Here is a 385,967-nt window from a genome sequence, read left to right as displayed (position 1 = left end):
TGAAACGGCTGGAATACCGCGGCTATGACTCGGCCGGCGTCGCCACCGTCGAGAAAGGCGCGCTCGGCCGCCGCCGCGCCGAAGGCAAGCTGATCAACCTCGAACGCCGGCTGAAAGACGAGCCGCTCGATGGCACGATCGGCATCGGCCACACGCGCTGGGCGACGCATGGCGTGCCCAACGAGACAAACGCGCATCCGCATTTTTCCGACGGCGTCGCCATCGTCCACAACGGCATCATCGAGAATTTCGCCGAACTGCGCGACGAGCTGATCCGCGACGGCTATTCGTTTTCCTCGCAGACCGACACCGAGGTGGTGGCGCATCTGGTGGCGCGGGAACTGACCAAAGGGCTGAAGCCGGTCGAGGCCGCGCATCAGGCGCTGAAGCGGCTGGAAGGCGCCTTTGCGCTGGCCATCATGTTCACGGGCGACGAGGACCTGATCGTCGGCGCCCGCAATGGCCCGCCACTGGCCGTCGGCCATGGCGACGGCGAGATGTTTTTGGGCTCCGACGCCATTGCGCTCGCGCCCTTCACCAATTCCATCACCTATCTCGAAGACGGCGACTGGGCGGTGGTGCGCCGCAACGGCGTCAGCATCTTCGACATCGATGGCAAAAAAGTCGACCGCAAGCGCCAGCAGTCGCTGTCGACCAGCTTCATGGTCGACAAGGGCAACCGCCGCCATTTCATGGAAAAGGAAATCCATGAACAGCCGGAAGTGATCTCGCACACGCTGGCGCATTATGTCGATTTCGTCTCCGGCGTGTCGAAGCCGCTCGACCTGCCGTTCGACTTCGCCAAGATTGGCCGGTTGGCGATCTCGGCCTGCGGCACCGCCTATCTCGCCGGCCTGATCTCAAAATACTGGTTCGAGCGCTATGCGCGGCTGCCGGTCGACATCGATGTCGCCTCGGAATTCCGCTACCGCGAAATGCCGCTGTCGGCGGATGACGCCGCCTTCTTCATCTCGCAATCGGGCGAGACCGCCGACACGCTTGCCTCGCTGCGCTATTGCCGCAAGGCCGGTATGAAGATCGGCGCCGTCGTCAATGTGCGCGAATCGACCATGGCGCGCGAATCCGATGTCGTGCTGCCGACGCTGGCCGGGCCGGAGATCGGCGTCGCCTCGACCAAGGCTTTCACCTGCCAGCTGTCGGTGCTGGCGTCGCTGGCGGTGCGCGCCGGCGTGGCCCGCGGCACGATCTCCAAGGACGAGGAAAGGACGCTGGTGCGCGCGCTTTCGGAAGCGCCGCGCTACGCCAACCAGGTGCTGAAGCTCGAAGAGCAGATCGAGCGCATCGCGCGCGAAATCTCGCGCTACAAGGACGTGCTCTATCTCGGCCGCGACACCAACTTCCCGCTGGCCATGGAAGGCGCGCTGAAGCTCAAGGAAATCTCCTACATCCACGCCGAGGGTTACGCCGCCGGCGAGCTGACGATCATCCTGCCCGACGTGCCGGAAATCATCTCGCCGATCATCTACGCGCTGCCGATCCAGATGCTGGCCTATTACGCCGCCGTCTTCATGGGCACCGACGTCGACCAGCCGCGCAATCTGGCGAAATCGGTGACGGTGGAGTAGTACGCATGGCTAATCGTCTCCGCCCAGAAGAGGTGGCCAATGAGTCGGCAATTGGGACGAGGCCCTCGCGATCGAAGCTGCATTTTTCGTCGATCACAGGTAAATGGGTCAGTTGCGCTCTTGAGGTTTTCATCGTCGCGATGATCAGCCTTTTGCTGGCCAGCGCCATCGGCCTGATGGTCCCCATTTTGTTCATAGGTCGAGCCTAGCGAGCACGAGGAATGTCCTTCGTCCGTTCGAACGAAGACAAGTAAGGAGATAGGGATAAAATTCGTCTCACGCGGCATTTAGCGCCGTGGCCCGCAGTAAGTGGAAAATACAATGGCGGTGAGGGCCGTGGTTGATGAGTTTCAGCGATGGTCTATGCGCAGAATACCAAATCGATGCGTCTCCGCTATGACTTCACTTTCATTAATCGACGCCTATTGATTTTATCCCGAGGGAGACGCAGGGCATCGCGCGACGCTATGTCTCTTTTCGTCCCGCTAACCCTCATTCTGCTGGTTGCATCTCCAGCGTACAGTCAGTTGGCCCCGGAAGCGTCAACAGTCGGCACAGCTAACGACAACTCGTCGATCGTGGTTTTGGACCACACCGATTTCGAGAAAGAACCGGGCAGCACGCAAACGGGCGCGTCGGGATCCCCTGCATCCAGTGCGGTCCTCGGTGAAGCGCAGGCATCCAAGGATGCACACACCTCGCTCGACGAGAATGTGGAAGGGTTGCGCCGCGAGTTGGCCACAGCACGAGCGGAGCTCGCCAAGCAAGCTCAGGCCTTAAAAGCACAGCAGCAAACAGACGAAGCGCTCTCGCACAGTTTGGAGACGGCGCAACGTGTTATCGAGAATCTCCGGGCGGCAGCCACTCTCTCTGAAAGCGCGGACAACAGCGTGCCAGGAGCCAACCCCTCCATGGAAGCCTCCGAGGCTCCTGCAAAGCAAGCGCTTGAGGACGAGCGCCAGAAGGTTGCGCTCTTGAAGCAACAACTTTCCACGGCTTATCAAACGATCGATGCTCTCAAGACAGGTGCAAATCTGGCCGCAGTCGAGCAGGCCAGCGTCGCAAAGGGCCGCCAAGTGGCCGAAGCCGCTTCCAAGCAGGCTGGGGAAGCACTCAAACTGGAACGCGAACGAGCAGATTCAGCCACAGGTGAGCTCGACTCTGTTCGGAAGGAACGCGATGCGTTGAGGCAGCAATCGACTGTGTTGAGTGCGGCGCTGGACCAGGAGCGTGAAAGGTCTAACGGTTTGGCCCGCAGCCTCAGTGCCGCGCGTGAGACAATTGACATCTTCAAGGATAAGCGTCGCATTACAGCATTGCAGCGCGCGCCGAAAGTACGCGCCCCAGCGGGTGAGCTTGCAGCTAAATTACCGCGCTCAGGGGCAACCCGTAAACCGCGCTCACAGGAGAAACAGAAGGAAAAGGGCCAGGATCCATCGCAATCGGAGGTGCTGGCTACCATCGATCTTCCCGAGGCGTTGCTCCCAACGCGCCCCCCGAAAAAGCGCGGCCTGGGCCAGTGAGGACTAGGGAGCGAAATGTATGCCGCACGGGAGCATGACAATGAAAAATTGCGTCGTGGCCGCATTGATGACCGGAATGGCGGTCGGGCCTGCCTCGGCTTTTGACACCGGTGTCGGCGGCATCGGACTCAGCGCAGGGGTGAGCGGCGGTAGGCAAGGCACATCAGTGGGGGTGGGCGCGAACGTCGGCGGTCTCGGGATCGGTGCTGGAGTGAGCGCTGGTGCGCAAGGCACGTCTGTGGGGGTAAGCACGAGCGTCGACGGTGCGGGCGGAGCAAACGTTGGAGCTTCGGTTGGCGCAGGTGTCGGCGTCGGCGATGACGTGTCCGCCGAAAACCAATCGGCTACCACTGCCGGTAGTCCGGCCGCAGTCTCGGCAGCGACTGCCAAGACCACCAGAAAGTCGATGGTTCTGCCGCCTGTCCTAAGGCCTTCCAAATCAGGGCGGGGCTTCACCAAGGGGTATCCCTTTGGATTTCTGGGACCACTGGAAGCGATTCCCGGGACGCCAGTTGCGGTCGTGCAAGCCTGCCGCTCGGCGGTCATGTCGGCTGCCAAGCCGCTTGGGGCCATCCGTGTCCGCGCGGCAAGCGCGGGTGCCCTGCGTCAACGCCGCGGTGCAATCTCGGCGCCGATCAACGTGCGAGTGGACTACGCAAGGCAAGGTGGCATCGAAGTCCGGCAGGCAAAGGTCAATTGCAGGCTCGACAGAGCAGGCAGGGTCACCGGAATAAAATAGACCCATGGCCTGTAAGGGCCACCACACAACGTTTTGCGGGTCGTTCGGCAGGGCGCGCGGCGCCACGCTTGGCGATGACCATGCCCCAAGTCCGATTTTTGGGAACCCGCCGCTTGATTAGACCTGGTGAACCTGAAGCCGCTTCTATCACTGATCATCCAATTCGTTGAAACCGCATGCTTTGCAGCGGTACGCATGGTTCGGCTCCTCTTCGCGACGGAGCATCCTGACTGTGCCGCGTTCCACCCAACAGATTGGGCACGAGAAATTGCCTCCGTAGCGCGGCCGGTACACTCTCAGGCGCCCGTCCGCGAGATCCGCGGCCTTCAGTCGTTCGGACATCTCGGCCAGGTTTTTGTAGGCTTCGGCGATTTGGGTTCGCAGGGATTCTCGGTCGTTCGCTTGGGCGAGCGCTTGTTCCTTCGCGCGAAGAGTGAGTTTTTTGGCAAACCGCTCCATCATTCGCTGCCTGATCTACCTTGTCCCGGATTGGAGATAGGGGTTGCTCGAAACAGGACGATAGGCCGTAAGGACTAGTTGACCCAATGTGAGCTTCAGCTAATTTTATCTACGACGAGAATTCAAACCCCTCGTCAGCCTTTGATGAAATTCTCGCCCGCGGGCTCAAGCCGGCGGGCTTTTTTCATGTCTGTATGTCCTTGCTGACCTCATCGAGCATCTTCAGCGCAGCACTTTTTTCTGCAGGCAGCACCAGCAAAGCGCGTTTATGAAAAGCCGAACCTGGACAAGAAGGGCAGGCTGACAGCTGTCACGGCTTCACCGCAGGCTTCTCCGGCAGTGCCGGCACAGCCGACGCCAACCTAAGGTATTGTTGAGTAACGCAAAGTCTGCTGTCGATTGCCCTTCCTCGCGCACTGGCGGATTGGACTATGATAGGCGCATGCTCTGCATCTTTTGTTCGAAAAGCGCGAGCTTGGTCAAATAACCGATCCTAATCTTCGCGTCGCATCGGTCGCAGTTGAAGGTAGATATCACCTTCACCCAAGAGCCCTTCTTCACCATTACATGGGAGCAGTTGGGGCATCGAAATTCGAGGTACTCGTCCATCATTTCTTCGGAAATAGGCATGTGCCACTCCCCTCAGCGATTTACTGAAACTAAGCGGTGGCGGCCTTCCAGCCGAGCCACGAATGCGCGGCTCGAACCTTAACCTTGGGCAAAGGTTCCATCGCCCAGCTTCGGTCCTAAGGTGCAATAGACCAAAGTCCCAATATGCTTGTCGGAAGTCATTTAAGAGGCGGCCCTCGGTCGCCGTGACCTCCGAGCAGGAAGGCAGGTTATCACTCTCCCCACTGCGTGGGAACATTCCGTAAAAGACGTACAATCTAGATCTCGTTGACCTTTTTGAAATACGGCGCGCTCCGTTACCGGGAACGATTTCATGACGACTTTCCGATGCCGTGATAATCTAAAACGGTCGTCCGGCGGCCGTTTCGAGATCGAATCCTTCGGTTTGGCTCTTGCAGAGGGCCAGCGAAGACGGCCCGGCATTGCCGGGTTCGGTTATAGCACGCTCGATCGACGATTAACGTCCCTTCATCGCCGGTCTTTGTCCCGCCGCCCTTCTTTTGTCGAAAGGCGACAGGACACTTTGGGACCTAGCTTGGCGGGTTCTCACGTGCCGGCGCCAGCCCTGCCAGAGGAATTACGGTTGGCGATTCCCAATCCGCAGAGGCGTGCGGGATTTGATCGAAACCACAACTGTGTTCCAAGACCCGTCGAGGATCGGCGGATTCGAAGTCGAGATCACGGGGCGTCTAACGGCACTGCTCGGTGAGAATGCCTTTCCCAACGGCGTCAAAGGAGTGTGGGGAATGGTGGTAGCGGGAGAGGGACTTGAACCCCCGACCCCAGGATTATGATTCCCGTGCTCTAACCAACTGAGCTACCCCGCCAGGGCGGCGAAAGGCCCGAAATCCACCTTAAATCGCAAGGCAGTTCGAGGCGTTCGCCAAGGTCGCGCGGATATAAGGTTGGGATGGCGAGCCTGTCAAGCATCGATGCGTCAGGCGCGCCGGCATATTGTCGCCCGAGAAAAGCTTTGCCGGGCAGACATCTGAGGCCAGAGCCTGTTCCATCCCGATGCAGTCGGGATGGGGCTCTAGTCTTTTGTTTGAGCATGGTCTCTGGACAAAACAGGTTCCCCGTTTGTCCGTGAAAACCGGTTCCCACTTTTCGGGACCATGCTCTTGTCGCCGGGGTTGAGTTCGGCGGGGCACGTCGCTATGTCTCGGCCAAGAAATCTAGAGTTTGAAGCTGATGAAGCCGCGCATTGCAGTCCTCGGTTGCGGATACTGGGGCAGCAACCACATCCGCACCCTCAAGGCGCTTGGCGCGCTGCATGCGGTTTCCGATGCCAATCGGGCGCGGGCCGAAGGTTTTGCCAGCGAGCAGGACTGCCTGGCGATCGAGCCGGATCAGCTGTTCGTGCGCGACGATATCGACGCCATCGTCATGGCGCTGCCGCCGCAATTCCATGCCGATCTCGCCGTACGCGCCGCTGAAGCCGGCAAGGATGTGCTGGTGGAAAAGCCGATTGCGCTGACGGTGCCTGATGCCGAACGCGCGGTGCAGGCGGCTAAGGATAATGGCCGCGTGTTCATGGTCGGTCATGTCTTGCGCTTCCATCCCGCCTTCGAGACGCTGAAGGCGCTGATCGACAATGGCGAGCTCGGTGAAGTCCGCTACATCCATTCGCACCGGCTCGGCCTCGGCAAATTCCACACTGAGAACGACGCGCTGTGGGATCTGGCGCCGCACGATCTGTCGATGATCCTGGCCATCACCGGGACCGAGCCGATCGAGGTGCGAGGCGAGGGGGCGGCACTGCTCGACAACCTCAGCGACTTCGCGCATCTGCATATGCGCTTCCCCAATGGATTGCGCAGCCATCTCTTCGCCTCGCGGCTCAACCCTTACCGCGAGCGGCGGCTGACCGTTGTCGGCACCAAGGCGATGGCGGTGTTCGACGATGTCGAGCCGTGGGAGCGCAAGCTTGCCGTCTACCGCCACGCAGTGTGGCAGGACAGCGGCCAGTGGGCCTTCACCACCAACGAACCATCCTATGTCGCGGTCGGCCAGGGCATGCCGCTGACGCGCGAACTAGAGCATTTCATCCAGTGCATCGAGACGCGCGCCGAGCCGCGCACCAGCGGCGAGGAAGCCATCAGGGTGCTGCGCATCCTGACGGCAGGCACGGTCACACACACCAAATCCTGAGACCGTTTGGAAATTCTACTCCGGCGGCCAACGGTCTCCGAGAAAAGTAGTGTTTACTCGGCGGGAACCTGCGCCGGCCGGGCGGCAAGCCGCGTCAGCATGGCTTCGGCCTCGGCGCCGCGCTCCGAACGCTCGATGAAGCCGCCACCGAAGACGCGGGCCTCGTTGCCGTCATCGGAATAGAGCACGCAGGCCTGTCCGGGCGCGATGCCGGACTCGCCGTCGACCAGTTCCACAAAGGTGCTGCCGGCGCGGTGATGCAGTACGGCCGGGCGCGGCGGCCGCGTCGAGCGGACCTTGGCGAACAGCTCCATGCCGGCGGCCGGGATGTCTGACAGCGCGCCATCGCCCAGCCAGTTCATGTTGCGCAGGTAGATCTTGTGCGTCTCCAGCGCCTCGCGCGGGCCGACAATGACGCGGGCCCGGTCGGCGTCGAGATGGACGACGTAGAGCGGCTCGCCCGACGCAATGCCGATGCCGCGGCGCTGGCCGATCGTGTAGCGCAATATGCCGTCATGGCGGCCAAGCACGCGGCCGTCGATATGAACGATATCGCCCGGGTTGGCGGCAGCCGGCTTCAGCTTGGCGATGATATCGGAATACTTGCCCTGCGGCACGAAGCAGATGTCCTGGCTGTCCTGCTTGGCGGCGACGGTCAGCCCCATCTCTTCGGCAATGGCGCGCACCGCGGGCTTCGACAGGCCGCCGAGCGGAAAGCGCAGATAGTCGATCTGCGCCTGCGTGGTGGCAAACAGGAAATAGCTCTGGTCGCGGTCTGCATCAACCGGCCGGAACAGCGCGCGGTGGGCGCCATTGGCGCCGGAGCGGATATAGTGGCCGGTGGCGAGCGCGTCGGCGCCAAGGTCCTTGGCGGTCGCCAGCAGATCCGCGAACTTCACCGTCTGATTGCAGGACACGCAGGGGATCGGCGTTTCGCCGGCGACATAGCTCTCGGCGAACGGATCGATCACCGCCTTGCGGAAGCGCTCTTCATAGTCGAGCACGTAATGCGGGATGCCCAATGTCTCGGAAACGCGGCGGGCGTCGTCAATATCCTGGCCGGCGCAGCACGAGCCGGCCCGATGCGTTGCCGCGCCATGGTCGTAGAGCTGCAGCGTGACGCCGACGACATCATAGCCTTCGCGCTTCAAAAGGCCTGCGACGACGGACGAATCGACACCGCCCGACATGGCGACGACGACGCGGGTGTTTTGCGGGCTGGCGGGAAGATCGAGGCTGTTCATGGTTCTTTCGTTCTGCGCGGCGCTTCAATGGCGCGAATATAGGTCAACCACATCAGCGGCGCCAGCTTTGCGGGGGCGCCGATTTCACGGGAAAATTGCGTGTCTCCCGGCCGTTCACTCAAATGCCGACGAAAAGACTAACGCGGCGTTCATGATCCTTACCTAGTCATTAGGGTTCGCTTAGGCAATTTTTAAAGCTGTGGCGGTAATGTGGTGGGGATTGGGTCTTTGAGTTTTTTGTAGAGAGTACGATGACCGATCTTGTTAGACCGCGAGTCAAATATGTTATCGGGCCTGACGGCAGCCCTCTTACGATTGCCGATCTGCCGCCGACGAATACACGTCGCTGGGTTATCCGGCGTAAGGCGGAAGTGGTTGCTGCGGTTCGCGGCGGGCTTTTGAGCCTCGACGAGGCATGCCAGCGCTACAAGCTGACCACCGAGGAATTCCTGTCCTGGCAAGCGTCGATCGACGAATACGGCCTTGCCGGACTGCGCACGACGCGCATTCAGCAATACCGGCACTAGAGCCAGGATCTCAACAGAAAAGGGCGCGGTAACCGCGCCCTTTTGCCTGTCGTAAGGCCTGCTTCAGACCGTCAGCACCACCTTGCCGATCGGCCTGGTGGCGAGAAAGGCGTGCGCCGCACCCGCCTGTTCGAGCGGAAAGCTCTTTGCCACATGGACGGCGAGATTTCCCGCGTCGACCAGTTTGCCAAGCTCAACGAGGCCTTCCCGATCAGGCACCACAGACATGCGCTCGACGCGGATGTTTCGCGCCGCAGCCTTGGCCCGGGTGGTGTCGTGGACGTTGAGCAGCGACACCAGGACGCCGCCGTCCTTCAGGACCGTCAGCGATTGGTCGGCATGGTCGCCGCCCATTGGGTCCAGAATCACATCGAGGTCGCGGACCTCAGCGGTGAAATCGCCCTTGGTGTAGTCGATGACCTCATCGGCGCCGAGCGAGCGGACGAAATCAAGTTTTCCCGGGCTGGCGGTGGCGATGACATAGGCGCCGCGCGCCTTGGCGATCTGCACCGCCAGATGCCCGACGCCTCCGGCCGCGGCATGGATGAGCACGCGCTGGCCGGGCTTCAGGCCACCATGGCGGACAAGGCCTTGCCAGGCGGTCAGGCCGGCCAGCGGCAGCGCGCCGGCGTGATCGTGATCGAGGATTCGCGGCTTTGGCGCGATTTCATCGGCCGGGGTGACAGCGAGTTCCGCATAGGCCGCGGCCTGCTTGGGGAAATGCGGCATGCCGAACACGGCGTCACCGACCTTGAGGCCACCGTTGACGCCAGGGCCTAGCGCCTCGACGGTGCCTGAAATATCCCAGCCGAGGGTGAAGGGCGGTTCGCCCAGCAATGGATAATTGCCGGCGCGTACCGAGCCATCGACCGGATTGATGCCGGCTGCGTGCACGCGGACCAACACTTCGCCCGATTTGGGCGAGGGGGCGGGACGATCGGTGATGACGAGGACGTCGGGTCCGCCGACGGAATTCTGGATAACGGCACGCATGGCAAGCTCCTGCTTGGGTTCATATGCCACTATCATTTGGATAGTAATATTCTCTTGTCTAGTATGTACCTTTTCTATATATAGGTACCTCATGGATAGTGATAATGATTGCGGCGGCTATGATGCCTTCCAGCGGACGTGCCCTTCGCACGCCGTGCTCGAAATGCTGGCCAGCAAATGGGTCTATCTGGTGGTTTGCGCATTGCGCCGCGGCCGGATGCGCAATGGCGAACTGGCGCGCAGGCTGGAAGGCATCACGCCCAAAATGCTGACGCAGACGCTGCGCATTCTCGAGCGGGACGGGTTGGTGCGGCGCGAAATCTTTCCGGTGATCCCGCCGCGGGTCGAATATGAATTGACGGAACTTGGCCAGAACCTGGCGGGGCTGCTCACCCAGATACGGTCCTGGTCGGAAGAGCATGTGCCCGACATCAAGGAAGCGCGGGCAAGGGCAGCGGCGAACCAGGAAGCGGAGTTACCGGCACAGGCGTGAGGCTGCGGCCGCCTTGCGGCCAGATCAGCAGCGCCAGAGCCCTTTGGCGCGGCTACACTCAAGGCGCGGCGTCAGTTGCTGCCGGCTGGATCAGATACAGTCTTCAGCCGATCATGGCGCTGCGGCCGCCGAGTTCCGCATCGCGGATCTTGGTGTCGCGCGATTCCAGCATCTCGGCCTTGGAAAGCTCCGCTTCAGCTTCGCCGAGTAATGATTCGGCAGCGCTTCGCTGCTGGGCGAGGTCGCTTTGCGAGTTTCTGAGGTTGTCGCGGCGCAGACGCGCCGCTTTGGCGAAAGTTGGATAGGCAAAATGACTGATGTCGGTGATGCCCGCCTTCTTTTCTTCGGCGGTGATCTGAAGCTCCAGTTCAACAGCCATGCGCTCGAACTCGGCGATCATCGTGTCGAGCTGCAGCAGCTGCCGCCGCTTCTCATTCACCTGAAACTGCTTCAGCCGAACGAGGTTTTCACGTGACTTCATGATTCGGTACTCCCGCAAACGCACACCTGCACATATCGTCCAATCCGCTCGCCAGGGCCTGGCGACACCCGTATCCACCGGCATTCCCCGAACTATGGGAAACAAATTCCTAAAGTTTTTTGCCGGCGGTAACCATTCGTTTACGGGCATTGTTAATCATAAGGGCGAGGACTTAAGGCCGGGTAAAAATTCCGGCTCCCGATACGGAAGCCGGCCAGCGAGTCCCTTGAGTCACTTAGTCCAACTTATTAATGTGTTGCATTAGCGATTTGGTTCTGTGATTCATCATTAGATTCAAGAGGGTGTAGAAAGCGGTTAAAAAATCTGGTACCGTTCTGGGTGCGGAATTAGGTTTTGTTAACCATTCGATGGCAGCCTTCTGTTCAGGCAATCACTGCTCCGGTCCCGGATGGGTCGTGACTTGGTCCGGCGGCAGAAAAGGGGAATGAAATGCGCGTTCTGCTGATAGAAGACGACAGTGCAACCGCTCAGAGCATCGAGCTGATGCTCAAATCCGAAAGTTTTAATGTTTATACGACCGACCTCGGCGAAGAAGGCGTCGATCTCGGGAAACTTTATGATTACGATATCATTCTTCTCGATCTCAACCTTCCCGACATGTCAGGCTACGAAGTCTTGCGGACACTTCGCCTCTCCAAGGTGAAGACGCCAATCCTGATCCTGTCCGGCATGGCCGGCATCGAGGACAAGGTGCGCGGCCTCGGCTTCGGCGCCGACGACTATATGACCAAGCCGTTCCACAAGGACGAGCTGGTCGCCCGCATTCACGCCATCGTGCGCCGCTCCAAGGGCCATGCCCAGTCGGTCATCACCACCGGCGACCTGGTGGTCAATCTCGATGCCAAGACCGTCGAAGTTGGTGGCCAGCGCGTGCATCTGACCGGCAAGGAATACCAGATGCTGGAGCTGCTCTCGCTGCGCAAGGGCACCACGCTGACCAAGGAAATGTTCCTCAACCACCTCTATGGCGGTATGGACGAACCGGAATTGAAGATCATCGACGTCTTCATCTGCAAGCTGCGCAAGAAGCTCGACGCTGCGTCCGGTGGCCAGAACTACATCGAAACGGTCTGGGGCCGTGGCTATGTGCTGCGCGAGCCGGAAGACATCCGCGTCAGCGCCTGACCGAATCATCTGATTGAGTTCAATGCAAAAAAACCCGGCTCAGGCCGGGTTTTTTTGCTGTCCTTCCGTTCGACCACGAGCCGAATCAGGCGGCGACCTTCAGGGTACGAAAGCGTTCGAGCAGTTGCGGCCGGTTGAACGGCTTCAAGAGATAGCCCTGGGCGCCGGCGCGCTTTGCCTTCATGATCGAGGCGACATCGACTTCAACCAACGAAATCAGGATCTGCGGCTTGATCGCGCTTTCCATGGCGCGGACCTGGCGGATGAGATCGACCGCCTGCATGTCCGGCAGGGCGCCGTCTACGACAATCACATCGGGCATCTCGGCAGCGCACATCTCGACCGCGTCAAGGCCGGTGGCCGCTTCGATCACCACCATGTCGGAGCCGCCAAGAATCCGTTTTGCGACCTTCCTGATCACACTCGAATCGTCAACAAACATGCAGCGCTTCATTTCCGGGTCCTCTTTGCCTTGGGGCGAACCGGCGGCATCCGGGGTATCAGGATGCACCTTAGGCCGATCTGGTAAAGAAGCCGAAAAGCCGTTAGGTAAAGTTTTTGCAAAAATGTCGTTTGCGCGCCGTGCCAGTCGACGCGTCGCCGACGAAGAAACTTGGCTGTTCTGAATTTCGGCCAAGTCCGCAAATATCAGCAGGAAAAGATACTTGACTTGTTCTTGGCTGTCGGCCGAGCCGGTAACGACTTCGGCTCGTCAGACCGCGGACAGCACGATCTCGTCGGCGGTCGCGTGGATCGAGATTGTCATGTTGGCCTCACGCGCAAGAAGCAGCGTGTAATAAGGCTGGACCGAATGGGCGTCGATCGGCTCCTCGGGCTTGTTGCCGGAATGGAGTTCGAGGAATTTTGGCGGCACACGCAGCATCGGGCCGCTTGCCGCAAGCGCAAAGCGCGGCTCGGTGTCGAGGTTTTCCAGTGTAACCACCAGCTTGCCGCCGCGCGGGATGGCGGCGTTGGCGACGAGCAGTAAATTGAGCAGCAGCTTGACCTTGTTCTTGGGCAGCAGGGCGCGAACGCCGTTCCAGACCAGTTCCGGCTTCTCGTTCTTCAGGAACGCGATGGCGACGGCCTCGGCATCGCCGGTGTCGATCATCATGCCGGCCGAACCTGCGGCGCCGAAGGCGATGCGGGCGAACTGCAGGCGGGCCGAAGCGTTTTTGGCGCTTTGGCGAATCAGTTTCATGGCGTCTTCGTCGGCGCCGCCCTCGTCGAGGAGTTCAAGGCCGTTGTTGATGGCCCCAACCGGCGAAATGATGTCGTGGCAGACGCGGCTGCACAACAAGGCTGCGAGATCGGGTGCGGAGAGAGAGAAAAGCTCGGCCATCGGCAAAAATCCCTGCAAAAAATTCACATGCTGGTGGCCACGCGAGCGACCGCCGCGCCTCACCCACCCGAATCACGCTCTTTCCCCAGCGCTTCTGAATACACAGCGCCCGAGCGTGCAGCAACAAATCCACAATTCTCGTCAGCAAAAATGGCGTGTTTGCACAGGATGGGAGCCCGCACAGACGGTCAGACAGCCTTCGAACCGCCATGTTCATGTGGAAGGTTAATGGTTGAAAAAGGATTACGGCATAGTTTGCCCGTAACAGCCATCCTTAACGGCCGCCTAAAGAGCCGGACGGGGTGCGAGGTGTCGGCGAAAGTGCTCCCTGACGGAGATTGGAAGCATGGTTTCCCGATTCTACGACCGGACCTTTGTCCGTGTCTTCTTCATGGCGATTGCCCTCATGGGCGCTCTCGCCTTCTCAACCTCTGCGTCGCGGGCGCAGGAATACACCGCTCAGGAGATCGTCGATTCCGGCCACAAGTTCTTCGGCGCGACGTCGGGCGGTCTCGCCACCGTCGTCGAGAAGATTTTTGCCTCCTACGGCCTGCCCAATGGCTATCTGCTCGGCGAAGAGGGTTCTGGCGCGGTGATCGGCGGCTTGACCTATGGCGAAGGCACGCTCTACACCAAGAATGCCGGCGATCATAAGGTGTTCTGGCAAGGTCCGTCGCTCGGCTGGGATTTCGGCGGCGAGGGATCGCGGGTGATGATGCTCGTCTACAATCTCGACGACGTCAGCAATCTCTACAATCGGTTCGGCGGCGTCGCCGGTTCCGCCTATGTCGTGGCCGGCGTCGGCTTCAACGTGTTGCAGAACAACAGGGTGCTGCTGGTGCCGATCCGCACCGGCGTCGGCGCGCGGCTTGGCGTCAATCTCGGCTATCTGAAGCTGACGCAGAGGCCGACCTGGAATCCCTTCTGAGCGATTCCGACCACAGGTCGACCCGATCAACAGGTTCCGACCCGATCAAGCTGCGGCATACTCTTGCCGCAGCGCTGGATTTGCGTCATGCGAACATGGCAAAGTCCAGACTTGGCGGTTGTCGGCTAGCGGCCCGCCTGTAACGGGTAGTCACCTTGGTTCAATCGATCCTGTTCTTCGCTCTCGGCTTTCTGTGCGCCGGCTTTCTGGCGCTGCTGGTTGCGCCGGCCATCTGGCGGCGGGCGGTCGCGCTGACGCGCAGGCGTGTCGAGGCGTCGGTGCCGCGAACGCTGGCCGAGATCCAGGCCGACAAGGACAGCTTGCGGGCCGAGTTCGCCATGACGACGCGCCGGCTCGAAATCAGCGTCAAGACGCTGCGTGAGCAGGCCAATGAGCAACTCGTCGAAATCAGTCGCGGGCGCGAGGCACTGAAAGGCCTGGCGGTCGAGCGCAAGGACAAGAAGCAGGCGCTTTCCGAGCTCGGAGAAAAAAACGAATTGCTCCTGCATCGCGAGCAGCAGATACAGCAGCTGACGGACAAGCTGGTGCAGGCCGAGCGCATGATGGAAAAGCGCGCGCTTGAGCTCGAAAAGCTCGAGCACATGTACGACGACGCCTCCTTCTCCTCCAGCAATCGTCAGATCGAACTGGTGGCGCGCGAATCGGAGCTGGAAAAGCTCGCCAACGACATTTCGGTGCTGCGCGGCCAGCGTAAGGAAGCCGAGAAGCGCCATCAGGAAGTCGTCGCCGAGAGCAAGGCCACGCGCGATTCTCTGAAAGCCGAGAAGAAGAGAACCGCCGATCTCGAAAAGAAGCTCGAGCGCCTGCTCGCCACGCTTGCCGATCGCGAGGACAAGCTCGATCGCCGCGAAAAGGAACTGGTTCGGCTTCGCGAACGGTTGAAGGGCGAGGCTGTGGGAGGCGCCGTGGCTGCTGGCCTTGTTGGCGCGCAGGACAATGCCCCCGCTGGTAACGAGGACGTCGACAAGGTGCTAGCCAAGCTCGAAGGCGATCGCGAGCGGCTGGAAGCCAGGCTGACGACGCTGGCCCGTGAGAACAAGCGGCTGAAGACGGAGCTTGGTGGTTCCGAGACCGCGAGAAATGGCGATGACGGGCGCAGCGTCGGTGATGCGTTGCGCGAACAGATGAACACGCTCGCGGCAGAGGTCGTCAGCCTGACGGCCAAGCTTGAAGGACCCGATTCGCCGATCACCAAGGCGTTGGCTGCGCCGCAGGAAGCGCGATCGGGAACCATCAGCCTCGCCGATCGCGTGCGGGCGCTGCAAAAGGCAGATTCGGCGGGCTGAGCTTCAGGCCGCTGGCTTTCAAAAATCCTGGGCGGCTACCGACTTGCCAGTCGAAAAATGATGCAACGCGATGGCTGAGGCTGCGGCGACATTCAGGCTGTCGAACCCTTCAGACATCGCAATCCTCACCGTCCGCAGCCGGTCAAGCAGCCTCTCGGGCAGGCCTTCGCCTTCGGTGCCGAGATAGAGCGCCAGTCGTTTCGGTCTCGCGGCATTGCGAATGTCAGCCTCACCGCGCGGCGATAGAGCGACCTGGCCGAAGCCCAACTCGTCGAGCTTCGCGATGAAAGCTTCAGTGTGGCTGAAGGAGGCGAAGGGAACTTTCAGCGCTGCGCCGACGGAGACGCGGATCGCTTTGCGATACAGCGGATCGCAACAGGTGGCGTCGATAAACACGGCATCGGCCCCGAAGGCGGCAGCGTTGCGGAAGATCGATCCCATATTGTCATGGTTGGCGATGCCGATGAGCACGACGATCAGCGCGTCGGCTGGCAAGGTGTCGAGCAAGGCCTCTGCGGCCTGCGGCGCGCCCTTGCTGCCGATCGCCAATATGCCGCGATGCATGTGGAAGCCGGCGATCCTGTCCATGACGTCGCTTTTCGCAACGTAAACCGGCAGGTCGGCAGGGGCCTTGCGCAGGATGTCGTCGAGCCCGGCCAGCCGGTTCTCCAGAACCAGGACCGACTCGGCGGCGAAGCGTCCGGCTGACAGCAGGACGTCCAGCACCACCTTGCCTTCGGCGACGAACCGGCCATGGCGGCCGGTGAGATCGCGTTCGCGGATGTCGAGATAGGCGGCGACCCGCGGATCGCGCGCGTCGTCGATCTGGATCGGATCCATCAATACCTCGGCCGGCGAAAAATCGTCAGCCAGGTAAGGAGCGATCGGAGCCGCAGGTCAAGTCCCGGCGCGGCGCAGACGCGTTGCCATCTGGGACAAGTCGCCGATCCCGAAAATGCCGTCCAGCATGCGCAACAGCTCGCGCACGGCGTCCGACTTGCAGGAATAGTAGATCATCTGCCGGTCGCGGCGGGTCTCGACAAGATCGAGCGCCCTGAGCTTGGCCAGATGCTGCGACAAAGCGGACTGACTGAGCACCACCTTTTCGGCGATGGCACCAACCGACATCTCACCGTCGGCCAGATAGCTCATGATCAAAAGCCGCTTTTCGTTGCCCATAAGGGTCAGAAATGCCGCCGCCGATTCGGCATTGGCGATTAGTTTGGTCGAGACCATGCCCCATGTTTCCCTGCTCATCCGAACGCTATGGGGGCAAATAGCGTTGGGTGCTATAATTCAGCTGTGGATCGCGCTGCTGATTCAGCGCCGTATGAATCGTAGATCATTTCGCCCAAATCTCAAGACATGCTTTTGATTCATGACGATTATCCTTGCGTAGCCGGCATACGTCCGGTCTTGGCCATGTCGACAAGAACTGGCCGCAGGTCGCGCGCGGTCTTCAATGGTTGCGGAAAATAGACCCTGCAAACGGCGTCGCCCGATGCCAGGTCCATGCCCTCGGCATCGAAGCCGGTCATGGTCCAGCCATCACCTTCGGCCTTGGCAAAATGATGCGCATAGACAGCGATTGCGTCGAGATGGTCGGCATTCATGTGGTCGAGGGCGGACTGTTCGCTGGCGGCCAGTTCCTCGACGATCGGCCCATCGGTGATGATATCGGCACGGTCGAGCAGATAGGCCTTGCCGAAACCGCCATTCAGGCTGGCGCGCTCCGGCTCGAGGCGGAAGATCGAGAAATCGCCGAGCCCGGCATAGAGTTTTGCCTTGGGGTTGCGGTTGAGATAGCGCCGCTCGGCGCGGGCATGCGCGCTCGAGCCGCGCTCAAGCGGCTGGGCCCGGCAAACCAGTGTTATCCTGGGGTGCGCCAGCGGATCGCCCTTGCCGGGTTCACCGACAAGCAGCGAGCAACGCGGCTCGGCAAGCATCGCCCCGGTGTGAGCGGAGAGCGCCGAGACAAGGATCAGCGGCGCGCCATCGGTGTCGGTGGCGACACCGACCCTGGAGGCCAGCGGTGAACCGGTCGAGGGCTCGATGACCGCCAGGGCGCCGAAGCGGGCGCTGCGGATCAAGGTTGTTGCCAGCCTGACCGCCTCGGCGTCCGTCGCGCGAATGACGTCCTTCTTCGGCTCGTTCAAAATGCTCACCGGGTTAAGTTGATTTTCTTCATCCAGTTATTGGCCAATCAGACCGGATTTGACAAGCGTTGTGATCTCATCTGCCGAAAAGCCGAAGCGCGCCAGCACGTTTTGCGGCCGCTGGTCGTCATCATCCGGCATGGCGGCAAGCGCCGGCTGCGAGGCGGAAAAGCGCGGCGCAGGTGCCGGGCGTTCGAACGTGCCCGTCTTCACAAATGCGTGACGAGCACGATTGTGCGGATGGTTCCTGGCCTCCGCAAGCGACAAAACCGGCGCGACGCAAGCGTCGGTGCCCTCAAACAGACCGGCCCAGTCGTCGCGCGTCTTCAGCCGGAACCGGTCGGCGATGGTGGCGCGCATGTCCGGCCACAACGCCTTGTCGTACTGGCCGCGGACAAAATGCTCGCCCAGCGGCAGCAGCCTGGCGAATTCGGCGAAGAAGCGCGGCTCAAGGCAGCCGACCGCGACGTGGCGTGCGTCCGCCGTCTCATAGGTGTCGTAGAAGGGGGCGCCGGAATCGAGCAGGTTGGCGCCGCGCCTGTCGCTCCACAGGCCGGCCGCCATGAAGGCGTGTATGGGCGCCGCCAGCATCGAAGCGCCCTCGACCATTGCCGCGTCGACCACCTGGCCCTTGCCGGAGCGCGAACGCTCAAACAGCGCTGCGAGCACGCCGGCGATCAGCATCATGGCGCCGCCGCCATTGTCGGCGATCAGATTCAGCGGCGGCACCGGCCGGCTTTCCTCCCGGCCGATGGCATGCAGCACACCGGAATAGGCGAGGTAGGTGATATCGTGGCCGGCGCGGCCGGCCAGCGGCCCGTCCTGGCCGAAGCCGGTCAGGCGGCCGTAGATCAGCGCCGGGTTGCGCGCCAATGCAGCATCCGGGCCGAGACCGAATCGCTCCATGACACCGGGACGAAAGCCCTCGATCAGCAGATCGGCTTTCTTAACGAGACCCAGCACCAGCTTGATGCCTTTCTCTTGCTTAAGGTCGAGGGGCAGGATGGAGCGGCCGTAACGGTCGAGATTGTGCGCATCGGAGAGCGGCAGCAAAGGCTGGTCCGATCCGGCGCGCTCGATGCGCAGCACCTCGGCGCCCATTTCCGACAGCATCAGCCCGGCCAGCGGCACCGGGCCGAGCCCGGCCATCTCGATGACTTTCAGGCCGGCCAGCGGGCCGGTCTTCACTGCGGCTGCGCCGGCCGTCATGGCCAGCTATTTCGGCGCCATGCGGATCGCCCCGTCGAGACGGATGGTTTCGCCATTTAGCATCTGGTTCTCGACGATATGCAGGGCGAGCGCCGCATATTCGGACGGTTCGCCGAGGCGGGATGGGAAGGGCACGGCCGCACCAAGCGAATCCTGCACCTCCTGCGGCATGCCGGCCATCATCGGCGTCTTGAAGATGCCGGGCGCGATGGTGCAGACGCGAATGCCGGAGCGCGCGAGATCGCGGGCGACCGGCAGCGTCATGCCGACGACGCCGCCCTTGGAGGCGGCGTAGGCGGCCTGGCCGATCTGGCCGTCATAGGCGGCGACCGACGCCGTGTTGACGATGACGCCGCGCTCGCCGCCCTGCAACGGCTCGAGCTTGGCGGCGCGATCCGCGACGAGGCGGATCATGTTGAAGGTGCCGATCAAGTTGATCTCAATCACCTTGCGGTACTGGTCGAGCGGATGCGGACCGTCCTTGCCGATGGTCTTCACGCCGATGGCAATGCCGGCGCAGTTCACCAGGATGCGCGCCGGCCCAAGCCTTTTTTCCACTTCGGCGACCGCGGCCGTACCGCTGTCGGCGCTGCTGACGTCACACTGGATGGCGGTGCCGCCAATGTCGCCCGCCACTTTCGCCGCCCGGTCGAGGCCGATATCGAAAATCGCGACGCGGGCGCCCTTATCGGCCAGCGCGCGGGCGGTTGCCTCGCCTAGTCCGGAGCCGCCGCCGGTTACGATCGCAATCTGGCCGTTCGGGTTCATGCCGCGTCCTCCCTGCTTTTGCGGATCATGCTACGGAGGTCGCTGGCATGGTGCAACCTGACCGGTCCATCGAGACGTCTCGATCGGCCGGGCAATCAGGCCATCGCCGGAACGTTCTCGGCAATCCTGGCAAGGCTGGCATGGCAGACCTCACCGGAAAGACGCGCCACGGCGCCAGGCAGGATCTCGTGCGACAGCAGCCGGTCGAGGTCGACCGGGCGTGGCATGGAGATCTGGCCGCGTGGGATCTTCCTGAAGCCGAGCGGGCCGTAATAGGGCTCGTCGCCGACAAGGATCACCGCCGGCGCGCCAGCCTTGGCCGCCGCTTCCAGCGCGATCGCCACCAGCCGGCGGCCGATGCCGAGATTCTTGAACGCAGGGCGCACGGCAAGCGGCCCGAGCATCAGCGCGCGGCCGGCGCCGGCGGCGATGCGGGTCATGCGCACCGAAGCAACGACGATGTCACCATCGACGGCAACAAAGGACAGCGAGCGCTCGTGGCCGCCGGCCTCGCGGATCTTGTAGGCGGCCAGCACGAAGCGACCGGGGCCGAAGGCTTCGTCGTTGATGGCTTCGATTTCGGGGTCATGTGCCGGTGTTTCCGGCAGGTATTTCACGTCGGCAAGGCTCATGGTCTTTGCGGTCCGATATACGAGGAAGGTTGCTGCAAGCGGCAGCGTTCGCCAGTCAGCGCTTTCTAAGCGCGGGCGCCCTTTCGTCGTCGGTCAAACCGTATCGAGGCAAAGTCGAACATGCGGAGTGTCCGCTAGCATCATTTTTCGGCCGCTGCAATCGGTCGCTTTTATCAGGCATTTCGGACGAGTGACGCTCTGTTCAGCAGATGACGACTTCGACATTGCCGCTTTGCGCCTACATTGGCCAAGACAGGCAAGGAGATTTCGCATGGGTTTGTTGGTCGAAGGCAAATGGCAGGACCGCCCGGCCAAGGTCGATAGCGGCGGCAGGTTCGTCCGCGCCGAGACGCAGTGGCGTGACTGGATCACGCGTGATGGCGCGCCGGCTAAAGGCTGTACGCGCGGCTTCAAGGCCGAACCGGGCCGTTACCATCTTTATGTCTCGCTCGCCTGTCCGTGGGCGCACCGCACGCTGATTTTTCGCGCGCTGAAGAAGCTCGAAGGCATCATCTCGGTTTCGGTCGTGCATCATTTCCTCGGCGCCGACGGCTGGACTTTTCTGGCCGAGGACGGGGCCACCGGCGACACGGTTTACGGCCTCGATTTCCTGCATCAGATCTATACCAAAGCCGATCCCGCCTATTCGGGCCGGGTGTCGGTGCCGGTGCTGTGGGACAAAAGGGAACAGACCATCGTCTCCAACGAATCCGCCGAGATCATCCGCATGCTCAATTCCGCCTTCGACGAATGGGGCGATGCCGGCGTCGATTTCTATCCGCCGACGCTGCGCGGCGAGATCGACAAGGTCAATGCGCTGGTCTATCCGGCCATCAACAATGGTGTCTACCGCGCCGGCTTTGCCACCACGCAAGCAGCCTATGAAGAAGCCTTTGCAGAGCTGTTCTCGGCACTCGATACGCTGGAGGAGAGGCTGTCAAAACAGCGCTACCTCACCGGCGAGCGCATCACCGAGGCGGATTGGCGGCTGTTCACAACGCTGGTGCGTTTCGACCCGGTCTATGTCGGCCATTTCAAATGCAATCTGCGCCGCATCGCCGACTATCCGAACCTGTCGAACTATCTGCGCGATCTCTACCAGGTGCCCGGCGTCGCCGGCACGGTGAACCTGCACCACATCAAGACGCATTATTACGGCAGCCACGCGGGCATCAACCCGACGCGCATCGTGCCTGTCGGCCCGGAGCTTGACTACGCCGCGCCGCATGACCGGGCGCGGTTCAGGAAGGCGGCGTGACGCCAAATCCAATCGAGCGCATGGCGCACTATTTTGCGATTTCAGCAGCGAGAGTTAGCGCAGCAGCTAATGCTGTCGGAGAACTCTGGCCTACCAGTGCGGCGATGCCGGGTCCCCACCAAAAACCTCAGCGATCCGCCGCAACGTCGCCGGCGTCGTGCCTTCGGGCAGACGATCAAGCGGGAAAAAGCCGGCTTCGGCGATCTCGTGGTCCGGCAGTTTCGGCGCCGTCTGGCTGAAGCTCTCGATCAGGTAGAGGGCGACATGGTCGCGGCGGCTGGAGCGGCGGTTGAAATGCATCGATTTCAGCACCGGCGGGGCGGTGAGCGCGATGTTGCCTTCCTCGGCCAATTCCCGCGTCAGCGCTTCGCCAAGCGTTTCGCCCAGCTCGACGCCACCGCCCGGCAATTGCCAGCCGGGAACGTAAGTGTGGCGGATGAGGAAGACGGAGTTCGACGCGCGATCGTGGATCAGGCCGCGCACACCAAGCGTCATTGGCCGCCGCAGCAGGAAATAGAGATGGAACAACCTTGCCCTGAGGCCGGCCCAACTGGTCTGGCGAAACGCCTGTTCCGGATCCGATATCGCCATCGCTAGCGAAACCGTAAGCAGACAGGAAACAGTGAGTGGAAAGCGGTGGGCGCGTCGCCTATGAAGGAAGGATGTTCAGGCTCGCGCATATTTCCGATGTCCATCTGGGGCCGCTTCCCGGTGTAACCTATCGCGAACTCGCGTCCAAGCGCGTGGTCGGCTATGTCAACTGGCAGCGCAACCGCCGCCGCCATATGCACGATGCCGTCATAGACACCATCGTCGCCGACATGAAGGCGAGCGGTCCCGACCATCTCGCCATCACCGGCGATCTGGTCAATCTGGCGCTGGATGGCGAGATCGAGATGGCAAAGCACTGGCTGGAGACGCTGGGCTCGCCGGAGGATGTCTCGGTGGTGCCGGGCAATCACGACGCCTATGTGCCGGGCGCCTTCGACAAGGTCTGCCGCTCCTGGGCGGCGTGGATGAGCGGCGACGGCGTCACCACACCAATCGATCGCAACACCTTTCCCTATCTGCGCGTGCGCGGCAACGTCGCGCTGATCGGCGTCTCGACGGCACGCGCCACGGCACCTTTCATGGCCAACGGCTTCTTCCTCGAAGGCCAAGCGCAAAGGCTGGCTGAAGTGCTCGACGCCAGCGCCAAACGCGGCCTGTTGCGGGTGATCATGATCCATCATCCGCCGGTGCGCGGCGCCGTTACCCAGCAAAAGCGCCTGTTTGGCATCTCCCGTTTCCACAAGACCGTTCACCGGCATGGCGCCGAGCTTGTGCTGCACGGCCATTCGCACCTGCCGTCGCTGTTCTTCATCGGCGGACGCGGCACCAGGATTCCGGTTGTCGGCGTCGCCGCTGCCGGGCAGTCACCGGGCGGCAAGAACCCGGCGGCACAGTACAATCTGCTCGACATCGACGGCGAAAAAGGCAGCTGGCGGATCCGGCTGACGCGTCGCGGCCTGACCGGACCGGCCATACCGCCATCCGACCTCCAGGTGGTGGAACTCGGCGTGGATGCCGAGGCATCTAAACCACTGGTCAGAAGCTGATCTTCATCGCCATGATGCGATCCCAAAACAGCACCGCCGACACAGCAAGGCCGACCACCGCGCCGGCGGCGATCAGGCCGAGGCCGGACAGGAAGGTCGACCAGCGCCTGCCGGGCGCGATTGCGTGCAAAGGTGGTTCGGCTTCCCGCACGGTGGCGCGGTTCAGGCCGGCGACGGCGGACTCGACGCCACCCTCCATCATGCGCTGGCGCTCGACGATGCGCTCCGCCACATAGCGCGTGACCTGATCGGCAACCGGTTTCATATCGGTCGATTCGGCCAACACCACGCGGCCGATGCGGGTATCCCTGAGGAAACGGTAGGTGCGGCGGTCGCGTCCCATGGCGACATGGCTGACGGCGTCGATCCACAGCCGCGGCTGCAGGCCCGATGAGACGACGAAGTCGAAATTGTCCATGTCGGCGGGCACGTCGGCAAAGACCGGGGCGAGTTCGGCGGCAAGCAACTCAAGTCGCATCCGGTGCGCCTCGCGCATGTCGACCACGACGTCGTCGCGATCGGCGAAGGCATTCTTCACGTCGCGAACGGCATCGGACAGTTTGCGCGACGGGGTTAAAGAGGTGAATTGCTCGTCTGAGTCCTTCATCATCCCTCGCTAATATATGGTTAATAGCGAGTTAGCACAGCCATTTGCAAAATGCACTGGCGAGATGCCGGAAGCCAGCGAGGTTCAGCTCGCTGCGGCGTCGAGTGTCGGACGCGCACGCCTGCCGCGCCGGTCTATGTTCCGGCGCACGGCCTGGGCGATCACATCAGGCACTTCTTCAACCAGCATATGGCCGGCATCGAGGACGTGATGGATGTGAAAATGCGCAGGCAGGCCATCAGCCTGGGTATAGGGCAGGACCGGATCGTCCGTTCCCCAAACCACCATCACCGGCATGTTGAGCGTGTCCAGCTGTTCGCGGGGGATGACGCCCTGCCGCTCATCCCTGGTCATGACGGCTGATATTTCGACCAGCTTGCGCAACTGGCCGGGGCGACAGCGTACTTCCGCCAGCACGCCAACGATGCGTTCGGGCGGCGGGCTTTGCGGTCCGGACATGGCGGCAAGGCAGGTGCGGATTTCCCGTCTGTCGGCCGCCGCGGCGTAGCGACGCAACAGCGGCCCATTGATCTCCGGGCCAAAACCGCCCGGCGCCAGAAGCGTCAGCGAGGCTATTGTTTCGGGTTCGGCCAATGCCATCAGGGTGGCTACCGCACCGCCCATCGAATGACCGGCGACATGCACCCTTGCTATGCCGCGTGCGGCGAGATCCGCGAGAACTGCTCGCGCCGCTGTCTTGGCCGGACCGCTACCAGGGAAATCGAGCGACAGTCCGTGTCCCGGAAGATCGTAGGCCAGTGTTCTGATCCCGGGCGCCAGCGTCGCGGTCACCTCGCGCCAGATGTCATGGCAACCGCCGAAGCCATGCAACAGGACGACCGTCTTCGGCCCGGCGCCCCGCTCGGCAACATAGAGGGATGAGACCATGAAAAATGTATGATTATTGCAAGACAGGAAATTTCGAATGGGGCTGGATTGCTCCCAGTCCAGACCGATGGCCAGTAAAATTTCCGCGATCCGGAAAGATACTAGCTGGCGTTACCGAGGCCCGCGGCGCGCAACGCCTCGACCAGCCGCTCGGTCAGATCGGCGGGATATTTCCGCTCGGCGAAGGCCGCACGCGGGTCAGCGGCGAATTTAGGGAATTTGGTGGTCAGCTCATCCAGAAGCTTGGCCGCCAGCTGCTCGCGGCCGGCAGCCTTGGCGCCGATCAGCCGCGCCGCCAGATAATGCGATTTCATCGCCGTCGTGCGCAGCGACTCGCTCGCGATCGCGGCCTTGTTCATATCGCCCAGCATGAACTGCCCGGCGAAGAGCCCGTAATCCCACCAAGTCGGGTGGCCGCTGAACGTCTCGACGGCACGGGTCAGGATCGGTGTTCCCTCGGCATACTTGCCGGCGAAGATCAGGCCATAGCCGTAGGCGGCAGCCATGCTGAGGTCGTAGGGGTTGAGCTGATAAGCCTTGCGCATCCAGCGGATCGCCTCCTCGGGGTTGCCGAGGCGCGAGTAAAGGTAACCGTATGCGCGATGCGCATAGGGGCTGGTCGGCCCCATCTGGATGGCGCGATGGGCAAAAGACATCGCTTGTTCGACCGTCGCGTCAGGCGGATAGGCGTAGTGATCGGTCGCGGCCTCGAGATGGAGCGATGCCAGTTCCGAATAGACGAGCGACGATTTCGCGCCTTGGCTGGCAAGGTTTTCCAGACAGCGATAGGCCGCCTCGTGAGTCTTGGTGCTCTGGTCGAGATAATATCTGTCGTTGAGGATCAGGCACCTCGTCAGCCCTGTCTGAATGCCGTTCTGTTCGATGTAGCTGTAGAGCGGGCCGGCGGCGGGAATGGTCGAGCTGAGGATGGCGGCGATACGATCCTCGACGGTACCAGGCGCACTGTCGGCGACCGTCAGATTGCGGGACAAAAGCACGCGGCCGGTCGCCACACTCTGCAGCTCAAGCGTCACGTCACCTGCCATTGGTCCCGGCAGGACATCGAAAACGAAGCTGGTCGGGTCGGTGCTCGGGTCGCGCTTGCTGTCGGCGTCACGGCCGATGAAGTCGATTGTGTCGAAACCGGCAAGACCGGCGCGCAGCGAGGCGGCGACGCGGCCTGCCTCAGGGCCGGTGGCCCTCACGGCGATGTAGACGAGGGGCAGGGCCTCTACCGTCGGCGATGCGATGCTGCTCGTTGCGCCCGCTGTCTCGACCACCGCCGCCGGATCGCTGCTGGCAAGCAGTGCGCCGCTGCCCTGGCGCAGGATGAGCACGCCCAGCATAAGGATGACCAGCGCCATCGCGCCCCAAAAGAAGTGCAGATGGCGCGCCAGGGAAGGTCCAGGTTCCGCAACCGCCGACGCCATCGAGGCAACGGGGGGCGCGGCAAGAGCGGGGTCCTCGGGCGATCCGGGCAAGGCGGCTACCGCCTGCGCCAGCGCCACCGGCTCCTGCGGCAGGCGGATGGCGTTGAGTTCATAGGACGGTACATAGCCGCCGCGCGGAATGGCGATGCGGACAGGTTCGGCTACGCCCTCATTGGCGAAATAATGCTGGAGAAGTTCGCGCAGCCTGCCTGCCTGCACCCGGACCACCGCATCGGTCGACGAATCGAAATCGCCGTCCTTGCCGAAGACGTCCATGGCGATGGAGAAACCCTTGAGCCTGTCGGCTTCGCCGGCTTGCTCGCGCTCCACGAGGTAGCGCAGCAACTTGCGTGCGCGCTCGGAACGTCCGAACGTTTCGCTGGCGAGTAGTCGCTCCAGTGTCTCGCGCACTGCGGGGGCGGCAGGCGTGGCATGCTGCAAGTGTCGATCCTCTCGAAGTCGGCACAGGTTGAGGCGCAATCATATCGCGCCTGCACGTCCATACAAGCTTGCTTATGTTATGCGATCGCGTACCGCACCATATAATTGCCGATGGTTAACACGAAAAAATCGGGATTTTCCCCGGCAAATGGGGGATTTCCGGGCGCCGCGGAGATACGGCGCCCGGCGAGAAATCAGCCGGCCTTGCGCCCGATGATACGGTTGGCAGCCGAAACAACGGCTTCCAGGGAGGCCGCGACGATGTTGGTGTTGATGCCAGCGCCGAACAGCTTGCCGCCGGGATATTCCATCTCGACATAGGAGATCGCCGAGGCGTTCGAGCCGCGCTGGAGCGAATGCTCGGAGTAGTCGAGGACCGACATGTCGACGCCGACATGGCGCGACAGCGCATCGACGAAGCCATCGATCGGGCCGGTGCCGGATCCGGTAATGGTCGTCTCCTTGCCGTTATCGAGGATCACCGCCTCGACCACGCGCCGGCCTTTTTTCTCGGTATCAGGGTAGGTGTGATGGTCGAGGAATTTGAGCCGACCGCCAGGCTGGTCGACATAGGTCTCGAGGAAGCGGTCGTGGATGCGCTTGGCCGGCACTTCCTTGCCTTCCGCGTCGGTGATCGCCTGGATCTCCTGGCTGAACTCGATCTGCAGATTGCGCGGCAGGTTGAGACCGTAATCGGCCTGCAGCACATAGGCGATGCCGCCTTTGCCGGACTGCGAGTTGATGCGGATAATAGCCTCGTAGCTGCGCCCGACATCGGCCGGATCGATCGGCAGGTAGGGCACTTCCCAGACCGGCGTATTGGCTTTCTTCAGCGCCTTCATACCCTTGTTGATGGCGTCCTGGTGTGAGCCGGAAAAGGCGGTGTAGACGAGTTCGCCGACGTAAGGATGGCGCTCGGGGATCTTCAGCTGGTTGGAATATTCGTAGACATCCTTCATCCGGTTGATGTCGGAGCAATCCAGATGGGGATCGACGCCTTGCGTGTACATGTTGAGCGCCAGGGTGACGATGTCGACATTGCCGGTGCGTTCGCCATTGCCGAACAGCGTGCCTTCGACGCGGTCCGCACCCGCCATCAGGCCGAGCTCGGTGGTTGCGATGCCGGTGCCGCGATCATTGTGCGGGTGCAGAGAAATCAACAGGTTTTCGCGGTTGTCGAGGTTGCGGCACATCCATTCGATGCGATCGGCATAGATGTTGGGCGTCGACATTTCGACCGTCGACGGAAGGTTGATGATTAGCTTGTTGTCGGGCGTCGGCCTCACGATCTCGGTGACGGCGTTGCAGATCTCCAGCGCGACTTCGAGTTCGGTGCCGGTAAAGCTCTCCGGCGAATATTCGAAGCGATAGCCGCCACCGGCCTTCGCCGCCATGTCGGTGATCATCTTGGCCGCATCGGTGGCGATGCGCTTGATGCCGCCGACATCCTTCTCGAAGACGACGCGGCGCTGCAACTCGCTGGTCGAATTGTAGAAATGCACGATCGGGTTGGTGGCGCCCTTGAGCGCCTCGAAGGTGCGGGTGATGAGTTCGGGCCGGCACTGCACCAGCACCTGCAGCGAGACATCGGCCGGCACATTGCCTTGCTCGATGCACCAGCGGGCGAAATCGAAGTCGGTCTGCGAGGCTGAGGGGAAACCGATCTCGATCTCCTTGAAGCCCATGTCGAGCAGCAGCGCGAACATGCGCGCCTTGCGCTCATGGCCCATCGGGTCGATCAGCGCCTGGTTGCCGTCGCGCAAATCAACCGAGCACCAGACCGGCGCCTTGTCGATGACCTTGTTGGGCCAGGTGCGGTCGGTGAGGCCGACTGTCGGATAGGGCTGGTATTTGCGGGCGGCGCCCGGCATGTGGCCAGCCGCGCGTTTTACGCTTTCGGCTTCGCCGGATCGGATCTCTTCTCGTGCGTTCATCGTCTTGTTCTCCCGGCGGCTCACGGATCGGTCTTCGGACGGATTGAGAGCGAGCTGCGCCTTACCAGATTTTCGTTCGCTTGATGTGAAGTGCCAATTTTGAACTGGCCAAGGAGCGTGCGCGTAAGCGGCGGTTCGACCGCCGGGCGCTCCTTCAGCGAACCCGGCGATCGCCGATAAGGCCGAGAAGAAGCAAGGTCGATGCCAGCGCGCGAACGGTCTCGCCGGCAAAGCCGGTCGGACGGGAAGCGACGGAGGTGGCGCGCGTGTTCATGGCGGTTTTCATACAGGAGCGGCTATGGAGAGGCAAGTAGGCGCATTTGCGCCCATTCCAGGCCTCTTCCCCGCGCGCGGCAAATACGCCAGACTTGGTGTTGTTTCTGTGCGTGTCGTCGTTGCTTCGCAGTCCGGGCGACATGCATGGACGAGGTCGCGATGCCGGGGGAGGTCGCCCATGAATTTTGTTTTCTTCTCGCCGCATTTTCCCACCAACGGCGCCGATTTCTGCGACCGGCTGAAGAAGGCCGGCGCCACGGTGCTCGGCATTGGCGATGCGCCCTATGAGGCGCTGGACGGCAAGCTGAAGGCGGCACTGTCGGAATATTACCGCGTCGCCGACATGGAGGATTACGATCCGGTGTTCCGGGCTATGGGTCATTTCATCCACAAATGGGGCCGCATCGACCGTTTCGAATCGCTCAACGAGCACTGGCTGGAGCTGGAAGCCAACATCCGCACCGACTTCAACATTTACGGCACCAAGCTCGATTTCGTGAAGAATTTGAAGCGCAAGAGCCGCATGCGCGCCTTCTTCCGCAAGAGCGGCGTCGACACCATCGCGCAGCGCAAATGCTCCGACCGGGCAGGCGCCATGACCTTCATCCGCCGCGTCGGCTATCCCGTGGTGGTGAAGCCCGATTCCGGTTCCGGCGCCTCGAACACCTTCAAGATTTCCAACGCGAAAGAGCTTGACCAGTTCTTCCGGGACAAGCCCGAAGACGTGACCTTCGTCATGGAGCAGTTCATCGAAGGATTGGTGGTGACCTATGACGGGCTGGTCAACCGTGACGGCGAGGTGGTGCTTGCGGCCAGCCACCGCTACGACCAGAGCGTCATGGAGGTGGTCAACAAGGACCGCCACATGAGCTACACCTGCTTTCCCAGGATCAGTCCTGCGGTGGAGGAGGCGGGCAGGAAAATCCTGAAGGCGTTCGACGTGCGCGAGCGTTTCTTCCACATCGAGCTGTTCGAGACCAAGGACCGTGTCATCGCACTCGAGGTCAACATGCGGCCGCCCGGCGCGTGGATGACCGATGCGATCAACTACACGTTCGACATCGACGTCTATGCGGCGTGGGCCGACATGGTGGTCAAGGATGCCGCGGGCGGACCCTATGAGGGCAAGTATTTCACCGCCTATGCCAGCCGCAAGCAGCACCTCCACTATTTGCACAGCCATGAGGACGTGCTAGCCGCGCATCGCGACAAGATCGTCCACCATCAGCCGATAGAAAAGGTTTTCAGCCGCGCCATGGGAAATTACGCCTACCAGATGCGCTCGAAGGACGAAGCAGCGCTGCGCGAGGCCGTCGCCTATATTCACGCGGAAAAGGCTTAAACGCGATGGACATTTCCTATCACAAGAGCTTTGCCCGCAATCTCGGCCGCGACATGGAATACAAGCGCTACGGCCATGCGGGCCGGCCGGTGGTCGTGTTCCCGACCTCACAAGGGCGGTTCTATCAGTTCGAGGATTCCGGCGGGGTGGGGGCGCTGGCCGAATTCATCGACACCGGCCGCATCCAGCTGTTTGCGGTCGACGGCATCGATTCGGAATCTTTCTTCAACAAGCATGCCGACGCCGCCCACCGCATCGGCCGCCACGAGGCCTATTTCCGCTATGTCCGTGAGGAGGCGTTGCCGGAGTTTCTGGCGACCGCCGAGCAAGCCAATGGCGGACGCAAGCTGAAGCCGCTGTTCACCGGCTGCTCGATGGGCGGCTACCACTCCTCGAATTTCGTCTTCCGCTTTCCAGAACTCGCCAGCGGCGTCATCGCGCTGTCGGGCGTCTATTCGGCGCACGACTTCTTCGGCAAGGCGCTGGAAGGCGACATTTTCTACAACTCGCCGCTCGACTATCTGCCTGGCATTGTCGACCCCAAGCTCTTGGCGCGGCTGAAGGCGCTGCGGATGATCTTCTGCTGTGGGCAGGGCGCCTGGGAAGAGCGCATGCTGGTCGAGACGCGCAAGCTGGAACAGATCCTGCGCGACAAATCCATTCCCGCCTGGGTCGACTATTGGGGCGGCGACGTCAGCCATGACTGGCCGTGGTGGCACAAGCAGCTGGTCTATTTCTTCGGCCGCTGGCTGGATGACGATCTGATGCATAGATTGGACTGATGGCCACACCCGATCCCATCCGCCGCTTTGTCGAAGCCACCAATGAAGGTGACACCGAAGCGTTTCTCGACACGTTCGTGTCGGATGCATCCTTGACCGACTGGGGACGATCCTTCCACGGCCGCGAGCAGATTGCGCGCTGGAACCAGTCGGACAATATCGGCGTGAAGTCCAATCTGCGCATTGTCCGCATCGCCGAGGCCGATGGCAGCTACCACGTCCGCATCGCCGTCACAGGCGAAGGCTTCAACGGCGAAGGGGACATGGTCTTCACGCTGGACGGCGACCGCATAGCGAGCCTCGTCATCAGCTGAGATCGCCTATCCTTCCTGGCATATCGGCAGAGGAACGGTTTCGTCCTCCACGGTCGATCCGCGGCGCAGGCCGAGGAAGACAACAAGCGCGGTGACGATGGTGATTGCCGCCAGCACGATCAGCAGCCTGTCGAACGCCGTCTCGTAGGCCTGGACCAAGACCGTGGCTCCGGCTGCCGGCAAGCGGGCTGCCGCTTCGCCGACATTGCCGGTCACCAGCCGCTGGGCGGCGGCGGTTGCGCTCGGGGAAGACGCTATTCCATGATCCGCCAGTTGTGCAGCCGTGAAACCCGACAGGACAGCCATGACGATCGCCAGAGCCACGCCCTCGCAGGCGACGCGGGTGGTGTTGAAGATGCCGACCGCCATGCCGGCGCGCTCCTTCGGCACGACGCTGACGGCAAGTCCGTCCATCAGCCCCCAGGGCAAAGCGATGCCGATGCCGATCAATATCAGCGGCGCCACGAGGGCGAGGGCGACCGGCGGGGTTAGGCTCAGCCAGACAAGGCCGGCGGCGGCGATCAGCAGGCCGACGCCGCAGATCGTCGCCGGAGCGATCCAGCGCGCCACCTGGCCGGCAAGCAGGGGCAGGATCAACAGCGGTCCCGACAGGCAGATCATCAATTGCCCGGCCTCGATCTCGCTCATCCCCTCAATGCCGATGAAGCGGATCGGCAACAGCACGAGCAGGACGACGAAGCCATAGGCGGGGGCAGCCGCCAGAAACTGGACGCCGACGAAGCGGGGAAAGCGGAACAGCGAAAGATCGAGCATCGGCCGGCCCGCGCGCCGCTCGACGATGACGAAGGCGGCAAAGAAGAGCGCAGCGATGGCAAGCAGCCCGATCACGAGCGGATCGGTCCAGCCACTCTGCGGCGCCTGAAGCACGCCGTAGGTCAGCGCGGCCAGTGCAATCGTGAAAGTGCCGGCCCCCGCCCAGTCGAGGCCAGTCGCATCGGGGTCGCGCGATTCCTTGATTGTGCCCAGACCCAGTAGCGCGGCGGCAATCGCAAGCACTGCCACCAGAACGAAGATCGACCGCCAGCCGAATGCTTCGATGATGAGGCCGGAGGCGACCGGACCGAAGGCGAGGCCAATGCCGAAACTGGTGCCGAGGAAGGAAAAGGCGCGCAACCGCAATTGCCCCTCGAATTCCTGGGCAAGCGCGGAGGCGCCGCCCGCGAAGGCGGCGGCACTGCCGAGCCCTTGCGCAGCCCGAAGTGTGTCGAACCAGACGATGTCAGGGGCCAGCATCGCGCCCAGCGTGGCCAGGACATAGAGGCCGAGGCCAACAATGAACATCCGCTTGCGGCCATGATTGTCGGCGAGCGCGCCCAGCGCCATCAGGGTGGCGCCAAAGGTCAGCATGAAAGCGTTCGTCACCCAGTTGAGCGCGATCGGGCTGCCGCCGAGATCGGCTGCAATGCGCGAGAGTGCGACGGCCGGTCCGGTGAAGGTCAAGGGCATGGTCATGGCGGCAAGGCATACCGAAAGCAGAACGAGCCATGGCGCGGCGGCGCCGTTTGTGGTCTTCGAAGTCATGGGTTTTCCTATCTGAAGCAGGATCCGCCGGTGTGCCGTTGGGAGCGCAGCACCGGTCGCAACGGCAAGATAGGCCCGCGACATTACGAGAAAAATAGTATTAAATCTCCAGATATACCGGACTGAAACGCTCGAATGGAGAGATATGATGGAACGCCTCAACGGCCTTCTGGCCTTTGCCCGCACCGCCGAGTTCGGCAGTTTCATCGCCGCCGGCCGAACGCTTGGCATCTCGGCGTCGGCCGTCGGCAAGAGCGTCGCCAGGCTCGAGCAGGATCTCGGCGTGCGGCTGCTGCAGCGCAGCACGCGCCGTGTCGGACTGACCGAAGAGGGCAAGCTGTTCAACGAGCGGGTGCGTCGCATCCTCGACGACATCGACGATGCCGAGGCGATGCTGTCGCGGACGCGGGAAACGCCGCATGGGCGGTTGCGCGTTTCGACGCCGATCGTGACCTATCACCTGCTGTTGCCGGTGCTGTCGGAGTTCATGGCGTGCTATCCCGAAATCGAACTCGACATCGATTTCAACGATCGCATCGTCGACCTCATCGACGAAGGCGTCGACATCGCAATCCGCAGCGGCGAGCTGCCGGATTCGCGCCTGGTGGCACGGCCGCTTGCGCCCTTCCGGCTGCTGTTGTGTGCAGCACCTTCCTACCTCGAGCAGCACGGCAACCCGAGCGGACCGGACGATCTCGTGAACCATTACGGCATACGCTTCCGGTTTCCAAACAGCGGAAAGCTGCAGGGTTGGCCGTTCATCGGCGGCAGTGTCGAGCCGCAGGTCCGCTCGATGCTGACCTGCAACAACACCGAGGCGCTGAAGGGCGCCACGATGGCCGGGCTCGGCATCAGCTCCATGCCCGATTTCCTGGTCCGCGAGGCGCTGCGCGATGGGCAATTGCGCACTGTGCTGGACGACCATGTCGACGGCCGCGGCCAGTTCCGGATGCTGTGGCCGTCAAATCGCCATTTGTCGCCGAAGGTTCGCGCGTTCGTCGATTTCCTCCCCGACCGGCTTGCCGCGACGCTGAGCGGCTCGTAGTCCTTCGCGGCGCCGATGGCGATGACGAAGACGGCGAGGGACCAGCGCTACTTCTCAGTAGGTGGCCCGTCCGCCCGACAGGTCGAACGTTGCGCCAGTGGTGAAGGAATTTTCGTCCGAGAGCATGAAGGCGATCATCGCGGCCGCCTCTTCGACTTCGACAAACCGCCCGCGTGGCACCTTGCCCAGCATGTAGGCCACCTGGGCCTCGGTGAGCTGTTCGAGGATGCGGGTGCGGGCGGGCGACGGCGTCAGCGCGTTGACCGCGATGTCGTGGCCGGCAAGCTCCTTGCCGAGCGATTTGGTCAGCGCGAGCACACCCGCCTTGGCGGCCGAATAGGCGGCGGCGTTCGGATTGCCTTCCTTGCCGGCGACAGAGGCAATGTTGACGATGCGGCCGTAGCTGCGCGCGATCATACCGGGCACCAGGCGCTTGCAGCAGTAGAAGACACCGTTGAGGTCGATGTCGATGATCTGGCGCCACGCGGCAGGATCATAGTCCACCACGGTAGCCGCCGGTCCGGCAATGCCGGCATTGTTGACGAGCAGATCGACCGGGCCGAGCGAGCGCTCGGTTTGCGTCGCGGCGCTGTCCACGGCCTCGATCAGCGATTGATCGCACAGCAAAGCCTCGATCCGACCGAGCGGGGCGAGTTCGGCGACGGCGTTCTTCATCGCAGCCTGGTCGACATCCCAGATGGCAACGCTGGCGCCCGACGACAGCAGGCGCCGGGCAACAGCAAGGCCGATGCCTTGCGCGCCGCCCGTCACCACGGCGACACGGCCTGAGAGATCGACGGCATTCACGCGACGGTTCATGGGCAGTTTCCTCTTCCCGGATACTTGAATTCGTAACTCAGTCCCTGACGGCTCTCGCCACCAGCCGCGCGATGCTTGGGCCGGCGATGAGCACGACCAGGAAGCGGGCCGATTGCAGCGCCATGACGAAGGAGATGTCGACGTTCTGCGCGGCGGCGGCGATGATGGCGACGCTGTCCATGCCGCCGGGGCTGGTGGCGAGATAGGCGGTCAGCGGATCGATGCCGAGGACATGGCTGATCAGCCAGGCGAGACCGCCGCAAAAGGCGATCAGCACGACGATCGAACCGACGATCTGCGGCAGTGCCCGCGTCGCATGGCGCAGGATTGCCCGGGTGAAGTTCAGACCGATCGACCAGCCGACCATCGCATAGGAGAGTGCCAGCAGCCATGGCGGCAATTGCATCGCCACGCCAAAGCCGAGATGGATGATGGTACCGAAGATGAAGGTGCCGAGGAAGAAGGGCGAGGGCAATCGGCACAAGCGGCCGAGCAGGCCGCCGACCAGCGCCACGCCGAGCGTGGCGGCAAAGGCCATTGTGTCGATCGGCGGGAACCAGACAATGGCTGGGATTTCAACGCCGGAGGTGTCGACCCACATCTTGGCCACGAGTGCCGCCGTCATCGAGACGAAGATCACGCGCAGATACTGCATGAAGGCAACGAGGCGCTGGTCGGCGCCAAAGGCGCCCGCCATCAGAACCATGGCGGTGGCCGCACCCGGCGAAGAGCCCCAGACCGCAGTGGTGCCGGGCAGAATCCGCCAGCGGCTGATCAGCCAGCCGAGCAGGCTGGACGCCGCAAGGGTCGCCAGCACCACGACGAGGAACAGAGGCCATTCCTTGTAGAAGACCGAAAAGATGTCGGCGGAGATCGACGCCGCTACAAGGCAGCCGACGACGGCCTGGGCGGCGCCGAACAGCGGGCGCGGCACGCGCACCGTAGCGCCGTTGGTGCCGGCAAGGATGGCCGCCAGCATCGGCCCGATCAGCAACGCCGCAGGCAGTGCGGCATATTCCAGCGCGCTGGCAAACAGCAGCGAGAAAATCAGCAGCACCAGCCACTGCCGGACAGGGCGCATGCGCGCCATGCGTTCGACGGCCGGCTGGTCTGGCGAGGAGTCCATATCTGGGTCTTAGACCTGGAGAAGAGAAATGCGAACCCCGCCCGCGAACAGAATTCAGGGTCTGCGTTGCTTTCGGATGTCAGCCGGTTTTGGTCTGGGGCAAACCGAAACCGCCGGCGGGATGGGTCTCGACCTGGAATTCGAAGCCGGCGATGATCGGCCGTGCCTTGGCGATCGCGGCCTGGACTTCGGGCAGTTGCAGCGACGCCTTGTGGCTCGCGGCGTCGGTCCACACTTCGGTTACCCAGATGGCGTCGGCATCCGCCGGATCGCGGGCGATGACATAACTCAGGCAGCCGGGCATGGCGCCGGTCGAGGCGAGCAGGACGTCCATGATCGCGTCGCGCTGGCCGCGCGCCGCCCGCATCTTGCCGATCAGTCCGTACATTGCCTTACGTCTCCCCTTCAAACCTCAGCAACGCTCGCACGACATGCATCGTTGCGAGACGCAGTATGCAATTGACCGCTCAAGGCATCAACTGGCCACCGTTCACCTCGATCACCTGGCCGGTGATGTAGCCGCTCAGGAGATCGGACGAGAGGAACAGATAGGCGCCGACGCAGTCTTCGGCCGTGCCGGCGCGCCCCTGAGGAATGGTGGCGACCATGCCCTTGATCTGTTCGTGGGTGGAATAGCGCTCATGGAATGGCGTCAGGATCGTACCCGGCGCCACGGCGTTGACGCGGATGCCGAAGCCGATCAGCTCCTTGGCCATGCCGCGGGTGACGTTGGAGACGAAGGCCTTGGCCGAGCCGTAGAGCCCGGCGCCGCCACCGGCGCCATTGCGCGCGGCGATCGACGAGGTGTTGACGATGAAGCCGCCCTGCTTCTTCAGCCATGGCATCGCCTTGCGTGACGCCGTCAGCACCGAGCGGGCGTTGAGGTCCATCACCGCGTCGTAATGCGCCTCGGTCTGCTCGGCATAAGGCACGCGGCCAAGCATGCCGCCGGCATTGTTGACCAACCCGTCGAGCCGGCCGAAATGCTCAGCACTTTCCTCGACGACGCGCTCGACATCGGCGGCCGCTGAGAAATCGCCCTGTGTCAGGAACACCTCGCCGCCGCCATCGCGAATGGTCTTGGCAAGCTTCTCGGCCGCGTCGCGGCTCGAATTGTAGTGCAGAGCGACCCGGCTTTTCTGCTCGGCATAGGCCAGTGCGAGGGCTGCACCAATGCCGGTCGAGGCGCCGGTGACCAGCACCGCCTTGCCGGCAAGATCTGGGATGACAAGAGCGGTCGCGGTCATGGGCGTTTTTCCTCCGGAATGTCTGCTCTCCCTTCGCAGGCTCTCGTTGCCGTCACGTTCAAGTCCATGGCGGCTTATGGCCTGAGATAGGCGTAACCCTGGCGCTGCAGTTCGGCGAGCTTGACGACGCCGCCCTTGTCGGCGGCGTGGAAGCCCTCGAGCAGGTCGGCAAGCGTGATCTCCATGCCTTTCATGGTGTTGCCGCACGCCTGCGGTTCAAGACCTTGCTGCACCAGACTGGCGAAGCGTCCCGAGATCGCCGCCGATATGCCTTTCGATTTGAAGGCGGCAAGGGCTGGACCATGCACGACCAGCACGATGTCGACATTGCCGCCGGTGCCTTCATAGTGGTTCTTGATGTTGCCGAGCACGAAATTGACCTTGTCGACATCGCTGAGGTGATAGGCAACCTTCGGCTTGTCTTCGGCAGCGGCCGCCCGGCTCAACCCGAACAGGCCGGCGGCGCCGGCAAGGCTGGCCCGGAACATGTCGCGTCGGCGCATAGCATCCTCCTCGTCCTGGCGCCCACCGCAAATTGCGTGGCTGCGGCCATCATCCTAGCATAAACTGACGTTACGTCCTGTCGATGCGAGGGAGGGGTCCAATGGCATTCAGGAAGTGGAAGACGATTGCCGGAGCGGGATTTGGCGCGGTGTTGTTCAGTGCGCTTGCCGGAACCGCACATGCCGACGAGAGGCCAGGGCTCACCGAACTCAGCCCGAATGGCGCCGATGCCTGTTTCGGCCGGGTCTATGACGCAGCCCACCTCAAGGCGCATCCCAAGCAGAAGGTGGCACGGATCTTCTTCCTCTATGGTCATGATCCGGTGAGCCATCCGAACGAGGAGCCGATGGCTAACGCCGATACCTCCTACAATGGTTTTCTCACCACCACCGTGCGCGGCGCCAAGACGCCGCAATGGGCCGGCGGCTGGTGCAATCACGAATCCGAGGACGGCAAATCGGGCCCGATCCGCTGCGGCATGGACTGCGACCGCACCATGGCTTCCCTGAAGCTCGACGACAAAGGCCGCCTGATCATTACCGATGTCTCGTCCGATCTCTATCTCGACGCCGGATCGGAAGACGAACTCGGCGAAGCGGAGTATGACCGGCAGGCGCTGGGCTCAGAGGACGACAATTTCCGCCTCGACCCGATGCCGGCGGCGACCTGCAAGGCCGAATTCGCCAAGATCGATCCGATCGATCCGGCGCTTGGCGCGCCTTTGCGCGAACGGCTGAAGCCGGACCAGCCCTTCTGCTTCGGCCGCGACTACGATGCCGCGCATCTGAGCTCTCATCCCGACCAGGTGACGCAGTCGATCCGCGTCTTTCGCGGGCCGGTCGAACTGGCGTCCTTCGCCTCAGGCGGCGATGTCGCCAACTGGCCCGACGGCGCCGACATCGCCGTCTCGGTGACCACCAGGAAGAACGGAACCAAGGTCACGCAGACCTATTCGTGTCAGGGCGAAGCCGACCAATGGCGCTGCGCTGCCAGTCCGAAGATGAGCAATTTTTCCTGCGACATCAGCCAAAAGGAAATCTACCTCAAGCGCGGCGCCAACGGCACCATGATGCTGGCCAACCCCAACAGCAGCCTGGCGATCGTCGACCTGTGCTCGAAGGCAGCGGACGGCAAGACCGCGTCCGATGACAAGGTTTATCGGCTGGAGTCGATGCCGCAATCGGCCTGCGCCCCGTAAGGCCTATCGACATTCAGGTGAGGCCGGCCTGCGAACGGCGGCTTCCTGCGCTTCCGGTGCCCACGTACTTCAAGTACGCTCCGCTCCGGTTCTCGAAAGCCACCATTCTCGACTCGGCCTGACCTGAATCTCGACAGACCTTCGCACCTAGCGCTGGGCTACGCGAACGGCACCGCCGTTGTGCCTTTCGGCAGCTTCGCTTCATCATCCGGTTCGACATGGATGGTGACGCGCACCGAGGGGATTTCGGCTTTCAGCGCATCCTCGATGCGGTCGCAGATAACGTGGCTGGCGCCGACGGTCATGTCGGCGTCGACGACCAGGTGGAACTCGATGAAGGTGGCGCGGCCGGCTATGCGGGTCTTGAGGTCATGAACCTCCAGCGCGCCCTTGCAATTGGCCGAGATAGTGTCGCGGATATGCATGTGTTCCTGCGTGTCGACGGCGCGGTCCATCAGCCCGTTCATCGACGAGCCGATGACATGCCAGCCCTGCCACAGGATGTTGAGCGCCACGATGACGGCAAGCGCCGGATCGAGGATTTGCCAGCCGGTCAGGATTGCGCCGACGAGACCGCCGAAGACGCCGACGGAAGTCACCACATCGGTCATGATGTGGCGGCCGTCGGCAACCAGCGCCGGTGATTTTGCGCTGCGGCCGGCGCGGATCAGCGTCCAGGCCCAGAAAGCGTTGATGACGGTGGCGACGCCGTTAATCCCCAAGCCTTCCCAAGGCTGTTCAAGCGGCGTCGGCGCCTGCCAGGAGCGCCAGACCTCGCTGAGGATCAAAAGTGCTGCCAGCACAATCAGCACGCCTTCCAGCACGGCCGAGAAATACTCGGCCTTGTGGTGGCCGAATGGATGGTCCTGGTCGGCCGGCTTGTAGCTGACCTGGATCGCCCAATAAGCGGCGGCCGAGGCGATGACGTTGACGATCGATTCCAACGCGTCCGAATAGAGCGCGACGGAGCCCGTGATGTACCAGGCGGCAAGCTTCAGCGCGAGCACGACGCAGGCGACGACGATCGACCAGAAGGCGAGGGCGGCGACCCTTTGCTTGGCCGCCTCCTTTGCCGCGATCGCCGTCACGCTGTCCGCTGCGGCCATACCGGTCAGGCCGCCTTTTCCTTGGCCTTGCGCGGCAGATGCGCAACGATGTTCTCGATGATGCGCATGCCGGCATTGTGGCCGAGCGTCATGATCGATTCCGGATGGAACTGCACGGCGGCGATGGGCTCCTTGCGATGCTCGAAGGCCATGATGACACCGTCCTCTGTCTCGGCGGTGACAACGAAGCCGTCGGGCAGCCGTACCGGATCGGCAAAGATCGAGTGGTAGCGGCCGACGGTGACTTCCTTGGGCAGGCCGGAGAAGATGATGCCGGGCTTGGAGACACGGATGCGCGACGGCTTGCCGTGCATCGGCACATGCAACTGCCTGAGCTCGCCGCCATAAGCCTCGGCCAGCGCCTGCAGGCCAAGGCAGACGCCGAAGATCGGCAGGTCGCGGGCCCTGGCCTTCTTGATGGTCGCGGCGCAGTCGAAATCCTTCGGCGTGCCGGGTCCCGGCGACAGCACGACGAGGTCGGGCTTCAGCCGCTCGAAGACCTCCTCCGGCACTGGCGTGCGCACGGTCGAGACATTGGCGCCGGTTTGGCGGAAATAGTTGGCCAGCGTGTGGACGAAGGAGTCCTCGTGGTCGACGAGCAGGATGTTGACGCCGTCGCCGACGCGCGCGGTGGTGCGTTCGGCGCCGGCGGCGTTGCCTAATTTGGCGTCGCGGATGGCGGAGAGCATGGCGGATGCCTTCAGTTCGGTTTCGGCTTCTTCTTCCTCGGGGATGCTGTCGAAGAGCAGCGTGGCGCCGGCGCGCACCTCGGCAATGCCATCCTTGATGCGGATGGTGCGCAGCGTGAGGCCGGTGTTCATGTCGCCGTTGAAATTGACCATGCCGACGGCACCGCCATACCAGGCGCGCGGGCTCTTCTCATTCTGCTCGATGAAGCGCATGGCCCAGAGTTTCGGCGCGCCGGTGACGGTGACCGCCCAGGCATGCGAAAGGAAGGCGTCGAAAGCGTCCATGCCTTCGCGCAGCCGCCCTTCGATGTGATCCACCGTGTGGATCAGGCGTGAATACATCTCGATCTGGCGGCGGCCGATGACGCGGACCGAACCCGGATCGCAGACCCTTGACTTGTCGTTGCGGTCGACGTCCGAGCACATGGTCAGCTCGGATTCATCCTTCTTGGAGTTCAGCAGCTTCAGGATCTGCTCAGAGTCGGAAATGGCGTCGTCGCCGCGCTTGATCGTGCCGGAGATCGGGCAGGTCTCGACCCGGCGCCCATTGACGCGCACGAACATTTCCGGCGAAGCGCCGATCAGATACTCGTTTTCGCCGAGATTGATGAAGAAGGAATAGGGCGAGGGGTTGATCGACTTCAGCTTGCGCGAAATTTCGGAAGGCTGCGTCTCGCAACGCTCGTAGAACATTTGCCCGGGCACGACCTCGAACAAATCGCCGCGCTTGAAGCTATCCATCGCCTTGCGCACCAGATTGGCATATTCGCCGGGTTCATGGTCGCCGCGCGGCGGAATTCGGTCGGCGGTCTTGAACGGCTCGGCGATTTCGTCACGCGGCAGTCCCTCGGTCGAAAAACCTTCGCCGGAATAGTCGTAGCGGTCGGTCCAGGCCTTGGTCGAGTAATGGTCGACGACCAGGATTTCGTCGGGCAGGAACAGCACGAGGTCGCGCTGGCTCTGCTTGCGCTCGAGCTTGTAGTCGACCGGATCGAACTGGAAGGCGAGGTCGTAGCCGAAGGCGCCGTAGAGGCCGAGATTGGCGTCTTCGTCGGTCTTGAACAGAGCGGTGATGGCGCGCAACACGGTGAAGACCGAGGGAACGCGGCTGCGCTCTTCCTCAGTGAAGACCCGGCCTGGTTTGGCGACATCGAGGCGGATCAGCTTTTTCGAGGTTTCAGTGACTGTGACTTCGCTCAAGCTGGCGAGCGCCTTGCCGATTACAGGCAACAGCACCTCGCCACGGCCGTTCAGCGCCTCGATGCGCATGGCGCGGCCGCGCGCGGAAATCACCAGCGGCGGATCGATGATGGCCGTATCCCAGCGCGTGTAGCGGCCGGGATATTCGTAGTTTGAGGAAAACACGGCCCCGCGGCGCGAATTCAGCCCGTCGACATAGGCGTCGATCGCGCCGGCATAGGGCTTGTCGTGGCGCTCGCGGGTAATGGTGACGCCGCCCGCGGTCACGAAGCGTTCCGCGCCGTTTTCCAGAACCTTCATTGTCGTCATTGCCGTCTCCATCTGGCTTGTTGGGCAACGGACCCGGGACTGGCTTTGAAAAAACAAATGGCCGCCCGGACATTCCGTTGCGGCCACCTTCTATTTTCACGCGCACGCGTTCGAACAGGCCGCTGTCAGCGAGCCCACCACCAAACGGTCTTGATCGAACGCATGTTCATGGGCGAAATCCATAGCGGCGAAAAGCCGGATGCGCAACAGGTTTGAAAGGCCAGCTTGTGGCCGCCGCTTCCGGGGCTCATGGCACATCGTCAGGGCCGGCGTTCCTGCCTAGACTAACCACCCAACATCGAGAAGACGGGAAGACACCGATGACCGACCAGATCGAGCGCGCACGCACGTTCCATTCCCTCCACGTCAAGGGAAACCCGATCGTTCTCTACAATGCCTGGGATCCGGGCTCGGCAAAGATCGTCGAGAAAGCCGGAGCCAAGGCGATCGCCACCGGAAGCTGGCCGGTGGCGGCCGCCTTCGGCTATGCCGATGGCGAGAAAATCCCTAGGGAATTGGCGCTGGACAACATCAAGCGCATCGTGGCGGCGGTCGACCTGCCGGTGACCATGGATCTCGAGGGCGGTTACGGCGTCGAGCCGGAAGCCGTTGCCCGCACCGTGACGCTTGCGCTGCAGGCCGGCGCCATCGGCTTCAATTTCGAGGACCAGATCGTCGGCGGCACTGGCCTGCACGACATCGCCGTGCAGGTGAAGCGGATCGAGGCGGCGGCGGCAGCGGTGAAGGCTTCGGGCATTCCCGCCTACATCAACGCCCGCACCGACATCTTCCTCAAGGCGAAGCCGGATGCGCATGACAAGGGCCTGCTCGACCAGGCGATCGAGCGGGCAATGGCCTATGAAAGGGCCGGCGCGAGCGGTTTCTTTGCGCCGGGTCTTGGCGATGAGGGGCTGATCGAGGCGCTCTGCAAGGCCACAGCGTTGCCGGTCAACATCATCGCGCTGGCGCATGTGCCGCCACGCCAGCGGCTGGCCGAGCTCGGCGTCTCCCGCATCAGCCACGGGCCTGTGCCCTACCGGCAGATGGCCGAATGGCTGGAGGCGAAAGCGCGGCTGGCGATCTCGGGCTAGGTCAGTCCTCCAGCGTCCCCGACCGCGCATCAGCGCTCTTCTTGTCGCCGACGAGTTTCAGCAGATCCTCGCCGGCGCGGATGATGCGGCGCGCGCGGCGGGTCAGAATGATGCCGTCCTGCGGGGCAAATACTTCCGTGCGGCCGCCCGTCTCGCCTGGTGTGTGGACGATGGTGGCGAGGCGTGCGCCCTTGGCGACGCGGTCGCCGGGCTTCACGTCGTAGAGCACGGCACCCGCCCGGGGTGCCGGCATCATGTCGATGTTTTCCAACGGTGCAACGAAACCAGTGAAAGGACCTGGTGCGGGTAGGGCCGGGTCGGCGATCACGCCGCGCGCCACCAGCAGCCGGTAGAGACCTTCGGCATCGGATGCGGCCAGCCCGCCGTCGACATCGAGCATCCCGCGATATTCGACCGTGGTGGCGACGCGCCGCTCGAACTTCGCCACGCTGGCGGGGACGTTCTGGTAGGGCATGATCGTGGCGCCCTCGAAGGTCCCGTCGTTGTCTTCGCTCCACAGCACCACCGCATCGATGCCCATGGCGGCGGCGCAATCGGCCATTGCCGGCCACAGGCTGGTGTGGACGTAGAGATAGGCCAGCCCTTCATCGTCACAATGCAGATCAAGCACGATGTCGTGGCCGATGGAAAGTTGCAGCAGCCGCGTCTTCAACTGCTGGTCGGCCGTTCCGAACCTGGTGTCCGGCAACAGTGCGGTGTCAGGCGCGGCAAGCAGCGGAAAGGCACGGTTGAAGTTGGTGCGGGTGCCGAGATGAAAGCGGCCCTGATGTTCGCCGAAATGATATTGAGCGCGGCCGATCGGGTTGGCCCAGGGCACGACCGTGATGTTGCCCTTGATGCGCCCCTCGGCTTCGGCCTTGTTCAACGCCGGCATCAAGGCGTCGATGGCGACGACGCCCGGCAATTCGCCGGCATGGAGTGCCGACTGCAGATAGGCAGAGGGCGCTGACTTGTCGGCGCCGGTGAAGCGGAATGCCGGGAATTCGTAGAAAACGCCTTCGCTGTCGCCGGAAATGCGTTCGATCGATTTCTGCATGGGATGCCTCCAAGAAAGAGGCAGAACACATGCACCTTTGCCGGAGGGCTGTCGATTGGTCCAGTTCGCGGCGCTATGGGCGCAATATCATTCCGCGGCAGCCGGAACGGCCACAGGAGCTGAGCGTTCAAGCGCCTGCGAGACAACGGCCACGGTGACGGCCAGCAGCGCCAGAACCGCGCCGACCAGCGGCAGGTGAGCGTAGGAGACTCCCGCCGAAAGGGCCAATCCGCCGATCCAGGCGCCACCGGCATTGCCGACATTGAAGGCGCCCTGGTTGAGCGTGGCGGCGAGGTTCGGCCCTTCCGAAGCCGCCTCGACGACGCGGATCTGCAGCGGCGGCACGACGACGAAGATGAGCAGGCCCCACAGGAAGACGACGCCGATGGCGACGCTGGCGATGGCGCCGAACTGCATGAAGCCGACAAACAGCAGGGCCATCAGCAGCAGCGTGCCGATCACCGTCGGCATCAACTTCCAGTCGGCCAGCCGGCCGCCAATGACATTGCCGATGGTCATGCCGGCGCCGAACAGCAAGAGCACCCAGGTGACGGCCGAGGTGGACAGGCCGGAGACGTCGGTGAGGTAGGGCTTGATGTAGGTGAAGACGGCAAACAGGCTGGCCGAGGACAGCGACGCGATCAGCATGGCGAGCCAGACCTGCAATTTGCCCAGCACGCGCAACTCGCCGCGCAAGCCGCCACCGCTCGGTTGGGCGACGTCGGACGGCACCAGCCAGGCGATGGCCGCAACGGAGAGCAAGCCGATGCCGACGACGGCGAGGAAGGTTGAGCGCCAGCCGAAGGCTTCGCCGAGCGCAGTGCCGGCAGGGACGCCCAGAATGTTGGAGAGCGTCAGGCCGGCGAACATCAATGCAATGGCGCTGGCGCGCTTGTTGCGCGGCACCAAGCTGGCGGCAACGACCGAGCCGATGCCGAAGAAGGCGCCATGGCCGAAGGCGGTGAAGACGCGCGCAGCCATCAACAGCCAGTAGTTGGGCGCGATGGCGCAAAACAGATTGCCGACGACGAACATCGCCGTCAGCGCGACCAGAACCGGCTTGCGCGGCAAATGCGCGGTGGCCATGGCGACGATCGGCGCGCCGAAGACGACGCCGAGCGCATAGCCGGTGACCAGCAGTCCGGCCGAGGGGATCGACACGCCGAGATCGGCGGCGACCTCCGGCAGCAGGCCCATGATGACGAATTCGGTGGTGCCGATACAGAAGGATGCAATGGCAAGCGCAAGGATCGGCAAAGGCATGGAACGTCCAGACTGAATCGGTTCAATTTCAGACTGAACGAGAAGCCATGCGGGGCGCAATGCACATTGCTGCAATGCACCGATGCAGAAAGCGCTGAGCTTGAAGCAGAGTTACGTCACACCAGCGGCTTCAGTTCCTGGGCGATGGTTGGCAACAGCTCCGAGACGTTGGGATGGATGTGCACAGCACGGGCCAGCGTATCGACCGGCGCCTTGGCATACATCAGGTCGAGCACGCAGTGCACCGCCTCGTCGCCGCCGGGGCCAAGCACGGAGCAGCCGAGGATCTCCCTGGTGTCGGCATCGACCAGGATCTTCATGAAACCTTGCGTCTGTCCCTTTTCGACGGCGCGGCCGACGCGGGTCATCGGCCGCTGGCCGACCAGCGCCTTGCGGCCGGATTTTTTCACCGCGGCCTCAGTCATGCCGCAGCGGCCGAGCGGCGGATCGATGTAGAGCGCATAGGCCTCGATGCGGTCGCTGACCTTGCGCGGATCGTTATCGAGCAGATTGGCGGCGACGATCTCATAGTCGTTGTAGGAGGTGTGGGTGAAGGCGCCCTTGCCGTTGCAATCGCCCATCGCCCAGATGCCGGGCACGCTGGTGCGCAGCTGGTCGTCGACGGTGATGTAACCGCGCAGATCGACCGCGACGCCGGCCTTGTCGAGGCCGAGGTCGTCGGTGTTGGGAGCGCGGCCGAGCGCCAGAAGCACGTGCGAGCCGACTGCCGGCGGTTTGCCGGATGAGAACGTCACGGCGATGTCGTTGCCCTGTTTGGCGAAGCCGATGTCGTCGGCGCCGACATGGACTTCTATGCCTTCGTTTTCGAGGATCGACAGGATCGCCGCCGATACGTCCTCGTCCTCGCGGCCGGTCAGGCGTGGGCTCTTCTCGATGACGGTGACTTCGCTACCGAAGCGGCGAAACATCTGTGCGAATTCGAGCGAAATGTAGCTGCCGCCGACGACGACGAGGTGGCGCGGCAAAATTTCGAGATCCATCATCGAGGAATTGGTGAGGTAGTCGATGTCGTGGATGCCGGGCAGGTCCGGCACCGAGGCGCGACCGCCGGTGTTGAGGAAGATCTTTTCGGCGGTCAAAAGGTCGTCGCCGACGCGCACGGTGTTGGCAGATTCGAAGCGCGCATGGCCACGATAGAGCGTGCATTTGTCCATGCCGGCGATCCAGGTTTCCAGCCCGGTGCGGGAGGCGCCCGAAACCTTGTCCTTGCGCGCCTTGATCGCCTTATAGTCGACGCCGACAGGCCCACTGAGCGTCACGCCATAATCGGCGGCGCGTCGGGCGAGATGCGCGGCATAGGCGCTCGCCACCATCGTCTTGGTCGGGATGCAACCGGTGTTGACGCAGGTGCCGCCGACCAGCTTGCGCTCGATCAGCGCTACGCTCATGCCGGCTGCGTTCAGCCTGCCGGCGAGCGGTGTGCCGGCCTGGCCGGCGCCAATGATGATGGCGTCGAAGGTTTTCGCCGTCATGCCACCGCCGCTACGATCAGCAGGCCGCCGATGATGGCCACCGCGTCCTCGATGAGAGCGGCGGGCCGATCCTGGCCGAAGGCGGCTGCCAGCCGGCCGCGCGCCTCGGCGCCGCCATAGGTGCCGATGACGGAGCCGATGGCGCCGGCGATCAGACCGCCAATGGTGGAACCGGCGGTGGCGCCGACCACAGCACCTGCAAAGGCGCCAAGCAGGATGCGGGCGCCGAATTGCTGCGGGACCTTGCGGCTCGGTGTCGACGGCAACTGGTCAGTGACCAGTTCGACGATGGCAAGGATGGTGAAGATGCCGACGGCGGCCCAATGGCCCATGAAGCTTGCCCAGGTGCCGGTAAGCGGCAGCCAGCCGAGATAAGCGCCCCAGGCGACGGCGGCCGGTGCTGTCATGGCGCGAAGACCGGCGATGATGCCGATCAGAAGTGCAAGCAGATAGAGCATGGTTGATCCCCTCAACGCAGAACCTCGGACGGTCCACGCGGCAAGCTAGCATAGGCCGGGCATTTGGACAGTGGGGTTTTCCCAGGCGGAGGATTGTGCTTTGGCAGGAGATCAGATTGGAGGCGTGGCCATGTCCGCAAGCGAGCGCACGAAGATGATTGCAGGCGAGTGGTACACCTGCATCGACGACGAGTTGGAAGCGCTGCGGGTGATCGCGCGCGATGCGGTGTTCGAGCACAATTCGCTGCCGCCCCGGCAGCGCGGCAACATCGGTCCGGCGCTATCGGCGCTGCTCGGCATCGCGGGCGAGGGCGCCCGCATCGAGGCGCCGTTCCATTGCGCCTACGGTTTCAATATCCATCTCGGCGCAGGCGCGTTTCTCAATGCCGGCTGCACCATCCTCGATAACGCGCCGGTGCGTATCGGCAACCGGACGCTGCTTGGCCCCAATGTGCAGATCTACTGCGCCGAGCACCACAAGGAGGCAGCAGGCCGTCAGGCGGGGCTGGAGATCGCCAGGCCGGTCACCATCGGCGACAGTGCCTGGATCGGTGGCAGCGCCATCATCCTCGGCGGCATCAGCATCGGCGATGGCGCCATTGTCGGCGCGGGTGCTGTGGTGACGCGCGACGTGCCTGACAACACCACTGTGGTCGGCAACCCGGCGCGGGCGGTCAAACGCGGCTGAATACGCGTCCGCCGATGATCAATGAGACAGCGCGGACATCGCCTGCTCGCCGGTCCGCCTGGAGAATTCGCGCCGGTACTGCGCCGGCGAGGTCCGCAGTCGTGCGGCAAAATGCTGGCGCAGCGAGGTGGCGCTGCCGAAGCCGGCTTCGAAAGCCACCATGTCCATCGATTTCTCGGTCGCTTCCAGCAGCCGTTGCGCCAGTTCGATGCGCTGGCCGGCCAGCCACTCGCCAAAGCTGGTGCCGATCGATTTCTGGAAACGGCGGGTGAAGGTGCGCCGGGTCAGGCCGGCGGCCTCGGCGACGCGGTCGAGGCTGTGCGTTTGCCCCAGCGTTGCCCGCACCGTGTCGAGCGCCTGGGTGAAGCGGTCAGTTGCCGGGGTTTTCGCCAGCGGGCGCTCGATGAATTGCGCCTGCCCGCCCTGTCGTTGCGGCGACAGCACGATGTGCCTGGCCAGCCGCAGCGCTACCTCGGCGCCATAGCGGGCGCGCACTATGTGCAGGCAGCAGTCGAGGCCGGCGGCGACGCCGGCCGAGGTGACGATGTCGCCATCGTCGACATAGAGCACGTCGGCGTCGACTTCGATTTCGGGATGCAGCGCCTGCAACCGGTCGGTGGAAGACCAGTGCGTCGCCGCCCGCCGGCCGGCAAGCAGCCCGGCGGCGGCGATGGCGAAAGTGCCGAGACAGAGGCCAACGATCAGCGCGCCGCGCCGGTTTGCGCGCGTAAGCGCTTCGAGGAGCGGGGTGGGAAGCGGGGCGTCGAGATCCTTCCAGCTGGGAATGATGACGATGTCGGCATCGTCGAACGCGGAAAGCCTATGCGGCACCGCGATCGTCAACCCGGCATCGGTGTGGATGGGCCCATCGTCGAGCGCGCAGACGCGAAAGTCGAAACGCGGCAGGCCGAGCTTGGTGCGGTCGGTGCCGAACACCACGCACGGCACGGAGAGGTGGAACGGGCTGATGCCGTCAAAGGCGAGGACGGCAATGATCGGATCAGTCACGGGCGTCTCCAGCAAATGAGATTGGATTGTCCCAATTCTTTCGAATGATGTCAATCGGGCCACTTTTGGCGGCCGGGCGATCCGCCTATTTTCCGCCCGTCCCATTCAAGCCCGAAAGGAAAACACCATGTCTGCCAACACCACGCCGCGCCGCGCACTGATCGTCATCGATGTTCAGAATGATTATGATGGCGGCAACCTCGCCATCCAGCATCCGCCGTTCCGCGACAGCGTCGTCAATGTGGCGCGCGCCATGGATGCCGCCGCTGCGGCCGGCGTGAAGGTGGTGGTCATCAAGCAGATGGCGCCCGAGACATCGCCGGTCTTCGCCAAGGGCAGCCATGGCGGCGAACTGCATCCCGAAATCGCCAGGCGCAAGCGCGACCACTATGTCGAAAAGAACTTGCCGAGCGCCTTCACCGGCACCGATCTCGAGGCGTGGCTGCGCGCCAATGCCATCGATACGATCACGGTCATTGGCTACATGACGCATAATTGCGACCTGTCGACCATCATCCACGCCGTCCATATGGGCTTTACGGTCGAGTTCCTCTCCGACGCAACCGGCTCGCTGCCCTATGCCAACAGCGCCGGCTATGCCTCGGCCGAGGAGATCCACCGTGTGGTGAGCATCATCCTGCAGTCGCGCTTCGCGGCCGTACTCAAGACCGCCGAATGGATCGACTGCCTGAAGACCGGTGCACTGCCCGAACGCGACACGCCCTATGCGTCCAACCAGCGGGCGCTGGCGCGCAACGCCGCATAGGCAAATCCGTCCCCGGAAAGCAAAAAAGGGCGGCCATTGGCCGCCCTTCTTGAATCTCGCAACGATCTCGAAATTTTTAGAACAGGCCTTCGATCTGGCCGATCTCGTTGAGGAAGATCTTTTCCGAGGACGGCACCTTGGGTAGGCCGGGCATGGTCATGACCTCGCCGCAGATGACAACGATGAAGCCGGCACCCGCCGACAGCCTGACCTCGCGCACCGGCACGGTGTGGCCGGTCGGTGCGCCGCGCAGGTTCGGGTCGGTCGAAAAGGAATACTGCGTCTTGGCCATGCACACCGGCAGATTGCCGTAGCCGGCCTGCTCCCAGGCGTGCAGTTGATCGCGTACCGACTTGTCGGCGATCGCTTCGGAGCCGCGATAGATGCGCTGGACGATGGTATTGATCTTCTCGAACAGCGGCATGGCATCGGGATAGAGCGGCGCGAACTGCGAGGCGCCGGATTCGGCGAGCTGCACCACCTTGTTGGCGAGGTCCTCGATGCCGGCCGAGCCCTTGGCCCAGTGCTTGCACAGGATCGCCTCTTCGCCCATCGAGGCGACGTAGTCCTTCATCGCCTGGATTTCGGCGTCGGTGTCGGAATAGAAGTGGTTGATGGCGACCACCGCCGGTACGCCAAACTGGCGGATGTTCTCGATGTGGCGGCCGAGATTGGCGCAGCCCTTCTTCACCGCTTCGATGTTTTCCTTGCCGAGGTCTTCCTTCTTGACGCCGCCATTCATCTTCATGGCACGCACGGTGGCGACGATGACCGCCGCCGCCGGCTTCAGGCCTGCCTTGCGGCACTTGATGTCGAAGAATTTTTCCGCACCAAGGTCAGCGCCAAAACCGGCTTCGGTGACGACATAGTCGGCAAGCTTCAGCGCGGTCGTGGTGGCGACCACCGAGTTACAGCCATGCGCGATGTTGGCGAACGGACCGCCATGGACGAAGGCCGGGTTGTTTTCCAGCGTCTGCACCAGGTTGGGCTGCATGGCGTCCTTCAAGAGCACCGCCATGGCGCCGTCGGCCTTGAGGTCGCGGGCATAGACCGGCGTCTTGTCGCGGCGGTAGGCGACGATGATGTCGCCGAGACGCTTTTCCAGGTCCTTGAGGTCGGTGGACAGGCACAGGATGGCCATCACTTCCGAGGCCACCGTGATGTCGAACCCGCCTTCGCGTGGAAAGCCGTTGGCGACGCCGCCGAGCGAACAGATCATCTCGCGCAGCGCGCGGTCGTTCATGTCCATGACGCGGCGCCAGACGACGCGGCGGGTGTCAATGCCGAGCTCGTTGCCCCAGTAGATGTGGTTGTCGATCAGAGCCGAAAGCAGATTATGCGCGGTGGTGATGGCGTGGAAATCGCCGGTGAAGTGGAGATTCATGTCCTCCATCGGCACGACCTGCGCATAGCCGCCGCCGGCCGCACCGCCCTTGACGCCAAAATTCGGGCCGAGCGACGCCTCGCGGATACAGACGATCGCCTTCTTGCCGATGCGGTTCAAGCCATCGCCGAGGCCGACGGTGGTCGTCGTCTTGCCTTCGCCGGCCGGCGTCGGGTTGATGGCGGTGACCAGGATCAGCCTGCCGTCCTTGTTGCCTTTAACCGACTTGATGAATTCTGCCGAGATTTTCGCCTTGTCGTGGCCGTAAGGCAGCAGATGCTCGGTCGGAATGCCGATCTTCTTGCCGATCTCCTGGATCTGCTTTTTCTTGGCGCCGCGCGCGATCTCGATGTCGGACTTCACTTCGGCCATGACGGCTTTCCTTCGGATTGGACGGTGGAGGGGACGGGTTTGATCTCACTCGCAGGCATGTTGGACCCGGGCGCGGGCATGTTCTAACCCTGTCGCAGCCACGGCGTCAACTTGCATGCAACTATGTTTCCTATGAAGAAAGTGTCTCCGCGGCCGGGCCGACCTGTCGCCGGTTCTTCCTGGCTCCGTTGCCGCGCCGTATAGAAGCCAGAGGACGCGTCGTTCCGCCGTCTCAAAACAGCCGCTCAATGCACGGAATGCGACAGAGGCGACGGCGCAAATTCGCCATCGCTGCTTGCGTTGCGATAAGGGCTACTGGGTCAGCACGTTGCTGATCTCGACCATGTTGGAGCGCACCCGCAGCACGTAGAAACCCATCGTCGTCAGGTGCGTCGGCATGATCCAGCCATCCTCGCGGCCATTGGCGATGATGAAGGGCTGTATGCGCAGCGCCGAGACGAATTGCGAATCCATTGTGTCCCACAGATTGCCGAGATGCTTTTCCTTGATCACGTCCTCGAAGTCGGCCTGGGCGCCCTTCATTAGGCCGTAATAGGCATAGAGCTGGCCATAGGCGAACCAGAAGCGGTCGTCGGCGCGGAAGTCGAACCAGCCATTGTTGTGGTTTTCGGCACGCTCCTTGAGGATCGCCGAGGTCGAACCGATGTCGGAGGAGATGCGGTCTATATACTGCTTCAGATTGTCGGCACGGGCGTCGAACGTCGCCTGGCAGGTGGCCAGGCGGGCGTTGAAGGAGCGCAGCTTGTTGACGGCATCGCGATAATAGCTCGGCGTCGGCGTCTTCGGTCCGAACGGGTTCAGGCCGAAATACCAGGTTTCCTCGTCGAACTGCAGATTGCCGCGAGCATCCTGCAGATCGGCGTCGATCTGCGATGTCGTACGCACGCGGCCGAGATTGTCGGCAAGCTCGGTGGCGGTGCGCCGCACCGCCTGGTTGATGCCGCGCTGGAACGAGGCCTTGTTGTCCATAAACGGCGTGTGATCCCAGTCGACGCCGAACAGCCCGAGCTTGTAGAGGATCATCGACGAGACCCAGGCATTCTGGTTGACGTTGAAATCGGTGAGGTCGGCCGCGACTTGGGCGATGCCCGAATTGCCACAGGTCTTGGCGGTCTCGGTGCCGGCACCGGCCGCGACCTGTTCGCCGGCGGAAATGTTGCGGTTCTCGAAGGTGTATTTGTCCACGTAGTTGGGGTCGAACTTGTTCCACCACTGGGTAGCGTAGAAGAAGTTGGCGTAGAGGCCGATCAGTACCAGCAAAGCCAGGCCAACCACCGCCTTCAGGATCCAGCCGCGCTGCGTGTACCAGCGCCCGGCCCATAGGAAAGGCCACAGGATCGCGCCGATGACAAGGCCGATACCGCGGCCGATCCACTGGAAGATGCGGGTGAAGAAATTCACGATCGGATCAAGCATGGCTCTCGTTCACCCCCTCAGCATGATGCCAAAAAGTTGCAGGCTTTTTGGATAACATCATGCGCCAAAACAATAAATTAGAACGAAATGACGGCTCATTTCGTTCTAGTCAGTCAAGCCGTAAAGGCGCGTGCGCAACGCCACCTTGTCTTTCAAATATGTGGTTTTCAGAACGTCCACAACATGCGATCGCCAGGCGTCGCTGTAGCCGTCATAGTCCTTGTAGAAGCCGGGCTTGTTGAAGACATAGCGCGAGACGAAGTCCTGCGGCACGAAATCCGAGATCAGCTGGTTGGTCAGCCAGGCGTCGGGATGGTCGGGCTTGCCGCGCACGACCAGGAAGCGCTGGCGCGGCGCGACATCCTCGATCTTGAGATGGCCGAGCTGGGCGATTTCGCGCTTGGCGGCATTGAGGAAGGGAAAATTGCCGTCGCTGGTGATGAGATCGGCATGGCCGTGGATCCAGGTCTGCAGCCAGACCTTGTCGACATCGGTCAAATTGCGGTTCGGTTCGGTGTCACGGATCAGCGAGCGCACAACCATCTCGGCGCGATGCTCGAGATAGCCCGAGCTTTCGACCCATGACGCCCGCGGCAGTTCGATGCGGCCGGTGCTGGCCAGGAATTTGAACACCTTGTCGGCATCGTTGATCGAGAGATAGCTCACCTGCCAGGGCCGCGAACGGCGAAAGCCAGGGGCGGCCGGGTCGCCGATGACCGTCGTCATGTCAGGATCGACAAACACGTAGAGCCCGCCAAAATGGCTGGTCCAATAGGCGTTGTGTCGGAAGATCACCTGGTCGGGCACCAGTGCATTCTCGCGGATGTCGCCGCACACCTTCGCCAGCTCCACCATGCGGGTCAGCATGGCGTTGTCGCGCCAGGCGTCCGGCTCCTGCTTCAACCGGTCGACAAGCTTGCCGAGCTCGGCGGCCTTGCCCAGGACGTCCTCGGCCGACAGCACCTTGAACTCGACCTGGCTGATTGACAGCAGATCCTCGATGTCGTTGACCACGGGGACGGAATCTTCGATCTCGCCGTAGATGACGTCCTTGATGGTCAGCGCGTCGATGGCGCGCTGGTTCGTGGACATGAATTCGAACATCAGTTGCGAGGTGTTGGAGAAGGCGGTGTGCACCACTGGCAGGTCGATCTGCGACGGCGTCAGGATTATGAACCGGCGGTTGACCTCATTGGGATCGAGATAATCGTAGTCGTCGCATTCCTCGGCCACCTCGGGCGAGAAACCGGTGCGGTCGATCTGGAAACTCTTTAGTTTGGTCGGCTTCAACCCGAAGGCAACAAGCGCCTTGTTGTAGCGCTGGATGAGGTGCGACTCGTCGACGGCGAGCAGGCGGCCGTAGATCAGCTCGTTGTCGCGCAGCAGGTCGGGTTTTTTGCTCACTTTGCCTTCTCCCCGTTCACGGGGAGAAGGTGCCCGAAGGGCGGATGAGGGGCGGCGCAAACGCTCGTCATCTTTCCGACGTCGTGGCGGGCAAAAACTTCACGTCGGCAGCAATCATTTTCTGGCTCAGCCGACCATCCAGGGCAGCAACAATCGTATCCAGCACGCTCTTGTGCCCCGTCAGGACATCAGCGTGCCAAACCCTCAAAACCGACCAGCCGTTCCTGTTCATAGTCTCATCCCTGAATCGATCGTGGGATCGATTTGCATGCTGGCTTCCATCGACTTCCACAACCACAGGCGAAGTCGGCGAAATATGGACCGATCGGCAGCTGGCGAACAAACTTGTAGCCGTTCAATCGTCGCCCGCGCAGTTCGTGCCATAGTTTCTCTTCAGCTTCATTTTCAACTTGCCTAGGTTGCCGGGCTCTCGCCGCTTTTGGCTCGTTTCTTCCACGCATAGCGCTGCCCCTCATCCGCCCTTCGGGCACCTTCTCCCCGTGAACGGGGAGAAGGAAGGAAGCTCACGCATTCCACAGCCCCTTCTTCTTCATCTCCTCCATCTCGCGTGCCGCGCGTTCGCGCAGCCTTGCGTCGCGCAGCAGCTTCTCCACCGCGGCGTCGTCGGATTTGTCGGAATAGCGGAACTCGGAGTCGGCGTAGCGGTTGATCTCCTGCATGACCATGTCCATCGAGAACGGCCCGCGCAGTTCCTCGATCATGGCTTTCTTCTCGTCATAGCCCTTGTGCATGAAGGCTTCCGGCTTCTCGAACCAGTCATCGGGCAGTTCGATATCCATGGCGCGCATCTTGATGGCGTCGGTGACGTTCTTGATGGCGCGGCCGGTGAAGCGCGGTTCGGCATCCTTGATCAGGTGCAGATAGGTGCCGATGTCGGCCATCGATTTCGGCGCGCCATTCTCTTTCATGTAGCGCTCATAGACCTTCATCAGCCCGTCTTCCTGCGGCTTTTCATGCTCCTCATAGGCTTCGGTCACGGCGCGCTGGATTTCCTGCGCGGCGTAGAGCTTGTGGTCGCCGAGCGGGATCTTGTGGTTCTTGCCGGCAAGCAGCACGAAGATGTCGATGTAGTCGTCACGGCTCTGCGGGCCGTCGACCAGCCAGCGGGCGCCGGCGCGCTGGCGCAGCGCGTCGTCGACATTTTCGGGATAGTTGGAAAACATGCCGAACGAGCAGTTGCCGCGCACCACCGTGCCGGCACCGGCAAAGGCATCCATCAAGACGCCGGTGATTTCCTGCTGGCCTGCCGAGGCGCGGTCGTCGGAGCGGCGCGCTGCCACCTGGTCGATGTCGTCGATGGTGCCGAAACCGATGACGCGCGGGTTCAAGACATTGTTGATGAACTGGCGGCAGTTCTGGCCGGATTTGCCCTGGTAGGACGAGATCTGGTCGACGCCGAAATTCTCGTAGGCGAAGGGATAGCCGGCGACCTGGCAGTAGCCGTTGACCAGGCCGGCGATCATCTGGATCAGCGTTGTCTTGCCGGTGCCTGGCGCACCGTCGCCGATGAAGGTGAAGAGGAAACCGCCGAGCTCGACGAACGGGTTCAGCTCGCGCTCGAAATCATAGGCCATCAGCATCTTGGCGAGCTTGGCCGACTGGTATTTGGCGATGTGGTTGCCGACGACCTCTTCCGGCGTCTTGAAGGTCATCACCAGCGGCTTGGAGCGCTTGCCCGGCGCGACGTCGAAGCCGTCCAGGGTGAAATCGTCAGTGTCGATGCGGATATGAGCGTTCTCGAACGGGCCGAAACCATCGAAGCGGCCTTTGCGGGCCAAGAGCCCGTCAATGGCGACGCGCGCGAAAGCGCGTGCCCGCGTCGTCAGATCGCCATCATCCTTGGAGCCCGCAATCGCTTTGTCGAGACCGGCAACGATCGACTTCACCGCATCCTGCGGCGTGTCGAACAGGAAGTCGGGCTCGGGGATATCGTTGGGCGCCTCGCCGTCGCTGTCGATCAGCTGGAACAGATAGGAGGCAAGACTGAAGGCTGAAACGTAAGCCGAAGCTGACAGAAGCTTCTTGAAGGTGGCGGCTTCGTCACCTTCGAGCGGTGCGCGGGTGTTCTTGGCCTGCAGGCTTTCAAGGTCTGAGCCCTCAGCAAAAACGTCGGAGATGGCGAGCGCAATCGCCAGGCCACGCCGAGCGCGGAACAGCAGCGTGTGCTGTGGGATGCTCATCAGCTGGTCGTCGGGATGGATGGCGGCGACAGTCTTGGTCAGCTCGACCTCGCGGGTGCGGCGCACCGAGCCGACAGAGACAGTCGAGACGAAGCGGCGATTGGTGCCCGCAAGCGCGGTGCCGGATTCGCGCGAAGGGTCTTCCAGCACGACGACGCGGGTGATGAAGCTCTGCGCCGTGGCGCGGTGCTTTTCGATCGCGGCTTCCGGGATGGTGGTCAGGCCGGTGTCCATGAAGGATGCTCCGTGGTGTGACGGTCAGACGTCTGAGATGACCTGCCCGTTGGACAGGATGTGGACCTTGTAGCCGGAAAAGATCTTTTGCGCCTCGCCGGCGGCGTAGAGTGCCTGATAGGCTTCGTGCGGGATCAGCGCGTGGTTCTCGTAGCTCGACACACCCTGGCGCGCGGCTTCGAGATCGTCGGTGTTGATAAAGAATTCCTGCGTCGTCTTCTCGCTTGAGAACAGGCCCTTGCGGCCGGGCCTCTCGCCCTTGGAGTAGACCTCCTGGATGGTCCAGGTGAGCAGCCAGGCATTTTCGGGCTTGCGCACCTTGGCCAGCACCTCGGTCACCGTCGAATTGTTGTCGGTAATCCCTGCGGAATAGAAGGGGCCAAGCACGACGCGGCGCAATTGCTTGGGGTGCAGCGGCTCGAAATCCTTGTCGAGATTGACCGCAATCGTTGCCGGTGACAGCGTGTAGGCGGAATTCTTTTCGGTGAAATCGTCGAAACGGTGGGCGAGCTCGGGGTTGAGCAGGCCGTCGACGGGCAGCGGTATGTCGACCTGTTCGTTGAGCTTGCCGTTGCTGTCGACAAGCTGGCGGATCATGGCTTCGGAGGAATCCTCCACCGTCACCATGTAGACTAGCGGCAGGTTGGCGCTGCCGTCGAATGTCGCCCAGTGGACGAGGTAATAGGGCCGGAAGGTTTTTGGATTGACCGAGACCTTGGCCGTCTGCGCCAGCGAGAACGGGCCGAAGGTCTGCTCGCTCTTGACGTCTTCGAGATAGAGCCGCTCGGCCATCGACTTCTGCAGCGCCTCGGGGAATTCCTTGTGGCGCAGGATGAAGTCGGCCATTTCCTCGCGCAATTCGCCGGCCAGCGGGATGTTGGCCAGCCGCGCATCGGCCTGGCGGCGGTCATTTTCCAGTTCGAGCAGGTTCTGGAAGACGGGATAGCCGCTGTCGGCGCGCGAAATCCGGAACGTGTCCATAAAGCCGAGGCGGTTGCGCCAGCAAGAGAACGACTTGTCCAGCCGGGCAATATATTCGGCGACGATCTTGGCGACGATGCCGTGCCGGTAGAGCGGCGAGCGGTCGTCGCGCATGAACACTTCAAGGCCGCTGAGTGCGGCCGTGATGGCGGAAAAATAGCGCGCCGCCGCTTCGTTTTCGGGAGTCATGCCGGGTGTGCTCGCGTGCAGCCGCTCCTTACGACTGCACGTAGTTGGCCGAATTGTGCTTCTTCATCACGTCGTCGAAACGGCGGGCGAAGGCATCGTCGGCAAGCTTCTTGCGGCGCTGGATGTCGGCGCTGGCGACCATGTTCTTCTCGTGCATTTCGAGGAGATCGCCAATGTGCTTTTGCGAGGCGGCGCCAATGCCGGCCATGGTCTCTTCGGCGGTGTTGTCGACCTGGCTGCCCAGCGTGTTGATCTTGTGGGCGACGTCCTGCTGGGCGGCGGTCTTCAAAGAATCTTCCAGCGCCTTGTAAAGCACGATGCGCTGCTCGGTATCGATGGTCAGCTTGTTGATCAGCGTCGACTGCGCCGCAATCTGGTTGTTGAGCGAATCGACGAAGGTCTGGAACATCGAGGTGTAGCGCTCCAGGGTCTGGCTCTCGGCCAGCAATTCCTGCTCCTTGGCCTGTTTTTCATTGTACTCGGTGGCCAGTTTCGAGCGCTCGCCCTCAAGCTGCGTGCGCTCCTTCTGGCTGGTCGAGGCCGCGATCTTGTTCTCGATGTCGAGCAGCAAGGGGTTGACCTCCTCGATGCGTTTTTGCACCGCTTCGAGGTTGGCCATGGTGGCCTTGCGGCGCTCGATCACCTGCGACAAGCTGGCTTCGGAGGTCTTGTAGCGCTGGTCGAGGACCTCTTTCTGCGCCTTCAGGATGCCGACGATGGTGTCGGATTTGACCAGAAGCTCCTGCAGATTGCCGGCCAGCGACATGTTGCGGACGCGGTCGGTGCGCATGCGCTGCTTGCGTTGCGCGGAGAAGACGCCGACGAAGCTTTCCCAGCCGGTATAGTTCTTCATGCTTTCGAATTCGGTGCCGAAGACGTTGGTGGCGTCCTCGAGGCCGATGATCAGGTCGGCGATGTTGCCTTCCATCACCTTCTGCTGCTTCAGCACATCCTCGATGCGGGCATTCTCGATGTCGAAATTGGCGTCGCCGATCTTCTTGTCGGCGGTGGCCAAAGTATCAAGCACGGTGCCGGACTGCTCGATCTTGGAGCGCATGTCCTGCACAACCTGCCTGGTCTTGGCAATTTCGGCATCGAAATTCTGCAATGTCGCCATAGGGGCCTCCCGCTTCGGCTTCCGGTCGCTGGCTGCGAACAGCGGCGAATATATGTGGGGCATCCGGGGATTGAAAGACGCAAGACAAGACCCGCCCCGAAAACAAAAAAATCCGTCATCGTCTTGAAAGTCAATGAAGGCGGGGTCATGGCGTGAATAGCCTGCCAGCAAGGCATGGTTCAACTGTCATTGAACTTTGACGCCGGCAAAGCAGTCGATCCCCGCCGGCATGGACGTGCTGGAATTCGACTGAGAACTCAATCGGTTGCAGGTGCGAGACGGCTGGCTCCATCAAACACCGCACCGCGCCGTCAAGGCTTCGGATCGGCCTTCAGATAGGCTATGACGTTGGCAATGTCCTCGTCGCTGGTCAAGCCGGAGAAGGCCATCTTGTTGCCGGGTACTTTCAGCTTGGGGGCGCTGAGATAGGCCTTGAGGTTGGCTTCGTCCCAGACGAGGCCGGCGGCGCCGGCATCCTTCATGGCTTGCGAATAGTTGAAATTTTTGGCTGTGCCGGCTGTACGGCCGACGATACCAAGGAGATGCGGGCCGATCTTGTCGCGGTCGGTTGCCGCCTCGTGACAAGCCATGCATCTGAAGAAAACCTTCTTGCCCAGCGCAGCATCGCCGCCGGCTTGCGCGGCCGCGATACCGGCTAAGTAAATGACAAGTGCTGACGAAATGGCTCTAAGCATGGCGGTCCCCGGCTGGCTCTGGCTGCGGGCAAAATAGGCAGCAGGGCCTTAACAAACGCCGCATGGTGGCTGGATTGCAAGACGGGTCTTATCCCGTTCGGTGGAGCGGCATTTCCGCGATTGCCTGCCGGATCGCTTTTTCGATTGCTGCCGATGAGTGGTTGTCACGCACGAAGGTGCGGCCGCTCTCCGCCATCTCGGCCGCCGCTTGCGGGCGTTTCGCGAGATCGACGATTTTCGAAGCCAGTTCGCCGGCATCGTTGCTCGACAAGAAATGCCTGCCCGCTTGCAGACCGAGCCCTTCGACGGCCTTCTCGGTGGCGCAGACGACCAGGCCCGCCGCCATCGCCTCAAGCACCTTGATGCGGGTTCCGCCGCCGAAGCGCAGCGGGATCGGCGCATAGCCGACACGGCCAAGCAGGTCCGGCAGATGCGGTGGGTTCTCGATCAACTGCAGACCATGCTTGGTGCATAAACCACGCACGACGTCGCGCGGGTTCCTGCCGGCGACGGTGATCGACCATGGCCGGCCGGAGGCGGTGAGGCGCGGCACCATCCCGCGGCCGATCTGCTTGACGGCGTCGATGTTGGGGAAATAGCCGAGATGGCCGATGAAGCACAGGCTGAGTTCACGGTACCGCTCGGCACCAATCGGCAGCGAAAGCACACTCTCGTCCGGAATGGGGTTGGCGATGAACCTGACGTCGCCGACGGGGCCGAGAGCGGACAGCAGCGCGCCGTCGGTCGGCGAGCAGACCCAGACCTGATCGGCCATGGCGGCCGCACGCCTGTCGGCATCGCGCGCCTGCGCCCTCTTGCGCCTGTTTTGGCGCCAGCCTCGAATTTGCTGCCACAGCGTCAGGCCGGCGATCCGGTCGGCCACTGTTTGGGAATCTATGTTGTGCAGGTCAAGGACGGTGCGCGCGCGCTGCTTCGGCGCCAGCGTCAGCAGCTGCGACAGTGAGATCTCCTCGATCACCACGAGATCGGGCGAGAATTCTCTCCAGATTGCGTCGGCTTCAGCCAGTTCGTCGTCCGGCATCATATGCACGGTCGGGTGGGGGCTGCGCCTGCTCCAGAGACCTCTGCCGCGCGCCGCCTCGATGATCTGGTGACGGATGTTCGGCGGTGTGGAGGGCGCCGGGGCGCCGGCCAGGCTTACCGTCAGGACCTCGCCCATCGTTGCCAGGGCGCGCGCATTGGTGGCGTTCCTGATCTCCGCGCCTGACACAGGCGGAAACGGGCAATCGACTGTGAACTGGAGAATTTTCATGTTGCCCCGGCCGTTCAGCCTCTGGTGAAGCCGATGAAGTCGTCGGGCGCGGCGCGGCCCATTTCCTCTTCCCAGTGGCGGCGGCAGAGCGAGACATAGACGTCCTTGCCGATCGCCACCTGTTCGCCTTGCCGCGCCACCTTGCCGTCAGGGCCGAGACGCACGACCATCGTCGCCTTGCGGCCGCAGCGACAGATGGTGCGCACTTCGCGCAGGTCGTCGGCGATCGCCAGAAGCGCGCGCGAACCCGAAAACAGATTTCCCTGGAAATCCGTGCGCAGGCCGTAGCACATGACCGGGATGTTCAGCCGGTCAGCGATACGGGCAAGCTGCCAGACCTGCTCTTCCTCGAGGAACTGCGCCTCGTCGACGAAGATGCAATGCACGGTCGTGTGTTCATGATGCTCGGCGACGCGGGCGTAGAGATCGTCGCCGTCGCGGAACATCTCGGCCTCGGTCTCCAGGCCGATGCGCGACGAGATCAGCCCGGTGTCGTCCTTTCTGTAATGACCGGCGACGAACAGCATCGTAGTCATGCCGCGTTCGCGATAATTGTAGGACGCCTGCAGCAGCATCGTCGTCTTGCCGGCATTCATCGTCGCATAGTGGAAGTAAAGCTTGGCCATGCCGCCCTTTTAAGCCGAGTTGGCGCCGCGCGGGGAGGGGGCACTGCTGCATTTCACTGGAAAAGCCGTCTGCCATCGAAAAAGCGGCAGGCGTGTCGCTGTTTGGCCAGCCCGCGCCGTTGATCGTGATTGCCTTAGCGCTTGAAACCACACCAGAATGGTGTTTGGCTGACGAAACAAGGCGGGCAAAGAAACCGTAACTACGCTTCGCCAAAGAATCACAATGGGAGACTATCAATGTCGCGTATGAACACCTTCGTCGCCGGCCTCGGTCTGGCGACTTTCCTGTCCACGAGCGCAGCCCTTGCCGGCGATCCGGAGAGCTGCAAGACGGTGCGCCTTTCCGATGTCGGCTGGACCGACATCCAGGCGACGACCGGCGTCGCTTCGGTGCTGCTCACCGCGCTCGGCTATGAGCCGCAGACGATCCAGCTTTCGGTGCCGGTGACCATGGCGTCGCTGAAGAACAAGGATCTCGACGTCTTCCTCGGCAACTGGATGCCGTCGATGACCAACGACATCAAGGACTATACCGCCGACGGTTCGGTCGAGACGATCAGCACCAACCTGACCGGCGCCGGCTACGGCATCGTCGTGCCGACCTATGTCGCCGATGCCGGCGTCAAGTCGCTGACCGACATCGGCAAGTTCAAGGACAAGTTCAACGGCAAGATCTATGGCATCGAGGCCGGCAATGACGGCAACCGCATCATCCTCGACATGATCAAGAACCCGAAGGACAATCTCGAAGGCTTCGAACTGGTCGAATCCTCGGAAGCCGGCATGCTGACGCAGGCCGAACAGTCGATGAAGAACAATGAGTGGATCGCCTTCCTCGGCTGGACGCCGCATCCGGTGATGGGCGCCATGAAGATCACCTATCTCGATGGCATGGGCGACAGCGGCTTCGGCGCCGCCACCGTCTACACCAATGTGCGCAAGGGCTACACCACCGAATGCCCGAATGCCGGCAAGTTCATCGCCAACCTGAAGTTCAATCTCGACATGGAAGGCGAGATGATGGACGCGATCCTGAAAGGCGGCGACGCCAACACGGTCGCAGCCGACTGGCTGAAGAAGCACCCTGACGCGGTTGCGCCGTGGATTGCCGGCGTCACCACCTTCGATGGCGGCGATGCGGCCGCAGCGGTCAAGACCGCGCTCGGAAGCTGAGCCGACTGAATTCGGCAAAGCCGAACCAGGAAGGGCAGCCATTTTAGAAAAGGCTGCCCTTTTTCATATCCTGTGAGAAGATGACGTAACGACAGCAGAGGCCGGCGGCGGGCGGTCTCGCGCATGAGAGGGGCGATATGGATCCGATTTCGAAATTCATGGTCGATCACAAGATACCGATCGGCGCCTGGGGAAAGGCCTTCTTCGGGTTCCTCACCGACAATTTCGACACTGTGTTCAGGGCTTTTTCGAACGGCCTCAATTTTCTGCTCGACGGACTGGTCGGCATCCTTTTGATGGTGCCGCCGGTGCTGCTGGCGCTGGTCATTGCCATCATTGCCTGGCTGCTGCAGCGCTCACGGCCGCTGGCCATCGGCGTCTTTCTCGGCCTGATCTTCATCATCAACCAGAACCTCTGGAAGCAGACGGTGCAGACGCTGGTGCTGGTCGTGGCCGCCGCCGCCATGGCGATGGCCATCGGCGTGCCGCTCGGCATCTGGGCCGCGCACAAGCCGAAGGTCTACCGCGTCATGCTGCCGGTGCTCGACCTGATGCAAACGCTGCCGACCTTCGTTTACCTGATCCCGGTCTTGACCCTGTTCGGCCTTGGCAATGCGCCTGGCCTCATCGTCACCATCATCTTCGTCATCCCGACCGCGGTGCGGCTCACCCATCTCGGCGTCGTCTCGGTGCCGAAGTCGATCATCGAGGCGGGTGAGGCGTTTGGCGCCACCAAGCAGCAGCTGCTGTGGAAGGTCGAACTGCCGTCGGCGCTGCCGACCATCATGGCCGGCCTGACGCAGTCGATCATGCTGTCGCTGTCGATGGTGGTGTTCGCAGCGCTGATCGGCGCTGGCGGCCTCGGTACTGAAATAAACCGCGCGCTCGGCTCGCGCCGCATCGACCTCGGCCTTGAAGCCGGCCTGGCGATCGTCGTGCTCGCCATCGTGCTCGACCGGATGACGCGTATCGGCGTTGGAGGCAAGAAATGACCGTCGCAGTCGATTTCAAGAACGTCGATATCGTCTTCGGCGCCGATCAGGCCGGTTCGCTGGCACTGATCGACGGCGGCGCCACGCGCGCCGAAATCCTCGAAAAAACCGGCAATGTGCTGGGTTGCGCCGGCGCCAGCCTGACCGTGCACGAGGGCGAGATCTCGGTGCTGATGGGCCTGTCCGGCTCAGGCAAGTCGACGCTGCTCCGGGCCGTCAACCGGCTCAACGTGGTGTCGCGCGGCCAGGTGCTGGTCAAGGACGGCGACAACATCGTCGATGTCGTGACCTGCGATCAGGCGACGTTGCGGCGGCTGCGCCAGAAACAAGTGGCTATGGTGTTCCAGCAGTTCGGCCTGCTGCCATGGCGCACGGTCGAGGAAAACGTCGGCCTAGGCCTCGAACTCGCGGGCGTGCCGGACGCAGAACGCAAGGAGCGCGTGCACAAGCAGCTCAAGCTGGTCAATCTCGACCAGTGGTCGAAAAAATACGCGCATGAACTGTCCGGCGGCATGCAGCAGCGCGTCGGCCTGGCACGCGCCTTTGCCACCGAGGCGCCGATCCTGCTGATGGACGAGCCGTTCTCGGCGCTCGATCCGCTGATCCGCACCAAGCTGCAGGACGAATTGCTGCAGCTGCAGGCGGAGCTGAAGAAGACCATCATTTTCGTCAGCCACGATCTCGAAGAGGCGCTGAAGATCGGCAGCCACATCACCATCATGGAAGGCGGCCGCATCGTGCAGACCGGCGCGCCGGAAGACATCGTGCTGCGGCCTGCCAACGACTATGTCCGCGACTTCATCGCCAACGTGAACCCACTCTCGGTGCTGACCGCCTGGAACGTCATGCGCGACCGGCGCGATCTCGAAGAGGGCAAGGACGGCTGGGTGTGGCTCGACCGGCGCAAGACGACGCGCTTCAAGATCGACGATCACGGGCTGGTGACGGCGGCTGAACGCGACGGCAAGCCGGCAGTGTGGGTATCGTGCGTCGATGTCGAGGCTCAGCCGGAGGAGACGGCGCAGGTATTCTGGGCCACTCCGGGCACCTCGCTGAAGACGGTGATGCTGGCCATGCACCGCTCGCAGACAGCGCCCGTGGCGCTGTTCGACGACCAGTCGCGCTTTGTCGGCGCGATCGGCATACGTGACGTGCTGAGCGCGGTGCTGCGCAGATAGGGAGACGCAGTCCTTCGGGACCATCGAGGACAAGGCGCTTTTGCAGCGGATCTGGAATTGGTCGTCTAAACCGCGGGCGGCGCAAGCAGCGCTCGGGCTGATGCTCGTGATTGCGGCGCGGGCGATCGTGGAGTTCTTCAGGATCGGCGGGGCCGCCGGCACACCGCTGAGCGCGGAGCAGGTCTTCTACATAAAAGGCGGGCTTGCGGCGATTGTTGCCGCATTGGCGGTTCTTGTCTTGCACGCATTGGGACGGCACGGCTGGGCGACGCTGTTGTGCGCTGCGGCAATCGTCGCCATGCTGGCATGGAAGATCGCCGTCATTTCCTGAGCAGGCTACCAGGAGGACCCGCGCCTGCTTCAGTTCAGCCCGATGTGTTTGGCGCCGAGCCTGAACAGGGCCGTTGCATTCGGGTCGAAGCGGAAAGTGTCGATGAAGTCGTCGGCGCGGTAGCCTGGAAGCGTCTTGCGGATGGCGGCGGCGAAGGTTTTGGCCTCGTCCAGCCGTCCGGCCAGCGCCAGGCAGTGGGCGGCGATCGACAGGATGATAATGTGGGCGTTGGGGCGTGCGGCCGCCTTCAGCGCCCATTCGGCTGCCTCGTCGAACTGGCCAAGGCGGACATGGGCCATGGCGCGTGCCCCCATCATGCCGAACAGCATCGGGTCGAACGGCGACAGATGGCGCGAATGATCCGACGACCCGATGGCCGCTTGCGGGTCGCCCGACTGCGACTGGACGAAGGAAAGCGCATAGTGGCCAAGCGCGAAATTGGGACTGAGGTCGACGGCTCTTTCCAGTTCAAGCAGGGATTGGTCGCCTTCGCCGCGCAGCCATAGCGCCCGGCCCATCGCCCAATGCGCGGCCGGATTGTGATCGTCGATCAACAGGCTTTGGCCGGCCGCCTCAAAGGCGAGCGCGCTGTCCCGGTCGCGGTCGCCCCAGCGCTGGAAAGCACTTTGCCAATGGGTGAAGGACAGGCCGGCATAGGCGCGGGTGAAGGTGGGGTCCTGGCGCAGGGCGATGTCGAAAAAATGCCTGGCCTGATCGTTTTCGCTGCGGGTGAAGCGATACATGTGCCAGAGACCGCGATGGTAGGCCTCCCAGGCATTGAGCGAATTGGGCGCTTTCAGCATGGCGCGGTTGCGCTCGACCGTCTCGATCTCGGATGAGATCGACGCCACGATGCTGTTGCCGATATCGTCGAGCACGGAGAAGATGTCATCGGGCTTGCGCTCGAACGTCTCGGCCCAGACGATCCTGGCGGTGCGTACCTCGACCAGTTCGACGGTGACGATGACGCGGCCTGCCAGGCTGCGCACGGTGCCGGTGGCGACGTAGTCGACATTCAGCCTGCGGCCGGCATCTTCCGGAGCGATGTTTTTCTCGGCCAGCGCAAAGACCGAGCCACGGGCAATGACGAAGAAATCTCTGAGCTTGGCCAGGCGGGTGATGATGTCGTGGGTGAAGCCATCGGCCAGCCCGCCACGAATGCCACTGCCGGCGTCTTCGGCGAACGGCATCACGGCAAGCGAAGCCTTGTGCGGTGTCGCGGCTTCGGAACCGCCAAGCACGATCGGGCTCTGGTTGGCCGCGGGCCGAGCGGCCGGTTGTGCCGGCAAAATCGCGCAGGGCCGTTCCGCGCGAATGGCCAGCCACGCCTGGCGCACGGGAGCGAAATCCAGTTCTTCCGATTGGAAGAGCGCTGCTGCGGCGGCAAGATGGTCCTCGCAGGCTCCGAACTGGCCGCGCCGCGCCAGCCTCGTCAGAAGCGCGATGTGGGCGCAGCTGTCGAACGGGGTCAGTTCCAGCCATTTTTCAAGATGGCCGGAGACGTCCTCGGAATCGGCCGGCAGCGTCTTGACCAGATGTTCCAGGATGGCCGCGTGGCAGGAGCCGAATCGGCGACGCTGCGCGGTCAACCAATTGTTGAAGAGTGGGTTGCGGTCGATCTCCAGCCCCTCAAGGAAATCGCCGACGAAGAGCTTCGACAGGGCCTGCAGACGCTCGGTACCAAGCTTTTCGATTTCCGCAGCAGCCGCTGACGCGACATCCAACGCGTCGACGCAAATGCCATCGAGATCAAGCGCGATCGTATCATCAGCGGTTTCGATCCTGCGGCGGTTCGGTTCGTCGAGAGCGGCCCGCAATTTGCTCAGACACCAGCGAAGCTCGCCCCTCGGGTCATTTGGAACATCCCACAGCAATTCGCAGAGCTTGCCACGTCCGACCGGATGGGGCGCCAGCGCGAGATAGGCGAGCAGCGCGCGCAGTTTGCGCGATGCCGGCAAAGCCACCGGGATGCCGTCGCGCACAATCGTCAGTGGCCCGAAAAGCCGCACGAAAAGCCTTTTGTGGCTGCTCTCCAGGCTCGATTCCACGTCCGTTTCCACGCCTGCTCCCACGCTGGCACGCCGACCCTTGCTTTATCACCGACCCCGACAAAGTGCACCGGCTCGCAAAATTTGCACGCCGAATGTGGTGTTTACCACATTTCCGCACGTCAAGGACCTGTAGTGCGGCAAGGTGTCGAAATCTCGTCGCCCAAACTGCCGGTTTGTAACCGGCCCGTGAGCAAAACCAGGAGTTATCCATGTTGCATCGGCAGAAAATCAGAACCACGGCCGGCCGCGGCCGCCTGTTCGACAGCATTCTCGACACGGTCGGCGACACGCCGGTCATCCGTGTCAACAACCTCGGCCCTGCGCACGCCACCATCTACGTCAAGGCCGAGTTCTTCAATCCGGCTGCGTCGGTCAAGGACCGGCTGGCGCTCAACATCATCGAGGAAGGCGAGCGCACCGGCGCGCTCAAGCCGGGGCAGACCGTCATCGAGGCGACCAGCGGCAACACTGGCATCGGCCTTGCCATGGTCTGTGCGCAGAAGGGCTATCCGCTGGTGGTGACGATGGCCGACAGTTTTTCCGTCGAGCGCCGCAAGCTGATGCGCATGCTGGGCGCCAAGGTGGTGCTGACGCCACGCGCCGAAAAAGGCTTCGGCATGTACAAGAAGGCGGTCGAACTGGCCGAAGCCAATGGCTGGTTCCTGGCCCGCCAGTTCGAAACCAGGGCCAACGCTGACATTCACGAAGCAACGACGGGGCGCGAGATCGTCAACGATTTCACCGGCTCGCGGCTCGACTATTTCGTCACCGGCTATGGCACCGGCGGAACTGTTGGCGGCGTGGCGCGTGTGCTGCGCCGCGAGCGGCCCGAGACCAGGATCGTGCTCACCGAACCCGCCAACGCGCAGCTTGTCGGCAGCGGCAAGCCGCAGGTGCGCGGCGCAGGCGGCGCGCCGGCCGCCAGTCATCCGGCCTTCGAGCCGCACCCGATCCAGGGCTGGACGCCGGACTTCATCCCGAACGTCCTGCAGGAAGCGATCGATGGCAACTTCTATGACGAGGTGATGCCGATCGCCGGGCCGGAGGGCATGAAATGGGCCAAGGCGCTGGCGCAGCAGGAGGGCATCTTCACTGGCATTTCCGGCGGCTCGGCTTTCGCCGTGGCGCGCCAGATCGCCGGTACGGCGCCTGCCGGTTCTGTGATCCTGTGCATGCTTCCCGATACCGGCGAACGCTATATGTCGACGCCGCTGTTCGATGGCATCGAGGCCGAGATGAATGCGGAAGAGCTTGCTCTCTCGCGCTCGACGCCTGGTTGCCAGTTCCCGGCATGATGGCGCGGGAGCAATCTGCATGGACGCGATGTCTGGACACTCGGCTACCAGCACCGAGGAAACGCTTGACCCCTCGGGCTGGGCCGATGTGCAGGTCCTGTCGCATCGGATCGTTGATGATGCCGTCGCCTATTTGCGCGATGTCAGGCAACGGCCGGTGTGGCAGGAGATGCCTGGAGATGTGAGGGACTTCTTCACTGCGTCCCTGCCGCAATCGCCAACACCGCTTGCCGACATCTACGGCGATGTCGTGGACAAGGTGATGCCCTATCCGATGGGCAACATCCATCCGCGCTTCTGGTCCTGGTATATGGGGTCGAGCAACTTTACGGGCGCGCTCGGCGAATTCCTCGCGGCCATCCAGGGTTCCAATCTCGGCGGCGGCAATCATGCCGCCGCCCTGATGGACGGCCAGGTCGTCGACTGGTGCAAGCAGATGATGGGCATGCCGGCTTCGGCCAGCGGCACGCTGGTCAGCGGCGGCTCGATGGCCAACATCATCGGGCTCACCGTGGCGCGCAACACCAAGGCCGACATCGACGTGCGCGAGCACGGCGTTGCTGCAATCGAGAAGCCGTTGCGCTTCTATGGTTCGGACCAGATCCACTCCTGCCACCGCAAAGGCATGGAGGCGCTCGGCCTCGGCAACAGGGCGCTGCGCCGGATCGCCAGCGACGCCAGCCTGCGCATCGACATCCAGGCTTTGCGGGCGGCGATTGCCGACGATCGCGCGGCCGGGTTCAAGCCGGCCTGCATCATCGGCAATGCCGGCACGGTGAACACCGGCGCCATCGACGATCTGCAGGCGCTGGCCAAGCTGGCGCACGAGGAAGACATGTGGTTCCACGTCGACGGCTGCATCGGCGCGCTGATTGCGATTGCGCCTGAGAATGCGCACCGCGTCGCCGGCATCGAATGGGCCGATTCCATCGCGCTTGATCCGCACAAATGGCTGCATGCACCGTTCGAGGCGGGCTGCGCGCTGGTCAGGGATGCCTCGGCGCATCGCAAGACCTTCGCGGTAACGCCGGAATATCTGGAATCGACACCGCGCGGCCTCGCTTCCGGGCAATGGCTGCACGATTACGGACTGCAGACGTCACGCGGCTTCAAGGCGCTCAAAGTGTGGATGGCGCTGCGGGAACATGGCGTCGAGAAGTTCGGCCGTCTGATCGACCAGAATATTGCGCAAGGGCATTATCTCGCGAACCTGATCGAGGCCGAACCGGCGCTCGAACTGACAGCGCCGACCAGCATCAACATCGTCTGCTTCCGCTATCGCGCGGAAGGGCTCGATGGCGAACGCTCGAAGGCGCTCAACACCGAGATCATGCTGAGGTTGCAGGAAGAAGGCATCGCCGCCATTTCCGATACGACGGTGCAGGGCCGGCATTGCCTCAGGGCGGCAATCAACAACCACCGGACCCGGCGCGAGGACCTCGACCTTCTGGTTGCCGAAACGGTCCGCATTGGAAAGACATCGATGCTGCTGCAGCACCGGATTGAAGAGAGCGCGGCCAAGACCTGTCATTCGGGCAGGCCGGCCAGCCGCAGCGCTTCAACATATCTGGCGAAATAGTCCGGCCTGATTTGCCCCACGCGGTGCTTGAGGTTGGAAAGCGTCAGTTCGGGGTCGAGCCGCAGCGAGCGCGCGATATGCTTGCTCGCGGCATCCAACCTGCCGGCCATGGCATTGCTGGCGGCCGCGACGCGTAGTCCGGTGAGATAATATGGCTGCGCGCGGGAAGCAGCCTCGGCGAGCGGCCAGGCGGCATCGTAGCGGCCGGCCGCGAAATGGGCGAAGGCGGTGAAGCACTGCATGAAGAAAGTCAGCGGATCGAGCGGGCTCAGTCTCCTTGCCCGCGACAGGTGCTCGATGGCAATGTCCGGATCGTCGTGGCAGGCCTTGAGGCAGCCACTGGCGCTCCAGGCGGCCGCGCAGTTAGGGTTCAGCACGAGCGCGCGGTCGACCAGTGCCGAGCCGGCCTCGTAGTCGCCGATGACATAGCCCAGCGCGAGGCCGCTGAAGGCCAGCGCCACCGCGTCGTCTTGGTCGGCAATGGCGACGTTGCCAGCCAGTCGGGAGACCTCGGCCCTCTCCTTCTGCGGGTCAGTCATCCAGCCATTCGCCATTCGCCAGAAATAGCACCAGGCCGCAGCGCCCTTCGCGGCGGCAAAATCGGGATCGAGCTCGATGGCCTTGTAGAACTGCGGGAGCGCGACCTCCTGCCCCTCCCTCGTCCAGCAGTAAAGGCTCGCCATGCCGCGCAAATAGTGATCATAGGCGTCGAGACTTTCGGTGGGTTTGCGCTTGGCGCGCGCCATCTCTGCCTGTTCGAGCTTGGGCGAAATCGCGCCGATGACGCTGGAAGCCACGAGGTCTTGCAGTTCGAACACCTCCGAGACGCCGCCTTCGAAGCGGTCGGCCCAGAGACTCACACCCGCCGCCGCCTCGATGAGTTGGCCCGCCACGCGCAGCCGGCTGCCGGCCTTGCGGACGCTGCCCTCCAGCACGTAACGCACACCGAGTTCCCTCGCCACGCGCGTGACGTCGACCGCCTGGCCCTTGTAGGCGAAGGCGGAGTTCCGCGCGATCACGAACAGCCAGCTCACATGCGATAGCGCCGTCGTGATCTCCTCGACCACGCCGTCGGTGAAATAGTCTTGCTCGGCGTCGCCGCTCATGTTCTGGAATGGCAGCACCGCGATCGACGGCTTTTCCGGCACCGAAACGGTAGGGCGCAGCGGCTCCACCTTCGCCTCCAGGCGGGAAAGTCCGATCTCAGGCGGGCCGCCATCGGCCATGGGTTCCTTCAAACGCTCCATGTTGGGCGCTTCGATGCGTTCGACCAGCGCCCGCGTCGCCTCTTCCGGCTCGACTCCGAGCTCACGCTTCAGTGCTTCCTTGCAGGCCAGAAACTGGCGGAAGGCATCGTTGGTCTTGCCGTGGCGGTGGAAGATGCGGATCAGGGCGCGGTGGGCCTGCTCGGCGCATGGGTCGAGAGTCACCAGCCGTTCGGCCAGTCTTTCGCAGGCCTGTTCCTCGCGCGCACCGAGTTCCGGCAAAAGGCTTAGCCGTTCGACCAGGTCCAGCGCCTTGCGGGTGTAGTTCGCCCGAAGCGGCGCAAGCCACTCGTCGATCTCACGTGAGAATGACAGCCCGTCGAGCAGGTCGCCCCGGTAGAAGTCGGCCGCTGCGGCGAGGCTCGCACCGTCATCGGCCTCAATCTTCCGGTCGAAAATCCAGATGTCAGCTTCATCGGCGTTCGCCGCCAGCCAGATGGTGTCGGCATTGCCTTCGATGCGAATGGTCTCGTCGCCGGCGGACGGAAACAGCCGCCTGATGTCGACCAAGGCCTGGCGCAGGCTATTTCGCGCCTGCTGCTCGCCGCTGCCGGCCCACAGCATCGCAGCCACCCTCTCACGGCGAAGGCCCTTGGGCCCAGCCAAAACGAGCGCAGCAAAGAGCAGCGACGTCTTGCGCGTCGCGAAATGCAGAGGTTCCCCGCCTCCAGAGACAACCTCGATGTCCCCAAGCAATCGGATATGCACCCCGACCCCCGTGAAGCAGCCCCCGACAGAATATCACGTCCCGCCGTCGACTTAACGACGATTTAGCGCTTCCATCCGCAGTTTTTTCTGCCGTTTCACGCCTGGATGAACATTGGCAAAGCGAGCCGATGGGACATTGCCCTCGTGAGTTCGAAACAGGGAGAATGACAATGACCTACATCGGCCTCAGGGCCTTCCACCCGACTTCACGTTTTGCCGACTCGCTCGCCGCCCACGTCGCGACCGTCATCGCCGGGCTTCGGCGCCGGTATCAGGACGCCATGCAACGCAGGGCTTTGGCCGGCCTGTCGATATCGGAACTGAAGGACTTCGGCTATCCAGCCGATGAAGCTCCCGCCGATGTCGCGGCTCGCGGCCGCATCGCCAGGCGCAGTTCGCTCCAATGACCCCTCCCGTGCGTACTTTCTGGAATTGCCTTGCAGGCTCTTCTCATCCCGCGCCGGCGGCAAGCGGGGCGCCAGGCAGATAGAGCAGGATCGGGCGGATTTCGTAGACTGCCGAAGGGTTCACGCGCCTCAGGTCACGCGCCGCCGCGATGGCTTCATCCTGGGTGGCGCAGTCGAGCACATACAGACCCAGCAGTTGCTCCTTGGTCTCGGCAAACGGGCCGTCGATGACGATGCCGTCTCCGGGACCGCGCAGCGTGACGGCGTCGGCGGTCGCGCCCAGCCTTGCCGCCGGCCCAAGCTTGCCCTCACGGGTCAGCCTGGCATTGACCTCGAGCAGGTCGTGCATCAGCGCCGCATCCTGCTGCGGCGTCAGGGACTGGATGGTCTGTTCGACGTGATAGGCCAGGATGGCGTAAAACATGCGGCGATCTCCTCCTGTTCGAGCGGCCGCACTATTGCAAGGTTGGGTTGGCCGATCCAGCCCCGGTGCCCGTTGGGACGGTAGTCTGCTGCCTTATGCCGCCAGAGGCAGGCTGAGTTCCGTCAGCAGGCCGCCGCCGGGATGGTTGGAGAGGTGGACTTCGCCGCCGGCGGCACGCGCGATGTTGCGGGCAATGGTCAGGCCGAGGCCAAGGCCGCCTGTCTGGCGGTTGCGCGACTGTTCCAGCCGCACGAAGGAACCGAACACCTGGTCGAGCTGCGCCTGCGGGATGCCCGGTCCCTCGTCGCGGATGACCAGCGTGATCGTGCCGTCCGACTGGCGCAGGCTGAGATGCGCCTTCTTGCCGTAGGTCACGGCATTCTGGACCAGATTGTTGACGCAGCGCTTCAGCGCCACCGGCCGCGCCATGCAGATCATGCCGCGCGGCCTGGCGCCGTCATGGTCAAACGAGACGTCCTCGAAGCTGTCGGCGATCGATTCCACCAGCGACCAGAAATCGATCCGCTCGCTCCTCTCCTCGGTGACTTCGAACGTGGCAAAGTCGATGACGGAGCTGGCGATGCTCTCGATGTCGGCGAGGTCGTGGGCCAGCGCCTCGCGCGCCGTCGATTTGCGCAAGAGTTCAAGGCGCAGCCGCATGCGGGTCAGCGGCGTGCGCAGATCGTGTGCGAGCGCAGCGGCCAAATGTTCGCGGTCCTCGACATAGTCGCGCAGCCGGACCTGCATGGCGTTGACCGCCTTCGCCGCGGCGCGGATCTCGCGGCTGCCGGTCTCGGCGATCGGCGGGCTCTTCAGATCCGTGCCGATCCGGTTGACCGCCGTTTCCATCATCCGATAGGGCGCCGTCAGCCGACGCAGAGACCAGATCGACATGATCACCACCAGGGCCGCGATAAGCGAATAGAGCGGCAGGCTGTCGAAGCTCAATATCGGCCCGACCGGCGTGTTGGGCTCGGTGAAATTCAGCCATTGGCCGTCGGCGAAGCGGACCGATGCCGTCAGCTTGTCGCTCTGCGCGAAGCTCGCCGCCAATCCCAGAAGGTCACGCTCCACCGCGCCGACATCCTTGGTGAGCACAACGCCGCCAGGTGTATTGGCTGCCTGCGATGCCGGATCGCGCCGGACGCGTGCGTCGGTGATGCCGAATTTCGACAGCCGCCCGACCAGTATGTCCTCGAGCTCGGCCAGTTCGTCATCGCCGGCGATCGACGAGGTGACCGCGGGCGTGTCCGAAACGGTGAGCGCGTAGGTGGCATTGAACAAGCCGGACGCCGTCAGCTTGCGCTGCTCGGGTGTGTCGTCATGCATCAACTGCACCAGCGAATAGGCGCGGTCGTTGAGCCGATAGAGATCGACCTCGTCATTGGCGACGGCACGGTCGCGCGAGACGATGTAGAGCGTCGCGACCTGGCTGATCAGCAGGCCGGCAATGACGATGAGCAAAACCCAGACCGGCAGGGTTTGCGGCAACAGGCGTCTCATTCGGAGGTGGTCTCGGGCAGGAACTGGTAGCCGCCGCTGCGCACCGTCAGGATCAGTTTCGGCGTCTTGGGATCGTCTTCCATCTTGCGCCGGAGACGGCTGACCAGAATGTCGATGCTGCGGTCGAAGGAATAGTCGCTGTCGCCGCCGGAAAGCTCGATGAGCTGGTCTCGAGTGAGCACGCGCTGCGCGCTCTTGACGAAGGTCTGCAGCAGGTTGAACTCCGCCATGGTCAGCTCGACCCTGACGTCGCCCGGCGCCATCAGCCGGCGGCGCGAACAGTCCATCGTCCAGCCGGCGAAATGGTAGATCTGCTTGGTGCTGGCGCGCTTCGGCTCGGCAGCACCGTTGCGCCTCAGCACGGCGCGAATGCGGGCCAGAAGCTCGCGCGGATCGAAAGGTTTGGGCACATAGTCGTCGGCGCCCATTTCGAGGCCGACCACGCGGTCCGTGGTCTCGGTGACCGCAGTCAGCATGATGATCGGCGTGGAGTAGCTGGCACGCAGGTCGCGGCAGAGCTCCAGCCCGCTTTTTCCGGGCAGCATCACATCGAGAACGATCAGGTCGACCTGGGTGCGGCGCAGTATGTCTTCCATCTCGATGCCGTCGGCGGCAACCGTGGTGCGCAGGCCTCGCTTCTGGAAGAATTCCTGAAGCAGGTCGCGAATGCCCTTGTCGTCGTCGACGATCAGTATGTGCGCATCGGATTTCACGGTGATCCTGTCATTGTTGGCGGGCCAGTCTGTGGCCGCCGCTTGAGTCTGGCTTGGCGACGTCACCCACACGATAGAATTCTGGCCACATGTTGGCCAGCGGCGATGATCGCCCGGCAGCGGCTGTTGCCAGAAACAATCCAGAAACAAAATTCTATAGTTCGGAAAAACTCACGAAAAAAATCAAAGGCATAAAGGGTGCCGTGGCGGTCAGGACATCGGCTGCGACGCTAGTCTCCGGAGTAACGGACATTACCAATGCACAGGTTCACGATCAGCTTGATGGGTGCGCTGCTCAGCATTTCGCTCGTCACGGCCGCGGTCGCAGCCTCCAGCGCAAAGGTGACGCCGATCACAAGGAGCGAGCGCTGCATCGATCTCAATCGCCAGGTAGACGAAGCCCTCGAAACCCATGCCGCGGCAACGCAGGTCACCGCGGCGAAAGCACTGCAAAGAAAGGGAAACCGGTTCTGCGCCAACAAGAAACAGGCACAGGGTATCCGGATGCTCGCGAACGCTTTGAAGCTGCTTGGAGTGACACCGATCGACCCGGTTCAGTGACACTCAAACCGACCCGCACAAAAAAGGAAATGAAGCCATGAAAAAGTCCATCCTCTCCGCCACCGGTCTCGCCGTCGCTCTCGCTTTCGCGATGCCGGCTCTCGGCAATGCCGCTGCCACCACGACCGCTGCTCCGGCTGCTTCGACGACCGCTCCGGCGACCACGACCGCCAAGCCCCCGGTGAAGAAGGTCGTCGCCAAGAAGCCCGTCAAGAAGCACAAGAAGGCCAAGAAGGTCGTCAAGAAGGACGCTCCGAAGGCCTGATCCAGACCAACCCTGTAGGGTTGTCTGTAACAAGGCCGCTCCAGCACCCCCCGGCTGGAGCGGCCTTGTCGCATGAGCTGATATGATTACCCATTGATGGGTGCCGGCCACCCAGGACTTTAACCCGTTTGCAATGCCGGTCCGGTAGGACAGCCAGCATGAAGAAGCGGCTTTCATACATTCTGCGCTCGATGGCCATTGGCGGCCTTGTGGCCTCGGCTGTGGTCAGGGTACTGATCCAGTTTACCGCGAGCCCGGTGCCCGATCCGGTGAGCGGGCGCACCGAGCCGTCGCTGTTCGCGCCGGCGATCTCCAGCAACTGGCAATACATAACGCCATGGCAGAGCCTGCTGCTTGCCGTGCTCACCGGCGGCGCGCTGGCCTGCTTTGTCGGCTGGCTTGCTGTTGCCTGGATGGAGCGCAAGGCAGATGCGGCCAGGTCCGCCTCAGCAGGGCAATTCCACGCTCGTCGCATCATCGACCGCCAGGGCCGTTGAACCGCGGCAGACAGTTCCTAAATTTGTGAACGGCAGCACTCCCGGAAAGCCGGTTTCGCGCGCCGATCAAAATGGACGACCGCTTTCCCCCATGACAAAGTGAGAGCGACCCTCGCGCAATGCCGGTTTCCCATGCCTGAGATTGTCTCCAAACCCCGCACCAAGACCAAGCCGCAGACCGAGCGGCCGAAACTCTACAAGGTCATCCTCGTCAATGACGATTTCACGCCGCGCGAATTCGTGGTGACGGTGTTGAAGGGCGAGTTCAAGCTCAGCGAAGACCAGGCGCGCCGGGTGATGATCACCGCCCACCAGCGCGGCGTCTGCGTCGTCGCCGTGTTCACCAGGGATGTCGCCGAGACCAAGGCGACACGAGCCACCGATGCCGGCAAGGCCAAGGGCTATCCGCTGCTGTTTACGACAGAGCCGGAGGAGTGAGCGACCGGTTCGCCGCAGGCGAATTCATCGTGCCAATGGCACGATGAAAGGCCGCGAACGCTGGGGAGTTGCCGAAGGCAACGAGGCCCCGGCAGGCACCGTTTGCCGTGGAGCGCCGACAGCCATGGCGCGACGGCTGGTTTTATGTTTAAGCATTTGAAGCGGAGGGCAGAACATCGGTTCGTGGCGGTGTGGGCGGCGGCCCTTCGCAGGCTCAGGGCGTTCGAACCTCGAAAAGCCAAGCAGTTGGCTTTTCGTCCGCTGCGCGGACCGCTTCTCACCCCCTCATCCGCCCTCCGGGCACCTTCTCCCCGTGAACGGGGGAGAAGGAATGGAGCGCCGCTACCGTCCCTCTCTATACCACATCGCGCCCATGGCCAGCAGCAGCAGGCCGAGGCCGAGGAAGCCGCCGAACAGGGGCACGCGCGACACGGCTTTCAGCACGCTGTCATCTGTGGTGCGCAGGCCGATCCAGTCGGCACCCGAGGCCGCGCCCGAGGCGCGGACCGGGACGATGGAGGGCAGGGCGACACTACCGGTGAGCTGGCCAAGGGCCGACGACGCCGCCAGCCGGCGAACGCTGCCGCCGGTGGCTTCGGCCGGCGCCTTCAGCCGGTCTTCGGTGGAGATGACGTCGGAGAATTCCGGCGCGTTGACCGGGCCGACATGGGCAAGTGCGGTCAGGTCGCCATTGCCGATCTGGTAGAGGCCGATCTCCTTGGTCTCGATGCTGCCGAGGAACACGCCGGGCTCGGATTTTTCCAGCTTGACGATCAGCGCCTTGCCCGAGGGGGTGATCACCTGGGCCGGGCCGGGGTCGTCGCTCATCGTCTGGCGGCGGATTTCCAGCACCATGCCGCGGCCGTCGGCGGTCAGGCGCTCTTCCTCGAGCTCAGGCTCCTTCATCAGCCAGTGTGCGATGCGGCGGTAGAGCTGGACATGCGGGCCGCCGCCCTCGAAGCCGCGCGCCCATAGCCAGCCCTGATCAGACAGGAGCATGCCGACGCGACCTTCGCCCTTGTGGTCGAGCAAAAGCAGGGGACGGTTGTCGGCGCCTTTCATCACCACTTCGCCTTCGGGATTCTGCACGCCGATGGTGCGGAACCAGCGGCTCCAGTGCGGCGGCTCTGAGGCCGAACCGTCGAGGCCGCGCGTCACCGGATGGCGCTGGCCGAGATCGGTGAGGCGCGGATAGAACGCCTTGTCGATGACTTCGCCTGTCGGCATCGCCGGCAGCGAAGACATCAGCGGCGTGCGGGCGATCGAGGCGTCGCCGGCATATTCCGGCCCGGCGGCGATCAACAGCGCGCCGCCCTTTTCGACATATTCGGAGATGTAGTCGTAATAGAGGATCGGCAGCACGTCGCGGTGCTGGTAGCGGTCGAAGATGATCAGGTCGAAATCCTTGATCTTCTCGACGAACAATTCGCGCGTCGGGAAGGCGATCAGCGACAATTCGTTGATCGGCGTGCCGTCCTGCTTTTCCGGCGGCCGTAAAATGGTGAAGTGAACGAGATCGACCGAAGCGTCGGATTTCAACAGGTTGCGCCAGGTGCGCTCGCCGGCATGCGGCTCGCCGGAGACCAGCAGCACGCGCAGGTTTTCGCGGATGCCGTCGATCAGCGCGATGGCGCGGTTGTTGGCGTCGGTCAGTTCGCCCGGCTCGCGGTCGATGGAGAGTTCGACAATGTTGCGGCCGGCGCCCGGAATGGTCACCTGCAGCGGCATGGGCTGGCCAATGGTGGCTTCTTCGACCGCGACCTGCTCGCCATTGACCGAGACGCGGACATCGACCGGGCCGGTTTCGCCATCGGTGGCGATGACGCGGTAGGTCATGTCGAGCGGCTTGCCGACGAGGCCGAAGCGCGGCGCGTTCTCGAAGCGGATGCGGCGGTCCTTCTCGTGCTCGTTGCCGGTGATCAGCGCGTGCAGCGGGGCGTTGAAGTCGGGGGCGGCGGGCGGCGCGTCATGCACCTCGCCATCGGTGATCATGATGGCGCCGCCGATGCGCGATGGCGGCACGTCGCGAAAGGCGCCTTCGAGGGCTGCAAAAAGCTTGGTCTCGGTGCGCTCTTCGGCGGCTTCGGACTTGCCGGCCTCGACGACGCGCACGTCGAACTGCTTGAAGCGGGCAAGGCGCTGCTGCAACCCTGCCAGCGCTTCGTCTGTCTGTTTGGTCCGGTCGCCTATGTCCTGGCTTTGGCTGCGGTCGACGATGACGGCAACGACGCTTTTCAACGCCTCGCGCTCCTCGTCGAGGAAGACCGGGTTGAGCAAGGCGGCGCCGAGCGCAATCAGCGCTGCGAAACGGAAGATCGCGCCGCGCTGGCGAAACCACAGGCCGACTGCCGCCAGCAACAGCAACGGCACCAGCACCAAAGCCAGCAAGGGCCAGGACAGCAGCGGTTCGAAGGAGATCGACCAGTTCATCTCACTGCCCCAGCCGTTCGAGCAGGATGGGCACGTGCACCTGGTCGGATTTGTAGTTGCCGGTCAGCATGTACATCATGATGTTGACGCCGGCGCGCAGCGCATAGATGCGCTGCATCGGATCAGACGGCACGGTCGGCAAAAGCGGGTCGCCATTCTCGTCGACGGCCCAGGCGCCGGCAAAATCATTGGCGGTGATCAGGATCGGCGAGACGCCGTCGCCGACGCGCACCGGCCGGTTCTCGGCATTGCTGGCATCGAGCGAGGCTTCGACCCAGAGCGGGCTGCCGGCGAAGCGGCCGGGAAATTCGGGCAGGATGAAGAAGGATTTGGTCAGCACATGGTCGGCAGGCACCGGCTCCAGCGGCGGCACGTTGAGATTGCCGAGGATGTCGCGCAGCCGCTCCGTCGCCGGGCTCGCCGAATCGGCACCGATGCCGTTGGCAAACTGGTCGCGGGTGTCGAACAGCACCGTGCCACCCTGCTGCATATAGGCGTCGATGCGGGCAATCGCGGCTTCGCTCGGCATCGGGGCGGACGGGTCGATCGGCCAATAGATCAGCGGATAGAAGGACAGCTCGTCTTTCGAAATGTCGACGCCCGCCGGCGCGCCTGGCTCAAGCGCGGTCTTCTCGATCAGGAAACGGGTCAGGCCCTCAAGGCCGGCGCGGCTGATCGAATCGTCTGCGGGCACGCCGGTCAGCACATAGGCGATGCGGGTCTTGGCAATGTCCTCGATGGCCGCTGCATCGCCGGGTTTGGCATCGTCGGCGCGGGCGAGGTCGGCATGGCCAAACAACATGCCGAGGCCGAGCAGCAGCGCAGCCGTCGTCGCCGCAGCCGTGCGGGCGCGGCGCGGCCGGCGTGACAACAGCCCGCCCATCCAGAACACCGCCAGCGTGTCGAGCAGCATCAGCACAAGTGCTGCGGTCACCAGCGGACCCTTGAGGTCGCGCGATTCATCGAAAGCATACTGGATATTGGTCACCGGTACCGTGAATTGCGGACGGACCAGCGGCGCGAAGACGGTGGCCGGATCGAGCAGATTGTGGGCGAAGACGCCGGTTTCGGAGCCGTAGAGGCCGGGCGGGTTTTCGAACGTCACAGGCAGCGGGCCGGCGACGGGCACCAGCGGCCGCGCGTCCGGCGTCGGCGGCACCAGCGTGCCGTCGGCCGCGATCATGCGATAAGGAGCCAGCGATGTGGCGGCGGCTTCGGCGTTGGCGACCGCGGCACCCTGGTTGCGCGACAGCTGCACGATACGCCGCAGCATTTCGACGAAGCTGCCGGAGATCGGCAGCGTCGACCATGTCGCCTCCGGGGTGACATGGAACAGGACGAGCGTGCCCTTGCCCTTTTTCAGCCCGGTCACCAGCGGCGTGCCGTCGGCCAGCGTTGCCCAGGTGCGCTCGACGATATCGGGCGTCGGCTCGGCCAGGACCTGCCGGCTCACCGTGACTTCGGCCGGCGGCGCGAGGTCGGCAAAGGGGCCGTTCTTCGGGAATTCGGTGACCGGCTGCGGCGTCGTCCATGACAGGGAGCCACCGAGCGAACGCTCGCCGGTGCGCAGCCTGACCGGCAGAAGATCGTCGTCATTACCTGCGGCGGCCAGCCGCGACCCGGCGAAGCGCACCAACGTGCCGCCATTGTCGACCCAGTCGACCAGCCGCTGATGGACCTGTGGCGGAATGGTGCCGATATCGGCCATGACGATCATCGCCGGCTTCTGGTCGAGGAGCTGCGGGATGGCATCGGCAAGGTCGGCGCTCGACGGTTCGACCAGATCGGCGAAGGGCTGCAGCGCGCGCCTGATGTAGTAGAGCGGCGACAGGAGCGGCTGCGCCTGGTCGGCCTCGGCCTGCGACAACAATCCGACGCGGCGGCGCTTCGAACTTTCATCGAGCACGCGCACCGCACCTGCCTGGCGCTCGCCATCAAGGGCGATCGAGGCGAAGTCGTTGCGCAACTCGAACGGCACCGCCATCGTGCCGGTGGCGGCGGTCTCGCCGGGTGCGAAAGTCAGCGTCGCATCGGCGATGCGCCGGCCCTTGTCATCAAAGGCGCCGGCGGTGACCTGCGCCGGCGCTGGATCGCCGGGCGCGCGAATGGCGGTCAGTGCGAAGCCGTCGACCTGGTTCTCGGCGCCGGTGAGGCCGGTCAGCGCCAGCCGGTCGGAACTGGCCCAGACAACACGGGCGGCATTTTTCGACAGCAGCGTGTTGAAGGCGGCCTCGTCGCCTTTTGCGGCAAGGCCGTCGGCCAGAACGGCAACGCTGGCGCCGGGCAAGGTCTCCAGCACGCCGGCAACACGGGCATAGACGGCAGGACGGTCGGTCGGGATCGGCCGCGGTTTTGCCGCGCGCAGCCGGTCGAGAGCGGTTGCGGCGTCGAAGGGGCCGATCTCGGCATTCGGCTTTTCCGCTGTGAAGGCGATGACGACGGGCACGCCGTTCGAGCCGGCGTCGGCGATCAGCCGCTGCGCGGTGGCGACGCGCTTGCCCCAGTCGGCGGCACTTGCCCAGTCATTGTCGATGACCAGTGCCAGGGCAGCGCCCTCGGCCGGCAGTTTTTCGCGCGGGTTGAAGACGGGTTCGGCCAAGGCGGCGACGACGAGGGCTGCCATCAGCAGCCGCAGCAGCGTCAGCCACCACGGGCTCTGCTGCGGCGTCTCCTCGCGCTTCAGCACGCGTGCCAGGATCTTCAGCGGCGGGAACACCTCGGTCTGCGGCTTGGGCGGCGTCAGCCTGAGCAGCCACCAGATCACCGGCAGCGCCAGCAAGCCCCACAACACCATGGGAGCGCCAAAGGAGAGTGGCAGCCAGCTCATGCGCTGGCCCTTCCCGTGAACGCGCCATCGGCAGTCATCGCCATGTGGATGCGCACCAGCGCCTCGGAAGCGAGGCGGTCGGTGTGGTTGACGGTGTAACTCCAGCCGAGCCGCTTGCACCAGCCGGCCAGCTCCTGGCGGCGGGCGGTGTAGAGCAGGCGGTATTCGTCGCCGAGCATTTCGGCGCGGCCGGCGGTCAGCTTGTCGCCGGTCTCGGGATCGGTGAATTCGGTGCGGCCGGCATAGGGAAAGGTCTCCTCGGCCGGATCGGCGACCTCGATCAGATGCGCACGCACGCCATGGCGCGCCAGCACGTCGAGCCAGGCCATGGTCTCCTCGACCGGATCGAGGAAATCGCTGACGATGACGATGTCGCAGAAGCGGCGGATGCCGGACAGGTCAGGCTTTGCCGGCGGATCGGCGGCGTGCATCAACTGCGCTGCGATGCGCTCGGCGCCGTTGCGGGCGGTGAACGGATCGGTCAGGCCCGGCCAGGCGATGCGTTCGCCGCTGCGCGACAACAATTCGGCCATGGCCAGCGCCAGCACCAGCGCGCGCGATTCCTTGGACACGCTGGCGCCGGTCGATTTGTAGAGCATCGAAGGCGAGGGGTCGGCCCACAGCCATACTGTATGCGCGGCCTCCCATTCGCGGTCGCGCACATAGGTATGATCGTCGCGGGCCGAACGGCGCCAGTCGATGCGCGAGGAATCGCCTTCGACATAGGGGCGGAACTGCCAGAAATTCTCGCCGATTCCGCGCTTGCGGCGGCCATGCCAGCCGGCGATCACCGTGTTGACGATGCGGCGCGCCTCGACCAGCAGGTCGGGAACCAGCGAAGCCCGCAACCGGCCCCTGGCGAGCGCGTCGCGCGTCGCTGCCGGTGTCTGGACTTCGCCGATACGCGCCATCAGATGCCTTTGGACAGTTTCGCCACCACGTCACGCACGGTCGTGCCCTCGGCGCGGGCGGCAAAGGTCAGCGCCATGCGATGCTGCAGGACAGGCTCGGCCAGCGCGCGGATGTCGTCGACCGACGGCGCCAACCGTCCGTCATAAAGCGCGCGGGCGCGGGCGCAGAGCGTCAGCGCCTGGCTGGCGCGCGGGCCAGGACCCCAGGCGACGTGCTTGTCGGTCTCGGCATTGCCCTGGCCGGGGCGCGCCGAACGCACCAGCTTGAGGATGGCGTCGACGACGCTTTCCGGCACCGGCATACGGCGGATCAGCGTCTGGATTTCCTTCAACCGCACAGGCTGCAGGACGTTCTGCGCCTTTGCATCCTCGATGCCGGTGGTTTCCAAGAGGATGCGGCGCTCGGCCTCGATTTCGGGGTAGAGGATGTCGACCTGCATCAGGAAGCGGTCGAGCTGCGCCTCGGGCAGCGGATAGGTGCCTTCCTGCTCCAGCGGGTTCTGCGTCGCCAGCACATGGAAGGGCGCCGGCAGGTCGTGTCGGACGCCGGCGATGGTGACGTGGTATTCCTGCATCGCCTGCAGCAGTGCCGACTGGGTGCGCGGCGAGGCGCGGTTGATTTCGTCGGCCATCAGCAATTGCGCGAAGATCGGGCCGGAGATGAAGCGGAAGGAGCGCTTGCCGGCCTCGTCCTGCTCCATCACTTCGGAGCCGAGAATGTCCGACGGCATCAGGTCGGGGGTGAACTGGATGCGGCGCGAATCGAGGCCGAGCACGACGCCGAGCGTTTCGACCAGCTTGGTCTTGGCAAGGCCTGGAACGCCGACCAGCAGCGCATGGCCGCCGGCAAGCAGCGCCACCAGTGTGCGTTCGACCACCGCTTCCTGGCCGAAGATGACGCGGCCGACGCCGTCGCGGACCCTCGAAATATCGGCCAGCGCCGCCTCGGCCTGGGCGATCATGTCCTTTTCACTGATCGGGCTTTCCTTGACCATAACGCTCATGCCGCATCGATCCTTGTGCTGGAAGTACCGGCTTGCACTGTAGCAGTGCCGCAGAATGCCGCGATTCGGCCTCGCCTGGCGCCTGCATTTCAACTTAAATCACAGACTTAGGCTGACAAGCGGAACAACAGTGACTATTTCGTGACCATGGCGGAACGCTCCGAACATCGCGAACAAAGCCTTACCGGTGCCACAGAGGCGCGCGGCCTCGAGGCGCTGATCTCGCGCGCCACCCGCGCCGGCAAGGGCGCAGCACCGGTAGAGCGCTGGAATCCGGACTTTTGTGGCGATCTCGACATGGAGATCAAACAGGACGGCACCTGGTTTTATCTGGGCACGCCGATCGGCCGCATGCCGCTGGTGCAGCTGTTTTCCACCGTGCTGCGCAAGGACGAGGATGGCAGGACATATCTGGTGACGCCGGTGGAACGGGTCGGCATCCGCGTCGTAGACGCGCCGTTCATTGCCGTCGAAATGAACGTTTCCGGCGCCGGCGCCGAGCAGACCATCACCTTCCGCACCAACGTCGGCGATGTCGTCGAAGCCGGGCCCGGCCATCCGCTGCGCTTCGTCGACGAGGACGAGACCGGCGGGCTAAAACCCTATGTGCTGGTGCGCGGGCGGCTGGAAGCACTGGTGGCGCGGCCGGTGATGTACGAACTGGTCGAGCATGGCGAGGAAATCGACATCGGCGGCAGGATAATGTTTGCCGTGCGCTCGAAGGGTGAGGTCTATCCGATCATGCCAGCGGAAAAACTGAAGCGGCTGAGCGCATGATGGACCAGGTGACGCCGCCGCCGTTTTCCACAGCGGATTTTCGGGCGCGGGTCGCGGCGCAAGCTGAAGCCCATGCCGGTGACGATTATGGCGACCATCGCTTCAACCCCGGTCATCCCCGGTTGAAGCAGCTGAAGGCGCTGCGCGATGCCGCTGTGCTGATCCCGGTCATCGACCACGGACGCGATGCGACCGTGCTCTTGACCAAGCGTGCGGAAAAGCTGCGCAGCCATTCCGGGCAAGTGGCTTTCCCCGGCGGCACGATCGATCCGACCGATCCGACCCCGGAAGCAGCGGCCTTGCGCGAAACCTTCGAGGAGATCGGGCTTGGCCAGGACCGCATCGAGATCATCGGCCGCATGCCCGACTATGTCGCCGGCAGCGGCTATCGCATTGCCCCGGTGCTGGCGATCGTGGAGCCTGGTTTTACTCTGTCGCTCAATGCCGACGAGGTCGACGCCGCCTTCGAAGTACCCCTGTCGTTCCTGATGGATCCGGCCAATCACACCCGGGACAGCCGCCTGTGGAACGAGCTCGAATGGTTCTTCTACGAGATGCCCTATGGCGGCCAGCGCATCTGGGGCGTCACCGCCGGCATCATCCGCACGCTCTATGAAAGGCTCTATGCTTGAGTGATCCGATATCGCTGGCGGGCAAGGCTGACTGGCTCGGTGAAAAACATCTGCAGCGGCTGCTTGCCGTGCTGGCGCAAGGCGGTGAAGAAGCCCGTATCGCCGGCGGCGCGGTGCGTAATGCGCTGATCGGTCAGCTGGTGGCAGACATCGATATCGCTACGACCTGCCTGCCTGAGGAAACCATCCGCCGCGCCGAAGCGGCGGGCTTCAAGGCGGTGCCGACCGGCATCGAACACGGCACGATCACGGTGATCGCCGGTGGCACGCCCTATGAAATCACCACGCTGCGCGCAGACATCGAGACCGACGGCCGCCGCGCCAAAGTGACGTTCGGCCGCGACTGGAAGGCCGACGCCGAACGGCGCGATTTCACCATTAACGCACTGTATGCCGAGGCCGACGGCACGGTAATCGACCTGGTCGGCGGTGTCGGCGATATCGAGGCGCGCAGGCTGCGCTTCATCGGCGATGCCGAGCAGCGCATCCGCGAAGATTATCTTCGCATCCTGCGCTTCTTCCGCTTTTTCGCCTGGTATGGCGACGGCCGGCCCGATGCCGAGGGGTTGAAGGCCTGCGCCCGGCTGAAGGACGGGCTCGAAAAACTCTCGGCGGAGCGCATCTGGTCCGAGCTGAAGAAGCTTCTGTCGGCCCCGGATCCGTCGCGCGCGCTGTTATGGATGCGCCAGGCCGGCGTGCTGGCCGGCGCCCTGCCGGAGAGTGAGAAATGGGGCATCGATGCCATTCACGGGCTGACAAAGACCGAGAAAGATCTGGGCTGGGCGCCGGATCCGCTGCTCAGGCTGGAGGCCATTGTGCCGCCCGATACGGCGCGGATGACGGTATTGGCCGAGCGGCTGAAACTGTCCACCAATGAGGCGGAGCGCCTGCGACACTGGGCGCTGACGGGTGCCATCGAACCGAAGACGAGTGAAGCGGAGCTGGCAAAGCTGCTTTATGCAGGCCATCGCCAGGGCTTTGTCGATCGCTTTCGGCTGTCGCTCGCCTCGGCGCGGGCGCGCGCCGTCGAGGACAATGACGCGCTTGTCCAGGCTGGCGGTTTTTCGCGCCTGCTGGCCTTTGCGCTGAAATGGGAAAAGCCGGTATTTCCGGTCAAGGGTGCCGATCTAACCGCACTTGGCGCGTCGCCGGGCCCGAAACTCGGCGCAACCCTGAAAAACCTCGAAAAGGAATGGATCGGCTCCGGCTTTACGCTCGATCGCGACGCGCTGCTGGAGCGCGCCGCGGAGGCGTTAAGGGCCAGTTGAACCTCAGGCCGCGTCGCGAACCTTCTCGATGCGCGAACGGATCGCTTCGATCATCGTCTCGCGGATGATCGTTTCGCCATGCGTCTCGCGCATGTGGTCGACGGCACGGCGCATCACCTCGGCTTCCTCGTCGGCACGGGTGTGCCACTCACAGCCGGGAACCAGCGAGCCGCAATGGAATTCCTTCATGGGGTTTTCTCCTTTCCTCCTGGGAGCCTGCGCCTCTCATGGGCACGAAGCTCCGCCACCTTTGTTCCGCGCCCTGTCACAGCAGTTGGTTTTGGGCGCGCGCACGGGGGAACAAGCATAACACGGTTCGGCGGTTTTGGTTGCCGCTAAAGCGCGTCGCGTCGAAGCGGATTCACGCGACGCGCTTTCGGCCTTTGATTTTATGCATGTGATTTTCCCAGAACCGAGGTCACTTTTGGGTGACATGCATAGGCGAAAAAGGCGGAGCAGCGCTGCTCCGCCTCTCTACGCTATCCCAGAGCAAGACCAATTCGGTCTTGTCCCGACAGGGCCGTCACTTCACGATCTTGACGGACTCGGCAACTTTGTTCTTGCCGCTCATGTCCCAGGAAACGCGGACCTTTTCGCCGGCCTTCAGGCCAGGATCCTTGAAGGTCTTGGGCAGCGTAAAGGTCGATCCATCGTCCAGAACAAGGCTCATGGCCGTTCCATCATAGGTTTTGACCGTGCCCGTGGTGTGCTTGACCGCGGCAAAGGCGACCGAACCGGAAGCGAGAAGGGCAGCGGCGGCTGCCGTTACAATGAGCTTTCGCATGGTAAGTACTCCTGGAAAATGCGGACATCCGTTTCTTGAGAATGCTCCGCCTTGTTCAGGGCCGTCCGGTAGCGTCGTGTCGCGGTTCGGGACTGAACCGCCGGCGCTTCCCGGCCCGGAAACGACAAATAGTCGTTTTGTTTCAATTGCCTATTAGACGAAAAAGATAATCCGAGCGCCACATTGAATGCCAAAATTCGGCGAATGGGACGCTTTTGCGGCTCACGCTTCGCTCACCGATTTGTTACGGCCACCTGACCTCCGGCGGCAGGCTGGACAGGATAGAGGCGACATTGCCGCCGGTCTTCAGGCCGAAGATGGTGCCGCGATCGTGAAGAAGGTTGAATTCGACGTAGCGGCCGCGGCGGATGAGCTGTTCGTCGCGGTCGTCGTCGGTCCAGTTTTCGTTGAAATGGGCTCGAACCAGGTGGCCGTAGACGACAAGAAAAGAACGTCCGACATCCTGGACGAAGTTCAAATCGGCATTCCAGCCGCCTTTGTCCTCGCCTGAATGCAGCCAGTCGAAAAAGATGCCGCCGACGCCGCGCGGCTCGTTGCGGTGCGGCAGATAGAAATACTCGTCGCACCAGGCCTTGAATTTGGGGTGGTCGGCGACGGCGGCGTTCTTCTCGCAGGCAAACTGCATGGCGCGGTGGAAGGCGACCGTGTCGGGATGATCCTCGGTGCGGTTGCGGTCGAGCACCGGGGTCAGGTCGGCGCCGCCACCGAACCAGTGGCGCGAGGTCACGACCATGCGGGTGTTCATGTGCACGGCCGGCACGTTGGGGCTCCAGGGATGTGCGATCAGCGAAATGCCTGAGGCCCAGAAGCTTGGGTCTTCCTCGGCGCCGGGCATCTGCTTGCGGAATTCGGGCGAGAATTCGCCATAGACGGTGGAGGTATGGACGCCGACCTTCTCAAAGACGCGGCCATGCATCATCGACATGGTGCCGCCGCCGCCCTTGCCCTGGTCGCGCTCCCACGGCGTCTTCTCGAAGCGACCGGGCGACCAGGCGGCCAGCGGCCCCTGCAACTCCTGCTCGATCTGCTCGAAAGTGGTGCAGATGCGCTCGCGCAGCGTCTCGAACCAGAGCCTGGCCTTCATCTTCTTCTGTTCGATGTCGGCCGGCAGGCCTGCCGGTATTTCTGGTCGTTCCAAAATCAGGTCTCCGGTCGCAGCCGACAAATGACTCGTCTTTTTAGGGCGCGATCCCTAATCTCTTAAGGGCAAGGGTCAAGTGTCATCTGGTCAAGGCCCAGGAGTTCTTTCATGCGCACCCCGGCAAGACCGCCGCTGGATGGCTTGAAGAAGCGGCTCGACCGTTCGCGCGCCGAGCGCGAGCGCATGCCGCGCGACGGTTTTCTGCGCGAGACCTTCGTCCTGCCGCGTTCGGATGCGCGGCTCAAAGCCAAGGAATGGTTCGAACGCTTTCCCAAGCAGGCCTACTGGACCGAGATCGAAAGCTGGTTCGAGCGGCCGGGAGATCTGATCGAATTTACGATCCGGCGGCTGCCGGCGGCGGACTAGGATTCCTCGCCCCGTTTACGGGGAGAGGATGCCGGCAGGCAGGTGAGGGGCGGCGCAAACCTTCAAATGCTAGCGCCGCCCCTCATCCGCCCTTTCGGGCACCTTCTCCCCGTAAACGGGGTGAAGGAAGAACCAGCCTTCTCGCTCCCGTCCCCTCCTTCGCCAGCCGGTCTTCCCTGTTCCTTAGCGGGCATTTGTCGATCGACATGCAGCCGCAGCCGATGCAGTCGGTCAGGCCGTCGCGCAGCTTCTTCAACTGGCTGATCTTGCGGTCGAGGTCGTCGCGCCAGCCGGTTGACAACAGGTTCCAGTCCTCGCGCGTCGGCGTGCGGCCTTCTGGGAGTGATTCAAGTGCGGCGCCGATCTCGGCCAGCGAGATGCCGACTTCCTGCGCCACCTTGATGATCGCCACCCGCCGCAGCACGTCGCGGCCATAGCGCCGCTGGTTGCCCGATGTTCGGTGGCTGCGGATCAGCCCGCGCGCCTCGTAGAAATGCAGCGCCGACACCGCCACGCCGCTGCGCATGGCCACCTGGCCAACCGTCAATTCCTTTACCGAAGTCATTTCGACTTTTCCGCTTGACCTCAACTTAAGTTGAGCTTGTAGCCAAGAAATGTCGATGGGGCAATTGAGGAGAAGGCAATGTGCGCCTGGGTGAGAATGACGCAAGAAATAAAGGCCGTTCGCGACGGCGATGAGGAATTAGCCGAGCTGCCGGATGGCTTCGCCGGCGACCATGGCGACGGACAGCGCGACGTTGATGCTGCGCGTGCCCGGCTGCATCGGGATCGTCAGCCGCGCATCCGCCGCCTGATGGACAGGATCTGGTACGCCGGCGGATTCGCGGCCGAACAGCGGGATGTCGCCGGCGGCAAAGGTGAAGCCCGTGTAGGCGATCGCGGCTTTGGTGGTGAGCAGCACCAGCCGGCGCTCGCTCGCTTGGCGCCAGTCCTCGAAGGCGTTCCAGTCGACATGCCGGGTCAGAGCGGCCATTTCGAGATAGTCCATGCCGGCTCGCTTGAGCGCTTTGTCGGAGAGCGGGAAGCCTGCCGGCTCGATAATGTCGACGCCAAGACCGAGGCAGGCGGCGAAGCGCAGGATTGTTCCGGTGTTGCCGGCAATGTCAGGCTGGTAGAGAGCGATGCGGAGACGGTGGTTCATTTCCGCGTCTTTCTAATAAGTGGCAGATCGGCCACAGCGGGCTCCTGGTTTTGGAAATTTCTGGACCTGCGGGTGGCCATTTTCTGCGAAGTCGATTATACCGCACGCATTGTCAACCCGAACCGATGGAGGGGTATTTCATGATGGCCATGCACATCCAGCGCCCCTCCCGTGGGCTTACCTGCCTGCCGGCGGTTTCGGTACGACGATTTACCTGACTTCTTAGATTTGATCGCACCGATTCCCGCCGAACCCAGTTTTCGGCTTTCGAAGGAATCCTGCGATGTTTTTCAACCTGTTGAAGGGGCCAAGCGCCCCAGTTGAGCGTGTCCCGACCGAGGTGTCCCCTCGTGTCCCGACCGATGCAATCCGTGCCTCCGGCCGAATGCCGGCGCACGACATTGCTTCGCCTTTTTATCTTTATTTGCACACGGAGGACGGACCGATGTTCGATCCCTACAGAATACCTGGTTCAAGAAGCCTGCACGAGCGCAAGACGGCGACCTGGGCGTTGCTGATCGGCGAGACCTACTCGTCGGCGGTTCACGCCGAGACGCGCCGGCGTCCGCATCGCGGCATGCTGCCGGATGTCGACTTCTCGCGTGCGGTTCCCGACCACAGCCGGCCGTCGCTGGTGCGCCGGATCATCCGGTTGATCCGGCCGGGCGCGAAAAACCGGGCTGGCGGCGGCATGCCGTCAGGTCAGTCGAACGCGCCTGTCGGCGAAAAGCCCGCAAGTCCCTATATTGCGCGAAGCAGGACCGATGGCCCGGGTGAGTCCGGGCCATCGGTCCTTGACGCCGTACGTTCCGGGGATTTTTCCCGCGCAGCGTGAGCGGACAACAGTTTTGTGAGCATCACTATGTTTAGCTGGTTTGAAAAAAGGCTCGATCCGTTCCCCGCAGCGGAACCGGTCGAGCCGCCGAAGACACTGGTTGCCTTCTGCGTGCATTATACGCGTGGCGCCTGGCCCTACATCATCGTCGATGCGGTTCTGGTGACGGCGATCGCGGTCGCCGAAGTGTGGATGTTCGGCTTCATGGGCCGCATCGTCGACTGGCTGTCCGGGCAGAATCGCGAAACCTTCCTGCAGACCGAGAGCTGGAAGCTCGCCGGCATGGCCTTTGTCGTGCTGTTCGCGCTGCCGGGCACGGTATGGCTGCATTCGCTGCTCAACCAGCAGACGCTGATGGGCAACTACCCCATGCGCATCCGCTGGCAGGTGCATCGCTATCTCTTGAAGCAGTCGATGAGCTTCTACCAGGACGAGTTCGCCGGCCGCATCGCCACCAAGCTGATGCAGACGGCGCTCGCCGTGCGCGAATGCGTCATCAAGGTGATCGACGTCCTCAACTACGTCATCGTCTATTTCCTCGGCATGCTCTTCATCGTCGGTTCGGCCGACTTGCGGTTGGCAGCACCGCTTGGCGTCTGGCTGCTCGGCTATATCGGGCTGTTGCGCTACTTCATCCCGAAGCTCGGCAAGGTCGGCGAGGCGCAGGCCAATGCGCGCTCGACCATGACCGGCCGCGTCGTCGACAGCTACACCAACATCCAGACGGTCAAGCTGTTTTCCCATGCGCGCCGCGAAGCAACGTTCGCCAAAGAGGGGATGGCTGGCTTCCTCGACACGGTCTACCGGTCGATGCGGCTGGTGACGGTGCTGTACGGGCTGCTCTACATCCTCAATGCACTGCTGTTGTTTTCTGTGACGGCGCTGGCGCTGTGGCTGTGGCTTGGCCAGGCGGTGACGATCGGCGCCGTTGCCGTTGTCATCGGCCTGGTGCTCAGGATGTGGGGCATGTCGCAGTGGATCATGTGGGAAATGTCCGGCCTGTTCGAGAACATCGGCACGGTGCAGGACGGCATCGCCTCGATCTCGCTGCCACGCCTGGTCGAGGACCGGCCGGGGGCGAAGGACATTGCCGTCACCAAGGGTGAGATTCAGTTCGACGATATCCGCTTCCACTACGGCAAGCAGAAGGGCGTCATCGAGAGCCTGTCGCTGACGGTGAAGCCCGGCGAGAAGGTCGGCATTGTCGGCCGCTCGGGTGCGGGCAAGTCGACGCTGGTCAATCTCCTGCTGCGCTTCTACGATTTGGAGAGCGGCCGGATCCTGATCGACGGCCAGGAGATCGCGTCGGTGACGCAGGATTCACTGCGCGCACAGATCGGCATGGTAACGCAGGACACTTCGCTGCTGCACCGTTCGGTGCGCGACAACATCCTCTACGGCCGGCCCGACGCCACGGAAGAGATGCTTGTCGAGGCAGCCGGGCGGGCCGAGGCGCTGGAGTTCATCGCCGGGCTTTCGGACCACACTGGACGCAAAGGGCTCGACGCTCATGTCGGCGACCGCGGCGTCAAATTGTCCGGCGGCCAGCGGCAACGCATCGCCATAGCTCGCGTTATGTTGAAGGACGCACCGATACTTATCCTTGACGAAGCGACCTCGGCGCTGGATTCCGAAGCCGAGGCCGCCATCCAGGAGAATCTCTACAAGCTCATGCAAGGCAAGACCGTCATCGCCATCGCGCACCGGCTGTCGACCATTGCGGCGATGGACAGGCTCGTCGTCCTCGACAAGGGCCGTGTCATCGAGGAGGGGTCGCACGAGGAACTCGTCGCCAGCGGCGGGCTCTACGCGCAGCTCTGGCAGCGTCAGTCGGGCGGGTTCCTGCTCGACGACGGCCCGGTCGGCGCCGCCAATGACGCTGTGGCCAAGGGAGAAGCCGCAGAGTGATGACGTCAGCATGATGACAGCCGTCTATCGCTGGTTCGAGAACTGGGTCTATCCGTTCAGGGAGCCAGCGAATCTTCGGCCACCATCAAGCGTCGGCGGCTTCCTCTGGTATTATGTCGGCCAGGCGAAGTTCGCCTTCTTCGCCATGCTGGTCATCGGCGGCATAGCGCCGCTGATCGAGGCCGGGCTGTTCTACTTCGTCGGGCGGCTGGTCGATATTCTCGACCAGCTTCCCGGTGAACGCAGCTGGCATGCGCTGTGGACCGCTGCCGGGCCCGAGCTTGTCTTCATGATCGCGGTGGTGCTGGTCATCCGCACCGTCGTCGTCGGGCTGTCGGCGCTGGTCAACGAACAGACGATCACGCCGGGTTTCTACAATCTGGTGCGCTGGCAGGCGCACCGGCACGTATCGCGCCAGTCCTACACCTTCTTCCAGAACGATTTCGCCGGCCGCATCGCGACGAAAGTCTGGCAGGCGGGGCAAGCGACCGGCGACCTGATGGAGAGCTTCATCGAGGTCATCTGGTTCATGCTCATCTATACGGTGACGACGCTGGCGCTGGTCGCTGGGCTGGATTTGCGCCTGGCCGTGCTGGTGGTGCTCTGGATCCTCGCTTTCGCCTGGCTGGCCAAGCTCTATCTGCCCTCGATCCGCAGGCATGCCGAGGCCACGGCTGAAGCTGGTTCGATGATCAATGGGCGCATCATCGATTCCTATTCCAACGTGCAGACGCTGAAGCTGTTCTCGGCCGATGGCGACGACCGCTACATCAAGAACGGCTTCGACATCTATCTCGACGCGCTACGGCCTTTCACCCGCCGGCTGACCGGCGTGCGCATGGCGCTGACGACGCTGTCGGGCATCATGATCACAGCGATTGGCTGCTTTGCCGTCTATCTCTGGGTCGAAGGGTCGATCACCGTCGGCGCCGTCGCTTTCACGCTGTCCCTGGTGCTGCGGCTCAACATGCTGCTCGGGCGGGTGATGATGCAGCTCAACGGCATTTTGCGAAACCTCGGCGTGCTGGAGAACTCCAAGGCGCTGATCTCGCAGCCTCTCGGCCTCATCGACGCGCCCGATGCGAAGGAGCTTGTCGTCGCCGGCGGCCGCATCGATGTGAAGAATGTCGAGTTCCACTATGGCAAGGGATTCGGCGTGCTGAACGGCATCAACCTTGTCGTCAAGCCGGGCGAAAAGGTTGGGCTGGTCGGACCGTCCGGTGCGGGCAAGACGACGCTTGCCAACCTCATCCTGCGCCTCTACGACCTTGAGAGCGGACAAATCACCATCGACGGGCAGGATGTGTCAGAGGTGACGCAGAATTCGCTGCGCGCCAATATCGGTGTCGTCAGCCAGGACACCGCGCTCTTCCATCGCTCGTTGCGCGACAACATCAAGCTCGGCATGCCGGATGCAACCGACGCCGAGGTGATCGCGGCGGCAAAGAAGGCCGAGGCGCACGAGTTCATATTGGGCTTGCGCGACAACCGGGATCGTGCCGGCTACGAGGCCTTTGTCGGTGAACGCGGCGTGAAACTGTCGGGTGGCCAGCGCCAGCGCGTGGCGATCGCCCGCGTCTTCCTCAAGGATGCGCCGATCCTGATCCTCGACGAGGCGACATCGGCGCTCGATTCCGACATCGAGGCGGCGATCCAGGAGAATCTGACGCGGCTGATGGAGAACAAGACGGTGATCGCCATCGCACATCGGCTGTCGACCATTGCCGCACTCGACCGGCTGGTGGTGCTGGACGGCGGCCGCATCGTCGAACAAGGCACGCATGATGAGCTTGTGGCGCAGGACGGGCTCTATGCGCGGCTGTGGAAACGGCAGTCCGGCGGCTTCCTCTATCACGAGGAAAGCGTGCTGGAAGAGACGCGGCCGGCGGAGTAGAACGCGATCATGTCGGTCAGAATGCCCTCGAATTTTGGACAAAGCAGCGCGCAGGAGAGCGCGCTGGACCTGCTCGGCCACGAGATCCTGGCCGAAAAAGCGGCCGCCCTCGGCCGCACTGGGCAACGTGTCGAGGAAACGCTGAAGAAGCTGCGCGAGAATCGTGAGCAAGACCAGCGCGCCCGGCTGCTGAAGGAGGCCGCCGCGGCGGTGCACGCCTATTTCATCCAGCGCGAACTTTGCGGCTTACGCCGGCATGAGTCGGTGATCCGCGAATACGACATCCCGAGGGCAGTGCTGGTCAGGCTCGGCGCCAGCTAAAGGCTGCCGACAACGTCATTCCAGCCATTCGGTGATGAATCTGCCGCTTTCGTGGATGTCGGTCGATTCAAGCGGGCCTGGGCCGAGATTGGTAAATTTGTGCGGTGTGTTCGGCGGCACGATGAGGATCTGGCCGGCTGTGGCCTCGATCTGCTGGTCGCCGATCGTGAACAGGCCGGTGCCCTGGCGGATGATGAAGATCTCGCAATACGGGTGGGTGTGCAGCCGCGGGCCGCCGCCGATCTCCGCCTGGTAATTGAAGATCAGGCAGGAGTTGGAGCCGTGGGCGCCCAATTGCAGTTCGCCCTGCCAAAGGCCGGGCGTCCTGGTCCAGGTCTCGCGGTCGATGATGTGTGCCATGCCAGCGAGACTAGATCACGGCAACCTGTCCTGTCGAGACAGGCGGGGAGCCTCGGATTTGCTGATATTTCCCTGTTGTTTAGCCGCCTTTGCCGGCCTTTGGACATCTGGCCGACTGACGCGCTCTTCTGTCCCCGCGACAATCTGCCCTTGTGGCCTCACCCCGCTGGACAAAAACGGGCTTCACGCATAAACCGAAATCCAAATGCCGGAGGAATTCGCTAGCTTGTTCGCCATGCGCTGTCGGGCCGGCGCGATGGAGCGGGGAACAAAGCTCGACCGCCGGCTCGGAAGAGGCGAAAGGATCAGGCACCCGTGAGCGCAACCGATACCCAGGATCCCAACCGTCGTGATTTTCTCTACGTCGCCACCGGCATGGCCGCAGTGGTCGGCGCAGGGGCCGTCGCCTGGCCGTTCATCGACCAGATGCGCCCCGATGCCTCGACGCTGGCGCTGGCCTCGGTCGAGGTCGATGTTTCCTCGCTGACCCCTGGCATGTCGCTGATCGTCAAATGGCGCGGTAAGCCGGTCGTGGTGCGCAACCGCACCGAGCAGGAGATGAAGGACGGCGAGGCCGTCAACCTTGCCGATCTCAAGGATCCGATTGCCCGCAACGCTAATCTGCCGGCCGATGCGCCGGCGACCGACGCCAACCGCACCACGCCCGGCAAGGAAGCCTGGATGGTGATGGTGCAGGTCTGCACGCATCTGGGCTGCATCCCGCTCGGTCAGGAAGGCGATTTCGGCGGCTGGTTCTGCCCGTGCCATGGCTCGGTGTACGATACCGCCGGCCGTATCCGCAAAGGCCCGGCGCCGGAAAACATGGCCGTGCCGGTATTCAAGTTCATTTCCGATACCAAAATCCTTATCGGTTGAGGCAGGGGATATTTCGATGAGCGAGGGACACTCGACCTATACGCCCAAGACCGGTATCGAACGCTGGTTCGACGCCCGCATGCCGCTGCCGCGCATGGTCTATGACAGCTTCATCGCCTATCCGGTGCCGCGCAACCTCAACTATGCCTGGACCTTCGGCGGCATCCTGGCGATCATGCTGGTGGCGCAGATCCTGACCGGCATCGTGCTGGCGATGCACTATACGGCCGACACCAATCTCGCCTTCAATTCGGTCGAGAAGATCATGCGCGACGTGAATTCGGGCTGGCTGTTGCGCTACATGCATTCCAACGGCGCCTCGTTCTTCTTCGTCGCCGTCTACATCCACATCTTCCGCGGGCTTTATTACGGCTCCTACAAGGCGCCGCGCGAGCTCCTATGGATCCTCGGCTGCATCATCTACCTCTTGATGATGGCGACCGGCTTCATGGGCTATGTGCTGCCCTGGGGGCAGATGAGCTTCTGGGGCGCCACCGTCATCACCGGCTTCTTCAGCGCCATTCCGCTGGTCGGCGACTGGATCCAGCAGCTGCTGCTTGGTGGTTTCGCCGTCGATAACCCGACGCTCAACCGCTTCTTTGCGTTGCACTATTTGCTGCCGTTCATGATTGCCGGCGTCGTCGTGCTGCACGTCTGGGCGCTGCATGTGGTCGGCCAGTCGAACCCGACCGGCATCGAGGTCAAGTCGAAGACCGACACCGTCGCCTTCACGCCCTATGCGACCATCAAGGACGCATTCGGCATGATCGTGTTCCTGTTCTTCTTCGCCTATTTCGTCTTCTACCTGCCGAACTTCCTCGGCCATCCGGACAATTACACGGTCGCCAACCCGCTGAAGACGCCGGCCCACATCGTGCCGGAGTGGTACTTCCTGCCGTTCTACGCGATCCTGCGCGCCATCACCTTCAACATCGGGCCGATCAACTCCAAGCTCGGCGGCGTGCTGTGCATGTTCGGCGCCATCGTCATGCTGTTTCTGGTGCCGTGGCTCGACACCTCCAAGGTGCGCTCGGCGGTCTACCGCCCTTGGTATAAGCTGTTCTTCTGGCTCTTCGCAGCCGACGCCGTCCTGCTCGGTTGGCTGGGCTCGCAGCCGGCTGAAGGCAGCTTCGTGTTCATGGCGCAGATGGCGACGCTGTTTTACTTTGCCTTCTTCCTCGTCATCCTGCCGGTGCTCGGCCTGATCGAGACGCCGCGCAGGCTGCCGAATTCGATCACCGAGGCGGTGCTGGAGAAGAACAAGGGTGCCGGTGGGGGACATCCGGCAGGTGCGAACGCCGCGCCGGAAACCAAGGGCTGAGCGAGAATCTAAGGGGATTTGGTATGAAAAAGATTCTCACCTCGCTTGCCCTGCTCGGCCTGTTGGCCGGCGGCATCGGAGCGGTCGGCAGCGTGGCGATGGCCGCTGAAGAGGCGCATAACGCGGCGGCACCGACGCATTTCCCGATCGACGAGCCGAAGGAAATGGACTGGAGTTTCGCCGGTCCGTTCGGCACCTACGACAAGGCGCAGTTGCAGCGCGGCCTGAAGGTCTACAAGGAAGTCTGCTCGGCCTGCCATTCGATGAACCTGGTGGCGTTCCGCACGCTGGAAGGCCTCGGCTATTCGGAAGCGCAGGTGAAATCCTTTGCCGCCGAATACACCATCCATGACGGTCCCAACGATGCCGGCGACATGTTCGACCGGCCGGGTAAGCCGTCGGACCATTTCCCGGCGCCGTTCGCCAATGAGGAGGCGGCTGCCGCCTCCAACGGTGGCGCAGCCCCGCCCGACATGTCGCTGCTGGCCAAGGCACGCGGTGTCGAGCGCGGCTTCCCGCGCTTCGTCTTCGACATCTTCACCCAGTATGCTCAGGGCGGCCCGGACTACATCCATTCGCTGCTGACCGGCTACGACGAGACGCCGCCGGCCGGCATGGTGATCCCCGAAGGTACCCACTACAATCCATACTTCATGTCCGGCGTGTCGCTGAAGATGCCGAAGCCGCTGTCCGACGGCCAGGTCACCTATGATGACGGTTCGCCGCAGACGGTCGACCAGTATTCGCGCGACGTCTCGGCCTTCCTGATGTGGGCTGCCGAGCCGCATCTGGAGGACCGCAAGAAGACCGGCTTCCGCGTGCTTGTGTTCCTGGCTCTGTTCGGCGCCCTGGTCTTTCTGACCAAGCGCAAGGTGTGGGAAGGCGTGGCGCATTAAGCGCTGCCAGCCACGTATTAAAAAAAGGGCGCCGAGAGGCGCCCTTTTGCTTTTCCGGAGGCGGCTTGTCACATAGCGGTCACCGCATCTGACGATCCTGTGCTGCCCTCATCAAAGGATCGCACCCATGAAAAGATACGCATCGCTCGCGGCAGGACTGCTGCTGCTCGTCGTCGGCTCGGCCGCCCAGGCCGAAGACGCAAAGCCCTTCATCACCAACAGGGATGTCGACCTGACGATGATCCTGCCGCCGCCGCCGGCCAACGACTCGGCTGAGACCAAGGCCGAGCTCGGCGCGGTGCTGACGCTGCAGGTGACACGCACGCCCGAAATGGAGGCCAGCGCCATTGCCGACGCCGAGGAAGACGTCTGGCGCTTCACCAATGTCATGGGGCCGAACTTCAACAAGGAAAAGCTGCCGAAATTCTCAGCCTTCTTCGATCGCGTCGTGGCCACCGAAGGCGCCGTCGTCGATCCGGCCAAAGATGTCTGGAAGCGGCCGCGTCCGCACCAACTCAGCGACCTCGTCAAGCCGGCGGTCAAGCTGTCGAGCTCCGGTTCCTGGCCTTCGGGTCATGCCACGGTCGGCACCATGATGGGCATCATCCTTGCCGACATGGTTCCGGAAAGGCGCGCAGAGATCATGGCGCGTGCGGCCGAATACGCCCACAACCGTGTGGTCGGCGGCATCCACTATCCGTCCGACGTCGAGATGGGCAAGATTTCCGGTAGCGTTATCGCCGCCGTCCTGCTCAACCGCGACGACTTCAAGGCCGAGTACGACGTGGCCAAGGCCGAGCTGCGTTCCGACCTCGGTATGTAAGCTATTCCCAACAGTCGGTTTTCGACAGCAAGGGGCGCCAGCGGCGTCCCTTTTTCGTTCATGGCTGTGGCCAAGCGGCAGTTTGGCAATTCACCCGTTGGCATGGCGGCATCGGATTGATATTCGACGCAGCGAGCTTCTTGCGCCATGGCATTTGGAAATCGATGATGCGGCTACGCGACTGTCACAACTTTTCCGATTTCCGGCGCATGGCGCAGCAGCGGCTGCCGGGGCCGATCTTCAACTACATTGACGGCGCGGCGGACGACGAGGTCACCTATCGCCGCAATACCGAGAGTTTCGAGCGCTGCGACCTCGTTCCCAATGTGTTGCGCGGTGTCAGCGAGATAGACATGTCGGTGACGGTGATGGGCCAGAAACTGGCCATGCCCGTCTATTGCTCGCCGACCGCCTTGCAGCGGCTGTTCCATCATCAGGGCGAGCGCGCGGTGGCCAAGGCTTCGGCCAAATTCGGCACCATGTTCGGCGTGTCCTCGCTTGGCACCGTCAGCCTCGAGGAAGCGCGCAAGATCAGCAGCAGTCCGCAGGTCTACCAGTTCTATTTCCACAGGGATCGCGGCCTCAACCGGGCGATGATGCAGCGGGCCAAGGCAGTCGGCGTCGAGGTGATGATGCTGACCGTCGACAGCATCACCGGCGGCAATCGCGAGCGCGACAAGCGCACCGGCTTTGCCATTCCCTTCAAGCTCAACCTTGCCGGCATGCTGCAGTTCGCACTCAAGCCGGGCTGGGCGATCAACTATTTCACTCATGAGGGGTTCAAGCTGCCGCAGCTCGACGAGCATGTCGACATGGGTGGCGGCACGATGTCGATCAGCCGCTACTTCACCGAGATGCTCGATCCGTCGATGACCTGGGACGATGTCGCCGAGATGGTCAGGCTGTGGGGTGGTCCGTTCTGCCTCAAGGGCGTCATGTCGGTGGAGGATGCCAAACGCGCCGTCGAGATCGGCTGCAGCGGCATTGTGCTGTCAAACCATGGCGGCCGGCAGCTGGATGGCTCGCGGGCGGCCTTCGACCAGCTGGCCGAGATCGTCGACGCCGTCGGCGACAGGATAGACGTCATCATGGATGGCGGCGTGCAGCGCGGCACGCATGTGCTGAAGGCGCTGTCGCTCGGCGCCAAGGCTGTCGGCGTTGGGCGCTACTATCTGTTCCCGCTGGCGGCGGCCGGACAGCCCGGCGTCGAACGGGCGCTCGAGCAGATGCGGGTCGAGATCGAGCGCGGCATGAAGCTGATGGGCTGCAGTTCGATCGAACAATTGTCGCGCACGAATCTCCGATTCAGGTAATCTCGGCTCATGAAATCCTCGCTCGAAGACACGCTGCTCGCCGCGATCCGCACCATTCCGGACTATCCCAAGCCCGGCATCCTGTTTCGCGACATCACCACGCTGCTCGGCAATGCGCGCGCCTTCCGCCGCGCCATCGACGAGCTGGTGCATCCCTATGCCGGCCAGAAGATCGACAAGATCGCCGGCATCGAGGCGCGCGGCTTCATTCTCGGCGGCGCCGTGGCGCACCAGCTTTCGGCCGGCTTCGTGCCGATCCGCAAGAAGGGCAAGCTGCCTTACGAGACGGTGCGCGTCGCCTACAGCCTGGAATACGGGCTGGACGAGATGGAGATGCACAAGGACGGTGTTGCGCCGGGCGAGAAGGTGATCCTGGTCGACGACCTGATTGCCACCGGCGGCACGGCGGAAGCAGCGATCAGGCTGCTCAGACAGATCGGCGCCGACATTCTTGCTGCATGCTTTGTCATCGACCTGCCGGACCTTGGCGGGCGGGCGAAGCTTGAGGCGCTGGGTGTGCCGGTGCGGACGCTGATCGGGTTTGAAGGACATTAGTGTTTTTCCCTTCTCCCCTTGTGGGAGAAGGTAAGAGGCGCGCTGCTACTCCACCTTCACCAGCACGGCGCTATCAAACTCGATCACCTTGTCGCCGGTCGAATCGAAACCTTCCGAGCGCAGCGCGAGCAGCCGCCAGCCGCGGCGGGTGGCGAGCGGGCGGTGGGACAGTGCGGTGCGCATGAAGGTGACGGTTTCTCCGGCATAGACCGGCTTTGGCCATTTCAGGTTCCTGAAGCCGGGCGAGGGGCCGAATTCGGGCACCGGGCCGGGACCGCTCCATCGCGTCGCGTCCAGCCTGCTTTCGAGATTGAGTTTCATCCAGGTGGCGGCGGTGTGCCAGCCTGAAGCGCAGAGGCCGCCGAAAACGCTTTTCTTTGCTGCCTCTTCGTCGACATGAAAGAGCTGTGGATCGTATTTGCGGGCGAATGCCTTGATCGCCTCGGCCTCGAATGTGTGCGAGCCGAGATCGATGGTCTCGCCGATGCGGAAGAACGCGTCGAGGCTCATGCGCCGGCCTCGCGGGTCAGGAACATGACGGTGTTTTCGAGTTCGAAGACGCTCTCGCCACGCTGGTTGACCATTTCGCTGCGAAAGGTGACCAGACCGAGTTGGGGTCGTGACTTCGAAAGGCGCCTGGCGACCACACCAGTCCTGCCCGAAAGCGTGTCGCCGGCCAGCACCGGCTTCTTCCATTTGACCTGGTCGATGCCCGGCGCACCTTGCGCGGTCGAGTCGAGCAGGAAGGCGTCGCACAGCATGCGCATGAAGATCGCACAGGTGTGCCAGCCGGAGGCGGCCAACCCGCCAAGGATGCTGGCCTTGCCGGCTGCCTCGTCGAGATGCATCGGCTGAGGGTCGAACTCGGTGGCGAATTCGACGATTTCAGCTGCACTCACCTGCTTGGCGCCGAGGTCGATCGAGGCGCCCTCGGTGAAATCCTCGTAGGCCCAGCTTTTTGCCGTCATGATCCTAATCCGGTTCAAGGTTGTACGATCACCGGGCATCCGGATGCCGTCCGGGCGGAGTTTGGTCAAGCAATTTTCACTGATCCAGGCCCGGTCAGAGCCAGCCGCGGCGGCGGAAGTACCAGAAGGGCAGGATCGCCGACAGGATCATCAGGCCGATGGCGAAGGGATAGCCGAGCTCCCATTTCAGTTCGGGGATGACGTCGAAATTCATGCCGTAGATCGAAGCCACCAGCGTCGGCGGCAGGAAGATGACGGCGGCGACCGAGAAGATCTTGATGATGGCATTCTGCTCGATCGAGATCATGCCCAGCGTGGCGTCGAGCAGAAACGAGATCTTCTGCGACAGGAAGGTGGCGTGGTCGGCGAGCGACAGCACGTCGCGCGATATGGTCTTGATGCGGGCGCGGATGTCCTTGCTCATCTTGGTCTGGGTCGCGACATGGGCGAGGAAGCCGGTGAGGCGCTGCAGCGAGATCAGGCTGTCGCGGATCGAGGAGGCGATGTCCTCCTTGCGGCCAATGGCCTTGAGCAGTTCCTGGAAATCGCGATTGCGCTTGTTCACCTTGGTCGACCGCGCTTCGAAGATGTCGCGCGAAATCGTCTCGATGTCGCGGCCGGCGCGTTCGAGAATATCGGCGAGTCGATCGACGATCGCCTCCAGCAGGCCGATCAGGATGGTGTTGCCGGTGGTGCAGCCGGTCGCCACTTTCTCGGCGCGCAGCGGAAAGGTCTTGAACGCCTTCGGCTCATGATAGCGGATGGTGACCAGTCTCGGTCCGGCAAGCACGAAAGTGACCGGTGACATCAGCGGATCATCGATCTCGGTCTGCGCCGGCAAAGTTGCGGTCATGAAATAGGCACCGTCTTCGATATAGAGGCGGCTGGAAATCTCGATCTCCTCCATCTCTTCGCGCGTCGGAATGGCAACGCCGAGCCAGGTCTCGATCGTCGTTTCTTCTTCCTTGGTCGGATTCAGAAGGTCTGCCCAGACGACTTGGGCGCCATCCGTCAGGAGATCGTCAGTGACGCGCAGGCGGTCATTGTCGACGACGAAGGCCTTGATCATCGCCGGTCTCCGTTGGTTGAACCCAAGAGGTTTCGTTCGATAGCGATGGGTCCTGCGCGCGCAGCCGTTTCCCACGGAGACGGGCAGGTCGCATGCAGACGGCCTTAGACCCGGGGCCAAGGGCAGTCAAGCGAAGCAGCATGCGGGCTCTTCCACTTGACGCAGCTGTGATCGGCCGCGGTTAGCGAGCCAGCCGCGATATGCCTCGGCGCCTCAAGTGTTGAACTTGAACAGCAGGACGTCGCCGTCCTGGACGACGTACTCCTTGCCTTCGTCGCGCGCCTTGCCGGCTTCCTTGGCAGCCACCTCGCCGCCCAGCGTGATGTAGTCGTTATAGGCGATGGTCTGGGCGCGGATGAAGCCGCGCTCGAAGTCGGTGTGGATGACGCCGGCGGCCTGCGGGGCCTTGTCGCCCTTGTGGATGGTCCAGGCGCGCGTCTCTTTCGGCCCGGCGGTGAAATAAGTGATCAGGTGCAACAGATCGTAGCCGGCGCGGATGACCTTGTTGAGGCCCGGTTCGTCGAGACCGAGCGAGGACAGGAACTCCATCTCTTCCTCGTCCGAGAGCTGGGCGACCTCGGCCTCGATCGCGGCCGAGATCACCACGGTGCCGGCGCCCTGCGCGGTCGCCATCTTTTCCACGGCTTTGGTGTGCTCGTTGCCGGTGGCGGCATCGGCCTCGGCGACGTTGCAGACATAGAGCACGGGGTGCGAGGTCAGAAGGTTCAGCCCCTGCAGGATGCGCAGATCCTCCGCTGAAATGCCCTTGAGCAGGATGCGGGTCGGCTTGCCGGCCTGCAGCAGCTCAAGTGCTGCCTCCATCATCGGCAGCACGGTGGTGGCTTCCTTGTCCTTGCTGCCGGCGCGCTTGCGGATTTGCACGATGCGGCGCTCGAGGCTGTCGAGGTCGGCAAGCATCAGTTCGGTCTCGACCGTCTCGGCGTCGGCGACGGGGTCGATGCGGCCCTCGACATGGGTGATGTCGTCATCCTCGAAGCAGCGTAGCACGTGCACGATGGCGTCGACCTCGCGGATGTTGGCGAGGAACTGGTTGCCAAGGCCTTCGCCCTTGGAGGCGCCGCGCACCAGGCCGGCAATGTCGACGAAGGAGATGCGGGTCGGGACGATCTCCTTCGACTTGGCGACTGCCGCGATCTTCTGCAAACGCGGATCGGGCACCGCGACCTCGCCGGTGTTCGGTTCGATGGTGCAGAACGGATAGTTAGCGGCCTGCGCCGCCGCCGTCCTGGTCAACGCGTTGAAAAGCGTCGACTTGCCGACGTTGGGCAAGCCAACGATGCCGCATTTGAAACCCATGTGTCCGGTCCTATCGGGAAAATAGAAATTTGATGAGGGCTATGGGCGATAGGGGTGAGGAACGTCAAGCCCTGCGGTCCCGATCCTATCGAGGCTCAGTCTTTCTTGCCGAACAGTTTCTTCAGCATGGCGGCCATCGGGCCGGATTCCGGCAGCTTGGCCGGCGCCTGCTGCGGCCGTGCCTGGCGGATGTGGCTCTGGGCTTTCGGGCCTTGCGCCTTCGGCGTCTTGGCCGGCGGGCGGTCGTCGTCGCCGGTCGGCGTTAGCTTGTCGCGCAGAGCCAGCGTGATGCGGTTCATGAACGAATTGTCGTCGCCGTTGGCCAGCAGCCCGGCATCATCGGCGATGGTATCGAGCAGCACGTTCAGCCATTCGCGGTCGGCCTTGGCAAAATCGCCGAGCACGTGGCCATGCACCATTTCCCTGACGCCGGGGTGGCCGACGCCGATGCGCACGCGGCGAAAATTCTTGCCGACATGCTGGTCGAGCGAGCGGATACCGTTGTGGCCGCCGGCGCCGCCGCCGACCTTGACCCGCAATTTGCCGGCCGGCAGGTCGATTTCGTCATAAAAGACAGTCAGCGCCTCGGGGCCGAGCTTGTAGAAGCGCAAGGCTTCGCCAACCGCCTGTCCCGACAGGTTCATGAAGGTCTGCGGCTTGATCAGCAGAATTTTTTCGCCGGCAATCGTGCCTTCGGCGATCAGGCCCTGGAACTTCTTCGACCAGGGCGAAAAGGAATGGCGGCGGGCGATAGCGTCCGCCGCCATGAAGCCGACATTGTGCCGGTTATCAGCGTATTTCGCGCCCGGATTGCCGAGGCCTGCAAAGACAAGCATCGTGCGCTCCGGGCCCGAAAATTACTTCTCTTCGGCAGCAGGAGCCGCCGCTTCGGGGGCTGCCGCTTCCGCCGTCTCTTCCGCCTCCGGCTTCATCGCCGAGGAACCGGCAATGGTCGCGATGGTGAAGTCGCGGTCGGAGATCACCGGCTTGACGCCGGCCGGCAGGGTCACCGCCGAGATGTGGATCGAATCGCCAATGTCGGCGCCGGTGAGATCGACGGTGATGAATTCCGGGATCGCATTGGCCGGGCAGTGGAACTCGACCTCGTGACGCACGATGTTGAGCACGCCGCCGCGCTTGATGCCGGGCGACTTGTCTTCATTGATGAAGTGGACAGGGACGTCGACATTGACCTCGGTGTCCTTGCCAATGCGTAGGAAGTCGACATGGACCGGGAAATCCTTGACCGGATCGAGCTGGAAATCCTTGGGCAGAACCTGGATTTTCTTGCCGTCGACATCGATCGTGGCGATCGTAGTCAAAAACCCGCCGCCATGGATTTTGTAGAAGACGTCCTTGTAGTTCAGCGCAATAGCCAGGGGAGGCTGCTTGTCGCCATAAATAACTGCAGGCACTTTACCGTTGCGGCGAACTGCACGGGCGGACCCCTTACCGACCTGTTCGCGCGCTTCGGCCTTGAGCTCGTAAGTATCGTGGCTCATGGCATTTCCTTTCGCGTGTTATGGAGCGTTTGCGGTGGGCAGTGCGCCTCGACCGTAAACGTCGAAAGCCGCCAGGCCTGGATGTCCCAGAGAACGCGGCCGCTTTGACACGGAGCTTTGTTCGGGATCACCAAGGGGAAGGCAGCCTTCCGCCGCGTTGCCTCCAAGGGTGTCTACGCGGGTGGCGGCTCTATAGCGGAAGGCGGGAAAGGGTGCAAGTCGGTGGCAATGGTCGGTATTGCACTTTGAATTTTGTGCTTTGCACCGCTATCGGACAATTCCAAGTCCAAAGCTGCTGTTAGCACCAGGTAGGCCATTCCAACGACGTTGCGAGTTCGCCGCAGATATCCACCGCCTACATGTTCTCTCGGGTGTAGATCTCGAAAGGCAGGATGGTGGTGACGTTGCCGCTTTCGTTCGGCGCCGAGACGGCGCGGACCATGCCGGCCAGTGCTTCCTGCGCGATGCGGGCGAGCGGGTGCGAGATGACGAAGGTCAGCGTGCCGTCGAGCAGCGCCGGGCGGGTCGAGTCCATCAGTTCGTAGCCTACGACGACGATACTGCCGGCGCGACCGGTGGAGCGGAGCGCAGCGATAGCCCCGGTGATGCCACCGCCGGCGACATAAAGGCCGGACAGATCCGGATTTTCGCTGAGCAGCTTTTCGGTCATCTCCTGCGCGATCGCGCTGGATTCGAAGGTCAGCAGCGGCTCCAGCAGCGTGAAATCAGGCGCGTGCTCGCGGAAATAGGAGCGGAAACCGCTTTCGTTCATCTCCTGGCAGCGATAGCGATGATTGCCGACGAGGATGCCGAGCTTGCCGGGCGCCTTGCAGACATGCTCGAACACCCAGGCGGCGGTGCGCCCGACCTTCCAGTTGTCGAGGCCGATATAGTTGGCATGGCCTGTCGCCGAGATCTGTGAGATCAGCGCGAAGACCGGCACCTTGCGGGCCTGCAACGCATCGACCGCCTGGGTGACGAGAGGATGCACCGCGGCGACAACGCCGACGGCGTCGCACTCGGCGCCGAGCGCCAGCAGGCGGGCGGCGACGTGCTGCGGTGACAGATCGTCGAGAAACTCGGTGCGCAGCTCTATTTCGCAGTCAGGCATGGTCGGCGCCACCGCGCGCAGCGCCTCGGCGACGTTGCGGTAGAAGGCGCGGCCGGGTTGGTGCAGCAGAAAGCCGAAGCGGTAGCGCGGTCGGGCGGCCGCAATGCGGCTGCGCAGCGCGCCCATGCCATAGAAGCCGATCTGCTCGGCCGCCAGCCTGACGCGCTCGCGCGTACCCTGGCGGACGGCGCCGGCGCCGCTCAGCACCCGATTGACGGTGGCCACCGAGACCTTGGCCTCGGCGGCAACATCCCTGATCGTCGGCCGCTTGTTCTGATCCATTTTGTCTCATCAGCCCGTAGTAATTGATACGAAGATATCATCTGCCGTGCACAATTGATATGAATGACACAATCAATTTGGAATAAACATTCTATTCTTGATTCATTTTGGATCAAGATGTTTATGTCAGCAAAAGCAAGCAAGGCGGACGCACCGCCGGCCCAGGGATAGCAGCAGCACAGCGCAGACGGGTTTTCGCCCACCGCCCCCGGCGGTGTCAGGCAGCGTGCGTGTGCGGCCATGTCAGGCGTTGCGGGTGCGGCATTGCGGGTGGAGGATTGGCATGGACGATCTCAAATACGGCGCGCGCGACAAGCGCGGCGACTGGAAGCCGAACGGGCGCATCGAGGGCGCGCCGTTGTGGAACTGGCCACCTAGGCTGCCGAAAATCCTGGCATGGCTGCCCGGCTATATCTGGCCGTGGAATGCGTTCCATATGGCCACGGCGCTGATCTACTGGTTCTATGTCGTTCCGGGCGTCGAGACGATGAAGACGATCAGTTGGGGCTGGGCCCTGTGGCTCTATGCCGTCAACGCCGTGGCGATCCTGATCTTCTACGGCATCTTCGAGTTGCGCTATTACATCAAGCGCGCCCAGGCGACGCGGTTCAAATACAACCACAAATTTCCAGGCGATGCGCCATCGGATGTGTTCTGGTTCCAGAGCCAGAACCTCGACAACTTCCTGCGCTCGTTCTTCATCACCATCCCGTTGTGGACCGTGGTCGAAGTCATTTTCCTGTGGTGCTTTGCCAATGGCTACGCACCGTGGGTCAGCTGGTCGGATCATCCAGTCTACCTCGCCGCACTGGCGCTGATTGCGCCGGCCATCCACGAGGTGCACTTCTTCTTCATCCACCGCCTGATCCACTGGGGACCGCTGTATCGGTGGATCCATTCGGTCCATCACAATTCGATCAACCCCTCGCCGTGGTCGTCGCTGTCCATGCATCCGGTGGAAGGCTTCCTCTATCACGCGGTCGCCTTCTGGCACCTCGTCATCCCATCCAATCCGATCGTCGCGCTGTTCCAGCTGCATGTTGCCGGCTTCGGCGCCGTCAACGGTCATCTCGGCTTCGACAAGCTGGAAGTGACCGAGGACACGGCCGTCGATAGCCATGCCTACGCGCACTACCTGCATCACAAATATTTCGAGGTGAACTACGGCGGCGACGGGCTGATCCCGCTCGATCGCTGGTTTGGCACCTGGCACGACGGCACCAGGGAGGGCGACGCCATGATGGACGCCCGCTTCCAGAAAAAGAAGGAACGCATGAACGCCAAGACCGCGGCGAACCATTGATCACGTGATGCCACGCGCAACGGGAGAGGGTGCGCGCCGGCAGACTAATTCACTGTTTTTCTAAACCCGTCGAACGACGGCAACTGGGAGGAGACGACATGAAGCGTACAATGAAACTCTTGACGGCGATGATGACGGCTGCCGTGCTGGCGACATCAGCCACAGCGGCGATGGCCGACGGGGCGAAGATCTTCGTCATCGGCGGCAAGGCGGACGACCCGTTCTGGTCGAAGGTCAAGAAGGGCGCCGACGACGCCGGCAAGGTTGCCGAACTGACCGGCGGCTCGGTCACCTGGCTCGGTCCGCAGAATTACGACAATCTCGGCCCGGACGCGGCCAAGCTTATCCGCACCGCGCTCAGCCAGAAGCCGAGTGCGATCGTCGGTCCCGACTGGGTGCCCGAGGCCATGGATGACGCCTTCAAGGAAGTCGTCGCCGCGGGCGTGCCGCTCATCATCTACAATTCCGGTGGCATGGATGCAGCCAAGCGGCTCGGCGCCATGAACTATGTCGGCAATGAAGAATACACGGCCGGTCTGGGCGGTGGCGCCTATTTCGGCAACCACGGCGCCAAGAACGTGCTGTGCGTCAACACCTTGCCGGGCTCCACCAACACCGAAGACCGCTGCAAGGGCATCGCCGACGCCATCGGCAAGAGCGGCGGCAAATCGAGCCAGCTGCCGCTGCCTTCATCCAGCTTCGGCAACCCGACCGCGGTCGCCGAAGCGATCAAGGCCGCCGTGTTGAAAGACAATACGCTCGACGGTGTCATCACCATCAGCGCCGGCGACGCCAACAGCGCGGCCAACGCCATCAGCCAGGCCAGTGTCGGCGACAAGGTCAAGCTTGCGTCGTTCGACATGGATGAAACCGGTCTGCAGCGCATCAAGGACGGCACACAATTGTTCGCTGTCGACCAGCAGCCCTATTTGCAAGGCTATCTCGCTGTGTCGCTGCTGAACGGCTTCGTCAATTATGGGCTGGACCTGCCGACGAAACCGGTGCTGACAGGGCCGGGGATCGTCGACGCAGCCAATGTCGCCGCGACGATGGGTGGCGCGGCGGCCGGCGCCCGGTAACGCTCCGCCTTGCCTTCTCCCCTTGTGGGAGAAGGTGGATCGGCGCGCAGCGCCGAGACGGTTGAGGGGTGCGTGACGGATCGCCGTCCTTGCCAAGCTGGAACACCCCTCATCCGTCGCCTGCGGCGACACCTTCTCCCACAAGGGGAGAAGGGGGAGCCATATTTCAAGCCACAACGCCAGGGACCGCGTCGATGACATCCCAAGCCCATCACCAACCCGCAATGGCAGCGACAGCGCCCCCGCACTCTTCGATGCCCTCGATCGGCAGCCTCGTGCGGCGCCCAGAGGTCGGCTCGCTGATCGGCATGATCGCCGTTCTGGTCTTCTTCTCCATCTTCGGCGGCGCCAATTTCCTGTCAGCCGGCGGCTCCGCCAGCTGGCTCAACGTCGCCTCGGAACTCGGCATCATCGCCCTCCCGGTGGGACTGCTGATGATTGCCGGACATCTCGATCTCTCCATCGGGTCGATGATCCCGGCGAGCTCGATGACCATTGCCATCCTATCGGGCCATTACGGGTTGCCTATCATCGTCGGCATCCTCGCAGCGCTCGCCCTCGGGCTGGCCGTCGGCTTCATCAACGGGGTCCTGGTGATCCGCACCAAGGTGCCGTCCTTCGTCGTCACGCTCGCAACGCTGTTCGCGCTGGCCGGCCTGACGCTCGGCCTCTCGGTCATCCTGTCCGGCAGCACGAGTGTGGCGCTGAAGAGCGGGCCGACCGCCAAGCTTTTGTTCGGCGACTATCTCGGCGGCAAGTTCCAGGTCACCTTGTTCTGGTGGATCGCCATCATCCTGATCGTCGGGTTCATCCTGAATTTCTCGCGCTTCGGCAACTGGATTCTGGCCATGGGCGGCGACGCTGTCAGCGCCCGCAATGCCGGCATCCCGACGGACCGGGTGACCATCGCGCTGTTCATGAGCAGCGGCCTGTGCGCAGCCTTCGTCGGCATGTCGCAGGCGATCCTCTACAACAGCGCCCAGGTGGCGGCGGGGCAGTCTTTCATCTTCAACTCGATCATCGCGGTGGTCATCGGCGGCGTGCTGCTGACCGGCGGCTACGGTTCGGTGGTCGGCATCGTGCTCGGCACGCTGACCTTCTCAATCGTCAACCAGGGCATTTTCTACACCGGTTTCGACGCCAACTGGGCAAGCCTGATCATCGGTGTCCTGCTGCTCGCCGCCGTGCTGATGAACAACACCTTCCGCACCATGGCGCTGACCTACGCGCCGCGCACCAGACAGAGGGTCCGCTGATGACAACGCCCTTGCTCAAGTTGACCGCAATCAACAAGTCGTTCGGTCCGATCGACGTCCTCCACGACATTTCGCTGGAGGTTAACGCAGGCGAGGTGCTGTGCCTGCTCGGCGACAATGGCGCCGGCAAATCCACGCTGATCAAGATCCTCTCCGGCGTCCACAAGCCGACATCGGGGACAATGGAAATGGACGGCAAGGCGGTCGAATTCGCCAGCCCGCGCGATGCCAGCGATCATGGCATCGCCACCGTCCACCAGTTTGGCGGGACGTTCGCGCTGATGAGCATCGGCCGCTCCTTCTTCGTCGGCGCCGAGCCGACACGGCGCTGGGGGCCGCTCACCATCTATGACCGCAAGCGGGCCAACGAGATCGCCGTCACCGAGATGCGGCAGCTTGGCATTACCCGCATCGACGACGGCGACCGCCTGGTCGGTGGGCTGTCCGGGGGTGAACGCCAGGCGCTGGCCATCGCGCGCGCCGTGCATTTCGGCGCCAGCGTGCTGATCCTCGACGAGCCGACCGCGGCCCTTGGCGTCAAGGAGGCGGCGCACGTGCTGCGCATCGTGCTGCAGGCACGCCGCAAGGGCATCGCGGTCATCTTCATCACCCACAATGTCGTCCATGCGTTGACTGTCGGCGACCACTTCGCCGTGCTGATCAGGGGCTCCAAGGCCGCCGATTTCCGCAAGGGCGAGAAAAGCCGCGAAGCGATCACCGATCTGATGGCCGGCGGCGAGCAGATGGCAGAGCTTGAAGCCGAGATCGAGAGCTTCAGCGCAACACAGTGAAGACGCCCATCTCCTCCTCCCGGGCATCTTCCTGTGCGGCCGGCGGAATTCCGCCGGCCGCCTTTTCAACCAACCAGAGACAAGCTTGCAGGAACCGGCAATGGCAAAGTGGATTGATGCGTGTGCGACGGACGATATCGAGGAAGAGGATGTCATCCGCTTCGATCACGAAGGCCGGACCTTCGCCATCTTCCGTAGTCAGGACGATGCATTCTTCTGCACCGACGGGCTGTGCACGCATGAGAAGGTGCATCTCTGCGACGGGCTGGTTATGGAATACAGGATCGAGTGCCCGAAGCACAACGGCGTGTTCGATTACCGGACCGGCGAAGCGGTGCGCGCGCCGGTCTGCGTGAACCTTAAAACCTACAACACGAAGGTCGAGGACGGCCGCGTGTATATCGAGGTCTGACATGTCCGACAGTTTTACGCTTGCGGCTTGCGCCGAAATGCTTTGGCGCGACCGGCCGATGGAATTCCGCGTCAAGCGCCTCACCGAAATGGGCTTCCAGATCGGCCTGTGGAACTGGCCTGAGCACGACCTCGCAATGCTGGAGAAATCCGGCGCCACCTTCTCGATCATGAACGGCTATCTGCGCGGCCGGCTGGCCGATGACGAGGGCGCCGCCGAACTGTTGAAGACGGCAAAGGAGACGGCGGCGGTCGGCAAGCGCCTCGGCGTCGCACGGCTCAATCTGCACGGCACGGGACTGGGCGAGGGCGGCCTGCCGGTCACACCTTGCGAGGCCGTCACCGGCGCGATGTGGCTCAAGGCGCGCGACACGCTGAACCGCGTTGCGGACCTCGCCGAGGCCGAGGGCGTGACCTTCACACTGGAGAATTTGAACCTTCCGGTCGACCATCCCGGCGTGCCGTTTGGGCGCGCGGAAGACACGCTGGCGCTGGTGTCGAGCGTGAACCGGCCGGGATTGCGCCTCAATCTCGACCTCTACCATGCGCAGATCGGCGAAGGGAATCTGATCGAGCTCTGCCGCGCCTGCCTGCCATGGATCGGCGAGGTCCAGGTCGCCGATGTCCCGGGACGCATGGAGCCCGGCACCGGCGAGATCAACTACCGCGGCATCGCCCGTGCGCTGAAGGACATGGGCTATCGCGGACCCGTGGGCATGGAGGCGTTTGCCTCCGGTGATCCCGAGGCAGCCCTGCAGGCCTTCCGCGAAGCTTTCACCATCTGAGGAACGAGAATGGTCACCAAGAGTAGTCGCCCCACCGTCGCCGACATCCGCGCCATGAAGAGCCGCGGACAAAAAATCACCATGCTTTACGTCACGACGCTCGAAGAGGCGGGGACAGCGGATGCGGCCGGCGTCGACATACTGTCGATCGAGGGCCGCTTCTTCTCACCAGCGATGCGCGAGGCGGCCGGCCGCTGTTTCGTGCAGGTCGGGCTGCCCTACGGCCCCGCCGGCGATCTGGTCACCGCAGAGGATTATCTCAAAACCGCCTACCACTTCATGCGCATCGGTGGCGACTGCTTCTACTGTGCCGCCTCGCTCGATATCCAGAAGGCGCTCTGCGACAACGCTGTACCGGTTGTCGCCCATGTCGGTCTGATCCCGTCGCAATGCACCTGGACTGGCGGCTTCAAGGCCGTCGGCAGGACCGCCGAGAGCGCGCGTGCGGTGTGGGATCATGTCAAGCGCCTGGAGGTCATTGGCTGCTTTGGCGCGGAGCTGGAGGTGGTGCCCGACCGGATTGGCGAGCTGATCACCAGGAATACGCCGATGATCATGCTTGGCATGGGCGCCGGGCCACATGCCGACGCGCAGTATCTTTTCAGCGAGGACGTGCTCGGCCACACCACCGGCCACAGACCGCGCCACGCCAAGACCTACCGCAACTTCGCCGCCGAGTATGAACGGCTGCAGCGCGAGCGTGTCGCCGCCTATCGCGAGTTCATCTCCGACGTGCAGACGGGCGCCTATCCCGAACAGCAGCACGTGGTCCCTATCACCGATACGGAGCTGTCCACTTTCAAGGCAGCTCTGGGGCTGTAGCGATTTTCAGGCCGGCCTAGCGGTCGCCGCTCAACGTGTCGCGCAGGGCCTGAATTTGCCGGTTCAGGGCATCCAGCTCTGCCAGCGTCATGCCCGAGCGCTCGATCAGGGTCTCGTTGAGGCAATTGCACTGGACGAGCAGGGTGCGGCCGGCTGGGGTCAGGTCGACCTGCACCTGGCGCTCATCGGTGTGGCTACGCTGGCGGGTGACGAGACCTGCCTGCTCCATGCGCTTGACCAGCGGCGTGATCGTGCTCGATTCCAGGGCAAGCCTGTGCGCAATCGAGCCGACCGACATGCCGTCGGCCTCGGCAAGCGCGTTGAGCACGAGGTATTGTGGATAGGTGATGCCCATCTCGTCCAGCATCGGCTTGTAGGTTCGGTTGATCGCCATGCTGGTGGCGTAGAGGGTAAAACAGATCTGGTTGTCCAACGGGAGAGGCACGACACATTCCTTTGCCGACTGAGCACTTCAGATATGTACCACGAAAAATGATATCGCGATACATATTTTCTGTAGACAAGGGTTTCAGTCTGCGATACTCATATCTTTATCGCGATATTGATTATCGCGAAACGTAATAAACGGAGATTGAGATGACCAAACCCGGCAGCAGCACGATCACCACGAAGGACGGTACCGAGATTTTCTACAAGGATTGGGGGAACGGCCAGCCCATCGTTTTCCATCACGGCTGGCCGCTGAGCAGCGACGACTGGGACGCCCAGATGCTGTTCTTCCTGTCGAAGGGTTACCGCGTCATTGCCCATGATCGGCGCGGCCATGGCCGCTCGACGCAGACCGATACGGGCAACGAGATGGACACTTATGCCGCCGATGTCGCCGAACTTGCGGCGCATCTCGACCTCAAGGGCGCCATCCATGTCGGCCATTCCACCGGTGGCGGCGAAGTGGCGCGCTATGTCGCGAAGTACGGCTCAGGCGGCCGTGTGGCCAAGGCTGTCCTGATTGGCGCTGTGCCGCCGATCATGCTGAAGACGCCGGCCAATCCCGGCGGCCTGCCGATCGAGGTCTTCGACGGTTTCCGCTCCGCACAGGCCGCCAACCGCGCCCAGTTCTTCCACGATGTTGCGGCCGGCCCGTTCTACGGCTTCAACCGTCCCGGCGCCCAAGTCTCGCAGGCTGTGGTCGAAAATTGGTGGCGCCAGGGCATGATGGGCGGCACCAAGGCGCATTATGATTGCATCAAGGCGTTCTCGGAAACCGACTTCACCGACGATCTGAAGGCCATCGACGTGCCGGTGCTGGTCATGCATGGCGACGACGACCAGATCGTTCCCATCGCCGACTCCGCGCTGCTGTCGGTCAAGCTGCTCAAGAAGGGCGAGCTCAAGGTCTACAAGGGCTTTCCGCATGGCATGGCGACGACCCATGCCGACGTCATCAACGCGGACCTCCTGGCCTTCATCAAGGCCTGATACTGTCGACTTGGAACAGGCAAGGCACCCGCCGTCAGGCGGGTGCCTTGTGCTTTCATCGAAATGTCCGCGTGGCCTATTTGGCAAGAAAACCCGTGATCAGCTTGACGGTGGCGTCGGGGTTTTCCTCCATGATCCAGTGACCGGAGTCCGGCACGATGCCGCCCGTGACATCGGTCGCAACCAGCCGCAGGATATCGGCCTGCGTGGTGCCGGCGGATTTTTCGCCGCCAACAGCCAGGACCGGCATGGTCAGTTTGCCGCCGGCTGCAAGCATCGCCTGGTTGTCGATCGCATCCTGGTCAAAGGCCTTGAACTGCTCGAAAGCGTCATGCATCGCATGCGGGCGGGCATAGAGTTTGGCGTAGTGCTTTCGCGTTGCCTCGTCGATCTTCTTCGGGTCGGCCGACAGCTCGTTGTAGAAGCGATCGAGATAGATGCGCTCGCGCCCCGCGACCAGCCGCTCCATATCCGGGCCGCGGAAGTTGAAGTGCCAAAGCAGCGGGCTTTGCTTGATTTTTTCCCAGTCGCCGATGCCGGGCAGCGGTGCATCGATGATGACCCATTTGGTGATGCGCTTGGGATATTGCGCAGCAAGCGCATAGCCGACCATGTTGCCGATGTCGTGGGTGACCAGATCTGCCTTGTCGATCTTAAGCGCGTCCATCACCCCGGCGATATCAACGGCCTGGTTCTTCTTGGTGTAGCCGGCTTCCGGGTGGGAAGACCGACCCATGCCGCGCAGGTCCGGCACGATGACGGTGTGGTCCTTCGCAAGCGCCGCCGCCGCCGCGCCCCACATGTCTCCGGTATCGGCGAAGCCGTGCAGCAGCACGACAGCGGGACCCTTTCCGCCGACGCGCACATGGAGTTTGGTGCCGTTGGTTTCGACGGACTGCGTCTTGAAACCTGGCGGAAAAGGAACGATGCGTGCCGTAGCCTGCACGGTAACAAGAAGCACGCCCAACACGGCCAACACGATCTTGCGCATATCATTCTCCAGAGACGTTGAGGATCTGTGGCAGCGTCGCCCCGCGCACACGTTTCGAACACTAACAGGCTTTTCACCTAGCGCATGGGAAAGAATCAATAAGGGCGTGGCAGCTGCCACGCCCTTATGTCGAGTCCTGGAGATCGGTGTCTTAGCTGGCTATCGCCTGCGCCTTCCTGGCTTCCTTCATGTTGGGCAGGAACACCGTCAGCAGGCCGAGCAGCGGCAGATACGAGCAGACCTGGAAGACGAAATCGATGCCCTTCATGTCGGCAACGACGCCGAGCACGGCGGCCGCGATGCCGCCCATACCGAAGGCGAAGCCGAAGAAGATGCCGGCGATCGTGCCGACACGCCCCGGCACCAGTTCCTGCGCGAAGACGACTATGTTGGAGAAGGCCGAGGACAGGATCAGGCCGATCAGCACCGTCAGCACCATCGTCCATTCGAAATTGGCGTAGGGCAGCGCCAGCGTGAAGGGCAGCACGCCGACGATCGAGAACCAGATCATCGCCTTCTGGCCATAACGATCGCCGAACGGACCGCCAAGCAGGATGCCCAGCGCCGAGGCGCCGAGGAACAGGAACAGCATGATCTGGCTCATCTGCACCGAAACACCGAACTTATGGATGGAATAGAAGGTGTAGTAGCTGGAGAGCGAGGCGATGTAGGCGTTCTTGGTCAGCACCAGCAGCGTCAGCACCGCCAGCGCTCCCATGACCTTTTTACGCGGGAAGGGCGAGACGAAGCTTGCCGCCTTGCGGCTGCCCTGCGCGGCGCGCATCCGGCTGTACCAGCCGCCGACACGCGACAGAACGATGATGCCGATCAGCGAACCGACGGCGAACCAGGAGATGCTGGTCTGGCCGAAGGGCACGACGATGAAGGCAGCGAGCAGCGGCCCCATCGACTGGCCGAAATTGCCGCCGACCTGGAACAGCGATTGCGCCAGGCCAAAGCGGCCGCCCGAGGCGAAACGGGCAATGCGCGAGGATTCCGGATGGAAGATCGCCGAGCCGATGCCGATCAGCGAGGCGCCGACCAGCAGCAGCGCGTAGTGGCCGGCATAGGCGAGCACGATCAGGCCGATCAACGAGGACGCCATGCCATAGGGCAGCGAATAGGGCATTGGCCGCTTGTCGGTGATCATGCCGATGACCGGCTGCAACAGCGACGCCGTGACCTGGAAGGTGAAGGTCAAAAGACCGATTTGCCAGAAATCGAGACCGTAATTCTCTTTCAGCAGCGGATAGATCGCCGGCAGCAACGACTGCATGATGTCGTTGATGCCGTGGCAAAAGCTCACCGCCAGGATGACGGTGAAGGCGGTTGCCTGGACTGAAGGGAGGCTGGCGCTCGGGGTTGGCGCAATGCTGGTGGCTGTCGTATCGGTCAAGGCAGGCTCCGAGGTCTTTTTGGCGGGTGTTTGCCCGCAGGCAGGCTTGGCGGCCGCTCCTGCGGACCGCCTTAGGACGCTCGTCTGAAGCGCCTTGGGGGACGGTTGCCTTATAAGCTGCTTGCGAGGCGACTTCTTTCGTGGTTTGGTCCAATAGTTTCGCAAGTGGGCCATAGCCAATGCCACATGGCAGGGACATCTTCCGCGCCGGCAATGCCGATCTCGGCCGATTGCACGAAAGCCGTTGGCAGTGGCTGGAGGAGGTTTCCGGGCCGGCGGTGGCTTTGCCGACCGAATATCCCGACGGTTATCATGTGCCGCAACACCGCCACAGCCGCAGCCAGTTGCTGCATGCGCTGGTCGGTGTCGTGCTGGTGACGACCCGGTACGGGCGCTGGATGGTGCCGCCCGATCACGCAATGTGGATACCGGCCGGCACCGAGCATTCCGTCGAAATGCTGGGCGATGTTTCGATGCGCTCGGTCTATGTCATGCCGGGCGCGATCCCCGGCCTACCGGAAGGTTTGCGCGTCGTCGGCGTCACCGAACTGATGCACAGCCTGATCGTCGAATCGGAAAAGCTGCCTCAAGGCGGCGAACTGGAAGGACGCGGCGGGCTGATCATGAACCTGCTGTTGCATGAAATCCCGATCTTGCCGGAACGGCCGCTCGGGCTGCCGTTCCCGTCCGATCCAAGGCTGGCGGCACTGTGCCGGCGCTTTGTTGCGGCACCGTCGCCCCATGCCACGATCGACGAGTGGGCCGATGCCGCCGGGATGAGCCGGCGCTCTTTCACGCGCGCCTTCCACCGCCAGACCGGCCTGTCACTGTCGACATGGCGCCAGCAGGCTTGCTTGTTTGCAGCACTGCCCAGGCTCGCTGACGGCGAGCCGATCACCAGGGTGGCGCTCGATCTCGGCTATGACAGCGTGCCGGCCTTCATCACCATGTTCAAGCGCATGCTCGGCGCCTCGCCGCGCGGCTATATGCGCGGCGCGCGCGACAATGGCGAAGCCATGCGGCGAGCCCCGCCTCGGCTTGAGGCTCCGGCACCCCTAAGGAGCACCGGAGCGGACGCCGCTAGTCCATCTGGACGCCGCTGGCCTTGACGATCGGCTCCCATTTGGCGAGCTCGGCTTTCACATGCGCGCCAAGCTCTTCCGGGGTGGAGGCCACGATCGAGGCGCTGAACTGGGCCATGCGGGCAACCACGTCCGGATCTTTCAGGGATTCAATTGCCGCTTTCTGAAGAACGGCGATCACTTCCGTTGGCGTGCCCGTAGGTGCGAACAGAGCGTTCCAGCTGTAGGTTTCATAGCCGGGGATGGTCTCGGCAATGGCCGGTATGTCAGGGAAGGAGGGGACGCGCTCCTTGGTGGTAACGCCGAGCGCTCTCAGTGTTCCGCTCTTGATATGCCCTGACGAGGACGGAAGGTTGTCGAACATCATCGGCACCTGATTGCCGATGACGTCGTTCAAGGCCGGTCCGGCGCCCTTGTAGGGAATGTGCTGCATGCTGACGCCGGCCATGGTCTTGAAAAGCTCGCCGGAGAGATGCAGCGGGGTGCCATTGCCCGAGGAGGCGTAGGCGTATTTGTCCGGATCCTTCTTCAGCATCTCGATCAGTTCCTTGACGTCCTTGGCGGGGAATGCAGGGTTCACGACCAGGACGTTCGGCACCAGGACAAGCAGCGATATCGGCGCAAAATCCTTCTCCGCATCGTAAGGCTTTGTCTTGAGAATCAAAGGGTTGAGCGCGTGTGTCGCAACCGTGCCCATGAGGATTGTGTAGCCGTCCGGTTCGGCCCGGGCGACCTGGGCAGCGCCAATGCTGCCGCCGGCGCCGCCGACATTCTCGACGACAATCTGCTGCCCCAGCTTCTCGGACATCTTGTTGGCGACGAGGCGGGCGACCAGATCCGTGGAGCCGCCGGCGGAAAAGGGGACAACCATTGTGATGGTCCGGTCCGGAAAATCGGCGGCCCAAGCCGCCGGCGCCGAAAAGGCGGCCGCGATGGAAACCGCAAGCCCGAGCAAAGTCCTACGCCGCATCTGCTACTCCTCCATTGTTTGGAGGGGCAGTATGCCATGCCAAGCGCGTCAGGAGAAACGTCCGGTGCCCGCAACCACGCAGATTACGGGCCGCTAATATGGGCGTCCGCTTAGTCGAACAGGCTCGACACCGACTCTTCGGTCGCCGTGCGCGAGATCGCCTCGCCCATCAGGTCGGCGATGGAGATGACGCGGATATTCGGGGCGTCGAGCACGCCCTGCGTCGGCTGGATGGAATCGGTGATAACCAGCTCCTGCAGCTTCGAACCGGCAATGCGGGCCACCGCGCCGCCCGACAGCACGCCATGGGTGATGTAGGCAGTGACGCTGGTGGCGCCGTTGGCAAGCAGCGCGTCGGCGGCGTTGCACAGCGTACCGCCGGAATCGACGATATCGTCGATCAACAGGCAATCCTTGCCGGCAACGGCGCCGATGATGTTCATGACTTCGGATTCACCGGGGCGTTCGCGGCGCTTGTCGACGATGGCCAGTTGGGCGTCGAAACGCTTGGCCAGCGCACGGGCGCGCACCACGCCACCGATGTCGGGCGAGACGACGACGACATTGGCAAGCTGCTTGTATTTCGCCTTCACGTCGCGGGCCATCACCGGCACCGAGAACAGGTTGTCGGTCGGAATGTCGAAAAAGCCCTGGATCTGGCCGGCATGGAGATCGAGCGTCAAAACGCGGTCGACACCGGCGCGGGTGATCATGTTGGCGACCAGCTTGGCCGAGATCGGGGTACGGCCCGACGCCCGGCGATCCTGCCTGGCGTAGCCGAAATAGGGGATGACCGCGGTGATGCGCTTGGCCGAGGAGCGCATGAAGGCGTCGATCATGATGAGCAGTTCCATCAGATGATCGTTGGTCGGGAATGAGGTCGACTGCAGGATGAAGACATCCTCGCCGCGCACGTTTTCCTGGATTTCGACGAAGATTTCCTGATCGGCGAAACGTCTGACGCTAGCTTTCCCCAGCGGGACGTTGAGATAGCGGGCGACCGCTTCGGCCAGCACCCGGTTGGAATTGCCCGCGAAAAGCTTCATGCACCGTTCCTGGCGAAGGATGGAGAGGCCCGACAGACTCTCGAAAGCCCCTTAACCGGGCTTTTAGCGAGCCGCGCCGGTATTGCAAGCCTCGTCAACCGGATTCCCGCCGGCTAATCTCAAAAACGTCAACGCATGACGAATACCGGTAACAGGCGGATCAGCCGGCGCTGCTGCCGAGCCAGGCCGCGAACTGGTCGATCGTCTGGTCGGCGATTGCCTGCATGGTGGCGGGGGCGACGGCGGGCCAGCCCTCGGCGCCACTGACTGAGGCCGCCTTCTGCTGGCCGTTGATGCGGTGCAGCCGGTTGCCGGCGGGGTCATAGACGTCCCAGACATAGATGACGGTGGTGTCCTTGCCTTCCGTCATGGTCGAGAAGTAGCCCTTCAGCACATGGGTGGCTGTCTGATCGGTGCTGCCGGCAAGGGTGATGCCGCGCTGCCTGGCGCGGGTCTGGAGTTCGGCTGTCAGCGGCGTTGCCGCTTCCACCGAGGCCCCGACGATCGGCGCGATCTGCAACCGCGTCTTCGACAGGGCGGCGGCGCTCTGTGCGGGATTGGCGGGTGTTGTGGCGCCGACGGCCGGCGGCGAGGGCGTGCCAACTGGCGCGGTGCCTGGGGTTGCCGACGGAGGCTGGGCCGGTTGGGCAGAGGCTGCCGGCGGCGTGATGGCGGACGGTTCGAGGACGTCCTTGGCGTTGGTGCAACCGGCCAGCACAAGCGCCGCGAGCAATGACACGGTCGTCACACGCGATCGTCTCATCTGCCCGAAACTCCTTAGCCGTGAACGCGCCCGCGTGGACCAGCCATTATGGATTCACTGTACGATCAAGTCGAGATCATGGCGTGAAAGCGGCTTCGGCTGGGATTCGGTGGTCAGGTAGGTGCGGCCAAGCGTCATTGCCGTCTCTGTTTCGGAGTCCATGATGATCATGTGCGCGAACAGCGTCATGTTGGGCGCGATCGGCTCGGGATTGCCCTGGTAGAACATCGGCATGTCCATCCAGGAGGGGGTGAAGCGGGCGCCGACCGAGTAGCCGCAGGCGTTGAGCCGGTGCTTGGTCAGATTGTGCGCTTCCAGCGTGCGGGCATGGGCGTCGAAGACGTCGCCGAAGGTGTTGCCCGGCGTCATCGCCTTCTCGACCGCCAGCAGGGCGGCGCGGGCGGCGTCGAACAGCTCCTGATGGCGCTTCGAGACCTTGCCGGTCAGCACCGTGCGCATCATCGGCGCGTGATAGTGGTGGAAGACACCGGCCCATTCGAGGGTCAACTGGTCGTTCTTGGTCAGCTTGCGGCGCCCCGCCTTGTAACGGCAGAGCAGTGCGTCGACGCCCGAGCCGATGATGAATTCATTGGCCGGATAGTCGCCGCCGCCGGCAAAGACCGCGCCCTGCATGGCGGCAAGGATCAGCGCCTCATCGCAGCCCTGCTTGATCAGCGGCAGGGCCGCGTCGAGCGCGTCGTCCGACAGGTTGGCGGCTTTTTCGGCCTTGGCGATTTCGGCCGGGCTCTTGAACAGGCGCAGCCGGCCGACAATGCCGGAGGCGTCGGCGATCTGGCCAAAGGTCTGCAACTGCTCGTCGACGCGGCGGCCATTGAAGGCGGTCAGGCCGTGGGTGTCGTATTCGACGCCGATGCGGGCGCCGAGCAGATTGAGGTCGTTGAGCAGGTTGCGCAGGTCGATCGCCGGGTTGGCGCCGTCGCGGTCGGTCCACAGGACGATCTTGTCGATGATCGAGGTGTGGCGCGCCTGGCGCAAATCGGCTGAGCGGGTGAGCAGCACCATCGAGCCATCGGCCTTCACCACCAGGCACTGGAAGAAGCAGAAGCCGAACGTGTCGTAGCCGGTCAGCCAGTACATGCTCTCCTGGGCGAAGAGCAGCACTGCGTCGAGCTTCTTCTCGGTCATCTCGATCATCAGCCGGTCACGCCGGGCGTCAAACTCCGAGCGTTCGAAATGCAGCGCCATTATTCATTCTCCAAAACAATTGCCGAAACCTGCCGACCGTAGTCCGGTTCCTTGCGATGCGTCGTGCGCCGGTAGGAATAGAAGAGATCCTCCTCGGCATAGGTACAGCGGCCAAGCCCCTCGGCGGTCACGCCGGCCTTCTTCAGCCGGTCGATCGTGTAGAGGTTGAGGTCGAACATCGCATGCCCCGGATTGGCCGAAGGGATGAAATAGCTGATGTTTTCGGCATCAGCTTCGACAAAACGGGCGACGAATTCCGGACCGACTTCGTAGTTTTCAGGGCCGATGGAAGGCCCGAGAACAGCAACGATGCGCTCTCGGCGGGCGCCGAGGCTTTCCATCGCCGCAATGGTGTTTTCAAGCACGCCCGTGAAAGCGCCCTTCCAGCCGGCATGCGCCGCACCGATGATGCGCGCTTCGGCGTCCGCGAATAGTACCGGGCCGCAATCGGCTGTCGAGGCACCGATGGCGATGCCCGGCCGGTCGGTGACGACGGCGTCGGCCTTGGGCCGTGGACCGGGGAAGGGTTCGTTCACGATGACGACGTCGGGCGAGTGAACCTGATGCGCAGTCAAGAGATGGCTGGCCGGCACGCCCATCCAGGCAGCGACGCGGCGGCGGTTCTCGGCGACCAGCGTCTGGTCGTCATCCGAGCCGGTGCCGATGTTGAGCCCCTGGTAGATGCCGCTGGAGACACCGCCGATACGGGTGAAGTAGCCATGGCGGATGCCTCGCGGCTTCGCCGCTTCCAGCAGCGGCGAGCGAACAGGATCCGGTTTGGTCTGATTCAGCATGGATGGGTTTGTTGTCCGCGCCAGCGCTTTCGTCAAGGCGAAGTTCGGCCAAGCCAATGCGGCAGCCATGCCGCATTGGCTCCGAGTTGGCGAAAAGCGGGCATTCGACTATAGGCAATGGCCAGACAATTTCCGGGGCGGGCGAAAGTGCATGGGCTGGAATCCAGTCAAAAGCCTGATCCGACAGATCCACCGAAATCGCCAGGTGCGCAAGGCGAAGGATTTTCGCAACGCGCTGGTGAAAGGCTATTTCCGCTCACGCAATGCAGCGTCGGGGGCGGAATTTGCCGAAGAGTTGCGGCGAACCGGCGCGCGGCATTTTTGCTTCTCCGTCGCCTACAATACGCCCTGGGTCATCGATGCGCTGACCAAGGCGTGGCTGACCTATTCGAGCGGGATGACGCTGGTGGTCATCGACAATTCGTCCAGGCCCGCGGCGCGGCAGGCGATCGAGGCCATCTGCCGGCAGCGCGGCATTGCCTATTTCGGCCTGCCGCGAAATCCGGAATGGAACCCGAACCGGTCGCATGGCATTTCGATGAACTGGGTCTTCCATAACATCGTGCGCCCGCTGCGGCCCGACCTGTTCGGCTTTCTCGACCATGACTGCTTTCCGGTGGTTGCCCTCGATATAGCCGCGCATATGGCGGGCAAGGACGCTTACGGCACCAAATATCCCGCCAAGCGAGGCCATCAGGGATGGTATTTCTGGGCGGGGCTTTGCTTCTTTCGCTTTTCGGTCGTCGAGGACCTTGAGCTCGATTTCACGCCGCGCTTCGACACCGGGCTCGATACTGGCGGCGGCAACTGGCCGATGCTGCGCGACAGGCTGGACGACAGCAATATCGTCAATGCTGGGAAGACCACGATCAGCCTGAAGCTCGGCGGCATCGAGGTCGACCATCGCATGCTGGACAACAGCTTCTTTCATGTCGGCGGCGCTTCGTATCGCGGCCTGATCAGCACGCGGCACTATCGCCGGCTGATGTGCGACCATGTCTGGGAGACCTATCTTGGCGGTGTGGCGGAGCGGCTTATAAACGACCTCTAGAGCGTTTCACCGCTTCACGGAAACGGCGAACCGCTCTATCTCTTTTTGTTGACGCAATTCCGGACGAAAAACCGCTCACACTTTTCCTGGAATTGCTCTTGTCAGCCTGGCTGATGCGGCAGGATTTTCAGGACCTTGAACAGCGTACCCATGGCGTCGGGGCCGGCCAGGCGCTCGACGGCGTCGGTAATGGTTTGTTTTGCCTCCTCGCTTGCCTGGCTACCCAGCAGGCCGGCCCGTTCGAGCAAGCCCATGGAGAGCAGGAAGTCGCCCTGCGTGGTCAATTCCACATCGAGGCCATGCGCGCGCACGACGGCGGCCAGCGCTGCGAAGTCGACATGGGCGGTGAGATCGGCTTCGCCGGGATTGGCCAGCACGTTTTCGGGAGCGTGCTTGCGCACGGCCTGCAATGTGTCGCCGAAACCGGGCTGGAGATGGCCGTAGTCAGGAAATAGCCCGGCGCCGCCGTGGCCGGCTATGCGTTCGGCAATGGCCGCCATCAGCGCCGCGCGGGCCGGTGCTACTTCGAAAATAGAGCCTTCCGGCGCCTCGGCGGCATTGTCCGGCAGCAGCGTCGCGTCGACCGAGCCGGCACCGGCGAAGAAGCTCAATTCATCTGACACATCGAGGCCGATCATCCGTTCGCGCCATCCGGCGCCGGCGCGAATGAATTGGCGGATCGGCACCGCGTCGAACAATTCGTTGCCGACGATCAGCAGCGGCGCCTGCGGCAGCGTGGCCATGGTTTCGTGCCAGCCGACCTCTGCTGAATCCCCGGCAAGCGTCTGCTTTTGGATTTCGGTCAGGCGCGGGCTGGTCTCGATCAGAGCGAACGATGCGCCCTTGGTGAGCGCCGGATCGAGCCGCGCCAGGGTACGCAGTATGTCCTTCATCAGCGTGCCGCGGCCGGGGCCGATTTCGGCGATAGTGACCGGCAGCGGCCGGCCGATCGTCGACCAGGCCTGATACAGCCAGACGGCGACGAGTTCGCCGAACATCTGGCTGATCTCCGGCGCGGTGACGAAGTCGCCCTCGGCGCCGAACGGCTCGCGCGTCGTGTAGTAGCCATCGCTGGGATCGAACAGGCAGAGCGCCATGTACTCGTTGACGGGAAGGGGGCCTAGCGCACCGATCAGGTCGACGACGCGGGTTTTCAGCCGTCTCATGCCGGCTGTGGCTGCGGCACCGGCCTGGCGGTGGCCATCGCCCAGATGCCGGCGAGCACCATCGGCAGAGACAGCACCATGCCCATGGTGAGCCAACCGCCGAAGAGATAGCCGAGTTGCTGGTCGGGCTCGCGGAAGAACTCGACGAAGATGCGCGACAGCCCGTAGCCGCAGATGAAGGCGCCGCCGACGAAGCGCGGTGTCTTCAGCTTCAGCCGCGAATGGGTGAGGAAGCGCAGGACCAGGAACAGCACCAGGCCCTCAAGCAAGGCCTCGTAGAGCTGGCTCGGATGGCGCGGTTCAAGGCCAGCGACGCAGCCCGCCACCGTCTGCTGGAGGCGCTCGTTGCAAAAGACGACGCCCCACGACACATCCGTCACGCGACCCCACAGTTCCGCATTGACGAAGTTGGCAATGCGGACGAGACCGAGACCGACCGGCACGCCGGCCGCGACGACATCGAACAGCGACCATGTGCGGATGCCGCGCTTGATGGAAAACAGCGTCATGGCGAGGATGACGCCGAGCAAACCGCCATGGAACGACATGCCGCCCTGCCAGATGGCGAAGATGTCGAGCGGATGGTCGATATAGCGCCTGAGATCGTAGAACAGCACGTAGCCGGTGCGCCCGCCAAGCACGACGCCGACGGCGGCCCAGACGATGAAATCATCGAGATCGATGGGTTTCATCGGCAAGACACCGTCCGGCCACAGCCTGGTGTCGGTGACCAGCCGCTTGGCGTACCACCAGGCGAAGAGGATGCCGACGATGTAGCCAATGCCGTACCAGTGCACCGCCAGCGGGCCGATCTGGACCAGGATCGGGTCAATGTTGGGGAAAGGCAGCGACGCCATCGGCAGCAGGACATAGTCGTTCAACAGGATCTCCCGGAAGGGCTCGCGTTCGGGCGCGGACCATGCGGCAGGGTTTTGGCAGGGTCAAGGCAAGGTGGTGGTTGCCTTGACGTCGCAGATGGAGAGCTCAACCCTGCGGCTTGCCGGCGACCAATTGCCTGAGCGCGTCGTTGATCCTGTCCTGCCAGCCGGGACCATCTTCCTGGAAATGATCCAGCACGGCGCGATCGATCCTGATCGAAACGAGCTCCCTGACGTTTGGTGCGGCCGAAGGTTCGCGAATTGGTGGCGCCGGTTTTTTGATTGGCTTGAAGGCAGCTTCAGCGGCTTCCATCGGATTTGTCGGTCGGCGCGGAGGCGTTGCCATGGGGTGACCCTGAGTGAGCGCGACCAGTGCTTGATGCAGGTCGCGAGGAAAAATCATGTTTAGGCGACCGGTCCGTGATGATCAGCCTCTGCCATTGCCTTGTATTTGGCTTCAAGCCTGTCCAGCACCTCGTCGCCGAGCTTAGCCCAGCCTGCATCGGCATCCGAAATGCCTTTGGCAAGGGCTGCATCAAGTGCTGCAAGGCGCTTCCCCAAGTCCACACTGACCATCCCGGCTATCGTCCTTCGAAGAGTTCACTTTGCGATAATAGCAATTTATCGGCCCGGACCGTAGGGCAAATCGAATCCGACATGAAGCCGCAGCCATCGCAACGTTCTTGCATTCCGCACACGGCGCCATTACCTCAATTCCACCAAGCGAGGATTTGCCATGTCGACCGGACCGAACCGCATTCTCGATGAATTCGCCAAGCTGATGACCGATGCCGCGGGTGCTGCGCAAGGCGTGCGCCGCGAGGTGGAGACTGCCTTCAAGGGGCAGGCCGAGCGCATCCTCAACTCCATGGACGTGGTGCAGCGCGAGGAGTTCGAGGCTGCCCGCGAGATGGCCGCAAAGGCGCGCGAAGAAAACACCAGGCTGGCCGCGCGCATCGATGCGCTCGAGGCCAGGCTTGCCGAATTGACCGGACAGACCGCACCAGCGGCGGCGGCAAAGCCCAAAGCAAAAAAATAATCTTTAAACTTTTCCACAAAGCGCAATCCGAAAAAGTGCTTTGCCGTGAATCGTTTACCGGCGATGCATGAATCTTTGTGACAGCGCCTTTCCACATGCGGATGACGCAGTGCGAAAAATTAGGCTGTTCACGCGACTCCCGATCAATAGACTGAATTTGTTGCATGATTCGGAGCAGGGTCATGCGGCCGGGCGGTGGGGTCCGGTCCGGGGTCTTTGTGTCGTGAAGTCCTGGCCGTCCGAGTTCTAGACAAGATTGTTCGTCGTGTGTGCCCCGCGGAGCGTGTGGCGCTCCCCTGAACACAGGAAGCATTCCATGGAACTTCTCGAACTCGAATTCTCCCGCGAAATCCACCCGGTGGATGTCATCGAGCAGGTGGCCCATAACAATGACTGGTCCTTTGAGCGGGCCGGCGATGACGAAATCTCGATCTCGGTCGCCGGCAGCTGGACCGACTATCACGTCTCTTTCTCGTGGATGGAGGATTTCGAGGCGCTGCATCTGGCCTGCGCGTTCGACATCAAGGTGCCGGAAGCCCGTGCGTTGGAAGTGATGCGGCTGTTGTCGCTGATCAACGAGCAGATGCTGTTTGGCCATTTCGACCTGTGGGAGCAGGAGGGCGCGATCATGTTTCGCCAGTCGCTGCTGCTCGCCGGCGGGGTCGAGCCGTCGAGCCAGCAGGTCGAGGTGCTTTTGTCGTCGGCGCTGGAAGCCTGCGAATGCTATTTTCAGGCCTTCCAGTTCGTCGTCTGGTCGGGAACCTCGGCCAAGGATGCGCTGGCCGGCGTCCTGTTCGAGACCTATGGCAACGCCTGATCGTCGCTAAGAAAAGAAGATGAGTTCGAGCAGCGCGCGCAAGCCCGAGATCAGCTTTGCCGATTTCGATCGTGTCGACATCCGTGCCGGCACCATTGTCGAGGCTGAGCCTTTCCCTGAAGCGCGCAAGCCCGCGTTCAAGCTGAAGATCGATTTCGGCCCCGATATCGGCGTGAAGAAATCCTCGGCGCAGATCACCAAATATTATGCGCCGGGAACGCTGATCGGCCGGCAGGTGTTTGCGGTGGTGAATTTCCCGCCGCGCCAGATCGGTCCGTTCATGTCCGAAGTGCTGACGCTCGGCTTTCCCGACGAAGAGGGCGCCGTGGTGCTGGGCGCAATCGAGCGCAAGGTGCCGGATGGCGGGCGCTTGTTCTGACTGCCCCTAGGCGGCAAGCTTGCGCGTAGTGCCAAGCGCCTCTTCGACCGTGTCCATGAACATTTCGGCGCAGGCTTTCCAGCTGTAACGCATGGCGCGTTCGCGCGCCTCGGCGCGGTCGACGTTTAGCGCGGCGAGCGCGGCCTCGCGCAGATCGGTCGACACCGCCCCGCCGATGCCGTCGCCGACAATGTCGATCGGCCCGGTGACCGGATAGGCGGCGACCGGCGTGCCGCTGGCCAGCGCCTCGATGATGACGTTGCCGAACGTGTCGGTGCGGCTGGGGAAGACGAAGACGTCGGCCGAGGCGTAGATTTCGGCCAGTTCATCGTTCGGACGGTGGCCGAGGAAATGCGCCTGCGGGTATTTTGCCTTGAGCCTGGCCAGCTCCGGTCCTTCGCCGACGATGACCTTGCTGCCGGGGAGATCGAGATCGAGGAAGGCGCTCAGGTTCTTTTCAATGGCGACACGGCCGACGCACAGGAACACCGGGCCGGGAAAGCCAAGGTCCTTTTTCTTGTCCGGGCGGAAATGGTCGGTGTCGACGCCGCGCGTCCACGGCCTGAGCTTGTTGAAGCCGCGCGCGGCGAGATCGTCGGCCAGCGACTGTGTGGCAACCAGCGTCCCTTGTCCGGAATTGTGGAAATCGCGCAGCCAGCGGTAGGCCCAGCTCTCCGGCACCGGCAGGCGGGCGCTGAGATATTCGGGAAAGCGGGTGTGATAGCTGGTGGTGAAGGGACGGCCGGCGTTGCGGCAATAGCGCCGCGCCATGATGCCGAGCGGTCCCTCGGTGACGATGTGGATGTGGTCGGCCTTGCGTGCCTCGATCAGCCGCGCGACATGGCCGGGCGTGGTCAGCGCCAGCCTGATGTCGGGGTAGGTCGGCAAGGGCAAGGTGCGAAAAATGTTCGGAGTCAGGAAGTCGACCGCAACGTCGAAGGATTTCAGCGTTTCGGTGAGCCGCTCCAGCGTGTGGACGACGCCGTTGACTTGTGGGCGCCACGCGTCGGTGACCATCAGGATGCGCATGGCGGTCCTTTGCTCGGATCGTCGGTTGCCTTGATGCGATGGCGGAACGGCATCCACGCGGCTGCCCTCGCTTCGCTCCAGCGTACCCGGGCAGGCACGAGGTCGAAGTGAGGCGGCTGAGCCGAATCAACTGAGGTCGCGCGCTTCATGCGCGCTCTTGACCATGATTTCATGACGGGCGGATGAAGGTGGCTTATGGCCGAGGCGCCTTCCGGGATCCTGCTCGGATCAGGCAGGCACCTTGATCACCGCCCGCAGGCCGCCAAGCGGGCTGTCGTCCAGCATGATGTCGCCGCCATGGCTGCGGGCAATGTCGCGGGCGATGGAAAGGCCAAGGCCGGTGCCGCTGGCGTCGAGGTTGCGCGCCTCGTCGAGCCGCACAAACGGTTTGAACACGTCCTCGCGCTTTTCCGGCGGAATGCCCGGACCGTCATCATCGATGGTGACGACCAGCGAGCCGCGGCCGTGATTGGCGCTGATCTCCACCGTCTTGGCATAGCGCAAGGCATTGCCGGCGACATTGGACAACAGCCGGGCAAAAGCGTGTGGGCGCACATGCACGTCCGGATCGCCGGCGAGCACGGTCGACAGCTTGCGCTTGTGCAGCGACGCCTCCTCGCCGAGCTTCTGGAAATAGGCATCGAGATCGAAATGGCCGGCATCTTCCGACGCTTCGCCGCGGGCAAAGGCGATATAGCCTTCCAGCATCGACTGCATGTCGTCGATGTCCTGGTTGAGCGCCGCCTTGGTTTCGGGCTTGCCGCCGGCCAGCGCCAGCTGCAGCTTGAAGCGGGTGAGGATGGTTCGGAGATCGTGGCTGACGCCGGTCAGCATGGCGGTGCGCTGTTCCAGCTGGCGTTCGATGCGCTCGCGCATCTGGATGAAGGCAAAGCCGGCGCGGCGAACCTCCTCGGCGCCGCGGGGGCGGAAGTCGCGCGGCATCGGCCGGCCCTTGCCGAAGCTTTCGGCGGCCTCGGCCAGCATCAGGATCGGCCGGATCTGGTTGCGCAGGAAGGGGATGGCGATCGTCAAAAGCACCAGCGAGGTGCCGACCATCCAGATCAGGAAGATGTGGGTGTTGGAGGCATAGGCCTGGCTGCGGCGTACGAAGACGCGCAGCACCTTGCCCTCAAGCTGGATGCGCACCTCGACGATGTTGGAATTGCCGACGGTGTCGATCCAGAACGGGCGGTTGATCTGGCGGGTGATCTCGGTCGAAAGGACATCGTCCAGGATCGAGAAGAAGGGCTTGGGTCCGGGCGCGGGCAGCGGGTCGGGCGGCAGGAGGTCGACTTTCAACTGCATGCGGTCCTGCGCGATGCGGATGATGTTGGCGTAGTCGCCGTCGTGCGGATAGGTCTCGATCATGTCGATGATGGCGGCGATGTCGCTCACGGTGGCCTGCGACAAGCGCCGCGTCACCGTTGCCCAGTGGCGTTCCATAAAGTCGAAGGCGACAACCGATTGCAGAAGGATCATCGGCGCGATGACGATGATCAGCGAGCGGGCATAAAGCCGCTTCGGCATATAGAGCGCGACCAGCCGCCAGAACCGGTTCCAGGCGCGCGGCATGGCTTTCAGCGCGCGTGCTATGCGCGCGCCAAAGCCGCCATGTTCGGGCCGTTCCAGTTGCGTGGTCGCCATGTATCCTTCCGCTGGTCGCTCGTCGATGGCACTCGTCTATGGCCAAACGGCGACCGTCGGCGGCATTCTATTCCACGCTGAGCCGTTCTGGAACAGCCGTGGCATGGCGGCCGACGACCAGCAGGCACGGAATCGCAAGTATCGTGATCAAGGGTTCACCGGTGCGTTGCGTTGGAACCACTTCGCGGATCGAGCGTTACGAGCGGATGATCAGACGATTTGCCTACGCCCTTATCTTCGTCCAGGTATCCATGGCGACTGCGCTGGCTACACAGGTATTCCTGTCGACCGCCGAGGAAGCCCGTAGCTCAGAACTCTCGCTGGCGCCGGCGCCAGGCGAAGAGGGATGCGCCAAGGCGATGTGGCCCAATATTCCGCAACGATGTCTGCAACGAGTCGAGCCGAAGGTGGTGACGCTCGTGCTCAGCCCAAACAACTGATGGCGAATGGCTCTTTCTGACATGCAGGCTGCCATCGCAACTGGCTGCGCTGCCGCAGGACCACCAACGCTCCGTTAAGCCTCGCTCAATCTATGCAATCTATCTTGAATGCCAGATTGTCGAGGGTGACATGAAGCGCAAGTCGGTAATGCTCTTTGCCTTCCCAGCTCTGATCCTGCTGATCCTGGCAGGGGAGCGCATGGCGGCCTTCTTGCTGGGGGCTTATCCGGCCAGTCCCACAATGTGGTGGATCTGGCTTGAACTAAGGCCGCTGTCGACGATGTTCTGGCAACAGATCGATCTCTATCTGGGAGCGTCGATGGTCGTTGATGCCTCCATCCTGGCCGCCGCGTCGATCGTTTGCTGGACGGCGTGCCGCACAAGAAGGTCGGCTGCCTTTTTCTTCCTTGCAAATCACGTCGCCCTGCTTTTCGCCGGGTTGATGATCGCCGCCACCAGCCATACAGAAACAGCGAGCACGATCGCCTCTTTCACGGTACCCGGGGGCCTTCCCTTCTCACTAATGGTCGATTTCACCTTGAAGAACAGCCTTGTGCTGGTTCTGGGTCTGACAGCATGCGCCTACTGTCATGTTGCCTTCCTCAGGGAAGCCCGACAACGGTCCGAAGCGCTGGCCGCGAGGCTCGTTGCTCTGCGGCGAGATCTCTAGGACAGCCCACGTTTTCCGTCGCTAGTTGATCTTTTTGTAGTAAACCTTGCCGTCGGCCTGTTCTATGCGCTGGTAGTTTGGGCTTGGGGCAGGCGCTGCAGCGACGATTCTCTTTTTCGGAGCACGCGGCGCATCGACGACGCTGGGCTCGGTCGCGTCTTCACCATCGACAGCGGCGGGTGCCTCCGCCACGGCGTTGGCCGCGACCATCGAAGGTTCCGCTGCGCTCGACATGACGTCGTCATGGGCAAGGGGCTGGTTTTGTTCCAGCCGGGCTATGCTCCTGTTGATCTCACCGAAGCTGCTCTGCAGTTGACTGTCCAGTTTTTCAAATCGGCTCTGAAAACCGTTGTTGACCGTGTCCAGCCGGCCCCCGATTCGTTGTTCGAACGTCCCGAGTTGTTCCAGGCGCCCTTCCAGAAAGCGCATATCGCTGATGCCGCGGTAGAGATAAACCGCGGCTATTATATTCACCAGGGTGATCAGGGACGTGCCGATGATGACCGCGCCGATAATGCTTTTGTCGCTCGGTTTCCCGACGGCAGCCTGCTCTCCAACCCGGGTTGCTGTCCCAATCTCGATTGCCGGCATGTCCGGTTCACTGATCATGGTCATTGAACCACCACCTTTGCGCCGATCGCGACGCGCTTGAAGAGATCGATCACATCGGTGTTGGTAAGGCGAAAACACCCCGATGTTCCGTCGAAGCCAACCCCTGACGGATCGTTGGTTCCGTGTATCCGATAGAGCGTGTCACGCCCGTCCCGAAGCAGATAGAGCGCCCTGGCGCCGAGTGGATTGTAGGGACCGGCAGGCACCATTTGCGGCAGCTCCGGCTGGCGGGCGCGCATTTCCCGGGGCGGGCGCCATTCCGGCCATTCGGTCTTGGCCCCCACCTTGACGACCCCGGTCCAGCCAAATCCGTCGCGGCCGACGCTGATCTGATAGCGAAGCGCCTGGCCTTGTCGGGTCACCAGATAAAGCGCTTTCTCGCCCTTGCGGATAACGATCGTTCCGGGTTGTTCCGTGGTCTCGAAGGCGACAGTCTTGCGCAGGCTAGGCCCCATTGCCGGCAGCGGCGGCCGATCCGCAAGCGCCGATCGCGCGCTGGCGAAATCCTGGACCGACATCGCCAGCGCCATGGCCACGACGCAGGCCAATCCCGGGCCAATCCGATTCCTACCTGGCCGATTCCTACCTGGCCGATACCTATTTGGCAGCGTCATCAAGCCGCTCTTTGAACATCCGCTTCAGGTCCTTGTTGAAGCGCGCACGCCCATCCACCTCGGCAGGCAGGATAGCACGGTTCAGCGCATCGGCCAGAAGCGCATTGTCAAGCGCGACCGATTTGATGTGCGGCGCCTTGAAGATCTTTTCGAGTTCGCTGCGCGAAAAGTGGTTCCCGAACCATTTGCGCTTGTGCTTGTTGGCGACCAGCGTGATGCTGACAGCATTGCCACGCAACTCGCGGATCTTCTTGTAAAGCCGCTTGCCCTGCCGCAGCGAGGCGACGTTGAGTTCGAAGATGATGAAGATCTCATCGCTCGTCGACAGCACGGAATTGTGCCAGGGCGTCTCGATGTTCGGCAGGTCGATGACGATGTCGTCGAACCGGTAGGCGACGAGGTCCAGTAGACGAAACACGAAATCGGCGCCCTGCGGCTCGAAAGGCAATTGCGGCCTCTCGAAGGAATAGAGCGTCAGCCCGGACGGACGCGAGAGCTTGATGACATCCATCAGCTCGACGTCGAGCCTCTCCGGTTGGCCGATGATGCCGCCGAGGTCGAACTGGTTGAACTGGTTGAGATAGGCGCCGCAATTGGCGCTCTGGAAATCGAGGTCGACCAGGCAGGTGGAAGCCCCGCGTTCTGTCGATTTCGATGCCAGGTATTCGGCCGCCGACAAAGCGAGCGTCGTGGCGCCGGCGCCGCCGCTGGCGCTGATGAAGGTGATGATACGGCTCTTGGTGCCCTGGTTGCCTGTGTCGTGGAAGGTCACCGCGTTCAGCAGTTCCTTGCCGTCGAGCGGCTTGTGCAGCCAGTCCGAAGCGTTCATGCGCACCAGCACTCGCGTCTGCTCCGACGACAGCTCGTCGGAGACCGCGATCAGCGGCACAGCCGCCCAAAGGGCGCGCACCTCGACGATGCCCGGCCTGCCGAGCAGCTCGCCATTGCCGAGGTCGAGGATGACGATGCCGGGGCGCGTGTCGGCGGGCGGACCCTTGAGAAAGTCGCCGGTATCGGAAACCCTGACGTCGTAGATCGCCAACGCATCGAGCCGTGTCGTCACTTCGCGCTTGAAATTCGCATCCGACGAAAACAGCGCAACCTGCTTTCGTTTTGTCGGAAGGACCCTTGTGTCGATGGCGTTCATGGGAAAGTACTCTTCAAGTCTTCGCCCGTGACCGTGCTTAGCATGGAGGGCATGGTTTTGTTAGCGTACCCGAGTAGTCCTTGCAGGAAGAAGAACTGGAAGGTTATGTTCTGGAGGTTGACGGTGATTGTCGGCACCGGCCCACCCAGCCGGGTCTGATATCCCAGACCGGTAGCGGCATAGGTGACGACAACATTGTCGCGTCGCAGGCCTGGAAAGAAGTGGCACATGCCGGCCCGCTGGTCTGCGGCAAGATCGGGACAGGCGTCGCTGTTGGTGTTTGCGGTGTCGCCGCGAAAGATGCGGCTGAAATTGGCGGCGCTGAAGCCGCCGCCGTTGCTGCAAGCGCCTGTGCCGGCGGTGTACGTGCAGACGAACGGCCCATAGACGCCGGCGACAACCGGAGCGCCCGGAGACGAAGTCGGCCCGGCAGTCGCGAGGCTGGTTGCAACGGGATCCGATATCGACGCCAAGCGGGCGCCGATCTGCACGGCCTTGGTCGCGGCATTCCATTGATAGAAGGCGTAGCCGAAGTCGACGAAACCCAGCGTCAGCGTAAACAGCAGGGTCGAGACAATGGCCATTTCCACCATCGTCGAGCCGTCTTCTGATTTTGTAAAGCGCTTGATCATGCTCAGAACCGGATCAACCGCTCTTCGTGAAAGCTATGCAGCGTCACAGAGTTGATGCCGACCAGCGACAGCATTCCGATGCCACTATAGGCCAACGTCCCAGCCGCCCTGACTATGCAGACTTGTGCAGTGGTAGTTCGATATTGGGTGACGCCGGATTCCACAGCGTCGTGACAGGAGCCGGAGGCTGCGATGGTGATCGTTACATCGGTTTTCTGCCAGCCATTGACGCGCGGAGTATCCGTTGATGGATTTGCTGCTACTTTGCCGAACACGGCGATGTTGCTTGCGATGTTGGCGCAATCGATCGCCGCCAGCCCCGCCTTGGTGTACAACTGACTGTTGCACCGCGCGGCAAAACGTGCCGCATCCGACAGGCCGGCTTCCATAAGAAGCTTCTTATGGATCAAATTGCCGAACTCGAACACGCCTCCCGACAATAGAAGCATGAGCGGTGCGATCAGCGCCATTTCGACGAGAGCCGTCCCCCGCTGCTCGCGTCGAAATCGGTGGAGATGTTGGAACAGCGCTTTTATCATTGGCGTCACCGGTAGAGTTGGGCTTCGTCGCGAAGGAAATTGTCAAGCGTACCCTGGCCGGCACCGCCGGTTACGTCGACAAGTTCGACCATCACCGACGCGTCGTCAGACGCCGAGGGAACAGGTTCCGTGAGGAAGAAACTGCCGAAGGCTTCGACAGGCAGATTGGTGCTATGGCCGGATAGATCGTTGCCCGCTGCTTCTAGCGCGTTGCAGTTCAGGATCGCTCCATAAATCAACCGACGATCAATTGTCGTGACAGGCGGCTGGCAAGCCGCCGACGGGGTTCCAATCTCTCCACCTGTTGACGCGCTGCTCACCAAACCTGCCGATATCTCGTAACGGTACACCTCATAGCGCGTTGGCTTTGTTGTGTCCCATGATGCAGGGTAAGCAGCGGAATGGAAGTTGGTGCTCCAGTAGCCGGAGAAATTCCAATTTCCATCGCCCATCCGGCCGCCCAGATACGGAGTGGTCGCGTCCCGCGGAAGGCCCATTGTTCCAGCTACGGTGAATGAAAGTTGGTTCATGGAAGGGCATTGGTTCGCGCTTCCTTGGGTTTTTATCGCCCCTTTGCGGACGTTCGCGGCTGGACCGTATACAGGAGTGTTGAAGGCGTTTCCGCTGGCGTTTATTCCGAACCGGACATTGAAGGCGTCCTGCACCGGGCCAGCATTCTGGCCGGTTTTGGTCGAAACGCTCGCGGAATTGTAGCATCCGATTGGGGTTGAAGTCGCGATCGTTTCAGCCAGCGCTTGGGCACCGTTTCCTATGCCTTGCGGGGGTTCAAGGAATCCGAAATTACCCGGACCAGCGGCAGCCCCGTTTCCGACCTTCCTCAGTTCTATCAGCCGGCGATGGACGGCCGGGTTGGAAACGGCCTGCTCAAGCGTGTAGCCGCCGGCATCGTTTGTTCCGTTCGCCATCTCATAGGGATTGCACATGAAAACCGGTGTAAAATCGCAGACGCCGGAGGTGAAACCCGCCACCGCGACTGCTCCGACATTGAAGCTGTCACTGGCGCCGGGCGTTACAAAAGAGGCTGGGAAGATTGCGGCAAACCCTTCGGGAACGACTGTCACCTGGATGAATCGCGTTTCCTTTTCTCCGACGGCAGGCGTACTGTCGGCCAGATAGTTGGCTTGGTTGGCTGTTGTGATCTTGGTGCCGTCAGAGGGGGGGATGGCCTTGAGGAAGCACCAAGAGATGCTTCCGGCACTGTTGCAGCGCTGTGTGCCTCCCGGTTGGCCAGCGGCCATTGGGACCCTGCCTGCGGACGAGAAATTGCTTTCGTTGTGCACAAGCGTCGCCATGGCGCGTTCGGCGCGCACCCAGGAGCCACTGCTCCCGTCCAACTCCGCTGCAGCCGCAAGCGCAAACGCGTCGGCGCCCTTCTGCAGATCATTGTGCAGGTTGTTGACCCTGCTCATGTCGATCGCCAACAAGGAAAAACCGATGATCGCCGGCAGCATAACGCTGACCAGGATCAGCGCTAGTCCTCTCTGGTCGCGCCAGAACGCGCGAACAATCCGCAGCATGGCCCTACCCCTTTTACTACCCCCGACGCCAGAACCCCTCGTTCGCCTGGCGCGTATAAAACCGCATCCTTCTGTTCAATTCGTGTTGCCGACGTTGACCGTGATGCTCGGCGCCGGTGGTGGCGCCGGTGGAATCTTGTACCTTTGGGCGACCCCGGCGGCGCGAGCACCGTCGTCCTCTATTTTGGTGTTCTTCGAGTTCGGATTGAACGGATCGACCGTCTGCAGCAGCGAATTGTATTTCTGCGTATCTCCGGCGGCCAAGGTCACCGTGTCATAGTTGTTCAGATAATCGGCGGCGCAGCCCGATAGTGCACCGGCGCACAGAATGACGATCAAGGCGCTATTTCTTGACATAGAGCATCTTGTCCTTCGATTTGAAGTCCAGCATGTGGCCATAGGGGCCAGTCACGCCGTCGCCCGTTTCGTATTTGCGGATCATATCCTTGTTCACCTCGAGCTGACCGAGGACGAAGAACTCCGGATCGTTGGCCGGCCGCGTCTTGTCGAACGGCGTCGCCAGTTGTTCGCCGGGCTTCACCGGCCGCACGACGTGCGGCGTGACGATGACGACCAGTTCGGTCTCTTCCTTCTGGTTGCTCGAATTCCGAAACAGAGTGCCGATGACCGGCACCTGGCCCAGCCAGGGCACCTGTTCCTGCAGCTTGGTTGTCTTGCTCGACAGAAGCCCTCCGACCGCGAAGCTCTGGCCATCGCGCAGTTCGACAACGGTATCCAGCTTGCGGTTGGTGAAGATCGGGTCGCCGGCGGTGGTGAAGCCGGTGAGGTCGCTGACCTCCGGCGCCAGCTTCATATGGATCTTGCCGTCGTCGAGTACGACCGGCGTGAACAGCAGATTGACGCCGAATTGCTTGTACGTGATGGTTACCTCGCCATCGGTGCCGATGACACGGATAGGCACTTCGCCGCCGGCGTTGAAGCTGGCGGGCTCGCCGGAAAGCGTTGTCAGGTTGGGATTTGCAAGCGTGCGCACGACCCCCTTGGCCTCAAGCGCTTCAATGATCAGGTCGACCTTGATGTTGCTGTCAATGACGCGGGTGATCAGAGCCGCGAAGGGATTGCTGGTCGACAGCAGGCCGGTGAGCAGATCGCCCGGGCCGAGCACTATATTGTCCTTGTCGACAGTGCCGATGCCGGTTGCGGCGCGTGTCGTGCCGCTGCCGTTCGTGCTCCTGATCGACACGCCGAGATCGCGGCCGGCATTGCGCTTGGCCTCCAGCACGCGGACCTCGAGATTGACCTGCTGGCTGTCATCGACAATGACGGAATTTATGATGGCGTCAGGCCCATATTGCTGCACCACCTCCATGATCGATGCCAGCGTCGCGCCATCCTTGACGTGACCGCCGAGCCTGACCTTGCCGTTGATCGAACCGATTTCGATGCGCGCCCTGGGCGCCACCTGGCGGATCGCCTGCGCCATATCGCTGACGTCGACGCCGACTTCGATCTGGATGACGCCCAGTGAGCGCTTTTCCGGGGAGAAGAGATTGACCGTGGTGGTGCCGGCGCTCTTGCCGATGACATAGAGCGTCCGGTCGGTCATCGGCTGGGCATCGGCGATCTTCTCGTCGCCGACAACGATATCGCCCAGATTGGCGCTCACCTGGAGGGTCACCGACTGCGACATCGGCAGGAAGATGCGATGGACGCTCGGGTTCGATACGTCGATGAAGCGGTCGGCTGCTTCAGCTACGGCAATCGACGTCAGCAGCGCAGCCAAACAGAACAGCGCGGCCGCCGCTACCCTCATCCAAAACCCCTGCATCCCCATCTCCCAAACTGCTGCCGCCGGCAGCCCCCGCTTCGCCGCGCGTCCTTTTATGGCTGTCGCGGCACGTCATAGGATTCGAGCTTCACGCCGCGAAACACGCCCACTGTAACATTCTTCGGCGGTGCCGGCTCCAAATACTTGATAACTTCCTTTACGACTTCGTTTGATGCGGGTGCCGTCACCACCGCCGGAGCCGGCTTCATTTTGCCCAACTCGTCGAGGCGGCTTCCCACTCTGTCCACCGCCTGGGTCAATCCGGCAATTTTGTCGTCGGCGCGCTTGCGCTCAGCCGCGGCCGCGGCGTCGGCCGCCGCCTGCTTATCCAGTTCGGCCTGCCTCTTCGCGACATCCGCCGGCGTCTCGCCGCTCAGGTCCGACAATGTCACGCGTTCGGTCGCCTCGCCCTTGCTGGCCGCGGCCTGGCGAAGCGCAAGCGACAATTGGCCTGCCCCGGCCGCTAATGTCAGTTTCTGCGCGTCCTTGGTGCTGGCCTCTAGCGTCACTGACTTCACCACCGTCGGGCTGTCCTTGCTTTCATCCGCCACCTGGTCGATGGCGAGCACCTTCATGCTCTGCAACAGCACGTCGACAAAACTCTGGTCCGCGCCGCCATCGCCGCGCACCGTGCGCGTCAGCAGCACATCGACCCGGTCTCCGGGGAAGACGAAACCGGCTACCCCGAGCACATCGTTGACCCTGATGGAAACGGCTTTCATGCCCTCACCAAGCACCGCCGAAAGCGTAGCACGCTGGCCTGGGCCGGTGACCTTGGAGGCAAGTACGGGTTCGTTGGCGCCGATCGCCTGCAAGGCCTGCTTCGAACCTTCGCCGCCCAAAATCTCTTTCGTTGTCCTGAAGGCGCCGACCGGAACTGCGCCCGCCGGCCACGCGATTTCGCGCAATTTGTCAGCCGACAGGGCATCGCCGAATTTCAAAGGCACTGCCGCTACCACCACAGTGTCGCGCTGCAAGCCGTTAGCCTCGGCCAGCGCGCTACGCTGACTGGCCAGCCAGAAGTTTGCGAGAACCACCGCCAAGACGCCGAACACGCCAGCGAGGACAATCATAATCAAAGTGTTGGCACGCATGAACCCCAAGCCCCAATTTGCCCGCCGCGATGAAACTCAGGCCCGGATCGATCGATCCGGGCCTGAGTACTATTACGTGATCAGGTGCCAACGCCGGTCGCGCCGTTGCAGGACCCGATTGGCGAGTTTTCCAGCGCGGTGCAAAGACCGGTGAAACGACCTGTAACCCAGCCGCCGATCGCGAGGATCGCGAGAATGGCTGCCGCGGCGATAATGCCGACCAGGATGGAATATTCGACCATAGCAGCGCCGTTGTCGTCGTCGCGGAACTGCCGGGTCATCGTCATGAGCTTCTTCATGTCCAATTTCTCCCTTTGGAGGTTTCAACCCGACGAGACAGAGCCAAGGATGAACCCCATACCCAAGCATCCCCCGTCATCTCGATCCTAGGTCGCGAGAAATTGCGGAGTCAAACGGGATTAAGAGTTCCTTAACCTTCCAATACCTGAACTTGGGAGCTCAAGGGCGATTCGAATTCTGACAAGAGCTTGATTCGGCTGAATTTTCAACCGTCCTTAACCATTCATTCACAATTTGGCCACAGCTAAGGCAAAAGGATAGTCGTATTAGCCAACCAGCATATTCCTTTATATCTAAGGGCTTACGGACATTTTTCACCCGAATTCCGTTTGTTGCGATATGAAAGGTCCCGTGAGGTGGGAAGTTGGGGAAAGGGCAAAGTGCGGCGTCGAAATAAAAACGATATTTTTCTGGCAGCACTCCTTAACTATGTTGAAAGTATTGGTCTCACGTGAGGCCCTCCGGCGCTTGTGCCTCGCTTGGTTAACGTTTAGTTTCCGCTAATAGGGGCTAACGGGGTATAAGGGATTATGCTGGGGCGGTTTATCAAGGGACCAAGCGAACTGCAGGCCGCGACAAGGGCCGAGCAGCCGTCTGTGCTGCCTGCCGCTCCGGCCCTTTCGCCGGTCGCTGATATTGAATCGCGCGGCGACGATTTCCTAACGCTCAAGGTCGAACTCCATCGCCACCTGATCGATCGTTTCAATCTGACGGCCCTTGAAAACGCGTCCAAGGATGAAATCCTGAACGAGATCCGGCCGATCGTGCGGGAGTTTGTTCGCGCTCGAAACGTGCCGCTGAACGCTCGTGAACTCGATCAATTGACCAGTGACACGGCTGACGAAATGCTCGGGCTCGGTCCGATCGAGCCGCTGCTCAAGGACGACTCCATTACCGATATCCTGATCAACACCCACAAGCGTGTCTTCATTGAACGGCGTGGCCTGGTTGAAGAGACGGCCATCCGGTTTCGTGACGAGGCGCACCTGCTGCGCATCATCAACAAGATCGTTGCGGCGATTGGCAGGCGCGTCGACGAATCGTCGCCGATGGTCGATGCGCGGCTGGAGGACGGCTCCCGCGTCAACATCGCGGTTCGGCCGATATCGGTGGACGGCCCTCTGGTCTCGATCCGCAAATTCTCGAAGAATCCCTATTCGCTCGAACGACTGATGGCGCTCAATTCAATCAAGCAGCCGATGATCGATCTGCTGCGGATTGCCGTTCAGGCGCGCAAGTCGATCCTGGTTTCGGGTGGCACCGGCAGCGGCAAGACGACCTTGCTCAATGCGCTATCGAGCTACATTCCATCCGCCGAGCGCCTGATCACCATCGAGGACGCGGCGGAACTGCAATTGCAGCAGCCGCATGTCGGCCGTCTGGAGACGCGCCCACCTAATGTCGAGGGCAAGGGCGAGGTTCGTCAGCGCGAATTGGTCAAGAACGCGCTGCGCATGCGACCGGACCGCATCATCGTCGGCGAGGTTCGCGGCGAGGAAGCCTTCGACATGCTGCAGGCCATGAACACCGGCCACGAGGGGTCGATGACCACGATCCACGCCAACACGCCGCGCGATGCCATCTCGCGTCTGGAGCAGATGGTCGGCATGGCCGGCATGCCGATGACCCATGAGTCCATAAGGGCGCAGATCGCTTCGGCCATCGACATCATCGTGCAGACGCAACGTCTCTCGGACGGCGGCAGAAGGGTTGTTTCCATATCGGAACTGACAGGCATGGAAGGCAATGTCGTTCAGCTTCAGGAGATCTATCATTTCGTCCGCCGCGACGTGACGCCGGAAGGCAAGATTGTTGGAGATTTTCGCGCCACAGGGGTTCGTCCGCGGTTCGCCCAGGAAGCGGCGACGCTTGGTCACCATTTCGCCAAGGATGCGTTCAATCCGCAGGTTCCGCTCTGATGCCGACAAGTCAGACCTTGCTCTACTTCATTTATGTGCTGGCAGCGGCATCGGTGATCCTTGCCGCCGAGTCCCTCTACTTGTCTTATGCTGGACGGCGAGTCAGAATCGGCACGATCAACCGACGACTCAAGCGCCTTGCAGAGGAGGCGCCGGCCGAGCAGACGCTCCAAGGCCTCTTGCGAGAACGTGGATTGACGGAATCGGGCGACTTTGTTTTTCGCGCGATCGGGCTGAACCGACTCTATACGCAATCAGGCATCACGGGCAATCCGCTGGCTTTCGCGGCAATGTTCCTCCTCGCCGGGCTGATGCTTGCGCTGGCTCTGAAGTTGCTTTTCGGCTTTTCCTCTCTTGCGGCGCTCATCGTTTTTCTGCTGGTGGGTTTTGCGCTGCCTCTTCTTGTCCTTCGGCGCGCCCGCAATAAACGAATCCAGAGGTTCGCCAAGCAACTTCCCGACGCACTGGACATGATCGTCCGTTCGCTGCGCGCCGGCCACCCAGCTTCCGTGGCGATCGGTCTCGTCGCCCGGGAAATGCCCGATCCGCTCGGCACGGAATTCGGCATCGTCGCCGACGAAATCGCCTTCGGATTGAGCATCGAACAAGCGGTTCGAAAGTTATCGCAACGAGTGGGTTTCGAAGGCCTTCACCTGCTTTCGGTGTCGCTCTCGATTCAGTCCAAGACCGGTGGCAATCTGACTGAGATCCTCGCCAATCTCTCATCGGTGTTGCGGGAGAGGCAAAAGCTCCGGCTGAAAATCAGGGCCCTTTCAGCCGAGGGTCGAATGTCAGCCTGGATCATCTCGCTTTTCCCGGTCGCCATGTTCTTTATCCTCCAGTTCGCTGCTCCTTCCTACTATGGGACCGTATGGAACAATCCGATCATCCTGCCTGTATTCATGATTTTCGGGGGATGGGCGCTTCTGGGCGATTTTATCATGTATCGCATGGTCAATTTCGATTTCTGAGGAGCGAAGCACGGCCGTGTTGTCCACCATTCAGGGTTTGAGCTTTCTGGTTTCGATTGCCGTTTTCATAGCGGCGGCGGCGCTCTTTCTGTTCTGCGCTCTGGTCTTTGTACCAGCGTTGCAGACGAGAAAATTGGTCGCACAAAGCCTTTTGGCAGAGGGCATTGTCGACCGTCGTTCGCTCGCCGGCCAAGAGCAACTCGCCAGGATATCGGCACAAAAGCCGATCGACGCTTATTTCCGCACAATTGAGAAGGAGCGGGGTGAGCCGAATGCGCTTGAGACGAAGCTTTTTCGCGCCGGGTTCCACCAGCCAAATGCGCCCCTTATTTATACCTTGTCGCGCATCGCTGCTGTAGCTATCGGCTTTTTTGCTGCCTACACGCTGCTGTCTCGGGTGTTGCCACCTCAAATGCCCGGCTTTATTACATTTGCCGGCGCCGGCTTGTTTGGGCTCGCCTGTCTGGTTGTCCCCAGTGTTGCGCTTGACCGCTTCGAGAAAGCTCAGATGCAAACTTACCGTCGCGGCTTTCCCGACTTCATGGATATGATGATCACGTGCGCGGACGCAGGTATGAGCCTGGAAGCTGCGGTGGAGCGTGTTAGTAACGAACTGGCGGGAACCCACAAATGGCTGGGTATCCAGCTTGCCATCATGACTCTGCAACTGCGAGCGGGTAAGCCGTTGCGCGAGGCATTGCGCGATCTGTCGGATCGTATTGGCCTTGACGAGGCGCGGGCGCTGGCCGTTCTGTTTCGGCAATCGGAAGAACTTGGCACCAGCCTCACGGATGCGCTACGCGTATATAGCGACGAGATGCGCAGCCAGAGAATTCTTCGCGCCGAGGAGCGCGCCAATGCTTTGCCGGTCAAGATGATGATCCCCTTGGGACTGTGCATCTTTCCGGTTGTCTTGATGGTCATCATGTTGCCGGTTATCATTCGGATGAGGGGCATTTTCTTCTAGTTGCATGTATGCTTTGGTCCTAATATGAGTCGGGGGCATCGAGGGGAACTGCATGAAAAGAGTTATCGCAGTCGCAGCCTGCCTGTTGACGGTAGTGCTTGTCGGCTGCCAGACAGACGCCCCGGACGGTATCGTTCGCACCAATGAGCCGTCGAAAGGCGATGTCACGTCCTTCGGTGATGCGTTCGACGGGCTGAAGACGGTCGGCGACGTCGAATATTATGCCTCGGATCAGGCCGTTGCCGAGGCCAAAAATCAGTTCCGTGCGGAAAATTACGGCAATGCCGGCGCCCTGTTCTTTAAGGCGACGCAACTGGCTCCCAATGACGGCGGCGCCTGGATGGGACTGGCCGCCTCCTGCGACCGGATCCATCGCTTCGACCTTGCCGACCGGGCCTATGGCCGTGCCTTAAAGCTGGTTGGCGCGACGCCCGAATATTACAACAATGTCGGCTATTCCTATCTGCTGCGCGGCAAGTTGCAGGACGCACGCGCGAATTTTCTCAAGGCCTATGAACTGGCGCCCAACGATCCGACCGTGGTCAACAATCTGAAGCTCCTGTCGTCAAGCGTGCAGAACGTAGAGCGGTAGGCTGCCTGCATGTTGCTAGTCGCATCGCTGCTGTTGAAGGCGTTGGCCATCCCTCTGCTTGCGAGGGTTGCCTGGGTGGACTTCACTACCCAGAAGATATCCAACGGCATCGTGCTGCTGCTGCTTGGCTTGGGCTTAGGCTCGCTGCTGTTGGGGGCTGTTCAGTCCAGATCCTGGTGGGACATGGGCCTGAGCGTGGCCGCCGGCCTCCTGCTGTTTGTCGTGTTCTTCCCCTTCTGGATCTTGCGCAAGGTCGGCGCCGGCGATGTCAAGCTAATGGCAGTGATGCCGCTACTGGTCGGCGGCACCGGCCTTGTTGTGTTTTCTCTGCTGCTGGCGGTGTTCGCCGTGGCCATGGCCGTGGTGGTGGTAAATCCGTTCCTGCTGCCGGCAGGCGCGTTTCGCGTCTATGTCCAGCATATGGACAGGAAGGGCGTCGTGCCGTTTGGCGTGCCGATTTCGGCAGCTGCGATTGGCGCTATCGCTTTCCAGATTTACGAGAACTGGGTGCTGGCGAGCAGCTCGGGAATCCTGGATCAGCTTCACTGAACCCAGCAATCCGCTCGGTCGTCGCGAAACCTAAAGTCAAAAGCGCAAACGCTAAGCAACTGAACCCGCTCGGCCGCGAGCCAGCTATTCCACGCTGAGCCGATAGCCAATGCCGCGCACTGTCTGCAGCCAGACCGGATTGGACGGATCGCGCTCGATCTTGCGGCGCAGCCGGTTGATCTGGACGTCGATGGTGCGCTCGCCGACTTCGGAATCGTCGCCGACCAGCTCGTGGCGCGGGATGGTTTCGCCGGCGCGTGCGGCGAAGATCGCCAGGATCTCCTGCTCGCGGTCGGTCAGCTTCAGCGCCTCGCCGCCACGCTTCAGTTCGCGCCTGGCGATCTGGAAGGTGTAGGGGCCGAAGACCAGCTGCTCGACCTTGGGCGTGGTCGCCGGGCCGCCGCGGCGCAGGATGTTGTTGATGCGCAGGATCAGCTCGCGCGGGTCGAAGGGCTTGGGCAGATAGTCGTCGGCGCCGGCTTCGAGACCGGTGATGCGGCTGTCGGTTTCCGACAGCGCGGTGAGCATCAGGATCGGTACGTTCTTCTCCTCCCGCAACGCCTTGGTGAGGTCGACGCCGGTTTCACCGGGCATCATGACGTCGAGGACAAGGAGGTCGAAGTCCAGCCCGGCGAGCTTGCGCCTGGCCTCGCCGGCATTGCCGGCGACGGTCACGCGAAAGCCGTTCTCGGTCAGATACTGCTTCAGCAAATTGCGGATGCGGGTGTCGTCGTCGACCACAAGCAGATGCGGCGCGTCATCGTCCGGCGCCGCCGGCTGGTCCACCCTCTCAATGGTCTCCATGGCTTTTCCCTGACATGTTTGCAGGCACAATGTCGATCTGCGCCCTTAGTTCCGGATTGACCATCGCTTCCAGGAATCTTTCGATCAAGGGGCGCTCGCTGGCTCCGGAATCTTCCAATGCAGCACGGATGCGGCGTGACTGTGGCCGCGCCAGGGCCAGCGCCAGGGCGCGGCCCTTGGCCGTCGGGTAGAGTTCACGCTGGCGGCGGTCGCGCGGGCCCTGCAACTGCACGATATGGTCGGTGTCGATCAGCTGCTTCAGCACCCGCGCCAGGCTCTGCTTGGTGATCTTGAGCACGTCGAGCAGTTCGGCGACCGTCAGCCCCGGCCGGCGGTTGACGAAATGCAGCACACGGTGATGGGCGCGGCCGAAGCCGTAATCGGCCAGGATCTGGTCGGGGTCGGAGGTGAAATCACGATAGGCAAAGAAGAACAGTTCGATGATGGCGAAGTCGATGCCGTCCTCGTCGGTGATCGCCGTCTTGATCGGTTTTCCGGCAGCTGGGCTTCGATCCGTCATCATTTCTCCGTCCATAGAGGGAAATTATGTCAGTACTATTGACGTAATTTCCCTGCAATGGTAATTTTTGACAAGCTTTTGGGCGGATTGCGAACGAAAAGGCAAGGGAGCGCGGTTTTTCCGGAACTTCCTGAGTTTGCCAGAGTTCGATTATCCGCTTACGCTTCAAGATATCCGGCCGCCCGATGCGGCTGTCGCGAAACAAACAACAACACCAATGATGTGCGGGCCGCCGCCCGCGGGAGGTTTCCATGGCATCCGTTCCCTTCGACCAGCTGGAAGGCTTCATCTGGATGAACGGCGAGTTCGTCAAATGGGCCGACGCCAAGATCCACGTGCTGACCCACGGCCTGCACTATGCCAGCGCCGTCTTCGAGGGCGAGCGCGCCTATGGCGGCGCAATTTTCAAGCTGAACGAGCATACCGAGCGCCTGCATGAATCGGCGCGCCTGCTCGGCTTCAAGATTCCCTATTCGGTGGCCGAGCTCAACGACGCCTCGACCACGCTTCTGAAGAAGCAGGGTTTCCAGGACGCCTATGTCAGGCCGATCGCCTGGCGCGGCAGTGAACAGATGGGCGTGTCGGCGCAGAACAGCCGCATCAACTGCGCCATCGCCATCTGGCAATGGCCGAGCTATTTCGACCCGGCGCAGAAGCTCAAGGGCATCCGTCTCGATGTGGCGGAATGGCGCCGGCCCGACCCGCGCACGGCGCCGTCGAAGTCGAAGGCCGCCGGCCTCTACATGATCTGCACCATGTCCAAGCATGCCGCCGAGGCCAAGGGCTATGCGGATGCCATGATGCTCGACTGGCGCGGCCAGGTCGCGGAAGCAACCGGCGCCAACATCTTCTTCGTCAAGGACGGCAAGATCCATACGCCCAAGCCGGATTGCTTCCTCGACGGCATCACCCGCCGCACCGTCATTGGCCTGGCCAAGGACCGCGGCCTTGAGGTCATCGAGCGCGCCATCATGCCTGAGGAACTCGAAGGTTTCGAACAGTGCTTCCTCACCGGAACGGCGGCGGAAGTGACGCCGGTTTCCGAGATCGGCCCCTACCGATTCGAGGTTGGCGAGATCGCCAAGACTTTGATGAACGACTATTCTGCCGCAGTGCAGCCTAAGCATGCGATAGCCGCAGAATAACGGAAATCACAGCTTTTTTCGCAAGCAGGGGCGGTTTTAAGGCCGCCCCTTTTATTTCAGCATTTACGCATTTGACTTTCGTCTAATTCGGCGTCTCATGATGGTGTCGGCCCGGGAGGCTGGCAGCTATGGAGGGACTAGGTACATGGATACGAACACGCTCATTGCGATCGTTGTGCAGGTAATAGCGGGTGTTGTCGGTGGTCAGGCAATCGGCGTTGCGCTGAAGAATGCGGCGATGGGCCAGTTGACCAAAATCCTGGGTGGCGCCATTGGCGGCGTCGGCGGCGCGGCGATCCTCGGCAGCCTGCTCGGCGGCGGCACGGTCGACCCGGCAGCGGCTGCAGCGGCAACCGGCGGGTTGGGCAGCGCGTTGAACATCGACAACCTCGTCGGCGGCGCCGGCGGCGGCGCGATCCTGACCGGCATCATCGGTGCGGTCATGGGCGCGATGAAGAAATAAGCCTCTGGATCATTCACCGTTTCACGGCGAATGATCCAACTTGTTGTTTTTACGCAATTCCGGACGGAAAACCGCTTACACTTTTCCTGGAATTGCTCGAAACTCAGGCTTCGTCATATGGGCGGCCGTTGGGCCGCCCATATCTGTTTTGGGGCCTATCAAGATTGTCGCGGAGCTGTGGACCTTGCCTGCCTGTGCCTCTACATCACGCGAGACACAGCGAAAGGATAATCATGGGTCAGCTCAATGCCGGCATCGTGCCGGTCACGCCCTTCCAGCAGAACTGCACCATCCTGTTCGACATGGATGACAAGCATGGCGTCGTCGTCGATCCGGGTGGCGACATCGACAAGGTGCTGGCGGTGCTGAAGGACAATGCGATCACCGCCGGTGCGATCTGGATCACCCATGGCCATATCGATCATGCCGGTGGCGCCATCGAATTGAAAGAGGCGCTCGGCATCGAGATCATCGGCCCGCACGAGGCCGACAAGCCGCTGCTCGACAATCTCGAGAAGCAGGGCCAGCTCTACGGCATTGCAGGGGTGCGCAACTGCGTTCCCGACCGGTTCCTCAGCGAAGGTGAAACCGTGTCGTTCGGTTCGCATGTGTTCGAGGTGCTGCATTGCCCCGGCCATGCACCCGGCCATGTCGTCTATTACAACCGCGCGGCCAAGTTCGCCCATGTTGGCGATGTGCTGTTTCGCGGCTCGGTGGGGCGCACCGACCTGCCGGGCGGCGACCATGCGACGCTGATCGCCTCGATCAAGAACAAGCTTCTGCCGCTCGGCGACGACATCGGCTTCATCTGCGGCCATGGCCCGGGCGGCCGCTTTGGCGAGGAGAGGCGGACCAATCTGTTCCTTATCTAGCGATGTCTTTCTGCCAACAAAAAAGCGCTGACCTTGCAGTCAGCGCTTTTGGTTTGGGGCAGGGAAGCTCTACGCGCTTCGCGCCCTAGAGTCTTTATCTTGTGCAGGTCGTTATCCCAAAACCGCTACGCACTTTTGGGCGACATGCACTAATTAGCGGTGCAGAAATGCTGCTCACCGTCATTGCCGGTGAACGTGCCGCTGCGGGCGTTGAAGGTCCTGTAGCGGTCCGAGCAGTATTCGTACCAGTCGCGGGTCCACGGCTCGGCATAGCGGTCGGCATAGACGACGCGCGGCTCGGCATAGTAGCGGCGAACCGGCCGCACTTCGCGATAGTCGTAGTCGTCGTCATAGCTGCTGTTGTAGCGCGGCTGCGGATTGCTCAGCGCTCCGGCGATCAGGGCGCCGGCCGCAAGGCCGACGACACCGGCGGCAATGGCGTCGCCATTGTGGTGACCATGATGGCGATGGCGCCATTCGTCGGCGTTGGCGGCGGGCAGAGTGGCGAGCGTGGTCGCGGCGAGTGCGGCGCCCAGGATAGCGGTTTTGAAAATGCGATTCATCTTGGTCTCCTTCGTGCCGGCCCGGATAGTTTTCGGGGATGCGGTCCGGCCTTGGGGACGATTAATAGGAGACCGTGGCTGAACGGGGGCTGAACGGAATTTGCTGATATGCTTCAGGTCATGCGGCAAAAACCACACGCTCGCGGAAGGCGCTCCGCCTCATCAATCTCCGTCCAGACTGTCTTGAGCCGGCTTAGCCGACCGACAGGTTGACGGCCTTCGGACCCTTGCCGCGCTTGTCCGGCTCGGTGTCGAATGTCACTTTCTGCCCATCCTCCAGACCGGGAAGACCCGACGCCTGCACGGCGGAAATGTGGACGAAGACATCCTTCTGGCCGTCGTCCGGCGTGATGAAGCCGAAGCCTTTGGCATGATTGAAGAATTTGACGGTGCCGGTCTGCGGCATGGGAAGCTCCCTTTGATCCCATAAAGTCAGTTTCGGGCCGGCAAATGCCCGAATGGAAATTTGTCCTTTATTTTAGCGCTATCGGCAAGAGAAAGTTTTGGCGAGGCCGGCAACGGTCAAGGAGGTCAAATAGATCGTTGCAGCCAAGGCAATTCGCGCCAGACGATCGCGCCGGCGATCAGCCATTCGATGAACGGGTCGAGCGTCCTTTGCCCAACACCGGCGGACATGAAAAAGGCGCGACGGGAAACGTCGCGCCTTCGAAAACTCTGGGTCGGCTGACAAAGCCGGTTCAAGCACGCTTCAAGTGCCTTTTCGCGCGCCCTGACGGGCGCGCGGGCACCGCCGGTTCAGGCCGCGCGGAGATTGACCGCCTTCGGGCCCTTGCCCATGCGGTCGGGTTCAACGTCGAAGGTGACCTTCTGGCCGTCGACGAGCGTACGCAGGCCCGAAGCCTCGATCGCGGAAATGTGGACGAACACATCCTTGGCGCCGCCGTCGGGCGTGATAAAGCCGAAGCCTTTGGTCGCGTTGAAGAATTTAACGGTGCCGGTCTGGGCCATTGGGGAAACTCCTTCACCCGTGTCAGTCTTGTGGTTTGCCCGCCGCCTGGCATCGTGGGCAAGTCCCGGTGGTTGCTTCGGCAGTCCTGCATTTGCGCATGGTAAAACCCCCCGCCGAAAACGGGGCCGTCAGAGATTCACAGTATCGGGGAAAGGTCGTCCAAAACGTTCCGCTCTCCGGGTCGCAAATGCCCGAACACAAAATTTATCGCACGGAAACGTGATAGTTGCAAGATAGCGCCGCGGGCCGCGACCATCGACGCATCCCAACGCAGGCGCTTCGATAAACCCGGCCCCGTTGGCGGTCATCAGCCAGAGCCCGGCCACGCATGGTCCAGCTGATATAGTCCAAGGTTAAAACAGTGCGGGGAGGGGTATCGCATGGCTCCGCCGCGCCGCAAACAGGGGTTGCATTTGGCAAGGGAATGGCGAGGATCGACAGGCGCGTTTTGCGCCGGGACGGGGGTTCTCGAGGGAGGCATATTCATGAGATTTCTTGCGACGATCTTCTCGCGCCAAGGTTTTACCATTCTCTTCCTGTCGGGTCTTCTTGCGGCCTGCACCGTGGTCGTCGACGACGGGCCGGGACCGCGTCCGCGGCCGCCACGGCCGGAACCGGAATTCTGCACCAGGGAATATGAGCCGGTCTGCGCGCGGCGCGGCGGTGACCGCCAGACCTTCGCCAATGCCTGCCTCGCAGAGCGCTCGGGCTACCGCATCGTGCGCGACGGCCCTTGCCGTGACGGCGGTGGTGGCGGCGGTGGCGGCAGCGAAGAGCCGACATTCTGCACGCGCGAATATGCGCCCGTCTGCGCCCGCCGTCATGGCGAACTGCGCACCTTCCCAAATGCCTGCGAGGCACGTGCCGCCGACTATCGCGTCGTCGACAACGGTCCGTGCTGAGAGGGCAAAGGATGGGGCGAGACCCATGACTCGCCCCGGGCGGTGGATCGCCGCGCCAGCGCCGAGGCCGGGAAGGGTGGCTGGACGGAATGAGACGAGCGCTTGGGGTTGGCGCGCGGATCAGATCGGAATGGTTGCCTACGCCGGATACGCCCCGTCGGCGGGGCCGGCGTAGAGCTCTGCGCCGTTCTCGTCGCAGATACGCAGACGGTCGGGGATCTGCGGCATGGCCAGCGTATGAAACAGCGCGGTGGCGCCCTGCAGGGCGGCGCGCAGGTTGGGCGCTTCCAGCGACACCTTGTCGAGCGTGGCTTCGTCGGCGTCGCGCGAACGGTAGAACTCGATGAAGAAGTTCAAGCAAGTCTCCGTGGCAGAGCGTTGCGCGAGCTTGTTGCCGTCACCTAAGGCGACGGAGGGGCGCACGAGGCGCCCCTGGCTGGTCAGTTCTTGGACTTCGGCTTCAGGCCGCTCTCGGCCTGCTTGACCGACGAGCCGAAGGGGGCGGCGGGCTTGGCCACGACCTTATCCTTCTTCGGTTTGCGCGTTTCGCGGTTGCTTCGCTGTTGACCCTTGGACATGGACTGCTCCTGGTGCGTGTTGGCTTGGCTTTGCCGGCGTTTCAGGCGGCCGGGTTGTTGGAAACAACCGGGTTGTTGGCAGCAACCAGATCGTCGGCCACTTCGAGATTGTCTTCCGTGGTGACCCGCTCATAGGTCTCCTGCTCGCTGCGGATGCGGTATTGCGGCGAGCCGTCCTTGACCGGCAACCTGCTCTTGATCTCGAACAGTTCCACGGGCTTCTGGAGCATCCCGATGCGGCTCTTCATGCGGACCGTCTGGCCGACGGCGAAGCGGTGCGAGGGCGTGTCGGTGCGCGGACGCGCATTCTGCTGGAAGCGGATCATGCTGCGTTCTCCTGGTCGCGCCTCAGCGCTGTTTCGAGTTCGAGGTAGTCGATGGCGACAAGCTGGCTGGTGGTCGGGTTCTTCACCGCCCTTGCCGGCAAATGGATGAAGGTGGCGACGCGACGCCAGGCAAGCCGCGACATGCCTTCGATCAGCTCCTCATCGTGATCGATGTCATAGTCGCCGGCCGGCAGTTGCCCTTCCAGTCCGCCGAGCACGAAGGGTGCCGCGAAATGGGCGATGGAATGGGTGGTGCGCTCCGACATTGACTTGGCTCTGGTTCCGCCTGGACGCGCTGCACGCCACTGTGCCGGCAATTCAGATATCGGCGATTGGAATGAGTTTGGCGGGTCGAGAACTTCTGACGCCGCGATATGCCAAGCTTGGCCCAAAAACGATCTTGCAACCCATAGCCCTAAACAGCGGCTTGTTCAAGATAATTTCCATCTCGATTCAGCCATCCTAAAAATTTAAGCCTGTAAATCTTGGATAAAACTGCTATGGTCTCATTATATCAACAAATCCCTTATCGATGGCGCGCCGGAATAATTGTCCTGTCGCCTGCTTTTATTTTTCCTAAAAAGGCGAAAACTATGAGAATCATGAAAACACCGGACGGCCCAGCCATAGCTGTCGCGCCAATCGTCGCATTCCCGAAAGCCCTCTCTGTGCGCCTGACGATAAGGAGTGACGAAGCGGCACGGCGCAAGGTCGCCGACACCGACGGGACGTTGCGGCGGGAGCGCCAGCTTGCCGAAAGCAACCGGCTGATTTGACCGGGCGAGCTTGGTCATGACCTGCAGCGCTGCGCGCTCGCCGGACACCCCCGCAGCACTTTGATTTACGCACGGTTGTTGCCCGGACCGAAGACCATACCCGGCTGCGATCTGCCCTTGAATCTGTCTCTTCCATGCCTTAGGTCCGGCAAGCGGACAAACACGGCAGGTTTCCCATCAACAGAGATCAGAGAAGAGCGGCGGGTGCTGGAGCTGGCGGACAGCCGCCGCTGGGCCTCGACCAATATGTGCAGCAGGCGCTGCAGCTGCATCAGGCCGGGCGCCGGCAGGAGGCCGAGACGCTCTACCGACAAGTGCTGGCGCGCAAGGCCAATCACGCGGCGGCGGCGCATTTCCTTGGCCTGCTGCTGCACCAGACCGGGCGCAGTGGCGAAGGGCTGGAGCTGATCGAGCAGTCGGTGCGTCTGCAGCCGAAGAATCCCGATTTCCTCAACAATCTCGGCACGGTGATGCGCGATCTCGGTCGCGTTGCAGCAGCGGCCGATTTCTTCCGTGGTGCGGTCGATCTCAAGCCCGACCAGCTCGCGGCACGCGATAATCTGGGGTCCGCGTTGAAACAGCTCGGCCAGTTCGAGGGTGCGGAGGACATTTATCGCGGCACGGTCGGGCGCAATCCCTTCCATGTCCGTGCCCGCATCGGGCTTGCCGAATCGCTGCAGGAGGCCGGGCGTCTGGACGAGGCGCTGGCGACCTTCCGCGAGGCGCTGACGATCCGGCCCAAGGATGCCGACCTGTTGCACGGGCTCGGCGTCGGGCTGATGGAAAAAGGCAAGCTCGATGAAGCGGCCGACCTGTTCCGGCAGGCGCTGGCGATCACGCCCGGCATGGCCAAAGCCTGGCTTATGCTGACGCAGGTCAAGCGCCAGAAGGAGCGCGACAGCGAACTCGCGGGGATGGAGGCACAGCATGCCAAGGCGCCGGCCGACAGCCTGGCGCGCATGCAGCTCTCCTTCGGCCTCGGCAAGGCCAATGACGATTTGAAGGATTACAGCAGGGCCTTCGACTATTTCGCCGAAGGCAATGCTATTCGTCGCAAGGGCATCGACTACGATCCCGTCAGGACACGCGACGAATTCGAGGCGATGAAGACGGTGTTCGACACCGGCTTTTTCGAAAAGCACAAGCCGAGCCCGATTTCCAATGACACGCCGATCTTCGTCGTCGGCATGCCGCGTTCGGGCACCACGCTGGTCGAGCAGATCATCGCCAGCCATCCTGAGGTCTACGGTGCGGGCGAGCTCAGCATTTTGAAGACCGCGGTCGGAAACCAATTCCCGACGACTATGCCCGGCGGCTTCCCCTGGGGGCTGGTTGATGTATCCGACACGGAGTTTGCCGAGGCGGGCCAAGCCTATCTCGACATGCTGCATGCCCGCTATCCCGACTTCAGGCATGTCACCGACAAGATGCCCGGCAACTTCCTGCTCATCGGCTTCATCCACATGATGCTGCCGAAGGCGAAAATCATCCATTGCGCGCGCGATGCGGCGGCGACGTGCCTTTCAATCTTCAAGGTGCACTTCCGCGGCGACAGTCACCGTTACGGCTATGATCTCGGCGAACTCGCCGACTTCCACAATCTCTACACCGACATCATGGCGCATTGGCGCAGCGTGCTGCCCGGCGTTGTCCATGACGTGCGTTACGAGGATTTCGTCGCCGACCAGGAGGGACAGACGCGGGCGCTGATCGCGCATCTCGGCCTGCCCTGGGACGACAAGGTGCTGTCGTTCCACGAGACCGATCGTCCGGTGCGCACGGCCTCGGCCGCGCAGGTGCGCCAGCCGATGTATCAGGGCTCGGTCGATCTGTGGAAGCGCTATGGAGACAGGCTGAAGCCTCTCCTCGACAAGCTGGCCTGATATTGAGGTGAGGCCGGCCTGCGAACGGCTGATACCTGCGCTTCCGGTGCTCACGTACGTTAAGTACGCTCCGCTCCGGTTCTCGGTATCAGCCATTCTCGGCTCGGCCTGACCTCAATCTCGACCTAGTTTGGAGCGATTGCGTCAAAGTTCCACGAACGGTTGGAAGCCGCCGTAGATCATGCGCTTCATATCGAAGGGCATAGGTCCCCAATCGGGTGTGAAACGCGGGTCGGCCATCACCTTGGGCATCACCGTGTCGCGGCTTTCCCTGGATTCATAAACCACCCAGGCGAAGACGACGATCTCATCGTCCTTGGCCTGAACGGCACGCGGAAACGAAGTGACCTCGCCATTGGGCACGTCGTCGCCGATACATTCGACATAGGCGAGCGCGCCGTGCTCCATCCATATCGGGCCCGCGAGGTTGGCCAGTCTCTTGTAGTCATCGAGATTTGCCTTGGGCACGGCGAGCACGAAACCATCGACGTAGGACATTGGGTTCTCCCTGGAGTGTCTCAAAAAGCTGCCTCACCGGCGCCAGCCGGTGAGGGACTTCGTCGTTGGCGATGGTCAGCCTTTCTTCGCCGGTGCGTTCATCGCCCACTCGACACCGAAGGGATCGCGCATATTGCCCCATCGGTCGCCCCAGAACATCAGCTGGAGTGGTACGGCGACTTCGCAGCCGGCATCGACGGCGCGCTTCCACCAGGCGTCGATGTCGTCGGCGCCGAGATGGAGCTGCATGGTGTAGCCCTGCGGCTTGACGGCGGGCATGCCGTTTTCGGGGTAGAAATCGGAGATCATCAGCGTCGAGCCGTTGATATGGAGATGGATGTGCATGGTGCGGCCCTGGTCGTCGGGCGGATAGAAGAACACCTGCTCGGCGCCGAAGGCCTTCTTGTAGAATTCGGCTGCCTTGAAGGCGCCGTCCAGTTGCAGATAGGGGGTCAATCCACCGAGAACTTTGGCGGCCGGCTGAACGGGGGTCTGGTCGGTCATATCTTGCTCCTCTTTGCGTTTGGTCTGGGCGCTTGATCTGGTCTTGCGAACCCTAGGACGAACGAGGCGGCGGCAATCCTACATGGCCCGATGGGATTTTTTTGGCGTGAAATGAACTTGCGTCGGCGGCGCCCAATCAGAGCGCAATCCTCGCAGCCCGCGGGCTAGAAAAGGGACCGCTTCTTCAACCCGTTGAGACGACGATGATCCTCTACTACCAGACCCATTCGCCCTTCGCGCGCAAGGCGCTCGTCTTCGCCCACGAGGTCGGCCTTGCCGATCGGCTCGAGGTCATTCATCACGAGACCAGCCCGACCTTGCGCAATGCGCGCGTCTATGCCGAAAACCCGCTCGGCAAGGTGCCGGTGCTGTTGCGGCCGGACGCGTCGCCGCTCTTCGATTCCGATGTCATCTGCGCCTATCTCGACACGCTGCATGACGGCCGCAAATTGCTGCCGCCAGATGGCGAGGCGCGTTGGCAGGCGTTGCGGCTGCAGGCGGTCGCCCAAGGCTTGGCTCAGACGGGCATAGCTTTGCGATGGGAGACGGAAAGAAGACCCGAACAATTGCGTTACGACGCCCTTGCCGAGGGCTACCGGGAAAAGCTCGAGGCGAGTTACGACTGGATCGACAGCATGCTGGATGATGAGGCGCCGCTCCATGTCGGCCACATAGCGCTCGCCACCACACTATCCTGGATGGCGTTCCGCCAGCTGCCGTCGTTTCGCGCCCGGGTGCGGCTGACGCGCTGGTTCGAGGCGTTCGAAAAGCGCGCATCGATGCAGGCGACGCCGCTTTCGGGCGATACGCATGACTGAGCAAAGGTTGCCCGGCGGCGGCCTGCATCGATACTTCCCGACGGCATGGTCAGGGCGCCCTGCAGATCCGCGGGCCGTTTTGCGCGTCGATGACGATTTCCGGCCAGCCGATATCCTTGCGCAGTTCGATCGGCAGGGCCAGCAACTCGCGCTCGCTGCGGTGGCGGGCGCGGTTCTGTGCGTAACGGGTGGCGACGCGGCCTATGGATGACAGAATGGACATGATGCTTTCTCCTCAGATGAAGCCGGCATCATCGTGTCGGCATCCCAAGGACGCGTCACACGGCGACAATCCGACAGAGCGCGGAGAAATTTATTGGCCGCAAGGCCGGATTCAATCGAAGACGGCTCAGATGACCGCTGCGGCCAGAGCGGTGTCGTAATACTCCACCATCCCGATAATCTTGCCGTCGCGCAGCGTCCAGAAATCGGCGGTGCGCATGACAAACTCCTCGCCGGTGGTTCGGCGCGTCATATGGATCTCGACCTGCGCCGCAACCTTGTCGCCCTCTTCGATGATCTCGACCGGGATGAAGCTCCGGTATTCGAAATCGTCGTCAAGCGCCAAAAGCCGAGCAAGAAACTCCTGCTTGCCCTTGGCCACTCCAGCGTAGCGCGACTGCGCCGGGTCGGCGATCCAGCGGAAGACGATATCATTGGCGCAGTCGACCAGCGCGCCCTCGATGTCACGTTTTGCATAGGCATCATACAGGTTCCTGACGACGTCCGCGCCACGCATGATCAGTTTCCTCCCTCGGTTTGCGAGACCTCAGAATGCGCCTTTTTCGACTTTTGCGAAAGCATGACGAGCAGTCCTGATGGAGGGCCGGCCTGTCGGCCAAACCTCAACCACCTGGTTCGGCCACCGAGCGGAAGAATTCCTCGGGGTCTTCGACTTCGGTCAGCTTCCGCTTGTCGATCAGCCAGAAGCGGTTGCCGATGGCGCGGATGAAGGAGCGGTCGTGCGAGGCGAGCACGCAGCTCGCCTGGTGCTTGAGCAGTTCCTCCTCCAGCGCTTCCTGGCCGTCGATATCGAGATGGTTGGTCGGCTCGTCCAGCAGGTAGAAATTGGGATTGGCGAGCCTGAGCGCCAGCATCATCAGCCGCGCCTTCTGGCCGCCCGACAGCACGCCGATCTTCTTCTCCTGCATCTCGATGACCACGCCGGCGCCGGCAAGCAGCGAGCGGGCGCGCTGCTCGCCGACATCGTAGCGGCGCGAGACCATGGCCAGCGGCGTGTCGTCGCCGCTGATGCCGGCCAGCGCCTGGTCGCTGTAGCCAAGTACGGTCGACGGCGTCACTTTCACACCGGGCGCCGAGTCCGGCTCGGCGATTGCGTTGCGGATCAGATTGACGAAACGCGACTTGCCGACGCCGTTGCGGCCGAGCAACACGATGCGGTCGCCCTGGCAGATGTGGCGCTTGCCCGTCCTGAACAGCAGCGTGCCGTCGGGCGTTTCCACGGCTGCGTCGTCAAGCGTGATCAGCACCTTGGCATGCGTGCCGCGGTTCGCCAGCCTGATCGCTCCGGCCGAGCGCTCGCGATGCGCCTGCACGGCCGCGTCTTCCAGCTTCTCCGCCCGTTCTCTCAACTGCTTGGTCTTCACCGTCAAAAGGTCACTGCCGGAATTGATGCCGATGTTGTTGAGCTTGGCCGCCTGTTTGCGCAGTTGCTGCGCCACCTTCATGTCGCGCTCGAATCTGCGGGCCATCGAGGCATCAAGTTCGTCCAGCGCCTGCCTTGCACGCGAATAGGGCAGCGCAAACACCGGCGATTCCTCCGGCCGCAGGAACAGCGTACGGTTGGTGGTGGCGTCGAGAAAGGCGCGGTCATGGCTGGCGATCACCACCGGCACCTCACGCGGCAGCGCGTTCAGCCAGGTCTCGAGCTGGCTGATCTTGGCGAGGTCGAGATGGTTGGTCGGCTCGTCGAGCAAAAGCACATCGGGATCGGTGACCCAGACGCGGGCGATCAGCGCCAGCCGCTGCCAGCCGCCGCTCAGCGCCTGCATGGGGCGCTCGCGCATCGGCTCGGGCACGTCGAGCGAATCCAGCACCACGTCGACCCGCCACATCTCGCTGTCGACCTGCTCTGGTGGCAAGGCATCGGCCACCACCTGATGGAAGGTGCGACCGAGAAGGGCAGGGGGAACCGACTGCTCCACATGGCCGACGCGCAGGCCGCGCGTGCGGCTGATATCGCCGGAACTCGGCTCCATCCCGCCGGTCAGGCATTTGAGCAAGGTCGACTTGCCACGGCCATTGGCGGCTACAATGCCGAGCCGGTCGCCGGTGCCGATGGTGAGATCGAGATTGGAAAACAACGGCGCACTCATGGTGACGCCGAGGGATTTGAGGCTGATCAGGGCCATTTGATTTCTCTGGTCTAGCCGGAGACAACTCCGGGTGCACTTTGACGGTGCGCGTGCCGGCCACCAGGCTCAGTGTTGCGCACCACGAAGGGCAGACCAAAAATCGAAGCGGGAAAAACCCGTGATGTCCCTGGTCAGCCCTGCAAGCAAGCTCGCAGGGCAGAAATCGGGCCACGCTGACGATGGTGATCGATAAACACGCAGCCCTCCTTTCAAAATAAGACGTTGAGTGTGGGGAGCGATTACACCAAAGGCCGGGGTGGAGGCAAGGGGCTGGGAAGTGCGGGGCGGCGAGACTGCTGATCTCCCCCCTTGTGGGGGAGATGCCCGGTTCACCCTCCGAAGCTGCAGCGCAGCGAAGGACGGGCAGGACAGAGGGGGGCGCTGTCCCGCGGGCGTTTTGAATGAATTACTTCCCCGGCCTGCCGGTCTTGCCCGGTCGGCGCTTTTCGCGACGGGCGTCGCCTGGTTCTTCGTAGGAACCAATACCGGCGCGCTGGCGAACGGTTGGCTTGGCGGAATCGCTGCGATCCTTCGCGCCCCCCTCTGTCCTGCCCGTCCTTCGCTGCGCTGCAGCTTCGGAGGGTGAACCGAGCATCTCCCCCACTCGGGGGGAGATTGGCTGGGGCTTGGCCGGCACTTTTCCTTCGACCGGTTTTTCCGTCCGGCGCACCGTCATCTCGTCGAGCGAATTCTTCTTGAACAGCGGTTTTGCGGGCTCGCCCGGAATGCCGAAATCGGAGCCGTGCGCCTCTTGCGCCGACTGTTTCTTGAACAGCGAGCGGGACACCGCGCCCGACGGCGTCGGCATGTCGGTACCAGGCCCCATATCGTCCAGCGACGGCTTGGCGAACAGCGGCTTCTTCACCGGCACGGTGCCGTCGGCGCCCATTTCGTCGAGCGCCGGCTTGCGGAACAGGTTGGACCGGGCAGCCCTGGCCGCCTCTTCGGCGACGCGTGCCGCGTCGAGCTTGCGGAAACGCTCCTGTTCCTCTGCCGTACGATGTTTGGCCACGCCCTTGTTGTGCTTGCCCTTCTCGCGGCCCGAGACCGGGCTTTCCATATCGGCATATTTCGCCAGCGGGTCTTCGGAGATCGACAATTCCATCTCGCGCAGCCGCTTGATCTCGTCGCGGATGCGGGCGGCCTTCTCGAAGTCGAGATTGGCGGCGGCGTCGCGCATCTGTTTTTCCATGGCGTCGAGATGGGCTTTCAGATTGTTGCCCATCATGGCGCCAGCGCTGTCGGTGAACTGCGAGATGTCGGCGCGGACGTGGTCCTTCTCGTAGACCGAATCCAAGATATCGGAGATGCGCGACTTCACCGATTCCGGGGTGATGCCGTTGGCAGCGTTCCACTCCATCTGCTTTTCGCGGCGGCGGTTGGTCTCGGCCATCGCCCGTTCCATCGAGCCGGTGATCTGGTCGGCATAGAGAATAACCTTGCCGTCGACGTTGCGGGCGGCGCGGCCGATGGTCTGGATCAGCGACGTTTCGGAGCGCAGGAAGCCCTCCTTGTCGGCATCGAGAATGGCGACGAAGCCGCATTCGGGAATGTCGAGACCTTCACGCAACAGGTTGATGCCGACCAGCACGTCGAAGGCGCCGAGGCGCAAATCCCTAAGGATCTCGATGCGCTCTAGCGTGTCGATGTCGGAGTGCATGTAGCGCACGCGGATGCCTTGCTCATGCAGATATTCGGTCAGATCCTCGGCCATGCGCTTGGTCAGGACAGTGACCAGCGTGCGGTAGCCGGCGGCGGTGGTGTCGCGGATCTCGCCGACGACATCGTCGACCTGGCTCTTGGCCGGACGCACCTCGACCGGCGGGTCGATCAGGCCCGTCGGGCGGATGACCTGCTCGGCAAAGACGCCGCCGGCCTGTTCCATCTCCCAACTGCCGGGCGTCGCCGAAACGGCGACCGAGAGCGGGCGCATGGCGTCCCATTCCTCGAAGCGCAACGGACGGTTGTCCATGCAGGAGGGCAGGCGGAAGCCGTATTCCGCCAGCGTCGCCTTGCGCCTGAAGTCGCCGCGGTACATTCCGCCGATCTGCGGCACGGTGACGTGGCTTTCGTCGACGAAAACCAGCGCGTTGTCGGGAATGTATTCGAACAAGGTCGGCGGCGGATCGCCCGGCTGGCGCCCGGTGAGATAGCGCGAATAGTTCTCGATGCCGGCGCAGGAGCCGGTCGCTTCCAGCATTTCGAGATCGAAGCGGGTGCGCTGCTCCAGCCGCTGCGCCTCCAGCAGGCGGCCAGCCTTTTCAAGCTCTTGCAGGCGCTGCTTGAGTTCTTCCTTGATCGACTTGATGGCTTGATTCAAGGTCGGGCGCGGCGTCACATAGTGCGAGTTGGCGTAGATCTTGACGCTTTTCAGCTCGCCGGTCTTCTGGCCGGTCAGCGGATCGAATTCGGTGATCGCCTCGATCTCGTCACCGAACATCGAGATGCGCCATGCACGGTCCTCAAGGTGGGCCGGGAAGATTTCGATCGTGTCGCCGCGGACGCGGAACGAGCCGCGGACGAAATTGATGTCCTGGCGCTTGTATTGCTGTGCGACGAGGTCGGCGAGCAAAGCGCGCTGGTCGAGCCGGTCGCCGATCTGCATCTGGAAGGTCATCGCCGTATAGGTCTCGACCGAGCCGATACCGTAGATGCAGGACACCGAGGCGACGATGATGACGTCGTCGCGCTCGAGCAGCGAGCGCGTCGCCGAATGGCGCATGCGGTCGATCTGCTCGTTGATCGAGGATTCCTTCTCGATGAAGGTGTCGGTGCGCGGGACGTAGGCTTCCGGCTGGTAGTAGTCGTAATAGGAGACGAAATACTCCACCGCGTTGTCGGGGAAGAATTTCTTGAACTCGGAATAGAGCTGCGCGGCCAGAGTCTTGTTGGGCGCCAGGATCAGAGCAGGGCGCTGCGTCTCCTCGATCACCTTGGCCATGGTGAAGGTTTTGCCGGAGCCGGTGACGCCGAGCAGCACCTGGGTGCGGTCATTGTTGTCGACGCCCTCGACGAGATCCTTGATGGCGGTCGGCTGGTCGCCGGCCGGCTCGAAATCCGACACCATCTTGATGGCGATGCCGCCTTCGGATTTTTCCGGGCGGGCAGGGCGGTGCGGTGTCCACAGCACGCCGTCCTTGTGCAGCGGATTGCCGGATTCGATCAACGCCGACAGCGCCGCGACCGTGGCGGTGACGCTGCCCGAGGCCATCGTCTCGGCATCTTCCAGCGAGATGTCCAGGCCGGCGACCGGGTTGAGGCCGGCTGCCGTGCGTTCCCGGGCCGTGGCCGCACCGCCCATTGAGGTGCCGCGCGAACTGCGGCCGGGCGCGGCGGAACGCTCCGGGATCTTTTTCGCCGCCTTTGGCGATTTGCCGCCGCCATCCTTGCCGGAGAGGCGGCCTTCCTTCTCGGCCTCCTGCTCGATCTGCTCAGCCCAGTCCGCAATCGAGCCGGTCAGCGGCGTGCCGGTGAAGTCGGCTTGCGGCGCCTCGGCGAAGCCGCCCTTGTGCAGAGGCTCCGAGGCATCGAGGAAATCGGTCAGCGGGCTGCGCCGCTTGGGCGAAGCGCTGTTGTCACCCGCCGTCGAGGGCGTCTTTTCATCAGGGAGTTTGGCCATGCCCCAAATATGGGCAGAGTCCGCCAAAATGGAAAGGGTGCAGTGGCGAGGGGCGTGGTGCCAACCGAAGCTGCTGACACAAGGGTGTCAGGAGCAGTGGCGCGAGTGCTTGGCGATTGTCCTCAGTTGAACCACAACGCAAAGGTCAAAAACCCGGCGCCGCCGAACTGGCGCTGGATCTGGTCGAATTCGTCGCTGGTCAGGATCTTGCCGCTCTCGAGATAGGGCGCGATCGCCGGGCCGGTGATCGACAGTACCAGGTCGAACGGTTTGGGTTCTTCGAAGAAGCGCTTCATGTTGATGCCCTTGTCGGCGATGCGGAAATGCGGCAGCAGCACGCGGCCTTCGAGCAGATCCTCGGCCATGGTCAAGGCGGCGAGCCAGGCCTGCACCTGCTCCTCGCCGACCTCGAGGCCGGTCAGCGGGTTGGCGCCCTTCTGCTGCGGGCCAGGCAGCCATTCGCGGTCATTGTCGGTCTCAGTGCGGATCGCCTTCCAGTCCTCGCGCGACAGCCGGATCATTTCCAGAAGGTGGCGGCGCGCCGCCTGCCGGCGTTCCGGCTCGACCACCGGCCAGTTGACGAGATGCACCAGCGAGATGAAGTCGGCAATGCGCCATTCGGAGGCCAGCATGCCGCCGCTGGTGCCGCCGTCCAGCGGCACGAGAATGTCCTGCAGTGGCAGTTTGGCGTGCGGGAACAGCATGTGGAACGAGCCGTCGAACATGTTCCTGAAATCATGCGCCAGCCAGAAATCGGCTTGAGCCATGAGGAATTCGGCATAGCCCTGCAGCCAGAAACCGTCGGCGCGATCGAAGCGGAAGGTGAGCGACGGTTTGGTATCGTCCGGGGCGATGCCGCCGCGCGCCAGCGACGCCATGATGGCGGCCATGCTTTCGTCGGGCGCGATGGCGCCGTCCTCGTTGAGGTCGATGCCGACATGGGTGAGGTCGATGACCATGCCGATATCGGCGTCCGCCGGCACCGAGCCCAGCGTGGCGGCGGACTTTTCCAGCCGGTCGCGGAAGGCGACCAGGATGGCGCGGAACTGCTCATAGCTCAGCGGTTCGGGATTGGGATTGTCGGGAACCGGCAGCCGCATCAGCGGCAGCATGAAGGATTGCGGGCTGTCGAAGCCGTGGCGGTGCAGGCCGCCGGCGAGGATTTCCAGCGCGGTGAAGAATTCGCCGGCGCCGGCGGCGTAGGCCGACGCCGGATCGCCTGGTGCCGCAGCCTCAAGCGTGGTCAGCGCGGTGTTGCGGTCGGCCACGGTCTTGGCTTCGAACAAGGCGGTTGCCGCTTCGGGCGCCGCGGCCGACGCCGAAGATAGTGGCAGTAGCAAAATCAGGGCGGATGCCAACAGGCTTGCTACGCGTGTCATCTCATTCCTCCACTATGCGACTGCGCGGACATTACACGCATTTGGCGCCATGTCTGCCGGCGGCAGTGTTTCAAGGACTGACGGTCGACACTTCCCGGGCAGACCGTCTACACAAGGCAAACGATTGGGCGTCGCGTGTCAAATTATCCGCTTTCCTACAAACTGTCATGGCTGCCGCGCTTCCTGAAGCCGTCGCTCGGCGGCGATGTCAGGGATTTTGCGCCGATCGCCGCGACAACCATCATCGATCCGCCGCCGGCGCAGAGAGTGCGGCTGGCTTTCGTCGGCGACATTTCGGCGGTGGCCAACCGCAGCGCGCCGGAGTGCGATCCGATGATCGCAAAGCTGCTGGGCTCGGCCGATCTGGTGATCGGCAATTGCGAAAGTCCGGTCGTTGAGCGGCCGAGCGTGGCACTCGGCACGCGGCTCGGCACGCACCATGCGATGAGCGAACGGTTTCTCGCCGACGCACTTACCGCCGTCGGTATCGCGCGCGAAAAACTGGTGCTGTCCCTGGCCAACAACCATGTGCTGGACCAGGGCGTCGCCGGTTTCGACGAGACCGTTGCAGCGCTGAAGCGGCTCGGCATCCGCACCATCGGCACCGCAAAAAAGGGACCGGTCGAGCAGGTCAAGGCCGGGCCACTGACGATCGGCTTTGCCGCCTTCACACTGTGGCGCAATGCCGACGCTGTGCCATTCACCGATCTTGTATCGATGCAGAGCGATCCGACGGCATGGCGCAGAGGCGCGGCCGACAAGAACATCGATCTGCGCTGCGCCATTCCGCATTGGGACTGGGAGTTCCGGCATTTTCCGCACCCGCAGACGCAGGCGCTGGCCAGGCAGCTTGCCTCGCACGGCGTCGGGCTGATTGCCGGGCATCATGCCCATGTCGTGCAGCCGGTGCAGTGGGTCGGCAAGACGCTTGTCGCCTATGGGCTCGGCGACTTCCTCGGTACCGCTTTGGCGCGCCAGCCATGGCCCGGCCGCATCGGCGGCATTTTCGTCGTCGATGTCAGCGCCGATCTCGGCAAGCGCGGCACCATCGCTGGTTACCGGATGTATCCCTTCATGCGATTGGGCGCCGGCGGGCATGAGCGGCTGGTTCCAGTCGAGGCGCTGGCGGGGCGGATGAAGGGCAAGGTCGAGGTGCGGCTGAAGGCTATCTTCGGCGATTGAGGACTTTCCCGCAAAAACGGCTATCATGGGCTAGTTCAGGCTTGCGAGCGGGCGATGGAAACGGCGGATTTCATGCCTGATGAAACGGTCATCGCCGGCATCAGGAAGAACATCGAAACCTATGAGGCCGGACGCGCCTCGGCCTATCGCCAGGTGCGCTGGCGGGTGCCGGTCTTTCTGGGGCTGCTGCTGGTCTTTGTTGCGCTGGTCGCCTGGCTGTTCAACAAGGTCGCCGACTTGAACGAGCAGTGGTTCTCGACGCCGCATGTGTTCCTTTATGTTGGCTGCTTCTTCGCAGCGTTGCTGCTCTATTTCCTGGCGATGAGGCCGGCGGCGCGGCTGCAGCAATCGTTCCGCGACACGCTGCTGCCGATCATCTTCGGCTTCATCAGGGATGTGCGCTATCAGCATAGCGTGACGCCGAATTCCTTCGACCGGCTGCCGCGCGCCGTGGTCGGCGCCTTCAACCGGCAAAGCTTCGACGACATCGTTTCAGGCCGCTACGAGGAGTTTCCGTTCGAGCTTTACGAGGCGGAGTTGCGCCAAGGCTCGGGCAAAGGCTCGTCGACGGTCTTCAAGGGCGTCATCGTCGCCTTCGAGACGATCGCGCCATTCCCTGGCATATTGGTGGCGACGCGGCGCAGCAATGCGGTCGTCGGTTTCTTCCGCGGCATCTTCGCCGGCAAGATGCAGGAGCTGTCGAGCGGTGATCCCCTGCTCGATGGCGACTATGAATTCCGCACCGACAATGTCGCCGCCGCCCAACCGCTGGTGGCTGGCCGGCTGGCAAAGGCGCTGAAATGGCTGCATGAGACGTGGCGCGATGATCCGGCGCGGGTCGCGCTCAACGGCAGCGACGGTTTCCTGCTTTTGCCGCAGCCGAAGAATTTTTTCGAATTGCCCGCTATTTCCGTGCCGCTCGACTACACCAGCCATATTGCGCCGATGATCGCCGATATGGGCGCGATCCTGGCGACGGCGGCGCTGGTGCGCAAGATCGGCGCGACGGATGGCGAGGTTCAGCCCAGCTGACGCGGATCAGCAGTCGAAGCCGTGAGATAGCCCGAACGGCGCGCCGCTCACAGCCCGCTCGGTACGAGCCCTGCCAGCCAGTTCGCTGACCGCTTGGCCATACCGACCGTTGCTGACGCGGCGCGACCGAGGTCGGTCTTGACCAACGCATAGCCGTTCCTGGTGCGGTAGAGCACGCCGGTTCCGCCATCGACCACTTGCTCGTAGGCGACGGGCCGGGCTGCTGCTGCTTCCATGGCCGTCGTCGGCGAGCCGACGGGAACGCTCGGCCGACGGCTCAGTTCCGGCGGCAATGGGCTTTCGGATTGAACACGCCGGCTGGCCGGCTTCAGTTCCGGGCGGGATGCGGTCGCCGCCAGTTGCGAAGAGGATGCCGACCCCTTGGTGCGGCAGATGCCGGAAACCAGCGGATAGTCGAAGTTCTTCTGGTGCAGCATCTGGCTTTTCATCGCCGCTTCGCAGTCAGCGATGGTCGCCCACTTTGCCGGCGTCTCGCCGATATATTCGCAAAGCTTGGCGTCGCAGTCGCAGCCGACGATGGTCATGGCGACAAGGGCGGTCTTGATCACGGTCTTGTCCTCGGATTGCCCCCCGGCAGCCATCCCTTCCATCGCGCGCGAACAAGGCGGGATTTTGGCCGCGCGCGCAATGAGCCCAGGCGATGCGTTTTCGGGAGCGGCTCACTATAGGTGGATTTCGAAACGCCCGGACGCAGATGGGGTTGCGGCCATGGCGCGTTTGCGGAAAGAAGCGCAAAATAAACATTGCCTTCTATCGCCACGACAACTGTTTCCTGGAGCGGTTTTCTATTACGATACTGACGGGGCGATACAACAAATATCGGAGGGGTTACCATGGGAAGAATTGTCCGGTCCGCGGTGGTGTCGAAAGGTAGACCGGGGCTTGAGGCCGTTGCAGGCGCTGAAGACGGCGAAGGCGGGCAGAACGGTCAGGGCGAAACGGACTCGAAAGGCGGCGACGGCTATCTCGACCGGGTGGCGAAATATGTGCCCGCCGAAGTCGTGGCGTTCTTCATCTTCGTCAATTCCATCCTCGACAACGCGGCCGAGGAGCCGGTGGCCAAGGCTTTGGCAACGGCGCTGGATGAGAAATCCACCGATGTTCCCGGCGCTGTGCGGGCCGCTATAGACACGGTCAAAATGGCCGGCTTCAGCATCTGGACCATTTCATGGATCGTGTTGATTATCGCGCTGGCAATGACGCCGATCTATCTTAAATCGGTGAGCGATGCCGCCGACAATGCGGAGGCTCCCGGCGCCAACATCGTCATGTCGATGCTCGCCTTCCCGTTCTGGGCTTACGCCGTCGATGCTCTCGCCTTCAGGCCATGGCATGACGGGGCGCTGGCCAGCATCATGCTGGCCACCTTCACGATCATCAGCGGCGCCATACGGCCGGAATATATAAACGCTGGTCTCAATTTGATCCCGGGCATCGGGCCAAAGAAGTAGGCCGGCGCGGGGGCCGGCCTCGTCGCAGGACGGTCGTCGCGGCTTCAGTAATCGTAGACATGTTCCAGCCTGGCGCCGGCGCTCAGCAGCGCCGGCAGCACAAGGTGCAGCTTGCGCACGGCGACGATCAGCCCGGTGCGACGGGTTGCCGGATCGACTGGGATCGGCTGGTTGAACAGCACGCGGACGCCTTCGGGCGGCGCAAGCTCGGCCGCCGACAGCATCGTGATCATGATTTGGTCATTGCCGCCGATCTCGACAAAGGACACGCCTTTATCGATCAGCCGGGGGATCATGTCGGTGAACGGCTGACCGCGCCTGGTGATGAAGATGGTGCCGTCGGCGGCGAAATCGCGTTCCAGCAAAGTGTCGGCTTCCTCGCGCGTCGCTTCGCCGACCGGACCCTTGGCCCAGACATGGATGTCGAGCGCAGTGGGGTCGGAGGGCACGCTGAGTGCGCTGACCAGCCAGGCGGAGCCCTGCTTGACCGTGTCGGCGAAGCCGAAGGCGAGCTTGCGCTCCCCGCTGCGCACCGCCCCGTCGCCGGGTGCGGGCTGCACGGCAAACAGTTCGGCACGCTTTTCGGCGTAAGGGAACTGGTACCATGATGACCGACCGAGAAAGCCGGCATAGTCGGCCGCCGCTTTGGCCTGGTAGATGTCGGTGGCGGTGCGCTTGCCGGCAGCGGCCTCGGTGACGCGGCCGACCGTGTTCTCATAGGCCCACTGCAGTACGTAGCCGAGCGTGTAGCCGGTGCCGATGACGACCGGCATCTGCTGGTCGTCATAGTTGAATTTCTCAATGGGGCTGGCGCGTAGGATCGCGGCGTAGTCCTGCCAGAAGCTGCCGATATAGGACCAGTATGGGAAGCCGCTCGGCTGGTCCTTTGCGACAAAGCCGGCATAGTCGCGCGCGGCATGGACGGTCGCCCATTCGGGATAGGCGAGAAAGGTTGATGCTTGCGGACGCTGGTAGCCCGCAATCTCGGCGCGGACCTTGTCGGCCAGCGCCTTGGGCGGAGCGCTGCCGGCCACACCGGTCAGCGGTTCCGGCGACGACCTGGTCAGGAAACCGTAGGCGAGGCCGGCGATCGGGACCAACACGACGATGGCGACCAGCCAGAGGAGGGTCTTGACGATGCGCTTCAGCCAGCGGAGCAGGATCATGGCCGGTCAGGCCGTGGCAGGACAGCAGCATCGATGCGGAATGCAGGTGGCGGCCGGCTTCCGGATCAGCGTCATGAAGTATCCCCTTCAAGCGACACTGGACGTTAGCCGATTTTACCGGAAGTTGCAGCCCCACCTGCAACCGGGTTGCAGCTCCAGCTAGAAAGGTATGTGGGAGGCCCGAAAGACAGTCGGCGCCGGGATTTCTCCCAGCGCCTCCCTGTCAGATCAGGACACGGTCGGGCAGCAACTTCCCTAGAGATGTCGCGCCATGCCGGCCTTGATTTTGACGGCCCTGCCAGTCACCACCCGAGGGTGATGCCCGTTCCAGGCCACGCCGTTCTCCACTCTTGCGAGCTTTGCTCAGCGTGCCATCGAAGGTTTTTGCCGTCCTTCATGGCAGCATCGGTCCGCCGTTGGCGTTCGCACGCTTTCCGCGGCCCCGTAGGTCTCGGCATCCGTCCCTCGAACAGGCAAGCCTGCTCTCGCTTCGGGCCGTACGGGCCTCAGGAAATCCGCCTTTTCGCTTTGCCTTTCGGCGTGGCGATCGGTAGCCGCCTGAGATGGGTTTAACGTACGCCGGGTAAGGGTTTTGGGGAATGGGCGCGACCCTGTGGATAACGGGATTATCGGGGATGGTTTGCCACGAACCTCGGAATTTTTGCGGCTGCTGCTTTAGACAGCCTTCCCGCTTTTTGGCACTCCAATCGGCAGCGCCCCTTGCTCCGGCGGTCGGCACGGGTTTCAATGCCGGCAAAGGACTCTGCGGCCTCCACGTCGGGCCGTCCTTTTGGGGAGGCGTCGTTGAAAGTCGGGGTGGTACTCAATCCGATTGCCGGTGGCGGCCGGCTGAAACGGCATTGGCCGGAGATCGCCGCTTCGCTGAACAAGCATTTCGGCGACTTCGAGTTGCGCGAGACGCAGGCTGAGGGCGACGCCGAAAGGCTGGCGCTCGACCTCGCGGCCAGCGGCTTCGACTTGGTGATCGCAGCCGGCGGCGACGGCACCGCCAGCGAGGTGGCGGACGGGTTGTTGCAGGCATTCGACGAGAGTGGCCGCACAACCGAGCTTGGCTTGCTGCCTTGCGGCACCGGGATCGACTTCGCCCGCGGGCTCGGCCTGCCGAAAGAGGTGGATGCCGTGCTGAAACGGATCGCCGAGGCCAAGGCGCGCAAGGTCGATGCCGGGCGCATCTGTTATATCGATGATCACGGCGCGCTGGCGAGCCGCCATTTCATCAACATCGCCAGCCTCGGCCTGTCGGGCGCCACTGACCGCGCGGTCAATGCCGACAAGCGCAAAGGCAAGATGTCGGCCAAGGCGCTGTTCCTGTGGCGCACTGTGGTTGAGTTCATCCGCTACCGTTTCCAGGACGTCCGGATCACCGTCGATGATGGCGCGCCGGTTGAGGCGCACATGGCGCTGGTGGCGGTGGCCAACGGGAGATTCTTCGGCGGCGGCATGATGATCGCACCGGATGCCGAGCTCGCCGACGGCCAGTTCGACATCGTCGTCCTGCGGGCGGCCGGCAAGCTGAAGCTGATCTGGGACATCCGGCTGCTCTATGGCGGACGGCACCGCAACCATCCGGCCATCACGATCCTGCGAGGCCGGAAAGTGGTGGTCGAACCGCTCGGCGATGTCGAGAAAAATGGCGCGCTTGTCGACATAGATGGCGAGTCGCCGGGGCGTATTCCCGCGACCTTCGAGATTTTGCCCGGAGCGCTGACGCTGAGATATTGAATCAAGTGCCTTAGGCGCTGATTCTGAAGGCCAGACTAAGCCACTGAAGACATTGGCTAAATACTTTGCCGGCTAGGTCTCAAGTTTGGCCGGGAAGCCGGGCGCGCGCAAGTCGGTATCGACGGCATCCTCGAGCAATTTGACGATTTGGGTCGACCAGGCGTTGCCCCCATATTCCTGTTTGCCCATCAGGAAAATCTCATTCACAAGCGGCGCCAGTTGGAGTGGCAGTCTGAATTCCCTGCCCATGGCGAGCGCAAAGCCGAGGTCCTTCAGCGCCAGGTCCATGGTGAAGCCGATGTCGTAGGAGCCGTTCAGGATCAGCTGGCTTTCGGTCTCATGAACGAAGCTGTTGCCCGAGGAGGCCACGATGGCGTGGTAGGATTGGGCGAGGTCGAGCCCACCCTGCTTGGCCAGCATCAGCGCCTCGCCGGCGGCGACGAGATGGATGAAGGCCAGCATATTGGTGATGACCTTGATCACCGCCGCCGAGCCAACCGGCCCCATCAGGAACGATTTCGCGCACATTGCTTCGATTGCTGGACGGTGCCGTTCATAGAGGGCAGCATCGCCGCCGACCAGCGCGGTGATCTTGCCGACCGCCGCGAGGTGCACGCCGCCGGTGACCGGGCATTCCAGCGTCTCGACGCCCTTGGCCGAGGCGAGGGCTGCCAGGCGCAGAATCTCATCGCGGCCATTGGTCGACATCTCGATCCAGGTGCCACCCTTGGGCAGGCCTTCGAGCAATCCGTCTGAACCTGCGAGCACCATCTCGCTGACCTTTGGCGAAGGCAGGCAAGTGATGGCGTTGCCGGCCTGCGCCGCCGCTTCGGCAGGGCTAGCTGCTGCTGTCGCGCCGAGCGCAACCAACCGCTCAACAGCCGTGGGGTCGCGGTCGAAGACGGTGACGGCAAAACCGTTGCGCAGCAGGCTGGCGGCAAGGTTGCCGCCGAGATGGCCAAGGCCGATGAAGGCGTAGCGTTCGCTCACGGCATCAGCGGCGTCTGCATCATCTGCAAATGCAAATCCTTGCCGGTGTAGGGATGCGCATCGCAGACGGCTTCGTTGAGTTCGACGCCGAGGCCGGGCTCGTTCGAGGGGATGACATTGCCGTCCTGCCACTCGATCTTCTTTTTCAACAGCGTGGCGTGGAACCCGTCCCACTGCTTCAGTGATTCCAGGATGAGGAAGTTGGGCAGCGTCACCGCCAGCTGGATGTTGGCGGCGCCGACGATTGGCCCGCAATAGCAGTGTGGCGCGACCTGGATGTGGTAGGCCTCGGCCATGGCGGCGATCTTCTTGGTTTCGAGAATGCCGCCGGAACGGCCGAGGTCCGGCTGCAGGATGGTCGCGGCGCGGTTCTCGATGACGCGGGCGAATTCGAATTTCGTCGTCAGCCTTTCGCCGGTGGCGATCGGGATCGACGTGCCGCGGGCAACCTGTGCCATCACTTCGGGCATATCGGGCGGAACCGGCTCCTCGAACCACAGCGGATCGTAAGGTTCGATGGCGCGCGCCATGCGCAGCGCGCCCGATGCAGTGAACTGACCGTGCGTGCCGAACAATATGTCGGCGCGGGTACCGACGGCTTCGCGGATTGCCTTGATCATGCGGGTGGAGACATCGATGTCGACGAGACGCGGCTGGTGGCCGTCAAAGGCGGTGTAGGGACCGGCCGGATCGAGCTTGACGGCAGTAAACCCCTGCTCGACATATTCGAGCGCGCAGGCTGCCGCCAATTCGGGATCGTTGTAGACATTCCTGCCGTCCGGCGCGTCCTCGGAATGGACACTGCCGGTGTGCGGATAGAGATAGGTGTAGGAGCGAAGCGTCTCGTGCACCTGGCCGCCGAGCAATTTGTAGACCGGCTTGTCGGCTTCCTTGCCGATAATGTCCCAGCAGGCCATTTCGAGTGCGGAAAAACAGCCCATGCCGGAAACATCCGGGCGCTGGGTGAAGCCGGAGGAATAGGCGCGGCGGAAGAAATTCTCGATGTCGTGCGGGTCGCGCCCGACGAGATAGCGCTCGGCCATGTCCTCGACCATTTTCGCGGTCGTGTGGGCCGAGAAGGTGGCGTTGTAGGCCTCGCCATAGCCGACGACACCGCCATCGGTGGTCAGCTTGACGAAGATGAAATACTTGCCGCCGATGCCTGGTGGCGGATTGCCGACAACCCAGGTCTTGACGTCGGTGATCTTCATTTTTGGTCCTCCAGAACCAGGTCGGCGCCCTTCCATCCGGTCATGATAGCGGCGGCGTTGGTGTTGCCGGTGATGTTGGCGGGAAAGATCGAGGCGTCGATGACGCGCAGGCCGTCGAGCCCATGCACTTTCAGGCGCGGATCGACGACCGCCTGCCCGGCATCGGGACCCATCCGGCAGGTCGAGACCGGGTGATAGACGGTGCCCGAGCGTTTCCTGAAATCCGTGATCAGGTCGGCGTCCGACTGGATCGACGGCCCGGGCAGGACTTCTTCGGCGATGATTTCGGCCATGGCCGGCATCGAGGCGATCTTGCGCACGAATTTAACCGCCGCCAGCATCTCGTCGACATCGGCATTGGCGGAATAGGCATTGGCGACGATCTTGGGGTAGTCGCGCGGATTGCTGGAGCGGATCATGATCTCGCCGCGGCTCGACGGGCGACAGTTGGACAGGCCGATGGAAAAGCCCGGCCATGGGTCCGGCGTCAGGATCGGCCGCTCGCCGCTCTTTGGAATAACGGTGGAGAAGGCCTGGAAATAAAGCTGCATGTTGGGGCGCGAGAGCGCCGGGTCGGTGCGGAAGAAGCCGCCGCCATGGTTCATCGACAGCGACAGCGGGCCGGAACGGGTGAGGATGTATTGCATGCCGACCAGCAGCTTGCCCCACCATGGACGCAGGATCTGGTTCAACGTCGGCACCTTGCCCTTGAAGGTGTAGTTGATGCCGACATGGTCCTGCAGATGCGCGCCGACATTGTCGTTGGCATGCACGACCCGAATGCCGAGGCCGCCGAGCAAAGCGGCGGGGCCGACGCCGGACAACTGCAGCAGCTGTGGCGAGTTGATCGAGCCGGCGGAGAGGATGACCTCGCGACCGGCGCGGGCGGTCTTGGTCTCGCCGTTCTGCTGGTACTCGATGCCGACGGCGCGCTTGCCTTCGAACAGAATTTTGCTCGCCAGCGCATGGGTTTCGACGCGCACATTCGCGCGCTTCATCGCCGGGCGCAGGAAGGCGCGCGCGGCTGACATGCGGCGGCCATTCTTGGTCGAGATCTGGTAGACGCCGACGCCTTCCTGGGCAGCGCCATTGAAGTCGGGGTTTAGCGGCAGGCCGGCCTGCTGGCCGGCAGCGAGGTAGCGTTTGGTCAGTGGATGGACGGCGTTCGTCGTGTCGGTGATGTGCAGCGGGCCGCCGGTGCCGCGCCATGCATCGGCGCCGGCCTCATTGTCCTCGAGCGCCTTGAAGCCCGGCAGCAGATCGTCATAGCCCCAGCCGGGATTGCCGGCATCGCGCCAGTCGTCAAAGTCCTCGCGCGCACCCCTGATCCAGACCATGGCGTTGATCGAACTGGATCCGCCGAGCAGCTTGCCGCGCGGCCAGTGGTCGACATTGCCGCCGAGACCGGGATCCGGCTCGGGCTTGTAGTTCCAGTTGACCGCCGGGTCGAAGAAGGTCTTGCCATAGCCGAGCGGCATCTGAACGTAAAAGCGGCGGTCAGTGCCGCCGGCCTCCAGCACCAGCACGGAGTAGCGACCGGAAGCCGACAGTTTATCGGCGAGAACCGAGCCGGCCGAGCCGGAGCCGACGATGATGAAGTCATAGGTCTGCATGTGAATATGGACGGCTCCGGAAAACTGGCCGCAGCCTAGACGCGGCAGGCTCGCCCCGTCGCCGCGCCTTCCGGCATGCGTTGTGAAAAATGCGACCGCGAGACGCCTGGTTCGGAAATGCCAACAGGGAAACGACATTGCGCCACCAGCCTCGCACATCGCGTTGACCTCCCGGCGCCGTGACGCTACGGGATCGAGGGCAATCTTTTCAGGGGATTTGGCGCATGGTGCATTACGCGGACGGACAGCCGATCGGCGATCTGACCTTGCGCACTTTGGCCATGCCGGCCGATGCCAATGCGGCCGGCGACATCTTTGGTGGCTGGGTGATGGCGCAGATGGACCTTGCCTGCGGCATCCGTGCCGCCGAGCGCGCCAAGGGCCGCGTGGTGACGGCGGCGGTCAAGGAGATGTCCTTCGCCAAGGCGATGAAGATCGGCGACACGCTGTGCATCTACACCCATGTCGAGCGTGTCGGCCGCACCTCGATGACGCTCAAGGTCGAGGCCTGGGCACAACGCTACCTCTCCGACCTGATGGAGAAGGTCACCCATGCCGATTTTGTCATGGTGGCGCTGGATAGCGACGGCAAGCCGAAGCCGATTCCAGCGGAAAGCTGACGCAGTCGATTCTTCCAAGCTCGCGCTTATGTAACATCCCCCACGAGGGCGATGCGCTGCGCGACATCCAATGGTTGCCTTCTCATCCGATTCTGCGGATGGCGGAGGGAAGACAATGCGTCAACACATGCTGAACGGCTGGCTCGTGGCGGCCCTTGTCGCGGTGATCTGTCTGCTTGGCACCACCGCCTATACCGAGATCAGGAAAGAACTTCCGAGCGTCGCCTGCAAGCACGACCGGACGGTCGACAACCAGCGAACTGCAAGGGCCGATACGTGCGGCACGATGTGTTGCAGCAACCCTGCGTCAAAGGCCTGAAGGCCTCTCAGCGAAGACGCTTATTCGCCTCAAAATGATGATGCGCCGGCGAACGAGATGCGGCAGCTGGATCGCGACGGCGTGGCCAAGGATGCCAGGCGGACCTGGCCAAATCTGAAATGCGTGTCTTCGAGGACGAAGTCCTTGTGATGCAAGGGTTTCAGGCGTGCGCGCTGTCGAATTTTTCGCGCGCTGCCTGGACGCGCACGGTGTTTTTGCGCGCCCATTCACCCAGCGCACCGACCGGGACCAGCAGCTCATGGCCTAGCTCGGTCAGCTCGTAATCGACGCGTGGCGGGATGGTCGGGAACACGCTTCGGGTGACGAAACCGTCGCGCTCGAGGCCACGCAAAGTGGTGGTCAGCATCTTCTGCGAAATGCCGCCGACGGCCGCGCGCAATTCATTGAAACGCAGCGGCCCGCCGCCGAGTTTGCCGACGACCAGCACTGTCCATTTGTCGCCGACGCGCTGCAGGATTTCCGAGACGGCGCGGCAGTCTTCGGTGTTGTGCGGGTGCCTCAGTAACAAAACGGTGCCTCCTTGCGCAGTGGTTTGACAGTATCTCATATAGCGCCGGTATCCAAACGATACCAGCTTTACATATATGGAGAGCCCCATGTCCAAGCCCAAAATCGCCATCGTCGTCGGTTCGACACGCGCCGCGCGTTTCGCCGATGTGCCCGCCCAGTGGATCGCCAAGATCGCCAAGTCGCATGCCGACATCGATGTCGAGATCGTCGACCTGCGCGACTGGCCGCTGCCCTTCTTCGATGAAGTTGCCTCGTCCGCCTGGGCTCCATCGCAGAACGAAGTGGCGCAGCGTTGGCAAAAGAAGGTCGCCGAGTTCGACGGCTTCATCTTCACCGCCGCCGAATACAATCACGGCCCGACCGCTGTGCTGAAGAACGCCATCGACTATGCCGCCAATGAATGGAACAAGAAGCCGGCCGGCTTCGTCGGCTATGGCAGCGTCGGCGGCTCGCGTGCTGTCGAGCACCTGCGCCTCGCCGCCGTTGAGCTGCAGATGGCGCCGGTCAAGTCCGCCGTCCACATCGCCTGGGGCGATTTCCTGGCGGTACGCCAGGGCGAAAAGAAGCTCGAGGAGATCGAGCATCTGAACCAGGCTGCTGCCGCGCTGGTCAACGATGTCGCCTGGTGGGCCCGGGTGCTCAAGGCAGCACGTCAGGCCGACGCGATTGCCGGCGAAGCCCAGGCGGCCTGAGCCTTATCCTCCCAAGGATCAAATCATCTTCCCAAGGGGCGGCGCTTGCGTCGCCCTTTTTCATTTCCGCGAATCCGTTGGTGCCTTGAGTATCTTGCTCGATTAATCGCGCCGGCCGCCCGTCATAGCCAACCGCCGGAAAAGCCTGCTCGGCGAAGTCCTGTGGCGACGGCCCGCACGCGGCGCATCAGCTGCCACAGGAAGTCCGACCGGTAATTCTCGATCATCAGGGCGATCGGCCCCTGATTGATGCCGACGTGGTCCGGCGATACCCAGCCGCATGCACGGCCGTCGGCGGCGGCGATCGTCGGATTGAAGCTTGCGGCGAAGCCGTAAGGATTGCCCACATGCAGGTCCATCTCGTGGAAATGGCGCAGCGCTGGCAGCACGATTTCCGGTGCAAAGGGCAGGGAGGTGATCGCCGCCCATGGCGACAGCGTGCCGTCATCGGGCCCGAAAGGTGCGCCGCGCGCGAGATAGCCGAAGAAGCGGCGACCATCGAGCCTCATTTCACGCTTTGTCGGGCCGGGGCCATCGCTGGCGGTGACGCCCCAGCAATTCTCGCCATAGCCCCTCAGTCCCTTCGGATTGCGGATGGCATAGTCGCGCTGCAGGTAGGTCGCCTGGCGGCTGTTTTGGAAATAGTCGCTGTCGCGGCTGCGCATGAAAGCATCGCGTATGTCGCGAAAATCGATCCAGATATGTGAGAACTGGTGGATGAAAAGCGGGCCGGCGTAAACCAGCTCGCGGCCATAGATGGTCTTCCACTTGTAGTTGGAAAGCCAGGCCGCGTAGCTCTCGGGCGGCAGCGAATGGGTTGGCGAACCGAGACCCAGAACGTAGAGGATCAGCGCCTCGTCAAATCCTTCCCAACGGTAGCGCAGAAAACCTTTTTCAGGCCGCCAGCCATGGGTGACGGTGGCGCCGCCATTTTGTGCCCAACGCCAGTCGGCGCGGCGGTAGAGCGAATCGGCCAGCTGGCGGATTTCCAGTTCGGCTTCATCTTCCTGGTCAAAATAGGCGCCGGCGGCCAGAACGCCGGCCAGCAGGAGCGCGGTATCGACGGTGGATAGCTCGCACTTCCAGACGCGGCGACCGGTCTGCATGTCGAGGAAATGATAGTAGAAACCCTTGTAGCCGGTGGCATCGGGCTCCGGCCCGTGCGGAGCGTTCCAGAAGAAACGGAGCGTGGCGAGCGTCCGCTCGATTGCGGCCGCGCGCGTCATGAAACCGCGCTCGACACCGACGGGATAGGACGACAGAGCGAGCCCGACGGCGGCTATGCTGGCGGGTGACGTTGGCGTGTTGCGGTCGGCGACCAGGCCGTTGGCAGGGTTGGCCTCGTTGAGAAAATACTCGAAGGACAGACGCTGGATATCTTGGAGAAGCTCGTCGTTGAGAGCGTGTTCGTTCGATGCATCCATGGCTATCGATATAGAGGCTTTGGCGGAATTTGCCATTCTTCCGGCGGATCAATCATAGGTGAGGAAGGCGAAGGCCTGCACCCAGGGAAGGCCGGCTCCGGACTACCATTTCACCTTGAAGCCCACCGAGCCGCCGACGGCGTAGCTGCCGCCGAAATCCTCCAGGCTCGAGCGCGCGAGCAACTCGCCATGGACGGCGTAGCGGTCATCGGCCCAGCTCAGCGAGCCGCCGAGCCCCAGCCCACCCCAAAGCGCCTGCGTCTCGCTGGTGAGCGTGGCGCCCGACACATCGACATCGGAGCCGTCGAGGGCATCGTAGTAAAGGTTGGCGATGCCATAGACATGCGAGCGGCTCGACTGGCCGGCTTTGTCCTTCCATTTGTTCTCATAGTCGGCGGACAGGCCGATGCGGCCGACAAGGCTGTCGCTGCTGCCATTGGAGACGACGGCGTCGTAGGGGTCGGTGAAAGTGTCGAAATCGACCGAGGAATAGCTGAGCTGCGCCTGCGGCGTCAGCGACCAGTTGCCCTGAAGTGCAATCTTCTGTCCGGCCTCGATGCCGAGACTATAGCCAAAGCCGTTATTGCCGTCGGCGAGCCTCCGGCTAAGCGTTTCGGAATCGAGATCGCTGTCGAACCAGGTCAGCTGCGCCTGCGTGTCGACGTAGAAACCGTTCTTGCCGTACCAGGTCAACGTGCCGCCGACGCCGTAGCCGGTCGTGTCGATCGAGCCGAGGCCGAACGCCGACGAGACGTCAGACTTCACCGTGCCGTAGTGAACGGTCACGCCGCCGATCACCACGCCGGCTGCCGTTTCGGAAAGCAGGACATCGAGACCGGCCTGCAGCTTCCAGAGGTCCGAATCATAGTCGGTTCCGGTCGTGCTCGTGCCGGGATCGAATTCACTGTGCGCCGCTTCGATGCGGCCCCAGATCGGGTTGCCGGTCTCGACGCCGCCGCCCGCACCGGATTGCGGTGCCCATGAGCGGTTGCCGATGCGCTGCTGCAGCGTGCCGAGCTGGTTGAAACTCTGCAGCACGCCGGCATAGGCCTCGTAGACCGGCACGCTGGGCGCATAGAGCGGTGCGGTCGGGATCAGTGCGGAGCGCAGATACCAGTCACCGTCGGCCGGCGTCGAGACGCCGTTCTGGAAGAGACGGTAGGCATAGGCGCCGGCGACCACGGCCTGGTCGCCCTCGAAGACATAGTCGCCCTGGAGGCTGAAGGTGCCGGCCGAGGTGCCGCCGACATCGACGATCTTGATGCCGTCGATCGTCTGAGCGCCACTGCCGCCGAGAGCGACCACCCTGACATTGGTTGTGCCTGATGTGTTGCCGGTAATGACGAGCTTGTCGGCGGGGGAGGCGTCGCCATCGAGCATGGCTTCGATCTCGAGTGTGCCGCCAGCGCCGACATAATTGCCATTGACCGTCAGCGTGCCGATCGAATTGCCCGGCGCGATCACGCCTCCGGCCATAAGCGTCGTGGTGCCCACCATGCCATTGCCGCCAAGCGCGCCGCCGTAGAGGACAGTTACTGTGGAGCTGGCCAGCGAGCCGTTCACCGAAAGCTTGCCGGCCTGGATCGTGGTCGCGCCGTTGAGGGTGCTGGTGCCGGTCAGGTTGAGATTGCCGAGGCCAGTCTTGATGAGCGAACCGCTGCCATTGATGGCGGCGGCAAAGGTAGCGTCGACCGGCTGGGCGAAGACGAGCACGGCATTGTCGAGGATGTCGCCGGTGCCGAAGCTCGCCGCCTGGCCGATCAGCCGGCCGGCGGCAACCGTTGTGCCGCCGCTGTAGGTATTCGTGCCGGTGAGCGTCGTGCTGCCCGCGCCCTGCTGCACCACCGTGCCGCTGCCGGAGATGGCGCCGGCAAAGGTCACATTGTTGGAGCGGTCGAAGGCGAGCGTGCCGTTGTTGATCACGTTGCCGACGATGCTGCCAGCAGTGCCGCCATTGCCGAGTTGCAGCGTGCCACTGGTGATGATGGTGCCGCCGGCGTAACTGTTGTCACCGGTCAGCACGGTGGTGCCGATGCCGATCTGGTTCACCTTGCCGCTGCCGGAAATGACGCCGGCAAAGATGGAGGTGTCAGAGCGGTTGAAGGCCAGCGTGGCGTTGTTGGTGACGTCACCGATGATGGAGCCGCTGGCGCCGCCATTGCCGAGCTGCAGGGTGCCAGCCGAGATGGTGGTGCCGCCGGTGTAGCTGTCGTCACCGGTCAGGATCAGCGTGCCCGCGCCAAGCTTGCTCAGTGGACCACCGCCCGCAAGCGTTTGGCTGACCGTGAAATTGTTGGCAGCATCGACGATGTCGAAGCCGCTGCCGGAAGGCCCCCAGGCAATAGTGCGGGACGTGCCGGTGAAGCTGGTACCGGTCACCTGCAATATGCCTCCATTGAACGTCAGGTCGCCCGCGGCATCGCCGAGATTGTTGTCTGCCGACACTGACAGGACCCCGGCGGAAATCGTTGTGCCGCCACTGTAGGTGTTGGCACCGGTAAGCACTGTCATCCCGATGCCGATCTGGTTCACCGCGCCGGTGCCGGAAATGATGCCGGCAAAGCTGTAGGTGTTGGAGCGGTCGAAGGCGAGCGTGCCGTTGTTCGCCACATCGCCGATGATTGAGCCACTGTTGCCGCCATTGCCGAGTTGCAGCGTGCCGCTGGTGATCGTCGTGCCGCCTGCGTAGTTATTGTCGGCGGTCAGGATCGTGGTGCCGGTGCCGATCTGGTTCACCGAGCCATTGCCTGAGATGGCGCCGGCGAAGGTGTAGATGTCGGAGCGGTTGAAGGCGAGCGCGCCATTGTTGGTGACGTCGCCGGTGATCGAACCGGCCGTGCCGCCATTGCCGAGCTGCAGCGTGCCACCGGAGATGGTCGTGCCGCCGGCGTAGCTGTTGTCGGCGGTCAGGATCAGCGTGCCCGCGCCAAGCTTGCTCAGCGGTCCGCCGCCTGTCAGCGTTTGGCTTACCGTGAAATCATTGGCGGCGTCGACGATGTCGAAGCCGCCTCCGGAAGGACCCCAGGTAATGGCGCGGGACGTGCCGGTGAAGCTGGTGCCGGTCACCTGCAATACGCCGCCGTTGAAGGTCAGGCCGCCCGCGACGTCGCCGAGATTATTGTCGGCGGATACCGACAGGACACCGCCCGACAATGTCCAGGGCGTGACGGCGGTCGTCGTCCCTGTCAGCGTCCAGGTGCTGTTTCCCGTCTTCTCGTAAAGCCCGAACCCGTCATATTTGGCGCCAGGGCCGATCTGGGAGACATCGAAACTGGCGGTGGTATCGCCACCAAGCTTGAAAGTATCGGCGGTGCTGAACGCAACCACATTGCCCGCGATGGTCGAAGTCGACCAGATTTCGAGCGAATTGACCCCGCCGGTGAATTGGATGGCTTTACCGGCTGTCGGCGTTCCGCCCCCTGCACCGACGGCACCGCCGCTGATCGTGCCCGCATTGACGACGGCGATGTTGGCGCCCTTGATCCCGGCACCGCCATCGCCGGCCGTCCCGGTCGCCCCGGCCTGACCGCCAATCCCGCCGACGATCGTCGCCCCCGTGCCGTTAATGACCGTTCCGCCCGAAAGCAGGAGAACACCGGCTCCGCCGTCGCCACCGCCCGCCGCGGCGAGGGTTCTTCCGCCTGTTCCCCCGAGCAGATTTCCGCTGTTCTGTACCGTTCCGCCGCCGGTCAGGACGATGGCGGCCGCGCCGCCGCCGCCCCCGGACTGAGTGCTGCCTCGGCCGCCAACACCGCCCGTGACGCTGCCGCCGGCATCTACGGTTACGTCGGCTGTCGAAAACACGCCGACGCCGCCACCGCCGCCACCACCATTGGAGTTGGAGCCTCCAATGCCGCCCGTGCCGCCTATGACCGATCCGCTGCCAGTAACGACAGTGTCGGCCGTGGCACTGACGCCGACGCCGCCACCACCGCCTCCGCCGCCCCTGACCACGCCACTGACGCCATTGGAGCCCGCACCGCCGGTCCCACCGCTGACGCCGGTGGAGATGGTCCCGCTTGTGGAAATGACCTGGCCCGTGGCACCGGTCGCACCTGGAGTGCCGTTTGGGGCGTTGAATGTCAGAGCTGTCCCTCCCGAACCGCCTGGCGCGCCATTGCCCGTCGTGAGGTCAACGCCGCCGCCGCCGCCACCGGCGGTCGCGCCATCGGCGGCATTCTGACCCGTGGCGCTTGCGAGCGCGCCATCCACGCCACCTTGTCCGGCACCTGCAGGGGCTCCATTGCCGCCATCAGCCCAAGCCGGCGCGGTGCTCAGCGCAAGGGCGACAGTAAGGACCGCAACGGCGGAAGGTCGCTCGCTCGCCAAAATCCGCCCCGCCATGCGCAACGCAACCGTGCCATTGCTCGATTTCATGGATCGCCCCCGCCTTTGGCCGCCAATACAATCTCGATGTTTGCAGCCTGGTCGGCGCGCGCCGACCGAAGCGCCCGCACGTTAACTTGGCACTTTTGTCTTGTCCTACGCTCGAACTATTAAAAATCGATTTTTTCTGACAGTTACTGCAAAGCAACACTATTTCCGTTATATTAGAAAGTATATATATACAATTTTACTTGAAGAACGCACGCTCGGCTCCGAAGGGCAGTGGGCGGGCAGGGGCCGGTGCGGTGCCGGCCCTTCAATCAAACCGCTGCCTTGGCCTTGCGCGGTTCGGCGAGCATGCCGAGGCCAAGGTTCTCGACCAGCCGGGCCCTGGATCGGCGCGGTCTGGGCGTTGATGTCGTCGGCGCCGAACGATTGGCCGACGACCACGCGCGCCGAGCGCGCGGTCTCGCCCCTTTCTTTCGGTGCCTATCCGCGATCACGCCTCAGTGACTTGCATAATGCAACTAACTTGGCTATTTGTAACTTTCATCATGAAAGAGACGGCTGTCATGGTTGCAAAGACAAGCTTCGAAAACCGCCCATGCCCCATCGCGCGCAGCCTAGACGCTGTCGGCGAGTGGTGGAGCATCCTGCTGCTCAGGGACGCATTTCAGGGCCTGACGCGCTTTGATCAGTTTCAGAAGAGCCTGGACATTGCGCCCAACATTCTGACGCGGCGGCTGAACAGCCTGGTCGAGCGCGGCCTGTTCGAAAAGCGCGTCTACTGCGAACGGCCGCTTCGCCATGAATATGTGCTGACCGCCAAGGCGCGCGATTTCCGCCCGGTGCTGCTTTCGCTGCTCGCCTGGGGCAACAAGCATTTGGCACCCGAAGGCCCGAGCCTGGTGGTGGCGGACAGGGCGGATGGACGCTGGGCCGAGCCGGTTCTGGTCGACCGCGAGACTGGCAGGGAACTCGACAGCGAGGGCTTCACCCTGGCGACGGGGCCGACCGCCACCGACCGTATGCGGCAGCGCTATCGCTTCAGCAGCGAAGGCTCAGGCCTTCCGCTGGTGGAGAACACAGTGATCGAGCATAGGTCGGATGAGGCGCGGGGCAAATGAACAAGGTTCTCTCCGCTGCCGAGTTGCAGCCGGTGCAGCCATCGGTCGTGCAAGTTCCCGCGCCTGCCAAGAAGCGTCGCAAGCCGTGGCTGACGCTGGCAGCCGTGATCGTCGTCGGTGCCGCCGGATGGTATGGCTTCGACTGGTGGCAGGCCGGCCGCTTCCTCGTCTCGACCGACGATGCCTATGTCGGCGGCAATGTCACGCCGCTGGCGCCACGCGTCGCCGGCCACATCGATCAGATCCTTGTCGAGGACAACCAGCACGTCGCCGCCGGACAGCTCATCATCCGCATCGACGACCGGCCGTTCAAGGCGGCGCTGGAGCATGCTCAGGCGTCCGTCCAGCAGCAGCAATCGGCCCTCGACAATCTGCGCGCCCAGATATCGCTGCAGAATTCGGTGATCGAGCAGGCCGAGGCCGACCTCGAAGCCAAGAGCGCCGCCGCGACTTTCACCGCCCAGGATGCCAAGCGCTATGAAGTGCTGGCCAGCACCCGGGCCGGAACGCAGCAGGATGCGCAGAGAAGCCTCGCCGCCGACGGTCAGGCCAAGGCTACCGTTGCCGCCTCGCGCGCCGGGCTCGCAGCCGCCAGGCAGCAGCTCGACGTGCTCAACACCCAGATTGCGGAAGCGACCGCTGCGGTGGCGGCCGCCAAGGCGGATGTCGATACGGCCGAGCTCGATCTCGGCTTCACTGAGATACGCTCACCCATCGACGGCGTCGTCGGCAATAGGCTGGCGCAAGTCGGCACCTATGTCTCGCCGGGCAGCTATCTGCTGACGATCGTTCCGGCATCGGGCCTGTGGGTCGACGCCAATTTCAAGGAAGACCAGCTGCGCAACATGACCGACGGGCAAGCGGCAACGGTCTATACCGACATTGCACCCGATGCGCCGCTGAAAGGCCACGTCACCAGCCTGGGGCCTGCGACGGGAGCGATCTTCAGCGTGATCCCGCCGCAGAATGCGACCGGCAATTTCACCAAGATCGTCCAGCGTGTCCCGGTCCGGATCACGATCGACCAAGACCAGGCGCAGAAGGTTGCGCTGCGGCCGGGCCTGTCGACAACGGTCACCGTCGATACCGCGTCACGCTGAGGGCATCATGTCCGAGCGCCCGCAGTCTTTCATCACCAGCATCCTGCCGTTCATGGTGATGTGCGTCGGGATGTTCATCGCGCTGCTCGACATCCAGATCGTGGCGTCCTCGCTGCAGGATATTGGCGGCGGCCTGTCGGCGGCGCAGGACCAGATCGGCTGGGTGCAGACCTCTTATCTCGTGGCGGAAATCATAGTCATCCCGCTGTCGGGCTGGCTCACCCGCGTGTTTTCGACACGCTGGCTGTTCACCTTCTCGGCAGCCGGCTTCACATTGGCCAGCATGCTGTGCGGCTTCGCCTGGAGCATCGAAAGCATGATCGTGTTCCGCGCACTGCAAGGGCTGCTCGGCGCGTCGATGATCCCGACGGTGTTCACCTCGTCGTTCCACTATTTCCAGGGGCCGAGGCGGGTCTATGCGGCGGCGGTGGTCGGCAGCATCGCGTCGATCGCGCCAACGCTCGGCCCCGTCATCGGCGGCTGGATCACCGACACGCTGAACTGGCATTGGCTGTTTTATGTCAACGTCATTCCCGGCACCATCATCACCATCCTCGTCGCGGCTCTGGTCAAGATCGACAAGGCCGATCCGTCGCTGCTGAAGGGCGCTGACTATATCGGCATGGTGCTGATGGCGGTCAGCCTCGGCACGGCCGAATATGTGCTGGAGGAGGGCACGCGCTGGAACTGGTTCGACGACGCAACGATCCGCAACGGCGCCATCATTGCCAGCGTTACCCTGGTTCTGTTCGTCATCCGCAGCCTGACTTATGCGCAGCCGGTGGTCGACTTTCGCGCCTTCGGCAACCGCAACTTTGCCATCGGCTGCTTCCTTTCCTTCGTCACCGGCATCGGCATCTTTGCCACGATCTATCTGACGCCGCTGTTCCTCGGCTATGTCCGCGGCTACGACGCCTTCCAGACCGGGGTGGCGGTGTTTTCCACCGGCGTCGCCTCGATGGTCGGCGTGCCCGTCTACATTTTCCTCGCCAAGCGCTTCGACACGCGCTGGCTGATGATGTTCGGGCTGGCATCTTTCGGCGCCTCGATGTGGAGCTTTAGCGCCATCACCAGCCAGTGGAGTGCGGCCGAGCTGCTTCTGCCGCAGATCTTTCGTGGTTTTCCGCAGGTCTTCGCCGTCGCGCCAAGCGTCAATCTCGGCCTCGGCAGCCTGCCGCCGGAGCGGCTGAAATATGCCAGCGGCCTGTTCAATACGATGCGCAATCTGGGCGGCGCCGTCGGCATTGCCATTTGTGGCGCGATCCTGAACGACCGCACCAACTTCCATTTTCTGACCATTGCCTCGCATCTGACGCCGCAAAACGAGGCGGCGATGCGGCTCCTCGACAATGTCGGGCAGCGCTATGGGCAGCTGCCGGGTGCTGTCGACGATGGTCATGCCGCGGCGCTGAAGCAGCTCTGGCAGTTGGCCTATCGCGAGGCCTCCACCATGGCCTATGCCGATGCGTTCCTGGTCATCATGGTCGCCTTCGTCATCGCCACCGCGCTGGTCCCGTTCCTGCGCAACGTCACACCGAAGGCGCCGCCGCCGGACGCGCACTGAGGCAAACTTGCCTTGGACCGGCATATGGACAGGGCTGCCATCTGGCCCTGCCGTTTTGCCCTGATATATCGGCCGCGATCCATCATATGAGCGGACCCGTGAAATCACCCAGCCTGACAGGCGTCGTTTCCCCCATGATCCCGGTGCTGGTCTGCGCGCTTGCGATCTTCCTTCTGTCGGCCATGGATGCGGCGATGAAGGTGCTGGTCATCGCCGTCGGCGTCTACAACACGGTGCTGTGGCGCAGCATGCTTGCGACCGTGGTCGCGGGCACGGCCTGGGCGGCGGGACCGCGCTCGCTTCCCACGCCCTCGGTGCTCAGACTGCACGCGCTACGCGCCATCGTCGTCGGTATCGTCCTGCTGTCGTTCTTCTGGGGCCTTGCCAGGCTGCCACTGGCGGATGGGATCGGGCTTAGTTTCGTCGCGCCGCTGTTTGCTCTTCTGCTGGCCGCGCTGCTCTTGGGTGAACGCATACAGCGCCAGGCGATCTGGGCGTCGCTGGCGGGCATCGCTGGTGTCGTCATCATCATGGCCGGACAGTTCGGACAAGGGAACTACACCGGGGATGCCCTGCTTGGTACGGTGGCTGTGCTCGCATCGACGGTGTTCTACGCCTACAATCTGATCCTCTCGCGGCGGCAGGCGCTGGTGGCCAAACCAGTCGAGATCATGCTGTTCCAGAACCTGTGCGTTGCCGCCGTCCTTCTTCCCGCCGCGCCTTGGCTCGCCGTCGCCCTGCCGGGCAATCTCTGGCTTTCCCTGGCCGGCGTGACGGCATTGTCGCTCTCCGGCCAATACCTGATGAGCTGGTCCTATGCGCGCGCCGAAGCGCAATATCTGATCCCGACCGAGTATTCGGCCTTCATCTGGGCGATCGTGTTCGGCTGGCTGTTCTTCGACGAGGCGGCGACCTGGACCACGCTGGCTGGCGCCGCCCTGATCGTTGCCAGTTGCCTGATCGCCTCGCGTTCCAATCCCAGACTTGCCGAACCGATCGAAGCTGCGGTCTGAAGCCGCGCTGTTGTCAGCGCACCACTTCGCGATGGCCGCTCGGCAGGCGGGTGGCGATCAGCTTGTCGATGCGGCGGCCGTCGAGGTCGACGACCTCGAACCGCCAGCCTTGCGCATCGACGCATTCGCCGGTCGCCGGCAGATGGTGCATGTGCGACAGCACATAGCCGGCGACGGTCTCGTAGTCGCGGTTCTCCGGCAGGTCGATGCCGAGAACTTCGGCCATCTCGTCGGCCTGCATATAGCCGGCGAGCAGCCATGAACCATCTTCGCGCTTGACGGCGTTTTCCTCCTCGCCGGCGTCGAGGTCGGCGCGGAAGACGCCGGTGATGGCTTCGAGAATGTCGGCGGGGGTGACGATGCCTTCGAAATGGCCGTATTCGTCATGCACCAGGGCCATCGGCACGTCGGAATCCTTCAGCTTCTGCAGCACGTCCAACGCGTCGGCCTGGTCATAGACGATGGGGGCGGCGCGCACGTGCTTGCGTGGGTCGAGCGGGCGGCCGGCAAGCATCGCCGCCAGCACGTCGCGGGTCTGGACGACGCCGACCATGACATCGACGCCGCCATCGCCGGCCGGCAGGCGCGAATGCTGGGTGTCCATCAAGAGCTTGCGGATGGCGCTCTCATCGGCCTGCAGATTGATCCAGTCGACCTCGGTGCGCGGCGTCATCACCGCGCGCACGGCGCGATCGCCGAGCCGCATGACGCCGGCAATCATGCGCCGCTCGTCGGATTCGATGGTGCCGTGATGCTCGGCCTCTGCGACCAGCATCTTGATCTCCTCGTCGGTGACCTTTTCCTCGCTCTCGCCGCGCTGGCCGAGCAGCCACAATATGGCGCGGCCGGAAATGTCGAGCAGGAAGACGAGCGGCGCCGAGACAGTGGCAAGGATGGTCATCGCCGGAGCGGCGCGGGCAGCAACGCGTTCCGGATCGCGCAGCGCAATCTGCTTGGGCACCAGTTCGCCGACGACCAGCGAGAAATAGGTGATGATGGCGACGACGATGCCGACGCCGAGCGGGTCGGCGACGCTCTCGCGGATGCCGGTCGAGGCCAGGAAGACGGACAGCCTGTCGCCCAGCGTGGCACCAGAGAAGGCGCCCGACAGCACGCCGACCAAGGTGATGCCGATCTGCACCGACGACAGGAATTTGCCGGGGTTGGAGCCGAGCGCCAGCGCCCGCCCGGCGCCATTGACGCCGCGGTCGATCATCGCCTTGAGCCGTGCCGGGCGCGACGAAACGATGGCAAGCTCGGACATCGATAGAAGGCCGTTCACGCAGATGAGGACGACCACGATAGCGATTTCGACGTATAGCATCAGGGGTCAATAGCATTGCCGCAGGCCGCTGGAAAATAGTCCGCGTTGATTTTTGAAAAATGACAGTGGTTCAGGGAAGTTGCCTGAGCACGCCGACGATGGCCTTGCCGTCGGTGAAATAGGGATCGCCGCCGCCATTGCGTCCGGCTTTGGTGGCGCCGATGCCGGGGATATCGCTCACCGAGATCACCATGCCGGCCGCAGTCAGGTCGTGGATCACGAGATCGCGCTCAGCGTCGATGTCGGGGCCGATATGGTGGGTAATGGCGCCGGTGTCGTGGCTCAGCCCAACGCCACGATCGAAGCTGGCCGAGCCCAGCCAGAGCGGGCGGCCATCGTCGCCGGTCGCATCGGTGCGCCAGAAGCGGACATGATGACGCCGGTCGGCGCTGTCGCCGACCGGCTTTTCAAAGGCGAGGTCCTGGGCGCGGCCTTCGAACAGCAACCGGCTGACCGGGGCGTCGGGATAGGGACGATCGAACAGCACGCTTTCCCCGATTTCGATCGCGGTCTTCAGCGTCACGCCGTCGGCCGTGTCCCAGCCGGCCACGGCGAAGGCATGCACAAGCTCCTTTTCGCTGCCGACAAGGCCGACATTGATCGGGTCGCCAGGAATGCCTTGCGGCGTGTGCGTCACCATCTCGAAGGTCTGTTTGCGAAAGCCGCGATCCCTGAATGTCCAGAATTCAGGTGCGGCGACATAGGCGAGCGCCAGCCAGGCGGCCACGAAAGCCGCAAGCCAGATCGTTGCGCGTCGTCTGAGGCTTTTCTGTCCCACCTGTCGCCGCCTGCTTGCGAGGCGTCACCTTATGCGGCGTAACCGGGCTTTGGCAAAGAGCCGGCTACCTGCAGGCGCGGTAACCGCTCTTGCGGTTCTTGATGTCGAAATGGAAATGGTTGCGGTGGTCGTAATTGTAGCCGGGGCCGAGCACGGTGGTGAAATATTGGCAGCCGTCGGCGCGCACATTGTTGAGGAAGCCACGGGTGCGGAAGGCGAACAGGCCGGGCTTGCGCACGTCGATGTCGTCGCCATTGTTAAGCTCGATGCTCATGACGTCGAGCGCGTTGCCCTTGCCGTGCTCGGACAAAACACCTTCGCCAGCGATGTTGCGGCAGGAATAGCTCGAGCCCTGGTGGATGGTCTTGACGCCGGAGAAATAGCGCCAGCGGGCGGAGGGAACCAGTTCGTTCTTCGTCCAGGCGGCGAAGCTGGCGGCCATGTCGCAGGTCAATGTCGCCGCTGGTTTCATCTGGATGCCGCCAATGGCCGAAACCTTGACCGGATAGTCGATGCCGCACTGTCCCTCATGGATTGGCTGGATGTCGGTGTAGACGACGCCGAGGCGCCGCAATTCTCCACGGCAGTCGGTTTCGCTGGCCGGCATCTGCTCGGGCTCCGACATCGGCTCGTCCATGCGCGGATAGGCGGCGGTCATGTAGGGATTGGACGGGACAAGCTTCTGCATGCCTTCATACTGCGGCACGGCAGAAGTCTGGGCGCCGACATCGACGGCCGGCTGCAGCGACAGCACGCTGCCGGTGTTGCAGGCAGAAACGGCGGCCAGCGCAAGGCCGGCGGTCACCATCGCTGCGCGTTTCGATTGGCGCGCGACCATCGCGGCGGCGCGAAATATTCCGGCCATGGGCGGAATCCCTGTCCCTAGATGTCCGGCATTTTAACGATCAAGGGTAAAGGAAAACTCAGCGGCCGCATTCACGCCTGCGGCTGAAATGCGGCAGGCGGACGATCACTGGCAGAAGGTGCCGCCGTGCCGGCGCGGTTCGAGATCGAGATGGAAATGTAGGGCGTGATCAGAGTCCGCGCCCGGTCCGAGCACAGTCTTGAACGGCCCGCAGGCAGCCTTGCGCACCGCGTTGAGGAATTTTCCGTCCTTTTCGGGCGGCGTTGGACCGATTTCGATCTTCCTGCCGTCCGACAAGGTGAAGCTGGCGATGTCGAGGGCGTTGCCGAAGGCGTGTTCCGACAGTTTGCGCGTGCCATTGCGCGGCCGGCAGACAAAGGCCGATGCCTGGTTGATCGATTTCAGGTCGGCGCCGAATTCAGCCTTTGCCGCCGGCTGGACGACATTGGCGGCAAAGCGGGCGGCGACCTCGGCCATAGGGCAGTTGAGCTCGGTCGTCGGCCCGATGGCGATGGATTTTCCGAGCGACTTCAACACGATAGGATAGGGGATCGAGCAGCCGATTTCGGGATTGCTTTCCGCCTTGTGCTCCTCGAACTCGACGCCAAGCGCCGTCAGCCGCTCGCGACAGGCAACTTCCTCCGCCGGCATTTTTGCATCCGGCAGATCGGCCGAGCGGGGGTCGGGGAGCATCTTCTTGTCTGCATCCGCGGGTTTTTCGGGCGGCTGCGGGGCGACGACGGGCGGCTCAACCTCCGGCTTTGCGACGTCGGGCCTTTGTGTCGGAACCGGCACCCCGGCAGGCGGCTCAGACTCGCTTTCCGTATTGGTTGACGGCTGGGTGGCCGGCGACTCCGGGGCTGACGGCCCGGGCCGAGCCTGCTTTTTCTGACGGGACTTTTCTTCATTGAACCGATCGTCATTGGACCGGTTGGGCGCAGCACTGGCCTTTTGGCCCTCGGTCCTCTGCTCTTCGGTCTTTGCGGCGTCGGTCTTCTGCGCCTCCGCGGGCCGAGCCTCGGGCACCGGAACATCGCCAGGCGAGGGTTGCGGACCCGGCGTTTTTGGCCCTGCCTGGTTCGGCGCGACAAGCCGCTTGCTACGTGATTTCAGGCGATGCTTGCTGCGCGGCTTCGACGGCTGGTCGCCCGTCAGCAGTTGCTCAACCCAAGAAGGCTTTTGAGACCGTCTATGCTTCGCATCGGCAGGCGCAACAAGCAATCCGGCCACCACCATGGCCAGCGCCAACCCGCACATTCTGGAAAAGACAAGCGCCGCCATCGGTCCTAAACGGCGTGGGCTAGCGGAGGTTGCCCAGAAAGCGCATGCGCCCGATCACGATCGGTTACCCCGGCGTTACGCGCCGATCGCCTCCAGCCCTTCTTCCAGCCAGTCGGCCAGAAGCGGCATGCCGAGCAGATATTTTGCTGTGCGCTTGTTGGCGCGCTCGCGCGCGGCGGCCACCGCATCGGACCACTCCGCTGCGTCATAGTCGCCGCGGCCGACCCAAGCCAGCGCGATCAATTCGGCCGCCTCGTCGACATTGAGGTCGTTGATCAGTTCGCGCAGCTCTTCCTCGGTGAGGTTTTCAGAGCTCTCCTCTGCAAGCCCGTCATGGTGGTGATTGTCGTGCGTGTCGCCGTCGAACTCGACCTCATGCTCGGCGCCGTCGGTATAGTCTTCGTTGACGGCAGCGCTCAGACCCTTTGCTTTAAGAATGAACAGGCGCACGGTGTCCGGGCCGATCGATAGCTCCCATTCCCGTTCACGGCGCTGTTGCACTCTCTCGCACTCCGCTGGTCATTTCCCGGATGATAGCGGATTTGCAGCGCGCGTCACGTCCGTTCGGCGCCTGCTCCGCTCACCGCCGGCGGGATTCCGACTCGCGCGCCTGTCTTTTGAAGCGGTTTTGGCAAATAGTTTTCGCGGCGCGGCTTTTCCGGGATGAAATGGCGTCCGCCTGGCGTTAGCATTTCATCATTATCCCTCAAGGAGGCTTCGATGCGCAGACGTTTGCTGATTCAAGTTCTAGCTGTTGTCGCTCTGCCGCTGTTTGCGGCGCCAGCATTTACCGCCGGCGAGGGCGGCGGAGGCGGCGACGGCGGGAGCACGAAATGCAAGAAGGGCGAGGTCTGGGACAAGAAGCTCAAGAAATGCGTCGCGCCGAAGTACGGCATGCTCGACGACGACAACATCTATGAGGCCGGCCACGATCTGGCGATGGCCGGGCGCTATGATGAGGCGATCGCCGTGCTCAGCCTGGCCGCCAACAAGCAGGATCCGCGCATCCTCAACTATCTCGGCTATTCGCACCGCCATTCCGGCCGCGTCACGGTCGGGCTGGGCTATTACGAGGAAGCGCTGCGCATCAATCCCGATTACACGCTGGTGCGCGAATATCTCGGCGAGGCGCATCTGCAGATCGGCGACCTGGTCGGCGCCCAGGAGCAGCTGGCCGAGATCGAGAAACGCACCGGCAAAGGCTCGCGCGAATACGGCATGCTGGCCGAACAGATTTACCATTTCATGAGAAGCTGACCCCACCCCAATGGCTTCTCAAGCCGGCTGCGAGCAATCGCAGCCGGCTTTTTGTTGTCTTGGCCGCAACACAACGCGCATTCCGCGACGGCAACTGCACAATCGGCTCATGATTTTTCAAAAGCCCGCTTTTTCAGCGTGAAAAGCGCGCGAAGATCGCTATATTAGGGGAAATTGCGGTGAAACGGTTCCGTTAGCCCGAGGCTGCCGGACCCGTTTTCTTTTTGTACCCATCGACAAGGCTTTCCCCGAAACGCGGGGGTGGCGGCAGGAAAGGTTAGGCATCATGAACAAGGTCCCGATGACAGGCGAGGGGTTCGCGTCATTGAAGGAAGAACTGCGTTGGCGCCAGCAGGAAGAGCGGCCGCGCATCATCGAGGCGATCTCCGAAGCGCGCTCGCATGGCGACCTGTCCGAAAATGCCGAATATCATGCCGCCAAGGAGTCGCAGAGCCTCAATGAGGGCCGCGTCAACGAGCTCGAAGATTATATCGCGCGGGCCGAAGTGATCGATGTCACCAAGCTCAGCGGTGACAAGGTCAAGTTCGGCGCCACGGTGGTGCTGGTCGACGAGGACACCGAGGAAAAGAAGACCTACCAGATCGTTGGCGACCAGGAAGCGGACGTGAAATCGGGCCGCATCTCGATCTCGTCGCCGATCGCACGCGCGCTCATCGGCAAGGAAGTGGGCGACGCCATCGAGGTCAATGCGCCCGGCGGCGCACGGGGCTACGAGATCGTCCAGGTGCAGTTTATTTAGCACCTCAGATAATTCCGAAAGGTTCTAAGCCGGCGCTCGTGATTTGAGCGCCAGTTGCTTTTCAGCTTCCGCCACAACCTCAGCCGGCGTTAAGCGCTCCCCTGATGCGGCCAGCAGCGTTGAGGCATATTGCCCGCGCGGGCCGGTTAACCCCGGCTCCGTCGCCAGGAATACCGCGACCGTCGGCAGGCCGAAGGCGCTGGCGAGGTGGGTCAGGCCGGTGTCGGCGCCGATGACCAGTGTCGAACGGCCGAGGATCGCGGCGATATCGGATAGAGGCGATTTCGGAACCACGATTGTTGCCGGCACCGCTTGCGCGATCGCCTCGGCCACGGCCTTCTCGCGCTCGTTCGACCAGGTGGTGACCAGCGTCATCCCCCGCCCAACCAGCAGGCGAGCGGCTCCGATCCAGTCTTCGGCCGGCCATTTCTTGTCCTCGCGGCTGGTGCCGTGCAGCAGGAAAGCTGTTTTGCCGTCGATGTCGGCCAGGCCGCGAGGCGGCGGTACAATCCCTGATTCCAGCGCCGATAAATCCGGCTCGTAGCCAAGCGCCAGCCCGAACAATCGCCGCGTGCGTTCTATGGCGTGCATATCACGCGGCACGGCGTATTTGCGCTTGTAAAACAACGTTGCCGAGGGCTCCCGCGCGCTGGCGCGGTCGAAACCGGCAACCGGCGCGCCGGCCTGGATGGCGACAAAGGCCGACTTCAACAACCCTTGCGCATCGATGACCAGATCGTACTGGCTCGCGTGCAGTTCCCGGCGCAGGCCGGCCATCTCGCGCCATGTACCGCTGTCGAAAAGCTGCTTGCGCCAGCGCCGGACCGCCACTTTGTGGATGGTTGCGATCGCAGGATGCAGGGCGACGATGCCGGCAAAGGCCTCTTCAACGCACCAGTCGAAGGAAATATCGGGGCGGTTGTGGCGCGCATCCTCGACGGCGGGGAAGGTGTGGATGACGTCGCCCATCGATGACGTCTTGACGATCAGCACCTTCATGCGGCGGCCGGGACTTCCAGCAACCGGTCGGCCGCGGCCGCTACCTTGGCGACATCGAGCGTCTTCAGGCAGTTGAGATGGCCGAGCGGGCAGACCTTCTGGTGGCAGGGCGAGCAGGATAGATGCAGCCAGATCAGTTCGCGCTGCTCGGCAAGCGGCGGCGTGTTTTCCGGCGAGGTCGAACCGTAGACGGCAACGACCGGCGTTCCGACGGCGGCCGCGACATGCATCAGCCCGCTGTCGTTCGACACGGCCAGCCTGGCCGCCGCGATCAGGTCGATGGCGTCTTCCAGCCGCGTTTTGCCGGCGAGATCGACGACGCCGGGCGCCAGTGCCGCAATCTCGGCGGTGACGTCGCGATCGTTCTTCGAGCCGAACAGCGCCACCTTGAACCCCTTGGCCATCATCTCCCGGGCAAGGCCGGCATAGCTTTCGCTCGGCCAGCGTTTGGCCGGACCGAATTCGGCGCCGGGCATCATGGCCACGAATTTTCCCGGCTGCAGATCGAAGCGGATAAGAAGCTCTTTCTGATTGCCGGCATCGACGGTGAGCCGCGGTGGCCGAAAATGGCCGCCTTGGGCAAGACCGAAATAGGCCTGCGCGGTTCGCCGCTTGACGCTGTCGGGCAGCGGAACGATGTCGGTCAGCAGGCCATAGCGCATTTCGCGCAAATTGCCGAAGCGACGTGGAATACGGGCAAAGAACGGGATCAGCGCCGATTTCCAGCTCCCCGGCAGGACATACGCCATGTCGTAGCGGCCGCGCAGCAGGCGGCCGAAGCGGCGGCGAATGGTGAATTCGAGTGCGCCGGGCTTCAGAGGAAAGTCGATCTGCTGGCGCAGTTCAGGCATGCGCTTGACCAAAGGGGCTGCCCAGGCCGGGGCCAGCACGTCGATGGCGGCGTTGGGATGGAGTTCCTTCAGCGCCGAAAACAGGCACTGCGCCATGACCATGTCGCCCACCCAGCGTGGGCCGATCACGAGGATCGTTGGGCTTTCAGCCATTCGACATAGTCTCTGACGCCGGTTTCCACGCTGCGGAATTGCCCGTTATAGCCGGCTGCGCGCAAGCGGGACATATCAGCCTGGGTAAAACTCTGGTAGCTGCCCTTGAGATGGACGGGGAATTCTATGAACTCGATCTCGCCCTTGCCAAGCGTGTCGATGACGGTTTCGGCAATGGCGCGGAAAGGCTGGGCGCGGCCGGTGCCGCAATTGAAGATGCCGCTTGAGCCCCGCTTCCAAAGCCACAGATTGACGTCGGCGACGTCGCCGACATGGATGAAATCGCGGCTTTGCTCGCCTGGCCCGAACCCGTCATAGGCGCCGAACAGTTTCGGGTTTTCACCACGCCCGACCTGATTGAACAGATGAAAGGCGACGGACGCCATGGCGCCCTTGTGCGCCTCGCGCGGCCCATAGACGTTGAAGTAGCGCAGGCCAGCCACCGGCGAATGATCGGTATCGAAGACGGTGCGCCTGACATAGTCGTCGAACAGTTTCTTCGAATAGGCATAGACGTTAAGCGGCCGCTCGAGCGCTGGATCCTCGCGAAACTCGGAGCCGCCGCCATAGACGGAGGCCGAGGAGGCGTAGAGGAAGGGGACCCGCAGCGCCAAGCAGGCATGCAGCAGCCGCTTCGAATAGGCGTAGTTCACCTCCATCATGTACTTGCCGTTCCACTCGGTGGTGGTCGAGCAGGCGCCCTGATGGAACACAGCCTCGATGCGGCCGAGGTCGCCGGCTTCCAGGCGCGGCAGGAATTCGTCCTTGTCGAGATAGTCGGCGATCTTGAGATCGGCCAGGTTGGCAATCTTGTGGCCGTCGGTGAGGTCGTCGACGACCAGGATGTCGTCATGGCCCTCGGCATTGAGTGCGGCGACGATGTTGGAGCCGATCATGCCGGCGCCGCCCGTGACGATGATCATGAAGGCCTCTGGTTGCTTGCGATTCCGGCCCTTATAAGGGAGCCCAGCCGGGCTGTCGATGAAGCAGGCGGCTGCGCCACTGGGGGCTGCAAGGCTCCCGCCTCAGTCGAAGCTCGCATAGTGAGGGACAAAAATGCCGTCGACCGAACTGCTCATTGCGTTTTTCGTCACCACGGCGATCTTCGCCTATATCCCGGGTCCAGCCATGCTTTACGCGGCCGCGCAGACCATGGCGCGCGGGCGCTGGTCAGGGCTGACGGCGGCGCTCGGCATCCATCTTGGCGGCTATTTCCATGTCTTTGCCGCGGCCGCCGGCCTGTCGGTGCTGTTCCACGCCGTGCCGCCGCTCTACATGGCGGTCAAGCTGATCGGCGCGCTCTACCTGATCTGGCTCGGTGTCTCGCTGTTTCGCAAGCGCGGGGAGGGCGATGCGAAATTGCCGGCGATCGAGCGGAAATCGGCGCGACGGGCCTTTTTCGAGAGCATCACCGTCGAGGTGCTCAATCCGAAGACGGCGATCTTCTTCATGGCGTTCCTGCCGCAGTTCATCGACGCTTCGGCGGCGCTTCCGGTCTGGCTGCAGTTCGTCGTTTTGGGCACCATCGTCAATCTGATGTTTTCTTCTGCCGATATCGTCTGCGTGTTTTTGGCCGGTGCGGTCATCGGCCGGCTGCGGCGTTCGAGCCGTGCGCAGCGGATGATGCAGCGGGCCGGCGGGGCGGTGCTGGTTGGACTGGGCGTCCACGTCGCCCTGCAGAAGACCTGACGGCTGCCCTGACGTTGCGCTGCGTGGATTTGCGGTATATCGGCTTCGCCATGAACGATCCGGCCCGTAAATTGACAATTTTCAGCGTGATTGAGATCGGCCTTTCCCTCGCATTGCCAGTGACATGATCAAGCACAATCCGCCTTCGCCCGAACCTTTGCACCGCGCTATTGCCCGCTTTGGCGACGTCGCCGTGCTGGTGGTCGGCGACTTCATCCTCGACCGTTTCGTCAATGGCGTCATCGAGCGGATATCGCCGGAAGCGCCGATTCCGGTGCTGCACGGGCGCGGCGAGACCTCAACGATGGGCGGTGCCGGCAATGTCGTCGCCAATATCGTTTCGCTGGGCGCCAGGGCTATCCCCGTGTCGGTGATCGGCACCGACGTGGCCGGTGACAATGTGGTGCGCATGCTTGGCGAGCTTGGAGCCGACACGGCTGGCCTGGCACAGGCGCGCGGCCGCATGACATCGTCGAAGAGCCGCTTCAGCGCGCTCAACCAGCAGGTGCTGCGCTTCGACGAGGAAGAGATCAAGCCGCTCGACGCAGATGAGCGGGCCGGCCTGATCCGGCATTTCCGGGAAGCGCTCTCTCGCGCCGACATCGTCATCCTGTCCGATTACGGCAAGGGCATCCTGCTCGACGGTGTGGCGGCCGAACTGATCGCCATCTGCCGCGACGCCGGAAAGCCGGTGCTGGTCGACCCCAAGGGGCGCGACTATGCGCGCTATGCCGGCGCGACCGCCATCACCCCTAACCGCAAGGAGCTTGGTGTAGCGGTCGGTCATCCGGTTTTCGCCGATGACGAGATTGTGGCTGCGGCTCGCGAATTGATTACGGCGCACGGCTTCGACTTTGTCGTCGCCACGCGCAGCGAAAAGGGCATGAGCGTCGTCGGCGCAGATGAGGCGCGCCACATCGCCACCCAGGCGCGCGAAGTGTTCGACGTTTCGGGCGCCGGCGACACGGTGATCGCCAGCTTCGCGCTGGCCCTGGCCGCGGGCGCCGATCGCGTCATGGCCGCCTCCATCGCCAATGCCGCCGGCGGCGTGGTGGTGGGCAAACGCGGCACCGCACGTCTTACTGTCGAGGAACTCACCGGCGCGCTGTTCCGCTCGCACGGCCCGACCGCCCACAAGGACGCCATCCTCGATGCCGCGTCGGCCGCGCGCATGGTCGCGACGTGGAAGGATGAGGGCCTCAGCGTCGGCTTCACCAATGGCTGCTTCGACATCCTCCATGCCGGCCATGTCAGCCTGCTGCATGCGGCGCGCAGCCAGTGCGACCGGCTGGTGCTCGGCCTCAACAGCGATGCCTCGGTGCGCAGGCTGAAAGGGCCGGGCCGTCCCGTCAACGACCAGCATGACCGCGCCTGCGTGCTCGCCGCCTTGGCTTCCGTCGACGCTGTCGTCGTGTTCGAAGAAGACACGCCGCTGGCGCTGATCGAGGCGCTGCTGCCCGACATTCTGGTCAAGGGTGCCGACTACACCGTCGAAACCGTTGTCGGCGCCGATGTGGTGCAGAAGGCCGGCGGTCGCGTCGTGCTGGTCGATCTCGTCGCCGGCAAGAGCACCACCGGCACGATCGGCAAATTGCGCGCCGGTGGCGCCACCAACTGAGGGATTTCATGTCCGGACTGAACGATTATCTTGTCCGCTCGGCGGCCGCGATCAACGCGATGGTCGAGCGCGACCTGACCGGCGAGATCGAGCGGGCGGCAGTGGCTATCGTCACCGCGCTTTCGTCCGGTAAGGCTTTGCTGATCGCTGGCAATGGCGGTTCGGCCAGCGACGCCATCCACATTGCCGGCGAATTGGTCGGCCGCTTCCTTAGGGAGCGCAAGGCCTACAATGTCATCGCGCTGCCGGCCAATGCCGCCGTGCTGACTGCCTGGGGCAACGACTACGGCTTCGACACGGTGTTTTCGCGCCAGGTCGAGGCGCATGGCGCCGCCGGCGGCGTGCTTTTGGCGATCTCGACCAGCGGCAATTCGCCGAGCATTCTTGCCGCTGCCGAACAGGCGCGGATGATGGACATGACGGTGATCAGCCTGACCGGCGACACCGGCGGCAAGCTGAAGCCGCTCACCGACATCCTGCTCAACGTGCCCTCGACCTCGACGCCAATCATCCAGCAGGGGCATCTCTGCCTCTATCACTATCTCTGCGAAGTGGTCGAAGCGCGTCTCAGCGATGGCTGACGGCAAGCCGCCGTATCCGCTGGCTGAGCCCGGCCTGTGGGTCGAGCGGGTCGGTTCTCGGCTGTTTCCAGCCAATGCGCCGACATTGTTCCTCGACCGCGATGGCACCATCACTGTCGATACGGGTTATCCCGATGATCCCGCCAAAATGGTGCTGCGCGATGGCATCGTGCCGATAATCGCGGCAGCCAACCGGGGCAACATTCCGGTGGTGGTCGTCACCAACCAGTCCGGCATTGCACGCGGCTATTTCGGCTGGAAGGAATTTGCCGCCGTCAACGGCCGGGTTCTCGACCTGCTTGCCGACGGCAATGCTTTCGTCGACATGGTCCTGGCCTGTGCCTATCACGAGGCGGGCAGCGGGCCGCTGGCGGTCGCCGACCACCCGATGCGCAAGCCCAATCCGGGCATGCTGTTCGAGGCGCAGAAGCGTCTTGGCGTCGATCTCAAACGCTCGCTGATCGTCGGCGACAAGCCGGCTGATATGGAAGCCGGGCAGCGCGCCGGCCTGCCACGCGGCTGGCTGGTGGATGGCGTGGGAAGCAAGCAACCGGGATTTGAGGTTCTGCCGCTGCGCAACTGCAATGATCGGGACGGACTGCTGGCGGCGATCGAAGCGCTCTCGGCTTGATCTGCCAAATCGATTCAGGTTTCGGCCTTATCCAGTTGTTTTATAACGATTTTAAGGAAGTTTTTTGGCCTAGGTCGAAAACGCCACCAGCCCCTCATCCTTGACGCGGCGGATGGTGAGCGCGGTGCGCACCGTGTCGACATTGGGCGCCGAGGCCAGCTGTTCGATGACGAAGGTCTGGAAGGTGCCGAGGTCGCTCGCCACGCAATGCAGCAAAAAGTCGGATTCGCCCGATACCATCCAGGCATCGCGCACGATCGGCCAGCCGCGGGTGCGCTCGGCGAAGGTTTTGAGCTCCGCATCGGCCTGGTGATGCAGGCCGATCAGGCAGAAGGCAACAACGTCCATGCCAAGTGCCGGCGCGTTGAGCAAGGCACGATAGCCCCTGATGATGCCGGTTTCCTCCAGCCGCCGGACACGGCGCAGGCAGGGCGGGGCGGAAATGCCGACGCGGCTCGACAGTTCGACATTGGTCATGCGTCCGTCGCCCTGAAGCTCGCGCAAAATCTTCCAGTCGATGGCGTCGAGGTCGGCTTTCAGGGGCATGGTCGTCTCGGCTTAAGCGCAAGAATCTTTCGCGATCTTGTCATTAAACGACTTTTGTGGCGATGCCAGCCCTTGGTCAGGCGATTTTAGGGCGGTAACGAAAGCGGCGATTGCGCGAATATGTCTGTGGGCCGAAGCTTTCCGGGGACGACGGCCCGTTCGTCTTGCTGGCGTGGTTGGCAACCCTTACATTACCAGCGACATTTCACGTCTTTTTCCAAGGCACACTCGATTGTCTGCCCCGCAGAGGCTCTAGATGACCACCAAACATGCGCCTGTCCTTATCATCGGTTCCGGCCCGGCCGGCTATACCGCCGCGGTCTATGCCGCGCGTGCCATGCTGAAGCCGATGCTCGTCGCCGGCCTGCAGCAGGGCGGCCAGCTGATGATCACCACCGATGTCGAAAACTATCCGGGCTTCGCCGATCCGATCCAGGGTCCGTGGCTGATGGAACAGATGCTGAAGCAGGCCGAGCATGTCGGCACCGACATCATCAACGACATCATCACCGAGGTCGATCTCAACGTGCGGCCGTTCCGCGCCAAGGGCGATTCCGGCACCACCTACACGGCGGACGCGCTGATCATTGCCACCGGCGCGCAGGCCAAATGGCTGGGCATTCCGACCGAGCAGACCTTCATGGGGTTCGGCGTGTCGGCCTGCGCCACCTGCGACGGCTTTTTCTACCGCGGCAAGGATGTCGCGGTGATCGGCGGCGGCAATTCGGCGGTGGAGGAGGCGCTCTACCTCTCCAATCTGGCGAAGAGCGTGACGGTCATTCACCGGCGCAATGATTTCCGCGCCGAGCGCATCCTGCGTGAGCGGCTGCTGAAAAAGGACAATGTCCGCGTCATCTGGGACACGATCGTCGACGAGATCACCGGCCGGCCCGGCAAGACGCCGCTGCCACCTTCGGTCGAAGGGCTGAAGCTTAGGAATGCGGTGACGGGCGAGATCAGCCATCTCAAGGTCGACGGTGTGTTCGTGGCGATCGGCCATGCGCCGGCGGTGGAGTTGTTTGTCGGCAAGCTGAAGCAGAAGCCGAACGGCTATCTGTGGACGGCGCCCAATTCGACCCGCACCGACGTGCCCGGCGTGTTTGCCGCCGGCGACGTGACCGACGACATCTACCGTCAGGCGGTGACCGCCGCCGGGCTCGGCTGCATGGCCGCGCTCGAGGCGGAGAAGTACCTGGCCGGCATCGAGGTGCTCCGCGAAGCGGCGGAATAAAATCTATCAAGACGGCAGAGCAAGCCGTTCAAAAGCCTGATTTTTCATTCAGACGCCAAAAACAGAACGAGGGGAACTCAATGGCGTTGGACTGGGACAAGCTTCGCGTGTTTCACGCTGCGGCGGAGGCTGGGTCGTTCACCCATGCCGCCGAGACATTGCATCTGTCGCAATCGGCGATTTCACGCCAGGTCAGCGCGCTCGAACATGATGTCGGGGTGCCGCTGTTCAACCGCCATGCGCGCGGCCTGGTGCTGACCGAGCAGGGCGAGATGCTGTTCCGCACGGCGCATGACGTGCTGATGAAGCTGGAGACCATCAAGTCGCGGCTGACCGAAGCCAAGGACCGGCCGTCCGGCGTGCTTCGGGTGACGACCACTGTCGGGCTTGGCGCCGGCTGGCTGACCGAGCGGGTGCAGGAATTCATCGAACTCTATCCCGAAATCAGCCTACAGCTGATCCTGGCCAATGAAGAGCTCGACCTCACCATGCGCCAGGCCGATTGCGCGATCCGGTTGCGCCAGCCGCAGCAGCCCGATCTGATCCAGCGCCGCCTGTTCACCGTGCATTTCCACCTCTATGCCTCGCCGGCCTATGTCGGCAAACACGGCAAGCCGACCTCGGTTGCGGATCTGAAGAACCATCGCATCGTCACCTTCGGCGTGCCGGTGCCGTCGCATCTGTCGGAACTGAACTGGCTGGAAACGATCGGCGATTTCGAAGGCGGGCAGAGGGTGCCGACGCTGCAGATCAACGACATCCTGTCGATCAAGCGCGCCGTGCAGGGCGGCGCGGGCATCGCCATGCTGCCCGACTATGTGATCTCCAAGGAGTCGGATCTGGTGCAGTTGCTGCCGGAGACCGAGGTGCCGTCCTTCGACACTTATTTCGCCTATCCCGACGCGATGAAGAACCAGGCCAAGCTGCACGTGTTCCGCGATTTCATCATCGCGAAAGCGCGTAGCTGGTCGTTTTGATCCTCACGATGCTCTGTAGCTATTTCCGCCACGGCGTCAGCCGCGGCAGCCAGCCGGGGACGTTGCGGCGGTAGGTCTCGTATTCGGCGCCATACCGGCGGGCCAGCGTCGGCTCTTCGTAGAGCTTCACGAAGGAGCCCATGACGATCGCGCCGATGACGGCATAGGCGATGACGGTCCAGCTTGAAAACAGCAGCGCCTGGCCGAGGATAATCGACAGCACCGCGACATACATCGGGTTGCGGACATGGCGGTAGACGCCGCCGATCACCAGCCTCTCGGTGGGCGCGACCGGCGCCGGTGTGCCGAGGCCTTCAAGCGCGAAGCGGGCAAAGGAATGAATGAGCAGGGCGATGGCCGCGACGATCAGAAGCCAGCCGAGCGGAACGAAACCGGGCACAGTCGATAGCGGCACATGGTAGTGATCCGTCAGCAGCCAGGGCACCACACCGGCGACGACGCAGGGCGCTGCGATGAAGAAGACCGCGCTGCCGGCGATCGCCTGAGGTGTCCGCATTTCAGGTCTCCCTTGCCGACGGCCTGATGTTCTGATTCCGACCGATGCCGAAAAAATAAACGCGCTCTGCCTGATTCCGTGTCATTTGGTCATTTTCGCGCTTTGGCGCAAAAATCGGTCCGGTTACGGTTCTGTGACAGCTATGGGCCGGTCGCGCAGGCCATTTGAAGTCTTTTCCTGGTCCTATCGTGCCCTAAAATGGGTTAGACCACAGCCTGCGCCTTTTTGCATGCGTGTGTTGCAAAATAGATGCTTGTTTCTTGGGCATGATGAGCACATATATAGATCATCTCCTGGGCGCGTTCTCCTCCCATTAGCGCCCTCGAGTGTTCCCCTCTGGAGGTTAGCCTTAACAGGCACTTCCAATCAAACTCAGCCGGATCTTCATTGATCCGGCTTTTTTGTTTTCAGGCCTGCCGCAACCGGTGAAAAACCGACCGGAATTGCCGCGTAACAGTGACATGTAACCTCAGGTAACATATCGCAGGCGCGATTCATCGTTTAAGCAGATCATAGGACGCGGTGTGGTTCGTCCGAGAGATGGGGGCATCACTCGGAAGATCCGGGCTCAGGCGGCTACCGCGTCCGAACCTATTCGTCTGCCAGTGCCGTCGGGCGCGGCGGATACATGCGGCGGACCTGCCGTTTTCCTTCCAAGAAGACGGTCCGCAATAAGAGCGGCGTCCGGATCATCCGGGCGCCGTTTTTTGTGCGAATCAGCCACCGCCTGTCAGGCAGCCTTGCCGTTGGCGTTCATCGCCTCGTCGGCCAACCGCCCGGTAAGCTCGGCCATATGGTCGAAGGCACAGCGATAGCTGGCGACGCCGGCGGTCGCCGAGCGCAGTTCGATGATCAGATCGCCGATCTCGGCCTGCGGCATGGTCGCCTCAACGACATCCCATCCCGGCCAGTCGGGCCGTGCGTCGTAGCCGAGGATCTGGCCGCGCCGCTGCGGGATCAGCGCGATGATCTTCGAGGTGGCTTCGGACGGCGTGACGATCTCGACCTTCATTAACGGCTCGAGCAGCACCGGCGAGCACGCCGCCATGCCTTCCTTCATCGCGAGTTTGGCTGCCATCTGGAAGGCCATGTCGGATGAATCGACGGCATGGTAGGAGCCGTCGGAGAGATTGACGGCAACATCGACCACGGGGAAGCCGAGCGGGCCGGATTTCAGATAATCGCGCACGCCGGTTTCGACCGACTGGATGTAGGTCTTGGGCACGACGCCGCCGGTGATGGTGTCCGAGAACTGGAAGCCGGAACCGCGCGGCAGCGGCTTGATCTCGATCACCACATCGCCGAACTGGCCATGGCCGCCGGACTGCTTCTTGTGGCGGCCGCGCTGCTGCACCGTCTTGCGGATCGTCTCGCGATAGGGGACCGCAGGCGCGTGGCCTTCGACCGGGATCTGGTTCTTGCCTTCCAGCCGCTCGCGCACGACCCGCAGATGCATCTCGCCATGGCCGGACAGCACGGTTTCGGCGGAGTCTTGGTTGTGGCGCAGGCTGAGCGAGGGATCTTCCTCGGCCAGGCGCTGGATGGCCGCCGACATCTTGACCTCGTCCTTGCGCTCCTTCGGCCGCAGGGCGAAGGCGAAGACCGGCTGTGGGGGCGCGAGCGTAATCAGCGGCTTGATGCCGCCCTTGGTGGAGCTCAACGTCTGGCCGGTCTTGACCTCGTCCAGCTTGCCCAGCGCCACCGTGTCGCCCGCCTTGGCGGCGGTGAGCTTGGACTGGTCCTTGCCGAGCATCTTGTAGATGCCGGAGACCTTCGCGGTCTCGCCGTTCGACAGGAAAAGCTCTGTGGCGTCGGCGAGTTGGCCCGACAGGATGCGTGACACAGACAGCTTGCCGCCATGCGCGGTGTGGATGGTCTTCATCACCTGGACCACCGTCTGATTGCCGTCCGGCACCCCGAGGCGCTTGCGGGTCGCCTCTACATCCGGCGCGTCATGGCGGATCGCCTTCAACAGACGCAGCACGCCATTGCCCCTTTCGGCGGTGCCGATCAGCACCGGCGTTATGGCGCCGGCCCGCAGGTCGGCGGCGAGGTCGTCGAAGACCGCGTCTTTCGGCGGCTCGATCTCCTCCAGCAACTGCTCCATCAGCTGGTCGTCGTGATCGGCAAGCGTCTCCAGCATGGAGAAGCGGGCCTCAAGCTCGCGCGCCTTGTCGTCAGTTGGTATTTCGGCAACCTGGCTTTCGGCATATTCGCGGTAGATGTAGGCGCGCTCCAGCGCCAGGTCGATCGAACCGATCACCACATTGTCCTTGCGCAGCGGAATCTGGCGCAGCAGCAGTGGCGCCGCGCTCGTCGGCTGCAGCATCTTCAGCGTGTCGCGCACGCCGGCAATTGCCTTGTCGACCTTGTTGAGGAACAGGATGCGCGGCACGCCGAGATCATCGAGCTTGCGCATGATCAGCTGCAAGGCAGGGATCTTCTTCTCGTCGGCCTCGGCGACAACCACGGCGAGGTCGCAGGCGGCCAGCACCGGCTCGGCCTCGAAGGAGAATTCGATCGATCCGGGACAGTCGACGAAGGTGAGCTGCTCGCCCATGAATTCGGTTGTGGCAAAGGTAGCCTCGACGCTCATGGCGTGCGCCCGCGCCTCGGGCGAATGATCGGAAACGGTGCTTCCCGATGAAACGGGATTTTGGCGGGGGATGGCGCCCGTACGGGCGAGGATGGCTTCGAGAAGTGTCGTCTTACCGCTTGCAAAGGGACCGACTATGGCAATGCATTTCGGTCCCGTGCGTCGTCCTCCGGCGCGAGTACCCATGGCTGACCTCCACTCAGGCGTTGCCCTTGGAGTGCGATCAGCAAAAGTGGAAACGGTTTTGCGCCGATCGCACCCTGTCGTGAGCGGCGGCCGGCCTGTTCGACCGTCGCGGGCGGGGTTGTTTTCATTTTGCCACCTGCCCAAACCCATCGTCCCACGGGTTAGGCGGCAGGGCAAGGAAAATAGAAATCGGCGTGCGCCGCCGTCAGGCGGAGAGGGCGAGAAGCGGGATTAGAAACATGTCGGGAAGTTTTCAGCGGCCCTGGCTTCGCCGCGCCGGCGTGGCTGCACTCTGCTTCACCACCGTTTCGGCGTAGCGCGACAACAGCGGGTTGAACAGGTTTGGGCGTTCCCAGAAAGGTGCATGGCCGGCGTCCGGGATGACATGGCACTGTTCCCATAGCGAGGCGTAGGCCACCGTCTCGAAGTAGCTCAGCCGCACCAGCGGATCATGCTCTCCATTGATCACCGCGACCGGGAACGGAGCGTGTTCCACCACCTGTTTCTGGTCGGCGCCCTTGCCGGCAAACATGCTGCGCGCCACGCCGGCGCGCAGCCTGCCGTCGGTGCGCCTTATGGCTTCACGGAATGACGGACTGGCGGTGTCGCCGAAGCAAAGCGCCTCAAAGCGCTCGATGTCGCGTTCGGAGTAGACCTTCTTGGAGGCGAGCAGCATGTCCCAATTGGCGTGAAAGCCGCGCAGCATGCCGAGCGGTCCTCTCGGCACCGGCGGTGCCCCGGTCAGAACCAGGCCGTTCACCGCATGGTGGAAGCTGGCAAGTTCGATCGCCACATGGCCGCCGAGCGACCAGCCGAAGATGATGGCGCGGTCGATGCCCAGGGCGTCGAGAAGGCGGGCGGTGGTCTGGGCCAGGCCGGTAATCGTGTAGGCGGTTGCCGGATCGCGGGCATCCGATGACTCGCCATGGCCGGGAAGGTCGAAGGCGATCAGCCGATGGGCATCGGCGAGCGGACTGTCGAACTGACGGGCAAACACGGCGCGCGAGGAACCTGAGCCATGGATCATGACGATGGGCATGCCGGATCCCGACGACTGGCTGAGGCGCAAATCGGCCTGCGGCGTGCGGATGGTTCGGTCAGTGATGCTCATGCTGGATTAGACCTTCAGATTGCCTGAAGGCCAACATCGCATCGCGGGCTCTATATGTTCTTTAAACATGTGGTTAAGAAAGGATTTCTAGAAATCGACCATCGGCGTGCCCACCGGCTCCATGGCAACCCCGCGGAATCCCGACAATGGAACCAGTTCTCGATCTTCTTGTCTCGATCTGCAGCATCGCGACGCTTGGCCAGTATGTCTGGTCGATGCGGGCGCATTTCCAACCGCAGGCCATGTCTCCAGGCGCCATGGCAATATCGGCGGCGGTCATCGCCACTGCGCTGTTCTTTCTCGCCATACTGTGGATCCAGTCGCAGCCGGTTTCGGCAAAGCTCACCGGACTTGCCGTCGAACTGGCGAGCTCTGCCCTGTTCTGGTGGGCGATTGCCACGTCGCGCAAGGCGCGGCTGCGCTTCGCCTTCGCGCCCGACGATCCGCACAGCCTGCTGACCGACGGCCCCTACGGCTATGTCCGCCACCCGTTCTATACGTCCTACATCATCTTCTGGATCGGATGGGGGATCGCGACGTGGTCGATCTGGGCGGTGGTGCCGGTCGCAGGGATCGCCATCCTTTACGTGTTTGCGGCGCTCGACGAAGAGAAGAAATTTTCGCGCACGCCGCTGGCTGGCGACTATCAGGCCTATCGAGGCCGAGCCGGCCTGTTCTGGCCGCGGCTGGGGTGGTAGGCAGGGGGGTAGGGTTTGCCGGATTGAGGATCGCCAGATGAAGATAATCTCCTGCGGCAGCGTGCCGACCATCATCGCGCCGGAGAAGTATTTCACCGGCCGCGTGTTGCAGACGCCGATCATCGAGAGGCAAGCGCCGGCGCGGCTGCGCGCCACGCTGGTCAGCTTCGAGCCCGGCGCGCGCACCCACTGGCACACGCATCCGCTCGGACAGACACTCTATGTCACCGCGGGCGCCGGCCTTGCGCAGACATGGGGCGGCCCGATCCAGGAGATCAGGGCCGGCGACGTCATCTCGTTCGAGCCCGGCGAAAAACACTGGCACGGAGCGGGTCCGAAAACGACGATGAGCCATGTCGCCATGCAGGAGGCGCTTGACGGCGTCCATGCCGATTGGATGGAAGCGGTAACCTCTGAACAATATGGCGGCTGAGCGCATGGCGAGCGAAATCGAATGCGCCAACGCTTCGCTACCGCCTATGCCGGAACTAGAGGCATGAGGCGCCAACAGAAAAACCCGGCGGTGACGCCGGGTTTTTCTGTTTCAGACTGGCCTGATCAGGTCAGCGATGCCGTAAAGCGCTGGATGCGTGTGCAGGCTTCCTCCAGCAGCGTCTCCGACGTGGCGTAGGAGATGCGGAAGTTGGGGCCGAGGCCGAAGGCCGAGCCGAACACCACCGCAACGCCCTCGGCTTCGAGCAGTTCGGAGCAGAAGGCCTCGTCGGTATCGATCACCTTGCCGGCCTTGGTCTTCTTGCCGATCAGCTGGGCGCAGGACGGATAGACGTAGAAGGCGCCTTCCGGCGACGGGCAGCTTATGCCGCGCGCCTGGTTGAGCATCGACACGACAAGATCGCGCCTCCCTTGAAAAATCGCCTTGTTCTTGGCGACGAAATCCTGCGGACCGTTGAGCGCCTCGACCGAGGCCCACTGCGCGATGGTACAGGCGCCGGAGGTCTGCTGGCCCTGGATCATGTCCATTGCCTTGATCAGCTGGACGGGACCCGCGGCATAGCCGATGCGCCAGCCGGTCATGGCATAGGCTTTCGAGACGCCGTTCATGGTCAGCGTGCGCTCATAGAGCTTCGGCTCGACCTCGGCGATCGTCTTGAAGACGAAATCGCCATAGGTCAGGTGCTCATACATGTCGTCGGTCAGCGTCCAGACATGCGGACGTTTCAAGAGCACGTCGGCCAGCGCGCGCAGCTCGGCCTCCGTATAGGCGGCGCCCGACGGGTTCGACGGCGAGTTCATCAGCAGCCATTTGGTCTTCGGCGTAATCGCCTTTTCCAGCACGGCTGGCGTCAGCTTGAAACCATTGTCGATCGAGGTGTCGGCAAACACCGAGGTGCCGCCGCAGATCGCCACCATTTCGGGGTAGCTGACCCAGTAGGGGCGGGGGATGATGACCTCGTCGCCCGGGTTCAGCGTCGCCATGAAAGCGTTGAACAGGATCTGCTTGCCGCCGGTGCCGACAATGGTCTGCTCGGGCTTGTAGTCAAGATTGTTCTCGCGCTTGAACTTTTTGGCGATCGCCTCGCGCAGCGGCACGATGCCCGAAACCGGCGGGTACTTGGTCTCGCCGCGGCGGATCGCCTCTATCGCCGCATTCTTGATGTTGTCGGGCGTATCGAAATCCGGTTCGCCGGCGCCGAGGCCGATAATGTCACGGCCGGCATTTTTCAGCTCGCGGGCTTTCTGCGTCACCGCGATGGTGGCGGAAGGCTTCACGCGGGAAAGGGCGTCGGCAAGAAAGGCCATGACCAGATATCTCCAGAGGGGTCGGCGCAGCGAGAACAGCTGCGGCGCTTCTCATGTCGCATCAACCCGCCAAGTGCAAGCATTGTCGGATGAGCCAGGGGTCAAGGAGGTGTGAAGATCGGCTTTGGGACGCCGCCTGCGCCAAGTTTACACCCGGTTGTGTGAAGCAATCCATGGAGCGCATCCCCGGCAAGAATAAATTCATCAACGGCCGCTAAAACCTTTGACGGCAGGATCGCCAGCCATTTCGCCTGTCTCGCGGAGCGAGGGACCCTTGTCACGCAGCATCGGGCTTGCCCACATCATCCGTAACGATGACGGCACCTCGTCAGGTGTCTGGGGTATCTATACGTTGCAAAGCGCCTTCCAGCCGATCTTCGCCTTCAAAGAGGGCAAATTGTCGGTGGCGGCGTTCGAGGGGCTGATCCGGCCGTTTCGCGACGGCGAGCCGCAATCGCCGATGAGTTTCTTCTCGACCTGTCCGGCCGGCGACCGCCTGCATATCGAGGCACTGACGCGAACGCTGCATTTGCTCAACGCCGGCGCCTGCCTGCCGCAAGAGGCCTCGATCTTCGTCAATTTCGACCCGTCGGTGTTCACCGAGCGCTCCATCGTCGACAACGCACTGCGCGACATGCGCCTGGTGCTGCACGAGGCGGGGATCGATCCGCGCCGCATCGTGTGCGAGGTGACCGAGCAGAGGTCGGCGTCGCAGGAAACGCTTTACAGCTTCGTCGAGGCGCTGCGGGCCAATGGCTTCCGCATCGCCGTTGACGACTATGGCGCCGATGAATCCGACATCAATCGCATCAAGGAACTCAAGCCGGACATCGTCAAATTCGATGCGCACTGGATTACGCAGCTGATGGAGTCAGGCGCCGGCTTCGCCCTGTTGACCACCATGGTGACGAACTTCGAACAGCAAGGCATCCGCACCGTGTTCGAGGGCATCGAGGAGGGCTGGCAACTTGAACTCGCCGAGAAATCGGGCGCCTCGATGGTGCAGGGTTTCGTGCTGGCGAAGCCGGAACTGGCGCCGACCAGTTTTCGCGTTTTCGGCAAGGATGCGCAGCCACCTGTCGCGGCGGTCGAGCCAGTCAAGGCGCCTGCCGGCCGAACCGCTTCAGCACGGCCGGGCCGGGTGTTCGGGCGCAGGACCGGGCCATGACCGGGCAGCGCGAGCGGCGGCGCGATGTCGGCGAAGCGATCTTCGCCGACGAGGTCGGCATCGAATACGGCCTCTATGGCGCGTTCCGGCTGAAGAGCGCCTACCAGCCGATCTTTGCGCCACGCGGCGGCGCTCTGGCGGCGGTCGCGGTCGAGGCCCTGGTCGAACCGCACCGAGCGGCCATGCCGGTTGCGCCGGCCGTGTTCTTCGACAGCATCGCGGCGGGCGACCGCCTGTTTGTCGAGACGATGTGCCGGATGCTGCATCTGAGAAACTTCCGCAACATCGGCGTCGATGGGCTCGACCTGTTCTTCAACTACAACCCGATGATCAACGATCATCTCGGGCGGGCGCTGGCCGAGATCCGGCTGATGACCCGGCATCTCGGCGATCTCGACCTGCATGCCGGCATGTTGGTCTGCGAAATCACCGAGCAGGCCGCCGACGATCATGTGCTGGCCCCGCTGGTGCGCGAGATACGGCGCCACGGCGTTCGCGTCGCCATCGATGATTTCGGCACCGGCCATTCGACCGCCGAGCGGATGAGCCTGCTTCAACCGGACATTGTGAAGATCGACGGCGGCTGGTTCGCCGAATTCTGCCGCCACGCTGCCGCCGAGCGCTTCTTCCGGCCGCTCGTCTCGTCGCTGCACGATCGCGGTGCCAAGGTGCTGGTCGAAGGCATCGAGCAGGCAACGCATCTTCGGGTCGCGCTGGATGGTGGTGTCGACCTGCTGCAGGGGTATCACCTTAGCCGCCCGGCGCTGGCCGGCACGATCTTCAACCAGCAGCCGCTGTCGATCGAGGCGCTGCTGCGTGCTGACAACAAGGTGGTGCCGTTGCATCTGCGGAGGTGATTTTGTCCTCACGCTTGCCGCCGCTTCGCGGCTCGCTCCGGACGGGGCGCGCCAACGGGCGCGACGCCCGGTCGGGCTTGCGGCCTTTGGCCGGTACTTAACCCCAGACAAACAAAAAGGCGGGATAAATCCCGCCTTCCCATTTTCGGTAGCCTGATCGGGAGCTTTAAGTCCGGGCTGGCAGCTATCTGCTGATCCAGATGGTCGGGTCTTTCCACTCCAGCGCGCTTCTCGCGCGACTGTCAGTACATCCGTGACTTGCCGCGCGCCCCGAACTCTCGTCCGGCGCGCGCTTTTCGCAAAATCAGGCTGCCTTGCTCAGAGAACCAGCGGACGACTTGCCAGTGCGGCGGTCCTGCTCGATCTCGAAGTTGATTTTCTGGCCTTCGACCAGGGTCGACAGTCCAGCGCGCTCGACAGCGGAGATGTGGACGAAAACGTCCGCGCCGCCCGAATCAGGCTGAATGAAGCCGAAGCCCTTGGTGGCGTTGAACCACTTGACCGTACCAGTTGCCATATAAATAGTCCTCGCATTTGCTTTGGTTTGACCGAACCGAGGTTCAGCCGGTGTGTATCGAGATTTTGGAGATAGACGTCAGCAAACGCGAAGATCGCGAGGCCCGGATCGATCGGCCGAAATATCAATGGACCTGATATAGGCGGGTTTTGCACCAAAAACAAGATGTCTCGAAAAATGGCGCCGCCCAACGGCCGCCCCAATCGCATGAAAGCGTTGAGCAATCGGGAAGATCGGGGCGCCTCACGGCGTTAGTCCGGTTTTGGGAGGCAACCATGAAAACCGTCGTGAAAACCATTCTGCTGGCTGTCTGCCTGACGCTGGCGGCCGCCGAAGCGCAGGCGATTTCGCGCTACGACCCCACTCGTATGAGCTGCGACAGGGTGCAGGGCACGATCGCCCGCCAGGGCGCGGTGATCCTGCGCTATCAGTCGACGCGGGTGCCGGGCCTGCCGCTCTTCGACCGCTATGTGCAGAGCCAGGCGTTCTGCAATTTCGGCGAGATCAGGAAGCGCGCCTATGTGCCGAGCGCCGATACGAAATCCTGCCCGGTCTATCTCTGCAAGCGGATCGAGACCGACCATTTTCATCGCCGCTTTCTGCGCCGTCATTAGGGCACGTCGATATTCAGGTGATGCCGGCCTGCAAATGGCTGATACCTGCGCTTCCGGTGCTCACGTACGAAAAGTACGCTCCGCTCCGGTTCTCGATATCAGCCATTTTCGACTCGGCCTGACCTGAATCTCAACGTACCCTTGGGGGGCATGCGATGATGGTTAGCGCCTTAGAACCCGAACGAGACCTGCGCCGGAGGCGGCGGGCCGACGCGCACACCTTCCATGGCCAGCATCCTTTCCTTGGTGGCGGAGCCGCCGGGCGCGGAGAAGCCGCCAATCTTGCCGCCCGCGGCCAGGATGCGGTGGCAGGGGATGACCAGCGGTACGGGATTGGCACCGAGCGCGGAGCCGGTTTCGCGCGGCAGGCCGGGCTGGCCGGCGCGCTTGGCCAGTTCGCCATAGGTGGTTGTTTCGCCATAACCAAGCTTTCGCGCCGCGTCGTAGATGGCGAGGCGGAAGTCGTCGACGCCGTCGAGATCGACCGGCACGCCGGAGAAATCGACATCCTCGCCTGAGGCATAGGCCTTGATCGAGGCGATCAATTCGACGACCCATTGCGGCTGCTCGGTATTGGCGGCAACACCGGCATGGCGCATCAGCCGGCGCTCCACCGCTTCGCGGCTCTTTTCCGGCAGGCAGAGCCGGATGAGGCCCTTTTCGCTCCAGGCGATGCCCATGAAGCCGATCACTGTTTCTAACACTGCGTGGCCGGCTGTGATCGAAGCTGTCGTTTCCATGATGCGCTCCTTTCCGCAAAGTGGCGAAAACCGGCATAACGACCGGTACATATGCAGAACAATATGGCATCTGGGCCTTGCTCTCGCCACCCGAAAACCACCGGATAGCCCCGATTGCTCACCAGGAATCGCTGGTGTAAGGACTTCTTAACAACCCGACAAACCGGACCCGCGCGGCTTGCCAGCAAAATTCAACCTTATTGCGATCTGTGTGATCGTCGGAGCCGCCGCACTCAGCGGCTGCCAGTCGACTTCGCAGGTGAAGGCTACGCCTGCGCTGACCGAAACGGCAACCGTCGCCGGCAGCGATGCCGGCTTCACCGTGCCGCTGCCCGACACGGTTTCAGTGCTGCCGCAATCCTCAGGGGTTACACCCGTCCAGGCGGCCGAAACGACGCCCGCCACGCCGGCACCCGATGCCGCCGCGCAACCGGCTGCCGCGACCGCGGCCTTCGCCGGCGCGACGCCGACGGTGGCAGCCATGCCCGCCGCAATGACCGCCAATGCCTGGCAGGCGCCGGCGCCTGCCAAAGCCGGGCAGCCAGTTGCCGCTGAGAGGTATACGACCGCCGGGCTTGTCATGCCGGCGACTGCCGCAGGTGGCCAGAAGACCTTGCCCGGCGTGCAGCAGGTCGCCTATGTCGGGCCGCAGAATCCGGCTGCCCTGGTGCAGTTCCCCGCCGCGCCGCTCAACCCCACGCCGGCAGAAGAGCATGCCACGGGCATGCGCGGCGACATCGACCAGTTGATCCAGAAATACGCCGCACTCTATGAGGTGCCGGTGGATCTGGTGCGCCATGTCGTCAACCGCGAAAGCACCTACAATCCCAAGGCCTACAATAACGGCCATTGGGGGCTGATGCAGATCAAGCACGCGACGGCGCGCGGCATGGGCTATGACGGGCCGGCCAAGGGCCTGTTCGACGCCGAGACCAATCTGAAATACGCGGTCAAATATCTGCGCGGCGCCTGGCTGTGTGCCGACGGCAACGCCAAGAAGGCCGACTGGCTCTACCAGACCGGCTATTATTTCGACGCCAAGCGCAAAGGCCTGCTCGAGGCCACCGGCCTCGGTGTCGACCGCAAGCGCCGCCGGCTGCAGCCCGACGCCTGAGCGCCATGCCTGAACCGCGGCCGCCGGCTCCAAACGACATCCGGCTGCGCAAGATCCTCGACGAGACACTCGTTGCACCGCACTGGCCGGACGGCTTTGCCATGCGCTGCTTCGAACATGGCGACGCGCAACCCCTGCATGCGCTGCTGAGCGAGGTGTTCGACGACGGCACCGACGGACCCTTCGACGAATGGTGGCCGCGTATCTCAGGCGATGCCGAATTCGACCCGGCGCTGTGTTTCCTGGTCATCGACGCCAAGGGACGGCTGGCGGCGGCAGCGCTGTGCTGGACGAGGGCCTTCGTCAAGGACCTCGCCGTTCACCCCGAAGCGCGCCGCAAAGGCATTGGCGAAGCGCTGATGTGGCAGGCTTTCAACGCCTTTCGCGATCGAGGCGCGCCCCATGTCGACCTCAAGACCAACACGGTCGAGAACGCCGCCGCCCTCAGGCTCTACGAGCGGCTGGGAATGATTCAAGTCCCTTGGGAAGGCTAAAGCGGCTGTTGAAATCCTTCGGATTGTGAACTGCTTCACATAGGCCGCTGCAACCGGATGCTACCTCACCATCCATGCCTTTCGTCCGATGGCGGATCGACGACTGGCAGATGTGGGGCGGCTGCACCGGCATGTGTTCAGCCACTCCTTGGCGGGTCCCAGGCGGGGGTTTGGGGCCCGCCAGTCGTCTGCAGCCAGCCTTCAAATATCAGGCGCATTGCCGATCTTCTTTTTGAGCTCGAGCGCCCAGGCGCGGCCCTCGTCGCCGCCCCACAGCAGCCAGGCGATAGTGCCGGCCGACGGATTGTCTTCATTGCCATAGTTCTTGCCGCGCTTGTCGACCTCGTGGCGGGCGAAGTAGCTGACCATGCGGCGGATGGTGGACGGCGCGAGTTTTTCGCGGTTCTTCAATTCGGTGGCACGGGCGACGCCGATCTCGGTGCCGCCGCGCCCGAACTGTTTTCGCAGCCTGAGGCCCTTGGCTGCGTTGTCGGCGACGATCTGCGGGCAACGCAGGTCGATCTCTTCGGTGGTCTGCTCGTGCATGTGTGCTCCCCTGATCCCTGGAGATCTAGCTGACGGGAAGAATACGGCAAGGCGGGCACGTTTCCCGGATCAAAAATGTCGGAACCGATCGCCGTGAAACGTCCTTGGGCCGTAAAGCAATCCGCGCCGGGACGCCGGCGCGACGGCCAAGGAGACGATCATGATCACCTTCCCCAACGAATCCGCCAGATATCGCACCGCGCGTGAAAAACTCCTGCAGAAAGAAATCGAGTTGCGCCGCGCCATGGAGGCTGTGGCCGTCGCCAGACGCGCTTTGCCGCCAGGCGGGCTGGTGCCGCAGGATTATGTCTTCGACGGGCTTGGCCCGGACGGCAAGCCGGCGCGGATAAAACTGTCGGAACTGTTTGCGCCGGGCAAGGATTCGCTGATCCTCTACAACATGATGTTCCCGCGCCATCCGCAGGAAACGCGCGATGTGGCGGCCAGCGGCGAGACGGCGAAGCTGGCGAGGCAGGACCAGCCATGCCCGTCCTGCACGGCGCTGCTCGACCAGTTCGACGGCGCCGTCGGGCATCTCGAAGCCGCCGGCTTCAATTTCGCTGTGGTGGCCAAGTCCCCGCTGGAAAACGTCGTGGCGCTCGGCCGCGACCGCGGCTGGGTGAACATGCGGCTCCTCTCCAGCGCCTCCAACAGCTTCAAGCGCGATTATTACGCCGAGGCCGAAGACGGCGCGCAACTGCCGGTGCTGTCGGTGTTCCACCGCGATGCCGACGGCATCAGGCATTTCTGGTCGTCGGAGCTCGGCTTCGCGCCGACGGATGCCGGCCAAGACCCGCGCGCCATCGGGACCTGCGAGATCCTGTGGAACCTGATGGATTTCACGCCGGAGGGCCGGCCGGATTGGAATGAGCAACTGCAGTATGGGTGTTGTCACTGAGGGTGGCGCAGGGCGCTCCTGCCCCGGCATCGTTTCAGTTCACCAGGCGCCGGCGCTGCCCCTCATCTGCCTGCCGGCATCTTCTCCCCGTATAGTGACGGGGAGAAGGGGCTGGCCGCAACGCCGGCACCCTTCCTGCAACGCTGGCAGTTGGCGAAACCTTGGGCGCAAGCCTTTTCTCCCCGTCACTATACGGGGAGAAATGCCCGGCAGGGCAATGAGGGGCAGCGCTGACATCTGTTGGCCCGCCCTGTGCGCGGGCGATTGTGACGTAGATTCGATGCGGAATCGAGGAGGAGTGAATGCCCAAGATCGACCTATCCACCGTGCCCGTCCGCAAAGGCTCCGGCTACCCCGCGCCCTTCGATGCCCCTTGCGCCGAGCGCACGCGGCGGCGGCTCGGCGATGCCGGCGGCCTGACCGATTTCGGCGTCAACCTGATGACCCTGCCGCCCGGCGGCTGGTCGAGCCAGCGGCATTGGCACAGCCATGAGGACGAGCTCGTCTATGTGCTGGAAGGCGAGCTGGTGCTGGTCGAGGATGGCGGCGAGACGCTGCTCAGGGCAGGCGACTGCGCGACCTTTGCGAAAAACAGCGGCAACGGCCATCACATGATCAACCGCTCGTCGACGACGGCGCGCTATCTCGAAGTCGGCTCGCGCTCTCTAGACGATGTCATAACCTGCTCCGACATCGACATGATGAGCCCGAGTTCGGATGGGCGGTTCCTGCACAAGGACGGCACGCCGTATCCGGGGCAGGGGTGAGTCAAGCTACCCCTTCTCCCCTTGTGGGAGAAGGTGTCGCCGCAGGCGACGGATGAGGGGTGTTCCAGCGGAGTGACACGCTTGTGTTCCCTGGAGCACCCCTCATCCGTCTCGGCGCTGCGCGCCGATCCACCTTCCCCCACAAGGGGGGAAGGGAAGAGCCGCTCTGGCGTTCCGCCGTTGTGGCGATAAGCTCGCTCCCAAACAAAGGGAAATCATCATGACCAAGGAAATCATCGAAGTGCCGGTGCTGTCGGCGGCGGTCCGGGCGCTGGGCGTGCCGCTGTCGCTGGTGACCAAGGGCGCAGGGCTGGTCTTCGTGTCCGGCATGCCGCCGCTCGATCTTTTGACCGGAAAGCTGGTCAAGGGCGACATCGAGGTGCAGACCGAGGCGTCGCTGAAGGCGTTGCGCCATTGCCTGGAAGCGGCGGGAAGCTCGCTCGACAATGTGCTGATGGTGCGCATCTACGCCGCCAATGCCGGCTTCTACAACGCCATCAACCGTGTCTATGCCAGGCATTTCCCCGAAAACTCGCCCTCGCGGACCTTCGTGCCGGTGGCATCATGGCCGATGGAGTTCGATATCGAGATCGAGTGTGTGGCGGTGGGGTGAGGGGAGGCCAAAACTATATGTTTAAATTGGACGCATATTGGAATCGGTATTCGGGCCGGTGCTGAGGTAAACGAAAGTCAATACGCATCGACAAAAACCTCATCATCATCGAAATCAATCTCGTCTATGTCGAATGACAAATCTAACTCGAAATCGTCGACAAGTTTAGTTTTTGCCAAGTTCTCCTTCTTCATCTTTTTCAAAAGAGGAGCTAACTTGTAGTAATCTAAATTTGATCGGTAAAATTCAATTTTTTTCTTGAATACATGACGAAAATATTCGTGATCAGTTACATGTTTTTGCTTTGCTGTCCCATTTATAGCTTTGAGAGTGGTCTCATACGCGTACAGCCACATGTGGCTGTTCAGGCCATCCACCGTTAGAAAGGTATTCCAGTGAGAAAAACTGAGATTTCCATCCACTAGGCCTTTAGATCGAGCGTCAGCTATAAGTACAGCGATCAGAGGGTCTTCCTCCGTCAGAAAGGGTTTCAGTACCTTCGCCTTCAAAGAGATTCCGAGAGAGATGGCCAAGTGCAGCAGCCAGATGGCTTCACCGGCTTTCTGCTGTTCACATAAAACCGGGAGGCTTGATTGTACCAAGTCTTTGATTAGATTGATGGTTACGTCGCCTTTTGTGAGATGTCGTATTATAAATATTTCAACTAGAATAGAAATAATCGTCGGGTTTTCCCGATATATGGAGATGAGATACATCTCCACCTGCTTCCAAGAATCGCATTCCAGAAACGCGCGGCGGGCGTTCTGGAGGGCAAATTTCGCGACGTTGCTCTCCCGATTTTCACCAGAAGTTCTGTTGAGGTTGTATAGAAATAAATCGATGGATTGAGCATCGTATGGTGGCTTTGGAATTATCGATCGTATGTAGCTTTTCCAGCCCCAAACGTAGTATGAGCTACTTGCCGAAATAAATGTCTTCTCGTTGTTAATATCCAATTCAAATGTGTTTGCCGCTCTGCGTATCGAGGCGATCACACTTTCGGCACGTTCCTTTGTGTGTGTTCCGACGCTAAAGTCGTCAACAAAGCGCATCGCTGAGTTCGGCGCAATTCCAAGACTGCTCTGAACTGGAAGGTCAATAGCCGAGCCGACCAACTCGGCAATCATTCGCGAGGTATCAGGGCCTACTGGTAGGCCTATGGTTTGGCCATCTTGAGAGTTTCGTGAAATTAAATCAATGAGGTTCCCAACATGCTTGTAGGATCTATTCTTCTTAGCAAAATTCTTCCCATGCACCGCCCAAGCGATCGCGTGAGTATATATTGAATGGTAGAATGAACTTAAGTCGCTATTTATTATATATGCAAACCTGGCATTTAGATTCGAAAGGAAATACTCTCTTGACTCAAATACTGGTCTTTTTAGAGCTCTGTCGCCACTCCAGTCAAATACCGATGGAGATACCGATATTTTTGACCTCTTTGAGATTTTCCTGAGCTCTATATATTTATCCGAAAGTATTTTTGAAAGGAAAAAATAAGAAACTGGATTTATAAACGAGTGACGTCTGTGGTGTTTCGTAAATCTTGGATAATTGAATGAAGTTCTATTCCCTTTGTAGTAATAATACGCTGGATCTTTTTGTTTCCCTATTTTTGGTATCTTTTCAAAATTCAATAATAGGTAATTTCTGTACTTTCCAAATTTTTCACTATAGAAACATCTTGGTAATTCCGGAGGAAAAAAGCCGGCAGTAAGAAATCTGCGATGGCGAGCTGGCGCATTCTTCGCACTCATTCTGTGCTCCGGGAAACTGCACGAGTCGGCAAGCCCTTCTCGAGCGTCCAGTCTAGGTTCGTGAATGACTACACGATATTCACAACTAAGAAAATGCTAATCCAAATGTCTCTGAAGAGACTGGCCGTCCACGGCCCTTTGTCACCGGCGAAATTGTGGCTTTCGCCGCAACTGAAACACCCTAGGGTGATAGGCTAAGCTAACTCCGTCTGGTACCCCGTTGATATGAATTTGCTCTGTTAGTGCCTTCCCGCGAGAGAATCCTTTAAGCAAAATACTCCTGCAGCGGCCGAACCTCCAGGCTCCCTGCCTTCAGCGCCGCAATCGCCTCGGCCACCGCGGCAGCACCCGACAGCGTCGTGTAATACGGCACCTTCTGCATCAGCGTGGCGCGACGCAGTGACTTGGAATCCGACACCGCCTTCTGGCCGTCCGTCGTGTTGAAGACGATCTGGACCTGGCGGTTGCGGATAGCGTCTTCGATGTGGGGGCGTCCCTCGAGCACCTTGTTGATCTTCTCGGCGACCACGCCGTTCTCGGCGAGGAACCGCTGGGTGCCCGAGGTGGCAAGAACCTTAAAACCCTGGCCGGCGAGGCGCTTGACCGCCGGCAATATGCCTTTCTTGTCCTCGTCGCGCACCGAGACGAACAGTGTGCCGGAGCGCGGCAGGTCGACGCCGGCGCCCAGCTGGCTCTTGGCGAAGGCGAGCGCGAAATCGCGGTCGAGGCCCATGACCTCGCCGGTTGAGCGCATTTCCGGGCCGAGCAATATGTCGACGCCGGGGAAGCGGGCGAAGGGGAAGACGGCTTCCTTGACCGCGATGTGGCCGGGGTTGCGTGGGTCTGGCATGGCGCCGTAATGGGCGAAGGCGTCTTCCAGCTTTTCGCCGGCCATGATACGGGCGGCGATCTTGGCGATGGGCCGGCCGATGGTCTTGGCGACGAAGGGCACGGTGCGCGACGCTCGCGGATTGACCTCCAGCACATAGACCGTGCCGTCCTTGATCGCATACTGCACGTTCATCAACCCGCCGACATTGAGCGCGCGGGCAAGCGCCGCCGTCTGGCGCTCCAGCTCGTCGACCAGTTCCGAAGGCAGCGAGTGAACGGGAAGCGAGCAGGCGCTATCGCCCGAATGGATGCCGGCCTCCTCGATGTGTTCCAGGATCCCGGACACAAAGGTTGACGTGCCATCGCAGAGGCAGTCGACATCGACCTCGATGGCGCCCGAGAGATAGGTGTCGAACAAAAGCGGGTTCTTGCCGAGCAGCGTGTTGATCTGGCCGGTCTTGTCGTTGGGGTATTTCTGCTTGATGTCCTCCGGCACAAGGCCGGGCACGGTGTCGAGCAGATAGGATTGCAGCATGCCCTCGTCATGGATGATCTGCATGGCGCGGCCGCCGAGCACGTAGGAGGGGCGCACCACCAGCGGGAAGCCAAGCTCGCCGGCGACGAGGCGGGCCTGCTCGACCGAATAGGCGATGCCGTTCTTCGGCTGGGTCAGGTTCAGCTTGTGCAACAGCTTCTGGAAACGGTCGCGGTCTTCGGCGAGATCGATCATGTCAGGCGACGTGCCGAGGATCGGGATGCCGGCCTTCTCCAGCGCGTCGGCCAGCTTCAGCGGCGTCTGGCCGCCGAACTGCACGATGACGCCGACCAGTTCGCCCGAGGCCTGTTCGGCGCGCAGGATCTCAAGCACGTCCTCGGCCGTCAGCGGCTCGAAATAGAGCCGGTCGGACGTATCGTAGTCGGTCGACACGGTCTCGGGGTTGCAGTTGATCATGATCGCTTCATAGCCGGCGTCGCGTAGCGCAAAGGCGGCATGGCAGCAGCAATAGTCGAACTCGATGCCCTGGCCGATTCGGTTCGGACCGCCGCCGAGGATGACGACCTTCTTGCGCGACGAGACCTGCGCCTCGTTGGCGAGTGCGCCGGCGAAAGGCACTTCGTAGGTGGAATACATGTAGGCGGTGGGTGAGGCGAACTCGGCGGCGCAGGTATCGATGCGCTTATAAACCGGATGAACGTCGAGCTTTTCGCGAGTCTTCGCAATCACTTCGGCGTCGGTCTTCGTCAGCGACGCGAGGCGGGCGTCTGAGAAACCCATCGCCTTCAGCATGCGCAGATTGACGGCGTCTTGCGGAATGCCGTGCTCGCGGATGCGGGCTTCCATGGCGAGAATGCCGGCGATCTGTTCGAGGAACCACGGGTCGATCTTGCACATGGCGTGCACGTCTTCCAACGAGGTGCCCATGCGGATCGCCTGCGCCACCATGCGCAGCCGGTCTGGGGTCGGGGTGCCCAAAGCGGCGCGGATGGCGTTGCGGTCGTCGACGTGGCTGGCGGGCGCAGTGCCATGACCAAGGCCGGGGATCTCGATCTCGTCGAGGCCGGTGAGGCCGGTCTCCAGTCCACGCAGCGCCTTTTGCAAGGACTCCTGAAACGTGCGGCCGATGGCCATGACTTCGCCGACCGATTTCATGGCGGTGGTCAGCACCGGTTCGGCGCCGGGGAATTTCTCGAAGGCAAAGCGCGGGATCTTGGTGACGACGTAGTCGATCGACGGCTCGAAGGACGCGGGGGTGGCGCCGCCGGTAATGTCGTTCTCCAGCTCGTCCAACGTGTAGCCGACGGCGAGCTTTGCCGCGATCTTGGCGATAGGGAAGCCGGTGGCTTTTGAGGCCAGGGCGGACGAGCGAGAGACGCGCGGGTTCATCTCGATGACGACGAGGCGGCCGTCGGCCGGGTTGACGGCGAACTGGACGTTGGAGCCGCCGGTCTCGACGCCGATCTCGCGCAGCACCGCGATCGAGGCGTTGCGCATCATCTGGTATTCTTTGTCGGTCAAGGTCAGCGCCGGGGCGACGGTGATGGAGTCACCGGTGTGCACGCCCATCGGGTCGATGTTCTCGATCGAGCAGACGATGATGCAATTGTCCGCTTTGTCGCGGACAACCTCCATCTCATACTCCTTCCAGCCGAGCACGCTTTCCTCGATCAGCACTTCGGTGGTCGGCGAGGCGTCGAGGCCGGACTGGACGATGTCGTAGAATTCGGCGCGGTTGTAGGCGATGCCGCCGCCGGTGCCGCCCATGGTGAAGGACGGGCGGATGATGGCGGGCAGGCCGACATGGTCGAGCGCCTGGGCGGCGATCGCCATGCCATGGCTGATGTAGCGCTGCTTGCGGTCGCCTTCGCCGAGATTCCAGCGTGTTTCCAGCGCGTCGAGCGCAGCATCGAGATCGGCAGGCGCCTCGGCCTTGAGTGCTGCGCGCTCGGCCTCATGCATCTTGCGGTCGGTGTTCTTGACGTCGGTGGCGTTGGCCAGCATCGACTTCGGCGTTTCCAGGCCAATCTTCTTCATCGCCTCGCGAAACAAAGCGCGGTCCTCGGCCTTGTCGATAGCCGTGGCGTCGGCGCCGATCATCTCGACATTGTAACGGTCGAGCACGCCCATGCGGCGCAGCGACAAAGCGGTGTTGAGCGCGGTCTGGCCGCCCATGGTCGGCAGCAGCGCGTCGGGGCGCTCCTTGGCGATGATCTTGGCCACCACCTCGGGCGTGATCGGCTCGATATAGGTGGCGTCGGCCAGTTCCGGGTCGGTCATGATGGTGGCCGGATTGGAATTGACCAGGATGACGCGGAAGCCTTCTTCCTTCAGCGCCTTGCAGGCCTGGGTGCCGGAATAGTCGAACTCGCAGGCCTGGCCGATGACGATGGGGCCGGCCCCGATGATCAGGATCGACTTGATGTCGGTGCGTCTTGGCATCGTTATGAGTTCCGTTCGGCGAGCGGCTTGCACGAAAAACCGGGACGGGAAGACCCGGCCGGTTGTGCTTGCGATTCTGGTATCAGGCTAGGAGGGCCTTATAGGGAAGAGTTTTGGCGGATGTAACCCCGAAAATGCGGGATTGCGCGCGGCTTCACAACCGGGGCAATCGCTTCAAGTTTGAAATCGCATCTTACCGGGCGCCGGCGTCGACAAATGGTCAGTCGTGGCAGAATCCATTTGCGACGGCGCCGAACCCTAATCCCCGGTCGCCACGGCGTCGGTGATCTCGAAGCGCTCGGAGGTGCCGATGCGGATCATGTTCAAGCTGCCTTCGCGGGTGAAGCGGAATTCGTCGGCAGAGTCGGAGCCGACTGGCAAGCCGCCATGGAAGCTGATGATGCGCGCGCCGCCGTCCGGCCAGGTCACGGTCACGGCGCTGTCGCCGCCGGTATGGGCGACGCTTATTTGGCACTGGGTCATCGGCTCGCCGACATGGCGCGCGCAGGGGATGCCGGGCGCGGGCGGAGCAGGGGAGGGCTCGATCGCCGCGAACGCCATGCCATAGGCATCGTCCATCGCGGTCCTGCCGATCGCGGCGATGGATTTCGGTGCGTCTTGGTCCGTGCCGCCGAGACGCTCGGTAAGGTCGGGCGGGACCGGCGGTGGCGACGTCGTGGCGTCCGGCGTCTGACCGGCATCGTTGGTCGTGGCGACAGTGGACGCATCCGCCGGCTGGTCGGATTCGGCTACGGTCGCCGGATTGACCGGAACGAGATAGCGCGCCGGCGCCCAGCCGGTGACTTTGGGATTGTCTGAAACAACCTTGCACCAGGGATGTCCGTCAATGTCGTTGCAGCCGAGGTTGCGCACGCTCGCGCCGGCAGCCACCCGCGCCTCGGTCTTGCCCATCGGCGATGGCTTGGCGCGGATGTTGAGCAGATCGTCGGGGGCAAGCCCGGTGACGATGGAGATGAAGGGCACCTCTTCGGCGTGGGCCGGGACAACAGCCGGCCAGGCCGCCGTCAGCAGCGGAGCGGCAATCAGCGCATGCAAACTTGTTCGGAGCGTAACGATGCGCCTCATCATTGGCCGTGCACTGATACTCTGTGCCTTTGCCGCGGCAGGTCCTGCCGCATGCCGAGGCGGTTTTATAAGGGACGATACGGCGCCATGTAAGTCCGAAAATGCGTCCGATGTTTGGTGCCGGGAGGGCGGCGCAGGGCACGGCTGTGCGTCAAACGGAGCCTTGCCCAGAGGATTTGGGCATGAAGCCGGTTCTGAGCGCATGCGCCCATTCCGGCCGCCCCGCCTGTTCAGCCTGAATGGCCGCCGCTTCGTGGTCGTAGTCGACGGCGATGGTCTCGAAACGGTCGGGTCCTTCACCATCCAAGGTGACGATGCCGTAGCGTGCATGCGGGCTGCCTTGCTCCGCAACATGCGCCGGCGGCGTGTCGTCGTCATAGGCAGGGGCGCCGACGCTGCCGGGGTTGAAGATCACCGGGCCGTCGGGGATGCGGATCAGCTCTGGGCGGTGGCTGTGTCCGCACAGCACGATGCGGCAGGTGGGGTCGAGCGGCTTCAGCCGCCGCTGAATAGTCGCAAGCGGTGCGCGCACCAGTTGGCCATCGACGATCGCGTCGAGCAGATATTTCTCATCATGGTCGGGCCTGGCATGGAAGGCGACCACGCCGGGAACGATCTCCAGCGTGAAGGGCAAGGCGAACAGGGCTTCGCGCTGCGCCTCCGTCAGCCGCTCCTGCGCGTAGCGGTCGGAAGCCCACATCGTCTCGTCGGCCGGATCGACGGCGACGCGGCGGTCGTGATTGCCGCGCACGGTCGGCAGGTCGAGCGCTTCGAGCCGCTCGAACGTCTCGCGCGGCCAGAGCGGGCCGGAGACGCAATCGCCGAGATTGATGGTGAGATCGGCGCCACCGCGCCGCTTGAGGTCGTCGAGCACGGCATCCAGCGCCAGGACGTTGCCGTGGATGTCGGCGAGAACGGCGATGCGCATGCGGCGGGCTCCCTGGTGCAGCCGCGTTGGAGGCTTTGCGGCCCGTCTTCGTTATCAAGCCCGTGCCTTCGGTATCAAGCCCTTGAGAGCGGTGGAGACAGCCGGGAGCCCACCCGTGGCTTTCGCGGAAGCACTCCATCTGCTACCTTTCCAAGCCGTTGGGAGGGACCAGGCGATGACCCGCGACCAGATGGTTGCCCACCTCCGCGCCGCCAATGACGTGGCGCGCGAGACTGCCGCGCACGGGCATCATCCTTTCGGCTGCGTGCTCGTCGGTCCCGACGATCGCATCCTGATGCAGCAAGGCAACATCAACACCGTCCGCCACGCCGAAACCGAACTCTCCCGGCGTGCGGCGGACGCCTATTCGCCGGAATTCCTGTGGTCCTGCACGCTGGTCACAACCGGCGAGCCCTGTGCGATGTGCACCGGAACGCTCTACTGGGCCAATATCGGCCGGCTGGTCTACGGCTACGAGGAGACCAAGCTTCTCGCGCTGACTGGCGACCACGCCGAGAATCCGACGATGAACCTCTCGTCGCGCACAGTCCTCGCCTCCGGGCAGAAGCCGGTCGAGGTTCACGGTCCCTTCCCCGAGATGGAAGAGGAGCTTCTCGCCCCGCATATCGGTTTTTGGCAGCGCTAGGAGCGGCAGAAACCTTACTTGCGAACCTGCAGCCTCAAGCCGGCAGTTCGATGTCGTGGCCTCCGACCGCCGGAAGGGCAGGGTCGTCGCCAGCCGCCGCAATGACGCTGTCGAGCAGGCCGGGGAAGCGGGCGTCGAGATCGGCGCGGCGCAGCGTGATCATGCGGTTGGTGCCGACCACCTCGGCGCGGGTGACGCCGGCCTCGCGCAGTTTGGCGAGGTGATAGCTGAGATTGGTCTTCGAGCCGAGGTCGAGGAACTGGCTGCAGTTCAGCGGCACGCCTTGCTTGCTGGCGAGATAGCGCACGATGGCGAGCCTGGTCGGGTCGCCAAGCACGCCGAGCACGATCGGCAGGCTGATCTGGTCTGTGTTGGGGTGCGGCAAGGTCATGGCCCGAAACTAAGCACAGTCGGTGGCGATTTCAACGCGTCCATCTTTCCTCGGGGCATGCACAGTGTTTCTCCGTTTCGCGATTGGCCCAATGGCTGTCCTGACACAGGGCTGTCAGCAGGCTTCAGTTATTTTCGCCTGGCTTCATTGACATCATGCCCTGCTATGTCCAATTGTTCAATAAGTTTTGAACTAAGGACACACGCAATGGACAAGCGCCTCTTCTGGCTTGCGCTCGGATCGTTCACGATCTCGACCGAAGGCTTTGTCATTTCCAGCCTGCTGCCCGATATCGCCGGCGATGCCGGCATCTCCATTCCGCTCGCCGGCACGCTGATCACCGCCTTCGCGCTCGCCTATGCCATCGGCACGCCGATCCTGGCGACGCTGACCGGCGAATGGGACCGGCGCCGCGTCATCCTGTGGACGCTGGTGTTCTTCGTCATCGGCAATCTGGTGGCAGCACTAAGCTCGTCCTTCGAACTGCTGCTCATTGCCCGCATCATCATGGCACTGTCGTCGGGCCTGTTTGCGGCAACCGCGCAAGGCACGGCGGTGGCGCTGGTCGATGACCATCACCGGGCGCGCGCCATTGCCGTCGTCGTCGGCGGCACCACGGTGGCGGTTGCGCTCGGCGCACCGCTCGGCGCGCTGGTGGCTACCATAGCCGGCTGGCGCGGCACCTTCTTTGCCATTGCCGGGCTCGGCGCGCTGGTCGGCGCCATCCTGTGGTACAGGCTGCCGCGCGGCATTGTCGGCACCAGGCTGCCGCTGCGCCGGCGGCTGGCCGCCGCACTGCGCCCCGGCGTCATGCCGATCCTTTTGACGACGGCTCTGGCCCTGATCGGCGCCTTCTCGGTCTTTTCCTATATCGCCCCGCTTGCCATCCAGAGCGGCGGCCTGAACCCGATTGCGCTGCCCGGCATGCTGCTCGCCTTCGGCGTCGGCGCCGTCATAGGCAACATTGCCGGCGGCCAGGCGGCCGACCGGTTCGGTGCGACGCGCACCGTCGGCTGGTCGCTGGCGCTCAGCGCGGCCATGCTGGTCATGCTTTCTGTCGTGCCGACCTTCCTGCCGCAGCATATCGCCGGGCCGGTGCTGATGGCCCTGATGGTGCCGTGGGGCATGGTCGGCTGGGCGTTCCCACCGGCGCAGGCCAGCCGCATCATCAAGCTGGCGCCCGACGCAGCCCCCATCGTGCTGTCGCTCAACGCCTCGGCGCTCTATCTCGGCGTGGCGCTGGGCGCGGTGGTCGGCGGTGCGGTGTTGCGCTACGGCGTGCCGGCCGATCTCGGCCTCGTCGCCGCAATCTTCCCGCTGATCGGGCTTGGTGTGGTGCTGGCCGGCCGCTGGGCGGCTCGACCGGTCGCCGTGCCGGCGGAGTAATGCCGTTTCCAGATATGATCGCCGGCCGCTTCTTCAGCTTGAAGGGGCGGCCGGCGGTACTTCGTAATCCAGCTCCGCGACTTCATCCAGCATGGCGCGCAGATCGGCCGCCCGTTGCCTGCCGACCATGTCCTCGAAGCGCTGCTGGGCAGTGCTCCACAGTTTCGTCGCCTCTTCGAGCTTGGCGAGGCCTTGGGTTGTCAGCCGCACCCGCTTGATGCGGCGATCGTCCTTGTCGGCGAAGGTCTCGATATAGCCGTCGCGGATCAGCGGCTTCAGCGTGTGGCCGAGCGCCGACAGATCCATGACCATCTCTTCGGCTATGGTGCCCATCGCCGGCTCGCTGCCGACATAGATCTGGTAGAGCAGGCCGTATTGCGTGCCCTTCAGGCCAGAAGGCGCGATCACATCGTCATAGAAGCGGCTGAGCTTGCGCGCGGCGCGCCGCAGCGTGGCATTGTTGCAAGGGCTGAATCCCGGCATCGCAGTCTTGGTCATCATGACTCCTTGGCCGGCAAAAGCGCCGCCGGCCTACCGCAGAAATAGTTTCTGTCGCCTCCGTTGACAAGATAGTGGCATATACCTATTTCCCTGATAGTGGTATATGCCACTAATTGGAAATCAGGCGGCGAGCGGGGGACATCCCATCTCGCCGGGCAGCTAAAAAGGAACACAACAATGAGTGGACAGGACAACAAGGGCACCGCAGTCATCACCGGCGCATCTGCGGGCATCGGAGCGGTCTATGCAGACCGGCTGGCAGGGCAGGGCTATGATCTGGTGCTGGTGGCGCGGCGCGCCGACCGGCTCGAGGAATTGGCTGAAAAGCTGCGTTATGCCTACAAGCGCAAGGTCAGCGTGATTGCCGCAGATCTCGCCGACGACAATGATGTGCGCCGCGTCGAGCAGGCGATCGCAGCCGACGACAGCGTGACGCTGCTGGTCAACAATGCCGGCATTGGCGGCCAGGCCGTGGTGGCAACCGCCGACGCCGACGAGGCCGAGCGCATGATCAAGGTCAACGTCATCGCCTTGACCCGCCTGACCCGCGCCGTGCTGCCGGGGCTTTTGGCGCGCAACCGGGGCGCCATCGTCAACATCGCCTCGGTGCTTGCCTATGAGACCTCGTTCGGCGGTATCTACAGCGGCACCAAGGCCTATGTCGTCAACTTCACCGAAGGGCTGCACCGCGAGGTCGCCGGCACCAATGTGAAGATACAGGCAGTGCTGCCGGGTGCGACCCGCACCGATTTCTGGGAGCTTGCCGGCAGCGATATCGACCAGCTGCCGAAGGAAATCATCATGAGCGCCGACGATATGGTCGATGCGGCCCTTGTGGGTCTCGCCAGGGGTGAAGCCGTCACCGTGCCGGCGCTTGCCGATGCGGCCAAGCTCGACACCTTCCTCGGCGCAAGGCAGGCTTTCTACGGCAGCCTGCACGCCGACAAGCCGGCGGCGCGCTACGCTGCTTGAGTAGGGCTGGTTCGCTTCGCGAACCCCCATCCGCTCACTTCGTTCGCGACCCTCCCCACAGGGGGAAGGGTGAGTGCGCTCCCTACCTCCCCCTTGTGGGGAGGTCGGACCGAGGGTCCGGGTGGGGGTACTGGCGCGACTTCTACGGCTAAGCCCCTCGCCACATCGGAATGATCGAGGCCGCCAGCACCAGCGCCAGCACGATGTTGAGCGCGCGCCATTGCCATTCGGTCTTGAGCAGCCGTGCCAGCACCATGCCGGCGACGCACCAGATGGACAACATCACAGCGGCCGCCAGGCCAAAGGTCGAGCCGAGCAGCAGTGCAAGTTGTCCCGGTCCGTCGGCAAGTGCTGCGAACGATGCCGCTGCGCCCAGACCCATCGCCCAGCCCTTTGGGTTCAACCATTGGATGCCGGCGCCGCTGAGGAAACTGGTGGGCTTGGCCATCGTGACATCGAGATTGGGCGGCCCGGCGCGGCCGATCTTGATCGCCAGCCAGACGAGATAGAGCGAGCCGACAAGTTTCATCGCCAGCTGTAATGATGGCACTGCGAGCAGCAGGCCGGCGAGCCCGGCGGCCGCGGCTCCCGTCACCGTGGCAAGACCGGTGGCGCTGCCCGTCATCAGCGGGACGGAACGGCGGAAGCCGAATTGTGCACCGGAGGCCGTCGACAGTGTGGTCGCAATGCCAGGCGTGCCGGTCGCGATGATCGCAAAAACGACAAGGGGAATGATGGGCTCGAGCATACGGGCTTCCTCGGTGAGGGCTCCATCGTAGCGGCGTGCCTACTTCAGTAAATGCAATGTTTGCGATGCCCGGCATTAGCAGATATAATGCAGGCCATGATCCGAAATCTCGACATGGCGCTAATCCGCACCTTCGTCACCGTCGCCGACAAGGCGAGCATGACGGCGGCGGCGAACGCGCTGCACCTGACGCAAGGCGCCGTCAGCCAGCAGGTTAAGCGGCTGGAGGAGGCGCTGGGCTGCAGCCTGTTCGAGCGCGACCGGCGCGGCTTGCGGCTGACACGGCCCGGCGAACGGTTGTTCGGCAAGGCAAAGCGGCTGCTTGGCCTCAATGACGAAATCTGGACCGAGATGGTGGGCACGGAAGTTGCCGGCAAGGTGCGGCTCGGCGTGCCCTATGACCTTGTCGGCACCTTGCTGGCGCCGGTGCTGAAGGTCTATGCCGAGGCCTATCCGCGGGTCGAGATATCGCTGCTCTGTGCTGCCTCGCCGGACCTTACTGCTGCCCTTGCGGCCGGCACCATCGATCTTGCCGTCATCGAGGAACGGGTCGGTTCGTCGGCCGGCGAATGTCTGGTCATCGACCGGCTGGTCTGGGTCGGGGCGAAGGGCGGCGTTGCCCGCGCCAAGCGACCGCTGCCGGTGTCGATCGTCGCCGACACCTGCGGCTTCCGCCCGGCGGTGCTGGCCGCGCTGAACGAGCACGGGCTGGAATGGCGCACCGTGTTCGAAAACGGTAACATCGACGCCACGACCGCGACGGTGCGCTCCGACCTCGCAGTCACCGCCTGGCTCGCCTCCACCGTGCCTGCCGACCTCGACATTCTGCCTTTCGATTCAGGGCTGCCGCCGCTGCCGAATTTCGCGATCAATTTGCACCTGCCCAAGTACGGCGCAGCGCCGGCCGCGCAGGAATTCGCGCGGTATATCAGGGATGGGCTGGTACGGCGGGCGGTGGCGGCTTAGGCGCCTGGTTTCCTCTCCCCCGTCGATCGGGGGACGGAGTGGGGGTCGATCTTTTATCGAGCAATGCTTCCGGCTGATTGCCGCTGGCCTGAGTCTTCTTGCCGCGCTTGGTTGTGCCTGTCTTGCGGTGACTGCACGATTGACGAGCGGCTTCCCCCACTCCGTCGCTGCTTCGCAGCGCCACCTCTCCCCCCTCCGGAGGGAGAGGAAAGGTGCCAAGCCCGTCCCGCTACTTCCAGTTCTTGCGCCGCTCCAATTCGGCGTCGGACGGTTCCTGCGTGGCAAACGACCCGACCTTGATCTCGCCTGATCGTTCGTAGGTTGCCATGATGACGCCGGTGGTCGTCGCTTGCGACTTGACCAGCTTGAAGGCGGCCGGCATCGCGCTACCGTCGAACAGCCGCTTGCCCTTGCCCAGCAATAACGGGAAGATCATCAGCCGGATTTCATCGATCAGCCCGTTGGCCAGCAAAGTCTGGATCAACTCGCCCGAACCCTGGATGAGCAGGTCAGGCCCATCCTCTTGGCTAAGGCGGCGCAACGCCGCGACGATGTCTTCCCCAAGCCATTGTGTGTTCTCCCAGGTCAGGCTGTCCGGTCGATGTGTCGCCACATATTTGGTCGCAGGGTTGAAGGCATCTCCGATCGGATCTTTCTGGTAAGGCCAGTACGCGGCGAAGATGTCGTAGGTTCTGCGGCCGAGCAGCAGCGCGAAGGGTTTGGAGAAGAGTTCTTCCATGGCCACGCCGGCCACCTCGTCAAAATAATGGAAGGTCCAGCCGCCGAACTTGAAGCCGCCAACCGGATCCTCTTCCGGACCGCCTGGCGCTTGCATGACGCCGTCTAGGCTGACGAAGGTGGCGGCGATGATCTTCCTCATTGGATTTTTCCTTCTCTTTGGTCCGCGCCGTCGGGCCGGACTTCGATCCAAGGACGGACGGGCAGGCGGCAGTCCGACAGGCCCGGGTAAAAATCGCTGCTCGCCGATGCAAAATACCTATTGCCGCTGTCGCCTGCCGCCAAGCGCCTGCGATGAAAACCAGACGTCGCCGATGACAGCGGTGGCGGTGCGGTCCGGCGCCCTGTCTGATGTCAGCCAGATGGAGCGGCTTCGCGCCGCTTGCTGGAGGTCGGGGATTTTCGCCGCCGAGTTGGCGACCGAGGCGCCGACGCAAGGGATGAACCATGAGCGCATGAACGGGTCGCAGGCAAAGCCCTTGTCGGTGCGGGTCACCGTCACGGCAAGGCCGACGCTCTGGGCCGGGCGCCAGGGAAAGATCATGCGGCCGCCGGGCTTTAGCGCTCGCAGCCAGGCAACCGGCGGGGCGATGACGCCAGCGTTGACATAGATGATGTCGGAAGGCGGCAGACTGCTCGTGACGGCATCACCGTGAATGACGCTGACATTGTCATAGGTTTCGAGGTTCTTTGTCGCTTTGGCGGCAAGGTCGGCCTCCAGTTCGAAGGCGGTGACCGCGCCAGGCGAAACCAGCCGTGCCAGCAAGGCGGTGTAGTAGCCGGTGCCGGCGCCGACATGGGTGACGGCCTCACCCGGTCTGGGGGCGATCCGGCCGATCCACATGGCGTGCAGGGAGGGCTCGCCATTGTTGATACCCTTTTCGGCATCGAGCGCCACCAGCACGTCCTGATAGATGTGAACGGGATCGGCGCTCGGCGTCATGATCTTGCCGTTGCCGGTGATCAGCGCCCTGCCGGCGACGACCGTCCACGGTCCGGGACCGAGAAAGGCCTCGCGCGGCACCGTAGCGAAAGCCTGTTCGAGACGCGGATCGGCCGAGCCGGCACTGGCTGCCATCAACTGCGCATAGAATTTCCTGGCGTCTTCGACACTTGTCATGGTGACAAACAAGATAGCGCAAGCCGCCAGTTTGTCGCGATCTAGAGCAATTCCAGGAAAAGTGTGAAGCGGTTTTCCCGGGAAAAGCGCGTAGCGCTTTCCCTTGGGAATTGCGTTAAAACAAAGAGATAGAGCAGGTCGCGATTTCCGCGAAACGGCGAACTACTCGAAACTCAGCCGACGCCGAAGACGGTGTCGTAGAGCAGCTTGAAGTTGAGCACCAGGATAATCGCCGCGACCACCCAGGCAAGCGCCGCCACGCCGCGCGGAATGGCAAGGTTGCCCATCTTCTTCTTGTCGGAGACGAACTGCACCAGAGGGATGACCGCGAAGGGAAGCTGCATCGACAGGATCACCTGGCTGAAGACCAGCAACTGGCCGGTACCCTTTTCGCCATAGAGGGCGGTGACCACCACCACCGGGACAATCGCGATGCCGCGCGTCAGCACCCGGCGAGCCCATTGCGGAATGCGCAGGCGCAGAAAACCTTCCATGACAATCTGGCCGGCCAGTGTGGCCGTCACCGTCGAGTTGAGGCCTGAAGCCAGCAGCGCCACCGCAAACAGGATCGAGGCGATGCCGAGGCCAAGCAGCGGCGACAGCAGTTCGAAGGCCTGTCCGATTTCGGCGACATCCTGGTGGCCGGTGCCGTGGAAGGCGACAGCCGAGACGATCAGGATCGAAGCGTTGACGAACAGCGCCAGGATCAGCGCGATGGTCGAGTCGGTCGTTGCCCATTTGATGGCGTCGCGCTTGCCCTTTTCGGTCCGCTCATAAGCGCGTGTCTGCACGATCGAGGAGTGCAAATAGAGATTGTGCGGCATCACCGTGGCACCGATGATGCCGATGGCGATGTAGAGCATGGCCGGGTTGGTGACGATCTCCGTCGACGGCACGAACATCGAATGCAGGATCGAGCCGACCGGCGGGGCGGCGGCAAAGATCTGGATGGCAAAGCAGCCGAAGATGATGATCAAAAGCGCGATGACGAAGGCTTCGAGATAGCGGAAACCCTTGTTCATCAACAACAGCACGATGAAGGCGTCGAGCGCCGTCAGCATGGCGCCGCCGATGAGCGGAATGCCGAACAGAAGCTGCAGCGCAATCGCCGTGCCGATGACTTCGGCGAGGTCGCAGGCGATGATGGCGAGTTCGCAGGCGATCCACAGCACGAAACTGACCGGCCGCGGGTAGTAGGCGCGGCAAGCCTGGGCGAGGTCGCGGCCGGTTGCGATGCCAAGCCGGGCGGCGAGCGCCTGCAGCAGGATCGCCATCAGGTTGGACAGCATGATGATAAATAAAAGCGTGTAGCCGAACTGGGCGCCGCCGGCGAGGTCGGTCGCCCAGTTGCCCGGGTCCATATAGCCGACCGAAACCATGTAGCCCGGCCCCATGAAGGCGAACAGACGGCGGAACCAGACGCCGGATTGCGGCACCGCGATCGTGGAATTGACCTCACGCAGGCTGGGCGGATTGTCCTCAGGCCTGTCAAATCGCCAGGCTGATCCCACGGTTGCGTCGGCTTCGGACATAGGGGGCTTTCCACTGGATGGATGGTTGATATCACCCTATCTATGCCAGGGCTCAACATTATGCAATATGCTATATTTCATTGTATGTGCTTCTTATGGGGCAACCGATGGACGTGCAGGGGGTGATCGCAAACGCCGGTTGCGCCTGCCATGGAATGCAAATAAACGGCTGGAACAGTTAAGCCTGTGCTATGAATGGCAAAGGCGGATTGATTTGTCGAAGCCAAGAGGAAACACGTATTGGCGCTGAAGCACAAACCGGTTCGACGCGAAGAGCCGCTTCCGGATGCCGATGTCCATTCCGCAGGCTTCCGGCAGACGCGCGAAGCGCGTCGCAGCGCGCTGGTCGAGGACTATGTCGAGCTGATCGCCGACCTGATCGAGGACGGCAACGAAGCGCGCCAGGTCGATATTGCCGCGCGCCTTGGCGTCGCCCAGCCGACGGTGGCCAAGATGCTGACCAGGCTGTGCGCCGACGGGCTCGTCTCCAGAAAACCGTATCGCGGCGTGTTCCTGACCGATGCTGGCCGCAAGGTGGCGGAGGAAAGCCGCATCCGTCACCAAACGGTGGAAGCTTTTTTGCGCTCGCTGGGCGTCAGCGCCGAGACGGCGCGCATCGATGCCGAGGGCATCGAGCATCATGTCAGCGCCGAGACGCTGGAAGCGTTTCGCAAGGCGATGATCGCGCTACGCTAAGGCTTGCGTGCCTCGGACCAAAGTCCACCGGAACCTCAGCATCCGACGCACGTTGCTCCTGACGTCGCGCGCGAATGGTGCGCGTCAAGGGAGGAAACCATGGGCGTTGAACAAGCACCGACCGCGAAGGGCAAGCAGGCTGCAAAGGGATTGAAACAGGCAGCCGCGAAAGACGAGCGCAAGACCGAGGCCGAAACCGGCCGGCCGCTGAAGAAGGGCGCAGCGCGTTTCGAGGAACGCTCCAAAAGTTCCGATGGCAAAAGTGCGGGCGCCAAGCAGAAGAGCTGAGATCGCAAGCGGCAACGCGCGGCCTATTCTTCGCTCACATCCTGTACCCAGCTGCGCGGATGGCCGTCGACGCGGAACTGGAAGATAAAATAGGGCGGAATGCAGGTGCCCTTGCCGGGCTTGGCCTCGGCCAGATCGTCATAGCCGGCGGTGCAGATATAGTCCTCGCGGCAGGGATGCGCCTTGTCGCAGGCGCGCAGGCCGGCGGTCTTGGTGAATTCCTTGGTACAGAATTTGTGGTCCTTGCCCGAGGCGATGCAGTCGTTGAAGCCGGTCTTGGCCAGCCGCCCGCAGCTTGCCTCGTCGGGCAGCTTTTCGCAGCTGGCCTTGCGCAGCATGCCGCCGGGAAAGCCGCCGGTCTTCTGCTCGGGATTGTCGTAGCGCTGGCGCGCCGCGCCATAGCCGGCGAGTTTTATCGGCGGTTTCTTATCGCGCGCCGGATCGATGGCGCAGGCCTTTGCGGTGGCGGGCGACAGGCGGCAATACTGGTCGCTGCCCCATTTTGACATCTTGATCTCACCGAACTCGACGGGATCGCCGACTTGCGTGCCCGCCTGGCTGACGCAGGTGCCGAAGCCAGGATGGATAGTGCTTTCATGCACGCCGGCGCAGCGCAGGCCTTCGCCGCAGCTCCAGTCCTTGAAGCTTGCATCCTCGCCGCTGTAGCAGATCGAGCCCCAGCCATTGTAGAGGTCGGTGCCTTTCAGCGCCTCCGCGAATTTCGCATCCGGACGAGCGGCGAAGCCGCGGGAGAAATCCGGATGGCCGCCGGCGGCGAAGTCCTCGACGATGGCGCGCCGGCGCGGCAGATCGGCGAAGAACACCGCCGAGCCCGGCACGAAGACAGCGTTGCGGCGCGGCTCGCTGGAAGGATCGGCGCCGGTATAGTGGAAGCCGGCAATGCCATGCGTCTGGTGGCAGCCGGTGCAGGTCATCTCATTGAGGCGAAGATTGAAGCCGGCCACCGATTTCACGCTGCGCAGTGCGTTGCCCCTGGCGACATAGTCCTGCAGCGCCTTGTCGATATCGGCATCGTCGAGCAGCCCATAGGCGATGTTGTTTTGTGATCGGCTCATGCCGCCGGGTGCGACCGAGACGGCGCTGGTCGCCAGGAATTTATCGTCGATCACCAGCCGGCCGCGATCGAGGTCGTAAATGTTGCGGTCGGTCAGCAGCCATTTGGCGAAGGCCGGCCGGTCGGCCAGCACGACCTTCCTGTCGATCTGGTTCTCCATCTTCGATTCCAGGAAGGTGGACGTCGCCGGGTTCCATTTGAAAATCTTGAGGAGATATTCGGCGTGGCCGCCGAAATCGCGCCGGCTCGAGGCCGACAGCCGGAGGACCTGCATGTTGAGTTCGAGCCGCATGATCTGCGATGAGTTCAGCATGGCGTTCGACAGCGGACCTTCATCGGAGCGCAGCCAGGCCGCCAGCTGATCGGGTGGAAGGTCTTTTTGCCCGGCGGCCAGCCAGCGCTTAGCGACATCGGCACACGACACGGCGGTGGCGCTTGGACGATCCCTTGAGGCACGCGTCCGCGCCTCGCCGGGCTTGGCGTTGAAGACCAGGCTCATAGTCAGCGGCAGGCGCGACGAAATGCGTTGTGCCGTCTTTCCCTTGGCCGCCTTCTCCGCCACCGAATAATGGAAACGGTAGATCAGCCTGATCTCGCCGCATTCGGTGTGGCCGAGATAGCCCCGGTCCATGCGGTTGACGACGCCGGTCAGGTCCAGCGTCGAACCGTCGTCGTCGATGTATTTCGGGTTGAATTTCTGGCTGGGGTCCTTCGACTTTGCCAGCGCGGCGACATAGGGGTCGGGACTGCCGGCGGGCTCGTCGGCGATCTCCTGCTTGACGGCGTTGCGCACCGGGGTCAGCGCGCGCACCGAAAACAGGCCGCGATTGTCGACCTCGCGGGTGAGACCCAGCGCCGGGCCGAGCAGGCGGCTGATGGAAAGACCACCACGCTCGAGCGCCTGCAATGTGTCGGGGTCGGTGACGGCGACGCTGGAATCGAGCGTCACGGCGCGCGCCGGCCACGGGCCGAGGCACAGCAGCGCCGCCAGCAACAGAAATCGGCCGATCGTCCGCAAGCCCCTGATACCCCCGTTCGAACCGGATGCTACAGCGCGCAAGCCGCCTCGACCAGAGCGCGAAGCCGCGATGCCGGCGGCGCGAAAAATACTGTGACTTGGTGCAACCATTGGGATATTCGTTTGTTGGGTCGGACCGGGCCATATCATCGGCCTGCCGGGAATTTTGCATCACGGGGAGTTGCCATGCTCTGGAAGGGCCGCCGTCAGAGTGACAATGTCGAGGACGAGCGCAGCGACAGCGGCGGCGGTGGTTTCGGCGGCGGCAGCCCTGGCCAGTTTCGCGTCCCGATCGGCGGCCGCACCGGTGGAGGCGGCAGCATCCTGCTCGTCATCCTCGTGGTGCTGGCCGGATGGTATTTCGGCTTCGATCCATCGCAGATCCTGGGTACAGGCGACAGCGGCGGTGTGTTGCCGGGTGGCGGCGGCCAGATCACCGACAACAGCGGCGGCCAGGACGAGGGTGCCGGCACGCCTGCTTCCGACGAGATGAAGCAGTTCGTGGCGACGGTGCTGGCCGAGACCGAAGAGACCTGGACCGGCATCTTCCAGTCGCAGGGACTGAAATACGAGGATCCGAAGCTGGTGCTGTTCAGCGGGCAGATCCGCTCGGCCTGCGGCTCCGCCTCGACGGCAGCCGGCCCGTTCTATTGTCCCGGCGACCACAAGGTCTATCTCGACACCACCTTCTTCCAGCAGCTCGACCAGCAGTTCGGCGCTTCGGGCGATTTCGCCCAAGCCTATGTGATCGCGCATGAGGTCGGTCACCATGTGCAGAACCTCACCGGCATCCTGCCCAAGTTCAACCAGATGCGTCAGTCCATGGGCGAGGCGGAAGCCAACCAGATGTCGGTGCGCATCGAGCTGCAGGCAGACTGCTTCGCCGGCGTTTGGGCGCACTTCACCGGGCAGAAGGGCATTCTGGAGCAGGGCGACATCGAAGAGGCGCTGAACGCCGCCAAGCAGATCGGCGACGACACGCTGCAGAAGAAGATGCAGGGCTATGTCGTTCCGGAAAGCTTCAACCACGGCACTTCGCAACAGCGGCAGACCTGGCTGGCGCGCGGTTACAAGAGCGGCAAGCTGTCGGATTGCAACACGCTGACGGGCCCAATCTGAGGCGCTCGCAAGTTTCAGCCGACAGCGGTTGAAAGCGTATCCGTTGTCGACTGGCCGATTTATCACCGGCAACAGATGTCAGCATGAGAACGCCTGAGGCGTTCTCCTATTGTTCCAGAGTGACGCCTCGCTTATAACGGGCGCCCGCCTTCGCCCCAAAGGCGGCCCAGGGAGCAGGCACCATCATGATCGACCCCAAAACCGCCAGGCGGGGCCTTGCGCTCGTCTTCACCACGCTGCTGCTCGATATTATCGGCTTCGGCATGATCATGCCGGTGTTGCCGGCTTTCCTAAGGGAGTTGAGCGGCGTTGGCATCAGCGAAGCGGCGATCGAGGGCGGCTGGCTGTTCTTCGTCTATGCGGCGATGCAGTTCTTCTTCGCGCCGATCATGGGCGGCTTGAGCGATCGCTTCGGACGGCGGCCGATCCTGCTTGCCTCCGTGCTTACCTTCTCCATCGACAATCTGATCTGCGCCATCGCCTGGTCCTATCCGATGCTGTTCATCGGCCGCGTGCTGGCCGGTATTTCGGGCGCCAGCTATTCCACGACATCGGCCTTCATTGCCGACATTTCGAACGACGAGAACCGGGCGAAGAATTTCGGCCTGCTCGGCATCGCCTTCGGCGTCGGCTTCGTCATCGGGCCGGTGCTGGGCGGGCTGCTCGGCACGTTCGGGCCGCGCGTGCCGTTCTATTTCGCCGCCGGGCTTGCCTCCGTGAATTTTTTGATCGCGCTGTTCTTCCTGCCGGAAACGCTGGAGCAAAAGCACCGCCGGCGCTTCGAGTGGAAACGCGCCAACCCGGTCGGCACGCTCATGCAGATGCGTCAATACCAGGGCATCGGCTGGATCGGGCTCGCCTTCTTCCTGATGACGCTCGGCCACATGATGTATCCGGCGGTGTGGTCGTTCGTCTCCAATTACCGCTATGGCTGGAGCGAGCAGCAGATCGGCTTCTCGCTCGGCGCCTTCGGTCTGTGCGGGGCCATCGTAATGGCGACGGTGCTGCCGCGCGTGATCCCAAAACTTGGCGAATGGAGGACGGCGGTCATTGGTCTCACATTCACGGCCGCCAGCGCCTTCGGCTACGCCTTCGCTTCGCAAGGCTGGATGATCTATGCGGTGATCGTTGTCGGCTGCCTCGAAGCGCTGGCCGATCCGCCGCTGAGGAGCCTCGCCGCCGCCAAGGTGCCACCTTCGGCGCAGGGCGAATTGCAGGGCGCGATGACCTCTATCTTCTCGATCACCTCGATCATCACGCCGCTGCTCTACACCGCGATCTTTTCCTGGTTCACGGGGCCGAATGCGCCCGTGACCTTCGGCGGCGCGCCCTATCTGCTCGGCGCATGCTTCCTCACGCTCGCAGTTATCGTCTTTGTGACGAAAGTGGCGCGGCCGACGACAGCGAGAAGCGCCGCTACCGGCGTCGCTGAGGATGGAGCGCAGGTATGAGGCATGACAGCCGCATAAAGCTGACCAAGGGCGGAGTGTCGCTGTCGCGGCTGCCGTCTCCCTTGGCCACCAACCAGATCGAAATGTCGGTGCTGAAAACCAATGCGCTGGCCGATGGCAGCCTCGATCATGCGCAGCGCCTCGGCTATGCGCCGATGATCTGGTCGCCGCTCGGCGGCGGCTCGCTGTTCACCGGCAAGGAAGGGCGCGAGGCGCGGGTCAGGGCAGCGCTTGCCAGCGTTGCGGCTGAAACCGGCGTGGGCGATCTCGCGGCAATGGCCATCGCCTGGCTGTTGCGCCACCCGGCCCGGCTGGTGCCGGTGCTGGGCACGATGAAGCCGGAGCGGCTGTCAGCCATTGTCAAGGGGCTGGAGATCAACCTCGACCGCCAGCAATGGTTCGCCATTCTGGAGGCAAGCGAAGGCCGGCCGGTGGCGTAGAGGCTCAGGCCCGCTCGGCCAGCAATTCCTCGCCACGCTTTTCGCGGATCAAATTGACGAAGCGGCGGAACAGGTAGTGTGAGTCCTGTGGGCCTGGCGAAGCCTCGGGATGATGCTGGACCGAGAACACCGGGCGTCCCGTCAACGTGATGCCGCAATTCGAGCCGTCGAACAGCGAGACATGGGTTTCCTCGACGCCCTCCGGCAGCGAGTCGGCATCGACGGCAAAGCCGTGGTTCATCGAGACGATCTCGACCTTGCCTGTCGTGTGATCCTTGACCGGGTGGTTGGCGCCGTGGTGGCCCTGGTGCATCTTGGCGGTCCTGCCGCCCAGCGCCAGCGCCAGCATCTGGTGGCCGAGGCAGATGCCGAACACCGGTATGTCAGTCTTGAGCAGGTCCTGGATGACCGGCACGGCGTAGTCGCCGGTGGCTTCCGGATCGCCGGGGCCGTTGGAGAGGAAGATGCCGTCCGGCTGCATGGCGAGGATCTCTTCCGAACCGGTGCTGGCAGGCACCACGGTGACCTTGGCGCCGAGGCCCGAAAGCAGGCGCAATATGTTGCGCTTGACGCCGTAGTCGATGGCGACGACGTGCATGGACGGTTCGGCCTGTTCGCCAAAGCCTTCGTTCCAGACCCAAGGCGTTTCGCGCCAGACCGAGGACTGGCCGGAGGTGACCTCCTTGGCGAGGTCGAGCCCGATCAGGCCCGACCAGGCGGCGGCGCGGCGCTTGAGGTCGTCGAGGTCGAAGACGCCGTCGGGCGCATGCGCGATGACGGCGTTGGGCATGCCCTTTTCACGGATCAGCGCGGTCAGCGCGCGGGTGTCGATGCCGGAGAGCGCGACGATGCCGCGCTTCTTCAGCCACTGGTCGAGCCCGGTGCCGGCGCGGTAGTTGGACGGGTTGGTGACGTCGGCCTTGAACACCGCGCCGACGGCGCCGGCGCGGGCGACCGGGTTCAAGTCCTCGATGTCCTCGTCATTGGTGCCGATATTGCCGATATGCGGGAAGGTGAAGGTGACGATCTGGCCGGCATAGGACGGGTCGGTGAGGATTTCCTGGTAGCCGGTCAGTGCGGTGTTGAAGCAGACTTCCGCAACGGCGGAACCGGTGGCGCCAAGACCGCGACCTTCGATGACGGTGCCGTCCGCCAGCACCAGCAGGGCGGTCGGATTTTCGGTTGCCCAAGCGGGGGTCAACGCGGGCGTCATCTCGGCCATGGCGGCGCTCCTGTCAGGTTGCGCGCTTCGATGGTTCTGCGCAGCAAACGGCGCGGCCGATCTCTCGAGCCTGCGCGCATCATTCTTTGCCTGTTCATGTCGTTGTCCCAAAACTGCTAGGCACTTTTGGGCGACATGAACTCATTGTCTTATGCAAGGCCGAGTACATAGGGGAAGGCGCCAGAGTGGTCAATGATGCCGGGCCAAATCGGCAGGCATTTGTTTCGTTGAACGATATCAGGGGCTTGGCGCGTTTGCTTTACGAGTTCGCCGCGGTTATTGTCCGCGCCGTTCGAAGGAGAAAGCATCATGCGCGCAAAAATCGCCGAATCCCTGAAGATCGCGATGAAGGCGCAGGACAAGCACCGGCTGCCGACATTGCGGCTGATCCAGGCCGCCATCCACGACCGTGACATTGCCAATCGCGGTTCGGGCAAGGAGCCGGCCAGCGACGAGGAGATCCTGCAGATACTGGCCAAGATGGTGAAGCAGCGCGAGGAGTCGGCCAAGGCGTTCGAAGACGGCAAGCGGCCGGAACTGGCGGCGCAGGAGCGCGGCGAGATGGAGATCATCCGCGGTTTCCTGCCGACGCAGCTGGACGATGCCGCGGTGAATGCGGCAGCGCGCGAGGCAATCACTGCCACCGGTGCGGCCAGCCAGAAGGACATGGGCAAGGTGATTGCCGCGCTGAAGCAGAAATATGCCGGCCAGATGGATTTCGGCAAGGCCAGCGGCATCGTCAAAGGCCTGCTGCAGTAGAGGTTCTCTGCTGCCACGCCGAGCTTGCGGGTTGGGCGCCAAGTGGTCTGTCGTCATGATCGAAATCGTCAAACCCGCGCTTGAACATCTGCCGTCCTACAAGGCCGCACTCGAGCGCGGCTGGTCGCCGGACAATGTCCGCCTGATGGAAGCGACGCGCGAGCAGCTCGCCGCCATCGAGGCGGATCCGGTGGCGTTCCTTGCCAGCCTCGACGATCCCGAGGCGAAAGGGCCGCCGATCGCCTTGCCCGATGGCACGACCGTGCCGCGGCTGCCCGGCTTCCGACGCTGGATCTGGGACGGCGAGGCCGCCGGCTCCATCGGCTTTCGCTGGCAGCCCGGTACGTCGGCGCTGCCGTCCCATGTGCTCGGCCATATCGGCTATGCCGTGGTGCCCTGGAAGCGCGGCCGCGGCTATGCCACCGAAGCGCTGCGGCTGATGCTCCCCGAGGCGAGGGCAGTCGGCTTGTCATATGTCGAGCTCACCACCGACCTCGACAATCCTGCCTCGCAGAAGGTGGTGCTGGCCAATGGCGGCCGGTTGGTTGGCCCGTTCATCAAGGACGCCGTATATGGCGGCGCCGAGAGCTTGTTGTTCCGGATCGATTTGTAGGGGCGCGGGTCAGACGTTATTCGCCGGGTCTGGCCAGCCTGCCCTCTTCCGCCTTGTGGTAAAACTGACTTGCCACGAGCCAGCCTTTGAGCGGCCTCAGGGGCGGGATGCATGTGGCAAAAACGATCGGCAACGAAACGAAGACATGGAACCACATGGACGGCTCAAAGGTCACTTGTGCCCAGACGGCGAAAAGCACAGAGGGGACGCAGGCAAAGCAGATCACGAAGAAGGCAGGGCCGTCGGCCGGATCTGCGAAAGAGTAGTCTAGCCCGCAAACCTCGCATTTTGGCGCGAGCGTCAGAAATCCGTTGAACAGCCGGCCTTCTCCGCACCGCGGGCAGCGGCCGCGAATTCCGACTTGCCATGGCACAAGCGGGGGATAGTGCGCGTGATCGTGCATGATGGTCACTCCAACCGACCTCATCAAAGGGCCCTCTCATCCGGCCTTGAGGTTCGCGATACATACTAGTATCCTAGTTGTATGCATACAATGCGACAAAATGTATGGATACGAGAATGAAGGCGGTAGCAGGATGATTGGCGACGGCGAGCTCGGATGGCTTTCCGTATTGGGAGAGGGGCCAGGGCCGATCTATCTCAGGATCGTCGACGCGCTTGCCGTCGCCCGCTCCAGCGGGCGCCTGCAGCCGGGCGACAGATTGCCGCCGCAGCGTGAATTGGCCCGGCTGCTGGGGGTCGATCTGACCACAGTCACCAGAGCGTTCACCGAGGCCCGCCGCCGCAATCTCATCGACGCCGCCGCGGGGCGGGGCACCTTCGTCACGCCGGGAGAGGCCGAGGAACCGATCCTGGATCTGAGCATGAACATCCCGCCGGCACCCGCAGGCCTCAGCCTGCCGGCGTTGATCCGCAGCGGCATAGACGGATTGCTGCGCCGTTCGAGCGCGGAGGCGCTTTTGTCCTACCATCCCGGGCCTGGCTCGCCCGCCGAGCGCGCCGCGGGTTCCGCGTGGCTCGCCGCAACGGCTGACAGGCTGCCGGTCGATCGTGTGGTCGTCGGTTCAGGCGCGCAGGCTTTGCTCGCAGCCGTTGTTCTGTCGCAAACCCGCGAGGGTGACACCATAGTCACCGATGCGCTGACCTACCCGGGCCTGAAAGCGCTTGCCAGGACAACGAAGCGTGAGCTGGCCGGTGTGGGATGTGACGATCAAGGAATGCGCCCGGACTATCTCGAGGAGGCGGTGCGCCGGCACGGCGCCCGAATCCTCTATCTCAATCCAACGATGCACAATCCGTCGGCGCTGATCATGCCGGAGGGTCGACGCCGCGATCTGGCGCGGGTGGCGGGGAGGCTGGGTCTGACCATCATCGAGGACGACCCGTACAGCCCGCTGGTTGCAGCACCTCCGCCTTCCTTTCTCAGCCTGGCGCCCGAGTGGACCATCCATGTCGCGACGATGGCGAAATGTGTCTCGCCGTTCCTGCGCACCGCGTTCCTCGTCGGATCGGGCACTGACGCCATCGAGCCGATTGCCGAAGCCATCCGCGGGACCACGATGATGGCCCCGCCGTTGATGACGGGCCTCGCCTGCGAATGGATACGCAACGGCCTCGCCGGCGAGATCACCACCGCAGTGCGCGCCGAAGCGCAAGCGAGACTGGAGGCGGCGCGGATGATTCTGCCCCGAGGCTTCGCCGCGGCGCCATCCAGCCTGCATCTGTGGTATCCTCTCGACGGGGAGCTGAGCTCCTTGGAACTCGCCGATCTCGCACGACGCCGAGGATTGGCCCTCAGTCCGGCGGAGGAGTTTACCGTTGTGCCGGATGCAGCCAAAGGCGTGCGCCTGGCGCTCGGTGCAGCATCCAGCCGGGAAAGGCTTGAACAGGGCCTGCGCAGCCTCGTCTCGATCCTTGCGGGCAGCTCCGGATACGCGCCCGCTCCGGTCTGATGCCGCCAATGGCGGCTGGTGCCGCTACTCGGCCGCGGCTGGCAGCGGTGGGGCTGCCCGGCTGCGCCCTTCCCAGATGTAGGAGGCAAGCGCCACCGCGACCGCGACCAGCATCGCAGCAGCACCCACCACCGGCAGGCTGCGATAGCCGTAACCGGCGTTGAGCATGGCGGCACCCAGCGATGCGGCGAGCGCGATGCCGACGTTGAAGCCCGACGGTATGAGCGAGGAGGCGAGATTGGAGGCGTCCGCCGTCCAGGCCAGGATGCGGGTCTGGATCGGCGTGCCAATGGCGAAGTTCAGACCACCCCAAATGACGATGGCGATGATCATCGGCAGCGGGTAGGGGCTGACGGCATAGATCACGCCAAGCATCACCGCCTGCAGGGCAAGCATGGTGATCAGCGACGGCATCAGCTTCCAGTCGGAAAGCTTGCCGCCGAGGAAGACACCGACGGTGGCGCCGACGCCGTTGAGCAGCAGCACCCAAGGGATCAGGTTTTCGTCGAGATGGGTCACTTCAAGCAGCGTCGGGGTGATGTAGGTGAACAGGCCGAACTGCCCGATCATCAGCATCAGCATCAGGATGAGCGAGGTCCAGACCTGCTGGCGGGCCAGCACGCGCACCTCGTGGCCAAGGTTGGCTGGCGGGCTCGACGCGCCCGTTTTGCGCGGCAAAAGGGTGGCCATGGCGGCGAGCGCCACAAGGCCCAGGGCGCACATCACCCAGAAGGTGGCGCGCCAGCTCCAGAGATTGCCGATCGCGGTGCCGGCCGGCACGCCGATGACGTTGGAGACGGTGAGGCCGGAGAGAATGACGGCGACAGCCATGCCGCGCTTGTCCTCGGGCACGAGGCCGACGGCCACCACCATGGCGACGCCGAAATAGGCGCCATGTGCGCCGGCCACACCAATGCGCAGCAGCAGCATCGAGGCAAAGTTGGGCGCCAGCGCGCAGGCGGCCTGGCCGATGGTGAAGGCGACGGTCAGGCAAAGCAGCAGGGTTTTGCGGGAAATGCCTTTGGTGGCGAGCGCCAGCAACGGCCCGCCAACCGCGATGCCGCCGGCATAGCCGGAGACGAGATAGCCGGAGGTCGGGATCGAAACGCCGAGGCCATCGGCCACTTGCGGCAATACACCGGCGATGACGAATTCGGTGGTGCCGAAAGCGAAGGCGGCGATGAACAGGGCTATGAGCGGAAGCATGGCGCGGAAGCGATCCTGAGACGAGGTCGCCTCAAATCATGGATGGCGCTTGCCGGCAATGCAGAAATTGTCGACGCCGCTTTAGGTTTTCTTGATCCGGCGCATCCCAGCTGGCGGCACCCGCCAAGTCTAAGCGACGTTCTTCCTGCCGTAGGGGATTTTCAGCCACGCCCGCTCATGAAGGTAATACAGCAAGGATTTGGTGACGACCTCGGTGGCGCCGATGGCCGCAGCAAGCTTGATGCTGCCGGTGATGACGAGCGAGATGATCATCGTGTCGATGGTGCCGGTGGCGCGCCACGATAGCGCCTTGGCAAAGCTGCGCGAATGGGTATCCAAAGACTATCCTCCCGGTGGACTGACCCGATGCTTAGCCGAGGGAGGGCTGGGCGCGCAAAGACTAATTTCGCCGCAGCAGGCGCTTGTTCGGGCTCAGCTGGCCTTCAGCCGCGACCCACCGAGCAGGCCGCGCTCTTCCAGCACCGGGTAGGCCATCGATGCCAGCAGCGAGTTGATCTGTTTCAGGTCGCGGATGGTGTCGAGGTGGATGGAGCTGGTCTCGACGCTTTTGGCGGTGCCGTCGCGCAGGCGCACGAAATGGCTGGCGCTGGTTTCCTTCTCGCGGTCGCGCAGTCGGTCCTTTTCCAGCACCAGCTGGCGCGCGGCCTCGGGGTCGCGGGACACCAGCACATTGAAGGCGAGCCTGGCATTGGCCAGCACCGAGGCATGGAAGGCGCTGAGTTCGCGCCAGCCTTCGGGCGTGAACTCCAGCCCGCGCTCAAGCTTCTTCTTCACATGCACCAGCATGTTGCGCACGATGATGTCGCCGACCTGCTCGAGCTTGACGCAGGCACCGATCAATTCCTGGCAGCGGAGGGCCTCGTCCTCTGTGAGCGAGTTCCTGGTCAGTTTGGCCAGATAGAGCTTGATCGCCGCGTGCTTCCTGTCGACACGGTCGTCAAGTGCGGCCAGCGCCTTGATCTTGTCGGCGTCGGCGCTCTCGTAGAGTTCGATGATGCGCTTCAGCATGATCTCGACCGTTTCGCAGACCCGCACCACCTCGCGGGTGGCATTGGCCAGCGCCTGGCTCGGCGCGTCCAGCGCGCTGTCGTTGAGCGCGGAAAGCTCGATGACGTCGAGAGCTGCGGCCGGTTCGGACTTGGTGTCCATCGCCACGATCTTCTCCGAAACGCGATAGACCAGACTGGCCAGCGGCAGGCCGGCGAGCAGGATCAGCACATTGAACAGAATGTGGGCGTTGACGATCTGGTCCGGTACGGTGATGCCGAGGAAGGCGACCGGCGGCTTCAGCGTCATGAACAGGATCAGCATCACCAGCGAGCCCATGCCGCGCATCAAGAGATTGCCGATCGGCACGACGCGCACGCCAGGCTCGGCGTTGCGGGTGAGCAGCGGCGCGATGATCGACGAGCCGAGATTGACGCCGAGCACCAGCACGATGCCGAGTTCCGGCGGGATGAAACCGCGGCCGGCCAGCGTCACCAAAAGCAGCACCGCGGCGATCGAGGAGTGGAACAGCCAGGTGATGAGGGCTGCAAGCAGATAGGCGGTGACGAAGTCGCCTGAGAAGTAGTTGACGATGAGCGGCATCAGCGTGCTCTGGCGCAGCGGCTCGGACGCCTGGCCGATCATCTCCAGCGACAGAAGCAAAAGGCCGATGCCGACCAGAATGCGGCCGGACTGGCGCCAGTCGCGCCGCTCGGTGGCCATGAACATGACGGTGCCGGCGACAAGGCAGATCGGCACCAGCAGCGTGAGATCGAAGGTCAAGAGCTTGACCACCAGCGCCGAGCCGATCTCGGCGCCGCGCACCGCAAGCTGGCCCGATATGCCGGAGACGATGCCGGCGCCGGCGAAGGAGCCGACGAGAAGCGTGACGGCGGTGGAGCTTTGCAGTGCGATCGACAGGCCACAGCCGGCCAGAACCGCCATGATCGGATTGCGCATGGTGGCGCGCAGTTTGTGGCGCAGCACGTCGCCATAAGCGCGCTCGACGCCTGTTTTCACCATGCGGGTGGCGAACAGCATCAGCGCCACTGCGCCGGCCAGATGCAGGAGAACGACCGAACCGCTCATGTCGACGCCCGCATTCGACGAGCAGCGGCGACGCGAACAGCAGTGAACGTGGAGGTGCGAATCATGATCATGGCTGCAGTTGACAATAGCTCGATTAGTTTAGCCGGGTAATAAAATATTGTCGATTTCAAGGGCGCGTTGGCGCGCGACAGAGCGTGTCGGAAATGAGGGAATTGGAGGCGGCCCGATACGGCCGCCTTTCTTTTTGTCTGTGGAAACCGGGTATGGCCGGTATTCGGGGTCGTCGGATTTCGCCGGCGTGATTATATGGTGGGGAAACGAGTTCCCCGATGCGCTTTCCGCCCGCCTTTCTCGACGAGATACGCGACCGTGTGCCGATTTCATCGGTTATCGGCCAGCGCGTCGCGTGGGACAGGAAGAAGACCAACGCGTCGCGCGGCGATTACTGGGCATGCTGCCCCTTCCATGGCGAGAAGAGCCCGTCCTTTCACTGCGAGGACAAGAAGGGCCGCTACCACTGTTTCGGCTGTTCGGTGTCAGGCGATCATTTCAAATTCCTGACCGAGCTCGACGGATTGAGCTTTCCCGAAGCGGTCGAGAAGATCGCCGAGATGGCCGGCGTGCCGATGCCGGTGCGCGACGAACGGGAGGAACAGCGCGAGAAGGAACGCGCCAGCCTGACCGACGTCATGGAGATGGCGACTGCCTTCTTCCAGGAGCGGCTGCAGGGACCGGAAGGCGCCAAGGCGCGCGCCTATCTCAGGGACCGCGGACTCACACCGGCGACGCAGCAATCGTTCCGGCTGGGCTATGCGCCGGACAGCCGCAACGCGCTGAAGGAGCATCTCGCCGCCAAGGGCGTGCCCAAGGCCGACATCGAGGCCTGCGGGCTGGTGCGCCACGGCGACGACATTCCGGTCTCCTACGACTGGTTCCGCGACCGCGTCATGTTTCCGATCCCGGATTCGCGCGGCAAGATCATCGCCTTCGGCGGCCGCGCGCTGGCGCCCGATGCGCTGGCCAAATACATGAACTCGCCCGATACCGAGCTCTTTCACAAAGGCAATGTGCTCTACAATTTCGCCCGCGCCCGCAAAGCGCTGGCCAAGGGCGGCACGGTGATTGCCGTCGAAGGCTATATGGACGTCATCGCGCTGGCGCAGGCCGGTTTCGAAAATGCCGTGGCGCCGCTCGGCACCGCGCTCACCGAAAACCAGCTCGAACTTCTGTGGCGCATGGCGCCGGAGCCGATGCTTTGCTTCGACGGCGACCAGGCTGGGTTGAAGGCGGCGTGGCGCGCCGCAGATCTTGTGCTGCCGTCGGTCCAGTCTGGGCGCACGGTGCACTTTGCCCTGTTGCCCGAGGGCAAGGACCCCGACGATCTGGTCAAGGCTGAAGGGCCGGACGCCTTTCGCGCCGTGCTCGCCGAAGCGCGGCCGCTGGCCGACCTTTTGTGGATGCGCGAGACTGCAGGCGGCGTCTTCGACACGCCCGAGCGGCGAGATGGGTTGGAAAAGACTCTGCGCGACCTGACCAGCCGCATCCGCGACGAGGGGCAGCGCTACCACTACCAGCAGTGGATGCGCGAGCGCATGCTGAACTTCTTCAGCGCCCAGCGCACTGTTCGGCAGGGCCGTCAGGATTGGAAACCGGGGCAGGGCAAAACGGCCGCACCCGGCGGGCAGTTCGCGAAAGGCGGCGGCGTCGGCGCGCGCGCCGCGATCACTGAAAGCCTCGGCCGCTCCGCCATGGTCAAGCGCGGCGGCGAGATGATGTCGGTGCGCGAGGCGACGATCATCGTGGCGCTGGTCAACCATCCCGCGCTGATCGACGAGAATTTCGCCCATGTCGAGTTCCTCGATCTCGCCAACACCGATCTGCAGCGGCTGCACGCCGCCATCCTCGATGCCATGGCGCATGACATGGCCAATGACCGCGACGCGGTGATCGCCACGATCGAGCGCGCCGGCTGCCGCGATATCTGGGAGCGGGCGGTGACGCTGATCAAACGCGCCCGGCAATGGCCGGCGCTGGAAACCGCCGCCCTTGACGATGCCCGTGACGCCTTCAACCAGGCACTGCACTTGCAGCGCAGCGCGCGCACCTTACATAAGGAGCTCAAGCAGGCGGAAGCAGCGCTCGCCAGCGATCCCACAGACGAAAACTACCGGCATCTCGTCGAGATTCAGGCGCAATTTCGTGATGTGCAGGCAACGGAAGCGCTGATCGAAGGGTTCGGCGTGTCCTCGGGCAAGGCTGGACGCGTGTAGGTTGAAACCTGCGCAAGAGTGAAGTTGAAACGTGCTGCGCGTCGAATCGACGCCTCTAAGTCGGGTAATTGATTCGCTTTTTTGATGCGAATCATGCGAGAGGCGCTTGACCTTCTGGCAGAATGACGGAATCAGGACGATTCGAAACCTTAACCCGTGCCGGCGTCGATGGGAAATGCAGCGATGTGAGGTGCTGATCACTGGACAGGCTGTTAGCCTGCCACAGATATCAGGGTTAATCTGGACTTAATGCATGTCGCCCAAAAGTGAAAACCGGTTTTGGGGCACGATATGAACCAAACAAAAGAGTTGATGCGGTTACCGGCCCGGTGAAGCGCGTTTCGTCACGAGCGCATAATTTGACCGGTGCGGCAGCTTACGCGGCTTCGATGTTCGGCCGCTAGGAGAAGATAAAGACTATGGCGACAAAGGAAAAGGAAGAGGTCGAGACCGAACGTGAAGGCGCCACCGATGGCCCGCTGCTCGACCTTTCCGATGATGCTGTCAAAAAGATGATCAAGGCCGCCAAGAAGCGCGGCTATGTGACCCTTGACGAACTGAATGCGGTGCTGCCGTCGGAAGAGACCGATCCGGATCGCATCGAAGACATCAATGCGATGCTGTCCGACATGGGCATCAACGTGGTCGAGGACGACGACCAGGGCGAGGAGCCCGAGGCCGCCGACAGCAATGCCGATGCCGAGGAAGACGCCAACGAACTGGCCGAGCAGACCGGCACCGCTGTCGCCGCCACGACCACCAAGAAAGAGCCGACCGACCGCACCGATGATCCGGTGCGCATGTATCTGCGCGAAATGGGCTCGGTCGAGCTTCTGTCGCGCGAGGGCGAAATCGCGATCGCCAAGCGCATCGAGGCCGGCCGCGAGACGATGATCGCGGGCCTCTGCGAAAGCCCGCTGACCTTCCAGGCCATCATCATCTGGCGTGACGAGCTCAACGAATCCAAGATCCTGCTGCGCGAGATCATCGACCTCGAAGCCACCTATGCCGGCCCCGAAGCCAAACAGGCGCCGGTGGTGGAGCGCATCGAGGAGGCCCCGAAGCCCGAGGAAAAGCCACGCCGCGGCAGCCGTGAAGACGAAGACGACATCACCAATGTCGGCACCGACACGCGCGGCCTGGTCGATGACGACGAGGAAGATGAGGACGAGGCCAGCCTGTCGCTGGCGGCGATGGAAGCGGAACTGCGTCCGCAGGTGATGGAGACGCTCGACGTCATCGCCGACACCTACAAGAAGCTGCGCAAGCTGCAGGACCAGCAGGTCGAGAACCGGCTGGCCGCGGCCGGCACGCTGTCGCCCAGCCAGGACCGCCGGCTGAAGGAGCTGAAGGACCAACTGATCAAGGCGGTGAAGTCGCTGTCGCTCAACACCGCGCGCATCGAGGCGCTGGTCGAGCAGCTCTACGACATCAACAAGCGCCTGGTGCAGAACGAAGGCAAGCTCTTGCGCCTCGCCGAAAGCTATGGCGTGCGCCGCGAGGAGTTCCTCAAGGAATATCAGGGTTCCGAGCTCGATCCGAACTGGACGCGCTCGATCGGCAATCTGACCTCGCGCGGCTGGAAGGAATTCACCAAGAACGAGAAGGACGCGATCAAGGAGCTGCGTTCGGAGATCCAGAACCTCGCCACCGAAACGGCGATCTCGATCCTGGAATTCCGCAAGATCGTCAACCAGGTGCAGAAAGGCGAGCGCGAAGCCGCGATCGCCAAGAAGGAAATGGTCGAGGCCAATCTGCGCCTCGTCATCTCCATCGCCAAGAAGTACACCAATCGCGGCCTGCAGTTCCTCGACCTGATCCAGGAAGGCAATATCGGCCTGATGAAGGCGGTCGACAAATTCGAATACCGCCGCGGTTACAAGTTCTCGACCTACGCGACATGGTGGATCCGGCAGGCGATCACGCGTTCGATCGCCGACCAGGCGCGCACCATCCGCATTCCGGTGCACATGATCGAAACGATCAACAAGATCGTGCGGACCTCGCGCCAGATGCTGCACGAGATCGGCCGCGAGCCGACGCCTGAGGAACTGGCCGAAAAGCTCGCAATGCCGCTCGAAAAAGTCCGCAAGGTGCTGAAGATCGCCAAGGAGCCGATCTCGCTCGAAACCCCGGTGGGCGACGAGGAGGATTCGCATCTGGGCGATTTCATCGAGGACAAGATGGCGATCCTGCCGATCGATGCGGCGATCCAGGCCAATCTGCGCGAGACCACCACGCGCGTGCTCGCCTCGCTGACGCCGCGCGAAGAGCGCGTGCTGCGCATGCGCTTCGGCATCGGCATGAACACCGACCACACGCTGGAAGAAGTCGGCCAGCAGTTCTCGGTCACCCGCGAGCGTATCCGCCAGATCGAAGCCAAGGCACTGCGCAAGCTCAAGCACCCGAGCAGGTCGCGCAAGCTGCGCAGCTTCCTCGACAGCTGACACTCGCCGATTGCAAAGAAATTAAGGGCGCCCATCGAGGCGCCCTTTTCGTTTCAAGTGGTTCATCGAATTGCTCTACAACGGCACGTTCGGCCGCGTCCCCTTAACGATGATGCCGCCTCGGTCGCCAACTTCTATTGAGCCATAACGCTGTCACCTTCACGCATCAATGAGGCTGGCGCGGCAGTCCTTGCACGAAACTCGCTGCGGGCCGATACTTCGGAGGTCGGATGCATGTTCTGGGCGACAAACCGGATGCCCCGCCCCGGCTGAGGTCCTCAGCCGTGCTCCCTGGCGCCGGAGGGAGGTGTGCCGTGACAACCTACATCCTGCTGATGAACTGGACCGAACAGGGCGCCAGGAACGTGCGCGAGTCGCCGAAGCGGCTTGATGCCGCCAAGAAGCAGCTGGCTGACATGGGCGGATCGTTCAAGGCGTTTTACCTCACCATGGGCGAATGCGACATGGTGGCCGTGGTCGAGGCGCCCGACGATGCAGTGTTGGCGCGTTTTGCGCTGATGCTGGGGGCGGGTGGCAGCGTCAGGACGCGAACGCTCAAGGCTTTCCCCGAATTTGCCTATCGCGAGATCGTCACCTCGCTTGGATAAGGCGACGGAAGCTTGAAGTAACGAGGTCAGAGGCATTTCCGGGTGATCAATGCGGGTGCCGCTTGACGGCGCCTGAGCTGCCGATATTGAGGAGAAATGCTCCTCTCGCTCGAGAAGAACTTCATTTTCATCCACATCCCGAAGACGGCCGGGACCTCGATCACCCGTGCGCTGCGGCCATGGTGCCTGCAGCCGAAGCCGACGCCATGGCGGCGTCTGCTGTCGCGGCTGCCGGTGCCGGAGGCGCCGGAGAAGGCCAATTTCAAGCAGCATGACAGAGCTGCCTGGCTGCGGCGCAAATTGCCGGCCCAGCTCTATGACGGCGCCTACAAATTCGCCGTGGTGCGCAACCCTTTCGCGCTGGTCGTTTCCAATTACCAGCATCTGCGCCGGAAAACCTCGCGGCGCCGGCATCGCCAGGCGCAGCGCTGGGACTTCAAGGCGTTCCTACGCTATCTTGAACGCAAGAACCGGCTGGCGCGCGTGGACCAGACAAGCTGGATTTCGGACAGGAATGGAAAGCTCATCGTCGACGAAGTCCTGCGCTTCGAAGCACTGGCCGAGCAGTTCAATGTCCTGGCCGAGCGGCTCGGTCTTCCCGGCGAGCTTCCCCAATCGAATATCGGCGAACCGGTCGACTATCGCGCCGTCTATGATGACGAGGCGAAAGCCATCGTGCGGCGGCTCTATATCAGGGATTTCGAGCGCTTCGGCTACGAGTTCGGATCAAGCGCGGCGCTTCGCCATGTTGCGGGTCGACGGCATTGTGGGGATAGTCGGTTCCGTCCCTCGGATCGCGGTCTGAAAGCCATGCCCAAGCCTGCGCTTACCGTCTGGTACAACACACGCTGCCCCGTCTGTGACGGCGGCATCACCAGGCAGAAACGGCGGCTGATCGAGGCGATCAAGGCCGGGCGGATCGAATTCCGCGACATCAACCTCGAACCGGCGGCGCTCGCCGGCCACGGCGCCTCGCTGGAGGACATCCGTCGCCGGCTGCATGCCACCGATGCTGAGGGCAGGCTGCTGGTCGGCGCCGATGTCGCGGTTGCCGTCTGGAGGGTGACGCCGGGCGAGGGCTGGCTGGCGACGCTCTTCGGCAATCCGGTCGCGCTGCCGCTGACGCGCTTTGCCTATGATCGTTTCGCCGACCTGCTTTATGCCTGGAACCGGCGCAAGGGCCGCTGGTAGCCGGAAAAGATCCCCAGACATCTCCGAACCTACGCCGGTGACACGGCGCTGGTGCTGCCTTTAGATACATCGTAAGATATATCTTGACTCATCCACCCTGCGTGCCTAATTAAGATATATCGTAAGATAGAACTCAAGGAGCAATCCATGCACAGACATCATCCCTTTGGCGAGCGCGCCGAGCGCGCATTCCTGCATATGGCCGGCAAGTTCGGTGGGCGCGGCGGCGGCTTTGGCCCATTCGGGCATGGCGGTCGTGGCGGCGGACGCGGCGGCCCGGGCGACATGTTTCGCGCGGGACGCATGCTGGCCGACGGCGATCTCAAGCTGATCACGCTGTCGCTGCTGGCCGAGGCGCCGCGCCACGGCTACGACATCATCAAGGCGTTGGAAGAGCGCACCAGCGGCATCTACAGCCCAAGCCCGGGCGTCGTTTATCCGACGCTGACTTTCCTCGAAGAGGCCGGCTATGCCGCCTCTGCGGCCGACGGCAACAAGAAGGTGTTTTCGATCACCGAGGCGGGCCAGGCGCATCTCACCGAAAATCGCGAAATGATCGACGGCGTGCTCGATCATCTCGAGCGCTTCGGCCGCAAGATGGCCAAGGCACGCGAGTGGTTCGGCTGGAACGACGACAGCGAGGAAGGCGGACGGCGTGGCCGCGGCGGCCGTTCGGAAGCCCGCGACGAGTTCCGCGCCGTGCGCCACCGGCTGCGCGCAGCACTCGGCGAGATCGTCGACGCGCCGGCCGAAAAGCAGGCCGAAGCGATCGCCATACTGGAAGGCGCCGCCGAAGCTCTTGAGGCGCTGTCGCGCGGCTGAGCTGGTTTGTGTGCATGTCGCTATCCCAAAACCGCTGGGCACTTTTGGGCGACATGCATTAGCGGCCGAGGCGCGGCCCTTGCCGACTTAGCCAAGGACCGCTAGTGAAAATCATCTCGCATCACACCATGTGATGCGGGATGATTGCTGTGGAGGTGCTCATGTCTTTTCTGAAACGTCTTTTCGGCGGCGGAGGCGGCAGTGACACTGGCGAGCCAAAGAGCGCGGCTGCGGCAAAACAGATCGAGCACAAGGGTTTTCTGATCAGCGCCACGCCTTACAAGGCTGACGGCCAGTATCAGACCTGCGGCGTGGTTTCGAAGGAAGTCGGCGGCGTGATGAAGGAGCACCGCTTCATCCGCGCCGACCGTTTCGCCGGGCTCGACGACGCTGTCGACATCTCGATCAAGAAGGGCATCCAGCTCGTCGACGAGCAGGGCGAGAAGATCTTCGGCTAGATTACAGCCTTGGGTCGATTGGCTCGCTCTCCAGCGCCAGGACGCCGAAAACACACTCGTGGATACGTCGTAGCGGCTGCCTGGCGACAAATCGCTTCAGCGCCTCGTGACCAAGCGCGAACTCTCTGAGCGCCAGATTGCGCTTGCCACCCAAGCCTCGTTCTCGCAGCCGGACGAGATTGTCCGGTGCATCATACTCCGGGCCATAGATGATGCGCAGATACTCCTGGCCGCGCACTTTCAGCGCCGGCTGGATGATCCCCTTCTTGTTCCGGCTGACGAAGTCACGGGGCTTCACCACCATGCCTTCGCCGCCCGAGCCGATCAGCGTCTCCCACCATGCGATAGCCTCTGCAGAAGCGGTGGCGTCGGCCAGATCGACCACCCGCCATTGTGTTCGCGTCACCACGCCATCGCCCGCGGCCAGACGGTCTGCAAGCGTCATGTGCCAGACGTGGTCCTGGTCGAACCAGACACGCCCCTCACTGGCGAGCAGGTGAAACGGCGCGACCTTCAGGTCGTCGATGCCTGAGACCGGCCACACGTAAGGCGCCCAGGCGGTGGCATATCTGGCGGCACGCGCAGCCCGGTCTTCAAGGCGAGCGTCCAGCGCGGCCGCATCGACACCGCGCGCCACCGCACGGGCCAGCGCCTCGCGGCCGGCTTGGAAGCCGGCGGCGGCGGATGTCGCCACCGGGGCGTACTGGCTTTCAATCAGGCTGCCGGCCTTGGCCGACCAGGGCATGATTTCAGCGTCCAGCAGCAGCCAGTCGCTGTCCAGTTCCTTCCAAAGATCCGCGGCGTCGACGCTGGCGCGGAGGCGGGCGAACAGGCCCTCCGTCATGCCGTTGTCGCTGAAGAAGGAGCGTCCGGTCCGGGTCCAGATGCGCCGGACTCGCCCCCCATCACTCCGAACCGGTCGAGCGCCGTCTGCGCGTTTCGGCACAGTGCGATCACCGCGCGCGAACCCATGTGCTTTTCCTCGCAGACGATCTGGGCGACACCGCGCTCGCGGAAGTAAGCGAAGGCTTCCTCAGGACGTTCCAGCCAGCCGCTTTCGTTGCTGGTCTCCGACGGCGACATCGTTGGCGGCAGGTACACGAGCCACTGCGGCGACAACGCGAAACGGCTCATCACTTCGAGTGCCGCCGCCGCGTTCTCTTCTGCCACGACGACCCGGCCCCTCAGTTCGGTCTCGATCCAGCGGCGCCCGGAGACATCCTGATAGTCGAGCACGCCGTCGGCGTCGGCCTGTGCCGATTTGCCGAGACCGATGGATCCACCGAGCGGACGCACGGGCTCGGACCAGGTCTGGAACGCCGGCACCTCGACCAGTTCGCGTTCCGGCCAGCGCAAGGCCGTCAGCTTGCCGCCGAACACGCAGCCGGTGTCGATGCAAAGAGTGTTGTTGACCCACTCGGCCGAGAGCACCGGTGTGTGTCCATAGATCACCGCCGTCTTGCCGCGATAGGCTGCTGCCCAATCAGCGCGGACGGGAAGGCCGAATTCGTCGATTTCGCCCGTGGTTTCACCGAAGAGAGCGAATTCGCGCACAGCGCCGGAGCCGCGTCCGATCATCTCTTCCTTGAGGCCGGCATGGGCGACGGCGAGGTGTCCGCCGTCCAGCCAGACGTGGCTGCGCAGGCTGTCGAGGAAGGCCGGCAGGGCTTCTCGCAGACCGCGATCCTGCGTCTCCAGTTGATCGATGCTCTGCTGCAGCCCGTGGGCGACCGTGACCTTGCGGCCTTCCAGCCAGCGGCTGAGTTTGCGTTCGTGATTGCCCTGGACGCAGTAGGCGGTTCCTGCCGCGACCATGCTCATGGCGATGCGCAAGGCGTCGGCCACGTTGGGGCCGCGATCGACGAGGTCGCCGACAAAGACGGTCTTGCGGCCCTCCGGCGGTGTCACCGTGACGGTTCGTTCGCCGAGGTCCTCAGACCAGGCGATGCTATAGCCGAGTTGAGCAAGCAGGGCCTGAAGTTCATCGGCGCAGCCATGGACGTCGCCTATGATGTCGAACGGACCGTGGTCATCGCGCTTGTCGGTCCACAAGGGCTGGCGCGAGACCTTGGCCGCGTCGATACTGGCCTCGCTGGTAAGCTTCCAGACTTGGCGGAAACCTTCACGTTGCAGGCCGCCGAGGCCCTTGCGGATTTCGCTCGTCATGCGCTGGGCCACGCCGGCGCCGAAGGGACGGTCGGCTCGTAACGCGTTGCGAGCGACGCAGACATCGACGCCTGGATCGATCACAACGGCGACCGGCAAAGCGTGCCACTTGCGCGCCAGTTCGACCCAGGCCTTTCGGTCCGCTGCTCGTACATTGGTGGCGTCGATGACGGCCAGCTTGCGGTGCTTCAGCCGTTTGCCGGCAATCTCACGCGCCAGATCGAAGGCGTCGGCCGAGACATTCTGGTCAGTCTCACTGTCGCTGACGAGCGCGCGGCAGCGATCCGAGGAGATGATTTCGGTCGGCAGAAAGTGCCTGGCGGCGAAAGTCGACTTGCCCGATCCGGTCGAGCCGATCAGCACGACGAGGGCGAAGTCGGGGATTGTGAGGTCGGTCTTGTCGGGCTCTCTCATCGGGTGAACACCGCCATCTGCGTCGGCGCGCCGAGCACGGCGTCCACGGCTCCGATGCCGCAGAAGGTGGCGCCATAGCCATAGGTCTCACCGATCCTGGCTGCCCAGGCGTCAAATCGAGCCCGGCCCCATTCGAAACGGTGATCCGGATGGCGAAAAGCGCCAGTCGCCAGATTGGGGAACAAGGCGTTGTAGTCAGCGTTCGGCGTGGTCACGATCACGAATTTGGGCGCCGTCTCGCCGAAGACGACACGTTCGATCAAGGGCAGCCTGTCTTCATCGAGATGCTCGATGACTTCGACCAGCACGGCGACATCAGCTTCAGCCCAGCGGCTGTCGCGATAGGTCAGCGATCCGTGCAGCAGCGTGACCCGACCTTCGGGTGGTCCGCCGAACTCGTTCAGCTTGAGACGTTTGGCGGCCCATTCCAGTTCGCGTGCGGCGGGGTCGAGGCCGAACAGCTTGTGGACCCATTTTTCGCGCACGAGCCGATAGAGCAGCTTGCCTTCGCCGCATCCCAGATCTGCAACACTGGTCCCGCCGGTCGCGCGAATGGCTTGGACCACAGCGTCCATGCGCAGATCGTTGAGCCGGATGGGCGCCTCCAGCGCTTCCTCGGGTGCGACCCTTGCTTCGGTCGGCTGGGCCTCGTTGGCTGTCTCGGGTGCCAGCCGCTCCAGAGCGATGCGAGCCAGGGCGCCGCGATTGCGCAGATAGCGGCGTATGATCAGGTCTTTGGCGGGATGGCTCTCCAACCAGCCTTCACCCTTGGACAGCAGCTTGTCGATCTCCGCCTCGCCAACCCAGTAGTGCTTGGCGTCGTCCATCACCGGGATCAGGACATAGAGGTGATTGAGCAGGCTGCTTAGCCGGCCGGTGCCTGTCAGCCTCAGATGACCGTATCGGGGGCATCCCGCGCCAGATCCGATCGTTTCGATCGGCGTCAGGTCGACGGCCCATCCCAAGGGTTTGAACAGGTCTTGAACCAGAGCCTCACCGCCACGCAACGGCAGCGGGGTCACCACGGCCTCCAGCGGCAGGTCGCTGTCGGCCAGTTGCTGGCGCTCCTTCGATATGCCGGTCATCGCGGTGCGCAGCGCCTTTTTCAATGCCACGGAAAGGAAGGACGATGCCGCGTAGGGCCGGTCGTTCACATATTGATCCAGCAAGCCCTCGGCCTGCCCCTTGCCTCGCACGAGGCCTATCGGGTCGACGTCAAGCAGCAGTGCGGCCTCGCACCGTTCCTCGGTCGCCTGCGGATAGAATAGCCAGGCCTTGCCGAAGGACAGTTCAGTCTCATGCAGCCGATCCGGATGCTTGTGCAGCAAGAAGCCGAGATCGGTGGCCGGACGGTGCGTTGTGGCGACGGATAAGAAGATCAGCGACCGATAACGCAGACAGGCCAAATAACCAATGGCGTCGCGCGGCACCGGTGAACAAGAAAAAACGCAGGCGCCGGCGGCGTGGTGAAAGAGCACCGCTTCATCCGCGTCGACCGGTTCGCCGGACTGGACGACGTCGTCGACATCTCGATCAAAAAAGGCATCCAGTTGGTCGACGAGCAGGGCGAGAAGATTTTTGGATAGGGCTTGCGGTGGCCAACGGCCTATGGCTCCGGCATCCCACTCATCTTCTTGAAACATTCGTCAAACGACAGATTACCACAGAGGCCGGGAGGAATGCCTGCGGGCACCTGTGTGGCATTGGGCCGTGGGAATGTTTTCGCGGGCTCATTTGAGCCCGAAAGCGCGGCGGCAAGTTTAACAAGCACAAAAAAGATCACAAACCATCCCCACCCGATAGTAGGTGATCGACGCGCCGGACCGGCGGTTTGGATCGGTGGTGCGATCGTTTCGGGCTCAGGGTCCTGTCGCGGCGTGGCCGCCATACGATATTGGGGTGCCGTCTCAGGATCGATTAGCGCGTGTAACCAGTCAAGCTGTTGACGTTCCCAATAGTTTGATCCGCGATTGCGTGTCCAGCCAAAGCGTTCGTCAAACAAGTCAAGCAAACGTTGACTCATCCAGGGCTCGGCCAACGGACTATGCCGCTCGCCGAAGCCTGATTGCTCGCAAACGTAGGTCCGCATGCGGGTTTCAAACTCTTGAATGTCATCAATCGTCTGCAGGAGCTCGCCATCCAGAATTGCCAGCCAGTTGTCTATTCTCTGCCATTTCCATGGTTCGGTGATGAGCGACTCGACAGCTTTCATGGCGCGCAAGGCAGGCGCTTCGATGACAATTGAAGCCGTGCGGGCAGGAGCCGCTTCTTTCGGTGCATCTGGTTCGATGTTTTCGATAAGGAGCGTCTCGATATCATCTTCCATGGCCCGCAGAGCGTGTGCTTCGAGGATAGCGGGAGCCGCGCTCTCGTCGGATAGTGGCACGTTCTTCAACGCGGGCGAGTCGGTGTCTTCGGCAATTTGTGTCTCGTCAGGGAGCGTAATTTTCTTGAAATATTCCCGCCCGTTGACTTGATCGCGCGCCTGCTCGAATGCCTGACGCAACGCAATGAAGCTGTCGCGATCCTCATTGATGTTGATCAGTTTGAGCTTTGTAGCGTAGGCGCGCTTGATCTCGCGTTCGGTGACGTCTTCCCGGTCGGATATTCCGAGCATGGAAAACGCATCAATAAACATCGTATTTCTCTAACGCTTCGAGTTCCTCCGTGATTTGGGATCGCGCGGCGGCGATTTCCTTGGGATATTGCCGGGCAAGGATCGCCTCGAATTCCCCAAGCCACGCCGACAACACCTTGCGTTGCGGCCCCAAGGCATTTTCAAAAGCTTTCGTGATGCGCGCGACGAGCGCTGCGTTAACCGCTTCTTCGCGTGGATGGACCTTGATCCGATCAAGTTCCGCCAGGCGTTGCAGAATGTCTTTTTGCGAAAGAGCGCCCGGATTGCCTTCTATTACAAGTCGATGAGCCTTGCCATTGGTGACGACCGTTGCGATGACTTCGAGTACTCCGGACGTATCGTAGGTAAAGCGAACATCGACCGCTTCATTTGCGTTGCGGTTGACGGGAATAGGAACGCTCAATGTGCCTATCTTCACATTGTCGCGTACCAGCGGCGCCTCGCCCTGAAAGACATTGAGTTCCACTTCCTGCTGGCCAGGAACTACACTATTGAAACGCTCAACCCGGCTCGCTGGAATAACCGTGTTGCGCTCGATGATTGGAGCAAAATATCCGGGCAGGGTTTGGCCATTCGGTCCGACTCGATGGTTTGTCTCGATACCCAAGGTGAAGGGCGCAACATCGGTCATGACGATGTCGTCGAGTGCCTGATGCCGGGAAGCAAGCCCGGCCTGTACCGCCGCGCCCAGGGCCACGACATGATCGGGGTCGAGATCATGTTCCGGAAAACGTTTGAAAAGCTTGGTTATTGCAGATTTGATGATTGGCATTCTCGTTGCGCCGCCAACGAGTATGATCCGATCGATCTGGTCATTGCCTAGGTTTGCGTCGCGCATCGCGCGCTGTAAAGGGGCCTTCATCCGGTTGACTAACTGCGTCGTTGCCTCCTCAAAACGATCTGCAGAGATAGAAAGATGCTTCTGTTCGCCGCCCAGAACATATCGGATATCGGCGTCGTTGCTCGTTGAAAGCTTGTGCTTTGCTTCGTCGGCCAGCGCACGCAGCCGTGACAGATCTCCCTTTCCCAAATCATCGCGGCCAAGATCCTTACCCAGCAACGCCACAAGGATATCCGTGAAGTCTTCTCCGCCAAGAAATGCGTCCCCGGCCGACGCCCGCACCTCCATGACGCCAGAAAACATCTCCAGAATTGAAACGTCGAATGTGCCGCCGCCAAGATCCACGACAAGAAAGGTGCTTTCATCGTCCTTGCGATGCAGGCCATAAGCCAAGGCCGCCGCGGTCGGTTCATTGATCAGCCGGCTTACCTTAAGGCCCGCGAGTTGTGCGGCAGCGATCGTTGCCTTGCGTTGCACATCGTTAAAGTAGGCGGGCACGGAAATAACCGCATCGTCAATAGGGTGCTGGAGATGCGCCTCGGCGTCCGCTTTCAAGGAGCGCAGAATGAACGCGGACAACTCTTCCGGTCGAAATGTCTTGCGGCCGAGACGAACCATGTGGTCCGTGCCCATATAACGCTTGAATCGTGCCGTGCTTATATCGGGATTGGACACGAGCCTGTCCTTGGCTGCCTGCCCGACCAGCAAGTCACCACTGTCGCTAAGCCCCACGGCAGAAGGCGTCAGAAAAGCGCCCATAGCATTGGGGATCAATGTGGGACCGTCTTCGGTAAAATGAGCTACCAACGAATTGGTCGTGCCAAGGTCAATGCCGAGAATTGGGAACTCAGACAAACAAGTCTCCATGAGCGGTTTTGAGGTAGCTTGTCGTTATGGCGCATGTGACTTGCGCATACTGTACTTGGCATAAAACTCAAAAATGGAACTTATATGAATAATCAAACACGTGTGAAGAGGATTCAGCCGACAACGCGCACACGGTTACGTGGCGATCTCGCGGCGCGTTTCACTGCACGCGGCGCTCCGTTCCGGTCGACGTTCGTGGAACAACAAAAAAGGCAGGCGCCGGAGCACCTGCCTTTTTCATTCGGGTCGGGAATGACCTGCGGTTACGCCGCTGCGGCAACCTGCTGGGTTGCGGCCACTACGGCGTCGACCTTGGCAGTTGCCTTGGCAAGCGCCGCAGTAACAGCATCGGCGCCCATGCCGACGCCTTCGATGCGGATGACTTCGACATCGGTCATGCCGAGGAAGCCGAGCACCGAGCGCAGATAGGGGACAGCGTGATCAAGCTGCACGGCCGCGCCTTCGGAATAGATGCCGCCGGAGGCAAGTACGATGTAGACCTTCTTGCCGGTGACGAGGCCCTTCGGGCCGCCCTCACCATAGGAGAAGCTCCTGCCGGACCGGGCGATGTGGTCGACCCACGACTTCAGCGTCGAAGAGATGTTGAAGTTGATGAAGCCGGTGGCCAGGATCACGGTGTCGGCGGCGAACAACTCGTCAAGCGCGACATCGGAAACGCCGACGACTTCGGCCTGGCGCGGGGTGCGGGCTTCGGCCGGCGTGTAGATGCCGGTCGAATAGTCGGCGTCGATGTGCGGCAGCGGGTTGGCAACGAGATCACGCACGACAAGCTCGGCCGACGGGTCGGCGGCGACAAGCTTCTGCGCGAATTCGGTGGCGATGCGGGTCGAGTGCGAAGCAGAGCCACGGGGGCTCGAGGTTACAAGAAGGATGGACATAGCGGTTCTCTCCAGTGGGAATTGAATTGTCCCGCTTGATATGGGCCTACCAACCCATTCAAAAAACTGGTATATATTCTATATAATCCATCTATAAAGTAGATATGCCATGCAACCCAATCCGACGCTCGACCAATTGCAGATCCTGGTAGCGGTGGCCGACACCGGCAGCTTCTCTGCTGCCGGGCGCAAGCTCAACCGGGCGCAGTCCGTCATCAGCTACGGCATCGCCAATCTCGAGGCGCAGCTGGGCTTAAAACTGTTCGAGCGCGAGGGCACGCGCGAGCCGCAGCTGACCGAAATCGGCCGGGCGATGCTGGAGGATGCGCGGCGCATGGTCGGCGTGCTGCAGCGCATCCGTTCGCGTGCCGACGGCTACCATCAGGGATTGGAGGCGGAAGTCGCGCTTTCGGTCGATGCGGCACTGCCGTCGCCGGTGCTGGTGCGGGTGCTGAAGGCATTCGAGGCGCAGTTTCCAACCGTGATGCTGCGCCTGCATATCGGTTCGCTCGGCCTGATCCCCGATCATGTCGTCAGCGGACACTCCGATCTTGGCATTGGCGGCCTGCTGGGCGAGGTCGACGTGCGTCTCGTGCGTATCGGCTTCATGTCGATCGTGCTGGCTGCCGCTCCCAGCCATCCGCTGGCGCTGCTGCCGAAACCGGTGGCGATCGAAGATGCGCGCGAACACACTCAACTCGTTGTCACCGACCAGTCCGAACGCACTAAGGGACGCGACTTTGGTGTCTTTGCCTATCGTACATGGCGGCTGACGGATGTGCGCATTAAACATACGTTGATGCGCGAAGGGCTGGGCTGGGGCGGGCTGCCGCGCTGGCTTATCGCCGACGATTTGGCGAGCGGCAGACTGGTGGAACTCGATCTTAAACCCTTCAGCGAGGTACGCTCGTCGCTCTATGCCATGCACCGCGCCGACCGCAGCCCGAAACCGGCTGCGGCCTGGTTGATCGACCAGTTCAAACGCCAACTCGGCTGCTTCAACGAGTTCGAGCCGGGGGAGGTCCCTGAGGAAGGGCCGGAGACAGCCCATCAATCAGCGCCATGAGAACGGTGCGGTAGTCCTCGGCTGAGGCGCCGGCCTCGATGGCCAGTGCCGCCCGATCGAAGGCCGCGGCGAACAAGGCGGTCAGCGCGTCGACCGGCAGCCTGATCAACGACTGCTCGCGCATCGCCGCGACCAGACCCTCACGCAATGAACGGTTGCCGTGGCGGTTGTCGATCGCATCCATGGCGGCGCGGCCGAGAACGGCCGGCCCGTCGAGCAGCAACAGCCGGGTGCGGCCGGGGAGGCGCATGGCGGCCAGATAGGCGTCCGATCCGGCAATCAGTGCGTCGCGGGCAAACAGCGATGGCGGCGAGGCACGATCGATCTCAGCGGCGACAGCTTCTGCCTCCTGCTCGACCACCGCGGCAAACAGCGCCTGCTTGTCGGCGAAATGGTGGTAGAGCGCGCCGCGGGTGACGCCGGCGGCCGCTACGATCTCCGGCGTGCCGGTCTCGGCATAGGATTTTTCAATGAACAGTTTGCGCGCCGCGGCGATCAGGTCGGCGCGCGTCGCCTCGGTGCGGTCGCGATTGGAGCGGCGCGCGGTTTCTCGTTGCATACATGCAGCCTGTATGTTATTTCAATTTACATGCAGACTGTATGTTAACTGACGGGAGAAAGAAAGATGAAGACGACGAGCTATTATCCGGTATTGATGACAGGCGATGTGGCCGGCACGAAAGCCTTCTATATCAACCACTTCCGCTTCAAGCCGCTGTTTGCGAGCGACTGGTATGTGCATCTGCAGTCGGCCGAGGATCGGCGCGTCAATCTCGGCATCGTCCACGGCGACCACGAAACGATCCCGGAAGAGGGGCGCGGCCGCACGTCGGGCCTGTTGATCAATTTCGAAGTCAGGGACCCGGACGCTGTCTATGAGCGGATCGTTGCGGCTGGATTGCCGATCCTGCGCTCGCTGCGCGACGAACCCTTCGGCCAGCGCCATTTCATCACCAGGGATCCCAATGGCGTGCTGATCGACGTCATCAAGCCAATCCCGCTCAGCCCGGAGTTTCAGGCGCAATTCGTGGAGGGCGCCGCAGCCTGAACCTGTGCCCGATGGCAGCAAATGTCGGCAGCGGCTCCAGGCCATGTGGCCGGGGTCCTGCCATGCGGTCTATGCTGGATGATGCTGAAGCTGGTCCTGTTGCATGCGTGACATCTGCCTTGTTCGTGCGCCATCCAATCTCGGCCTTCGGCCCCTGCGGCCGGGCCATGTGCCCGGCACCTGGCGGGCGCCGCAGGCGCTGAGCGAAGCCGGTCTGATCGAGGTGCTGGTGCCGGCGCGGGTGGTCGATCTCGAAAGGCCCGCTTACAGCATCGAACAGCAACCGGGCACCAGCCTACGCAATGGTCCGGCGATCCGCCGCTTCAATCTCGACCTTGCCGAGATCGTCGCAAGTGCGCTCGGGCAGAGCGAATTCCCGCTGGTCATCGGCGGCGATTGTTCGATCCTGCTTGGCGCGCTGGCGGCGGCGCGACGGTTCGGCGCGGTTGCGCTGGTGCATGTCGATGGCCACAGCGATTTCCGCCATCCCGGCAATTACGACGTCGATGCCATGCCCGGTTCCGCAGCCGGTATGGATCTGGCGCTCGCCACCGGGCGCGGCGAGCCTTTGTTGAAGGAGTGGCCCGGCATTGCCGGTCCGCTTGTCGCCGACGAGACGGTGGTGCAGATCGGTGAACGCGAGGGCCGCGATGCCGATTTCGCCTGGCCCGACATCAATGCGACAGCGATCACGCGCATCGACGTCTTTGCGGTGCGGGAATGGGGCGCTGCAAAAGTGGTGGAGACGACGAGAGCGACGCTGGCGCGGGCCGATTGTCCCTACTGGCTGCATCTCGATGTCGACGTGCTCGACCAGACGGTGATGCCGGCGGTGGATTCGCCCGGCAGTCCCGGCGTAGATCCCGACGATCTCGTCGCCATCCTGTCGGCGCTGGCAGCGGATCAGCGCTGCATCGGCATGGACATGACGATTTTCGATCCCGACCTCGACCCGACCGGCGATCTGGCGCGGTTGCTGGTGTCGCTGCTCGGCCGGGTGCTCAAGCAGCGATAGGGTTCAGCTCGCCCTTGCCACCGGCGTCACCGTGACCTGGCTGACGCCGGTGCGGCGCACCACGGTGCACAGCGTCTCGCGGCCGATGCGTTCGGCGTCGAGCATGCGCACGAGGTCGTCGACGCCGGTGACTGGGCGGCCGTCTATTGCGGCGATGATGTCGCCTTCCTTCAGGCCGGCCTTTGCCGCCGGGCCGTTCTTCTCGACGCTGCGCAGCCGTACCGCGGTGTTGGTCGACACCTGTGACAGAAGCGCTGCGCGGCGCGGCAAATTGGTGGTGTCGGCGGAGATGCCGATAAAGGCGCGCCGCACCCGGCCGAAGCGGATGATCTCCGAAATGACGAAGTTCGCGGTGTTGGAGGCAACCGCGAAGGCGATGCCTTGCGCGCCATGGATCATGGCGGTGTTGACGCCGATAACCTCGCCGGCCGACGAGACCAGCGGCCCGCCGGAATTGCCGGGATTGAGCGCCGCATCGGTCTGGATGACGTCGTCGATCAGCCGCCCGGTCGAGGCGCGCATCGAACGGCCAAGCGCGGAGACGACGCCGGAGGTGACGGTCCATTCGAAGCCGAGCGGATTGCCGATGGCAATCGCAATCTGGCCGCGCCGCAGCCGCTTGGAATCGCCAAGCGGCGCGACATCGGCAAAGCTGCCGTCGGCGCGCACCAGCGCGATGTCGGTGTCGGGGTCGCGGCCAAGCACGCGGCCTTCGCTGGAGGCGCCGTCCGGCATCGAGACGCGCACCGTCCTGGCGTCGCCGACGACATGGAAATTGGTGACGACCAAGCCGTCCTGCGCGATGACGAAGCCGGAGCCGTGGCCGCCCTGGCCGCCAATGCGCTCGATGCGGCAGACGGCGGGGCCGATGCGGTCGACTGCGTCTGCCACTGTCGTCGAATAGGCGTCGAGCAGTGTGTCGTCCGGTTGGAATTTGGCGGCGGCGACGGCCATTGGCGGGCTCCGTGTTTTCAGGCTTGTTCGTGACTATATGTGCGGAGCGGCTGGAACCGCCGCGACCTGACCAGATGGCCAGTGAAACCATGAACTAGCCGTCAGGCGAGTATCTGCGAGCCGGCTGCCGAGCGATATCTGGGGCATGCAAGAAACCCAGGAGACCAAAATGAGCGACTTCAATCTCAGCGCCTTTTCCGCGGCCATCGCCGACGTCGCGGCTGCGGCAGCACCCGTGACGGCAAGTTTCACCACCCATCACCATCGCACCGCCAGCGCCTTCCATTGGCGTGACGGCTATTTCGTCACCGCCGAGGAAGCCGTCGAGGCCGGCGAAGAGATCGAACTGACATTGGCTTCGGGCGAGACGGTCAAGGCCGAACTGGTCGGCCGCGATCCCTCGACCGGCGTCGCGCTTCTGAAGCCGGCCGGTGCGGCCACGGCGCCTGCGCTTGCCAAAGCGGATGCGGTGCGGCCCGGCAATCTGGCCATTGCCATCGGCAGCAGCCAGGGCTCGGCGCTGGCCGTGTCGGGCTCAGTCGGTGAGGTCGGTCCGGCCTGGCGCTCGATGCGGGGCGGCACCATCGACCAGCGCATCAATCTTGCCGTCAATGCCGGCGGCCGTTTCGAGGGCGGGCCGGTGCTCGACGCTAAGGGCGCGCTGATTGGCATGCTGCTGTTCGGCCCGCGCGGCCGGGCTCTGGTCATGCCTTATGAGACGATCGAGCGGGCGGTGGAGACGCTGCGTGAAAAGGGCCATGTCGCGCGCGGCTATCTCGGCGCCGGCCTGCACCCGATCCGTGACGGTGCGGCGCGCGGTGCCATGGTGATGAGCCTCGACGACAATGGCCCGGCCAAGGCCGCTGGTCTTGCGCTCGGTGACATCATCGTGGCGTGGAACGGCGAGGCCGTACATGGGCCGCGCGAGCTGATCCGCAAGCTTGGGCCCGATAGCGCAGGTGCCGCAGTGAGGCTTGGCGTGGTGCGCGGCGGCGAACAGCGCGATGTGGCTGTAACCATCGGCGAGAAGCCGCTGAGCTGAGAGGGTTGATGGACACGCTCGCCAACGATCGGATCATGGCTGACGGCCCCGCCTCGCGGCGGCTGGTGGTGCTGATCGCGCTTGGCGACGTTGTTCGCGCTGAGCGCTTGGCTGCTGCGCTTGCCGCGAGCGACGATCTGTTGCCGGTCGCGGCCGGCGGCGGTGCGGCCGACGTCGCCATCATCGACGGCAGCGGCGCTGATGCCGTGCCGGCCGCCACGCCGCGGGTGCTGCTGTCTGGGCGTGCGGCCGGTGAACGGCCTGCCGGCGAGGTGATGGCGGTCATGCCTGCCGGCGCGGACGATCTGCTGATCGCCGCGGCGGTGCGGCTGGCGGCGGCTGGCTATCGCGTCTCGGGCGACGGCGGTGGCGGGCGCCATGGGGATTTTCATGCTGGCGATGGCGAGCCTTTCGAGGAAGACCTCTCCGATGAACATGCCTCCCGACCGGCACTGTCACCGCGCGAGGCCGAAGTGCTGGCACTGCTTGCCGAGGGCGCGCCCAACAAGGTCATCGCGCGACGCCTGAACATCTCGGTGCACACGGCAAAGTTCCACGTCGCCGCGATCCTGATCAAGCTCGGCGCGGCGAACCGCACGGATGCGATTGCCATCGCGATGCGGCAGGGGCTTGCGCTGGTTTAGATCCTACGCTGCGTAACCCGCTTGCGGGCTGCTAAGGCCTTGCGCAGTGGTGGTCTGCCGCGCAAAGGTTCGCGCCTGCTATGATGCTAGGGAGGCGCAAGGAAATGTCGCTGAAGGGAAAGACGCTGTTCATCTCCGGCGGGTCGCGCGGCATCGGGCTGGCGATTGCGCTCAGGGCGGCGCGCGACGGCGCCAACGTGACGATCGCGGCCAAGACCGCCGAGCCGCATCCGAAGCTGCCGGGCACGATCTACACGGCTGCCGCAGAAATCGAGCAGGCCGGCGGCAAGGCGCTACCGGTTCTGTGCGACATCCGCGAGGAGGCGCAGGTTGCGGAGGCAGTGGCCAAGACCGTGGAAAAATTCGGCGGCATCGACATCTGCGTCAACAATGCCAGCGCCATCCAGCTCACCGGCACGCTGGAGACCGACATGAAGCGTTACGATCTGATGCACCAGATCAACACGCGCGGAACTTTCCTGGTCTCGAAAATGTGCATTCCTCACCTGAAGTTGGCAAGCAATCCTCACATTCTGAATCTGGCGCCGCCGCTCGACATGAAGGCCAAGTGGTTCAAGAACCACGTCGCCTACACGATGGCTAAGTTCGGCATGTCGATGTGCACGCTGGGCATGAGCGCCGAGTTTGCCAAGGACGGCATCGCGGTCAATTCGCTGTGGCCGATCTCGACCATCGACACGGCGGCGGTGCGCAATCTGCTCGGCGGCGCGACGGTGGCGGCGATGAGCCGTTTGCCCGATATCATGGCCGATGCCGCGCATGCCATCTTCCTGCGGCCATCGCGCGAGACGTCAGGCAATTTCTACATCGACGAAGAGGTGCTGCGCGCCGAAGGCGTGACGGACTTTTCAATCTATTCGCCCGGTACGACAGGACCGCTGGCCGGCGACTTCTTCGTGCCGGACGACGTGTTCGCCAATTCGCCGACGAACGTCAAAAGCATCTACTAGCTGACATCATCTGCTGTAGGTGTTCGTCGTTTCGAAAAGCCAAGCAATTGGCTTTTCGTCCGCTGCGCGGACCACTCCTCAACTCCCCGTATGGCGACGGCGAGGAGGGGATCGGCTCACGCTTCGCTCTTCTTGCCTTTGGCCAGGCCCATCAGCCGGTCGATATAGGCGAGCATGAATGCCGAGACGACGAAGGCGAGGTGGATGATCGTCAGCCACATCAGCTGCTCGGTTGTGTAGGAGGCCGAATTCAGGAACACCTGCAGCAGGTGGATCGAGGAGATGGCGACGATGGTCGAGGCGACCTTGACCTTCAGCGAGCCGACATCGATCGTGCCGAGCCAATGGACCTCGCCGTCATTCTCGTCGAAGCGGCTGACGAAGTTCTCGTAGCCGGAGATAATGACCATCACCAGCAGCGAGGCGACCAGTGCCGCATCGATGAGGCCGAGCATCTTCAGGATGGTGTCGGTATCGCCGAGCGTGAAGACTACCGTGATGAATTCGTAGAGCTTCTTGCCGAAGGACAGTGCATAGACGGCCAGCGCCAGGGCCAGCCCGATGTAGAAAACCACCAGCAGCCAGCGGGAGGCGAGAATGATCGATTCGATGGCGAGTTCGAGACGTTTCATGCAGCGGTTCCGGTCAGTTTTCTCGATCGAATGGGTATTTCGGTCAGCTTGCCGCGGTTTGCAAGGCCAAAGCGCGTCGCGTTCATTGCGACGCAAAAGAAACCCCGCCGGGAGGGCCGGCGGGGCTCAATGCGTCCCGCTGGAGTCGGGACGGGGCAGGGAACGCCCAGTGCTGAATCTGGGGTTTGCCGCCCCGTGATTCAATGAGCCGGCGCTAATGTCGGTGCAATTCTTGTTGAACGGGACGTGACGTCCACAGGTCTACCCATCCCGGTTTCCCGGGATGGGTCTTTCTTGCTGATCTGAATTCTAGAAGCCCATTAAGCCTCTGGAAAAGCAGATCAATTGTTGCTCGCCACGGGCGCCACCAACGAGGTGATGCGGCGGATGGCGACGCGGCGGTTCTCGCGGTTGGGCGCCGTCGTGTTCACCTTCAAATACTCCTCGCCATAGCCCTGCGTGGTCAGGTTCTCCGGCGGGATGCCGAAGGCATTGGTCAACGCTTCGGCGACCGACTCAGCGCGGCGGTCGGACAGAGCAAGGTTTGCCTCCGGCGTTCCGACCGCGTCGGTGTGGCCTTCGATGAGGAAGGTTTCGGCCGGGTTCTTCTTCAACAGCTTCTCCATGGCGCTGGCGACGCCTTCCAGTTTCTGGACTTCGGTGTCGGAGATTGAGGCTGAACCAAATTCGAAGTTCAGCGTGTCGAGGTCGACGCGCCGCGCGATGTCACGCACGCGGGCCGAACGCTTGACCTCGTCGATTGAGTAGAGGCGCTGGACGCGCTCCACCGGCGGCTGTTCGAGGAAGGTGTAGTAGTCGTCCGGGTCTTCGACATCCTCGGAGTCCAGGATATACTCCTCGCGCGGAATGGTGAGCCGCATCGGCGGCAGATCGTCGCCGGGATCGCGCCAGTCGCTGTCATCCTCATAGTGCCGCTCGTCGACATAGCTCAGCACATATTCGCGTCCATCCGGCGCAATGCGCGAACGCTGGATGACGTCGCCATAGCGGTTGCGGATGGTGACGATCTGGACACCGTTGTCACGCTCGACGATTTCCCGGGTGCGATCGCCCGACAGATCCTCATAGTAGACGTTCCTGGCGCCGCGGGTCATGCGCGGGGCGTCATTGCTCTGGACGAATGTCTGGTTGTTGAACTGCAGGATGACGCGGTCGCCGAGTTCCCTGACGACGTCGACGCCTTTCGGACGCCGGCGGTCGCGAACGTTCTCATCGGGTGCACGCTCTACGCGCGTGCCCTTTTCCTCCGTCACCGGCGCAATCTTTTCAGGCTGGATTGCCTGCTGGGCCGACTTGTCGTCGGTGGGCGGCGGTCCCTGGTCGACCGGAGCCGGCTTCGGGTTCTGCGCCTCGGTGCTGCCCTGCGCGGGCTGCTCGCCCGTCTGGCCGCCTGCATTCTGACCGGCGTTCTGGCCGCCCTGATCCTTGCGATGCTTGCGCCTGGCGTCCTTCTGGCTGTCCAGAATGGGTGCTTCGTCGGGATTGGCCACGGCTTCGCCCTGGGCCGGTTTTTCGCCCTGCGCCGGCTGCTCGGCGGTGGCGGGCTGTTCACCGGTCGCAGGCTGTTGTTCGCCAGTCGCAGGTTGCTGTTCGCCTGTCACCGGCTGTTCGCCAACAGGTTTCTTGCCATTCTTCTTGGCCTGATCCTTGGGCTGTTCGCCCTCGGCGGGAGCGGCTTGCTGATCGGCCGGGGGCTGGACCGGCTCGGCCTGCGGCACGGGTTCCCCGGCAGGTGCAACCTTGGTGGCTGGCGCCTGTTCGGCAGGTGCTGCCTCGATCTGCTCCTGGTCCTGCTTGCGCTTTTTCTTGCGCGGAGTGTTGTCGTTTGCCGGCGCTACCTGGTCTGTGGGCGCGGCTTGCTCTGCAGGCTGCTGGGCCGGCTGTTCAGCCGGCGCCGCTTCGATCTGCTGCTGCTGGTCGCGCTTCTTCTTGCGCGGCTTCAGCGGCTGTTCTTCGGTTGCGGGCGCGGCCTGTTCAGCCGGTTGATCCGCTGGTGCAGCCTCGATCTGCTGCTGGTCACGCTTCTTCTTGCGCGACTTGGGCTGCTGTTCGTCAACCGCGGGTGCTATCTGCTCGGCAGCAGGAGCTGCCTGCTCGGCCGGCGCTACCTCGATCTGCTGCTGTTGATTGCGCTTTTTCCTGCGCGGCTGCTGCTCTTCAGCCGGGGCGGCCTGTTCAGCGGGAGCCTGCTCGGTCTGCTGCTGTTCGTGCTTCTTCTTGCGCGGCTGTTGCTCCTCGACGGCCGGTGCGGCCTGCTCAACGGCTGGTGCTGCCTGTTCGGCGGGCGCCTGTTCGGCCTGCTTGTGCTTCTTCTTGCGCGGCAGTTCCTGGTCGGTCTGCTGACCATCTGCAGCAGGGTCGTCCTGGACCAGGATCAGCGGCGCGGCCGTGTGCTGCAAGGGGCCGAAAACGGCGTTGCCCTGCAGCGGGGATGCGCCCAACGGCGCGGATGCCATCAGCAGGCCGAGTGCCGTACCTGCCAGTACCCGTGGTTGGCGTTTCATCAAAAATTCTCCTTGTGGGGTCCTATCCCTGCCCAAACTTTCATCAGCCGGATTGGTTCCGGTTCGTGGACATTACCGACAACGAAGGACGATTGACCGGCCTTTTGAAGGCAACTTCATGTTTTTCGTATGGTGCGGGCGGCATTTGCGGCGGCGGTACAGCTTGACCTCACCGCCAGCGAGGGCCACATCTCAGCCCATGATGGAAACCCCGTTCTGGAAAACCAAGACGCTGGAAGAGATGACGCCGGCCGAGTGGGAATCGCTCTGCGACGGCTGCGGCAAATGCTGCCTGTCGAAACTCGAAGACGAAGATACCGGGGAAATCTACTGGACATCAGTCGGCTGCCGTCTTTTCGACGGGCAAACCTGCCGCTGTTCGGACTATGCCAACCGGCTGGCGCGCGTGCCGGACTGCGTCGGGCTGACGCCGCAGAATGTGCGCACCATCAGCTGGCTGCCAAAAACCTGCGCCTACCGGCTGGTTGCCGAGGGACACGATCTCTACTGGTGGCATAGGCTGGTGTCGGGAAGTGCCGAGACCGTGCATGAGGCCGGCATTTCCATACGCGGCCGCGTCCGCGCCAGTGAGACCGATCTTGCCGAGCCGGACGACTATTTCGACTATATGCTCGACGACGAGCCCTAGATTCAAAGTGATAGAGCATGATGTCTGGACAAACACTGTTTGTCCGAGAAAACCGCTTCGCACTTTTCGGCATCATGCTCAAGCGTCTGGAACGGATGTAGCCGCCGCCCGTTCTGGGATGACCGGACGTTTTTGACACTCCAAGTCGTTTGCAGCGGTGGAAGGGGCGGTTGCTTTCGACCTGTCCGGCAGATTAACCGAAAATGAACGGCCGGTTCGCAAAGAGTTCAGATTGCAAGGAGCATTCTCCCCCCATCGGTTCGACGAAGACGGGCGCCAGCCCTCAACAAGGAGAGAAGACAATGTTCAACACGATCAAAACGGCAGCCCTTTCGGGTCTCGTAGCCCTCGGCACGCTTGCCGCTGTGCCCGCCCATGCGGACTCGATCTATCTCGGCTTCGGCAACAGCCACGACCGCCGCGTCGGCGTCTATACCGGCGACGACGATGACGGCTTTCGCCGCGAGCGCCATTGGCGCCGCTGTTCGCCGGAGCGCGCCCTCGACAAGGCCGAGCGCATGGGCCTGCATCGCGTCCGCCTCATCGACGTCAATCGCCGCGTCGTGAAGGTCGCCGGCCGCCAGTATGGCGATCGCGTGGTGGTCGTGTTCGCCAATGAGCGCGGTTGCCCGGTTATTTATCGCTGAGGCAGGAGACTGATCCGCTGATGAAGATCAGTCTGGAGGCATGATCCTCTGCGAGGATCAGCCTGTGATAGCGGCATGACCCTCTGCGAGGGTCGGTCAGGAGCCCCTTTCCCATAGCGCGGAAGGGTGCGGCTCGAAGAAAACCCCGAAGGACCATGTCCTCCGGGGTTTTTCACATTTGGTGCCAATTAAAATACCCGCCAGTTCGGCCCGCAGGATGCTGCCGCGGGCCTTTGCCGATTTGGATAAGCCTACTTGAGCTCGAAGGTGACGGTGACCTGCACAGCGTAGGCATTCTCGCCGGCCTGCACCGGAACCGCGGCGCCTGCCGCATCGAAGGCCTTGGCATTGATCGGCATCGGCGCCGGCGCGATGTTCTGGTCGGTGATTTCCAGCACCCGGCCGATGCTCACACCGGCAGCCTCGGCCAGCGTCTTGGCCTTGGCCATAGCGTCGGCGACCGCCTTCTTGCGGGCCTCTGTGACGGCAGCCTTCGGATCCTCGTTGGAGAACGAGATGCCGCCGCCCTGGTTGACGCCGAGCGACACCGCCTTGTCGAGAATCTCGCCGGTCTTGTCGATGTCGCGGATGCGCACGGAGAGCGTGTTGGTCACCTGGTAGGCGACAAGCTCGGCTTCCTGGCTGCCGTCGGGCTTGTTGGTGTAGTTGTAACGCGGGTTGATCTGGATGCCGGCGGTCTGCAGGTCACGGTCCTTGATGCCGGCCGACTTCATTGCCGCGATCACGGCAGCCATGGCATCATTGTTGGCGTCGAGTGCGGCGCGTGCGGTCTTGGCCTCGCGCATGACGCTGAGCGTCAGCAGCGCCAGGTCTGGCGCTACAGTCGACTGGCCTTCGCCCGACACGATGATGCGGGGCGGGGGCAGCGAATCGGCGGCGGTGGCAATAGCCGGAAAAGCGATCGCCGCGGCAAGTGCGAGCGGCAAAAGATGTCTGGTCATGAAAATCTCCTCGGTCTGCGATCCAGTCGCGCCTGTCGACTAGGACGCGAATATGGGCTGATTTGGGCGATCTCGGCCAGCCCGTCCGGAAAGCCTTGTGCGGCGTAAGGAAAAACACTAATCCAGCGCGCGTGGGGCCTGTAGCTCAATGGTTAGAGCCGGCGGCTCATAACCGCTTGGTTGGGGGTTCGAGTCCCTCCGGGCCCACCATCCAGTCCCGCCGTTCTGCGGGGTTTTGGACCGTCTCAGAATAGCTCCGACATTTCCGTGGGTTAGCGTCGAGTAGGGGGCAACACTTGGCTGAGACGCCGCAGTGAACGCCCAAAACGCCTGACTTTTAGTCGTCCGTCTCTGTCGGGCGAATTCCGCAGCCAAGTGTTTGCCAAAGCGATGGTCGGTGATGTGGGTTAGATGCACTGTTGATGCTGTCAGAAGCCGAGAAGAGTGACCTGGCTACCCCAGGTGTGCGGCAGCTCCGAGACCCGTGAGAGTCGGTGCGTCGTTAGTTCGACTGGTTGATCACCGGCAACGATGCTGGAGCTGATTTTGGGGGCGAGGAAAGCGAAAGGCAGGAGGCGGCTTACCTCAGATGTATCGGTGCCGTTGAGCATGGCAACCTCGGTGAGGCTGCGGTTGGTTCCGTCCGTCAATTGGGCTAGGTACAAGTGGGCTCGACGCAGAAGGTCGATCAAGCCACTATCGGGTTCTCGGTTGCTGTTGGACCCGTCCGTAAGCACGATACGTGTTTCGACGCCGCGCCGCTTCATACCAATTGGACATTCGATGGAAGTTACTTGCGCGCCATCGCTGGGTGGCAGAATCCGGTCGAGAAGCAATTCCGAAAGCGAGCGGCGATCAAGTTCCATGATCAATGCCCCCGGCTTGAGCCTAACATTGCGAACGACCTTTCGAAGCAGCGATCGCTTCGCGTCCGCCGTGCTCGACGCCCAGCACGCTCGCAACTCTTCGGCTCGCCGCATCACTGACTGGATTTCGCCAGCCTTGGCCCATTGCCGAATCCAATCAGACAGTTGGGCTTGATCACTGAGAATCCGATTCAGGCGATGCTCAACAACTGATTCAAGTGCTGGCGCTGGAAGACGCCAGCCCTCGGAACCGTTTCGGCGCTGGTCGACGAACTGCTTTGAGACATAGTAGCGGTAACGAACACCTTGCTTGTTCGCATGAACCGATCGCAATTTCTCGCCCGCTTCATCAAAGAGCAGACCGGTCAGCAGATGAGGTTGCGTTACATTGGAATCGCTTCGCCGCCGCGGCGCCTGCGAGGCGAGGAGCGTCTGGACCTCCTCGAACGTGGCGGACGTGACGATCGGCTCGTGCTCTCCATCGTAGACCTGATCCTTGTGCCTGATCTTGCCGATGTAGATCGGGTTCGAAAGAAGGTGATAAAGATTGCCGCGACCAAACGGCATGGTGACGGCAACGGATCCGTCTTTGCGTTGTCGCGATCGTGTGGAGAGCCCGTCACTCGCAACTTCGTCGACAAGATCCCGGACCGACTTCAGGGCGAGATAGCGGGCGAACAGGTGTCTGACTGTTTGTGCTTCGGTTTCATCAATCACCAGCTTGCGGTACTCGACGCGATAGCCCAGGGGCACCACGCCGCCCATCCACATACCTTTCTTCTTCGACGCGGCGATCTTGTCGCGGATACGCTCGGCTGTGACCTCTCGCTCGAACTGAGCGAAGGACAAAAGCACGTTGAGCGTGAGCCTGCCCATTGAGGTGGTGGTGTTGAACTGCTGCGTGACCGACACGAAGGAAACGGAGCTGGCGTCGAAGATCTCGACGATCTTGGAAAAATCCATCAGCGACCGGGTGAGGCGATCGATCTTGTAGACGACCACCACATCGACTTTCTTTTCCCGGATATCCTGGAGCAGTCGCTTCAGGGCAGGGCGCTCCATCGTGCCACCCGAGATGCCACCATCGTCGTAGTGGTCTGGCACCAGCTTCCAGCCAAGACCTATCTGCGATGCAATGAAGGACGCGCAAGCTTCGCGCTGGGCATCGAGCGAATTGAACTCCTGCTCCAGGCCCTCTTCGGTGGACTTGCGAGTGTAGATGGCGCAGTTGAGGCGAGGGGTCATCGTCATAGCCCAAAGAACCTCGGGCCAGACCAATGGGCGCCGGTAATGCGACGAGCAACAGCCGACAGCGATCCGTATGTCTTGCCGTGAAGCACGAAGCCGTCGTTGACCACTTCGACAATGTGCATCCGGCCATTCCACTCTCGCATCAGCCGGGAGCCGACTTTTGGCGGAAGGGATCGTGGGGGCGACGTCAATGCCTTATCCGAGGACGCTGGCCGGAGTGATGGAACTCTGTCCTGGCGATCCGGCCCTTTATTGCTCGGTTGGATAGCATTCACGTTGGTCCGACGCGTGTTGTTCGTCCCGAGTGTTTTCTTGACGGTCGAAGGCAAACCACCCAATCGCTTAGCTTGAAGATGCCAGGCAGCCGACCGCTCAAGCAACCCACGCTTAACCCCTTTGGGCGGCGGGCAGCCATAGGCCTTTGTCCAGGCTGCTGTGAGTTCATCACGCGTGAGATCGCCGACGTCGGCGATCTCACTATCCAAATCCTGTCTCTTGCGCATCAAGGTCAACCGGCGGTCTTCGCCTCGACAATGCGGTATCGCCGCTGTCCGTCTTTGCCGATTTCGCTCACCACCTTATGTCCAAGCTTCTTCTTGACGGTGCCGGAGAGGAAGCCCCGAACCGAGTGGGCCTGCCATCCGGTCGCCTCCATCAAGGCTTGGACCGTAATGCCTTTGGCTGACTTCAGCTTCTTGAGGACGATGTCGGTTTTGGTCGATGGCGCCGGCGCTTCGTCCTTGGTTTTCTTGGGCATCTCCGAGATGGTCACCCCCGACTTAGCGCGCGCTTTCCGTGTTGGGGTGCTGTTGTCGACGCTGGACGCAGTACCGGCGGCTTCAGCATTGTCGGTCGTCATAGTGGTGTTGTTGAGGATAGACATTTCAAATCTCCTTCAGTTCAAGACCGGACGATTCCGGCGCTTGTACTGACTGAAGCCCGCTGTCCTAGCGGACTGGAAATTCTGCTACACTTGCCTATCCGCGCGTTCTTCTGTGACGTACCAACCAATGCTTCGCTTGGCGACGAAGTCCAGCCTAAAAGCACGAAAGGGTGTTTTGCGCCTGCATAAAGCTGAAAGTCTCAATGACGAGGTTGCTTCACGTACATGCTAGTGAACCGGCAGAAAACCGTCATCTGCCGGTACACTGGTGTGACGCCTACCCCAGCTTCAACTCGGTACGGGGCCGAGTTTAATTTCTCCCCTTTGATAAGTAATATATAATGTCGCAAATGTTTGGAGCTGGCATGCGATTCGAAAGCGCTCTAGGTCGTTCTTTTGCGATTGTTGATCGCGCCTTGCGGCAGTCTTTTCCTGATGATTATTACAAGCGCTGCATGTATGCCGCTTTTGGTATTCAATCATTGTTGACTGAATTGGGCTACCCGGCCTCGATACAAGGTGGCGACGTGCTCGCGTTTATGGTTGCGAGGTCGGGAAACCAAGCTGGATTGCAAGGCTTTGCAAATGCCAGCGACGGATACGCCCACTACTGGACAGTTGCGGAAAACCGACTGATAGACATCGGGCCATACTACTTGCCGCGCGAGTCGCGCTTTCCAGCTGTGCCGGTGCCGCTGATCGCGTGGGATATATCCCAGCAACTGCCGCCGTTTCTGCGGTATCGTGTCGTAGAAGATTTCGGACGGACGAAGATTCTTATTGCTGACGAAACCATCCAGCAGCGTATAACCCAATTCATCGGGCTCTGCCGTCGCAAGCTCAAGCAGCAAATTGGTCAGCCCAAGCCGCCTAGCTGGATACTGACTGGAACCACCGCCCTGCTATCCCATGGAGAGCGAGGCGATCCTTGGGTGCGTAACGCCATGATCTTTTCCACAATACCCGGCATAGTGGAAAACTTGCCGTTCTAGCGGGCAATTGCTTCGAACGTTCGCTTTCAGGCAGGCGGATCTATTGGCTGCGCTTTCGCGGGCGTGAGTGGCTTATACATGCCATTCCGGCGTCATGCGGTGCCTTTCGCTCTCTGCACAGCAGGCGAGACTCGCTGTCCATCAGGAATTGAAACGTCGATGACGACTGCACGGAGCTTGCTGCGTTGTTCCCCAAGGATGGTATCGTTGATCATCCGTTCCAGCTCAAACGCAGTCTTTGGAGAAACCTGGCACGTAGGATGCTGTGGGACAGCCCCGTGGTTTCCATACCAGAAGACACCGAATACTCCGTATCCGCTCGCTTCCGGATCGCGAGTATAAAAGCGGTCTAGCTGTGTCGCCGGCGCACTCCAAAGTTCCGGGTGAACGTCCCTTTTGAGTTCAATGATGAGCTTGATCCCCGGTATCATTGCTGTGATGTCGGCACGCTTGTCTGTGACCATATGCCCTTCAGGCTCCGTTATGATCCCAAGGGGGTCGAGACGCGTTTTGAGGAGTCCGAGCAACACGTCCCTTGCGCTTTCCTCGATCTTGGGATTAGTCGGGCGTCCGTAATGGTCTTCGTTCCAGAATTGCTTATAAACATCAATGTTTTGAGTGCCGATGCGACTGCTAATTTCTTTAAGGTGATCGATCATAAGAGCTTGCAGATCGGCGACGTTTGCTGGAGCTCCACCCGAAAGCGTCCTAATGGTATTTGACCACTGTGGCACATTGTAACTCAACTCGCGGTAGCGGGTCCGCTGGTTGGCCAAGGCGTGCCTGATGCTGTCCGCATAGGTTGTCATCGTCGGGTCGCGAAGCAGTCGCTCGAGCGTGTCGGTTGCTTCTGCACTCTTGTCGGCAGAAAGTGCACTAAGTAGGCTCCGGACATAGTCCGCAGCATCCCACGGGTTTTCATCTCCAGACCATCCGCCGGTGGGGTATGGCGCGTTTGGAAAGTGACTCGCAACCATCCGAGCGAGGAACTCGCGTTGCGGTGGCTCTAGCTCGAAAACTGGCTTCTTCCGAGTGTCACGGTCATAACTCGTAAGAGCACGCATACGCCACACTATAGATGGCGCTCTCCTCACATATTCCTCAAGTGTATTTTGATAGACTTCCGGCGACAAGAGATAGGCCGCCACCATCCAAATTTGGCGTTGTTCGTCGCCGACTAAGGTCGTATCGGCGATTGTCCTACTCGCCAAATCCTTCAAGAAAGACTTTCTGTTTGCAGGTAAGGCGATTTGAAGAAGTTCCTCGAGGCGTTGAGGAGGCTGATTTGGATAAGAAGTTAGAAGGTGGGCGGCTACGTCATCTCGAAACTGTTCGAATAGATCGACGTTCAATATTTCATAGAGTCCAGATCTATGATCCCCGCCACATTTCAAACTTTCTTCGATAAGAAACAGGTACACATCCTTAACAAGGTCTGATCTTGTCGAAACTATATGGTCTTTCCAAGTGTGTTCGTCGCGCGCCCATACCCCATCCCTGCGCTGAGACATCGTTGGCAATAGCAGGTCGATTCCAACGAGCACTTTCAGCGCTTCATCTGAAAAATCGGCTACGCTCGGTCTCTCGAGCCATAACTCATCCATACCGGCGAGCAGGGCATTCCAAACCCTTGGGTAGCTGTTCTTCGACTCGGCCTCCGCGAGCTCTTGCAGCGAAGGGAACCGTTCTGTCCGCACAAATGCTTTGAGTCCAGCAAGGGCAACAGCGGTATATTCCGAACCAAGTTCTTCTTCCAGGCGCGCGCGTGGAGCTAGAGTCTCATCAACATCCCTGAAATGGCCGAAGTACACCTCCGCAGTCCAGGTCATCCAGCCTCGATGCGTGCCCTCGGCTATCATCTGAATGTCCGTTGTGAACTGTTCCAGATTCTTTAGGCGTCCTGCTTTGCGCTTTTCGACCTCCTTGAATTCGCGCCGATGGTCCTTGGCCCGCCAAGATTCAATTTCCTGAGCAACCATCCTATCCCGGGTAGGTCGGAGGCTGGACGTCGAGTCCGCAAGGGCAAACAACGATTCAAAGACCTCAATGTTGTCTTCCGGATTCCCATAGGCCCATTGGAAAGCAAGCTCATACAGGGCATTCCGAATCTCGGAGTTCGCAAATCCTATAGTAAGACGATCAGTCAACCAGCGGACAGGCTCACCACTTAGCGGATACGGAAGAAAATCCATAAGCGCCCGGCTGAAACGCCAACTGACACTATCAGTCCCTAAAGTGTCGACGGCCGCGTCGAAGACCTCGCGAGCCATTAAAGGCCGCTCTGCGAACAGTGGCTTTATGCCTTCAAACTCCCGATTGTGGTACTCGCCGCGGATTGCATTCCGCGATTGGAGCCATGTCCACAAACGCGCGCCTGATATGCCTTCAGCAGCTTCCTCAAGGGTTCGTATGACCAGGCGCTGGATGAAATGCTCGATCTCTATTCGGTTACGAATCCCGGGCTCTCTAGTGGGTTCAATGCCCTTGATAATTTCGTCCAACACCAACGGAACGTCGTGAGTGGGGATGGACTGTGAGACTGGCCAGAGCGCCCCGCCCACCAGTTCTTCGTCGCAGTGGACGGCTGCGTTGTAGAGATTGGAAACATCAGTACCGGTAAAATGACCGACGTAAACCGCAGCGAGTATGTTGGCGCGCAGTCGAATGTCGTCGGCCGATGAACCGAGGGTGCGGTAGATTTGCACGATCCCATCGGTTGCGGCTGGCCCCAGACGGACCAATGCGGCCAATGCGGGCGTCTTCAATCCAAAAGGGGCACCCGAATCGATTAGGACTTCGGCAATATCCTCTTGGAGACTGGGCAGCGGCCGAGCCGAGCCCAACGCTTCGAGAACAAGCTTTTTGATTCCGAATGGTGCCTTGGGACTTTTCAAAATACTGCGTAGATGCGGCGTCATGTCAGAACTACACAACGCGCTGATCGCCGACAGTGACCGATCTTCTGGCCTGAAATAGGGGTCTTCACTTGCAAGGTTCGAAAGTGCATCTAGTAAGCGAATGCGCAGCGACAAGTCGAAGCCGTCGGGACTGCTGTGGATGAGAATTCCAAGTGGGTCTGCGTCGATTATTTCATCGGCTCGTTCCGGGAGTAGCGCTGCAAGCCAGGCATGCAAACCACGCAACTCGGGCGCAGGAACTCCGTCGATTCCCACAAGAGCTTGCACTCGGCTCAAGGGTAAGCCGCTTCGAACTTTCTGTGCGATCCAGTTAGCCGCTAAGTACTCGGCGGTAACTCGATGTGAGTAGTCGACCGCTTCGTTGCCAAGGCCCCGGAATGCGCGACGCCCTAACGATGCTAATATGCGATCAGGTTCGGCAAAAGGGATCGTTCGATAGCTTGGATACAAGGGATCAAGTTCAGATTCTGCCAAGCTAATCCCGTCGACATCGCTAATCAGGCGCACCGCTGAAACGGCGCCTGCGGGGGCTCGTAACTCCTTAGCTGAAAACTGCCCCCCACCGCTTCTTACTCGGTCACGGTTGTGCTCCTTGAGAAGGATGTCGGTCGCTTCTTCAAGTAACTCCTGCCTGTTAGTGGGCCAAGAACCCTTCTTTAGCACGACTTCGGCAAGCATTATGAGATTTTGTGGATTGGTAAGAAATTCGGACAACGCCCGACCATTGGCGTCTTTAATAAATTGATCAGGATCCGTTACGCCAACCTTGCGTAACACGTGGCGCTGTTCTGCTACCGTAAGAGGTTCCAGCGCCAAGACAAAGTATCCACCAGACGTGGCGAAGTAGGAATGAAACGAAGCCACGTCCGTTTCCCCTAACCAATCGTGTTCCCGGCACGCAAGTCGCACACGCTCAGGTCTGATCTCAAATAGCTTTTTGACAATAAGGTCGACAGTATCCTGATCAGTTCGTCCTGCTCGACGTTCGTCTAGAGCATCAATAAATAGTGTCGTGCCCATAAATTCCGTCGGCGTATTCAAAAAGGCGCGAGCGCGTTGGACAGTGGTTTTTGCCGCCAGCGCTAGCTCATCGAACAAATGAGACTTGCCGGCACCGGGGTCTCCTATCAAAATGATATTCGGCGCTCTGTCATAGTCGGACATGCGCTTGGCTGCCACGATTTCGTCGTTCGGGCGCGGGTCAATTTGACGGACTAGTCGGTCGGACATTAATAATCAGGTGTCAAAATTGTTTCAGCGTGGGCTGCTGTCTCCCTCAGGACCTCTAGTGGAGCGGACAACCTAATACCATACAAGTTGAACAAGTGGACTGGTGCCATGCTCGCCCATGTCGAGCACGAGCAAATGGACCGGTCTTCTCATGCGCACTGCACCTATGCCGATGCCACGCTGAGATCCTCCCTAGCCCACTCTGCGACGCCCTATCGATGGGCGTTCCACAGCAGCGTGGCGTTTCTTTTCCAACTTTTTTGCGAATTTCTCGGTGAAATTCTGGAGATTGTTGGAACATATTGACATATAATGTTCGCTGATGTTTCATGGTTTGCGGAAATTGAGAGAGAAGCATGTCTCAAAAAAGAGAGAAATTCGTGAAACTTGCCGAGGGAAGGACCCGGTCGGCTTTGGAAGCTATCCGAAAGATCGGGAATCTCTCGAACCGGAGAGCCTACGACTTCGATGAGGGGGACGTGAGGAAAATCATCAAGGCGCTGCGTGATGCTGTGTCCGATCTCGAACGGAAGTTCGGATCCACGGCCTCAGCCGAGAAGGACGTCTTCAAACTCTAGGGTCTCTGCGATGAGCTTCGAACGCCTGACAATCCAGGACGACCGGTTTCTAATCAATCGCCTTATCGGACAGGCCCCGCGACATACCCTTGTCCGAGAGTTCTTTATGAATGCTCAAGAAAGCGCGGAACTGGCACCCGAAGGCCATCGAACCGTACGTATCTACCCCACGCTGATCGGAGGGGTTCGGAAGTTGACGTTCTGGAACACGGGACCGGGAATGGGTTCGAGGGAGCTTCGGACGGCGACGAACATCTCTGCCTCAATCAACAAGGAAATGTCGCTCAACGGAAACTTTGGTATTGGCGCCAAGGTATCTGGGCTGACCGTCTCACCTGCGGGCATTCGCTATCGTTCTTGCAAGGGCGGCTTGGTCCACGAAGTGACGATAGGCTTCGACGATGAAGCGGACACGTTTGTTCGTTTCGCCTACGAGGTTGAAGGACGGCAGGACTCCGTGTTCGATGTCACCGAGGCGGTGCGGAAGACTGCCGACGTTTCCCACGACTGGACGGAGGTCGTTCTCATGGGCGAGGACGAGCTCCATGACACGGTATCGGAGCCGATCGGCAGGGGAATCCGCGTCGACCGCAGCTATGTCGCAACACAGATCTTTCGGCGTTTCGCGGAATTTCGTCCGGGCGTCAAAGTGATTTTGGATGTCTCAGTGACAAAAGGCGGAGGGCGCGATGAGATGGGAAGGACTCGAACGCTCAAAACGCTGCAAGACGTAATCCCGCAGCTCCCAAACGCTGAGATCGTAACCTGTCGCGAGACTGGCGTGAAAATCCAGTACGTGCATGACCCGAAGCACGCCAACTACAGTCACACAATCAGCGCACTTAGCAACCCTGCGACATCGTCGACATCGTTCTGCGCACTGATCCATAAGGGCGAGCGATACGACTTCCGCACCGGGAAGAAATGGTCGGCCGTCGCCCCAAACTACGGGATACCTTTCGGTTCCACCGTCCTCACGGTCGAGATATACGTCCCTGAAAGCCTAGCTTTTCCGAACCAATATCGTGACGCCCTCACGACTGTCGAGGAGCGCAATCCGATTACGACTGATGATTACGCGTCGAAGGTCCGCGAGCTGATGCCCGAGTGGGTGAAAGACGTGATCAGAGAGGCGCATCCGCCAAGGGATGAAAACTTGGACGATCTACAGAAAGACTTGCAAAAGGTACTCGACGAATTTCGCTTGCCAACCTCAACCTATGTGAAGTCGCTTGAGCGGCCCGAGCGCACCCACGATAGTGATATCGGCCTTGACGAAGCCCGCTCGGCCGACGTCGATGGCATCGACGACGAAGAAGATCGCTTCCTTCGTGGAGAGCGGAACTACGGACTGCGGGCGACAGACAAGAAGATCCGCAAGGCACCAGAGGGTGCCAAGCTCTCCAAGGAGGCGCAGTCACTTGAGCGCGCTCCAACGATCGAGATATTGGACGATCCCGCAGAGATCGACGAGAAGCAAATGAAAGGGCGTGCTGGTCGTTACTATAAAGATGCGCAAACGCTTTTCATCAACGGCCTGTACTCCGCCGTCGAGAGGATGACTGGAGAACTCGAGCTGCACTTCGCGGGGCAGGCAGAAGGGGAGACGCTTCGCAGTATCATCTTAAGAGCGGCACAGCGGTCGATGGCCTTCCGCGTGGGTAAAGCCACTTGCTACGCGATCAGCAAGCGCTTGGTCGACGGGTGGTCGCTCGAAGATCTCGATCGGGCAACCTCTCCCGAATCCCTGTCCCTTGCTGCGGATGACTATCGCCAGAGCATGACTACGGCTCGTAAGTGGATCAGCGCAGAACTTAAGGCACATGGATTTGCCATCGTGGAGCCGGAGGCGGCCTGACAGCTTGTTAGAGGAGATGGTCTTGGATGTCTGAACCGCTGTGTTTCAGACATTCAGTCAGGAGGCCGGTTTGGGCTGGAGGCGGACTCTGTCCGCTTTCGGGATCATTGGGTGAGTTAGCCGACGTTGCCCCGCGGACCGACGTTCGCAGTGTTCTTCACAGCAAAAATTCGTGCTACGGCTTGCGTCGACCCATCGCTGAAGTTCACGCCGCTCTCATTCTTATGCTTGTTTCTTGCGATCTCTCATATTGGGCAGATTATTCAACAGAGACTCGCAGGCCTTGGTGATGTGGCGAACCAGCAGTTTTGACGCTAGCGGTACATTCCGCTCCCGACATGCTGCAAGAATCTCGCGGTGTTCCCGATCATCCACTCCAGTGCCCCCGGACAAGGTCAGCTGGATGCGAAGGTAACGCTCTATTCGGTCGTTGACGGAGCGGATGAGACCGAGAAGAAACGGGCGATCAGCATCCTCGTAGAGACACGAGTGAAACTGCCAGTTCAATTCCGCCCATCTGGCTACGTCGGTTTCTCGAGCGAATGCATCGCAATATTTTTCGGCGCGTTGGAACGTGCGCTGGGTCATCCGCGGTATTGAGAGCTTCAGCGCATTGGCCTCCAACATGCCCCTGACTTCAAAAATCTCGGCAATTTCAGGTTCCGTGATGCTCGTCACCACGGCGCCCCGATTTCTTTGAAACTCGACAAGACCTTCAGCTTCCAATCGCTTAAGGGCCTCACGAACGGGAATTTTGCTGACGTCAAAAAGCTTCGCTATGTCATCCTGGCGGATAGGCTCGTGCTCATCCAGTTGACCCGTGACGATCGCTTCACGAATATGCTTCGCAATTATGTCGGAGGTCGGCGGTGTACTTCCGAGTGACGGATAATTCTGGGTCTTCAACGGCAATGTGCACTCCATAACCAGCCGTCGCGCAACGCAGTCGGCAGCCGAATAACGTAGCTTATATACGATGTCATCATATCTGTCCTTGACTTTCAATCGTATACGATATCCTAATTAGATGGAAGGGGATCGCGATCGATGAATGCGCAGGGACCTGACCTGATCGGCTATGTCGTGCCTCTAAGCGCGGCCCCGGGCGCTGCATTGGAATTCAAGATTTCATCGCGGGGTGATAGGCCTGTCACGGCGCGCGCTCTTCGATTGATCTGCTGCGATCCGAACCCGGACGGTCCCGGCATAAAAGCCGAAGAAGCTGATTTTGGTCTCGCCGAACGCTATCCAGCCTCGGAGCAACGAGCTTATCTCGGCTCCTGCGCGTTCGGCGCGATTCCAGCCCTGGGCGATTACACCGCGATCAAGGTCGACATGATGGTGATGCCGAAGCTGCGTTCCGATCATGCTCAAACGCTCTTCTCGTTGCAGAACGCCGATGCGACTGCCGGCGTGGCAATTGCAGTCCATGACGATCGGCTGTCTCTCCGATTGCTCGGCACCGGACACTCACATGACGCTGGCGGCGGCTTGGCTAGGGATCGTTGGTCACGCCTTGAGATCGCCTTCGATCTGGACGGAGTCTCTGTGGTCGTTTCGCCGGATTCGCGAACAAGTCGCGGCGCGCCGACGGTTGGCACCGTGCCGCATGTCACAAGTCGCGCTCTGACCGGGGTCGACCACATCTGCTTCGGGGCAGTGTGGCGTGGGTATCCTGGCGAGATCTTCAACGGCTCTCTCGAAAATCCGTCGTTGAGCGCAGTGCGCCTGGGTGGAACTGCATCGGATAAGCGGCGGCCTTGGCAGACGATTGCCAGCTGGAATTTTGGTGGAGACGCTCGTCAGACATGGGTGGCAGACGACAGCGGGACAGGGAGGCGACTGTCGCTCATAAACATGCCGACGCGGGCCGTGAGATCGTCGTCATGGTCTGGCCGGAATCTGGATTGGAAACTGGCACCTCACGAATATGCGGCGATCAGCTTTCATTCCGACGATCTCAGCGATTGTGGCTGGCGGACGACGATCCGGATCGATGTGCCTGAGGGCACACGCTCGGGAGTCTATGGGCTCGAGGTCGAGAACGGCGTCGGCAAGGACACCATTCCGTTCTATGTCGTCGCGGGGGAGCAATCAGAGCGGCAGAGGATAGTATTCCTGGCGCCGACCTTTACCTACATGGCCTATGCCAATTTCGCTCGTGGCAACTTTGCCGGCGCGCTCGCGGAAAGGGTGACCGCCTGGAATGCCTATCCGCACAATCCCGACGAGGTGAGTGCCTACGGATATTCCACCTACAGCCGTCATCCCGACGGGACTGGCACAAGCTTGTCGTCGCGCCTGCGCCCCATCCTGACCATGCGTCCGCAATATCTCGTCTACTTCGATCCAAAAGGATCGGGAATGCGTCATTTCCCGGCGGACTCGCATCTGACGGACTGGCTTGAGGAAAAGGGTTTCGCGTTCGATGTCATAACGGATGAGGATCTGGACCGAGACGGACTGGCGGCCTTGTCGCCCTATGACGTCGTGCTGACGGGAACCCATCCCGAGTACCACACAAGGCGTACTGTCGAGGCCCTGATCGCCTATCGGGAGTCCGGCGGCAACCTCATGTATCTCGGCGGGAACGGCTTCTACTGGAAGATCGGCCGCAACAGGGACTTGCCGCATTTGATCGAGGTTCGGCGTGCCGAAGGCGGGATGCGGGTATGGGCAAGCCAGCCGGGCGAATATTATCATCAACTCGACGGAGAGTATGGCGGCTTGTGGCGTCGCAATGGCATTCCACCTCAGAAAGTCACGGGCGTCGGATTTACGGCCGAGGGGGGCTTCGAAGGCTCGTACTACGTTCGGACTGCTGCCTCCTCCCGGGACGACCTTGCGTTTCTTTTCGAAGGCATATCGTCCGACGCGCGCATCGGCGACTTCGGATTGTCGGGAGGTGGCGCGGCCGGCTTCGAGATCGACCAGGCAGCGGTTGATCTGGGCACGCCCGGTTTTGCGACGGTCGTCGCCTTTTCCGAGGGTCACGGACCATCCTTCCACACCACGTTCGAAGAGCTGCTGCTGCCCGGTGTCTTCGATGGCCCACCGCGTGAGCATGGCGGCATCAGCGCCAACATCGTCTACGGGAGGTCCGCAACGGGCGGCGGCCTTTTCTCCGTCGGCTCGATTACCTTCTGTGGCAGCCTCTCGCACAACAACTACGACAACAACGTCTCGCGCCTGCTCGAGAATTGCTTGAAGCGGTTCCTCGCCGATGACTGACAGGGATGATCGCCAGAATGTACGCCTCGCATTTCATGAGCTGAGATCGCTACTGAAGGCGATATTCGTCAACAATCGCACCTCACTGGAGACGGCAGATATCCTCGCGGAAAACTGTGCCGGATGCGAAAGAGACGGCGCGCTCAGCCATGGCATTTTTCGTGTGCCCGGCTATGTCGATTCCCTCAGATCGGGATGGGTGGACGGCCTGGCCGTCGCCGACGCAGATCGCGTGGGGCCCTCATTCATCCGGATCGATGCGCGCAATGGGTTTGCGCAACCGGCACTCGCCGCCGCAGGCGCGCTGATCCGATGCGCCGTTGGCGAGACTGGGATTGCCATTGTCGCTACTCGCAATTCCCACCACTTCAGCGCCTTGTGGCCCGATGTCGAACCCTTCGCCGCGGCCAAATACATGGCCATCACCGCGGTGAACGGGCTTGCAAACGTGGTTCCTCATGGCGGCCGGCAAGCGGTCTTCGGGACCAATCCTATCGCCTTCGCCGTGCCGGTCGAGAATGCGCCGCCGCTGGTCGTCGACCAGGCCACCAGCGTCATGGCGAATGGCGAGGTTCGCCTGCACGCGCTCGCCAAGAAATCCGTTCCGGATGGCACAGGCGTCGATCGTGACGGCAAGCCCACGACGGACCCGCACGCGATCCTGGCAGGCGGGGCACTGAACACTTTCGGTGGTTACAAAGGATCGTCGATCGCACTGTTCGTCGAGATCTTGGCCGGAGCAGTGACGGGAGGGCAGTTCTCGTTCGAGAATGACTTCACCGGCTTTCCTGGAGCGCAGACTCCAAAAGCAGGACAGCTGCTCGTCGTCATCGATCCAAATTGGGGCGGCGCGACGAATTTTGAATCTCGTCTGGCGCTTCTCTGCGCTCAGTTGGTCGACGCCGGTCAAGATCGTCTGCCGGGTGCTCGACGGTTTGCGAACCGTGCGGCAGCCGAGCGATCCGGTATCCCGATCGCGGTGTCCGACCTTGAGCGGCTCCGGGCCCTGGCGAGCGAAGGCTCGTGAAATTCTGCCGACAAACATGAAGGTTGTGACATGACGCATGACAAGGACAGGCTTGATTTGCGGCGAGACCTGACGCCGGCGCAAGTGGACCAGCTGGTCGACCTGTTCCAGCAGGAATGGTGGACCAAAGGCCGGCAAAAAGCCGATGTGGAAAGGCTGCTAAGCAACGCCGGACCGATCTTTGCCTTCGTCGATCCGTCGAATGAGGAGCTCGTCGGGTTTGCGCGCGCCATGACCGATGGCGTTTACAAAGCGATGATCTTCGACATCATCGTCAAGGATACGTGGCGCAATACCGGGCTCGGTCGGCTCCTCATGGAGACCGTGATGACGGATCCCGGTCTCTCGCAAATCAAGCACCGCGAGCTCTATTGCCTTGAGGACATGGTTCCGTTCTACGAAAAATGGGGTTTTACGGCCGACCTGCCCGGCCTGTTCTTCATGCGTCGATCGTCTTGATAAGGGCGCTTTCTGCAATCGAAGGCAGGGGCTACATCCCGTGAGCACCGAGCAGACTCTTCTTGAAGCCGACTATGCCGTTATCGGGCTCGGGGTGATGGGTGCGTCGACGCTCTATTCCCTGGCTCAGTCCGGTGCGAAGGTCATCGGAATCGACAGATATAGCCCTCCGCATCGCAATGGCGCGAGCCATGGCGGCTACAAAGTCACGAGGGAGGCAGTTGCCGAGGGTCCCGCCTATCTTCATTTTGTCCTGCGCTCCAACGAACTCCTGCGTGACCTCGAGCGACAATACAGCGCGAGGTTGATGCAGCCTACCGGGACGCTGATTGTCGGATCAGAATCCGCTACGAGCCCCAGCAGCTTTGTGCGCGATACCATTCAAATTGCGCAGGCCAACGACATTGAGCACTGGCTCTTGTCCTCCGTGCAGTTGCGGAAAGCCTATCCTGAGCTCATCGGGGTAGGCAGGGACGACGTAGGCTATCTTGAGCCACGGGCCGGATTCATTCGCCCGGAACCGTTGCTGAGCCTGCAAATCGCGCTTGCAAAGCATGCCGGCGCCGAGATTTTCGATTGCACCACGGTCGAGCGGATCACGGGCGTCGCAAGCGGCGTGGAGATCGAGGCCGAGGGCTTGCGGCTTCGCGCCGGACGGGTTGCTGTCGCTGCCGGCAGATGGACAGATCAATTGCTGGGCGAGCCCTTTGGAAGCCTGCTGTCCGTCTCCCAGCAACTGACGTTCACGTTCAAGGCGCTCGAGCCCGCCGCCTATCAATCCAGCCGTTTTCCGACCCTGATGTGGTTCCGCGAGAGCGTCGGCGGTGAATGTGCGACGGTCTTTCCGCTCGAGGGATCCGATGAGGGCGTGAAGGTCTTTGTTGCAGACACGGAGACTGATCCGCTCATAGGCGCGCCCGGCGACCGGTTTTACCAGCGTCACGTCCAGCCGTTTCTCGGAGGCGTCTCTGCGGAGCTGCTGCGTTCGGAAATCTGCTTCTACACATCGACCCCGGATCACGGGTTTTTGCTCGATTGGCATCCCGATATTCCAGGGCTGTTTGTAGTCTCGGCGTGTTCGGGGCACGGATTCAAGCACGCTCTGGCGATCGGGGAGGCCGTAGCTGCCTCGCTCATGGAACGGCCGGCTCCTGATCTATCTGCTTTCAGGCTGGACCGTTTCCGCCGGATGGCCCCGTAGGTGAGTGCTCCGTGTGCAAGAAGCAGGTAGCTATTGACTCAGCGAGTAGATCGTATACGATATCTTAAATGCCGTTGATTGACGTACGGCACTGGCCGAGTGGGGAGACATATGAAATTCGATCGGTTCCTGGCGACAGTCGAGCTGCATACGTGCGGCGAAACCTTCCGACTGGTCACTCAAGGACTGCCCAAAATCCCGGGCAAGACGATCATCGAGCGTATCGCCTGGCTCGAACAGAATGCCGACCAATATCGCCGGGCAGTAGTACTGGAGCCCCGTGGTCACAAGGATCTCTACGGTGGCTATCTGACAGAACCCGTCAGCCCGGAAGCCGATTTCGGCGTGATCTTTCTCAATAACAAGGGCTACAGCCCGCACTGCGGTCACGGCGTGATTGCCTTGGCAACTGCCGCGGTGGAACTGGGCTGGATCGAGCGGAAAGCCCCGGAAACGAGGGTCGGCATCGATGTGCCTGCCGGCTTTGTCGAGGCCTTTGTCCAATGGGACGGCGAACGCGCCGGATCGGTTCGGTTCGTCAACGTACCGTCATTTATTTTCAGCCGCGACGTGACCGTTCAGACCCCGACCTTTGGCGAAGTGACTGGGGATGTCGCCTATGGCGGCGCCACGTATTTCTACGTCGATGGCAGGAAGCACGGCGTAAAGATCCGCGAGAACGACGCTCAGCGTGTCATGCAGCTTGGATACGAGATCAAAGCCGCCGTGAACGCCATGATGCCGTTTGTGCATCCGGAGATACCTGAGTTCAATGACGTGTACGGCGTCATGGTCTACGGCGATCCCCGTCACGAGGGGTCGACACAGGCCAATTGCTGCGTCTATGGCGACCGCGCCGTCGATCGCTCGCCTACCGGCACTGGTACGGCCGGCCGTGTTGCGCAGCTCTACCTTCGCGGCGAGATGAGCGCCTCCGACACGCTCGTCAATGAATCGATTATCGGCACGATCTTCAAGGGGCGTGTGCTTTATGAAAGCAAGGTTGGCGACCTCGATGCGGTCGTTACCGAAGTGCAAGGCAGCGCGCACATATGCGGCTTCGCCAACTGGGTGATCGACGAAGCCGATCCGCTCAAGTTCGGCTTTCTCGTGGCCTGACAACGATCCGGGCTTGCCTGGCTTTTGGATCGAATGGACTGCGGGATCGTATACGATAGGCGATATGCAAAGATAACCGGATAACAGAGAGAGGAACTGGAAATGAAGAAACTGCTTCCGCTGATTGCCCTTGCCTCTGCAGCGCTTTTCGTTACAGGCGCCCATGCAGACCAGCTCGACGACATTATCGCAGCCGGCAAGCTTCGCTGTGCCGTCGAACTGGACTTCCCGCCGAACGGTTCCCGCGACGCGAACAACAATCCCATTGGCTTCGACGTCGATTACTGCAACGACCTCGGCAAGGCTCTTGGGGTCGAAGTCGAGATCATAGACACGCCCGAAGGCGATCGTATCCCCTCCGTCTTGTCTGATCGCGCGGATGTCGCCGTTGCCGTTGCATCCGATACGCTGGAGCGCGCGAAAACCGTAGGCTTTTCGATCCCGTACTTCGTGTTCGAGACGATCGTTCTGGCGCGCGAGGAATCGGGCATCAAGGGGCCGGGCGATATTAAGGGCCATACGGTTGGAGGTCCGGCCGGTGCATATGAAACACTTGCCCTCGCCGAAGAGGTCAAAAAAATCAACGACCCCAACACGCAGTTGCTGACGTTCCAAAGCCAGTCCGACACGTTCCTGGCTCTGGGTCAGAAGCGTATCGACGCGACCTACACCACTTCAACGATTGCCGCCGCAATTATCGAGTCCGGCAAGTATCCGGGGCTGAAGGTCGTCGGCCCCGCGCCGGTCGATGCCGATTATTGCGCCCTGATCGTCAAGCGGCAGGAACAAGGCTGGCTCAACTATGTCAACCTGTTCCTGAACCGCCAGGTTCGCTCAGGTCGCTACGCGGAACTCTACAAGAAGTGGATTGGCGAGGACGCCGGCGCGGCGCCGGAACTCACCGTTCCCGGCGTCTACCGGTAAGTAGCGACGGTGTCAGGCGATCGGGCGCCCGATCGCCATCGACGGGCCGAGCCGGCTCTGGAAATTCCTGGCTCCAGATTTCGCAGCGAGTGCTTTGGCCCACGGGGCGACTCTCACAGGAGTGAGGTAGCAAATGAACTATCAGTTTCAGTGGAGGCCAGTGTTACGTGGGCTCCCCGACATGCTGTGGGGCGCCCTGGAAACGATCGAGATCGCCGGTCTGGCCATGCTTCTCGGAACGATACTCGCCCTTTTCCTCGCCCTCGGCAAACGATCGGGGAACAAGTACCTGTCTTTGCCGGCTGATGCCTGGATCGAGACCGCCAGAAACACGCCGGCGCTGTTCCAGATTTATATGCTCTACTTCGGCCTCGGCTCGCTGGGGCTGCAGTTCAGCTCCTACACTGCCTTGTTGTTCGGAATCACGTTCAACAATGCCGGCTACCTTGCAGAAACGTTCCGCGGTGGGTTCGCGGCCGTTCCCGAGACCCAGACGAGAGCAGCGCGCTCGCTCGGACTGGGTGCCGCACAGACCATGTGGCACATCGTGCTCCCGCAAATGTTGCGGGCCGTATTCCATGCAATGACCAACCAGATGGTGTGGTCAATCCTGATGAGCTCCATGGGGGTGATCGTTGGCCTGACCACGGATCTGACGGGCGTTACCCAGAAGCTCAATGTCGTAACCTACAGAACGTTCGAATATTTCTTTGTCGCGGCTTGCATCTACTACCTGATATCCAAGCTATTCACTCTCTCGGCGCGCATGATTGCTTGGCGTCTGTTCCGATACTAGGAGGAAAGTGGATGTATTTTGGTGGATCATTTACGTGGAGCGACTTGCTGTTCCTGCTTTCCGGAGCTCTCACCACGGTTGCAATCACTCTGATCTCCGTGCTGATAGGGACGTGCCTGGGCGTTTTGTTCGGCCTTGTCAGAGCGAGCTCTCCATGGTGGATCAGCAACTCTCTCGGTGCCGTCCTTGACGTATTCCGGTCGGTCCCGCTCCTCATTCAGCTGGTCTTGTTCAATTCGTTCAACAGCATGCTCAGGCTGAATTGGCCGACCTTTGTCGTGGGCTGCATATGTCTAGGAATCTACGCATCGGCATTCTGTACCGAGATCGTCAGAAGTGGTGTGGGCGCAGTCCCCGTGACGACACGCAGGGCCGCGAGATCTCTGGGACTGAGCTGGCTGCAGGAACTGCAGTCTATCACCTTGCCGATCGCCACCAGGGTCGTCTTTCCCAGCTGGATCGGGCTCACGCTCGGCGTGATGAAAGATACGGCGCTCGTCTTGTGGATAGGCATCGTTGAACTTCTGCGAAGCTCGCAGATCGTAACCTCCCGCGTTCAGGAACCCTTGCTCATCCTGGGCATCACCGGGCTGATCTACTTCGCCATGAGCTTTCCAATCGCCAGACTCGGAAATCAACTCGAGAAAAAGTGGGGCACGCAATGATCGCAATCGAGAACGTGCACAAACAATTCGGCGCACTGCAAGTGCTGAAGGGCGTGGATCTGACAGTGCAAAAAGGCGAGGTCCTGTCGATGATCGGCGGTTCGGGATCCGGCAAGTCAACGATGCTGATGTGTATCAACGGCCTTGAGGGAATCCAGCAGGGGCGCATATCGGTTGATGGCGTGGACGTTCACGCGAAGGCCACGGACCTCAACAAGCTACGCCGCCGCATCGGCATCGTGTTTCAACAGTGGAACGCATTCCCTCATCTCACGGTCCTGGAGAACGTCACGCTTGCTCCCAGGAAGGTGCTCGGAAAATCCAGGGAAGAGGCCGAAGCAATCGCTGTCGAGCGGCTGTCGCACGTCGGGTTGAAGGAAAAGCTTGCCGTCTTTCCATCCCGCCTTTCGGGCGGTCAGCAACAGCGAATGGCTATTGCGAGAGCCCTGGCGATGTCGCCCGACTATATGCTGTTCGACGAGGTCACCTCAGCTCTCGATCCTCAGCTCGTCGGCGAAGTGCTTGATACGATGCGCATGCTCTCGACAGAGGGGATGACCATGATTGTCGTCACCCACGAAATGCGTTTCGCACGGGAAGTGTCGGATCGCGTCGCCTTCTTCCGGGAGGGGCGTGTTCACGAGATCGGCCCATCGGAACAGATATTCGATCATCCGCTGAAGCCCGAAACGGCGACCTTCCTGAGGTCAATATGACCAACGCGACCACATCTTCGACGCGATCAGGGATCTCGAAACTTGCGCTCAACCAAGATCGTCCACGTCGTCAGTTGCCATGCCGAAGGCGAAGTCGGAGATGTCATCGTCGGCGGGGTTGCTCCCCCTCCTGGTGCAACCATTTGGGAGCAGTCCCGCTGGATTGCCGAAGACGAAACGCTTCGTAACTTCGTCTTGAACGAACCACGCGGCGGTGTCTTCCGGCACGTCAATCTGCTGGTTCCGCCAAAGAACCCGAAGGCTCAGGTAGGCTGGATTATCATGGAGCCGGCCGATACGCCCCCGATGTCGGGATCGAATGCGATGTGCGTGTCCACGGTGCTGCTCGACACCGGCATCATCTCGATGGAAGAGCCGGTCACTCGCATGGTCCTGGAGGCACCGGGCGGTCTGATCGACGTCGAAGCCGAATGCAGCAATGGCAAGGCCGAAAGGATTCGTGTCCGCAATGTGCCGTCCTTTGCCGACAAGTTAGACGCGACGATCGAAGTTGAAGGTATCGGCACGGTAACCGTAGACACCGCCTATGGTGGCGACAGCTTCGTCATCGTGGACGCCGCTTCGGTCGGCCTGAATCTCAGTCCCGACCAGGCACGCGACATAGCGCGCCTGGGGGTGAAGATTACCGCTGCCGCCAACGAACAGCTTGGATTCAAACACCCCGTAGAAGATTGGGGTCACATTTCCTTCTGCCAAGTGACCGATCCGGTTGTCATGAGGGACGGTGTGCTGCGCGGCAAGAACGCCGTTGCGATCCGGCCAGGCAAGATCGACCGGTCGCCTTGTGGCACCGGCTGTTCCGCACGCATGGCCGTCCTTCATGCCAAGGGTCTGATGAAGGTTGGCGAGAGGTTCGTAGGCACATCACTGCTCAACACCGAGTTCCATTGCAGCATCGACCACGAACTGGACATCAACGGCACGCCGGGTATCAGCCCTATGATTTCCGGCCGCGCCTGGATCATCGGCACGAAGCAGCTGATGGTGGACCCCGCCGATCCGTTCCCAGGTGGCTACCGCGTCTCTGATACCTGGCCAATGGACGACTAGGCGCCCGACGGCCCCTTGTTGAAGTCGGATTTGCTCCGGGCGCTGACAGAAAGCCGTGGCCCAGTCGCCGGAGTGAGCCTACGAGATCGGAGTTGCGGGCCCGCCCGCTCAGGTCAGCTATGCCGACCACCTCCGCGCTGCCGATGTCCGCTTTCGGGTGGCGGCGGAATAGCTTCGAGTGACCGAGATGAGGCGCAAAGCCGACATTTGGTGCAACCCCTCGATTGAGGAGCAGCGCTTCAAAATGTGCCGAAATAGAACCTACCCGTCGGCTTGTCGTCTTTCATCCAGATCAGGGCCTGGGTCATGGAGTCGACCTGGTCGTCGTGCTTTCCGTGAGGAAACGCGAGCACTTCGAGCAGGAAGTCATCTTTCCAATGCGCGTCTTTCGGAAGATTGACGTTGCCGTTTTCTATCATGGCGGCAACGCGTGACAGCCGGCTTTCCTTGTCAGTTCTGGCTTTCACGGGCGTGGTGCTGATGTCCTGGCTTTCCAAGTCGGCGATGAGGCTAGAGCCGGAGCCCGCATCTTCAATGAGGATGATGTCGGGGTCGTGCTCCATGAGGGAGTTTTTGACGGCCTTGATGAGGTCTGGGTACGCTGCTCTGACGCGGACGAGGTCAAGGAGATAATAGTTGTTGTCGTCTTTGGCCCATGTCGTTCCGACGGAGTAATCGCTGGAGGGGTCGCCCTTAAGGGCGGTGTCCCAACTTTGAACGATGGTCATCGACCGACGATCGAACTGATGTGGATCGTAGTCGCGAAACCACACCCTCTTGACCATGTTGCCGTCCGGCGGGGCAGGGGATTGTTGGTATTGCGCGGAGAACGTGAGCGACCCGAGATCTCTCTTGAGCCTTTCGAGTTCGACCGTTCCGAGACGCGCCGGATGCAACAGGTCGCCAATCTTGCGATCGTGCCAACGAGTTGCGCCGGTGTGAACACGCTCGTCCTCCTCGGCAATCGCCGACAGGTTTAGATGCTCCCAGCCGCCAGTCTCCAGAAGGACGCCTGCCAGGTCGTCGACATGAAGTCGCTGCATGACAAGCACGACCGCGCCAGCACCGGGATTGTCGAAACGGGACATCAGCGTCGTGCGAACCCATTCGGCGCACTTGTTGCGAGCCGATTCCGAATGCGCTTCGTCGGCCTTCAAAGGGTCGTCGATAATGATGATGTCGCCGCCACGGCCCGTCAGCTGACCGCCGGTGGAGGTTGCCAGGCGGTTGCCGCCGAGCGTCGTCTGCAATTCATTCTCGGTATTCTTGCGCGCGCTGACTTTGAAGGACGGAAACATCAAGCGGTACCACGCGCTGTCGACGACGGTGCGAAAGTCGTTGGCATGTTTGACCGCAAGCGATTGAGCGTACGAGACGCAGATCACCTTCTTCGAGGGATCGCGGCCAAGGAGCCATGCAGGAAACGCCACTGACGTGGTGACCGACTTCAACGATCGCGGCGGCATCGTGATGATCAGGCGCTTGCACTTACCCTGCGATACCCGCTCAAGCTGATATGCAATCGCTCGGATGTGCCAGTTCGATAGATACTTGCCGCCGGGCTCGACAGCCGAGAATGCCAGCCCGACGAAGACCGCGAGATCATCGCGTGCCGCAGCGAAGAGCATCTGAATGGCGCTCATTGGTGTCGCCGTGCTCGACGGTGCTGCTGGTCGAGGGAAAGGGACGTTCATTCGACATCCTCTCCATGCTCGGCGCTAGAACGCAGCGTGCTGGTTGCGCCGTCTTCGCTCTCGTCCGATGGCGAGACTTTGTGATCGAGATAGTCCCGCATCAACGCGACCATCGTCTCTTGATCGAGCGGATTGACCTCTTTGTCAGCCTGGTTGGCATCATCAAGTTCGATGGAACGCGACGCGAGTTGAAGGGCTTGCACCGCCGATCGGAAATCGCCTGAGAGCGCATTGTTGCGCATTTTGAGGAGGATGGCCTCAAAGGCAGTTACCGTCGTCGTCTTGCCATTCTGCTGGATCTGGATCGGCCCAAAGAGCGTGTCGCGTATGATGGTTTTCATGCTCTTTTTTTCCTTTGGCCGACCTTTCGGGTTGCCTGACATTCCCTTTTTGAACCGGGTTTCAGCTGGAGGCTTGCCGTAGCCGATCGAGTAGTCATCCGGTTTCTTTCTGCGGGTAGTCACAGCACACCTCCCACCGTTTCAAGATGCGGGAGTACGGGTGCTGTTTTGGCTGGCGAGCCGGAGGCTTCAGCGCTCCCACGCTGCTCGCTAAGCTCCTCGAAAGTCTCGCCAGTGGCGGCGAGGGTTGCCTGCTTGCCCGTGTGCTTTTCGAAGCGGCGGATGATCAGATCGCAATAGTGGGCATCGATCTCGACGAGGCGAGCTCGGCGTCCCGTCTTATGCGCAGCAAGCAGCGTTGTTCCCGAGCCGCCAAAGGGATCAAGGACGACCTCGCGGCGGCGACTGACATCGAGCAGCGCATCGGCAACCAGAGCGACAGGTTTGACGGTCGGATGCGCCTCAAGCTCTTCCATCCGCGCAGCGCCAAAGCTGTTGGCACCGCGATAGGTCCAGACGTTGCTGCGGTGACGTCCGTGCTTGCCGAGTTCGACATTGTTGCGATGCGGCTCCTTGCCGTTCTTGAATACCAGGACCAGTTCGTGTTGCGAGCGGTAGAGGCTGCCCATTCCGGCATTGGTCTTGTTCCAGACGCACAGATTGAGCAGATCGCCGAATGTCTGTTTGCCTGCCAAAGTGGTCTCCGCGATGTGCCGCCAATCCATGCATACGAAGGCGATTGCGCCCGGCTTGCTCGAAGCGGCAATCAGTGAGAACGACTGTTCCAGGAATTTTGCGAACTCGTCGTCGGACATCTCGCCGGATGCCATTGCAAATTCCCGGTGGTTTGTCTTGCCAAGACCACTGACGTGCCCGCCGATCGGAACATTGTAGGGCGGGTCAGTAAAGCAGACGGATGCTTTCTCGCCCTGCATCAGCTCCTCGAAATCCTCTGCCGAAAGTGCATTGCCGCAAAGCAATCGATGATCGCCAAGCAGAAACAGATCGCCAGGCCGCGCTACAGCTGGCCCTGCTGATTTTTCCGGAACACCCGGCTCATCCTCATCGACTTCATCGTCCCGATTGTCGGGCGAGAATTCACTGATGATCAGGTCGACCTCAGGGATGTCGAAGCCAGTGAGGCTCATATCGAAGTCGAGATCGACTAGCGCCTGCAGCTCGATCGCCAGGATCTGCTTGTCCCAGCCTGCCTTCTCGGCGATGCGGTTGTCGGCAACGATGTAGGCGCGCTTTTGTGTCTCGTTGAGATGGGTGATGGAAAGCGTTGGCACCTCCTTCCATCCCAACAGGCGCGCCGCTGCCAGACGGCCATGTCCGGCAAGGACGTTGTTCTTCTCGTCGACCAAGACCGGATTGGTGAAGCCGAATTTTTCGATGCTGTCGGCAATTTGTCGGATTTGTTTTTTGGAGTGAGTGCGAGCGTTGTTGCGGTATGGGGAGAGTGCGTCGATCGAAACTGTGGTTATGTTGGTGGTCATTTGATCCTCTGAACGTAGTGCGCGCGGCAACTGGCAACGCGCCTTGCTCAATAATCGCAAGATCAGCGATTCGGAAAAACCACCGAAAATGGCTGTACCCGGAATTCACAGAGTGAAATCAGTCAGGTTTGAGATTGGATTCACAAATCACCGATTTTGTGCAATTATGGAGCGGCAAAATATTTTGTTGGCCTATATCTAGGCCGAATCAATACATGCGCTCACGCAGCGGTATCGGCGCCGAAACCTAATTCAGAAAATGCTAAGCTAAAGGGCATCCCTTTTGAGCCGCAGACTCAATGCTTTGGCCTCGTTTGGCGTCAGCCGGTTCAGCGCCACACGCAGCATCTCGCAGAGTTCGTCGAGGATCGGGTCATTTTCTTCCGATGCGGTGTGACGATGGGCGCGATGCTGGAAGAACAGGCACAGCCAAAGATCGAGCGCGCTGCCGTCCCATTTGCCAATCTCGCGGGCTCGCGCTGACATCGCGTTGGAAAGTTCGGCAAGAGGGTCCATTCCTCCGGTGACCTCGTAGCCATTCAGGAAATGTGCGAAACGCCCTGATTGATCCCAGGCGAACGGTATGGGCATCGCCGAGAAGTCGCCCTTTAAGGCCAGTCGTTCCCACTTGAGAAGCCGTGTCATTCGGCGGCTTCCGCCAGCACGCTAAGCCGAGGCCGGATCAGAGAGACAAAGCGATTTGCGGCATCGCAGAGCCAGTCGAGTAGCTGGTCATCGCCCGCGAAGTCCGAGCGTGGCCTGAACACGCCGAGTTCCGCATAGAGCGGTGCGGCGGATTTCGACCTCGCGATCAGGTCAAGGCTACTTTCGCTGCGCAGCTCTGCAATGTCGTTGTGGAACTCATCAAAAAGGGTCTGACCGTCCTCGTCACGAAAGGTCAGGAACAGCCCGACCTCAGCTCTGGTGCCGGTCGAACGAAAGCCAGTTATCCAGCCGATTGGCTCGGGTAGGGGAATCCTGACCCAATTGTCGCCGCCATGCCGCGGAGGCAGTTGGTCTGAGTGGTCGAATTGCACCTGGTCAATGAAGCGCTGCCAGAACGCGCGGTTGATGTTTCGCCGGTTGACGCGGTCTGGATCGACAACGCTCTCCATACTCTCGTCAGCCTGGGTAGCGCTTACCTCTTGGGTCTCCAATTGGAGCGGCATGCCTTCGCCGTTGACCAAAACTCTCTGCTGAAGGACTTCGGTACGCATTGGCACCATTGGCACCACGACAATGGCTCCTGATGCCGCCTGCCAAAGCTGGATCTCAAGCAATGTCAGTTGCGCCAGGCCGGCGCCTTGCGAATTTAGATGCTCGGCAATCGCATGCGTATCCGAGCGGATGCCATCTCCGGCGATAATGAGCTGAAAGTCACCCAGCTTTAGCGATCGCGTCACGGCATCAACAAATGGAGCCTCCTCGAGCTCTGGCCACCGAAGCTTCGCCGCGGCAAAGATCGGGTTCGGCTCGAGGGTTGCCAGCTTGCGTTTTATCCCTGCAGTCAGATCGCCAAAGCTCCAGCGTCGCAGCAGCGCGGCATACTCCAGGATTTGCGCCAACACCTCCCGACGCGCCTGCGGGTTACGCCAAAGCTTGCACTCAATAATGACCAGTCGGCCGGTTCTTGCCACGCCCAGAATATCCGCGAACACTGTCCCGCTTGCACGAGGAATGGCGAGTTCCCGGCATAAGGGGACGACATCGCTCAAGCCGCCATCAAGTCGGTCAGCCGCGATCAAAGCGGGATGCCGAAACAGGAGGTCCTGTAGCCAATGCTCGTCACAAGCATGCTGCGACAGAGCATTCGAACCTGGCACTTGGCCCGAAGCAGGGGTTGCGTTTCGCGTTAGAGAACGACGAGCCAGTGGCTCCGTATCTGTTGAATTGAAGTCAGAAAATAATAAGGCACTCATTCGAAGGTCGCCATCTCCAATATTTTGTCATGAAAATGGAAACCATCGTCGAAAATATTTCGATTATATTATTCCGACGTTCACGACAATTCATGAGACGGACTTGCGCTCGATCTGGAACGACAGTCAACTCGAATTGTCGAGGCATTTGCTCTCGGCGAGCGAATTAGGCACACAGCGCCCAAGGTCGCATAGTATGCAGTCTGGAACCGTCGGCTGAGCCGACAGCCACCAACATGCGGCGAATTGAGTGTAAACCGACCGCTCCAACCCGTCGAATGCCGCGCCGTCGGATGCCTTTCGCAGCCGGTGACGGAACGCGTCAACGGGGTCAATCTCCCTCGCTGACCGCGGAGTGTTGCGAGGCCGCGTTCAAAGGAACGCCCGATCCGCTCTTGGTAGCCTTGCCGGTTGCGTCCAGGGTGCATGGCCTCGTCCAATCTAATAGACGTCTCTGCTGTCGATTCCGGTCAGGGGCTGTGTCCGAAAGCGTGCTCGTTTCATACGTGGGCATAATAGCGCGCCGAAGTTGATCTGTTGTTTGCTTGCTTGCCGTTGGAACAGTTCAGAACGGCTTCAGGGAGACAACCATGCGGGAATATGCGTCCTCGAAATTCAGTCACAACGGTCCAGACGGGTCGGTTCCTCCCTATATGGACCCCTGCCTGTTGTCATCGATCGTTCATGATTTCAACAACCTGCTCACTCGCGTCGTGATCGTGCTGGAAGACTTGCAGCGCCGTCGCGCCGGTACGTCGAGAGAACGCGGAAAGATCGATGCTGCGATCTACTGCGCCTTTCGTGCGAAAGTCCTTGCTCGGGAACTTCTCGAACTTGCGGACGCGCGACCGGCACGGCCGGAGCCGACGGATGTTCGCCAGCTGCTCGAGGAGTTCCAAGTCGTACTTGCGAACGTCCTCTCGCCAAACATCAGATTGACTCTGCACTTCGCGGGCAGCCTCTCACTGGCTTTCATCGACCGAGAGCTCGTTGAACGTGCACTTCTCAATCTCGTCCTAAATGCACGCGATGCGATGCCCGCTGGCGGCGATATCTCCATTGCCGCCGCCTTAGAGTTTCCACCTTCGAGCAAAACGGTTCGGCCAAAACGGATGATCCGCCTGTCCGTCTCTGACAACGGTGCCGGGATGGATGACGCGACCCTCAAAATGGCGGGTCGTATGCATTTCTCGACAAAGGCGAGCGGAAGCGGCCTTGGCCTCGAGATCGTCAGACGGATTGTGGAAAGTCTGAGTGGCGGCCTCTCGATAATCAGCACCCTCGGACATGGCACTGCGATCGATCTGTGGTTGCCAGCAATCGCCGCGGAATCGAGCAACTGAATGGGTTCGCGATCCTGTCAATCCAGGTCCGATTCCCGTTCGAGCTTGAATGATGGTGGGCCAAGTGCTCGCCATCATTCGCCAACATCACAGCCTCCAACTCGTTCCATCAAGAATATCGGTGTCACTAAGGCACGTAAGACCAGGAATGAATCCTGGCCAGAATTCAACCGGGATCTGAGGCAACTGATCGGTTATGCCAACAGAGGCGAGCGCGAGTTTGCCGCTTGCTGACGTGCGTTGCTGCGCCGGCGCCCTTGGCACTGAATGAGCCTCGCCCGTCCAGAAGGGCATCCGGAGTGAGCTCGCTCAAGGACCTGGGGATGCGATGGCCGCGCCACGGGATCGCTGTCCCAAACGAAATTACTCGTGCCCCGGCCCTAGATGCGAGGCCAGGCGACAACCGCCGTTCGGCGAGAAGTCGTGAGACCCGAGTCAACCGTTGCCTCCTCGTCGGCGACCTCGGCAATCGGGAAAATCGGGCATTCAATACCTCGGTGTATGCTTCCTGAGTAAACCACTTAGGTAGACTGGCTGAACAGCAAATGCGCGCTGGCTGCAGGCAATAGATGTTTGATAGCCAAGGGCTTTCACGCATCGCTTGTCCCAAGCCGGCAGCCCGAGCCGGTCCACAATTCCTAGATCCACGATACGACAGGATAGGCAGGCCTATCTGTTTGGTAGCGTAGCCTTTTTAGTCATCAGCTGCGATTTTCGGAAGCGATCTTCTTGCTGAAGTCGCTGACATGGTGATGACCAATGTCTGGCACTTGGGAAGACATCGGTACTGGCCCGAATGACCTCCAATCTACAGGAGTTTCTCTCATGCTACCTCTGCTGCAAACATTGCATCGAACTGCTGCTCAGCGCGGCGATGGACTGCGGCCGGAATTTCTGCGGATGGCAGGGGAGGCACCCGGATGGACTTTCCCGATTCAAACGCAACTCGGCGCGCTGACCGGCGATCACCGCGCTCCAGCCGCACTGAGGGATGCAAGCCGAGAGGAAATTGCGACGGGTGAGCTTGATCTCACGTCGCGCAACTCGGGCGACCGTTTGAGCACGTCCTTGCATCCAAGCTACCAGCCGGAGCTCCAACACATGCCTTGCCCGAAGTCTGAGTGCGGGGGTTGCGGAGGGATGGTCGACGCAAGATGCGCATCGCGAAAACTGAACGACGAGCATCGGCAATGACGAAGCACCTTGTCGATCCTGGAGCTATTTCTAGCGCTGCAGCGAGCAGCGACCTTCGATCTCCAATTGCAGCTCCCTTGCCGCTCCTGGCGCCCGTGACCTCAAACGAAATCGTAGCGCCGCCGGGGCGCAGGAGCTTCAAGCGTATCCTTGCAGTCGTTGGCCTTTTGGCAGGGGTCGCTGCAGGCGCCTATTACGGCCATCACTACTGGACGACAGGCCAATATCTGGAATCGACCGACGACGCCTATCTGAAAGCTGATTCAACGACGGTCGCACCGAAGGTCTCAGGTTACATCGCCGAGGTGCTGGTCCGCGACAACCAGAAGATCACCGTGGGACAGGTGCTGGCACGCATCGACGACCGCGATTTCCGCGCCGCGCTCGACCAGGCCGAAGCCGACATGCGGGCCGCCGGGGCAACTGTCCGCAATCTCGATGCACAGATCGTGTTGCAGCAGGCGCTAATCGAGCAGGCGAAGGCAACGGTCGCTGCAACGCAGGCCTCGCTGAGGTTCGCCATGACCGACGCCGACCGTTACGCGACTTTGGCAAGGAGTGGCACTGGCACCGCCCAGAAGGCAGAGGCCAGCCGCGCCGGGGCGGACCAGCTCGCCGCCGGGCTGGCGCGCGACCAGGCTTCAGTCGTTGCTGCCGAGGTCAGGATTGATGTCTTGGCCACCGAACGCGACAAGGCGCTTGCGCAGGTGGACCGTGCTGAGGCCGCGGGCGAGCAGGCCAGGCTCAACCTTTCCTATACGACCATCACTGCGCCGGTCGACGGTACCATCGGCGCGCGCACGCTCAGGGTTGGCCAGTATGTCGGGGCCGGCACGCAGTTGATGGCAGTGGTGCCGAGTGCCGTTTATGTCGTCGCCAACTTCAAGGAGACCCAGCTCACCTATGTTCGCGACGGCCAACCGGTGAGTGTTGCCGTCGACGGCTTTCCTGGCGTCGAGCTTGAGGGCCACGTCGACAGCCTGTCGCCGGCAAGCGGTCTCGAGTTTGCCCTGCTGCCGCCCGACAATGCGACCGGCAATTTCACCAAGATCGTGCAGCGCATCCCGGTGAAAATAGCGATCGACGACCGTGAGCTCGGCGGCCTGCTGAGGGTCGGCATGTCGGTCGAGCCGACCATCGACACCAAGGCAACCGTGCTTGCCGCGAAGGGCGGGCCTGTACAGGCCGCTGCGGTCTCCCTCGATTGGAGCGCCGAGGCCGCGTTGGAGCGTGCCGAGTAGGAAGTTCGCGGGCATTCCAGCTCGTCTAACTGCACGCGAGGAATAGCAGCCATGACAAGCATCGTGTCGTCCATCCCAATTCCGACTCGAACCGTGCGGACAGAGGCCGCTGGCGCCGCCGCCTCGCCCCGGGTATGGGTTGCGGTGGTCGGCTCCACCCTCGGCGCTTTCATGGCCGTGCTCAACATTCAGATCGTCAATGCCTCTCTGGCCGACATCCAGGGCGCCATCGGAGCCGGCATCGACGATGGCGGCTGGATCTCCACCGCCTATCTCATCGCGGAGATCGTCGTAATCCCGCTGACAGGGTGGCTGTCGCAGGTCTTCTCGCTGCGCAACTACCTCATCACCAACGCACTGTTGTTTCTCGTCTTTTCAGTGGCTTGTGCTTTCGCCGCCAGTCTCGGGCAGATGATCGTCTTGAGAGCCATTCAGGGTTTCACTGGCGGAGTGCTCATCCCGATGGCCTTCACCCTCGTCATCACACTGCTGCCCAAGGCCAAGCAGCCGATAGGACTGGCGCTGTTCGCAATGTCGGCAACCTTCGCGCCAGCGATCGGCCCGACAATCGGCGGCTATCTCACCGAGAATTGGGGCTGGCAGTACATCTTCTACGTCAACCTGGTGCCCGGCGCGCTGATGATCGGCATGCTGTGGTTCTCACTTGACCGCCAGCCAATGCAGCTCGCCTTGCTCAGCAAGGGCGACTGGACCGGAATCGTTACCATGGCCGTCGGGCTCGCCGCGCTGCAGACTGTGCTCGAGGAAGGCAACCAAGACGATTGGTTCGGGTCGCCTTTCATCCTGCGGCTGGCGATCGTCGCCGCTGTGTCGCTCTCGCTATTCGTCTGGATCGAATTCACCTCGAGGCATCCGTTGCTCAATCTGAGGCTGCTCGCGCGTCGCAATTTCGGCTTCGGCGTTCTGGCCAATTTCCTGCTGGGGACAGCGCTCTACGGCTCTGTCTTCATTCTGCCTGTCTATCTCGCGCGCATCCAAGGTTACAATGCTGAGCAGATCGGCATGGTGCTGGCATGGACCGGCCTGCCGCAACTCCTGCTGATACCACTGGTTCCACGCCTGATGCAGCGCTTCGACGTGCGCCTCGTGGTTGCGATAGGTTTTGCACTGTTCGCCGCCTCGAATTTCATGAATGTGGGCATGACCGCCAGCTATGCCAGTGACCAATTGTTCTGGCCGAACATCGTGCGCGCCATTGGCCAGGCGCTGGTTTTCGCGCCGCTCTCAGCGATTGCCACGGCAGGCATCGAGAAGGAAAACGCCGGCTCGGCATCGGCCTTGTTCAACATGACCCGCAACCTGGGTGGCGCCGTCGGCATCGCACTGCTGCAGACCTTCCTCACAAAGCGCGAGCAGTACCATTCGAATGTGTTGGTGCAGTCGGTCTCATTGTTTGAAGAAGCAACGCGTTCCCGCATCGACAGGCTCACTGCCTACTTCCTGTCGGATGGTGTTAGCGACCACGCACTCGCCGCGCACAAGGCGGTGATCGCTATTGCACTGAGAGTGCGACAGCAGGCCTTCATCATGGCCTTCAGCGATACCTTTTTCCTGCTTGGGATTGGTTTGGTGATCGCGCTCGCGGCCACTCTGCTCCTGAAGAAGCCCGGCCATCTAGAAGGCGTTGGCGCGCACTGAGCGAAGTGGCCGACTGGACATGTTCCAAAGATCGAAGCTTGGGGATAGCCGTCTCCCCGTCGGCACCGCACCCGTCGCTGGGCCGCGTAGCGTCACGTAGAGTGAGGCATGTCAGGTGTAGTTCATCCAAGGCGCGGGCGCGAGGCGATATTGATGACGTCCGTGCCGCTAATTACCCAATTAAAACCTGCCGACCTTCAGGACGGCTAGGCGGCCTTCAGCGAGCGGACATTGGGCACGCGGGCATTCTTCGCAGTCCAATCGAGGGCGAAGTCTGCGACCTCCTCCCAACCGGGCTGAATACAGGTCCAGTGCGAGCGATTGGGATAGATCTTGAGTTCGGTCTTCGACGGCGCCTGCTTCTGCTTCTCGAACATGGCTTTGGTCATTTTGGCCTGGGTAATGAGGTCAATACCACCGCCGATAAGCAACAGAGGTGCGCGGTTGGGATTGTCCCAGCGGATCTTCCCTGCGGCCGAGACCAGACCGTCCCAGTAGATCTTCCCCGGTGTGGGGACGATGTAGCGGTCGTACATGGTATTGACCTGACCCGCCGGCACGGTCTGTGCGAAACGCGTGCTGAAGAATTTCCGCGACATGGTCATGACGCGTCGCCAGCTTCCCCAGGAAAAGAATACTGGGAAGGTCGACTTGATGGTTTGCCACCCGACCAGCACGCCGGAGGTCGGCGCCGGGTCGATGGCGACGCCGGCGGCGCCGAGCCCCCGGTCAAGCAGATGCTGCGTGACGGTGCCGCCAAACGAGTGCCCGATCAGGATTGGCGGCTCGGGCAGCGCACGGATGAGCCGGTCGTAGTGATTGATGAGCTCGTTGATGCCGACCTGGGCGAGAGCGGGGTTCGGGGACGCGCGCAGCTCGGTTGGAGATCGGTCATCGAGCGGCCAGGGCGGGGCGATGACCGTGTAACCCTGGGCTTCGTAACGGGCCATGAAGCCTTCCCAACAATGGGCGTTCAGCCAGGCGCCATGGATCAGCATGATGGTTTTGGACATTGGTCTCTCCGTCGTTCTGCTTGGCAAGATATGCCCGTGTTCCTCATTTGCTCGATCGAACGCGCGCCGATCAGAGCGCTGCGGATAACTATGTTGAGGGGGGCGCGCGCAGTCGACTGCATCAAGGCCGTTGGCGGCTAATACCTCGGAAGAGAATGCCCCAGCCGCTGGTGTGCCACCGACAGGCAGGCACTGCCGCCGTTGGCTGGACACCTGATGTTTGCGCGGGGTTACCCAAGCTCGCGAGGGGGCTGCCATAGACCTTCGCATGGCATGACCGACGCTTCCGTTCGATGGTCGCGCAGGCTGCTGCGGCGCAATCTCCTCAGCAGACGCCGAGTGGCCGTCCATGGAGGCATGTGCCATCCACGGCGCCAACGGCGGAGGTGGCCAATACGGCTGTGGGTAAGGCGATCAGAAGGAGACGAACATGGACACAAACACGAGTATGGACAACATTTCACACGCCGGCCGTCCGGGTCCTGACGAGCTGGTTCCGTCGCGCTACGCACTCAAGGTTGGCGAGATCGAAGTGTTGATTGTCAGCGATGGGATACTGCCAATTCCATCCCAGACTATGGCATACAACGTCGACCCGGCCGTCCGGTCAGCCTGGCTGGAGGACGAGTTCCTGTCGCCGGAAATGCTCGAGTGGCCGCTGAACGTGGTCGTGGTGCGCAGCGGCGGCCAGACTATTCTGGTCGATGCTGGGCTAGGGGCTGACCCGGACTTGCATTTGCCGCGGGCTGGGCAGTTGCTTCATCGACTGGAGGCCGCCGGCATCGATCTCGCATCGGTGACTGATGTGGTGCTCACTCACATGCACATGGACCACATTGGCGGGTTGCTCATCGATGGAGTGAAGGAGCGGCTGCGTCCGGACCTGCGGATCCACGTGGCGGCCGCGGAACTCAGCTTTTGGGATTCGCCCGATTTCTCTCGCGTCTCCATGCCGGAGGGGTTTCCAGACGCGCTTCGGCGTGCAGCCAAGCTGTTCGTGCAGGACTACCGCAGCCAGCTGCGTACGTTCGAGGACGAGTACGAGGTGGCGCCGGGCGTGGTCGTCCGTCGCACTGGCGGCCACACCCCGGGGCACAGCGTGGTCCGCCTGGCGTCCGCCGGCGACCGGCTGACGTTCGCTGGTGACCTCGTATTCCAGGTCGGGTTCGACCATCCCGAGTGGCACAATGGCTTCGAACACGACCCCGAGGAGGCGGCCCGCGTCCGCGTCAGTCTTATGCGGGAGCTCGCGGCGAACCGTGAACCGCTGGTGGCCACCCATCTGCCGTTCCCATCCCTCTGCCATGTGGCGGTGGACGGCGACGCCTTTCGTTGCGTGCCGGCCGTCTGGGACTACTGACCGCCAGCCGGATGTCAGCCAGCCCATCGGCCTGCCGCACGGCAAGCTTCCCGTGAAGCGGCCGGAGGACCTCTCGTTCTGAACTCTGTCACCGGCCGGCAGCTCCTGCCGCCAGCCTGGAACGCTTACGACAAGCCATGAACAGCAAGATGATGAAAGGAACACAAACAATGAACGTGATCAAGAAAATGGACGGCATTCGGCCGGAATCCGACGAGCTGGTTCCATCGCGCTATGCCGTGCGGGTCGGCGATATTGACGTGTTGGTGATCAGCGATGGCGTGGTAACGCCGCCAGCCGAGTCAATGGCCACCAACGCCGACCCGGCCGTCCGGGAGGCCTGGCTGGATGACATGTTCCTGTCGCGGGACGCGTTCGATTGGGCGCTGAACGCGGTCGTGGTGCGCAGCGGCGAACAGACCATCCTTATTGACAGCGGGATAGGAGGGGAGGTCCCTGACTTCCCGCGGGCCGGGCAGTTTGGACATAGACTGGCGGCCGCCGGCGTCGATCTCGCGTCCGTGACCGATGTGGTGCTGACTCACATGCATTTTGATCACGTCGGTGGCCTGCTCATTGATGGGGTGAAGGAGCAACTGCGTCCGGATCTGCGCATTCACGTGGCAGCGGCCGAGGCCAAGTTCTGGGAGTCGCCTGATTTCTCCCGCACCGCAATGGGGCCGATGCTCTCGGACGTGGCTCGCCGGACTGCCAAGCACTTCCTGAACGAGTACCACGGCCAGCTGCGGCCGTTCGAGGATGAGCACGAGGTGGCGCCCGGGGTGGCGGTCCAACGCACTGGCGGGCACACCCCCGGGCACAGCGTGGTCCGCATGACGTCCGGCGGTGACCGGCTGATGTTCGCCGGCGACGCGATTTTCCCGGTCTCCTTTGACCACCCCGAATGGCACAACGGTTTCGAACACGACCCCGAGGAGGCGACCCGCGTTCGGCTCCATCTGATGCGAGAGCTGACGGAGACCGGCGCGTGGCTGGTCTCCACGCACATGCCGTTCCCGTCCGTCGGCCGCGTGGCGGCCGTCGGCAACCTATTCCGTTGGGTACCCGCCTGGTGGGATTACTGAGCGCTCGTTGGGTTAAGCCCCAACGCGCCGCGATACGATCGCCGTGGAGAACCATCGCGCCATGATAATCTGTTCATGCAATGTGTTGACTGATCAGGATGTCCGTTCCGCCGTCAAGGCGGGGCGGCCGCACTCTGCCGGCCAGATTTATGGCTGCCTTGGCTGCAGCCCCAAATGCGGCCGCTGCGCGTTCATCATCCGCCGTATCATGGACGAGACGCTTGGCTGCCGTGCAGGCAGCGCGCGGTCCTCGCAATCCTGATTATGCTGCAGACGGCCAGACCCGGAGCACCGAGTACTTCTGGTCAGAACTAGCGAGGTTGGAGCACCAGGAACCTGACACCGGCACGACGTCTCGGAACCTGACTGCGATGTTTGTGCTGATTGTCAGGCCGCTCGCCTTCGGGATCGCCCTTCTGTTGGGGGGCAGGCAGAGGCGCCGGTCACAGCGCGGCTTTCCGTGGGCTATGTGGACCCATACCGAAGTATAGGTTGGGCATCGAAACCTCTCTGCTCGATCGCACCTTGGAGTAGTAGCGCTGCCGATCCTAATTCCGCTAAGTAGTTTCGGACGGCTCGTCAGACGCTGGTGGGGCATGTACGGGACTACCTGTCACTCAATCGATTCCCAACGGCAGGCATCAAGCGCAGGTCATTGGTTGACGTGCGGCGGACGCCCGGTTGATAATATACAATCTAAACGCAGCCAGTTTCGTATCCAGCAGATCTCCCTGAGGCGAGGATCATGGGCGTGCTAGATTCAGCACCCGGAGGATTTTCAGGAAGCGAAGGCAGCCCTGTGGCGATTCTCGTCGACGACGACACAGAGGTCCGCGACTCCCTTGAGGAGTTGCTTAATTCGGTCGGCATCGAGTCCATATCGTTCTCTTCGACACAGGAAGTGCTGGATGCAGAGCTTCCCGATCGCCCGGCCTGCCTGGTTCTCGATGTGCGTATGCCGGGTCTGAGCGGCCTCGATCTTCAGCATCTCCTCCTGACAAAGGGCATACAGACGCCGGTTGTATTCCTGACAGGCCACGGCGACATCGCCATGAGTGTGCAGGCGATGAAAGCGGGAGCGGTCGACTTCCTAACCAAACCTGTACGCGACCAGACCTTCCTCGACGCAATATCGGCAGCCGTCGCTGCTGATGTTGCCCGAAGAGCAGCGGCGACCGTATCACGCAAGACCATGGCGCTTTACGAGACGCTTACGCCCCGCGAACGTGAGGTGCTTAGGTTTGTGGTCTCCGAGGCGATGAACAAGCAGATCGCATTCGATCTTGGCATCAGCGAAATCACCGTGAAGCTCCATCGGAGCAACATGATGAAGAAGATGAATGCCAGGTCCCTTACGCATCTCTTGAATGCTTGGCAGTCTCTGCCGACCGAGATGCGCCGGACGCCACTCGAGGTGCGGCTCTCGCTCTAGGGACGATATGTGCAAAGCGAGGCGCAGTGGTCGGCCGGACTGTGGTTGCCGAAACCGCCGCATAGGCAGTTTCGAGAGGGCCTGAAATGGAGCTGACGTCAATGACACAACGCCGCGCCGTGGCTGCGGCGATCGGCGTTGCGACAGTCTTGTTTTCATTGTTTACCGGTGAGCCTTCCGGCCTGCTGGTTGCAATTGCGGTTGTGTGCATATGCGTGGGATGGAGGATGGGATTGGTGGCGATTGCCGCAGGCAGTCTGCTTTCTGCGGCGGTCCTGCCGGCATATGGGGCCGAGAATGGCGCGCTCAAGTTGGTGGCGTTTGTTGCCGCCGCGTTTGGCCTTTGGCTGGTGGTGAACATATTCAGAAGGATGAGCTTTTTTGACTACCAGGGAGCTGGACCTAATATCGCTGATATTCCGGGCCTCGGCTGGTCCGCCAATCCGGACGGACGCCTTCGGTTCCCCAATGCTGCGGCCCTCGAATACGTTGGTGTCACCGCCGAAGAAATGCGCGAGATCATGGATGCCGACGACTTTTCCTGGTGGCTGAGATTTGTCCATCCCGACGATCTCGATACGAGCATGGCGCAATGGCGCCACAGCCTGGAGACGGGCGAGCCGATGATCGAAGAGCTGCGTTTGCGCCGGTTCGATGGCACCTATCGATGGTTTCGCGATACGGGTGTTGCCTCGCGCGATGAGCGTGGGCGAATTATCGGTTGGCATGGCCATACCGAGGACATCGACGACCGGCGCAAGGCGGAAGCCGCGCTGCGCCAGAGCGAAAGGGAGCTCAGGCTTTTGGTCGATACCGTTCCAACCATGATCTGGCTCATGACGCCGGCTGGATTACCGTACTATTTCAACAAACGGTTCGTCGATTGGGCGGGTGTCGACTCGACCAAGGTGGAACCGCGTGGCACGCGCCAATTCGCTACGCATGTGGAGTTGTTCCACCCAGATGACCGTGCGGCCGTAAAGGCCGTGTTCCAGAAGTCCTTTGCCCGTGGAGAGCCGCTCCAGCACAAAGGTAGGCTGTGCCGGAAGGATGGCGCATATCGCTGGATCGATTCACGCTTCGAACCGCTCCGCGACGAAGACGGCACCATCCTTCGCTGGTACGGGGTCAATTTCGACATCGACGACGAGGTCCGCGCTCAGGAATCCCTTCGTCTGGCGGACGAAAGGCTCGCGCGCGCCTTGCGCGCCGCCAGCCTGTCTGAACTGTCGGTGTCCATTGCGCACGAGCTCAATCAGCCACTGCAGGCGGTCGTGTCCAATGCCGGCGCGTTCCAGAGATGGCTGGACGCGGATCCGCCAAACTTCGATCACGCCAGCCGGGTTGCCCAAAAAATCATCAAGAACGCTGACGCGGCGGCGCAGGTGATCAGCCGCATCCGGGCGCTGTTCAGCAAGACCGAAGGCGAACCGCGCGCGATCGACCTGAACGCCGTGATCCGCGAGGTGTGTGATCTGCTGGGTGACAGGCTTGCATCGAGCAGCGTTAAGCTGGACCTTCTCCTGGATCCCCAGCTTCCTGAGGTGCCTGCCGATCGCGTTCAGATGGAACAGGTCGTCCTCAACCTTGTCCGCAACGCCATCGAAGCGATGCAGGACGTGGCCACTAACGCGCGAGGCCTGCGTATCGAGTCGCGGCGTCAGAACGACGGCACGGTCGAGGTCGAAGTGCGAGATCGCGGCCGCGGGCTTAGCAATCCTGACCTTATTTTCGAGGCGTTTTACACAACGAAGCCGGATGGAATGGGGATGGGCCTGGCAATCTGCCGATCGATTGTCGAGGCACACTGCGGACGGCTTTGGGCCGAAAAAGTCGAGACAGGGGGGGCATCGATAACCTTCAGCCTTCCCATCAGCCCTGCCAACTCGGTCACGCCGCCCAACGCCGCTACAGTTGGCGCCGGAGTGGGCGCTTTCAGAGGCTGATCCGGGTATCGGCTATCGACTGGCCGATCTCGATGAGCGTGTTGACCAGGATGTACAGGATTCCGAAGACCATAGCGACGCCGAGTACTGCCGGGAGATCGGCGCTGGCGAAAGCCTGGACCGTGTAAAGACCCAGTCCAGGCCATCCGAAGACGCGCTCGGCAATAAGCAAGTTGCCGAAGAGAAGCCGGACCTGTAGGCCGAGCATGGATAGTGGGGCCGTGGCAGCATTGCGTAAACCGTGGTGCAACAGCACCTTTGTCTCGCTGAGACCTTTGCCGCGTGCTGTCCGAATATATGCCTGGCTCATAACGTCGTGAAGCGCACCGTTCAGGCTTCGCCCGACCGCGACGCCGATGGGCAACGCCAGTGCAAGCGCCGGCAAGATCAAATGCAGCAGCGCGTCTGCGCTGACTTCGGGGCGGCCGGTCAGTATGCCATCAATGATATTGAATCCCGTAGGGCCTGCGAAGTCTCGGTAGGCAAGCCGCCCCGCTCCGGGAAACCAATCGAGCCGGAACCAGAAAAAGTAGGCGAGAAGTAAGGCCGACAGAAAGATTGGCGTGGAGCCCACCCCCACCATAGCGAGCCTTATGCCGGCCGATCTCGGAATCAGGAACTGCAGTGCTGCCATGACGCCGGCGAGTGCCACTCCCAAGCCGATGGACGCCAGTCCAAGTTCAAGGGTGGCGGGAAGATATTGCCGTATGTCGTCAGACACCGGCCGCCGGGTTCTTACCGACGTTCCCAGATCCCCATGCGCGAGGCGCAATAGAAAGCGCCCGTATTGAACGACGGCCGGGTCGTCCAGTCCGAGCTGCTTGCGCATTGCTTCGACGGTTTCTGGCGGCGCGCTTGGCCCGGCGATGGCCCGCGCTGGATCGGCGGGTATAATGCTTTGGAGCCCGAAAACGATAAAGCTCATCACGAGAAGAACGACGACGGCACCAACGATGCTCTTGGTGAGATATACCAGCATCTAGGTCCCCCTCAGCGCGGCGCGAATGCCGTCGCCTGCAAGGTTGGCGAGGAGGCACAGGAGAAAGATGATCGCTGCCGGCAAGATCGGCAGCCACCAATACACGGTGAGACTGTCGAGGGTGCGTGACGTCATTGCTCCGAGTTCAGGCGCCGGTGCGGGCAGTCCAAGGCCAAGGAACGACATCAGTGACATCGTCATGATGATGTTGGCGACATCCAGTGACGCCCCGATAAGGAGGGCCGGGACCACACCCGGCAACAAGTAACGCAACAGAAGGCGCGGGCCGCGGACCCCGGCGATACGCGCTGCCTCGACATGGGGACGGGCCTTCAGGCGACGAATTTCATCACGGGATATGCGCGCGTACCAGGGCCACCAGAAGATGGCGAGCGCGATCATTGTGTTGACGAGCCCGGGACCAACCGAAGCCACGACACCTAGCGCGATCAGCGTCGATGGAAGGACAATGAACAAGTCGATGATCCGCTCGATGACTAGATCGACCTTGCCCCCAATCAGCCCCGAAATCAGTCCGACCAGGGAGCCCACCGCGAGACTGAAGCCAATTACCGCAAGCGCTGGCAGCCACGTATATTGAACGCCGAGGATGACACGCGAGAACAGGTCGCGGCCGATCTCGTCAGTGCCGAACCAATGTCCAGCCGAAGGCGGCAGGTAGGCCCCGGCGACGCGCAGTTGTGGATCGAACGGCGTGATCCAGGGCGCCAGCACGGCTACGGCGGTCACGACAGGCACTCCGACAATGCCGATGCTTTCAAGCCAACCGGCACGCCGAAAGAAATCGCGCCAGTTGAACCGAGGTCGCGCCGGCATAGTGTCCCGGCTCGGCCTACCGGTCATCGTGCTCCTCCTGCCTGCAGGCTCGGCATCGCGGCGATGAGGGAGAGCGTATAAGCGGACTGTGGTGCCGCTATGATGGCATCTGGATCGGCAACCTCGACCAACTCGCCGTCCTTCAGCACCGCAACACGGTCGGCGACGATCCTGGCGGCCGCCAGATCGTGGGTTACGAACAGCATCGCCATGCCGAGCCGCCGCCGAAGGTCGCTAAGAAGGTTCAATGTGGTGGCCGCCAGCGACACATCCATGGCGCTGATCGGCTCATCGCAGAGCAGAAGCCTTGGGGGGACGATAACCGCGCGAGCCAAAACGGCGCGCTGGCACTGCCCGACCGACAACTCGCCCGGCAGCGCGTCCATCAGGACCGGATCGAGTCCGACCAGCTTTATTGCCTCACCCACGCGACGGCGGCTGTAGTCACTGTCCAGCGAAATGGTCCTCAGGCGCTCGCCGATCTGCTCGCCGATCGTGAGCCATGGCGTCAGCGCCGCCACAGGGTCTTGGAACACCACTTGCGGAGAATGCTTGTCGGAGCGCGTAACAGTGCCGCTGTCGGGTGCAACGAGCCCGGCAGCAATCCTTAGAAGGGTAGATTTGCCCGCGCCACTCTCTCCGACCAACGCCACGCACTCGCCAAGCTTGATCGAGAGGTTGACCGACCTGAGCGCGGCGCGCGGTTGACGACGTCCCCAAAACGATCGAGGGCCTGTCGGAAATGTTTTTCCGACATTGGACAACCTCAAGGCTGCGGTTTGCTGGATCGCCTGGGCCGGCCATGGTTCAGCGCCAGCACGCTGCGTTGAGAGCGATGGGGTTTGGTCCTGGTAAAGGCAGGCGACCGCGCCATCGTGGACGGAAGCAGGCGCCAGCGGTGGGCGGATCGCCGTGCAATCTGGCTGGGCGATCGGGCATCGCGTCGCGTAGGCGCAGGCGCTCTCTGTATTTATGGAGGGCGTGCGCTCGGAGGGAAGCGTGGGAAGCGGGCGGCGTCGATCAGAATCCAGATCATATCGAGCAGCGAGCAGGCCAGCGGAATAGGGGTGCGCGGCATTGCGGGCCACGTCGTGTATGCGGCCCATTTCAACGATGCGTCCGGCGTAGAGAACCAGGACGCGATCTGCCAGAGAGGCCGCCACAGCCAGATCGTGCGTGATGAACAGAATTGCCGTCTGCTGCTCGCGGGCCAGATCGCGCAACAGGTCGAGGATCTGCACTTGCATGGTGACATCGAGCGCGGTGGTCGGTTCATCGGCGATGAGCACCTTCGGTCTTGCCATCATTGCCATGGCGATCAGCACGCGTTGACGCTGCCCTCCCGACAGGCGGTGCGGAAGCGCGTCGGCGATACGGTCCGGGTCAGGAACGCCGGTTCTGCTGAGCCAGTCTTCGATCGATCCCTCGGCCCCACCATTGGATTCTCGCATCTGGCGGCGGATCGTCATCGTGGGGTTGAGTGCGCCCATCGGATCTTGCGAGATAGCACGGACGAGTTGGCGGCGGGTCAACTGCCAGGTGCGCCTTCCCGCGCCGACAAGCTCGATCCCAGAAAGCCGGATCGAGCCCTCAACCTGCGGCCGGTATTCGCGCGGCAGGAGCCCCTGAAGTGTCAGCCCGATGCTTGTCTTGCCAGAACCGCTTTCCCCGACCAGCGCGATGATCTCGCCGGGAAACATGTCGAAGCTGATGCCATCGAGGACGCGGGAAGGACGGCCTTCGCGGCTGAGGAAGACCGACAGGTCTTTGACGGCGAGAACGGACTCGGTCACAGGTTTGGACATTTGGTGCGAAAGCTTGATCATTTGCGGTGCGAGCCTGACCTGCTTCCGGCGCGAACCGGACGTCCGGAGTTCAGTGTCCCCAGCGAACCGTGCTGAAGTCGATGTTGCCGGGTGGGTACACGGGACGGAGGCCAAGGTCCTTCAGACCCTTCGCGTGGACAACCACATCGTTGACGTCGACTAGCGGGATCGCGACGCCGGCATCGAAATACATCTGGCCCGCTCTCTCGTAGAGAGCGTCGCGTTCTTTGACGTCGGTCAGCTTCCCGGCCTGATCTACAATCGCATCGGCTTCCGGCACGACCCGGCCAAAAAAGTTAAGGGGGCCGCCTTTGGTGAAGAAGACCTTGGCCTGGCTCTCCGGATGTGCGGCATCCGGGCCTGCGATCGTGAGCAGCAAATCGGGCGGGTTTGGGTCGTCTTTCAAGGTGTAGGCAGCGCCGGAAGGCAGCACGTAAGCCGTTGCCTTTACGCCGATCGACGCCAGTTGCGCTATCATCAGGTCGGCGATGCGGCTGTAGCTCGGGGCGGCACTATGGAGGCCAATGACCAAGTTGACCGCACCATGTTTGGCTATCGCGGCTTTCGCGGCCTCGAAGTCGGTCGGAAACCGGATCGGATTCGCTGGGTCGAGCATCACGTTCGGATAGACCGACTTTGACACGCTTGCGAACTCTCCAAAGGCGTCTTTGATCCACAGAGATGGGTTGATCGCAGTCAAAACGGCCTTGCGGACCTCCACGTCGTCGAGCGGCGAGTTCGGCTTAACAAAGAGATCGTAGGGGATCATGCTCGGGGCCGCGGTGATCTCCAGACCCCCTGGCAGGCTGGTGAGTTGTGCGAACGGATAGTTGAGCGGCACGGCATCGATCGCACCCGCCTGCAATTGAAGTATCTGCTGGCTGATATCGGGCACGACCGAAATCTGGATCTGCCGGAAGAACGGTTTGTCACCCCAGTAGTCGTCGTTGCGTTCGAGCACATAGCGCTGACCGCGTTTGAATTCAGCCAGTTTGAATGGGCCAGTACCGACCGCATGCTCGTTGAGCCAGGTCTTCGCGGAGTCGCCGTTGTCATGCTCGGCGAGGGCTGCGGGACTGATGACCTTAGGCCCCCATGCACTGGAGAGGGCATCGAGGAGCGAAGGCTGCGCATGGCCCAGCGTGAGCACGACCGTCGAATCGTCGGGCGCCCTCATGTCCTTTACGTTGGCCAGGAAGTAGCTCAGGCTCAACCCACGATCGCGGCGCCTTTCGAACGACTTTATGACTGCTGGCGCATTGAACGGCGTGCCGTCGTGGAACTTGACGCCTTGGACCAGGTGGAATGTGTAAGTCAGCCCGTCATCCGAGATGTCCCAACTCCGGGCGAGCCGACCTACGATCCTGGTCGACCCCGGCTGGTATTCGACAAGACCTTCGTAGACGTTGTTGATCGCGCTCATCGCGCCGGTCTCAAACCCGTTGTCCGGATCGAATGTGCCGATATCGGCCACATACGGAATGCGCAATACGTCCTGTGCGAACGCTGGCGCCACCCAAAGCAGCAAACCGAGCGCGAGTCCCAGCATGCGGAGGCCAAAGCTGAGCCTGGAAGATTGTATGGCCGGGCGAGAGTAGGACGTTTGCATCAATTGTCCCCGTTGGCCTGGTCTTTTGGCGAGGGACTGCGGCAAGCCATATGCACTCAAATCCTTAGCCGAAGAGGGCGTCTCAGGCCCTTGTTCAACTCAGCACCCGTCGATGCCGTAGAGGTGTTTCTTCGTCGCTCGACAGCGACACTATCAGCCAGACAATACACTACCTGGTTGCACCATACGACAGCCCGTAGTTAGCAGTCTATGAGACCCGGGCAGAGGGTACCCTATCCCTAAGGATAGATTGTTGGAACGTGGGCGTTGCTCAGCAAAGTTCTTGCGAACCGAGTCAGGTCGCTGAAAGCACTCAGCCGAGATAATCTCCATCCGGCCAGGCCGTATCGAGTTGAGCATACCTTCCCAAGGGAGTCTTCACACACTTAGTAATCGGTCCGAAGCGTGCTTTGGTCAGGACCGCCATCCATTGGGTGCATCCTGGCAACACTATGGCATCGCATCCTAGATACTGTTGCACGATTGGTTCGCGGGGCACGTCGGCGCATTCTGTCAGCAAAGGCGCAACCCCATGGAGCAGCCAATGTATCTCATCGGAGTGCTGTCGCGCTGCACATCCCTTGCCGCGCAAGCTTTCTTATCCTGGACCGAGATGGCGACGTCAGCAGTGACGCAGTTCGCATCGGCGGTCCGCGAATTCATCGCACCCCGCTACAAGCCCGAACTCCACTATATGCGGGGCCAAGGACCAGCGTGCGCTCGTCGCACGATGAATGTTGGGGGAGGCAAGTCCAGGCAGTAGGCCGCATGCGATGGTGCGATACAGCTTGGCACAAATATCTTGGAGGCATCCAATGAACTGCATCCACTGCGACTCTTCTTTTCACCGGCGACCGTACCACTACTACTTCTGCTCGCAGATGTGTTGGGAGGTCGCCAAGAGAGACACGGCTTGGAGAATCCTGTCGGATGATTTCGGCCCGTTCAGGCCGGTTAAGTTCGCTACTTCTGCTCGGTATCCTTGAACGTCCTGGTCGGCCATCGCGCACGACGCCCTAAAGATTTGCCCGATGACGAGCAATATTGGTACGCGCATCAGGCGACCATTGATGCCGCCATACGATTTGTCGCTTCGTGCCGCCGCGCGCCCCATGCCTGTTTGACCTCGCTCCGGCAGTGGCCGGTGAAACGGCCACTCCACATCCAGATTGTCGCAATGCGCGCTCCCGCGGCTAGATCGGCTCCCGGCGGCATCACGTATGACAATCGCGACACCATCGCTGTCGAACGCAGCGCGCTGTTCTCTCGAGTGAATGCGCATTCCTATGCCTCGGCGCGTGCGTGCAATCCCTGTGACCAACTGCCCTAGCCCTTTGCATCGCCCAACAGATGCCTGCGTAGAATAGTTTAGTGCATCGGGTTGCTCCATTCTTCTCCAACCTGCCTCGAATTAAGTAATTCGAAATGATCAGGCCAATTATGAACTCAAAGGAGAAGAAGATGCCAAGTGAAGCACCAAGCAAGGGGTTGGAATGGACCAACCTCATTCTCGGCGCATGCCTGGCCTGCGCTGCCTTCATGTTCGCCGGGTTACCCCTTGCGGCTTGGAACGCGGGGATCGTCGGCACGCTGATCGTATGCTGTTCTGCTGTGGCGCTCTGTCGCTACGGAGCCTGGACCGAATGGTCCAATCTCACCTTGGGGTGCTGGGCAGTGGTTGCTCCATTCCTGCTCGGATTCGGATCGGCGCAGGGACCGATGTGGACGCACGTTGTTATCGGGCTTTGCGTTGCGACGATCGCTGTCATTCAGCTTGCGGCAAGTCGCAAGTCCCCAGGTGCCTCAAGCACCGGGTCTGAAGCCCGCAGATAATATGGTCCAAACGTGGCCATCGGGGCCGGGCTAGCGGAGTTGCTGCCCGTCCCCGTGAAACAATCTGGCTGAAATGATGGACTCGACGGCACCGCATCGTGGCCGGGCCTCTCATGTCAGTTGGCGGAGCTGCGCGTCCACTGATTGATGCAAACGAGTCCTGCTACCGAAGTGTCGGAAATCCTAGACGATCGGACAATGCTACCTAGCCCTGCACCTGATCGACCCGTAGCGCTTCTACAAAATAAGTTGGTCAGGCCATGCGAGGCTTGAGGGCCTGCTGTGGAAGATCGGCCGGAGGACGAGATCCCGGAAATCCGGCCACCAAAAGCTTGGCCGACACAACCGAGAGTCATCTCGTGGTAGAGTGCATACCTTTCCGCCTCCGCTTAGCTGCATCCGACCTTTTGATCGGTTTCGATTGGCCCGGCTCCGCCTCCGGGCAAAGGAGCGGGCGTACGGGGACCTCGCACCCTTGCCAACAGCGAGCAGGGTGCATCCGCTCGGGCGATTTTACGATATCCTCAATCCCGAGGTTAGATGGGCTTGGCACTCAGCCAGTCTCACCTCATGGATTTCCATGAGGTGCGGCCGGGGGATGATGGGACTACGGTCGGGGCGTGAGTTCGCCAGCCCAGATCCAGACACCAAGGACAAGTGCTATACCCAGCACTGACGGTTCTCATACCTTACCTGTGCTGGAGGAGCAGCCAATGATGCACGTCTGGTCGCATCGCCCCCAATTGGTGCACCTGGGGCTTTTTTTCGCTGCATATGTCCTGGGCTGCGGATTTGCTCAGTTGCTCGCCATCGTGCCTGGGACGGGTATTTCCATCTGGCCCCCGAGCGGACTTTTCATCGCTACGCTTGTCCTCGCCTCCAGGCCCAGCTGGCCTTGGTGGGTAGCGGCGGGATGTCTGGCCGAACTGTTCAGCAATTTTTTATGGTTCCACAGTCCGCTGCCTGCAGCCATCCTGATCTATGCCGGCAACGCTCTTGAAGCGGTGGTCGGCGCATGGCTCGTGAACCTGACCTGCAAGCGGCCGGTCCGGCTGGAAACCCTGCAGGAAGTTCTCGCGTTCGTGGTACTGGCCGCCGGAATCGCGCCTATCGCGAGCGCGACGGTCGGAAGCGCCACCCTTGCGTGGTTTGGTATGCAATCGCAAACCTTCACGGCAGCCTGGCCGCTATTCTGGATCGGCGACGCCACAGGGGTCCTGATCGTGGCGCCAATGGCGCTGGTCGTGTTCCAAAACTGGCGTGACGTGACTCAGCTCCCAAGGGCGCGTTGGATGGAAGTCTGCGTCCTGGGATTGATCTTTCTTGGCGTAGCCACTCTTTCACTCAGCGGCTACCTGCCGTTCGCCTACATAATCATGCCACCTCTTCTTTGGGCCGCGGTGCGCTTCGAGTTCAAGGGCGCTGCGGTCGCCTTGGTCCTCCTCGCGCTGATAACCGCGGTATTCACTATATCCGGCGCCAGCCAATTTGCCGGCGACCCTGAATCGCTGAAGCAAAAGCACATCATGCTTCAGTTGTTTCTGGCCATTTCGGCTTTCTCGGCGCTTATCGTTGCCGCCATATCCAGGCAGCATCAGCTGGCGCTGCGCACACTGCGCCAAAGCGAGCGACAACTTCAGCGGATGATCGATGCACTCCCCGTCCGCGTGTGGAGCGCGACGGCAACGGGCGAGCCGCTGTACTTCAACAAGCGATACCAGGACCATTTCCGCGCTGTTTTCCCGACCTTTGATCCTTCCCAGCGTATCGAGACATTGGTGCAGAAACTGACTCATCCGGAGGATGCTCCCGAGGTCCAGCGGACGCTGTGGGACTGCTTCGCAACCGGCAATGCCACCACGATGCGGTTTCGTTGGCTCGAGAAGGACGGCGACTACCGGTGGGCGGAATGCCGGGTAGAACCCCGGCGTGGTGAGGATGGTGCGGTTGCCGAATGGTACGGCGTTTCCCTCGACATCGACGACGAGATGCGTGCGCAGGAGGCTTTGCGCGAGCGTGAGCGGGAGCTGTCGCTGCTGGTCGACATGGTCCCGGTTAACATTGGCCGCATGGCGCCTGATGGCGAGCCGACCTTCTTCAGCAAGCGCACGCTGGAATCTATCGGCCTGGATGACGTTGCGGATTTGGATAGGCCAGGGATTAGCCGCGTGGCAGCCCTGATAGGGGCGACCGTCCATCCTGAGGATGGGCCGCGCATGAGGGAGGTGCTTGGTCACGCCCTCGCCACCGGCGAACCCTACACAATCAAGTATCGCCGACGTCGCGCAGACGGCGTGTATCGCTGGATGCACGGCCGCGCGGAACCGCTGCGGAATCAAACTGGCACGATCGTGCAATGGTATGTGGCTGCCATCGACATCGACGATGAGGTGCGCGCGCAGGAGGCATTGCGCGACCGGGAGCGGGAGCTGGCGCTACTCGTGGATATGGTTCCGAGCATGCTTTGGCGGCTGAGTTCGGAGGGCGAGCCGACTTTCTTCAACAAGCGCCTGATGAATTTTCTCGGGCTGGACATAGGAAATGCAGACAAGTCTGGCATGATCCGGCTGTCGGCTGTCATAGAGACGGCCGTCCACCCCGATGATGCTGCAGCCCTGGAGGAAGCGCTCAACCACTGCTTCGCCACTGGCGAGCGTTTCTCCAGGAAGTATCGCCTGCGGCGTGCGGATGGCGTCTACCGCTGGGTGGAGGGCAGCGCGGAGCCGCTGCGAGATGAGAGCGGGCGCATCCTCGAGTGGTACGGGCTCACGCATGACGTCCACGATCAGCTGCTTGTGGAGGAGGCTCTTCGTCGGAGCGAGCGACAGCTGCAGCAGCTGATTGATACCGTGCCAGTGCAGATGTGGTGCGTCTCGCCGAGCGGGGAGCCAGCCTACATCAACAAAACCATGGTGGATTATATCGGTCTGAAGCTGGAAGATTTTGATGCCGAGGGCGGATTGCCAAGTGCAATTGAAACGATCGTCCATCCGGATGACAAGGCCGCGTTGCTGGGCGCCTTGACCCATTCCTTCAGCACGGGCGAACCGTTCGAGCTGAAGTTTCGCAACCGCCGATGGGATGGCTCATACCGATGGACGGAGGGGCACGCGGATCCACTTCGCGACGAGAGCGGTCGCATTATCCGGTGGTACGGCGCCAACGTTGATATCCATGATCATGTGACATCTCAGGAGGCATTGCTCGAGAGAGAACGCTTCCTCTGGCAGCTCGTCGAAACACTGCCGGCGATGATTGATTGCGCCGCGCCGGATGGCGAACCGGCATATCGCAGTCAGCAGCTCCGCGAGTTTCTCGGATACGATCTTGAAGAATTGGACGGGACAGGAAAGACCCGGCTGGCCGGCACGCTCGACGCCGGCGTTCATCCCGACGATGTGGCGGGGGTCAAGGAGAGATACGCCCATTCGCTAGCCACTGGCGAGCCTTATGCGCGGAGGCATCGTCTGCGGCGTTTCGACGGCGAATATCGCTGGGTCGAGACGCGCGCCGCGCCGATGCGCAACGCTGAAGGCGCCATTGTGCAGTGGAACGTGATCTGCCTGGACATCGACAGTGAGGTCCGGGTGCAGGAACAACTGCGCCTCGCCCAGGAGAACCTTGCGCGTCAGACCCAAGCGGCCAGCCTGGCCGAGCTCTCCGCGTCGATCGCGCACGAGGTGAACCAGCCCTTGGCGGCCGTTGTGGCAAACTCGCACGCATGCCAGCGTTGGCTCACGGCCGACCCCCCGAATATCGAGCGCGCACAGAAAACGGTGGAGCGCGTCATCCGGGACGCCAACGCAGCGGCGGATGTCGTCAGCCACATCCGCGCCTTGTTCAAACAATCCGTAAAAACTCAGAGGACCGACACAGCGCTGTCGAGCGTCATTGCCGAGGCGCTGGATCTCATGGCGGAAGAGGCGGGGCGGCATCGTGTCCGCATCAATACGGACATCGAACGCAATCTTCCGCTTCTGGTGCTCGATCGCGTTCAGATCCAGCAGGTCCTGGTCAATCTCATGCGCAACGGTATGGATGCGATGGACTCTGATGCGGACGACCGAGTTCTTGGGGTCCGCGTGCGCCGACTGGGCGATGTGGTCCAGACGGAGATCAGCGATCGCGGGCAAGGCGTCGAGTTTCCAGAGAGAATATTCGAGCCGTTCTTCACAACGAAAGGGCACGGGATGGGCATGGGGCTGGCGATCTGCCGTTCGATTGTCGAGTCCCATGGCGGGCGCCTGTGGGTGGAGACCAACGAACCGCATGGAACGACGTTCCTCTTCACGTTGCCGGTTACCGCGGAAGCGGCGCCATGACGACCGAAGACCATATTGTCTACATCGTCGATGACGATGAACGCATTCGCGAGGCGCTCGGCGAACTCTTGGCGTCACACAACATGCACGCCGTCGCGTTCCCATCGGCCGGCGACTATGTCGGCGTAGCCAAGCCGGACGTGCCGGCCTGCCTCATCTTGGATGTCGAGTTGCCGGATATCAACGGCCTTGATCTGCAGAGGCAGATCGCTAAAGGGGATCATCCGCCGATCGTTTTCATAACAGGGCACGGCGACATCCCGTCATCCGTGCGCGCGATCAAGCGCGGCGCCGTGGACTTCCTGACCAAGCCTTTCAGTGACGAGGATCTCATGGCCGCAATCCACGCGGCGATTGCGCAGGATCGGGCAAGTAGGTCGGAGCGCGCCGAGCTTGGCGTGCTGAGGCAACGCTATCTCGACCTGACGCCGCGCGAACGCGAGGTGCTGCCACTCGTGGTGAGCGGCCTGCTGAACAAGCAGGCCGCCGCCGAACTGGGGATCAGCGAGGTCACGCTGGAAATCCATAGAAGGAACGTCATGCAGAAAATGGTGGCGGCGTCGCTCGCCGATCTCGTGCGTATAGCGGAGCGATTGGAAATACCGATCACCCACTCGCGCAGGGCAGGAAGGAACTGAGCGTGAGCAACATCAGGCCTGTTGTGGCGGTTGTCGACGATGATCCACGACTGCTCGAGTCACTGGAGGAATTGCTGGAGTCCGCCGGCTATGTGGCCCGCAGTTTCGCATCGGCGCGACAGTTGCTTATCAGCGGCTTGTCGGGCCTGGACGTGCTCATCACCGACATCGGGATGCTTGGCATGAACGGCTTTGAACTTCGTGACCTTGTGAAGAGGACGCGTCCCGAGCTGCCGGTGTTCCTGATCACAGGCCGCCACGAGATAGCCGATCAGGACCGCGCGCAGGGCATCAGCGGATTTTTCCGCAAGCCCTTCGATGCCCAGGCCCTGCTTGCGGCGGTGGGCGAATCCTTGCGCAATCAAAAAATGGAGGATGATCATGACAGGTGAACAGCCGCTCGCGCGGAGATCGGCACCGCTAGCGCAGCAGCGGGACACGGAGCAACCGCTTGTCATCATTGTCGACGACGATGCGTCGGTACGCGAAGCGCTGTCCGAGTTGATCCTGTCGGCAGGCTTCCAGTCGATCTGCTTTGCCTCGACGCGCGAATTCCTCGACGCCGACGTATTGGACGTCCCTGGCTGCTTGGTCCTCGACGTGCGCATGCCGGGAGCGAGCGGTCTCGACCTGCAGGATCGCTTGGCAAAAAGCGGCAACCCAAAGCCGATCATCTTCCTGACGGGGCATGGCGATATTCCGATGACTGTCCAGGCGATGAAGGCCGGCGCCGTCGACTTTCTGACAAAACCAGCTCGTGACCAAACCCTGCTTGACGCGGTGGTTGCGGGGATTGCCATGGACGCCGCTCGACGGGCGGCTGCAGTGGTCGTCAAGCATAATGTCGGGAGGTTTGAGACGCTGACGCCACGCGAACGTCAGGTCCTGCGCGAAGTCGCGCAGGGGCGAGTGAACAAACAGATCGCATTCGACCTCGGTATCAGCGAGATCACCGTAAAGCTCCATCGCGGCAATGTGATGCGCAAGATGGAGGTCGCGTCCATCGGCGAGCTTATTCGGGCATGGGAAACATTGCCAGCTACGATGCGCGATGGTGCTGCCGCATTGCCTTTGGCTTGATCCCATCGGTCATCGGGGGGATGTCGAGGCACGCGAAACGCGCCGTCGCCGGCGCAGAGTGGAAGCCTGCTCGTCGCGCGGCGCCACTTCTGGGCTTATTCCTCAAAGGGCGCTTTCGCCACGAAGTCGACGGAAGAAGGCGCCCGGTATCCTGGCACGAAGCGTTCGCCAAAGTCCCGGGCGAAGTTGTCGTAGGTCGTTTCCGGGTGCGTCTGGGCGATATGACAGAAGCACCGTGTCATGCGAAGCTTCATATCGAGCCGCGGGAATTCGCCTACGATCAGGGCGATTTCTGCCGCAGGGATCGTCTCGTACTTCAATCCAACAACGTCCAGGCAGATGCCGCCAGTACAAAGGGCCACCTCTGCCTCCTTGTAGAGGCCGATCGACGGGGTCGAGTTGAGGGCCACGCTGTCCCAGATGAGCTGGGCCCGGCGCTCGCCTACCCCGGCTTGACGTGAGAAGGTCCTTGCCAGATCCGCGCCTTCAACTTCGAAACGGCGCGGACCGTCAAAGCGCTCGTTGAGCGTGATGTCATGCAAAAGGGTTCCGACCGCTACGACTTCCACATCGTGGTCGATGTTGCCGAGCTGTCCAAGCCGCGCCGCAAACAGCCAGGAGCGGACGACGTGATTGAACAAATAGGCCTCGCATTCTCTCCGCGCATACTCGAGAGCCTGCTGCACGAGCGGGGTGTCGGGTACGGAGACCCCTGCAAGTGTCCGGCTGGTGGTTCTGGTCATCTCGAATGTCTCCTTGAGACTTTCCGGCCGGTTTTCGCCGGCCGCTTTCGCCGGTTTCAAGCGGCGGCACGCATGCGATCCGCGGGATGCTGCAGGCGAAAGCCGATTGCCAGCCTGTTCCAGGCATTGATCGTAGCGACGCCGATCGATAGCGCGACGAGTTCATCTTCCGAGAAGGCGTTGCGAGCTTCCTCGTAAGCTGCGTCGGGCGCATGGGTCTCGGCGATGCGGGTGAGGGCTTCTGCCCAGGCGAGGGCGGCCCGTTCGCGGTCCGTGTAGAGGGCAGATTCGCGCCAGGCGTCGAGCAGCAGCAGCCGATCGTCGGTCTCGCCCAGCTTGATGGCGTCTTGCCGGTGCATGTGCAGGCAATGCGCGCAGCCATTCATCTGCGACACCCGCAATTTGACGAGCTCGAGCAACTTTGGGTCGAAGCTGCTTGCAAGCCAGCTTTCGACGGCTACGAGCCCTTCGATGCCACCGTTCTTGCGGGCCAGGAAATTCAGACGCTTGGTCATATGAGACTCCATGATGTCGATTAAACGTTTCTCGCAGGGCGTTGGAGCTCGTTGCTCCGAAGGTTGACGATCTCGGTTAGCGATAGCCGACACCGGCAACGTAATCGGAAAGTATCTGCTCCTGGATCTGCTCCCGCTCGAACAGAACTTTCATCGCGTCGCGTATGTCGAGAATGCCGATAGGCCTGCCGCCTATGTCGACCACGGGCATGTTCTGGAGGTTGGTGGCAGCCATTGTCTGCCACACCTCATGCAGATCATCCTCTGGCTTGCACGACACGATAGCTCTGCTCATCAGGACGGAAACTGGCGGCACTAACGAGGCCGAACTGACGAGATGGCGGACGAGGTCAGATTTGCTCAGCACGCCTTCGGCGCTACCGTTGCCATTGCAGACCACGACAAGGCCGATACCGGGCCTGGAAAGCGATAGGGCGGCCGCTTGCACAGTGGCATTGACGTTGATCACGGCAAGGCGCGACGAGGTCAAGGCATGCAGTTTGTCGATAAGCATTGCAGCCACCCTCCATGTTCAAACCGATCCGACAGATGCTCGACCTCAGTCGTCGTTGTATGTGGTCAGCTCGGTTTCACTGGTGTCGACGACGAACACAGCCAGAAGCTTTGCCGGTTCGGTCGCACTGGCATTTTCGCTGACGCCGTGGCGGTCGCCCGGAAATTCGGAAAAGCTCTCGCCGGCGCGATATGTCGTCACCGGCCCGTCGTTGACTTGGCTCCGGATTGCGCCTTCGAGAACCGTCGCAAAGATGAACGAAGATTTTGGATGCGTATGTCCCGCCGAAGTGCCGCCCGGTTCGTACTCGACGAGCACGGCGCGCATGCTCTTGCCCGGCACGTTGGGCAGCGGGTGGTCGTAAATCAGCGTGGCCTTGTCGCCATGGGAATCACGGGCGAGCGCCGAGCCCATTGCGAGACTGGTTGCGATAGCAGCGGTGCAGAGGATTGTTCTGATCATTGTCATGACTCCATTAGCTTTTGGGAAGGGGGATCGCCGGCCGGGGAGGGACGACCGGCGATCGGGCTCTCGCTGGGGGGAAGCGGCGCGAGCCTATGACTTGATGAAGGCCAGCAGGTCGGGGTTCACCACATCGGCATGGGTGGTGCACATACCGTGTGGGAGTTTCTCGTAGACCTTGAGCGTCGCCTTTTTCAGAAGCTTCGATGACAGCAATGCCGAGTCGGCGATCGGAACGATCTGGTCATCATCACCGTGCATGACGAGCGTCGGCACGTTGATGGCCTTCAGATCCTCGGTGAAATCGGTCTCCGAAAAGGCCTTGATTCCTTGATACTGTGCCTTGGCGCTGCCGATCATCGCCTGCCGCCACCAGTTCTGGATCACGGCTGGGATCGGCTTAACATCGGGCCGGTTGAACCCGTAAAAGGGACCACCGGCGAAATCCGAATAGAACTGCGCACGACCGTCGGCGAGCGATTTACGCAACCCGTCGAAAACTTCGATTGGCAGGCCGCCTGGGTTGGCAGGCGTCTTCAGCATTATCGGCGGCACGGCGCCGATAAGCACGAGCTTTGCAACGCGGCCTTGGCGCTGACCATGCTGCGCTACATAGTGAGCGGCTTCGCCGCCGCCGGTGGAGTGGCCGACATGAACGGCATTTTTCAAGTCGAGGTGCTCGAATACCGCAGCGGCATCTTCGGCGTAGTGATCCATGTCGTGACCTTCGCTGACCTGGGCCGAGCGGCCATGGCCGCGCCGGTCATGGGCGATGACCCGGTAGCCCTTGCCGAGAAAAAAGAGCATCTGCGTATCCCAATCGTCGCCGCTCAGTGGCCAGCCATGGTGGAAAACGATCGGTTGGGCGTCTTTGGGACCCCAGTCCTTGTAGTAAATATCCGTGCCGTCCTTGGTGGTGACCGTGCTCATGGTCGTTGAACCTTTGCTTGAATTGGAAGAGAGAAGTTTCTTCCCCCGCTCAGCCTTCGCGAGCGCTGCGCTGGGCAGACCGGCTGCAACGGCGGCGGCCATCGTGCCCAGCAGAACATCGCGCCGCGTCGTTTCGGCAGGGGTGGGAAAGTTGTTGCTCATCACGTACTCCTTCGCGTTTGGGCGCTGGGCCTCGCCAATCCAGGACGAGGTCGGCTCGTGGCGGGTGCGGATCAGTGGCTCTGGAGCGAAGCGTGGGGGAGCCATTGCTCGAAACGGATGGCGCCGATGCGTGCGTTGCCGGCAGGAACCAGCGACCCGTCTTCCAGCTCCGTACCGAAGTAGAGTGCGCGAGGATCGGCAATCACCTGGCGCGGATCGTTCGTCGCTTTCAGGAACCGCGCGACAAACTCATTGAAACGCACCCGCTCGGGCCCGGCGATGTCGATCGTGCCGTTGACCGGAGGCGCAAGCGCAACATCCGCCATGACATCGGCGACGTCATCGGAAGCGATAGGCTGAAAGGAGACTGCCGGCAGATGGACGGCATCGCCGACCATCGACGACTGGGCGATGCCGCCCAGAAACTCGAAGAACTGCGTCGAATGAACGATGGTGTAGGGGATGCCGGAGCTCTTGATCAGTTTTTCCTGGGCCACCTTGGCGCGCAGATAGCCGCTCTTTGGCAGCCGTTCGGTACCGACGACCGAAAGCGCAATGTGGTGTTTCACGCCAGCAGCTTTTTCTGCTGCAAGCAGGTTTCGGCCGGAGGTCTCGAAAAACTCCAGAACGGCCTTGTCTTCGAATGAAGGCGAATTCGCCAGGTCGATTACAATTTGTGCTCCTGCCAGCGCCTCTGTCAGGCCCTCGCCGGTAATCGTATTGACGCCCGAATTCGGCGACGCTGCAAGCACGTCATGGCCCTTCTTGCGCAGCCTCTCGACCGTCTTCGACCCGATCAGTCCGGTGCCGCCGATAACCACGATTTTCATGTCGAAACTCCTCGTTCGCGTTCCATGGATTGAGTTGGCGATTGGCCTTTCTTCGCTATAGACAATGCGACGGAGCTGCCGGCCAAACTATCGAACGGAAGCATCTGTCGTTCGATGCGAAGGTCTAGGACCGATGAGCCCAAAGACCGGGAGTCCTATGTGGCGATGGGAGGAGGGCTAGATGCGTGTGGATTGGTTGACCGGGCTCTCGGGTAAGTGGTCGACCCTCCGGCACATAAGAAAACGCATCCCGGTAAGCTTGTGACAAGGCCGCCTTGGTCCGCTGGATATGCCGTCCTGATCCTCGATCCAATCGACCGCGCGTACCCCTCGCACTTAGCGTTTGGCAGGACCAGATCAGCTACGCACTCAGGGGACGCCAATTGTCACGCGCAAAAGCAAGACCAGGCACGGCAGGCGACAATGACTTTCGTCGGAATGCCGACAGCGCATCCAACGCGCGTCGCACGGAGCAGCCGACCGCCGGTATCGTTCATGATCTGGGCAATCTCATCCAGGTCGCGTCATCCGCGCTGAATCGCGTCGCGCGAGACTCAAGCGTCTCAACGGCTCCGGACCTTGAGCCCGTGATCGCAAGTGCCAGAACGGCGCTGCAGCGCGCTGGCGCGCTCGTCCGAGATACAATGGCCAGAGCCTTGGAGGCTCCAAAAGAAATCGAACACACGGATTTGAGGAGCTGCCTGGCTGAGGTTGAAACTCTCGTCCGAAGCGCATGGGAGCTGCAGATCCGGCTCGAGGTCCGTATCGAATCCGATTTGCCTCTTGCGATATGTGGCCGTTTGGGCCTGCAGAACGCGGTCCTGAATCTCGTGTTCAATGCGCGCGACGCGATGCCCGACGGCGGCTCGATCTCGATAGACGTCGCATTGGCGGATGATGGCCATGGCGCCCTGGTCGAGCTCTGCGTCACTGACACCGGTATCGGCATGACCCAGGAAACCATGGCCCGCGCCTTCGATCCTTTCTTCACCACGAAGTGCCAGGGCCTGGGCGGTATCGGCTTGCCAATGGTGAAGCATTTCGCCGAGCAGCACGACGGCAGTGTCGAAATCGACAGCGCGCTCGGGTCGGGCACAACCGTGATCTTGCGGCTGCCTGCGGCGGACGCGGGCGGACATCAGGCCATAGCGGCAACCAAATAGCTGAGAATCCTCACACGAAGCCCGCTATCACCAAGGTCGGTCCGTAGAAGGGTCACGTCTTTCAATCCGTTCGCAGTTCGGCTGCTCTAACACGCTTCAACGGAACGCTGCGGAAGACAGTCTGAATGGCTTTGAGCAGCGCAAACCTCGAGCTTGCGTGCTGCTGTTCAGCTTTGCCGTTTTCATCCAAGGTCGACATTCCGGTTGCCAGGATGGCCGCCAGGTCCTCGGCCATTTCGGGCCGGTCGAGCAGCAACGGGGCGAAGCTCACCTGGTCTATCTCGTAGACCACGACGTGGCTCATCGCCCGCAATGTCGACATCTCGCCGATGCCGGCAAGCAAGCCGGTCTCCCCGAAAAAATCGCCTGGCGCCAGGTGACCGATTTCATTGAGGCGAGCATCGTCTTCGCGTTGTCGAGCAATGACGCCGGTCTGGACGATCATGAGAGATGGCAGCATTTCACCCTGTCGTGCGATGATGTCGCCCTTGCGATAAGTGCGCACCGAAACCGTTGCCGCAAGACTCTCCTGCTCATCCTGCGTTAGGGCCGAGAATATCGGTATCGCCCTTATAAGTTCGCTAGGACTGACCGGCGGGGGAAGAGCCTTCTGTTCCGACGGCAGAGCGGGCATCGAAATCGACGAGGAAGGCTCCGCCAGTAGCAACCCTGTGGATTTCACATGGCGATAGACGAGATCGATGATTTCATTCTTCGCCAGGACACGTCGATGGACATCGGCAACATAGAACAGCAATTCGACCTCGATCGCCCGTGCATCCAGACTCTTGATCGCAACCAATGGCGGCGGTTCCTTCAGAATGGAGTCGCAGCTCAGCAAGGCCATGCGCATCACATCCACGACAATCGCCGGCATCTTCGTCGGCGCCAGTCTTACAGAGAGCGAAAGTCCGTGGGTCTCGTCGGGGCCGCTTACATTGGTCAGGCCAAGCTTGGCCAGGAAGCTGTTCGGGAGAACGACTATGTTGTGGGCCCAAGTGAGCAGGTGGGTCGATCGCCAGTTTGTCTCAACAACACGACCTTCGGTGCCGTCGCTGAGCACGATCCAATCGCCGAGCACATAGGGGCGACCAAGGGTTAATGCGACGCCCGAGAATAGATCGCTCAGCGTGTTCTGAAGCGCCAGGCCCAGCATGATGGCGAAGACGCCCGACGTGGCGATAAGCGTCCCGACCGGTATGGCGAAGACGAAAGCTAGGATCGATAGCAACATTCCAACGTAGACGACGCCGACCACCAGCTCCTGAAGCAGGCGCGCCTCACGTGGCTTTCCCTCGACGACAAGGTAGATGCGGACAAAGCCGATCAATGCCCATGCGAAATGAAGCCACCAGAGCACTTTGGCGGATCCGATAAGGATTGCTTCAGGTGTTGCCACATCGCCTCGTGCCTGTTCGTACGGAACGACGGTTCCGTTCAGCAGCAAGGCGGACATGATGAGGAAGAAGGCGATCTGAACGATCAGCCGTGCGTTGGCCAATCGTTTCGGAATGAGGTTCCACACGACAATTCCGGCAAGCCCGACCAGCACGATGTAGGGCAGAGGGGAACTCCACAAGGTCATGACTGCATCAGCATCCGCCACCTATTTCTGCTCCAGATGGGGCCGATGGCCCGTGCCTTGCGGAGCGCCGGGAGTTGACGCTGCCTTGTTCTTCGCCAGGACTGCTTCGGTTATCGAGTGGGGCAGGGGGCGTGACGTCTCGATGAATCCGAGTAGCGGCATGCCGACGATGAAGAACACGAAATAGTACAGAGTCGCCATTTGGGACATCGTGACATAGGCGCCTTCCGCAGGTTGTGAGCCGAGCCAGCCCAGAAAGAGGGCGTTGGCCACGAACAGCCAGAAGAAGAATTTGTACCAAGGCCGGTAGACCGCCGACCGCACCTTTGAGGTGTCAAGCCACGGCACCAAGAATAGCACGGCGATTGAGCTGAACATCGCGAGCACGCCGCCCAGTTTGGAATTGATCGGCCCAATATTGAAGGTGATGGCACGCAGGATCGCGTAGAACGGCAGGAAGTACCATTCCGGCACGATGTGCGCAGGCGTCTTCAGCGGATTTGCGATCGTGAAGTTGTCCGGATGGCCGAGATAGTTCGGCAGGTAGAAGACGAAATAGGCGAAGAAGAACAGGAACACGATGATGCCGAACGCGTCCTTCACGGTAGCGTAGGGTGTGAAGTCCACAACATCGGTTGTTGATTTCACCTCAATGCCGGTTGGATTGTTCTGGCCGACTACGTGAAGGGCCCAGATATGCAATGTCACCACGCCGGCTAGCAAAAACGGCAGCAGGTAGTGCAGCGCAAAGAAGCGGTTCAGCGTTGGATTGCCGACGGCGTAGCCGCCGAGCAGCAATTGCTGAATCCAGTCACCGACCAGTGGAATGGCGCTGAAGAAGCCGGTGATGACAGTGGCGCCCCAGTAACTCATCTGGCCCCACGGCAGCACATAGCCAATGAAGGCCGTCGCCATCATCAACAGCAGGTTGGTACAGCCGAGCACCCACAGGAGCTCACGCGGTGACTTATACGAACCATAGTAGAGCCCGCGGCAAATGTGGATGTAAACGGCGATGAAGAAGAATGAGGCGCCATTCGAATGCAGGGAGCGCAGCAGCCAGCCCGAATTCACGTCGCGCACGATCTTTTCGACCGAATAGAAAGCGAGAGTGGTATCGGCCGCATAGTGCATGGCGAGTACGACGCCGGTCAGGATCTGCGCCACCAGCATGACCGTGAGAATGCCGCCGAACGTATAAGCGTAGTTCAGGTTGCGAGGGACGGGATAGACGATGAAGGAATCATGCACCAACCGTGGCAGCGGCAGGCGGGCGTCGAACCAGCGTTCGATACCGGTCTTGGGCTTGTAGGTCGAGTGTCCGTCACCCATCGAAATGTCCTCTGCCTCAGCCGATACGGATCTTGGTGTCGGAAATGAATTGGAACACCGGCACCGCCATATTCTCCGGTGCCGGGCCTTTGCGGATGCGTCCTGCGTTGTCGTATTGCGACCCGTGGCACGGACAGAGCCAGCCGCCGAGATCGCCTTCCTGGCCGAGCGGAATGCAGCCCAGATGCGTGCAAACCTGGACCATCACCATCCAGGCTTCCTTGCCCGGCGCAGTGCGGTTGGCATTGGTCGCCGGCGCATCGGCCGGCAAATTGGCGTTGCGGGCGAGTGGGTCCTTGAGGTCGGTCAAATTGACCGCCTCGCTATCCTTGCACTCCGTTTCGGTACGGTGCGCACGACGACGGGCTTGCCGTTCCAGTTCACGACCAGCGATCTTCCGGGCATCAGAGAAGAGACGTCGACCTCGACCGAGCCCAGCGCCTTGGCGGGCAATGCGTGGTCGGCAATGCCAGTTTCCCGTTCGGAAAGGTCGGCCATGATGACGACTCCTATACTGTTGAAAAGTTGCCTCCATGGCGTTTGCGCCAATCGAGCAAACCAAGGGCCAGGGCTACGCTCTTCGAGTTTGGCTCAATGTAGAGCTGGAATATGCCGGCGGTGGCCGGATGTGAGCCATCGTGCCAAGGGCAAGAACGTCCAATACTTTCGTTTATGACCTTCGGAGCGAAGGATGGCAGGACAGTCTAGGACGCTATGCGCGGTCGTATGGCAAGTAATGCGCGGCGAACTTGTCGTACCGCGTTGCGAGCCGACGGCCTGTCATGGGTGACCCATACCCTGCAACGCGGAACTAATTTCCCTGGTTTTGGAAACGAATTCCCTGATCGTTGCGCTAGGGAATTTGAGCTTAAGCACTTGAAAGCACAAGCCAATCACAGCTTCGATTTGGTGAATTTTGCTGCTTCTCGCGAAGTTTCCCTGTATTTTGTTGTTTATCAGGGAATTCGCTCGGAGACGGGTTCGCTTCAGACTGTCACCACCACCAACTTATTATAAATCAATGGCTTACGCTTAATTATTCGAGTTTGAATTGAGCGTTGTCGGGTAAGTCTCTGCCTTTTGGGTGAAATGGTTTTGGGCTCGTCCGTCAATTTTCTCCGTCTCGCTGATGGCACCCGTCACACGTAGCTCAACAACTCCGGCTTCGAAAGGCCCTGCAACGATGCGTGCGGTAATCGGCGGCAACGACGTGCAATTAGGCCGGTTCTGAACTCGGCCACGGCCTCAAAATGCTCGAAGGCGCTCGCCATTCGGTTGATCTCTGCCGATCTGGCAGCCGATTCCGATGGAACTCTTTTTGAAAGTATCCAGCCCGGTAGGGGCAAAGGCGCTGCGGAGGCGCCTTCTAGACATTCAGTCAGGCAACGAGACACCGACGGAGGGCGGCTCTCGCGATAGCGACCGGGGACCACTTCAGCCATCTCCATTGTTTGCGAGATTTATGGCATAGAGGCCGTATGCAGATCTCGGGCATTGGCAGGATCATCTTCTGGTCTGGCGGAAGTCTTTGGATCGGGCAAGCAGTTGGCCTGATTGAGTGTCACTCCCACCATGCCATTCAGGTCAGCATGGGCCGATCCGATCGCGTGCAATTCCGAACGAGTGATGTGGCGGCCTGAGTATCCTATGGCGCGGCTTTCATTCCGTCCGACCTTACGCACTCGTTCCACGCACCGGGCAAGACGGTTGCCAACCTCTTCTGCGAGCCGGAGTCTGTGCCCTTTTGGGGTAGTGGCCGCGTAAGCCATTGCCGCTACACGGAGCCAGCTTGGTCCGCCAACACCCGAGTGCCAGCCGATGACTTCAGATGGTGACCTGTTCAGCCATTGCCGTCAGGTCCTAACATCATCCACTCCATCTTTGGCGCAAGCCACGGGGCAAGCTTGAGGAACCGCGGCAAGGCTCTAGCCACGTCAGGTAGTGACTTTGTATGTACCGATAAAGGCATGGTAGCCCCGGAGGCTGGAAATATGCGCTCGCCGACGTGGAAGCTGGCGCCGAGGCTTTCAGTCATTCAAGGACAGCTTCTCCGCGGCACCCCCGTGCCGCGAGCATGGCTAGTTAGAAATCAGCGAATGTCCGGCGATCAAGGCGACCACCAGGCTATGGCGCCGGCTGAGGCTCCTTCGGAGCCATGGCCTGCGAGCGCAATTGATCGGTTATGAGCCTAGTTGGTCTTCAATTGGCCGACTCGGTTTTCGGCAATCCAGCGGGCGGCAAGCACTAAGGCGCCCATACTGAAATCCTTGCCGTGCTTGGCCACCATCTCTTCCGACAGCTTGGCGAGCCGATCAAAAAATTCGTCCTTGCTCTCGTCCTCGGCGGTGAGTTCGGTCTGCATTTCGTCCTCCTGTTTCGTGCGGACTGCGGCCGCTATTTGAACATCTGCGCGGGAAAGGTGGCGATCGCGGCGGTGCCGTCAACGGTGCCGATCGCCAGATGCCGACCGTCAGTGGACCAGGCAAGCGCGGTGACCGCGCTACCCAAGGGCGTGACAAGGAGTTCGTCCCGCGCGCCGATCTGGGCGATGGTGATGCGGCCATTGGCGTAACCCGCGGCAATCAGCTTCTTCTCCGGATGCGCCGCCATCGCCTCGACCAGGACCAGCCCGGCGCGGCCCGTCTCCAGTGCGCCCGAGGTTTCGCCGTCAACTGGGGGAGCGGCCATTGACCAGCCTGCGATCCTGAAGGCGCCCGAGGCAAACAATGCATTCGCTGGCTGGCTCCAGCACACCGTGCGGACCGGCGATGGAAATCCCGCGACGATGTCAGCTCGGCCATTGGCCAGGCTGACCAGGGCAAAGCCGCCTGTCTCAAGCCCGCAGGCCAACCACGTGCCGTCGTCGCTCCAGCGGATCGACAGCGGGCGCGCCGGAAGAGAGACGTCGCGGATCAAGGCGGGATCGCCTTCGACCGCCCAGATCGACAGTCCGTCATCGAGCCCGCGAGCGAGGCGCCGCCCGCCTGGCGAGAAGGCCAGCGCGTCCGCCGACGATGTCGTGGCATGCTTCAGCTTCACGGCATCGCCCTGGCCGCACGACAGGAAGACATCATGTCCATTGCTGACAGCCGTCATGCCCGCCCTGGGGCTATGGTCGATGGCCACGATTGGCCCGTCGATCTTGACCAGGGTCTCGGCGACTTCACCGCCGGCGGTCAGATGCAACACGTCGCCGCTCGCCGCGCCGACCAGGAAGCCGGAATGCGCATAGGCAACGAGCGGCACATCGCCATCCGAGAATGCCGCCGTGGCGATCGACGGCACTGGCGGTTTCTCTCTCGGCCGGATCGTCGTCTGCCCGAGATCATTGCTCACCCTGAGCCGCGATTCCGGTGGCTCGTGATCCGCGACCGTGGCAATGGCGACGGTTCCGTCCACGGCGGTGAAAGCGGCCGCTGAACCGTCGGTGCTGAAGCGCAGATCGGCGATCGCCGATGGTCGTCGCCAGCTACGGGCCAGAAGATCGAACAAGGTCAGGTTCTGCATCGTCTGCTGGTTCACGGTCTCTCTCCCATCAGTCTTCGTTCGCCGCTGCGGCAAGCCGGCGATCGACGTCTTCGACATCAACTTCGGCCGCAACGATGCGGTCCTCGCAAGCCGTGCATGCCTGCATGATCGTCGCCGCGCTCTCTTCAGCCTCATGCAAGTCCCGCACCAGTTGCGCGCTGGTGCCGCTTCTGCCGATCTCCAGCTCCAGGCGCAGCACGTCCATTTCGATACCGGCGCGTTTCTGGTTGAGCCGCAACGCTTCCGCAGTGAGGGCGGAGACGCTGGCGACAAGATCGAGCCGGCGAGCAAGCAGCGCGTCACGCCTGTCGGATTCTCCGGTCATTGTTCGCTCCCCAAGGATCCCTGCGGTTTTTCGAAGGCCGACAGCAATTTAGGCAACGTGCCGGCCTGCGACTGGAATTGTTTTTCGGCCGTCTCAATGTGGCTCTTGAGTTGATCCCAGATGTCGACGCGGATCATCGATGTCGTGTCGCCGGTCAGGTGCTCGATCTCGTCGACACGGAACTGCCGCGTCAATGAAACGCCGGAAAACACGAAGTCGCGCAGCAGGATCGCGTGGCTTTCGATGAATAGATGGATCATCGGATGCGTCTCCGTGGTGACGCCGCCGACGGCGAGTTCGGCCCGGATGAAATCCTGGAAATGGCTCTGCAGTCGTTGCTGGCTCTCGCCCATGAAGCGCATGACAAACACCAGATCGCGCGGCATCAGCTTGACAAGATCGCCGGTGACGCCGTCGGCATGGCTGGACATTGGTCCGCGCGGCTCGCTTCTGTCTTCATCGCTAGGCATGGTCTCTCTCCAGCGCCAGGCCCGTCGATGGGCCGAGGCCTCCAAATAGTAGAGAAAGTTCAAGAATCAAATAGATGATATGTATTTCGTTTTTTGCTGCACTTGCTAACTAAATATGTTGCAGTTGCGAAATATACCGTAAATATTACAGGCGTAAGTTACATCTGTAAAAGAACGTTACAGTTTGCCTTCAACTCAAGCACCGAAAGAGCGCGGGTTTTGTTTGAGCGCCGGCCGCGGGCGTCATTTCGAAACTGGCACGACGCTTGCTTTGTATCTTTCCACAAGAAGCCCATCGCGCTTTGACGCGGTGCCAAAAGAACGAAGGAACGGAGGAAGCAGGCCGCTTCGATACGCCAACCGCATATGCGGTTGGCGCTGCGGATCCTGCCAGACGCCTCGAGAACCTTTGCCGCGATCCACTTGAATGGCCGGACCATGAGTCGCGCCTGAATGCGCAACCCTTTGTCATGCCGTTCGCATTCTCACTTGCGGTGCTGTGTGCCGCTTCATGCCGGGGTCAAGGGACCTGCGGCTCAAACCTGGTGGAGGCTTATGACCATGACGTCTCTGACGCTCAACAAGATTACCTCGCAACGCGGAATCTCCGTCGGCGAGGCGACCAAGAAGATTGCCGATCTCGGCTGGAATCCTTCCTACGTGCAGGAAGCGATGACGTTTCCCACGGACTACAAGATCAACAAGACGCCGCGCGATCCGATGAAGCAGGTTTTGCGGTCGTACTTCCCGATGCAGGAAGAGAAGGACAACCGCGTCTACGGTGCGCTCGACGCGGCATTGCGCGGCGACATGTTCCGCAACGTTGAGCCGCGCTGGGTCGAGTGGATGAAACTCTTCCTGGCCATCATTCCCTTCCCGGAAATCTCCGCCGCCCGCTCGATGGCGATGGTTGCCCGTATCGCGCCCGGTGAGGAACTCAGGACCGGCTTCACCATGCAGATGATCGACGAGTTCCGTCACTCGACGATCCAGATGAACCTGAAGAAATGGTACATGGAGAACTACATCGATCCGGCCGGCTTCGACATCACCGAGGAAGCCTTCGGAAAATGCTACGCGACGACCATCGGCCGGCAGTTCGCCGAAGGCTTCATCACCGGCGACACGATGACCGCCGCCTGCATGTACCTGACCGTGGTCGCGGAGACCGCCTTCACGAACACCCTGTTTGTCGCCATGCCTTCGGAAGCCGCCCGCAACGGCGACTATGCGCTGCCCACCGTCTTCCTGTCCGTGCAATCCGACGAAAGCCGGCACATCGGCAATGGCCACTCGCTGCTGATGGCGGCGCTCAAGGAGCCGGAAAACCACCTCCTGCTCGAGCGCGACCTGCGCTACGCCTTCTGGCAGAACCACGCGATCGTCGATGCCGCGATCGGCACCTTCATCGAATACGGCACCACCAACCGCGACAAGAACAAGGAGTCCTACGCGGAAATGTGGCACCGCTGGATCTATGAGGACTACTATCGCACCTACATGCTGCCGCTCGAGAAATACGGCATCAAGGTCCATCACGACGACGTTCAGGCGGCCTGGGAGCGCATCACCAAGAAGAACTATGTCCACAAGGTCGGACAGTTCTTCGCGGTCGGCTGGCCGGTCAATTTCTGGCGCATCGAAGCCCAGACCGACAAGGACTTCGAGTGGTTCGAGCACAAATATCCGGGTTGGTACGCCGAATTCGGCGACTTCTGGAAATGGTATGCCAAGCTAAGCCACAAGGGTGAGAAGGTGCTGCTGTTCAACAGCGACGTCGGCTACGTCTATCCGCACCGCTGCTGGTCCTGCCTCGTACCCTGCCTGATCCGCGAGGACATGGTGGTCGGCGAGATCGACGGCCAACTCCATACCTTCGCCCACGAGCTCGACAAGTGGACCGCAACGGTTGCTTTCGCCGACGAGTATCAGGGCCGGCCGACGCCCGCGATGGGCCGCTTCAGCGGCAAGCGCGAGTGGGAGACGCTCTATGACGGCTGGGATCTGGCCGATGCGATCAAGGACCTGAACTTCGTCCGTTCCGACGGCAAGACGCTCGTCCCGCAGCCGCATCTGCGCTTCGACGACAAGGAGATGTGGACGCTGGACGACGTGCGCGGCAACAAGCTGGGCTCGCCGCTCAACGCGCTGCGTGCCATGTCGCCCGCGGATCGTGAGAAGCACCTGGCGGACTACGCCAAGGGCTTCACCATCAATCCCTGCAACTGATCAGGCCAAGGGGGGCGGGTTCGTCCCGACCCCTTCCTTTTACTGGAGGTCCGTATGTCGGAAACCCACACGGTCAGGCTAAGCCCAGTCGGCGTCGAGTTCGACGTCGAGCATGGTGAAACGGTGCTCAACGCCGCGTTCCGCCAGGGCATTGCGCTGCCGCACGGCTGCAAGGAAGGGCAATGCTCGGCCTGCAAAAGCGTGTTGCTCGAAGGCGAAGTCGACATGTTGAAATACTCGACCTTCGCGCTGAACGACATGGAGAAGGAGAGCGGGCACGTGCTGTTGTGCCGCTGCATCGCCTTCTCCGACCTGGAAGTCGAGCTTCTCAACTACGACGAGGAGATTCTGGCGAAAGCGATCGCCGTGAAGACGTACAAGGGCCGGATTGCTCGGATCGAGCACCTGACCCACGACATTCGCGGCATCGAGATCGAACTCGGCTCGCCGATGAAGTTCTGGGCGGGGCAATATGTCGACATCACGGTTACCACGCAAAAAGGGGAGACGATTACGCGCTCGTTCTCCATGGCAAATACGCCGGACCAAACCGAAAAACTCTCCTTCATCATCAAAAAATACCCTGAGGGAAAGTTTTCCGGAGAACTCGATTCCGGAGGCATCGAAGCCGGAGCCGAAGTCACGGTCGTCGGACCTTACGGAACCTGTTTCCGCCGCGACGAACGGCAAGGACCCCTGATCCTGGTCGGCGCCGGTTCGGGCATGTCGCCGATCTGGTCGATCCTCAACGACCATCTCAAGAGCGGCGAGAAGCGTCCGGTCTATTTCTTCTACGGCGCTCGCACCCGCAACGACCTGTTCTATTTGGACAGGATCGCCGAGCTGGTCCGCAATCATTCCGACGTCACCTTCATTCCCGTACTGTCGCACGCGAATGATGACGCCGAATGGGAAGGCGAACGCGGTTTCGTACACCAGAGTGTCGACGCCAAGCTCAAGCAACTGGCGGTCGACGGGCAGGGCGATGTCCATGCCTGTGGCCCGCCGCCGATGATCGATGCGCTGCAGCCGGTCCTGTTCATGAACGGGTTCGAAATGGAGCGGATCTTCTTCGACAAGTTCACCACATCGGCAGGTGCAACGCCGGCCCATTAAAGGGCCGGCCATGCCAAGCCAACCACACTGCAACAAGGGAGAGAGACTATGCCTGCAACCTCGAGTTCAGTCGGATCAGGAGCCGCCGGCGCGGCAATCTTCGCCGACTCCGACAGCCGGAAATACCGGTATTTCGACCCGAAAGGCCAGCGCGCCACCCACTACGAGGACATGACGGTCGACGTTCAGCCCGACCCGGAACGCTACCTGATCCAAGACTGGATCATCTCGTTTGCCGACGGCAAGGGGGCCTATGTCAAGCAGAACACCGCCGCGCAGAGCTCCAACTGGCACGCCTTCCGCGCTCCCGACCAGGAATGGGAGCGCACGCACTACCAGCGCCAGTCGAAGATCGAGACGATGGTGCAGAGCGTCATCAACAACGCGCGCAAATCGGGCACCCCGAAGACCTTCGACAAGGCCTGGGTCAAGATCCTGCAGACGCAGCTCGGCGCCTGGAAACATGCCGAATTCGGACTCGGCACATCGCTGATGCAGGCGCAGCGTTACGGCTACACCCAGATGATCAACAACGCGACGCTGACCAACTCGTCCTACAAGCTGCGGCTCGCCCAGGACATCACGCTCTACCTTGCCGAGATCGGCATGGATCTTCCCGATTGGGACGACGAGCTCGGCAAGAAGGCCTGGCTCGAGGACAAGAACTGGCAAGGCACGCGCGAAGCGGTCGAGACCATCATGGGCGCGACCGACTATCTCGAGCAGTATTTCGCCATCAACATCATCTTCGAGCCGCTGGTGGGCGAAGTGTTCCGCTCCGGCTTTCTGATGCAGATTGCCGCCGCCAACCATGACTTCATCACCCCGGCGGTGATTTCGGCAGCCGAGGCCGACTATGAGCGCAACCTCGCCAACACGATCGACCTCATGCACCTGCTCGCCAATGACGAGAAGCATGGCGCCGCCAACAAGAAGCTCTTCCAGGGCTGGGTCAGGAAACACGGCGCGCTCGCTGACAAGGCAGCCACCGGCCTGCAGCCGATCTGGTCGATGCCGCATTCCAAGCCGGTCGCGTTCACTGACGTCCGCGCCAAATCCGAAGAGCGGATTGGCCAGATCCTCGGTGAACTCGGCCTCAAGCGCTGAAACAGGAGAAATCGTCATGTCACTATCAGCACGCGACGCAACCCATTCCAACATCTTCAAGGCGATGAAGGACATCACCTTCGAGCAGACGATTTCGCATCAGTGCGGCGTCACCATGAACGACTCCGTCGAGGCCAGGGCCATCGCCGAATTCATGGGTAAGAAGCCAGGGGTGACCATCACCTATCAGCCGGCCCTGATCCGCATCGACGGTGACGGCAAGCTGATCTTCAAAATGGATGCGATCGGTGAATATCTCGGCCGCGAGATTTCGGCCGAGACCTTCGAGGTCAACACCTCCACCCACTACGGTCGCATGGTTCGCGTCGACGACAACACCGTGATCCTGTTCGGCAACATGGACGAGATGTTCGAATACATCGAATAGCCGCCAAAAAAGGGCGCGCCGCCTGGTTGCGGCGCGCCGATCCGATCAACACGCATCTCGCGGAGAGAAGAATGTTTAGGACACCGGAAGGCAAGGATATTTTCGTGGTCGACGGCCACACCCATTTCTGGGACGGCAGCCCGGAGAACCAGAAAAATGTCCACGGCAAGCAGTTCATCGATTGCTTCTACGCCTATCACACGGGGCTGAGCCCCAAGGACCAGCTTTGGGAGAAGAGCAAGTTCGAAAAGTACAGCGCCGATGATCTCTATCGCGACCTATTCATCGACGGTCCCGACGATGTGGCGATCGTGCAGTCGACCTATCTCAAGGACTTCTACAAAAACGGCTTCAACACGATTGAGCGCAACGCCGAGGTGGCCAAGCGCTATCCGGAGCGTTTCATCGTCAATGGCGCCTTCGATCCGCGCGACGGCGAGAAGGCGCTCGAGTACATCCACTTCCTCAAGGAGACCTACAACGTCAAGGGCGTGAAGATGTACACGGCCGAGTGGAACGGCGCTTCCAAGGGCTGGAAGCTCACCGATCCAGATGCCTACAAATGCTTCGAACTCTGCGACAAGCTCGGCATCAAGAACATCCACGTCCACAAGGGCCCGACCATCCTGCCGCTCTCGAAGGATGCGTTCGACGTCCATGACGTCGATCATGCGGCGACGGATTTCCAGGGCCTCAACTGGATCATCGAGCATTGCGGCCTGCCCCGCCTTGACGATTTCTGCTGGATCGCGACGCAGGAAACCAATGTCTATGGCGGGTTGGCGGTGGCGCTACCCTTCATCCACGCACGCCCGCGCTATTTCGGCGAGGTCATCGCCGAGCTGCTGTTCTGGCTCGGACCGGAGAAAATCCTGTTCGGTTCCGACTACGCGATCTGGACGCCGCGCTGGCTGGTCGAGAAATTCTGGGCCTACCAGATCCCCGAGGATATCGCCGCAGAACGTGGCGTGCAGCTGACCGACGAGATCAAGGAGAAGATCCTCGGCCTCAACGCCGCGCGTCTCTACAACATCGACATCGAAGCCAAGAAGAAGGCGCTCGCCAGCTCGCCCTTCAGCATCGCGGCGGAGTAGGAGCCATGGCAAGCGCCAGCGTTTCCGGTGACCGCGAGAAGGAAATCTGGCGGCGCCTTGGTGAAGTCAACGACCCGGAACTCGACGAACCCGTCACCGAGATGGGGTTCGTCGAGCGGACCGCGGTGAAGGGCGATGGCAGCGTGGAGGTCGATTTCCGCCTGCCAACCTACTGGTGCTCGCCCAACTTCGCGTTCCTGATGCTGGACGGCGTCCGCAAGGCGCTCGACCAGCTCTCCTGGGCGCCGGCCTACCGCGTCAAGCTGCACGACCACATGTTCGCGGAAGAGGTCAATCGCGGCATGGAGGCCGGCAAGACATTCGGCGACATCTTCGCCGTGCTTGCCGAGGACCAGGATCTTGGCGCCTTGCGCGAAACCTTTGCGATGAAGGCTTTCAAGCGGCGCCAGGAGGCGGTCTTGCGCGGCCTGCGGCTAAACGGTCTGACCGATCGCGAAATCCTGGGCATGGACCTGGCGGCATACGACGTCGCCCGGTTCGAAGCGGGCGACGCTGCCAAACAGAAGCCGCGATACCGAGCGGCTCTGCTCGAGCGTTTTGCCGACAGCCGGGCGGACGATCCTGTCTTCGTGACATGGGATGGGCAACGCATACCGGCTGACGCGCTCAGTGCCCATCTCGCCGAACTGCGCGGCGTGCGCATCAACATGGAGTTCAACGGCGCGCTGTGCCGTGGGCTCAAGCAGACCAGATACAAGGAACTGGATGTGATCGACGGCGAACCGACGCTCGTCGATTTCATTCTGGATCGCGTTCCGCCCGGGACCGCGCCGACCGCCTGAAGCAGAGCCGACAGCAACGGCCTCCCTCGCACGAGGCCCCTAACCAACAACCCGCCCGTAAGGCGGAAGGAGGAATCATGCCCAAAATAATGCTTCACAATTCCGAGGCCCGCCGTGCTCTCGCCCGTGGCGTCTTCCGGTTGGCCGCTGCCGTCGAGCCGACGCTCGGCCCTAAAGGCATGAACGCCATGATCGACCGGCCGATCGGTACGCCGATGGTGACCCGCGACGGTGTCAGCATCGCCTCCGAGATCGAGCTGCACGACCGTTTCGAAAACATGGGCGCGCAGGTCGTCCGCGAAGTGTCGATGCAGACCAACGAGGTCGCTGGCGACGGCACCACGACGGCCATCGTGCTCGCGAACGCGCTCATCCAGGGTGGTGTGGAGGCGAACGAACGCGGCGTGAAATCCGTCGATCTGTGCAAGGGCATCGACCTTGCCGTGGCCTCCGTGGTGGCGGCGCTCAAGGCTTCTGCCAAGCCTGCCAAGGGCAACGGCATTCTCGCTTCGGTCGCCAACATCGCGGCAACCAATGCCAAGCTTGGCGCGCTGGTGGCGGAAGCCCATCAGCGGGTAGGGGCTGAAGGCGTCATCACCACCGACTTCAGCGTGACCACTGAGACCACGCTCGATGTGGTCGAGGGCATGTCCTTCGAACGCGGCTACCTCTCGCATCACATGGTGACGGATCAGGAGAAGATGGAGGCGGTTCTCGAACGGCCCTACATCCTGATGACCGACCTCAAGATCAAGGAACCCGAGGCGCTGGATGCGGCTCGTCGCATTGCCGACGAGGCTGGTCGGCCGCTGCTGATCGTGTCCGAAGAAATGTCGCCGGAAGTGGTGGTGACGCTGCTCGGCAAGCAGGGACCGGGACGGTATCTCGTGGTCCACCCGCCGGAATATGGCCATTGGCGCAAGGCGATGATGGAGGACCTGGCGATCATCACCGGCGGCAAGGTGATCGCGCGCGACCTTGGTGGCCGGCTGGAGGACATCACCGCCGACGATCTCGGAACGGCTGACCGGGTGAAGACCAGTTCGTCCTACACCTCGATCATTCGCGGTGGCGGCGACCATGCGGCAATCGCATCGCGCCGCGCCCAGGTGCAGCGGCAGTATGAAGCCTCGCCGCCGAACATCGACCAGGACAAGCTGCGCGAACGCCTGGCCAAGCTCTCTGGCGGCACCGCGATCCTTTATGCCGGCGGTGTCACGCCGGTCGAGCAGAAGCGAACCATCCAGCTGATCGAGGATTCGCTGAATGCGGTGCGCGCCGCCTCTGAAGAGGGCGTGGTCGCCGGCGGTGGGTCGGCGCTTGCCCAGATCGCGCCGCTGCTCGACAAGGTGGCGGCAGGCGTCGAAGGCGATGTCGCTGAAGGCGTGCGCCTGGTGCGTTCGGTGCTGTCGCGGCCGCTCTGGCGTATCGCCGCCAATGCCGGCGCCGATCCCGAAGCGGTCGTGGCGGAAGTCACGCGCATCAACGGCGGCTACGGCTACAACGCGTCCTCCGGCGCCTATCAGAACATGTTCGAGGCCGGGATCATCGATCCGGTCCGCGTCACCTACACGGCGCTCGCCAACGCAGCTTCGGTGGCGACGCTGATCCTGACCACCGAAACGCTGATTGGCCATCTCGCCGAGGACGAGGACCCGACAGCCGGACCGGCTCGCGGCGGCGGCTCTGAGAAGCTCGGCCGCGCCTAAGCAAACAATCTCGACGTGAAAGGATACGACGATGAAAGCTGCCAGACTCTACGAATACGATCCGCACATGAACGTCCAGCTCAGGATCGAGGAGGTCAAGGCGCCGACGATCACCGCCCCCGACGAGGTGATCGTGCGGGTTGGTGCTGCCGGTCTCTGCCGTACCGACCTGCACATTATCGAGGGCGTCTGGAAGCCGACCATGGACCCCGAAGGCACGCTGTTGCCTTACATCATGGGCCATGAAAATGCCGGTTGGGTCGAGGAGGTCGGCAGCGGCGTCAGATCGGTCAAGCGCGGCGACGCGGTGATCTGCCATCCCTTCCGCTCATGCGGCATCTGCCTCAATTGCCGCCATGGCGAAGACATGTATTGCGACAATGGCCAGTTCCCCGGCCTTGGCATGAATGGCGGTTTCGCCGAGTACTTCATCACCAGCGAACGTTCGCTGATCAAGCTGAATGCCAACATCACGCCGATCGAAGTGGCGCCGCTGGCCGATGCCGGCATCACCGCCTACCGCGCCGCCAAGCGGGCGGCGAAACTGCTGCGACCAGGCAGCTATTGCGTTCTGCTCGGCATAGGCGGGCTCGGTCATATCGCGCTGCAATCGCTGCACGCCATCTCGGGCTGCCGCATCATCGCCGTCGATCGCGAGCCGGCAGCACAGGTGTTGGCCAAGGATCTTGGCGCCGACTTCGTCCTCGATGGCGGGCCGAATGTCGTCGAGGTGGTCAGCCAGATCACCGGCGGCGGCGCCCATGTGGTCATTGACTTTGTCGGCGAACTCGGCGTCGAGAACATCTGCTGGAAGATGGTTCGCAAGGGCGGGCAACTGTTCGTCGTCGGCTATGGCGGCAACATCAACGTACCGACCGCGCATCTCGTCATCGAGGAGATCAACATCGGCGGTAGCCTAGTCGGCAATTTCACCGAGCTTGTCGAACTGATGGAGCTCAACGCCGACGGCAAGGTGAAGATGCACTACACCGAATACAATCTCGCCAACATCAACACCGCGCTCGACGATTTCAAGAACCGGCGGTTCACCGGTCGCGGCGTCATCGTACCCTAAAACATTTGGACCGGACTTCGCGCGGACGGGTGCGGCGTCCGGTCCCCCCCATCATCCAGAGGGAAAAAGATATGAACAAATACATCTGTGAATTCATGGGAACCTTCGCGCTGGTCTTCTTCGGCTGCGCAACGGTTCTGTTCATGCGCTCCGAGGTTGGTCTACTCGGCGTCGCCTTCGCGTTCGGCTTGTCGGTGGTGGCGATGGCCTATTCGATCGGACCGATTTCGGGCGCCCATCTCAATCCGGCTGTCAGCCTCGGTTTCTTCATCTCAGGCCGCATGAAATCGAACGATCTTATTGGCTACGTCGTTGCGCAATGTGTTGGAGCGACAGTCGCATCGGCGGTGCTTTATGTGATCGCGCAAGGCAAGGGTGGCGGCTATGATGTGGCGGCGAACGGCTTTGCCCAGAACGGCTGGTCGACCTACTCGGTGACCTCGGCGTTCCTGTTCGAGGCGGTCGCCACCTTCCTGTTTCTGCTCGTCATCCTTCGCGTCACCGCCGAAGGCGGCGCCGGCCCTCTGGCCGGCCTGGCGATCGGGCTGACGCTGGTCATGATCCATCTCGCGGGCATTGCCGTTTCCGGATCGTCGGTCAATCCGGCCCGCTCGCTCGGCCCGGCGCTCTTTGCCGGCGGCGCTGCACTGTCGCAGCTCTGGCTCTATATCGTGGCGCCGTGCCTTGGCGCGGCCGCAGCCGGATTGGCATTGCGCGCTGGGGTGATCGGCGCGGGTGAACCGGCGGCTCAGCCGGCCTGATTGCTTGCCGGACCCGGCAAGCTTTTCTTCCTGAACCCCGTGGCTGATGCCATGGCGTTTTCCGTGTCGGGACGTCAGCGAAGCGCGATCCTGAAACGAGTTTCTTTGCTTCGAGCTTTGGAAAAACGGGAGGACAATATGGATCTTATCACAGGGTTGGCCGTCGTCATCGGCATTATGGGCGGCATTGCAACGTGGGCAGCGATCACCATCGGCAACCCCTATCTGCTGATCTGGGCGGTATTTGTCGGCTGGGGGAGTTTCTATCACTGTGGCGGCAAGGAAGCCGGTTTCAAGAATTCGGCGGTCGCAAACCTCTGGGGAGCGGTCTGCGCCGCCGGCGCATTGATAGCACTGACCTCCATTGGTGTTACGGCGATCATGGCCGGTATTTGCGTCGGCATTTCAATCGTCGTCCTGATACTCGCCGCCAAGCTGCCATTGCTGAGCGCCATTCCGTCAGCGGTCTATGGCTATGCAACGACCGCCGCGCTTTTTCTACTTGGCGCGGCCGCCTATGGCGAAGGCATCAGCGGCATCACCAAGGTCGCGGCCGCTGTGGTTATCTCGCTGATCATCGGCAACATCCTCGGCTACGTCTCGGAGAAAATGACCGGTGCTGTCGTAAAGGCCTGATCATTGCCGCGGCCGCTGCCTGAAGGCAATCTCGATTGATGAATTTCCCAACCCCGCGGCGCGAATGCCGCGGGTTTTTTGTTGTGCCGGTGAATGGAGTTGGCCTAGAGGAAACCGCGCCGGATGCCGTATTGTCCGAGCTTGCGATAGAGCGTCGGCCGCGAAATACCGAGCCTCAGGGCGACCTTGCTGAGATTGCCATTCTCGGCCGCAAGCGCGTTCTTGATCGCCTGGCATCCTGCATCCTCGAATGTGCACACCGGTGCTTCGAGCATGGCTGCGGGATGATCGCTGTGCATGGTCATATTGTAGCGATCGCCGGCACTGATTTCCCCGGGAAGATCCTGGAGCCCGACAGCCCCACCGCGCGCCAAGATGTGCAACCGCCCCACGAGGTTCTTCAGTTCGCGCACATTGCCCGGCCAACGATAGGCGAGCAACGCATCCAGCGCTTGGTGCGAGAATTCCAGCGGGTCCTCGCCCGATGCGGTGGCGATCTGCCGGTTGAAGTGTTCGATCAGCAGCAGCACATCCTCGCCGCGCTCGCGCAGCGGCGGGACAGTGATCGAGACCGCGCCGATTCGATAATAGAGATCGCGGCGGAAGCGGCCAGCGGCAACTTCCTGCTTGAGATCGCGATTGGTTGAGGCAACCAGGCGCACATCCACCGGGCGACTCCGGCTGTCGCCAATGCGGTTGACCACGCGCTCTTCCAGGACACGCAGCAGAAACGGCTGGATCTCGAGCGGCAATTCGCCGATCTCGTCGAGACTGAGGACGCCGCCATTGGCGAGCTCGAAAACGCCCGGCTTGCCCTCACGCGAGGCGCCGGTAAAGGCGCCGGCGACATGGCCGAACAATTCACTGCCGAACAGATCCCTGGTGATTGCCCCGCAATTCATCGCGATGAACGGATCGTTCGCGGTGCGCCGGCTGCCGGCATGGACGAGCCGCGCAAACAGCTCCTTCCCGGTCCCTGTTTCACCTTCGACCAACAGCGATGTGACGCTGCCCGACCGGGCGACGCGGCAGGCGACGTCGATTGCGGCCTGCAGCGCTTCGCTCTCGCCGACAATCATGGCGACAGCATCCTGAAGATGCTTGTCCACTTCCCGGTGGACCACTGCCACGCTGGAGGCTGCCGGCACGGGGGGGAATACCAGCGCCGCGCCGCGCAGGTCGCCGTCGAGCTTGAGCGGCGTGATGTGGCAGGATCGCAGATGGGCCGGCAGCGCCTTGGCCAAGTCGGCGTCGGAGCCGGAGGATGGAAGGTTCATCAGCCAGCGGCCACGACCTGGCTCCATCGGACCATCCATCATCTCGGTGGTCTCGCCGTCAGGCACGTTTTTGCAGAAGATGGCGCGGCCGCGATGGTCGACGATCACCAGCCCGTCTTTTCGGCGGTAGCTGGGAGCCGACGAGATGAAGGCTTCGAGCAGGCGCGTGCGCTGTTCCTGCTGCTGTTCGGCCAATGCCTTTTCGATCTGCCGGGCTGTGGCGGCGACGAGCGCGGTGTTGTGTGGCCGAAAGATCGGCGAATAACCCGACAGGTCGACCACACCGATGATCTTGCCGTCGAGCGGATCGCGGATCGGCGCGCCGGCGCAGGTCCAGGATTTGATGCCGGCGCAGAAGTGCTCGGCCGCATGGACGAAAGTCGGCTCTCCGGTCCACAGCGCCGTGCCGATGCCGTTGGTGCCGACGGCGCCCTCGTTCCATTTGCCGCCGATGGCGAGATGGATGTCCATGCCGTCATGCAGCGTTTTCTTGTCGCCGATGGCGTCGATCAGCACGCCGTCGCTGTCGGCCAGAACCAGCATAGCGCCTGTCCCGTCCAGCAACTGGCCAAGGGAGGCGAACGACCGGCGCGCCGCTGAAAGCAGTTCTGCATTGGCGCGGGTCAGATATTCGATCTCGTCGCGATCGCTGCTCAGCGGCGCTTCAATCCCTTGAGCGTTGATGCCGCCAGTGGCGCTGCGATACCAGGACTCGTGAATGAGGGAGCGGACGTTGCCTGGGTGGACCGGGTCGCGGGCACATTTGGGCTCGTCGGCCAGAAAATCTTCCCAGGCGCGCATGGTGGCGCGCTCGTCATAATCGATGTTCCCCAGAAGCATTTGCCCGGCAGCAGCCGACGCACGCGCCGGAAGAGCATCGATCTTCATCTGGTTGGGGCCTATCTCGCGTTTCATTCAGTCATCACAGAACCTTCGAGGCATGCCATTTCTGTATGCTGTCGCGTTCGTATGCTGCCGCGGTTGGACGTGAAGAGCACGCCCAGGCGTCTGCCGGATCAGTCGATGCCAAGTTTCGCGCCTATGTCGGCGGCAAGCTGTTCTTCGGTATAGGTGGCGGCGAGGCGTGATCCGTCCAGGCCCGCAAGCGCCTCGGCGACGGCTTCGTCGACCGGCGAGAAGAAGCCATTCTGCTTTGTCGCCAGCACGAATATCTGCTCCTCGCCGCGGCTGCGGATGTCGCCGATGTGATGAAGTTGGCGGCCTGTGTTCTGATCCTTCGAAATCACGCGGCCGTTCATGGTGACCTGGATGGACGGCTTGGCTTCGGCCACAGGCGCGGCACTGCCACCAACATGGATGATCAGGCCTTCCGCCTTTGGTTGCTGGCGTGGCTTCCTCGAAGCCGAATAGCCGCCGCCGCTGATCTGGTCGGCAAGGCGAACGATGGTCGAGCGGTTCTGCTCGATCAATCTTTTGACCTGAATGTCCTCGCGCCTCGGGCCATCCCGCTTGGAGATGATTTCGACCATGAATCCTCCCAGATTCGCTCAGAGTTGCCGTCGATACGGCTCATTTCTTCTTTTGAGGTGAACTCTACACCGCCCCGGTGGAGTTCGCCATTTATATCACGCACATAGCGCCAAAATTCGGGTCGGTGGTAGCAGGCGGCTGCTACACCGGACGTTTTGAGCAATGTCCGCGGGTCAGGCTGCCTTGTTCGTCATTTCCGGGGGGGCGCTGTCCTGCAGCGTCTCGACCAGGAGCCGCGCTTCTCGCGTTTGGGGTGATGATCGGACGGAGGTTTTGCTGACCAACACCGCAAGTCACGGCACTATAAGGAACCATACGGGGGGTCTTCTGATTTTGGCCCACGAAAAACCCAATGAAACCAATGCTCTTAACACGGTCCTCCGGGCCAACAAATTTGTTACAAATCAGTATGTTACTCTTAATTCTTTGAGTTTGAATTGAGCGTTGTCGGGTAAGTCTCTGCCTTTTGGGTGAAATGGTTTTGGGCCCGTTCGTCGATTTCTCCGTCTCGTTGATGGCAACCCGTCACACGTAGCTCCACCTCATTGGTTTCGAAAGGCCCTGCAACGATGCGTGCGGTAATCGGCGGCAACGACGTGCAATTGGGTGGGTTCTGACTTTCGGCCGTCCAGGCCCTCCGGTGCCAGGGCTGGCCGTTGGTGGCCAAATCATCGAGGAAATCTTCGTGCCTTGAGCGCGACGCCCGCTTGATATCTTCACTCGAAGGCGTGCGAGTGATCATCCCGCCTTTCGCGGCAAAGGAGCCATCGTTGCTGGATGTCGCTCGCTGCTCGTTCAGGCAGCGCTGGCGAAGCGATCGACCCTGAAATCGTCGAGTGGCGTTTCGCAACGGTCGGTCATGATGAGTTCGGCGATGGCGTCGCCCACGCCCGGACCGAGCTGGAAGCCGTGTCCGCTGAAGCCGAAGGCGTGGAACAGGCCTGGCGTCGTTGCCGAGCGCCCCATGACCGGCAGCATGTCCCTGACATAGCCCTCGCAACCGGACCAGGTTCGGATGACCGCGACCTTTGCGATTGCCGGCAGCAGCCGCGCGACCGCGCGCAATTGCAATGGAAGGCGCATGGGATCGGCGACCGCGTGGCCGGGATCCAGATCCACCGGCACCCTTTCGGCCGCACCGCCGAAGACGATGTTGCCGCGTTCGACCTGGCGCAGATAGGCGCCATAGTCCTTGTCGCGCGTCCAGATGCCGACCACCGGCAGGATCCGATACGGCAGCGGCTCGGTCACGCCCATCTGCGGGCCATAGGCGTCGAGCGGGACCTCTTCGCCGAACTGCGCAGCGATGCGCGCGCCCCAGGCTCCGGCGGTGTTGAGCAGGCAGCCGGCGGCGAATTTACCTTTCGAGCTGGCGACAAGGAAACCGGAGCCCGTGTGAGTGATCTTCTCGACCTCGGCTCCCTCGATGATTTCCGCGCCCAGCTTGCGGGCAGAATCGGCAAAGGCGGGCGCGATCAGCCGCGGATTGCCGCTGCCATCTTGCGGAGAGAACGATGCCGCGATCGCTTCGGGACCGAGGCCGGGAAAGCGGGCACAAATCTCGCGTGGACCGAGTTCCTCCAGCTCAAGGCCCCAGGGGCGCGCCGCCTTGGCATAGGCCCGCATGTCGGCGAGACTGCCTTCATCGAAGATCAGCCGGATGTGACCGGTGGCGCGGAATTCGACGTCGCGGCCAAGCATCTTTTCCGCCTCGCCCCACAGCTGGAGCGAGCGGTGGGCCAGCGGCAGCTGGGCCAGGTGGCGTCCCGTGCGGCGGATGTTGCCGAAGGAGGCAACAGTCGCTCCGGTACCGATCCGGTTGCGCTCGATCAGCGTCACGCGCGCCCCGCGCCTGGCAAGGAAATAGGCCGAAGCCGTCCCCATCAGTCCGCCGCCCAGCACGATCACATCCATGGCGCGGCCTCTTGCAAAACAGCACTCTATCCTTTGACTGATCTTGTCCGCGCCGTGGCATTGCGTCAAAGATGGGTTTGGACAGAACCCATAAGCTTTACCTATGGAGTGGCAATGCGGGCCCGGCAGCTCGAAGTGTTCATCGCCGTCATGCGCGCGGGCACCGTGACCGCCGCGGCGCGGATTCTGAACATCTCCCAACCCGCACTCAGCCAGATCCTGCTCCACACCGAAGACGAACTCGGCTTCACCCTGTTCGAGCGCGTTAAGGGCCGGCTGCGGCCGACCCCTGAGGCGCTCGAGATCTTCCCTGATGCCGAGAGGTTGTCGGCGGGGCTGGAGGGCTTGCGCCGCAAGACCACCGACCTGCGTCTGGGCCGGACGGGGCTGGTACGGGTCGCGGCCTCGCCGCCGCCGGCCATGGCGATCCTGCCGCGCGCTTTCACCAGCTTCCGGGCATCGCACCCCAACATATTGCTGCGTTCCCATAGTGCGCCGATCGCCGCGATCGTCGATATGCTGCGCGCCGGCGATGCCAGCCTTGGCGTGGCCATGGACGACCGCCTGCCTCCCGATATCGAGGCGGAAGTGATCGGCAGCATCGGCTTCGCATGCCTGCTCCCCGCCGGGCATCCGTTGGCCCGGAAGACCAAGCTGACGCTCGCCGATCTCGCCGGCGAGGAATTGATATCCTATCGCGGAAACACCCGTCCCGCCGACGAACTGGCGCATGCTGCCCGCGCGCAGGGCGTGGCGCTTTCGCCGTCGCTCGAGATCGACGTGTCCATCTCCGCGGTCGGCTTCGTCCAGGCTGGTCTCGGTATCGCGCTCGTCGATGCATTGCTGCCGTGGCACCAGTTTGCCGGGCTTGACGTCAGGCCGGTCGCGGCGGGGCCGGAATTTCCGATCGCGCTGCTGACGTCACGCACACGGGCTCTTTCGCGGGCCGATGAGATGATGCGCGACCAAATCCGTGCGGCCTGTTCCGCTGTTCTGGGCGGCGACAGGGCAAAGGCATAAGCAAGCCTTATATGCTTGCCCATCATACGTCTTGGACCCGGACCATCCAGTCGTGCCAGTTTTTAGGCGGCAGACAGGAAGGGACGCATCATGGATGGTGCCATCGAGCCGAATGAGGCGCAGAACGGAGCCGATTGGAAGGTCGGCGTCGACATCGGCGGGACATTCATCGATTTCTGCGCGCTCGAAGCCCGCTCCGGCCGCGTCGCCTCGCTGAAAGTGCTGACGACGCCGGAGGATCCGGGCGCCGAGCTGATGACGGGCCTTTCGCTTCTGGCCGAACGCGAAGGCTTCGATCCCACCCTTATGACGCGCTTCGTGCATGGCACGACCGTCGGCATCAACACCATCATCCAGCGCAAGGGCGCGCCGCTGGCGCTGTTCACCAATGCCGGCTTCGAGGACGTCATCGAACTCGCGCGGCTGCGCATGCCGGACATGTATTCGCTGTTCTGCGCGCGGCCGGACCCGCTGATCTCGCGCGACATGGTGTTCGGCATTCCGGTCCGCATGCGTGCCGATGGCAGCGAATCCCAAGCGCCGGACATGGCGGCGGTCGAGAGAGCGGTGGCAGTGGCGAAGGCGAACGGGGCGCAAGGGATTATCGTGTCCTTCCTCCATGCCTGGCGCAACGGCGCGCAGGAAGCCTCCGTCAAGGCGATGATCGCGCGTCTCGCCCCCGACCTCTTCGTGTTCTCCTCGGCCGAGGTGTGGCCGGTCATCCGCGAATATGAGCGCAGCTCGACCGCCATTCTCAATGGCTATGTCCATCCGCGCGTCTCGGGCTATCTGACGGCGCTGGAAGAGCGGCTGAAGGACCGCGGCGTACCGGCCCGCCCCATGCTGACGAAATCGAACGGTGGGCTGATGAACGCCGCCGAGGGCAAGCGCGCCTGCGTGAACATGCTTTTGTCGGGAACGGCCTCCGGCGTCATCGGCGCCTCGTGGCTGGCGCGCCAGGCCGGCGAGGACAAGGTTCTTACCCTCGACATCGGCGGCACCTCGGCCGACTTCGCGCTCATCATCGGCGGCGAGGCGCAGTTCGGCACCGGCGAGCTGATCGGCGAGTTCCCGCTCCATATCCCCTCCGTGTCGGTCAGTTCGATCGGCGTCGGCGGCGGCTCGATCGCCAGCGTCGACGCGCAGGGCGTATTGCGCGTTGGACCGGAATCGGCCGGCTCGACGCCGGGACCGGCATGCTACGGCCGCGGCGGCGAGCGGGCGACGGTGACGGACGCCATGGTGGTGTGCGGATGGCTCGGTCACAGCGAGATGGCCTACGGCCAGCTCAGGATCGATACCGGACTGGCGCATCGCGCGGTCGGCGACCTTGCCGCCCGGCTCGACCGACCGGTCGAGCAGACTGCGCAGGCGATCCTCGACATTGCGGTGTCGGAGATGTTCGTCGAGGTCGAGAAACTCGCCTCGCGCGCCGGCGTCGACTTGCGCGATTTCACGCTGATGCCTTTCGGCGGCGGCGGCCCGATGCTCGGCGCCTTCCTGGCCTGCGAACTCGGGATGAAGCGCGTCATGGCGCCCCGCCGTCCCGGCGTGGTGTCGGCGCTGGGCGGGTTGGTGGCGGATCTACGCGGGGACTTCATCCGCACCATCTTCAGCCCGCTGTCGAGCATGTCGCTTGCCGGAATTCGCGAGGCCTTCGAGGCCCTGGCACGTGAGGGCCGCGACTGGCTCGCGGCGCAACGTCATGACGGGGAGGCGGAGCTCAATCTGTCCTGCGACATGCGCTATGTCGGACAGAGTTATGAGATCGAGGTCGTCCTTTCACCGGAATGGCTGACGGACGGCAATGCGGCCGCCATCGCGCAGGCCTTCCATCTCACCCATCAGCAGCTCTACGATTTCCACGACCCGGACGGCGAGATCGAACTTGTGAATGTCCGGCTATCCGCCGTAGGCGCGGGGCCGAAGCTCTCCTTCCCGGAGACAGACGAGATCCGTGCCGCCGCCGTTCCGGCGCGCCGGCTCCCGGTCTATACGGGCGCTGGCGTCGAGACCGTCGACCTCCACGACCGGCAGGCCCTGGTGCCGGGCAGCACGTTCCACGGGCCTGCGGTGGTCGTGCAGGAAGACACCACCTTCGCAATTCCCGCTGGAGCACAGGCACGGGTCGACCGTCACCTCAACCTTTTGCTGACCTTCCCGGAGTGATGCCATGTTTGACCGGACAAATCTGCAGGTTCTGGCGAACCATGCCCGCGCGGCGGCCGAGAACATGGCCCACACGCTGCACCGCACTGCGCACTCGGCCTTCGTCAAGGAGACGCAGGATTTTACGGTGATGCTGATGGACCGTTTAGGCGCGACCTTCGCCGTGCCGATGGACCTCGGCGCCACCTGGTATCCGGGGCTTTCGTATCACCGCGCGATTGCAATGGTCGACGACTACCGGCCGGGCGACGTTGCCTTCACCAACGATCCCTATTCCGGCTACGTCGCCACGCACGCACCCGACACGCATCTGTGGAAGCCGGTCTTCGTCGATGGCGAGATCGTCGCCTGGACCGGAGGGCATATCCACAACACCGACATGGGTGGCGCGGTGCCGGCTTCGCTTAGCCGGGCGCTGACCGAAATCCATCAGGAAGGCATCCGCTTTCCGCCGATGAAGTTGGTGAACGAGGGCGTCTTTGATGAGACGATACTGCGGATCATGAGCACCAATGTGCGCAAGCCCGACCTCAACATCGGCGACATCAAGGCGCTGGTCGGCGCGCTCAACACCGGCGAGCGCAAGATCCAGGCGATGGTGAGGAAGTTCGGCAAGGCCGGCTTCATCGAAGGTGTTTCCGCGCTTCTCGACCATGCGGAGGCGCAGGCGCGCGACGTGCTGCGCTCGATGCCCGACGGCACGTGGGAATTCGCCGACTATGCTGACGAGGATTCGGTCGAGGCCAATCCATGCCGGCTGAAGCTGACGCTGACGATCAGGGGCGACGAGGCGGTGCTCGACTTCACCGGCTCCGATCCACAGCTCGGTTCCTCTCTCAACGTGCCTTCGGGCGGCGATCCGCGCCACACCATGCTTTTGGTGGGTGTCTACTACGTGCTCTATACGCTGAACCCGAAGATCCTGCTCAACACAGGCCTCACCCGGCCGTTCACCTGCATCGCACCCACGGGGTCGGTGTTGAATCCGGTTCATCCCGCCGCAGTCGGCATGCGCTCGCTCACCTGCGCCCGGCTGCGGTCGGTCATCTTCGGCGCCTTCTCGCAAGCCGTGCCGGAGCGCCTGCCCGCAGCACCTGCCGGCAACAACTGCATCGTCAATGTCATGACCACGGACGAGCGGACCAGCAAGACTGTCATCACGGCGGTGAATCCCGTGGTGGGCGGCGGTGGCGCGATGCCGCATCGCGACGGAACCAACGGATCGGGCGCCGATGCCGCCTATCTCAAGAACACGCCGATCGAGATCACCGAGACCGAGACCCCGGTCGAATTCGTGAAATACGGGCTCGCCCGGGACAGTGGCGGTGCAGGGCGCTGGCGCGGCGGCCTGGCGACCGAGATGGCCTTCCGTGTCTTTGCGCCAGACTCCCGGATCACGGCGCGCAACCGCGACCGCAGCTTCTTTCGTCCCTGGGGCGTGCTGGGCGGCAAGGCGGCCGGCCTGTCTGACATGGTCGTCAATCCGGGGACCGAGCACGAGCGGCGGCTGGGCAACATCGACACGGCGGTGCTGCAGCCTGGTGACGTGCTCGATATCCGCTCCGCCGGAGGCGGCGGGCGCGGCGATCCGCGTGAGCGCGAGCCCTGGCGCGTCGCGCAGGATGTGCGGCGTGGCTATGTCACGCTAACGGCTGCCGAGCGCGACTATGGGGTCGTCATCCGTGACGGCGAGGTCGACGTGCAGGCGACGGAAAGACTGCGCGCGCGGCAGGGACCAGCCGCCGGCCATTTTCATTTCGGTCCGGAGCGCGATGGCTACGAAGCGCAATGGACGCCGGCGGCCTATGACCTGCTGACCGCCATACTGCGGGACTTGCCGATCCACTGGCGGTTTTTCGCCAAGACGGAGATATTCCGTCGCATGAAAGGGCGCTCGGGACCGGAAGGCGTCCAGGCGGCGTTCGATGCAGTCTGCGAACGGTTCCCCGAACTGCCCCGTCCTCGCACCGTGCGAGAGGCAGCGGAATGATCACCCCCGGCCGCATCGTCCGGCTGGCCGAGCGCGACCGCGCAGTGGTGCATTTCTTTCTCGACGGTCAGATGCGCGGCGCCCTTGCGGGCGACACCGTGCTGACCGCCATGCTGGCATCAGGACACGCGTTGCGAAAATCCGAGTTCGGGCCCGAACCGCGCGCCGGCTTTTGCCTGATGGGAGCCTGCCAGGATTGCTGGGTATGGCAGGACGAGGGACCGCGCATGTGGGCGTGCTCGTCACTTGTCACGGAAGGTATGCGGTTGCGCACGACGCCACCGGAGAGCTGGCCGTGAGCGAGACCTCGTCGCCGCGGATCGTGATCGTGGGCGCCGGTCCGGCCGGCATAAGGGCGGCCGCGACGCTGGTCGAGGCGGGACTCCATCCGGTGGTGATCGACGAGGGGCAGCGCGCGGGTGGGCAGATCTATAGGCGCCCGCCAGCCGGGTTCACCCGTACCGCGAAGCAGCTCTACGGATCGGAGGCGGCAAAGGCGGATGCGCTGCATTCGCTCTTCGACCGGCTGGCAGCAGAGGGGCGGCTCACCCATTGCGCAACGAGCTCGGTCATCGCCGTGCAGGACGGGCGACTGCACGTGCTGGGGGAGGGTGGCGTGCAGGTGGTCTTCTATGATCGCCTGATCCTTGCCACCGGCGCGTCCGACCGTGTCGCTCCAGTGCCTGGCTGGCAGAGCGCCGGCGTCTACAGCCTTGGCGCAGCGCAGATCGCGCTGAAGGCGCAGGGCGTCGCGCTCGGGCGACGCATCGTGCTCGTCGGATCGGGGCCTTTACTGACGCTGGTCGGCACTCAGCTCATCAAGGCTGGAGCGGATGTGGCGGCGGTGCTTGACACTTCTCCTTGGCAACAGCAGATGCGAGGGGCCTGGGGACTTGCTGCCCGGCCATTGGTTGCGCTGCGCGGCCTGGCCCTGCGAGCAAGGCTCGGCAGCCGCTACCACGCGGGCGTGACGCTCGAACGGATCGAGGCTGACGAAAAGGGCGTCACCACGATGCACTGGCGCGACGCCGGCGGAAGGCAGCGCCTCAGTCCATGCGACATGATCGGCATGGGCTGGCACCTGCGGGCGGAAACGCATCTGGCCGACCTCGCAGGATGCGCCTTCAGCTATGACGAAGAGTGGCGGCAATGGCTGCCAAAGACCGACAAGATGGGTCGCGCCGGCAACGACGTCTATCTTGCGGGCGATGGGGTTCGTCTCATCGGAGCGGACGGGGCGGAGATCGCTGGGCGTGTCGCGGCGGCGGCATGCCTTGCCGATCTCGGACATCCGATGGCCTCCGCAAGTGCCGATCTGCGCAAGCTCGCGCGGCTCGAGCGCTTTGCCCGCGGCCTGGCTCGGGCCTTTCCCTGGCCGGCCGCGACGGTGCAGGCGCTCCCCGACGACGCGGTCGTTTGCCGCTGCGAGAACGTGACAGCCACAGACGTACGCCAGAGTGTGGATTTTGCCGGCGGCGAAGCCAACAGGGCGAAATCGCTGTCACGCGTCGGCATGGGGCGATGCCAGGGGCGCTATTGCCAGTTGGCTGCCGTCGAGCTCGTTGCGGCGCAAGCCGGCTGCATGCCCGACGCTGTCGGCCGGTTTCGTGGGCAGGCGCCTGTCCGGCCGGCGCCTATCGGCGCCTTTCTGCGGGAAGGCTGAGGCTGTGGATGGATGACGATCGCATCCTAGAAATCGGCAACCTTTCCCCAGGCCGAAGCATCGAAGCGCCGGGGATCATAGGATGTCGGATCAACGATCGGCTCCGCTCCAGTCACCAGATCGGCGACGAGATACCCGGCGCCGGGCCCGATGCCGAAGCCGTGTCCCGAAAATCCGGCAGCCAGGAAGAAGCCCGGAACGCTGTGGATCTCGCCAATGGCGGGCACGCCGTCCGGCGTGCTGTCGATGTAGCCGGCCCAGGCCGCATTGATCCTGGTCTGGCGCAGTGCCGGCAGCAACTCGAGCGCTCGGGCGTGGGTAAGCCGAATGGTCGCGCGATCCGGGACCGGATCGAGGATACGCATCCGCTCCATCGGCGTCGGCTGGTCAAGCCGCCAGCGCCGTAGCGTTTCGTGGCCCGAGCACATGCCCTGAAGGCCGCCGGGCGCGAGGCTTCGCCACCGCTTCAGGAACATCGGCAGGAACTGCGACGAGAAGCGCAGCTGCTGCGGCGTAACGTCCACGCGGCCGCGACCGCTTATGGCGAGCGTGTAGCCACCATCGCTGCGACGCGTGGCCGAGATCCTTGCCGTGTGCAGCGCATCCGGAAGGCCCTCCGCGCCCGGCGAGACGGACAGGATGGAGGAACGGATCGACGCCTGCGGAAAGCGGAAGCCGAACTGCCGGCAGAAGGAGGAGGCCCAGGCGCCGCCGGCCAGGACGGCCAGCTTCGTCCGGATCGTTCCGTTTTCGGTCACCACGCCACTCAGGCGGCCACCCTCGGTCTCGATACCGCGCGCGGCGCAATTCTGGTGCACGGAACCGCCGAGCCTGAGGATGCCGCGGGCGACAGCGGGCGCGGCCCGCGACGGATCGGCGGTGCCGTCGGTCGGCGAGAAGACGCCGCCTTTCCAGGTCCGGCCGGTGGCGCGACCTCGCTCGCTGGCCTTGGCGCCGTCGAGCATGTGCGTGGTGACGCCGGCCGTCCTGGCGAAGTCACGCCAGCGCGCCCAGCCGGCCAGTTCCGCCTCGTCATCACTGAGATAGAGCAGGCCACAGCGGCGAAAGCCGGTGTCCTCGCCGGTTTCCGCTGCGAAGCTGTTCCACAGATCGAGGCTTCGGGTTGCCATCGGCAGCTCGCGGGCGTCGCGGTTCTGTTGGCGGCACCATCCCCAGTTTCTGGAGGATTGTTCGGCGCCGATGCGCCCCTTTTCGACAAGCGCGACCTTCATGCCGCGTCTGGCCAGGTAGTAGGCCGCAAAGACGCCGACGATGCCACCGCCGATCACCACCGCGTCCGCGGACTGTGGCGGTTCGCCAGATGTCTCGATTTGCTGCAGCTGCGCGCGCATGGTCTCTCTGCCTCGATACGCCAATCTAACGCGTTGCGCAGGCAGCCGCTGCTGCAGTTGAGGCCGAGGCAGAATTTTATTCCGGCAGCTCGATTGAAATCGGAAGTCGCTGCGTTTCAAAGTGGTGTCGGCTTGGATGGACAGGCCGGCCGGCTGTGGTAGTGTCGATGGCTGTTGATACGGCAGCATTTTGTGCTGCGGCATGCGATCTTCGGAGACGGCCGTGAAACTGGATCGGATCGACATCAAAATTCTGCACGAATTGCAGAAGAACGGCCGCATCACCAATGTGGAACTGGCTGATCTGGTGCATCTGTCGCCGAGCCCGTGCCTGATGCGGGTCAAGAAGCTCCAGTCGGAAGGCTACATCGAAGGCTATTCCGCGCAGATCAATATCGGCAAGCTTGGCCAGACGCTGACCGTTTTCACCGAAATCACCTTGAAGAACCACCGGCAGATTGATTTCGCCCGCTTTCTCGCTGTCGTGGAGAAGATCGAGCAGGTCATCGAATGCCATCTTGTGTCGGGCGGCTACGACTATTTGATGAAATTCGTGACCTCCGGCATTAGTGAGTATCAGACGATCATGGAGCGGCTGACCGACATGGATATCGGCATCGACAAGTATTTCAGCTTCGTCGTGCTGAAATCCCCCATCGTCAAGGCGCACATGCCGCTGCCCAGCCTGTTTCCGATGTAGTCAGAGTAATTCCAGGAAAAGTGTGAAGCGGTTTTCCCGCGAAAAGCGGGCAACGCTTTCCCTTGGGAATTGCGCCAAGAAGGAAAGAGATAGAGCGGTTCGCGGTTTCCGTGAATGGCGACCCGCTCTATCGGTGGCCGTACTGGATGACGAGTTCGGGGTCGCGGACGAGGCCGTCGAGCCAGGTCGGGTCGAGCTTCGGCACCGAGGAGAACAGAAGCTTGGAATAGGGGTGGGTCGGCGCCGTCAGCTTGTCGGGCGTGATCTGCTCCACCCGCTCGCCATTGTACATGACCATGATCTCGTCGCAGATGGCCTCTACGACGGAGAGGTCGTGGCTGATGAAGATGTAGGAGAGGCCTAGCTCGCGCTGCAGTTCCTTGAGCAGCTCGATCACCGCGGACGCCACCACCGTGTCGAGCGCCGAGGTGATTTCGTCGCAGATGATGAGCTTGGGGTCGGCCGCCAGCGCGCGCGCGAAGTTCACGCGCTGCTTCTGGCCGCCCGAGAGCTCCGATGGATGACGATAGCGCAGCGTCTTGGGCAGGCGCACCATGTCGAGCAGTTCGTCGACGCGCTTCGAGCGCGCCTGCCTGTCGAGCCGATGATAGAAGGCCAGCGGGCGAGAGATGATGTCCTCCACGGGCTTGGCCGGATTGAGCGCGGTATCGGCATACTGGAACACGATCTGCATCTCGCGCAGCTGGTCCTGGCTGCGTTTCCTGGCGGCGCGCTGCAGTTCCTCACCGTCGAAGACGATGTCACCGGCAGCCGCCGGATGGATGCCGGCGATGACGCGCGCCAGCGTCGATTTTCCGCAGCCGGATTCGCCGATGACGCCGAGATTGCGCCCTTTCTCGACAACGAGGCTGACGGAATCGACGGCGCGGATAAGTGGCAGTCCGTCATCCCGCACCGCGCCATAGCCAGCCGTCACATTGTCGATACGCAGCAGCTGTTTCGTCCCGGTATCCGCGTCTGCATGTGCTTGCCGCGGCTTCGGTTCGAAGGCGGCCAGCAGTTCGCGCGTGTAGGGGTGCTGGGCGGCCGAAAGGATTTCCGCCGTGGTGCCGGTCTCCTGCACTTCGCCGCCTTTCAGCACCACGATGCGGTCGGCGATCTGGGCGACGACCGCGAGGTCGTGGGAAACATAGACACCCGCTATCCCGCCCGCCCGCATGACCGACTTGAATGCCTTCAGCACGTCGATCTGCGTCGTCACGTCGAGTGCTGTCGTCGGCTCGTCGAAGATCATCAGCTTGGGATCGCCGATGAGCGCCATGGCCGCCGCCAGCCGCTGCAACTGCCCGCCCGAAACCTGGTGCGGATAACGGGCGCCGATCCCTTCCGGGTCCGGCAACGACAAGGCCTTGAACAGCTCGACCGCGCGCTGGCGCGCTTGCTCGGGTGGCATAAGCTGGTGGATGCGCGTGACCTCGATGACCTGCTCCATGATCGTGGAGGAGGGGTTGAACGAGGCGGCGGCACTTTGCGGAACATAGGCAATGTCGGTGCCGCGCAGCCTGGCGCGTTCCTTTTCGGAAAGGGCAGCCATGTTCTTTCCGTTGACGTTGATCTCGCCGCCGACGATCCTGCAGCCGGGCCTCGCATAGCCCATGAGCGAGAGCGCTACCGTCGTCTTGCCGGAGCCGCTCTCGCCGATCAGGGCAACGATCTCGCCGTCGGCGATGTCGAAGCTGACGCCCTTGATGATTTCGACAAGCCGTCCGGAGTCGGTCTTGGCCTCGATCCTCAGGTTCCTGACCTCGACGAGATTGCTCATGCGTCCCGGTCCCTGATCTTCTGCGGCAGGTTGTCGATCAGCAGGTTGACGCTGATGGTGAGGCTGGCGATTGCCAGCGACGGCACGATGACGGCGGGGGCCGCGAAGGGCAGGCCGCCGATGTTCTCGCGCACCAGCGCGCCCCAGTCGGCGAGCGGTGGCTGGAGGCCGAGCCCCAGGAAGGACAGGCCGGAGAGCAACAGCACGATGAAAACGAAGCGCAGGCCGAAGTCGGCCAGCACTGGGCGGATGATGTTGGGCAGGATCTCGGAGCCGATAAGGTAGGCGGTGCTCTCGCCACGGACACGCGCGACGGTGATGAAGTCCATGGTGTTGATGTTAACGGCGAGCGCGCGCGCGAAGCGGTAGGCGCCGGGGATATAGATGACGGCCAGCGTCAGGATCAGCACAGGGATCGACGAGCCTACCGCAGCGACGACCACAAGGCCGAACAGCTTGCTGGGGATGGAGTTCATGGCGTCCAGGAAGCGGCTGAGGCAGGTGTCGAGCCAGCCACCGGTCACGGCCGCGATCATCCCCAGCACGACACCTGAAAAGCAGGCGATGGAGACGGCGGCGAGCGATATGCCGACGGTGTAGCGGGCGCCCATCAGAACCCGCGAGAGCATATCGCGCCCAAGATAGTCCGAGCCGAGCCACAGTCCCTGGCGCATCGGGCCGAAATAGTCGTCGTCGACAATGTCGCCGATCGAATGGGGAATGGCGTAGGGCGCCAGGATCGCGACGAGCGTCCACGCCACGATGACCAGCGCGGCCACGACGCCGACGAGGCTGTAGCTGTGGCCCAGGAAGGACCGTTGAGAGGTTGTCGCGCGCGCTATCGTCATCTGAGCCTCGGGTTGGACATGATGGCGACGATGTCGGCGGCGGTGATGAGGAAGAGGTAGCCGAGGCAGAAGATCATCGCGCAACTCTGGATAAGCGGCAGGTCACGGGTGGCGACGGCATCGACCATCAGCTTGGCGATGCCGGGATAGTTGAAGATCGTCTCGACGATGATGACGCCGCCGACCAGATAGGACAGCGAGAGCGCGATCGCGTTGACGATCGGCCCGAGCGCGTTGGGAAGGGCGTGTCTCAGCACCATGCGGCCGCGCGAGGCGCCTTTCAGAAGCGCCATCTCGACATAAGGCGTAGAGAGCGTTTCGATCACCGCAGCGCGGGTCATGCGGATCATCTGAGCGGAGATGACGAAGGTGAGCGTGATCACCGGCATTGCATAGATGCGCACGAGGTCGGTCAGCGTATGCGCCTCGTTGACCGAGGACAGCGCCGGCAGCCATTTGAGATAAACGGCGAAGAGCAGGACCGCGAGGGTCGCGACCATGAATTCCGGCACGGAGATGACGCCGATCGACAGGATGGTGACGGTGCGGTCATAGACGGAGCCGCGCAACATCGCGGCGGTGATGCCGAGCGTCAGCGCCAATGGCACCGAGAGCAGCGTGGTGATGCCCGCGAGTTTCATGGTGTTGACCAGGCGTCCGCCGATCAGTGTCGCGACCGGCATCTCGTTGGCATAGGAGGTGCCGAGGTCGCCGTGGAGCAGGCCAAGAAGCCAGAGCAGGAAGCGCAGGATTGCCGGATCGTTGAGATGCATGGCCTCGCGCAGGCCGGCGACCGCTTCCGGAGTCGCCGCCTGGCCGAGCAGGATCGACGCGGTATCGCCAGGCAGCATGCTGGTGGCGAAGAACACAGCGAACAGCACGATCAAAAGCGTGACGGCCGCGATCCCCAGCCGCTTCAGCACGAGGTTGAGAACCCCAGACGTCATGGAAGCGCTCCCCGCGGTTGCGTAGGCCAAACAATCTTGCGCAATGAAGTGCCGGGGGCTGGCTGACCGGCCCCCGGCTGGCTTCTCTCAGGCTTCGAGCCAGAGATATTCCGCCATTGCATAGCCCATCATGCCACCGAGCGGGTTCGCTTCCAAACCCTTCACCTTGCTGGAGAGGGCGTCGACGTTGGAAATGTAGGCCGGGATGATGGTGCCGGCTTCCTCGGAGACCATAGCCTGCATCTGGCCGTAGATCTCCTTGCGCTTGGTCTGATCGAGCGAGCCGCGGGCCTCGATGAGCATCTTGTCGAACTTCTCGGACTTGTACTGGCTTTCGTTCCACGGCGCGTTGGAAGCGTAGAGGAGCGAGAACAGGATGTCCGGCGTCGGGCGCGGATTGATGTTGCCGAAATGGATTGGCGCCTTCAGCCAGTAATTGTCCCAGTAGCCGTCGGCCGGGACGCGCTGGACGTCGAGCTTCATGCCGATATCCGCGCCGGCGGCCTGGATGATCACCGCCATGTCGATCGACGAGGTCGCCGCGTCGGAAGCGATCACCGGGATGGATTGGCCGAGCAGGCCTGCCTTCTGGAAGTGGAACTTCGCCTTGTCCGGGTCGAAAGCCTTCGGCTTGACGTCGGGATTGTGGAAGATATTCGCCGGCGAGACGGGCTGGTCGTTGCCGATTTCGCCGAGGCCGCGCAAAGCCGATTTGACGATCTGCTCGCGGTTGACGAGATACTTCATGCCCGCCACGAAGTCGGCCTTGCTGCCTGGATCCATGTCGAGCCGGATGTTGAGGTCGGTGTAGTTGCCCGAAGTCGTCTTCGACAATTCGAAGCCCTGCTGGCCGCCGATGAGCTTCATCGCACGCGGATTGATCGAGGCCGCAAAATTGATGTCGCCGGAAAGCAGGGCGTTGACGCGGGCGCTGTCGTCGCTGATGGCGATGAACTCGAAGGAGTCGAGATAGGGCTTGCCCGACTTCCAGTAGTTCTTGTTCTTGGTGACCACCGAACGCACGCCCGGTTCGAACGTTTGCAGCACGAAGGCGCCGGTGCCATTGCCCTTGGAGAAGTCCGTGGTGCCGTCCTGGACGATCATGAAATGGTGCAGCGCCAGGATGGTCGGCAGGTCGGCATTCGGGTCGGCGAGCGTGATTTCGACGGTCGACTTGTCGACCGCCTTGAAGCCAGTCATCTGTGCGGCGATCTTGGCGACCTTGGAGCCGACCGCTTTGTCGAGATGGCGCTTCAGCGAGAAGACGACGTCGTCGGCCGTGAGGTCCTTGCCGTCGTGGAAGGTGACGCCCTTGCGCAGCTTCACCGTCCAGGTCTTGGCGTCCTTGCTGTCGAAGCTTTCAGCCAGCTCCATCTGCGTGACGCCATCCTTGTCGAGGAAAGTCAGGCGGTTGTAGAGCGAGCAGCAGCGGACATAGTCGGTGGAGAGCGACGCCTTTGCCGGATCAAGCGTGTCGGCGGTCGATGACGACCAGCCGGCGGCCTTGAAAGTTCCGCCGGAAACCGGCTCAGCGGCGACGGCTTGCGTGGCGCGGCCGAGCACCAGGCTGCCCGCGGCAACCGCGGCGCCGCCGGCCAACAGCATCTTGAGAAGTTCGCGGCGGCTTGCGCCCCGGCGGATGGCGTTTTCGACCATGGCATCGTCTGCGCTGGTCCAGTTCGTGATCTTGTCGGTCATGTTATTCCCCTTTCTGTTTATGTGGTCAGGATGCCCGTCTTGTCGCGGCTTTCCGGGTTTGGGCTCAGGTTCGTTCCTTCAGGCTTTCCCGCACGGCCGCCGCCAATGCGGCCATTGAGGTGAAGTGGTAGTCCGGCGCGGTGAAGCGCTCCGGCTCGATCGTGCCGCCATAGCCCTTCTGGGCGTGCCGGCGCTCGATCCAGCAGTTGGTCAAGCCAAGCGCCCGGGATATGCCGATATCGTGATACTGGCTCTGCGCGACGTGCAGGATGTCGTCCTTGCTGTCACCCCGGGAGGCAACGAAATCAAAGACCTTCCGGAAGAACGCCGGATCCGGTTTCTCCGTTCCGGTATCGTCGGCGGTGAAGGTGGCGAAGAAGGGCGATCCGAGCTGCTTCTCGAAATGGTCGAGAGCCCAACGCCGGGCATTGGTCATGGCAATCAGCTTGTGCGATTGCGCAAGCTGGGCCAATGCCGCCGCGCTGTCGGCGAAACCTTGCCAAGCGCTGGCGGAGTCGCGTAAGCGGACGCCGTATTTATCCTCGACCGGCAGGCCGAGTTGCGGCGCGATGACCATGTAGACACGTACGAGATCGTCGGGGAACAGACCCGCATCGGGCATGTAGCGGGCCTGCCGATACAGGGCCAGCGCGGCTTCGCCATCGACGGAAACGCCAGCGTCGGCGGCAATCCCGGCCAGGCAGGTCGTGATGCCACCTTCGAAGTCAATCAGCGTGCCGACGACGTCGAAGGTCATGTATTTGAATTCGCTAAAGCCCCTGGCCAAGACTGGCTCTCCTCTGCGCGCGGCCGAATTGCATGGTGCTGAACAGAACAAAATTCCGTGCTGTCCGGGCCATCGGCCTTTTCAAAAACCCGGAAGTTCGGGGCTTCTGGCCTTGTCTAATAAGCAGTCTGGCACTTCCCCCGCGCTGGATTCGCCGAAAAGGCGCTGGGCTGCGGCACAAAATTGCGAAATCGTCTGCCCCGGCGCTATTTCGAAACACGCGGTATTCGTCGCCCGTCATGCCAGGGCCTGGCGGACATCGGCATCGTCCAGCGTCTGGTCGAGTGTCCGGCGCGTGCGCTCGATGATCGCATCGATGTCGTCGTCGGTGCAGCAGAGCGGGGGAGCGTAGCCGATAACCCCGTTGGCAAAGGCACGGATGATCAGGCCATTGTCCCACGCCCTGTCGAAGACGCGCCGCGCCGGCATGGCCGATGCGGGAAGCGGTGTCTTCTTCCTTTTGTCGACCACAAGTTCGATCGCGGCAAGCATCCCGCGACCGCGAACATCGCCGACGAGCGGGTGATCGCTCAGGCCTTCCAATCCCGCCATCAGGCGAGCGCCGGCCTTGATGCCATTCTCCAGCAGGCCGCCTTCATAGAGCTTCAACACCTCGAGCGCGACGGCGGCGCTGACGGGATGGGCGGAATAGGTGTAGCCGTGGCCGACCGCCGAAGCGCCCGCGCCGTCGGCGATGACGTTATAGACATGATCGGCCATGAACACGGCGCCCATAGGAACATAGCCGGAAGTCAGCCCCTTCGCGGTCGTCATGAAGTCGGGAACGATGTCCTCCTCCGTGCAGGCGAACAGAGGTCCCGTGCGGCCGAAGCCGGTGATCACCTCGTCGGCGATAAACAGGATGCCGTACTCTCGGCAAAGTTCGCGCACCGCCTTGATCCAGCCCTTCGGCGGGACAATGACACCGCCCGAGCCCTGGATCGGCTCGGCATAGAAGGCAGCGACCCGCTCCGGTCCAATCTCCTCGATCTTGGCCTTCAGCGCAGCGAGCGATGCGGCGATGATCGCGCTCGCGTCCTCGCCCACCGGGTTGCGATAGGGATAGGGGGAGGGGATCCTGTGCTGCCATTCGAAGGGAATGCCAAAACCGGCGTGAAAGGCGGGCAATGCGGTCAGGCCAGCGCCGACCACCGACGACCCGTGATAACCCAGTTCGATGGAAATGAACTGGTCGCGTTTCGGTTCGCCCCTGGCATTCCAGTAGTAGCGGACGAAACGGATCGTGCTGTCGACCGCGTCCGACCCGCCGAGCGTGAAATAGACGTGATTGAGATCCCCGGGCGCGCGCTCAGCCAGCTCCGAGGCGAGGCGGATGGCCGGCTCCGAGCCGAGGTCGAAATAGGCAGTGGCGTAGGGGAGCTCGCGCATCTGCCGGGCCGCAGCCTCGACGATGCTGTCGTGGCCGTAACCGGCGTTGACGCACCACAGCCCCGCAAAACCGTCAACGAGTTGCTTGCCGGACGCATCGGTCACGGTCGCGCCCTTCGCCGATTTCAAGACGCGCACGCCGAGCGCCTCATGGCCGCGGTATGATGAGACCGGATGGATGAGGTGGGCGCGGTCGAGTTCGATCAGGGAATTCGCGAGCATTGTTGTCCTCCTAGCCGAGCGCCTGGTTGGCGAGGGCGTAAACTTTTGGCCTGGTCTCCGCGCCGTTCTTGGGTGGGCGGTCCATGGCCACGCCGCCGCCGACATGGGCGAGGCCGATTTCCTCGAGCCAACCGGCAATGCCGGTCCTGCTGTCGGTATCCACGCGCAGAAAGGCGCCGGGGCGGTTCGCGGCGAAGAAGCCAATCAGGGCCTTCGCGGTGTCAGCGCATTCCGCGATGACCGGTCCGATCACCTCACCGCGTCCGAACGGGCGGATCGCGGCATAGGCCTCGATGGTGCCGTTGCGGCGGATAACGGCGAATTGGCCGCGTTCGGCCAGCGTATCGATCAAGGCTTCCCGGTCGGCGCCGTAGGCGTCGCGGTCCAGCGTCTTGATGTCAGGTAGATCGCCGGCGCCTGCTGCTTCCACCCCATCGGGCGCGCCGAGCGCTGCAACCGTACCTTGATGCTGCCGGATCGTGCCGGAGGGCACAAAGCCGAGCTTCTCATAGAGAGGCATGCCGTCAGTCGTCGCGACGAGCCGCAGCGGACGGTCGCCGGCAAGGGCGATCGCCTGATCCATGAGCCGGCGCCCGAGCCCCTTGCCCCGCACGTTCCTGTCGACGATGACCATGTTGATCATGGCGCAGTCCGCGCCATAGGGTGTCACCAGGATGGTTCCGGTGACACGGCCCTGGTCGTCGAGCGCGACCGCGCCGCTCGAGAGCTGCAGCGCCATCTGCCAGTCCTGCGGGCGATGCGGCCAATTCTCCTGGCGAGAAAGCGCCACTGCGCCCTGGATATGGTCCGGCCCGAACGCTTGGAGTTGGATCTCGCTCTGCTGCATGAGGCATCCCTTCCGTCTGACGCCAGTCTCGGCCATCGGCGCGTCGCAGATCGTCTGAAGGTCTTGGCTTGGGCAGTATCTTTCGCCGTAGCACAAGGGGTGCGCCGCATCTTGTGCTGGCGCCCTCCGCGATGAGTGCGCCTTAGGTCGCGAAAGGCACTCTCATTGGCCGTCAAGATGCTACAGCGTGCCAAACCGGACGGCGGATACGGAACTTTCTGCTTTCGGGAGGGCCATTTCGGTCAGGTGGGTCGCAAACTGCCGTCCTATGATGGAATGCATCCCAACGCGAATGTGCTTCCACTGGAGATCGACGGACATGGCTTCTTTCAGGCCCAAATATATCACCTTCGACTGCTACGGCACGTTGACCAATTTCCAGATGGCGGAAGCGGCGCGAGACCTTTACGGCAGCCGGCTCGACGAACCGCGTATGCAGGAGTTCATCAAGAACTTCGCCGCCTATCGGCTCGACGAGATCATGGGCGACTGGAAGCCCTATGCCGAGGTCGTCCACAACGCGCTCGAGCGCTCCTGCAAGCGCAACGGCGTCGCCTTCAGCCCCGACGATGCCACGATGGTCTACGAGCGTGTCCCGACCTGGGGGCCTCACGCGGACGTTCCGGCCGGCCTGGCGAAGGTCGCCAAGGAAATTCCGCTGGTCATTTTGTCCAACGCCATGAACGCGCAGATCATGTCCAATGTCGAGAAGCTCGGCGCGCCGTTCCATGCTGTCTACACGGCTGAGCAAGCGCAAGCCTACAAGCCCCGGTTCAAGGGGTTCGAATACATGCTCGACATGCTGGGCTGCGGCCCGGAAGATATTCTTCACTGCTCGTCCTCGTTCCGCTACGACCTGATGTCGGCACACGATCTCGGCATCAGGAACAAGGTCTGGGTCAATCGCGGCCACGAACCGGCAAACCCTTACTATGGCTATGTCGAGATATCAGACATTTCCGGTCTTCCAGGAGTGGTCGGGCTTTGAAATAGGCGGATCGTCGATGAAACTGATCTCCTATTGGCACGATACCGCCCCTGTCTTTTCCGGCGAAGCGCAAGGCCCGGTCGAGGGGCACTATGATGCCGTCATCGTCGGTGGCGGCTTCACCGGTCTCGCCGCGGCGCGCCAACTGGCGAAGGCCGGCGCGAAGGTGGCGGTGCTTGAGGCGGAGCGGGTGGGCTGGGGCGCATCCGGCCGCAATGGCGGGCACCTGAACAACGGCCTCGCTCACAGCTACCTCTCTGCCAAGGCGGAACTCGGCAAGGAACGCGCGATCGCGCTCTACCGGGCGCTGGACGACTCCGTCGACACCATTGAGGCGCTGGTCGCAGAGGAAGGCATCGACTGCAACTTCCGCCGCGCCGGCAAGCTGAAGCTCGCCTCCAAGCCGCAGCATTTCGAAGCGATCGCCCGCAACTTCGAAGCCCTCCATGCCGAAGTGGATCCGGATACCGCGCTGCTGTCTGCGGCCGATCTCAAGTCCGAGATCGGCTCGCCCTTTCACGGCGCGATGCTGTCGAAGAAGAGCGCGATGATGCATATGGGCCGCTATGTGGCAGGCCTTGCGACAGCCGCCGCCCGCCACGGCGCCATCATCCACGAGAATGCGGCGGTGACCGACCGCAAGCAGATCGGTGGCAGGCATGAGCTGACGACCTCCCGCGGCCATATCAGCGCCGACAATGTGCTGGTAGCGACAGGCGCCTATACCACGCCGAATTTCGGCTATTTTCGCCGCAGGATTATCTCCGTCGGCAGCTTCATCATCGCCACGCGGCCGTTGAGCGACGCCGAGATCGCCGCGACCATGCCCGGCAACCGGACATGCGTGACCTCGATGAATATCGGCAACTACTTCCGGCTTTCACCGGACAGGCGCCTGATCTTCGGCGGTCGCGCGCGCTTCTCGGCGACATCGGACCAGCGCTCGGATTCGAAGAGCGGACAGATATTGCAGGCGGGCCTCGCGGCGATCTTCCCGCAACTCGCCAAGGTCGAGATCGACTATTGCTGGGGTGGGCTGGTCGACATGACCAAGGACCGTTTTCCGCGTGCCGGCTACCATGACGGTGTCTGGTACGCGATGGGCTATTCCGGCCACGGCGCGCAGCTTTCCACGCATCTCGGCATGATCCTGGCTGATGCCATGCTCGGCCGCGAAGACCGCAATCCGATGAAGGGGCTCGAGTGGCCTTCCATTCCCGGCTATTCCGGCAAGCCCTGGTTCCTGCCGATGGTCGGCCTCTATTACAAGGCGCTCGACCGGATCCAGTGAGCTTCGATCCGGTCCGCTTGGGCTCTCAGCCAAATTGCCTCAGCTGAGCCCGCCCATGTGGAAGCTCTTCATCTCGAGATATTCCTCGATGCCGATCTGGGCGCCCTCGCGGCCGAGGCCGGACTGCTTGACGCCGCCGAAGGGGGCGACTTCCATCGAGACCGAGCCGGTGTTGAGCCCCACCATGCCGAACTCCAGCGCCTCGCCGACGCGCCAGGCGCGTTTCAGGTTCTCGGTGTAGAAGTAGGAAGCAAGCCCGTAGGGCGTGCCGTTGGCGAGCGTGATCGCCTCCTCTTCCGTCTCGAAGCGGAAAAGCGGCGCGACCGGGCCGAAGGTTTCCTCGCCGGCGAGCTGCATGTCCTTTGTGGCGCCGCTCAGCACCAGCGGCGCGACATATTGAGGGCCCTCCGGCAGCGCCGGCCTCGTTGTGATGATCGAAGCACCCTTGGCGAGCGCGTCCTCGACGTGGCGGTTGATCTTCTCGACCGCCGCCATGTTGATCATCGGCCCGATGGCGACGCCGGGCTGCGTGCCGGGCCCGACCGTCATGGCGTTGACTCGAGCAGTGAGCTTCGCAGCGAACGCGTCGTAGACACCGGCCTGGACGAGGATGCGGTTGGCGCAGACGCAGGTCTGCCCGCCATTGCGGAACTTCGAGACAAGCGCGCCTTCGACGGCGAGATCGAGATCGGCGTCGTCGAAGACGATGAGGGGCGCGTTGCCGCCGAGTTCGAGGCTGAGCCGTTTGACGGTATCGGCCGCGCCGCGCATCAGCAGCGAACCGACCCGCGTCGAGCCGGTGAAGGAGATCTTGCGAACGGTCTCGTTGGCCATGATCTCGTTGCCGATCTCGGCCGGCATGCCGGTGACGATGTTGATGACGCCGGCGGGGATGCCCGCGCGTTCGGCAAGCACGCCGAGCGCCAGCGCCGAGTAGGGCGTGAACTCGGATGGCTTGATCACCACCGTGCAGCCGGCGGCCAGCGCCGGCGCGACCTTGCGGGTGATCATCGCATTGGGGAAGTTCCACGGCGTGATGATTCCGCAAACGCCGACCGGTTCCTTCAGCACGATGATGCGCCGGTCCGGCGTCGGCGAGGGGATGGTATGGCCGTTGATGCGGCGTGCCTCCTCCGCAAACCATTTGACGAAGGAAGCGCCGTAACGGATCTCACCCCTGGCCTCGTCCAGCGGCTTGCCCTGTTCCGTCGTCAGGATCAGCGCGAGGTCGTCCAGATGCGCCAGCATCAGGCCATGCCAGGCCTCCAGGAGGCCAGCGCGCTCGGCGTTGGTCTTCTTCTTCCAACCAGCATAAGCGGACGCCGCGGCCTCGATGGCCGCCCGGGTCTCCGGACCGGCCATGTCGGGCACCGTGCCGATCGCGCACTGAGTCGCCGGATCGACGACATCGACCGTCTTACCGGAGTCGGCGGCGATCCATTTGCCGCCGATCAGGCCGGCTTCGCGGAAGAGGTTTTTGTCTTTCAGGTTTTTCATCGAAAACGACCTTGCAATCAGGAGAGCGCTGCGACGACGGCGGCCGTGATGGCCTCCGTTCTGTCTTTGCCCGGAGTGGTTCCAATGCCGCGCGCGGTTGTCGCTTCGACCGCTTGCATGACCCGGCCGGCGGCGGCCGCTTCGCCGAGATGGTCAAGCATCATGGCGCCGGACCATATGGTGGCGATCGGATTGGCGATGCCCAGATGCGCGATGTCGGGCGCGGAACCGTGCACAGGCTCGAACATGGATGGCGCCGAGCGGTCGGGATTGATGTTGGCGGAGGCGGCGTAGCCGAGCCCACCCTGGATCGCTGCGCCGATGTCGGTCAGGATGTCGCCGAACAGGTTGGAGGCGACGACCACGTCGAGGCTCTCTGGCGCCATGATCATGCGTGCGGCGAGCGCGTCGACGTGATAGCTGGTGACGTCGACGTCCGGATAATCCGCAGCCAGCTTTCGCGTGATCTCGTCCCAGAACACCATCGAGTATTTCTGCGCGTTGGACTTGGTGACCGAGGCGAGCTTGTGCCGCCGCGCCCGCGCCTGCTCGAAGCCGAAGCGCAGGATGCGCTCGACGCCGGCGCGGGTGAAGATCGAGGTTTCCACCGCGACCTCGTCCAGAGTGCCCTGATGCACGCGCCCGCCGGCGCCCGAATATTCGCCCTCGGTGTTCTCGCGGATGCACAGGATGTCGAAACTCTCGGCCCGCAGTGGGCCCTTGACGCCCGGCAGCAGGCGGTGCGGCCTTATGTTGGCGTATTGCACGAATGCCTTGCGGATCGGCAGCAGCAGGCCGTGCAGCGAGACCGAATCCGGCACCTCCGCCGGCCAGCCGACCGCGCCGAGAAGAATGGCGTCGAAGCCGCGCAAGGTCTCGATGCCGTCCTCCGGCATCATGCGGCCGGTCTTCTTGAAGAAGCGGGAGGACCAGGGGAGCTCAGTTCCCGTCAAGGCAAAGCCGAAGTTCTTGGCCGTAGTTTCCAGCACAGTCCAGGCGGCGGCGGTCACATCGCGGCCGATGCCGTCACCGGGGATCAAAGCGATCGAATAGGACTTCATCGGCATCTCTCTAGAGGCTGATCAGGACGCTCTTGGTCCTGCGGTTGGCGAGATAGGCCTCGCGGCCGAGATCCTTGCCGATACCGGAGCGCTTGTAGCCGCCGGTTGGCAGGATATGGTCGCGCGAGCGGCTGTAGCGGTTGATCCAGACGGTGCCCGCTTCGAGCTTGCGTGCCAGGCGGATGGTACGGGACAGGTCGGAGGTGAACAGGCCGGAAGCCAGCCCGTAGGTCGGATGGCTGGACAGCGCCAGCGCCTCTTCCTCGGTCTCGAAGGTCTGGATGGTCAGGACCGGGCCGAAGATTTCCTCGACGATCGCCGGGTTGGCCTGGTCGACATTGGCGATCAGTGTCGGCTCGTAGAAATAGCCGGGGCTGTCCATGGCGCCGCCGCCGGTCAGGCACTCGCCGCCGGTCGCGATGGAGGCCCGCACGATGCTATTGACACGCGCCCGCTGTCGTTCCGAGATGATCGGCGAATACTGCGTCGCCTCGTTCCAGGTCGCGCCGGGCCGCACCGCCTTCATCTTGTCCAGGATGGCGGCCGTCAGCCTGTCGGCCACGCTCCTCTCCACGATCAGGCGCGTGCCGGCGACGCAGGCCTGGCCGGCGTTGAAGGTGACGCTCCCGGCGATGGCTGTCGCCGCCTTTTCCAGGTCCGCATCGGCAAAGACGATCTGCGGGCTCTTGCCGCCGAGTTCCAGCGTCATCGGCTTGACGCCGGCGCGGGCGACGTTCTCCATGATGGCCGAGCCGGCGCGGGTCGAGCCGGTGAACGAGACCTTGGCGATCTCGGGATGACCGGTCAGCGCCGTGCCGGTCGTCGGACCGTCGCCGAGCACCACGTTGATCAGCCCGGCAGGCAGGCCAGCCCTGACGGCGAGCTCTGCCATATAGACGGCCGAGAAAGGTGTCATTTCCGACGGCTTCAGCACCACCGCATTGCCCGCGGCCAGTGCCGGACCAAGTTTCCAGCCGGCCATCGAGATAGGAAAATTCCAGGGCGTGATCGCGCCCACCACGCCATAAGGTTCGCTCATGATCATGCCAAGGGTGGCATCGTCCGTGGGCACGAGCTCGCTGCCTTCCTTGTCGGCGAACTCGGCAAAGAAGCGGATCTGCTCGGCGGTCACGGCGATGTCGCCGGCAACGAGCTGGCCGACGGGCCGCGTTGAGCACAACGCCTCGATTTTTGCCAGCGTTTCGGCTTCCGCCTCGATCAGGTCGGCCCAGGCCTGGAGTGCCCTGGTGCGCTCACGCGGCCGAACGCCGCCCCAGTTGCTGGCCTTCAGCGCCGCCTTGGCGCTCTCCACCGCACGGTCGACCATATCGACGTCGGCTACGGGGCTGGCGGCGTATGCCTTGCCATCCGACGGTCGGCGCATATCGCTCGCACCCTCGGCCGCGATGAGCTCTCCGCCAATGAAATGGCCGATGGGAAGGGAGACGGTATCCGGATCGAAGCTCAGGCCCATGGGCGCCCACTCTCAGTTGTTCCGGAGGAGCCTAGCGCGGGCAGGAGCGCAGCATGCACCGTTCGACGATCGGTCGCGGATGATTGTTGCGTGCTGGCGATGAGGGACGGCAAAATCTGTTGCGGGGCCAGCGCCTCGCTCGCACGCCATTACCCTACCGTGACGTAGATCTTGCGCACCGTTTCAATGGTCTTCCAGACACCGGTGAAGCCGGGTTTCATCACGAAGCTGTCGCCGGCGCGGTAGGTCACCGCCTCGCCGCCATCGGGCGTGATTTCAATCACGCCGGTGAGGATATGGCAGAACTCGAAAGTCTCCCCCTTGATCGAGCGCGTCTCGCCGGGCGTCGCTTCCCAGACGCCGGTATGGACGAGATCGCCCTTGGCCGCGTCCTGCGCCCAGGTCTTGAAAGCAGGCTTGCCGGCAATCAGCCGTTCGGGCAGCGCCCGGGATTCACGCGGCGCGAAGGTAGGGCTGGTGTCGACGGTCTTGAGCAGGGACAAGGGATGGCCTTTCAGGTTGGATTTCAATAACCGCGCGACCGGTCGACGAGCCCAATGGGGTCGAGCCCTGCGCGGTGGCGTCGGATGTTTTCGATGACGGCCCGTGCGGCTGTCGCGGGCTGGGTGACGCTCGCGACATGCGGGGTCAGGATGATCTTCGGATGCGGCCAGAACGGATGACCCGCGGGTAGCGGTTCGGGATCGGTCACATCGATCATCGCCGCCGAAAGGTGGCCACTGTCGAGCGCGGCGACAAGTGCTTCATGATCGAGCTGTGCCCCCCGGCCGGTGTGGACGAGCGCCGCGCCCTTGGGCAGCTTCGCGAACAGCTCGGCATCCAGGAAACCGCGCGTTTCCTCCGTCAGTGGCAGCAGGCAGACCAGTATGTCGCTGGCCACGAGCATCTCCTCCAGTCCAGATTCGCCATGATGACAGGTCACGCCTTCGATCTGCCGCGGCGAGCGACTCCAGCCGGCGAGCGGAAAGCCGAAGGGCTTCAGGCGATCGAGGACGGCGTGTCCGAGTTGCCCAAGGCCGAGCACGCCGATCCGGCGCGACCCGGCTTGGAGTTGCCCGATGTCGCGCCATTGGCCGGCGCGCTGGTGGGCCAGATAGGCGGGCAGGTTGCGATGCAGGGCGAGCACGGCAAGCGTCACATACTCCTGCATCATGCGCACGATGCCTTCCTCGATCGTCCGCACGATCTTCACCTTCGCCGGCACGGCATCGAAGCGAAACTGGTCAACGCCGGCGCCCAGGGAAAACAGGATCGCCAGGTTCCGGTAGCGGGCGAGGTCTTCCGGCGCGGTCCAGGTAATGAGATAGCGTACCGCGGCGGGATCGACCGTTGTGGCATCGATGGTAAAGGGGACGTCCGGCAGTTCTTTGGCGAAGGCTTCGGCGAAGATCGCCCCGCGCCGCGCATCGGAATTGAACAGGAATGTCATTCCGGTTCCTTCAAGCCGCGCAGCGGGCGCCCAGCGCCTCGATCAATCGCTGGCAGGCGATGAGTTCGCTGGTGAGAATGTACTCATCCGGCTTGTGGGCGCGGCCGATGTCGCCGGGGCCGCAGATGATCGCGTCGAAGCCGTTGGCCTGGTAGAGCCCGGCCTCGGTACCGTAGCTGACGGCGGCGATCGGCACCTCGCCAGTCAGCTCTTGCATCAGCGCCGCCACCGGCGCGTCGTGTGGCAGCGACAACGCCGGATAGGCGCTGAGCGACGTCCATTCGACCCGAAAGCCGTCGGCCCTACAGGCCTCTGCCTTCGCCCTCACCGGTGCAAGCAGGCTGGCCGGGTCGACGCCCGGAATGGCGCGCGCCTCCAGCTCCAGCGTGCAGCTGTCGGGAATGATGTTGACCGACTGTCCGCCCTTGATCACGCCAGCCTGCAGCGAGGAATAGGGCGGCTCGAAGGCAGGGTCGAACGGACCGTTCGTCAGCCGCTCGGCTTCGCTCACGGCCGCGCTCAGCGCACCGGCCATGGCGTGGATGGCGTTGAGGCCGAGATCGGGCCGCGAGGAATGGCCGGAGCGCCCGTTGATCGTCACGCGGGCGGCCGCCTTGCCCTTGTGGCCGCGTACAGCGCGCAAGCCGCTCGGCTCGCCGACGATGACGCCGAGCGGCTTGGCGCAAAGTTCGGCAAGGCGGGCGATCAAATGCGGCACGCCGCGGCATCCGACCTCCTCGTCATAGGAGAAGGCGAAATGGATTGGCCTGGCAAGGCGCAGATTCGCCAGTGTGGGCACGGCGGCGAGCACTGCAGCCAGATACCCTTTCATGTCCGTGGTGCCGCGTCCATAGAGCCGCTCGCCCTCCCGGCGCAGCGTAAAAGGGGCCGAGCTCCACTGCGGTTCGCCGGCGGGGACGACGTCCATGTGGCCGGACAGGATGTAGCCCGGGACATCGGCAGGGCCGATCGTCGCGAAAAGATTGAAACGGTCGCCTTCCGGCCCCGGCAGCACCGTGACCTGCGCCCCGAGCCCCGCGAGATAGGCCTCGATCCAGTCGGTGATGTCACCGTTCGGCTTGCCGGCGACCGATGGGAAGGCGACGAGACGGTCGAGGATGTCGAAGACGTCCATTCTAGTCCTCAAAACGTCCGGGGTTCGCCGGGAGCGATGCCGTCGACCTTGGTTGCAGCATTGCCGCAAAGGATGTGCGTGGTCCGACGCGATTGCGTGCCGAAAGCGAAAGTGTTTCAGTTGAATCTTGCGTTAGCACGCGGCTTTCGAGCAAATCGTACCGGTCTGCTCGTTTAGCGTTTACGGGGCAGGGTCGGTCGTCGGTGTGTCGCCCGATAGTGCGGAAATCTTGCAGGGGCATGGAATTGAAGCCGTCCGGAAGCTTGAAAATCGACACCTTCTCGATGCGTATCGGCGACATCGAAGGCGTCGACCTGGACCGGCTGCACGCACTCTCGCTCTCCGTGGGATGGCCGCACCGCGCCGAGGATTGGCAATTCCTGCGCGAATCGGGAGAGGGGTTCGTGGCGCTCGACGAGATCGGTCGGGTTCTCGGCTCGGCCATGTGGTTCGCACATGGCACCGATTTCGCCACCGTGGGGATGGTCATCACCTCGCCGCGACTCCAGACGCTGGGAGCGGGGCAATGGCTGATGAAGCGGGTCTTCGACAAGGTCGCCGGGCACGATTTGCGCCTTAATGCAACGCGCGCGGCAAGACGGCTCTATCTCTCGCTCGACTTCCAGCCGGAGAAGACCGTTTATCAATGCCAGGGCATCGCCCGGATGCAGACGATGGCTGGGCCGGTAGATATTCGAGGCGATGTCCGGACTTTGGACGCAAGGGATATTCCCGCGACAATCGCGCTCGACGCGGCAGGATTTGGCGTGAAGCGGGCGGCGCTCATCGAAAGACTTTTCACGCACTCGGTTGGCTATGGTCTTTTCAAGGGTGATACGCTGAGCGCTTTCGCGCTCTGTCGGCCGTTCGGGCGGGGCCACGTCGTGGGGCCGGTCGTGGCGGAAAGCGACGCCGACGCCGTGGCAATCGTGCGGCCGCACGTGGCCGAGCATTCGCGATCATTCCTGCGCATCGACACCCACATGGGCAATGGCGAGTTCGCCGCCTTTCTGTCGCACAGCGGAATGCCGGTTTTCGACACGGTGCTTACTATGTCCATGGGCAAGCCCCTCGACGATTTTGCCGTCGGCGGCTCAGCTGGACCGGTGACCTATGCGCTTGCCAGTCAAACTCTCGGGTAGTTGAGTCGAGGCAGGCGCGGCTGTTCAGGCCTTCACAGGAGGATAACTAACATCCAAAAAGTACGGTTTCTGCAGCTATACCTGGACCAAACGCAGCAGACCAAAGTGGATTGTCACAACCTTCGAAGTTACCCAAGGCAGGCGCGCATCAATGCATATCTAGCCAAGTTTTGACGATGAATGCGTGGCGGGACCATACGGAACGATACGGGAAGACTTCTGACTTTGGCCCACGAAAAAGCCAATGAAATCAACGTTTCCGGCACATCCTCCGGGCCCACCATCCAGTCCCCCCGTTTTTCGGGGTTTTCAACCGTATCAGAATAGCTCCGACATTTCCGGGGGTTAGCTGCGGGTGGTCGCCAACACTTGGCTGAGACGACGCTGTGAGCGCCCCAAACCCCCGACTTTTGGTCG

Annotated in this window: 369 protein-coding genes, 2 tRNA genes and 5 pseudogenes; 177 read left to right on the top strand and 199 right to left on the bottom strand. The window is 62.3% G+C overall.

Features of this window, described 5'->3' with window-relative positions:
• The 4 genes from glmS to AC04SH_RS15950 form a co-directional block, all read left to right on the top strand.
• Window positions 1-1,586, top strand: a 1,586-nt coding sequence (gene glmS / locus AC04SH_RS15965; RefSeq protein ID WP_488575726.1) for a glutamine--fructose-6-phosphate transaminase (isomerizing), incomplete at its 5' end; no start/stop codon positions are given.
• Between the two features lie 5 nt (window positions 1,587-1,591).
• On the top strand, window positions 1,592-1,795 hold the full coding sequence (locus AC04SH_RS15960; RefSeq protein ID WP_488575725.1) for a hypothetical protein: 204 nt from the start codon (window positions 1,592-1,594) through the stop codon (window positions 1,793-1,795).
• A 147-nt stretch (window positions 1,796-1,942) separates the two neighbouring features.
• On the top strand, window positions 1,943-3,109 hold the full coding sequence (locus AC04SH_RS15955) for a hypothetical protein (RefSeq protein ID WP_488575724.1): 1,167 nt from the start codon (window positions 1,943-1,945) through the stop codon (window positions 3,107-3,109).
• A 40-nt stretch (window positions 3,110-3,149) separates the two neighbouring features.
• Window positions 3,150-3,848 carry a hypothetical protein gene (locus AC04SH_RS15950; RefSeq protein WP_488575723.1) on the top strand — a complete coding sequence of 233 codons (699 nt, stop codon included), beginning with the start codon at window positions 3,150-3,152 and terminating at the stop codon, window positions 3,846-3,848.
• A gap of 147 nt (window positions 3,849-3,995) precedes the next feature.
• Here AC04SH_RS15950 and AC04SH_RS15945 read toward each other — a convergent pair whose 3' ends face one another.
• Together AC04SH_RS15945 and AC04SH_RS15940 are read right to left on the bottom strand one after the other, a co-directional pair.
• Entirely contained in the window at window positions 3,996-4,307 is a 312-nt protein-coding gene (locus AC04SH_RS15945) for a hypothetical protein (protein ID WP_488575722.1), read from the bottom strand.
• 1,380 nt (window positions 4,308-5,687) lie between these two features.
• Window positions 5,688-5,764: transfer RNA gene (locus tag AC04SH_RS15940), tRNA-Met, on the bottom strand.
• A gap of 364 nt (window positions 5,765-6,128) precedes the next feature.
• Here AC04SH_RS15940 and AC04SH_RS15935 point away from each other — a divergent pair.
• On the top strand, window positions 6,129-7,088 hold the full coding sequence (locus AC04SH_RS15935) for a Gfo/Idh/MocA family protein (protein WP_477238749.1): 960 nt from the start codon (window positions 6,129-6,131) through the stop codon (window positions 7,086-7,088).
• Window positions 7,089-7,141: 53 nt separating this feature from the next.
• Here AC04SH_RS15935 and mnmA read toward each other — a convergent pair whose 3' ends face one another.
• A complete protein-coding gene (gene mnmA / locus AC04SH_RS15930; RefSeq protein WP_142869579.1) occupies window positions 7,142-8,332 on the bottom strand; it encodes a tRNA 2-thiouridine(34) synthase MnmA in 1,191 nt (396 codons plus the stop codon).
• A gap of 251 nt (window positions 8,333-8,583) precedes the next feature.
• On the opposite strand from mnmA, the gene sciP reads away from it, so the two are divergent.
• Window positions 8,584-8,859, top strand: a complete 276-nt coding sequence (gene sciP / locus AC04SH_RS15925) for a CtrA inhibitor SciP (RefSeq protein ID WP_013529904.1) — start codon at window positions 8,584-8,586, stop codon at window positions 8,857-8,859.
• A gap of 63 nt (window positions 8,860-8,922) precedes the next feature.
• Here the strand turns inward: sciP and AC04SH_RS15920 are convergent, their stop codons facing one another.
• A complete protein-coding gene (locus tag AC04SH_RS15920; RefSeq protein WP_488575721.1) occupies window positions 8,923-9,852 on the bottom strand; it encodes an NADP-dependent oxidoreductase in 930 nt (309 codons plus the stop codon).
• 91 nt (window positions 9,853-9,943) lie between these two features.
• Between AC04SH_RS15920 and AC04SH_RS15915 the strand changes: the two genes are divergently transcribed.
• Window positions 9,944-10,345, top strand: a complete 402-nt coding sequence (locus AC04SH_RS15915; protein ID WP_488575720.1) for a winged helix-turn-helix transcriptional regulator — start codon at window positions 9,944-9,946, stop codon at window positions 10,343-10,345.
• Between the two features lie 103 nt (window positions 10,346-10,448).
• On the opposite strand, the gene AC04SH_RS15910 is transcribed toward AC04SH_RS15915, so the two are convergent.
• Entirely contained in the window at window positions 10,449-10,826 is a 378-nt protein-coding gene (locus AC04SH_RS15910) for a flagellar export protein FliJ (RefSeq protein ID WP_142869582.1), read from the bottom strand.
• 450 nt (window positions 10,827-11,276) lie between these two features.
• Here AC04SH_RS15910 and ctrA point away from each other — a divergent pair, with 450 nt between their 5' ends.
• Window positions 11,277-11,972 (top strand): response regulator transcription factor CtrA, encoded by a 696-nt coding sequence (gene ctrA, locus AC04SH_RS15905; protein WP_006203583.1) that lies wholly within the window; start codon window positions 11,277-11,279, stop codon window positions 11,970-11,972.
• A gap of 85 nt (window positions 11,973-12,057) precedes the next feature.
• Here the strand turns inward: ctrA and AC04SH_RS15900 are convergent, their stop codons facing one another.
• Together AC04SH_RS15900 and chpT are read right to left on the bottom strand one after the other, a co-directional pair.
• Window positions 12,058-12,426, bottom strand: a complete 369-nt coding sequence (locus AC04SH_RS15900; RefSeq protein WP_477238785.1) for a response regulator transcription factor — start codon at window positions 12,424-12,426, stop codon at window positions 12,058-12,060.
• Window positions 12,427-12,684: 258 nt separating this feature from the next.
• On the bottom strand, window positions 12,685-13,314 hold the full coding sequence (chpT, locus tag AC04SH_RS15895; RefSeq protein ID WP_477238742.1) for a histidine phosphotransferase ChpT: 630 nt from the start codon (window positions 13,312-13,314) through the stop codon (window positions 12,685-12,687).
• A 391-nt stretch (window positions 13,315-13,705) separates the two neighbouring features.
• On the opposite strand from chpT, the gene AC04SH_RS15890 reads away from it, so the two are divergent.
• Together AC04SH_RS15890 and AC04SH_RS15885 are read left to right on the top strand one after the other, a co-directional pair.
• Window positions 13,706-14,242, top strand: coding sequence for a DUF1134 domain-containing protein (locus tag AC04SH_RS15890; protein ID WP_235984549.1), 537 nt, complete (start codon window positions 13,706-13,708; stop codon window positions 14,240-14,242).
• 155 nt (window positions 14,243-14,397) lie between these two features.
• Entirely contained in the window at window positions 14,398-15,549 is a 1,152-nt protein-coding gene (locus AC04SH_RS15885; protein WP_488575719.1) for a coiled-coil domain-containing protein, read from the top strand.
• A gap of 18 nt (window positions 15,550-15,567) precedes the next feature.
• Here the strand turns inward: AC04SH_RS15885 and AC04SH_RS15880 are convergent, their stop codons facing one another.
• The 6 genes from AC04SH_RS15880 to AC04SH_RS15855 form a co-directional block, all read right to left on the bottom strand.
• On the bottom strand, window positions 15,568-16,389 hold the full coding sequence (locus tag AC04SH_RS15880) for a TrmH family RNA methyltransferase (RefSeq protein ID WP_488575718.1): 822 nt from the start codon (window positions 16,387-16,389) through the stop codon (window positions 15,568-15,570).
• A 57-nt stretch (window positions 16,390-16,446) separates the two neighbouring features.
• Window positions 16,447-16,785 carry an ArsR/SmtB family transcription factor gene (locus AC04SH_RS15875; protein ID WP_488575717.1) on the bottom strand — a complete coding sequence of 113 codons (339 nt, stop codon included), beginning with the start codon at window positions 16,783-16,785 and terminating at the stop codon, window positions 16,447-16,449.
• A 149-nt stretch (window positions 16,786-16,934) separates the two neighbouring features.
• Window positions 16,935-17,705, bottom strand: a complete 771-nt coding sequence (locus AC04SH_RS15870; protein ID WP_488575740.1) for a HugZ family pyridoxamine 5'-phosphate oxidase — start codon at window positions 17,703-17,705, stop codon at window positions 16,935-16,937.
• A 36-nt stretch (window positions 17,706-17,741) separates the two neighbouring features.
• Window positions 17,742-18,914: a CaiB/BaiF CoA transferase family protein gene (locus AC04SH_RS15865; protein ID WP_488575716.1), complete on the bottom strand. Its 1,173-nt coding sequence runs from the start codon at window positions 18,912-18,914 to the stop codon at window positions 17,742-17,744.
• Window positions 18,915-18,920: 6 nt separating this feature from the next.
• Window positions 18,921-19,682 (bottom strand): 3-hydroxyacyl-CoA dehydrogenase, encoded by a 762-nt coding sequence (locus AC04SH_RS15860; RefSeq protein ID WP_488575715.1) that lies wholly within the window; start codon window positions 19,680-19,682, stop codon window positions 18,921-18,923.
• A 95-nt stretch (window positions 19,683-19,777) separates the two neighbouring features.
• Window positions 19,778-20,314, bottom strand: a complete 537-nt coding sequence (locus AC04SH_RS15855; RefSeq protein WP_488575714.1) for a GNAT family N-acetyltransferase — start codon at window positions 20,312-20,314, stop codon at window positions 19,778-19,780.
• A 271-nt stretch (window positions 20,315-20,585) separates the two neighbouring features.
• Between AC04SH_RS15855 and AC04SH_RS15850 the strand changes: the two genes are divergently transcribed.
• Window positions 20,586-21,572, top strand: coding sequence for a glutathione S-transferase family protein (locus AC04SH_RS15850; RefSeq protein ID WP_488575713.1), 987 nt, complete (start codon window positions 20,586-20,588; stop codon window positions 21,570-21,572).
• A 90-nt stretch (window positions 21,573-21,662) separates the two neighbouring features.
• Here the strand turns inward: AC04SH_RS15850 and AC04SH_RS15845 are convergent, their stop codons facing one another.
• A complete protein-coding gene (locus AC04SH_RS15845) occupies window positions 21,663-22,163 on the bottom strand; it encodes an NUDIX domain-containing protein (RefSeq protein WP_488575712.1) in 501 nt (166 codons plus the stop codon).
• Window positions 22,164-22,234: 71 nt separating this feature from the next.
• Between AC04SH_RS15845 and AC04SH_RS15840 the strand changes: the two genes are divergently transcribed.
• On the top strand, window positions 22,235-23,170 hold the full coding sequence (locus tag AC04SH_RS15840; RefSeq protein ID WP_488575739.1) for a metallophosphoesterase family protein: 936 nt from the start codon (window positions 22,235-22,237) through the stop codon (window positions 23,168-23,170).
• Here the strand turns inward: AC04SH_RS15840 and AC04SH_RS15835 are convergent.
• From AC04SH_RS15835 to leuA, 4 genes are all read right to left on the bottom strand, one after another.
• Window positions 23,160-23,777, bottom strand: coding sequence for a hypothetical protein (locus AC04SH_RS15835; protein WP_488575711.1), 618 nt, complete (start codon window positions 23,775-23,777; stop codon window positions 23,160-23,162). The two genes, AC04SH_RS15840 and AC04SH_RS15835, sit on opposite strands and share 11 nt — an antisense overlap.
• An 84-nt stretch (window positions 23,778-23,861) precedes the next feature.
• Window positions 23,862-24,665, bottom strand: a complete 804-nt coding sequence (locus AC04SH_RS15830) for an alpha/beta fold hydrolase (RefSeq protein ID WP_488575710.1) — start codon at window positions 24,663-24,665, stop codon at window positions 23,862-23,864.
• Between the two features lie 101 nt (window positions 24,666-24,766).
• Window positions 24,767-26,536 (bottom strand): tetratricopeptide repeat protein, encoded by a 1,770-nt coding sequence (locus AC04SH_RS15825; protein WP_488575709.1) that lies wholly within the window; start codon window positions 26,534-26,536, stop codon window positions 24,767-24,769.
• 194 nt (window positions 26,537-26,730) lie between these two features.
• A complete protein-coding gene (gene leuA / locus AC04SH_RS15820) occupies window positions 26,731-28,407 on the bottom strand; it encodes a 2-isopropylmalate synthase (RefSeq protein WP_488575738.1) in 1,677 nt (558 codons plus the stop codon).
• Window positions 28,408-28,924: 517 nt separating this feature from the next.
• Here leuA and AC04SH_RS15815 point away from each other — a divergent pair.
• Genes AC04SH_RS15815 through AC04SH_RS15805 form a run of 3 tightly spaced genes read left to right on the top strand, consistent with a single transcriptional unit; the run spans window position 28,925 to window position 31,184 of the window.
• Complete coding sequence (locus AC04SH_RS15815) at window positions 28,925-30,088, top strand: ATP-grasp domain-containing protein (RefSeq protein ID WP_477238720.1); 1,164 nt, start codon at window positions 28,925-28,927, stop codon at window positions 30,086-30,088.
• A 5-nt stretch (window positions 30,089-30,093) separates the two neighbouring features.
• Entirely contained in the window at window positions 30,094-30,870 is a 777-nt protein-coding gene (locus AC04SH_RS15810) for an esterase family protein (protein WP_488575708.1), read from the top strand.
• On the top strand, window positions 30,870-31,184 hold the full coding sequence (locus AC04SH_RS15805; RefSeq protein ID WP_477238716.1) for a nuclear transport factor 2 family protein: 315 nt from the start codon (window positions 30,870-30,872) through the stop codon (window positions 31,182-31,184). The genes AC04SH_RS15810 and AC04SH_RS15805 overlap by 1 nt, the downstream gene beginning before the upstream one ends.
• 6 nt (window positions 31,185-31,190) lie before the next feature.
• On the opposite strand, the gene AC04SH_RS15800 is transcribed toward AC04SH_RS15805, so the two are convergent.
• Complete coding sequence (locus AC04SH_RS15800) at window positions 31,191-32,726, bottom strand: MFS transporter (RefSeq protein ID WP_488575707.1); 1,536 nt, start codon at window positions 32,724-32,726, stop codon at window positions 31,191-31,193.
• 148 nt (window positions 32,727-32,874) lie between these two features.
• Here AC04SH_RS15800 and AC04SH_RS15795 point away from each other — a divergent pair, with 148 nt between their 5' ends.
• A complete protein-coding gene (locus AC04SH_RS15795; protein ID WP_112561140.1) occupies window positions 32,875-33,771 on the top strand; it encodes a LysR family transcriptional regulator in 897 nt (298 codons plus the stop codon).
• Window positions 33,772-33,825: 54 nt separating this feature from the next.
• Here AC04SH_RS15795 and AC04SH_RS15790 read toward each other — a convergent pair whose 3' ends face one another.
• From AC04SH_RS15790 to AC04SH_RS15770, 5 genes are all read right to left on the bottom strand, one after another.
• Window positions 33,826-34,578: an SDR family NAD(P)-dependent oxidoreductase gene (locus AC04SH_RS15790; protein ID WP_112561190.1), complete on the bottom strand. Its 753-nt coding sequence runs from the start codon at window positions 34,576-34,578 to the stop codon at window positions 33,826-33,828.
• Window positions 34,579-34,627: 49 nt separating this feature from the next.
• Window positions 34,628-35,716 carry an AbrB family transcriptional regulator gene (locus AC04SH_RS15785; RefSeq protein ID WP_488575706.1) on the bottom strand — a complete coding sequence of 363 codons (1,089 nt, stop codon included), beginning with the start codon at window positions 35,714-35,716 and terminating at the stop codon, window positions 34,628-34,630.
• A 79-nt stretch (window positions 35,717-35,795) separates the two neighbouring features.
• Window positions 35,796-36,104 (bottom strand): putative quinol monooxygenase, encoded by a 309-nt coding sequence (locus AC04SH_RS15780; protein WP_477238708.1) that lies wholly within the window; start codon window positions 36,102-36,104, stop codon window positions 35,796-35,798.
• Between the two features lie 79 nt (window positions 36,105-36,183).
• Window positions 36,184-36,963, bottom strand: a complete 780-nt coding sequence (locus AC04SH_RS15775; RefSeq protein WP_477238706.1) for an SDR family NAD(P)-dependent oxidoreductase — start codon at window positions 36,961-36,963, stop codon at window positions 36,184-36,186.
• A gap of 74 nt (window positions 36,964-37,037) precedes the next feature.
• Window positions 37,038-37,466 (bottom strand): DsrE family protein, encoded by a 429-nt coding sequence (locus AC04SH_RS15770; protein ID WP_477238704.1) that lies wholly within the window; start codon window positions 37,464-37,466, stop codon window positions 37,038-37,040.
• A 101-nt stretch (window positions 37,467-37,567) separates the two neighbouring features.
• On the opposite strand from AC04SH_RS15770, the gene AC04SH_RS15765 reads away from it, so the two are divergent.
• Window positions 37,568-38,665, top strand: coding sequence for a hypothetical protein (locus AC04SH_RS15765; RefSeq protein ID WP_477238702.1), 1,098 nt, complete (start codon window positions 37,568-37,570; stop codon window positions 38,663-38,665).
• A gap of 158 nt (window positions 38,666-38,823) precedes the next feature.
• Here the strand turns inward: AC04SH_RS15765 and AC04SH_RS15760 are convergent, their stop codons facing one another.
• A complete protein-coding gene (locus tag AC04SH_RS15760; protein WP_477238700.1) occupies window positions 38,824-39,771 on the bottom strand; it encodes a cation diffusion facilitator family transporter in 948 nt (315 codons plus the stop codon).
• A 5-nt stretch (window positions 39,772-39,776) separates the two neighbouring features.
• A complete protein-coding gene (locus AC04SH_RS15755; RefSeq protein ID WP_477238698.1) occupies window positions 39,777-41,981 on the bottom strand; it encodes an anthranilate synthase in 2,205 nt (734 codons plus the stop codon).
• A gap of 308 nt (window positions 41,982-42,289) precedes the next feature.
• On the opposite strand from AC04SH_RS15755, the gene AC04SH_RS15750 reads away from it, so the two are divergent.
• The gene (locus tag AC04SH_RS15750; RefSeq protein WP_477238696.1) at window positions 42,290-43,060 is read left to right on the top strand and encodes an isocitrate lyase/PEP mutase family protein; all 771 of its coding nucleotides are present in this window, start codon (window positions 42,290-42,292) and stop codon (window positions 43,058-43,060) included.
• A gap of 1 nt (window position 43,061) precedes the next feature.
• Here the strand turns inward: AC04SH_RS15750 and AC04SH_RS15745 are convergent, their stop codons facing one another.
• From AC04SH_RS15745 to AC04SH_RS15730, 4 genes are all read right to left on the bottom strand, one after another.
• Window positions 43,062-44,117, bottom strand: coding sequence for a M14 family metallopeptidase (locus AC04SH_RS15745; RefSeq protein WP_477238694.1), 1,056 nt, complete (start codon window positions 44,115-44,117; stop codon window positions 43,062-43,064).
• 87 nt (window positions 44,118-44,204) lie between these two features.
• Window positions 44,205-45,380 (bottom strand): MFS transporter, encoded by a 1,176-nt coding sequence (locus AC04SH_RS15740; RefSeq protein WP_477238692.1) that lies wholly within the window; start codon window positions 45,378-45,380, stop codon window positions 44,205-44,207.
• A gap of 116 nt (window positions 45,381-45,496) precedes the next feature.
• Window positions 45,497-46,873: an FAD-containing oxidoreductase gene (locus tag AC04SH_RS15735; RefSeq protein WP_488575705.1), complete on the bottom strand. Its 1,377-nt coding sequence runs from the start codon at window positions 46,871-46,873 to the stop codon at window positions 45,497-45,499.
• Window positions 46,870-47,331: a DUF4126 domain-containing protein gene (locus AC04SH_RS15730; RefSeq protein WP_477238688.1), complete on the bottom strand. Its 462-nt coding sequence runs from the start codon at window positions 47,329-47,331 to the stop codon at window positions 46,870-46,872. Before AC04SH_RS15730 ends, AC04SH_RS15735 begins: the two co-directional genes overlap by 4 nt.
• Window positions 47,332-47,461: 130 nt before the next feature.
• Between AC04SH_RS15730 and AC04SH_RS15725 the strand changes: the two genes are divergently transcribed.
• Window positions 47,462-48,019, top strand: coding sequence for a sugar O-acetyltransferase (locus AC04SH_RS15725; protein WP_488575704.1), 558 nt, complete (start codon window positions 47,462-47,464; stop codon window positions 48,017-48,019).
• A gap of 18 nt (window positions 48,020-48,037) precedes the next feature.
• On the opposite strand, the gene AC04SH_RS15720 is transcribed toward AC04SH_RS15725, so the two are convergent.
• The gene (locus AC04SH_RS15720) at window positions 48,038-49,027 is read right to left on the bottom strand and encodes a helix-turn-helix domain-containing protein (RefSeq protein WP_488575703.1); all 990 of its coding nucleotides are present in this window, start codon (window positions 49,025-49,027) and stop codon (window positions 48,038-48,040) included.
• A gap of 127 nt (window positions 49,028-49,154) precedes the next feature.
• On the opposite strand from AC04SH_RS15720, the gene AC04SH_RS15715 reads away from it, so the two are divergent.
• Entirely contained in the window at window positions 49,155-49,793 is a 639-nt protein-coding gene (locus AC04SH_RS15715) for a cysteine hydrolase family protein (RefSeq protein ID WP_488575702.1), read from the top strand.
• 76 nt (window positions 49,794-49,869) lie between these two features.
• Here AC04SH_RS15715 and AC04SH_RS15710 read toward each other — a convergent pair whose 3' ends face one another.
• The 10 genes and pseudogenes from AC04SH_RS15710 to AC04SH_RS15665 form a co-directional block, all read right to left on the bottom strand.
• Complete coding sequence (locus AC04SH_RS15710; RefSeq protein WP_488575701.1) at window positions 49,870-51,549, bottom strand: formate--tetrahydrofolate ligase; 1,680 nt, start codon at window positions 51,547-51,549, stop codon at window positions 49,870-49,872.
• A gap of 312 nt (window positions 51,550-51,861) precedes the next feature.
• Window positions 51,862-52,986 carry a DUF2333 family protein gene (locus tag AC04SH_RS15705; RefSeq protein ID WP_112561125.1) on the bottom strand — a complete coding sequence of 375 codons (1,125 nt, stop codon included), beginning with the start codon at window positions 52,984-52,986 and terminating at the stop codon, window positions 51,862-51,864.
• A gap of 105 nt (window positions 52,987-53,091) precedes the next feature.
• On the bottom strand, window positions 53,092-54,390 hold the full coding sequence (locus AC04SH_RS15700) for a DUF6638 family protein (protein ID WP_488575700.1): 1,299 nt from the start codon (window positions 54,388-54,390) through the stop codon (window positions 53,092-53,094).
• A gap of 67 nt (window positions 54,391-54,457) precedes the next feature.
• Window positions 54,458-54,851: pseudogene (locus AC04SH_RS15695) on the bottom strand (endonuclease domain-containing protein).
• Window positions 54,852-54,914: 63 nt separating this feature from the next.
• A complete protein-coding gene (locus AC04SH_RS15690) occupies window positions 54,915-56,825 on the bottom strand; it encodes an ATP-binding protein (RefSeq protein ID WP_488575699.1) in 1,911 nt (636 codons plus the stop codon).
• A 24-nt stretch (window positions 56,826-56,849) separates the two neighbouring features.
• A complete protein-coding gene (locus tag AC04SH_RS15685) occupies window positions 56,850-57,995 on the bottom strand; it encodes a hypothetical protein (RefSeq protein WP_436261098.1) in 1,146 nt (381 codons plus the stop codon).
• Between the two features lie 28 nt (window positions 57,996-58,023).
• Window positions 58,024-59,112: a hypothetical protein gene (locus AC04SH_RS15680; RefSeq protein ID WP_488575698.1), complete on the bottom strand. Its 1,089-nt coding sequence runs from the start codon at window positions 59,110-59,112 to the stop codon at window positions 58,024-58,026.
• 311 nt (window positions 59,113-59,423) lie between these two features.
• Window positions 59,424-59,807, bottom strand: coding sequence for a c-type cytochrome (locus AC04SH_RS15675; protein WP_488575697.1), 384 nt, complete (start codon window positions 59,805-59,807; stop codon window positions 59,424-59,426).
• Between the two features lie 88 nt (window positions 59,808-59,895).
• Complete coding sequence (locus AC04SH_RS15670; protein WP_488575696.1) at window positions 59,896-61,080, bottom strand: glycosyltransferase; 1,185 nt, start codon at window positions 61,078-61,080, stop codon at window positions 59,896-59,898.
• A 14-nt stretch (window positions 61,081-61,094) separates the two neighbouring features.
• Window positions 61,095-61,706: a thymidine kinase gene (locus AC04SH_RS15665; protein WP_488575695.1), complete on the bottom strand. Its 612-nt coding sequence runs from the start codon at window positions 61,704-61,706 to the stop codon at window positions 61,095-61,097.
• A gap of 237 nt (window positions 61,707-61,943) precedes the next feature.
• Between AC04SH_RS15665 and AC04SH_RS15660 the strand changes: the two genes are divergently transcribed.
• The 4 genes from AC04SH_RS15660 to AC04SH_RS15645 all read left to right on the top strand — a co-directional run bounded on the left by AC04SH_RS15660 (window position 61,944) and on the right by AC04SH_RS15645 (window position 65,380).
• Window positions 61,944-62,879, top strand: coding sequence for a choline ABC transporter substrate-binding protein (locus tag AC04SH_RS15660; RefSeq protein WP_454577246.1), 936 nt, complete (start codon window positions 61,944-61,946; stop codon window positions 62,877-62,879).
• A gap of 137 nt (window positions 62,880-63,016) precedes the next feature.
• Entirely contained in the window at window positions 63,017-63,871 is an 855-nt protein-coding gene (gene choW, locus AC04SH_RS15655; protein ID WP_477238664.1) for a choline ABC transporter permease subunit, read from the top strand.
• On the top strand, window positions 63,868-65,049 hold the full coding sequence (gene choV, locus AC04SH_RS15650; protein WP_488575694.1) for a choline ABC transporter ATP-binding protein: 1,182 nt from the start codon (window positions 63,868-63,870) through the stop codon (window positions 65,047-65,049). The genes choW and choV overlap by 4 nt, the downstream gene beginning before the upstream one ends.
• Before the next feature lie 40 nt (window positions 65,050-65,089).
• A complete protein-coding gene (locus tag AC04SH_RS15645) occupies window positions 65,090-65,380 on the top strand; it encodes a hypothetical protein (protein WP_488575693.1) in 291 nt (96 codons plus the stop codon).
• Between the two features lie 29 nt (window positions 65,381-65,409).
• Here the strand turns inward: AC04SH_RS15645 and AC04SH_RS15640 are convergent, their stop codons facing one another.
• Window positions 65,410-67,428 (bottom strand): transcriptional regulator, encoded by a 2,019-nt coding sequence (locus AC04SH_RS15640; RefSeq protein WP_488575692.1) that lies wholly within the window; start codon window positions 67,426-67,428, stop codon window positions 65,410-65,412.
• A 212-nt stretch (window positions 67,429-67,640) separates the two neighbouring features.
• On the opposite strand from AC04SH_RS15640, the gene AC04SH_RS15635 reads away from it, so the two are divergent.
• Complete coding sequence (locus AC04SH_RS15635) at window positions 67,641-68,726, top strand: PLP-dependent cysteine synthase family protein (RefSeq protein WP_488575691.1); 1,086 nt, start codon at window positions 67,641-67,643, stop codon at window positions 68,724-68,726.
• Window positions 68,727-68,745: 19 nt separating this feature from the next.
• Window positions 68,746-70,305: a pyridoxal phosphate-dependent decarboxylase family protein gene (locus AC04SH_RS15630; protein WP_488575690.1), complete on the top strand. Its 1,560-nt coding sequence runs from the start codon at window positions 68,746-68,748 to the stop codon at window positions 70,303-70,305.
• On the opposite strand, the gene AC04SH_RS15625 is transcribed toward AC04SH_RS15630, so the two are convergent.
• On the bottom strand, window positions 70,254-72,134 hold the full coding sequence (locus AC04SH_RS15625) for a BTAD domain-containing putative transcriptional regulator (protein WP_488575689.1): 1,881 nt from the start codon (window positions 72,132-72,134) through the stop codon (window positions 70,254-70,256). The two genes, AC04SH_RS15630 and AC04SH_RS15625, sit on opposite strands and share 52 nt — an antisense overlap.
• Window positions 72,135-72,448: 314 nt before the next feature.
• Here AC04SH_RS15625 and AC04SH_RS15620 point away from each other — a divergent pair, with 314 nt between their 5' ends.
• On the top strand, window positions 72,449-72,685 hold the full coding sequence (locus AC04SH_RS15620) for a hypothetical protein (RefSeq protein ID WP_488575688.1): 237 nt from the start codon (window positions 72,449-72,451) through the stop codon (window positions 72,683-72,685).
• 43 nt (window positions 72,686-72,728) lie between these two features.
• On the opposite strand, the gene AC04SH_RS15615 is transcribed toward AC04SH_RS15620, so the two are convergent.
• The 3 genes from AC04SH_RS15615 to AC04SH_RS15605 form a co-directional block, all read right to left on the bottom strand.
• Window positions 72,729-73,109, bottom strand: coding sequence for a YciI family protein (locus tag AC04SH_RS15615; RefSeq protein ID WP_488575687.1), 381 nt, complete (start codon window positions 73,107-73,109; stop codon window positions 72,729-72,731).
• A 93-nt stretch (window positions 73,110-73,202) separates the two neighbouring features.
• Window positions 73,203-74,612 carry an ATP-binding protein gene (locus tag AC04SH_RS15610; RefSeq protein WP_488575686.1) on the bottom strand — a complete coding sequence of 470 codons (1,410 nt, stop codon included), beginning with the start codon at window positions 74,610-74,612 and terminating at the stop codon, window positions 73,203-73,205.
• The gene (locus AC04SH_RS15605; protein ID WP_112561185.1) at window positions 74,609-75,325 is read right to left on the bottom strand and encodes a response regulator; all 717 of its coding nucleotides are present in this window, start codon (window positions 75,323-75,325) and stop codon (window positions 74,609-74,611) included. Before AC04SH_RS15605 ends, AC04SH_RS15610 begins: the two co-directional genes overlap by 4 nt.
• Before the next feature lie 258 nt (window positions 75,326-75,583).
• Between AC04SH_RS15605 and AC04SH_RS15600 the strand changes: the two genes are divergently transcribed.
• The 4 genes from AC04SH_RS15600 (at window position 75,584) to clpS (ending at window position 77,086) form a co-directional block, all read left to right on the top strand.
• On the top strand, window positions 75,584-75,886 hold the full coding sequence (locus tag AC04SH_RS15600; protein ID WP_181061323.1) for a hypothetical protein: 303 nt from the start codon (window positions 75,584-75,586) through the stop codon (window positions 75,884-75,886).
• Between the two features lie 37 nt (window positions 75,887-75,923).
• Window positions 75,924-76,151: a hypothetical protein gene (locus tag AC04SH_RS15595; protein ID WP_112561108.1), complete on the top strand. Its 228-nt coding sequence runs from the start codon at window positions 75,924-75,926 to the stop codon at window positions 76,149-76,151.
• Between the two features lie 158 nt (window positions 76,152-76,309).
• On the top strand, window positions 76,310-76,648 hold the full coding sequence (locus AC04SH_RS15590) for a hypothetical protein (protein ID WP_488575685.1): 339 nt from the start codon (window positions 76,310-76,312) through the stop codon (window positions 76,646-76,648).
• Window positions 76,649-76,780: 132 nt separating this feature from the next.
• Window positions 76,781-77,086, top strand: coding sequence for an ATP-dependent Clp protease adapter ClpS (clpS, locus tag AC04SH_RS15585; protein ID WP_142870161.1), 306 nt, complete (start codon window positions 76,781-76,783; stop codon window positions 77,084-77,086).
• Window positions 77,087-77,428: 342 nt separating this feature from the next.
• Here clpS and AC04SH_RS15580 read toward each other — a convergent pair whose 3' ends face one another.
• From AC04SH_RS15580 to AC04SH_RS15565, 4 genes are read right to left on the bottom strand one after another with little or no spacing between them, the layout of a single operon-like run.
• Complete coding sequence (locus tag AC04SH_RS15580) at window positions 77,429-79,516, bottom strand: hypothetical protein (protein WP_488575684.1); 2,088 nt, start codon at window positions 79,514-79,516, stop codon at window positions 77,429-77,431.
• 1 nt (window position 79,517) lies between these two features.
• Complete coding sequence (locus AC04SH_RS15575) at window positions 79,518-82,343, bottom strand: DUF4159 domain-containing protein (protein ID WP_488575683.1); 2,826 nt, start codon at window positions 82,341-82,343, stop codon at window positions 79,518-79,520.
• On the bottom strand, window positions 82,340-83,254 hold the full coding sequence (locus AC04SH_RS15570) for a DUF58 domain-containing protein (protein ID WP_488575682.1): 915 nt from the start codon (window positions 83,252-83,254) through the stop codon (window positions 82,340-82,342). The genes AC04SH_RS15575 and AC04SH_RS15570 overlap by 4 nt, the downstream gene beginning before the upstream one ends.
• Window positions 83,254-84,258: an AAA family ATPase gene (locus tag AC04SH_RS15565; RefSeq protein WP_488575681.1), complete on the bottom strand. Its 1,005-nt coding sequence runs from the start codon at window positions 84,256-84,258 to the stop codon at window positions 83,254-83,256. The genes AC04SH_RS15570 and AC04SH_RS15565 overlap by 1 nt, the downstream gene beginning before the upstream one ends.
• A 147-nt stretch (window positions 84,259-84,405) precedes the next feature.
• Here AC04SH_RS15565 and AC04SH_RS15560 point away from each other — a divergent pair, with 147 nt between their 5' ends.
• From AC04SH_RS15560 to AC04SH_RS15550, 3 genes are read left to right on the top strand one after another with little or no spacing between them, the layout of a single operon-like run.
• Window positions 84,406-85,035, top strand: coding sequence for a DUF1285 domain-containing protein (locus AC04SH_RS15560; RefSeq protein ID WP_488575737.1), 630 nt, complete (start codon window positions 84,406-84,408; stop codon window positions 85,033-85,035).
• Window positions 85,035-85,667 carry a CoA pyrophosphatase gene (locus AC04SH_RS15555; RefSeq protein ID WP_488575736.1) on the top strand — a complete coding sequence of 211 codons (633 nt, stop codon included), beginning with the start codon at window positions 85,035-85,037 and terminating at the stop codon, window positions 85,665-85,667. The genes AC04SH_RS15560 and AC04SH_RS15555 overlap by 1 nt, the downstream gene beginning before the upstream one ends.
• Window positions 85,664-86,935, top strand: a complete 1,272-nt coding sequence (locus AC04SH_RS15550) for a CCA tRNA nucleotidyltransferase (protein WP_488575680.1) — start codon at window positions 85,664-85,666, stop codon at window positions 86,933-86,935. Before AC04SH_RS15555 ends, AC04SH_RS15550 begins: the two co-directional genes overlap by 4 nt.
• A 3-nt stretch (window positions 86,936-86,938) precedes the next feature.
• Here the strand turns inward: AC04SH_RS15550 and AC04SH_RS15545 are convergent, their stop codons facing one another.
• The 3 genes from AC04SH_RS15545 to hemF all read right to left on the bottom strand — a co-directional run bounded on the left by AC04SH_RS15545 (window position 86,939) and on the right by hemF (window position 88,878).
• Window positions 86,939-87,124 carry a DUF1059 domain-containing protein gene (locus AC04SH_RS15545; protein ID WP_454577264.1) on the bottom strand — a complete coding sequence of 62 codons (186 nt, stop codon included), beginning with the start codon at window positions 87,122-87,124 and terminating at the stop codon, window positions 86,939-86,941.
• A gap of 334 nt (window positions 87,125-87,458) precedes the next feature.
• Window positions 87,459-87,719, bottom strand: coding sequence for a DUF1344 domain-containing protein (locus AC04SH_RS15540; RefSeq protein ID WP_192258836.1), 261 nt, complete (start codon window positions 87,717-87,719; stop codon window positions 87,459-87,461).
• 244 nt (window positions 87,720-87,963) lie between these two features.
• On the bottom strand, window positions 87,964-88,878 hold the full coding sequence (hemF, locus tag AC04SH_RS15535) for an oxygen-dependent coproporphyrinogen oxidase (RefSeq protein WP_112561184.1): 915 nt from the start codon (window positions 88,876-88,878) through the stop codon (window positions 87,964-87,966).
• A gap of 111 nt (window positions 88,879-88,989) precedes the next feature.
• On the opposite strand from hemF, the gene AC04SH_RS15530 reads away from it, so the two are divergent.
• Window positions 88,990-89,247 (top strand): hypothetical protein, encoded by a 258-nt coding sequence (locus AC04SH_RS15530; protein ID WP_488575679.1) that lies wholly within the window; start codon window positions 88,990-88,992, stop codon window positions 89,245-89,247.
• Window positions 89,248-89,329: 82 nt separating this feature from the next.
• On the opposite strand, the gene soxR is transcribed toward AC04SH_RS15530, so the two are convergent.
• Together soxR and AC04SH_RS15520 are read right to left on the bottom strand one after the other, a co-directional pair.
• The gene (soxR, locus tag AC04SH_RS15525; protein ID WP_488575678.1) at window positions 89,330-89,812 is read right to left on the bottom strand and encodes a redox-sensitive transcriptional activator SoxR; all 483 of its coding nucleotides are present in this window, start codon (window positions 89,810-89,812) and stop codon (window positions 89,330-89,332) included.
• Between the two features lie 138 nt (window positions 89,813-89,950).
• Entirely contained in the window at window positions 89,951-90,409 is a 459-nt protein-coding gene (locus AC04SH_RS15520) for a tRNA (cytidine(34)-2'-O)-methyltransferase (RefSeq protein WP_488575677.1), read from the bottom strand.
• Window positions 90,410-90,854: 445 nt separating this feature from the next.
• Here AC04SH_RS15520 and AC04SH_RS15515 point away from each other — a divergent pair, with 445 nt between their 5' ends.
• Genes AC04SH_RS15515 through AC04SH_RS15500 form a run of 4 tightly spaced genes read left to right on the top strand, consistent with a single transcriptional unit; the run spans window position 90,855 to window position 95,367 of the window.
• Window positions 90,855-91,244, top strand: coding sequence for a hypothetical protein (locus tag AC04SH_RS15515; RefSeq protein ID WP_488575676.1), 390 nt, complete (start codon window positions 90,855-90,857; stop codon window positions 91,242-91,244).
• 27 nt (window positions 91,245-91,271) lie between these two features.
• Complete coding sequence (locus tag AC04SH_RS15510; RefSeq protein ID WP_488575675.1) at window positions 91,272-93,152, top strand: ABC transporter ATP-binding protein; 1,881 nt, start codon at window positions 91,272-91,274, stop codon at window positions 93,150-93,152.
• Window positions 93,153-93,162: 10 nt separating this feature from the next.
• A complete protein-coding gene (locus tag AC04SH_RS15505; protein WP_488575735.1) occupies window positions 93,163-95,046 on the top strand; it encodes an ABC transporter ATP-binding protein in 1,884 nt (627 codons plus the stop codon).
• A 9-nt stretch (window positions 95,047-95,055) separates the two neighbouring features.
• Window positions 95,056-95,367, top strand: a complete 312-nt coding sequence (locus AC04SH_RS15500; protein ID WP_477238612.1) for a DUF6665 family protein — start codon at window positions 95,056-95,058, stop codon at window positions 95,365-95,367.
• A 15-nt stretch (window positions 95,368-95,382) separates the two neighbouring features.
• Here the strand turns inward: AC04SH_RS15500 and AC04SH_RS15495 are convergent, their stop codons facing one another.
• Complete coding sequence (locus AC04SH_RS15495; protein WP_488575674.1) at window positions 95,383-95,727, bottom strand: cupin domain-containing protein; 345 nt, start codon at window positions 95,725-95,727, stop codon at window positions 95,383-95,385.
• 315 nt (window positions 95,728-96,042) lie between these two features.
• Between AC04SH_RS15495 and petA (AC04SH_RS15490) the strand changes: the two genes are divergently transcribed.
• The 6 genes from petA (AC04SH_RS15490) to AC04SH_RS15465 all read left to right on the top strand — a co-directional run bounded on the left by petA (AC04SH_RS15490) (window position 96,043) and on the right by AC04SH_RS15465 (window position 101,511).
• A complete protein-coding gene (petA, locus tag AC04SH_RS15490; protein WP_112561092.1) occupies window positions 96,043-96,603 on the top strand; it encodes a ubiquinol-cytochrome c reductase iron-sulfur subunit in 561 nt (186 codons plus the stop codon).
• 16 nt (window positions 96,604-96,619) lie between these two features.
• Window positions 96,620-97,924 (top strand): cytochrome b, encoded by a 1,305-nt coding sequence (locus AC04SH_RS15485; RefSeq protein ID WP_488575673.1) that lies wholly within the window; start codon window positions 96,620-96,622, stop codon window positions 97,922-97,924.
• A gap of 23 nt (window positions 97,925-97,947) precedes the next feature.
• Window positions 97,948-98,820, top strand: a complete 873-nt coding sequence (locus AC04SH_RS15480; RefSeq protein ID WP_488575672.1) for a cytochrome c1 — start codon at window positions 97,948-97,950, stop codon at window positions 98,818-98,820.
• A 127-nt stretch (window positions 98,821-98,947) separates the two neighbouring features.
• The gene (locus tag AC04SH_RS15475; protein ID WP_488575671.1) at window positions 98,948-99,643 is read left to right on the top strand and encodes an acid phosphatase; all 696 of its coding nucleotides are present in this window, start codon (window positions 98,948-98,950) and stop codon (window positions 99,641-99,643) included.
• A 167-nt stretch (window positions 99,644-99,810) separates the two neighbouring features.
• Window positions 99,811-100,956, top strand: a complete 1,146-nt coding sequence (locus AC04SH_RS15470) for an alpha-hydroxy acid oxidase (RefSeq protein WP_142870163.1) — start codon at window positions 99,811-99,813, stop codon at window positions 100,954-100,956.
• Window positions 100,957-100,965: 9 nt separating this feature from the next.
• On the top strand, window positions 100,966-101,511 hold the full coding sequence (locus AC04SH_RS15465) for an adenine phosphoribosyltransferase (RefSeq protein ID WP_477238600.1): 546 nt from the start codon (window positions 100,966-100,968) through the stop codon (window positions 101,509-101,511).
• Between the two features lie 45 nt (window positions 101,512-101,556).
• Here the strand turns inward: AC04SH_RS15465 and AC04SH_RS15460 are convergent, their stop codons facing one another.
• The 7 genes from AC04SH_RS15460 to AC04SH_RS15430 all read right to left on the bottom strand — a co-directional run bounded on the left by AC04SH_RS15460 (window position 101,557) and on the right by AC04SH_RS15430 (window position 107,760).
• Window positions 101,557-102,021, bottom strand: a complete 465-nt coding sequence (locus tag AC04SH_RS15460) for a MaoC family dehydratase (RefSeq protein ID WP_477236658.1) — start codon at window positions 102,019-102,021, stop codon at window positions 101,557-101,559.
• Window positions 102,018-102,479: a MaoC family dehydratase gene (locus tag AC04SH_RS15455; RefSeq protein ID WP_488575670.1), complete on the bottom strand. Its 462-nt coding sequence runs from the start codon at window positions 102,477-102,479 to the stop codon at window positions 102,018-102,020. Before AC04SH_RS15455 ends, AC04SH_RS15460 begins: the two co-directional genes overlap by 4 nt.
• A 94-nt stretch (window positions 102,480-102,573) precedes the next feature.
• Window positions 102,574-103,548, bottom strand: coding sequence for a magnesium/cobalt transporter CorA (gene corA, locus AC04SH_RS15450; protein ID WP_488575669.1), 975 nt, complete (start codon window positions 103,546-103,548; stop codon window positions 102,574-102,576).
• A gap of 213 nt (window positions 103,549-103,761) precedes the next feature.
• Window positions 103,762-104,865, bottom strand: a complete 1,104-nt coding sequence (gene ychF / locus AC04SH_RS15445) for a redox-regulated ATPase YchF (protein ID WP_488575668.1) — start codon at window positions 104,863-104,865, stop codon at window positions 103,762-103,764.
• Between the two features lie 95 nt (window positions 104,866-104,960).
• Window positions 104,961-105,701 carry an aminoacyl-tRNA hydrolase gene (pth, locus tag AC04SH_RS15440; RefSeq protein ID WP_488575667.1) on the bottom strand — a complete coding sequence of 247 codons (741 nt, stop codon included), beginning with the start codon at window positions 105,699-105,701 and terminating at the stop codon, window positions 104,961-104,963.
• Window positions 105,702-105,722: 21 nt separating this feature from the next.
• Complete coding sequence (locus AC04SH_RS15435) at window positions 105,723-106,367, bottom strand: 50S ribosomal protein L25/general stress protein Ctc (protein WP_352588437.1); 645 nt, start codon at window positions 106,365-106,367, stop codon at window positions 105,723-105,725.
• 355 nt (window positions 106,368-106,722) lie between these two features.
• Window positions 106,723-107,760 (bottom strand): LacI family DNA-binding transcriptional regulator, encoded by a 1,038-nt coding sequence (locus AC04SH_RS15430; RefSeq protein WP_488575666.1) that lies wholly within the window; start codon window positions 107,758-107,760, stop codon window positions 106,723-106,725.
• 283 nt (window positions 107,761-108,043) lie between these two features.
• On the opposite strand from AC04SH_RS15430, the gene AC04SH_RS15425 reads away from it, so the two are divergent.
• The 7 genes from AC04SH_RS15425 to AC04SH_RS15395 all read left to right on the top strand — a co-directional run bounded on the left by AC04SH_RS15425 (window position 108,044) and on the right by AC04SH_RS15395 (window position 114,207).
• Window positions 108,044-109,063 carry a sterol desaturase family protein gene (locus tag AC04SH_RS15425; RefSeq protein ID WP_488575665.1) on the top strand — a complete coding sequence of 340 codons (1,020 nt, stop codon included), beginning with the start codon at window positions 108,044-108,046 and terminating at the stop codon, window positions 109,061-109,063.
• Between the two features lie 98 nt (window positions 109,064-109,161).
• Entirely contained in the window at window positions 109,162-110,142 is a 981-nt protein-coding gene (locus AC04SH_RS15420; RefSeq protein WP_488575664.1) for a sugar ABC transporter substrate-binding protein, read from the top strand.
• Window positions 110,143-110,396: 254 nt separating this feature from the next.
• The gene (locus tag AC04SH_RS15415) at window positions 110,397-111,398 is read left to right on the top strand and encodes an ABC transporter permease (protein WP_488575734.1); all 1,002 of its coding nucleotides are present in this window, start codon (window positions 110,397-110,399) and stop codon (window positions 111,396-111,398) included.
• The gene (locus AC04SH_RS15410; RefSeq protein WP_203277173.1) at window positions 111,398-112,189 is read left to right on the top strand and encodes an ATP-binding cassette domain-containing protein; all 792 of its coding nucleotides are present in this window, start codon (window positions 111,398-111,400) and stop codon (window positions 112,187-112,189) included. The genes AC04SH_RS15415 and AC04SH_RS15410 overlap by 1 nt, the downstream gene beginning before the upstream one ends.
• 100 nt (window positions 112,190-112,289) lie before the next feature.
• Window positions 112,290-112,601 carry a MocE family 2Fe-2S type ferredoxin gene (locus AC04SH_RS15405; protein ID WP_488575663.1) on the top strand — a complete coding sequence of 104 codons (312 nt, stop codon included), beginning with the start codon at window positions 112,290-112,292 and terminating at the stop codon, window positions 112,599-112,601.
• A gap of 1 nt (window position 112,602) precedes the next feature.
• Window positions 112,603-113,385 carry a TIM barrel protein gene (locus AC04SH_RS15400; protein WP_488575662.1) on the top strand — a complete coding sequence of 261 codons (783 nt, stop codon included), beginning with the start codon at window positions 112,603-112,605 and terminating at the stop codon, window positions 113,383-113,385.
• A gap of 9 nt (window positions 113,386-113,394) precedes the next feature.
• Complete coding sequence (locus tag AC04SH_RS15395) at window positions 113,395-114,207, top strand: 3-methyl-2-oxobutanoate hydroxymethyltransferase (protein WP_488575661.1); 813 nt, start codon at window positions 113,395-113,397, stop codon at window positions 114,205-114,207.
• A gap of 16 nt (window positions 114,208-114,223) precedes the next feature.
• On the opposite strand, the gene AC04SH_RS15390 is transcribed toward AC04SH_RS15395, so the two are convergent.
• Window positions 114,224-114,652, bottom strand: a complete 429-nt coding sequence (locus tag AC04SH_RS15390; RefSeq protein ID WP_488575660.1) for a MarR family winged helix-turn-helix transcriptional regulator — start codon at window positions 114,650-114,652, stop codon at window positions 114,224-114,226.
• A gap of 152 nt (window positions 114,653-114,804) precedes the next feature.
• On the opposite strand from AC04SH_RS15390, the gene AC04SH_RS15385 reads away from it, so the two are divergent.
• The gene (locus AC04SH_RS15385; protein ID WP_488575659.1) at window positions 114,805-115,647 is read left to right on the top strand and encodes an alpha/beta fold hydrolase; all 843 of its coding nucleotides are present in this window, start codon (window positions 114,805-114,807) and stop codon (window positions 115,645-115,647) included.
• A 76-nt stretch (window positions 115,648-115,723) separates the two neighbouring features.
• On the opposite strand, the gene AC04SH_RS15380 is transcribed toward AC04SH_RS15385, so the two are convergent.
• Together AC04SH_RS15380 and AC04SH_RS15375 are read right to left on the bottom strand one after the other, a co-directional pair.
• Window positions 115,724-116,638 (bottom strand): alpha/beta fold hydrolase, encoded by a 915-nt coding sequence (locus AC04SH_RS15380; protein WP_488575658.1) that lies wholly within the window; start codon window positions 116,636-116,638, stop codon window positions 115,724-115,726.
• Between the two features lie 151 nt (window positions 116,639-116,789).
• Window positions 116,790-118,034 (bottom strand): MFS transporter, encoded by a 1,245-nt coding sequence (locus tag AC04SH_RS15375; RefSeq protein ID WP_488575657.1) that lies wholly within the window; start codon window positions 118,032-118,034, stop codon window positions 116,790-116,792.
• A 179-nt stretch (window positions 118,035-118,213) separates the two neighbouring features.
• On the opposite strand from AC04SH_RS15375, the gene AC04SH_RS15370 reads away from it, so the two are divergent.
• Window positions 118,214-119,143, top strand: coding sequence for an AraC family transcriptional regulator (locus tag AC04SH_RS15370; protein ID WP_488575656.1), 930 nt, complete (start codon window positions 118,214-118,216; stop codon window positions 119,141-119,143).
• Here AC04SH_RS15370 and AC04SH_RS15365 read toward each other — a convergent pair.
• From AC04SH_RS15365 to pgeF, 5 genes are all read right to left on the bottom strand, one after another.
• Window positions 119,115-120,086: a Bug family tripartite tricarboxylate transporter substrate binding protein gene (locus AC04SH_RS15365; protein WP_488575655.1), complete on the bottom strand. Its 972-nt coding sequence runs from the start codon at window positions 120,084-120,086 to the stop codon at window positions 119,115-119,117. The two genes, AC04SH_RS15370 and AC04SH_RS15365, sit on opposite strands and share 29 nt — an antisense overlap.
• A gap of 110 nt (window positions 120,087-120,196) precedes the next feature.
• The gene (locus AC04SH_RS15360) at window positions 120,197-121,132 is read right to left on the bottom strand and encodes a ribose-phosphate pyrophosphokinase (protein WP_142869247.1); all 936 of its coding nucleotides are present in this window, start codon (window positions 121,130-121,132) and stop codon (window positions 120,197-120,199) included.
• Window positions 121,133-121,292: 160 nt separating this feature from the next.
• Complete coding sequence (locus AC04SH_RS15355) at window positions 121,293-121,895, bottom strand: hypothetical protein (protein WP_488575654.1); 603 nt, start codon at window positions 121,893-121,895, stop codon at window positions 121,293-121,295.
• 54 nt (window positions 121,896-121,949) lie between these two features.
• Entirely contained in the window at window positions 121,950-123,101 is a 1,152-nt protein-coding gene (locus AC04SH_RS15350) for a M24 family metallopeptidase (protein ID WP_488575653.1), read from the bottom strand.
• Window positions 123,101-123,895, bottom strand: coding sequence for a peptidoglycan editing factor PgeF (pgeF, locus tag AC04SH_RS15345; protein ID WP_488575652.1), 795 nt, complete (start codon window positions 123,893-123,895; stop codon window positions 123,101-123,103). The genes AC04SH_RS15350 and pgeF overlap by 1 nt, the downstream gene beginning before the upstream one ends.
• 151 nt (window positions 123,896-124,046) lie before the next feature.
• Between pgeF and AC04SH_RS15340 the strand changes: the two genes are divergently transcribed.
• Window positions 124,047-124,946, top strand: a complete 900-nt coding sequence (locus AC04SH_RS15340) for a hypothetical protein (RefSeq protein ID WP_488575651.1) — start codon at window positions 124,047-124,049, stop codon at window positions 124,944-124,946.
• Between the two features lie 101 nt (window positions 124,947-125,047).
• On the opposite strand, the gene AC04SH_RS15335 is transcribed toward AC04SH_RS15340, so the two are convergent.
• From AC04SH_RS15335 to AC04SH_RS15320, 4 genes are all read right to left on the bottom strand, one after another.
• Window positions 125,048-126,112, bottom strand: a complete 1,065-nt coding sequence (locus AC04SH_RS15335; protein WP_488575650.1) for a class I SAM-dependent methyltransferase — start codon at window positions 126,110-126,112, stop codon at window positions 125,048-125,050.
• The gene (lgt, locus tag AC04SH_RS15330; protein WP_488575649.1) at window positions 126,109-126,993 is read right to left on the bottom strand and encodes a prolipoprotein diacylglyceryl transferase; all 885 of its coding nucleotides are present in this window, start codon (window positions 126,991-126,993) and stop codon (window positions 126,109-126,111) included. The genes AC04SH_RS15335 and lgt overlap by 4 nt, the downstream gene beginning before the upstream one ends.
• A gap of 103 nt (window positions 126,994-127,096) precedes the next feature.
• Window positions 127,097-127,336, bottom strand: coding sequence for a BrnA antitoxin family protein (locus AC04SH_RS15325; RefSeq protein WP_488575648.1), 240 nt, complete (start codon window positions 127,334-127,336; stop codon window positions 127,097-127,099).
• Window positions 127,337-127,395: 59 nt separating this feature from the next.
• Entirely contained in the window at window positions 127,396-127,566 is a 171-nt protein-coding gene (locus tag AC04SH_RS15320; RefSeq protein ID WP_488575647.1) for a hypothetical protein, read from the bottom strand.
• Window positions 127,567-127,726: 160 nt separating this feature from the next.
• Between AC04SH_RS15320 and AC04SH_RS15315 the strand changes: the two genes are divergently transcribed.
• The 3 genes from AC04SH_RS15315 (at window position 127,727) to AC04SH_RS15305 (ending at window position 129,225) form a co-directional block, all read left to right on the top strand.
• Window positions 127,727-128,029: an accessory factor UbiK family protein gene (locus AC04SH_RS15315; RefSeq protein WP_488575646.1), complete on the top strand. Its 303-nt coding sequence runs from the start codon at window positions 127,727-127,729 to the stop codon at window positions 128,027-128,029.
• A gap of 316 nt (window positions 128,030-128,345) precedes the next feature.
• Entirely contained in the window at window positions 128,346-128,846 is a 501-nt protein-coding gene (locus AC04SH_RS15310; protein WP_006202532.1) for a type III secretion system chaperone family protein, read from the top strand.
• 19 nt (window positions 128,847-128,865) lie between these two features.
• Complete coding sequence (locus tag AC04SH_RS15305) at window positions 128,866-129,225, top strand: tRNA-binding protein (RefSeq protein WP_142869237.1); 360 nt, start codon at window positions 128,866-128,868, stop codon at window positions 129,223-129,225.
• A 6-nt stretch (window positions 129,226-129,231) separates the two neighbouring features.
• On the opposite strand, the gene AC04SH_RS15300 is transcribed toward AC04SH_RS15305, so the two are convergent.
• Window positions 129,232-130,254 carry a glycosyltransferase family 4 protein gene (locus AC04SH_RS15300; RefSeq protein WP_488575645.1) on the bottom strand — a complete coding sequence of 341 codons (1,023 nt, stop codon included), beginning with the start codon at window positions 130,252-130,254 and terminating at the stop codon, window positions 129,232-129,234.
• A gap of 228 nt (window positions 130,255-130,482) precedes the next feature.
• Window positions 130,483-131,898 carry an ATP-binding protein gene (locus tag AC04SH_RS15295; RefSeq protein WP_488575644.1) on the bottom strand — a complete coding sequence of 472 codons (1,416 nt, stop codon included), beginning with the start codon at window positions 131,896-131,898 and terminating at the stop codon, window positions 130,483-130,485.
• Between the two features lie 143 nt (window positions 131,899-132,041).
• On the opposite strand from AC04SH_RS15295, the gene AC04SH_RS15290 reads away from it, so the two are divergent.
• On the top strand, window positions 132,042-132,338 hold the full coding sequence (locus AC04SH_RS15290; protein WP_488575643.1) for a hypothetical protein: 297 nt from the start codon (window positions 132,042-132,044) through the stop codon (window positions 132,336-132,338).
• Between the two features lie 130 nt (window positions 132,339-132,468).
• Window positions 132,469-133,008: a hypothetical protein gene (locus AC04SH_RS15285; protein WP_488575642.1), complete on the top strand. Its 540-nt coding sequence runs from the start codon at window positions 132,469-132,471 to the stop codon at window positions 133,006-133,008.
• 21 nt (window positions 133,009-133,029) lie between these two features.
• On the opposite strand, the gene AC04SH_RS15280 is transcribed toward AC04SH_RS15285, so the two are convergent.
• From AC04SH_RS15280 to AC04SH_RS15235, 10 genes are all read right to left on the bottom strand, one after another.
• Entirely contained in the window at window positions 133,030-133,623 is a 594-nt protein-coding gene (locus tag AC04SH_RS15280; RefSeq protein ID WP_488575641.1) for a hypothetical protein, read from the bottom strand.
• The gene (locus AC04SH_RS15275; protein ID WP_488575640.1) at window positions 133,620-134,234 is read right to left on the bottom strand and encodes a L,D-transpeptidase; all 615 of its coding nucleotides are present in this window, start codon (window positions 134,232-134,234) and stop codon (window positions 133,620-133,622) included. Before AC04SH_RS15275 ends, AC04SH_RS15280 begins: the two co-directional genes overlap by 4 nt.
• Window positions 134,218-135,381, bottom strand: a complete 1,164-nt coding sequence (locus tag AC04SH_RS15270) for a CpaE/TadZ family protein (protein WP_488575639.1) — start codon at window positions 135,379-135,381, stop codon at window positions 134,218-134,220. The genes AC04SH_RS15275 and AC04SH_RS15270 overlap by 17 nt, the downstream gene beginning before the upstream one ends.
• Window positions 135,378-136,013: a TadE/TadG family type IV pilus assembly protein gene (locus AC04SH_RS15265; RefSeq protein ID WP_488575638.1), complete on the bottom strand. Its 636-nt coding sequence runs from the start codon at window positions 136,011-136,013 to the stop codon at window positions 135,378-135,380. The genes AC04SH_RS15270 and AC04SH_RS15265 overlap by 4 nt, the downstream gene beginning before the upstream one ends.
• Before the next feature lie 2 nt (window positions 136,014-136,015).
• Window positions 136,016-136,552, bottom strand: a complete 537-nt coding sequence (locus AC04SH_RS15260; RefSeq protein WP_488575637.1) for a TadE/TadG family type IV pilus assembly protein — start codon at window positions 136,550-136,552, stop codon at window positions 136,016-136,018.
• Window positions 136,553-136,557: 5 nt separating this feature from the next.
• Window positions 136,558-138,090: a TadE/TadG family type IV pilus assembly protein gene (locus AC04SH_RS15255; RefSeq protein WP_488575636.1), complete on the bottom strand. Its 1,533-nt coding sequence runs from the start codon at window positions 138,088-138,090 to the stop codon at window positions 136,558-136,560.
• Between the two features lie 75 nt (window positions 138,091-138,165).
• Complete coding sequence (locus AC04SH_RS15250; protein WP_488575635.1) at window positions 138,166-138,429, bottom strand: hypothetical protein; 264 nt, start codon at window positions 138,427-138,429, stop codon at window positions 138,166-138,168.
• 4 nt (window positions 138,430-138,433) lie between these two features.
• On the bottom strand, window positions 138,434-139,879 hold the full coding sequence (locus AC04SH_RS15245; protein ID WP_488575634.1) for a type II and III secretion system protein family protein: 1,446 nt from the start codon (window positions 139,877-139,879) through the stop codon (window positions 138,434-138,436).
• Window positions 139,880-139,932: 53 nt separating this feature from the next.
• Window positions 139,933-140,952 (bottom strand): Flp pilus assembly protein CpaB, encoded by a 1,020-nt coding sequence (gene cpaB, locus AC04SH_RS15240; RefSeq protein WP_488575733.1) that lies wholly within the window; start codon window positions 140,950-140,952, stop codon window positions 139,933-139,935.
• Window positions 140,953-141,053: 101 nt separating this feature from the next.
• A complete protein-coding gene (locus tag AC04SH_RS15235) occupies window positions 141,054-141,272 on the bottom strand; it encodes a Flp family type IVb pilin (protein WP_488575633.1) in 219 nt (72 codons plus the stop codon).
• Window positions 141,273-141,803: 531 nt separating this feature from the next.
• Between AC04SH_RS15235 and AC04SH_RS15230 the strand changes: the two genes are divergently transcribed.
• The 5 genes from AC04SH_RS15230 to AC04SH_RS15210 are packed head-to-tail and all read left to right on the top strand — an operon-like array spanning window position 141,804 to window position 146,271.
• Entirely contained in the window at window positions 141,804-143,192 is a 1,389-nt protein-coding gene (locus tag AC04SH_RS15230) for a TadA family conjugal transfer-associated ATPase (RefSeq protein ID WP_488575632.1), read from the top strand.
• Window positions 143,192-144,163 (top strand): type II secretion system F family protein, encoded by a 972-nt coding sequence (locus tag AC04SH_RS15225; RefSeq protein ID WP_488575631.1) that lies wholly within the window; start codon window positions 143,192-143,194, stop codon window positions 144,161-144,163. Before AC04SH_RS15230 ends, AC04SH_RS15225 begins: the two co-directional genes overlap by 1 nt.
• Window positions 144,164-144,179: 16 nt before the next feature.
• Window positions 144,180-145,130 (top strand): type II secretion system F family protein, encoded by a 951-nt coding sequence (locus AC04SH_RS15220; RefSeq protein ID WP_488575630.1) that lies wholly within the window; start codon window positions 144,180-144,182, stop codon window positions 145,128-145,130.
• A 52-nt stretch (window positions 145,131-145,182) separates the two neighbouring features.
• Complete coding sequence (locus AC04SH_RS15215; RefSeq protein ID WP_488575629.1) at window positions 145,183-145,722, top strand: tetratricopeptide repeat protein; 540 nt, start codon at window positions 145,183-145,185, stop codon at window positions 145,720-145,722.
• A 9-nt stretch (window positions 145,723-145,731) separates the two neighbouring features.
• Window positions 145,732-146,271: a prepilin peptidase gene (locus AC04SH_RS15210; RefSeq protein WP_488575628.1), complete on the top strand. Its 540-nt coding sequence runs from the start codon at window positions 145,732-145,734 to the stop codon at window positions 146,269-146,271.
• Window positions 146,272-146,355: 84 nt separating this feature from the next.
• On the opposite strand, the gene AC04SH_RS15205 is transcribed toward AC04SH_RS15210, so the two are convergent.
• Together AC04SH_RS15205 and AC04SH_RS15200 are read right to left on the bottom strand one after the other, a co-directional pair.
• Window positions 146,356-147,075 carry a response regulator gene (locus tag AC04SH_RS15205; protein WP_112561043.1) on the bottom strand — a complete coding sequence of 240 codons (720 nt, stop codon included), beginning with the start codon at window positions 147,073-147,075 and terminating at the stop codon, window positions 146,356-146,358.
• Window positions 147,062-147,595: a MarR family winged helix-turn-helix transcriptional regulator gene (locus tag AC04SH_RS15200; RefSeq protein ID WP_112561176.1), complete on the bottom strand. Its 534-nt coding sequence runs from the start codon at window positions 147,593-147,595 to the stop codon at window positions 147,062-147,064. Before AC04SH_RS15200 ends, AC04SH_RS15205 begins: the two co-directional genes overlap by 14 nt.
• A 251-nt stretch (window positions 147,596-147,846) precedes the next feature.
• Here AC04SH_RS15200 and AC04SH_RS15195 point away from each other — a divergent pair, with 251 nt between their 5' ends.
• The 3 genes from AC04SH_RS15195 (at window position 147,847) to AC04SH_RS15185 (ending at window position 150,075) form a co-directional block, all read left to right on the top strand.
• Window positions 147,847-148,740 (top strand): branched-chain amino acid aminotransferase, encoded by an 894-nt coding sequence (locus AC04SH_RS15195; protein ID WP_477236752.1) that lies wholly within the window; start codon window positions 147,847-147,849, stop codon window positions 148,738-148,740.
• Between the two features lie 145 nt (window positions 148,741-148,885).
• Window positions 148,886-149,203, top strand: coding sequence for a hypothetical protein (locus tag AC04SH_RS15190; protein ID WP_477236754.1), 318 nt, complete (start codon window positions 148,886-148,888; stop codon window positions 149,201-149,203).
• 233 nt (window positions 149,204-149,436) lie between these two features.
• A complete protein-coding gene (locus AC04SH_RS15185; protein WP_488575627.1) occupies window positions 149,437-150,075 on the top strand; it encodes an MBL fold metallo-hydrolase in 639 nt (212 codons plus the stop codon).
• Window positions 150,076-150,224: 149 nt separating this feature from the next.
• On the opposite strand, the gene AC04SH_RS15180 is transcribed toward AC04SH_RS15185, so the two are convergent.
• The 3 genes from AC04SH_RS15180 to AC04SH_RS15170 form a co-directional block, all read right to left on the bottom strand.
• Entirely contained in the window at window positions 150,225-150,638 is a 414-nt protein-coding gene (locus AC04SH_RS15180) for a BA14K family protein (protein ID WP_488575626.1), read from the bottom strand.
• A 193-nt stretch (window positions 150,639-150,831) separates the two neighbouring features.
• Window positions 150,832-151,044, bottom strand: a complete 213-nt coding sequence (locus AC04SH_RS15175; protein WP_112561038.1) for a cold-shock protein — start codon at window positions 151,042-151,044, stop codon at window positions 150,832-150,834.
• A 350-nt stretch (window positions 151,045-151,394) separates the two neighbouring features.
• A complete protein-coding gene (locus AC04SH_RS15170; protein ID WP_006202520.1) occupies window positions 151,395-151,607 on the bottom strand; it encodes a cold-shock protein in 213 nt (70 codons plus the stop codon).
• 486 nt (window positions 151,608-152,093) lie between these two features.
• Here AC04SH_RS15170 and AC04SH_RS15165 point away from each other — a divergent pair, with 486 nt between their 5' ends.
• Entirely contained in the window at window positions 152,094-152,510 is a 417-nt protein-coding gene (locus AC04SH_RS15165) for a Kazal-type serine protease inhibitor domain-containing protein (RefSeq protein WP_488550996.1), read from the top strand.
• Between the two features lie 138 nt (window positions 152,511-152,648).
• Here AC04SH_RS15165 and AC04SH_RS15160 read toward each other — a convergent pair whose 3' ends face one another.
• From AC04SH_RS15160 to AC04SH_RS15145, 4 genes are all read right to left on the bottom strand, one after another.
• A complete protein-coding gene (locus AC04SH_RS15160) occupies window positions 152,649-152,867 on the bottom strand; it encodes a hypothetical protein (protein ID WP_477236762.1) in 219 nt (72 codons plus the stop codon).
• 83 nt (window positions 152,868-152,950) lie between these two features.
• Window positions 152,951-153,088: a hypothetical protein gene (locus tag AC04SH_RS15155; protein ID WP_192257804.1), complete on the bottom strand. Its 138-nt coding sequence runs from the start codon at window positions 153,086-153,088 to the stop codon at window positions 152,951-152,953.
• A 41-nt stretch (window positions 153,089-153,129) separates the two neighbouring features.
• On the bottom strand, window positions 153,130-153,414 hold the full coding sequence (locus tag AC04SH_RS15150) for a hypothetical protein (protein ID WP_477236765.1): 285 nt from the start codon (window positions 153,412-153,414) through the stop codon (window positions 153,130-153,132).
• Entirely contained in the window at window positions 153,411-153,680 is a 270-nt protein-coding gene (locus tag AC04SH_RS15145) for a hypothetical protein (protein ID WP_112561035.1), read from the bottom strand. Before AC04SH_RS15145 ends, AC04SH_RS15150 begins: the two co-directional genes overlap by 4 nt.
• A gap of 234 nt (window positions 153,681-153,914) precedes the next feature.
• Between AC04SH_RS15145 and AC04SH_RS15140 the strand changes: the two genes are divergently transcribed.
• Both AC04SH_RS15140 and AC04SH_RS15135 read left to right on the top strand, forming a co-directional pair.
• Entirely contained in the window at window positions 153,915-154,190 is a 276-nt protein-coding gene (locus tag AC04SH_RS15140; protein ID WP_488575625.1) for a hypothetical protein, read from the top strand.
• Between the two features lie 248 nt (window positions 154,191-154,438).
• The gene (locus AC04SH_RS15135; protein ID WP_488575624.1) at window positions 154,439-156,073 is read left to right on the top strand and encodes a tetratricopeptide repeat-containing sulfotransferase family protein; all 1,635 of its coding nucleotides are present in this window, start codon (window positions 154,439-154,441) and stop codon (window positions 156,071-156,073) included.
• Window positions 156,074-156,217: 144 nt separating this feature from the next.
• On the opposite strand, the gene AC04SH_RS15130 is transcribed toward AC04SH_RS15135, so the two are convergent.
• The gene (locus AC04SH_RS15130) at window positions 156,218-156,571 is read right to left on the bottom strand and encodes a DUF1428 domain-containing protein (protein ID WP_112561032.1); all 354 of its coding nucleotides are present in this window, start codon (window positions 156,569-156,571) and stop codon (window positions 156,218-156,220) included.
• A gap of 75 nt (window positions 156,572-156,646) precedes the next feature.
• Window positions 156,647-157,075, bottom strand: a complete 429-nt coding sequence (locus tag AC04SH_RS15125; RefSeq protein ID WP_477236771.1) for a VOC family protein — start codon at window positions 157,073-157,075, stop codon at window positions 156,647-156,649.
• A gap of 203 nt (window positions 157,076-157,278) precedes the next feature.
• Between AC04SH_RS15125 and AC04SH_RS15120 the strand changes: the two genes are divergently transcribed.
• Window positions 157,279-157,893, top strand: coding sequence for a glutathione S-transferase family protein (locus tag AC04SH_RS15120; RefSeq protein WP_488575623.1), 615 nt, complete (start codon window positions 157,279-157,281; stop codon window positions 157,891-157,893).
• Window positions 157,894-157,942: 49 nt separating this feature from the next.
• Here the strand turns inward: AC04SH_RS15120 and AC04SH_RS15115 are convergent, their stop codons facing one another.
• From AC04SH_RS15115 to AC04SH_RS15095, 5 genes are all read right to left on the bottom strand, one after another.
• The gene (locus AC04SH_RS15115; protein ID WP_185970417.1) at window positions 157,943-158,116 is read right to left on the bottom strand and encodes a hypothetical protein; all 174 of its coding nucleotides are present in this window, start codon (window positions 158,114-158,116) and stop codon (window positions 157,943-157,945) included.
• Between the two features lie 126 nt (window positions 158,117-158,242).
• Window positions 158,243-158,632: a nuclear transport factor 2 family protein gene (locus AC04SH_RS15110; protein ID WP_112561029.1), complete on the bottom strand. Its 390-nt coding sequence runs from the start codon at window positions 158,630-158,632 to the stop codon at window positions 158,243-158,245.
• Window positions 158,633-158,738: 106 nt separating this feature from the next.
• Window positions 158,739-160,265, bottom strand: coding sequence for an ABC-F family ATP-binding cassette domain-containing protein (locus AC04SH_RS15105; RefSeq protein ID WP_488575622.1), 1,527 nt, complete (start codon window positions 160,263-160,265; stop codon window positions 158,739-158,741).
• A gap of 409 nt (window positions 160,266-160,674) precedes the next feature.
• Complete coding sequence (uvrB, locus tag AC04SH_RS15100; RefSeq protein ID WP_488575621.1) at window positions 160,675-163,887, bottom strand: excinuclease ABC subunit UvrB; 3,213 nt, start codon at window positions 163,885-163,887, stop codon at window positions 160,675-160,677.
• A 122-nt stretch (window positions 163,888-164,009) separates the two neighbouring features.
• Window positions 164,010-165,266, bottom strand: a complete 1,257-nt coding sequence (locus tag AC04SH_RS15095) for a hypothetical protein (protein ID WP_488575620.1) — start codon at window positions 165,264-165,266, stop codon at window positions 164,010-164,012.
• A gap of 135 nt (window positions 165,267-165,401) precedes the next feature.
• On the opposite strand from AC04SH_RS15095, the gene AC04SH_RS15090 reads away from it, so the two are divergent.
• Both AC04SH_RS15090 and AC04SH_RS15085 read left to right on the top strand, forming a co-directional pair.
• Window positions 165,402-166,448 (top strand): CapA family protein, encoded by a 1,047-nt coding sequence (locus tag AC04SH_RS15090; protein ID WP_488575619.1) that lies wholly within the window; start codon window positions 165,402-165,404, stop codon window positions 166,446-166,448.
• Window positions 166,449-166,502: 54 nt separating this feature from the next.
• On the top strand, window positions 166,503-167,480 hold the full coding sequence (locus AC04SH_RS15085; protein WP_488575618.1) for a hypothetical protein: 978 nt from the start codon (window positions 166,503-166,505) through the stop codon (window positions 167,478-167,480).
• Between the two features lie 47 nt (window positions 167,481-167,527).
• On the opposite strand, the gene AC04SH_RS15080 is transcribed toward AC04SH_RS15085, so the two are convergent.
• Complete coding sequence (locus AC04SH_RS15080; RefSeq protein ID WP_488575617.1) at window positions 167,528-168,049, bottom strand: hypothetical protein; 522 nt, start codon at window positions 168,047-168,049, stop codon at window positions 167,528-167,530.
• A gap of 285 nt (window positions 168,050-168,334) precedes the next feature.
• On the opposite strand from AC04SH_RS15080, the gene AC04SH_RS15075 reads away from it, so the two are divergent.
• Entirely contained in the window at window positions 168,335-168,952 is a 618-nt protein-coding gene (locus AC04SH_RS15075; protein ID WP_488575616.1) for a hypothetical protein, read from the top strand.
• A gap of 44 nt (window positions 168,953-168,996) precedes the next feature.
• On the opposite strand, the gene AC04SH_RS15070 is transcribed toward AC04SH_RS15075, so the two are convergent.
• Window positions 168,997-170,118 carry a hypothetical protein gene (locus tag AC04SH_RS15070; protein ID WP_488575615.1) on the bottom strand — a complete coding sequence of 374 codons (1,122 nt, stop codon included), beginning with the start codon at window positions 170,116-170,118 and terminating at the stop codon, window positions 168,997-168,999.
• A gap of 804 nt (window positions 170,119-170,922) precedes the next feature.
• Between AC04SH_RS15070 and AC04SH_RS15065 the strand changes: the two genes are divergently transcribed.
• Window positions 170,923-171,861 carry a diacylglycerol/lipid kinase family protein gene (locus AC04SH_RS15065; RefSeq protein WP_488575614.1) on the top strand — a complete coding sequence of 313 codons (939 nt, stop codon included), beginning with the start codon at window positions 170,923-170,925 and terminating at the stop codon, window positions 171,859-171,861.
• A gap of 72 nt (window positions 171,862-171,933) precedes the next feature.
• Here the strand turns inward: AC04SH_RS15065 and AC04SH_RS15060 are convergent, their stop codons facing one another.
• From AC04SH_RS15060 to AC04SH_RS15050, 3 genes are read right to left on the bottom strand one after another with little or no spacing between them, the layout of a single operon-like run.
• The gene (locus AC04SH_RS15060) at window positions 171,934-172,851 is read right to left on the bottom strand and encodes an NAD(P)-dependent oxidoreductase (protein WP_488575613.1); all 918 of its coding nucleotides are present in this window, start codon (window positions 172,849-172,851) and stop codon (window positions 171,934-171,936) included.
• Window positions 172,848-174,062, bottom strand: coding sequence for a mandelate racemase/muconate lactonizing enzyme family protein (locus tag AC04SH_RS15055; protein ID WP_488575612.1), 1,215 nt, complete (start codon window positions 174,060-174,062; stop codon window positions 172,848-172,850). Before AC04SH_RS15055 ends, AC04SH_RS15060 begins: the two co-directional genes overlap by 4 nt.
• Window positions 174,059-175,675, bottom strand: coding sequence for a GMC family oxidoreductase (locus AC04SH_RS15050; RefSeq protein WP_488575611.1), 1,617 nt, complete (start codon window positions 175,673-175,675; stop codon window positions 174,059-174,061). The genes AC04SH_RS15055 and AC04SH_RS15050 overlap by 4 nt, the downstream gene beginning before the upstream one ends.
• Before the next feature lie 224 nt (window positions 175,676-175,899).
• Between AC04SH_RS15050 and AC04SH_RS15045 the strand changes: the two genes are divergently transcribed.
• Together AC04SH_RS15045 and AC04SH_RS15040 are read left to right on the top strand one after the other, a co-directional pair.
• Window positions 175,900-176,295, top strand: coding sequence for an acyl-CoA thioesterase (locus AC04SH_RS15045; RefSeq protein WP_112561014.1), 396 nt, complete (start codon window positions 175,900-175,902; stop codon window positions 176,293-176,295).
• Window positions 176,296-176,410: 115 nt separating this feature from the next.
• Window positions 176,411-176,614, top strand: coding sequence for a hypothetical protein (locus AC04SH_RS15040; RefSeq protein WP_488575610.1), 204 nt, complete (start codon window positions 176,411-176,413; stop codon window positions 176,612-176,614).
• 160 nt (window positions 176,615-176,774) lie between these two features.
• Here the strand turns inward: AC04SH_RS15040 and AC04SH_RS15035 are convergent, their stop codons facing one another.
• Window positions 176,775-177,143, bottom strand: coding sequence for a winged helix-turn-helix transcriptional regulator (locus AC04SH_RS15035; RefSeq protein WP_477236801.1), 369 nt, complete (start codon window positions 177,141-177,143; stop codon window positions 176,775-176,777).
• An 88-nt stretch (window positions 177,144-177,231) separates the two neighbouring features.
• On the opposite strand from AC04SH_RS15035, the gene AC04SH_RS15030 reads away from it, so the two are divergent.
• Window positions 177,232-177,837 carry an NADPH-dependent FMN reductase gene (locus tag AC04SH_RS15030; protein WP_192257837.1) on the top strand — a complete coding sequence of 202 codons (606 nt, stop codon included), beginning with the start codon at window positions 177,232-177,234 and terminating at the stop codon, window positions 177,835-177,837.
• Window positions 177,838-177,959: 122 nt separating this feature from the next.
• Here the strand turns inward: AC04SH_RS15030 and AC04SH_RS15025 are convergent, their stop codons facing one another.
• Both AC04SH_RS15025 and AC04SH_RS15020 read right to left on the bottom strand, forming a co-directional pair.
• Window positions 177,960-179,261 carry a glucoamylase family protein gene (locus AC04SH_RS15025; protein ID WP_488575609.1) on the bottom strand — a complete coding sequence of 434 codons (1,302 nt, stop codon included), beginning with the start codon at window positions 179,259-179,261 and terminating at the stop codon, window positions 177,960-177,962.
• A gap of 102 nt (window positions 179,262-179,363) precedes the next feature.
• On the bottom strand, window positions 179,364-183,638 hold the full coding sequence (locus AC04SH_RS15020) for an autotransporter outer membrane beta-barrel domain-containing protein (RefSeq protein WP_488575608.1): 4,275 nt from the start codon (window positions 183,636-183,638) through the stop codon (window positions 179,364-179,366).
• A 521-nt stretch (window positions 183,639-184,159) separates the two neighbouring features.
• On the opposite strand from AC04SH_RS15020, the gene AC04SH_RS15015 reads away from it, so the two are divergent.
• From AC04SH_RS15015 to AC04SH_RS15000, 4 genes are all read left to right on the top strand, one after another.
• Window positions 184,160-184,714: a winged helix-turn-helix transcriptional regulator gene (locus AC04SH_RS15015; protein ID WP_488575607.1), complete on the top strand. Its 555-nt coding sequence runs from the start codon at window positions 184,160-184,162 to the stop codon at window positions 184,712-184,714.
• Complete coding sequence (locus AC04SH_RS15010) at window positions 184,711-185,814, top strand: HlyD family secretion protein (RefSeq protein ID WP_488575606.1); 1,104 nt, start codon at window positions 184,711-184,713, stop codon at window positions 185,812-185,814. The genes AC04SH_RS15015 and AC04SH_RS15010 overlap by 4 nt, the downstream gene beginning before the upstream one ends.
• Window positions 185,815-185,821: 7 nt before the next feature.
• Window positions 185,822-187,378, top strand: a complete 1,557-nt coding sequence (locus AC04SH_RS15005) for a DHA2 family efflux MFS transporter permease subunit (protein ID WP_488575605.1) — start codon at window positions 185,822-185,824, stop codon at window positions 187,376-187,378.
• Window positions 187,379-187,464: 86 nt separating this feature from the next.
• Window positions 187,465-188,391 carry a DMT family transporter gene (locus AC04SH_RS15000; RefSeq protein ID WP_488575604.1) on the top strand — a complete coding sequence of 309 codons (927 nt, stop codon included), beginning with the start codon at window positions 187,465-187,467 and terminating at the stop codon, window positions 188,389-188,391.
• A 13-nt stretch (window positions 188,392-188,404) separates the two neighbouring features.
• On the opposite strand, the gene AC04SH_RS14995 is transcribed toward AC04SH_RS15000, so the two are convergent.
• The 5 genes from AC04SH_RS14995 to AC04SH_RS14975 form a co-directional block, all read right to left on the bottom strand.
• Complete coding sequence (locus AC04SH_RS14995; RefSeq protein WP_477236816.1) at window positions 188,405-189,715, bottom strand: hemolysin family protein; 1,311 nt, start codon at window positions 189,713-189,715, stop codon at window positions 188,405-188,407.
• A gap of 70 nt (window positions 189,716-189,785) precedes the next feature.
• Entirely contained in the window at window positions 189,786-190,493 is a 708-nt protein-coding gene (locus AC04SH_RS14990; RefSeq protein ID WP_488575603.1) for an LssY C-terminal domain-containing protein, read from the bottom strand.
• A 64-nt stretch (window positions 190,494-190,557) separates the two neighbouring features.
• Complete coding sequence (locus AC04SH_RS14985; protein WP_477236819.1) at window positions 190,558-191,358, bottom strand: extensin-like domain-containing protein; 801 nt, start codon at window positions 191,356-191,358, stop codon at window positions 190,558-190,560.
• A gap of 105 nt (window positions 191,359-191,463) precedes the next feature.
• A complete protein-coding gene (locus tag AC04SH_RS14980; protein WP_488575602.1) occupies window positions 191,464-192,051 on the bottom strand; it encodes an extensin-like domain-containing protein in 588 nt (195 codons plus the stop codon).
• A gap of 663 nt (window positions 192,052-192,714) precedes the next feature.
• The gene (locus AC04SH_RS14975) at window positions 192,715-193,140 is read right to left on the bottom strand and encodes a DUF3775 domain-containing protein (protein ID WP_112561002.1); all 426 of its coding nucleotides are present in this window, start codon (window positions 193,138-193,140) and stop codon (window positions 192,715-192,717) included.
• 219 nt (window positions 193,141-193,359) lie between these two features.
• Between AC04SH_RS14975 and AC04SH_RS14970 the strand changes: the two genes are divergently transcribed.
• A complete protein-coding gene (locus tag AC04SH_RS14970) occupies window positions 193,360-193,896 on the top strand; it encodes a tetratricopeptide repeat protein (RefSeq protein WP_477236825.1) in 537 nt (178 codons plus the stop codon).
• 286 nt (window positions 193,897-194,182) lie between these two features.
• Complete coding sequence (greA, locus tag AC04SH_RS14965) at window positions 194,183-194,656, top strand: transcription elongation factor GreA (RefSeq protein ID WP_181058741.1); 474 nt, start codon at window positions 194,183-194,185, stop codon at window positions 194,654-194,656.
• Window positions 194,657-194,680: 24 nt separating this feature from the next.
• On the opposite strand, the gene waaC is transcribed toward greA, so the two are convergent.
• From waaC to rfaD, 3 genes are read right to left on the bottom strand one after another with little or no spacing between them, the layout of a single operon-like run.
• Window positions 194,681-195,655: a lipopolysaccharide heptosyltransferase I gene (gene waaC, locus AC04SH_RS14960; protein WP_477236827.1), complete on the bottom strand. Its 975-nt coding sequence runs from the start codon at window positions 195,653-195,655 to the stop codon at window positions 194,681-194,683.
• Window positions 195,652-196,659: a lipopolysaccharide heptosyltransferase II gene (gene waaF / locus AC04SH_RS14955; RefSeq protein WP_477236829.1), complete on the bottom strand. Its 1,008-nt coding sequence runs from the start codon at window positions 196,657-196,659 to the stop codon at window positions 195,652-195,654. The genes waaC and waaF overlap by 4 nt, the downstream gene beginning before the upstream one ends.
• Window positions 196,632-197,582 carry an ADP-glyceromanno-heptose 6-epimerase gene (gene rfaD, locus AC04SH_RS14950; protein WP_488575601.1) on the bottom strand — a complete coding sequence of 317 codons (951 nt, stop codon included), beginning with the start codon at window positions 197,580-197,582 and terminating at the stop codon, window positions 196,632-196,634. The genes waaF and rfaD overlap by 28 nt, the downstream gene beginning before the upstream one ends.
• Window positions 197,583-197,715: 133 nt before the next feature.
• On the opposite strand from rfaD, the gene AC04SH_RS14945 reads away from it, so the two are divergent.
• The 4 genes from AC04SH_RS14945 (at window position 197,716) to AC04SH_RS14930 (ending at window position 201,178) form a co-directional block, all read left to right on the top strand.
• On the top strand, window positions 197,716-198,348 hold the full coding sequence (locus tag AC04SH_RS14945; RefSeq protein WP_488575600.1) for a LysE family translocator: 633 nt from the start codon (window positions 197,716-197,718) through the stop codon (window positions 198,346-198,348).
• Between the two features lie 124 nt (window positions 198,349-198,472).
• Complete coding sequence (gene rfaE1 / locus AC04SH_RS14940; RefSeq protein ID WP_488575599.1) at window positions 198,473-199,966, top strand: D-glycero-beta-D-manno-heptose-7-phosphate kinase; 1,494 nt, start codon at window positions 198,473-198,475, stop codon at window positions 199,964-199,966.
• A gap of 8 nt (window positions 199,967-199,974) precedes the next feature.
• Window positions 199,975-200,547: a D-sedoheptulose-7-phosphate isomerase gene (locus tag AC04SH_RS14935; protein WP_488575598.1), complete on the top strand. Its 573-nt coding sequence runs from the start codon at window positions 199,975-199,977 to the stop codon at window positions 200,545-200,547.
• Window positions 200,540-201,178 (top strand): D-glycero-alpha-D-manno-heptose-1,7-bisphosphate 7-phosphatase, encoded by a 639-nt coding sequence (locus AC04SH_RS14930; RefSeq protein ID WP_488575597.1) that lies wholly within the window; start codon window positions 200,540-200,542, stop codon window positions 201,176-201,178. Before AC04SH_RS14935 ends, AC04SH_RS14930 begins: the two co-directional genes overlap by 8 nt.
• A 69-nt stretch (window positions 201,179-201,247) precedes the next feature.
• Here AC04SH_RS14930 and AC04SH_RS14925 read toward each other — a convergent pair whose 3' ends face one another.
• Window positions 201,248-201,724: an Lrp/AsnC family transcriptional regulator gene (locus AC04SH_RS14925; RefSeq protein WP_436260995.1), complete on the bottom strand. Its 477-nt coding sequence runs from the start codon at window positions 201,722-201,724 to the stop codon at window positions 201,248-201,250.
• A 256-nt stretch (window positions 201,725-201,980) separates the two neighbouring features.
• Here AC04SH_RS14925 and trxB point away from each other — a divergent pair, with 256 nt between their 5' ends.
• Together trxB and AC04SH_RS14915 are read left to right on the top strand one after the other, a co-directional pair.
• Window positions 201,981-202,955: a thioredoxin-disulfide reductase gene (gene trxB, locus AC04SH_RS14920; RefSeq protein ID WP_192257874.1), complete on the top strand. Its 975-nt coding sequence runs from the start codon at window positions 201,981-201,983 to the stop codon at window positions 202,953-202,955.
• Between the two features lie 80 nt (window positions 202,956-203,035).
• On the top strand, window positions 203,036-203,932 hold the full coding sequence (locus AC04SH_RS14915) for a LysR family transcriptional regulator (protein WP_181058731.1): 897 nt from the start codon (window positions 203,036-203,038) through the stop codon (window positions 203,930-203,932).
• 19 nt (window positions 203,933-203,951) lie between these two features.
• Here the strand turns inward: AC04SH_RS14915 and AC04SH_RS14910 are convergent, their stop codons facing one another.
• From AC04SH_RS14910 to AC04SH_RS14900, 3 genes are all read right to left on the bottom strand, one after another.
• Window positions 203,952-204,449 carry a methyltransferase family protein gene (locus AC04SH_RS14910; protein WP_477236842.1) on the bottom strand — a complete coding sequence of 166 codons (498 nt, stop codon included), beginning with the start codon at window positions 204,447-204,449 and terminating at the stop codon, window positions 203,952-203,954.
• Between the two features lie 730 nt (window positions 204,450-205,179).
• On the bottom strand, window positions 205,180-207,231 hold the full coding sequence (locus AC04SH_RS14905) for an elongation factor G (protein WP_488575596.1): 2,052 nt from the start codon (window positions 207,229-207,231) through the stop codon (window positions 205,180-205,182).
• Window positions 207,232-207,484: 253 nt separating this feature from the next.
• Window positions 207,485-208,342, bottom strand: coding sequence for an alpha/beta fold hydrolase (locus tag AC04SH_RS14900; protein WP_477236846.1), 858 nt, complete (start codon window positions 208,340-208,342; stop codon window positions 207,485-207,487).
• Window positions 208,343-208,488: 146 nt separating this feature from the next.
• On the opposite strand from AC04SH_RS14900, the gene AC04SH_RS14895 reads away from it, so the two are divergent.
• Both AC04SH_RS14895 and AC04SH_RS14890 read left to right on the top strand, forming a co-directional pair.
• Entirely contained in the window at window positions 208,489-209,040 is a 552-nt protein-coding gene (locus tag AC04SH_RS14895; protein WP_477236848.1) for a methyltransferase family protein, read from the top strand.
• A 37-nt stretch (window positions 209,041-209,077) separates the two neighbouring features.
• A complete protein-coding gene (locus AC04SH_RS14890) occupies window positions 209,078-209,473 on the top strand; it encodes a (R)-mandelonitrile lyase (protein WP_477236850.1) in 396 nt (131 codons plus the stop codon).
• Window positions 209,474-209,598: 125 nt separating this feature from the next.
• On the opposite strand, the gene AC04SH_RS14885 is transcribed toward AC04SH_RS14890, so the two are convergent.
• Window positions 209,599-210,801: a pyridoxal phosphate-dependent aminotransferase gene (locus AC04SH_RS14885; RefSeq protein ID WP_488575595.1), complete on the bottom strand. Its 1,203-nt coding sequence runs from the start codon at window positions 210,799-210,801 to the stop codon at window positions 209,599-209,601.
• A 274-nt stretch (window positions 210,802-211,075) separates the two neighbouring features.
• On the opposite strand from AC04SH_RS14885, the gene AC04SH_RS14880 reads away from it, so the two are divergent.
• Window positions 211,076-211,969: an EAL domain-containing protein gene (locus AC04SH_RS14880; RefSeq protein WP_142869162.1), complete on the top strand. Its 894-nt coding sequence runs from the start codon at window positions 211,076-211,078 to the stop codon at window positions 211,967-211,969.
• Window positions 211,966-212,826 (top strand): EAL domain-containing protein, encoded by an 861-nt coding sequence (locus AC04SH_RS14875; protein ID WP_488575594.1) that lies wholly within the window; start codon window positions 211,966-211,968, stop codon window positions 212,824-212,826. The genes AC04SH_RS14880 and AC04SH_RS14875 overlap by 4 nt, the downstream gene beginning before the upstream one ends.
• 304 nt (window positions 212,827-213,130) lie before the next feature.
• On the opposite strand, the gene AC04SH_RS14870 is transcribed toward AC04SH_RS14875, so the two are convergent.
• The gene (locus tag AC04SH_RS14870; protein WP_015316174.1) at window positions 213,131-213,343 is read right to left on the bottom strand and encodes a cold-shock protein; all 213 of its coding nucleotides are present in this window, start codon (window positions 213,341-213,343) and stop codon (window positions 213,131-213,133) included.
• 287 nt (window positions 213,344-213,630) lie between these two features.
• Here AC04SH_RS14870 and AC04SH_RS14865 point away from each other — a divergent pair, with 287 nt between their 5' ends.
• On the top strand, window positions 213,631-213,957 hold the full coding sequence (locus AC04SH_RS14865) for a hypothetical protein (protein ID WP_488575732.1): 327 nt from the start codon (window positions 213,631-213,633) through the stop codon (window positions 213,955-213,957).
• Between the two features lie 170 nt (window positions 213,958-214,127).
• Here AC04SH_RS14865 and AC04SH_RS14860 read toward each other — a convergent pair whose 3' ends face one another.
• Entirely contained in the window at window positions 214,128-214,697 is a 570-nt protein-coding gene (locus AC04SH_RS14860) for a methylated-DNA--[protein]-cysteine S-methyltransferase (RefSeq protein ID WP_488575593.1), read from the bottom strand.
• Between the two features lie 178 nt (window positions 214,698-214,875).
• On the opposite strand from AC04SH_RS14860, the gene AC04SH_RS14855 reads away from it, so the two are divergent.
• Together AC04SH_RS14855 and AC04SH_RS14850 are read left to right on the top strand one after the other, a co-directional pair.
• Window positions 214,876-215,811 carry a transglycosylase SLT domain-containing protein gene (locus AC04SH_RS14855; protein WP_488575592.1) on the top strand — a complete coding sequence of 312 codons (936 nt, stop codon included), beginning with the start codon at window positions 214,876-214,878 and terminating at the stop codon, window positions 215,809-215,811.
• A 5-nt stretch (window positions 215,812-215,816) separates the two neighbouring features.
• Entirely contained in the window at window positions 215,817-216,305 is a 489-nt protein-coding gene (locus AC04SH_RS14850; RefSeq protein WP_488575591.1) for a GNAT family N-acetyltransferase, read from the top strand.
• A gap of 201 nt (window positions 216,306-216,506) precedes the next feature.
• On the opposite strand, the gene AC04SH_RS14845 is transcribed toward AC04SH_RS14850, so the two are convergent.
• Window positions 216,507-216,851, bottom strand: a complete 345-nt coding sequence (locus AC04SH_RS14845) for a hypothetical protein (RefSeq protein WP_477236869.1) — start codon at window positions 216,849-216,851, stop codon at window positions 216,507-216,509.
• A 160-nt stretch (window positions 216,852-217,011) separates the two neighbouring features.
• On the opposite strand from AC04SH_RS14845, the gene AC04SH_RS14840 reads away from it, so the two are divergent.
• The 3 genes from AC04SH_RS14840 to AC04SH_RS14830 all read left to right on the top strand — a co-directional run bounded on the left by AC04SH_RS14840 (window position 217,012) and on the right by AC04SH_RS14830 (window position 219,129).
• Window positions 217,012-217,749 (top strand): DUF899 family protein, encoded by a 738-nt coding sequence (locus AC04SH_RS14840; protein WP_488575590.1) that lies wholly within the window; start codon window positions 217,012-217,014, stop codon window positions 217,747-217,749.
• Between the two features lie 302 nt (window positions 217,750-218,051).
• On the top strand, window positions 218,052-218,516 hold the full coding sequence (locus AC04SH_RS14835) for a cupin domain-containing protein (protein ID WP_488575589.1): 465 nt from the start codon (window positions 218,052-218,054) through the stop codon (window positions 218,514-218,516).
• 220 nt (window positions 218,517-218,736) lie between these two features.
• The gene (locus AC04SH_RS14830) at window positions 218,737-219,129 is read left to right on the top strand and encodes a RidA family protein (protein WP_488575588.1); all 393 of its coding nucleotides are present in this window, start codon (window positions 218,737-218,739) and stop codon (window positions 219,127-219,129) included.
• A gap of 77 nt (window positions 219,130-219,206) precedes the next feature.
• On the opposite strand, the gene AC04SH_RS14825 is transcribed toward AC04SH_RS14830, so the two are convergent.
• From AC04SH_RS14825 to AC04SH_RS14810, 4 genes are all read right to left on the bottom strand, one after another.
• Window positions 219,207-220,886 carry an RNA-directed DNA polymerase gene (locus tag AC04SH_RS14825; protein ID WP_488575587.1) on the bottom strand — a complete coding sequence of 560 codons (1,680 nt, stop codon included), beginning with the start codon at window positions 220,884-220,886 and terminating at the stop codon, window positions 219,207-219,209.
• Between the two features lie 265 nt (window positions 220,887-221,151).
• Entirely contained in the window at window positions 221,152-224,655 is a 3,504-nt protein-coding gene (gene carB, locus AC04SH_RS14820) for a carbamoyl-phosphate synthase large subunit (RefSeq protein ID WP_488575586.1), read from the bottom strand.
• Window positions 224,656-224,913: 258 nt separating this feature from the next.
• Window positions 224,914-225,741, bottom strand: a complete 828-nt coding sequence (locus AC04SH_RS14815) for an SH3 domain-containing protein (protein ID WP_488575585.1) — start codon at window positions 225,739-225,741, stop codon at window positions 224,914-224,916.
• A gap of 151 nt (window positions 225,742-225,892) precedes the next feature.
• Entirely contained in the window at window positions 225,893-226,669 is a 777-nt protein-coding gene (locus AC04SH_RS14810) for a metallophosphoesterase family protein (RefSeq protein ID WP_488575584.1), read from the bottom strand.
• Between the two features lie 175 nt (window positions 226,670-226,844).
• Between AC04SH_RS14810 and AC04SH_RS14805 the strand changes: the two genes are divergently transcribed.
• On the top strand, window positions 226,845-227,315 hold the full coding sequence (locus AC04SH_RS14805) for a nucleoside deaminase (protein ID WP_488575583.1): 471 nt from the start codon (window positions 226,845-226,847) through the stop codon (window positions 227,313-227,315).
• Between the two features lie 34 nt (window positions 227,316-227,349).
• Here the strand turns inward: AC04SH_RS14805 and AC04SH_RS14800 are convergent, their stop codons facing one another.
• The gene (locus AC04SH_RS14800; protein WP_488575582.1) at window positions 227,350-227,706 is read right to left on the bottom strand and encodes an ArsR/SmtB family transcription factor; all 357 of its coding nucleotides are present in this window, start codon (window positions 227,704-227,706) and stop codon (window positions 227,350-227,352) included.
• A 207-nt stretch (window positions 227,707-227,913) separates the two neighbouring features.
• On the opposite strand from AC04SH_RS14800, the gene AC04SH_RS14795 reads away from it, so the two are divergent.
• Window positions 227,914-229,092, top strand: a complete 1,179-nt coding sequence (locus AC04SH_RS14795) for an MFS transporter (protein WP_488575581.1) — start codon at window positions 227,914-227,916, stop codon at window positions 229,090-229,092.
• Between the two features lie 33 nt (window positions 229,093-229,125).
• Here the strand turns inward: AC04SH_RS14795 and AC04SH_RS14790 are convergent, their stop codons facing one another.
• The gene (locus AC04SH_RS14790) at window positions 229,126-229,590 is read right to left on the bottom strand and encodes a MarR family winged helix-turn-helix transcriptional regulator (protein ID WP_352589724.1); all 465 of its coding nucleotides are present in this window, start codon (window positions 229,588-229,590) and stop codon (window positions 229,126-229,128) included.
• Between the two features lie 180 nt (window positions 229,591-229,770).
• Between AC04SH_RS14790 and AC04SH_RS14785 the strand changes: the two genes are divergently transcribed.
• On the top strand, window positions 229,771-230,565 hold the full coding sequence (locus AC04SH_RS14785) for an SDR family NAD(P)-dependent oxidoreductase (protein WP_488575580.1): 795 nt from the start codon (window positions 229,771-229,773) through the stop codon (window positions 230,563-230,565).
• Window positions 230,566-230,713: 148 nt separating this feature from the next.
• Here AC04SH_RS14785 and AC04SH_RS14780 read toward each other — a convergent pair whose 3' ends face one another.
• Window positions 230,714-231,313 (bottom strand): LysE family translocator, encoded by a 600-nt coding sequence (locus AC04SH_RS14780; protein WP_477236895.1) that lies wholly within the window; start codon window positions 231,311-231,313, stop codon window positions 230,714-230,716.
• 87 nt (window positions 231,314-231,400) lie between these two features.
• Between AC04SH_RS14780 and AC04SH_RS14775 the strand changes: the two genes are divergently transcribed.
• A complete protein-coding gene (locus AC04SH_RS14775; protein ID WP_488575579.1) occupies window positions 231,401-232,279 on the top strand; it encodes a LysR family transcriptional regulator in 879 nt (292 codons plus the stop codon).
• 229 nt (window positions 232,280-232,508) lie between these two features.
• On the opposite strand, the gene AC04SH_RS14770 is transcribed toward AC04SH_RS14775, so the two are convergent.
• From AC04SH_RS14770 to AC04SH_RS14760, 3 genes are all read right to left on the bottom strand, one after another.
• The gene (locus tag AC04SH_RS14770; RefSeq protein WP_488575578.1) at window positions 232,509-233,159 is read right to left on the bottom strand and encodes a dihydrofolate reductase family protein; all 651 of its coding nucleotides are present in this window, start codon (window positions 233,157-233,159) and stop codon (window positions 232,509-232,511) included.
• Window positions 233,160-233,276: 117 nt separating this feature from the next.
• Window positions 233,277-234,137, bottom strand: coding sequence for a protein-L-isoaspartate O-methyltransferase family protein (locus tag AC04SH_RS14765; RefSeq protein ID WP_488575577.1), 861 nt, complete (start codon window positions 234,135-234,137; stop codon window positions 233,277-233,279).
• A 173-nt stretch (window positions 234,138-234,310) separates the two neighbouring features.
• The gene (locus tag AC04SH_RS14760; RefSeq protein WP_488575576.1) at window positions 234,311-235,669 is read right to left on the bottom strand and encodes an Nramp family divalent metal transporter; all 1,359 of its coding nucleotides are present in this window, start codon (window positions 235,667-235,669) and stop codon (window positions 234,311-234,313) included.
• Between the two features lie 240 nt (window positions 235,670-235,909).
• On the opposite strand from AC04SH_RS14760, the gene mntR reads away from it, so the two are divergent.
• Together mntR and AC04SH_RS14750 are read left to right on the top strand one after the other, a co-directional pair.
• Window positions 235,910-236,365, top strand: a complete 456-nt coding sequence (gene mntR / locus AC04SH_RS14755; protein WP_488575575.1) for a manganese-binding transcriptional regulator MntR — start codon at window positions 235,910-235,912, stop codon at window positions 236,363-236,365.
• Window positions 236,366-236,464: 99 nt separating this feature from the next.
• Window positions 236,465-236,653 (top strand): hypothetical protein, encoded by a 189-nt coding sequence (locus AC04SH_RS14750; RefSeq protein ID WP_477236907.1) that lies wholly within the window; start codon window positions 236,465-236,467, stop codon window positions 236,651-236,653.
• Between the two features lie 23 nt (window positions 236,654-236,676).
• Here the strand turns inward: AC04SH_RS14750 and AC04SH_RS14745 are convergent, their stop codons facing one another.
• Entirely contained in the window at window positions 236,677-238,746 is a 2,070-nt protein-coding gene (locus tag AC04SH_RS14745; protein WP_488575574.1) for a hypothetical protein, read from the bottom strand.
• Window positions 238,747-238,932: 186 nt separating this feature from the next.
• Between AC04SH_RS14745 and ypfJ the strand changes: the two genes are divergently transcribed.
• The 3 genes from ypfJ (at window position 238,933) to AC04SH_RS14730 (ending at window position 241,756) form a co-directional block, all read left to right on the top strand.
• Window positions 238,933-239,865 carry a KPN_02809 family neutral zinc metallopeptidase gene (gene ypfJ, locus AC04SH_RS14740; protein ID WP_477236911.1) on the top strand — a complete coding sequence of 311 codons (933 nt, stop codon included), beginning with the start codon at window positions 238,933-238,935 and terminating at the stop codon, window positions 239,863-239,865.
• Between the two features lie 185 nt (window positions 239,866-240,050).
• Window positions 240,051-241,316 (top strand): TCR/Tet family MFS transporter, encoded by a 1,266-nt coding sequence (locus AC04SH_RS14735; protein ID WP_488575573.1) that lies wholly within the window; start codon window positions 240,051-240,053, stop codon window positions 241,314-241,316.
• Entirely contained in the window at window positions 241,313-241,756 is a 444-nt protein-coding gene (locus tag AC04SH_RS14730; protein ID WP_488575572.1) for an aldo/keto reductase, read from the top strand. Before AC04SH_RS14735 ends, AC04SH_RS14730 begins: the two co-directional genes overlap by 4 nt.
• 4 nt (window positions 241,757-241,760) lie before the next feature.
• On the opposite strand, the gene carA is transcribed toward AC04SH_RS14730, so the two are convergent.
• Window positions 241,761-242,978 carry a glutamine-hydrolyzing carbamoyl-phosphate synthase small subunit gene (gene carA, locus AC04SH_RS14725; RefSeq protein WP_488575571.1) on the bottom strand — a complete coding sequence of 406 codons (1,218 nt, stop codon included), beginning with the start codon at window positions 242,976-242,978 and terminating at the stop codon, window positions 241,761-241,763.
• Window positions 242,979-243,287: 309 nt separating this feature from the next.
• Between carA and AC04SH_RS14720 the strand changes: the two genes are divergently transcribed.
• Together AC04SH_RS14720 and AC04SH_RS14715 are read left to right on the top strand one after the other, a co-directional pair.
• A complete protein-coding gene (locus AC04SH_RS14720; protein ID WP_488575570.1) occupies window positions 243,288-243,737 on the top strand; it encodes a GatB/YqeY domain-containing protein in 450 nt (149 codons plus the stop codon).
• A gap of 55 nt (window positions 243,738-243,792) precedes the next feature.
• On the top strand, window positions 243,793-244,350 hold the full coding sequence (locus AC04SH_RS14715) for a GNAT family N-acetyltransferase (protein ID WP_488575569.1): 558 nt from the start codon (window positions 243,793-243,795) through the stop codon (window positions 244,348-244,350).
• A gap of 16 nt (window positions 244,351-244,366) precedes the next feature.
• Here AC04SH_RS14715 and AC04SH_RS14710 read toward each other — a convergent pair whose 3' ends face one another.
• Window positions 244,367-244,753, bottom strand: a complete 387-nt coding sequence (locus tag AC04SH_RS14710; protein WP_477236925.1) for a DUF983 domain-containing protein — start codon at window positions 244,751-244,753, stop codon at window positions 244,367-244,369.
• A gap of 133 nt (window positions 244,754-244,886) precedes the next feature.
• On the opposite strand from AC04SH_RS14710, the gene AC04SH_RS14705 reads away from it, so the two are divergent.
• Entirely contained in the window at window positions 244,887-246,263 is a 1,377-nt protein-coding gene (locus AC04SH_RS14705) for an aminotransferase-like domain-containing protein (RefSeq protein WP_488575568.1), read from the top strand.
• Window positions 246,264-246,287: 24 nt separating this feature from the next.
• On the opposite strand, the gene AC04SH_RS14700 is transcribed toward AC04SH_RS14705, so the two are convergent.
• The 3 genes from AC04SH_RS14700 to AC04SH_RS14690 form a co-directional block, all read right to left on the bottom strand.
• On the bottom strand, window positions 246,288-247,469 hold the full coding sequence (locus AC04SH_RS14700; RefSeq protein ID WP_488575567.1) for an MFS transporter: 1,182 nt from the start codon (window positions 247,467-247,469) through the stop codon (window positions 246,288-246,290).
• Between the two features lie 129 nt (window positions 247,470-247,598).
• Window positions 247,599-247,808, bottom strand: coding sequence for a DUF2061 domain-containing protein (locus AC04SH_RS14695; RefSeq protein ID WP_477236931.1), 210 nt, complete (start codon window positions 247,806-247,808; stop codon window positions 247,599-247,601).
• Between the two features lie 93 nt (window positions 247,809-247,901).
• Window positions 247,902-249,566, bottom strand: a complete 1,665-nt coding sequence (locus AC04SH_RS14690) for a Na/Pi cotransporter family protein (RefSeq protein WP_488575566.1) — start codon at window positions 249,564-249,566, stop codon at window positions 247,902-247,904.
• A 290-nt stretch (window positions 249,567-249,856) separates the two neighbouring features.
• Between AC04SH_RS14690 and dnaG the strand changes: the two genes are divergently transcribed.
• From dnaG to AC04SH_RS14655, 7 genes and pseudogenes are all read left to right on the top strand, one after another.
• Window positions 249,857-251,797 carry a DNA primase gene (gene dnaG / locus AC04SH_RS14685; RefSeq protein WP_488575565.1) on the top strand — a complete coding sequence of 647 codons (1,941 nt, stop codon included), beginning with the start codon at window positions 249,857-249,859 and terminating at the stop codon, window positions 251,795-251,797.
• A 419-nt stretch (window positions 251,798-252,216) separates the two neighbouring features.
• On the top strand, window positions 252,217-254,244 hold the full coding sequence (gene rpoD, locus AC04SH_RS14680; RefSeq protein WP_352589682.1) for an RNA polymerase sigma factor RpoD: 2,028 nt from the start codon (window positions 252,217-252,219) through the stop codon (window positions 254,242-254,244).
• Window positions 254,245-254,558: 314 nt separating this feature from the next.
• Window positions 254,559-254,852, top strand: a complete 294-nt coding sequence (locus AC04SH_RS14675) for a GYD domain-containing protein (RefSeq protein WP_112563285.1) — start codon at window positions 254,559-254,561, stop codon at window positions 254,850-254,852.
• A 96-nt stretch (window positions 254,853-254,948) separates the two neighbouring features.
• A pseudogene (locus tag AC04SH_RS14670) lies at window positions 254,949-255,560 on the top strand (sulfotransferase family 2 domain-containing protein); the annotation flags it as partial.
• A gap of 102 nt (window positions 255,561-255,662) precedes the next feature.
• Window positions 255,663-256,043 carry a thiol-disulfide oxidoreductase DCC family protein gene (locus AC04SH_RS14665; RefSeq protein ID WP_488575731.1) on the top strand — a complete coding sequence of 127 codons (381 nt, stop codon included), beginning with the start codon at window positions 255,663-255,665 and terminating at the stop codon, window positions 256,041-256,043.
• 147 nt (window positions 256,044-256,190) lie between these two features.
• A complete protein-coding gene (locus AC04SH_RS14660; protein ID WP_488575564.1) occupies window positions 256,191-256,865 on the top strand; it encodes a PadR family transcriptional regulator in 675 nt (224 codons plus the stop codon).
• Window positions 256,866-257,026: 161 nt separating this feature from the next.
• Complete coding sequence (locus tag AC04SH_RS14655; protein WP_488575563.1) at window positions 257,027-257,323, top strand: HlyU family transcriptional regulator; 297 nt, start codon at window positions 257,027-257,029, stop codon at window positions 257,321-257,323.
• A gap of 1 nt (window position 257,324) precedes the next feature.
• On the opposite strand, the pseudogene AC04SH_RS14650 reads toward AC04SH_RS14655, so the two are convergent.
• Window positions 257,325-259,903, bottom strand: a pseudogene (locus tag AC04SH_RS14650) (polynucleotide kinase-phosphatase).
• Window positions 259,900-261,333, bottom strand: coding sequence for a 3' terminal RNA ribose 2'-O-methyltransferase Hen1 (locus tag AC04SH_RS14645; RefSeq protein WP_488575730.1), 1,434 nt, complete (start codon window positions 261,331-261,333; stop codon window positions 259,900-259,902). The pseudogene AC04SH_RS14650 and the gene AC04SH_RS14645 overlap by 4 nt, the downstream one beginning before the upstream one ends.
• 30 nt (window positions 261,334-261,363) lie before the next feature.
• Between AC04SH_RS14645 and AC04SH_RS14640 the strand changes: the two are divergent.
• A pseudogene (locus AC04SH_RS14640) lies at window positions 261,364-261,489 on the top strand (HlyU family transcriptional regulator); the annotation flags it as partial.
• A 20-nt stretch (window positions 261,490-261,509) separates the two neighbouring features.
• On the opposite strand, the gene AC04SH_RS14635 reads toward AC04SH_RS14640, so the two are convergent.
• The 3 genes from AC04SH_RS14635 to AC04SH_RS14625 all read right to left on the bottom strand — a co-directional run bounded on the left by AC04SH_RS14635 (window position 261,510) and on the right by AC04SH_RS14625 (window position 265,148).
• Window positions 261,510-262,541: a hypothetical protein gene (locus AC04SH_RS14635; RefSeq protein WP_488575562.1), complete on the bottom strand. Its 1,032-nt coding sequence runs from the start codon at window positions 262,539-262,541 to the stop codon at window positions 261,510-261,512.
• Entirely contained in the window at window positions 262,531-264,237 is a 1,707-nt protein-coding gene (locus AC04SH_RS14630) for an Hsp70 family protein (protein WP_488575561.1), read from the bottom strand. The genes AC04SH_RS14635 and AC04SH_RS14630 overlap by 11 nt, the downstream gene beginning before the upstream one ends.
• 275 nt (window positions 264,238-264,512) lie before the next feature.
• Entirely contained in the window at window positions 264,513-265,148 is a 636-nt protein-coding gene (locus AC04SH_RS14625; RefSeq protein WP_488575560.1) for an FMN-dependent NADH-azoreductase, read from the bottom strand.
• 109 nt (window positions 265,149-265,257) lie between these two features.
• Between AC04SH_RS14625 and AC04SH_RS14620 the strand changes: the two genes are divergently transcribed.
• A complete protein-coding gene (locus AC04SH_RS14620; protein WP_488575559.1) occupies window positions 265,258-266,214 on the top strand; it encodes a LysR family transcriptional regulator in 957 nt (318 codons plus the stop codon).
• Here the strand turns inward: AC04SH_RS14620 and AC04SH_RS14615 are convergent.
• Window positions 266,147-266,773: a TetR/AcrR family transcriptional regulator gene (locus AC04SH_RS14615; protein WP_488575558.1), complete on the bottom strand. Its 627-nt coding sequence runs from the start codon at window positions 266,771-266,773 to the stop codon at window positions 266,147-266,149. The genes AC04SH_RS14620 and AC04SH_RS14615 overlap by 68 nt on opposite strands.
• 66 nt (window positions 266,774-266,839) lie before the next feature.
• Here AC04SH_RS14615 and AC04SH_RS14610 point away from each other — a divergent pair, with 66 nt between their 5' ends.
• Window positions 266,840-267,262, top strand: coding sequence for a VOC family protein (locus tag AC04SH_RS14610; protein WP_477236952.1), 423 nt, complete (start codon window positions 266,840-266,842; stop codon window positions 267,260-267,262).
• Between the two features lie 103 nt (window positions 267,263-267,365).
• Entirely contained in the window at window positions 267,366-268,277 is a 912-nt protein-coding gene (locus tag AC04SH_RS14605) for an arginase family protein (RefSeq protein ID WP_477236954.1), read from the top strand.
• 3 nt (window positions 268,278-268,280) lie between these two features.
• Here the strand turns inward: AC04SH_RS14605 and AC04SH_RS14600 are convergent, their stop codons facing one another.
• Window positions 268,281-269,231, bottom strand: a complete 951-nt coding sequence (locus tag AC04SH_RS14600; protein WP_112563267.1) for a S1C family serine protease — start codon at window positions 269,229-269,231, stop codon at window positions 268,281-268,283.
• A 169-nt stretch (window positions 269,232-269,400) separates the two neighbouring features.
• On the opposite strand from AC04SH_RS14600, the gene AC04SH_RS14595 reads away from it, so the two are divergent.
• The 3 genes from AC04SH_RS14595 (at window position 269,401) to AC04SH_RS14585 (ending at window position 271,888) form a co-directional block, all read left to right on the top strand.
• Complete coding sequence (locus AC04SH_RS14595) at window positions 269,401-270,273, top strand: S1C family serine protease (RefSeq protein ID WP_488575557.1); 873 nt, start codon at window positions 269,401-269,403, stop codon at window positions 270,271-270,273.
• 8 nt (window positions 270,274-270,281) lie between these two features.
• Entirely contained in the window at window positions 270,282-270,917 is a 636-nt protein-coding gene (locus tag AC04SH_RS14590; protein WP_488575556.1) for a helix-turn-helix transcriptional regulator, read from the top strand.
• A gap of 104 nt (window positions 270,918-271,021) precedes the next feature.
• Window positions 271,022-271,888, top strand: coding sequence for an SDR family oxidoreductase (locus AC04SH_RS14585; RefSeq protein WP_488575555.1), 867 nt, complete (start codon window positions 271,022-271,024; stop codon window positions 271,886-271,888).
• 116 nt (window positions 271,889-272,004) lie between these two features.
• On the opposite strand, the gene AC04SH_RS14580 is transcribed toward AC04SH_RS14585, so the two are convergent.
• Both AC04SH_RS14580 and AC04SH_RS14575 read right to left on the bottom strand, forming a co-directional pair.
• Complete coding sequence (locus AC04SH_RS14580; RefSeq protein WP_477236962.1) at window positions 272,005-272,520, bottom strand: TIGR00645 family protein; 516 nt, start codon at window positions 272,518-272,520, stop codon at window positions 272,005-272,007.
• A gap of 341 nt (window positions 272,521-272,861) precedes the next feature.
• A complete protein-coding gene (locus AC04SH_RS14575; RefSeq protein WP_488575554.1) occupies window positions 272,862-275,045 on the bottom strand; it encodes an OmpA family protein in 2,184 nt (727 codons plus the stop codon).
• A 202-nt stretch (window positions 275,046-275,247) separates the two neighbouring features.
• On the opposite strand from AC04SH_RS14575, the gene AC04SH_RS14570 reads away from it, so the two are divergent.
• Complete coding sequence (locus tag AC04SH_RS14570) at window positions 275,248-275,694, top strand: YcgN family cysteine cluster protein (protein WP_477237050.1); 447 nt, start codon at window positions 275,248-275,250, stop codon at window positions 275,692-275,694.
• 302 nt (window positions 275,695-275,996) lie between these two features.
• Window positions 275,997-276,341, top strand: a complete 345-nt coding sequence (locus AC04SH_RS14565) for a hypothetical protein (RefSeq protein WP_477236966.1) — start codon at window positions 275,997-275,999, stop codon at window positions 276,339-276,341.
• A 251-nt stretch (window positions 276,342-276,592) separates the two neighbouring features.
• On the opposite strand, the gene AC04SH_RS14560 is transcribed toward AC04SH_RS14565, so the two are convergent.
• Window positions 276,593-277,303 carry an SIMPL domain-containing protein gene (locus AC04SH_RS14560; RefSeq protein ID WP_488575553.1) on the bottom strand — a complete coding sequence of 237 codons (711 nt, stop codon included), beginning with the start codon at window positions 277,301-277,303 and terminating at the stop codon, window positions 276,593-276,595.
• 134 nt (window positions 277,304-277,437) lie between these two features.
• Here AC04SH_RS14560 and AC04SH_RS14555 point away from each other — a divergent pair.
• Window positions 277,438-277,513 (top strand) — tRNA-Ile (locus tag AC04SH_RS14555).
• Window positions 277,514-277,731: 218 nt separating this feature from the next.
• Here the strand turns inward: AC04SH_RS14555 and AC04SH_RS14550 are convergent.
• Genes AC04SH_RS14550 through AC04SH_RS14540 form a run of 3 tightly spaced genes read right to left on the bottom strand, consistent with a single transcriptional unit; the run spans window position 277,732 to window position 280,303 of the window.
• The gene (locus tag AC04SH_RS14550) at window positions 277,732-279,414 is read right to left on the bottom strand and encodes a recombinase family protein (RefSeq protein ID WP_488575552.1); all 1,683 of its coding nucleotides are present in this window, start codon (window positions 279,412-279,414) and stop codon (window positions 277,732-277,734) included.
• A 2-nt stretch (window positions 279,415-279,416) separates the two neighbouring features.
• Window positions 279,417-279,923, bottom strand: a complete 507-nt coding sequence (locus AC04SH_RS14545) for a DUF2924 domain-containing protein (protein WP_488575729.1) — start codon at window positions 279,921-279,923, stop codon at window positions 279,417-279,419.
• 5 nt (window positions 279,924-279,928) lie between these two features.
• The gene (locus AC04SH_RS14540; protein WP_488575551.1) at window positions 279,929-280,303 is read right to left on the bottom strand and encodes a DUF3489 domain-containing protein; all 375 of its coding nucleotides are present in this window, start codon (window positions 280,301-280,303) and stop codon (window positions 279,929-279,931) included.
• Window positions 280,304-280,668: 365 nt separating this feature from the next.
• On the opposite strand from AC04SH_RS14540, the gene AC04SH_RS14535 reads away from it, so the two are divergent.
• Window positions 280,669-281,295, top strand: coding sequence for a hypothetical protein (locus AC04SH_RS14535; RefSeq protein WP_488575550.1), 627 nt, complete (start codon window positions 280,669-280,671; stop codon window positions 281,293-281,295).
• Between the two features lie 92 nt (window positions 281,296-281,387).
• Here AC04SH_RS14535 and eruA read toward each other — a convergent pair whose 3' ends face one another.
• Complete coding sequence (eruA, locus tag AC04SH_RS14530; protein ID WP_488575549.1) at window positions 281,388-285,392, bottom strand: NACHT domain-containing antiphage protein EruA; 4,005 nt, start codon at window positions 285,390-285,392, stop codon at window positions 281,388-281,390.
• Between the two features lie 159 nt (window positions 285,393-285,551).
• Here eruA and AC04SH_RS14525 point away from each other — a divergent pair, with 159 nt between their 5' ends.
• From AC04SH_RS14525 to AC04SH_RS14515, 3 genes are all read left to right on the top strand, one after another.
• Window positions 285,552-285,749, top strand: a complete 198-nt coding sequence (locus AC04SH_RS14525) for a hypothetical protein (RefSeq protein WP_488575548.1) — start codon at window positions 285,552-285,554, stop codon at window positions 285,747-285,749.
• Between the two features lie 74 nt (window positions 285,750-285,823).
• A complete protein-coding gene (locus AC04SH_RS14520) occupies window positions 285,824-286,021 on the top strand; it encodes a hypothetical protein (protein WP_477339289.1) in 198 nt (65 codons plus the stop codon).
• A gap of 10 nt (window positions 286,022-286,031) precedes the next feature.
• The gene (locus tag AC04SH_RS14515) at window positions 286,032-287,879 is read left to right on the top strand and encodes a hypothetical protein (protein WP_488575547.1); all 1,848 of its coding nucleotides are present in this window, start codon (window positions 286,032-286,034) and stop codon (window positions 287,877-287,879) included.
• Window positions 287,880-288,101: 222 nt separating this feature from the next.
• Here AC04SH_RS14515 and AC04SH_RS14510 read toward each other — a convergent pair whose 3' ends face one another.
• Window positions 288,102-288,791, bottom strand: coding sequence for a GntR family transcriptional regulator (locus AC04SH_RS14510; protein ID WP_488575546.1), 690 nt, complete (start codon window positions 288,789-288,791; stop codon window positions 288,102-288,104).
• A 135-nt stretch (window positions 288,792-288,926) separates the two neighbouring features.
• Here AC04SH_RS14510 and AC04SH_RS14505 point away from each other — a divergent pair, with 135 nt between their 5' ends.
• From AC04SH_RS14505 to AC04SH_RS14460, 10 genes are all read left to right on the top strand, one after another.
• On the top strand, window positions 288,927-291,110 hold the full coding sequence (locus tag AC04SH_RS14505; RefSeq protein ID WP_488575545.1) for a N,N-dimethylformamidase beta subunit family domain-containing protein: 2,184 nt from the start codon (window positions 288,927-288,929) through the stop codon (window positions 291,108-291,110).
• Window positions 291,103-292,137: an Ldh family oxidoreductase gene (locus AC04SH_RS14500; protein WP_488575544.1), complete on the top strand. Its 1,035-nt coding sequence runs from the start codon at window positions 291,103-291,105 to the stop codon at window positions 292,135-292,137. The genes AC04SH_RS14505 and AC04SH_RS14500 overlap by 8 nt, the downstream gene beginning before the upstream one ends.
• Window positions 292,138-292,167: 30 nt before the next feature.
• Window positions 292,168-292,596, top strand: coding sequence for a GNAT family N-acetyltransferase (locus tag AC04SH_RS14495; RefSeq protein ID WP_488575543.1), 429 nt, complete (start codon window positions 292,168-292,170; stop codon window positions 292,594-292,596).
• 40 nt (window positions 292,597-292,636) lie between these two features.
• Window positions 292,637-293,797, top strand: a complete 1,161-nt coding sequence (gene solA / locus AC04SH_RS14490; protein WP_488575542.1) for an N-methyl-L-tryptophan oxidase — start codon at window positions 292,637-292,639, stop codon at window positions 293,795-293,797.
• A 111-nt stretch (window positions 293,798-293,908) separates the two neighbouring features.
• Entirely contained in the window at window positions 293,909-294,916 is a 1,008-nt protein-coding gene (gene lhpH / locus AC04SH_RS14485; protein ID WP_488575541.1) for a trans-3-hydroxy-L-proline dehydratase, read from the top strand.
• Window positions 294,917-295,018: 102 nt separating this feature from the next.
• Window positions 295,019-295,840, top strand: coding sequence for a transporter substrate-binding domain-containing protein (locus tag AC04SH_RS14480; protein ID WP_488575540.1), 822 nt, complete (start codon window positions 295,019-295,021; stop codon window positions 295,838-295,840).
• A gap of 133 nt (window positions 295,841-295,973) precedes the next feature.
• Complete coding sequence (locus tag AC04SH_RS14475; protein ID WP_488575539.1) at window positions 295,974-296,636, top strand: amino acid ABC transporter permease; 663 nt, start codon at window positions 295,974-295,976, stop codon at window positions 296,634-296,636.
• Window positions 296,637-296,647: 11 nt separating this feature from the next.
• On the top strand, window positions 296,648-297,301 hold the full coding sequence (locus AC04SH_RS14470) for an amino acid ABC transporter permease (RefSeq protein ID WP_488575538.1): 654 nt from the start codon (window positions 296,648-296,650) through the stop codon (window positions 297,299-297,301).
• Window positions 297,298-298,017 carry an amino acid ABC transporter ATP-binding protein gene (locus tag AC04SH_RS14465; RefSeq protein WP_488575537.1) on the top strand — a complete coding sequence of 240 codons (720 nt, stop codon included), beginning with the start codon at window positions 297,298-297,300 and terminating at the stop codon, window positions 298,015-298,017. The genes AC04SH_RS14470 and AC04SH_RS14465 overlap by 4 nt, the downstream gene beginning before the upstream one ends.
• Window positions 298,018-298,059: 42 nt before the next feature.
• Window positions 298,060-299,088 carry a trans-3-hydroxy-L-proline dehydratase gene (locus AC04SH_RS14460; RefSeq protein ID WP_488575536.1) on the top strand — a complete coding sequence of 343 codons (1,029 nt, stop codon included), beginning with the start codon at window positions 298,060-298,062 and terminating at the stop codon, window positions 299,086-299,088.
• A gap of 239 nt (window positions 299,089-299,327) precedes the next feature.
• Here the strand turns inward: AC04SH_RS14460 and terL are convergent, their stop codons facing one another.
• The 5 genes from terL to AC04SH_RS14435 form a co-directional block, all read right to left on the bottom strand.
• Window positions 299,328-300,731: a phage terminase large subunit gene (gene terL, locus AC04SH_RS14455; RefSeq protein ID WP_488575535.1), complete on the bottom strand. Its 1,404-nt coding sequence runs from the start codon at window positions 300,729-300,731 to the stop codon at window positions 299,328-299,330.
• A gap of 47 nt (window positions 300,732-300,778) precedes the next feature.
• The gene (locus AC04SH_RS14450) at window positions 300,779-301,246 is read right to left on the bottom strand and encodes a DUF5681 domain-containing protein (protein WP_488575534.1); all 468 of its coding nucleotides are present in this window, start codon (window positions 301,244-301,246) and stop codon (window positions 300,779-300,781) included.
• Window positions 301,243-302,622, bottom strand: coding sequence for a site-specific DNA-methyltransferase (locus AC04SH_RS14445; protein ID WP_488575533.1), 1,380 nt, complete (start codon window positions 302,620-302,622; stop codon window positions 301,243-301,245). The genes AC04SH_RS14450 and AC04SH_RS14445 overlap by 4 nt, the downstream gene beginning before the upstream one ends.
• Window positions 302,623-302,889: 267 nt before the next feature.
• Window positions 302,890-303,267, bottom strand: coding sequence for a hypothetical protein (locus AC04SH_RS14440; protein ID WP_488575532.1), 378 nt, complete (start codon window positions 303,265-303,267; stop codon window positions 302,890-302,892).
• On the bottom strand, window positions 303,264-304,337 hold the full coding sequence (locus AC04SH_RS14435; RefSeq protein WP_488575531.1) for a hypothetical protein: 1,074 nt from the start codon (window positions 304,335-304,337) through the stop codon (window positions 303,264-303,266). The genes AC04SH_RS14440 and AC04SH_RS14435 overlap by 4 nt, the downstream gene beginning before the upstream one ends.
• 794 nt (window positions 304,338-305,131) lie before the next feature.
• On the opposite strand from AC04SH_RS14435, the gene AC04SH_RS14430 reads away from it, so the two are divergent.
• The 3 genes from AC04SH_RS14430 (at window position 305,132) to AC04SH_RS14420 (ending at window position 309,978) form a co-directional block, all read left to right on the top strand.
• The gene (locus tag AC04SH_RS14430; protein ID WP_488575530.1) at window positions 305,132-305,884 is read left to right on the top strand and encodes an ATP-binding protein; all 753 of its coding nucleotides are present in this window, start codon (window positions 305,132-305,134) and stop codon (window positions 305,882-305,884) included.
• 1,190 nt (window positions 305,885-307,074) lie between these two features.
• The gene (locus AC04SH_RS14425; RefSeq protein ID WP_488575529.1) at window positions 307,075-308,319 is read left to right on the top strand and encodes an HlyD family secretion protein; all 1,245 of its coding nucleotides are present in this window, start codon (window positions 307,075-307,077) and stop codon (window positions 308,317-308,319) included.
• 51 nt (window positions 308,320-308,370) lie between these two features.
• Window positions 308,371-309,978, top strand: a complete 1,608-nt coding sequence (locus AC04SH_RS14420; RefSeq protein WP_488575528.1) for a DHA2 family efflux MFS transporter permease subunit — start codon at window positions 308,371-308,373, stop codon at window positions 309,976-309,978.
• 206 nt (window positions 309,979-310,184) lie between these two features.
• On the opposite strand, the gene AC04SH_RS14415 is transcribed toward AC04SH_RS14420, so the two are convergent.
• Window positions 310,185-310,991, bottom strand: a complete 807-nt coding sequence (locus AC04SH_RS14415) for an alpha/beta hydrolase (RefSeq protein WP_488575527.1) — start codon at window positions 310,989-310,991, stop codon at window positions 310,185-310,187.
• 430 nt (window positions 310,992-311,421) lie between these two features.
• Between AC04SH_RS14415 and AC04SH_RS14410 the strand changes: the two genes are divergently transcribed.
• From AC04SH_RS14410 to AC04SH_RS14390, 5 genes are all read left to right on the top strand, one after another.
• Complete coding sequence (locus tag AC04SH_RS14410) at window positions 311,422-312,351, top strand: MBL fold metallo-hydrolase (RefSeq protein WP_488575526.1); 930 nt, start codon at window positions 311,422-311,424, stop codon at window positions 312,349-312,351.
• Between the two features lie 170 nt (window positions 312,352-312,521).
• On the top strand, window positions 312,522-313,436 hold the full coding sequence (locus AC04SH_RS14405; protein WP_488575525.1) for an MBL fold metallo-hydrolase: 915 nt from the start codon (window positions 312,522-312,524) through the stop codon (window positions 313,434-313,436).
• Between the two features lie 61 nt (window positions 313,437-313,497).
• Window positions 313,498-313,698, top strand: coding sequence for a (2Fe-2S)-binding protein (locus tag AC04SH_RS14400; RefSeq protein WP_488575524.1), 201 nt, complete (start codon window positions 313,498-313,500; stop codon window positions 313,696-313,698).
• A gap of 483 nt (window positions 313,699-314,181) precedes the next feature.
• Window positions 314,182-314,868 carry a response regulator transcription factor gene (locus tag AC04SH_RS14395; RefSeq protein WP_488575523.1) on the top strand — a complete coding sequence of 229 codons (687 nt, stop codon included), beginning with the start codon at window positions 314,182-314,184 and terminating at the stop codon, window positions 314,866-314,868.
• Between the two features lie 101 nt (window positions 314,869-314,969).
• Window positions 314,970-316,814 (top strand): PAS domain-containing sensor histidine kinase, encoded by a 1,845-nt coding sequence (locus tag AC04SH_RS14390; protein ID WP_488575522.1) that lies wholly within the window; start codon window positions 314,970-314,972, stop codon window positions 316,812-316,814.
• Here the strand turns inward: AC04SH_RS14390 and AC04SH_RS14385 are convergent.
• The 4 genes from AC04SH_RS14385 to AC04SH_RS14370 all read right to left on the bottom strand — a co-directional run bounded on the left by AC04SH_RS14385 (window position 316,804) and on the right by AC04SH_RS14370 (window position 322,005).
• Complete coding sequence (locus tag AC04SH_RS14385) at window positions 316,804-317,793, bottom strand: ABC transporter permease (RefSeq protein WP_488575521.1); 990 nt, start codon at window positions 317,791-317,793, stop codon at window positions 316,804-316,806. The genes AC04SH_RS14390 and AC04SH_RS14385 overlap by 11 nt on opposite strands.
• Window positions 317,794-318,543 carry an ABC transporter permease gene (locus tag AC04SH_RS14380; RefSeq protein ID WP_488575520.1) on the bottom strand — a complete coding sequence of 250 codons (750 nt, stop codon included), beginning with the start codon at window positions 318,541-318,543 and terminating at the stop codon, window positions 317,794-317,796.
• 110 nt (window positions 318,544-318,653) lie between these two features.
• Window positions 318,654-320,456, bottom strand: a complete 1,803-nt coding sequence (locus tag AC04SH_RS14375) for an oligopeptide/dipeptide ABC transporter ATP-binding protein (RefSeq protein ID WP_488575519.1) — start codon at window positions 320,454-320,456, stop codon at window positions 318,654-318,656.
• A 49-nt stretch (window positions 320,457-320,505) separates the two neighbouring features.
• Complete coding sequence (locus AC04SH_RS14370; RefSeq protein WP_488575518.1) at window positions 320,506-322,005, bottom strand: ABC transporter substrate-binding protein; 1,500 nt, start codon at window positions 322,003-322,005, stop codon at window positions 320,506-320,508.
• 1,485 nt (window positions 322,006-323,490) lie between these two features.
• Here AC04SH_RS14370 and AC04SH_RS14365 point away from each other — a divergent pair.
• The 5 genes from AC04SH_RS14365 to AC04SH_RS14345 all read left to right on the top strand — a co-directional run bounded on the left by AC04SH_RS14365 (window position 323,491) and on the right by AC04SH_RS14345 (window position 329,938).
• Window positions 323,491-323,898 carry an SPW repeat protein gene (locus AC04SH_RS14365; protein WP_488575517.1) on the top strand — a complete coding sequence of 136 codons (408 nt, stop codon included), beginning with the start codon at window positions 323,491-323,493 and terminating at the stop codon, window positions 323,896-323,898.
• 713 nt (window positions 323,899-324,611) lie between these two features.
• Window positions 324,612-328,220 (top strand): PAS domain-containing protein, encoded by a 3,609-nt coding sequence (locus AC04SH_RS14360; RefSeq protein ID WP_488575516.1) that lies wholly within the window; start codon window positions 324,612-324,614, stop codon window positions 328,218-328,220.
• On the top strand, window positions 328,217-328,858 hold the full coding sequence (locus tag AC04SH_RS14355) for a response regulator transcription factor (RefSeq protein ID WP_488575515.1): 642 nt from the start codon (window positions 328,217-328,219) through the stop codon (window positions 328,856-328,858). Before AC04SH_RS14360 ends, AC04SH_RS14355 begins: the two co-directional genes overlap by 4 nt.
• A 2-nt stretch (window positions 328,859-328,860) precedes the next feature.
• Window positions 328,861-329,250 carry a response regulator gene (locus tag AC04SH_RS14350; protein WP_488575514.1) on the top strand — a complete coding sequence of 130 codons (390 nt, stop codon included), beginning with the start codon at window positions 328,861-328,863 and terminating at the stop codon, window positions 329,248-329,250.
• A complete protein-coding gene (locus AC04SH_RS14345) occupies window positions 329,240-329,938 on the top strand; it encodes a response regulator transcription factor (protein ID WP_488575513.1) in 699 nt (232 codons plus the stop codon). The genes AC04SH_RS14350 and AC04SH_RS14345 overlap by 11 nt, the downstream gene beginning before the upstream one ends.
• A gap of 95 nt (window positions 329,939-330,033) precedes the next feature.
• Here AC04SH_RS14345 and AC04SH_RS14340 read toward each other — a convergent pair whose 3' ends face one another.
• The 6 genes from AC04SH_RS14340 to AC04SH_RS14315 all read right to left on the bottom strand — a co-directional run bounded on the left by AC04SH_RS14340 (window position 330,034) and on the right by AC04SH_RS14315 (window position 334,094).
• A complete protein-coding gene (locus AC04SH_RS14340) occupies window positions 330,034-330,681 on the bottom strand; it encodes an HD domain-containing protein (protein WP_488575512.1) in 648 nt (215 codons plus the stop codon).
• 56 nt (window positions 330,682-330,737) lie between these two features.
• Window positions 330,738-331,196 carry a carboxymuconolactone decarboxylase family protein gene (locus AC04SH_RS14335; protein WP_488575511.1) on the bottom strand — a complete coding sequence of 153 codons (459 nt, stop codon included), beginning with the start codon at window positions 331,194-331,196 and terminating at the stop codon, window positions 330,738-330,740.
• A gap of 76 nt (window positions 331,197-331,272) precedes the next feature.
• The gene (locus tag AC04SH_RS14330) at window positions 331,273-331,710 is read right to left on the bottom strand and encodes a CBS domain-containing protein (RefSeq protein ID WP_488575510.1); all 438 of its coding nucleotides are present in this window, start codon (window positions 331,708-331,710) and stop codon (window positions 331,273-331,275) included.
• Window positions 331,711-331,755: 45 nt separating this feature from the next.
• Window positions 331,756-332,172, bottom strand: coding sequence for a cupin domain-containing protein (locus AC04SH_RS14325; protein ID WP_488575509.1), 417 nt, complete (start codon window positions 332,170-332,172; stop codon window positions 331,756-331,758).
• Window positions 332,173-332,265: 93 nt separating this feature from the next.
• Window positions 332,266-333,102: an alpha/beta fold hydrolase gene (locus tag AC04SH_RS14320; protein WP_488575728.1), complete on the bottom strand. Its 837-nt coding sequence runs from the start codon at window positions 333,100-333,102 to the stop codon at window positions 332,266-332,268.
• A gap of 233 nt (window positions 333,103-333,335) precedes the next feature.
• The gene (locus AC04SH_RS14315; RefSeq protein WP_488575508.1) at window positions 333,336-334,094 is read right to left on the bottom strand and encodes an SDR family oxidoreductase; all 759 of its coding nucleotides are present in this window, start codon (window positions 334,092-334,094) and stop codon (window positions 333,336-333,338) included.
• 383 nt (window positions 334,095-334,477) lie between these two features.
• Here AC04SH_RS14315 and AC04SH_RS14310 point away from each other — a divergent pair, with 383 nt between their 5' ends.
• Window positions 334,478-335,257: a sensor histidine kinase gene (locus AC04SH_RS14310; RefSeq protein ID WP_488575507.1), complete on the top strand. Its 780-nt coding sequence runs from the start codon at window positions 334,478-334,480 to the stop codon at window positions 335,255-335,257.
• 61 nt (window positions 335,258-335,318) lie between these two features.
• Here AC04SH_RS14310 and AC04SH_RS14305 read toward each other — a convergent pair whose 3' ends face one another.
• The 7 genes and pseudogenes from AC04SH_RS14305 to AC04SH_RS14275 all read right to left on the bottom strand — a co-directional run bounded on the left by AC04SH_RS14305 (window position 335,319) and on the right by AC04SH_RS14275 (window position 342,497).
• Window positions 335,319-336,842, bottom strand: coding sequence for a mechanosensitive ion channel family protein (locus tag AC04SH_RS14305; protein ID WP_488575727.1), 1,524 nt, complete (start codon window positions 336,840-336,842; stop codon window positions 335,319-335,321).
• Between the two features lie 21 nt (window positions 336,843-336,863).
• Window positions 336,864-338,174 (bottom strand): cytochrome b, encoded by a 1,311-nt coding sequence (locus tag AC04SH_RS14300; RefSeq protein WP_488575506.1) that lies wholly within the window; start codon window positions 338,172-338,174, stop codon window positions 336,864-336,866.
• Window positions 338,175-338,190: 16 nt separating this feature from the next.
• Window positions 338,191-338,672: pseudogene (gene petA / locus AC04SH_RS14295) on the bottom strand (ubiquinol-cytochrome c reductase iron-sulfur subunit).
• 1,690 nt (window positions 338,673-340,362) lie between these two features.
• Window positions 340,363-340,536 carry a hypothetical protein gene (locus AC04SH_RS14290; protein WP_477231917.1) on the bottom strand — a complete coding sequence of 58 codons (174 nt, stop codon included), beginning with the start codon at window positions 340,534-340,536 and terminating at the stop codon, window positions 340,363-340,365.
• A 32-nt stretch (window positions 340,537-340,568) separates the two neighbouring features.
• Entirely contained in the window at window positions 340,569-341,696 is a 1,128-nt protein-coding gene (locus AC04SH_RS14285; protein WP_477231916.1) for a WD40 repeat domain-containing protein, read from the bottom strand.
• 13 nt (window positions 341,697-341,709) lie between these two features.
• Entirely contained in the window at window positions 341,710-342,027 is a 318-nt protein-coding gene (locus tag AC04SH_RS14280) for a hypothetical protein (protein ID WP_477231915.1), read from the bottom strand.
• Window positions 342,024-342,497: a hypothetical protein gene (locus tag AC04SH_RS14275; protein WP_488575505.1), complete on the bottom strand. Its 474-nt coding sequence runs from the start codon at window positions 342,495-342,497 to the stop codon at window positions 342,024-342,026. Before AC04SH_RS14275 ends, AC04SH_RS14280 begins: the two co-directional genes overlap by 4 nt.
• Window positions 342,498-343,052: 555 nt before the next feature.
• Between AC04SH_RS14275 and AC04SH_RS14270 the strand changes: the two genes are divergently transcribed.
• From AC04SH_RS14270 to AC04SH_RS14225, 10 genes are all read left to right on the top strand, one after another.
• Window positions 343,053-344,726 (top strand): aromatic/alkene/methane monooxygenase hydroxylase/oxygenase subunit alpha, encoded by a 1,674-nt coding sequence (locus AC04SH_RS14270; protein WP_477231913.1) that lies wholly within the window; start codon window positions 343,053-343,055, stop codon window positions 344,724-344,726.
• 54 nt (window positions 344,727-344,780) lie between these two features.
• A complete protein-coding gene (locus AC04SH_RS14265; RefSeq protein ID WP_488575504.1) occupies window positions 344,781-345,842 on the top strand; it encodes a 2Fe-2S iron-sulfur cluster-binding protein in 1,062 nt (353 codons plus the stop codon).
• A gap of 48 nt (window positions 345,843-345,890) precedes the next feature.
• On the top strand, window positions 345,891-346,949 hold the full coding sequence (locus AC04SH_RS14260) for an aromatic/alkene monooxygenase hydroxylase subunit beta (RefSeq protein ID WP_477231911.1): 1,059 nt from the start codon (window positions 345,891-345,893) through the stop codon (window positions 346,947-346,949).
• 16 nt (window positions 346,950-346,965) lie between these two features.
• On the top strand, window positions 346,966-347,337 hold the full coding sequence (locus AC04SH_RS14255) for an MmoB/DmpM family protein (protein WP_477231910.1): 372 nt from the start codon (window positions 346,966-346,968) through the stop codon (window positions 347,335-347,337).
• A gap of 71 nt (window positions 347,338-347,408) precedes the next feature.
• Window positions 347,409-348,431 carry an amidohydrolase family protein gene (locus tag AC04SH_RS14250; RefSeq protein ID WP_477231909.1) on the top strand — a complete coding sequence of 341 codons (1,023 nt, stop codon included), beginning with the start codon at window positions 347,409-347,411 and terminating at the stop codon, window positions 348,429-348,431.
• 5 nt (window positions 348,432-348,436) lie between these two features.
• Window positions 348,437-349,234, top strand: a complete 798-nt coding sequence (locus AC04SH_RS14245) for an iron-sulfur cluster assembly protein (protein ID WP_488575503.1) — start codon at window positions 348,437-348,439, stop codon at window positions 349,232-349,234.
• 77 nt (window positions 349,235-349,311) lie between these two features.
• On the top strand, window positions 349,312-350,943 hold the full coding sequence (groEL, locus tag AC04SH_RS14240) for a molecular chaperone GroEL (protein WP_477231907.1): 1,632 nt from the start codon (window positions 349,312-349,314) through the stop codon (window positions 350,941-350,943).
• 31 nt (window positions 350,944-350,974) lie between these two features.
• Entirely contained in the window at window positions 350,975-352,018 is a 1,044-nt protein-coding gene (locus tag AC04SH_RS14235) for an NAD(P)-dependent alcohol dehydrogenase (protein ID WP_488575502.1), read from the top strand.
• A gap of 71 nt (window positions 352,019-352,089) precedes the next feature.
• Complete coding sequence (locus AC04SH_RS14230; RefSeq protein WP_488575501.1) at window positions 352,090-352,779, top strand: MIP family channel protein; 690 nt, start codon at window positions 352,090-352,092, stop codon at window positions 352,777-352,779.
• The gene (locus AC04SH_RS14225) at window positions 352,780-353,415 is read left to right on the top strand and encodes a DUF1097 domain-containing protein (protein WP_488575500.1); all 636 of its coding nucleotides are present in this window, start codon (window positions 352,780-352,782) and stop codon (window positions 353,413-353,415) included.
• A 104-nt stretch (window positions 353,416-353,519) separates the two neighbouring features.
• Here the strand turns inward: AC04SH_RS14225 and AC04SH_RS14220 are convergent, their stop codons facing one another.
• The 4 genes from AC04SH_RS14220 to AC04SH_RS14205 all read right to left on the bottom strand — a co-directional run bounded on the left by AC04SH_RS14220 (window position 353,520) and on the right by AC04SH_RS14205 (window position 358,097).
• Complete coding sequence (locus AC04SH_RS14220) at window positions 353,520-355,607, bottom strand: sigma-54-dependent Fis family transcriptional regulator (protein WP_488575499.1); 2,088 nt, start codon at window positions 355,605-355,607, stop codon at window positions 353,520-353,522.
• 101 nt (window positions 355,608-355,708) lie between these two features.
• Window positions 355,709-356,182, bottom strand: a complete 474-nt coding sequence (locus AC04SH_RS14215; protein ID WP_488575498.1) for a hypothetical protein — start codon at window positions 356,180-356,182, stop codon at window positions 355,709-355,711.
• A 419-nt stretch (window positions 356,183-356,601) separates the two neighbouring features.
• Complete coding sequence (locus AC04SH_RS14210) at window positions 356,602-356,925, bottom strand: hypothetical protein (RefSeq protein WP_488575497.1); 324 nt, start codon at window positions 356,923-356,925, stop codon at window positions 356,602-356,604.
• A gap of 53 nt (window positions 356,926-356,978) precedes the next feature.
• On the bottom strand, window positions 356,979-358,097 hold the full coding sequence (locus AC04SH_RS14205; RefSeq protein ID WP_488575496.1) for an NAD(P)/FAD-dependent oxidoreductase: 1,119 nt from the start codon (window positions 358,095-358,097) through the stop codon (window positions 356,979-356,981).
• Window positions 358,098-358,211: 114 nt separating this feature from the next.
• Here AC04SH_RS14205 and AC04SH_RS14200 point away from each other — a divergent pair, with 114 nt between their 5' ends.
• From AC04SH_RS14200 to AC04SH_RS14180, 5 genes are all read left to right on the top strand, one after another.
• The gene (locus AC04SH_RS14200) at window positions 358,212-359,117 is read left to right on the top strand and encodes a LysR family transcriptional regulator (protein WP_488575495.1); all 906 of its coding nucleotides are present in this window, start codon (window positions 358,212-358,214) and stop codon (window positions 359,115-359,117) included.
• A gap of 90 nt (window positions 359,118-359,207) precedes the next feature.
• On the top strand, window positions 359,208-361,286 hold the full coding sequence (locus tag AC04SH_RS14195) for a hydantoinase/oxoprolinase family protein (RefSeq protein ID WP_488575494.1): 2,079 nt from the start codon (window positions 359,208-359,210) through the stop codon (window positions 361,284-361,286).
• A gap of 4 nt (window positions 361,287-361,290) precedes the next feature.
• Window positions 361,291-363,276 (top strand): hydantoinase B/oxoprolinase family protein, encoded by a 1,986-nt coding sequence (locus AC04SH_RS14190; RefSeq protein WP_488575493.1) that lies wholly within the window; start codon window positions 361,291-361,293, stop codon window positions 363,274-363,276.
• On the top strand, window positions 363,273-363,575 hold the full coding sequence (locus tag AC04SH_RS14185) for a (2Fe-2S)-binding protein (RefSeq protein WP_477231856.1): 303 nt from the start codon (window positions 363,273-363,275) through the stop codon (window positions 363,573-363,575). Before AC04SH_RS14190 ends, AC04SH_RS14185 begins: the two co-directional genes overlap by 4 nt.
• Entirely contained in the window at window positions 363,572-364,939 is a 1,368-nt protein-coding gene (locus tag AC04SH_RS14180) for an FAD/NAD(P)-dependent oxidoreductase (RefSeq protein WP_488575492.1), read from the top strand. Before AC04SH_RS14185 ends, AC04SH_RS14180 begins: the two co-directional genes overlap by 4 nt.
• Before the next feature lie 26 nt (window positions 364,940-364,965).
• Here AC04SH_RS14180 and AC04SH_RS14175 read toward each other — a convergent pair whose 3' ends face one another.
• On the bottom strand, window positions 364,966-366,291 hold the full coding sequence (locus AC04SH_RS14175; RefSeq protein ID WP_488575491.1) for an NAD(P)/FAD-dependent oxidoreductase: 1,326 nt from the start codon (window positions 366,289-366,291) through the stop codon (window positions 364,966-364,968).
• A 223-nt stretch (window positions 366,292-366,514) separates the two neighbouring features.
• On the opposite strand from AC04SH_RS14175, the gene AC04SH_RS14170 reads away from it, so the two are divergent.
• On the top strand, window positions 366,515-366,991 hold the full coding sequence (locus AC04SH_RS14170; RefSeq protein ID WP_192259777.1) for an Lrp/AsnC family transcriptional regulator: 477 nt from the start codon (window positions 366,515-366,517) through the stop codon (window positions 366,989-366,991).
• A gap of 127 nt (window positions 366,992-367,118) precedes the next feature.
• Here the strand turns inward: AC04SH_RS14170 and AC04SH_RS14165 are convergent, their stop codons facing one another.
• The 7 genes from AC04SH_RS14165 to AC04SH_RS14135 all read right to left on the bottom strand — a co-directional run bounded on the left by AC04SH_RS14165 (window position 367,119) and on the right by AC04SH_RS14135 (window position 375,512).
• The gene (locus AC04SH_RS14165; protein WP_488575490.1) at window positions 367,119-368,774 is read right to left on the bottom strand and encodes an ABC transporter ATP-binding protein; all 1,656 of its coding nucleotides are present in this window, start codon (window positions 368,772-368,774) and stop codon (window positions 367,119-367,121) included.
• A complete protein-coding gene (locus AC04SH_RS14160) occupies window positions 368,771-369,622 on the bottom strand; it encodes an ABC transporter permease (RefSeq protein ID WP_488575489.1) in 852 nt (283 codons plus the stop codon). Before AC04SH_RS14160 ends, AC04SH_RS14165 begins: the two co-directional genes overlap by 4 nt.
• Window positions 369,619-370,569, bottom strand: a complete 951-nt coding sequence (locus AC04SH_RS14155; RefSeq protein WP_488575488.1) for an ABC transporter permease — start codon at window positions 370,567-370,569, stop codon at window positions 369,619-369,621. The genes AC04SH_RS14160 and AC04SH_RS14155 overlap by 4 nt, the downstream gene beginning before the upstream one ends.
• 87 nt (window positions 370,570-370,656) lie before the next feature.
• Window positions 370,657-372,267 carry an ABC transporter substrate-binding protein gene (locus AC04SH_RS14150; protein ID WP_477231850.1) on the bottom strand — a complete coding sequence of 537 codons (1,611 nt, stop codon included), beginning with the start codon at window positions 372,265-372,267 and terminating at the stop codon, window positions 370,657-370,659.
• A gap of 64 nt (window positions 372,268-372,331) precedes the next feature.
• Window positions 372,332-373,024, bottom strand: coding sequence for an HAD-IA family hydrolase (locus AC04SH_RS14145; protein WP_488575487.1), 693 nt, complete (start codon window positions 373,022-373,024; stop codon window positions 372,332-372,334).
• A 267-nt stretch (window positions 373,025-373,291) separates the two neighbouring features.
• A complete protein-coding gene (locus AC04SH_RS14140; protein WP_477231848.1) occupies window positions 373,292-374,665 on the bottom strand; it encodes an aspartate aminotransferase family protein in 1,374 nt (457 codons plus the stop codon).
• A 10-nt stretch (window positions 374,666-374,675) separates the two neighbouring features.
• On the bottom strand, window positions 374,676-375,512 hold the full coding sequence (locus AC04SH_RS14135) for a GNAT family N-acetyltransferase (RefSeq protein ID WP_488575486.1): 837 nt from the start codon (window positions 375,510-375,512) through the stop codon (window positions 374,676-374,678).
• Window positions 375,513-375,831: 319 nt separating this feature from the next.
• Between AC04SH_RS14135 and AC04SH_RS14130 the strand changes: the two genes are divergently transcribed.
• Together AC04SH_RS14130 and AC04SH_RS14125 are read left to right on the top strand one after the other, a co-directional pair.
• Entirely contained in the window at window positions 375,832-376,500 is a 669-nt protein-coding gene (locus tag AC04SH_RS14130; RefSeq protein ID WP_488575485.1) for a haloacid dehalogenase type II, read from the top strand.
• A gap of 16 nt (window positions 376,501-376,516) precedes the next feature.
• Window positions 376,517-377,791, top strand: coding sequence for an NAD(P)/FAD-dependent oxidoreductase (locus AC04SH_RS14125; RefSeq protein WP_488575484.1), 1,275 nt, complete (start codon window positions 376,517-376,519; stop codon window positions 377,789-377,791).
• 39 nt (window positions 377,792-377,830) lie between these two features.
• Here AC04SH_RS14125 and AC04SH_RS14120 read toward each other — a convergent pair whose 3' ends face one another.
• From AC04SH_RS14120 to argE, 6 genes are all read right to left on the bottom strand, one after another.
• Window positions 377,831-379,288 (bottom strand): NAD-dependent succinate-semialdehyde dehydrogenase, encoded by a 1,458-nt coding sequence (locus tag AC04SH_RS14120; protein ID WP_488575483.1) that lies wholly within the window; start codon window positions 379,286-379,288, stop codon window positions 377,831-377,833.
• A 17-nt stretch (window positions 379,289-379,305) separates the two neighbouring features.
• Window positions 379,306-380,349, bottom strand: a complete 1,044-nt coding sequence (locus tag AC04SH_RS14115) for a tartrate dehydrogenase (RefSeq protein ID WP_488575482.1) — start codon at window positions 380,347-380,349, stop codon at window positions 379,306-379,308.
• A gap of 10 nt (window positions 380,350-380,359) precedes the next feature.
• On the bottom strand, window positions 380,360-381,823 hold the full coding sequence (locus AC04SH_RS14110; RefSeq protein WP_488575481.1) for an aldehyde dehydrogenase family protein: 1,464 nt from the start codon (window positions 381,821-381,823) through the stop codon (window positions 380,360-380,362).
• Window positions 381,824-381,972: 149 nt separating this feature from the next.
• Entirely contained in the window at window positions 381,973-382,326 is a 354-nt protein-coding gene (locus tag AC04SH_RS14105) for a cupin domain-containing protein (RefSeq protein ID WP_477231841.1), read from the bottom strand.
• A gap of 23 nt (window positions 382,327-382,349) precedes the next feature.
• A complete protein-coding gene (locus AC04SH_RS14100) occupies window positions 382,350-383,273 on the bottom strand; it encodes a 2-hydroxyacid dehydrogenase (RefSeq protein ID WP_488575480.1) in 924 nt (307 codons plus the stop codon).
• A gap of 10 nt (window positions 383,274-383,283) precedes the next feature.
• Complete coding sequence (gene argE / locus AC04SH_RS14095; RefSeq protein WP_488575479.1) at window positions 383,284-384,408, bottom strand: acetylornithine deacetylase; 1,125 nt, start codon at window positions 384,406-384,408, stop codon at window positions 383,284-383,286.
• A gap of 239 nt (window positions 384,409-384,647) precedes the next feature.
• Here argE and AC04SH_RS14090 point away from each other — a divergent pair, with 239 nt between their 5' ends.
• On the top strand, window positions 384,648-385,550 hold the full coding sequence (locus AC04SH_RS14090) for a GNAT family N-acetyltransferase (protein ID WP_488575478.1): 903 nt from the start codon (window positions 384,648-384,650) through the stop codon (window positions 385,548-385,550).
• Window positions 385,551-385,967: the final 417 nt, after the last annotated feature.

This window comes from Mesorhizobium sp. CNPSo 4688, assembly GCF_057784295.1.
Note: the sequence above shows the minus strand (reverse complement) of the source record. Positions and strands in the feature narration are given on the sequence as shown.

Bases quoted from the DNA above. Each gene is read 5' to 3' on its own strand.
- AC04SH_RS15310 (WP_006202532.1), top strand. From the start codon at position 128,346: ATGGAACTTCTCGAACTCGAATTCTCCCGCGAAATCCACCCGGTGGAT.
- AC04SH_RS14810 (WP_488575584.1), bottom strand. From the start codon at position 226,669: ATGCGCATCGCCGTTCTCGCCGACATCCACGGCAACGTCCTGGCGCTG.
- AC04SH_RS14470 (WP_488575538.1), top strand. From the start codon at position 296,648: ATGTATTTTGGTGGATCATTTACGTGGAGCGACTTGCTGTTCCTGCTT.
- AC04SH_RS15475 (WP_488575671.1), top strand. From the start codon at position 98,948: ATGAAAAGATACGCATCGCTCGCGGCAGGACTGCTGCTGCTCGTCGTC.
- AC04SH_RS14100 (WP_488575480.1), bottom strand. From the start codon at position 383,273: ATGACATTCCTGTTCAATTCCGATGCGCGGCGCGGGGCGATCTTCGCC.
- AC04SH_RS14860 (WP_488575593.1), bottom strand. From the start codon at position 214,697: ATGGAAACGACAGCTTCGATCACAGCCGGCCACGCAGTGTTAGAAACA.
- AC04SH_RS14980 (WP_488575602.1), bottom strand. From the start codon at position 192,051: ATGCTCCCCGACCCCCGCTCGGCCGATCTGCCGGATGCAAAAATGCCG.
- AC04SH_RS14620 (WP_488575559.1), top strand. From the start codon at position 265,258: ATGCAACCCAATCCGACGCTCGACCAATTGCAGATCCTGGTAGCGGTG.
- pgeF (WP_488575652.1), bottom strand. From the start codon at position 123,895: ATGCTGAATCAGACCAAACCGGATCCTGTTCGCTCGCCGCTGCTGGAA.
- AC04SH_RS14365 (WP_488575517.1), top strand. From the start codon at position 323,491: ATGATCAGGCCAATTATGAACTCAAAGGAGAAGAAGATGCCAAGTGAA.
- AC04SH_RS15815 (WP_477238720.1), top strand. From the start codon at position 28,925: ATGAATTTTGTTTTCTTCTCGCCGCATTTTCCCACCAACGGCGCCGAT.
- AC04SH_RS14330 (WP_488575510.1), bottom strand. From the start codon at position 331,710: ATGCTTATCGACAAACTGCATGCCTTGACCTCGTCGCGCCTTGCCGTG.
- AC04SH_RS14175 (WP_488575491.1), bottom strand. From the start codon at position 366,291: ATGCGCGCGCAGCTGCAGCAAATCGAGACATCTGGCGAACCGCCACAG.
- AC04SH_RS14495 (WP_488575543.1), top strand. From the start codon at position 292,168: ATGACGCATGACAAGGACAGGCTTGATTTGCGGCGAGACCTGACGCCG.
- AC04SH_RS15730 (WP_477238688.1), bottom strand. From the start codon at position 47,331: ATGCTCTATCTGCTTGCACTTCTGATCGGCATCATCGCCGGTCTTCGC.
- AC04SH_RS14900 (WP_477236846.1), bottom strand. From the start codon at position 208,342: ATGAGCATCACTGACCGAACCATCCGCACGCCGCAGGCCGATTTGCGC.
- AC04SH_RS14850 (WP_488575591.1), top strand. From the start codon at position 215,817: ATGCCTGAACCGCGGCCGCCGGCTCCAAACGACATCCGGCTGCGCAAG.
- AC04SH_RS14610 (WP_477236952.1), top strand. From the start codon at position 266,840: ATGAAGACGACGAGCTATTATCCGGTATTGATGACAGGCGATGTGGCC.
- AC04SH_RS14705 (WP_488575568.1), top strand. From the start codon at position 244,887: ATGATTGGCGACGGCGAGCTCGGATGGCTTTCCGTATTGGGAGAGGGG.
- AC04SH_RS14775 (WP_488575579.1), top strand. From the start codon at position 231,401: ATGCAGGCCATGATCCGAAATCTCGACATGGCGCTAATCCGCACCTTC.
- AC04SH_RS14125 (WP_488575484.1), top strand. From the start codon at position 376,517: ATGAAACTGATCTCCTATTGGCACGATACCGCCCCTGTCTTTTCCGGC.
- corA (WP_488575669.1), bottom strand. From the start codon at position 103,548: ATGATCAAGGCCTTCGTCGTCGACAATGACCGCCTGCGCGTCACTGAC.
- AC04SH_RS14655 (WP_488575563.1), top strand. From the start codon at position 257,027: ATGTCTTTTCTGAAACGTCTTTTCGGCGGCGGAGGCGGCAGTGACACT.
- AC04SH_RS14360 (WP_488575516.1), top strand. From the start codon at position 324,612: ATGATGCACGTCTGGTCGCATCGCCCCCAATTGGTGCACCTGGGGCTT.
- AC04SH_RS14270 (WP_477231913.1), top strand. From the start codon at position 343,053: ATGACCATGACGTCTCTGACGCTCAACAAGATTACCTCGCAACGCGGA.
- AC04SH_RS14590 (WP_488575556.1), top strand. From the start codon at position 270,282: ATGGACACGCTCGCCAACGATCGGATCATGGCTGACGGCCCCGCCTCG.
- AC04SH_RS15845 (WP_488575712.1), bottom strand. From the start codon at position 22,163: ATGGCGATATCGGATCCGGAACAGGCGTTTCGCCAGACCAGTTGGGCC.
- AC04SH_RS14540 (WP_488575551.1), bottom strand. From the start codon at position 280,303: ATGTCTATCCTCAACAACACCACTATGACGACCGACAATGCTGAAGCC.
- AC04SH_RS14715 (WP_488575569.1), top strand. From the start codon at position 243,793: ATGATCGAAATCGTCAAACCCGCGCTTGAACATCTGCCGTCCTACAAG.
- AC04SH_RS14215 (WP_488575498.1), bottom strand. From the start codon at position 356,182: ATGGTCGAAATCATCTCCAAGCGGGATGGCCCGAGGCGCGAGGACATT.
- AC04SH_RS15365 (WP_488575655.1), bottom strand. From the start codon at position 120,086: ATGCGGCGTAGGACTTTGCTCGGGCTTGCGGTTTCCATCGCGGCCGCC.
- AC04SH_RS14475 (WP_488575539.1), top strand. From the start codon at position 295,974: ATGAACTATCAGTTTCAGTGGAGGCCAGTGTTACGTGGGCTCCCCGAC.
- AC04SH_RS15805 (WP_477238716.1), top strand. From the start codon at position 30,870: ATGGCCACACCCGATCCCATCCGCCGCTTTGTCGAAGCCACCAATGAA.
- AC04SH_RS14635 (WP_488575562.1), bottom strand. From the start codon at position 262,541: ATGTTTATTGATGCGTTTTCCATGCTCGGAATATCCGACCGGGAAGAC.
- AC04SH_RS15030 (WP_192257837.1), top strand. From the start codon at position 177,232: ATGTCCAAGCCCAAAATCGCCATCGTCGTCGGTTCGACACGCGCCGCG.
- AC04SH_RS15510 (WP_488575675.1), top strand. From the start codon at position 91,272: ATGTTTAGCTGGTTTGAAAAAAGGCTCGATCCGTTCCCCGCAGCGGAA.
- AC04SH_RS14110 (WP_488575481.1), bottom strand. From the start codon at position 381,823: ATGGGCCTGAGCTTCGATCCGGATACCGTCTCCCTTCCCATCGGCCAT.
- AC04SH_RS14375 (WP_488575519.1), bottom strand. From the start codon at position 320,456: ATGATCAAGCTTTCGCACCAAATGTCCAAACCTGTGACCGAGTCCGTT.
- AC04SH_RS14605 (WP_477236954.1), top strand. From the start codon at position 267,366: ATGCGTGACATCTGCCTTGTTCGTGCGCCATCCAATCTCGGCCTTCGG.
- AC04SH_RS15830 (WP_488575710.1), bottom strand. From the start codon at position 24,665: ATGGTCTCATCCCTCTATGTTGCCGAGCGGGGCGCCGGGCCGAAGACG.
- lhpH (WP_488575541.1), top strand. From the start codon at position 293,909: ATGAAATTCGATCGGTTCCTGGCGACAGTCGAGCTGCATACGTGCGGC.
- waaC (WP_477236827.1), bottom strand. From the start codon at position 195,655: ATGAAGGTGCTGATCGTCAAGACGTCATCGATGGGCGACGTCATCCAC.
- AC04SH_RS15205 (WP_112561043.1), bottom strand. From the start codon at position 147,075: ATGGAGACCATTGAGAGGGTGGACCAGCCGGCGGCGCCGGACGATGAC.
- AC04SH_RS15085 (WP_488575618.1), top strand. From the start codon at position 166,503: ATGGAAACGGCGGATTTCATGCCTGATGAAACGGTCATCGCCGGCATC.
- AC04SH_RS14995 (WP_477236816.1), bottom strand. From the start codon at position 189,715: ATGCTATACGTCGAAATCGCTATCGTGGTCGTCCTCATCTGCGTGAAC.
- AC04SH_RS15570 (WP_488575682.1), bottom strand. From the start codon at position 83,254: ATGGCGCGTATCGGCGAAGTCCAGACACCGGCAGCGACGCGCGACGCG.
- AC04SH_RS14275 (WP_488575505.1), bottom strand. From the start codon at position 342,497: ATGCCTAGCGATGAAGACAGAAGCGAGCCGCGCGGACCAATGTCCAGC.
- AC04SH_RS15285 (WP_488575642.1), top strand. From the start codon at position 132,469: ATGAAGCGCAAGTCGGTAATGCTCTTTGCCTTCCCAGCTCTGATCCTG.
- AC04SH_RS14825 (WP_488575587.1), bottom strand. From the start codon at position 220,886: ATGAGTGCGAAGAATGCGCCAGCTCGCCATCGCAGATTTCTTACTGCC.
- AC04SH_RS14985 (WP_477236819.1), bottom strand. From the start codon at position 191,358: ATGGCCGGAATATTTCGCGCCGCCGCGATGGTCGCGCGCCAATCGAAA.
- AC04SH_RS14790 (WP_352589724.1), bottom strand. From the start codon at position 229,590: ATGACCAAGACTGCGATGCCGGGATTCAGCCCTTGCAACAATGCCACG.
- AC04SH_RS15150 (WP_477236765.1), bottom strand. From the start codon at position 153,414: ATGATCCGCTTCCAGCAGAATGCGCGTCCGCGCACCGACACGCCCTCG.
- AC04SH_RS14750 (WP_477236907.1), top strand. From the start codon at position 236,465: ATGGGCGTTGAACAAGCACCGACCGCGAAGGGCAAGCAGGCTGCAAAG.
- AC04SH_RS15195 (WP_477236752.1), top strand. From the start codon at position 147,847: ATGGCATCCGTTCCCTTCGACCAGCTGGAAGGCTTCATCTGGATGAAC.
- AC04SH_RS14385 (WP_488575521.1), bottom strand. From the start codon at position 317,793: ATGCTGGTATATCTCACCAAGAGCATCGTTGGTGCCGTCGTCGTTCTT.
- AC04SH_RS15280 (WP_488575641.1), bottom strand. From the start codon at position 133,623: ATGACCATGATCAGTGAACCGGACATGCCGGCAATCGAGATTGGGACA.
- AC04SH_RS15635 (WP_488575691.1), top strand. From the start codon at position 67,641: ATGTTGCATCGGCAGAAAATCAGAACCACGGCCGGCCGCGGCCGCCTG.
- AC04SH_RS14505 (WP_488575545.1), top strand. From the start codon at position 288,927: ATGAATGCGCAGGGACCTGACCTGATCGGCTATGTCGTGCCTCTAAGC.
- AC04SH_RS15200 (WP_112561176.1), bottom strand. From the start codon at position 147,595: ATGACGGATCGAAGCCCAGCTGCCGGAAAACCGATCAAGACGGCGATC.
- AC04SH_RS14135 (WP_488575486.1), bottom strand. From the start codon at position 375,512: ATGCAGCAGAGCGAGATCCAACTCCAAGCGTTCGGGCCGGACCATATC.
- AC04SH_RS15545 (WP_454577264.1), bottom strand. From the start codon at position 87,124: ATGAAGGAATTCCATTGCGGCTCGCTGGTTCCCGGCTGTGAGTGGCAC.
- AC04SH_RS15680 (WP_488575698.1), bottom strand. From the start codon at position 59,112: ATGGCGACATTGCAGAATTTCGATGCCGAAATTGCCAAGACCAGGCAG.
- AC04SH_RS14440 (WP_488575532.1), bottom strand. From the start codon at position 303,267: ATGACACGGCTTCTCAAGTGGGAACGACTGGCCTTAAAGGGCGACTTC.
- AC04SH_RS15360 (WP_142869247.1), bottom strand. From the start codon at position 121,132: ATGAAGCTTTTCGCGGGCAATTCCAACCGGGTGCTGGCCGAAGCGGTC.
- AC04SH_RS15960 (WP_488575725.1), top strand. From the start codon at position 1,592: ATGGCTAATCGTCTCCGCCCAGAAGAGGTGGCCAATGAGTCGGCAATT.
- soxR (WP_488575678.1), bottom strand. From the start codon at position 89,812: ATGACTTCGGTAAAGGAATTGACGGTTGGCCAGGTGGCCATGCGCAGC.
- AC04SH_RS14300 (WP_488575506.1), bottom strand. From the start codon at position 338,174: ATGGGTGACGGACACTCGACCTACAAGCCCAAGACCGGTATCGAACGC.
- AC04SH_RS14570 (WP_477237050.1), top strand. From the start codon at position 275,248: ATGGAAACCCCGTTCTGGAAAACCAAGACGCTGGAAGAGATGACGCCG.
- ychF (WP_488575668.1), bottom strand. From the start codon at position 104,865: ATGGGTTTCAAATGCGGCATCGTTGGCTTGCCCAACGTCGGCAAGTCG.
- AC04SH_RS14255 (WP_477231910.1), top strand. From the start codon at position 346,966: ATGTCACTATCAGCACGCGACGCAACCCATTCCAACATCTTCAAGGCG.
- AC04SH_RS15105 (WP_488575622.1), bottom strand. From the start codon at position 160,265: ATGGCCCTGATCAGCCTCAAATCCCTCGGCGTCACCATGAGTGCGCCG.
- AC04SH_RS15410 (WP_203277173.1), top strand. From the start codon at position 111,398: ATGACAACGCCCTTGCTCAAGTTGACCGCAATCAACAAGTCGTTCGGT.
- AC04SH_RS15455 (WP_488575670.1), bottom strand. From the start codon at position 102,479: ATGACGGCAAAAAGCTGGGCCTACGAGGATTTCACCGAGGGCGCCTCG.
- AC04SH_RS15180 (WP_488575626.1), bottom strand. From the start codon at position 150,638: ATGAATCGCATTTTCAAAACCGCTATCCTGGGCGCCGCACTCGCCGCG.
- AC04SH_RS14150 (WP_477231850.1), bottom strand. From the start codon at position 372,267: ATGACCGACAAGATCACGAACTGGACCAGCGCAGACGATGCCATGGTC.
- AC04SH_RS14430 (WP_488575530.1), top strand. From the start codon at position 305,132: ATGCGGGAATATGCGTCCTCGAAATTCAGTCACAACGGTCCAGACGGG.
- clpS (WP_142870161.1), top strand. From the start codon at position 76,781: ATGCCTGAGATTGTCTCCAAACCCCGCACCAAGACCAAGCCGCAGACC.
- AC04SH_RS14845 (WP_477236869.1), bottom strand. From the start codon at position 216,851: ATGCACGAGCAGACCACCGAAGAGATCGACCTGCGTTGCCCGCAGATC.
- AC04SH_RS14335 (WP_488575511.1), bottom strand. From the start codon at position 331,196: ATGACCAAGCGTCTGAATTTCCTGGCCCGCAAGAACGGTGGCATCGAA.
- AC04SH_RS15275 (WP_488575640.1), bottom strand. From the start codon at position 134,234: ATGACGCTGCCAAATAGGTATCGGCCAGGTAGGAATCGGCCAGGTAGG.
- AC04SH_RS15175 (WP_112561038.1), bottom strand. From the start codon at position 151,044: ATGCCGCAGACCGGCACCGTCAAATTCTTCAATCATGCCAAAGGCTTC.
- AC04SH_RS15760 (WP_477238700.1), bottom strand. From the start codon at position 39,771: ATGGCCGCAGCGGACAGCGTGACGGCGATCGCGGCAAAGGAGGCGGCC.
- AC04SH_RS14320 (WP_488575728.1), bottom strand. From the start codon at position 333,102: ATGAGCACGGTCACCACCAAGGACGGCACGGATATTTACTACAAGGAC.
- AC04SH_RS14185 (WP_477231856.1), top strand. From the start codon at position 363,273: ATGATCACCCCCGGCCGCATCGTCCGGCTGGCCGAGCGCGACCGCGCA.
- AC04SH_RS14795 (WP_488575581.1), top strand. From the start codon at position 227,914: ATGGACAAGCGCCTCTTCTGGCTTGCGCTCGGATCGTTCACGATCTCG.
- AC04SH_RS14890 (WP_477236850.1), top strand. From the start codon at position 209,078: ATGAAGATAATCTCCTGCGGCAGCGTGCCGACCATCATCGCGCCGGAG.
- AC04SH_RS15025 (WP_488575609.1), bottom strand. From the start codon at position 179,261: ATGGATGCATCGAACGAACACGCTCTCAACGACGAGCTTCTCCAAGAT.
- AC04SH_RS15075 (WP_488575616.1), top strand. From the start codon at position 168,335: ATGGGAAGAATTGTCCGGTCCGCGGTGGTGTCGAAAGGTAGACCGGGG.
- AC04SH_RS14895 (WP_477236848.1), top strand. From the start codon at position 208,489: ATGGAACCAGTTCTCGATCTTCTTGTCTCGATCTGCAGCATCGCGACG.
- AC04SH_RS15480 (WP_488575672.1), top strand. From the start codon at position 97,948: ATGAAAAAGATTCTCACCTCGCTTGCCCTGCTCGGCCTGTTGGCCGGC.
- uvrB (WP_488575621.1), bottom strand. From the start codon at position 163,887: ATGGCCAAACTCCCTGATGAAAAGACGCCCTCGACGGCGGGTGACAAC.
- AC04SH_RS15300 (WP_488575645.1), bottom strand. From the start codon at position 130,254: ATGCGCATCCTGATGGTCACCGACGCGTGGCGCCCACAAGTCAACGGC.
- AC04SH_RS14160 (WP_488575489.1), bottom strand. From the start codon at position 369,622: ATGACGATAGCGCGCGCGACAACCTCTCAACGGTCCTTCCTGGGCCAC.
- AC04SH_RS15430 (WP_488575666.1), bottom strand. From the start codon at position 107,760: ATGGATCAGAACAAGCGGCCGACGATCAGGGATGTTGCCGCCGAGGCC.
- AC04SH_RS15005 (WP_488575605.1), top strand. From the start codon at position 185,822: ATGTCCGAGCGCCCGCAGTCTTTCATCACCAGCATCCTGCCGTTCATG.
- AC04SH_RS15125 (WP_477236771.1), bottom strand. From the start codon at position 157,075: ATGACCGACCAGACCCCCGTTCAGCCGGCCGCCAAAGTTCTCGGTGGA.
- AC04SH_RS14550 (WP_488575552.1), bottom strand. From the start codon at position 279,414: ATGACCCCTCGCCTCAACTGCGCCATCTACACTCGCAAGTCCACCGAA.
- AC04SH_RS14830 (WP_488575588.1), top strand. From the start codon at position 218,737: ATGACCAAGGAAATCATCGAAGTGCCGGTGCTGTCGGCGGCGGTCCGG.
- AC04SH_RS15245 (WP_488575634.1), bottom strand. From the start codon at position 139,879: ATGCAGGGGTTTTGGATGAGGGTAGCGGCGGCCGCGCTGTTCTGTTTG.
- AC04SH_RS15735 (WP_488575705.1), bottom strand. From the start codon at position 46,873: ATGACGGCGAAAACCTTCGACGCCATCATCATTGGCGCCGGCCAGGCC.
- AC04SH_RS15750 (WP_477238696.1), top strand. From the start codon at position 42,290: ATGACCGACCAGATCGAGCGCGCACGCACGTTCCATTCCCTCCACGTC.
- AC04SH_RS14165 (WP_488575490.1), bottom strand. From the start codon at position 368,774: ATGAGCAATCTCGTCGAGGTCAGGAACCTGAGGATCGAGGCCAAGACC.
- AC04SH_RS15255 (WP_488575636.1), bottom strand. From the start codon at position 138,090: ATGCTGCGGATTGTTCGCGCGTTCTGGCGCGACCAGAGAGGACTAGCG.
- AC04SH_RS14780 (WP_477236895.1), bottom strand. From the start codon at position 231,313: ATGCTCGAGCCCATCATTCCCCTTGTCGTTTTTGCGATCATCGCGACC.
- AC04SH_RS14735 (WP_488575573.1), top strand. From the start codon at position 240,051: ATGATCGACCCCAAAACCGCCAGGCGGGGCCTTGCGCTCGTCTTCACC.
- AC04SH_RS15590 (WP_488575685.1), top strand. From the start codon at position 76,310: ATGAAGAAGCGGCTTTCATACATTCTGCGCTCGATGGCCATTGGCGGC.
- AC04SH_RS14945 (WP_488575600.1), top strand. From the start codon at position 197,716: ATGCCGTCGACCGAACTGCTCATTGCGTTTTTCGTCACCACGGCGATC.
- AC04SH_RS14580 (WP_477236962.1), bottom strand. From the start codon at position 272,520: ATGAAACGTCTCGAACTCGCCATCGAATCGATCATTCTCGCCTCCCGC.
- AC04SH_RS14595 (WP_488575557.1), top strand. From the start codon at position 269,401: ATGAGCGACTTCAATCTCAGCGCCTTTTCCGCGGCCATCGCCGACGTC.
- AC04SH_RS15625 (WP_488575689.1), bottom strand. From the start codon at position 72,134: ATGCTGTGGGCCGGCAGCGGCGAGCAGCAGGCGCGAAATAGCCTGCGC.
- AC04SH_RS15740 (WP_477238692.1), bottom strand. From the start codon at position 45,380: ATGCCTTTGCCGATCCTTGCGCTTGCCATTGCATCCTTCTGTATCGGC.
- AC04SH_RS15515 (WP_488575676.1), top strand. From the start codon at position 90,855: ATGTTCGATCCCTACAGAATACCTGGTTCAAGAAGCCTGCACGAGCGC.
- AC04SH_RS15370 (WP_488575656.1), top strand. From the start codon at position 118,214: ATGCCACATGGCAGGGACATCTTCCGCGCCGGCAATGCCGATCTCGGC.
- AC04SH_RS14290 (WP_477231917.1), bottom strand. From the start codon at position 340,536: ATGCAGACCGAACTCACCGCCGAGGACGAGAGCAAGGACGAATTTTTT.
- ctrA (WP_006203583.1), top strand. From the start codon at position 11,277: ATGCGCGTTCTGCTGATAGAAGACGACAGTGCAACCGCTCAGAGCATC.
- mnmA (WP_142869579.1), bottom strand. From the start codon at position 8,332: ATGAACAGCCTCGATCTTCCCGCCAGCCCGCAAAACACCCGCGTCGTC.
- AC04SH_RS14770 (WP_488575578.1), bottom strand. From the start codon at position 233,159: ATGAGGAAGATCATCGCCGCCACCTTCGTCAGCCTAGACGGCGTCATG.
- AC04SH_RS15890 (WP_235984549.1), top strand. From the start codon at position 13,706: ATGGCGATTGCCCTCATGGGCGCTCTCGCCTTCTCAACCTCTGCGTCG.
- AC04SH_RS15725 (WP_488575704.1), top strand. From the start codon at position 47,462: ATGTCCGCAAGCGAGCGCACGAAGATGATTGCAGGCGAGTGGTACACC.
- AC04SH_RS15915 (WP_488575720.1), top strand. From the start codon at position 9,944: ATGGATAGTGATAATGATTGCGGCGGCTATGATGCCTTCCAGCGGACG.
- AC04SH_RS15145 (WP_112561035.1), bottom strand. From the start codon at position 153,680: ATGTCGGAGCGCACCACCCATTCCATCGCCCATTTCGCGGCACCCTTC.
- AC04SH_RS15705 (WP_112561125.1), bottom strand. From the start codon at position 52,986: ATGCTTGATCCGATCGTGAATTTCTTCACCCGCATCTTCCAGTGGATC.
- sciP (WP_013529904.1), top strand. From the start codon at position 8,584: ATGACCGATCTTGTTAGACCGCGAGTCAAATATGTTATCGGGCCTGAC.
- AC04SH_RS14560 (WP_488575553.1), bottom strand. From the start codon at position 277,303: ATGACCAGACATCTTTTGCCGCTCGCACTTGCCGCGGCGATCGCTTTT.
- AC04SH_RS15945 (WP_488575722.1), bottom strand. From the start codon at position 4,307: ATGGAGCGGTTTGCCAAAAAACTCACTCTTCGCGCGAAGGAACAAGCG.
- AC04SH_RS14875 (WP_488575594.1), top strand. From the start codon at position 211,966: ATGACCGGGCAGCGCGAGCGGCGGCGCGATGTCGGCGAAGCGATCTTC.
- AC04SH_RS15880 (WP_488575718.1), bottom strand. From the start codon at position 16,389: ATGGATCCGATCCAGATCGACGACGCGCGCGATCCGCGGGTCGCCGCC.
- AC04SH_RS15010 (WP_488575606.1), top strand. From the start codon at position 184,711: ATGAACAAGGTTCTCTCCGCTGCCGAGTTGCAGCCGGTGCAGCCATCG.
- AC04SH_RS14325 (WP_488575509.1), bottom strand. From the start codon at position 332,172: ATGATCAGAACAATCCTCTGCACCGCTGCTATCGCAACCAGTCTCGCA.
- AC04SH_RS15800 (WP_488575707.1), bottom strand. From the start codon at position 32,726: ATGACTTCGAAGACCACAAACGGCGCCGCCGCGCCATGGCTCGTTCTG.
- AC04SH_RS15315 (WP_488575646.1), top strand. From the start codon at position 127,727: ATGTCGACCGGACCGAACCGCATTCTCGATGAATTCGCCAAGCTGATG.
- AC04SH_RS15855 (WP_488575714.1), bottom strand. From the start codon at position 20,314: ATGAGCCTTGCCGACGTGAAATACCTGCCGGAAACACCGGCACATGAC.
- trxB (WP_192257874.1), top strand. From the start codon at position 201,981: ATGACCACCAAACATGCGCCTGTCCTTATCATCGGTTCCGGCCCGGCC.
- AC04SH_RS15595 (WP_112561108.1), top strand. From the start codon at position 75,924: ATGAAAAAGTCCATCCTCTCCGCCACCGGTCTCGCCGTCGCTCTCGCT.
- AC04SH_RS15850 (WP_488575713.1), top strand. From the start codon at position 20,586: ATGGGTTTGTTGGTCGAAGGCAAATGGCAGGACCGCCCGGCCAAGGTC.
- AC04SH_RS14445 (WP_488575533.1), bottom strand. From the start codon at position 302,622: ATGACCACCAACATAACCACAGTTTCGATCGACGCACTCTCCCCATAC.
- AC04SH_RS15630 (WP_488575690.1), top strand. From the start codon at position 68,746: ATGGACGCGATGTCTGGACACTCGGCTACCAGCACCGAGGAAACGCTT.
- chpT (WP_477238742.1), bottom strand. From the start codon at position 13,314: ATGGCCGAGCTTTTCTCTCTCTCCGCACCCGATCTCGCAGCCTTGTTG.
- AC04SH_RS15775 (WP_477238706.1), bottom strand. From the start codon at position 36,963: ATGACCGCGACCGCTCTTGTCATCCCAGATCTTGCCGGCAAGGCGGTG.
- AC04SH_RS15690 (WP_488575699.1), bottom strand. From the start codon at position 56,825: ATGGACACCGGCCTGACCACCATCCCGGAAGCCGCGATCGAAAAGCAC.
- AC04SH_RS14155 (WP_488575488.1), bottom strand. From the start codon at position 370,569: ATGACGTCTGGGGTTCTCAACCTCGTGCTGAAGCGGCTGGGGATCGCG.
- AC04SH_RS15165 (WP_488550996.1), top strand. From the start codon at position 152,094: ATGAGATTTCTTGCGACGATCTTCTCGCGCCAAGGTTTTACCATTCTC.
- AC04SH_RS15580 (WP_488575684.1), bottom strand. From the start codon at position 79,516: ATGAACTGGTCGATCTCCTTCGAACCGCTGCTGTCCTGGCCCTTGCTG.
- AC04SH_RS15015 (WP_488575607.1), top strand. From the start codon at position 184,160: ATGGTTGCAAAGACAAGCTTCGAAAACCGCCCATGCCCCATCGCGCGC.
- carA (WP_488575571.1), bottom strand. From the start codon at position 242,978: ATGGCCGAGATGACGCCCGCGTTGACCCCCGCTTGGGCAACCGAAAAT.
- AC04SH_RS14480 (WP_488575540.1), top strand. From the start codon at position 295,019: ATGAAGAAACTGCTTCCGCTGATTGCCCTTGCCTCTGCAGCGCTTTTC.
- AC04SH_RS15120 (WP_488575623.1), top strand. From the start codon at position 157,279: ATGATCCTCTACTACCAGACCCATTCGCCCTTCGCGCGCAAGGCGCTC.
- AC04SH_RS15835 (WP_488575711.1), bottom strand. From the start codon at position 23,777: ATGAAGGACTCAGACGAGCAATTCACCTCTTTAACCCCGTCGCGCAAA.
- AC04SH_RS14420 (WP_488575528.1), top strand. From the start codon at position 308,371: ATGACAAGCATCGTGTCGTCCATCCCAATTCCGACTCGAACCGTGCGG.
- AC04SH_RS15600 (WP_181061323.1), top strand. From the start codon at position 75,584: ATGCACAGGTTCACGATCAGCTTGATGGGTGCGCTGCTCAGCATTTCG.
- AC04SH_RS15610 (WP_488575686.1), bottom strand. From the start codon at position 74,612: ATGAGACGCCTGTTGCCGCAAACCCTGCCGGTCTGGGTTTTGCTCATC.
- leuA (WP_488575738.1), bottom strand. From the start codon at position 28,407: ATGCCGGGCGCCGCCCGCAAATACCAGCCCTATCCGACAGTCGGCCTC.
- AC04SH_RS15500 (WP_477238612.1), top strand. From the start codon at position 95,056: ATGTCGGTCAGAATGCCCTCGAATTTTGGACAAAGCAGCGCGCAGGAG.
- AC04SH_RS15435 (WP_352588437.1), bottom strand. From the start codon at position 106,367: ATGAGCCACGATACTTACGAGCTCAAGGCCGAAGCGCGCGAACAGGTC.
- AC04SH_RS15045 (WP_112561014.1), top strand. From the start codon at position 175,900: ATGGTGCATTACGCGGACGGACAGCCGATCGGCGATCTGACCTTGCGC.
- AC04SH_RS15460 (WP_477236658.1), bottom strand. From the start codon at position 102,021: ATGAGCCTCGACGCGTTCTTCCGCATCGGCGAGACCATCGATCTCGGC.
- AC04SH_RS15675 (WP_488575697.1), bottom strand. From the start codon at position 59,807: ATGCTTAGAGCCATTTCGTCAGCACTTGTCATTTACTTAGCCGGTATC.
- AC04SH_RS15115 (WP_185970417.1), bottom strand. From the start codon at position 158,116: ATGTCCATTCTGTCATCCATAGGCCGCGTCGCCACCCGTTACGCACAG.
- AC04SH_RS14245 (WP_488575503.1), top strand. From the start codon at position 348,437: ATGGCAAGCGCCAGCGTTTCCGGTGACCGCGAGAAGGAAATCTGGCGG.
- AC04SH_RS15425 (WP_488575665.1), top strand. From the start codon at position 108,044: ATGGACGATCTCAAATACGGCGCGCGCGACAAGCGCGGCGACTGGAAG.
- waaF (WP_477236829.1), bottom strand. From the start codon at position 196,659: ATGGCTGAAAGCCCAACGATCCTCGTGATCGGCCCACGCTGGGTGGGC.
- AC04SH_RS14145 (WP_488575487.1), bottom strand. From the start codon at position 373,024: ATGACCTTCGACGTCGTCGGCACGCTGATTGACTTCGAAGGTGGCATC.
- AC04SH_RS15875 (WP_488575717.1), bottom strand. From the start codon at position 16,785: ATGGTCTCGACCAAACTAATCGCCAATGCCGAATCGGCGGCGGCATTT.
- AC04SH_RS14115 (WP_488575482.1), bottom strand. From the start codon at position 380,349: ATGAAGTCCTATTCGATCGCTTTGATCCCCGGTGACGGCATCGGCCGC.
- AC04SH_RS14870 (WP_015316174.1), bottom strand. From the start codon at position 213,343: ATGGCAACTGGTACGGTCAAGTGGTTCAACGCCACCAAGGGCTTCGGC.
- AC04SH_RS15530 (WP_488575679.1), top strand. From the start codon at position 88,990: ATGCGCACCCCGGCAAGACCGCCGCTGGATGGCTTGAAGAAGCGGCTC.
- AC04SH_RS15170 (WP_006202520.1), bottom strand. From the start codon at position 151,607: ATGGCCCAGACCGGCACCGTTAAATTCTTCAACGCGACCAAAGGCTTC.
- AC04SH_RS14935 (WP_488575598.1), top strand. From the start codon at position 199,975: ATGTCCGGACTGAACGATTATCTTGTCCGCTCGGCGGCCGCGATCAAC.
- AC04SH_RS14515 (WP_488575547.1), top strand. From the start codon at position 286,032: ATGAGCTTCGAACGCCTGACAATCCAGGACGACCGGTTTCTAATCAAT.
- AC04SH_RS14805 (WP_488575583.1), top strand. From the start codon at position 226,845: ATGACCCGCGACCAGATGGTTGCCCACCTCCGCGCCGCCAATGACGTG.
- AC04SH_RS15470 (WP_142870163.1), top strand. From the start codon at position 99,811: ATGCGGCTACGCGACTGTCACAACTTTTCCGATTTCCGGCGCATGGCG.
- AC04SH_RS14195 (WP_488575494.1), top strand. From the start codon at position 359,208: ATGGATGGTGCCATCGAGCCGAATGAGGCGCAGAACGGAGCCGATTGG.
- pth (WP_488575667.1), bottom strand. From the start codon at position 105,701: ATGCTTGTCTTTGCAGGCCTCGGCAATCCGGGCGCGAAATACGCTGAT.
- AC04SH_RS14465 (WP_488575537.1), top strand. From the start codon at position 297,298: ATGATCGCAATCGAGAACGTGCACAAACAATTCGGCGCACTGCAAGTG.
- AC04SH_RS14405 (WP_488575525.1), top strand. From the start codon at position 312,522: ATGAACGTGATCAAGAAAATGGACGGCATTCGGCCGGAATCCGACGAG.
- AC04SH_RS15920 (WP_488575721.1), bottom strand. From the start codon at position 9,852: ATGCGTGCCGTTATCCAGAATTCCGTCGGCGGACCCGACGTCCTCGTC.
- AC04SH_RS14730 (WP_488575572.1), top strand. From the start codon at position 241,313: ATGAGGCATGACAGCCGCATAAAGCTGACCAAGGGCGGAGTGTCGCTG.
- AC04SH_RS15210 (WP_488575628.1), top strand. From the start codon at position 145,732: ATGTTGCTAGTCGCATCGCTGCTGTTGAAGGCGTTGGCCATCCCTCTG.
- AC04SH_RS14205 (WP_488575496.1), bottom strand. From the start codon at position 358,097: ATGGATGTGATCGTGCTGGGCGGCGGACTGATGGGGACGGCTTCGGCC.
- AC04SH_RS15745 (WP_477238694.1), bottom strand. From the start codon at position 44,117: ATGCAGAAATCGATCGAACGCATTTCCGGCGACAGCGAAGGCGTTTTC.
- AC04SH_RS14815 (WP_488575585.1), bottom strand. From the start codon at position 225,741: ATGAGGCGCATCGTTACGCTCCGAACAAGTTTGCATGCGCTGATTGCC.
- AC04SH_RS14615 (WP_488575558.1), bottom strand. From the start codon at position 266,773: ATGCAACGAGAAACCGCGCGCCGCTCCAATCGCGACCGCACCGAGGCG.
- AC04SH_RS14765 (WP_488575577.1), bottom strand. From the start codon at position 234,137: ATGACAAGTGTCGAAGACGCCAGGAAATTCTATGCGCAGTTGATGGCA.
- AC04SH_RS15235 (WP_488575633.1), bottom strand. From the start codon at position 141,272: ATGAAGAAGCTCATGACGATGACCCGGCAGTTCCGCGACGACGACAAC.
- AC04SH_RS15620 (WP_488575688.1), top strand. From the start codon at position 72,449: ATGACCTACATCGGCCTCAGGGCCTTCCACCCGACTTCACGTTTTGCC.
- AC04SH_RS15155 (WP_192257804.1), bottom strand. From the start codon at position 153,088: ATGTCCAAGGGTCAACAGCGAAGCAACCGCGAAACGCGCAAACCGAAG.
- AC04SH_RS14720 (WP_488575570.1), top strand. From the start codon at position 243,288: ATGCGCGCAAAAATCGCCGAATCCCTGAAGATCGCGATGAAGGCGCAG.
- carB (WP_488575586.1), bottom strand. From the start codon at position 224,655: ATGCCAAGACGCACCGACATCAAGTCGATCCTGATCATCGGGGCCGGC.
- groEL (WP_477231907.1), top strand. From the start codon at position 349,312: ATGCCCAAAATAATGCTTCACAATTCCGAGGCCCGCCGTGCTCTCGCC.
- AC04SH_RS14280 (WP_477231915.1), bottom strand. From the start codon at position 342,027: ATGACCGGAGAATCCGACAGGCGTGACGCGCTGCTTGCTCGCCGGCTC.
- AC04SH_RS15495 (WP_488575674.1), bottom strand. From the start codon at position 95,727: ATGGCACACATCATCGACCGCGAGACCTGGACCAGGACGCCCGGCCTT.
- AC04SH_RS15110 (WP_112561029.1), bottom strand. From the start codon at position 158,632: ATGCGTGGCGCGGACGTCGTCAGGAACCTGTATGATGCCTATGCAAAA.
- AC04SH_RS15810 (WP_488575708.1), top strand. From the start codon at position 30,094: ATGGACATTTCCTATCACAAGAGCTTTGCCCGCAATCTCGGCCGCGAC.
- AC04SH_RS14500 (WP_488575544.1), top strand. From the start codon at position 291,103: ATGACTGACAGGGATGATCGCCAGAATGTACGCCTCGCATTTCATGAG.
- AC04SH_RS14710 (WP_477236925.1), bottom strand. From the start codon at position 244,753: ATGCACGATCACGCGCACTATCCCCCGCTTGTGCCATGGCAAGTCGGA.
- AC04SH_RS15185 (WP_488575627.1), top strand. From the start codon at position 149,437: ATGGGTCAGCTCAATGCCGGCATCGTGCCGGTCACGCCCTTCCAGCAG.
- AC04SH_RS14370 (WP_488575518.1), bottom strand. From the start codon at position 322,005: ATGCTGGGACTCGCGCTCGGTTTGCTGCTTTGGGTGGCGCCAGCGTTC.
- AC04SH_RS14210 (WP_488575497.1), bottom strand. From the start codon at position 356,925: ATGATCACTCGCACGCCTTCGAGTGAAGATATCAAGCGGGCGTCGCGC.
- rpoD (WP_352589682.1), top strand. From the start codon at position 252,217: ATGGCGACAAAGGAAAAGGAAGAGGTCGAGACCGAACGTGAAGGCGCC.
- AC04SH_RS14585 (WP_488575555.1), top strand. From the start codon at position 271,022: ATGTCGCTGAAGGGAAAGACGCTGTTCATCTCCGGCGGGTCGCGCGGC.
- AC04SH_RS14305 (WP_488575727.1), bottom strand. From the start codon at position 336,842: ATGACCTTGTGGAGTTCCCCTCTGCCCTACATCGTGCTGGTCGGGCTT.
- AC04SH_RS14800 (WP_488575582.1), bottom strand. From the start codon at position 227,706: ATGACCTTGCCGCACCCCAACACAGACCAGATCAGCCTGCCGATCGTG.
- AC04SH_RS14140 (WP_477231848.1), bottom strand. From the start codon at position 374,665: ATGCTCGCGAATTCCCTGATCGAACTCGACCGCGCCCACCTCATCCAT.
- AC04SH_RS15265 (WP_488575638.1), bottom strand. From the start codon at position 136,013: ATGATCAAGCGCTTTACAAAATCAGAAGACGGCTCGACGATGGTGGAA.
- AC04SH_RS15350 (WP_488575653.1), bottom strand. From the start codon at position 123,101: ATGGCGCTGCATTTCGAACGCTCGGAGTTTGACGCCCGGCGTGACCGG.
- AC04SH_RS15950 (WP_488575723.1), top strand. From the start codon at position 3,150: ATGAAAAATTGCGTCGTGGCCGCATTGATGACCGGAATGGCGGTCGGG.
- AC04SH_RS14910 (WP_477236842.1), bottom strand. From the start codon at position 204,449: ATGCGGACACCTCAGGCGATCGCCGGCAGCGCGGTCTTCTTCATCGCA.
- rfaE1 (WP_488575599.1), top strand. From the start codon at position 198,473: ATGATCAAGCACAATCCGCCTTCGCCCGAACCTTTGCACCGCGCTATT.
- AC04SH_RS14345 (WP_488575513.1), top strand. From the start codon at position 329,240: ATGACAGGTGAACAGCCGCTCGCGCGGAGATCGGCACCGCTAGCGCAG.
- AC04SH_RS14760 (WP_488575576.1), bottom strand. From the start codon at position 235,669: ATGTCCGAAGCCGACGCAACCGTGGGATCAGCCTGGCGATTTGACAGG.
- AC04SH_RS15935 (WP_477238749.1), top strand. From the start codon at position 6,129: ATGAAGCCGCGCATTGCAGTCCTCGGTTGCGGATACTGGGGCAGCAAC.
- AC04SH_RS14575 (WP_488575554.1), bottom strand. From the start codon at position 275,045: ATGAAACGCCAACCACGGGTACTGGCAGGTACGGCACTCGGCCTGCTG.
- AC04SH_RS15615 (WP_488575687.1), bottom strand. From the start codon at position 73,109: ATGTTTTACGCCATCCTGGCCTATCACGTCGAACAGACCATCCAGTCC.
- AC04SH_RS15955 (WP_488575724.1), top strand. From the start codon at position 1,943: ATGGTCTATGCGCAGAATACCAAATCGATGCGTCTCCGCTATGACTTC.
- choW (WP_477238664.1), top strand. From the start codon at position 63,017: ATGGATCCGATTTCGAAATTCATGGTCGATCACAAGATACCGATCGGC.
- AC04SH_RS14885 (WP_488575595.1), bottom strand. From the start codon at position 210,801: ATGGCCTTTCTTGCCGACGCCCTTTCCCGCGTGAAGCCTTCCGCCACC.
- AC04SH_RS15055 (WP_488575612.1), bottom strand. From the start codon at position 174,062: ATGAAGATCACCGACGTCAAGACCTGGGTTGTCGGCAATCCGCCACCA.
- AC04SH_RS15130 (WP_112561032.1), bottom strand. From the start codon at position 156,571: ATGTCCTACGTCGATGGTTTCGTGCTCGCCGTGCCCAAGGCAAATCTC.
- AC04SH_RS14265 (WP_488575504.1), top strand. From the start codon at position 344,781: ATGTCGGAAACCCACACGGTCAGGCTAAGCCCAGTCGGCGTCGAGTTC.
- rfaD (WP_488575601.1), bottom strand. From the start codon at position 197,582: ATGATCATCGTCACGGGCGGCGCCGGCATGATCGGCTCCAACATCGTC.
- AC04SH_RS15020 (WP_488575608.1), bottom strand. From the start codon at position 183,638: ATGAAATCGAGCAATGGCACGGTTGCGTTGCGCATGGCGGGGCGGATT.
- AC04SH_RS14230 (WP_488575501.1), top strand. From the start codon at position 352,090: ATGAACAAATACATCTGTGAATTCATGGGAACCTTCGCGCTGGTCTTC.
- AC04SH_RS15710 (WP_488575701.1), bottom strand. From the start codon at position 51,549: ATGGCCGAAGTGAAGTCCGACATCGAGATCGCGCGCGGCGCCAAGAAA.
- AC04SH_RS15215 (WP_488575629.1), top strand. From the start codon at position 145,183: ATGAAAAGAGTTATCGCAGTCGCAGCCTGCCTGTTGACGGTAGTGCTT.
- AC04SH_RS15405 (WP_488575663.1), top strand. From the start codon at position 112,290: ATGGCAAAGTGGATTGATGCGTGTGCGACGGACGATATCGAGGAAGAG.
- AC04SH_RS15765 (WP_477238702.1), top strand. From the start codon at position 37,568: ATGGCATTCAGGAAGTGGAAGACGATTGCCGGAGCGGGATTTGGCGCG.
- AC04SH_RS14565 (WP_477236966.1), top strand. From the start codon at position 275,997: ATGTTCAACACGATCAAAACGGCAGCCCTTTCGGGTCTCGTAGCCCTC.
- AC04SH_RS14700 (WP_488575567.1), bottom strand. From the start codon at position 247,469: ATGCTTCCGCTCATAGCCCTGTTCATCGCCGCCTTCGCTTTCGGCACC.
- AC04SH_RS14120 (WP_488575483.1), bottom strand. From the start codon at position 379,288: ATGAAAAACCTGAAAGACAAAAACCTCTTCCGCGAAGCCGGCCTGATC.
- AC04SH_RS14660 (WP_488575564.1), top strand. From the start codon at position 256,191: ATGCACAGACATCATCCCTTTGGCGAGCGCGCCGAGCGCGCATTCCTG.
- cpaB (WP_488575733.1), bottom strand. From the start codon at position 140,952: ATGATTGTCCTCGCTGGCGTGTTCGGCGTCTTGGCGGTGGTTCTCGCA.
- AC04SH_RS15795 (WP_112561140.1), top strand. From the start codon at position 32,875: ATGGAACGCCTCAACGGCCTTCTGGCCTTTGCCCGCACCGCCGAGTTC.
- AC04SH_RS15665 (WP_488575695.1), bottom strand. From the start codon at position 61,706: ATGGCCAAGCTTTACTTCCACTATGCGACGATGAATGCCGGCAAGACG.
- AC04SH_RS15325 (WP_488575648.1), bottom strand. From the start codon at position 127,336: ATGGCAACGCCTCCGCGCCGACCGACAAATCCGATGGAAGCCGCTGAA.
- AC04SH_RS14130 (WP_488575485.1), top strand. From the start codon at position 375,832: ATGGCTTCTTTCAGGCCCAAATATATCACCTTCGACTGCTACGGCACG.
- AC04SH_RS15520 (WP_488575677.1), bottom strand. From the start codon at position 90,409: ATGAACCACCGTCTCCGCATCGCTCTCTACCAGCCTGACATTGCCGGC.
- AC04SH_RS15420 (WP_488575664.1), top strand. From the start codon at position 109,162: ATGAAGCGTACAATGAAACTCTTGACGGCGATGATGACGGCTGCCGTG.
- AC04SH_RS15465 (WP_477238600.1), top strand. From the start codon at position 100,966: ATGAAATCCTCGCTCGAAGACACGCTGCTCGCCGCGATCCGCACCATT.
- AC04SH_RS15355 (WP_488575654.1), bottom strand. From the start codon at position 121,895: ATGAGACGATCGCGTGTGACGACCGTGTCATTGCTCGCGGCGCTTGTG.
- AC04SH_RS14400 (WP_488575524.1), top strand. From the start codon at position 313,498: ATGATAATCTGTTCATGCAATGTGTTGACTGATCAGGATGTCCGTTCC.
- AC04SH_RS14600 (WP_112563267.1), bottom strand. From the start codon at position 269,231: ATGGCCGTCGCCGCCGCCAAATTCCAACCGGACGACACACTGCTCGAC.
- AC04SH_RS14090 (WP_488575478.1), top strand. From the start codon at position 384,648: ATGGAATTGAAGCCGTCCGGAAGCTTGAAAATCGACACCTTCTCGATG.
- AC04SH_RS15670 (WP_488575696.1), bottom strand. From the start codon at position 61,080: ATGAAAATTCTCCAGTTCACAGTCGATTGCCCGTTTCCGCCTGTGTCA.
- AC04SH_RS14220 (WP_488575499.1), bottom strand. From the start codon at position 355,607: ATGAAACGCGAGATAGGCCCCAACCAGATGAAGATCGATGCTCTTCCG.
- AC04SH_RS15770 (WP_477238704.1), bottom strand. From the start codon at position 37,466: ATGCGCCGACGCGACATGTTCCGGGCCAGCCTTGCCGGCGCCGCCGGC.
- AC04SH_RS15560 (WP_488575737.1), top strand. From the start codon at position 84,406: ATGGCGGAACGCTCCGAACATCGCGAACAAAGCCTTACCGGTGCCACA.
- AC04SH_RS15040 (WP_488575610.1), top strand. From the start codon at position 176,411: ATGCGTCAACACATGCTGAACGGCTGGCTCGTGGCGGCCCTTGTCGCG.
- AC04SH_RS14625 (WP_488575560.1), bottom strand. From the start codon at position 265,148: ATGTCCATCCTTCTTGTAACCTCGAGCCCCCGTGGCTCTGCTTCGCAC.
- terL (WP_488575535.1), bottom strand. From the start codon at position 300,731: ATGAGCGCCATTCAGATGCTCTTCGCTGCGGCACGCGATGATCTCGCG.
- AC04SH_RS15260 (WP_488575637.1), bottom strand. From the start codon at position 136,552: ATGATAAAAGCGCTGTTCCAACATCTCCACCGATTTCGACGCGAGCAG.
- AC04SH_RS15270 (WP_488575639.1), bottom strand. From the start codon at position 135,381: ATGAACGCCATCGACACAAGGGTCCTTCCGACAAAACGAAAGCAGGTT.
- AC04SH_RS14525 (WP_488575548.1), top strand. From the start codon at position 285,552: ATGCTCGCCCATGTCGAGCACGAGCAAATGGACCGGTCTTCTCATGCG.
- AC04SH_RS14925 (WP_436260995.1), bottom strand. From the start codon at position 201,724: ATGCCCCTGAAAGCCGACCTCGACGCCATCGACTGGAAGATTTTGCGC.
- AC04SH_RS14410 (WP_488575526.1), top strand. From the start codon at position 311,422: ATGGACACAAACACGAGTATGGACAACATTTCACACGCCGGCCGTCCG.
- AC04SH_RS14665 (WP_488575731.1), top strand. From the start codon at position 255,663: ATGCCCAAGCCTGCGCTTACCGTCTGGTACAACACACGCTGCCCCGTC.
- AC04SH_RS15385 (WP_488575659.1), top strand. From the start codon at position 114,805: ATGACCAAACCCGGCAGCAGCACGATCACCACGAAGGACGGTACCGAG.
- AC04SH_RS15400 (WP_488575662.1), top strand. From the start codon at position 112,603: ATGTCCGACAGTTTTACGCTTGCGGCTTGCGCCGAAATGCTTTGGCGC.
- AC04SH_RS14250 (WP_477231909.1), top strand. From the start codon at position 347,409: ATGTTTAGGACACCGGAAGGCAAGGATATTTTCGTGGTCGACGGCCAC.
- AC04SH_RS15785 (WP_488575706.1), bottom strand. From the start codon at position 35,716: ATGGACTCCTCGCCAGACCAGCCGGCCGTCGAACGCATGGCGCGCATG.
- AC04SH_RS14355 (WP_488575515.1), top strand. From the start codon at position 328,217: ATGACGACCGAAGACCATATTGTCTACATCGTCGATGACGATGAACGC.
- AC04SH_RS14315 (WP_488575508.1), bottom strand. From the start codon at position 334,094: ATGAAAATCGTGGTTATCGGCGGCACCGGACTGATCGGGTCGAAGACG.
- AC04SH_RS15225 (WP_488575631.1), top strand. From the start codon at position 143,192: ATGCCGACAAGTCAGACCTTGCTCTACTTCATTTATGTGCTGGCAGCG.
- AC04SH_RS15910 (WP_142869582.1), bottom strand. From the start codon at position 10,826: ATGAAGTCACGTGAAAACCTCGTTCGGCTGAAGCAGTTTCAGGTGAAT.
- ypfJ (WP_477236911.1), top strand. From the start codon at position 238,933: ATGCTCTGGAAGGGCCGCCGTCAGAGTGACAATGTCGAGGACGAGCGC.
- AC04SH_RS15295 (WP_488575644.1), bottom strand. From the start codon at position 131,898: ATGGCGACCACGCAACTGGAACGGCCCGAACATGGCGGCTTTGGCGCG.
- AC04SH_RS15340 (WP_488575651.1), top strand. From the start codon at position 124,047: ATGGGCTGGAATCCAGTCAAAAGCCTGATCCGACAGATCCACCGAAAT.
- AC04SH_RS15660 (WP_454577246.1), top strand. From the start codon at position 61,944: ATGTCGCGTATGAACACCTTCGTCGCCGGCCTCGGTCTGGCGACTTTC.
- AC04SH_RS15335 (WP_488575650.1), bottom strand. From the start codon at position 126,112: ATGAGACGGCTGAAAACCCGCGTCGTCGACCTGATCGGTGCGCTAGGC.
- AC04SH_RS14390 (WP_488575522.1), top strand. From the start codon at position 314,970: ATGACACAACGCCGCGCCGTGGCTGCGGCGATCGGCGTTGCGACAGTC.
- AC04SH_RS15320 (WP_488575647.1), bottom strand. From the start codon at position 127,566: ATGGTCAGTGTGGACTTGGGGAAGCGCCTTGCAGCACTTGATGCAGCC.
- AC04SH_RS15755 (WP_477238698.1), bottom strand. From the start codon at position 41,981: ATGGAGACGGCAATGACGACAATGAAGGTTCTGGAAAACGGCGCGGAA.
- AC04SH_RS15565 (WP_488575681.1), bottom strand. From the start codon at position 84,258: ATGAGCGTTATGGTCAAGGAAAGCCCGATCAGTGAAAAGGACATGATC.
- AC04SH_RS14395 (WP_488575523.1), top strand. From the start codon at position 314,182: ATGGGCGTGCTAGATTCAGCACCCGGAGGATTTTCAGGAAGCGAAGGC.
- AC04SH_RS14690 (WP_488575566.1), bottom strand. From the start codon at position 249,566: ATGAGCGGTTCGGTCGTTCTCCTGCATCTGGCCGGCGCAGTGGCGCTG.
- AC04SH_RS15230 (WP_488575632.1), top strand. From the start codon at position 141,804: ATGCTGGGGCGGTTTATCAAGGGACCAAGCGAACTGCAGGCCGCGACA.
- AC04SH_RS15000 (WP_488575604.1), top strand. From the start codon at position 187,465: ATGAGCGGACCCGTGAAATCACCCAGCCTGACAGGCGTCGTTTCCCCC.
- AC04SH_RS14200 (WP_488575495.1), top strand. From the start codon at position 358,212: ATGCGGGCCCGGCAGCTCGAAGTGTTCATCGCCGTCATGCGCGCGGGC.
- AC04SH_RS14545 (WP_488575729.1), bottom strand. From the start codon at position 279,923: ATGCGCAAGAGACAGGATTTGGATAGTGAGATCGCCGACGTCGGCGAT.
- AC04SH_RS15190 (WP_477236754.1), top strand. From the start codon at position 148,886: ATGGATACGAACACGCTCATTGCGATCGTTGTGCAGGTAATAGCGGGT.
- AC04SH_RS14835 (WP_488575589.1), top strand. From the start codon at position 218,052: ATGCCCAAGATCGACCTATCCACCGTGCCCGTCCGCAAAGGCTCCGGC.
- AC04SH_RS14425 (WP_488575529.1), top strand. From the start codon at position 307,075: ATGACGAAGCACCTTGTCGATCCTGGAGCTATTTCTAGCGCTGCAGCG.
- AC04SH_RS15900 (WP_477238785.1), bottom strand. From the start codon at position 12,426: ATGAAGCGCTGCATGTTTGTTGACGATTCGAGTGTGATCAGGAAGGTC.
- AC04SH_RS15555 (WP_488575736.1), top strand. From the start codon at position 85,035: ATGGACCAGGTGACGCCGCCGCCGTTTTCCACAGCGGATTTTCGGGCG.
- AC04SH_RS14905 (WP_488575596.1), bottom strand. From the start codon at position 207,231: ATGGGTACTCGCGCCGGAGGACGACGCACGGGACCGAAATGCATTGCC.
- AC04SH_RS15780 (WP_477238708.1), bottom strand. From the start codon at position 36,104: ATGTACGGACTGATCGGCAAGATGCGGGCGGCGCGCGGCCAGCGCGAC.
- AC04SH_RS14840 (WP_488575590.1), top strand. From the start codon at position 217,012: ATGATCACCTTCCCCAACGAATCCGCCAGATATCGCACCGCGCGTGAA.
- AC04SH_RS15050 (WP_488575611.1), bottom strand. From the start codon at position 175,675: ATGCAGACCTATGACTTCATCATCGTCGGCTCCGGCTCGGCCGGCTCG.
- AC04SH_RS14235 (WP_488575502.1), top strand. From the start codon at position 350,975: ATGAAAGCTGCCAGACTCTACGAATACGATCCGCACATGAACGTCCAG.
- AC04SH_RS15095 (WP_488575620.1), bottom strand. From the start codon at position 165,266: ATGACACGCGTAGCAAGCCTGTTGGCATCCGCCCTGATTTTGCTACTG.
- AC04SH_RS14340 (WP_488575512.1), bottom strand. From the start codon at position 330,681: ATGACCAGAACCACCAGCCGGACACTTGCAGGGGTCTCCGTACCCGAC.
- AC04SH_RS14915 (WP_181058731.1), top strand. From the start codon at position 203,036: ATGGCGTTGGACTGGGACAAGCTTCGCGTGTTTCACGCTGCGGCGGAG.
- choV (WP_488575694.1), top strand. From the start codon at position 63,868: ATGACCGTCGCAGTCGATTTCAAGAACGTCGATATCGTCTTCGGCGCC.
- AC04SH_RS15395 (WP_488575661.1), top strand. From the start codon at position 113,395: ATGGTCACCAAGAGTAGTCGCCCCACCGTCGCCGACATCCGCGCCATG.
- AC04SH_RS14930 (WP_488575597.1), top strand. From the start codon at position 200,540: ATGGCTGACGGCAAGCCGCCGTATCCGCTGGCTGAGCCCGGCCTGTGG.
- AC04SH_RS14970 (WP_477236825.1), top strand. From the start codon at position 193,360: ATGCGCAGACGTTTGCTGATTCAAGTTCTAGCTGTTGTCGCTCTGCCG.
- AC04SH_RS15865 (WP_488575716.1), bottom strand. From the start codon at position 18,914: ATGACGGCCGGCGCAGCCGCAGTGAAGACCGGCCCGCTGGCCGGCCTG.
- AC04SH_RS15140 (WP_488575625.1), top strand. From the start codon at position 153,915: ATGGTCTCATTATATCAACAAATCCCTTATCGATGGCGCGCCGGAATA.
- AC04SH_RS15540 (WP_192258836.1), bottom strand. From the start codon at position 87,719: ATGCGAAAGCTCATTGTAACGGCAGCCGCCGCTGCCCTTCTCGCTTCC.
- AC04SH_RS15840 (WP_488575739.1), top strand. From the start codon at position 22,235: ATGTTCAGGCTCGCGCATATTTCCGATGTCCATCTGGGGCCGCTTCCC.
- AC04SH_RS14415 (WP_488575527.1), bottom strand. From the start codon at position 310,991: ATGTCCAAAACCATCATGCTGATCCATGGCGCCTGGCTGAACGCCCAT.
- AC04SH_RS15305 (WP_142869237.1), top strand. From the start codon at position 128,866: ATGAGTTCGAGCAGCGCGCGCAAGCCCGAGATCAGCTTTGCCGATTTC.
- AC04SH_RS15380 (WP_488575658.1), bottom strand. From the start codon at position 116,638: ATGCGCAAGATCGTGTTGGCCGTGTTGGGCGTGCTTCTTGTTACCGTG.
- AC04SH_RS15685 (WP_436261098.1), bottom strand. From the start codon at position 57,995: ATGACTCCCGAAAACGAAGCGGCGGCGCGCTATTTTTCCGCCATCACG.
- AC04SH_RS15505 (WP_488575735.1), top strand. From the start codon at position 93,163: ATGATGACAGCCGTCTATCGCTGGTTCGAGAACTGGGTCTATCCGTTC.
- AC04SH_RS15860 (WP_488575715.1), bottom strand. From the start codon at position 19,682: ATGAACCCGAACGGCCAGATTGCGATCGTAACCGGCGGCGGCTCCGGA.
- argE (WP_488575479.1), bottom strand. From the start codon at position 384,408: ATGGACGTCTTCGACATCCTCGACCGTCTCGTCGCCTTCCCATCGGTC.
- AC04SH_RS15070 (WP_488575615.1), bottom strand. From the start codon at position 170,118: ATGATCCTGCTCCGCTGGCTGAAGCGCATCGTCAAGACCCTCCTCTGG.
- AC04SH_RS15715 (WP_488575702.1), top strand. From the start codon at position 49,155: ATGTCTGCCAACACCACGCCGCGCCGCGCACTGATCGTCATCGATGTT.
- AC04SH_RS14260 (WP_477231911.1), top strand. From the start codon at position 345,891: ATGCCTGCAACCTCGAGTTCAGTCGGATCAGGAGCCGCCGGCGCGGCA.
- greA (WP_181058741.1), top strand. From the start codon at position 194,183: ATGAACAAGGTCCCGATGACAGGCGAGGGGTTCGCGTCATTGAAGGAA.
- AC04SH_RS14785 (WP_488575580.1), top strand. From the start codon at position 229,771: ATGAGTGGACAGGACAACAAGGGCACCGCAGTCATCACCGGCGCATCT.
- AC04SH_RS15415 (WP_488575734.1), top strand. From the start codon at position 110,397: ATGCCCTCGATCGGCAGCCTCGTGCGGCGCCCAGAGGTCGGCTCGCTG.
- AC04SH_RS14190 (WP_488575493.1), top strand. From the start codon at position 361,291: ATGTTTGACCGGACAAATCTGCAGGTTCTGGCGAACCATGCCCGCGCG.
- dnaG (WP_488575565.1), top strand. From the start codon at position 249,857: ATGCGCTTTCCGCCCGCCTTTCTCGACGAGATACGCGACCGTGTGCCG.
- AC04SH_RS14535 (WP_488575550.1), top strand. From the start codon at position 280,669: ATGCGATTCGAAAGCGCTCTAGGTCGTTCTTTTGCGATTGTTGATCGC.
- AC04SH_RS15485 (WP_488575673.1), top strand. From the start codon at position 96,620: ATGAGCGAGGGACACTCGACCTATACGCCCAAGACCGGTATCGAACGC.
- AC04SH_RS15575 (WP_488575683.1), bottom strand. From the start codon at position 82,343: ATGAGCTGGCTGCCACTCTCCTTTGGCGCTCCCATGGTGTTGTGGGGC.